The sequence below is a fragment of the Actinacidiphila yeochonensis CN732 genome (assembly GCF_000745345.1).
Lineage (GTDB): Bacteria > Actinomycetota > Actinomycetes > Streptomycetales > Streptomycetaceae > Actinacidiphila > Actinacidiphila yeochonensis.
In genome coordinates, this window is sequence record NZ_JQNR01000005.1 from 3,050,958 (window position 1) to 3,512,330 (window position 461,373).

Annotated in this window: 310 protein-coding genes, 3 tRNA genes, 3 rRNA genes, 19 pseudogenes and 1 riboswitch (2 of these 336 running past the window's edge); of the genes and pseudogenes, 239 read left to right on the top strand and 96 right to left on the bottom strand. The window is 73.4% G+C overall.

The genetic code is table 11. The annotated features are described in order from the left end of the window. Positions 1-881, top strand: partial view of a D-alanine--D-alanine ligase family protein gene (locus tag BS72_RS24715; RefSeq protein WP_078901605.1) — the 3' portion only. Its footprint begins 346 nt before the window's first position; 881 of the gene's 1,227 nt are visible here — the last part of the coding sequence; its start codon lies beyond the left edge, outside the window; it ends in the stop codon at positions 879-881. 89 nt (positions 882-970) lie between these two features. Here BS72_RS24715 and BS72_RS24720 read toward each other — a convergent pair whose 3' ends face one another. Together BS72_RS24720 and BS72_RS24725 are read right to left on the bottom strand one after the other, a co-directional pair. Then, on the bottom strand, positions 971-1,453 hold the full coding sequence (locus BS72_RS24720) for a DUF3515 domain-containing protein (protein WP_037913685.1): 483 nt from the start codon (positions 1,451-1,453) through the stop codon (positions 971-973). A gap of 45 nt (positions 1,454-1,498) precedes the next feature. Continuing rightward, a complete protein-coding gene (locus BS72_RS24725; RefSeq protein ID WP_037913686.1) occupies positions 1,499-1,732 on the bottom strand; it encodes an Lrp/AsnC ligand binding domain-containing protein in 234 nt (77 codons plus the stop codon). Positions 1,733-1,902: 170 nt separating this feature from the next. Here BS72_RS24725 and BS72_RS24730 point away from each other — a divergent pair, with 170 nt between their 5' ends. Both BS72_RS24730 and thiD read left to right on the top strand, forming a co-directional pair. After that, a complete protein-coding gene (locus BS72_RS24730; protein ID WP_037913688.1) occupies positions 1,903-2,862 on the top strand; it encodes a thiamine-phosphate kinase in 960 nt (319 codons plus the stop codon). 4 nt (positions 2,863-2,866) lie between these two features. After that, positions 2,867-3,736, top strand: a complete 870-nt coding sequence (gene thiD, locus BS72_RS24735; RefSeq protein WP_407639057.1) for a bifunctional hydroxymethylpyrimidine kinase/phosphomethylpyrimidine kinase — start codon at positions 2,867-2,869, stop codon at positions 3,734-3,736. A gap of 166 nt (positions 3,737-3,902) precedes the next feature. Here thiD and rpmB read toward each other — a convergent pair whose 3' ends face one another. Further along, positions 3,903-4,088, bottom strand: a complete 186-nt coding sequence (gene rpmB / locus BS72_RS34685; protein ID WP_078901606.1) for a 50S ribosomal protein L28 — start codon at positions 4,086-4,088, stop codon at positions 3,903-3,905. Positions 4,089-4,300: 212 nt separating this feature from the next. Here rpmB and BS72_RS24740 point away from each other — a divergent pair, with 212 nt between their 5' ends. From BS72_RS24740 to mutM, 9 genes are all read left to right on the top strand, one after another. Continuing rightward, positions 4,301-6,268 carry a DAK2 domain-containing protein gene (locus BS72_RS24740; RefSeq protein ID WP_037913690.1) on the top strand — a complete coding sequence of 656 codons (1,968 nt, stop codon included), beginning with the start codon at positions 4,301-4,303 and terminating at the stop codon, positions 6,266-6,268. A gap of 142 nt (positions 6,269-6,410) precedes the next feature. After that, positions 6,411-8,675, top strand: coding sequence for an ATP-dependent DNA helicase RecG (recG, locus tag BS72_RS24745; protein WP_037913692.1), 2,265 nt, complete (start codon positions 6,411-6,413; stop codon positions 8,673-8,675). A gap of 112 nt (positions 8,676-8,787) precedes the next feature. Continuing rightward, positions 8,788-9,369: a 16S rRNA (guanine(966)-N(2))-methyltransferase RsmD gene (gene rsmD / locus BS72_RS24750; protein ID WP_037913695.1), complete on the top strand. Its 582-nt coding sequence runs from the start codon at positions 8,788-8,790 to the stop codon at positions 9,367-9,369. Between the two features lie 23 nt (positions 9,370-9,392). Beyond that, positions 9,393-9,872, top strand: coding sequence for a pantetheine-phosphate adenylyltransferase (gene coaD / locus BS72_RS24755; RefSeq protein WP_037913697.1), 480 nt, complete (start codon positions 9,393-9,395; stop codon positions 9,870-9,872). A gap of 9 nt (positions 9,873-9,881) precedes the next feature. Then, a complete protein-coding gene (locus BS72_RS24760; RefSeq protein WP_037913699.1) occupies positions 9,882-11,045 on the top strand; it encodes a cell division initiation protein in 1,164 nt (387 codons plus the stop codon). A gap of 182 nt (positions 11,046-11,227) precedes the next feature. Then, positions 11,228-11,833, top strand: a complete 606-nt coding sequence (locus tag BS72_RS24765) for a YceD family protein (protein WP_051951636.1) — start codon at positions 11,228-11,230, stop codon at positions 11,831-11,833. Positions 11,834-11,835: 2 nt separating this feature from the next. Further along, on the top strand, positions 11,836-12,009 hold the full coding sequence (gene rpmF / locus BS72_RS24770; protein WP_037913701.1) for a 50S ribosomal protein L32: 174 nt from the start codon (positions 11,836-11,838) through the stop codon (positions 12,007-12,009). A gap of 19 nt (positions 12,010-12,028) precedes the next feature. Continuing rightward, positions 12,029-12,796 carry a ribonuclease III gene (gene rnc, locus BS72_RS24775; protein WP_037913702.1) on the top strand — a complete coding sequence of 256 codons (768 nt, stop codon included), beginning with the start codon at positions 12,029-12,031 and terminating at the stop codon, positions 12,794-12,796. A 178-nt stretch (positions 12,797-12,974) separates the two neighbouring features. Next, the gene (mutM, locus tag BS72_RS24780) at positions 12,975-13,862 is read left to right on the top strand and encodes a bifunctional DNA-formamidopyrimidine glycosylase/DNA-(apurinic or apyrimidinic site) lyase (RefSeq protein WP_037913704.1); all 888 of its coding nucleotides are present in this window, start codon (positions 12,975-12,977) and stop codon (positions 13,860-13,862) included. A gap of 55 nt (positions 13,863-13,917) precedes the next feature. Here the strand turns inward: mutM and BS72_RS38730 are convergent, their stop codons facing one another. Together BS72_RS38730 and BS72_RS38735 are read right to left on the bottom strand one after the other, a co-directional pair. Further along, a complete protein-coding gene (locus tag BS72_RS38730) occupies positions 13,918-14,355 on the bottom strand; it encodes a CAP domain-containing protein (RefSeq protein ID WP_232792527.1) in 438 nt (145 codons plus the stop codon). Next, positions 14,334-14,804 carry a hypothetical protein gene (locus BS72_RS38735; protein WP_232792528.1) on the bottom strand — a complete coding sequence of 157 codons (471 nt, stop codon included), beginning with the start codon at positions 14,802-14,804 and terminating at the stop codon, positions 14,334-14,336. The genes BS72_RS38730 and BS72_RS38735 overlap by 22 nt, the downstream gene beginning before the upstream one ends. Before the next feature lie 162 nt (positions 14,805-14,966). On the opposite strand from BS72_RS38735, the gene BS72_RS24790 reads away from it, so the two are divergent. The 6 genes from BS72_RS24790 (at position 14,967) to ftsY (ending at position 23,181) form a co-directional block, all read left to right on the top strand. Further along, positions 14,967-15,248: an acylphosphatase gene (locus BS72_RS24790; RefSeq protein ID WP_037913707.1), complete on the top strand. Its 282-nt coding sequence runs from the start codon at positions 14,967-14,969 to the stop codon at positions 15,246-15,248. Positions 15,249-15,556: 308 nt separating this feature from the next. Then, positions 15,557-15,757 (top strand): hypothetical protein, encoded by a 201-nt coding sequence (locus BS72_RS24795; protein ID WP_037917511.1) that lies wholly within the window; start codon positions 15,557-15,559, stop codon positions 15,755-15,757. A 429-nt stretch (positions 15,758-16,186) separates the two neighbouring features. Continuing rightward, positions 16,187-18,358 (top strand): chromosome segregation SMC family protein, encoded by a 2,172-nt coding sequence (locus BS72_RS40015; RefSeq protein ID WP_232792529.1) that lies wholly within the window; start codon positions 16,187-16,189, stop codon positions 18,356-18,358. Then, the gene (locus BS72_RS40020) at positions 18,244-20,079 is read left to right on the top strand and encodes an AAA family ATPase (protein ID WP_232792671.1); all 1,836 of its coding nucleotides are present in this window, start codon (positions 18,244-18,246) and stop codon (positions 20,077-20,079) included. Before BS72_RS40015 ends, BS72_RS40020 begins: the two co-directional genes overlap by 115 nt. A 239-nt stretch (positions 20,080-20,318) precedes the next feature. Next, the gene (locus BS72_RS24805; protein WP_037913709.1) at positions 20,319-21,734 is read left to right on the top strand and encodes a sugar porter family MFS transporter; all 1,416 of its coding nucleotides are present in this window, start codon (positions 20,319-20,321) and stop codon (positions 21,732-21,734) included. Between the two features lie 241 nt (positions 21,735-21,975). Further along, on the top strand, positions 21,976-23,181 hold the full coding sequence (gene ftsY / locus BS72_RS24810) for a signal recognition particle-docking protein FtsY (protein ID WP_037913710.1): 1,206 nt from the start codon (positions 21,976-21,978) through the stop codon (positions 23,179-23,181). Positions 23,182-23,402: 221 nt separating this feature from the next. On the opposite strand, the gene BS72_RS24815 is transcribed toward ftsY, so the two are convergent. Further along, positions 23,403-24,122, bottom strand: coding sequence for a bifunctional DNA primase/polymerase (locus tag BS72_RS24815; protein WP_037913712.1), 720 nt, complete (start codon positions 24,120-24,122; stop codon positions 23,403-23,405). Between the two features lie 203 nt (positions 24,123-24,325). Here BS72_RS24815 and nsdA point away from each other — a divergent pair, with 203 nt between their 5' ends. The 5 genes from nsdA (at position 24,326) to ffh (ending at position 32,111) form a co-directional block, all read left to right on the top strand. Then, positions 24,326-25,786, top strand: a complete 1,461-nt coding sequence (nsdA, locus tag BS72_RS24820) for a transcriptional repressor NsdA (RefSeq protein ID WP_037913713.1) — start codon at positions 24,326-24,328, stop codon at positions 25,784-25,786. A gap of 221 nt (positions 25,787-26,007) precedes the next feature. Next, entirely contained in the window at positions 26,008-27,351 is a 1,344-nt protein-coding gene (locus tag BS72_RS24825) for an ammonium transporter (protein ID WP_037913715.1), read from the top strand. Next, a complete protein-coding gene (locus BS72_RS24830) occupies positions 27,348-27,686 on the top strand; it encodes a P-II family nitrogen regulator (protein WP_037913716.1) in 339 nt (112 codons plus the stop codon). The genes BS72_RS24825 and BS72_RS24830 overlap by 4 nt, the downstream gene beginning before the upstream one ends. Positions 27,687-27,804: 118 nt before the next feature. Continuing rightward, positions 27,805-30,330 carry a [protein-PII] uridylyltransferase gene (locus BS72_RS24835; RefSeq protein WP_037913717.1) on the top strand — a complete coding sequence of 842 codons (2,526 nt, stop codon included), beginning with the start codon at positions 27,805-27,807 and terminating at the stop codon, positions 30,328-30,330. Between the two features lie 227 nt (positions 30,331-30,557). Then, positions 30,558-32,111 (top strand): signal recognition particle protein, encoded by a 1,554-nt coding sequence (gene ffh, locus BS72_RS24840; protein ID WP_037913719.1) that lies wholly within the window; start codon positions 30,558-30,560, stop codon positions 32,109-32,111. 198 nt (positions 32,112-32,309) lie between these two features. On the opposite strand, the gene BS72_RS24845 is transcribed toward ffh, so the two are convergent. Both BS72_RS24845 and BS72_RS37490 read right to left on the bottom strand, forming a co-directional pair. Continuing rightward, complete coding sequence (locus BS72_RS24845) at positions 32,310-32,831, bottom strand: DUF402 domain-containing protein (protein WP_051951639.1); 522 nt, start codon at positions 32,829-32,831, stop codon at positions 32,310-32,312. A gap of 239 nt (positions 32,832-33,070) precedes the next feature. Then, positions 33,071-33,966: pseudogene (locus BS72_RS37490) on the bottom strand (methyltransferase domain-containing protein). A 258-nt stretch (positions 33,967-34,224) separates the two neighbouring features. On the opposite strand from BS72_RS37490, the gene proS reads away from it, so the two are divergent. From proS to BS72_RS24935, 17 genes are all read left to right on the top strand, one after another. Next, the gene (gene proS / locus BS72_RS24855) at positions 34,225-35,637 is read left to right on the top strand and encodes a proline--tRNA ligase (RefSeq protein ID WP_037913722.1); all 1,413 of its coding nucleotides are present in this window, start codon (positions 34,225-34,227) and stop codon (positions 35,635-35,637) included. 291 nt (positions 35,638-35,928) lie between these two features. Further along, positions 35,929-36,519 (top strand): hypothetical protein, encoded by a 591-nt coding sequence (locus BS72_RS24860; RefSeq protein ID WP_037913725.1) that lies wholly within the window; start codon positions 35,929-35,931, stop codon positions 36,517-36,519. Between the two features lie 146 nt (positions 36,520-36,665). Then, positions 36,666-37,115 (top strand): 30S ribosomal protein S16, encoded by a 450-nt coding sequence (gene rpsP, locus BS72_RS24865; protein WP_037913726.1) that lies wholly within the window; start codon positions 36,666-36,668, stop codon positions 37,113-37,115. Positions 37,116-37,117: 2 nt separating this feature from the next. Further along, positions 37,118-37,357, top strand: coding sequence for an RNA-binding protein (locus BS72_RS24870; protein ID WP_037913728.1), 240 nt, complete (start codon positions 37,118-37,120; stop codon positions 37,355-37,357). 234 nt (positions 37,358-37,591) lie between these two features. Next, on the top strand, positions 37,592-38,218 hold the full coding sequence (rimM, locus tag BS72_RS24875; protein WP_051951641.1) for a ribosome maturation factor RimM: 627 nt from the start codon (positions 37,592-37,594) through the stop codon (positions 38,216-38,218). Position 38,219: 1 nt separating this feature from the next. Beyond that, positions 38,220-39,041, top strand: a complete 822-nt coding sequence (trmD, locus tag BS72_RS24880; protein WP_037913730.1) for a tRNA (guanosine(37)-N1)-methyltransferase TrmD — start codon at positions 38,220-38,222, stop codon at positions 39,039-39,041. A gap of 178 nt (positions 39,042-39,219) precedes the next feature. Then, entirely contained in the window at positions 39,220-39,570 is a 351-nt protein-coding gene (rplS, locus tag BS72_RS24885) for a 50S ribosomal protein L19 (protein WP_037913732.1), read from the top strand. Positions 39,571-39,615: 45 nt separating this feature from the next. Beyond that, the gene (gene lepB / locus BS72_RS24890) at positions 39,616-40,323 is read left to right on the top strand and encodes a signal peptidase I (protein WP_037913733.1); all 708 of its coding nucleotides are present in this window, start codon (positions 39,616-39,618) and stop codon (positions 40,321-40,323) included. Next, on the top strand, positions 40,316-41,524 hold the full coding sequence (gene lepB / locus BS72_RS24895) for a signal peptidase I (protein WP_078901608.1): 1,209 nt from the start codon (positions 40,316-40,318) through the stop codon (positions 41,522-41,524). Before lepB (BS72_RS24890) ends, lepB (BS72_RS24895) begins: the two co-directional genes overlap by 8 nt. A gap of 166 nt (positions 41,525-41,690) precedes the next feature. Next, on the top strand, positions 41,691-42,662 hold the full coding sequence (gene lepB, locus BS72_RS24900; protein WP_078901908.1) for a signal peptidase I: 972 nt from the start codon (positions 41,691-41,693) through the stop codon (positions 42,660-42,662). 34 nt (positions 42,663-42,696) lie between these two features. Then, positions 42,697-43,431, top strand: a complete 735-nt coding sequence (lepB, locus tag BS72_RS24905) for a signal peptidase I (protein ID WP_037913734.1) — start codon at positions 42,697-42,699, stop codon at positions 43,429-43,431. 263 nt (positions 43,432-43,694) lie between these two features. Then, entirely contained in the window at positions 43,695-44,021 is a 327-nt protein-coding gene (locus BS72_RS24910) for a DUF2469 domain-containing protein (protein ID WP_037913736.1), read from the top strand. A 193-nt stretch (positions 44,022-44,214) separates the two neighbouring features. Next, positions 44,215-44,577: a YraN family protein gene (locus BS72_RS24915; RefSeq protein WP_037913739.1), complete on the top strand. Its 363-nt coding sequence runs from the start codon at positions 44,215-44,217 to the stop codon at positions 44,575-44,577. Then, positions 44,577-46,214, top strand: coding sequence for a YifB family Mg chelatase-like AAA ATPase (locus BS72_RS24920; RefSeq protein ID WP_037913742.1), 1,638 nt, complete (start codon positions 44,577-44,579; stop codon positions 46,212-46,214). The genes BS72_RS24915 and BS72_RS24920 overlap by 1 nt, the downstream gene beginning before the upstream one ends. Positions 46,215-46,551: 337 nt before the next feature. Next, positions 46,552-47,835, top strand: coding sequence for a DNA-processing protein DprA (gene dprA, locus BS72_RS24925; protein WP_407639058.1), 1,284 nt, complete (start codon positions 46,552-46,554; stop codon positions 47,833-47,835). A 297-nt stretch (positions 47,836-48,132) separates the two neighbouring features. After that, positions 48,133-48,972 carry an RNA polymerase sigma factor WhiG gene (gene whiG, locus BS72_RS24930; RefSeq protein WP_037913743.1) on the top strand — a complete coding sequence of 280 codons (840 nt, stop codon included), beginning with the start codon at positions 48,133-48,135 and terminating at the stop codon, positions 48,970-48,972. A gap of 65 nt (positions 48,973-49,037) precedes the next feature. Beyond that, a complete protein-coding gene (locus tag BS72_RS24935; protein WP_037917527.1) occupies positions 49,038-49,577 on the top strand; it encodes a TetR/AcrR family transcriptional regulator in 540 nt (179 codons plus the stop codon). A gap of 94 nt (positions 49,578-49,671) precedes the next feature. Here the strand turns inward: BS72_RS24935 and BS72_RS38750 are convergent, their stop codons facing one another. Beyond that, positions 49,672-50,139 (bottom strand): peptidoglycan DD-metalloendopeptidase family protein, encoded by a 468-nt coding sequence (locus tag BS72_RS38750; RefSeq protein ID WP_063836131.1) that lies wholly within the window; start codon positions 50,137-50,139, stop codon positions 49,672-49,674. Positions 50,140-51,043: 904 nt separating this feature from the next. Between BS72_RS38750 and rpsB the strand changes: the two genes are divergently transcribed. The 9 genes from rpsB (at position 51,044) to BS72_RS24985 (ending at position 61,202) form a co-directional block, all read left to right on the top strand. Then, entirely contained in the window at positions 51,044-51,973 is a 930-nt protein-coding gene (gene rpsB, locus BS72_RS24945; RefSeq protein WP_037913746.1) for a 30S ribosomal protein S2, read from the top strand. A gap of 156 nt (positions 51,974-52,129) precedes the next feature. Then, complete coding sequence (gene tsf / locus BS72_RS24950) at positions 52,130-52,966, top strand: translation elongation factor Ts (RefSeq protein ID WP_037913748.1); 837 nt, start codon at positions 52,130-52,132, stop codon at positions 52,964-52,966. 186 nt (positions 52,967-53,152) lie between these two features. Further along, positions 53,153-53,974: a UMP kinase gene (gene pyrH / locus BS72_RS24955; RefSeq protein WP_037913751.1), complete on the top strand. Its 822-nt coding sequence runs from the start codon at positions 53,153-53,155 to the stop codon at positions 53,972-53,974. A gap of 37 nt (positions 53,975-54,011) precedes the next feature. Beyond that, positions 54,012-54,569, top strand: a complete 558-nt coding sequence (gene frr, locus BS72_RS24960) for a ribosome recycling factor (protein WP_037917532.1) — start codon at positions 54,012-54,014, stop codon at positions 54,567-54,569. Between the two features lie 173 nt (positions 54,570-54,742). Continuing rightward, positions 54,743-55,630 (top strand): phosphatidate cytidylyltransferase, encoded by an 888-nt coding sequence (locus BS72_RS24965; protein ID WP_037913754.1) that lies wholly within the window; start codon positions 54,743-54,745, stop codon positions 55,628-55,630. 193 nt (positions 55,631-55,823) lie between these two features. Further along, positions 55,824-56,942, top strand: coding sequence for a 23S rRNA (adenine(2503)-C(2))-methyltransferase RlmN (gene rlmN, locus BS72_RS24970; RefSeq protein WP_037913755.1), 1,119 nt, complete (start codon positions 55,824-55,826; stop codon positions 56,940-56,942). 212 nt (positions 56,943-57,154) lie between these two features. Beyond that, positions 57,155-57,270: riboswitch (TPP riboswitch) on the top strand. Continuing rightward, positions 57,260-58,354: a thiamine ABC transporter substrate-binding protein gene (locus tag BS72_RS24975; protein WP_037913758.1), complete on the top strand. Its 1,095-nt coding sequence runs from the start codon at positions 57,260-57,262 to the stop codon at positions 58,352-58,354. Its footprint overlaps the riboswitch before it by 11 nt. 92 nt (positions 58,355-58,446) lie before the next feature. Beyond that, complete coding sequence (locus BS72_RS24980; protein WP_078901911.1) at positions 58,447-60,141, top strand: ABC transporter permease; 1,695 nt, start codon at positions 58,447-58,449, stop codon at positions 60,139-60,141. Continuing rightward, on the top strand, positions 60,138-61,202 hold the full coding sequence (locus BS72_RS24985; RefSeq protein WP_198545949.1) for an ABC transporter ATP-binding protein: 1,065 nt from the start codon (positions 60,138-60,140) through the stop codon (positions 61,200-61,202). The genes BS72_RS24980 and BS72_RS24985 overlap by 4 nt, the downstream gene beginning before the upstream one ends. 139 nt (positions 61,203-61,341) lie before the next feature. Here the strand turns inward: BS72_RS24985 and BS72_RS37495 are convergent, their stop codons facing one another. Beyond that, on the bottom strand, positions 61,342-62,466 hold the full coding sequence (locus BS72_RS37495; protein WP_037917540.1) for a hypothetical protein: 1,125 nt from the start codon (positions 62,464-62,466) through the stop codon (positions 61,342-61,344). A gap of 202 nt (positions 62,467-62,668) precedes the next feature. After that, positions 62,669-63,394: an ABC transporter ATP-binding protein gene (locus BS72_RS24995; RefSeq protein WP_037913761.1), complete on the bottom strand. Its 726-nt coding sequence runs from the start codon at positions 63,392-63,394 to the stop codon at positions 62,669-62,671. Positions 63,395-63,842: 448 nt separating this feature from the next. Between BS72_RS24995 and BS72_RS25000 the strand changes: the two genes are divergently transcribed. Then, on the top strand, positions 63,843-65,279 hold the full coding sequence (locus BS72_RS25000) for a gamma-aminobutyraldehyde dehydrogenase (protein WP_037913763.1): 1,437 nt from the start codon (positions 63,843-63,845) through the stop codon (positions 65,277-65,279). A gap of 118 nt (positions 65,280-65,397) precedes the next feature. Here BS72_RS25000 and BS72_RS25005 read toward each other — a convergent pair whose 3' ends face one another. After that, positions 65,398-66,123: a glycerophosphodiester phosphodiesterase gene (locus tag BS72_RS25005; protein ID WP_037913765.1), complete on the bottom strand. Its 726-nt coding sequence runs from the start codon at positions 66,121-66,123 to the stop codon at positions 65,398-65,400. Positions 66,124-66,127: 4 nt separating this feature from the next. Continuing rightward, positions 66,128-67,207: an adenosine deaminase gene (locus BS72_RS25010; protein WP_078901609.1), complete on the bottom strand. Its 1,080-nt coding sequence runs from the start codon at positions 67,205-67,207 to the stop codon at positions 66,128-66,130. 248 nt (positions 67,208-67,455) lie between these two features. Between BS72_RS25010 and BS72_RS36750 the strand changes: the two genes are divergently transcribed. The 3 genes from BS72_RS36750 to BS72_RS25025 all read left to right on the top strand — a co-directional run bounded on the left by BS72_RS36750 (position 67,456) and on the right by BS72_RS25025 (position 71,972). Then, positions 67,456-70,524, top strand: a complete 3,069-nt coding sequence (locus BS72_RS36750) for a hypothetical protein (protein WP_051951646.1) — start codon at positions 67,456-67,458, stop codon at positions 70,522-70,524. A gap of 134 nt (positions 70,525-70,658) precedes the next feature. Beyond that, positions 70,659-71,363, top strand: coding sequence for a GNAT family N-acetyltransferase (locus tag BS72_RS25020; protein WP_198545950.1), 705 nt, complete (start codon positions 70,659-70,661; stop codon positions 71,361-71,363). Between the two features lie 141 nt (positions 71,364-71,504). Next, on the top strand, positions 71,505-71,972 hold the full coding sequence (locus tag BS72_RS25025; RefSeq protein ID WP_037913767.1) for a hypothetical protein: 468 nt from the start codon (positions 71,505-71,507) through the stop codon (positions 71,970-71,972). 35 nt (positions 71,973-72,007) lie between these two features. On the opposite strand, the gene BS72_RS25030 is transcribed toward BS72_RS25025, so the two are convergent. Then, positions 72,008-72,574, bottom strand: a complete 567-nt coding sequence (locus tag BS72_RS25030; RefSeq protein WP_232792530.1) for a phosphatase PAP2 family protein — start codon at positions 72,572-72,574, stop codon at positions 72,008-72,010. An 862-nt stretch (positions 72,575-73,436) separates the two neighbouring features. Continuing rightward, complete coding sequence (gene gabT, locus BS72_RS25035; RefSeq protein ID WP_037913773.1) at positions 73,437-74,768, bottom strand: 4-aminobutyrate--2-oxoglutarate transaminase; 1,332 nt, start codon at positions 74,766-74,768, stop codon at positions 73,437-73,439. A gap of 239 nt (positions 74,769-75,007) precedes the next feature. On the opposite strand from gabT, the gene BS72_RS25040 reads away from it, so the two are divergent. From BS72_RS25040 to BS72_RS25085, 10 genes are all read left to right on the top strand, one after another. After that, positions 75,008-77,128 carry a type IV secretory system conjugative DNA transfer family protein gene (locus tag BS72_RS25040; RefSeq protein ID WP_051952026.1) on the top strand — a complete coding sequence of 707 codons (2,121 nt, stop codon included), beginning with the start codon at positions 75,008-75,010 and terminating at the stop codon, positions 77,126-77,128. A gap of 85 nt (positions 77,129-77,213) precedes the next feature. Further along, positions 77,214-78,764, top strand: coding sequence for a PucR family transcriptional regulator (locus BS72_RS25045; RefSeq protein ID WP_037913778.1), 1,551 nt, complete (start codon positions 77,214-77,216; stop codon positions 78,762-78,764). A 288-nt stretch (positions 78,765-79,052) separates the two neighbouring features. Further along, positions 79,053-80,531, top strand: a complete 1,479-nt coding sequence (locus BS72_RS25050) for an aldehyde dehydrogenase family protein (RefSeq protein ID WP_037917548.1) — start codon at positions 79,053-79,055, stop codon at positions 80,529-80,531. Between the two features lie 150 nt (positions 80,532-80,681). Further along, positions 80,682-82,604, top strand: a complete 1,923-nt coding sequence (locus BS72_RS25055; protein WP_037913780.1) for an acyl-CoA dehydrogenase family protein — start codon at positions 80,682-80,684, stop codon at positions 82,602-82,604. A 136-nt stretch (positions 82,605-82,740) separates the two neighbouring features. Then, positions 82,741-83,991 carry a 1-deoxy-D-xylulose-5-phosphate reductoisomerase gene (gene dxr / locus BS72_RS25060; protein ID WP_037913783.1) on the top strand — a complete coding sequence of 417 codons (1,251 nt, stop codon included), beginning with the start codon at positions 82,741-82,743 and terminating at the stop codon, positions 83,989-83,991. Then, the gene (locus tag BS72_RS25065; protein WP_037913786.1) at positions 83,988-85,307 is read left to right on the top strand and encodes a M50 family metallopeptidase; all 1,320 of its coding nucleotides are present in this window, start codon (positions 83,988-83,990) and stop codon (positions 85,305-85,307) included. The genes dxr and BS72_RS25065 overlap by 4 nt, the downstream gene beginning before the upstream one ends. 110 nt (positions 85,308-85,417) lie before the next feature. Beyond that, entirely contained in the window at positions 85,418-86,572 is a 1,155-nt protein-coding gene (gene ispG / locus BS72_RS25070) for a flavodoxin-dependent (E)-4-hydroxy-3-methylbut-2-enyl-diphosphate synthase (RefSeq protein ID WP_037913790.1), read from the top strand. Positions 86,573-86,719: 147 nt separating this feature from the next. Beyond that, a complete protein-coding gene (locus BS72_RS25075; RefSeq protein WP_037913792.1) occupies positions 86,720-87,565 on the top strand; it encodes a GNAT family N-acetyltransferase in 846 nt (281 codons plus the stop codon). Positions 87,566-87,768: 203 nt separating this feature from the next. Then, the gene (locus BS72_RS25080) at positions 87,769-88,317 is read left to right on the top strand and encodes a GNAT family N-acetyltransferase (protein WP_407639012.1); all 549 of its coding nucleotides are present in this window, start codon (positions 87,769-87,771) and stop codon (positions 88,315-88,317) included. Positions 88,318-88,439: 122 nt separating this feature from the next. Beyond that, entirely contained in the window at positions 88,440-90,197 is a 1,758-nt protein-coding gene (locus tag BS72_RS25085; protein ID WP_078901611.1) for a proline--tRNA ligase, read from the top strand. A gap of 168 nt (positions 90,198-90,365) precedes the next feature. Here BS72_RS25085 and BS72_RS25090 read toward each other — a convergent pair whose 3' ends face one another. The 3 genes from BS72_RS25090 to BS72_RS25100 all read right to left on the bottom strand — a co-directional run bounded on the left by BS72_RS25090 (position 90,366) and on the right by BS72_RS25100 (position 92,490). Next, positions 90,366-91,310, bottom strand: coding sequence for an aminoglycoside phosphotransferase family protein (locus tag BS72_RS25090; protein WP_037913798.1), 945 nt, complete (start codon positions 91,308-91,310; stop codon positions 90,366-90,368). Positions 91,311-91,573: 263 nt separating this feature from the next. Then, positions 91,574-91,999: a ferritin-like domain-containing protein gene (locus BS72_RS25095; RefSeq protein WP_037913800.1), complete on the bottom strand. Its 426-nt coding sequence runs from the start codon at positions 91,997-91,999 to the stop codon at positions 91,574-91,576. Next, positions 91,996-92,490: a hypothetical protein gene (locus tag BS72_RS25100; protein WP_037913803.1), complete on the bottom strand. Its 495-nt coding sequence runs from the start codon at positions 92,488-92,490 to the stop codon at positions 91,996-91,998. Before BS72_RS25100 ends, BS72_RS25095 begins: the two co-directional genes overlap by 4 nt. Positions 92,491-92,861: 371 nt before the next feature. Here BS72_RS25100 and rimP point away from each other — a divergent pair. From rimP to BS72_RS25150, 11 genes and pseudogenes are all read left to right on the top strand, one after another. After that, positions 92,862-93,380: pseudogene (gene rimP / locus BS72_RS25105) on the top strand (ribosome maturation factor RimP); the annotation flags it as partial. Positions 93,381-93,535: 155 nt separating this feature from the next. Then, positions 93,536-94,528: a transcription termination factor NusA gene (nusA, locus tag BS72_RS25110; protein ID WP_037913806.1), complete on the top strand. Its 993-nt coding sequence runs from the start codon at positions 93,536-93,538 to the stop codon at positions 94,526-94,528. A 298-nt stretch (positions 94,529-94,826) separates the two neighbouring features. Then, the gene (locus BS72_RS34695; RefSeq protein WP_078901613.1) at positions 94,827-95,105 is read left to right on the top strand and encodes a YlxR family protein; all 279 of its coding nucleotides are present in this window, start codon (positions 94,827-94,829) and stop codon (positions 95,103-95,105) included. 154 nt (positions 95,106-95,259) lie between these two features. Then, a pseudogene (gene infB / locus BS72_RS25115) lies at positions 95,260-98,392 on the top strand (translation initiation factor IF-2). A 78-nt stretch (positions 98,393-98,470) separates the two neighbouring features. Continuing rightward, the gene (locus BS72_RS25120) at positions 98,471-98,764 is read left to right on the top strand and encodes a DUF503 domain-containing protein (RefSeq protein WP_037913808.1); all 294 of its coding nucleotides are present in this window, start codon (positions 98,471-98,473) and stop codon (positions 98,762-98,764) included. Between the two features lie 124 nt (positions 98,765-98,888). Then, entirely contained in the window at positions 98,889-99,416 is a 528-nt protein-coding gene (gene rbfA, locus BS72_RS25125) for a 30S ribosome-binding factor RbfA (RefSeq protein WP_037913810.1), read from the top strand. After that, entirely contained in the window at positions 99,413-100,378 is a 966-nt protein-coding gene (gene truB, locus BS72_RS25130; protein WP_078901614.1) for a tRNA pseudouridine(55) synthase TruB, read from the top strand. The genes rbfA and truB overlap by 4 nt, the downstream gene beginning before the upstream one ends. A gap of 453 nt (positions 100,379-100,831) precedes the next feature. Continuing rightward, complete coding sequence (locus BS72_RS25135; RefSeq protein ID WP_051951650.1) at positions 100,832-102,118, top strand: YeeE/YedE family protein; 1,287 nt, start codon at positions 100,832-100,834, stop codon at positions 102,116-102,118. A 355-nt stretch (positions 102,119-102,473) separates the two neighbouring features. Then, the gene (locus BS72_RS32755; RefSeq protein WP_157856323.1) at positions 102,474-104,810 is read left to right on the top strand and encodes a trypsin-like peptidase domain-containing protein; all 2,337 of its coding nucleotides are present in this window, start codon (positions 102,474-102,476) and stop codon (positions 104,808-104,810) included. A gap of 427 nt (positions 104,811-105,237) precedes the next feature. Further along, positions 105,238-106,905, top strand: a complete 1,668-nt coding sequence (locus tag BS72_RS25145) for a hypothetical protein (protein ID WP_051951654.1) — start codon at positions 105,238-105,240, stop codon at positions 106,903-106,905. Between the two features lie 350 nt (positions 106,906-107,255). Beyond that, entirely contained in the window at positions 107,256-108,212 is a 957-nt protein-coding gene (locus tag BS72_RS25150; RefSeq protein WP_037913812.1) for a bifunctional riboflavin kinase/FAD synthetase, read from the top strand. 507 nt (positions 108,213-108,719) lie between these two features. Here BS72_RS25150 and BS72_RS36755 read toward each other — a convergent pair. Then, positions 108,720-111,143, bottom strand: coding sequence for an AAA family ATPase (locus BS72_RS36755; protein WP_265736810.1), 2,424 nt, complete (start codon positions 111,141-111,143; stop codon positions 108,720-108,722). Between the two features lie 138 nt (positions 111,144-111,281). Here BS72_RS36755 and BS72_RS36760 point away from each other — a divergent pair, with 138 nt between their 5' ends. The 8 genes and pseudogenes from BS72_RS36760 (at position 111,282) to BS72_RS25195 (ending at position 119,532) form a co-directional block, all read left to right on the top strand. After that, positions 111,282-111,563, top strand: a complete 282-nt coding sequence (locus BS72_RS36760; protein ID WP_157856324.1) for a hypothetical protein — start codon at positions 111,282-111,284, stop codon at positions 111,561-111,563. Positions 111,564-111,896: 333 nt separating this feature from the next. Continuing rightward, complete coding sequence (locus BS72_RS34700) at positions 111,897-112,082, top strand: hypothetical protein (protein ID WP_037913816.1); 186 nt, start codon at positions 111,897-111,899, stop codon at positions 112,080-112,082. An 818-nt stretch (positions 112,083-112,900) separates the two neighbouring features. Further along, positions 112,901-113,518: a chloramphenicol phosphotransferase CPT family protein gene (locus BS72_RS25170; RefSeq protein WP_063836133.1), complete on the top strand. Its 618-nt coding sequence runs from the start codon at positions 112,901-112,903 to the stop codon at positions 113,516-113,518. 384 nt (positions 113,519-113,902) lie between these two features. Further along, positions 113,903-114,190 carry a 30S ribosomal protein S15 gene (rpsO, locus tag BS72_RS25175; RefSeq protein ID WP_033173003.1) on the top strand — a complete coding sequence of 96 codons (288 nt, stop codon included), beginning with the start codon at positions 113,903-113,905 and terminating at the stop codon, positions 114,188-114,190. A 362-nt stretch (positions 114,191-114,552) separates the two neighbouring features. Next, on the top strand, positions 114,553-116,772 hold the full coding sequence (locus BS72_RS25180; RefSeq protein ID WP_037913820.1) for a polyribonucleotide nucleotidyltransferase: 2,220 nt from the start codon (positions 114,553-114,555) through the stop codon (positions 116,770-116,772). Further along, positions 116,769-118,145 (top strand): M16 family metallopeptidase, encoded by a 1,377-nt coding sequence (locus tag BS72_RS25185; RefSeq protein ID WP_037913822.1) that lies wholly within the window; start codon positions 116,769-116,771, stop codon positions 118,143-118,145. Before BS72_RS25180 ends, BS72_RS25185 begins: the two co-directional genes overlap by 4 nt. Before the next feature lie 84 nt (positions 118,146-118,229). Beyond that, positions 118,230-118,970: pseudogene (dapB, locus tag BS72_RS25190) on the top strand (4-hydroxy-tetrahydrodipicolinate reductase); the annotation flags it as partial. Between the two features lie 79 nt (positions 118,971-119,049). Continuing rightward, the gene (locus tag BS72_RS25195; RefSeq protein WP_051951661.1) at positions 119,050-119,532 is read left to right on the top strand and encodes a tetratricopeptide repeat protein; all 483 of its coding nucleotides are present in this window, start codon (positions 119,050-119,052) and stop codon (positions 119,530-119,532) included. A gap of 230 nt (positions 119,533-119,762) precedes the next feature. Here the strand turns inward: BS72_RS25195 and BS72_RS25200 are convergent, their stop codons facing one another. After that, on the bottom strand, positions 119,763-120,305 hold the full coding sequence (locus tag BS72_RS25200) for a hypothetical protein (RefSeq protein ID WP_037913825.1): 543 nt from the start codon (positions 120,303-120,305) through the stop codon (positions 119,763-119,765). A gap of 163 nt (positions 120,306-120,468) precedes the next feature. Here BS72_RS25200 and thyX point away from each other — a divergent pair, with 163 nt between their 5' ends. The 8 genes from thyX to BS72_RS25240 all read left to right on the top strand — a co-directional run bounded on the left by thyX (position 120,469) and on the right by BS72_RS25240 (position 130,870). Continuing rightward, a complete protein-coding gene (gene thyX, locus BS72_RS25205; protein ID WP_037913826.1) occupies positions 120,469-121,221 on the top strand; it encodes an FAD-dependent thymidylate synthase in 753 nt (250 codons plus the stop codon). Positions 121,222-121,404: 183 nt separating this feature from the next. Next, complete coding sequence (gene dapA / locus BS72_RS25210) at positions 121,405-122,304, top strand: 4-hydroxy-tetrahydrodipicolinate synthase (RefSeq protein ID WP_037913828.1); 900 nt, start codon at positions 121,405-121,407, stop codon at positions 122,302-122,304. Positions 122,305-122,428: 124 nt separating this feature from the next. After that, positions 122,429-124,114, top strand: coding sequence for a ribonuclease J (locus BS72_RS25215; protein ID WP_037913830.1), 1,686 nt, complete (start codon positions 122,429-122,431; stop codon positions 124,112-124,114). Between the two features lie 557 nt (positions 124,115-124,671). Next, positions 124,672-126,196 (top strand): 16S ribosomal RNA (locus BS72_RS25220). A 306-nt stretch (positions 126,197-126,502) separates the two neighbouring features. Next, positions 126,503-129,627 (top strand): 23S ribosomal RNA (locus BS72_RS25225). A gap of 129 nt (positions 129,628-129,756) precedes the next feature. Beyond that, positions 129,757-129,873: ribosomal RNA gene (gene rrf, locus BS72_RS25230) — 5S ribosomal RNA — on the top strand. The 16S, 23S and 5S rRNA genes sit together here, the layout of an rRNA operon. 187 nt (positions 129,874-130,060) lie before the next feature. Beyond that, a complete protein-coding gene (locus BS72_RS25235) occupies positions 130,061-130,747 on the top strand; it encodes a DegT/DnrJ/EryC1/StrS family aminotransferase (protein WP_051951663.1) in 687 nt (228 codons plus the stop codon). 50 nt (positions 130,748-130,797) lie between these two features. Next, positions 130,798-130,870: transfer RNA gene (locus tag BS72_RS25240), tRNA-Thr, on the top strand. 172 nt (positions 130,871-131,042) lie between these two features. Here BS72_RS25240 and BS72_RS25245 read toward each other — a convergent pair. After that, entirely contained in the window at positions 131,043-133,673 is a 2,631-nt protein-coding gene (locus tag BS72_RS25245; protein ID WP_037913833.1) for a SpoIIE family protein phosphatase, read from the bottom strand. Positions 133,674-134,019: 346 nt separating this feature from the next. On the opposite strand from BS72_RS25245, the gene BS72_RS25250 reads away from it, so the two are divergent. From BS72_RS25250 to BS72_RS25290, 10 genes and pseudogenes are all read left to right on the top strand, one after another. Further along, positions 134,020-139,152 (top strand): HAMP domain-containing protein, encoded by a 5,133-nt coding sequence (locus BS72_RS25250; protein WP_232792531.1) that lies wholly within the window; start codon positions 134,020-134,022, stop codon positions 139,150-139,152. After that, positions 139,095-139,472 (top strand): annotated as a pseudogene (locus tag BS72_RS40025) (response regulator); the annotation flags it as partial. The gene BS72_RS25250 and the pseudogene BS72_RS40025, both read left to right, overlap by 58 nt. Before the next feature lie 365 nt (positions 139,473-139,837). Continuing rightward, complete coding sequence (locus BS72_RS25255; protein WP_037913835.1) at positions 139,838-140,518, top strand: response regulator; 681 nt, start codon at positions 139,838-139,840, stop codon at positions 140,516-140,518. A 226-nt stretch (positions 140,519-140,744) separates the two neighbouring features. After that, positions 140,745-143,498: a DNA translocase FtsK gene (locus tag BS72_RS25260; RefSeq protein WP_063836206.1), complete on the top strand. Its 2,754-nt coding sequence runs from the start codon at positions 140,745-140,747 to the stop codon at positions 143,496-143,498. A gap of 367 nt (positions 143,499-143,865) precedes the next feature. Continuing rightward, positions 143,866-144,684 carry a helix-turn-helix domain-containing protein gene (locus tag BS72_RS25265; RefSeq protein ID WP_037913841.1) on the top strand — a complete coding sequence of 273 codons (819 nt, stop codon included), beginning with the start codon at positions 143,866-143,868 and terminating at the stop codon, positions 144,682-144,684. A 148-nt stretch (positions 144,685-144,832) separates the two neighbouring features. After that, complete coding sequence (rimO, locus tag BS72_RS25270) at positions 144,833-146,395, top strand: 30S ribosomal protein S12 methylthiotransferase RimO (protein WP_037917579.1); 1,563 nt, start codon at positions 144,833-144,835, stop codon at positions 146,393-146,395. Then, on the top strand, positions 146,392-147,258 hold the full coding sequence (gene pgsA / locus BS72_RS25275) for a CDP-diacylglycerol--glycerol-3-phosphate 3-phosphatidyltransferase (RefSeq protein ID WP_107498877.1): 867 nt from the start codon (positions 146,392-146,394) through the stop codon (positions 147,256-147,258). Before rimO ends, pgsA begins: the two co-directional genes overlap by 4 nt. Next, positions 147,255-147,758, top strand: coding sequence for a CinA family protein (locus BS72_RS25280; RefSeq protein ID WP_037913844.1), 504 nt, complete (start codon positions 147,255-147,257; stop codon positions 147,756-147,758). Before pgsA ends, BS72_RS25280 begins: the two co-directional genes overlap by 4 nt. A 211-nt stretch (positions 147,759-147,969) precedes the next feature. Next, positions 147,970-148,362: a helix-turn-helix domain-containing protein gene (locus BS72_RS25285; RefSeq protein ID WP_037913847.1), complete on the top strand. Its 393-nt coding sequence runs from the start codon at positions 147,970-147,972 to the stop codon at positions 148,360-148,362. A gap of 353 nt (positions 148,363-148,715) precedes the next feature. Next, a complete protein-coding gene (locus BS72_RS25290; RefSeq protein WP_037913850.1) occupies positions 148,716-149,186 on the top strand; it encodes a Dps family protein in 471 nt (156 codons plus the stop codon). 392 nt (positions 149,187-149,578) lie between these two features. Here BS72_RS25290 and BS72_RS25295 read toward each other — a convergent pair whose 3' ends face one another. Continuing rightward, complete coding sequence (locus BS72_RS25295; protein ID WP_078901617.1) at positions 149,579-150,490, bottom strand: Fpg/Nei family DNA glycosylase; 912 nt, start codon at positions 150,488-150,490, stop codon at positions 149,579-149,581. Positions 150,491-150,658: 168 nt separating this feature from the next. Then, positions 150,659-155,329 (bottom strand): ATP-dependent helicase, encoded by a 4,671-nt coding sequence (locus BS72_RS25300; protein WP_037913853.1) that lies wholly within the window; start codon positions 155,327-155,329, stop codon positions 150,659-150,661. Positions 155,330-155,660: 331 nt separating this feature from the next. Between BS72_RS25300 and BS72_RS25305 the strand changes: the two genes are divergently transcribed. The 4 genes from BS72_RS25305 to recX all read left to right on the top strand — a co-directional run bounded on the left by BS72_RS25305 (position 155,661) and on the right by recX (position 159,107). Further along, positions 155,661-155,855 carry a DUF3046 domain-containing protein gene (locus BS72_RS25305; protein WP_037913855.1) on the top strand — a complete coding sequence of 65 codons (195 nt, stop codon included), beginning with the start codon at positions 155,661-155,663 and terminating at the stop codon, positions 155,853-155,855. A 94-nt stretch (positions 155,856-155,949) separates the two neighbouring features. Further along, on the top strand, positions 155,950-157,149 hold the full coding sequence (locus BS72_RS25310) for an AI-2E family transporter (RefSeq protein ID WP_078901618.1): 1,200 nt from the start codon (positions 155,950-155,952) through the stop codon (positions 157,147-157,149). A 235-nt stretch (positions 157,150-157,384) separates the two neighbouring features. Then, positions 157,385-158,521: a recombinase RecA gene (gene recA, locus BS72_RS25315; RefSeq protein WP_037913857.1), complete on the top strand. Its 1,137-nt coding sequence runs from the start codon at positions 157,385-157,387 to the stop codon at positions 158,519-158,521. A gap of 4 nt (positions 158,522-158,525) precedes the next feature. Then, positions 158,526-159,107 carry a recombination regulator RecX gene (gene recX / locus BS72_RS25320; protein WP_051951668.1) on the top strand — a complete coding sequence of 194 codons (582 nt, stop codon included), beginning with the start codon at positions 158,526-158,528 and terminating at the stop codon, positions 159,105-159,107. A 529-nt stretch (positions 159,108-159,636) separates the two neighbouring features. On the opposite strand, the gene BS72_RS25325 is transcribed toward recX, so the two are convergent. Then, a complete protein-coding gene (locus BS72_RS25325) occupies positions 159,637-161,430 on the bottom strand; it encodes an FAD-dependent monooxygenase (RefSeq protein WP_063836134.1) in 1,794 nt (597 codons plus the stop codon). A 291-nt stretch (positions 161,431-161,721) separates the two neighbouring features. Between BS72_RS25325 and BS72_RS25330 the strand changes: the two genes are divergently transcribed. Further along, a complete protein-coding gene (locus tag BS72_RS25330; protein ID WP_037913859.1) occupies positions 161,722-162,471 on the top strand; it encodes a response regulator transcription factor in 750 nt (249 codons plus the stop codon). A 19-nt stretch (positions 162,472-162,490) separates the two neighbouring features. Beyond that, complete coding sequence (locus BS72_RS25335; protein WP_037913861.1) at positions 162,491-163,912, top strand: sensor histidine kinase; 1,422 nt, start codon at positions 162,491-162,493, stop codon at positions 163,910-163,912. Between the two features lie 204 nt (positions 163,913-164,116). Here BS72_RS25335 and BS72_RS25340 read toward each other — a convergent pair whose 3' ends face one another. Next, positions 164,117-165,163: a TAXI family TRAP transporter solute-binding subunit gene (locus BS72_RS25340; RefSeq protein ID WP_078901619.1), complete on the bottom strand. Its 1,047-nt coding sequence runs from the start codon at positions 165,161-165,163 to the stop codon at positions 164,117-164,119. 178 nt (positions 165,164-165,341) lie between these two features. Between BS72_RS25340 and miaB the strand changes: the two genes are divergently transcribed. Together miaB and BS72_RS25350 are read left to right on the top strand one after the other, a co-directional pair. After that, entirely contained in the window at positions 165,342-166,847 is a 1,506-nt protein-coding gene (gene miaB, locus BS72_RS25345; protein WP_037913864.1) for a tRNA (N6-isopentenyl adenosine(37)-C2)-methylthiotransferase MiaB, read from the top strand. Between the two features lie 152 nt (positions 166,848-166,999). Further along, positions 167,000-167,727: pseudogene (locus tag BS72_RS25350) on the top strand (class III extradiol dioxygenase subunit B-like domain-containing protein). A gap of 179 nt (positions 167,728-167,906) precedes the next feature. Here the strand turns inward: BS72_RS25350 and BS72_RS25355 are convergent. Beyond that, positions 167,907-168,128, bottom strand: a complete 222-nt coding sequence (locus BS72_RS25355; protein ID WP_037913866.1) for an antitoxin — start codon at positions 168,126-168,128, stop codon at positions 167,907-167,909. 342 nt (positions 168,129-168,470) lie between these two features. On the opposite strand from BS72_RS25355, the gene miaA reads away from it, so the two are divergent. From miaA to BS72_RS25400, 10 genes and pseudogenes are all read left to right on the top strand, one after another. Further along, entirely contained in the window at positions 168,471-169,403 is a 933-nt protein-coding gene (gene miaA / locus BS72_RS25360; RefSeq protein WP_232792533.1) for a tRNA (adenosine(37)-N6)-dimethylallyltransferase MiaA, read from the top strand. A gap of 96 nt (positions 169,404-169,499) precedes the next feature. Beyond that, positions 169,500-170,162, top strand: a complete 663-nt coding sequence (locus tag BS72_RS25365) for a hypothetical protein (RefSeq protein ID WP_407639059.1) — start codon at positions 169,500-169,502, stop codon at positions 170,160-170,162. 196 nt (positions 170,163-170,358) lie between these two features. After that, positions 170,359-171,263, top strand: a pseudogene (gene dapF, locus BS72_RS25370) (diaminopimelate epimerase). A gap of 236 nt (positions 171,264-171,499) precedes the next feature. After that, a pseudogene (locus BS72_RS25375) lies at positions 171,500-173,697 on the top strand (RelA/SpoT family protein). 140 nt (positions 173,698-173,837) lie between these two features. Then, positions 173,838-175,358 (top strand): GTPase HflX, encoded by a 1,521-nt coding sequence (gene hflX / locus BS72_RS25380; protein ID WP_037913870.1) that lies wholly within the window; start codon positions 173,838-173,840, stop codon positions 175,356-175,358. Between the two features lie 820 nt (positions 175,359-176,178). Beyond that, positions 176,179-177,360: pseudogene (locus BS72_RS40030) on the top strand (diaminobutyrate--2-oxoglutarate transaminase family protein); the annotation flags it as partial. A 234-nt stretch (positions 177,361-177,594) separates the two neighbouring features. Next, a complete protein-coding gene (locus BS72_RS40035) occupies positions 177,595-179,448 on the top strand; it encodes an IucA/IucC family protein (protein WP_232792676.1) in 1,854 nt (617 codons plus the stop codon). Positions 179,449-179,870: 422 nt separating this feature from the next. Next, entirely contained in the window at positions 179,871-180,608 is a 738-nt protein-coding gene (locus BS72_RS38770; protein ID WP_407639060.1) for a GNAT family N-acetyltransferase, read from the top strand. A 170-nt stretch (positions 180,609-180,778) separates the two neighbouring features. Continuing rightward, a complete protein-coding gene (locus tag BS72_RS25395; RefSeq protein ID WP_078901913.1) occupies positions 180,779-182,485 on the top strand; it encodes an IucA/IucC family protein in 1,707 nt (568 codons plus the stop codon). A 138-nt stretch (positions 182,486-182,623) separates the two neighbouring features. Beyond that, complete coding sequence (locus BS72_RS25400) at positions 182,624-184,654, top strand: ATP-dependent DNA helicase (protein WP_051951672.1); 2,031 nt, start codon at positions 182,624-182,626, stop codon at positions 184,652-184,654. Between the two features lie 431 nt (positions 184,655-185,085). Here BS72_RS25400 and lexA read toward each other — a convergent pair whose 3' ends face one another. Further along, the gene (gene lexA, locus BS72_RS25405; RefSeq protein WP_107498878.1) at positions 185,086-185,835 is read right to left on the bottom strand and encodes a transcriptional repressor LexA; all 750 of its coding nucleotides are present in this window, start codon (positions 185,833-185,835) and stop codon (positions 185,086-185,088) included. Between the two features lie 712 nt (positions 185,836-186,547). On the opposite strand from lexA, the gene nrdR reads away from it, so the two are divergent. The 7 genes from nrdR to BS72_RS25440 all read left to right on the top strand — a co-directional run bounded on the left by nrdR (position 186,548) and on the right by BS72_RS25440 (position 194,375). Next, positions 186,548-187,057, top strand: a complete 510-nt coding sequence (gene nrdR / locus BS72_RS25410) for a transcriptional regulator NrdR (RefSeq protein WP_037913874.1) — start codon at positions 186,548-186,550, stop codon at positions 187,055-187,057. Between the two features lie 120 nt (positions 187,058-187,177). Continuing rightward, a complete protein-coding gene (locus BS72_RS25415) occupies positions 187,178-190,057 on the top strand; it encodes a vitamin B12-dependent ribonucleotide reductase (RefSeq protein ID WP_037913877.1) in 2,880 nt (959 codons plus the stop codon). A 414-nt stretch (positions 190,058-190,471) separates the two neighbouring features. After that, positions 190,472-191,077, top strand: a complete 606-nt coding sequence (locus BS72_RS25420; protein ID WP_078901914.1) for a DUF4937 domain-containing protein — start codon at positions 190,472-190,474, stop codon at positions 191,075-191,077. A gap of 180 nt (positions 191,078-191,257) precedes the next feature. Beyond that, complete coding sequence (locus BS72_RS25425; protein WP_037913882.1) at positions 191,258-191,920, top strand: histidine phosphatase family protein; 663 nt, start codon at positions 191,258-191,260, stop codon at positions 191,918-191,920. A 103-nt stretch (positions 191,921-192,023) separates the two neighbouring features. Then, positions 192,024-192,932 carry an ADP-ribosylglycohydrolase family protein gene (locus tag BS72_RS25430; RefSeq protein WP_037913884.1) on the top strand — a complete coding sequence of 303 codons (909 nt, stop codon included), beginning with the start codon at positions 192,024-192,026 and terminating at the stop codon, positions 192,930-192,932. A gap of 48 nt (positions 192,933-192,980) precedes the next feature. Continuing rightward, entirely contained in the window at positions 192,981-193,667 is a 687-nt protein-coding gene (locus tag BS72_RS25435) for a ribonuclease HII (RefSeq protein WP_037913887.1), read from the top strand. 54 nt (positions 193,668-193,721) lie between these two features. Next, positions 193,722-194,375, top strand: a complete 654-nt coding sequence (locus tag BS72_RS25440; protein WP_037913890.1) for a hypothetical protein — start codon at positions 193,722-193,724, stop codon at positions 194,373-194,375. A gap of 23 nt (positions 194,376-194,398) precedes the next feature. Here BS72_RS25440 and BS72_RS25445 read toward each other — a convergent pair whose 3' ends face one another. Then, the gene (locus tag BS72_RS25445; RefSeq protein ID WP_037913893.1) at positions 194,399-194,983 is read right to left on the bottom strand and encodes a hypothetical protein; all 585 of its coding nucleotides are present in this window, start codon (positions 194,981-194,983) and stop codon (positions 194,399-194,401) included. A 321-nt stretch (positions 194,984-195,304) separates the two neighbouring features. Here BS72_RS25445 and BS72_RS25450 point away from each other — a divergent pair, with 321 nt between their 5' ends. The 5 genes from BS72_RS25450 to BS72_RS25470 all read left to right on the top strand — a co-directional run bounded on the left by BS72_RS25450 (position 195,305) and on the right by BS72_RS25470 (position 202,038). Next, positions 195,305-197,464, top strand: coding sequence for a RecQ family ATP-dependent DNA helicase (locus tag BS72_RS25450; RefSeq protein ID WP_037913896.1), 2,160 nt, complete (start codon positions 195,305-195,307; stop codon positions 197,462-197,464). 199 nt (positions 197,465-197,663) lie between these two features. Next, positions 197,664-198,680, top strand: a complete 1,017-nt coding sequence (locus tag BS72_RS25455) for a LacI family DNA-binding transcriptional regulator (protein ID WP_037913899.1) — start codon at positions 197,664-197,666, stop codon at positions 198,678-198,680. Between the two features lie 190 nt (positions 198,681-198,870). Then, entirely contained in the window at positions 198,871-200,154 is a 1,284-nt protein-coding gene (locus BS72_RS25460; protein WP_198545951.1) for an ABC transporter substrate-binding protein, read from the top strand. 76 nt (positions 200,155-200,230) lie between these two features. After that, positions 200,231-201,190, top strand: coding sequence for a carbohydrate ABC transporter permease (locus BS72_RS25465; protein WP_037917614.1), 960 nt, complete (start codon positions 200,231-200,233; stop codon positions 201,188-201,190). Continuing rightward, a complete protein-coding gene (locus tag BS72_RS25470) occupies positions 201,190-202,038 on the top strand; it encodes a carbohydrate ABC transporter permease (protein ID WP_037913903.1) in 849 nt (282 codons plus the stop codon). The genes BS72_RS25465 and BS72_RS25470 overlap by 1 nt, the downstream gene beginning before the upstream one ends. A gap of 162 nt (positions 202,039-202,200) precedes the next feature. Here the strand turns inward: BS72_RS25470 and BS72_RS25475 are convergent, their stop codons facing one another. Next, the gene (locus tag BS72_RS25475; RefSeq protein WP_037913906.1) at positions 202,201-204,282 is read right to left on the bottom strand and encodes an alkaline phosphatase family protein; all 2,082 of its coding nucleotides are present in this window, start codon (positions 204,280-204,282) and stop codon (positions 202,201-202,203) included. A gap of 648 nt (positions 204,283-204,930) precedes the next feature. Between BS72_RS25475 and BS72_RS25480 the strand changes: the two genes are divergently transcribed. Then, positions 204,931-206,172, top strand: coding sequence for a DUF4192 domain-containing protein (locus tag BS72_RS25480; protein ID WP_037913909.1), 1,242 nt, complete (start codon positions 204,931-204,933; stop codon positions 206,170-206,172). On the opposite strand, the gene BS72_RS25485 is transcribed toward BS72_RS25480, so the two are convergent. Continuing rightward, a complete protein-coding gene (locus tag BS72_RS25485) occupies positions 206,084-207,394 on the bottom strand; it encodes an alpha/beta fold hydrolase (RefSeq protein ID WP_037913911.1) in 1,311 nt (436 codons plus the stop codon). The genes BS72_RS25480 and BS72_RS25485 overlap by 89 nt on opposite strands. Positions 207,395-207,673: 279 nt before the next feature. On the opposite strand from BS72_RS25485, the pseudogene BS72_RS25490 reads away from it, so the two are divergent. From BS72_RS25490 to BS72_RS25510, 6 genes and pseudogenes are all read left to right on the top strand, one after another. Then, positions 207,674-208,407: pseudogene (locus tag BS72_RS25490) on the top strand (NUDIX hydrolase). Positions 208,408-208,547: 140 nt separating this feature from the next. Further along, a pseudogene (locus tag BS72_RS38775) lies at positions 208,548-208,865 on the top strand (ATP-binding cassette domain-containing protein); the annotation flags it as partial. Positions 208,866-209,488: 623 nt separating this feature from the next. Then, a complete protein-coding gene (locus tag BS72_RS38780; protein ID WP_051951678.1) occupies positions 209,489-210,310 on the top strand; it encodes a hypothetical protein in 822 nt (273 codons plus the stop codon). Positions 210,311-210,359: 49 nt separating this feature from the next. Next, positions 210,360-211,316: a FadR/GntR family transcriptional regulator gene (locus BS72_RS25500; protein WP_078901624.1), complete on the top strand. Its 957-nt coding sequence runs from the start codon at positions 210,360-210,362 to the stop codon at positions 211,314-211,316. Between the two features lie 265 nt (positions 211,317-211,581). Further along, complete coding sequence (locus BS72_RS25505; RefSeq protein ID WP_037913915.1) at positions 211,582-213,150, top strand: RNA polymerase sigma factor; 1,569 nt, start codon at positions 211,582-211,584, stop codon at positions 213,148-213,150. A gap of 195 nt (positions 213,151-213,345) precedes the next feature. After that, positions 213,346-214,182: a S1 family peptidase gene (locus BS72_RS25510; RefSeq protein ID WP_037913918.1), complete on the top strand. Its 837-nt coding sequence runs from the start codon at positions 213,346-213,348 to the stop codon at positions 214,180-214,182. 282 nt (positions 214,183-214,464) lie between these two features. On the opposite strand, the gene BS72_RS25515 is transcribed toward BS72_RS25510, so the two are convergent. Then, the gene (locus BS72_RS25515; RefSeq protein ID WP_037913920.1) at positions 214,465-214,695 is read right to left on the bottom strand and encodes a DUF7455 domain-containing protein; all 231 of its coding nucleotides are present in this window, start codon (positions 214,693-214,695) and stop codon (positions 214,465-214,467) included. Between the two features lie 425 nt (positions 214,696-215,120). On the opposite strand from BS72_RS25515, the gene BS72_RS25520 reads away from it, so the two are divergent. Next, a complete protein-coding gene (locus BS72_RS25520) occupies positions 215,121-217,241 on the top strand; it encodes a DNA gyrase/topoisomerase IV subunit B (protein ID WP_037913922.1) in 2,121 nt (706 codons plus the stop codon). Between the two features lie 638 nt (positions 217,242-217,879). On the opposite strand, the gene BS72_RS25530 is transcribed toward BS72_RS25520, so the two are convergent. The 6 genes from BS72_RS25530 to BS72_RS25555 all read right to left on the bottom strand — a co-directional run bounded on the left by BS72_RS25530 (position 217,880) and on the right by BS72_RS25555 (position 226,369). Continuing rightward, a complete protein-coding gene (locus BS72_RS25530; RefSeq protein ID WP_037913926.1) occupies positions 217,880-219,154 on the bottom strand; it encodes a hypothetical protein in 1,275 nt (424 codons plus the stop codon). After that, positions 219,151-221,133, bottom strand: a complete 1,983-nt coding sequence (locus BS72_RS25535) for a hypothetical protein (RefSeq protein ID WP_037913928.1) — start codon at positions 221,131-221,133, stop codon at positions 219,151-219,153. Before BS72_RS25535 ends, BS72_RS25530 begins: the two co-directional genes overlap by 4 nt. Continuing rightward, the gene (locus BS72_RS25540) at positions 221,130-221,924 is read right to left on the bottom strand and encodes a TIR domain-containing protein (protein WP_037913931.1); all 795 of its coding nucleotides are present in this window, start codon (positions 221,922-221,924) and stop codon (positions 221,130-221,132) included. Before BS72_RS25540 ends, BS72_RS25535 begins: the two co-directional genes overlap by 4 nt. Positions 221,925-222,226: 302 nt before the next feature. Further along, a complete protein-coding gene (locus BS72_RS25545; RefSeq protein WP_037913933.1) occupies positions 222,227-223,471 on the bottom strand; it encodes a helix-turn-helix domain-containing protein in 1,245 nt (414 codons plus the stop codon). An 828-nt stretch (positions 223,472-224,299) separates the two neighbouring features. Continuing rightward, positions 224,300-224,914: an RDD family protein gene (locus tag BS72_RS25550; protein ID WP_037913934.1), complete on the bottom strand. Its 615-nt coding sequence runs from the start codon at positions 224,912-224,914 to the stop codon at positions 224,300-224,302. A 246-nt stretch (positions 224,915-225,160) separates the two neighbouring features. Next, complete coding sequence (locus BS72_RS25555) at positions 225,161-226,369, bottom strand: IS110 family RNA-guided transposase (protein WP_037910641.1); 1,209 nt, start codon at positions 226,367-226,369, stop codon at positions 225,161-225,163. A gap of 439 nt (positions 226,370-226,808) precedes the next feature. Here BS72_RS25555 and BS72_RS25560 point away from each other — a divergent pair, with 439 nt between their 5' ends. After that, positions 226,809-230,129: a right-handed parallel beta-helix repeat-containing protein gene (locus tag BS72_RS25560; RefSeq protein ID WP_037913935.1), complete on the top strand. Its 3,321-nt coding sequence runs from the start codon at positions 226,809-226,811 to the stop codon at positions 230,127-230,129. 154 nt (positions 230,130-230,283) lie between these two features. Beyond that, a complete protein-coding gene (locus BS72_RS25565; RefSeq protein WP_051951683.1) occupies positions 230,284-231,693 on the top strand; it encodes a S8 family serine peptidase in 1,410 nt (469 codons plus the stop codon). 250 nt (positions 231,694-231,943) lie between these two features. Here BS72_RS25565 and BS72_RS25570 read toward each other — a convergent pair whose 3' ends face one another. Next, positions 231,944-235,852, bottom strand: a complete 3,909-nt coding sequence (locus BS72_RS25570; RefSeq protein ID WP_037917619.1) for a type VII secretion protein EccC — start codon at positions 235,850-235,852, stop codon at positions 231,944-231,946. Between the two features lie 271 nt (positions 235,853-236,123). Here BS72_RS25570 and eccD point away from each other — a divergent pair, with 271 nt between their 5' ends. From eccD to BS72_RS36765, 9 genes are all read left to right on the top strand, one after another. Continuing rightward, positions 236,124-237,521 carry a type VII secretion integral membrane protein EccD gene (gene eccD / locus BS72_RS25575; RefSeq protein ID WP_037913936.1) on the top strand — a complete coding sequence of 466 codons (1,398 nt, stop codon included), beginning with the start codon at positions 236,124-236,126 and terminating at the stop codon, positions 237,519-237,521. A 36-nt stretch (positions 237,522-237,557) separates the two neighbouring features. Further along, the gene (eccB, locus tag BS72_RS25580) at positions 237,558-239,102 is read left to right on the top strand and encodes a type VII secretion protein EccB (protein ID WP_051951686.1); all 1,545 of its coding nucleotides are present in this window, start codon (positions 237,558-237,560) and stop codon (positions 239,100-239,102) included. Positions 239,103-239,419: 317 nt separating this feature from the next. Then, entirely contained in the window at positions 239,420-239,755 is a 336-nt protein-coding gene (locus BS72_RS25585; RefSeq protein ID WP_037913937.1) for a hypothetical protein, read from the top strand. Positions 239,756-239,772: 17 nt separating this feature from the next. Further along, positions 239,773-240,060 (top strand): hypothetical protein, encoded by a 288-nt coding sequence (locus BS72_RS25590; protein ID WP_037913938.1) that lies wholly within the window; start codon positions 239,773-239,775, stop codon positions 240,058-240,060. Between the two features lie 255 nt (positions 240,061-240,315). Then, a complete protein-coding gene (locus BS72_RS37500) occupies positions 240,316-240,837 on the top strand; it encodes a hypothetical protein (protein ID WP_037913939.1) in 522 nt (173 codons plus the stop codon). A gap of 140 nt (positions 240,838-240,977) precedes the next feature. After that, positions 240,978-243,194, top strand: a complete 2,217-nt coding sequence (locus BS72_RS25600; RefSeq protein ID WP_157856325.1) for a hypothetical protein — start codon at positions 240,978-240,980, stop codon at positions 243,192-243,194. A 73-nt stretch (positions 243,195-243,267) separates the two neighbouring features. Then, the gene (locus BS72_RS25605; RefSeq protein WP_037913942.1) at positions 243,268-243,759 is read left to right on the top strand and encodes a YbaB/EbfC family nucleoid-associated protein; all 492 of its coding nucleotides are present in this window, start codon (positions 243,268-243,270) and stop codon (positions 243,757-243,759) included. Beyond that, a complete protein-coding gene (locus BS72_RS25610) occupies positions 243,752-244,072 on the top strand; it encodes a hypothetical protein (RefSeq protein WP_037913944.1) in 321 nt (106 codons plus the stop codon). Before BS72_RS25605 ends, BS72_RS25610 begins: the two co-directional genes overlap by 8 nt. Before the next feature lie 116 nt (positions 244,073-244,188). Then, complete coding sequence (locus tag BS72_RS36765) at positions 244,189-266,508, top strand: scabin-related ADP-ribosyltransferase (RefSeq protein ID WP_037913945.1); 22,320 nt, start codon at positions 244,189-244,191, stop codon at positions 266,506-266,508. Positions 266,509-266,742: 234 nt separating this feature from the next. On the opposite strand, the gene BS72_RS25620 is transcribed toward BS72_RS36765, so the two are convergent. Continuing rightward, on the bottom strand, positions 266,743-267,330 hold the full coding sequence (locus tag BS72_RS25620) for a hypothetical protein (protein ID WP_037913947.1): 588 nt from the start codon (positions 267,328-267,330) through the stop codon (positions 266,743-266,745). Here BS72_RS25620 and BS72_RS25625 point away from each other — a divergent pair. The 4 genes from BS72_RS25625 to BS72_RS25640 all read left to right on the top strand — a co-directional run bounded on the left by BS72_RS25625 (position 267,311) and on the right by BS72_RS25640 (position 272,124). Further along, the gene (locus BS72_RS25625; protein WP_037913949.1) at positions 267,311-268,375 is read left to right on the top strand and encodes a hypothetical protein; all 1,065 of its coding nucleotides are present in this window, start codon (positions 267,311-267,313) and stop codon (positions 268,373-268,375) included. The genes BS72_RS25620 and BS72_RS25625 overlap by 20 nt on opposite strands. Positions 268,376-268,769: 394 nt before the next feature. Continuing rightward, positions 268,770-269,249, top strand: a complete 480-nt coding sequence (locus BS72_RS25630) for a hypothetical protein (protein ID WP_037913951.1) — start codon at positions 268,770-268,772, stop codon at positions 269,247-269,249. Between the two features lie 611 nt (positions 269,250-269,860). Further along, the gene (locus BS72_RS40040) at positions 269,861-270,376 is read left to right on the top strand and encodes a DUF485 domain-containing protein (RefSeq protein WP_407639061.1); all 516 of its coding nucleotides are present in this window, start codon (positions 269,861-269,863) and stop codon (positions 270,374-270,376) included. Between the two features lie 86 nt (positions 270,377-270,462). Further along, a complete protein-coding gene (locus BS72_RS25640) occupies positions 270,463-272,124 on the top strand; it encodes a solute symporter family protein (protein ID WP_051952028.1) in 1,662 nt (553 codons plus the stop codon). A 295-nt stretch (positions 272,125-272,419) separates the two neighbouring features. On the opposite strand, the gene BS72_RS25645 is transcribed toward BS72_RS25640, so the two are convergent. Both BS72_RS25645 and BS72_RS25650 read right to left on the bottom strand, forming a co-directional pair. Continuing rightward, positions 272,420-273,406, bottom strand: a complete 987-nt coding sequence (locus tag BS72_RS25645) for a sucrase ferredoxin (RefSeq protein WP_051951688.1) — start codon at positions 273,404-273,406, stop codon at positions 272,420-272,422. 297 nt (positions 273,407-273,703) lie between these two features. Then, positions 273,704-276,151 (bottom strand): DNA gyrase/topoisomerase IV subunit A, encoded by a 2,448-nt coding sequence (locus BS72_RS25650; RefSeq protein ID WP_037913954.1) that lies wholly within the window; start codon positions 276,149-276,151, stop codon positions 273,704-273,706. A 455-nt stretch (positions 276,152-276,606) separates the two neighbouring features. Between BS72_RS25650 and BS72_RS25655 the strand changes: the two genes are divergently transcribed. From BS72_RS25655 to BS72_RS25670, 4 genes are all read left to right on the top strand, one after another. Next, entirely contained in the window at positions 276,607-278,022 is a 1,416-nt protein-coding gene (locus BS72_RS25655; protein ID WP_037913956.1) for a M16 family metallopeptidase, read from the top strand. Next, on the top strand, positions 278,019-279,401 hold the full coding sequence (locus BS72_RS25660; protein ID WP_037913957.1) for a M16 family metallopeptidase: 1,383 nt from the start codon (positions 278,019-278,021) through the stop codon (positions 279,399-279,401). The genes BS72_RS25655 and BS72_RS25660 overlap by 4 nt, the downstream gene beginning before the upstream one ends. A 485-nt stretch (positions 279,402-279,886) precedes the next feature. Further along, entirely contained in the window at positions 279,887-281,098 is a 1,212-nt protein-coding gene (locus tag BS72_RS32775) for a murein hydrolase activator EnvC family protein (RefSeq protein WP_051951690.1), read from the top strand. A gap of 191 nt (positions 281,099-281,289) precedes the next feature. Further along, positions 281,290-281,964: a GntR family transcriptional regulator gene (locus tag BS72_RS25670; protein WP_037913959.1), complete on the top strand. Its 675-nt coding sequence runs from the start codon at positions 281,290-281,292 to the stop codon at positions 281,962-281,964. Positions 281,965-282,247: 283 nt separating this feature from the next. On the opposite strand, the gene BS72_RS25675 is transcribed toward BS72_RS25670, so the two are convergent. Beyond that, positions 282,248-282,529, bottom strand: a complete 282-nt coding sequence (locus tag BS72_RS25675; RefSeq protein WP_037917637.1) for an HPr family phosphocarrier protein — start codon at positions 282,527-282,529, stop codon at positions 282,248-282,250. A 293-nt stretch (positions 282,530-282,822) separates the two neighbouring features. On the opposite strand from BS72_RS25675, the gene BS72_RS25680 reads away from it, so the two are divergent. The 4 genes from BS72_RS25680 (at position 282,823) to BS72_RS25695 (ending at position 288,361) form a co-directional block, all read left to right on the top strand. Then, entirely contained in the window at positions 282,823-285,666 is a 2,844-nt protein-coding gene (locus tag BS72_RS25680) for a bifunctional acetate--CoA ligase family protein/GNAT family N-acetyltransferase (RefSeq protein WP_037913960.1), read from the top strand. A 187-nt stretch (positions 285,667-285,853) separates the two neighbouring features. Then, positions 285,854-286,438 carry a DUF5998 family protein gene (locus tag BS72_RS25685; RefSeq protein ID WP_037913962.1) on the top strand — a complete coding sequence of 195 codons (585 nt, stop codon included), beginning with the start codon at positions 285,854-285,856 and terminating at the stop codon, positions 286,436-286,438. Beyond that, entirely contained in the window at positions 286,438-287,616 is a 1,179-nt protein-coding gene (locus BS72_RS25690; protein WP_037913963.1) for an alkaline phosphatase family protein, read from the top strand. Before BS72_RS25685 ends, BS72_RS25690 begins: the two co-directional genes overlap by 1 nt. Before the next feature lie 94 nt (positions 287,617-287,710). Beyond that, entirely contained in the window at positions 287,711-288,361 is a 651-nt protein-coding gene (locus BS72_RS25695; protein WP_037913964.1) for a thymidine kinase, read from the top strand. A 27-nt stretch (positions 288,362-288,388) separates the two neighbouring features. On the opposite strand, the gene BS72_RS25700 is transcribed toward BS72_RS25695, so the two are convergent. The 6 genes from BS72_RS25700 to BS72_RS25725 all read right to left on the bottom strand — a co-directional run bounded on the left by BS72_RS25700 (position 288,389) and on the right by BS72_RS25725 (position 297,203). Next, positions 288,389-291,517 (bottom strand): alpha-mannosidase, encoded by a 3,129-nt coding sequence (locus BS72_RS25700; RefSeq protein ID WP_037913966.1) that lies wholly within the window; start codon positions 291,515-291,517, stop codon positions 288,389-288,391. A gap of 297 nt (positions 291,518-291,814) precedes the next feature. Beyond that, complete coding sequence (locus BS72_RS25705) at positions 291,815-293,005, bottom strand: glycoside hydrolase family 99 protein (RefSeq protein WP_322942610.1); 1,191 nt, start codon at positions 293,003-293,005, stop codon at positions 291,815-291,817. Positions 293,006-293,009: 4 nt separating this feature from the next. Beyond that, a complete protein-coding gene (locus BS72_RS25710) occupies positions 293,010-293,864 on the bottom strand; it encodes an NAD-dependent epimerase/dehydratase family protein (RefSeq protein ID WP_037913969.1) in 855 nt (284 codons plus the stop codon). Further along, the gene (locus BS72_RS25715; RefSeq protein WP_078901625.1) at positions 293,864-294,775 is read right to left on the bottom strand and encodes a carbohydrate ABC transporter permease; all 912 of its coding nucleotides are present in this window, start codon (positions 294,773-294,775) and stop codon (positions 293,864-293,866) included. The genes BS72_RS25710 and BS72_RS25715 overlap by 1 nt, the downstream gene beginning before the upstream one ends. After that, a complete protein-coding gene (locus tag BS72_RS25720) occupies positions 294,772-295,761 on the bottom strand; it encodes a carbohydrate ABC transporter permease (protein ID WP_232792534.1) in 990 nt (329 codons plus the stop codon). Before BS72_RS25720 ends, BS72_RS25715 begins: the two co-directional genes overlap by 4 nt. Next, a complete protein-coding gene (locus tag BS72_RS25725) occupies positions 295,758-297,203 on the bottom strand; it encodes an ABC transporter substrate-binding protein (protein WP_078901626.1) in 1,446 nt (481 codons plus the stop codon). Before BS72_RS25725 ends, BS72_RS25720 begins: the two co-directional genes overlap by 4 nt. Positions 297,204-297,373: 170 nt before the next feature. Between BS72_RS25725 and BS72_RS25730 the strand changes: the two genes are divergently transcribed. The 12 genes from BS72_RS25730 to BS72_RS25785 all read left to right on the top strand — a co-directional run bounded on the left by BS72_RS25730 (position 297,374) and on the right by BS72_RS25785 (position 323,457). Further along, positions 297,374-298,204 carry an IclR family transcriptional regulator gene (locus BS72_RS25730; protein ID WP_232792535.1) on the top strand — a complete coding sequence of 277 codons (831 nt, stop codon included), beginning with the start codon at positions 297,374-297,376 and terminating at the stop codon, positions 298,202-298,204. Between the two features lie 277 nt (positions 298,205-298,481). Next, positions 298,482-299,765 carry an enolase C-terminal domain-like protein gene (locus tag BS72_RS35905; protein WP_037913971.1) on the top strand — a complete coding sequence of 428 codons (1,284 nt, stop codon included), beginning with the start codon at positions 298,482-298,484 and terminating at the stop codon, positions 299,763-299,765. After that, a complete protein-coding gene (locus BS72_RS35910) occupies positions 299,762-300,439 on the top strand; it encodes a ThuA domain-containing protein (protein ID WP_037913974.1) in 678 nt (225 codons plus the stop codon). The genes BS72_RS35905 and BS72_RS35910 overlap by 4 nt, the downstream gene beginning before the upstream one ends. After that, positions 300,424-301,527 (top strand): Gfo/Idh/MocA family protein, encoded by a 1,104-nt coding sequence (locus BS72_RS25745; RefSeq protein WP_037913976.1) that lies wholly within the window; start codon positions 300,424-300,426, stop codon positions 301,525-301,527. Before BS72_RS35910 ends, BS72_RS25745 begins: the two co-directional genes overlap by 16 nt. A gap of 291 nt (positions 301,528-301,818) precedes the next feature. After that, positions 301,819-304,905: an alpha-mannosidase gene (locus BS72_RS25750; RefSeq protein ID WP_037913977.1), complete on the top strand. Its 3,087-nt coding sequence runs from the start codon at positions 301,819-301,821 to the stop codon at positions 304,903-304,905. Continuing rightward, complete coding sequence (locus BS72_RS32780) at positions 304,898-305,584, top strand: helix-turn-helix domain-containing protein (RefSeq protein ID WP_051951695.1); 687 nt, start codon at positions 304,898-304,900, stop codon at positions 305,582-305,584. The genes BS72_RS25750 and BS72_RS32780 overlap by 8 nt, the downstream gene beginning before the upstream one ends. A 463-nt stretch (positions 305,585-306,047) precedes the next feature. Then, positions 306,048-307,385 carry an ROK family transcriptional regulator gene (locus BS72_RS25760; RefSeq protein ID WP_232792536.1) on the top strand — a complete coding sequence of 446 codons (1,338 nt, stop codon included), beginning with the start codon at positions 306,048-306,050 and terminating at the stop codon, positions 307,383-307,385. Positions 307,386-307,754: 369 nt separating this feature from the next. Next, positions 307,755-311,411, top strand: a complete 3,657-nt coding sequence (locus tag BS72_RS25765) for a glycoside hydrolase family 3 C-terminal domain-containing protein (RefSeq protein ID WP_037913979.1) — start codon at positions 307,755-307,757, stop codon at positions 311,409-311,411. Positions 311,412-311,890: 479 nt separating this feature from the next. Further along, positions 311,891-315,892, top strand: a complete 4,002-nt coding sequence (locus tag BS72_RS39305) for a glycoside hydrolase family 2 protein (protein WP_037913981.1) — start codon at positions 311,891-311,893, stop codon at positions 315,890-315,892. 570 nt (positions 315,893-316,462) lie between these two features. Beyond that, a complete protein-coding gene (locus BS72_RS25775; RefSeq protein WP_037913982.1) occupies positions 316,463-317,314 on the top strand; it encodes a glycoside hydrolase N-terminal domain-containing protein in 852 nt (283 codons plus the stop codon). Between the two features lie 117 nt (positions 317,315-317,431). Beyond that, positions 317,432-319,420, top strand: coding sequence for a discoidin domain-containing protein (locus tag BS72_RS25780; RefSeq protein ID WP_407639062.1), 1,989 nt, complete (start codon positions 317,432-317,434; stop codon positions 319,418-319,420). 302 nt (positions 319,421-319,722) lie between these two features. Then, complete coding sequence (locus tag BS72_RS25785) at positions 319,723-323,457, top strand: discoidin domain-containing protein (protein ID WP_078901627.1); 3,735 nt, start codon at positions 319,723-319,725, stop codon at positions 323,455-323,457. Between the two features lie 201 nt (positions 323,458-323,658). Here the strand turns inward: BS72_RS25785 and BS72_RS25790 are convergent, their stop codons facing one another. The 3 genes and pseudogenes from BS72_RS25790 to BS72_RS25800 all read right to left on the bottom strand — a co-directional run bounded on the left by BS72_RS25790 (position 323,659) and on the right by BS72_RS25800 (position 327,286). Next, entirely contained in the window at positions 323,659-324,624 is a 966-nt protein-coding gene (locus BS72_RS25790; protein ID WP_037913986.1) for a tetratricopeptide repeat protein, read from the bottom strand. Between the two features lie 338 nt (positions 324,625-324,962). Further along, a complete protein-coding gene (locus BS72_RS25795; RefSeq protein WP_037913989.1) occupies positions 324,963-325,970 on the bottom strand; it encodes a sugar phosphate isomerase/epimerase family protein in 1,008 nt (335 codons plus the stop codon). A 171-nt stretch (positions 325,971-326,141) separates the two neighbouring features. Beyond that, a pseudogene (locus BS72_RS25800) lies at positions 326,142-327,286 on the bottom strand (Gfo/Idh/MocA family protein). A 382-nt stretch (positions 327,287-327,668) separates the two neighbouring features. Between BS72_RS25800 and BS72_RS25805 the strand changes: the two are divergent. Beyond that, positions 327,669-328,856 (top strand): ROK family protein, encoded by a 1,188-nt coding sequence (locus BS72_RS25805; protein ID WP_037913991.1) that lies wholly within the window; start codon positions 327,669-327,671, stop codon positions 328,854-328,856. Between the two features lie 206 nt (positions 328,857-329,062). Next, positions 329,063-329,889, top strand: a pseudogene (locus tag BS72_RS25810) (sulfurtransferase). A gap of 156 nt (positions 329,890-330,045) precedes the next feature. Here the strand turns inward: BS72_RS25810 and sepH are convergent. The 3 genes from sepH to BS72_RS25825 form a co-directional block, all read right to left on the bottom strand. Next, positions 330,046-331,146, bottom strand: coding sequence for a septation protein SepH (gene sepH, locus BS72_RS25815; RefSeq protein ID WP_078901629.1), 1,101 nt, complete (start codon positions 331,144-331,146; stop codon positions 330,046-330,048). A 431-nt stretch (positions 331,147-331,577) separates the two neighbouring features. Further along, positions 331,578-332,930 (bottom strand): D-arabinono-1,4-lactone oxidase, encoded by a 1,353-nt coding sequence (locus BS72_RS25820; RefSeq protein ID WP_037913993.1) that lies wholly within the window; start codon positions 332,928-332,930, stop codon positions 331,578-331,580. Next, a complete protein-coding gene (locus BS72_RS25825; RefSeq protein WP_051951697.1) occupies positions 332,857-334,134 on the bottom strand; it encodes an MFS transporter in 1,278 nt (425 codons plus the stop codon). Before BS72_RS25825 ends, BS72_RS25820 begins: the two co-directional genes overlap by 74 nt. Before the next feature lie 172 nt (positions 334,135-334,306). On the opposite strand from BS72_RS25825, the gene BS72_RS25830 reads away from it, so the two are divergent. Both BS72_RS25830 and BS72_RS25835 read left to right on the top strand, forming a co-directional pair. Then, on the top strand, positions 334,307-335,515 hold the full coding sequence (locus tag BS72_RS25830; protein ID WP_078901630.1) for a ferrochelatase: 1,209 nt from the start codon (positions 334,307-334,309) through the stop codon (positions 335,513-335,515). A gap of 14 nt (positions 335,516-335,529) precedes the next feature. After that, positions 335,530-336,384: an inositol monophosphatase family protein gene (locus BS72_RS25835; protein WP_078901919.1), complete on the top strand. Its 855-nt coding sequence runs from the start codon at positions 335,530-335,532 to the stop codon at positions 336,382-336,384. A 169-nt stretch (positions 336,385-336,553) separates the two neighbouring features. Here BS72_RS25835 and BS72_RS25840 read toward each other — a convergent pair whose 3' ends face one another. Further along, complete coding sequence (locus tag BS72_RS25840; protein ID WP_037913995.1) at positions 336,554-336,745, bottom strand: hypothetical protein; 192 nt, start codon at positions 336,743-336,745, stop codon at positions 336,554-336,556. Between the two features lie 484 nt (positions 336,746-337,229). Between BS72_RS25840 and BS72_RS25845 the strand changes: the two genes are divergently transcribed. The 4 genes from BS72_RS25845 (at position 337,230) to BS72_RS25860 (ending at position 340,963) form a co-directional block, all read left to right on the top strand. Beyond that, the gene (locus BS72_RS25845; RefSeq protein ID WP_037913997.1) at positions 337,230-337,883 is read left to right on the top strand and encodes a response regulator transcription factor; all 654 of its coding nucleotides are present in this window, start codon (positions 337,230-337,232) and stop codon (positions 337,881-337,883) included. A gap of 7 nt (positions 337,884-337,890) precedes the next feature. Beyond that, entirely contained in the window at positions 337,891-339,201 is a 1,311-nt protein-coding gene (locus tag BS72_RS25850; protein WP_078901631.1) for a sensor histidine kinase, read from the top strand. A gap of 627 nt (positions 339,202-339,828) precedes the next feature. Continuing rightward, positions 339,829-340,128 (top strand): DUF4193 domain-containing protein, encoded by a 300-nt coding sequence (locus tag BS72_RS25855; RefSeq protein ID WP_031512922.1) that lies wholly within the window; start codon positions 339,829-339,831, stop codon positions 340,126-340,128. Positions 340,129-340,138: 10 nt separating this feature from the next. Beyond that, positions 340,139-340,963: a hypothetical protein gene (locus tag BS72_RS25860; protein WP_063836135.1), complete on the top strand. Its 825-nt coding sequence runs from the start codon at positions 340,139-340,141 to the stop codon at positions 340,961-340,963. A 325-nt stretch (positions 340,964-341,288) separates the two neighbouring features. On the opposite strand, the gene BS72_RS25865 is transcribed toward BS72_RS25860, so the two are convergent. After that, complete coding sequence (locus BS72_RS25865) at positions 341,289-341,798, bottom strand: DUF3093 domain-containing protein (protein ID WP_037914001.1); 510 nt, start codon at positions 341,796-341,798, stop codon at positions 341,289-341,291. 312 nt (positions 341,799-342,110) lie between these two features. Between BS72_RS25865 and BS72_RS25870 the strand changes: the two genes are divergently transcribed. From BS72_RS25870 to BS72_RS25890, 5 genes are all read left to right on the top strand, one after another. After that, positions 342,111-342,716 (top strand): PaaI family thioesterase, encoded by a 606-nt coding sequence (locus BS72_RS25870; protein ID WP_051951699.1) that lies wholly within the window; start codon positions 342,111-342,113, stop codon positions 342,714-342,716. Next, positions 342,713-343,237: a dUTP diphosphatase gene (gene dut, locus BS72_RS25875; protein ID WP_037914002.1), complete on the top strand. Its 525-nt coding sequence runs from the start codon at positions 342,713-342,715 to the stop codon at positions 343,235-343,237. Before BS72_RS25870 ends, dut begins: the two co-directional genes overlap by 4 nt. A 2-nt stretch (positions 343,238-343,239) precedes the next feature. Continuing rightward, a complete protein-coding gene (locus tag BS72_RS25880; protein WP_037914003.1) occupies positions 343,240-344,010 on the top strand; it encodes a DUF3710 domain-containing protein in 771 nt (256 codons plus the stop codon). A 382-nt stretch (positions 344,011-344,392) separates the two neighbouring features. Further along, complete coding sequence (locus BS72_RS25885) at positions 344,393-344,791, top strand: OB-fold nucleic acid binding domain-containing protein (protein WP_078901633.1); 399 nt, start codon at positions 344,393-344,395, stop codon at positions 344,789-344,791. A 3-nt stretch (positions 344,792-344,794) separates the two neighbouring features. Beyond that, positions 344,795-345,643: a DUF3159 domain-containing protein gene (locus BS72_RS25890; protein ID WP_078901634.1), complete on the top strand. Its 849-nt coding sequence runs from the start codon at positions 344,795-344,797 to the stop codon at positions 345,641-345,643. Between the two features lie 107 nt (positions 345,644-345,750). Here the strand turns inward: BS72_RS25890 and BS72_RS25895 are convergent, their stop codons facing one another. Then, positions 345,751-346,446, bottom strand: a complete 696-nt coding sequence (locus BS72_RS25895; RefSeq protein ID WP_037914008.1) for a potassium channel family protein — start codon at positions 346,444-346,446, stop codon at positions 345,751-345,753. Next, entirely contained in the window at positions 346,443-347,111 is a 669-nt protein-coding gene (locus tag BS72_RS25900) for a potassium channel family protein (protein ID WP_037914011.1), read from the bottom strand. The genes BS72_RS25895 and BS72_RS25900 overlap by 4 nt, the downstream gene beginning before the upstream one ends. A 173-nt stretch (positions 347,112-347,284) precedes the next feature. Here BS72_RS25900 and BS72_RS25905 point away from each other — a divergent pair. Further along, a pseudogene (locus tag BS72_RS25905) lies at positions 347,285-349,312 on the top strand (APC family permease); the annotation flags it as partial. Positions 349,313-349,760: 448 nt separating this feature from the next. Next, on the top strand, positions 349,761-351,101 hold the full coding sequence (locus BS72_RS25910; RefSeq protein ID WP_037914013.1) for a class I SAM-dependent RNA methyltransferase: 1,341 nt from the start codon (positions 349,761-349,763) through the stop codon (positions 351,099-351,101). Positions 351,102-351,349: 248 nt separating this feature from the next. On the opposite strand, the gene BS72_RS39310 is transcribed toward BS72_RS25910, so the two are convergent. Further along, complete coding sequence (locus BS72_RS39310) at positions 351,350-351,475, bottom strand: hypothetical protein (RefSeq protein ID WP_265736811.1); 126 nt, start codon at positions 351,473-351,475, stop codon at positions 351,350-351,352. Positions 351,476-351,899: 424 nt separating this feature from the next. Between BS72_RS39310 and BS72_RS38805 the strand changes: the two genes are divergently transcribed. The 6 genes from BS72_RS38805 (at position 351,900) to BS72_RS36770 (ending at position 355,441) form a co-directional block, all read left to right on the top strand. Continuing rightward, positions 351,900-352,265: a hypothetical protein gene (locus tag BS72_RS38805; RefSeq protein WP_037914016.1), complete on the top strand. Its 366-nt coding sequence runs from the start codon at positions 351,900-351,902 to the stop codon at positions 352,263-352,265. 322 nt (positions 352,266-352,587) lie between these two features. Further along, the gene (locus BS72_RS38810; RefSeq protein WP_265736832.1) at positions 352,588-353,154 is read left to right on the top strand and encodes a colicin D domain-containing protein; all 567 of its coding nucleotides are present in this window, start codon (positions 352,588-352,590) and stop codon (positions 353,152-353,154) included. A gap of 80 nt (positions 353,155-353,234) precedes the next feature. Continuing rightward, complete coding sequence (locus BS72_RS25925) at positions 353,235-353,507, top strand: colicin immunity domain-containing protein (protein ID WP_051951701.1); 273 nt, start codon at positions 353,235-353,237, stop codon at positions 353,505-353,507. Between the two features lie 135 nt (positions 353,508-353,642). Next, a protein-coding gene (locus tag BS72_RS40170) for an IS630 family transposase (protein WP_456049138.1) occupies positions 353,643-354,709 on the top strand; the annotation gives its coding sequence in 2 pieces (ribosomal slippage) (positions 353,643-354,089 and positions 354,092-354,709; 1,065 coding nt in all). A 227-nt stretch (positions 354,710-354,936) separates the two neighbouring features. Next, positions 354,937-355,146, top strand: coding sequence for an HNH endonuclease (locus BS72_RS40045; protein ID WP_407639063.1), 210 nt, complete (start codon positions 354,937-354,939; stop codon positions 355,144-355,146). Further along, positions 355,118-355,441, top strand: coding sequence for a hypothetical protein (locus tag BS72_RS36770; RefSeq protein WP_157856326.1), 324 nt, complete (start codon positions 355,118-355,120; stop codon positions 355,439-355,441). Before BS72_RS40045 ends, BS72_RS36770 begins: the two co-directional genes overlap by 29 nt. Positions 355,442-355,596: 155 nt before the next feature. On the opposite strand, the pseudogene BS72_RS25940 reads toward BS72_RS36770, so the two are convergent. From BS72_RS25940 to BS72_RS25950, 3 genes and pseudogenes are all read right to left on the bottom strand, one after another. Continuing rightward, positions 355,597-355,836, bottom strand: a pseudogene (locus BS72_RS25940) (hypothetical protein); the annotation flags it as partial. A 579-nt stretch (positions 355,837-356,415) separates the two neighbouring features. Beyond that, positions 356,416-356,826 (bottom strand): type II toxin-antitoxin system VapC family toxin, encoded by a 411-nt coding sequence (locus BS72_RS25945; protein ID WP_037914020.1) that lies wholly within the window; start codon positions 356,824-356,826, stop codon positions 356,416-356,418. Continuing rightward, positions 356,823-357,044, bottom strand: coding sequence for a hypothetical protein (locus tag BS72_RS25950; RefSeq protein ID WP_037914022.1), 222 nt, complete (start codon positions 357,042-357,044; stop codon positions 356,823-356,825). Before BS72_RS25950 ends, BS72_RS25945 begins: the two co-directional genes overlap by 4 nt. Before the next feature lie 614 nt (positions 357,045-357,658). Between BS72_RS25950 and BS72_RS36775 the strand changes: the two genes are divergently transcribed. Beyond that, a complete protein-coding gene (locus BS72_RS36775) occupies positions 357,659-358,183 on the top strand; it encodes a hypothetical protein (RefSeq protein ID WP_157856327.1) in 525 nt (174 codons plus the stop codon). Between the two features lie 496 nt (positions 358,184-358,679). Here the strand turns inward: BS72_RS36775 and BS72_RS36780 are convergent, their stop codons facing one another. Then, positions 358,680-358,871 (bottom strand): hypothetical protein, encoded by a 192-nt coding sequence (locus BS72_RS36780; RefSeq protein WP_157856328.1) that lies wholly within the window; start codon positions 358,869-358,871, stop codon positions 358,680-358,682. Positions 358,872-358,884: 13 nt separating this feature from the next. Here BS72_RS36780 and BS72_RS25955 point away from each other — a divergent pair. The 3 genes and pseudogenes from BS72_RS25955 to BS72_RS25965 all read left to right on the top strand — a co-directional run. Beyond that, a pseudogene (locus tag BS72_RS25955) lies at positions 358,885-359,733 on the top strand (IS256 family transposase); the annotation flags it as partial. Between the two features lie 46 nt (positions 359,734-359,779). After that, positions 359,780-361,888: an ISAzo13 family transposase gene (locus BS72_RS25960; RefSeq protein ID WP_037914025.1), complete on the top strand. Its 2,109-nt coding sequence runs from the start codon at positions 359,780-359,782 to the stop codon at positions 361,886-361,888. Between the two features lie 3 nt (positions 361,889-361,891). After that, positions 361,892-362,350: pseudogene (locus BS72_RS25965) on the top strand (IS256 family transposase); the annotation flags it as partial. A 72-nt stretch (positions 362,351-362,422) separates the two neighbouring features. Here the strand turns inward: BS72_RS25965 and BS72_RS33335 are convergent. The 5 genes and pseudogenes from BS72_RS33335 to BS72_RS25990 all read right to left on the bottom strand — a co-directional run bounded on the left by BS72_RS33335 (position 362,423) and on the right by BS72_RS25990 (position 368,045). Beyond that, entirely contained in the window at positions 362,423-363,685 is a 1,263-nt protein-coding gene (locus tag BS72_RS33335; RefSeq protein WP_063836136.1) for a helix-turn-helix transcriptional regulator, read from the bottom strand. Further along, positions 363,682-365,232 carry an AAA family ATPase gene (locus BS72_RS25975; RefSeq protein ID WP_037914029.1) on the bottom strand — a complete coding sequence of 517 codons (1,551 nt, stop codon included), beginning with the start codon at positions 365,230-365,232 and terminating at the stop codon, positions 363,682-363,684. The genes BS72_RS33335 and BS72_RS25975 overlap by 4 nt, the downstream gene beginning before the upstream one ends. 175 nt (positions 365,233-365,407) lie before the next feature. Then, a complete protein-coding gene (locus BS72_RS25980; RefSeq protein ID WP_037914031.1) occupies positions 365,408-367,318 on the bottom strand; it encodes an anthranilate synthase family protein in 1,911 nt (636 codons plus the stop codon). Next, a pseudogene (locus tag BS72_RS25985) lies at positions 367,315-367,794 on the bottom strand (isochorismatase family protein); the annotation flags it as partial. The gene BS72_RS25980 and the pseudogene BS72_RS25985, both read right to left, overlap by 4 nt. Next, positions 367,716-368,045, bottom strand: coding sequence for a hypothetical protein (locus BS72_RS25990; protein WP_078901639.1), 330 nt, complete (start codon positions 368,043-368,045; stop codon positions 367,716-367,718). The pseudogene BS72_RS25985 and the gene BS72_RS25990, both read right to left, overlap by 79 nt. Positions 368,046-368,244: 199 nt before the next feature. Between BS72_RS25990 and BS72_RS25995 the strand changes: the two genes are divergently transcribed. The 5 genes from BS72_RS25995 (at position 368,245) to BS72_RS39315 (ending at position 377,527) form a co-directional block, all read left to right on the top strand. Further along, entirely contained in the window at positions 368,245-369,588 is a 1,344-nt protein-coding gene (locus BS72_RS25995; protein ID WP_037914035.1) for a preATP grasp domain-containing protein, read from the top strand. A gap of 2 nt (positions 369,589-369,590) precedes the next feature. Then, a complete protein-coding gene (locus tag BS72_RS26000; protein WP_198545952.1) occupies positions 369,591-370,817 on the top strand; it encodes an MFS transporter in 1,227 nt (408 codons plus the stop codon). Between the two features lie 446 nt (positions 370,818-371,263). Then, a complete protein-coding gene (locus BS72_RS36785; RefSeq protein WP_051951703.1) occupies positions 371,264-372,643 on the top strand; it encodes a cation:proton antiporter family protein in 1,380 nt (459 codons plus the stop codon). Positions 372,644-374,078: 1,435 nt separating this feature from the next. Next, a complete protein-coding gene (locus BS72_RS26025) occupies positions 374,079-375,230 on the top strand; it encodes a P-loop NTPase family protein (RefSeq protein WP_037914043.1) in 1,152 nt (383 codons plus the stop codon). Then, the gene (locus tag BS72_RS39315) at positions 375,227-377,527 is read left to right on the top strand and encodes a hypothetical protein (protein WP_037914045.1); all 2,301 of its coding nucleotides are present in this window, start codon (positions 375,227-375,229) and stop codon (positions 377,525-377,527) included. The genes BS72_RS26025 and BS72_RS39315 overlap by 4 nt, the downstream gene beginning before the upstream one ends. Here BS72_RS39315 and BS72_RS26035 read toward each other — a convergent pair. From BS72_RS26035 to BS72_RS26045, 3 genes are all read right to left on the bottom strand, one after another. Continuing rightward, positions 377,502-378,497, bottom strand: coding sequence for a hypothetical protein (locus BS72_RS26035; protein WP_063836209.1), 996 nt, complete (start codon positions 378,495-378,497; stop codon positions 377,502-377,504). The genes BS72_RS39315 and BS72_RS26035 overlap by 26 nt on opposite strands. Before the next feature lie 112 nt (positions 378,498-378,609). Continuing rightward, positions 378,610-382,401 carry an FxSxx-COOH system tetratricopeptide repeat protein gene (gene fxsT, locus BS72_RS26040; RefSeq protein ID WP_037914047.1) on the bottom strand — a complete coding sequence of 1,264 codons (3,792 nt, stop codon included), beginning with the start codon at positions 382,399-382,401 and terminating at the stop codon, positions 378,610-378,612. Positions 382,402-382,464: 63 nt separating this feature from the next. After that, on the bottom strand, positions 382,465-382,614 hold the full coding sequence (locus tag BS72_RS26045; RefSeq protein ID WP_232792538.1) for a hypothetical protein: 150 nt from the start codon (positions 382,612-382,614) through the stop codon (positions 382,465-382,467). Between the two features lie 486 nt (positions 382,615-383,100). Between BS72_RS26045 and BS72_RS26050 the strand changes: the two genes are divergently transcribed. The 5 genes from BS72_RS26050 (at position 383,101) to BS72_RS26070 (ending at position 393,265) form a co-directional block, all read left to right on the top strand. After that, complete coding sequence (locus tag BS72_RS26050) at positions 383,101-384,444, top strand: FxsB family cyclophane-forming radical SAM/SPASM peptide maturase (protein ID WP_078901640.1); 1,344 nt, start codon at positions 383,101-383,103, stop codon at positions 384,442-384,444. Next, on the top strand, positions 384,441-385,919 hold the full coding sequence (locus BS72_RS26055) for an aKG-HExxH-type peptide beta-hydroxylase (RefSeq protein WP_078901641.1): 1,479 nt from the start codon (positions 384,441-384,443) through the stop codon (positions 385,917-385,919). The genes BS72_RS26050 and BS72_RS26055 overlap by 4 nt, the downstream gene beginning before the upstream one ends. A 521-nt stretch (positions 385,920-386,440) precedes the next feature. Further along, complete coding sequence (locus tag BS72_RS26060) at positions 386,441-386,770, top strand: hypothetical protein (RefSeq protein WP_037914051.1); 330 nt, start codon at positions 386,441-386,443, stop codon at positions 386,768-386,770. Between the two features lie 267 nt (positions 386,771-387,037). After that, positions 387,038-390,193: a discoidin domain-containing protein gene (locus tag BS72_RS26065; protein ID WP_037914054.1), complete on the top strand. Its 3,156-nt coding sequence runs from the start codon at positions 387,038-387,040 to the stop codon at positions 390,191-390,193. Between the two features lie 267 nt (positions 390,194-390,460). Further along, positions 390,461-393,265: a glycoside hydrolase family 130 protein gene (locus BS72_RS26070; RefSeq protein WP_037914056.1), complete on the top strand. Its 2,805-nt coding sequence runs from the start codon at positions 390,461-390,463 to the stop codon at positions 393,263-393,265. A 427-nt stretch (positions 393,266-393,692) separates the two neighbouring features. Here the strand turns inward: BS72_RS26070 and BS72_RS26075 are convergent, their stop codons facing one another. After that, positions 393,693-397,046, bottom strand: a complete 3,354-nt coding sequence (locus BS72_RS26075; protein WP_232792539.1) for a GH92 family glycosyl hydrolase — start codon at positions 397,044-397,046, stop codon at positions 393,693-393,695. A 547-nt stretch (positions 397,047-397,593) separates the two neighbouring features. Here BS72_RS26075 and BS72_RS26080 point away from each other — a divergent pair. Further along, complete coding sequence (locus BS72_RS26080) at positions 397,594-399,954, top strand: GH92 family glycosyl hydrolase (protein ID WP_037914060.1); 2,361 nt, start codon at positions 397,594-397,596, stop codon at positions 399,952-399,954. 239 nt (positions 399,955-400,193) lie between these two features. On the opposite strand, the gene BS72_RS26085 is transcribed toward BS72_RS26080, so the two are convergent. Continuing rightward, positions 400,194-400,943: a helix-turn-helix transcriptional regulator gene (locus BS72_RS26085; protein WP_037914063.1), complete on the bottom strand. Its 750-nt coding sequence runs from the start codon at positions 400,941-400,943 to the stop codon at positions 400,194-400,196. 110 nt (positions 400,944-401,053) lie between these two features. Then, a complete protein-coding gene (locus BS72_RS36790) occupies positions 401,054-401,359 on the bottom strand; it encodes a hypothetical protein (protein ID WP_157856330.1) in 306 nt (101 codons plus the stop codon). Between the two features lie 700 nt (positions 401,360-402,059). Between BS72_RS36790 and BS72_RS26095 the strand changes: the two genes are divergently transcribed. Both BS72_RS26095 and BS72_RS26100 read left to right on the top strand, forming a co-directional pair. Beyond that, complete coding sequence (locus BS72_RS26095; RefSeq protein WP_157856331.1) at positions 402,060-402,347, top strand: hypothetical protein; 288 nt, start codon at positions 402,060-402,062, stop codon at positions 402,345-402,347. A gap of 257 nt (positions 402,348-402,604) precedes the next feature. After that, positions 402,605-402,934, top strand: coding sequence for a hypothetical protein (locus BS72_RS26100; protein WP_037914075.1), 330 nt, complete (start codon positions 402,605-402,607; stop codon positions 402,932-402,934). A 169-nt stretch (positions 402,935-403,103) separates the two neighbouring features. Here BS72_RS26100 and BS72_RS26105 read toward each other — a convergent pair whose 3' ends face one another. From BS72_RS26105 to BS72_RS26140, 8 genes are all read right to left on the bottom strand, one after another. After that, positions 403,104-405,092, bottom strand: a complete 1,989-nt coding sequence (locus BS72_RS26105) for a phosphocholine-specific phospholipase C (protein WP_037914077.1) — start codon at positions 405,090-405,092, stop codon at positions 403,104-403,106. A 29-nt stretch (positions 405,093-405,121) separates the two neighbouring features. Continuing rightward, on the bottom strand, positions 405,122-406,906 hold the full coding sequence (locus BS72_RS26110; RefSeq protein ID WP_037914080.1) for an endonuclease/exonuclease/phosphatase family protein: 1,785 nt from the start codon (positions 406,904-406,906) through the stop codon (positions 405,122-405,124). Between the two features lie 373 nt (positions 406,907-407,279). Then, the gene (locus BS72_RS26115) at positions 407,280-407,600 is read right to left on the bottom strand and encodes a DMT family transporter (protein ID WP_037914082.1); all 321 of its coding nucleotides are present in this window, start codon (positions 407,598-407,600) and stop codon (positions 407,280-407,282) included. A gap of 27 nt (positions 407,601-407,627) precedes the next feature. Continuing rightward, positions 407,628-408,308: an HAD family hydrolase gene (locus BS72_RS26120; protein ID WP_037914084.1), complete on the bottom strand. Its 681-nt coding sequence runs from the start codon at positions 408,306-408,308 to the stop codon at positions 407,628-407,630. 126 nt (positions 408,309-408,434) lie between these two features. Beyond that, positions 408,435-409,538, bottom strand: coding sequence for an ABC transporter ATP-binding protein (locus BS72_RS26125; RefSeq protein ID WP_037914087.1), 1,104 nt, complete (start codon positions 409,536-409,538; stop codon positions 408,435-408,437). Continuing rightward, entirely contained in the window at positions 409,535-410,464 is a 930-nt protein-coding gene (locus BS72_RS26130; RefSeq protein ID WP_037914090.1) for an ABC transporter permease, read from the bottom strand. The genes BS72_RS26125 and BS72_RS26130 overlap by 4 nt, the downstream gene beginning before the upstream one ends. After that, positions 410,452-411,405, bottom strand: a complete 954-nt coding sequence (locus tag BS72_RS26135; protein WP_037914092.1) for an ABC transporter permease — start codon at positions 411,403-411,405, stop codon at positions 410,452-410,454. Before BS72_RS26135 ends, BS72_RS26130 begins: the two co-directional genes overlap by 13 nt. An 8-nt stretch (positions 411,406-411,413) precedes the next feature. Continuing rightward, on the bottom strand, positions 411,414-412,568 hold the full coding sequence (locus BS72_RS26140) for an ABC transporter substrate-binding protein (RefSeq protein WP_037914094.1): 1,155 nt from the start codon (positions 412,566-412,568) through the stop codon (positions 411,414-411,416). 302 nt (positions 412,569-412,870) lie between these two features. Here BS72_RS26140 and BS72_RS26145 point away from each other — a divergent pair, with 302 nt between their 5' ends. After that, positions 412,871-413,644, top strand: a complete 774-nt coding sequence (locus BS72_RS26145) for a GntR family transcriptional regulator (RefSeq protein ID WP_037914097.1) — start codon at positions 412,871-412,873, stop codon at positions 413,642-413,644. A gap of 169 nt (positions 413,645-413,813) precedes the next feature. Here BS72_RS26145 and tmpA read toward each other — a convergent pair whose 3' ends face one another. The 6 genes and pseudogenes from tmpA to BS72_RS26170 form a co-directional block, all read right to left on the bottom strand. Continuing rightward, the gene (tmpA, locus tag BS72_RS26150) at positions 413,814-415,514 is read right to left on the bottom strand and encodes a 2-trimethylaminoethylphosphonate dioxygenase (RefSeq protein WP_078901643.1); all 1,701 of its coding nucleotides are present in this window, start codon (positions 415,512-415,514) and stop codon (positions 413,814-413,816) included. A gap of 459 nt (positions 415,515-415,973) precedes the next feature. Continuing rightward, positions 415,974-416,047, bottom strand: a tRNA-Met gene (locus BS72_RS26155). A 128-nt stretch (positions 416,048-416,175) separates the two neighbouring features. Then, a tRNA-Met gene (locus BS72_RS26160) sits at positions 416,176-416,249 on the bottom strand. 37 nt (positions 416,250-416,286) lie between these two features. Beyond that, positions 416,287-416,793, bottom strand: a complete 507-nt coding sequence (locus BS72_RS40050; protein WP_407639064.1) for a hypothetical protein — start codon at positions 416,791-416,793, stop codon at positions 416,287-416,289. A gap of 149 nt (positions 416,794-416,942) precedes the next feature. Then, a pseudogene (locus BS72_RS40055) lies at positions 416,943-417,335 on the bottom strand (ornithine cyclodeaminase family protein); the annotation flags it as partial. Positions 417,336-417,542: 207 nt separating this feature from the next. Then, positions 417,543-418,304 carry an IclR family transcriptional regulator gene (locus BS72_RS26170; RefSeq protein WP_037914101.1) on the bottom strand — a complete coding sequence of 254 codons (762 nt, stop codon included), beginning with the start codon at positions 418,302-418,304 and terminating at the stop codon, positions 417,543-417,545. Between the two features lie 172 nt (positions 418,305-418,476). On the opposite strand from BS72_RS26170, the gene BS72_RS26175 reads away from it, so the two are divergent. From BS72_RS26175 to BS72_RS26195, 5 genes are all read left to right on the top strand, one after another. After that, positions 418,477-419,874: an amidohydrolase family protein gene (locus BS72_RS26175; protein WP_063836139.1), complete on the top strand. Its 1,398-nt coding sequence runs from the start codon at positions 418,477-418,479 to the stop codon at positions 419,872-419,874. Beyond that, positions 419,871-420,935, top strand: coding sequence for a dipeptidase (locus BS72_RS26180; protein ID WP_037914104.1), 1,065 nt, complete (start codon positions 419,871-419,873; stop codon positions 420,933-420,935). Before BS72_RS26175 ends, BS72_RS26180 begins: the two co-directional genes overlap by 4 nt. Before the next feature lie 179 nt (positions 420,936-421,114). Further along, positions 421,115-421,855, top strand: a complete 741-nt coding sequence (locus BS72_RS32805) for a DUF6461 domain-containing protein (RefSeq protein WP_157856332.1) — start codon at positions 421,115-421,117, stop codon at positions 421,853-421,855. Between the two features lie 358 nt (positions 421,856-422,213). Then, the gene (locus BS72_RS26190; protein ID WP_051951717.1) at positions 422,214-423,446 is read left to right on the top strand and encodes a glycosyltransferase family 29 protein; all 1,233 of its coding nucleotides are present in this window, start codon (positions 422,214-422,216) and stop codon (positions 423,444-423,446) included. Further along, on the top strand, positions 423,443-425,716 hold the full coding sequence (locus BS72_RS26195; protein ID WP_037914107.1) for a polysaccharide pyruvyl transferase family protein: 2,274 nt from the start codon (positions 423,443-423,445) through the stop codon (positions 425,714-425,716). Before BS72_RS26190 ends, BS72_RS26195 begins: the two co-directional genes overlap by 4 nt. Before the next feature lie 31 nt (positions 425,717-425,747). On the opposite strand, the gene BS72_RS26200 is transcribed toward BS72_RS26195, so the two are convergent. Further along, complete coding sequence (locus tag BS72_RS26200) at positions 425,748-426,305, bottom strand: DUF1697 domain-containing protein (protein ID WP_037914109.1); 558 nt, start codon at positions 426,303-426,305, stop codon at positions 425,748-425,750. Between the two features lie 435 nt (positions 426,306-426,740). On the opposite strand from BS72_RS26200, the gene BS72_RS39645 reads away from it, so the two are divergent. From BS72_RS39645 to BS72_RS26250, 10 genes are all read left to right on the top strand, one after another. Continuing rightward, on the top strand, positions 426,741-428,471 hold the full coding sequence (locus BS72_RS39645) for an AAA family ATPase (RefSeq protein ID WP_063836140.1): 1,731 nt from the start codon (positions 426,741-426,743) through the stop codon (positions 428,469-428,471). Further along, positions 428,468-428,809: a nucleotide pyrophosphohydrolase gene (locus tag BS72_RS26210; protein ID WP_037914111.1), complete on the top strand. Its 342-nt coding sequence runs from the start codon at positions 428,468-428,470 to the stop codon at positions 428,807-428,809. The genes BS72_RS39645 and BS72_RS26210 overlap by 4 nt, the downstream gene beginning before the upstream one ends. A 178-nt stretch (positions 428,810-428,987) precedes the next feature. Beyond that, on the top strand, positions 428,988-429,512 hold the full coding sequence (locus BS72_RS32810; protein ID WP_051951719.1) for a DUF6099 family protein: 525 nt from the start codon (positions 428,988-428,990) through the stop codon (positions 429,510-429,512). A gap of 25 nt (positions 429,513-429,537) precedes the next feature. Beyond that, complete coding sequence (locus BS72_RS26220; protein WP_037914112.1) at positions 429,538-430,458, top strand: LLM class F420-dependent oxidoreductase; 921 nt, start codon at positions 429,538-429,540, stop codon at positions 430,456-430,458. 6 nt (positions 430,459-430,464) lie between these two features. Next, positions 430,465-431,412 (top strand): homocysteine S-methyltransferase, encoded by a 948-nt coding sequence (gene mmuM, locus BS72_RS26225; RefSeq protein WP_078901645.1) that lies wholly within the window; start codon positions 430,465-430,467, stop codon positions 431,410-431,412. 318 nt (positions 431,413-431,730) lie between these two features. After that, on the top strand, positions 431,731-433,446 hold the full coding sequence (locus tag BS72_RS26230) for a 3' terminal RNA ribose 2'-O-methyltransferase Hen1 (RefSeq protein ID WP_078901646.1): 1,716 nt from the start codon (positions 431,731-431,733) through the stop codon (positions 433,444-433,446). A gap of 253 nt (positions 433,447-433,699) precedes the next feature. Beyond that, on the top strand, positions 433,700-436,255 hold the full coding sequence (locus BS72_RS26235; protein WP_037914113.1) for a polynucleotide kinase-phosphatase: 2,556 nt from the start codon (positions 433,700-433,702) through the stop codon (positions 436,253-436,255). Positions 436,256-436,483: 228 nt separating this feature from the next. Next, a complete protein-coding gene (locus BS72_RS26240) occupies positions 436,484-437,716 on the top strand; it encodes an arginine deiminase (protein WP_037914114.1) in 1,233 nt (410 codons plus the stop codon). Between the two features lie 349 nt (positions 437,717-438,065). Further along, positions 438,066-439,064, top strand: a complete 999-nt coding sequence (gene argF / locus BS72_RS26245; protein WP_037914116.1) for an ornithine carbamoyltransferase — start codon at positions 438,066-438,068, stop codon at positions 439,062-439,064. Positions 439,065-439,359: 295 nt separating this feature from the next. Continuing rightward, positions 439,360-440,169 carry an SAM-dependent methyltransferase gene (locus tag BS72_RS26250; RefSeq protein ID WP_037914118.1) on the top strand — a complete coding sequence of 270 codons (810 nt, stop codon included), beginning with the start codon at positions 439,360-439,362 and terminating at the stop codon, positions 440,167-440,169. 204 nt (positions 440,170-440,373) lie between these two features. On the opposite strand, the gene metE is transcribed toward BS72_RS26250, so the two are convergent. After that, on the bottom strand, positions 440,374-442,692 hold the full coding sequence (metE, locus tag BS72_RS26255) for a 5-methyltetrahydropteroyltriglutamate--homocysteine S-methyltransferase (protein ID WP_037914120.1): 2,319 nt from the start codon (positions 442,690-442,692) through the stop codon (positions 440,374-440,376). 908 nt (positions 442,693-443,600) lie between these two features. Here metE and BS72_RS26260 point away from each other — a divergent pair. The 10 genes from BS72_RS26260 to BS72_RS26305 all read left to right on the top strand — a co-directional run bounded on the left by BS72_RS26260 (position 443,601) and on the right by BS72_RS26305 (position 455,036). Next, positions 443,601-445,052 (top strand): family 2B encapsulin nanocompartment shell protein, encoded by a 1,452-nt coding sequence (locus BS72_RS26260; RefSeq protein ID WP_037914123.1) that lies wholly within the window; start codon positions 443,601-443,603, stop codon positions 445,050-445,052. 17 nt (positions 445,053-445,069) lie between these two features. Then, positions 445,070-446,125, top strand: coding sequence for a family 2 encapsulin nanocompartment cargo protein terpene cyclase (locus BS72_RS26265; RefSeq protein WP_037914124.1), 1,056 nt, complete (start codon positions 445,070-445,072; stop codon positions 446,123-446,125). An 85-nt stretch (positions 446,126-446,210) separates the two neighbouring features. Further along, complete coding sequence (locus BS72_RS26270; protein ID WP_037914126.1) at positions 446,211-447,083, top strand: geranyl diphosphate 2-C-methyltransferase; 873 nt, start codon at positions 446,211-446,213, stop codon at positions 447,081-447,083. 319 nt (positions 447,084-447,402) lie between these two features. Then, a complete protein-coding gene (locus tag BS72_RS26275) occupies positions 447,403-447,720 on the top strand; it encodes a hypothetical protein (protein WP_037914128.1) in 318 nt (105 codons plus the stop codon). Positions 447,721-447,764: 44 nt separating this feature from the next. Beyond that, the gene (locus BS72_RS26280; protein WP_037914129.1) at positions 447,765-448,058 is read left to right on the top strand and encodes a hypothetical protein; all 294 of its coding nucleotides are present in this window, start codon (positions 447,765-447,767) and stop codon (positions 448,056-448,058) included. Positions 448,059-448,611: 553 nt separating this feature from the next. Further along, positions 448,612-448,938 (top strand): YciI family protein, encoded by a 327-nt coding sequence (locus tag BS72_RS26285; RefSeq protein ID WP_037914132.1) that lies wholly within the window; start codon positions 448,612-448,614, stop codon positions 448,936-448,938. Continuing rightward, positions 448,926-450,164 carry an RNA polymerase sigma factor gene (locus BS72_RS26290; protein WP_037917736.1) on the top strand — a complete coding sequence of 413 codons (1,239 nt, stop codon included), beginning with the start codon at positions 448,926-448,928 and terminating at the stop codon, positions 450,162-450,164. The genes BS72_RS26285 and BS72_RS26290 overlap by 13 nt, the downstream gene beginning before the upstream one ends. Before the next feature lie 245 nt (positions 450,165-450,409). Beyond that, complete coding sequence (locus BS72_RS26295) at positions 450,410-451,330, top strand: glycosyltransferase (protein ID WP_037914136.1); 921 nt, start codon at positions 450,410-450,412, stop codon at positions 451,328-451,330. Next, entirely contained in the window at positions 451,327-453,255 is a 1,929-nt protein-coding gene (locus BS72_RS26300; RefSeq protein WP_051951722.1) for an ABC transporter ATP-binding protein, read from the top strand. The genes BS72_RS26295 and BS72_RS26300 overlap by 4 nt, the downstream gene beginning before the upstream one ends. Continuing rightward, positions 453,252-455,036, top strand: coding sequence for an ABC transporter ATP-binding protein (locus BS72_RS26305; protein ID WP_037914139.1), 1,785 nt, complete (start codon positions 453,252-453,254; stop codon positions 455,034-455,036). The genes BS72_RS26300 and BS72_RS26305 overlap by 4 nt, the downstream gene beginning before the upstream one ends. 624 nt (positions 455,037-455,660) lie before the next feature. Here the strand turns inward: BS72_RS26305 and BS72_RS26310 are convergent. From BS72_RS26310 to BS72_RS26325, 4 genes are all read right to left on the bottom strand, one after another. After that, on the bottom strand, positions 455,661-456,200 hold the full coding sequence (locus BS72_RS26310; RefSeq protein ID WP_037914140.1) for a carboxymuconolactone decarboxylase family protein: 540 nt from the start codon (positions 456,198-456,200) through the stop codon (positions 455,661-455,663). Positions 456,201-456,305: 105 nt separating this feature from the next. Then, the gene (locus BS72_RS26315; protein ID WP_037914141.1) at positions 456,306-456,728 is read right to left on the bottom strand and encodes an SgcJ/EcaC family oxidoreductase; all 423 of its coding nucleotides are present in this window, start codon (positions 456,726-456,728) and stop codon (positions 456,306-456,308) included. 256 nt (positions 456,729-456,984) lie between these two features. Beyond that, positions 456,985-457,755 carry a GNAT family N-acetyltransferase gene (locus tag BS72_RS26320; protein ID WP_037917744.1) on the bottom strand — a complete coding sequence of 257 codons (771 nt, stop codon included), beginning with the start codon at positions 457,753-457,755 and terminating at the stop codon, positions 456,985-456,987. A 177-nt stretch (positions 457,756-457,932) separates the two neighbouring features. After that, positions 457,933-458,793, bottom strand: coding sequence for an aminoglycoside phosphotransferase (locus tag BS72_RS26325; protein WP_037914142.1), 861 nt, complete (start codon positions 458,791-458,793; stop codon positions 457,933-457,935). Positions 458,794-459,169: 376 nt separating this feature from the next. On the opposite strand from BS72_RS26325, the gene BS72_RS26330 reads away from it, so the two are divergent. Further along, positions 459,170-459,529, top strand: a complete 360-nt coding sequence (locus tag BS72_RS26330) for a hypothetical protein (RefSeq protein WP_078901647.1) — start codon at positions 459,170-459,172, stop codon at positions 459,527-459,529. A 106-nt stretch (positions 459,530-459,635) separates the two neighbouring features. Here the strand turns inward: BS72_RS26330 and BS72_RS26335 are convergent, their stop codons facing one another. After that, a complete protein-coding gene (locus tag BS72_RS26335) occupies positions 459,636-459,989 on the bottom strand; it encodes a carboxymuconolactone decarboxylase family protein (protein WP_063836141.1) in 354 nt (117 codons plus the stop codon). A gap of 389 nt (positions 459,990-460,378) precedes the next feature. Here BS72_RS26335 and BS72_RS26340 point away from each other — a divergent pair, with 389 nt between their 5' ends. After that, positions 460,379-461,275: a helix-turn-helix transcriptional regulator gene (locus BS72_RS26340; protein ID WP_037914144.1), complete on the top strand. Its 897-nt coding sequence runs from the start codon at positions 460,379-460,381 to the stop codon at positions 461,273-461,275. Positions 461,276-461,329: 54 nt separating this feature from the next. Here BS72_RS26340 and BS72_RS36795 read toward each other — a convergent pair whose 3' ends face one another. Further along, on the bottom strand, positions 461,330-461,373 hold the 3' portion of the coding sequence (locus BS72_RS36795; protein ID WP_051951724.1) for a hypothetical protein. Its footprint extends 454 nt past the window's final position; only the last 44 of its 498 coding nucleotides appear in the window; its start codon lies off the right edge, out of view — the gene reads right to left on this strand; its stop codon occupies positions 461,330-461,332.

The following is a 461,373-nucleotide window of genomic DNA, read 5'->3' on the forward strand; positions in this document are numbered from 1 at the left end:
TGCTGCTGCCGGTCGACCCCTCGAACCGGGAGATCGTCTACACCGAGGCCGGCGCCGTGCCCAAGGCGCTCGGCGAGGTCGACGTCGTCCTGCCCCTGCTGCACGGCCCCTACGGCGAGGACGGCACCCTCCAGGGCCTGCTGGAACTCTCCGGGATCCCGTACGTCGGCGCCGGCGTCCTCGCCTCCGCCGTCGGCATGGACAAGGAGTACATGAAGCGGATCTTCACCTCGTTCGGGCTCAAGGTCGGCCCCTACACGGTGATCCGCCCGCGTGAGTTCGACCGCGACCCGCAGGCCGCCCGGCGCAGGGTCACCGAGTTCGCCGCCGTCCACGGCTGGCCGCTGTTCGTCAAGCCCGCCCGCGCCGGCTCCTCGATCGGCATCAGCCGCGTCGACGGCCCGGAAGGGATCGACGCCGCCCTCGCCGAGGCCCGCCGCCACGACCCCAAGGTCGTGGTGGAGGCCGCGCTCACCGGCCGCGAGATCGAATGCGGCGTCCTGGAGTTCCCCGACGGGCCGCGTGCCTCGGTCCCCGCCGAGATCCCGCCCGCCGACAGCCACTCCTTCTACGACTTCGACGCCAAGTACATCGACGCCGAAGAGGGCCTGGTGCCCGCCCCGCTCACCGCGGAGCAGACCGAGCGGGTGCGGCGGCTGGCCGTCGACGCCTTCGAGGCCGCCTCCTGCGAGGGCCTGGTGCGCGCCGACTTCTTCCTGCTCGACAACGGCGAGTTCGTCATCAACGAGATCAACACCATGCCGGGCTTCACCCCGATCTCGATGTACCCGCGGATGTGGCAGGAGAGCGGCGTCAGTTACAGCGAGCTGATCGACCTGCTCATCCAGGCCGCGCTGCGCCGCTCCACCGGCCTGCGCTGAACCCGCCCGAGCCACGGCCCCGTGCCCGTCCCCGGACCCGGTTCCGGTGCGGGCAGGGGGACCGCGCCCACCCGGCCGGGCCCCGGCGGTCAGATCCCGGCGGGGATGGCGGCGCGGACCGCCGGGGCCAGGTCCACGAGCGGCGAGGCGTCGTGTGCGAACTTCGCCGGCAGCACCAGCTCCACGTACGCCTTGCGCAGCGTGGTGGTCATCACCGTCCCGCCGCCGGGGGCCGACTGGTAGGACCAGGAGACCCCGTCGACCTCCGCGCCGGGGGTGTCCGAGTCGTAGTCCACGGCCGGCCGCGGCACCCCGCAGCGCAGCACGATCAGCGGATCGCCCCACCCGGCGGTCAGCTCCGAACGCGGCTTGAGATCATGCATGGCGAGCCCGTCGAGCCGTTTCGGCAGCCGAGCGTGCAGCGCCGAGCAGTACCTGGCGGCCTGCGCGTCCGGAACCGGCACCGCGACCGAGTCGTCGGTACCCGGTGACGCGGACGCGTAGACCGCGACCGCGGCGGCACACGCGGCTGCGGCGGTGGCAGCCAGTACCACCCGGCGGGAGAACGTCACCGGGCGAGCATACGGAAGGAGCCCGGGCGGCCGGGCGGGCGGGGGCTAGATATGCACCACCGGACAGGTGAGGGTGCGGGTGATGCCCTCGGCCTGCTGCACCTTGGCCACCACCATCCGGCCGAGCTCGTCGACGGTGTCGGCCTGGGCGCGGACGATCACGTCGTAGGGACCGGTCACGTCCTCGGCCCGGATCACCCCGTCGATCTTGGAGACCAGCTCCGCGACGGTCGAGGCCTTCCCGACCTCGGTCTGGATCAGGATGTACGCCTGTACCACGGAACCTCCAGAGCGGCTTCGAGGATCATGTGGGCGGGGGGACGCCACGTTATCGCGTCACCGCGCGCAGCGGGGAGACCCGCGCGGTACACAACCCCCGTAATGACGGGAAACACCCAGCGGAAGCGCCCGGCGTGCCGGGCCGGGGCGAGAGACGAGGGAACGACGCTATGAAGGGGACAGTCGGCGATCTGGGGGAGTTCGGGCTCATCAGGGAGCTCACGGCCCGCCTCACCACGACCCCCGCGGTGCAGCTCGGGCCGGGCGACGACGCGGCGGTGGTGGCCGCGCCGGACCGCCGGGTCGTCGCCACCACCGACGTGCTGCTGGAGGGCCGGCACTTCCGCCGCGACTGGTCGACCGCGTACGACGTCGGGCGCAAGGCCGCCGCCCAGAACCTCGCCGACATCGCCGCCATGGGCGCCGTGCCCACCGCGGTGCTGCTCGCCCTGGTGGTGCCCGCGCAGCTCCCGGCCACCTGGCCGGTCGAGCTGATGGACGGCATCAGGGACGAGTGCCAGGTGGCCGGGGCCGCCGTGGTCGGCGGCGACGTGGTCCGCGGCGACACCATCACCGTGTCCATCACCGCCCTGGGCGACCTGCGCAACCGCCCACCCGTCACCCGTGCCGGGGCGCGTCCGGGCAACCTGGTGGCCGTCACCGGCTGGCTCGGCTGGTCAGCGGCCGGGCTGGCGGTCCTCTCCCGCGGCTTCCGCTCCCCGCGCGCCTTCGTCGAGGCCCACCGCCGGCCCGAGCCGCCCTACCACGCCGGGCCCGCCGCCTCGGAACTCGGCGCCACCGCGATGACCGACATCAGCGACGGCCTGATCGCCGACCTCGGCCACATCGCCACGGCCAGCGGCGTCGACATCGACATCCGCTCGTCCGCCGTCGACATCCCGGCCCAGATGACCGACATCGGCCACGCCGTCGGCGTCGACCCGCTGCACTGGGTGCTCACCGGCGGAGAGGACCACGCCATCGCGGCGGTCTTCCCCCGCGACGTCAAACTGCCCGCCCGCTGGCGGGTCATCGGCGACGTGGTCCGGCCGGACGGAGCGGCGCCCCGGGTGACCGTCGACGGCGCGCCCTGGGAGAAGGCCGGCGGCTGGGACCACTTCGGTGAGTGACCGAATGGCGGACGCGGACATGGACACCGGCAGGGGGACGGGCCCGGCGGCGCCGGCCGCGCCGCTGCGGGTGCTGACCGTGGCCGGCTCCGACTCCGGCGGCGGCGCGGGCATCCAGGCGGACCTCAAGACCATGCTCGCCCTCGGCGTGCACGGCATGAGCGTCCTGACCGCGGTCACCGCGCAGAACTCCCTGGGCGTGCACGGCGTCTGGGAGCTGCCCGAGGCGGCCGTCCGCGCCCAGTTCCGGGCCGTCGCCGACGACATCGGGGTGCAGGCGGTCAAGACCGGCATGCTCGGCTCGGCCGGACTGGCCGCCGCCGTCGCCGACCTCGTCGCCGGGCTGCGCGCCCGCCACCCCGACGTGCCCGTGGTCGTCGACCCGGTGGCCGCCTCCAAGCGCGGTGACCCGCTGCTGCGCGCCGGGGCCCTCGACACCGTCCGCACCCGGCTGCTGCCGCTGGCCACCGTGGCCACCCCCAACCTCGACGAGGTCGCCGCGCTCACCGGGACCGCCGTCACGCGCGAGGACGAGATGGCGGACGCCGCCCGCGCCGTGCTCGCTCTCGGCCCGCGCTGGGCGCTGATCAAGGGCGGCCACCTCCCGGGCGCCGACGCGGACGCGGTGGACCTGCTCCACGACGGCACCACCGCCCACTGGTACCGGGCGCCGCGCCGGGCCAACCGGCACACCCACGGCACCGGCTGCACCCTGGCCAGCGCCGTCGCGGCCCACCTCGCCCTCGGCCGCACCGTGCCGGAGGCGGTGGGCCTCGCCAAGGCGTACACGCACGGCGCGATCACGGCCGGCTTCCCCCTGGGCGCCGGCACCGGACCGGTCGACCACGGCTGGCGGCTGCGCGGGAACGGCTGACGCCGGGGGACCGGTGGCAGTCGCCAGGAAACGCCGAAAAGCCGATCCACACGAGGTGGATCGGCTTCGGATGACGGCAGAGGACGCGCTGCCAGGAGCTGCTACGAGCTGCTGCGGTGCGGTCGCCGCATGACCACCGCGGCCTGAGCCGCGGCGGTGGTACGGACTAGCGCGAGACCTTGCCGGCCTTGATGCAAGAGGTGCAGACGTTCAGGCGCTTCGGCGTCTTTCCCACGACCGCACGAACGCGCTGGATGTTCGGGTTCCAGCGACGAGGGGTGCGGCGGTGCGAGTGGGAGATGCTGTTGCCGAAGCCCGGCCCCTTGCCGCAGATGTCGCAGTTGGCAGCCACGGGTCACTCCAAAGACTTCAGATCATTTACGGTGGGATCAGCCCGAGAGGACCCGGACAACCGGAGCAGCATACAACGGCTGCTCGCGTACAACGAAACTACCACGGTCCGGGCGGTCCTCGGCCGCCCACCCCGTGCCGGGGGCCTCCCGCCGGCGGCGGCCGGCAGTACGCTCACCTGCGACCCGCCCCTCGGAGCGCCAGGAGGAACCGTTGGCGTCGACGCTCGACCCGGCCGCCGTGCGCACCTGGTGCCGGTGCGCGCTGAGGGCCCTCGGGCAGGCCCGCGAGAACATCGACGCGATCAACGTGTACCCGGTTCCGGACGGGGACACCGGTACCAACCTCTACCTCACCGTCGAGTCCGCCGCCCAGGCCGTCGAGGCGGTCTTCGAGGCCCACGCCACCACGGCCGGCGGCCCGGGACCCTCCTTCCACGAGGCCCTGCGGGCCCTGTCGCACGGCGCGCTGATCGGCGCCCGCGGCAACTCCGGGACGATCCTCGCCCAGCTCCTGCGCGGCCTGCACGCCGACCTGGCGGCCCCTGCCCCTGCGCCTGGCCCTTCCTCTGCCGCTGCTTCCTCCGCGCGCGGGTCCGCTCCCGCGCCCGCTCCCGCCGAGGCCGCCCCGCCGGGCGCCGCCGGGGACGGCGACCCCGCCGAGGCGCTGCGCCGGGCCTTCGGGGCCGCCGCCGCCTCCGCGTACGAGGCCGTGGCCCGGCCGGTCGAGGGCACCATGCTCACCGTGGCCACGGCCGCCGCCCGCGCCGCCCGAGCCTGCGAGGGCGGGGTGGCCGACGTGGTGCGGGCCGCCCACGAGGGTGCCCGGGACGCTCTGGCCGCCACCCCCGGCCAGCTCGGAGCGCTGCGGCAGGCCGGGGTGGTGGACGCGGGCGGTCTCGGCCTCGTCGCCCTGCTCGGCGCGCTGTGCCGGACCGTGACCGGCGACGTGCCCGCCGGCCCCCCGGGCGCGCGGACCACGCACCCCACACCGCTCACCCGGGCACCCCGGAACGCCGGACCCGCCGGAACCGCCGGATCGGACCTGGCACCTATGGACGCGGGACCAGCTCCCCAGGGGGTCGACACCGGTCCGGCGCCTATGGAGGCCGGATCCGCCGTATCCGGCGCCCCGCCTATGGACGCCGGTTCCGCCCAGCCCGGCGTGCCACCTATAGAGGCCGGATTGGCCGTATCCGGGGAGGCAGCCGACCTGGCCGCGTGCGTCCAGGACGGCAACGCCTCCCCGAAGGGCTCGGCCTTCGAGGTGCTGTTCCTGCTGGAGGCCGCGGACGAGGCCGCTGTACAGACCCTGCGCGCCCGGCTCGACGCCCTGGGCGACTCGCTGGTCGTGGTCGGGGGCGACGGCCTGTGGAACATCCACGTGCACGTCCCGCGGGCCGCCGACGTCGGCACCGCGATCGAGGCGGGCATCGACGCCGGGCGCCCTTACCGGATCAGGGTCACCCACTTCGGCGACCAGACCGCCGCCGCCCCCGACGCGGGGCAGCCCGGGCGGCGGAGCCGGGCCGTGGTGGCCCTCGTCCCCGGCGGCGGCCTGGCCGACCTGTGCGCCGAGGCCGGCGCCACCGTCGTCGCCGTCCGCCCGGGGGAGCGGCCCGCGGGCGGTGAGATCGCCGCCGCCATCCGCCGGGCGGGCGCCCGCGAGGTGGTCCTGCTGCCCAACGACACCGAGTTGCGCGACGCCGCCGCGGCCGCCGCCCAGCAGGCCCGCGCCGACGGCGTCCGGGTCGCCCTCATCCCCACCCGGTCCGCCGTCCAGGGCCTCGCGGCGCTGGCCGTCCACGAGCCCGGGCGGCGGTTCGACGAGGACGTGGTGGCGATGACCGCGGCGGCCGGTGCCACCCGGTACGGCGAACTGGCCGTCGCCGAGCGGCAGTCCTGGACCACCGCCGGGGTGTGCCAGGCCGGCGACGTCCTCGGCCTGATCGACGGCGACGTCGCCGTCATCGGCGGCAGCCTCCAGGAGACCGCCGTCACCGTGCTGGACCGGATGCTCGCCGCGGGCGGTGAACTCGTCACCCTGGTCCTCGGCCCCACCGCGCCGCCCGGCCTGGGCGGCCTGCTCGAAGCCCACGTCCAGACCCGGCACCTGGCAGTGGACACGGTCACGTACTCCGGCGGCGAGCCCGGCACCCCGCTCCAGATCGGCGTCGAGTGAGCCGCCGCCCCGCCCCTGGCCGCTCTGCCCCTGACCGCCCCGGCTCCCGGCCGTTCTGGACGTCCCGGCCCGACCGCCGCCGGGAGGCGCGCGGACGCCCGCTGCCGCCGGCTGTCGGCGGTGTGCGCGACGATGGGACGCGATGAACCCACTCGACGACCCCCTGCACAAGCTCGTCGGCGACCGCACCGCCAAGGTGCTCGGCGAGCACCTCGACCTGCACACCACCGGGGACCTGCTCCACCACTACCCCCGGCGCTACGCGGAGCGGGGCGAGCTGACCCGGCTGGCCGACCTCCCCGTCGACGAGTACGTCACCGTCGTCGCGCAGATCGCCAAGGCCGACAAGCGCACCTACGGAGGCGGCTCCGGGGTGCGCCTGGAGGTCGTGGTGACCGACGGCAGCGGCTCCCTGACCCTGGTGTTCTTCAGCAAGGCCGCCCACGCGCACGCCCACCGGCTCATCCCGGGGCGGCGCGGCATGTTCTCCGGCAAGGTGTCGGTCTTCAACCGCACCCGCCAGCTCGCCCACCCCGACTACCAGTTGCTGGACGCCGAGGACGGCAAGGAGGCGGTGGACGCCTTCGCCGGCCGGCTCATCCCGCTCTACCCGGCCTGCAAGCAGATCACCTCCTGGCGGATCGCGCAGGCCGTGGACACCGCGGTGGACTCCCTGGCGGCCACCGGCTGGGCCGGCGTCGGCGATCCGCTGCCCCCCGAACTCCGCTCGGGCCGCGGCCTGGTGGCGCTGCCGGAGGCGCTGGAGAAGGTCCACCGCCCGCGCTCCAAGCAGGACATCGCCCAGGCCCGGGACCGGCTGAAGTGGGACGAGGCGTTCGTCCTCCAGGTGGCGCTGGCGCGCCGCCGGGCCGACGAGTCCGCGCTGCCCGCGGTGCCGCGCCGCCCCGCCGCAGACGGCCTGCTCGCCGCCTTCGACGCCCGCCTGCCCTTCACCCTCACCGACGGCCAGCGCAAGGTCTCCGAGGAGGTCTTCGCCGACCTGGCCACCGAACACCCCATGCACCGGCTGCTCCAGGGCGAGGTCGGCTCGGGCAAGACCATGGTGGCCCTGCGCGCCATGCTCGGCGTCGTGGACGCCGGCGGCCAGGCCGCGATGCTCGCCCCCACCGAGGTGCTCGCCCAGCAGCACCACCGCTCCATCACCGAGATGATGGGCGACCTCGCCGAGGCCGGCCTGCTCGGCGGCTCCGACCTGGGCACCAAGGTGGTGCTGCTGACCGGGTCGATGGGCGCCGCCGCCCGCCGCCACGCCCTGCTCGACCTGGTCACCGGCGAGGCCGGGATCGTGGTCGGCACCCACGCCCTGATCGAGGACAAGGTCCGCTTCCACGACCTCGGCCTGGTCGTCGTCGACGAGCAGCACCGGTTCGGCGTCGAGCAGCGCGACGCCCTGCGCGCCAAGGCCGAACGCCCGCCCCACCTCCTGGTGATGACGGCCACCCCGATCCCGCGCACCGTCGCCATGACGGTCTTCGGCGACCTGGAGACCTCCGTCCTCGACCAGCTGCCGGCCGGGCGCTCGCCGATCGCCACCCACGTCGTACCGGCCGCCGAGAAGCCGCACTTCCTGGCGCGCGCCTGGGAGCGGGTGCGCGAGGAGGTGGCGGCCGGCCACCAGGCCTACGTCGTCTGCCCCCGGATCGGCGACGAGGAGGACACCAAGGCCGACGCGAAGAAGGCCGAGAAGGCAGGGAAGACCGGGAAGGCAGGAAAGGCCGGGACGCGCGCCGAGGCGGAGAAGGCGGAGGCCGCCGCCCTGGACGACGAGCGGCGCCCGCCGCTGGCCGTCCTGGAGGTCGCGGCCGGCCTGGCCGCCGGGCCGCTGGCCGGACTGCGGGTCGAGGTGCTGCACGGCCGGATGGCGCCCGAGGAGAAGGACGAGGTCATGCGCCGCTTCACCGCGGGCGAGGCCGACGTCCTCGTCGCCACCACGGTCATCGAGGTCGGCGTCAACGTGCCCAACGCCACCGCCATGGTGGTGATGGACGCCGACCGGTTCGGCGTCTCCCAGCTCCACCAGTTGCGCGGCCGGGTCGGCCGCGGCTCCGCCCCCGGGCTGTGCCTGCTGGTCACCGACACCCCCGAGATGAGCCCCGCGCGCGGCCGGCTCGACGCCGTGGCGGCCACCCTCGACGGCTTCGAGCTGTCCCGGATCGACCTCGAACAGCGCCGCGAGGGCGACGTGCTCGGCCAGGCCCAGTCCGGCAGCCGCTCCAGCCTGCGGATGCTCACCGTGGTCGACGACGAGGAGGTGATCGCCGCGGCCCGCGAGGAGGCCACCGCCGTGGTCGCCGCCGACCCCGACCTCGCCGCCCACCCCGACCTGCGCAGCGCCCTCCAGAGCCTGCTGGACGCCGACCGCGAGGAGTTCCTCGACAAGGGCTGAGACAAGGCGGCGGCAAGGGGCTGGGACAAGGGATGGGGACAGGGGATGGGGACAAGGGCTGGGACAAGGGCCGGGGGCCGGCGAAAGGTAGCATCGGGGCTGTGAGCAGCTCATGACCCGTGTGATCGCCGGTACCGCCGGTGGGCGCCGGCTGGCCGTACCTCCGGGCAACGGCACCCGTCCCACCTCAGACCGCGCCCGGGAGGCGCTCTTCTCCACGTGGGAGGCGCTGTACGGCCCGATCCAGGGGGCCCGCGTGCTCGACCTGTACGCCGGTACCGGGGCCGTCGGCCTGGAGGCGCTCTCCCGGGGGGCAGGGCACGCCCTGCTCGTCGAGGCCGATCCGCGCGCCCTGCGCGTCGTCCGGCAGAACGCCGCCGCGCTCGGGCTGCCCGGCGCCGAGGTCCGGTCCGGGCGCGCGGAGCAGACCGCCGCCACCCCGGCGCCGGAGCGGCCGTACGGGCTGGTCTTCCTCGACCCGCCCTACGACGTCCCCGACGACGCGCTGCGGGAGATCCTGCTCACACTCCGGGCCGGCGGCTGGCTGGCTCCCGAGGCGCTGGCCACGGTGGAGCGCGCCACCCGGGGCGGGGATTTCCGCTGGCCGGAGGGGTTCGACGGACTGCGCGCCCGCCGCTACGGCGAGGCGACGCTTTGGTACGGTCGCGCCGCCGAAGTCACCGCCGGGTCGTGAACCCGTCCGGAGAGGAGAAACCGTTGCGCCGCGCAGTCTGTCCGGGGTCCTTCGACCCCGTCACCAACGGGCACCTGGACATCATCGTCCGCGCGTCCCGGCTGTACGACAGCGTCCACGTCGCCGTGATGATCAACAAGGCCAAGAAGGGCCTGTTCGACATCGACGAGCGGATCGCCCTCATCGAGCAGGTCACCGCGGAGCTGGGCAACGTCCGGGTGGAGGCGTTCAACGGCCTGCTCGTCGACTTCTGCAGACAGCGCGAGATCCCGGCCATCGTCAAGGGCCTGCGGGCCGTGAGCGACTTCGACTACGAACTCCAGATGGCGCAGATGAACAACGGCCTGTCCGGGGTGGAGACGCTCTTCGTGCCCACCAACCCGGCCTACAGCTTCCTCTCCTCCAGCCTGGTCAAGGAAGTCGCCCAATGGGGCGGCGACATCTCACACTTGGTGCCGCCACAGGTTCTCGACGCGCTCAACGAGAAGCTCCGGCAGCAGTAGGCTTCCGCTGTGGACGTCCAGAAGAAGCTCGACGACATCGTGGCGACCGTCAACAGCGCGCGGTCCATGCCCATGTCGGCCTCCTGCGTGGTGAACCGGGCCGAGCTGCTGGCCCTGCTCGGGGAGGTCTCCGCCAGCCTCCCCCAGTCGCTGGCCCAGGCCGAGGAAGTCCTCGGCGAGCGCGAGCGGATGGTCGCCCAGGCGCAGGCCGAGGCGCAGCAGATCATCGACACCGCGCACGCCGAACGCGGCTCCCTGGTCTCCGACACCCAGGTGGCCCGCCAGTCCCAGGACGAGGCCGAGCGCATCCTCGCCGAGGCCCGTCGCGAGGCCGACGAGATCCGGGCCGAGGCCGACGACTACGTCGACAGCAAACTCGCCAACTTCGAGGTGGTCCTCACCAAGACCATCGGCTCGGTCGACCGGGGCCGGGAGAAGCTGCTCGGCCTCGACCCCTACGGCGACGCCGGCGAGTACGGCGAGGACGACGTCGAGGCCCCCGAGCGCAGCTCCGACCCCGAGACGCTGCGCCGCCGCGCCGACGACTACGTCGACGCCAAGATGCGGGCCTTCGAGACCGTCCTCAGCAAGACCCTGGAGGCCGTCGGGCGCGGTCGGCTCAAGCTGACCGGGCACCGGCCGATCGACGACCTGGCCGACCACATCGCCGCCGCCGACGCCGAGGGCGGCGCCGGGCCGCGGCAGTCCGACGACGACTACATGGCCGGCCTCGCCGCGCCCGCCGCCGGCCCGCAGGACCTGAGCCGGTACGGCTACACGCCCGCCGCCGCCCAGGCGCCGCAGGAGGCCCCGGCCGCCGCGGGCTACTACCAGCAGCAGCCCGAGTCCTACCCCCAGCAGGGCGGCTACGACCCCGAGGGCTACCCGCGGCAGCAGCCGGAGTACGCCCGGCAGGCATACGACCCCTACGGCGCCGAGCAGGGCTACCCGCAGCAGGCCGATCCCCGCCAGGGGTACGAGTACGGCGGCCAGGGCTACGTCCAGCCGGACGGCACGATCGCGGGCCAGCCCTACCCCGGGCCGCCGCAGCTCCCGTACCAGCAGGCACCCCAGTACGGGCAGCAGCCCGCCGCCGCACTGGACGAGACGAGCTTCTTCGACACCGGCATGATCGACCTCAACCGGCTCAGGGAGCTGGAACAGGGCCTCTGAGGCGGGTCCGCGCCCCGCGGGCGGGGCCGACCACGGGCGGCCGCCAGGCCGGGCGGGTGCCGCGTTTGGGTGGGGGCGTCCGGTCCAGTATCCTGTCAGCTCCAGCCGTGTCACGCACCGGCGCTTCGGCCTGCCCGTCCGCAAGGCGCGGGCCCCGGCCGTACCGATGAAAGCAGGAAGCCCTGAACACCCGCCTCGACCACCGCAACCCCCTCGTGTTCGACACACACGAGCTGGGGCGGCGTCCTGGTGCGATGAAGAGGCTCTCCCGCACCGTCCCGGCGCCCGCGGACCTCGGTATCGCCGGGGTCATCGCGGTGCCCGAGGGCGCCGACGTCGAGCTGGACCTCCGCCTGGAGTCGGTGATGGACGGCGTGCTGGTCACCGGTACCGCCCACGCACCGGCGACGGGGGAGTGCGTACGATGTCTGGAGCCCGTGGAGCGCGAGCTCGCCGCGGACTTCCAGGAGATGTTCTCCTACCCCGACGCCGACACCCGGACCGCCGTCAAGGCCGACCCCGGTGACGACGCCGAGGATGAGGGCACGCTCCACCTTGAGGACGACCTGTTCGACCTCGAACCCGTGCTGCGCGACGCGGTGGTGCTCGCACTGCCGATGCAGCCGGTGTGCCGGGAGGACTGCCCCGGTCTGTGCCCCGAGTGCGGGGTGCGGCTGGCGGACGAACCCGACCACCACCACGAGGCCGCCGACATCCGTTGGGCGGCCCTGCTCGAATTCCAGCAGAACGGTGCCGGCGACGGCGCCGACGAGAACCAGGAGAAGTAGCCGTGGCTGTTCCGAAGCGGAAGATGTCGCGCAGCAACACGCGCCACCGCCGTTCGCAGTGGAAGGCTGCGCCCGTGAGCCTGGTGGCGTGCGAGCGCTGCCACGAGCCGAAGCTCCAGCACATCGCGTGCCCGAGCTGCGGTACCTACAACCGCCGTCAGGTCATCGAGGTCTGATCGGCAGGTGACAGGCTCCATGTCGTCCACGTCATCCGCGCCCGACGCCCCGGTGTCGAAGAAGGCCGAGACGGCCGCGACGGACAAGGCCTCGTCCCATGCGGTGCTGGAAGGGCGGCTCGGGTACACACTCGAACCCGCCCTTCTGGTGCGTGCGCTCACCCACCGCTCGTACGCGTACGAGAACGGCGGGTTGCCCACCAACGAGCGGCTGGAGTTCCTCGGGGACTCCGTGCTCGGCCTGGTGGTCACCGACACCCTCTACCGCACCCACCCGGACCTGCCCGAGGGCCAACTGGCCAAGCTGCGGGCCGCGGTGGTCAACTCGCGAGCGCTGGCCGGGGTGAGCCGCGGGCTCGACCTGGGCGCGTTCATCCGGCTCGGCCGGGGCGAAGAGGGCACCGGCGGGCGGGACAAGGCATCAATCCTCGCGGACACCCTTGAAGCTGTGATCGGTGCGGTCTACCTCGACCAGGGCCTCGACGCGGCTTCCCAGCTGATCCACCGGCTCTTCGACCCGCTCATCGAGGAGTCCTCCAACCTGGGCGCAGGCCTGGACTGGAAGACCTCTCTCCAGGAGCTGACCGCCGCCGAGGCGCTCGGTGTCCCGGAGTACGTGGTCACCGAGGCCGGACCGGACCACGAGAAGACCTTCACGGCTGCCGCCCGCGTCGGTGGTGTCGAGTACGGCACCGGCACCGGCCGCAGCAAGAAGGAAGCCGAGCAGCAGGCCGCAGAGTCCGCCTGGCGGTCCATCCGCGAGGCGTCCGCCTCCTCGGCCTCCTGATCGATCCGCACCACCCCGGGCCCGCGCCCCGGTCGTACCCGCCTCCGGCGGTGTGCGCCGGGGCGCGGGCCGCGGGCGGTTTCCGGGCCGGACCCGGTTGCCGCCCCTGACCTGCCCCCTGACCACGGTCCGGCCGCACCGGGGACGTCCGGCCGGCCGCGACGGCAGAGAGGAAGCCGTGCCGGAGCTACCCGAGGTGGAGGTCGTCCGCCGCGGCCTCGCCCAGTGGGCCGCGGGCCGCACCGTCGCCGAGGCGGCCGTACTGCACCCCAGGGCCGTGCGGCGGCATCTCGCCGGCGCCGAGGACTTCACCCGGCGGCTGCGCGGCGCCCGGCTGGGCACGCCCCGCCGCCGCGGCAAGTACCTCTGGGTGCCGCTCCAGGACGCGTCCGGCACGGCGGAGCCGGAGGAGGGCACCGCGCTCCTCGCCCACCTCGGCATGAGCGGGCAGTTCCTGGTCCGCCCGGAGGAGTCCCCCGCCGAGACCCACCTGCGGGTCCGGTTCGTCTTCGACGACGTCGTCGACACCGACCTCCGCTTCGTCGACCAGCGCACCTTCGGCGGCCTCTCGCTCCACGACACGCTGCCCGGCGACCCCGACGGGCTGCCCGCCCCCCTCGCCCACATCGCCCGCGACCCGATCGACCCGGCCTTCGACGACGACGCCTTCCACCAGGCACTGCGCGGCAAGCGGACCACGATCAAGCGCGCGCTGCTCGACCAGTCCCTGATCAGCGGGGTCGGCAACATCTACGCCGACGAGGCGCTGTGGCGCAGCAAGCTCCACTACGAGCGGCCCACGGCCACCATGACCAGGCCGCGCACCACCGAACTGCTCGGCGCCATCCGTGCCGTGATGGGCGACGCGCTGGCCGCCGGCGGCACCAGCTTCGACAGCCTGTACGTCAACGTCAACGGCGAGTCCGGCTACTTCGACCGGTCCCTGGACGCCTACGGCCAGGAGGACCGCCCGTGCCGCCGCTGCGGCACCCCGATCCGGCGCCGCCCCTGGATGAACCGCTCCAGCTACTTCTGCCCGCGCTGCCAGCCCGCCCCCCGCTCCTGACCCGCGGCGACCGCGGGGTTCGGGCGGTCCGCCGGGGCGCCGGCGGCGAACGCGGTCAGTAGCCGAAGTCCTGGGTCCACCAGGGGCCGCCGGTGCCGAAGTGGACGCCCACGCCGAGGGTCTTGTAGTCGCAGTCGAGGATGTTGGCGCGGTGGCCGGCGCTGTTCATCCAGGCGTCCATGACGGCCTGGGCGTCGGCCTGGCCCATCGCGATGTTCTCGCCGCCGAGGTTGGTGATGCCCAGCGCCTTCGCCCGGTCCCAGGGCGTGTGGCCGTCCGGGTCGGTGTGGTCGAAGAAGCCGCGCGCGGCCATGTCGTCGCTGAAGTTCTGGGCGAGTGTGTCCAGGGAGGAACTGGCCGTCAGCGGCTGGCAGCCGGCCGTGGCCCGCTGCTGGTTGACCAGGGTGAGGATCTGCGCCCGGGCCGCCGCCACCGTGCTGGTGGCCGACGTCGCGGTGGCGGTGGCCGGGTTCAGCGCGGCGGAGGTCGGCACCGGGGTGGTGGGCGCGGCGCTGGTGCGGGTCGGCGTCGGGCGGCGTGGGTGGGGGTCGGGGCGGGAGTGGCGGTACGCGAGGGCGTGGCGCTCGGCGTGGGGGCCGCGCTGCCCGCCGTGCCTGTCGCGGCGGACGAGCCGGAGCCCGCGGTGGCGGCGCCGGAGGCCGGTGAGGAGGTGGCGCCGAGCGGAGAGGGCGAGTTGCCGCCGATCGTGTCCTGGTCCGGCCCGTCGGCCCGCGTGGTGGGCGTGTCGGCGCCGTCGACGTGCTTGAGGCCGTCCTCCACCTGGGTCAGCAGGCCCGAGGAGACGGCGACCGCGCCCACCGTGAGAGCGGCCGAGGACGCCAGCAGGCCGGTGCGTATCGGGTGGTGCCGGCGCCGGCCGCGGTGGCCGCGCGGGGCCGGCTGCGGGGCCGGGGGCTGGGCATGGCGGCTGTGACGCCCCATCGCCGCACTCCTGACTGCTCGTCGGGCGGATGCCGCGGCGGACCGGGCGACCCAAGACGCCCGGGTGTACTCCGAACGGGTGAATCTGCTGAGTGGGGACTGTAGCGAATCGCGCCGGGGTTCGAGGTGAGGTGGACCGATCCAGCGGGATAGCGTGCCCACATGAACGAGAATGTCCGGCTGACCGCCTGGGTGCGCGGCCGTGTCCAGGGCGTCGGCTTCCGGTGGTGGACGCGCGCCACCGCGCTGGAGATCGGCGGCCTGATCGGCTACGCGGGCAACCTCGCCGACGGCCGGGTCCAGGTCGTCGCCGAGGGGCCGCGCGCCACCTGCGAGCGGCTGCTGGAGTCGCTGCGGGAGGGCGCCACGCCCGGGCGGGTCGACGGCGTGACCGAAATCTGGGGCGTGGCCAGGGGCGGATACGACGGATTCGAGATCCGCTGAGCCGAACCCGTTGCCTTCCGGGCGATCACGTGCCAGGCTGCCCCCAGGCGAGGATGATCGGAATGGCCCTCGCGCCCCGCGGGCGGCCCGCGGCGCCGGTGCGGCGCCGTGTTTTCTGAGGCCGATCCGGCGCTTGGGCTGTGATCGTGTTGACCGCCCCTCTTTTTGGTGAGACGCTGAAAGCCCCGCGCATCGTGGCACCGTTGATTATCCGGCAGGACGCCACGGCTGTGAGCCTGCGCGGGAGCGTACCCCTCACCCACGACCACCTGCCCCGGTCGGTCACTCAGCGTGGAGGACCATCCATCATGGCAAAGGCGCTTCTCGGTTACGTCGGCGGCCCCGACCCGCGACTCCTCGCCGAGATGCGAAGGCTGCAGCGGCGCGTCCAGGATCTGGAGGCCGAGCTGATCCGCATGCAGGCGGAGAACGACGCTCTCACTGTGGCATCGCACGAAGAGTCGCTGCTCGGCATCGACGTGAACCACGCCGAGCCCGCGCTGGCCTGATCGGGCGTCCGCCAGGCCCGGCAGGCCCGGTATCCGGCCACGCTCGACTGTTCGGTTGTTCGACTCCTCGACTGCCTGAACGCACGACTGTTCGGTCGCGCCGACGGATTCGACTCTCCGTGGCCACCCGGCCCGGCGTGATCCGGCTCGGTGCGGCCACCGTCCAGGACGCCGCATTCCCGCGGCAACCGCAAGGGGCGCCTTCCACGGCGTCCCTTCTTTTCTGCCCTCTCGTCCGTCCGCCCCGTGTGGTGCCCGCCCTCTTGGTGTGCCCGCCCCTTCGTCCGCCCCGGCCCCGCCCTGCTTCCCGGCCCCGGTCACGCTCCGTTCCCGCACGCCCCAATGGCCCCTCGCGCCTGGCGCGCTTACGTCTGATCTGCCCTGCGCTGTCCTCGGTGAAACCGGTCACGGCGGGTAGAGTCGACCGGCGTGCATCTCAAGAGCCTCACGCTGCGCGGCTTCAAGTCGTTCGCCTCGGCGACGACGCTGCGCTTCGAACCCGGAATCACCTGCGTCGTCGGGCCCAACGGCTCCGGCAAGTCGAACGTGGTCGACGCGCTGTCCTGGGTGATGGGCGAGCAGGGCGCCAAGTCGCTGCGCGGCGGCAAGATGGAGGACGTCATCTTCGCCGGCACCACCGGCCGCCCGCCGCTGGGCCGCGCCGAGGTGTCGCTGACCATCGACAACAGCGACGGCGTGCTGCCCATCGAGTACGCCGAGGTGACCATCACGCGGATCATGTTCCGCAACGGCGGCAGCGAGTACCAGATCAACGGCGACACCTGCCGGCTGCTCGACATCCAGGAGCTGCTGTCGGACTCCGGCATCGGCCGCGAGATGCACGTCATCGTCGGGCAGGGCCAGCTCGACTCGGTGCTGCACGCCGACCCGATGGGCCGCCGCGCCTTCATCGAGGAGGCCGCCGGCGTCCTGAAACACCGCAAGCGCAAGGAGAAGGCGCTGCGGAAACTCGACGCCATGCAGGCCAACCTGGCCCGCGTCACCGACCTCACCGGTGAGCTGCGCCGCCAGCTCAAGCCGCTCGGCCGGCAGGCCCAGGTGGCGCGCAGGGCCGCCGTCATCCAGGCCGACCTGCGCGACTCCCGGCTGCGGCTGCTGGCCGACGACCTCGTCACCCTGCGGGAGGCACTGCGGGCGGAGGTCGCCGACGAGGCCGCGCTCAAGGAGCGCCGGGACGCGGTGGAGGCGGAACTGGCCGCGTCCACCCGGCGCGAGGCGCAGCTGGAGGAGCAGGTCCGCGCCCTCACCCCGCGGGTGAACGACGCGCAGGCAACCTGGTACGCGCTCTCCCAGCTGACCGAGCGGGTGCGCGGCACCATCGGCCTGGCCGAGCAGCGCCACCGGCACGCCACCAGCCAGCCCGCCGACGAGCGGCGCGGCCGCGACCCGGAGGACATGGAGCGCGAGGCCGCTCGGGTCCGCGAGCAGGAGGCCGAACTCGAAGAGGCCCTGGACGCCGCCGAACGGGCTCTGGAGGACACCGTCGCCCACCGCTCCGAGCTGGAGCGGCGACTCGCCGAGGAGGAGGCCCGGCTCAAGGCCGCGGCGCGCGCCATCGCGGACCGCCGCGAGGGCCTGGCCCGCCTGAACGCCCAGGTCAACGCCGCCCGCTCGAAGGCCGTCGCGGCCGAGGCGGAGATCGGCCGGCTCGCCGCGGCCCGCGACGAGGCCCGTGAGCGGGCGGAGTCGGCGCAGGCCGAGTACGAGGAGCTGCGCGCCCAGGTCGACGGGCTGGACGCCGACGACACCGAACTCGACGCCCGGATCGAGGCCGCCCGCGCCGAACAGGCCGCGGCCGAGGAGGAGTACAGCTCCGCGCGGGACGCCGCGGCCGCCGCCGAACGCCGCCGGGCGGCGGTGGCGGCCCGCCGCGACGCGCTCGCGCCCGCGCTGCGCCGCAAGGACGGCAGCGGCGCGCTGCTGGCCGCGGGGGAGCGGGGCGAGGGGCAGGGCGGGGTGCTGTCCGGGGTGCTCGGCCCGGCCGCCGCGCTGCTGCGCGTCGCCGCGGGGTACGAGGTGCCGGTCGCGGCGGCGCTGGGGGCGGCGGCGGACGCGGTGGCCGTCTCCGGCCCGGCCGCCGCGGCGGAGGCACTGCGGCTGCTGCGCAAGGAGGACGGCGGCCGGGCCGCGCTGCTGCTGGCAGGCGCCCCGCAGCCGGACGCGGCACCGGTCGGGGCGGCGTCGGTGGCGGCGGAGTCCGGGGCCGGTTCGGTGTCGGTGGCGGAGCCCGGGCCCGCGTCATCGGCGGCCTCGGCGTCCGCCCCGGCTGCGGGGCTCGGAGCCGCGGAGCCCGCCGCGTCCACCGTCGGGGCGGCCGAAGCCGGGCGGGTGCCCGCCCCAACGGACGGCGGGCACCGCCCCGCCGCGGCCGCCGACCACGGCGGGTCGCCGGCGCCGGGCGCTGTCCCCGCCCCCGCCCGGCCGGAGCGTCCGGCCTGCCGCAGGGTGCGCGTCCGGCCGTCGACCTGGTCACCGGGACGGCCGAACTGCTGCCGGCGGTGCGGCGGCTGCTGCGGGACACCGTCGTCGTCGGCTCCCTGGAGGACGCCGAGGCCGTGGTGGCCGCCCGCCCCGAGCTGACCGCGGTGACGGCCGAGGGCGACGTGCTCTCCGCCCATCTCGCCCAGGGCGGGTCGGCCAAGGCGCCCAGTGTGCTGGAGGTGCAGGCGCAGGTCGACGAGGCCACCGCGGAGCTGGAGCGGCTGGAGCGGGAGTGGTCCGGGCTCGACGAACGGCAGCAGGCGGCCAAGGAGCGCCGGGCCGCCGCCGCCCGGTCGGCCGACGAACTCGGCAGGCGGCGCCGGGCCGCGGAGAAGGAGAAGGCGTCGGTCGCCCAGCAGCTCGGCCGGCACGGCGGCCAGGCCCGGGCCGCGGCCGGCGAGGCCGAGCGGGCCGCGGCGGCGGTGCTCCGCGCCGAGGAGGCGCTGGCGGCGGCCCGGGAGGAGCTGGAGGAGCTGTCGTACCGGCTCGGGGAGGCGCAGGAGCAGCCCGGCGAGGAGGAGCCGGACACCTTCACCCGCGACCGGCTGGCCGCCGACGGCGCCAACGCCCGCCAGACCGAGATGGAGGCCCGCCTCCAGGCGCGCACCCACGAGGAGCGGGTCAGGAGCCTGGCCGGCCGGGCGGACTCCCTGGACCGGGCCGCCCGGGCCGAGCGGGAGAGCCGGGCGCGTGCCGAGCGGCACCGGGCCCGGCTGGCGTACGAGGCGTCGGTGGCGGTCGCGGTGCTGGCAGGTACCCGCGGCCTGCTGGCGTGTGTTCAGGTCTCGCTGGAGCGGGCCGAGGCCGAACGGGTGGCCGCCGAACGGGCGAGAGCCGAGCGTGAGGAGCGGCTGGGGGCCGAGCGGCGGCGCGGCCGGGAGCTCAAGGCCGAACTGGACAGGCTCACCGGCGACGTCCACAAGGGGGAGGTGCTCGGCGCCGAGAAGCGGCTGCGCATCGAGCAGTTGGAGGCCCGGGCGCTGGAGGAGCACGGCATGGAGCCGGCCGGCCTGGTGGACGAGTACGGCCCGGACCAGCCGGTGCCGCCCTCCCCGCCGGCCGAGGGCGAGGTCCTGCCGGAGGACCCCGAGCACCCGCGCAACCTGCCCCGGCCGTTCGCGCGTGCCGAGCAGGAGAAGCGGTTGCGGGCGGCGGAGAAGGCGTACGCGCAGCTCGGCAAGGTCAACCCGCTGGCCCTGGAGGAGTTCGCGGCCCTGGAGGAGCGGCACAAGTTCCTCACCGAGCAGTTGGAGGACCTGCGCCGCACCCGGGCCGACCTGCTCCAGGTGGTCAAGGACGTCGACGAGCGGGTGGAGCAGGTCTTCGCCGCGGCCTTCCACGACACCGCCCGCGAGTTCGAGGGGGTCTTCTCCCGGCTGTTCCCGGGAGGCGAGGGGCGGCTGCTGCTCACCGACCCGGAGAACATGCTCACCACCGGGGTCGACGTCGAGGCCCGGCCGCCGGGCAAGAAGGTCAAGCGGCTGTCGCTGCTCTCCGGCGGCGAGCGCTCGCTGACCGCGGTGGCCATGCTGGTGTCGATCTTCAAGGCCCGGCCCAGCCCGTTCTACGTGATGGACGAGGTCGAGGCGGCGCTCGACGACACCAACCTCCAACGGCTGATCCGGATCATGGAGGAACTCCAGCAGAGTTCCCAGCTGATCGTGATCACCCACCAGAAGCGCACGATGGAGGTCGCCGATGCCCTGTACGGAGTCTCCATGCAGGGTGACGGAGTCTCGAAGGTGATCAGTCAGCGGTTGCGGGACGGAAAGCGGGGAAGCAGCCATTCGGGTGATCTTGGGCCCGTTCAGCCCGCATGATCGTTCAAGAGGTGAACGCATTGGTTGTTATACAAGGGCTACACGTTTGATACATCGCCCGCTTAGCGCCGCCGAATGCGCGGCATGAGGCTTCTTTCCTGATTTTTGTATTTGAAACTTGTATGCATAAGCTGGCGCGTCCTGCCAATACGTTCGAGTGGTGGCCGCCACAAGGCGGCCCAACACTTGAAGATCAGACCCTCATGCGAGGGCTCACCGGCGAGCCCCAGGAGCGCAATGTGACCAGCACCGCATCAGCGGCCGGTACCCACCGGCAGCCACCTTCCGAACACCTCGGCCATGTCGTCTTCATCACCGCCGCCGCGGCCATGGGCGGATTCCTCTTCGGATACGACAGCTCGGTCATCAACGGCGCTGTCGAGGGCATCCGCGACAAGTACGACATCGGCTCCGCCGCCCTGGCGCAGGTCATCGCCATCGCCCTGATCGGCTGCGCCATCGGCGCCGCCACCGCCGGCCGGATCGCCGACCGGATCGGCCGTATCCGCTGCATGCAGATCGCCGCCGTGCTCTTCTTCATCAGCGCCATCGGCTCCGCCCTGCCGTTCGCCCTGTGGGACCTGGCCATGTGGCGCGTCATCGGCGGGTTCGGGATCGGCATGGCCTCGGTGATCGGCCCCGCCTACATCGCCGAGGTCTCGCCGCCGGCCTACCGCGGCCGGCTGGCCTCCTTCCAGCAGGGCGCCATCGTGCTGGGCATCGCCGTCTCGCAGCTCGTCAACTGGGGCATCCTCAACGCGGCCAACGGCAACCAGCGCGGCCACCTCCTCGGGATCGAGGCGTGGCAGCTGATGCTCGGTGTCATGGTGATCCCCGCGGCGATCTACGGCCTGCTGTCCTTCGCCATCCCCGAGTCCCCCCGCTACCTGCTCACCGTGGGCCGCGAGAAGGACGCGCGGAAGGTGCTCGCCGACGTCGAGGGCACGGACAGCGACCTGGACGCCCGGGTGGCGGAGATCCGCACCGCGATGCACCGCGAGCACAAGGCGAGCTTCAGCGACCTGCTCACCTCGACGCGGCGGAACTTCCTGCCGATCGTGTGGATCGGCATCGGCCTGTCCGCCTTCCAGCAGCTGGTCGGCATCAACGTGGCGTTCTACTACTCCGCGACGCTGTGGCAGTCCGTCGGGATCAACCCCAGCAGCTCGTTCTTCTACTCCTTCACCACGTCCATCGTGAACATCATCGGCACGGTGATCGCGATGATCTTCGTGGACCGGATCGGCCGCCGCCCGCTGGCGCTGATCGGCTCGTCCGGCATGGCCATCGCGCTGGCCCTGGAAGCGTGGGCGTTCTCCCACAAGCACGGCGCCACCCTGCCCAACACCGAGGGCACGGTCGCCCTGATCGCCGCCCACTGCTTCGTGCTCTTCTTCGCCCTGTCCTGGGGCGTGGTGGTCTGGGTCTTCCTCGGCGAGATGTTCCCGAACAAGATCCGCGCCGCCGCCCTCGGCGTGGCCGCCTCGGCCCAGTGGATCGCCAACTGGGCCATCACGGCGAGCTTCCCGAGCCTGGCGGACTGGAACCTGTCGGGCACCTACGTGATCTACGCGTGCTTCGCCGTACTCTCCATCCCCTTCGTGCTCGCCTTCGTCAAGGAGACCAAGGGCAAGGCCCTGGAGGAGATGGGGTAGCCCCTTCCACCGCGCCGCGGGAGGGGTGGCCCCTCCCCGCGTTGCGGGTGCGCACCGGCACGCTGCCGGCGGGTGAGAGGACCCGCCGGCAGCGTCGTCGTGTGTCCGGCCGGCGCGTGGCCCCGGGCCGGGGCGGCCGCCGGCCGTCGGGCACGGCCCGCGGGAGGTCCGCCGGCGGGAGGGAGATCTCACCCGCCGGAAGCACGGTATTGGGACGGGAAAGCCCTAGGCTGGGTGGGTTATGGAAATCGTGATCCTTGTCGTCGTCATCGCCCTGGTCGTGGTCCTCGGGGCCGGCGGGCTCGTCATCGGCAGCCGCCGCAGGAAGCAGCAGCTGCCGCCCCCGCCGAGCAGCCCCACGATCACCAGGCCCCCCGCCGAACCGCACGTGGGCGAGGAGGCCGAGACTCCCAAGGAGGAGTCCCCCCGCACCATCGAGGAGGTCGGCCTGCCCGGCGCGACCGCCGCGCCCGAGGCGGTCGAGGAGGTGCCGGTCCCGGAGCAGCCCGTCATCGAGCAGCCCGAGCCGGCCGCCGGACGGCTGGTGCGGCTGCGCTCCCGGCTCTCCCGCTCCCAGAACTCCCTCGGCAAGGGCCTGCTGACCCTGCTTTCGCGGGAGCGGCTGGACGAGGACACCTGGGAGGAGGTCGAGGAGACCCTCCTGACCGCCGACGTCGGCGTCACCCCCACGCAGGAGCTCGTGGACCGGCTGCGCACCCGGGTGCGCGTCCTGGGCACCCGGCACCCCGAGGAGCTGCGGCAGCTGCTGCGCGAGGAGCTGCTCACGCTCGTCGACCCGACCCTCGACCGCGCCCTGAAGACCGACAGCCACGAGGAGTCGCCGGCCGTCCTGCTGGTCGTCGGCGTCAACGGCACCGGCAAGACCACCACGACCGGCAAGCTCGCCCGGGTGCTCGTCGCCGAGGGCCACAGCGTGCTGCTGGGCGCCGCCGACACCTTCCGGGCCGCCGCCGCCGACCAGCTCCAGACCTGGGGCGAACGGGTCGGCGCCCGCACCGTCCGCGGCCCCGAGGGCGGCGATCCCGCGTCCATCGCCTTCGACGCGGTCAAGGAGGGCATCGCGACCGGCGCCGACACCGTCCTCATCGACACCGCCGGCCGGCTGCACACCAAGACCGGCCTCATGGACGAGCTGGGCAAGGTCAAGCGGGTCGTGGAGAAGCACGGCCCCGTCGACGAGGTGCTCCTGGTCCTCGACGCCACCACCGGCCAGAACGGCCTGGTGCAGGCGAGAGTCTTCGCCGAGGTGGTGGACATCACCGGCATCGTCCTCACCAAGCTCGACGGCACGGCCAAGGGCGGCATCGTCGTCGCCGTTCAGCGCGAGCTGGGCGTCCCCGTCAAGCTGATCGGGCTCGGCGAGGGCGCGGACGACCTCGCGCCCTTCGAGCCGGAGGCGTTCGTGGACGCCCTCATCGGCGGCTGAGCCACCGGCGGCCGCGGCGGCGGGAGAACCGCGGGCCTCCACCGGGCGGTCTGCCCGAGCAGTCCCACCCGTAAGGGGCACCCCTCCTCAGGGGTGCCCCTTACGCGTTGCCCGACGGTGTCCTGCTGACGGCCGTGCCGTCCGGCTGCTGCGGGGCGCCGGACAGAACAGGTGCCCGAGACGGGGGCGGGAGGCCGTGGAGGCGCGTCCCGCGCGTCGTCCTAGGCGTGCACGCGGGCGCGGTGCGACACGTACGCCAGGGTGCCCAGCAGCAGCCGGGCCTCCGGGGGCTGGCGCTCCCCGTCCTGGCGCGGCTCGCGCAGCCACCGCACCGGGCCGAGCCCCGCGAAGTCCGACGGGGGAGCGGTGACATGCTCGCCGCGGCCCAGGCACCGCAGGTCCAGCCGGGCGTCGTCCCAGCCCATCCGGTACAGCAGGTGCGGCAGTTCGGCGGCGGCACCCGGCGCCACGAAGAACTGCGCCCGGCCGGTCGGCGTCAGCAGCACCGGACCCAGCCGCAGTCCCATCCGCTCCAGCCGGTCCAGCGCCCGGCGGCCGGGCGCCTCCGCCACGTCGATCACGTCGAAGGACCGCCCGGTGGGCAGCAGCACCGACGCCCCGGGCATCCGCTCCCAGAGCCGCTCCGCCAGTTCGAGATCCGCGCCCGGCGGCAGCTCCGCGGCAGGGTCCAGGGGGTGCGCGCCCGGCAGCGGACAGCCGTCCCGGCCGCACGAGCAGGCGCCGCCGCCGCGGACGGCCCGCGCCCCCGGCACCACCGCCCAGCCGCACCGGCCGGTGTACTCGGCCACGGTGCCGCAGAGGGCGGTGTGCGACCGGCGCCGGCCTGCCCGTACACCGGAGAGTGCCGCGGCCCGTACGGCCCCGCGCACGGTGGTCCGGTGCTGCCGCATCTCGCGCATGCTGCCGATCGTGAACACCATGACCCCTCCAACGGATCGCCGCTGCCGATGGTTACGGGCCCGCTCACGCGTGTCCCCGCGGCATGTGTCAAGTGAATCGCGCGCCGGGGCCCGGGCGTTCATTCGAAGGGGTGGCGAATGGTGGCGATTACGCAATTGCGCCACGGGAGGGGTGACGGCGGCGCTACGTTACGGGGGAGCAGAAACGGGATGGGGGCGCGACCGTGGCCGGCACAGCGGAGAGGCAGCCCAACGCGCAACTGACTTCGTGGTTCGTGCGCAGCGGCTGGTCCAAGGGCGAGCTTGCCCGCCAAGTCAACCGCAGGGCGCGCCAGATGGGTGCCCACCACGTGAGCACGGACACGTCCCGGGTACGCCGCTGGCTGGACGGCGAGCAGCCGAGGGAGCCGATCCCGCGCATCCTGTCCGAGCTGTTCTCCGAGCGCTTCGGCTGCGTCGTGCCCGTCGAGGACATCGGCCTGCGCGCCACCCACCAGCCGACCGCCGGCGGCGGGGTGGACCTGCCGTGGGCCGGTCCGCAGACGGTCCAGCTGATCAACGAGTTCTCCCGCAGCGACCTGATGCTGGGCCGCCGCGGCTTCCTCGGCGCCTCCCTCGTGCTCTCGGCCGGCCCGGCCCTGCTCGAACCCATGCAGCGCTGGCTGGTGCCGACCGCGGCCGGCGGGCCGGCCCCGGCCCCGCCCGCGCAGCCGCACGAGGCCGGCGGCCGCCCGTCGCGGCTGTCCGAGCAGGAGCTGCAACTCCTGGAGTCCACCGCCGCCATGTTCCGCGAGTGGGACAGCCAGTGCGGTGGCGGGCTGCGCCGCAAGGCGGTCGTCGGGCAGCTGCACGAGGTCACCGACCTGCTCCAGGAGAGCCACCCCGAGTCCGTGACCCGGCGGCTGTACCGGGTCACCGCCGACCTCGCCGCGCTCGCCGGCTGGATGAGCTACGACGTCGGGCTCCAGCCCATCGCCCAGAAGTACCTGGTGCTGGCGCTGCACGCGGCCAAGGAGGCCGGCGACAGCTCGCTGGGCGCCTTCGTCCTGTCCTCGATGAGCCGCCAGATGATCCACCTGGAGCGGCCGGACGACGCCCTGGAGCTGATCCACCTCGCCCAGTACGGCAGCCGCGACTCGGCCACCGCCACCACCCAGGCCATGCTGCACGCCCTGGAGGCCCGCGCCTACGCCAACATGGGGCTGGCCAACAAGTGCCACCGGGCGGTCCGGATGGCCGAGGACGCCTTCACCGACTCCCGCCCGGACGACGACCCGCCGTGGATCAGCTTCTTCACCGAGGCCGAACTCCACGCCGAGAACGCCCACTCCTACCGCGACCTCGCCTACGTCGCGGGCCGCAGCCCCACCTACGCCTCGCTGGCCCACCCGGAGATGCACCTCGCGGTCGAGGGCTTCGGCCGTGACCCGGTGCACCAGCGCGCCTACGCGCTCAACCTCGTCGGCATGGGCACCGTCCACCTGCTGATGCGGCACCCCGAGCAGGCCGCGCACTTCACCGGCCGGGCCGTCAACATCGCCAAGCGGGTGCGGTCCGAACGCGTCAACACGCGCATCCGCAAGACCACCCACGCGGCCGTACGCGACTTCGGCGACGTGCCCGAGGTGATCGAACTGGCCGAACGGCTTTCCGAGGAACTGCCGGAAGTCGCCGAATCCGCCTGAGGCGGCTGCGGCGGCCATCGCTGATCTCCTGCTTTCCCATCCGTATACAGTATTCACGGAGCTGGGCCCCGGTTCATCCCCGCGTAACACGCGCGACTTCTTCGTCACGGCCGCGAAACACCCTGCGGCATCGTCGGAAACCCTCTTCGGCCAATCTCGGACACCATACCGGCCCACTCTGCACAGCCCGCACGGGCCGTACGGACGACGAGGAGACGCCGATGGCTCCAGCCATCATCACGCTGGCCGCGGACGCGCCCAGGCTAGATTCCGGAAGTACGGCGTTCATGCTGATCAGCGCCGCCCTGGTGATGGTGATGACCCCGGGTCTCGCCTTCTTCTACGGCGGCATGGTCCGCGTGAAGAGCGCCCTCAACATGCTGATGATGAGTTTCATCAGCCTCGGCATCATCACCATTCTGTGGACCCTCTACGGATTCAGTTTCGCCTTCGACACCGGCAACGGGTTCCTGGGTGGCACCAACTGGCTCGGCATGCGCAACATAGGGATCTCCGAGCTGTGGCCCGGATACTCCATTCCGATCTACGTATTCGCTGTCTTCCAGCTCATGTTCGCCATCATCACGCCGGCCCTGATCAGCGGTGCGCTCGCCGACCGGGTGAAGTTCACCGCCTGGTCGCTGTACATCACGCTGTGGGCGACGGTTGTCTACTTCCCCGTGGCGCACTGGGTGTGGGGCTCCGACGGCTGGCTGTACAAGAAGGGCGTCATCGACTTCGCCGGCGGAACCGCGGTCCACATCAACGCCGGCGCCGCGGCCCTGGGCGTCATCCTCGTGATCGGCAAGCGCAAGGGCTTCGGCCGTGACGCGATGCGCCCGCACAACATCCCGCTGGTGATGCTCGGCGCCGGCCTGCTGTGGTTCGGCTGGTTCGGCTTCAACGCCGGCTCCTGGCTCGCCTCCGACGGCGTCGCCGCCGTGGCCTTCACCAACACCCAGGTCGCCACCGCCGCCGCGATGATCGGCTGGCTGGTCTACGAGCGGCTGCGCCACGGCTCCTTCACCACCCTGGGCGCGGCCTCGGGGGCCGTCGCCGGCCTCGTCGCCGTCACCCCCGCCTGCGGCTCGATCTCCCCGCTGGGCGCCATCCTGCTCGGCCTGGTCACCGGGGCGGTCTGCGCCGCCGCGGTCGGTCTGAAGTACCGCTTCGGTTACGACGACTCCCTCGACGTGGTCGGCGTCCACATGGTCGGCGGCATCATCGGCTCGCTGTCCATCGGCTTCCTGGCCACCGGCGGCGTCGGCCAGACCGCCAAGGGCCTCTTCTACGGCGGCGGCTGGCACCAGCTGGGCCTGCAGTTCATCGGTGTCGGCGCGGTGCTGGGCTACTCCCTGGTCTGCTCCGCGATCCTGGCCAAGCTGATCGACATGGTGATGGGCTTCCGGGTCAGCGAGGAGGAGGAGGCCGCCGGCGTCGACCAGGCGCTGCACGCCGAGTCCGCCTACGACTTCACCGCCGTCGGCAGCCGTATCGCCGGCGCCCTGACCGGTGGGTCCAGCACCGAGGCGGACGCCTCCCCCACGAAGAAGGTGGACGCGTGAAGCTCATCACCGCCGTCGTCAAGCCGCACCGGCTCGACGAGGTCAAGGAGGCCCTCCAGGCCTTCGGCGTGCACGGCCTGACCGTCACCGAGGCCAGCGGCTACGGCCGCCAGCGCGGCCACACCGAGGTCTACCGCGGCGCGGAGTACACCGTCGACCTGGTGCCGAAGATCCGCATAGAGATCCTGGTGGAGGACTCCGACGCCGACGACCTGATCGAGGTGGTGGTCAAGGCCGCCCGAACGGGGAAGATCGGTGACGGGAAGGTGTGGAGCCTTCCGGTCGACACCGCCGTCAGGGTCCGCACCGGCGAACGCGGCCCCGACGCGCTCTGACCCCCGCGTCCGCGCCGCACCGCGCGGACAGCCGGCCGGGCCCCAGCGGGCCCGGCCGGCCGGGCCCGCCCACGCGACGGCCGCCAGGCCGGGCGAACCGACAACCAGCGGAGAACGAGTGACCGACAGCGTCGAAGGGCAAGGCCACAGCTACGCGGCGGCCCGGCTGCACCTGCTCACCGAGGAGGCGCGGCCCGGGCCGCCGCGCCGTGCCGCCCTGTCGGCGCTCACCGACCGGTGGCTGGCCGGCCTGGCCGCCCACGCCGCAGCCGACACCGGCGCCACCGGCTGGGCGCTGGCCGCCGTGGGCGGGTACGGCCGCGGCGAGCTCTCCCCGCGCAGCGACCTCGACCTGCTCCTGCTGCACACCGGCCGGGGCTCCGACGGTGTCGCCGCCCTGGCCGACCGCCTCTGGTACCCCGTCTGGGACCTCGGCCTCGCCCTGGACCACTCGGTACGCACCCCCGACGAGGCCCGCCGCGCCGCCGCCGAGGACCTCAAGGTCAACCTCGGCCTGCTCGACGCCCGCCACCTGGCCGGCGACGGCTCCCTCACCTCCCGGCTGCGCAGCGCCGTCCTCGCCGACTGGCGCAACCGGGCCGCCGACCGGCTGCCCGCGCTGCGCGAGCTGTGCGCCGAGCGCGCCGAACGCCAGGGCGAGCTGTCCTACCTCCTCGAACCCGACCTCAAGGAAGCCCGCGGCGGCCTGCGGGACGCCACCGCGCTGCGCGCCGTGGCCGCCTCCTGGCTGGCCGACGCACCCCGGGAGGGCCTGGAGGAGGCCCGCAACCAGCTCCTGGACACCCGCGACGCCCTCCACCTGGTCACCGGCCGCGCCACCGACCGGCTCGCCCTCCAGGAGCAGGACCAGATCGCCGCCGCCCTGGGCCTGCTCGACGCCGACGCGCTGCTGCGCCAGGTCTACGAGGCGGCCCGCCGCATCACCTACGCCAGCGACGTCACCTGGCGCGAGGTGGCCCGGGTGCTGCGGGCCCGAGGCAGCCGCCCGCGCCGCCGCCTGCTGGGCCTCGGCCGCGCCGCCCGGTCCGTCGCCCCGGCCGCCGCCTCCTCCGGACCCGAGCGGGTGCCGCTCGCCGAGGGCGTGGTGGAGTTGGAGGGCGAGGCGGTCCTCGCGCTGACCGCCAGGCCCGAGCGCGACCCCGTCCTGCCGCTGCGGGCCGCGGCGGCGGCGGCCCAGGCCGGCCTGCCGCTTTCGCCGCACGCCGTGCGGCGGCTGGCCGCCGCCGCCCGCCCGCTGCCGTCCCCCTGGCCGGCCGAGGCCCGCGAACAGCTCGTCACCCTGCTCGGCGCGGGCGAGGCCGCTGTCCCCGTATGGGAGGCGCTGGAGGCCGAGGGCCTGGTCACCCGGCTCATCCCCGACTGGGAGCGGGTGCGCTGCCGCCCGCAGCGCAACGCCGTGCACCGCTTCACCGTCGACCGGCACCTGGTGGAGACCGCCGTGCGCGCCTCCGCCCTCACCCGCCGGGTGGGCCGCCCCGACCTGCTGCTGACCGCCGCGCTCCTGCACGACATGGGCAAGGGCTGGCCCGGCGACCACAGCGAGGCCGGCGAGGTCATCGCCCGCGACCTGGGCGCCCGGATCGGCTTCGGCCCCGCCGACACCGAGACCCTCGCCCTGCTGGTCCGCCACCACCTGCTGCTGATCGAGACCGCCACCCGGCGCGACCTGGACGACCCCGAGACCATCCGGACCGTCGCCGAGGCGGTCCGCGACACCGCAACGCTGGAACTGCTCGCCGCGCTCACCGAGGCGGACGCCCTGGCCACCGGTCCGGCGGCCTGGAGCACCTGGCGGGCCTCCCTGCTCGCCGACCTCGTGGTCCGCGTGGCCGGCGCCCTGGACACCGGGCAGCTCCCCGACAACACCGACCCGGACCCCACCGCGGAGGAGGAGCGGCTCGCCGTGGAAGCCGCCCGTACCGGCGGCCCGGTGCTCTCCCTGCGGGCCCGCGCCGAGCCGCCCGCGGCGCCGCCCGCCGGTACGGAGCCGGCCGGGGGCGCGACGGAGGCCGGCGCCGCCGCGGAGGCGGCGGACGGTGGGGAGGCGGCGGGCGGCGGGGCGCTGGGCGTCGAACTGCTGCTGGCCGTGCCCGACCGGCCCGGCCTGGTGGCGCAGGCCGCTGGCGTGCTGGCGCTGCACCGGCTCACCGTGCGCGCCGCCGACCTGCGGGCCGTCGATCCGGCCGGGATCGGTCCCGTCGCGCTGCTGAACTGGCGGGTCGCCGCGGAGTACGGGGCGCTCCCGGAGGCCGGGCGGCTGCGCGCCGACCTCGCCCGGGCCTTCGACGGCTCCCTGGACATCGAGGCGCGGCTGGCCGAGCGGGAGGCCGCCTACCCCCGGCGGCGCGGCATCACCCCGCCCCCGCCCCGGGTCACCGTGGCCCCCGGCCACACCTCGCAGACCGCCACCGTCCTGGAGGTCCGCGCGCACGACGCCCCCGGGCTGCTGCACCGCATCGGCCTGGCGCTGACCGCCGCCGCCGTCACCGTCCGCTCGGCCCGCATCTCCACCCTGGGCGCGAACGCCGTCGACGCCTTCTACGTCGTCGGCAAGGACGGCGACCCGCTGCCCGCCGACCGGGCGGCAGAGGTGGCCCGGCAGGTGGAGGCGGCCCTGCGCTGAGCCGTGACCGTACGGGCGGGTGATCGTTGAACGGGCGTTCCCGGAGCGGGCGGGGGACGGCCCACCGGCCCGGCGGTCCACCGGGACCGTCGGCCGCCGTTTCCCGCGCCCCGCGGGTTCTCCTGCGGCCTGCGGTGATTCCGACGGGCAGGGACGCCCTGCCTGCCCGGCCGGATACTCTGGAAGGCGATCGTCCCCGCCCCCGACACCGAGGATCTGCGACCACCGTGTTCGATACCCTTTCCGATCGCCTTGCGGACACCTTCAAGAGCCTGCGAGGCAAAGGGCGTCTGACCGAAGCGGACGTCGACGCCACAGCGCGGGAGATCCGTATCGCGCTGCTGGAAGCCGACGTCGCGCTCCCGGTCGTCCGGGCCTTCATCGCGAACGTCAAGCAGCGGGCGCTCGGTGCGGAGGTCTCCAAGGCGCTCAACCCCGGCCAGCAAGTGATCAAGATCGTCGACCAGGAGCTCGTGCAGATCCTGGGCGGCGAGACCCGGCGGCTGCGGTTCGCCAAGCAGCCGCCGACCGTGATCATGCTCGCCGGCCTCCAGGGCGCCGGCAAGACCACCCTGGCCGGCAAGCTCGGCCAGTGGCTGAAGAAGCAGGGCCACACCCCGCTGCTGGTCGCCTGCGACCTCCAGCGCCCCAACGCGGTCAACCAGCTGTCGGTCGTCGCCGAGCGGGCCGGCGTCGCGGTCTTCGCGCCCGAGCCGGGCAACGGCGTGGGCGACCCGGTGAAGGTCGCGCAGGACTCGATCGCCTACGCCAGGACGCAGCAGTACGACGTGGTCGTCGTCGACACCGCGGGCCGGCTGGGCATCGACCAGGAGATGATGCGGCAGGCCGCGGACATCCGCGACGCCGTGCGGCCGGACGAGATCCTGTTCGTCGTCGACGCGATGATCGGCCAGGACGCGGTGAACACCGCGGAGGCGTTCCGCGACGGCGTCGGCTTCGACGGCGTGGTGCTCTCCAAGCTCGACGGCGACGCGCGCGGCGGCGCCGCCCTGTCGATCGCGCACGTGACCGGCAAGCAGATCATGTTCGCGTCGAACGGCGAGAAGCTCGACGACTTCGACGCCTTCCACCCCGACCGGATGGCCTCGCGCATCCTCGGGATGGGCGACATGCTCACGCTGATCGAGCAGGCCGAGCAGACGCTCGACCGCGCCGAGGCCGAGAAGATGGCGGCCAAGCTCGCCAAGGGCCCCAAGGAGTTCACGCTCGACGACTTCCTGTCCCAGATGGAGCAGGTCCGCAAGATGGGCTCGCTCTCCAAGATCCTCGGCATGCTGCCGGGCATGGGGCAGATCCGCGACCAGATCAACAGCCTGGACGAGCGCGACGTCGACCGCACCGCCGCGATCATCAAGTCCATGACCCCGGGCGAGCGCGCCGACCCGCACATCATCAACGGCTCCCGCCGCGCCCGCATCGCGCGCGGCTCGGGCGTCGAGGTCAGCGCGGTGAAGAACCTGGTGGAGCGGTTCTTCGAGGCCCGCAAGATGATGTCGCGGATGGCACAGGGCGGCGGCATGCCGGGGATGCCCGGGATGCCGGGCATGGGCGGCGCGGGCAAGCAGAAGAAGCAGCAGAAGCAGGCCAAGGGCCGGCGCCAGAGCGGCAACCCGCTGAAGCGCAAGGCCGAGGAGGAGGCCGCCGCCGCCCGCCGCGAGCAGCAGCAGAACGCGGCCGACGGCGAGGGCGGCAGCCCGTTCGGCCTGCCGGGCGGCAAGGACTTCGAGCTGCCCGACGACTTCAAGAAGTTCATGGGCTGAGCGGGACGCGTCGGGCGGCCGGCCGGAGCCTCCGCGCCGGTCGGCCCGTCCGCACCGATGGCCGGTCCGTCCGCGTGGACGGCGCCCCCGGTCCCGCGTCGGGACCGGGGGCGCCGTGGCGTTCAGCGGGGCCGCGCCCGAACCGGGCCGCCGAGTTCGGACCGCCGGCCGGTCCAGCCGGGGCGAGCCGCGCGCGGGTCAGCGGGTGAGCTGCTCCAGCCCCCCGGCGCCGAGCGCGGCCCGCTCCAGCGCGTCCAGCGCGCGCACCGCGTTCCCGGCCGCTTCCGGGTCCCGCGCGGAGAGGCCGCTGGCCGCGAACTCGTCCTCGTCCAGTCGCCGTACGTCCGTACCGTCGGCCGACACCCACAGGTCGAGGTCCAGGTCCTCGGAGACGAGCACGCCGCCGTCGACGACGACCGGGCGCGTCACGTCGCAGTACCAGCCCTTCAGCTCGCCGCCGGCGGTCCTGACCTCCTTGACGGCATACCAGCGGTCCCGCCAGTAGTGCTCGGTGAAGACGTCCCCGGGCGCGAACACCGTGAAGCCGAAGTCCCGCGCCTCCGGCAGCGACCAGGGCGCGGTGACGGTCACCCGCCCCCCGTCGTCCGCCACTACCTCGGCGTCGTAACCGACCTTCTCCCGCCCGGCCTTGACCAGGCGGACGAGGACCGGGGTACCGGGGAGCAGCGGCGCGGAGCCGCCGGGCGTGGCGAGGGGCATGCGGTCATCCTGGCCGAACCGCCGGGCCCCGGCCACCGAATACCCGGGCCGCCGCCCGGCGGTCGCACACCGGGCCCTTCCTGCCGCCAACCGTAGGACCGGCCCCCGCCCGCCTATAGGTGGCGGAAGGGGAGGACCCCATAGGTGGTTCAGCGATCTATGCGGGGTGCCCTGAGGCGCCTGAGGCATCCCGGTGCCTCGGGCTCCCGCCCCCGACGCCGCCGGGACGCGCCAGGAGCTCAAGCGGCCTCGTACGCCCGCTGCGGCCGGCTCACCGCCCGCGCCGGGGAGCCCGCCGGGCGGGCTATCAGGTACCGGAAGACGTTCTCCATCCGCACCGAGCCGTCGGGGCGCCGGTAGGGGTGCAGGGCCTCGGCGATCTCCTTGTCGACCTGGTGGTCGTCGGTCGCCGCGACCGCCGCGTCGAACAGCCCGGTGGACAGCAGCCCGCGCACCGCGCTGGCCAGGTCCGGGTAGCCGAAGGGGCACGACACCCGCCCCGAGCCGTCCGGCCGCAGGCCCGCCCGGCGCGCCACGTCCTCCAGGTCGTCGCGGCCGCTCAGCCGCGGCGCGGGCGCCGTGGCGCCGCGCGGCTCGGCCAGCCTGGTGGCCACCTCCAGCACGCGGGCGGTCGCGCACCGCTCCGGCGGGCCCCAGCCGGCCAGCACCACCGCGCTGCCCGGGGGCGCCGCGCGGACCGCCGAGGCCAGCTCCGGGCCGAGCTCCTCGGTCGGGGCCGCCGGATCGAAGGCGGTGATCACGTCGTAACCGCCCGGCGCGGCCTCCCCGCCCTCCGGGGAGAGCACCCGCGCCAGATCGTCCGGCGCCTCGCGGGCCAGCAGCCGGGCGCGCCGGGCTGGCCCGGGCCGCCGCGCAGCGCGAGGCGCTCCCGGGCCAGCGCCAGCCGTCCCGTGTCGGTGTCGCAGCCGGTGACCCGGGCGCCCCGGGACGCCGCGAGGAGCAGGGCCAGTCCGGTCCCGCAGCCCAGGCCGAGCAGCCGGGTCCGGGAGCCGACCTCCAGCCGGTCGTAGACCGTCTCGTAGAGCGGGACCAGCATCCGCTCCTGAATCTCCGCCCAGTCCCGTGTCCTGGCCTCCGTGCCGGGCCTCGGTCCGCGATGGAGCGTAGGTGCCATGAAAGCCCCCAACAGCTGACGGGATCGCCGTTCGTACGCCTGGGGTTGCGGGTGCGGGGCAGCCACGGAGGTCTCGTGCGCGCCGCACTCGTCCCGAAAGCCAGAGAACTCCGGAACCGGCCGCCCGTCCAGAGGGCGCGTGGAGCGTTCTCGTGAACTTCCCGCTACGGCGGTGTTACCCGCCGTCCGGCCCCCCGGGGGCACATCAGGGGACGGACCGATTCACGCTGCGGCGGCGCCGGGCCGTACCATCACCCCATGGCAAAGGCTCCCGTTCTCACCCCCCAGGCGGACGACTTCCCGCGCTGGTACCAGGACCTGATCAACAAGGCCGAACTCGCCGACAACGGCCCGGTCCGCGGCACCATGGTGATCAGGCCGTACGGATACGGCCTGTGGGAGCGGATGCAGGCCGACATGGACGCGCGGATCAAGGGCGTCGGCGCGCAGAACGCCTACTTCCCGCTCTTCATCCCGCAGTCGTACCTGACGCGCGAGGCCGAGCACGTGGAGGGCTTCGCGCCGGAGCTGGCGGTCGTCACCCACGGCGGCGGCAAGGAGCTGGAGGAGCCGATCGTCGTCCGGCCCACCTCCGAGACGATCATCAACGAGTACTTCTCCAAGTGGGTGCAGAGCTACCGCGACCTGCCGCTGCTGATCAACCAGTGGGCCAACGTGGTCCGCTGGGAGCTGCGCCCGCGGCTGTTCCTGCGCACCACCGAGTTCCTGTGGCAGGAGGGCCACACCGCGCACGCCACCGAGCAGGACGCGCGCGAGTTCGCCTCCCGCATCCAGCGCGACGTCTACGCGGACTTCATGCGGAACGTCCTGGCGATGGACGTGGTGCTGGGCCGCAAGACCGCCAAGGAGCGGTTCGCCGGAGCCACCAACACCCTCACCCTTGAGGGCATGATGGGCGACGGCAAGGCGCTCCAGCTGGGCACCAGCCACGAGCTCGGCCAGAACTTCGCCAAGGCGTTCAACACCTCCTACCTGTCCAAGGACGGCGCCCAGGAGCACGTGTGGCAGACGTCCTGGGGCAGCACGACGCGGATGATCGGCGCCCTGGTGATGATGCACGGCGACGACAACGGCCTGCGGGTCCCGCCGCAGTTGGCGCACGTCCAGGTCGTGGTGCTGGCGATCAAGGGCGACGACGCCGTGGTGGCCAAGGTCCAGGAGGTCGGTGAGAAGCTGCGCGAGGCGGGTCTGCGGGTGGTCGTCGACGACCGCACCGACACCCCCTTCGGGCGGCGTGCCGTGGACTGGGAGCTCAAGGGCGTCCCGGTGCGGGTCGAGATCGGTCCGCGCGACCTGGAGTCGGGCACCGCGATGCTCGCCCGCCGCATTCCGGGCGGCAAGGCGCCGGTGGAGCTCGACGCGCTGGCCGGCCTGCTGCCCAAGGTGCTGGAGGAGGACCAGGCGCAGCTGCTGCGGGAGTCCAGCGACCGGCGGCTGGCGCGGACGGTCGACGTGGCCACCATCGAGGAGGCCGCGGAGGCCGCCGCCACCGGCTGGGCCCGCATCCCGTGGGCCGACCTCGGCCCCGAGGGTGAGGCCAAGCTCGCCGAGCAGGGCGTCTCCGTGCGCTGCCTGGTCGCCGCCGACGGCTCCGTCCCGCAGTCCGACGACGAGCCCGGCGCGCTGGCGATCGTGGCCCGCGCCTACTGAGACCGGACGGTCCGCGACCGGACCGCTCGCACCCGGCCGGCCGCGGCCGGGTGCGAGCGGTGCCGGGAAACGGGCCGCTCGCGCCGAACAACCGCATACGCCACGGCTTGTCGGGGATCATCCCTGATTGGGGCGGGTGTGCTGGGATCTCAGGAGTTTCCTCCGGTCCCTCCGCACCCGCCCTTCGTCATGCGTATCCATGCGCATCGATCCGGAACTGACCGATCAGTGCAAATTAAATGGGCTAGCCCGGAATCGGAACACCAGCGCCGCCCTGCTCGTTGTCACGTCGTGAGCACGACACCACCTGTCCTCGCCGCCGAGCTTGCAGTCGCCTGGGCCGATATCCAACGGCACCACCCCGAACTGCCCGATCTGGCCGCCCCGGAGTCACTGATCGGAGAGTCCTCGTCCGCCTGCGGGACCGAGCTCTCCTTCGAACGCCTGCTGCACGAGGCCGTCCACGGAATCGCCGCCGCCCGCGGTATCCGCGACACCTCGCGGGCGGGCCGCTACCACAACCGCCGCTTCCTGGCGATCGCCGACGAGATGGGCCTCGACCACGCCGACGAGCCGCATCCCAGCAGCGGCTTCTCACTCGTCGTGATGCGCCCGGACACCCGTAAGCGCTACCGCTCCACCATCGAACGCCTCCAGCGGGCCCTCAAGGCGCACACCGCCGCCACCAGTGCCGACACCGGCCGCTCCTTCCGCGGGCCGGCCGCCCGCCACGGGTCGTCCGGTGGCGGGGTGCGCGTCAAGGCGGTCTGCGACTGCGGGCGCAACGTGCGCGTGGTGCCCTCGGTGCTGGCGCAGGCGCCCATCATGTGCGGTGCCTGCGGCCAGCCCTTCCGCATCCCCGAGGTCGTGGGTGTCGGCTGACTGTGGCATTATGGTCAGCTGAGAACTCGACAGCCGTGCAGGAACCCTCTCTCCTTCGGCTGACGCGTCCACCGGGCACCGCCTCCCACAACCCCACGTGGGCTTCGGCACGCCCAAACACGTCAACACCAGGAGAACCCACTCCCGTGGCAGTCAAGATCAAGCTGAAGCGTCTGGGCAAGATCCGTTCGCCTCACTACCGCATCATCGTCGCCGACGCTCGCACCCGCCGTGACGGCCGGGCGATCGAGGAGATCGGCCTGTACCACCCGGTGCAGAACCCCTCGCTCATCCAGGTCGACTCCGAGCGCGCGCAGCACTGGCTCTCGGTCGGCGCCCAGCCGACGGAGCCGGTCCTCGCGATCCTGAAGCTCACCGGCGACTGGCAGAAGTTCAAGGGCGAGCCCGCGCCGGCCCCGCTGCTCCAGCCGGAGCCGAAGGCCGACAAGCGCGCGCTGTTCGAGGCCGCTGCCAAGGACACCGCCGACGAGCCCAAGGGCGAGGCGATCACCCCGAAGGCGAAGAAGGCCGACAAGGCTGAGAAGAAGGCCGAGGACGCCGAGGCTGCCGCCCCGGCCGAGTCCACCGAGGCCTGAGCGTGCTTGAGGAGGCCCTTGAGCACCTGGTGAAGGGCATCGTCGACAACCCCGACGATGTGCAGGTCGACATGCGCACCCTGCGCCGCGGCAGCGTGCTGGAGGTCCGGGTCCACCCCGACGACCTCGGCAAGGTGATCGGGCGCAACGGCCGGACGGCGCGTGCTCTGCGCACCGTCGTCGGCGCGCTCGGCGGGCGGGGTGTCCGCGTCGACCTGGTCGACGTCGACCAGGTGCGCTGACGGTCGCCAGCTTCTTCACGTCCGGGCCGGAGGCGGCTTCGCCTCCGGCCCGGACGCGTCTGGGCCCACCGGGCCGCACGCCGGACGCCCCGCCGGGCCCCTCGGGACCTGGCGGGGCTCCGCCGACGTCTCGCCGAGCCGGGCCGTCCCGGACGGCGCCGACGCGCCCCACCGGCTCCCGGCCCTCCGGGCCTCCTCCCATCCGCCTCCTCCACACCGGGAGTTGAACCACCCGTGCAGCTCGTAGTCGGCCGGATCGGCCGCGCCCACGGCATCAAGGGCGAGGTCAGCGTCGATGTGCGCACCGACGAGCCGGAACTGCGGCTCGCCCCCGGAGCCGTCCTCGCCACCGACCCCGCCTCCACCGGGCCGCTCACCATCGCCACCGGCCGGGTCCACAGCGGCCGGCTGATGCTGCGCTTCGAGGGTGTCACCGACCGCAACGGCGCCGAGGCGCTGCGCGGCACCCTCCTCATCGCCGAGGTCGACCCGGAGGAGACCCCCGAGGACCCCGAGGAGTTCTACGACCACCAGCTCGTCGACCTCGACGTCGTGACCGTCGACGGCCGCGAGGTCGGACGGATCGCCGAGATCTCCCACCTGCCCTACCACGATCTCCTCGTGGTGCGGCGCCCCGACGGCGGCGAGGTGCTGGTGCCCTTCGTCGCCGAGATCGTGCCCGAGATCGACCTGGAGGAGCAGCGGGCCGTCATCGACCCCCCTCCTGGGCTGCTCGACGACGCCGCGGCCGAGGTCGCCGGCTCCCGCGACGAGGCGCCTCGCCAGGACTCCGGCACGGCCCAGGACGGGACGGCGGACGCCGACGGCAAGGCCGCCGCGGATGTCGAGGACGGCTCCTGACATGCGGATCGACGTCGTCACGATCTTCCCCGAGTACCTCGAACCGCTGAACGTCTCCCTGGTCGGCAAGGCCCGCAGCACCGGACGCCTCGACGTCCGGGTGCACGACCTGCGCTCCTGGGCACACGACCGGCACAACACCGTGGACGACACGCCCTACGGTGGCGGCCCCGGCATGGTGATGATGACCGGCCCCTGGGGCGAGGCCCTCGACGACACCCTCGCCGACGGCTACGAGCAGGGCGCGTCCCAGCCCGCCCTGGTGGTGCCCACGCCCAGCGGCCGTCCGTTCACCCAGGCCCTGGCGGTCGAGCTCTCCGCCCGGCCCTGGCTGGTGTTCGCCCCCGCCCGCTACGAGGGCATCGACTCCCGGGTGACGGCGGAGTACGCCACCCGCATGCCGGTGTACGAGGTCTCCATCGGCGACTACGTGCTGGCCGGGGGCGAGGCCGCGGTCCTGGTCGTCACCGAGGCCGTGGCGCGGCTGCTGCCCGGGGTCCTGGGCAACGCCGCCTCGCACGCCGACGACTCCTTCGCGCCCGGGGCCATGGCCGACCTCCTGGAGGGCCCGGTCTACACCAAGCCCCCGGTGTGGCGCGGCCGCGACATCCCCGAGGTGCTGCTCAGCGGCCACCACGGCAGGATCGCCCGCTGGCGCCGCGACGAGGCGTTCCGCCGCACCGCCGCCCACCGCCCGGACCTGATCGAGCGGGCCGACCCGGCCGCCTTCGACCGCAAGGACCGCGAGATGCTCTCCATCCTGGGCTGGCAACCCGGACCCGACGGCCGATTTGGGCGCAACCCCGACGCCGTGGAAGAATGACCCGCTGCGGCCCGTACGGCTCCGCGCCCCTGCCACAGGGGGAACGACGCCGACCGCACCGGACGCCGCAGCACCGCAGTACCCTCCATTCGCGACCGAGCCGCGTCCCAAGGACGCCCGCCCGGTATGACCGCCGTCGATGACCTGTGGCATCGGCGAGGAAGTGAAACGAACGACCATGGCCAACCTGCTCGAAGGCGTCAAGGACGCCAGCCTGCGTACCGACGTCCCGGTCTTCCGCCCCGGCGACACCGTCAACGTCCACGTGCGCGTCATCGAGGGCAACCGCTCCCGTGTGCAGCAGTTCAAGGGCGTCGTCATCCGCCGCCAGGGCGCCGGCGTCAGCGAGACCTTCACGGTCCGCAAGGTCAGCTTCTCCGTCGGCGTGGAGCGCACCTTCCCGGTGCACACCCCGATCGTCGAGAAGATCGAGGTCGTCACCCGCGGCGACGTCCGCCGCGCCAAGCTGTACTACCTGCGTGAGCTGCGCGGCAAGGCCGCGAAGATCAAGGAGAAGCGCGAGCGCTGAGCGCTTGACCTCTCCTTGGGGCGGGCCGTATAAGCTTCCGCCCCGATGGACAGCGATGTGACCTCAGAACGCGACCCCTCCCCGGCCGACCACCAGGCGGACCCGGAGGAGCGGTCGCGTTCTGCTGTTCTGGGGGACGCGCTGGCCCTCTGGTGGGCCGACTGGCGCGGCACCCTGCTGGCCGCGCTCGCCTGCTGCGCCGTACTGCTGCTGGTCGGCCACTTCGTCGTCGAGCCCTTCCAGGTGCCCAGCTCCTCGATGGAGAACACCCTGAAGGTCGGCGACCGGGTCCTGGTCGACAGGCTCGCCTACCACTTCGGCGGCACACCCGAACGCGGGGACGTGATCGTCTTCGACGGCAAGGACTCGTTCACCACGAGCAGTGGCACCGACTACGTCAAACGGGTGATCGGCGTCGGCGGCGACCACATCCGCTGCTGCGACACCCAGGGACGCATCCTCGTCAACGGCAAGGCCATCGACGAGCCCTACCTGTACCCCGGGGACGTGCCCTCCCGGACGCCGTTCGACATCATCGTGCCCCCCGGCCGGCTGTGGGTCATGGGCGACCACCGGGACGACTCCGCCGACTCCCGCGCCCACCTGGGCGACCCGGGCGGCGGCACCGTACCGGTGGACGAGGTCATCGGCCGCGCGGAGTGGATCGCCTGGCCGGTCGGCCGCTGGACCCGGTTGCGCCGCCCAGCCGCCTTCGCGGACGTCCCCGCGCCGCCGGCCGGCGGCCATGGGTAACCGGGGCCGGCCGCGCGGGACGCGGGAACCGCCCGCGCGGCCCGCCCCCACCACCCGGGCCGAGCGCCGCCGGCTGGCCCGGAAGGTCAGGCGCCGCCGCCGGACCTCGCTCGCCAGGGAGGTGCCGCTGCTGGCGCTGCTGGCCCTGGCCATCGCCCTGGTGCTGAAGACGTTCCTGGTCCAGGCGTTCGTGATCCCCTCGGGCTCCATGGAGCAGACCGTCCGGATCGGCGACCGGGTGCTGGTCGACAAGCTCACCCCGTGGTTCGGGTCCGAGCCGCACCGCGGTGACGTGGTCGTCTTCAAGGATCCCGGGGGCTGGCTCTCCGGCGAGCCGGCACCGGCGCCCGCCCCGGTCGTCGTCAAGCAGCTCAAGCAGGCATTCGCCTTCATCGGGCTGCTGCCCGCCTCGGGGGAGCAGGACCTGATCAAGCGGGTCGTCGGGGTCGGCGGCGACACCGTGGTCTGCTGCGATCGGGAAGGCCGCCTCACGGTCAACGGGGAGCCGCTCGACGAGCCCTACCTCTACCCCGGCAACCCGCCCTCGCAGATCCGCTTCACCGTCCACGTGCCGAAGGGGCACCTGTGGGTGATGGGCGACCACCGATCGGACTCCGCGGACTCCCGCTTCCACATGGGCCAGCTACTGGACGGCGAGCACACCGACGGTACGGTGCCGGAGAGTCTGGTGGTCGGCCGGGCCTTCGCCGTCGCCTGGCCGCTGGGCCACTGGCAGCGGTTGAGGGAGCCGCCCGCGTACTCCTCGGTGCCGCCGCCTGGCGCGGCGGGCGCGACAGGACCGGGCGGTACAGCCAGTACGGCTATGGTGGGCAGCGTCGGCCCTTCCGCCGGGGCCGGCGCGACCGTTGGCGGTCAAAGGACGGACCAACTGCCGACTCCTGGGGAACTTCCGCTCGTTATGGGAATGGTGGGCCTGCGCCGGTCGCGGCGCGGGCGAGGAAATCGACTGAGGAGTGGATGTGGGGGACCTAGTGGTCGGCGCACGGTCCGGTTCCGGCGAGCCCGAGAAGGGGGAGGGCTCGGTGCCCCCCGCGGACGGGACTCAGACCGATGGCATGGTCCCCGGCGCGGGCGGCGGCGCGGGCCCGTACCAGAGTGCGGGCGGCGGCTACGGGTATCCGCAGGGGTACGACGCGGAGTACGGCCAGGCCGGGACCGCGTCCTACGGCCGGACGGGTGACAACGGCCACGGCCCCGCCGCGAGCGGCTACGCGGCACCCGCGGGCGGCGGCTACGGTCAGGAGTACGGGCAGGCGTACGGTCAGGCGGCCGAGGCCGGCTACGACCAGGCGTACCAGCCGGGCCACGTGCCGCCACCGACCACCCGGCCGGAGGAGGTCGGCGGCATGGAATCCGAGGGCGCTCACCGCCACGACCCGGCGGGCGGCGGTCCGGGCGGGCCCGGCGGCGGTGACGGCGGCAGCGGTGGTGGCGGCGGCGACGGCGACGACTCGGGCAGCACCCGGGTCGGGCCGGAAGAGAACAAGCAGCGCTCCTTCTGGAAGGAGCTGCCGCTGCTGGTGGTCATCGCCCTGGTGCTCGCGCTGGTGATCAAGACCTTCCTCGTACAGGCGTTCTCCATCCCGTCCGACTCGATGCAGAACACCCTCCAGGTGGGTGACCGGGTCCTGGTCGACAAGCTCACCCCGTGGTTCGGCTCCGAGCCGACCCGCGGCGAGGTCGTCGTCTTCCACGACCCGGGCAACTGGCTCCCGGAGAACCCGCCGCCGAGCAGCAACCCGGTGGTGCGCGGCCTGCAGAAGAGCCTCAGCTTCATCGGCCTGATGCCCTCGGCCGAGGAGAAGGACCTGATCAAGCGGGTCATCGGCGTCGGTGGCGACACCGTCAGCTGCAAGGGCACCGGCCCGGTGATGGTCAACGGCAAGGCGCTCAACGAGCCCTACGTCTATCCCGGCAACACGCCGTGCAGCGCGGACCGGCCGTTCACGGTGCACGTGCCCAAGGGCCGGATCTGGGTGATGGGCGACCACCGCCAGGACTCCCTGGACTCCCGCTACCACATGGACGAGATCGTCGACGGCAAGCACACCGACGGAACGGTGTCCGACAAGCAGGTCGTCGGCCGGGCCATCGTCGTGGCGTGGCCCATCAACCGCTGGGACTGGCTGGGCATCCCGAGCACGTTCTCCCAGCCCGGCATCAACGCGGCCGGCACCGTCGCCCCCGCGGCCGCCGGACTGGCCGGCGCGGTGCCGCTGGTCATGATGCGCCGCCGCTGGCTGCTGCGTCCGGAAGAGGTCGCGCGGCCCGTCGCTCCGGCGGACGGCCCCGCAGGCACGGAGGGCGAGAAGGGCTGACCGGGGCGGGTACCGACGGGTAGGGTGCCGGTCCATGAGCGTCGCGAGCACCAGTAGTACCAGCACTCCGACACACCCGGCGCGGGGGCGGCTGGGGCACCGGCTGTCCGGTGCCGCCGTCGCGCTGGGCTGCGTGCTCTTCCTGGGCGGGTTCGTCTGGGCGGCGCTGGTCTACCGGCCCTACACGGTGCCGACGGACTCCATGCGCCCCGCCATCGCGCCCGGCGCCAAGGTGCTGGCGAGGAAGGTCTCCGGCTCCGAGGTGCACCGCGGCGACGTGGTGGTCTTCAAGGACCCGCTGTGGGGCGACCTGCCCGAGGTGAAGCGCGTCATCGGGGTGGGCGGGGACACCGTCGCCTGCTGCGACACGCAGGGCCGGATGACCGTCGACGGCAAGCCCGTCTCCGAGTCCTACCTCGGCGGCGGCGCGGCCTCCGTGAGCCGCTTCAGCACCACGGTGCCGCACGGCGGGCTCTTCCTGCTCGGTGACAACCGGCCGGTCTCGCAGGACTCGCGGGTCCACCTCGACGACGCGGAGCACGGCTCGGTGCCCGCCTCGGACGTGCGCGGCCGGGTGGAGGCCACCGCCTGGCCGCTCGGCCAGGCGGGCCTGGCCTCGCGCACCTCGGCCTTCGACCGGCTGCCCGGAGGCGGCGCCGCGGGCGGCGGCCCGCTGCCGTGGCTGGCGGCCATGGTGGTGGCCGGAGCGGTGCTGATACTGGGCGGCGCGGCCTACGAGCCGGCCGTCAAGCTGCTGCGGCGCCGCTGAGCGGGGTCGGGGCCCGAGCTCTGACGCCGGAGCCCTGACGTCCGGTCTGGCTCCCGCATCCGGTCTGGCTCCGGCGCCCGAGTTCCGGCGTCTCGGTCGTCCGCGGTCGGGCCGCCCGCGAGGGCCGGGCCGGCGGTCGGCAGGCCGCCCGGACAGGGGACCGACCTCGCCGCCTGACAGGGGGCCCGATACGGCGGTGTGCGGCTCCCAGGGTGCCGCCGTAGCGCACAATGGGGTCACGTACGGCTGAAGGGGAACATGCCATGAGCGCGGAGGACCTCGAAAAATACGAGACCGAGATGGAGCTGAAGCTCTACCGGGAGTACCGCGACGTCGTCGGCCTGTTCAAGTACGTGATCGAGACCGAGCGGCGTTTCTACCTCACCAATGACTACGAAATGCAGGTGCACTCGGTCCAGGGGGAGGTCTTCTTCGAGGTCAGCATGGCTGACGCGTGGGTGTGGGACATGTACCGGCCGGCCCGCTTCGTCAAACAGGTGCGCGTCCTCACCTTCAAGGACGTGAACATCGAGGAGCTCAACAAATCCGACCTCGACCTGCCGTCGGACGAGTCGGGCTTCAGCGGATAACGGCGCTCCCGCCCGGTTGCCCGGTCCGTTGCCCGGAGCCCTTCCGGCGGGGTCGGGAGGGTCGGAAGGGCAGGTGACCGGCCGCTCCGGTCGAGCGGGCGGTCGGGCGGACGAAAAGTTATCCACAGGCTCCGCTTCAAGATCATCTTCGTGAGCACCATCTCTGTCACAGTCGGTGACGGAGGTGGTACTCATGAACGCACGCGGTGCGCTCGGGCGCTACGGCGAGGACGTGGCGGCCCGGAAGTTGAGCGAGGCGGGGCTGCGCGTCCTGGCCCGGAACTGGCGGGCCGGTCGCAGCGGCGAGATCGACATCCTCGCGGCCGAGGGTGAGGCTCTGGTCGTCTGCGAGGTGAAGACCCGCCGTGAGGGGTCCTACCAGCCGCCCATGGCGGCGCTGACCCCGGCGAAGACGGCGCGGCTGCGCTCGCTCGCCGAGCGCTGGATCGCCGAACACGGCGGAGCCCCGCCGGGCGGGGTCCGGATCGACCTCATCGGCGTCACCCTGCCCGACCGGGGCGCGCCCCGGGTGGAGCACGCGCGGGGGGTGGCGTGATGGCCTTCGCCCGGACGTGCTCGGTCGCCCTGGTCGGCGTCGAGGGCGTGGTGGTCGAGGTCCAGGCCGACCTGGAGCCGGGGGTGGCCGCGTTCACCCTGGTCGGGTTGCCGGACAAGAGCCTGGTGGAGAGCCGCGACCGGGTCCGCGCCGCCATCGTCAACAGCGGTGAGACATGGCCGCAGAAGAAGCTCACCGTCGGACTCAGCCCCGCCTCCGTGCCCAAGGCGGGCTCGGGCTTCGATCTCGGTGTCGCGTGTGCCGTACTCGCCGCCAACGAGCGGATCCCGCCGTCGGCCATCGCCGACGTGATGATGATCGGAGAGCTGGGCCTCGACGGGCGGGTGCGGCCGGTGCGGGGCGTGCTGCCGGCTGTGCTGGCCGCGTCCGAGGCCGGCTACCGCCACGTGGTGGTGCCCGAGCGGACCGTGGCCGAGGCGGCCCTCGTCCCCGGCGTCGCCGTCCTCGGGGTGCGCAGCCTGCGGCAGCTGATCGCCGTACTGGCCGGCGAGCCGGTCCCGGAGGAGGCCGCGGAGAGCGCCGAGCCGGCCGGGAGGCCGGACCCGATGGGGGCGGGCCTCCTCCTGCCCGGCGGCGGCGCGGGTACCGGCCTGGCCCGTGGCGGCGGGGCGGACCGGGCGTCGGCGCATGTACCCGACCTCGCCGACGTCTCCGGGCAGTTGGCGGCCCGGACCGCCATCGAGGTGGCGGCGGCGGGGGGCCACCACCTCTTCCTCAAGGGCCCGCCAGGAGCCGGCAAGACCATGCTGGCCCAGCGCCTGCCGGGCATCCTGCCGCCGCTGACCCGACAGGAGTCGCTGGAGGTCACGGCCGTCCACTCCGTCGCCGGAATCCTCCCGCCCGGCCGCCCGCTGGTCGACACCGCTCCCTACTGCGCCCCGCACCACTCCGCCACCATGCCCTCCCTCGTCGGGGGCGGCAGCGGGCTGCCCCGGCCGGGCGCGGTCTCCCTCGCCCACAACGGGGTGCTCTTTCTCGACGAGGCCGCCGAGTTCAGCGTCCATGCCCTGGAGGCGCTGCGCCAGCCGCTGGAGTCCGGCCACGTGGTGGTGGCCCGCGCGTCGGGGGTGATGCGGCTGCCCGCCCGCTTCACCCTGATCCTGGCGGCCAACCCCTGTCCCTGCGGGCGGTTTTCGGCGGGCCTCGGGTGCGAGTGCACCCAGGCCGCGGTCCGCCGCTACCAGAGCCGGCTGTCCGGGCCCCTGCTGGACCGGGTGGACCTGCGGGTGGAGGTCGAACCGGTCGGCCGGGCCGAGCTCCTCGGCCCCTCCCGAAGCGCCGGCGAGCCCTCCGCGGTCGTCGCCGCCCGGGTGCGCCAGGCCCGCGAGCGGTCCGCGGCCCGCTACGCGGCCACGCCCTGGCGGCTCAACAGCGAGGTGCCCGGCCATGAGCTGCGTACCCGCTGGCAGGTCGAGCCGGGCGCCCTGCGCGCTGTCGAACGCGACATGGAGCGGGGCCTGCTCACCGCCCGCGGCCTCGACCGGGTGCTGCGGGTGGCCTGGACGCTGGCGGATCTGGCTGGCTGCGACCGCCCCGGCGAGGACCAGGTGCGGCTCGCCCTCCAACTGCGCACCGGCGTGGGCCGCGGCGCGCTCATGGCGGGAGGCGGCGTATGACGGGCATGGAACCCCTCGGCGGCGGAGTCCGGCAGGGCGAAGGCCCACCGCCGGGCATGGACGGCACCGGGAGCGCGCCTCGGACGAGCCCCGTTCCCGGGACGGGCACCGCCGGGCGCGCAGTCCCCGCCGGCGCTCCAGGTGGCGACCGCGCGCCCGGCGGCTCCGGTGCGGGCGGGCCGGAGGCGGCCGACGGGGGAGGGGCGGCTCCGCCGCCGGGTGCGGACCCGGGAAGCGGGAGAGCGCTCGGCGGGGCCTGGCCGGCGGGCGGGCGTCCGGTGGCGGTGGCGCCGGGTGGCGAGCCGCCGCCGGTGCCGGGCGGACGGAGGAGGAGGTGCTGCGCGCCGGGTACGAGGGCGGCGCCGTGTTCGGCGGATCCGGGGGCGACGGGGGCGACGGGGTCGCGGAGGGCGATGAGGGCGTCCTGCCGCCGGGACCCGTCCGGGAGATCGAGCCTGCGGGGGAGGGCCGGGAGGGCGTGCGCGCTGCGGTGCCGTCGGAGGAGCGCCTGGCACGGGCGCTGCTGACCCGGGTGGCCGATCCGGGGGACGAGGTGGTGGGGCGTGCCCTGGCGGAGCGCGGGCTCCGCGACACCGTCTCCGCGCTGCGCTCGGGCCGGCGGTTGCCGGGGGCCGGCCCGGAGCGGACCAGGCGGTACGCCCTGCGGGCCGCGGACGCCGATCCGGTGGCCGACCTGACAGCGGTCCACCGCGCGGGCGGCAGGTTCCTCTGCCCCGGTGACGGGGAGTGGCCCGGCCAGCTCGACGACCTCGGCGCGCAGCGCCCGTTCGGGCTGTGGGTGCGCGGGCGGCCCTCACTGCGCCTGTGGGCGCTGCGCTCTGTGGCGGTGGTCGGCTCACGGAACTGCACCGACTACGGGCACTACATGGCCGTCCGGCTCGGCGCGGGGCTCGCCGGCGCCGGCTGGGTGGTGGTCTCGGGGGCGGCGTACGGCGTCGACGGGGCGGTGCACACGGCGGTGCTCGGGGCCGGCGGGGCCACCGTCGGCGTGCTCGCCAACGGCGTGGACGTCGCCTACCCGCCGGGGAACACCCGGCTCATCGACGCTCTGGCCGAACGGGGACTGGTGGTCACCGAACTGCCGCCGGGCACGCATCCGACACGGTGGCGGTTCGTGCTGCGCAACCGGGTCATCGCCGCCCTCACCCGCGGCACCGTGGTGGTGGAGGCTCGGTACCGCAGCGGTTCACTGATCACGGCACGGCGGGCGGCCGGACTCGGCCGGATCACCATGGGCGTGCCCGGCCCGTGCACCAGCGGCCACTCCGAAGGCGTGCACGAACTGCTGCGCACGGGGGGAGCGGCCATCGTCACCGACGCGGCCGAGGTCGTCGAGCTGGTGGGGCGGATCGGCGCGGATCTCGCACCCGAACGACGCGGGCCGGTGCTGCCGAGGGACCGGCTCCGTCCCGGGGCGGCCCGGGTGCTGGAGGCGATGCCCGCCCGTGGCCACGCCGACGAGCACCACATCGCCGAGTCCGCCGGCACCACGGAGACCGACACGCTGGCGCGGCTGCACGAGTTGCAGGCACTCGGCTTCGTGGCCAGGGAGGACGGCCGATGGTGCTTGGTCCGTACCGCACGGGGACGGCCGGGATGATGAGCGGGTTGACGCCATGAGCACACCATCAGGTGACACGACGCCCGTGTGACCTGGGGCGTCCGCGGGGCGGACCGCGAGGGCGCACAAGGCGGCGCATTATTGCCCTCACGCTCCGTCCGGTGCCGCCCGAAGGCGGCGGGCCGGGCGGCGGCCCGCTCCACCCCCACCCGTAGAGGAACGTATCTGCGCATGTCCCACACGGACGCCGTAGCTGTAAGCGACACTATGGTCACGCTACGCTCGCGGAGGCTCGACTCCCCGCTCCCATCACGGCAGAACGGCGCACCAGGACGTATGCCACAGCACACCCCCGGGTCCCGACGGGCGACGGCAGTGACCACCGCCCCGGCCGCTCCCCGCACCGCCGCGCCCACCTCGCTCGACACCGTGTGGCGGACCTACAAGGCGACGGGCGACCCGCGACTGCGCGAGCAGTTGATCCTCCACTACTCCCCGCTGGTGAAGTACGTCGCGGGGCGGGTGAGCGTGGGGCTCCCGGCCAACGTCGAGCAGGCCGACTTCGTCTCCTCCGGGGTCTTCGGTCTGATCGACGCGATCGAGAAGTTCGACCCGGACCGCGAGATCAAGTTCGAGACCTACGCCATCACCCGCATCCGCGGCGCGATGATCGACGAGTTGCGGGCCCTGGACTGGATTCCGCGTTCCGTGCGGCAGAAGGCCCGGGCGGTGGAGCGCGCCTACGCCACGCTGGAGGCGAGGCTGCGGCGCACCCCCAGCGAGCCGGAGGTGGCCGCGGAACTCGGCGTCGGACTGGAGGAACTGCACGGGGTCTTCAGCGCCCTGTCCCTGGCCAACGTGGTGGCGTTGGAGGAACTCCTGCACGCCGGCAGCGAGGGCGGGGGCCGGCTCAGCCTCGTCGACACCCTTGAGGACACCGGTGCCGACGACCCCGTCGAGGTCGCCGAGGACCGCGAGCTGCGCCGGCTGCTCGCCCGCGCCGTGAACACCCTCCCCGACCGGGAGAAGACCGTGGTCACCCTCTACTACTACGAGGGCCTCACCCTCGCCGAGATCGGCCAGGTACTGGGCGTCACCGAGAGCCGGGTCAGCCAGATCCACACCAAGTCAGTCCTCCAACTCCGTGCCAAGCTGGCAGATATGGAAGCCCGCTGAACGGGACTGTCTACAGTGGTGGGATGCCGAGAATCCGTGCGGCCTCGGTGGCCGAGCACCGAACGATGCAGCGCCGCGCCCTGCTGGACGCCGCCCGAGCCCTGCTCGCCGAGGGCGGAACGGAAGCCCTCACCTTCCCCGCCCTCGCCGAACGCACCGGACTCGCCCGCTCCTCGGTCTACGAGTACTTCCGCTCCCGGGCCGCCGTCGTCGAGGAACTGTGCGCCGTCGACTTCCCGGTGTGGGCTGCCGAGGTCGAGGCCGCCATGCGGGACGCCGCCACGCCCGCCGCGAAGATCGAGGCGTACGTCCGCACCCAGCTCACCCTGGTCGGCGACGGCCGCCACCGCGCCGTGGTGGCCATCTCCGCCGGCGAGCTCGACGCGGGCGCGCGCGAGAAGATCCGGGCCGCGCACGGGGGCCTGGTCACGATGCTGGTCGCCGCCCTCGCCGGGCTCGGCCACGCCCAGCCGAGACTGACCGCGATGCTCCTCCAGGGCGTGGTGGACGCGGCAGTCCGACGGATCGAGCTCGGCGCGGCAGAGGAGCCCGGGACCGTCGTGGAGGCGGCCGTCGCCATGGCCCTGCACGGCGTCACGCTCTGACGGCCGCCGCGTTCCCAGCGCCGCCGCGCTGAGCCTCCCCCAGCTTCGCCGCCCAGGGCTCGACCGCCCCTGTCCCGCTCCCGCGTCCGCGATGTCACGCCCCGGACGCCGGCCCCGCCCGCGCCGCCCCCGCCCCGGGGTCCACCGGCCCGCCCACGGATCCGGCGGGCGGACCGTCCAGCGGCAGCAGTCGTGACGGTGCCGACCGGCGCAGCGACGCCGGCAGCAGCGACAACGGGTCCAGGTAGAGGTCGCCGCGCAGCAGCCCCCAGTGCAGGCAGCTCCCCGGGCAGTGCGGCAGCCCACCCGGTGCGGCCACCCCGACGCGGTCGCCTGCCGCGACCCGGGCACCGACCGGGAGCGTGCCCCGCACCGGCTCGTACGTCGTGCGCAGGCCGCCCGGCAGGGCGACGACGACCACGGGAACTCCGGCGACGTCGCCGGTGAAGGCCACCTCGCCCGCCGCGACCGCGCGCACCGCCGCCCCCCGCCCCGCCCGCAGGTCGACACCGCGGTGCCCCGCGCCCCAGACGGTTACCGGCGGCGCGAACCCGCGCAGCACCAGCGGCCGACCGCGCGGCCCCGCCCCGGCGACAGGCCAGCAGCGCGCCCCCGGTCCGGGCGCACCGGCACACCCCCGACCCGCGTTCGACGACGCACCCGCGGGGCTCCCGGCGGGCGGACCCGCCCCGGCCGAAGACGGCACGTCGACGCCGCCATCCACCCGACTCCCTGGAAACCCGCCGCCGGCCGACGGCCCGGCACCGACCTCCGTGCCCTCGCTCCACCCGGGACGGCCCCCCGTGTCCGGTGCCCCGGCCGTCCCCGACGGCATCCCGCGCACGATCCGTCCGTACGGTTCCATCAGCCCCGTCGGCCCCGTCAGTGCTACGGGCCCTGCCGGCCCTGCCGGCTGTGCCGAGCCCGAACCCGCCGCGGCGGCCAGCAGGGCCGCCGCCACCATCCACCACGCCATCGTGATCGCCATGCCTCCACCATGGCCCCGCGCGGCCACCTCGCGATGATCTTGGTCCGCGACCTGTGGATAACTCCGCCGAGCATGTCGCCGCCTGCGGTCCCGCGGCGGTGCCGTACCCCGTCCGGAGCAGCCGAGGCAGCCGCATGTCCTCTCCTGCCGCGTCCTGTTTCCTGTCCGTGTCCGCGTCCGCGTCCGGGGGCTCGGGCGAACCCGGGCAGGCCCGGGCAGAGCTGGGCGGGCATGACCGGACAGAGCTGGGCGGACCTGGGCCGGAGTCCGAGTGTCGCCCGGCGCTCCGGCGGTCCCGTACACTTTCAACGGCGATCCGGGTCACCGGGTCGACTTCGCACGCCCCGCCATCTGGTCCGGACCGACGGTTCCGGGTCGGTGGCCGCGCCCCTCGGTCCCTCGTGGAACGGCGCGCCGGGGCGTCAGGCGCGACCGCCGTCCGGCGGCCGCGACAACCGAGAACCCAAGGAGTACGGCCATGGCCGTCGTCACGATGCGGGAGCTGCTGGAGAGCGGCGTCCACTTCGGGCACCAGACCCGCCGCTGGAACCCGAAGATGAAGCGCTTCATCTTCACCGAGCGCAACGGCATCTACATCATCGACCTGCTCCAGTCGCTGTCGTACATCGACCGCGCCTACGAGTTCGTCAAGGAGACCGTCGCGCACGGCGGCTCCATCATGTTCGTCGGTACCAAGAAGCAGGCGCAGGAGGCGATCGCCGAGCAGGCGTCCCGCGTCGGCATGCCCTACGTCAACCAGCGCTGGCTGGGCGGCATGCTCACCAACTTCTCGACCGTCTACAAGCGCCTCCAGCGCCTGAAGGAGCTTGAGGAGATCGACTTCGAGGACGTGGCCGCCTCCGGCCTGACCAAGAAGGAGCTCCTGGTCCTCTCCCGCGAGAAGGACAAGCTGGAGAAGACCCTGGGCGGCATCCGCGAGATGCAGAAGGTGCCCAGCGCGGTCTGGATCGTCGACACCAAGAAGGAGCACATCGCCGTCGGTGAGGCGCGCAAGCTCCGCATCCCGGTCGTCGCGATCCTCGACACCAACTGCGACCCCGACGAGGTCGACTACAAGATCCCGGGCAACGACGACGCGATCCGCTCCGTCACGCTGCTGACCCGCGTGATCGCGGACGCCGTCGCCGAGGGCCTCATCGCCCGTTCCGGCGCCGCGGTGGGCGACAAGAAGACCGAGGGCGTCGCCGAGCCGCTCGCCGAGTGGGAGCGCGACCTGCTCGAGGGCGAGAAGAAGGCCGAGTCGGAGGGCGAGACCGCCGCTGCCGAGGCTCCTGCCGCTGAGGCTCCGGCCGAGGCCGCCGCCCCCGCCGCGGACGAGACCGCCGCTGCGGACGAGACCCCCGCCGAGGGCGAGACCCCGGCCGAGGGCGACGCGGCGCAGAGCTGACCCGGAGCCGACCGCGGCCCGCGGGGCGCCTGCCACAGGCGCCCCGGCGTCCGCCGGACGGCACCCGGCAGTACCACGCGTGACGACGGCGGGGGCCTGTGTGCCCCCGCCGTCCACCCGTAGACCCACCGACCATTCGGGAAGAGACTCAAAGCCATGGCGAACTTCACCGCCGCCGACGTCAAGAAGCTCCGCGAGCTGACCGCCGCGGGCATGATGGACTGCAAGAACGCCCTCACCGAGGCCGAAGGCGACCTGGACAAGGCCGTCGAGATCCTCCGCGTCAAGGGCCAGAAGGGCGTGACGAAGCGCGAGGGCCGCTCGGCCTCCAACGGCGCCGTCGTCGCCCTGATCGCCGAGGACAACAGCGAGGGCGTGCTCGTCGAGCTCAAGTGCGAGACCGACTTCGTCGCCAAGGGTGACAAGTTCGTGGCCGTCGCCGACGCGATCGCCGCGCACGTCGCCGCCACCAAGCCGGCCGACATCGCCACGCTGCTCGCCTCCGAGATCAACGCCGGCCAGACCGTCCAGGCGTTCGTGGACGAGGCCAACGCCACCCTCGGCGAGAAGATCGTGCTGGACCGCTTCGCGCAGTTCACCAACGGCTTCGTGAGCGCCTACCTGCACCGCACCAGCCCCGACCTGCCGCCGCAGGTGGGCGTCCTGGTCGAGCTGGACAAGGCCGACGCGCAGACCGCCAAGGACGTCGCCCAGCACATCGCCGCCTTCGCGCCGGTCTACCTGACCCGTGAGGACGTCGCCGCGGAGACCGTCGAGAACGAGCGCCGCGTCGCCGAGGCCACCGCCCGCGAGGAGGGCAAGCCCGAGGCCGCGCTGCCGCGCATCGTCGAGGGTCGCGTCAACGGCTTCTTCAAGGAGAACGTCGTCCTGGAGCAGGCCTTCGCCAAGGACTCCAAGAAGACGGTGCAGAAGGTGCTGGAGGAGGCCGGTGTGACCCTCAAGGGCTTCGCCCGCTTCCGCGTCGGCGTCTGAGCCGGCCCCACCTTGGCTGCCGGACGGCATCGACCGTTCGGCGAATGACGGACGGCCCCGCTAGGGTCGTACGCGGGCGGCCGTCCACAGGCCGAACGCAGAGGTGACGAGGAGGCCATTGCCGTAACGGGAACCGACAGGACCCCGCGGCAATGGCCTTCTTGGTACGCGCACGAGGAGATCTCCATGGATGCTGGTGCCGAAGGCGCCGACAAGGCCCGCGACGACGACCACGAGGCCGGGCAGGACGCCGCGCAAGCCGCGGTCGGCACCCGCGACGGCGTCGCCCCCGGCCGGTACATGCTGAAGCTCTCCGGCGAGGCGTTCTCCGGAGGAGGAGGGCTCGGCGTCGACCCGGACGTCGTGCACTCCATCGCCCGCGAGATCGCCGCGGTGGTCCGCGACGGCTACGAGATCGCCGTGGTCCTCGGCGGCGGCAACTTCTTCCGCGGTGCCGAGCTCCAGCAGCGCGGCATGGACCGGGCCCGCTCGGACTACATGGGCATGCTCGGCACGGTGATGAACTGCCTGGCCCTCCAGGACTTCCTGGAGAAGGAGGGCATCGAGACGCGGGTGCAGACCGCCATCACCATGGGCCAGGTCGCCGAGCCCTACATCCCGCTGCGGGCGGTGCGCCACCTGGAGAAGGGCCGCGTCGTCATCTTCGGCGCGGGCATGGGCATGCCCTACTTCTCCACCGACACCACCGCCGCCCAGCGGGCGCTGGAGATCGGTGCCACCGCGATGCTCATGGGCAAGAACGGGGTGGACGGCATCTACGACTCCGACCCCCGGCACAATCCCGACGCGGTGCGCTTCGACGCCCTGGAGTACGGGGACCTCATCGCCCGGGATCTGCGGGTCGCGGACCTCACGGCGATCACGCTCTGCCAGGACAACAAACTGCCCATCGTGGTCTTCGAGCTGCTCGCCGAGGGCAACATCGCGCGGGCCGTCAAGGGTGAGAAGATCGGCACGCTGGTCAACGACCACGGCACCCGGGCATGACCGCCAGGCCCTGCCCACCGAATACCAGGAGCACATGGTGATTGAAGAGACACTCCTTGAGGCCGAGGAGAAGATGGAGAAGGCCGTCGTGGTCGCCAAGGACGACTTCGCGGCGATCCGTACCGGCCGTGCCCACCCGGCGATGTTCAACAAGATCGTCGCCGAGTACTACGGCGCCGTCACGCCGATCAACCAGCTGGCCTCCTTCGCGGTGCCCGAGCCGAGGATGGCGGTGATCACCCCCTTCGACAGCAGCAGCCTGCGCAACATCGAGGAGGCGATCCGCAACTCGGACCTGGGCGTCAACCCCAGCAACGACGGCCGCATCATCCGCGTCGTCTTCCCGCAGCTCACCGAGGAGCGGCGGCGCGACTACATCAAGGTCGCCAAGACCAAGGGCGAGGACGCCAAGATCTCCATCCGCAGCGTCCGCCGCAAGGCCAAGGAGACCCTGGACAAGCTCGTCAAGGACGGCGAGACGGGCGAGGACGAGGTGCGCCGCGCGGAGAAGGAGCTCGACGACACCACGGCGAAGTACGTGGCGCAGATCGACGAGCTGCTCAAGCACAAGGAGGCCGAGCTGCTGGAGGTCTGAGCCTCCCGCAGCACGGCACGCCTGACCGCTCCTTCCGCCATCCTCCTGGCCACCTCCACCCGACGACGCGAGGCGACGCTTTCGTGAACGACTCTTCCTGGGGCGCGTCGCCACGCGCCGGCCACGTGGCGGGTTCCGCCGCAGAACCCGCGGTCAGGAGGAAGATCTCTGCCATGCCGCCACCGCCCCCGCCCGCCGCACCGGAACCGCCGCCCTCACCCGCGCCGTCCCCGGCGCCCGGGAAGAAGTCCGCCGGACGCGACCTGCGGGCGGCGATAGGGGTCGGCGTCGGTCTCGGCGCCGTCGTGCTCGCAGCGCTCTTCGTCGTCAAGGCCGTCTTCGTCGGCATCGTCGTGGTCGCCGTGGTGGTCGGCCTGTGGGAGCTGACCTCCCGGCTCGCCGAGAGCAAGGGGCTGCACGCCCCGCTCGTCCCGCTGGCGCTCGGCGGCACCGCCATGGTGATCGCCGGGTACACCAGCGGAACCACCGGCGCCTGGATCGCGATGGCGCTGACCGTCCTCGCGGTGCTGGTCTGGCGGATGGCCCAGCCGCCCGAGGACTACCTCAGGGACGTCACGGCCGGTGTCTTCGCCGCCTTCTACGTGCCGTTCCTGGCCACCTTCGTGGTGCTGATGCTCGCGGCGGACGACGGTCCGCGCCGGGTGCTGGTCTTCCTGCTGCTCACCGTGGTCAGCGACACGGGCGCCTACGCGGTCGGCTGGCGGTTCGGCCGCCACAAGCTCGCGCCCAGGATCAGCCCCGGCAAGACCCGCGAGGGCCTGATGGGGGCGATCACCTTCGCGATGGTCGCGGGGGCGCTGCTGATGCAGTTCTACATCGACGGCGGCCACTGGTGGCAGGGCCTGCTGCTCGGCCTCGCCGTGGCTGCCAGCGCCACCCTGGGCGACCTGGGTGAGTCCATGATCAAGCGGGACCTCGGCATCAAGGACATGGGCACGCTGCTGCCCGGCCACGGCGGCATCATGGACCGGCTGGACTCCCTGCTGCCGACCGCGCCGATCGCCTGGCTGCTGCTGAGCGCGTTCGTCGGCCAGAGCTGACGGGGCCGGGGCTGACGAGGCCGGGGCCTGACGGGGGCGGAGCGAGGAGCCCGGCGCGAGAGAGCCGGTGTGACGGGGCCGCAGCCGCCCGGTCGGCGTCGGCCGGCCTGGGATGGTGCGAAGTGTCGGGTTTTCCACAGGCCCGGCGGACCGGGCCAGGACGCTCCGAAAGGATGCGACACTGGTAGGCATCATGCCTGCACCCGGAGAGCTCACGTTCGTCGCACCCCGCGGGGCCAAGAGGCCCCCGCGGCACCTCGCCGACCTCTCGCCCGCTGAGCGGCGCGAGGCGGTGGCCGCGCTGGGGGAGAAGCCGTTCCGGGCGAAGCAGCTGTCACAGCACTACTTCGCCCGCTACGCCGACCACCCCGACGCCTGGACCGACATCCCGGCCGCCGCCCGCGGCCGGCTCGCAGGCGACCTGCTGCCCGAGCTGATGACCGTGGTGCGCCACGCCTCGTGCGACGACGGCCTCACCCGCAAGACCCTGTGGCGGCTCTTCGACGGCACGCTCGTCGAGTCGGTGCTGATGCGGTACCCGGACCGGGTCACCATGTGCATCTCCTCGCAGGCCGGCTGCGGCATGAACTGCCCCTTCTGCGCCACCGGCCAGGCGGGCCTGGACCGCAACCTGTCCACCGCCGAGATCGTCCACCAGATCGTCGAGGGCATGCGCGCGCTGCGCGACGGCGAGGTGCCCGGCGGCAGCGGCGAGGGCCTGGACCGGCTGTCGAACATCGTCTTCATGGGCATGGGCGAGCCGCTCGCCAACTACCGGCGGGTGATGGACGCCATCCGCCGTCTCACCGACCCGGCGCCCGACGGCCTCGGCCTGTCCCAGCGCGGCATCACCGTCTCCACCGTGGGCCTGGTGCCGGCCATCCACCGGTTCACCGACGAGGGCTTCAAGTGCCGCCTCGCGGTGTCCCTGCACGCCCCGGACGACGAGCTGCGCGACACCCTGGTGCCGGTCAACACCCGCTGGAAGGTCCGCGAGGTGCTGGACGCCGCCTGGCGCTACTCCGACGTCTCCGGCCGCCGGGTGTCCATCGAGTACGCGCTGATCCGCGACATCAACGACCAGGCGTGGCGGGCCGACCGGCTGGGCAGGCTGCTCAAGGGCCGCCGGGCGCACGTCAACCTGATCCCGCTGAACCCCACCCCCGGGTCGAAGTGGACCGCCTCCCGCCCGGAGGACGAGAGGGCGTTCGTCGCCGGGCTGCAGGCGCACGGGGTGCCGGTCACCGTCCGCGACACCCGCGGCCAGGAGATCGAGGGCGCCTGCGGTCAGCTGGCCGCCACCGCCCGCTGACCCCGGCTGGCCTGCTGATATCGTCTCCGACCGGGCGTCCGGCGGACCTCCGCCGGCCGCGGTCGGCGGGCAGGCCGCCAGACCACGGCCCTCCGGGCCGCGACCGCCCGGCACCGACCGTCACCGTCCGCGCCGAGGGACGGGACAGGAGCCGACCGGCCCTGACCGGCTCCGACCGGCCCGGCACCGGGCAGCACGACACGGCACAAGTGAACATCCGACAGGGGAGCGTCTGAGACGGCGCTGAGAGTGCGGCTGGGAGACCAGGCCGCAGACCCTCCAACCTGATCCGGGTCATACCGGCGTAGGGAGTCAACATGACCAGCACCATCCGAAGGCGTGCCGCGGGCGCGATCGTCCTGGCGGCGGCCGCGGCCACCGTCCTGGCGGGCTGCGGCAGCGGTGGCGGCTCCGGGTCCGCCTCGGGGAAGCCGTCCAAGACCGTCACCCTGGTCAGCCACGACTCCTTCGCCGCCTCCACGTCGGTGCTGGCGCAGTTCACCAAGGAGACCGGCTACACCGTGAAGGTGCTGCGCGGCGGGGACGCGGGCGCCGCCGTCAACCAGGCCATCCTCACCAAGGACGACCCGCGCGGCGACGTCTTCTTCGGCGTCGACAACACGCTGCTGTCGCGGGCCCTGGACAACGGGCTGTTCGACTCCTACACGGCCAAGGGCCTCGACAAGGTGGCCGCCGACGTGCAGCTCGACGCGGCCAAGCACCGGGTGACCCCGATCGACTCCGGCGACGTGTGCGTCAACTACGACCGCGCCTACTTCACCTCCCACCACCTCGCGCCGCCGCAGACCTTCGCCGACCTGGTCAAGCCCCAGTACAAGAACCTCCTGGTGACCGAGAACGTCGCCACCTCCTCCCCGGGCCTGGCCTTCATGCTCGGCAGCATCGCCACCTACGGCGACCAGCACTGGCAGACGTACTGGAAGCAGCTCAAGGCCAACGGCGTGAAGGTCGTCGACAGCTGGGAGCAGGCGTACGACAGCGACTTCTCCGGCTCCTCGGCCGGCCGCAAGGCCGGTGGCGACCGGCCGCTGACCGTCTCCTACGCCTCCAGCCCGCCCGCCGAGGTGGTCGGCGTCAACCCGCCGCCCGCGCAGTCGCCGGTGGGCGTGTCGACCGGGACGTGCTTCCGCCAGATCGAGTTCGCCGGGCTGCTGCACGGTGCGAAGAACCCGGCCGGCGGCAAGGCGTTCATCGACTTCATGATCAGCCGGACCTTCCAGCAGGACATGCCGCTCCAGATGTACGTCGACCCGGTGGTCGAGGGCGCCAAGGAGCCGGCGGTGTTCACCCGCTACGGGGCGAAGATCGCGCACCCGACGACGCTGCCGCCCGCCACCATCGCGGACCGGCGTGACGACTGGGTGAAGACGTGGAACTCCCTCGTCCTCTAGGCGCCCACCGCGCTGAAGGCGCCGACCACCAGTCCGGCCCGGACGCCGCCCGCGCTGCCGCCGTGCGCGGCGCGCTGGTGCGGGCCGGACTGGTGGTGGTGCCGCTGGCGTTCTTCGCGGTGTTCTTCGCCTACCCGGTGGCCGCCATCGTGGGGCGCGGGCTGCGGGCCGGCGGCCACTGGCAGCTGGGACGGATCGGCGGGGTGCTCGGCGATCCGTCCGTCCGGCACGTGCTGTGGTTCACCTGCTGGCAGGCGGCCGCGTCCACCGCGCTCACCCTGGCGGTGGCGCTGCCGGGGGCCTACGTCTTCGCCCGGCTGGACTTCCCCGGCAAGCGGGTGCTGCGGGCGGTGGTGACCGTCCCCTTCGTGCTGCCGACCGTGGTGGCCGGCTCCGCGTTCCTCGCGCTGCTGGGGCGCGGCGGCCTGACGGACAGCCTGTTCGGGCTGCGCCTGGACACCTCGGTGTGGGCGATCCTCATCGCCCACGTCTTCTTCAACTACGCGGTGGTGGTACGCACCGTCGGCGGACTGTGGGCGCAGCTCGACCCCCGTCAGGAGGAGGCCGCGCGGATGCTCGGCGCGGGCCGGTTCGCCGCGTTCCGCCGGGTGGTGCTGCCGGCGCTCGGACCGTCCGTCGCCGCGGCCGGTGTGATGGTCTTCCTGTTCACCTTCACCTCCTTCGGCGTCGTCCAGATCCTCGGCGGCCCCACCCGGGCCACCCTGGAGGTGGAGATCTACCGGCAGACCGCGGAGGTCTTCGACCTGTCGACCGCCGCCGTGCTCACCATCCTCCAGTTCCTCGCCGTCGTCGCCATCCTCGCGGTGCACGCCTGGACGCTGCGGCGCCGCGAGTCGGCGCTGCGGCTGGTGGACGCCGCAGGCACCGGCCACCGGCCGCGCGGCGGCGAACGCGCCCTGCTCGCCGGTGTCCTCGCCGTGGTCGCGGTGCTGATCCTGCTGCCGCTCGGCGTGCTCGCGGCCCGCTCGTTCGACGGCCCGCACGGCTACGGCCTGGACTTCTACCGCTCCCTGGGCTCCGCCGGCGACGACAGCACCTTCCTGGTGCCGCCGGTCGAGGCGGTGTGGAACTCGCTGCGGTACGCCGCCATCGCCGCGCTGATCGCGCTGCTGGTCGGCGGGCTCGCCGCCGCGGCACTGACCCGCCGGGCCGGCCGGCTGATGCGCGGCTTCGACGCGCTGCTGATGCTGCCGCTGGGCACCTCCGCGGTCACCGTCGGCTTCGGCTTCCTCATCAGCCTCGACAAGCCGCCGCTGGACCTGCGCGACTCCTGGCTGCTGGTGCCACTGGCGCAGGCTCTGGTCGGGGTGCCGTTCGTGGTCAGGGTGATGCTGCCGGTGCTGCGCGCGGTCGACCAGCGGCTGCGCGAGGCCGCTTCCGTCCTCGGCGCCTCCCCGGCCCGGGTATGGCGTGAGATCGACCTGCCGATGGCCGCCCGGGCCGCCGGTATCGCCGCCGGCTTCGCCTTCGCCGTCTCCCTGGGCGAGTTCGGCGCGACCGTCTTCATCGCCCGCCCCGACAGCCCCACCCTGCCGGTCGCGGTGGCCCGGCTGCTCGGCCGGGCGGGCGAGATGAACTACGGCCAGGCCATGGCGCTGAGCACCGTCCTGATGGTGGTCTGCGCCGCGTGCCTGCTCATCCTGGAGGTCCCGCTGTCGTCATCGGCCGCCACCCGCACCCCCGCCGTCCCGGGGACCTCCCCCGGCGGCTCCGGCGCCGCCCCGGCGTCCCCGGCCGCCCCCGCCCGCGAGAAGGCACTGCGATGAGCGACACCCTGCTCCACCTCGACGGCGCCACCGTCCGCTTCGGCGAGCGCGCCGCCCTCGACGGGGTCACCCTCGACGTGGCCGCCCACGAGACGGTGTGCGTGCTCGGTCCCAGCGGCAGCGGCAAGTCCACGCTGCTGCGCGCCGTCGCCGGACTCCAGCCGCTCGACGGCGGCCGGGTGCTCCTCGACGGCGCCGACCAGGCGGGCGTGCCCCCGCACCGGCGCGGGGTCGGCCTGATGTTCCAGGACCACCAGCTCTTCCCGCAGCGGGACGTCGGCGGCAACGTCGGCTTCGGGCCGCGCATGCACCGGGTGCCCCGGGAGCGGCGGGAGACGCGCACCGAGGAACTGCTGACGCTGGTCGGGCTGCCCGGCGCGGCGCGGCGGGCGGTCGCCACGCTCTCCGGCGGCGAGCAGCAGCGGGTCGCGCTGGCCCGGGCGCTGGCCCCCGAGCCGCGGCTGCTGATGCTTGACGAACCGCTCGGCCAGCTCGACCGGTCGCTGCGCGAGCGGCTGGTGGAGGAACTGCGGCGGCTGTTCGGACAGCTGGGCACCACCGTGCTGGCCGTCACCCACGACCAGGGCGAGGCGTTCGCGCTCGCCGACCGGGTGGTGGTGATGCGCGACGGCAGGATCGAGCAGGTCGGCACGCCGATGGAGGTCTGGCGACGGCCCGCCACGGAGTTCACCGCCCGCTTCCTCGGCTTCGACAACATCACCGACGCCACCGTCCGCTCCGGAACCGCCGACACCGCCTGGGGAGCCCTGCCGGTGCCCGCGGCCACGCCCGACGGGCCGTGCCGGGTCCTCGTACCGCCGGGCGCCGTCCTGCTCGCCGGCAGCCCGGCCGCCAAGGCGCTCGGTCCCGCCGCGGGGGCCCCGCTGGCCTGCGAGGTGTCCGGACGCACCTTCCGCGGCGGCCGGGTGGGCCTGCGGCTGCGGCCGGACCGGGGGCCGCGGCTGGACGCCGAGTGCGCGCTTCGGGACGCCCCCGAGGTCGGGGACCGCGCAGAGGTCGTGCTCGACCCCGCGGACCTGGTGGTCCTGCCCGCCGGGTGACACCGCGTGAGGCCGGGCGGGGCGACACCGGCCGGTCCGGGCCCCGGCGGCGACGCGGGCGCACGGCCGGACAGGTCCCGTGACCGGCGGCGCCGGGCCCTGGCGGCGCGGCGTCGGGCCACCGTCAGGGCCCGGCGTCCTACGCGGTGTTCGAGAGGGATGCCACCACGAGGGCCGGCAGCAGGAACGCGGCCACCAGCGCCGCCACCCGCACCGCCGCCATGGCCCGCAGCGTCGCGGCCGGAGCCGCCTGCCCGCGCAGCGCCTCGACAGCCGGACGGCGGGCGGCCCGGGACTCGGCGGCCGCCGAAGCCGCCGTACCGAGCACGCACACCATGACCAGCACCGCCCCGAAGGCCGTCACCGGTCCCAGCGGGTGCTTCGCGTCCTGCCGCAGCCCGTAGGCCGACACGGCCGCGGCGGCCGTCGCCGACAGCATCCCGACCACCGGCCCCAGCCGCCTGGCCTCACCCTGCAGGGCCCGCCCCGACAGCAGGCGCACCACGCCCGGGCGGAATCCGGCGAGCAGCCGTCCGCAGCCGTCGAGCAGCCCCGGACCGACCAGCACCAGACCGACCGTCACCAGCACCCAGCCGGCGGCCGCTGCGGGCGCGATCCGGCCGAGCCCGCTGGGCAGCGGCATCCCGTGCCCGTGCCGGGCGCCCGACTCCACCGCCAGCCCCACCGCGACCAGCGCCACGCCCCACGGCAGCCCGGCGGGCGCGCGCCGCACCTCCTCGTCCGCCCCTCGCCGCCCGAGCCGCAGCCGGGTCGAGCAGGCCGCGCCCGCCGCCAGCGGCACGACGGCGAGCAGCGTCACCACGCCGGCCGGCGGCAGCGACTGCCCGGCCGCCAGCACCCCGGGGCCGACCCCCCGATAGGGCTCGCCGCCCAGGGCGCCGCGCAGCAGCATGAACACCAGCAGGGCCAGCCCGCTGCCGACCGCGCACACCAGGATCGCCGTCGCTGCCGCGATCAGGGCGAGCCCGCCGCGGCCGAGGCCCGCCGCGGCCAGGCCGGAACGCGGCCAGCCGGCCGGCTGGGCCCGTCCGACGGCCGCCGCGAACTGGGCCGTCGCCACCACCGGCACGGCGCACCAGGCCAGCCGCACGAGCAGGTGCGGTGTGCCGCCGGACGGGTGGGACAGCGCCCAGCCGAGGGCGCCGAGCAGCAGCAGACCGGTACCGCAGGAGGTCAGCACGACCAGTGCCCATCGAGCCAGGGTCACCGCCCGGGCGCCCCGCAGCAGCCGTACGCTCAGCACGTCGGCACCGCCTCGCACCCGCGCCCGGCCACCGGGACGACCGTCCGTCCGCCGGCAGGCGCGGCGGCCTGCGGGGCCCGACCGGTCCGACCGCCTCGACCGCCGGCCGTCACGGCACCTCGCACGGCCGCGGTGCCTGTGCTGGCCGTGCCGCCTGTACTCCCGGCGCCGTGCCAGGTGTCGGGAGCGCTCCGCACGCCGTTCATACGCCCGCCGGGGAGGAGTCGGCCCGGTCGCGGTGGGCGGGAACCGGGGCGCCGGGACGGCCGTCGAGCAGGGTCACCGTACGGTCGGCGTGCCGGGCGAGGTCCTGGTCGCTGCCGGCCAGCACCACGGTGATGCCGTGGGTGCGGGCCGCGCTGGTCAGGGTGCGCAGCACCTGGGCGCGGTCGCCGCGGTGCAGCGGCGCCGTCGGCTCGTCGGCGAAGACCACGGACGGTTCCGCGGTCAGCGCCCGCGCCACCGCCACCCGCTGGAGCGCCGTCCTGGAGAGCGAGGTCACCCGCATCCTGGCCGCGTCCCCGATGTCCAGGCGGTCCAGCCACTCCTGGGCGGCGGCCCGCGCCGCCCGGCCCCGCACGCCGCGCAGCAGCAGCGGCAGGGCGGCGTTCTCCCAGACGTTCAGCTCCGGCAGCAGCTGCGGGTCGGCGCCGACCCAGCCGAACCGGTCGCGGCGCAGCCGCTCGCGCGCCGCCTCCGGCAGGGTGTGCACGGGCGCGCCGTCGAACCACACCTCGCCCTCGTCCGGCACGATCTGCCCGGACAGGCACCGCAGCAGCGTGGTCTTGCCCGAGCCGCGCGGCCCGGCCACCGCCAGGATCTCGCCGGCGCGCACGCTCACCGACACCCCGAGCAGCGCGGGTGAGCCCCGGTAGGAGTGGCGCAGGGCGCGGGCCCAGAGCACGTCGTTGTCGGGCGGGGTCGCCATGCCGTACCTCCGCGGTCGCGAGTCGTTGCCCTTCGCACCGTAGGCACGGCCCGGCCGACCGCGCGCGCAGGCACGGCGTCAGAGCCCCCGGGAGCGTCCCAACGGGTGACGCCCGCCCGGCCCCGCGGCCATCGGACGCGCCGCCGCGCCGCGCCTCACCGTGCTGCCGCCCGCGCCCGCCCGAGCCCGCCCGACGCTGTTCAGGGGCGGGGCCGGCGGCCCTCGGCGGCGGTACGGGCGGCGCCCGCGGCCACGCGCGGTCGCGGAGGTGACCGCGCAGGAGGATCACCGGAAGGAAGCCCATAGGGCGACGAAATCTGTGGCGTACGGCCCGATATGGAACCAGATCATCGGTCCAGACGGCGATACACCTGTCCGGATGAGGCCGTCCTGACGCTAAGCTGGGCGGCGTCTCTCACTCCAAGGACGTAGATCAGGGAGCAGCGCCGTGACCGAACTCCGTACCCTGCACAACTACATCGACGGAGCATTCCGCGACGCCGCCGACGGACGTACCACCGAGGTGGTCAGCCCCGTCACCGGCCGGGCCTACGCCGTTGCCCCGCTGTCCGGGCAGGCCGACGTCGACGCCGCGATGGAGGCCGCGCGGGCCGCCTTCCCCGGCTGGCGCGACACCATCCCCGCCGACCGGCAGAAGGCGCTGCTGAGGATCGCCGACGCCATCGAGGCGCGGGCCGACGAGCTGGTCGCGGCGGAGAGCGAGAACACCGGCAAGCCGATCGCGCTGACCGCCAGCGAGGAGATCCCTCCGATGGTCGACCAGATCCGCTTCTTCGCCGGCGCCGCCCGGATGCTGGAGGGCCGCTCGGCCGGCGAGTACATGGCCGGCATGACCTCCATCGTGCGGCGCGAGCCGATCGGCGTCTGCGCCCAGGTGGCCCCCTGGAACTACCCGATGATGATGGCGGTGTGGAAGTTCGCCCCGGCGCTGGCGGCGGGCAACACCGTGGTGCTCAAGCCGTCCGACACCACCCCGGCCTCCACCGTGCTGCTGGCGGAGATCATCGGCGGGATCGTGCCCAAGGGCGTCTTCAACGTCGTCTGCGGCGACCGCGACACCGGCCGGATGATGGTCGAGCACCCGGTGCCGGCGATGGCCTCGATCACCGGCTCGGTGCGGGCCGGCATGGAGGTGGCCGGGTCCGCCGCGAAGGACGTCAAGCGGGTCCACCTGGAGCTGGGCGGCAAGGCGCCGGTGGTGGTCTTCGAGGACGTCGACATCCCCAAGGCCGTCGAGGACATCGCGGTCGCGGGCTACTTCAACGCCGGCCAGGACTGCACCGCCGCCACCCGCGTCCTCGTCCACGAGTCGATCCACGACGAGTTCACCGCCGCCCTCACCAAGGCCGCCGCCGAGACCCGCACCGGCCTGCCGGACGACGAGGACGTGCTCTACGGGCCGCTGAACAACGCCGCCCAGCTCGCGCAGGTCAGCGGCTTCATCGAGCGGCTGCCGGCACACGCGAAGGTGGAGACCGGCGGCCACCGGGTGGGCGAGGAGGGCTTCTTCTACGCGCCCACCGTCGTGTCAGGGCTGCGGCAGGACGACGAGATCGTGCAGCGCGAGGTGTTCGGCCCCGTCATCACCGTCCAGCCCTTCCGCGACGAGGACCAGGCCGTCGAGTGGGCCAACGACGTCCAGTACGCGCTGGCGTCCTCCGTCTGGACCAGGGACCACGGCCGGGCGATGCGGATGGCGAAGAGGCTCGACTTCGGCTGCGTGTGGATCAACACCCACATCCCGCTGGTCGCCGAGATGCCGCACGGCGGCTTCAAGCACTCCGGCTACGGCAAGGACCTGAGCGCGTACGGGTTCGAGGACTACACCCGCGTCAAGCACGTGATGACCTCGCTGGACGCCTGAGCCCGGGGCCCGCCGGTCCGGAACCTCCCCCGTCCGCCCGCCGGTCCGGAGACTTCCGGCCGGCGGACGGGGCCCCGTGGACCGGACGGCCCGGGACGGGACAGGCCGGGGCGGAAGGTCAGGACACGCCGGAAGGGCGGGGTACCCCGCGGCGCCGGAGCACGCGCCGCAGCGCGTCCAGGCGGTTGGTGGTGATCGCGTCGACCCCCGCGTCGACCAGGCGGCCCATCGAGCGCTCCCAGTCGGCCGTCCAGGCCGCCGCGAGCAGGCCCCGCTCGTGCGCCCACGCCACGGTCTCCGGCCCGGCCAGCGGGAAGCGCAGGTTCAGCCACCGCGGCGCCAGCGCGTCGAGCAGCTCCTGCGCCGGGAGCGCGGAGGTCTTCCAGGTCATGGCGATCTCCGCGGCCGAGTCCAGGGCCCGCACCTCGCGCATGGCCGCCAGGCCGCCGCACCAGTACACGCGCCGCCCCGCGCCGGCCCGGACCACCGCGTCCAGGGCCGGCCCGGCCTGGTCCGGGTCGGTCAGGTCCAGCAGCAGCCGGGCCTGCCCGGGGGTGTCCAGCAGCGCCGCCAGCGCGTCCGCGAGCGGTGGGACGCCGCCCCCGGTCCGCTCGGCGACCTCCGCGGCGGACAGCGCGGCCACCTCCTTCGGCACCTCCCACAGCCGTTCCAGGGTCGGGTCGTGCAGCAGCACCGGCAGCCCGTCGCGGGTCACCTGCACATCGACCTCGACGGTGTCGGCGCCGCCGCGCAGCGCCGCTGCCACCGACGGCAGGGTGTTCTCCCGGAACCGGTGGGGGTCGCCCCGATGGGCCACCGCCGCGACCGGTCGCGCCGCCGCCACCGGGTCAGCCCCGGGGCGCCGGGAAGGCGGCGGTGTAGGCGTCGATCTCCGCGCTCAGCCGCGCCTTGCCGGCGGTGTCGAGGAACGACGCCCGCACCGCGTTCTTCGCCAGCTCCGCCACCCCGGACCGGTCCAGGCCCAGCAGCCGGGCCGCGACCCCGTACTCGGTGTTGAGGTCGGTGCCGAACATCGGCGGGTCGTCGCTGTTGACGGTGACCAGGACGCCCGCCTCGACCATCGCCCGGATCGGGTGCTCCTCGATGTCGCGCACCACCCGGGTGGCGATGTTGGAGGTCGGGCAGACCTCCAGCGCGATCCGGTGCTCGGCCAGGTGCTCCAGCAGCCGCGGGTCCTGGGTGGAACTGGTGCCGTGGCCGATCCGCTCGGCGCCCAGGTCGTTCAGCGCGTCCCAGACCGTCTGCGGTCCGGTCGCCTCGCCGGCGTGCGGCACGCTGCGCAGCCCCGCGGCCCGCGCGCGGTCGAAGTACGGCTTGAACTGGGACCTCGGCACACCGATCTCGGGCCCGCCCAGCCCGAACGAGACCAGCCCCTCGGGCTGGCGGGTGAGCGCCAGCCGCACCGTCTCCTCCGCCGACTCCAGTCCGGCCTCGCCGGGGATGTCGAAGCACCAGCGCAGCACCACGCCGAGCTCGGCCTCCGCCGCCTTGCGGGCGTCCTCGATCGCCTCCATGAAGGCCTCGGCGGCGATGCCGCGCCGCGTCGAGGAGTACGGGGTGATGGTCAGTTCGGCGTACCGGATGTTCTGCCGGGCCATGTCCCGCGCCACCTCGAAGGTGAGCAGCCTGATGTCCTCGGGGTCCCGGATCAGGTCCACCACGGACAGGTAGACCTTGATGAAGTGCGCGAAGTCGCGGAAGGTGAAGTACTCGGCCAGCGCCGCCGGGTCGGCCGGTACCGCGGAGGCCGGGTGGCGAGCGGCCAGCTCGGCCACGATCCGGGGGGACGCCGAGCCGACGTGGTGCACGTGCAGCTCCGCCTTCGGCAGCCCGGCGATGAAGTCCTCCAGCCCACCGGGGGCGGCCGGGGCGGCGCCGGGGCTCGGGGCGGGGGCGGTGTCGGACATGCGGGGGTCCTCCCTGGACCTGGACGGTGCTGGCACGCTGCCGTTCATCGTAATCCGGGTCGCGCGGCGCCCCGGCTGGAGCCCGTCCCGCGGTCGGTACGGTCGCCGGCGGCCGGGAACCGCCCGGGGAGGTTCCGGTTGGTTTCCACCCAGCCGATTCCCGTCGGCGCGAATGCGGACAACTCCGCGCGAGGATCACCTCATTGGCCTACGCTTTCGCTACCTAACGCAGAGTCAGGGGTGGCCCGATGCCCGATCCCGAAACCTCGCCCCAGCCGCCCGACGCCGATTCCGGCACGCCGAACGGACTGCTGTCCCTGCTGTCCACGGTGACCGGCGGCATCACCGACGCGCCGATCCTCACCGCCTCGATCGGCGTCATCGGCGTCATCGCGGTGCTGTCCGGGCTCGCCGTGGGGCTCGGCGGCGCCTTCACGTGGGCGCTGGGCGCGGTCTGCGGGGTCTTCGTCCTCGCCGTCGCCGCGTCGTTCGCCTGGCGCCGCAACGACCCCGCCCCGCCCGGCGCCGAGGAGCACCGTACGGAGCTGCGGGCCCGCGGGGCCAGGGGCGTGCGCATCAGCGACAGCGGCAACATCGAGGGCGGCAGCGGCAGCGTCTCCACCGACCTGCGCCGCGCCAGGGACGTCGAACTCCGCCGTTCGCAGAACGTCCGCGCCGCCGGACCGCCGGCCACCCCCCTCCCACCGCCGGCCCCGGCTCCCGTCCCAGGCCCCGCCGCGCGGCCGGACTCCGAAGCGGCTGGCGGGTACGAGGAGACCGGTGCCGGGGCGCCGCCGGTGCCCGGGTGCCTCACCGGCGACCCGGCGGACTCCGCGGCCTTCACCCCCTCCCTGCTGGACGCGCGGGACCGGATCCTGCGCGCCGCCGCGGCCCGCCGCGGCTCCCGGTTCGACATCCGAGGGGACAGCGGGTGCGGGAAGACCGCCTTGCTCGAACTGGTCGCCGACGGGCTGAAGGCGGCCGGCCACCTCGTCCTGTTCATTACGGCGGCGGCCCCGCAGTACGGCACCGGCCAGGCGGCGGGGGAGGAGGAGCGCGCGGTCGCCGACTACGCGGCCTGCCGCTACCTCATCGACGCGCTGGCCGCCGACGTGCACCGCGCCTACCACCCCGAGGACGGCTCCACCCCGCTCATGGAGGAGGCGGTGGGTCTGGAGTGGGAGACCGCGCTGCTCGCCTGCCGCACGGCGGGCGAGCCCCCCGCCCCGGGCGGGCAGCACATCCACGTCGACCTCTCCCGCGCCCGCGGCGTCGACCTCGGCAACGTCGGCAACATCACCCTCCCCGCCGCCGTCCCGCAGCCCGGCGGCCGCCGCCTCGCCGCCATGCAGCGCCAGCTCACCGACGTCCTGGACCGGATGTCGCGGGCGCCGTCATCGGGCGGGCTCGCCGTCCTCGTGGACGACGTCCAGACCGTCCTGGGCACCCCGGTCGGCGGGTGGCTGCTGTCGGTGCTCAGCGGACTGGGCGCCGCTCGGGTCGTGGTCCACGGCCGGCGCCCGCACCCCGATCCGGGCCCGTTCCCGCCCGGCACCCGCACGATCCGCCTCGACCCGATGTCGGAGGGCGAGGCGTCGGACCTCGTCACGGCCCGCCTGACGGGCGGAGGCCGGCAGCCCCGGGACGCCCGCGCCTGCGCCACGGTGGTGGCCGAGGTCACGGGGGGCCACCCGATCGGCGTCGTCACCTGCTGCCAGATCGTCCTGGGATCGCTGCCGCCGGACACCCCGCCCGCCGCCGTGCGCCGCCACCTGCTCCACGGCGACCAGCGCTGGGACAGCGGCGGCTTCGCCGGCGTGCGCGCCTTCGTCGACGGCCACGCCGCACAGGTGGCCGGCCGCCCCCTCCCGCTCTTCGACCTGCTGACCGTCCTCCGCCGCTGCACCCCCCAACTGCTCGGGCCGCTCCTGGCCGAGGACGGCCTCGGCCCCGACGCGTTCGGCGAGCTCTACGACTGGCTGACCCACTCCGCCTTCGTCACCTCCTTCGACGACGACAACAAGCAGGAGTGGCGGCTCCACGACTACCTGCGCGAGAACCTGGACGCCCGGTTCGCCGCCGAACGCCCCACGGCGCACGCCGCCGTCCACGGCCGGGTGGAACGGCTTTACCGGGGCCGGATGAACTTCGACGACGCCGGCACCGACGACGCGGACGCGGGCGGGAACGGGAGTGCCGAGGACGGCGGGGACGAGGCGGAGGGCGCCTACGACGGGGCCTTCGACACTGCCTTCGAGGGGGCCTTCGACACCGCCGAGCGGCTCCAGCCGATCTCCGCCGGCTACCGCTACGAGGACCCGGTCTGGCTGCGCAACCTCCAGGAGTGGCTGCACCACGCCGCGCACGTCGCCCCGCAGCGCTTCGCGGCGGCCCGGCGGGCGATGATCCGGCTCTTCCTGGAAGGCTTCTTCTGGTGGGACTGCGAGGTGCCCTCGGGCTACTGCTCCCACCTCGTCTCCACCTACCGCTCCCTGCCGGACCGGTCCGGACTGCGATGGGTGGACTGGCTGGAGGACTTCCGCACCTCCTACGTGGCCGGCGCCGCCAACCAGCGCGTGGGCGAGGACACGGAGCGCTGGGACGCCGCCGCGGCCGCCCTCGACGACCTCTTCCACTTCCTCGGCATCCGCGCCGGGCACCGCCCCGACGACCCCGACCTGCGCCGCGTCTACCTCGTCGGCGGCATCATGCGCGGCGACGCGGCGTGGTTCAGCGGCCACGGCACCACCGCCGACCGCGACCAGGCCGGCCTCTGGTACAGCGCCGCCCACCGGGCCTGCACCGACGAGGCGGAGCTGTGGATCCGCAACTGGGCGGCCGTGGGGCTGGCCGTCATACACGCCTCAGCGGACCCGGACGCGGCCGAGGCATACCTGGACGGAGTGCAGGAGGCCGCCCTCGAAGCCGAGGACAAGGACGTGCTGAACAGCATCGCGCAGGCGTACGGCGCCATCGCCTGGGCCCGCGGCGACCTGCGCGCCGCCTTCGACTGCCACATCCGGGCCGTCCTCCACGCCTACGTCTACCACGTCGACCAGGAGGTCTACGGGCAGTACCCGAGCAACTACACGGCCTCGGTCCACCGCGGCGTCTGCGCAGCCCTGGAAGAGCGCGCCAGCGCGGCACGCGAGGCGGGCCGGAGCGCCGAGGCGGACGCCGCGCAGGCCAGGTCCCGCGCCTTCTTCGCGCCCTACTGGGCGTACCGGGGCTGCCGCCCCAGGGGCCGTTCGGGCTGCCCGAGCCGCCGGCCGACGCGGATCTCGGCAGTGACAAGACCGCCTTCGCCGACACGGTGAAGTGGGTGATCCGGCGCATGGCCCGCCAGCGTGCCGAGCCGCTCAACCATCCGCTGCCCGACCCGGCATGAACCCGCGACCGGGAGTCGGACGTTCCGCTCGTCCGGTGCCCGCCGAGCTGTCACGCTGTCCGTATGGCGCTGACCGAGATGGGACCGGAGCACCCCTTGCTGGAGCGGGTCTACGACCGCTTGCTCGCCCCCGCGTTCCCGGCCGACGAACTCGTCAGCCTGGACGAGCTCAGAGCCGGGCTCGCCGAGGGGACCAGCATCGCGGCCCTCGCCGCCGACGGCGACCGCCCGCTCGGCGTCGCGGTGGGCGAGTGGTCGGCGGACAGCCGGGTGCTGCTGCTCGCCTACCTGTCCGTGACCGCGGAGACCCGCTCCCAGGGGATCGGCGGCACCCTGATGTCCGCCGTGCTCGGCGACTGGCAGCGGCGCCTCGACCCGCTGGTCACGCTGGCCGAGGTCGAGCACCCGGCCGCACACGCCGCCGACCCCGACCGCGGCGACCCCGCGGCCCGGGTCCGCTTCTACGCGCGCCTCGGCGCCCGGGCGCTCGACCTGCCGTACTTCCAGCCGGCGCTGCGCCCGGGCGCCGTCCGGGTTCCCGGCATGCTGCTGGCCGTTCTCGCCGTGGAGCCGGCGCTGCGGGAGGCGGCGGCCGTTCCCGGGGCGCCCGTCCGTGCCTGGCTGGCCGAGTACTTCGAGGAGACGGAGGGCCGGATGCCGGAGGACGCCGCGGGCCGAGCCCTGTTCGACGCCACCGACCGCCCCGGCGGCATCCCCCTGCTGCCGCTCGACGACCCCGCCGCCCTGCCCTGCGCCCGTACGGTGTGACGCCCCGGGGCCGCCCCGGACGGCACTGTGGCCCACGTCACTACCGGCCGGTAGCCGAACCCGCGTAATGGCGCGCGGCCTGCCCTGTCCATCCCCTCGTGACGGCGACGAGCCGCACATGGGAGACGGGAGGGGCAGAGCATGGCCGACACCGGCGCGCGGGGCGCTGTGGAGTGGCTGCTGTCGGCGGCGGCGGACCCGGACGGGTGCCGCTTCGCGTGGGAACGGAACCCTCTGGGGACCACACTGCTGCCCGCCGGGCGGATCTGGGACGTACTGATCGTGGCCGGCCGCATCGGCTATCCCACGCTGGACGTCCTCGGCCGGATGGCGGACCGGCCAGGACCGGTGCTGGCCGACTTCGGGGACGCCCGGACGGGCTTCTTCGTGCCCCCCGGAACCGCCGCCCGCTGGCTCGGCACCGGGGTACGGGCGGCCGGCCGCGGCACCTGGATCGTCGTGCCCTACCCCGGTCGGCCGACCGGCGGGGTGCGCTGGCTCGTGCCCCCCGACGGTACCGGTCACCTCACCGATCCGGGGGTGCTGGAGCTGGCCATGCACGAGGCCGCCGCCCGCCTCGCCGACCGCCGCCGCCGGGACCGCTCGTGACGGCCCGCCCGGACGGCCGCTCCGGGGGCCCCGCGTCAGGGCCCTGCCCGGCGGTGCCCGAAACGGGCGGCCAGCGCGGCGGCGGCCGACAGCAGCGCCACCGTGAGCAGCCAGCTGGCGACCACGTCCAGCGGCCAGTGGTAGCCGCACCACACGAGGGAGGCGCCCACGGCCGCCGCGAGCAGCACCGTGCCCCAGACCAGCAGCAGCCGGGCCGCGGCCGAGGTCACGAAGGGCAGCAGCACCGGCACCGCCAGACCGAAGCCGACCGACGAGGTCGCGGCGTGGCCCGAGGGGAAGTAGCCGTAGTCCGGGTCGGGGTGCACCCGGCCCGGGGCCGGCCGGTCCACCCCCGCCTTCACCCCGCTCACCACGGCCGGCAGCAGGAGCATCACCACGGCGGCCACGGCCGGGGCCGCCCACCAGCGCGGCAGCCCGCCGCGCCGGCCGAGCAGCGCGGCGGCGGCCAGCGCCGCCACGAGCACCGGCACCGCGACCTGGATGTCGCCCAGGTCGCACAGCACATGGGCGACCGAGGTGAGGTCGCCGTGCCCGGCGGCGGCCTGGCGGAAAGCCCGCAGCACCCGGCCGTCGCCTGCCACCAGCCGGCCCCCGGCGGCCACCCGCCAGGTCAGCAGGACGAAGCAGGCCGAGGCCGCCGCGCACAGCAGCCACAGCCGCGCGAGGGAGCCGGCCGGCGGCCGTGGCGCCCGGGGCGCCGAGGGCCGCCCTCGGCGGGCGGAGTACGGGTGCCCGGAGCAGCGGACGCGGTGCCGTCCGGGGGCTCGGCCCGGTCGCCCGTCCCGGACGGGGCCGGACCGCTCGCGGCGGAGGCCGGGGGAGTCGTCCCGCCGTCGGGGTCCGGTCCGCCGGCGGACCCGGTCCGGGCGGCCGCGCCGGAGCGGTCGGAGCGGTCGGAGCGCCGGAAGAGCGGACTCCGGGCAGCCCGGGGGAGAGGGACCAGCCGGAAGGCGGCCGACGGGAAGGGGGCCGGCTGGACAGCGGCCAGCCGGAAAGCAGTCAGCCGCCCCGGAACAGGGGGGAGAGTTCCGGGGCGGCCAGGGCGATCGCCGTACCGTCCGTCCCGGGGGGTTTGGGACGAACGGCCGACCGATCGGCGAGGATTGCCGGGACCAGAGGGCCCGGCGGATTCGTGCGCGAGGGCACTGACGCGCCGTTGATGGGGAGTCGCCGGCGCGAGCCCGCCTGCGGCCTCCTCGCGAGGATTCGGCCGCGTGCGGGGTGTTTCACGGAAACCGTATGTCACTCCAGGCTCCACAGCGCCGCCGATCACCCGTCCGCCATCAGGCCCGCACAGCTTCTTCACGCCACCGTCCGATGCATCGTCCCTCGTCTCCCACCTGTCACAACAGCCCCTGCGAAGCGGCGCCGACGAGGTTTCCCCGCACCGCCGCGGCCGGCCCGGGGAAGCCCCGGACCGGCCGCGACGCCACCGGACACGGCTCACACGCCGGCCAGCGCCGCCTCGATGATGTCGAGGCCCTCGTTCAGCAGATCCTCCCCGATGACGAGCGGCGGCAGGAAACGCAACACGTTGCCGTAGGTGCCGCACGTCAGCACGATCAGCCCGGCCGCGTGGCAGGCCTTGGCCACGGCCGCGGTCACCGCCGCGTCCGGCTCCTTCGTGCCCGGCTTCACCAGCTCCACCGCGATCATCGCACCGCGGCCGCGCACCTCGCCGATGACCGGGAACTTCTCCTGCATCGCCGCCAGCCGCGGCTTCATCACCTCGCCGATGCGGCGGGCACGGGCCGGCAGGTCCAGCTCCTTCATCGTCTCGATGGCGCCCAGCGCGGCGGCGCAGGCCACCGGGTTGCCGCCGTAGGTGCCGCCGAGGCCGCCGACGTGTGCGGCGTCCATGATCTCCGCCCGGCCGGTCACCGCCGCCAGCGGCAGGCCGCCCGCGATGCCCTTCGCCGTGGTGATCAGGTCCGGCACCACGCCCTCGTCCTCGCACGCGAACCACTGGCCGGTACGGCAGAACCCGGTCTGGATCTCGTCGGCGACGAAGACGATGCCGTTCTCCCGGGCGAACTCCGCCAGCTTCGGCAGGAAGCCCTTGGCCGGCTCGATGAATCCGCCCTCGCCGGCGATCGGCTCGATCACGATCGCGGCCACGTGGTCGGCCCCGATCTGCTTGTTGATGATCTCCACCGCCTGCGCGAACGCCTCCTCGGCGGCGTTCTCCGGGCCGGTCAGCCAGCGGTAGCCGTAGGCCAGCGGCACCCGGTAGACCTCCGGCGCGAACGGCCCGAAACCCTCCTTGTACGGCATGTTCTTCGCCGTCAGCGCCATCGTCAGGTTGGTGCGGCCGTGGTAGCCGTGGTCGAAGACCACCACAGCGGTGCGCTTGGTGTAGGCGCGGGCGATCTTGACCGCGTTCTCCACCGCCTCGGCGCCCGAGTTGAACAGCGCGGACTTCTTCGGGTGGTCGCCCGGGGTCAGCGCCGCCAGCTCCTCGGCCACCTCCACGTACCCCTCGTACGGGGTGATCATGAAGCAGGTGTGCGTGAAGTCGGCGAGCTGCGCCGAGGCCCGGCGCACCACGGCCTCCGCGCTGTTGCCGACCGAGGTCACGGCGATGCCGGAGCCGAAGTCGATCAGCCGGTTGCCGTCGACGTCCTCCACGACGCCGCCGCCCGCCCGGGCCACGAAGACCGGCAGCGTCACCCCCACGCCGTCCGCCACCGCGGCGGCCTTCCTCGCGGCCAGCTCCCGGGACAGGGGTCCGGGCACCTCGGTGACGAGCCTGCGCTCCTGCGGTACTGCGGTCATGGCGGCTTTTCTCCCTCGTACGGCGTACGGCGACATCTTCCGGCAGGCTAGGCCGGGCCGCGGCGGAGCCGCATACGCCGTTAGGTCGCACTGCCCGCACCCGGATGCGCCGGAACGGACAGTGCGTGAGCCCGGGGGCCGCGGTCCGGCCAAGATCCTTTTACCCAGGTAGCGGCTCGACTACATTGTGCGCATCGGCGGGCGATGAGGGGCGAGGGGCGGACAAGGCCATGGACGCCATGGACCACGACGGCAGGCACCGGGCGCCGGGCGCCCCCTACGGCGGCACCCCGGTGCCGCCCAGGCCCGCGGGACCACCCGTGCCGCGGCCCGCCGCACCACCCCCGGTGCCGGTGCAGCCGCCGCCGGCCTCCGACCTGGAGGTCTGGCTGCGCGCCCCACGGGAGATCGACGCGCCGGGCATCTACGGATACGGCCACACCGCGCGGGAGAAGCCCGACCCGGGACGGCTGCCGGCGCGGCGCCTCCTGGGCGGTGCCCTTCTCTCGGCGTTGGGAGGGCTGCTGGTGTGGTCCTTCTTCGCCGACGGATACCTGAAGTTCTGGATCTGGCCGGTCATATGGCTCACCCCTGATCGATGGCGCAGCGGCGCGGGAGCGGACACCAACGCCTTCAACATCGCCACCCGGACCTGGGCGGCGCTGTGCATCCTGCTGCTCGCCTGGCTGTGCGCGCGGGCCGGGAACTGGGCCGAGGTCTGGCGCCGCTACGTGCGCCCCGTGCTGCGCGGGCTCAGCGCCCCCGCGCCCGGGGCGGAGAAGGGCGCGGCCCCCGACCTCGTGACGTGGCCGGTGCTGCGCGCCTACGGGCAGGTGCCGCTTGCCGACCGGCTGGCCCTGGAGGCCCGCTCGGGCCGGATGAGCGACGTGGACTACGCCCGGGTCACCCGGGCGTGGGAGGGGGTACGCCGGGACCCCTCGCTCCTGGACGCCTTCACCGACAGCGTGCTGCGGGACGGCGCCGCGGCCTGCGGCCACCCCTCGGGCCAGCGCGACCTGCCCTTCCGCGGCGCCCTGCACGACCTGCTCACCCGGCAGGTGCGCATCGGCCGGGGCACCCTCGACGAGCGCAACCCCTACCAGCACCGCGGTTCGGGCGTCGCGCTGGACCCGGGGCTGCTCGGCACCGGCCTGCTCGCCGTCGGGCCGCCCGGCTCGGGCAAGACGCGGTACGTGGTGCGGCCCGTGGTGGAGGCGATGTGCCTGCAGGCGCTGACCGGGCAGGCCGCCGTGGTGGCGGTGAGCGCCGCGGGAGCGGACCTCGGCCCGGCTGACGCGTTCGACGTGGTCATCGCGCTCGCCGACCCGGCCTCCCGCTACGACCTCGACATCTACGGCGGCGCCGACCCCGACACCGCCGCAGCCGTCCTCGCCGAGGCGCTGATCGACCCGCACGACAGCCAGGACGGCGAGGTGCGCCAGGCCGCCACCGCGCTCGGCCAGCTCCTCGGGCCGTTCGCCGCCGCCTTCGGCCGCTACCCCTCGGTGAGCGAGCTGCGCGAGCTGCTCGACGGCACCGCGCACGCCTACGCGGCGCTGCGGGAGGCGCTGGACGCGGCCGGCCAGCCGGGCATGGTCCGCGAGCTGGACGCCCGGGAGCGGCAGGCCGGCCGGGAGGGCGACGTCGGCCGGCTGCTCGCGGACCGGGTCGCGCTGCTGGACCGGCCGGCGTTCGCCGGGTTCTTCGACGTCACCGGACGGTCCCGGCCGTTCTCGATGTACGCGCTCGAACACCCGCTGCGGGTCCGCATCGACCTGCCCGCCCGAGGCCACGCCGCGGCCGGCCGCATCCTGGCCCGGCTGGTGCTCGCCCAGTTCACGGCGGCGGTCAGTACCCGCCGGGACCGCTCGCTCTTCGCCTGCCTGGTGCTCGACGACGCCGCGCAGACCGTGTCCGCCGAGGCGGTGCGCGGCCTGGCCCGGCTGCGCCCGGCCAACGCCGGGGCGGTGCTGGCGCTGCGCACCCTGGACGACGTGCCGGAGCGGCTGCGCCCGGCGCTGCTGGGGGCCGTCGGCTGCCGTATGGCGATGTCCGGGCTCACCACGTGGGACGGCCGGCGGTTCGCCGAGGCGTGGGGCACCACGTGGGTGGAGGCGCGGGACGTCACCCGCACCCCGGACCGGTCCGGCGGGATGCTGCGCCGGACCTCGCGCGGGATGCGGCGGCTGGTGACGGGGGAGGCGGCGACCACCGAGTCGGTGACCGTCCGGGAGGTCGAGCGGGAGCGCTGGTCCGCCTCCGACCTGGCCCAGCAGGTGCCGCCCGGGCACGCCGTGCTCTCGCTGACCACGACCGCCGGGGAGTCGGCGCCGCCCGTGCTGCTCGACCTGCGGGCGTGATGGGGTGCGGTACGGTGCGGGACAATCGAAGGCGGCCGTTCCAGCAGGCCGGCCGCCGTCCGCTCCGCACCGTTCCCGGGTCCGCATGCCGCTCACGCTCGCCACACTCGTCCACCGCTCGTCGCTGAAGCTCGGCGTGCTGGCCGCACGGGAAGGTCTCGACGCCCAGGTGCGCTGGGTGCACACCAGCGAGCTGGACGACCCGGCGCCCTACCTGGAGGGCGGGGAACTGCTGCTGACGACCGGCCTGAAGCTGGACCCGGCCGACGCCGGGGGGGTCACCGCCTACGTGCGGCGGCTGGCGGCGGCCGGGGTGGTGGGGCTCGGCTTCGGCGTCGGGGTCGGCCACGACGAGGTTCCGCCGGCGCTGGTGCTGGCCGCGCAGGAGGCCGGGCTGCCGCTCCTGGAGGTGCCGCGGGCCACCCCGTTCATCGCCATCAGCAAGGCCGTCTCGGCCGCCGTGGCCGCCGACCAGTACCAGGCCGTCACCGCCGGCTTCGAGGCGCAGCGCGAGCTGACCCGGGCCGCGCTCGCCTCCGACGGCACGGGCGCGCTGCTGGCCCGGCTGGCCGCGCACCTGGACGGCTGGACGGCCCTGTACGACGCCTCCGGCGCGGTGCTGGCGGTCGCCCCGGAGTGGGCGGGGCGGCGGGCGGCGCGGCTGGCCGGGGAGATCGACCGGCTGCGGGACCTGCCGGCACCCGCCGGCGCGGCGGTGGCGGGACCGGCCGGCACCGAGGACCGGGTCGAGCTCCAGTCGCTGGGCACCGGGCGCCGCCCCCGCGGTTACCTGGCCGTCGGAACCGCGGAGCGGCTGGACACCGGGGCGCGGTACGTGGTGCACGCGGCGGTGGCGCTGCTCACGCTGTCCCTGGAGCAGTCCCGGGTCCTCCAGGAGGCGCAGGGCAGGCTGGCCGCCGCGCTGCTGCGGATGCTGCTGGCAGGGGAGGCCGGGCACGCCCGGGCCGTCGCGGGGCGGATGTACGGCGCGCTGCTCGACACCCGGGTGCGGCTGCTGATCGTCGAGCCGGCCGATCCGGAGGGCCCGGTGGAGGACCCGGACGCGCTCGCTCTGCTGGCCGAGCGGGCCGAGGCCGCGGGGGCGCGCTCGGGGGAGCCGGTGCTCGCTGTCACGGAGGGCCCGCGGCTGGTGGTGCTCGCCGCCGAGGGCGCCACCGCGCTGACCGCGGCCACCGGGCTGGCCGCGGCGCAGGAGGGGCTCGCCGCGGGGCTCTCCGCGCCCGCCGGACCGGACGAGGTGCCCGAGGCGTACCGGCAGGCCGAGCGGGCGCTGGCGGTCGCGCAGCGGCGCGGGCTGAACCTCGTGGAGCACGGCGAGGTGGGCGCCGGCTCGGTGGTGCCGCTGCTCGCCGACGAAGCGGTGCGGGCCTTCGCCGAGGGCCTGCTGCGCCCGCTGCGCGAACACGACCAGACTGCTCGGGGCGACCTCGTCGCCTCGCTCACCGCCTGGCTCTCCCGGCACGGCCAGTGGGACGCCGCCGCCGCGGATCTGGGCGTGCACCGCCACACGCTGCGCTACCGGATGCGCCGCGTCGAGGAGATCCTCGGCCGCTCGCTCGACGACCCGGACGTGCGTATGGAGCTGTGGCTGGCCCTCAAGACCGAGGAGACCTGAGAGACCGAGGAGAGCTGAGCCCGTACCCGGTCGGCGCCCACAGGCTCGCCCTGCGCACCCGGCAGGCTCCGCCGGAGACCTGAGCCCGTACCCGGGTCGGCCCCGCCCCGTGCCCCGACGGCGCTGCACCCGGTGATCCCCCCCGCACCTCGCACGGCCCTCTCGCGTTCGCCATTCCGTAGCGGCCACCGCGTCCCGTTACTCCTGCGTGGACAACGGGCCGCGCGGGCACTCGACCGTACGGTGAAGGGAGTGGGAGTGACGGAAGTCCAGGAAGGGCGGAACACCGTGACAAGCAATGGCGCAGCCTCCGGTACAGAAGCGGCCCCGTACGGGTTCTGGCTCGCGGGGCGGGAAGCGGCGGGCAAGGAGACCTTCGAGGTGACCAGCCCCTGGGACGGGTCGCTGGTCGGACGGGTCGGTGTTCCCACCGAGGAGCAGGTCGAGCAGGCCGTGGCGGCCGCGGCGGCGGTGCGCGACGCGTTCGCGGCGACCCCGGCGCACGTGCGGGCCGCCGCCCTCGACCACGTGTCGCGGCGGCTGGCCGAGCGGACCGAGGAGATCGCCGCGCTGATCACCGCGGAGAACGGCAAGCCGCTGAAGTGGGCGCGCGGCGAGGTCGGCCGGGCGGTGTCCGTCTTCCGGTTCGCCGCGGAGGAGGCCCGCCGGTTCAACGGCGGCGACCTCCAGCGGCTGGACACCGACCCGGGCGGCGTCGGCCGGCTGGCGCTGACCCGCCGCTTCACCCGGGGCCCGGTGCTGGGCATCGCCCCGTTCAACTTCCCGCTGAACCTGGTGGCCCACAAGGTCGCCCCGGCCATCGCCGTGGGCGCGCCGATCATCCTCAAGCCGGCCCCGGCCACCCCGCTGTCCGCCCTGCTCCTGGGCGAGCTGCTGGCCGAGACGGAGGGGCTGCCCGAGGGCGCCTGGAGCGTGCTGCCGGTGCCGAACGACCGGATGCCCGCGCTGGTGGAGGACCCCCGGCTGCCCGTCATCTCGTTCACCGGCAGCGACACCGTGGGCCACCGGATCCAGGACTCGGTGCCGCGCAAGCACGTCACCCTGGAGCTCGGCGGCAACGCGGCGGCCGTGGTCCTCGCCGACTGGTCCAGCGAGGAGGACCTGGAGTGGGCGGCGACCCGGATCGCCACCTTCGCGAACTACCAGGCCGGCCAGTCCTGCATCTCCGTGCAGCGGGTGATCGCCGACGCGGCCGTCTACGACGCGCTCGCCGAGAAGGTCGTCACCAAGGTCCGCGCCCAGGCCACCGGCGACCCGGGAGACCCGGCCACCGACGTCGGCCCGCTGGTCAGCGAGGCCGCGGCCGAGCGCGTCGCGGACTGGATCGCCGACGCGGTCGCCAAGGGCGCCAAGCTGCTCACCGGGGGCGACCGGGACGGCGCCAGCGTTGCGCCGACCGTCCTGGCGGACCTGCCGGCCGACGCCGTCCTGGCGAACGCGGAGGCGTTCGGGCCGGTGCTGTCACTCCACCGGGTGAACGGGGCGGACGAGGCGTTCGCCGCCGTCAACGACTCCCGCTTCGGCCTGCAGACGGGCGTGTTCACCCACGACCTCCAGCTGGCCTTCAAGGCCCACCGCGTCCTGGAGGTCGGTGGCGTCATCGTCGGGGACGCGCCCTCCTACCGTGCCGACCAGATGCCCTACGGCGGCGTCAAGGACTCCGGCCACGGCCGCGAGGGCGTGCGGTTCGCGATGGACGACTACACCTACGAGCGGGTCCTGGTGCTCACCGGCCTGGACCTGTAGCCGCGCCGCTCCCGGGGCGCCGGCACGACGGCCGGGCCGCTGACCGCGCGTCAGCGGCCCGGCCGCCCATCTTTGGTGGGGCCTTCGGATATCGGGTAGGACGGACAGGGAGCACCGGTCGGCGCCGGTCCACCCGGAGGTGACGCAGCCGTGTCCGCACCCGCCGCAACCCGCAACGTCTCCGAGCACGAGGCCCGCCAGGTCGCCGAGGCGGCCCGCGAGCAGCAGTGGCACAAGCCCAGCTTCGCCAAGGAGCTGTTCCTCGGCCGTCTTCGGCTCGACCTGATCCACCCGTACCCGCAGCCGGCGCCCGAGGCGGTGGCCAAGGGCGAGGCGTTCCTGGCCCGGCTCACCGGTTTCCTCACCGCCGAGGTCGACGGCGCCGCCATCGAGCGCGAGGCGCGCATCCCGGACGAGGTGGTGCGCGGCCTGAAGGAACTCGGCGCGTTCGGTATGAAGATCGACGAGTCCTATGGCGGCCTCGGCCTCACCCAGGTGTACTACAACAAGGCGCTCGCCCTGGTCGGCACCGCCAGCCCCGCGCTGGGCGCCCTGCTGTCGGCCCACCAGTCGATCGGCGTGCCGCAGCCGCTGAAGCTCTTCGGCACCCAGGAGCAGAAGGACGCGTTCCTGCCGCGCTGCGCCCGCACCGACATCAGCGCCTTCCTGCTCACCGAGCCCGACGTCGGCTCCGACCCGGCCCGGCTGGCCACCACCGCCGAACCCGACGGGGACGACTACCTGCTGGACGGCGTGAAGCTGTGGACCACCAACGGCGTCGTCGCCGACCTGCTGGTCGTCATGGCGCGGGTGCCGAGGTCCGAGGGCCATCCCGGCGGGATCAGCGCCTTCGTCGTGGAGGCGGCCGCCGAGGGCGTCACCGTCGAGCACCGCAACGCCTTCATGGGCCTGCGCGGCATCGAGAACGGCGTCACCCGCCTGCACCGGGTGCGGGTGCCGGCCGCCAACCGGATCGGCCCCGAGGGCGCGGGGCTGAAGATCGCCCTGACCACCCTGAACACCGGCCGCCTGTCGCTGCCGGCGGCCTGCGTCGGCTCCGGCAAGTGGTGCCTGAAGATCGCCCGCGAGTGGTCGGCGGCCCGCGAGCAGTGGGGCAGGTCCATCGCCCGGCACGAGGCGGTCGGCGCGAAGATCTCCTACATCGCGGCCACCACGTTCGCGCTGGAGGCCGTGGTCGACCTGTCCGGCCAGATGGCCGACGAGGACCGCAACGACATCCGCATCGAGGCCGCGCTGGCCAAGCTGTTCGGCTCCGAGGCGGCCTGGCGGATGGCCGACGAGCTGGTGCAGATCCGCGGCGGCCGCGGCTTCGAGACGGCCGACTCGCTGGCCGCCCGCGGCGAGCGGGCGGTGCCGGCCGAGCAGCTCCTGCGCGACCTGCGGATCAACCGGATCTTCGAGGGCTCCACCGAGATCATGCACCTGCTGATCGCGCGGGAGGCCGTGGACGCCCACCTGTCGGTCGCCGGCGACCTCATCGACCCCGACGCCTCGCTGGCCGACAAGGCCCGGGCGGGGGCGCGGGCCGGCGGCTTCTACGCCCGCTGGCTGCCGAGGCTGGTCGTCGGCCCCGGCCAGCTGCCCACCTCCTACGCCGAGTTCGGCGACCTCGCCGCCCATCTGCGGTTCGTCGAGCGCAACGCCCGCAAGCTGGCCCGCAGCACCTTCTACGCGATGTCGCGCTGGCAGGGCCGGCTGGAGCTGAGGCAGAACGTCCTCGGCCGCGTCGTCGACATCGGCGCCGAGCTGTTCGCGATGAGCGCCGCCTGCGTGCGGGCCCGGCACCTGGCGGCCGCCACCGCGCACGGCCGCGAGGCCCGGCGGCTGGCCGACGTCTTCTGCCGGCAGTCCCGGCTGCGCGTCGAGGAGCTCTTCGAACGGCTGTGGAGCAACACCGACGGCCCCGACCGGAACCTGTGCGCGGCCGTCATGGGCGGCGGCATGGAGTGGCTGGAGGCGGGTATCGTCGACCCCAGCCGGGAGGGCCCGTGGATCGCCGACGCCACCCCCGGCCCCAGCACCGCCGACACCGTACGGCGGCCCGTGCGCTGACCGCGACGGCCCGGCGGCACCGGCCACGGCGACCCGGCGGCACGGCCCCGCGGCCCGCCGCCGCGCCCGCCCGCACCGACCGCGCCCGCTCCGGGCCCGTGCGTGACGGCGGGCCAGGACAGGACAGAATGACTCCATGACGGACGCTCTCGCAGACCCCCACCACCGCCCGTACCAGGCCGCCGCGGCCGACGGCGGACCGCGCGACATCGTGATCCTCGGCTCCACGGGGTCGATCGGCACCCAGGCCATCGACGTGGTGCTGCGCAACCCCGACCGGTTCCGGGTGGTCGCGCTCGCCGCCGCCGGCGGCCGGGTGGGCCTGCTGGCCGAGCAGGCGCACCTGCTGGGCGTGCACACCGTCGCTGTCGCCGACCCCGCCGCCGCGGGCCCGCTGCGCGAGGCCCTCGCGGCCCGCTACGGCAGCCGGTCGCTGCCCGAGATCACCGCCGGGCCGGACGCGGCCACCGAGCTGGCCGCGCTGCCGTGCCACTCGGTGCTCAACGGCATCACCGGCTCGATCGGGCTGCGGCCCACCCTGGCCGCCTTGGAGGCCGGCCGGGTACTGGTGCTGGCCAACAAGGAGTCGCTGATCGTCGGCGGCCCGCTGGTGAAGGCCGCGGCGCGGCCCGGCCAGATCGTGCCGGTGGACTCCGAGCACTCCGCGCTCTTCCAGGCGCTGACGGGCGGCGACCGCGGCGAGGTCCGCAAGCTGGTGGTGACCGCCTCGGGCGGCCCCTTCCGCGGCCGCGGCCGGGCCGAGCTGGCCCGCGTCACCGTCGAGCAGGCGCTCGCCCACCCCACGTGGGACATGGGCCCGGTCGTGACGATCAACTCCGCCACCCTGGTGAACAAGGGCCTGGAGGTCATCGAGGCGCACCTGCTCTTCGACGTGCCCTTCGAGCGCATCGAGGTCGTCGTCCACCCGCAGTCCTACATCCACTCGATGGTGGAGTTCACCGACGGCTCCACGCTCGCCCAGGTCAGCCCGCCCGACATGCGGATGCCGATCTCCCTGGGACTGGGCTGGCCGCACCGGGTCCCGGACGCCGCGCCGGGCGTCGACTGGACGAAGGCGGCCACCTGGGAGTTCTTCCCGCTCGACGACGAGGCGTTCCCCTCCGTCGCGCTGGCCCGCCATGTCGGTAGCCTCGGAGGCACCGCGCCCGCGGTGTTCAACGCGGCCAACGAGGAGTGCGTCGAAGCGTTCCGCACCGGCCGGCTGCCGTTCACCGGGATCGTGGACACCGTCGCGCGGGTCGTCGAGGAACACGGCACACCCGCGTCGGGAACTCGGCTGAGGGTCGAGGACGTCCTCGAAGCGGAGGCCTGGGCCCGTGCCCGGGCCCGGGAACTGGCCCAGGCATCGGAGGCAGCTGGCGTATGACGATCCTCATGACGGTCCTCGGGATAGTCGTCTTCGCCGTCGGGCTGATGATCTCCATCGCCTGGCACGAACTCGGCCACCTCACCTGGGCGAAGATCTTCAAGGTCCGCGTGCCGCAGTACATGGTCGGCTTCGGGCCGACCCTGTTCTCGCGGAAGCGCGGCGAGACCGAGTACGGCTTCAAGGCCATCCCGCTGGGCGGCTACATCCGGATGATCGGCATGTTCCCGCCCGGTGAGGACGGCCGGGTCAAGGCCCGCTCCACCTCGCCGTGGCGCAGCATGATCGAGGACGCCCGGTCCGCCGCCTACGAGGAGCTCAGGCCCGGCGACGAGAAGCGGATGTTCTACACCCGCAAGCCGTGGCAGCGGGTGATCGTCATGTTCGCCGGGCCGTTCATGAACCTGGTGCTGGCCTTCGGGCTCTTCCTCGCCGCCTTCATGGGGTTCGGCGTCGGCGTGACCACCACCGTCGTCGGGCAGGTCGAGGACTGTGTGATCTCCGTCTCCGACACCTCCCACCGTCCTACGGACAACCCGTGCCGGTCCACCGACCCGGTCGCCCCGGCCAAGGCCGCGGGCCTCAGGGCGGGGGACAAGTTCCTGTCCTTCGACGGCAGGGCCGTCCACTCCTGGTCGCAGCTGTCCGACGAGATCCGCGACCACCCCGACCGGACCGTCACCGTGGTGGTGCTCCGCGACGGCAGGCAGGTCACCCTCCACCCCCACCTGACCACCAACACCGTCGCCAAGACCGACGGCGACGGCAACCCCGTCGACGGCACCCTGAAGGCCGGCTTCTTCGGCTTCGCCCCGGCCAGCCACATCCAGCCGCTGGGCTTCACCGGGTCGGTCAGCCACATGGCCGACATGACCCGGCAGAGCGTCGACTCGCTGGTGTCGCTGCCCCAGCGCATCCCCGACCTGTGGAACTCCGTCTTCCACCACGCCCCCCGCAAGGCCGACTCGCCGATGGGCGTGGTCGGCGCGGCCCGGGTCGGCGGTGAGGTCTTCGCCATGAAGGAGCCGGCCATCGACCGGGTGGTGACCATGGTCCAGATCGTCGCCGGCTTCAACCTGTCGCTGTTCCTGTTCAACATGGTGCCGCTGCTGCCCCTGGACGGCGGCCACATCGCCGGCGCGCTGTGGGAGGCGCTGCGCCGCCACGCGGCCCGCGTCTTCCGCCGCCCGGACCCCGGGCCGTTCGACGTGGCCAAGCTGATGCCGGTCGCCTACGTCGTCGCCGGGATCTTCGTCTGCTTCACGCTCCTGGTCCTCGTCGCCGACGTGATCAACCCCGTCAAACTCGCCTCCTGAACCCTTCGACTCCCGGGACCGGATGAGCCTCCGGGACGGGGTGCCGTAACCTCGATCCCGGAGCCCGCCGATGACGGGACCTCGTTCCACACCATGGGGATGCCACGCACATGACCGCGATTTCGCTCGGTATGCCGGATGTTCCGACCAAACTCGCCGACCGCCGCAAAAGCCGTCAGATCCAGGTCGGAAACGTTCCGGTAGGCGGCGACGCACCGGTGTCCGTCCAGTCGATGACCACCACCCGCACCTCGGACATCGGCGCGACCCTCCAGCAGATCGCCGAGCTGACCGCCTCCGGCTGCCAGATCGTGCGTGTGGCCTGCCCCACCCAGGACGACGCGGACGCCCTGCCGGTGATCGCCCGCAAGTCCCAGATCCCGGTCATCGCCGACATCCACTTCCAGCCCAAGTACGTCTTCGCCGCGATCGACGCCGGCTGCGCCGCCGTCCGGGTCAACCCGGGCAACATCAAGCAGTTCGACGACAAGGTCAAGGAGATCGCCAAGGCCGCCTCCGCCGCCGGCGTCCCCATCCGGATCGGCGTCAACGCCGGCTCCCTCGACAGGCGGCTGCTGGAGAAGTACGGCAAGGCCACCCCCGAGGCCCTGGCCGAGTCCGCGCTGTGGGAGGCGTCGCTCTTCGAGGAGCACGACTTCCGCGACATCAAGATCTCCGTCAAGCACAACGACCCGGTGATCATGGTCAACGCCTACCGGCTGCTGGCCCAGAAGTGCGACTACCCCCTGCACCTCGGCGTCACCGAGGCCGGTCCGGCCTTCCAGGGCACCATCAAGTCCGCGGTCGCCTTCGGCGCGCTGCTGGCCGAGGGCATCGGCGACACCATCCGCGTGTCGCTGTCGGCGCCGCCGGCCGAGGAGGTCAAGGTCGGCATCCAGATCCTGGAGTCGCTGAACCTGCGCCAGCGCCGTCTGGAGATCGTCTCCTGCCCGTCGTGCGGCCGCGCCCAGGTCGACGTCTACAAGCTCGCCGACCAGGTCTCGGCCGGCCTGGAGGGCATGGAGGTGCCGCTGCGGGTGGCCGTCATGGGCTGCGTCGTCAACGGTCCCGGTGAGGCCCGCGAGGCCGACCTCGGTGTCGCCTCCGGCAACGGCAAGGGCCAGATCTTCGTCAAGGGCGAGGTCATCAAGACCGTCCCCGAGGCGAAGATCGTGGAGACCCTGATCGAGGAGGCCATGAAGCTCGCCGCCCAGATGGAGGCGGCCGGCATCGGCTCCGGCGAGCCGCAGGTGAGCGTCTCCTGACCAGCGTGCCCCGGCCGTGTGCCGCGCACCGGGCCCGCCGAGCGGCCCGGTGCGCGGCACCTCCCGTGCCGGGCGGGGCCGGGCGGCGACCCGCCCGCGGCCCGCGCCCGGCGCACCGTCCCCCGCCGCCCACGGTGAGGCGAGCCTGTGTTGACCCATCCCACCGCACGTGTCCTCGAACCCGGTGACCTCGACGCGGCCCTGGCCGTCCTCGACAGCGACCCCGTCGCCAACGCCTTCGTGACCTCACGGGTCACCATCGCCGGCCTCGACCCGTGGCGGCTCGGCGGCGAGATGTGGGGCTGGTACACCGGCGGCCGCCTCGCGTCGCTCTGCTACGCCGGCGCCAACCTTGTACCGATCTGCGCCACCCCCGAGGCCGTCCGGGCCTTCGCGGACCGCGCCCGCCGAGCCGGCCGCCGCTGCTCCTCCATCGTCGGGCCCGCCGGCCCGACGGCCGACCTCTGGGCGCGGCTCGAACCGTACTGGGGCCCCGCCCGCGAGGTCCGCGGCCGCCAGCCGCTGCTGTCCACCCGGACACTGCCCGCCGACGTCGAGCCGGACCCGCTGGTGCGGCGGGTGCGCCGGGACGAGATGGACGTCATCATGCCCGCGTGCGTGGCCATGTTCACCGAGGAGGTCGGCGTCTCCCCGCTGGCCGGCGACGGCGGGCTGCTCTACCAGGCCCGGGTCGCCGAACTCGTCTCCACCGGCCGGGCGTTCGCCCGTATCGAGGACGGCGAGGTGGTCTTCAAGGCCGAGATCGGCGCCGTCACCCGCCACACCTGCCAGATCCAGGGCGTCTGGGTCGCCCCCGCCCACCGCGGCAGGCGCCTCTCCGAGACCGGTATGGCCGCGGTGCTCAACTACGCGCTGCGCGACGTCGCCCCGGTCGCGAGCCTCTACGTCAACGACTTCAACGCCCCCGCGCGCGCCGCCTACCACCGGGTGGGCTTCCGCGAGGTCGGTGCGTTCATGTCCGTGCTGTTCTGACCCGGCTGTTCCGGGCGGGCAGCCCTCCGCCGCGGCGGCAGGAGCCGGTTCCGGCCGCCGCCGCGAGCCGGCTTCCGGCCCGCCCCCCGGGGCCGGTTCCGGCAGCCGCGCAGGACGGCGAACCGAGGCGCGGAGGGAGAACGGACCCCGGGGGCGGCCAGCGGGTAGGGTCGCGCGTCATGGACCGGGTAGGGTCGCGCGTCATGGACAACGTGGTGATCGCCCCCTGCGACCTCGCCGAGCGGGTGGACGAGGCGCTGGCCGTACAGGCCGTGGCGTTCGGGCTGGGCCCGGAGGAGGTCGCCATCAGGCGGCCGATCGTGCTCCGCCACCTGGCCTGCCCCGGGGCCCGGGCCCTCGCCGCCACCACCGAGCGGGGCCGGATGGCGGGGTTCGTCTACGGCATGCCCAACGACCGGGCCCACTGGTGGTCCAGCGTGGTCGAGGGCTACCTGCGCGAGCAGGCCAACGACCAGTGGCTCGACGACTCCTTCGTCATCACCGAACTCCACGTCCACCCCGACTTCCAGGGGCGCGGCATCGGCCGCCGCCTGATCACCGCCATCACCGACACCGCGCGCGAGCCGCGCAGCATCCTGTCGGCCATCGACGGCGAGAGCCCGGCCCGCCACCTGTACCGGGCACTGGGCTACCGCGACCTGGCCCGGCCGGTCCACTTCCCCAGCGCCACCCGCCCCTACGCGGTGATGGGCGCCCCGCTGCCGCTGCTGCGCCGCCCCTCCGCCACCTGACAGCCTCCGGCCGGGGCCGCGCGGCAGGTCGGGGCGGGATCGCCTGTACCGGTGAAAACCGGTACAGGCGGGACGGCGAACCCCGGTAGCCTCGCGGGATTCCCTCTCCCACGGAGGTTCCGATGATCCAGCGCATGTCCACCCTTCTGCTCAGGACGCTGCGCGATGCCCCGGCCGACGCGGAGACCGCCAGCCACCGGCTGCTGGTGCGGGCCGGGTACGTGCGTCGCACCTCGGCGGGGGTCTGGTCGTGGCTGCCGCTGGGCAAGCAGGTCCTCGACAACGTCACCCGGATCGTCCGCGAGGAGATGGAGGCCATCGGCGGCCAGGAGGTCCAACTGCCCGCCCTGGTGCCCCGCGAGGTGTACGAGGCCACCGGCCGAGCCGACGAGTACGGTGATCTGCTCTTCCAGGTCACCGACCGCAAGGGCGCCCGCCATGTGCTCGGGCCCACCCACGAGGAGGCCTTCACCCTGCTCGTGCGCGACGTGGTCGCCTCCTACCGCGACCTGCCCGTCATCGTCTACCAGATCCAGACCAAGTACCGGGACGAGGCGCGCCCCCGCTCCGGGGTGCTGCGCGGCCGCGAGTTCCAGATGAAGGACGCCTACTCCTTCGACACCACCGAGGAGGGCCTCGACACCGCGTACCGGCTCCACCGAGCCGCCTACCAGCGGATCATGGCGCGGCTCGGGCTGGACCACCGGATCGTCGCTGCGGTCTCCGGGGCGATGGGCGGCTCCGCGTCCGAGGAGTTCCTGGCCCCCGCCGCGGCCGGCGAGGACACCTTCGCCGACTGCCCCGCCTGCGGCTACGCCGCCAACACCGAGGCGGTCTCCTTCACCGCCGCGGTGCCCGCCGCCGATGCGCCCGGCCCCACGGCCGAACTGGAGACGCCCGGCACCGCCACCGTCGGGGAGCTGACCGCGCGCGCCGGCGTCCCCGCTTCCGCCGTGCTGAAGAACCTGCTGGTCAAGGTCGACGGGCAGATCACCGCGGTGGGCGTGCCCGGCGACCGCGAGGTGGACCTCGGGAAGCTGGCCGAGCACCTCGCGCCCGCAGCCGTCGAGATGGTGACCGCGGAGGACTTCGCCGCCCGCCCCGACCTCGTCCGCGGCTACGTCGGCCCCCAGGGACTGGACGTGCCCTACCTCGCCGACCCCCGGGTCGCCCCCGGCACGTCCTGGACCACCGGCGCCAACCGGCCCGGCTGGCACGCGGTGAACGTGGTGTGCGGCCGGGACTTCGCCGTCGACCGCTACCTGGACGCGGTCGTCGTCGAACCCGGCGACCCCTGCCCCCGCTGCGGCGCCGGCCTGCGGACCGGGCGGGCCGTCGAGGTCGGCCACATCTTCAAGCTCGGCCGCAGGTACACGGACGTGTTCGACGCCGACGTCCTCGGCGCCGACGGCCGCCCCGTCCGGCCCCTCATGGGCTGCTACGGCATCGGCCTCTCCCGCGCCGTCGCCGTCATCGCCGAGCAGACCGCCGACGACCGCGGCCTGTGCTGGCCCGCCGAGGTCGCCCCCGCCGACGTGCACGTGGTGGCGGCAGGCCGGGGTGCGGCCGAGGGGCTGGCCGACGATGCCGCCACGGCCCTGCACCGGGCCGGGCTGCGGGTACTCCTCGACGACCGGGCCGGCCTCTCGGCCGGGGTGCGCTTCGCCGACGCCGAGCTCATCGGTGTGCCCGCCATCGTGGTCGCGGGCCGCCGCGCGGCTGAGCGCGTGGTGGAGCTGCGCGACCGCAGGACGGGGGAGCGGGAGGAGATCCCGCTGCACGAGGCCCTGGCACGGCTCGCGCCCGGCGCCGGCGCCGGCTCCGCGGAGGCGGCGGCCGGCAAGGAGGGGAGCGCGGAGTCCGTCGTCGGAAGTCGGTGAGCCGTTCGCGGAGGGCCCGCTCCGCTCAGGCGCCGGATGAGCCCTCGGTCCGTACCGCCGGCCGCCGGGCATAGCCCGTCGAACCGGGCCCGGTGTCCGGGCGGGACCGGGCGGAACGGCGGCGCGGCGATCCGGGCGGAACGGCGGCGCGGCGATCCGGGCCGGGCGTCACAGCAGGCCGGCGAACTCCAGCAGCAGCTCGCCGTCCTTGCGCCCGCCCACCGACAGGTACCAGACGCCCGCCTCCACCGCGCGGAAGACCGACCACCCGCGCAGCCGGTCGGCGGGCACCTCAAGCGCCTCGGACAACTCGGCGAGCCGGCGGCGGGCCGCCGCCCGGGCACCCGGCTTGGCCACCAGCGTGGCCAGCCGGTCCTTGGCCAGCCAGGCCAGGTCGAAGGCCCGCTCACCCACCAGCGGCTTCGGGTCGATCGCCAGCCACGGCCTGCGGTCCGCGGCCAGCACGTTGCCGTGGTGGAAGTCGCCGTGCAGCAGCACCTCCTCCGGCGGGCTGCCCGCCAGCCAGCCGTGCAGCTCCAGGGCCTCGTCCACCAGCGGCGCGGCGTCCGCCGCGCAGGGCTGCTCCCGCCGCTTCCGGAGCAGCTCCGCCAGCGCCCCGGTGCGATCGGGCACCGTGGTGAAGGGGTGGCCCTCGGCGGGCGGCACCCACAGCCGCTGGAGCAGCCCGGTCGCCTCCAGCATCGCCCTGGCCTCGGCCAGCGACCGCAGCGAGACGTCCGCGTGCAGCCGCTCCAGCAGCATGGCCCCCGACTCCGGCTCGACCCGCAGCAGCCGCGCCGCCCCGCGCCCGTCCCAGTGCGCGAGCGCCGCGTGCTCCTGAGCCGTCTCCCGGTTGACCATGCCGACCTTGAGCACGGCCGGTGTGCCGTCCTGCGTCCGGACCAGCACGATCATGCTGATCCGGCCGCCCGCGGCGAAGACCCGTTCGGCGGTCAGCTCCCAGCGTTCCAGCAGCCCCGCCACCGTCTCCGGCAGCGCGGCCAGCCAAGCCCGGCCCGCTTCCCCCTCCCACTCCGCCACCGTGCGGGCCAGCCGCTCGGGGGGTTCCAGGGAGACTGGTGCCGGATCGCCGTGCTGCTGGGCTGGACCCATCGTGTCGCGTTCCCTCCGTGAAGTCGTGCCCGGTCGCCCGAGGCGGGCAGGACCGCCGCACGTGGCATCGGCTCAAGGGGAGGCAGCGGCGCGGGCGGGCACGCCGTTCCCGCGACAGGCCGTTCCCGCGACATGCCGAGCCCGTATGCACCGTTCCCGCGGCGGCCTGTCCCGACACGCGCCGCCCCGGCGCCGCGGACCCGTTCGGGCAGCCGCGGACCCGTCCCCCCGGCGCCGCGAGGCGTGGACGGGTGCGCCGCGGCTCAGCCGTTCTGCTCCGCCAGACCCGGGAAGGCTACGCTGCCGCCGCGCCAGCCCACCGCGCGCACCGCCGCGGCGCGCAGCGCGCCGGCCGCGTCCCGCCGGACGCCCCCTGTCGCGGCCGCCACGAGGTCGCCGTACGCGCCCGCCACTCCGTCCTCCAGGTACGCGGCCAGCCGCGCGGCGTCCTTCGGTGAGCCCACCGCGAAGGGCAGCCGGTAGGAGGCGGCCGCCGCCACCGGCACCCCGCCGAGGTCCGCGACGGTCCGCGCCATCGCGTCGCGGGCGGCGCGGTGCGCGTCGTACCCCTGCTGCGCCGACGCCTGCCGGTCCGCCCCCGCCTGGCCGCCGACCACGCCGTAGCCGTAGACCGCCGCGTGCTCGGCCGCCAACACGGCCTGCGCCGCCGCCAGGACCGTGCCGCTCATGCCGCCGCCTTCCCGCCGGAGCCCTGGCCCAGCAGCGCCGCGTGGGCCGCGCCCGCCGCGGCCACCGAGGCCAGCAGCCGCGCCAGCTGTCCAGGGGCGTCAAGCAGCGCCGCGGCCCGGCGGTCGGCGAGCGTCCGCTCGGCCGTGGCGAGCTGGGCCAGCACCGCGCCCTCGGCGGCGGGCAGCTTCGGGGCCGTGCCGGCCGCGGCGCTCCCCGGGGCCGGCGCCCGGCCGCCGAAGGCCGCCGCGTGCCGGGCCGTCTCCGCGCGCAGCGGGGCCAACCGGGCGGCGAGCCCCGGATGGGCGGCGGCCGCCGCGTCGTACCGCAGGGCCAGCTCCTGGCTGTCCCGAGCCGCCTGCCGTCGTACCGCCGCCCCGGGGTCCGCCGTGGCGGGGGAGGCGTCCGCGGCCCGCCCGCGGCCGGAACAGCCGGCCAGCAGACCGGCCGTCGTGAAGGCCACGGCGCTACGCCGGGTCAGCTTGGGGATCATGGCGGGAGTGTATTGCCCGCCCGGGCACGTGTCGGCGAAGACCGAGCCCCTTCCGACCGGAGTCCCGGCCGGAGTCCGGCCGGAGCCGAGAGGCGCGGCCACGGGAGAGGCCGCGGGCGTGCGGGGACGAGCAGGGCTCGTGGGACCTGGGCGGGACGTGGGCGGGGTCGCGCGGGCGGGCGGCGGGGACCGGAATCCGCACGGGGGAGCGGGCCCCGACGGGGGAGGACGGAAGAGGCGGAACCGGGGAGAATCGGCGGCAAAGGGGGTGAACCGGGCCGAGGCGGACCAGGGGGCCGCGCCTCGGGTAGAGTCGGTCTCTACACGCGACCTTCCATGACAACAGCAGACGCGGCCGAGGAGTCACCCGGATGAGCACCACCCAGAGCGAGAGGCTGCGCGCGCTCCTTGAGCCACTGGCCGGCAAGGCCGGCTTGGAGCTGGAGGAGGTCAAGGTCTCGGCCGCGGGCAGACGCCGCCAGCTCATGGTCGTCGTGGACTCCGACGAGGGCGTGCAGCTCGACACCGTGGCCCAGCTCAGCCGTGACATCTCCGAGGCGCTGGACGCCGCCGACGCCATGGGCGAGGCGGAGTACGTCCTGGAGGTCACCTCCCCGGGCACCGACCGGCCGCTGACCGAACCGCGCCACTACCGCCGCAACACCGGCCGTCTGGTCCGGCTCCAGCTCAAGGAGCGCGGCGAGCTGATCGCGCGGATCATTGCGGTGGACGAGACCGGTCTGGAGCTGGAGGTCCCCGGCGTCAAGGGCCGTCGGCCCAAGCCGGCCCGCGCGGACTTCGCCGAGATCGACCGGGCCCGGGTCGAGGTCGAGTTCAACCGCCGAGCCGACGCCGACGGCGGGGCTGACGGCACGGACGGCGACCGCGCCGAGGACCTGGACGGCCTGGACGACACCGAGGGTCCTGACGACTTCGACGACGACGCCGAAGACACCGACGACATGGACGACGACCCCGAGGACGGGGACGCGGCCGAGCACACCGCAGGCCGCCAGCGCGGCGAGAGCACCGAGGAGGCGTAGCCATGGACATCGACATGAAGGCCCTGAAGGGCCTGGTCACCGAACGGCAGATCTCGTTCGACCTGCTGGTCGGGGCCATCGAGTCAGCCCTCCTCATCGCATACCACCGGGAGCCGGGCAGCCACCGGCGGGCCCGGGTGGAACTGGACCGGATCACCGGGCACGTCACCGTGTGGGCGGTCGAGGAGCAGGAGGAGGCGGGCGAGGGCGGCAAGCCGCGCGAGTTCGACGACACTCCCAGCGGCTTCGGCCGGATCGCCGCGTCAACCGCCAAGCAGGTGATCCTCCAGCGGCTGCGGGACGCCGAGGACGACATCACCTTCGGCGAGTACGCCGGCCGCGAGGGCGACATCGTGACGGGCATGGTCCAGCAGGGCAAGGACCCGAAGAACGTGCTGGTCGACATCGGCAAGCTGGAGGCCCTGCTGCCGGTGCAGGAGCAGGTCCCGGGCGAGGTGTACGGCCACGGTACGCGGCTGCGCGCCTACGTGGTGCGGGTGGCCAAGGGTCTGCGCGGCCCCCAGGTGACCCTGTCGCGGACCCACCCCAACCTGGTGCGCAAGCTCTTCGCCCTGGAGGTCCCGGAGATCGCCGACGGCTCGGTGGTCATCGAGGCGGTGGCCCGCGAGGCCGGCCACCGCACCAAGATCGCGGTGCGCTCCACCCGCGCCGGGCTGAACGCCAAGGGTGCCTGCATCGGCCCGATGGGCGCCCGGGTGCGGGCCGTGATGGCGGAGCTGAACGGCGAGAAGATCGACATCGTGGACTGGTCGGACGACCCCGCCGAGATGGTCGCGAACGCGCTCTCCCCGGCCCGGGTCTCGCACGTCGCGGTGGTCGACGCCGCCGCCCGGTCCGCCCGGGTGACGGTGCCGGACTACCAGCTGTCGCTGGCCATCGGCAAGGAGGGGCAGAACGCCCGCCTCGCCGCCCGGCTGACCGGCTGGCGCATCGACATCCGCCCGGACACCGAGGAGCAGGGCGACCAGGACTGACTTGGTCGTGGCCTGGTCGGGGCCTGGTCAGGACTTGGTCGCGGCCTGGTCGGGCCCGGTCGGCCTGCCCGGAGCCCCGCACGATCCGCGTTCGGGCCGGTGCGGCGCGGGCAGGCGTCAGGCGGAGTCCGAGGGGAACCGGCCGGACGCGGTGGGAAAGGCCGCCGGACCGGCGGCCAGGCCCCCTGTGACACGTCCGTGGCCTCGCTGTGACCGGCCCGTCATCCAAAGGAAAACGAACATCCGTCCGTTGACCCACTCGAAGGAGTGAGGTCGGCGCGGGGAGGTAGACTTAGCCGTGTCTGGTCGGACACTGACGCCTGCATGCCCGGAGCGAACCTGCATCGGATGCCGTCAGCGCGCGGCCAAGAGCGATCTGCTGCGTGTGGCGGTGATCGAGGGCGCTTGCGTTCCCGATCTTCGCGGTACGCTGCCCGGTCGGGGTGCGTATCTGCATCCCGCCCTTGCCTGTCTCGACCAGGCGGTCCGCCGCCGGGCGTTCAGCCGGGCCTTCCGGGGCCCGGTGGAGCCCGACACCGCGGAGTTGCGCCGGTGCGTCGGACAGGCGGCACCGTAAGAAGGAAGTACGGCACGGGTCACCGTGCGGTCAGGTACCTCGCGAGATGGAAGTAGGTCGAGATTGCGATGAGCACTCGATGAGTACGCGATGAGTACGCCCATGAAGTAGCGACGGTCCGGCGGACGATCACCCCGGACCTCAAAGGAGCGATGTGGCTAAGGTCCGGGTATACGAACTCGCCAAGGAGATGGGAGTCGAGAGCAAGGTCGTCATGGCCAAGCTCCAGGAACTCGGCGAATTCGTCCGTTCGGCGTCCTCGACGATCGAGGCGCCGGTTGTCCGCAAACTGACTGACGCTTTCCAGGGCTCTTCCGGCGGTGCCGGCAAGGGCTCCGCGAAGCCCTCCGCGCCGCGCAAGGCGGCGCCCTCCCCCGCGGCCGGCCGCGGGGGTGCCCCGACGCCGACCCCGACCCAGGGTGCCTCGGCTCGTCCTGCTGCCCCGGGCCCGAAGCCGGCCGCCTCTCCGGCGGCTCCGGCCTCGCCCGCCCCGCAGGCCGGCGGCTCCGCGCCGTCGTCCGCCCCGCGTCCCGGCCCGCGTCCGACGCCGGGCCCGAAGCCGGCCCCGGCGCCTCAGGTGCCCGCGGCCGAGTTCCAGGCCCCGCCGGCCCCGCCCGCCGCGCCGCAGTCCGGCCCGCGCCCCGGCGGCGCGCCCGGTCCGCGTCCGGGCGGCCGCCCCGCCGCTCCCGGCGGTCAGCGTGACGGCGGTCAGCGTGACGGCGGCCAGCGCGAGCAGCGTGACGGCGGCCAGCGCGACGGCGGGTCCCGTCCCGGGGCCCGGCCCGCGTCCGGCCAGGGCGGCAGCCCCCGTCCGGGTGCCCCGCGCCCGGCCGGTCCGCGTCCCGGCAACAACCCCTTCACCTCCGGCGCCACCGGCATGCCGCGTCCTGGCGGGGCTCCCCGTCCGGGCGGCGGCCAGGGCGGAGCGCGTCCCGGTGCCCCCGGCGCCGGCGCCCCCGTCCGGGTGGCGCGCCGCGTCCCGGCGCCCCCGGCGGCCAGGCCGGCCCCGGTGGTCCGCGTCCCACGCCCGGCGCCATGCCGCGGCCTCAGGGCGGCGGCCCGCGTCCGAACCCGGGCATGATGCCGCAGCGTCCCTCCAGCGCCCCCGGCGGACGTCCGGGTGGTCCCGGTAGCCGTCCCGGTGGTCCCGGTGGCCGTCCGGGTGGTCCCGGTGGTCGTCCCGGCGGTGGCGGCGGCGGCTTCGCCGGCCGTCCGGCCGGTCCCGGCGGCGGCCGCTCCGGCGGCTTCGGCGGTCCCCGTCCCGGCGGCGGCGCCCCGGCGCCGGTGGTGGCGGCGGCTTCGGCCCGCGCCCCGGTGGCTTCGGCGGACGTCCGGGTGGCCCGGGCGCACGCGGTGGCACGCAGGGTGCCTTCGGCCGCGGTCCGGGCGGACGCCCGGCGCGCGGACGCAAGAGCAAGCGTCAGAGGCGCCAGGAGTACGAGGCCATGCAGGCCCCGTCCGTGGGCGGCGTGCTGCTGCCCCGCGGCAACGGCCAGACCGTGCGCCTGTCGCGCGGTGCCTCGCTCACCGACTTCGCCGAGAAGATCAACGCCAACCCGGCGTCGCTCGTTCAGGTGATGCTGAACCTCGGTGAGATGGTCACGGCCACCCAGTCGGTGTCGGACTCCACCCTGGAGCTGCTCGCCGGCGAGATGAACTACGTGCTGGAGATCGTCAGCCCGGAGGAGGAGGACCGCGAGCTGCTCGAGTCCTTCGACATCGAGTTCGGCGAGGACGAGGGCGGCGAGGAGGCCCTGGTCTCCAGGCCGCCGGTGGTCACCGTCATGGGCCACGTCGACCACGGTAAGACCCGCCTGCTCGACGCGATCCGCAAGACCAACGTCATCGCGGGCGAGGCCGGCGGCATCACCCAGCACATCGGCGCGTACCAGGTGGCGACGGAGGTCAACGGCGAGGACCGCCGCATCACCTTCATCGACACCCCGGGTCACGAGGCGTTCACCGCCATGCGTGCCCGCGGTGCGAAGTCGACCGACATCGCGATCCTGGTGGTCGCGGCCAACGACGGCGTGATGCCGCAGACCGTCGAGGCGCTCAACCACGCCAAGGCGGCCGGCGTGCCGATCGTCGTCGCGGTCAACAAGATCGACGTCGAGGGCGCCGACCCGACCAAGGTGCGCGGTCAGCTCACCGAATACGGGCTGGTGGCCGAGGAGTACGGCGGCGACACCATGTTCGTCGACATCTCCGCCAAGCAGGGTCTGCACATCGACTCGCTGCTGGAGGCGGTCATCCTGACCGCCGACGCCTCGCTCGACCTGCGCGCGAACCCCAACCAGGACGCGCAGGGCATCGCGATCGAGGCGCACCTGGACAAGGGCCGCGGTGCCACCGCGACCGTCCTGGTGCAGCGCGGCACGCTGCGGGTCGGCGAGACGATGGTGGTGGGCGACGCCTACGGCCGCGTCCGCGCCATGCTCGACGACGCGGGCAACACGGTCGACGAGGCCGGCCCGTCCACCCCGGTCCAGGTGCTCGGCCTGACCAACGTGCCGGGTGCCGGCGACAGCTTCATCGTCGTCGCCGACGACCGCACGGCCCGGCAGATCGCCGAGAAGCGCGCCGCCCGGGAGCGGAACGCCGCGTTCGCCCGCAAGGGCCGCCGGTTCTCGCTGGAGAACCTGGACGAGGCGCTCAAGGCCGGCGAGGTGCAGGAACTCAACCTCATCATCAAGGGCGACGCGTCCGGTTCGGTCGAGGCCCTCGAGTCCTCGCTGCTCCAGCTCGACGTCGGCGAAGAGGTCGACATCCGGGTGCTGCACCGCGGTGTCGGTGCGGTCACGGAGTCCGACATCGACCTGGCGACCGGCTCCGACGCCATCGTCATCGGCTTCAACGTGCGCGCCGCCGGGCGTGCCACGCAGATGGCCGAGCGCGAGGGTGTGGACGTCCGCTACTACTCGGTGATCTACCAGGCCATCGAGGAGATCGAAGCGGCGCTGAAGGGCCTGCTGAAGCCGGAGTACGAGGAGGTGGAGCTCGGCACCGCCGAGATCCGCGAGGTCTTCCGCTCCTCCAAGCTCGGCAACATCGCCGGTGTCCTGATCCGCTCCGGCGAGGTGCGGCGCAACACCAAGGCGCGGCTGCTGCGCGACGGCAAGGTCGTGGCGGAGAACCTCAACATCGAGGGTCTGCGCCGCTTCAAGGACGACGTCACCGAGATTCGCGAGGGTTACGAGGGCGGTATCAACCTCGGCAACTACAACGACATCAAGGTCGACGACGTCATCGCCACCTACGAGATGCGGGAGAAGCCGCGCGGCTGATCCCACGCACGGTGACCGGGGCCGATCGGCGGAGAAAATCCGTCGATCGGCCCCGGCCGCGCCTGTACCGTCGATCACATGTATGCGGGTACTTTGCGCTTCGACCTGCTCCTCGGTGACGTACGGTCGTTGAAGGAGAAGAGGTCCGTCGTCCGCCCCATCGTCGCCGAGCTGAGGCGGAAGTTCGCCGTCAGCGCGGCCGAGACGGGGGAGCAGAACCTCTACCGCAGGGCCGAGATAGGCGTGGCGGTCGTCTCCGGCGACCTCGCGCACCTCAAGGACGTGCTCGACCAGTGCGAACGGTGGATGGTCGGCCGTCCCGAGATCGAACTGCTGTCCGCCCGGCAGCGCGTCCACAGTGACGACGACTGACCGGGCGGGGTGCCCGCGCCGCGTGGCGGCCGGGCGAGCGGCGTACGCCACGCGCCGAGTACGAAAAGTACGCAGGATATAAAGAGCACGAAAAGTACGAACAGTACACAGAGGGAAGAAGACGATGACCGACACCGCGCGGGCGCGCAAGCTGGCGGACCGCATCCGGGTTGTGGTCGCGGAGACGCTTCAGCGGCGGATCAAGGATCCGCGGCTGGGCTATGTGACGATCACTGACACCCGGGTCACCGGCGACCTGCGGGAGGCGACGGTCTTCTACACCGTCTACGGCGACGACGAGGAGCGGGCCGCGTCCGCCGCGGCTCTGGAGAGCGCCAAGGGCGTCCTCCGCTCCGAGGTCGGCCGGCAGACCGGGGTGCGGTTCACCCCGACCCTGGCGTTCGTCGCCGACGCGCTGCCCGACAACGCCCGCACCATCGACGACCTGCTCGCCAAGGCCCGGGCGGCCGACGAGGAGGTCCGCAAGGTCGCCACCGACGCCCAGTACGCCGGTGACGCCGACCCGTACCGCAAACCGTCCGAGGACGACGAGGGCGACGAGGACGCGGACGCGTTCGACGGTGCCGACACCGGCGAGGGCCGGAACGCCGAGGACGCGCCCCGTACCGGTGGGGACGAGCCCACCGCATGAGCGAGGCAGCAGGAAGCGGCCCGGCGCCGGGCCGCCCCTCCGGCGCGGCCGGCGCACGGCCCGCTCGTACCCCGAGGCCGCCGGCGCCGTCCGGCCTGGTCATCGTCGACAAGCCCGCGGGCCTCACCTCGCACGGTGTGGTGGCCCGGGTCCGGCGGCTGGCCGGCACCCGCCGGGTGGGCCACGCCGGCACCCTCGACCCGATGGCGACCGGAGTGCTCGTCGTCGGCGTCGAGAAGGCCACCCGGCTCCTCGGCCACCTCGCGCTGACCGAGAAGGAGTACACGGCGACCATCCGGCTCGGCCAGTCCACGGTGACCGATGACGCCGAGGGCGAGGTGACCGCCGCCGCACCGGCCACCGGAGTGGCCCGCGAGGCCGTGGACGCCGGCGTCGCCGCGCTCACCGGCCCGATCCTCCAGGTGCCGTCCAAGGTCAGCGCCATCAAGGTGGGCGGGGTGCGCTCCTACACCCGGGTGCGCGAGGGCGAGGAGTTCGAACTGGCCGCCCGCCCGGTGACCGTCCACTCCTTCACGGTGCACGCCCTGCGCGAGCCTGCCGACGTACCCGGCGTCCTCGATCTCGACGTCACCGTGGTCTGCTCCTCCGGAACGTACATCCGGGCCCTGGCCAGGGACCTGGGCGCCGGCCTGGGGGCCGGCGGCCACCTCACCGCGCTGCGGCGCACCCGGGTCGGCCCCTACGCGCTGCCCGCCGCACGGACGCTGGAGCAGCTGGAGGAGTCCTTCGCGGTCCAGCCGATCGAGGAGGCGGCCGCGGCGGCGTTCCCCCGCTGGGACGTGGACGTCGACCAGGCACGGCTGCTCGGCAACGGCGTGCGGATCGCCGCCCCGGCGCTCGGCGAGGGCCCGCACGCCGCCTTCGGGCCGGACGGGCGACTGCTCGCCCTGGTCGAGGAGAAGAGCGGCCAGGCCAGGATCGTGGCCGGCTTCGCCTCCTGAGGGCTCACCGGGCTCACAGGGCCCACCCCTGGCCCGCCTGATCCCGGCTGGTGCTGCCCGGTCCGGCCGCGAGGGATGCGGCCGGGGCCCTTCGGGTCCTTCCGTGAGCCGGACGGGCCGCTCAGGGACCTTTCACCGGCCGGGCCGGGCCTCCGTGCCCCCGTCCCGGCGCGACGGGCCTCCGTGCCCCGTCCCGGCCGCGCTGGTCCGCCGGGACGGACCGGCCGGCTCTGTCCGTGAGACAGGTTTGACGCCACTCGTGCCTCCCGCTTATACGTGTATGCGACACGCTTATGGATGCGTGGCTCAGCCGACCGGACAAGGAGGGATCGATCCGATGTACCGACCGCTCCTTCTCGTCCGCCGGCGCGTCGTGGACCTCGTGCGGATCACCGCCAGCGGCTGTTGACGCCCGTCGGCGTCCTCAGCTCCTGACCTCTGCCCGTCCCTGCGATCTCCGCGGAGAAGCTTCCCCATGGCTGTCACCACCCCGCCGGTCCGGCGTGCGCCGCTGGCCGGCCGGACCACCACCCCGCGCCCGCCTCGCCGCCGGCGCCCGCCGTCAACCCGATACCCCTGGCCGCCGCCCTGCTCGTCCTCGTCGGCCTGGCCGTATGGGTCTTCGACGCGCACGGCGCCAAGCCCGGCGTCCTGCTGCTGCTCGGCGCGGGGCTCGGCTTCACCCTCTTCCACTCGCGCTTCGGGTTCACCGGTGCCTGGCGACAGCTCGTCGGCGTCGGCAACGGCGCGGGACTGCGCGCCCACGCGCTGCTGCTCGGTACGAGCGCGACGCTCTTCGCGCTGATCATCGGCACCGGCACGGGGCTGTTCGGCGCCAAGCCCGCGCCCAGCGCCGGTTCACTCGGCGTCGCCCTGGTGCTGGGCTCGTTCCTCTTCGGGGTCGGCATGCAGCTGGGCGGGGCCTGCGCGTCGGGCACGCTCTTCGCCGTCGGCTCCGGACAGTCCTCGATCCTGGTCACACTCGTCGGGTTCATCGTCGGCTCCACCCTCTACACGTGGCAGTACTCGCTGGTCGACAACCTGCCGTCCTTCCAGCCGTTCCTGCTCTCCGACCACGTCGGCTGGTTCGGCTCGTGGGCGATCACCATCGCCGCGCTGGCGGTCGTGGTCTGGGTCTCGCTCGCCGTGCAGCGCCGTCGGAACCCGCCGCCGGTCGGCTCCGTGCCGACCGCACGCGGCGTGCTGCGGGTCGTACGCGGTTCATGGCCCCTGTGGGCGGGCGCGCTGGTGCTCTCCTTCCTGGGCGCGGGCGTGCTGCTGGTCTCCGGTGGCGCCTGGGGTGTGACCAGCGCGTTCGGGCTGTGGGGTGCCAAGATCCTGCGCGCGCTCGGCGGCCACCCGGAGAACTGGTCCTACTGGCGCCAGCCCGCCTCGGCGGCCAGCCTCACCGGGCCGGTGCTGACCGACAAGAACAGCCTGACCGACATCGGCATCATGGTCGGTGCCGCCGTCGCGGCCGCCGCGGGCGGCGTGTGGACCCTGCACCGGCACATCCCGGCGCGCACCGCCCTGGCCGGACTCCTCGGCGGCGTCCTGCTCGGAATCGGTGCCCGGCTGGCCGGCGGCTGCAACATCGGCGCCTACCTCGCCGGCATCGCCTCCGGCAGCCTCTCCGGATGGGTCTGGGGCCTGGCCGCGCTGGCCGGAACGTGGGTCGGCCTGCGGCTGCGCCCGCTCTTCGGCCTGACCAACCCGAAGCCCACCGACAGCGTCTGCTGACGCCCAGCCCAGCCCAGCCCCTCGGACGTGGCCCGGCCGCCCGGACCGCGGGAGGCGCCTGGCCCGGCCAGCCCCGTCCGCCAGGAACGGGTGGTGGGCTGCGGGGCCGGACGGCGGGGCCGCCTGTCCCCTGAACGGCCCCGCCTCGCGACCCACCCCCGCCCCCCCGAGCTGTCCCTATCCACTCCGAGGAGTGAAATCACTCCAATGGCCGGGCGCTTGGAGTGAAGCGGGGGTGTGTTCGGGGGCGCTTTCGTTAAACGATCTACCGTTGCGATCATCGACCTTCTACCGTCGAAGCGGGAGGAAAAGGGGCGCAGCGGAGGGCCCCGCCCGGGTGGGGAAGGTGCCGGGGATGGCAGGGGTAGGTCCAGGTGCGAAGGGGGGCGCGCGCCGCAGCGGGCTGGTGCGGGTGTGCGATCTGGCCGGACGCCCGCGCGGCACCGGCTTCCTCGCGGACGCTCATGGCACCCTGGTGACCAGCCACGAGGCGGTCGACGGCCTGGCCCGACTGGTGCTGCACGCCCCGGGGGAGCAGGTGTGCCTGGTGGAGGCCGAGGCGGTCACCGCCTTTCCGGAGCTCGGTCTCGCCCTCGTCGCCACCGAGGGGCTCGACCTCACGCCGCTTCCGCTCGCACCCCCGGGGCCGGTACCCGCCGGGCGCCGGGTGCTGCTCCCGCTGCCGCGCCCGCTCACCGGATCCGTCACCCGCACCGCCGGCGCCACATACACGGCCACCGACCGCTTCCATCTGCTCGACACGGTCCACGCCCTCGCCCTGGACCCTCCGCCGAGAGCTGCCGCGGGCGGGCCCGAGGCGGCGCCGGACTCGGGCGCCCCCGTCACCGACACAGCCACCGGCGCGGTGCTCGGCATCGTCGTCACCGCCCTGCACACCGGATTCCGCGCCGGCGCCCTCTCGGTGCCGCTGCACGCCAGGGACGCCCCCAGGGCCCTTGCCGACCTCCTGGCGCGCAACGCCGCCACCGTGCCCGCCTACGGCGACCACCTCAACCTCGCCGGCGCCCTGCGGCTCACCGGGGCCACGGGGCGCGCCCCGGCCGTCGCCGCCAGGGTGCCCGCCCACGGGCGGGAGCCGATCGCCCGCGCACACGTCGCCGAGGCCCTGCGCGACTTCCTCGCCTCGTCCGCCCTGGCAGGCCCGTCCACTCCGTCCGGCCCGGGGGTCCAGGAAGGGCCCCTGGTGCTCGGCCTGGTGGGGGAGCCCGGCACCGGCCGCAGCACCCAACTCGCCGCCCTGGCGGCCCACAACGCCGACGGCACCCGTCCCGTGCCCACTGTGCGGCTGCGCGGCGCCGAGCTGCGGCCGGGCGACGGCTCCCTCGCCGACGCCGTGGCCCGGGCCCTGCGGGACGGCGCCCGCGTCGTGGCGGCGGGCGGCGGCGCGCCGGGACGGGAGCCGCCCGTCCCCGACCACGGGGACCCGGCCGGAGCGCTGGCCGCAGTGGCCCGCGCCGCCGGACGACCGCTGGCCGTGCTCCTGGACGCCCCCGAGGAGATGCCCCCCGTCCTCGCCCACGACCTGCCCGGCTGGGCCGCCCGCAGCGCCACCTGGCTGCGCGCCACCGGCACCCGGCTGGTCGTCGCCTGCCGCCCCGAACTGTGGGAGCAGCTCGGCGCACTGCTGCCGCCCTCCCTGCTCGCGGCCGGCCCGGCGGAGCCGCCCGCCGCCGCCCTGCGACCGCTGCCCCCCTGCCTGCGCCTGGGCGGGCTGCGGGCCGGAGAGGCCGCGGTGGCACGGGCCCGCCATGGTCTGCCCGACCGGGTGCTGAGCCCCGCCGACGCCCAGCACCCGCTCACCCTGCGGCTGCTGGCCGAGGTCCGCGGCGCCTACCCGGCGGGCCGCGAGCCCGAGCCCGGCACCCCGCCGCCCAGCCGCGCCGAGGTCTTCGCCGCCTACCTGGATCTGATGAGCCTGCGGATCGCCGAACACGTCGCGGCGGCCGCCTCGCCCCCGGTGCGCGGCACCGGCGTGCGGCGGCTGGCCGCGCGGGCGGCCGGCCGGGTGCACACCGCGGCCCGCCGCTGCCTCGGCCCCGGGCAGGGCGAGCTCGACCGTGAAGGCTTCGAGGAGCTCTTCCCCTGGCGCACGGGGTGGGCCGCCGCGGTGCTCACGGAGGGGCTGCTGGTGCCCGCGGGCGCCGGCTACCGCTTCGCCCACGAGGAGTTCGGGGAGTGGCTCCAGTCCCTCCACCTGGACCTGTCCGGGGCCCTGCACGCACTGGTGCACCGGTGGGTCCCCGCCCCCGGCCGCGCGCTCGGCCCCGCGGGCGAGGCACCTGTGCGCCTGCCGTCACGAGCCGCCGTGCGCGGCGGCCGTCCACCTGCCGTGCCCCCGCCCCCGCACTCGCCCCTGCCGCCTACCCGCGCACGCTCCCCGTTCCGAGGCACCGTGCCGGGGCCGTCGTCCGCGCGCTGCTCGCCGCGCCCCCGCACGTTCTGGCAGTGCACCTGCGCGGGCTGCTGGAAGCCTTGGACGCACTTGACGCACTTGACGCACCCGGCGTCCTCGGCGTTCCTGGCGCCCTCGACGCACCCGGCGTACGAGCCCCGGCTTCGGGGCCACGATCCGCCGCGGGTCCGCGCGAACCCGGGTACGCGGCGGCCGCGCCCGGACGGACGGAGCCCGGAGCCCCGACGGGTACGCCGGCCGGGGCGGCCGACCCGGTGATCGCGCGCATGCCCGCCCCGCGCCGCGCCCCGGAGGCACCGCCACAGCTCGGCCGCGCGGCGCACGCCCTCCCGGGCCCGGCCCGCTCCGGCCTACCGGCCCTCCGCCGTGCCCCCGCCCCTTCGGCACCGACGGCGCAACGGCCGCACCGGTCCTGCCAGCGGTACCAGCGGTACCAGCGGTGAGGCGGCCCAGCACTGCCCCGGAGCCGGTGGTCCCGGCCCGCACCGGTCCCCAGGGCGGTCCCACCGCATCGGTCGGCCCCGCGGGCATCCTCGCCGCCGTCGGTCCTGTCGGTCCTGCGAGTCCTGTCGGTTCTGCCGGTTCGGCCGGGCTCTTCGCCCCCGCCACAGCCCTGCCCGCCCCTAGGGAGTCCGCCGGCGCGTCCCGGCGCCGTGAGGACGCCCGCTGGTGGGCGGCCCACCTGTTGCGTGAGGCGCTGCTCGGGGTCGCGGACGCCGGGCCGTTCCTGGACACGCTGCACGAGCTGGCGGCCCGGATGGCCGCCCGGGCGGCGGCAGCGGACATGTCGGTCGCCGCGTACCGCGGCGGGTTCGGCGGGTTCGGCCCCTGGTTCTGGCGGGCGCTTCCGCTACCCGTGACCGAGCGCGTCGAGCTGCTGCGGGTGCTGGTCCCGGTCGATCTTCCGGCCGCGCCGCCCGTCGCCCGAGCGGCCTCCCACCGGCCCGCCGGCGCACCTTCCCCTGAGGCGACCGCCGCTGACGCACCGTCCGCCGAGGGGCCGTTCGGCGACGCCGCCGAGGAACGCTTTCTGACGGCCACCGCCCGGCTGCTGCGGGCGGACCCGGTCACGGCCCTGCCGGCCGTGTGCGGCTGGCTCGACGACGACCGCCCGCTGCGCGCCGCCCGACCCGGCCCGGAGGAGGACATCGGCGCTCTGACCGTCGCGCGCGCCGCCCAGGCACTCCTGTACTCCCAGCACCGCCAGGCCCCCGAGGCCCTCACCGAGGCGCTGGCCGACGCCGCCCACCCCGCGGCCGACGCCGTGCTCACCGCCCTCGCCGAGGACGATCCGGCCGTCGTCTGCCGGGCCGTCGGCCGCTGGGCCCTCGACGACCGCCCCGAACGACGTGCCGCCGCCGCGGTCCACGGAGCCCTCGTCGCGGCCCGCGTCCGCCGGGACGCCGACCGGGAGGTACTGCGCCACGCCGCCCTCGTCCTCCTCTCCCGGCCCGGGGAGGACGCCGTGCACGCCGCCGCACTCGGCGTACTCGTCCGCGACCCGGCGACCCGGGTCCGCTACCTGCCCGCCGCACTCGGCCGGTTCGCCGCCCGCGACCCCGCCCTCGCCCCGGCCACCGTGCTCGCCGCGCTGCCCACACACCCCGAAATGGTCCTCGACGCGTTCCGGGAGCGGCTGCGCGCCCTCGAAGAGCCGCCGTACGCCGTGCCCCGGCAGCGGGTGCGCACCGGCCAGGCGGGCAGCGCGCTGGTGGCGGCGGGCAGGAGACCGGACGTCCGCTCCGGCCGCGGGGAGCGTGCCGGCCCCGACACCGGCGGCGCGAGCCTGCTCACCGCCCTCGCCGGAGTCAGCGACGCCGCGCTTCGCGGCCGGGTGGCGGCGCTGGTGCGCGAGCACCTGACGCGGCGGCCCGAATCCGCCGCGGACGTGGCCCGCTACCTGGAGCTGCGCCTCGAACAGGGCGCGGCGGCCCGCCCCGAGCTGCTGCCGTTCGCCACGGCGCTGGCCCGGGACCACCCTCCGCGTGTCCGCGCGGTGCTGCTGCCGGTGTTCGCCGCGCCCGGCACGCCGAAGTCCCGGCCGCTGCGCCGCGAACTCCTCGACGCCGCCCTGGAGACCGAGGCCGACACGGACGTCCTCGCCGCCGTGCTGACCGCCGCGGCCGGCTCCGCCGCCGCCCAGCATCCCCTCCTCACCCGCGACCTGGTGCACCGCGTCGCCCAGCTGCTCACCCGCACCCCTGACGGCGCCACCCGCTTCGACCGCACCATCGTCTCCCTCGCGGCCGCACACCCCGGCTTCGCCCGGATGCTGCGCACTTGGGTCGACGACGCCCCCTGGGAAGGCCTGCTCGGTCCCAGCGCCCGCCGCGGCCTGCTCACCACCGGCTGACCCGCCCACCACCCCTGCCGCTCCCCGTCGTTCCCTGCTGATCCCCGTCGGCCCCCGCTGTCCCGAGCCGCTTCCGGAAGCGTTCGCGGACCGCGGGCCGGCCGACCGCCCCGTGCCGATGGGGAAGCCGACGGCGGGGCATGGCAGGCTTGTCAGTGCAGCGACGGCCCTGGCACCTGCCCCGGCCGCAGCGGCCGCCGCACCGCTCCGGACGCGTCCGGGGCGTAACACGGACGAAGCACGACAAGCGGTATGACAGGCAGAACAAAGAACGGCACGGCACCTCGTACGGCGAAGCAGCCCGCGGTGCCTGTCGGCGACACGACGAGTACAAGAAGCGGAGCGTCAAGGTGCAGCGCTGGCGGGGCTTGGAGGACGTTCCGGGCGACTGGGGTCGCAGCGTCGTCACCATCGGTTCCTACGACGGAGTCCACCGCGGCCACCAGGTGATCATCGGCCGGGCCGTACGGCGGGCCCGCGACCTGGGCCTGCGGTCGGTGGTGGTCACGTTCGACCCGCACCCGAGCGAGGTCGTCCGGCCCGGCACCCACCCGCCGCTCCTCTCAGCTCACCACCGGCGCGCCGAACTGGTCGCCGCGCTCGGTGTGGACGCGCTGCTGATCCTCCCGTTCACCACCGAGTTCGCCCAGCTCACCCCGACCGAGTTCGTGCGGACGGTGCTGGTCGAGGCGCTCCACGCCCGCCACGTCGTGGAGGGCCCCAACTTCCGCTTCGGCCACCGGGCGGCCGGCGACGTCGAGGTGCTCTCCGCGCTCGGCCTGAAGTACGACTACGAGCTGGAGGTCGTGGACCTCTTCGTACGCGGCGAGGACGGCGGCGAGCCCTTCTCGTCCTCGCTCACCCGGCGGCTGATCGGCGAAGGCGACGTGGCCGGTGCCGCGGAGGCGCTGGGCCGTCCGCACCGCGTGGAGGGCGTCGTCGTCCGCGGTGCCCAGCGCGGCCGCGAACTGGGCTACCCCACGGCCAACGTCGAGGTGCTCCCGCACACCGCCGTCCCGGCCGACGGCGTCTACGCCGGCTGGCTCCAGGTCGAGGGCGAGGCGATGCCGGCGGCGATCTCGGTCGGTACCAACCCCACCTTCGACGGCACCGCCCGGACGGTTGAGGCCTACGCGATCGACCGCGTCGGGCTCGACCTGTACGGCCTGCACGTGGCCGTCGACTTCCTCGCCTTCCTGCGTGGCATGGAGAAGTTCGACACCATCGAGGCGCTGCTGGAGCGCATGGCCGACGACGTCAAGCGCTCCCGCGAACTCGTCGAGGCCGCTGAACCGCCCAGGGTCTGAGCCCGGGCGGCGGCCACCACTCCTTCCGGTCGCCGCGGCCGGACGTCGGGCACGACCGCACCCGAGGCAGCGCGAACCGACCGGCCGGCGTCTGGCCGGGCCACGCCGCCGTCGCCCATGCCGGACGTCCGTGGCGCACCGAGCGGGACCACGCCTGGCGGGTCGTCGCGGCGGAGCCCTCGTCGGACGGGACCGGCCGCCCGCTGGTCACGGGAAGGGAGACGTCGCCGTGCCTCGTGCTGGTGTGCCGCATCGCCGGATCCGCCCGGCGCAACGGCCGCGCCGACCTGCTACGGGAGCGGATCACGGCGCCACGGGTTGGTGAGCACGGCCTGCCGCCGCCGCGTGCCGGAGGCGGAGCCGGCAACCAGGAACAACTTCGGGGCGGAACCCGGCGGACAGGCCGGCGGCCGCCGTGACACCACGGCGGCCACCTGACACAAAACCCCGACCCGACCCGACCCGACCCGACCCCGAACCGGCGTCGCCCCCTCAGGGCGAGCGCCGCTACTGCTGCGGCGGCGGAGCCGGGTAGCCATAGCCCTGCTCCTGCGGCCCGCCCTCGGGCTGCCCGGGCTGACCCGGCTGTCCCGGCTGTCCCGGCGGGACGGGCTGCCCGGGCTGACCCGGCTGCGGCCACCCCTGCACCGCCTGCGGTGCGTGCGGGTAGGCGGACTGGGGCTGGAAGGACTGGCCCTGCGGGCCGCCCGGTGCGTAGGACTCGGGCGCACTCTGCGGCGCCGTCCCGTACTGGCCGGGCGGCACCTGCCCGGGCTGCGCATAGGGGCCCGGCTGACCGTAAGGACCGGGTTGGCCGTAAGGGCCCGGCTGACCGTAAGGGCCGGGTTGGCCGTAGGGACCGGGTTGGCCGTACGGTCCTGCGGGCTGTGCGGGCGGCGGGAGCTGCCCGGGCCGACCCGGCGCCGGCGCATCGCCGTACCCGGGCTGCCCGTAGAAACCCGGCTGGCCCGGCTGGCCCGGCACGGGGAGCCCGGGGATGCCGTTGGGCAGCACGGCCTGGTCCGCGGGCGCTCCGCTGTACGGGTTGACCGGCGGATACTGCTGTGCCTCCGGCCGACCCGGCATCGGCGGGGCCTGTACCGGCGGCGGGTTGGAGCCGTCCTGCGTCCACAGCCCCTGCGCCTGCTGCGCCCGGACGAAGTCCTCGGCCACCATCGCCGACAGGTTGAAGTACGCCTCGCGGGTCTTGGGGCGCATCATGTCGAGGTCGACCTCGGCGCCGGCCGCCAGGTGCTCGTCGAAGGGCACCACCTGCACCCCGCGGCAGCGGGTCTGGAAGTGCGCCACGATGTCCTCGACCTTGATCATCTTTCCGGTCTCGCGGACCCCGGAGATGACCGTGATGCTCCGCGCGACCAGGTCCGCGTAGCCGTGCGCGGACAGCCAGTCGAGCGTGGTGCTCGCACTGGACGCCCCGTCCACCGAGGGCGTCGAGACGATGATCAGCTGGTCGGCGAGGTCCAGCACACCGCGCATCGCGCTGTAGAGCAGGCCGGTGCCCGAGTCGGTGAGGATCACCGGGTACTGCCGCCCCAGCACCTCGATCGCCCGCCGGTAGTCCTCGTCGTTGAAGGTGGTCGAGACCGCCGGGTCCACGTCGTTGGCGATGATCTCCAGACCCGAGGGGGCCTGCGAGGTGAACCGCCGGATGTCCATGTAGCTGTTCAGGTACGGGATCGCCTGGACCAGGTCGCGGATGGTCGCCCCGGTCTCGCGGCGCACCCGGCGGCCCAGCGTGCCCGCGTCGGGGTTGGCGTCGATGGCGAGGATCTTGTCCTGCCGCTCACTGGCCAGGGTGGAGCCCAGCGCGGTGGTCGTCGTGGTCTTGCCGACGCCGCCCTTGAGGCTGATCACCGCGATCCGGTAGCAGGACAGCACGGGGGTGCGGATCAGCTCCAGCTTGCGCTGCCGCTCCGCCTCCTCCTTCTTGCCGCCCAGCCGGAACCGCGACGGCTGCGCGTTCGCACCGGGCTTCCGCGGCTTCGGCTGATTGCGCAGCAGCCGGTCCGAGGACAGCTCCACGGCGGCGGTGTAGCCCAACGGCGCCCCGCCATGGGCCGTCTGACGCGGGTCCGGTGCCGGGTGCGGCCAGGAGGCGTTCGACCGCGGGTCAGCGGGCGCGGCGGGGGCAGGGGCGGGAGCGGGAGCGGGAACGGCCGGTGGGGCGGCGTCGGGCGCCGTGAACGGGCCCGGCTGGCCCGGCTGCCCCTGCTGGGCAGTCTGGGACGGCCCGAACTGGCCCGGTCGCGCGGGCTGGCCGGGCTGGCCGGGCCAGCCCGGCTGCGGGAAGCCGTAGGCACCGTGCTGTGGCAGCGGCTGGAGCGGCACGGCCTCGTTCGCCGGCTGGTCGGGGTCGGAAGGGAAGCCGTAGCCGCCCTGGTCCGCGGCGTGCGGCCCGGCCGGCCCGGCGGCGGGCTGCGGCTGCGGCTGCGCCGGGACCGGCGCAGCCGGTTGCGGGACGGGGAACGCCGACGCCTGCGGCCCGGGCGCCTGCGGCCCGCCCTCTGCCGCCGGACGGGCGAACTGGCCCTGGACCGGCGGGTTCACCACGCCGGGCCCGTCAGGCCGGCCGGGGCGCGGGAAGCCGTAGCCGGCCTGGTTCGGGAGCTGCGGCACGGGCTGGTAGCCGCCCTGGTGCGGCACGGCGGGCGAGCCCTGCTGGTCCCCTGGGCGCGCCGGGCCACCCGGTTGCTGCGGGAACGCGTAGCCGCCGGACGCGGCCGGGCCGCCGTCAGCCGGGGGCGTGGGAAGCCGCGGAACGGGCGCGGCCTGCGGCGGAACCGCGCCGCCCGGCAGCTGCCCCTCGCCGAGCGGCTCGGGGAAGCCGTAGCCGCCCGGCCCCTGCTGGTGGTCTGCCGGCCGTGCCGTTTCGGGAGTGACCGGGGGGAAGGCGTAGGGGCCGGGCGCCACCGGCCGGCCGACGGGCGGCGGGAAGTCCTGGCCCGACGCCGCGTGCGGCTCCTGCGCCGGCGGGTACGGGTGCCCGGGGCCGCCGGTCGGCGTCGCGGGGGAGTGGGGCCCGGCGTTCGGCTGCGGACCGACCGGCGCGTGCCCGCTGCGGCCGTCCGGCTGGGCATCCTGCGCGGGCGCGTCCTCGGCCCGCGGGAACTGCGGCGGCAGCGGCGGAACCGGCCCGCGCGGGGCCCCGCCAGCCAGGGCGCCTGCCCGGGCTGCACGGCGCCGGGCAGCGGCGTCCAGACCGGAGCCCGCTTCTCCGTCGGCTCCGCGTCCTCCGGCAGCGCCGCGCCGGACGCGGAGCCGCCGCCCGGCCCGGCGGACCCGTCGTGGGACCTCTCGGCAGAGGGCGTGCCGACGACCGGCGCTTCCTGATCCGCCTCGGGCCCGGCGTCCGGAGGCACCACGCCCTGGGGCCCGGCCGGTCCGGCCCCGTGCGCTTCGGCCGGTTCGGCCGGTACGGCGTCGTGGGGCTCGGCCTCGCGCGGAGCCGTGTCCTGCGGCTCGGCCGCCGGGCCCGCAGGGCCGAATCCGGCGGCTCGCGGCGGTTCGGCCGGGCGCTCCGGGACGGCCGGGCGCTCCGGGACGGCGAACGAGCCGCCCGGGCCCGCCTCGGCAGCCCGGGACGGGACGCCGTCACCCTTCGCCGGCATTCCAGGGGCCCCCGGGCCGCCTGCCCTTTCGGCGCTCTCGGCGCTCTCGGCGTCCTTGACGCCGAAGGACGTCTCCCCGAGCTTCACGCCGGCCCGCTCCTCGATCTTCGCCCGCATCGCGGCGGCGGAGAACCGCACGGCGACGCTGCGCACCCCCTCTTCGCCGTCCTCGCCGTCCTCGGCGGCCGTACCAGCCGCCGGCGCCGGCCCGGCCGCCGGCGGCAGCGGGAAGTCCGTCTGAGCGGCGTGCCGTTCCGCCCCGGCCGCGACGGGCGCGGCCGGCGAATCCGGTGTCCAGGAGGGGAGTTCCGGTACCGATGCGGGGCCGGAGCCGGAGAAGGGGGCGGAGTAGGAACCGGAGAAGGGAACAGCGGAGGGATCGGTGAAGGGCGTCGGAGCGGCCTGCGGGAGCACGGGGCCCCACGCTGGACCCGGCCGCGCGGCCGGGTCCTGGCCCTGACCGGGCGGTTGGGCCGTACCGGCGGAGGCGCCGACGGGACCGTTCACCGGCGGGGCCGCCGGGAACCGTCCGGAGCCCCCGACGCCGTCCGAGGCACCCGCGGCGTCCGCACCCGGGTCGCCCGCACCCGTGTCCTCGTGCTCGGAGCCGTCCCCTTCCACGGCGTCCGACGTGCTCTGCATGTACCAGGCAGAGGGCGGGAAGTCGAAGCGGTACTCACCGGTGACGTCGTTGACGGCGCCGCCGGCCGGCTCCTCGACTGGGGCGCCCCCGCCCGCGCGGTCGTCGTCCCGATCGCTGCTCACAATGCCTCCCGGTCTGCGTCGAGGAGCAACTCGCGGCCGACTCCCCTCCCCGTACGCCGCAGGGCCGGGAGCCCCTGCGGGCCGCCGTCCTGCCGCTGTCGCCCACAGCCTAATCGCCCGAACGGCCCTGATGTCAGGCCGTGATGTCCCGCTTCGCTCTTTCCCGATCGAGCCGTGGCAAACCCCCGTCCCGCGCCGTCCCCCTCCCGAGTGGCGGCGGCCTTCCGGACCCGGCGCCCGGACTCCCACCAACAGCCCCCCCGGGGGCCCTTGACGGCGTATACGATCGCGCTCATGCGTCCCGGACGGATCATCTTCCTCAACGGCACGTCCAGTTCGGGCAAGTCCAGCATCGCCCGTGAGCTGCTCTCGATCCTCGACGGCGACCCCTACTTCTACTTCGCCGTCGACACCGTCAACGCCATGCGCGGCGCCAAGGACATCCCCCCGGGCGCCTTGGACGCGGTCCTCACCCGGACCCGGATGGGATACCACCGCGCCGCCGCGGGAATGGCCGCGGCCGGGAACGACCTCGTGATGGACCACGTCCTCAGTGAGCCGTGGCGGCTCGACGACTGCCTGACCGTCCTCGCCGACCTCGACGTCTTCCTCATCGGGGTGCACTGCCCGCTGCCCGAGCTCAAGCGGCGGGAGGCGGCGCGCGGCGACCGGCCGCCGGGACTGGCCTCCTACCAGTACACCCGGGTGCACGCCCACGGGCTGTACGACTTCGAGTGCGACACCGGCACCGCCTCGCCCCGGGAGTGCGCCGAGCTGGTGAAGGAGTACGTCGAGTCCAGGGTGTCCCAGGGCGGGCCGCCCACCGCCTTCCGCCGGCTGCGGGCCCTGCGCGCGGCGCACAGCGCCTATGCTTCGGAAGCTCCGGGCTACGCCGCGAGGCCGCCCGGGTAGCGGTCCTCCTCTTCAGGAGTCCTCCCCGGAGCCCTTCCGGCGAGCCCTCCCCGGAGGGAGTCCTCTCCTGAGCCTCCTCCCCGGCTCCGCGCGGGCGCCGTGCGCCGCCCCGGAAGCCGCGCACGGGGCTCGCCCGGCAGCGCTCACCCGGAAGGCGCTCACGGAGCCGTGTGTCCCCGGGTGCGGCGTGCTCCTCCGTGCCCCGGCCCGCCGCCGGATCACCCCCGGACCGACCCGTGAGGAGGGGGTGTCACCCGGGCTGCTACGCTGGGTGGCGGCCCGCGTGTGTCCGCACCGCGCGGCAAGGCCTCGTGAGTCACCTGAGACACCCCGCGATGAAGACCGGGGGCGCTCGGAGGCCGATCCGAAACCCTAGGAGTCCGTATGTCGCTCGACGTCGAGACGAAGAAGCAGATCATCGCCGAGTTCGGCACCAAGGAGGGCGACACCGGCTCCCCCGAGGTCCAGGTGGCCCTTCTGTCGCGCCGGATCTCGGACCTGACCGAGCACCTCAAGACCCACAAGCACGACCACCACTCGCGTCGTGGTCTGCTGATCCTGGTCGGTCAGCGCCGCCGTCTGCTCCAGTACCTCGCCAAGAAGGACATCACGCGCTTCCGCGAGCTGCGTGAGCGCCTCGGCATCCGTGCCGGTGCGGCCGGCGTCCGCTAGGCAGGCGCACAGGGAGCGGTTCCCGGATGAACGGGGCCGCTCCCTTTTCCGTATTTCCGTATGTCCGGGTCGGCCGCTCCCCAGCGCCACGCCCGGCCCACGGAGAACCGGTTCCGCTGCGCCGGGCCACGGGCTGTGCACAGGACGTGCGCGACAGGCCCGGGGTCTGGTGCAATGGAACTGTTGACAAACGACGAGGAGGGAGCGTCCTCACATCCGCCGCAGACGCCGGTCCTCGGTAGTGGCTCCCGGGTGGAACCACCCGGTGGCTTCGATCGAAGACCGGCCCAGGCAATGGACGCCCCTCCGCCGACGGCCCGCCGGGGAGACGCCCCGGGGGCGAGACGAGGAGAATCCCCATAGTGGAGAACGAGACCCACTACGCCGAAGCCGTGATCGACAACGGCACGTTCGGCACCCGCACCATCCGCTTCGAGACGGGCCGGCTGGCCCGCCAGGCCGCCGGCTCCGCCGTGGCCTACCTGGACGACGACACCATGGTGCTGTCGGCGACCAGCGCCTCGAAGCAGCCCAAGGAGCACTTCGACTTCTTCCCCCTGACGGTGGACGTCGAGGAGCGCATGTACGCGGCCGGCCGTATCCCCGGCTCCTTCTTCCGCCGTGAGGGCCGCCCCTCCGAGGACGCCATCCTCACCTGCCGGCTGATCGACCGCCCGCTGCGGCCGTCCTTCGTCAAGGGCCTGCGCAACGAGATCCAGATCGTCTGCACGATCATGGCGCTCAACCCCGACCACCTGTACGACGTGGTCGCGATCAACGCCGCCTCCTGCTCCACGCAGCTGGCCGGCCTGCCGTTCTCCGGCCCCATCGGCGGTGTCCGGGTCGCCCTGATCCGCAACCAGTGGGTGGCCTTCCCGACCCACACCGAGCTGGAGGAGGCCGTGTTCGACATGGTCGTCGCCGGCCGGGTGCTGGACGACGGCGACGTGGCGATCATGATGGTCGAGGCCGAGGCCACCGACAAGACGATCAGCCTGGTCGCGGGCGGCGTCGAGGCGCCCACCGAGGAGGTCGTGGCCGCCGGTCTGGAGGCCGCGAAGCCGTTCATCAAGGTGCTGTGCAAGGCGCAGTCCGAGCTCGCCGCGAAGGCCGCCAAGCCCACCGGCGAGTTCCCGGTCTTCCTGGACTACCAGGACGACGTCTTCGAGGCGCTTGAGGCCGCGGTCACCGACGAGCTGGCGCAGGCGCTCACCATCGCCGGCAAGCAGGACCGCGAGTCCGAGCTGGACCGGGTCAAGGGCCTGGCCGCCGAGAAGCTGCTGCCGCAGTTCGAGGGGCGCGAGAAGGAGATCTCCGCCGCCTACCGGTCGCTGACCAAGAAGCTGGTCCGCCAGCGCGTGATCCGCGACAAGGTGCGCATCGACGGCCGCGGCGTCACCGACATCCGCACCCTGGCCGCCGAGGTCGAGGCCATCCCGCGCGTGCACGGCTCGGCGCTCTTCGAGCGCGGCGAGACGCAGATCCTGGGCGTCACCACGCTGAACATGCTCCGGATGGAGCAGCAGCTGGACACCCTCGCGCCCGAGACGCGCAAGCGCTACATGCACAACTACAACTTCCCGCCGTACTCCGTCGGTGAGACCGGCCGCGTCGGCTCCCCGAAGCGGCGCGAGATCGGCCACGGCGCCCTCGCCGAGCGCGCCCTGATCCCGGTGCTCCCCACCCGCGAGGAGTTCCCGTACGCCATCCGCCAGGTCTCCGAGGCGCTGGGCTCCAACGGCTCCACCTCGATGGGCTCGGTCTGCGCGTCCACCATGTCGCTGCTCAACGCCGGTGTGCCGCTCAAGGCCCCGGTCGCCGGCATCGCCATGGGCCTGATCTCCCAGGAGATCGACGGCAAGACGCACTACGTGGCGCTCACCGACATCCTCGGTGCCGAGGACGCCTTCGGTGACATGGACTTCAAGGTCGCCGGCACCAAGGACTTCGTGACCGCCCTCCAGCTGGACACCAAGCTGGACGGCATCCCGGCGTCCGTGCTGGCCGCGGCCCTCAAGCAGGCCCGCGACGCCCGCCTGCACATCCTCGACGTGATGATGGAGGCCATCGACTCCCCGGACGAGATGTCCCCGAACGCGCCGCGGATCATCAGCATCAAGATCCCGGTGGACAAGATCGGCGAGGTCATCGGCCCCAAGGGCAAGATGATCAACCAGATCCAGGAGGACACCGGCGCCGACATCTCCATCGAGGACGACGGCACCGTGCTGATCGGCGCGACCGAGGGCTCCCAGGCCGAGGCCGCCCGGGCGATGATCAACCAGATCGCCAACCCGACCATGCCCGAGGTCGGCGAGCGCTACCTGGGCACCGTGGTGAAGACCACGACCTTCGGCGCCTTCGTCTCGCTCATGCCGGGCAAGGACGGTCTGCTGCACATCTCGCAGATCCGCAAGCTCGCCGGCGGCAAGCGCGTGGAGAACGTCGAGGACGTCCTCGGCGTCGGCACCAAGGTGCAGGTCGAGATCGCCGAGATCGACCAGCGGGGCAAGCTCTCGCTGATCCCGGTCGTCGAGGGCGAGGACGGCGAGGCCGACGCGAAGGACGAGTCGGCCAAGTGACAACCCGCTCCACCGCGGCGACGGCCCGCCCCACCACCAAGGGGCGGGCCGTCCGCACGCGGACCCTGCTGCCGGGCACCGACGGAACCGGCACCGTACGCCGCTCCGTGCTGCCCGGCGGGCTGCGCGTGGTCACCGAGACGCTCCCCACGGTCCGCTCGGCCACCTTCGGCATCTGGGCCGCCGTCGGCTCCCGGGACGAGACCCCGGCCCTCAACGGCGCCACGCACTACCTGGAGCACCTGCTCTTCAAGGGCACCTCCCGGCGTACCGCGCTGGACATCTCCGCCGCGATCGACGCGGTCGGCGGCGAGATGAACGCGTTCACCGCCAAGGAGTACACCTGCTACTACGCCAGGGTGCTCGACACCGACCTGCCGCTGGCCATCGACGTGGTCAGCGACATGCTCACCGGCTCCCTGATCCGCCAGGAGGACCTCGACGCCGAGCGCGGCGTCGTCCTGGAGGAGATCGCGATGACCGAGGACGACCCCGGCGACCAGGTGCACGACCTGTTCACCACCGCCCTGCTCGGCGACTCGCCGCTGGGCCGGCCCGTCCTGGGCACAGTGGACACCGTCAACGCCCTCACCCGTGACCAGGTCGCCCGCTTCTACCGCAAGCACTACGACCCCACGCGGCTGGTGGTGGCCGCCGCCGGCAACATCGACCACGCCACCGTGGTCCGCCAGGTCCGGCGTGCCTTCGAGCGGGCGGGCGCCCTGCACGACGCCGCGGCGGTGCCCCTGCCGCCGCGCACCGGCAGCCGCACCCTGCGCGGCACCGGCCGCGTCGAGATCCTCGACCGCCGCACCGAGCAGGCGCACGTCGTCCTCGGCATGCCGGGGCTCTCCCGCACCGACGAGCGCCGCTGGGCGCTCGGGGTGCTCAACGCCGCCCTCGGCGGCGGCATGAGCTCCCGCCTCTTCCAGGAGGTCCGGGAGAAGCGCGGTCTGGCCTACTCGGTGTACTCCTACACCTCCTCCTACGCGGACTGCGGCATGTTCGGCGTGTACGCCGGCTGCCAGCCCCGCCGGGTGCCCGAGGTGCTCAAGATCTGCCGCGACGAGCTCCAGCAGGTCGCCGAGCACGGTCTGGACGACGAGGAGCTGCGCCGCGCCATCGGGCAGCTGGCCGGCTCCACCGTGCTGGGCCTGGAGGACACCGGCGCCCTGATGAACCGGATCGGCAAGAGCGAACTGTGCTGGGGCGAGCAGCTGTCCGTGGACGACATGCTCGCCCGGATCGCCGCCGTCACCCCTGACGAGGTGCGCGCGGTGGCCCGGGACGTCCTGGGCCAGCGGCCCTCTCTCGCCGTGATAGGTCCGGTCAAGGAGAAGCAGGCGGCACGGCTGCACGAGGCCGTCGCGTGAGCCGAACCGTCCACACCCGGTAACACCCGCCCCCCAGGGGGATCGCCCCTTACCGCCAGCATCGACCCGAAGGACCTTCGAACGATGAGCAAGCTGCGAGTGGCCGTCATCGGCGCCAAGGGCCGGATCGGCTCCGAGGCCGTCCGCGCGGTGGACGCCGCCGACGACCTCGACCTGGTCGCCGCCGTCGGCCGGGGCGACCCCCTGGAGGCGCTGACCGAGGCCGGTGCCCAGGTGGCCGTGGAGCTCACCCACCCCGACTCCGTCATGGGCAACCTGGAGTTCTGCGTCCGCAACGGCATCCACGCCGTGGTCGGTACCACCGGCTGGACCCCGGAGCGGCTGGCCACCCTCGAAGGGTGGCTGGCCGGCTCCCCGGACACCGGCGTCCTGATCGCGCCGAACTTCTCCATCGGCGCCGTGCTCACCATGCGCTTCGCCCAGCAGGCCGCCCGCTGGTTCGAGTCCGTCGAGGTCGTCGAGCTGCACCACGACCGCAAGGCCGACGCGCCCAGCGGCACCGCCACCCGCACCGCGCAGCTCATCGCCGCCGCGCGCGACCAGGCCGGCCGGCCGCGCCAGCAGGACCCCACCACGCACGCCCTGGACGGCGCCCGCGGCGCCGACGTCGACGGCGTACCCGTCCACTCGGTCCGGCTGCGCGGCCTTCTGGCCCACCAGGAGGTGCTCTTCGGCGACACCGGGGAGACGCTTACCATCCGGCACGACTCGCTGCACCACAGCAGCTTCATGCCGGGCATCCTGCTCGCCGCCCGCACCGTTCCCGGCGTCCCCGGCCTCACCTTCGGCCTGGAGCACTTCCTGGCCGGGGACGAGGGCGCCGACGGTGCCCGCGGCACCGAGGGCACTGGCTCCGGCCAGGCGCGCGAAGGGGCCTGACACCATGCGCGCCAAGCTGAGCTACGGCATCTCCGCGGTGGTCCTGGTCTTCTACTTCGTCCTGGTCGGCGACCGGGGCGTGCTGCTGATCGCCGACGGCCGGCCGGTCACGGTCGCCTTCGGCGTCGCCGTCCTGGTGCTGCCGCTGATCGGCGCCTGGTTCCTGTGGCACACCACCCAGTTCGCCCGCCACGCCGGCCGGCTGGGCCGGGAGCTGGAGGCCGAGGGCGGCCTGCCCGTCGACGAACTGGTCCGCACCCCCGGCGGCCGGATCGACCGCGGCTCCGCCGACGCCGTCTTCGCCAGGCGGCAGGCCGAGACCGAGGCCGCCCCGGACGACTGGCGCAACTGGTTCCGGCTCGCGGTGGCCTACTTCGACGCCCGCGACACGCCGAGGGCCCGCAAGGCCATGCAGCGCGCCATCGCGCTGCACGACGGCCGACCCGTCCCCGGCGCGCCCCGCCAGAAGGCACGTCCGCGGGCGTAGGTCCGTACGGAGGGCTTGAGGGGGCCTGTGCGGGCCCTGGGACGGGGCGCACAGCGCTCCTGGTGCGAGCGGGACGGGCGGGGACCGGCGAGACGCGTGGAGGCTCGCGAGAGCCGCTGGGAGGCCGCAGCCAGGGCAGGGGCGACCACGCTGACCAAGGCGGAACCAAGGCGGAACCAAGGCCGTACCGAGGCCGACCAGTGGACGGCCCAGGGCCGGGTCGGGGTCCCTCAGCGCAGCTCCGTGGCCCAGCCCTCCAGCGCGTCCGCGGCGACGTCGAACGCCTCCCCGCGGCCCAGGAAGTCCGCGTTGTGGCTGGTCATGATCGGCCGCAGCGGTCCGCCGCGGCGGCTGATGACCAGCGCCTGCCCCTGTACGCTGCGCGGCGTACCCAGCACCCGCACGGGCTGCTGCGCCGTCCGGACCGACGCCACGTGCTGCCAGCGCACCGTCACGGTGCTGAAGTAGCCGACCTGGCGCAGTCCCTTGCCGCTGATCCACACCCCCATCCGCAGCAGGCGGAGGGTGGCCGCGATCACCAGGACGGCCAGCACCAGCAGCACGCCGCCGCCCTGGACGCTCTTGGCCGCCACCATGATCAGCGCGGCGAACAGCAGATAGGCGGCCAGCATCAGTGCCAGCGCCGCCACGGCCACCCTCCACGGTCCCGGGCGGTACGGGCGCATCCACCGGTCCCGCACCTCGTGCGGTAGCGGGCGGCCGGTCGCCTGGAGGTCGTCGACAGCGGGAGCGGAGCGGAAGGGCAGGGACACGCGGACTTTTCCTCTTCGGTTCCGTCTGGGTGCGGGGCTACGACCGGTGAGGCTATCCGCCTCGGCCGACCGGGTCCAAGCCGCACGGCCGGGCAGCTCAAAGGACCGGGCGACGGCGTCTAGGCTGAACGGCGCACCACACACCACAGGAAAGGGGACCCCCGTGCCCACCGAACCCTCCGCCGCGGAGTCGGCGGCGCCCCCCGTGCGCTTCCGGGAGGACGTCACCGTCGAACTCGTCAAGCACAGCGCGTCGGACACCGACGTCCTGTGGGCGGCCCGGGTCTCCACCGCGGGCGAGCAGTCCCTGGACGAGCTGGGCAAGGCCCCCGAACGCTCGAAGGGCCTGATCAACTACCTGATGCGGGACCGCCACGGCAGCCCGTTCGAGCACAACTCGATGACCTTCTTCGTCAGCGCGCCGATCTTCGTCTTCCGCGAGTTCCAGCGGCACCGCGTCGGCTGGTCGTACAACGAGGAGTCGGGCCGCTACCGCGAGCTCCAGCCGGTGTTCTACGTTCCCGCGCCCGACCGCAAGCTGGTCCAGGAGGGCCGGCCGGGCAAGTACGAGTTCGTCGACGGCACGCCGGACCAGCACAAGGCCGCCGTCGCCGCGATGGAGGAGTCCTACGTGCGCTCCTACCAGGCGTACCAGGAGATGCTCGCGGCCGGCATCGCCCGCGAGGTGGCCCGCGCCACCCTGCCGGTGGGGCTGTTCTCGTCGATGTACGCCACCTGCAACGCGCGCTCCCTGATGCACTTCCTCGGGTTGCGGACCACCCACGAGCTCGCCAGCGTCCCCACCTTCCCGCAGCGCGAGATCGAGATGGTCGCCGAGCAGATGGAGGCCGCCTGGGCCGAGCTGATGCCGCTCACCCACGCGGCGTTCAACGCCAACGGCCGAGTGGCCCCGTAAAATCTGTCCGAAGTGTTCCGATTGCAGCGGTTCGAGAAGTTCATCTACGCTGCAGAAACGGACTCCGGTGCTGCTTGAACCCCCGAGCAGGCAGCGCCGGGGTCCTCAACGCGCGACCGGCCGTCCACACCCCGCAGGTACCACGGCTGCGCCGCGCATCACACACCAAGTACCGTGGGATTCATGGCTCCGACCTCCACCTCCGCCGCCCCCTTCGGGCGGGTGCTGACCGCCATGGTCACGCCGTTCACCGCTGACGGCGCCCTCGATCTCGACGGCGCGCAGCGGCTCGCCGCCCATCTCGTGGACGCCGGCAACGACGGCCTGGTCGTCAACGGCACCACCGGAGAGTCGCCCACCACCAGCGACGACGAGAAGGAACAGCTGGTCAGGGCGGTCGTCGAAGCCGTCGGCGAACGGGCGGCCGTGGTCGCCGGCGCCGGCACCAACGACACCGCCCACAGCGTCGAGCTCGCCCGCCGTGCCGAGCGGGCGGGCGCCCACGGTCTGCTCACCGTCACGCCGTACTACAGCAAGCCCCCGCAGGAGGGCCTCTACCGGCACTTCACCGCGATCGCCGACGCCACCGGGCTGCCGGTCATGCTCTACGACATCCCCGGCCGCAGCGGCGTCCCGATCGAGACCGAGACCCTCGTCCGGCTCGCCGAGCACCCGCGGATCGTCGCCAACAAGGACGCCAAGGGGGACCTGGGCGCCGCCGGCTGGGCGATGGCCCGCAGCGGCCTGGCCTGGTACTCCGGCGACGACATGCTCAACCTCCCGCTGCTGGCCATCGGCGCCGTCGGCTTCGTCTCGGTCGTCGGCCACGTCGTCACGCCGGAGCTGCGCGCCCTGCTGGACGCGCACACCAGCGGCGACACGGCGAAGGCCGCAGAGATCCACCAGCGCCTGCTGCCCGTCTTCACCGGCATGTTCCGCGCCCAGGGCGTCGTCACCGCCAAGGCGGCCCTGGCGATGCGCGGACTGCCCGCCGGGCCGCTCCGGCTCCCCCTCGTCGGGCTCGACGAGGCCGGGACCGCGCAGCTCAGGAAGGACCTCGCCGATGGCGGGGTAGGGCTGTGAACACCAGGACTTCACAACTGAATACCGCACGCGAAAGCCGGGACCACCGGCGAACGGACACTGACATCGCGCACGCCGCGCCGCCCGCTCCGGGCCCGCGGCGTGCGCTGTAGGGAGAAACCCTTTGAGCCATCCGCACCCTGAACTGGGCTCCCCGCCGCCTCTCGCCGAAGGGGGGCTGCGCATCACCCCGCTCGGCGGCCTCGGCGAGATCGGCCGCAACATGACCGTCCTCGAATTCGGCGGCCGACTCCTGATCGTCGACTGCGGCGTCCTCTTCCCCGAGGAGGAGCAGCCCGGCATCGACCTGATCCTGCCCGACTTCAGCTCCATCCGCGACCGCCTGGACGACGTGGTCGGGGTCATCCTGACCCACGGCCACGAGGACCACATCGGCGCCGTCCCCTACCTCCTGCGGGAGAAGGACGACATCCCGCTGGTGGGCTCCAAGCTCACCCTCGCGCTCGTCGAGGCGAAGCTCCAGGAGCACCGCATCCGCCCCTACGCCCTGGAGGTCAAGGAGGGCGACCGGGAGCGCATCGGACCGTTCGACTGCGAGTTCGTCGCGGTCAACCACTCGATCCCCGACGCGCTCGCCGTGGCCATCCGCACCCCGGCGGGCATGGTCGTCCTCACCGGCGACTTCAAGATGGACCAGCTCCCGCTGGACGGCAGGCTGACCGACCTGCACGCCTTCGCGCGCCTCGGCGAGGAGGGCATCGACCTGCTCCTGGCCGACTCCACCAACGCCGAGGTCCCGGGCTTCGTCCCGCACGAGCGGGACATCTCCAACGTGCTGCGGCAGACCTTCGCGCGGGCCGAGAAGCGGATCATCGTCGCCAGCTTCGCCAGCCACGTCCACCGCATCCAGCAGGTACTCGACGCGGCCCACGAGCGCGGCCGCAAGGTCGCCTTCGTCGGGCGTTCGATGGTCCGCAACATGGGTATCGCCCGCGACCTGGGCTACCTCAAGGTGCCGCCGGGGCTCATCGTCGACGTCAAGGTGCTCGACGACCTCCCGGACGAGAAGGTGGTCCTCGTCTGTACCGGCTCCCAGGGCGAGCCGATGGCCGCGCTGTCCCGGATGGCCAACCGCGACCACCAGATCCGCATCGTCGAGGGCGACACCGTCATCCTCGCCTCCTCCCTGATCCCGGGGAACGAGAACGCGGTGTACCGGGTGATCAACGGCCTGACCCGGTGGGGTGCCGACGTCGTCCACAAGGGCAACGCCAAGGTGCACGTCTCCGGCCACGCCTCCGCCGGCGAGCTGCTGTACTTCTACAACATCTGCAAGCCGCGGAACCTGATGCCGGTCCACGGCGAATGGCGCCATCTGCGGGCCAACGCCGAACTCGGCCAGCTCACCGGAGTTCCCAAGGAGCGCTGCGTCATCGCCGAGGACGGCGTCGCCGTCGACCTGGTCGGCGGGGTGGCCAAGATCGTCGGCAAGGTGCAGGCGGGGTACGTGTACGTGGACGGGCTCTCCGTCGGCGACGTCACCGAGACCTCGCTCAAGGACCGCCGCATCCTCGGCGAGGAGGGCATCGTCTCGGTCTTCGTCGTCGTGGACAGCACGACGGGCAAGATCGTCGGTGGCCCCAACATCCATGCCCGCGGCTCCGGTATCGAGGACGACGCTTTCACCGCGGTCATTCCCAAGATCGAGGAAGGGCTGTCGCGTTCGGCCTCGGACGGGGTCATGGAGACGCGTCAGATCCAGCAGATCATCCGCCGTGCCGTCGGCAAGTGGGTGTCCGACACCTACCGCCGGCGCCCGATGATCCTGCCGGTGATCGTCGAGGTCTGACACTGGTCTGACGTACCGTCAACACCACACCGACGAGCGGGCCACCGGATTTGCATCCGGTGGCCCGCTCCAGTACCTTGGCACAACCGCCTCGACGAGAACCGCGGAAACATGTGTTCTCGCAACGGGGTTGGTAAATCCGACTCGAAAGATCCTGATAGAGTCGGAGACGCAAAAAGAGCAGTAAGAAAGCAAAGCCCCGCTGACCGGGGGTCAGACACTGAAAAGCGTCTGATAGAGTCGGAAACGCAGAACGAAAGAAAAACCCCGCCGACGGGGATCGGACGCTGGAAAGCGTCTGATAGAGTCGGAGACACGAAGGGAAAGCCTGGAGGGCAGCCGGAGACGGTGACCGAAGGAAGCGTCCGTTCCTTGAGAACTCAACAGCGTGCCAAAAGTCAACGCCAGATATGTTGATACCCCGTCTCTCGGAGATCATCTCTGAGGACGAGGTTCCTTTGAAGAAAAACACACAGCGAGGACGCTGTGCACGGTCCGGCTTATTCCGTTGGACTGTGCCGCTCTTTCGCGGGTGTTGCCAGGATTACCTGGAAGCATTCACGGAGAGTTTGATCCTGGCTCAGGACGAACGCTGGCGGCGTGCTTAACACATGCAAGTCGAACGGTGAAGCCCTTCGGGGTGGATCAGTGGCGAACGGGTGAGTAACACGTGGGCAATCTGCCCTGCACTCTGGGACAAGCCCTGGAAACGGGGTCTAATACCGGATACGACCTGTCCTCGCATGGGGACGGGTGGAAAGCTCCGGCGGTGCAGGATGAGCCCGCGGCCTATCAGCTTGTTGGTGGGGTGATGGCCTACCAAGGCGACGACGGGTAGCCGGCCTGAGAGGGCGACCGGCCACACTGGGACTGAGACACGGCCCAGACTCCTACGGGAGGCAGCAGTGGGGAATATTGCACAATGGGCGAAAGCCTGATGCAGCGACGCCGCGTGAGGGATGACGGCCTTCGGGTTGTAAACCTCTTTCAGCAGGGAAGAAGCGCAAGTGACGGTACCTGCAGAAGAAGCACCGGCTAACTACGTGCCAGCAGCCGCGGTAATACGTAGGGTGCGAGCGTTGTCCGGAATTATTGGGCGTAAAGAGCTCGTAGGCGGTTTGTCACGTCGGATGTGAAAGCCCGGGGCTTAACTCCGGGTCTGCATTCGATACGGGCAGGCTAGAGTTCGGTAGGGGAGATCGGAATTCCTGGTGTAGCGGTGAAATGCGCAGATATCAGGAGGAACACCGGTGGCGAAGGCGGATCTCTGGGCCGATACTGACGCTGAGGAGCGAAAGCGTGGGGAGCGAACAGGATTAGATACCCTGGTAGTCCACGCCGTAAACGTTGGGAACTAGGTGTGGGCGACATTCCACGTCGTCCGTGCCGCAGCTAACGCATTAAGTTCCCCGCCTGGGGAGTACGGCCGCAAGGCTAAAACTCAAAGGAATTGACGGGGGCCCGCACAAGCGGCGGAGCATGTGGCTTAATTCGACGCAACGCGAAGAACCTTACCAAGGCTTGACATACACCAGAAAGCTCTGGAGACAGAGCCCCCCTTGTGGTTGGTGTACAGGTGGTGCATGGCTGTCGTCAGCTCGTGTCGTGAGATGTTGGGTTAAGTCCCGCAACGAGCGCAACCCTTGTCCTGTGTTGCCAGCAGGCCCTTGTGGTGCTGGGGACTCACAGGAGACCGCCGGGGTCAACTCGGAGGAAGGTGGGGACGACGTCAAGTCATCATGCCCCTTATGTCTTGGGCTGCACACGTGCTACAATGGCCGGTACAATGAGCTGCGATACCGTGAGGTGGAGCGAATCTCAAAAAGCCGGTCTCAGTTCGGATTGGGGTCTGCAACTCGACCCCATGAAGTCGGAGTCGCTAGTAATCGCAGATCAGCATTGCTGCGGTGAATACGTTCCCGGGCCTTGTACACACCGCCCGTCACGTCACGAAAGTCGGTAACACCCGAAGCCGGCGGCCTAACCCCTTGTGGGAGGGAGTCGTCGAAGGTGGGACTGGCGATTGGGACGAAGTCGTAACAAGGTAGCCGTACCGGAAGGTGCGGCTGGATCACCTCCTTTCTAAGGAGCACTTCCTACCATCGCAAGGTGGTCAGGGGGCCAGTTCATCGGCGAGTGTCCGGTGCTGGTTGCTCATGGGTGGAACGTTGACTATTCGGCACTGCCTCGGGATGGGGTTTCGTTAGTACTGCTTCGGCGTGGAAAGCGAGGGTTCATCGTGGGTGGTGTCGGGCACGCTGTTGGGTCCTGAGGGAATGCCGTTGGTGTTCCTTCGTGTTATCGGGACCTGTCGGATCATGCTTTCGGGTGTGGTTTGTGGGTGACCGGTCGTGGCTTGAGAACTGAACAGTGGACGCGAGCATCTGTGGCCAATTTATTAAGGGCGCACGGTGGATGCCTTGGCACCAGGAACCGATGAAGGACGTGGGAGGCCACGATAGGCCCCGGGGAGCTGTCAACCAAGCTTTGATCCGGGGGTGTCCGAATGGGGAAACCCGGCAGTCGTCATGGGCTGTCACCCGCTGCTGAACTCATAGGCAGTGTGGAGGGAACGCGGGGAAGTGAAACATCTCAGTACCCGCAGGAAGAGAAAACAACCGTGATTCCGGGAGTAGTGGCGAGCGAAACCGGATGAGGCCAAACCGTTGGCGTGTGATACCCGGCAGGGGTTGCGTCAGCGGGGTTGTGGGAGTTTCCTTGATCGGTCTGCCGGCCGGTCGGAGAGTCAGAAACCGTATGTGTAGGCGAAGGGCATGCGAAAGGCCCGGCGTAGAGGGTAAGACCCCCGTAGCTGAAATGTGTACGGCTCTCTTGGAGATCACCCAAGTAGCACAGGGCCCGAGAAATCCTGTGTGAATCTGGCGGGACCACCCGTTAAGCCTAAATATTCCCTGGTGACCGATAGCGGATAGTACCGTGAGGGAATGGTGAAAAGTACCGCGGGAGCGGAGTGAAATAGTACCTGAAACCGTGTGCCTACAAGCCGTGGGAGCGTCGCATACAGGACTTGTCCTGTATGTCGTGACTGCGTGCCTTTTGAAGAATGAGCCTGCGAGTTTGCGGTGTGTTGCGAGGTTAACCCGTGTGGGGGAGCCGTAGCGAAAGCGAGTCCGAATAGGGCGTTTCAGTAGCACGCTCAAGACCCGAAGCGGAGTGATCTAGCCATGGGCAGGTTGAAGCGCGGGTAAGACCGTGTGGAGGACCGAACCCACCAGGGTTGAAAACCTGGGGGATGACCTGTGGTTAGGGGTGAAAGGCCAATCAAACTCCGTGATAGCTGGTTCTCCCCGAAATGCATTTAGGTGCAGCGTCGTGTGTTTCTTGCCGGAGGTAGAGCACTGGATAGGCGATGGGCCCTACCGGGTTACTGACCTTAGCCAAACTCCGAATGCCGGTAAGTGAGAGCGCGGCAGTGAGACTGTGGGGGATAAGCTCCATGGTCGAGAGGGAAACAGCCCAGAGCATCGACTAAGGCCCCTAAGCGTATGCTAAGTGGGAAAGGATGTGGAGTCGCAGAGACAACCAGGAGGTTGGCTTAGAAGCAGCCACCCTTGAAAGAGTGCGTAATAGCTCACTGGTCTAGTGATTCTGCGCCGACAATGTAGCGGGGCTCAAGTATACCGCCGAAGTCGTGTCATTGCAGCAATACCCCCAACGGGGGCTGTGATGGGTAGGGGAGCGTCGTGTGCCGGGTGAAGCCGCACTGGAAGGTAGTGGTGGACGGTTCACGAGTGAGAATGCAGGCATGAGTAGCGATTCAAACGTGGGAAACGTTTGCGCCGATTGACTAAGGGTTCCTGGGTCAAGCTGATCTGCCCAGGGTAAGTCGGGACCTAAGGCGAGGCCGACAGGCGTAGTCGATGGACAACCGGTTGATATTCCGGTACCCGCTATGAAGCGCCCAGTATCGAATCCTCTGATGCTAAGGCCGTGAAGCCGCCCTTGATCTCTTCGGAGTGATGGGGAGTGGTGGAGCCGCTGATCCGAGGGGGTAGTAGGTAAGTGATGGGGTGACGCAGGAAGGTAGTCCAGCCCGGGCGGTGGTTGTCCCGGGGTAAGGGTGTAGCCCGGACGGTAGGTAAATCCGTCGTCCATGCAGGGTGAGACCTGATGCCGAGCCGATTGTGGTGAAGTGGATGATCCTATGCTGTCGAGAAAAGCCTCTAGCGAGTTTCATGGCGGCCCGTACCCTAAACCGACTCAGGTGGTCAGGTAGAGAATACCGAGGCGTTCGGGTGAACTATGGTTAAGGAACTCGGCAAAATGCCCCCGTAACTTCGGGAGAAGGGGGGCCATTCCTGGTGATGGGCCTTGCGCTCTGAGCTGGGGGTGGCCGCAGAGACCAGCGAGAAGCGACTGTTTACTAAAAACACAGGTCCGTGCGAAGCCGTAAGGCGATGTATACGGACTGACGCCTGCCCGGTGCTGGAACGTTAAGGGGACCGGTTAGTCACATTTCGGTGTGGCGAAGCTGAGAACTTAAGCGCCAGTAAACGGCGGTGGTAACTATAACCATCCTAAGGTAGCGAAATTCCTTGTCGGGTAAGTTCCGACCTGCACGAATGGCGTAACGACTTCTCGACTGTCTCAACCATAGGCCCGGTGAAATTGCACTACGAGTAAAGATGCTCGTTTCGCGCAGCAGGACGGAAAGACCCCGGGACCTTTACTATAGCTTGATATTGGTGTTCGGTTCGGCTTGTGTAGGATAGGTGGGAGACTGTGAGACCATGGCGCCAGCCGTGGTGGAGTCGCTGTTGAAATACCACTCTGGTCGTGCTGGATGTCTAACCTCGGTCCGTGATCCGGATCAGGGACAGTGTCTGGTGGGTAGTTTAACTGGGGCGGTTGCCTCCTAAAGGGTAACGGAGGCGCCCAAAGGTTCCCTCAGCCTGGTTGGCAATCAGGTGGTGAGTGTAAGTGCACAAGGGAGCTTGACTGTGAGACTGACGGGTCGAGCAGGTACGAAAGTAGGGACTAGTGATCCGGCGGTGGCTTGTGGAAGCGCCGTCGCTCAACGGATAAAAGGTACCCCGGGGATAACAGGCTGATCTTCCCCAAGAGTCCATATCGACGGGATGGTTTGGCACCTCGATGTCGGCTCGTCGCATCCTGGGGCTGGAGTCGGTCCCAAGGGTTGGGCTGTTCGCCCATTAAAGCGGTACGCGAGCTGGGTTTAGAACGTCGTGAGACAGTTCGGTCCCTATCCGCTGCGCGCGTTGGAGTCTTGAGAAGGGCTGTCCCTAGTACGAGAGGACCGGGACGGACGGACCTCTGGTGTGCCAGTTGTTCTGCCAAGGGCATGGCTGGTTGGCTACGTTCGGGAGGGATAACCGCTGAAAGCATCTAAGCGGGAAGCCTGCTTCGAGATGAGGACTCCCACCCCCTTGAGGGGGTAAGGCTCCCAGTAGACGACTGGGTTGATAGGCCGGATGTGGAAGCACCGTGAGGTGTGGAGCTGACCGGTACTAATAGGCCGAGGGATTGTCCATGTATGCTCGCGTCCACTGTTTGGTTCCCGGGTTGCGAAAGGTCGCACCGGTGAACTGGTTAATTGAAGATCGTGCTGGTTCCTGGAGCCTTGTCGACGCCCCTGTGTGATGGGGGTGGCCCGATAGAGTTTCGGTGGTCATAGCGAGAGGGAAACGCCCGGTTACATTCCGAACCCGGAAGCTAAGCCTTTCAGCGCCGATGGTACTGCAGGGGGGACCCTGTGGGAGAGTAGGACGCCGCCGAACAAGTTTTCATAAGACACCCCGGCCCCCGAGATTATCTCGGGGGCCGGGGTGTTTTTGCTGTTCGTTACCTTTGCGTTCACGTCCTGCCGGGACCCTGGGACTGGAAAGCCCCCACAGCCGGAGGTGTGGAGACGTGCAGCAGATGACCACTGCTCGACCCGGAGGACGGGACAGGACGGTCTCCGAGATGACCGCGACGGCGCTGGGCGCCACCCTCACCCGGATCGGTATCGGTCCCGGTGACCAGGTGATTGTGCCGTCCTACGGGCCCAGTGCGCCCGCCGACGGGGCCCGGCTGGCCGGGGCGACACCGGTCTTCGCCGACATCGACCCGCGCACCCTCTGCCTCTCGGCGGACGCCGTGGCCGCGGCCGTGACGGCCGGCACGGCCGCTGTCATCCCCGTGAACCTCTTCGGGTATCCCGCTCCGGTGGAGAGCCTCGGACGTATCGCACGGCAGCACGGGCTTGCCCTCATCGAAGAGGCGCCCCTGGAGGAGGACTTGGGCGAGACCGCCCGCCGCCGGGCCCGGGCCCGCTTCCTGGACTCGGCGTTGACCGGGGTCATCGTCCCCTACGTCGAGCCCGGGGCGTACCACCGCTACCACCGCTACACGGTGCGGATACCCGGCAACGGGCGGCCCGACCGGGACGCCTACGCGAGGGCGCTGGCCGCGCGTGGAGTGCGGGCCGAGATCGCCGTGCCCACGCCGGTCCACCGGCTCCCCGCGCACCGCGCCATCGGCATCCCCGGCCTGCCGCAGACCGAGCTGGCCGCGGCGGACACGCTGTCCCTGCCGATCGACTCGTTCACCGGAGAGCGGGAGTTGACCCGTCTCGCCGCGGTCTGCAACCAGCTCGGCCGCCTCGTCTGACAAGGTTGGCGAGCACCCCTCGCGATGGGATAAGATCTTCCCATCGACGCGCCCCAATAGCTCAGTCGGTAGAGCGTCTCCATGGTAAGGAGAAGGTCTACGGTTCGATTCCGTATTGGGGCTCGGACAACGAAAGGCCCCCGCTGCGGCGGGGGCCTTTCGCATGTCCACAGCTCCTCTGCGGGCGCCGGCGGCCAGGGGCACCTCGCCGCCGCCAGGGAGCCGGCCCGTCCCAGGCAGGAGGCTGTTGGGGCCGCCCCGGGCCGGGAGACGCGCCCAACCGGCCGCTCCCTCCCTACGAGGCGGGCAGTGCCGGGAGACGCATCGCCAGGATGGCCATGTCGTCCGACGGAGCGTCCGCCGCGAAGCGCTCGACGGCCCGCAGGATGCGGGCGGCGACCGCGCCGGCCGTCAGGCCCGTACAGGTGGCCAGGACGTCCGCCAGCCCGTCGTCGCCCAGCATGCGGCTGCCCTCGCGGCGTTCGGTGACGCCGTCGGTCACGCACAGCATGACGTCGCCGGGCTGGAGGACGGCCGTCTCCTCGTAGAGCTCCAGGTCCTCCATGACGCCCAGCAGCGGCTGCGGTTCGGCCACCGGGGAGACCGCGCCGTCCGGGCGCAGCCGCAGCGGCAGGGGGTGCCCGGCGCAGACCATCCGCAGCTCGGCGCTGCCGTCCTCCTGGGGCCGCACCTCGCCGTAGAGGAGGGTGAGGAAGCGGCTGCGGGCGCCCTCGTCGAGGATCGCCGCGTTCAGGCGCTCCAGGACGGCCGGGCCGCCCAGGCCCTCGCGGGCCAGCAGCCGCAGCGCGTGGCGGGCCAGCCCGGTCACCGCGGCGGCCTCCGGCCCGGTGCCGCAGACGTCGCCGATGGCGAAGCCCCAGCAGCCCTCGCGGATCGGGAAGACGTCGTAGAAGTCGCCGCCCACCTCGTTGCCCTCGCCGGCCGCGCGGTAGATGACCTCCACCTCGACGCCGGGCACGTGCGGCAGCTCCGGGGGCAGCAGGCTGCGCTGGAGTGCCTGGCTGATGGCGGTGCGTTCGCTGTAGAGGCGGGCGTTGTCCAGGGCGAGCGCCGCCCGTCGCGAGAGGTCCTCGGCGAGCTCCAGGATCTCCTGGCGGAAACGCTCGTCCGTGGGCCGGCCCAGGGTGAGCATGCCGATGACGCGGTTGCGGGCCACCAGCGGCAGGACCACCGTCTCGCCGCCGACCGCGGCGGCCGTGGCCAGGGCCACACTCGGTCCCGGGCCGGGCCTGCCGCCGTTGGAGGAGCCGAGGCCCAGGCTGCGCAGGGACGCGCGCAGGGCGCTGGAGTGGGCCGCGTCGGCCGGCGCCGTCCACACCCTGGCCCCGGGGGTCGGGTCGGGCTCCGGCGGGCGGACCTGCTGGAGCAGGGCCTTGATGCCGTCGATGCGGTCCTCGTCCTCGTGCAGGACGAAGGCGAGCTCGGGTTCGGCCCGTTCGGCGATGGTGTAGACGGCGCACCAGGTGGCCAGGACGGGGACGGTCATCTGCGCCATGAGGGCGAGCGTCTGGTCGCGTTCCAGCGTGCCCGCGAGCAGGTCGGACGCCTCCACCAGGAACGACAGGGAGCCGCGGCGCATCCGCTCCAGCTCGGTGAGGCGGGCGCTCTCCACGGCGAGGGCGATCCGGTCGGCGGCGAACTGCAGGCGCAGCGCCTCCTGGTTCGTGAAGCGGCCGGGCGCCTCCGCGGCCACACCCAGCGAACCGGTCAGCCGGCCCTCCACCTTGAGCGGCACGGTGACGACCGAGCGCATGCCGGTGCCGGACAGCAGCGGCACGGCGCCGGGCACCGCGGTGAGGTCCTCGTGCACGGCGGGCATCCGGGCGCTGCCGTAGCGGCCCGTGCCGGCCTCGACCGGTACCCGGGCGAAGCGCTGGCGGGCCGAGGGCAGGCCGGTGGAGGCCCGTACCTCCAGCTCCGTCTCGTCGTCGGTGGCCAGCAGTAGGTAGGCGGCGTCGCCGTCGAGCATGTCGCGGGCGCGCTCGACGGTGCGCTGGAGGAGGCCGTCGAGGTCGTCGGGGGTGGGGGTGCCGATGAAGCCCTCGAAGGCGTCGGCGGCCTTGCCCCGCTGGGCCGTCCCGGAGTCGCCGCCGGAGCCGCCGTTGCGGGCGGGGGACTGGAGCACCGCCCGCTCCTCGGCCCGCACCAGCAGGCACACGGTGGAGGGTTCGCCGGCGCTGTCGCGGACCCGCAGGTGGGAGCCGTAGACGGGCAGCACGCGGCCGGCCGCGTCCCGCATGCCGTAGGTGCCCTCCCAGCGGGAGAGTTGGAGGGCGTCGGCCAGGCCGATGCCGGTGCCGGGGGTCTGGGGCCAGGCGGCGAGGTCCGCGAGGGACTTGCCCACGATGTCGGAGGCGGGGTGGCCGAAGAGGTCGGCGGCGTCGTCGTTCCACCGGGTGATCACCGAGCCGCGGTCCACCTGCACGACGGCGACGCGGACCCGCTCGTCGGCGACGGGCAGTACGGCGGTGGGCAGCAGCGGGCCGGCGGAGCGGGTGCCCGCGGGGCGTTCGGGCAGGTCGAGCTGGAACCAGACGTGCTTGCCCGTGGGCGTGTACTCAACGCCCCAGCGGGTGGCCAGGGCGGTGCACAGCATGAGGCCGCGGCCGCCCTCGTTGTCGGTGTCCCGGAACTGGCGGCCGCGCGGCTGCATCGGCACCTCGCGCTCGGGGTAGTGGTCGGCGACCTCGACCCGTACCGCCGTGTCGTAGCGCAGGCACTGCACGTCGGCGGCGGTGCCCGCGTGCACCACGGCGTTGGTGACGAGTTCGCTGGTGAGCACGACCGCGTCGTCGACGACGTCGGCGAAGCCCCAGCCGTGCAGCGTGTCCCGGACGAAGGCGCGGGCGACCGCGACCGAACGCCCCACCGGTTCGAAGGTGGCCGCTGCCCGCGCCGTGATCACCGCGCTCCTCACTGGTCGTGTCGGCCCGGGCTCCGCCCGCGCCTTCCTGACGGTCGCCCGGACGCTGTCCGGGCGCCGCTGTCGGCGGCATCCTGGGTGTGTGCCCGTCTGCGGGCGACCCGGTGCCAGGTTACTTACCCACCGGGGCCGCGCGTGCGCCGGTTGCCGCTGATTCCACCCCGAGGGTGGGGTGTGCGGGCCCCGTTACGGACCGATTGCGGTCCGATGCTGCCGAACCGTTATGGCCGGACGGGGACGTAGTGAAACACTGGGCATGTTCTGAACGCAGCACGGTCGCATCCTCTCGGGTCGTCTGCGGGTCGATCGACCCTCCAGGAGGGACACGGTGGAGTCTGGCGCATCGGCGCGGGGCACGGTCACGCGTACGAAGAACGGGCGATCCCGTGGCAGCGGGACGGTAGAGGTCGACGCGGCGGCGCTGGCGAAGCTCCAACAGGCGCTGGCGGCGATGCGGGACGGGAACTTCCGCAGGAGGCTGCAGCCGAGCGGTGACGGGCCGCTGGCCGAGATCGCCCTGCTGTTCAACGAGGTCGCCGACCGCAACCAGCACCTGACGGGGGAGCTGGCCCGGGTGCGGCGGGTCGTGGGGCGCGACGGGAAGCTCACCGAGCGGCTGGAGTCCGGCGACAGCCGGGGCGCCTGGGCGGCCGCCATCGAGGCGTCGAACGCACTGGTCGACGACCTTGTGCGGCCGGTCTCGGAGGTCGGCCGGGTGCTGTCCGCGGTCGCCGAGGGCGACCTGGAGCAGCGGATGGACCTGCGCGCGCAGAACGCGGACGGGTCGGCGCATCCGCTGCGCGGCGAGTTCCTGAAGGTGGGCCGGACCGTCAACGGGCTGGTCGACCAGCTGTCGGCGTTCACCGACGAGGTGACGCGGGTCGCCAGCGAGGTCGGCACCGAGGGCAAGCTGGGCGGCCAGGCGAAGGTGCGGGGGATGTCGGGGTCCTGGAAGGACCTGACGGACTCGGTCAACACCATGGCGTACCGGCTGACCGCACAGGTGCGCGACATCGCCCTGGTCACCACCGCGGTGGCCAAGGGCGACCTTTCGCGCAAGGTCACCGTCCACGTGGCCGGCGAGATGCTGGAGCTGAAGAACACCGTCAACACGATGGTGGACACGCTGTCGTCGTTCTCCTCCGAGGTGATCCGGGTCTCCCGGGAGGTCGGCACCGAGGGCGAGCTCGGCGGCCAGGCGAAGGTGCCGGGCGTGGCGGGGGTCTGGAAGGACCTCACCGACTCGGTGAACCTGATGGCCGGCAACCTCACCGCCCAGGTGCGTGAGATCGCCCAGGTGACGACGGCGGTCGCCAACGGCGACCTGACGCAGAAGATCACCATCGGCGCGCGCGGTGAGATGGCGCAGCTGGCCGAGACGATCAACGCGATGACGGAGACGCTGCGCACGTTCTCCGGCGAGGTGACCCGGGTGGCCGGGGAGATCGGCGCCGAGGGGCAGTTGGGCGGCCAGGCGCACGTGCCGGGCGCCGCGGGGACGTGGAAGGACCTGACGGACTCCGTCAACACGGCGTTCCGGAACCTGACGGCGCAGGTCCGCGACATCGCGCAGGTGACGACGGCGGTGGCCGGCGGCGACCTGTCGCAGAAGGTCACGGTGGACGTCTCCGGCGAGATGCTGGAGCTGAAGAACACCGTGAACACGATGGTGGACCAGCTGTCGGCGTTCGGCTCCGAGGTGACGCGGGTGGCCCGCGAGGTCGGCGTCGAGGGCCAGTTGGGCGGCCAGGCGGCGGTTCCGGGTGCGGCGGGGACGTGGAAGGACCTGACGGACTCCGTCAACACGGCGTTCCGGAACCTGACGGCGCAGGTCCGCAACATCGCGCAGGTGACCACCGCGGTGGCCAACGGCGACCTGTCGCAGAAGGTCACGGTGGACGTCTCCGGCGAGATGCTGGAGCTGAAGAACACCGTCAACCGCATGGTGGACCAGCTGAGCTCGTTCTCGCAGCAGGTCACGCGGATGGCGCGGGACGTGGGCACCGAGGGCCGGCTGGGCGGCCAGGCCCGTGTCGACGGCGTCTCCGGGACGTGGAAGGACCTGACGGACTCCGTCAACTTCATGGCGGGCAACCTGACGTCCCAGGTGCGGCAGATCGCGCAGGTGACGACGGCGGTGGCGCGCGGCGACCTGTCGCAGAAGATCGACGTGGACGCCCGCGGCGAGATCCTGGAGCTGAAGAACACCATCAACACGATGGTGGACCAGCTGTCCTCGTTCGCCGACCAGGTCACCAGGGTGGCCCGCGAGGTCGGCACCGACGGACGGCTCGGCGGCCAGGCGCAGGTGCCCGGAGTGGCCGGTGTGTGGCGCGACCTGACGGACTCCGTCAACTTCATGGCGGGCAACCTGACCGCCCAGGTGCGCAACATCGCCCAGGTGGCCACGGCGGTGGCGCGCGGCGACCTGTCGCAGAAGATCGAGGTCGACGCCAAGGGCGAGATCCTCGAACTGAAGAACACCCTGAACACGATGGTGGACCAGCTGTCGTCGTTCGCCGAGCAGGTGACCCGGGTGGCCCGCGAGGTGGGCACGGAGGGCATCCTGGGCGGCCAGGCCGAGGTCAAGGGTGTCAGCGGCACCTGGAAGGACCTGACGCAGTCGGTCAACTTCATGGCCAACAACCTGACCTCCCAGGTGCGGAACATCGCCGACGTGACGTCGGCGGTGGCCTCCGGCGACCTGTCCCGGAAGATCACCGTGGACGCCAAGGGCGAGATCCTGGCGCTCGTGACCACGGTGAACACGATGGTGGACACCCTGTCGGCGTTCGGTGACGAGGTGACCCGGGTGGCCCGCGAGGTGGGCACCGAGGGCCAGTTGGGCGGCCAGGCCCGGGTGCGGGGCGCGGCCGGCACGTGGAAGGACCTCACGGACTCCGTCAACGGCATGGCGTCCAACCTCACCTCCCAGGTGCGGTCGATCTCCTCGGTGGCCACCGCCGTGGCCAACGGCGACCTCACCAAGAAGATCGACGTGGACGCCCGCGGCGAGATCCTGGAGCTGAAGAACACCATCAACACGATGGTGGACACCCTGTCGGCGTTCGGTGACGAGGTGACCCGGGTGGCCCGCGAGGTGGGCACCGAGGGCATCCTGGGCGGCCAGGCGCGCGTCCCGGGCGTCGCGGGCACGTGGAAGGACCTCACCGAGTCCGTCAACGGCATGGCGTCGAACCTCACCGGCCAGGTGCGGCAGATCGCGCAGGTGACGACGGCGGTGGCGCGCGGCGACCTGTCGAAGAAGATCGACGTGGACGCCCGCGGCGAGATCCTGGAGCTCAAGACCACCATCAACACCATGGTGGGGCAGCTCTCCGCCTTCGGCGACGAGGTGACCCGGGTGGCCCGCGAGGTGGGCACCGAGGGACGGCTGGGCGGCCAGGCGCGGGTGCCGGGGGTGTCGGGCATCTGGAAGGACCTGACGGAGTCCGTCAACCTGATGGCGAACAACCTGACGTCCCAGGTGCGCAACATCGCGCAGGTGGCCACGGCGGTGACCCGCGGCGACCTGAACCTGCGGATCGACGTGGACGCCGCCGGCGAGATCCTGGAGCTCCAGGACTACCTCAACACCATGATCGTCCGACTCCGCGAGACCACTCTCGCCAACAAGGAGCAGGACTGGCTCAAGGGCAACCTCGCCCGGATCTCCGGCCTGATGCAGGGCCGCCGCGACCTCGGCGACGTCGCCGCGCTGATCATGAGCGAGCTGACCCCGGTGGTGTCCGCGCAGCACGGCGCGTTCTTCCTCGCGCAGGACACCGCCGAGGCGGGCGGGGCCTACGAGCTGCGGCACATCGGCTCCTACGGGTTCACCAAGGGCATGGCGTCGGTGTTCCTGCCCGGGGAGGGGCTGATCGGGCAGGCCGCGGTGGAGAAGCGGCCGATCCTCATCGAGCAGGCGCCGCCCGGCTACCTGAAGATCGTCTCGGGGCTCGGCGAGGCGCCGCCCGCGCACGTCATCGTGCTGCCGGTGCTCTTCGAGGGCCGGGTGCTCGGGGTGATCGAGCTGGCCGCGTTCCAGCCGTTCACCCAGATCCAGAAGGACTTCCTCAACCAGATCACCGACATCATCGCGATCAGCGTCAACACGATCTCGGTGAACACCAAGACCGAGGCGCTGCTGAAGCAGTCGCAGCTGCTGACCGAGCAGCTCCAGGAGCGGTCGGCCGAGTTGGAGAACCGCCAGCGCGCGCTCCAGCTGTCCAACGCCGAACTGGAGGAGAAGGCCGAGCTGCTGGCGCGGCAGAACCGCGACATCGAGGTGAAGAACACCGAGATCGAGGAGGCGCGCCAGGTCCTGGAGGAGCGCGCCGAGCAGCTGGCGGTCTCGATGCGCTACAAGTCCGAGTTCCTGGCGAACATGTCGCACGAGCTGCGGACGCCGCTGAACTCGCTGCTGATCCTGGCGAAGCTGCTGGCCGACAACGCGGACAGCAACCTGTCGCCCAAGCAGGTCGAGTTCGCCGAGACGATCCACGGCGCCGGCTCGGACCTGCTCCAGCTGATCAACGACATCCTGGACCTGTCGAAGGTCGAGGCGGGCAAGATGGACGTCTCGCCGACCCGGATCGCGCTGGTGCAGCTGGTGGACTACGTGGAGGCGACGTTCCGGCCGCTGACGGCGGAGAAGGGCCTGGACTTCTCGGTCCGGGTCTCGCCCGAGCTTCCGGTGACGCTCCACACGGACGAGCAGCGGCTGCTCCAGGTGCTGCGCAACCTGCTGTCGAACGCGGTGAAGTTCACCGACCACGGTTCGGTGGAGCTGGTGATCCGTCCGGCCGGCACGGAGGTGCCGCAGGCGATCCGGGAGCAGTTGCTGGAGGCGGGCACGCTGCGCGAGCCGGACCAGCCGCTGATCGAGTTCTCGGTCACCGACACCGGTATCGGCATCGCCGCGAGCAAGATGCGGGTGATCTTCGAGGCGTTCAAGCAGGCCGACGGCACGACCAGCCGCAAGTACGGCGGTACCGGCCTCGGGTTGTCGATCAGCCGGGAGATCGCGCGGCTGCTGGGCGGTGAGATCCACGCCGACAGCCAGCCCGGCCGCGGCTCGTCCTTCACGCTGTTCCTGCCGCTGAGCGTCGGCGACACGCTGCCGGGCGCGGTGCCGCACCCCGCCCTGGAGCCGGGTGAGTCGGCCGACGCCGAGCAGGGCGCGCACGGCCGCAACCGCAGCCCGGGCAGCAGCCTGGCCAGGCTCCGCCGCCGTACGGCGCAGAGCGCCCCGCAGGGGGCCCTGGGCGGGCACCTGGACGGCCGCGGCCCCGGCTCGGCCGCCGCGGTGTCCGGGGAAGGCCAGGGGCCGCCGGCGGGCGCGGCGGCGCGGACACCTGGGTCGGGGAGCCCGCCGGCGAGGGGGAACGCTTCTCCGGCGGCTTCAGCGGCGAGAAGGTGCTCATCGTCGACGACGACATCCGCAACGTGTTCGCGCTGACCAGCGTCCTGGAGCAGCACGGGCTGACGGTGCTCTACGCGGAGAACGGCCGGGAGGGCATCGAGGTGTTGGAGCAGTACGACGACATCGCCGTCGTGCTGATGGACATCATGATGCCGGAGATGGACGGGTACGCGACGACCACCGCGATCCGCAAGATGCCCCAGTTCGAGGGGCTGCCCATCATCGCGTTGACGGCGAAGGCCATGAAGGGCGACAAGGAGAAGGCGCTGGAGTCGGGGGCCTCGGACTACGTGACCAAGCCCGTCGACACCGACCATCTGCTGACGCGCATGGAGGAGTGGATGCACGCCGGCTGAGGCGCGGCGGCCGGCCCGCGGGCCGGCCGCGCGGTCGCGGGGCGGGCCCGCGGGCGGACCGTCGGGCGGGCCGTTCGGCGGGTCCCGGGACGAGTCGCGGGGCTGCTCTCGGGACGAGTTGCGGGATGCTCGTACGGACCGGGTGTGAACACGGCAGAATGCGGGAACCTTAGGGTCTCCGCCGACGTTTCCGGTACGTGGTGAGTGACCTGACGGTGACAGGGTGTGGCGAGCGGCGGGGTGCGGCTACGATGACCGGCACAAGGACGGGCGGCGCGACGCAGTCGCCCGCGGGGGCGGCGGCCGACGCCCTCACGGGCATCGCGAGCCGGGTAGGCCCCAAGTCGGGGCGAGGAGGGCGTGGCATGGTGCACAAGGCCAAGATCCTCCTGGTCGATGACCGGCCGGAGAATCTGCTGGCGCTGGAGGCGATCCTCTCGGCGCTGGATCAGACCCTGGTTCGGGCATCGTCCGGGGAGGAGGCGCTCAAGGCGCTGCTCACCGACGACTTCGCGGTGATCCTGCTGGACGTGCAGATGCCGGGCATGGACGGGTTCGAGACCGCGGCGCACATCAAGCGCCGGGAGCGGACCCGGGACATCCCGATCATCTTCCTGACGGCGATCAACCACGGTCCGCACCACACCTTCCGCGGCTATGCGGCCGGTGCGGTGGACTACATCTCCAAGCCGTTCGACCCATGGGTGCTGCGCGCCAAGGTGTCGGTCTTCGTGGACCTGTACATGAAGAACTGCCAGCTGCGCGAGCAGGCGGCGCTGCTGCGGCTCCAGTTGGAGCAGGGCGCGCCCGTCGGTGCGGGCAACGGGGCGAAGCAGCCTCTCGGGCTGGTCGCCGAACTGTCCGCGCGGCTTGCGGCGGTCGAGGAGCAGGCCGAGGTGCTGGGCCGGCAGCTCGACGAGGGCTCCGGTGCCGCCGCGGTGGCCACCGCGGCCCACCTGGATCGCAAACTGAACGGGCTGCGGCGGGCGTTGGACGCTCTGGAGCCGGGCGGAGCCAGCGTGGTGCGGCAGTCCGGGCCGGAGTGAAATCCCCGTTCCGAGTAGGGCCGGGAGAGGCGTGAGGCCGCGGAACCGCCGTGGGCGCCGCCGCTGAGGGGCCAGGCGGCGCACACCGAGCCAAATTCGCTCGAAGGAGTGATGGGCGGATTCATGTTGACGTGATGTCAATCTGAGGGCCGTCCTCCTCCGACACGAACGGGCGTATCGCCGTGCACGCGTGTCCCTCGATCACAAGGGCGGTAACCTCGGCACCATGGCCCCCCGTACGTCCGGCACCGCCAAGAAGGCCCCGGTGAAGCCTCCGGCCAAACCGCCGGCGAAGAAGGCCGCGGCGAAGCGGCCGGCGGCCAAGAGCGCCGCCGCCCGGCCGGCCGCGAAGAAGGCGGCGGCCAAGCCCGCGCCCAAGCCGGCACCGTCGCCCACCGGCGGCCTGTACCGCCTGGTGCGCGCCCTCTGGCTCGGCTTCGCCCACGCGGTCGGCGCGGTGTTCCGGGGGATAGGGCGCGGTGCGCGCGGCCTGGACCCGGCCCACCGCAAGGACGGCCTGGCGCTGCTGCTGCTCGGGGTGACCCTGGTGGTGGCCGCCGGCACCTGGTCCGACCTGCACGGCCCGGTCGGGGACCTGGTGACCCTGCTGGTCACCGGCGCCTTCGGGCGGCTGGACCTGCTGGTGCCGTTCCTGATCGGCTGGATCGCGGTGCGCCTGATGCGGCATCCGGAGCAGGCCGAGGCCAACGGCCGGATCGTCATCGGCCTGTCCGCACTGGTGATCGGCATGCTCGGGCTGATCCACGTCTTCTCCGGGGCGCCCTCCCGGGCGGACGGCGCGCACGCCCTGCGCCAGGCCGGCGGCCTGATCGGCTGGGGCGCCGCGGAGCCGTTCCTCTACACGGTGGGCGCGTTCCTGGCCGTACCGCTGCTGCTGCTGTTCACCGTCTTCGGGCTGCTGGTGGTCACCGCCACCCCGGTCAACGCCATCCCGCAGCGGCTGCGGGCGGCCGGCGCCCGGGTGGGCTTCTACGCGCCGCCGGCGGACCCCGAGGCGGTTCCGCTGGAGGAGTTCTTCGACGAGGAGGCCGGATACGGCGACTCCGACCGGGACGGCGCGGAGGACGACTCGCCGGTGCGACGGCTGCCCGCCGACGCCGGCCGGGACCCGTACGACGTGGAGGCCGACGAGGCGGCCGGTTCGCCGTCCGGGCCCGGCGCCGCGGCCGGCGGCGACGAGCCCAAGCCGCGCCGCCGCCCGCGCCGCCGGGCCGAGAAGGGGACGGCCGAGGACGGCCCGGACCCGGTGGACATCGCGGCGGCCGCCGCGGCCGCGCTGGACGGCGCGGTGCTCGGCGGCCTCCAGCCCGCCCCGCTGGTGCCGGACCTGACCGGGCGGCTGACGAAGCAGGTGCCAGCCGCCCGCGCCGACGCGGAGGCCGCCGGCTCCCCGGCCGGCGGCGTGCCCGACCTCACCAAGCCCCCCGCCGAGGTGGTCGAGCCGCTGCCGCCACGAGCCGAACAGCTCCAGCTCTCCGGGGACATCACCTACGCCCTGCCCTCGCTGGACCTGCTGGAGCGCGGCGGCCCCGGGCGCACCCGCAGCGCCGCCAACGACGCGGTCGTCGCCTCGCTCACCCAGGTCTTCAAGGAGTTCAAGGTCGACGCGGTGGTCACCGGCTTCACCCGCGGCCCCACGGTCACCCGCTACGAGGTGGAGCTCGGCGCCGCCGTGAAGGTCGAGCGGATCACCGCCCTGGCCAAGAACATCGCCTACTCCGTGGCCAGCCCCGACGTGCGGATCATCAGCCCCATCCCGGGCAAGTCCGCCGTCGGCATCGAGATCCCCAACAGCGACCGCGAGATGGTCAACCTCGGCGACCTCCTGCGCTCGGCGGACGCCGCCGGCGAGGAGCATCCGATGACCGTCGCCCTGGGCAAGGACGTCGAGGGCGGCTACGTGGTGGCCAACCTCGCCAAGATGCCGCACATCCTGGTCGCCGGCGCCACCGGCTCCGGCAAGTCCTCCTGCATCAACTGCCTCATCACCTCGGTGATGTGCCGCGCCACCCCGGACGAGGTGCGGATGGTGCTGGTGGACCCCAAACGCGTCGAGCTGACGGCCTACGAGGGCATCCCGCACCTGATCACCCCGATCATCACCAACCCGAAGCGGGCCGCCGAGGCGCTCCAGTGGGTGGTGCGGGAGATGGACCTGCGCTACGACGACCTGGCCGCCTACGGGTACCGCCACATCGACGACTTCAACGCGGCGGTCCGCTCCGGACGGGCCCGTACCCCCGAGGGCAGCGAACGCGAGCTGTCCCCCTACCCGTACCTGCTGGTGATCGTCGACGAGCTGGCCGACCTGATGATGGTGGCGCCCCGCGACGTCGAGGACTCCATCGTCCGGATCACCCAGCTGGCGCGCGCGGCCGGCATCCACCTGGTGCTCGCCACCCAGCGGCCCAGCGTCGACGTGGTCACCGGTCTGATCAAGGCGAACGTGCCGTCCCGGCTGGCCTTCGCCACCTCCTCCCTCGCCGACAGCCGGGTCATCCTGGACCAGCCCGGCGCCGAGAAGCTCATCGGGAAGGGCGACGGACTCTTCCTGCCGATGGGCGCGAACAAGCCCACCCGCATACAGGGCGCCTACGTCACCGAGGACGAGGTCGGCAAGATCGTCGACCACTGCAAGGCGCAGCTGACCCCCACCTACCGCGCCGACGTCACGGTGGGCGGCGGGCCCAAGAAGGAGATCGACGAGGAGATCGGCGACGACCTGGACCTGCTGTGCCAGGCCGCGGAGCTGGTCGTCTCCACCCAGTTCGGGTCGACCTCGATGCTCCAGCGCAAGCTGCGGGTCGGGTTCGCCAAGGCCGGACGCCTGATGGACCTGATGGAGACCCGCGGCATCGTGGGCCCCAGCGAGGGCTCCAAGGCGCGCGACGTGCTGGTCAAGGCCGACGAGATCGACGGAGTGCTCGCCGTCATCCGCGGCGAGGCGGCCCCGTCCTGACCGGCGGCGCCTCCTGACCCGGGGTTCCCTCCCGACCCGCGGCGCCTCCTGACCGGCGGGGCCGGGGCCCGTCTTCCTGGGGTGGTCCCGGACTCCGCCCCATGGGCGCCGCGCAGGCGGGGGCGGTCGGCGGCGGCGGCGTACCAGGGGTCACACAAGTGGAGTCCTGCTACGTGTGATGCGACCGGAGTCGGGGCACGTAATCAGGCAACCGTTTCTCCTGTTCGCGCGTCAACCTGATACAAGCCGGACGGCCGCCCGCCCCCGTTCCGTGGACCGGGCCCCCGTGCCGCCCGCTTGCCCCCGCGTTTTGACCCGCCCCCTAGACTGTCCCCAGCAGGCGGCTGCACGCTCGAAAGGCGCCCTCGTGTCCATCGGCAACTCGCCTTCCCCTGACGACCCCTCGGTCGGTCGCGCCCTCGCACAGGCACGCGTCGCGGCAGGACTGTCCGTCGACGAGGTGAGCAGCACCACCCGGGTGCGCGTCCCGATCCTCCAGGCCATCGAGCGCGACGACTTCTCGCGCTGCGGCGGGGACGTCTACGCCCGCGGCCACATCCGCAACATCGCCCGCGTGGTCGGCGTCGACCCCGAGCCGCTGGTGGCCCGGTACGCGGCGGAGCACGCCCCGCAGAACGAGGTCGCTCCGGCGCCTCCCCGCTACGAGACGGAGAGGATCACGTCCGAGCCGCGGCGCCCCAACTGGACCGCCGCCATGGTGGCCGCGATCGTCGCGGTGGTGGGCTTCGTCGGCTTCACCGTCGTGGGCGGCGGAGGCAGCGGGGGCAAGGCCGGCTCGGAGGCCGACGCCACGACGACCGCGACCGCCACCGGCCACCCGGCCACGACCTCGTCCCCGCAGAGCAACAACGCCCCCACCGCGAGCCCCACCGACACCGGCAGCGTCATCGCGGCCGCCCCGCCCGGCAAGGTCACCGTCAAGGTCAGCGCGGTCGGCGGCGCCAGCTGGATCCTGGCCACCGACCACAACGGCAAGCAGCTCTTCCAGTCCTCCCTCCGGGACGGCGACTCCCAGACGTGGACCGACGACAAGAAGATCAAACTGGTCGTCGGCAACGCGGGCGCCGTCCAGCTCTTCGTCAACGGCAAGGACCTCGGCCCGGCCGGCGGCAAGGGACAGGTCGTGCGCCTGACGTACACCCCGGGCGACCCGACCCAGGGCTGACCGGCCGCCGCCCCGGCCGCCTCCTGCGGGCCTCACGCGCGACAGGGAGCCGCCGGCGCCGCTCGCACGCTCCCCGTCGCGCGCCGGGTCGTCACCGGTGCGCCCGCGGTCGGCCGAGCGCGGGAGGCCACCAGGTACGCTGGTGCTCATGCCCGAACCCCGTACCGTCGCCCTTGTCACGCTCGGATGCGCCCGAAACGAGGTCGACTCGGAGGAACTCGCCGGTCGGCTGGCGGCGGACGGCTGGCGGCTCGTCGACGACGCCGCCGAGGCCGACGTTGCGGTGGTGAACACCTGCGGTTTCGTCGAGGCCGCCAAGAAGGACTCGGTGGACGCCCTCCTGGAGGCGAACGACCTCAAGTCCCACGGCCGCACCCAGGCCGTCGTCGCCGTGGGCTGCATGGCCGAGCGGTACGGCAAGGAGCTCGCCCAGGCGCTGCCCGAGGCGGACGCCGTGCTCGGCTTCGACGACTACACCGACATCTCCGACCGGCTCCAGACCATCCTGTCCGGCGGCATCCACGCTTCGCACACCCCGCGCGACCGGCGCAAGCTGCTGCCGATCAGCCCCGCCGAACGGCAGACCGCCGAGGTGGCGCTCCCCGGCCACGGCCAGGGCACCGCCGGCCCGGAGCAGCCCGCCGAGGAGTTCGCCGAGGCCGCCCCGGACCTGCCCGAGGGGGTCGCGCCGCCGTCGGGGCCGCGGGCCCCGCTGCGCCGCCGCCTGGACAGCGGACCGGTCGCCTCCGTGAAGCTCGCCTCCGGCTGCGACCGGCGGTGCAGCTTCTGCGCCATCCCGTCCTTCCGCGGCTCCTTCGTCTCGCGCCGCCCCACCGACGTGCTCGCCGAGGCCCGTTGGCTGGCCGGCCAGGGCGTCGTGGAGGTCATGCTGGTCAGCGAGAACAACACCTCCTACGGCAAGGACCTCGGCGACATCCGCCTCCTGGAGTCCCTGCTGCCCGAGCTGGCCGCCGTCGACGGCGTCGAACGGGTCCGCGTGAGCTACCTCCAGCCCGCCGAGATGCGGCCCGGACTGATCGACGTGCTCACCTCCACCCCCGGCGTCGTCCCCTATTTCGACCTGTCCTTCCAGCACTCCGCCCCCGGCGTGCTGCGCGCCATGCGCCGCTTCGGCGACACCGAGCGCTTCCTCGGGCTGCTGGAGACCATCCGGGCCAAGGCCCCCGAGGCGGGCGTGCGCTCCAACTTCATCGTCGGCTTCCCCGGGGAGACCGAGGAGGACCTCGCCGAGCTGGAGCGCTTCCTCACCGAGGCCCGGCTCGACGCGATCGGCGTGTTCGGCTACTCCGACGAGGAGGGCACCGAAGCCGAGGGCTACCAGAACAAGGTGGACGAGGACGTCGTCGCCGCCCGGCTCGCCCGGGTCTCGCGGCTGGCCGAGGAGCTGACCGCGCAGCGCGCCGAGGAGCGCGTGGGCTCCACGGTGCGGGTGCTGGTCGAGGCCGTCGACGAGGAGACCGGGGAGATCACCGGCCGCGCCGACCACCAGGCGCCGGAGACCGACGGCCAGGTGCGGCTGCTGCCCGCCGAGGACGCCCCCGACGGCTGGACGCCCGCCCCCGGAACGTTCGTGACGGCCGAGGTGGTCGCCGCCGAGGGCGTCGACCTGGTGGCCAGCGCGCTGACCGGCCCGGCCGCGGCCGACGTACCCGCGCCGGGCGGCGTACTCGTCGAAGGGGCGGCCAGATGAGCGGAGCCAGCGAGCCGACCCCGTCCTCGCAGCCGTCGCCGTCGCACGCGCCGCCCTCCCCCGAGCCGGGGACGGCGGCGCGCCCCGCGCGTCCGGCGGAGGCCGCGGCCACCCTCCTGCCCGGCACCCCCGCCGACCCGGCCGCGGCCGGGTCGGCCGGCGGAGCCGTGCGGGCGGTGCCGGACGGCAGGGCGCGCAAGGCCGCCCAGGCGGACCTGCTCAACGTCGCGAACCTGCTCACCATGATCAGGCTGTTCCTGGTGCCCGGCTTCGTCGTCCTGCTGCTGCACGGCGACGGGCACGACCCGGCCTGGCGCTCCTTCGCGTGGGCCGCCTTCGGCGTCGCCATGATCACCGACCTCTTCGACGGTGAGCTGGCCCGCCGCTACGGCCTGGTCACGGACTTCGGCAAGATCGCCGACCCGATCGCCGACAAGGCGATCATGGGAGCCGCGCTCATCGGACTGTCCGCCCTGGGCGACCTGCCGTGGTGGGTGACGGCGGTGATCCTCTTCCGCGAGCTGGGCATCACGCTGATGCGGTTCTGGGTCATCCGGCACGGGGTGATCCCGGCCAGCAGGGGCGGGAAGCTCAAGACGCTCACCCAGGGCGTCGGGGTCGGCATGTACATCCTGGTGCTCACCGGCCCGCTGGCCTCCATCCGCGCGTGGATCATGGCGGCCGCCGTCATCCTCACCGTCGCGACCGGCGTGGACTACATCCGGCAGGCCGTGGTGCTGCGCCGGGCCGGCCTCGCCGCCCAGGCCCGTGCGGCGGCCGGCGACCACCCTGACGGCCCCGGAACCCCCGCCGGGTCCCCGGCGGGCGAAGCGGGCGGTCCGCGGCCGGAGCGGCGCGCGTGAGCGCCGCCGAGGCAGCCCTGCGGCTGCTGTGGGACCGGCAGGCCACGGTTGCCGTGGCCGAGTCCCTGACCGGGGGCCTGGTGGCCGCCGAACTCGCCTCCGTGCCCGGCGCCTCCCGCGCCTTCCGCGGTTCGGTCACCGCGTACGCCACCGAACTGAAGCACGAACTGCTCGACGTCGACGCCGGGCTGCTGGCCGCGCGCGGCGCCGTCGACCCGGAGGTGGCCCGCCAGATGGCGCAGGGCGTGCGCCGACGGCTGCGAGCCGACTGGGGTCTGGCGACCACGGGGGTCGCCGGTCCCGACCCGCAGGACGGACAGCCCGTCGGGACGGTCTTCGTCGCCGTGGCCGGCCCGGACCGCTCCGAGGTGCGGGAGCTGCTGCTGGCGGGGGATCGTAGCGTGATCCGGGGCGGTTCGGCTGAAGCTGTTCTGGAACTGCTCACGGCCGAGCTCCGAAGGAGTACGGTGGCCAGTCCAGGGGCCGAACCGGCCCCGTAGCCGCGCCTCAGCCGAAGTGCGGGCACGGCCGCGGCAAGGCGGCAAACCCGCCCCAGGACGAATCAGGGGCGCTGGGATGGGGAAGAACACGGGGGGATGGGATGTTTGCAGCCCTGAGTGAACACGTCTTCGCTCCCCGCACGGCCGGTGCCCGAGGCGGTACGGTGGGGCGAGAGGGATGCGGTTACGCGGTCCGAGGAGGGAGCCACCGATGATCCTGCTCCGTCGCCTGCTGGGTGACGTGCTGCGTCGGCAGCGCCAGCGCCAGGGCCGCACCCTGCGTGAGGTCTCCTCCTCCGCCCGGGTCTCGCTCGGATACCTGTCCGAGGTCGAGCGAGGGCAGAAGGAGGCGTCGTCCGAGCTGCTCTCGGCGATCTGCGACGCTCTGGACGTCCCGATGTCCGAGGTGATGCGCGAGGTCAGCGACGACCTCTCCCTCGCCGAGCTGGCACAGTCGGCGGCGGACGAGACCGCGGCCGCGCCGATGCGACCCCTGCTGGGGCCCGTCACCTCCGTCACCGCGGTGCCGTCCACCCCGGACGAGCGCATCACCATCAAGGCGCCCAAGAAGTCGGCCGAGGCCGTGGACGTGGTCGCCGCCTGAGTGCCCACGGGTCGTCCGGCACACCGCCGAGCGGTCGCGCGGAACGCGTCAGAGCCCTGCCGGGCGAACCCGGCGGGGCTTTCGCGTTGCCGGGGCCGGACGCCTTGCCTCGGGGCGGCGCACGGGCCGTCCGGGCCGGACGCGGGTGGAGGGAGCTGCGGGCGGGGGAGTGGAGCGCGGGCGGCCGGCCGTGAGGCCCCGGAGAGGGCGCCGCGGACCCGTGGGGATCCTGTGCCGGTCGCCGACCGGGTGCCTGTCTTTTGCCATGTGTAAGGCGGCGAGGCAGGGTAGGCGGAGGAAGTCAGCATGGGACAAAAAGGTCCGGTGGTGTCGACCCGCGAGGAGAACCGCGCATGTCCGTTGTGAAGAGCCCTCTTCCCCAGCAGGAGCGCAAGACCGTCGGTGACGCCCTCCAGGGCAGCCTGGTGGACCTCATCGACCTGTCGCTGCTGGCCAAGCAGGTGCACTGGAACGTCATCGGCCCCCGCTTCCGCTCCATCCATCTCCAGCTCGACGAGGTGGTGGACAGCGCCCGTGCCGCCTCCGACACCGTGGCCGAGCGCGCCTCCGCGATCGGGGTCACCCCTGACGGCCGTGCCGCCACCGTCGCCAAGACCAGCGGCATCGACCCCGTGACGGACGGCTGGGTCAAGGACGGCGACGTCGTCAGCGTCATGGTCAACGCGCTCGACGCCGTCATCGCACGGATGCGTGAACGCATCGCGGTGACCGACAAGCCGGACCCGGTGTCCCAGGACATCCTCATCGGCATCACCGCGGACCTGGAGAAGTTCCACTGGATGTTCCAGGCCGAGAACGTCTGAGGGGCCGTGCGCGCCTCTGGAACGCGAAGGTCCCGGTGCCGCGCCGCCTGCGGCATATCCGGCCGCGGGCGGCGCGGCACCGCGACCGGCCGCCGTCGGCGGTCGGCCGGCCCGGGCCCGGGGGACACCGGCGGACCGTCCACGACCGACACGGGCGTACGGGACGCGGGGACGTCCGGGCCCGGACGGTCCGGCGCTCCGCTCCGTCCGGCCGCCCGGCCGGTACTCGTCCTGGCGGGCGGGGCTCTGTGGGCGGCCCTGACGCTGCGCCACGGGCTGCACGCGGCGGCCCACCCCTGGCAGGGAGCGGTGGCGGCGGGCTGGAGCCTCGGGCTGATACCGGTACACGCGCGCCGGCCGTCCGGCCCGGCGGCAGGAGGCGGGCGGCGGCCTCAGGAGCCGGCGCCCGGTCCCTGAGGCGAGGGGCCCGGGCTTGAAGGCGCCGGACCTGGAGGTGTGCGGCTCGGGGATGCGGGGCTTGAAGAGGCCGGATCCGAAGAGGCTGGATCCGAAGGGCTTGGACCGGCCTGGCAGCGCGGGCACCAGTAGGCCACCCGGTTCTGGTCCGGCGGACCGTGGACACCGCGTCGGACCGGTGTGCCGCAGCGCAGGCACGGCTGATGCTCCCGCCCGTACACCCAGTGGGCGCGACCCCGGCGGGTGTCACCGGTGGTCACATGCCCCGGCCGGGTACGGTTCGCCAGCAGCAGCCGGTGCGCCAGCGCCACGAGCCTCCCGGGTGCGGGCACCCGTCCGAACGGAGTCCACGGTGTGACCCCGCGCAGGAAGCACAGCTCGGAGACGTAGACGTTGCCCACACCGGCCAGGGTGCGCTGGTCCAGCAGCGCCTCCCCGAGCGGGCGGTCAGGGCGCGCCGCCAGATTCCGCACCGCCTGGGCGGCGTCCCAGTCGGAGCCCAGGAGATCCGGCCCGAGGTGGCCCACAACGGTCTCCTCCTCAGCGGTGGGCAGCAGCTCCAGCACCGGCAGGCGGTAGCCGACCGCCGTTCGCTCCTGCCCTTCCAGCACCGCCCGGACCTCGTGGCCGGGCCCGCCGCGCCAACGCTCCCGAGGGCCGTAGAGGTGCCACGACCCCTCCATCCCCAGGTGGCAGTGGAGCGTCACGCCGCTCTCCACCCGAAGCAGCAGGTGCTTGCCGCGGGAGGCCACCTCCAGCAGCGTCCGCCCCGACAGATCCACCGTCGAGAGTCCCGGCACCCGCAGGTCCGTGCGCAGCAGCCGCCGCCCGCCGAGCGCCGCGTCCAGGCGGTGGGCGGTCAGCCAGACGGTGTCTCCCTCAGGCATCCGTCCATGATGCCGCGCCCGACCTGACGGCCGCGCCCCGACCGGCCGACGGCAGCGCGACGGCACCCGCCCCGGGGCACGTGGCGAGCGCCGGGCACCGCCCGCCCCCAGCCTGGCGCAAGGCCCCGAACGGGGTGCGCGGGGTGTGCGGCTGGGCGTCGGGGGGCCTCAGTGCGCGTCCCGCAGCCGCAGCCCGCGCGGGGTGGCGTGGAACCCGGCCTCCTCCAGGGCCCGGCCCAGCGGCGAGGTCAGGGCGGACTCGCCGTTCGTCCGCTCGACGGTGAGCCGCCCCAGCGCGCCCTCGCGCACCGCGAGCGCCAGCGCGTCCGCCGCGGCCTGCACCCGTATCCCGTCGAGCGGCCAGACCAGCAGGGTCTTCCCGCCCCGCTCCACGTACAGGGCCAGCTCGCCGTCCACCAGGACGACCAGCGCGCCCGCCTTCCGGCCCGGCTTGTGCGTGACCCCCTCGGGCTGCTGCGGCCAGGGCAGCGCCGCACCGTAGGGATTCGCCGGGTCGGCGGCGGCCAGCACGACCGCCCGGGACCGTGCGGAGCCGTCCTCCTCCCGCTCCCTGGCGGTGTTCAGGGCCCGCAGCCGGTCCACGGCGCCTTCCATGGCGAACTGCGCCGCACCCAAGCCCTCCACCACGTATCCGCGCCGCGCCTGCCCGGTCTCCTCGAAGGCCGACAGCACCCGGTAGGCCGCCGCGAACCCGCCGGTGACGCCCTCCGCGGCCACCGCGCCCCGGGTCACCACCCCGTGCCGGTCCAGCAGGGTGTGGGTGAGCGCGTGCGCCCGCAGCGTCGGATCGGTCTGCCGGGGCGGCAGCAGGGACCAGCGCCCCGCCGTGGTGGGCGGACCGGACCGGGAGGCCGCTGGCCGTGCGGCCAGCGAGCTGTACCGGCCGCGCGGCGCCGAACGCGGCGCCCGGTGGGCGGTGGCGCCCGCGGTCCGCCCGGAGCCGAGCAGCGCACGCAGCGGCGCCAGCGTGTCGTTGGTCAGCCGGCCCGACCACACCAGGTCCCACAGCGCGTCGGCGATCTGCGTCTCGGAGGCGCCCGCCGCCTCCGGGCCGGCGGCTCGCACCTGTTCGGCGATCTGCCGGAAGAACAGCCCGTATCCGCCGGACAGCGCGCCCAGCACGGCCTTGTGCACCGCGGTCAGCTCCAGCGGCTGCGGCTCCGGCAGCAGCAGGGGGGCCGCCTCCGCCGGGTACAGCGCGATCCAGCCGTCCTTGCCTGGCAGCGCGCCCGCACCGGCCCACAGCACCTCACCGGATGCCGTCAGCTCGTCCAACTGCGCCGGGGTGTAGCCGCCCACCCTGGACGGCAGGACCAGCTTCTCCAGCGCCGAGGCGGGGACGGCGGCGCCCTGCAACTGCTCCACCGCCCGCGCCAGACCGTCGACTCCGCGCAGCCCGTGGGTGCCGACGTGCTGCCACTGCGGCAGGAACACCCCCAGCGTCGCCGGCGGCACCGGCTCCAGCTCCTGCCGCAGCGCGGCCAGGGACCGCCGCCGCAGCCGCCGCAGGACCGTCGTGTCGCACCACTCCTGGCCGGCGCCGCCGGGACGGAACTCGCCCTGTGCCAGCCGCCCGGCGGCCGACAGCCGGCGCAGGGCGCCGTCCGCCACCGCGCCCCCGAGGCCGAACCGGGTCGCGGCCTCGGCCGAGGTGAACGGGCCGTGGGTGCGGGCGTAGCGGGCCAGCAGATCTCCCAGCGGGTCCTTGACCGGTTCGGTGAACGCCACCGGGACGCCCACCGGAAGGGCCGTGCCGAGCGCGTCACGCAACCGCCCGGAGTCCTCCACCGCCGCCCAGTGCTCCTCGCCGCCGATTCGCACCCGGACGGCCCGCCGCGCCGCCTCCAGCTCGGCCGGCCACCGCGGCTCGGCCCCGCGCACGGCCAGCTCCGTGCCTGTCAGAGGCCCCAGCACGCGCAGCGCGTCGGCGACGCCCTCCGCGTCCTTGATCCGGCGGTCCTCGGTGAGCCACTGCAACTCGCTGTCCAGATCCGCCAGCACGTCCGGATCGAGCAGTTCCCGGAGCTCGGCCTGGCCCAGCAGCTCGGCCAGCAGCCGGGAGTCCAGCGACAGCGCGGCCGCCCTGCGCTCCGCCAGCGGCGAGTCCCCCTCGTACAGGAACTGCGCCACGTACCCGAACAGCAGCGACCGGGCGAACGGCGACGGCTCCTGCGTCGTCACCTCCACCAGCCGCACCCGCCGGGACTCGATGTCGCCCATCAGCTCCACCAGGCCCGGAACGTCGAAGACGTCCTGGAGGCACTCACGCACCGCCTCCAGCACGATCGGGAACGAGCCGAACTCCGATGCCACCTGGAGCAGCTGCGCGGCCCGCTGCCGCTGCTGCCACAGCGGCGTGCGCCGCCCGGGACTGCGACGCGGCAGCAGCAGCGCCCGCGCGGCGCACTCGCGGAAGCGGGAGGCGAACAGCGCCGATCCGCCGACCTGCTCCGTCACCAGGTGCTCGACCTCGCCCTTGTCGAAGGCGACGTCCCCGGCGCCCACAGGGGGCTGCTCCGGGTCCCCGCCGGAGTCACGGGCCGCGGGCGCCGCCGGGTCGGCGTCCAGCAGGTCCAGGCCCAGGAGGTCGGCGTCGGGCAGCCGCAGCACGATGCCGTCGTCGGCGTGCATCGCCTGGACGTCCAGGCCGTACCGCTCCTGGAGCCGGGCGCCCAGCGCCAGCGCCCAGGGCGCGTGCACCTGCGCGCCGAAGGGGGAGTGCACCACCACCCGCCAGTCGCCCAGTTCGTCGCGGAACCTCTCGACCACGATCGTGCGGTCGTCGGGGACGTGGCCGCACGCCTGGCGCTGCTCGGCCAGATAGGCGAGCACATTGTCGGCGGCCCAGGTGTCGAGGCCGGCGGCCGTGAGCCGCTCCCGGGCGTCCTCGGCGCCCAGAGCCCCGATCTCCCGCAGCCACCGGCCCAGGGCCCGCCCCAGCTCCAGCGGGCGGCCGAGCTGGTCGCCCTTCCAGAAGGGCAGCCGGCCGGGTACCCCCGGCGCGGGGGAGACCAGCACCCGGTCCCGGGTGATGTCCTCGATCCGCCACGACGTGGTGCCCAGGGTGAAGACATCGCCGACGCGCGACTCGTAGACCATCTCCTCGTCGAGCTCGCCGACCCGGCCTCCCCCCTTCTTGGGGTCGGCGCCCGCCAGGAACACGCCGAACAGGCCGCGGTCCGGGATGGTGCCGCCGGAGGTGACCGCCAGCCGCTGGGCGCCGGGACGGCCCGTCACCGTGTCCGCCACCCGGTCCCAGACCAGCCGCGGCCGCAGCTCGGCGAAGGCGTCCGAGGGGTAGCGGCCCGCCAGCATGTCCAGCACCGCGGTATAGGCCGAGTGGGGCAGCGCGGCGAACGGCGCCGCCCGGCGCACCACCGCGAGCAGCTCCTCGACGTCCCAGGTGTCCATGGCCGTCATCGCCACGATCTGCTGGGCCAGCACGTCCAGCGGGTTGGCGGGGACCTTGAGCGACTCGATGGCCCCCTCGCGCATCCGCTCGGTGACCACCGCGGACTGCACCAGGTCCCCCCGGTACTTCGGGAAGACCACGCCGGTGGAGACCGCGCCCACCTGGTGGCCGGCCCGGCCCACCCGCTGGAGGCCCGACGCGACCGACGGCGGCGACTCCACCTGCACGACCAGATCCACCGCGCCCATGTCGATGCCCAGCTCAAGGCTGGAGGTGGCGACCACGGCGGGCAGCCGGCCGGCCTTCAGATCCTCCTCGACCAGCGCCCGCTGCTCCTTGGACACCGAACCGTGGTGGGCGCGGGCCAGCACCGGGGGCGCCCCCTTGCCCGCGCCCGACTGGGCCATCACCTGGGCCGGGGCGTGCGCCTCGGGGAGCGGCCCGCCCTCGGCCCGCTCCTGGCCGATCTCGTTGAGCCGGTTGCACAGCCGCTCGGCCAGCCGGCGGGAGTTCGCGAAGACGATGGTGGAGCTGTGCCCCTGCACGAGGTCCGCGATCCGCTCCTCCACGTGCGGCCAGATCGACGGGCGCTGCGCCGGGCCCGCCGCCGGGCCGGAGTGCTCGGCGGCGTCGTCCGCCGGGGAGCCGCCGAGCTCGCCCAGATCCTTCACCGGCACCACCACCGACAGGTCGAAGCGCTTCTGCGACGGCGGCTGGACCACCGAGACCCGCCGCTGCGGTGAAAGGAACCTGGCCACCTCGTCCACCGGCCGGACCGTGGCCGACAGTCCGATCCGACGGGCCGGCCGGTCCAGCAGCCGGTCCAGCCGCTCCAGGGACAGCGCCAGATGGGCGCCGCGTTTGGTGCCCGCGACAGCGTGCACCTCGTCCAGGATCACCGTCTCCACCCCGCTCAGCGCCTCGCGCGCGGCGGAGGTGAGCAGCAGGAACAGCGACTCCGGGGTGGTGATCAGGATGTCCGGGGGACGGGTGGCGAACGCGCGCCGCTCGGCCGGGGGCGTGTCGCCCGAGCGGATGCCGACCCGTACGTCCGGCTCCGGCAGCCCCAGCCGCACCGACTCCTGGCGCAGCCCGGCCAGGGGGCTGCGCAGATTGCGCTCCACATCCACTGCCAGGGCCTTCAACGGCGACACGTACAGCACCCGGCAGCGGCGCCTGGCCTCGGCCGGCGGGGGAACGGCAGCCAGCCGGTCGAGCGCGGCCAGGAACGCGGCCAGGGTCTTGCCCGAACCGGTGGGCGCCACGACCAGGACGTCCGAATCCTCGGCGATCGCCGACCACGCCCCGGCCTGAGCCGCGGTGGGCTCGCGGAACGCGCCCGTGAACCACGCGCGGGTGGCGGGGGAGAAGGCGTCGAGGCTGCTGCGACCGGACGTACTGGACATGGCCCCATCCTGCCTCGCCCCACCGACATCGCGCCGGGAGCGGAACCGGGCCTGTGGAAAACCTCCGCGCGAGCCCGCCCCGAGCCCGCCCCGAGCCCGCCCCGAGGCCCCCGTCGCCGGTGGGAACGGCGGCGACCGCGGTGCTCCGCCGGGCCCGCAGCGCCGGCGGACGGCCGACTCCCGACACCGCCCCGGTGCGGGCAGGGATCGCACCACCGCTGGCACCTGCGGGCCGCCGACCGCCGGACCGCCGCCCGGCCGGGGCGGCAGCCGTGTCCCGCGGCGGCACTCCAGGTCCGGATACGGTCCGGACCGCGCGATACTGGCCCTCATGCGGTTGACGATTTTCTGGCAGCGGATGCGTGAGGAGTTCGGCGAGGCCTACGCCGACTCCTTCGCGCGCGACCACGTGATGTCCGAGCTGGGCGGCCGTACGGTCCGGCAGGCCCTGGACGCGGGCTGGGACGCCAAGGCCGTGTGGCGGGCGGTCTGCACGGCCATGGAGGTGCCCGCGGCCCGCCGCTGACCAGCGAGCGGTCTCGTTCGGTCGCCCCCGCTGGTACCCGCTGGTACCCGCTCGCACCCGCTCGCACCCGCTCGCACCCGCTCGTACCGCGCGAATGCTGCGACAGCAGGACGTCGCCGTCGGCTGCCGCCAGACTTGTCCTGTGGCAGGCAGCGGCGCGACCCCCGAGCCGGGGGCGGGCGCGCCCGGCGGGCGGTCAGGCCCGCCACGCCCTCGGATGCCGCGCTGGCTGCCGCGGGCGTTCGTCCTGGCGCTTGCGCTGCTGGCCCTCTTCCAGTTCGCCCACTGGGTCTTCGCCCGGCTGATCGGACTGCTGGTCAACGTGCTGGTCTCGTTCTTCTGCGCGCTGGCCATCGAGCCCGCGGTGGACTGGCTCAGCCGCCACCGCGTGCGGCGCGGGCTGGCGACCGGTCTGGTGATCCTCGGCGTCCTGGTGGCCACCGGCCTGTTCCTGCTGGCCCTGGGCTCGCTGCTGGTGGATCAGATCAGCACGATCGGGCAGGACTTCCCGGGGTACGTCGACAACGTCGTGCGGTGGGTCAACCGCACCTTCCACACCCGTCTGGACACGGGCAACCTGCGCGACCGGGTGCTGCACTCGGGCTGGGTCCGCCACCTGCTGACCAACGGGGCCACGAGCGTCTGGGGGATCTCCGCCACCGTCATCGGCACCGTCTTCCAGCTCTTCACGGTGCTGCTGTTCACCTTCTACCTGTCCGCCGACGGGCCGCGGCTGCGGCGCACCCTCTGCTCGATGCTGCCGCCCGCCAGGCAGGCCGAGGTGCTGCGGGCCTGGGACATCGCGGTGGCCAAGACCGGCGGGTACCTGTACTCGCGCGCCCTGATGGCGCTGGTCTCCGGGGTCGCGCACTACATCCTGCTCCAGGTGCTGGGGGTGCCCTACGCGCCGGCCCTGGCGGTGTGGGTGGGCCTGGTCTCGCAGTTCATCCCGACGGTCGGCACCTACCTGGCCGGCGCGCTGCCGGTGCTGATCGCCTTCACCAAGGACCCCTGGTCGGCACTGTGGGTGCTCTGCTTCGTCGTGGTCTACCAGCAGTTCGAGAACTACGTGCTCCAGCCGAGGATCACCGCCCGTACGGTGGACATCCACCCGGCTGTCGCCTTCGGCTCGGTCATCGCCGGGGCGGCGCTGCTCGGCGCTGTCGGCGCCCTCATCGCGATCCCGGCCGCCGCCACGCTCCAGGGCTTCTTCGGCGCCTACGTGCGCCGCTACGAGATCGCCGAGCCCCCTCCGGACGCCCGGCGGGACCAGGTAGAGCCGCCGCCGGGATGACACGCCGGCGGGCTGCGGGTCGCTTGACACGGAATTCGAACATCTATTCTGATGGAGCCGGCCGAGCCGGATACCCCACGGCGGCGGTGGGTGCCGAAGGCCCGAACGGGCCTGGTCGCACGCCGTCCGCCGGGAGTTATCCACAGGGTCGGGGCGACGTCCGCGCGCATTGTCAGTGGCAGGCGCTAGCGTCGTGGAGGTGAAGCGATCGAACCAGACAACCCGGGTGGAACCCATGGCAGCAGCTAGCGACCGCGAGAAGGCGCTCGACGCCGCCCTCGCACAGATTGAACGGCAGTTCGGCAAGGGTGCCGTCATGCGGCTGGGTGACCGGCCCAACGACCCCATCGAGGTCATCCCCACCGGGTCCACCGCGCTGGACGTGGCGCTCGGCGTCGGCGGCCTGCCCCGTGGCCGCGTGGTGGAGGTGTACGGCCCGGAGTCCTCCGGCAAGACCACCCTCACGCTGCACGCGGTGGCCAACGCCCAGCGGGCCGGCGGCACCGTCGCGTTCGTGGACGCCGAGCACGCCCTGGATCCTGAGTACGCCAAGGCGCTGGGCGTCGACACCGACAACCTGATCCTCTCCCAGCCGGACACGGGCGAGCAGGCCCTGGAGATCGTGGACATGCTGGTCCGCTCCGGTGCCCTGGACCTGATCGTGATCGACTCCGTGGCGGCCCTCGTGCCGCGGGCCGAGATCGAGGGTGAGATGGGCGACTCCCACGTGGGTCTCCAGGCCCGTCTGATGAGCCAGGCGCTCCGGAAGATCACCAGCGCGCTCAACCAGTCGAAGACCACCGCCATCTTCATCAACCAGCTGCGCGAGAAGATCGGTGTGATGTTCGGCTCGCCGGAGACCACCACCGGCGGCCGCGCCCTGAAGTTCTACGCCTCGGTCCGCCTCGACATCCGCCGGATCGAGACGCTCAAGGACGGCACCGAGGCGGTCGGCAACCGCACCCGCGTCAAGGTCGTCAAGAACAAGGTCGCGCCGCCCTTCAAGCAGGCCGAGTTCGACATCCTCTACGGCCAGGGCATCAGCCGCGAGGGCGGCCTGATCGACATGGGTGTGGAGCACGGCTTCGTCCGCAAGTCCGGCGCCTGGTACACGTACGAGGGCGACCAGCTCGGCCAGGGCAAGGAGAACGTCCGGAACTTCCTCAAGGACAACCCGGACCTGGCGGACGAGATCGAGAAGCGCATCAAGGAGAAGCTCGGCGTCGGCGTGCCGAAGTCCACCGCGGCCGAGGCCGCGGCCGAGGCCGAGCCAGCGGCTGCGACCTCGGGGGGCGCCACCTCCGCCGAGCCCGCCAAGGCGGAGGTCCCCGCTCCGAAGAAGGCGACCAAGGCCACCGCCGCCAAGGGCTGACGCCATGGAGCGCACGCCCCGAGAGCGCGGCGGCTCTCCCGAGTCGAGGGCCTCACGAGAGCCGCCGCTCGACCCCGAGGAGCGGGCGCGGGCACTGTGCCTGCGCCTGCTCACGGGGACCCCGCGCACCCGTCGCCAACTGGCCGACGCACTGCGGAAGCGGGACATCCCCGAGGACGTGGCCGAGCACGTCCTCGCCCGCTTCGAGGACGTCGGGCTCATCGACGACCGCGCGTTCGCCAACGCCTGGGTGGAGTCACGCCACCACGGCCGCGGCCTCGCCCGGCGCGCCCTCGCCCGGGAGCTACGGAACCGGGGGGTCGACGCCGAGCAGGTCAGCGAGGCGGTCGGCCTGCTCGACGCCGAGCAGGAGGAGACGACAGCCCGGGAGCTGCTCCGCCGCCGGCTGCCGGGTACCCGCGGCCTGGAGCGGGCCAAGCGGGTCAGGCGCCTGGCCGGCATGCTCGCACGCAAGGGCTACTCCGAGGGCCTGGCCCTGCGCCTGGTACGCGAAGCCCTCGACGAGGAGCGGGCCGCCGGCCTCGACACCGCGGAGGAGGAGCCATGGCTGTGGGACGCCGAATAGGCAGGCACGCGGGAGGCGGCTACGCGGCAGGCGGGCACGCCCCGGTGCCCGGCTCGGCCTCTCGCCCTCGCGGCGAGCGGCGGGCAGGCACCGCGGACGCCGGGACACCCGCTCGGCACGCTCGTCGGCCCGCGCCGCGCCGACAGGACCGTCGGGTTCGGTAAGGCCCGTGGGGCGGGCCCGGAGCACCTGGCGGAGGTGGAGCCGGCCGCGGCCCGGGGTGCCGGTTGAACCGTGGGGCGGACCGGTCGAAGGGCGGACCCGGAGCCCGCGATCGTCGCGCGCACGCGGGCGGTAAAGCCCGCAGGTCGGGTCCTGCCCCCTGCCCGTAAAGCCTGACCGCACCCCGCTCGCAGGACCGGCCCGGACCTTCGGCCCGCGCGCGGAGTACCCGCCCGCGGCGTGCCGCCCCCCGTTCGTCGGCTCAGGCCCTGCCGCGCCGTCGAGGGCTGGTCAAGGGCGCCACGGCCGCGGGCTCACACGCCCCGCGTGCGCCCGCCGCGGCCCGCGCGGGGGCGCGGCAGGGCCGTCAGCGGAGCCGTCCGCCCGTCCGGTGCTCGGAGGGCCCGCCACCCGTGCCCCTCGGACCCGGGGGCACCGCGTCTGCCCTGACCGGGCCACCCGCACCCGTGGGCGGGCCGCTCCCGGCCGTTCCGACGCCCGCGTCCGGGTCTGCCCCGTCCACGCCGTCCGCCCCGTCCGCCTTTTCGGCGCCGCCCCCGGCCGCCGGGATCGGCGGACCGCCTCTGGCGAGGTCGGCGTAGGAGTACAGCTCCGCCGGGCGGCACCCCACCATCGCCGCCACCAGGTGCCCGTCGGGCCGCACCAGCAGCACGGTGTGCGCCGTCGCGCCCGGATACCCCTCCGTGACCAGCAGCTCCGCGCTCACCGGCAACGCGGTCACCGCGGAGGCCAGCCGGGGCATCAGACCGGCCGTCAACCAGTGCCGCGACTCCCACACCCCCGTGCCCGGGGCCACCAGCACCACCAGCAGGTCGCCCCCCAGCCGGTCGCGCAGCCGTCCCGCCGTGCCGTCCAGCGCCGTCACCGCCACGTCCTCGACCATGCCGCCCGGCGCCGTCGCGCACTCCGCGGCCAGCGGCGACGCCCCGGACCTGGCGTCACCCCGGGGCGCGGGCGTGAGCGGGGAGCGGGAGTAGACGGGAACCGCGGCGGCGCCGCGCCCCAGGTGGCTGTCGGTGAGCATCTCGGCCTGGCCGCGGGCCGAGCCCGACAGCACGGTGTGGCGCACGGTCTGCCACGCCCCGTTCGCCCGCAGCAGCGGAAGCGCCTGGTCGGTGGCGCGCAGCCGGGTGCCGACCGCGCCCCGCCGCTCGGCCTCGAAGCTGTCCAGCAGGGTCTCCGACACACCCGAGTGGTAGGCCAGTGCGAGCTTCCAGGAGAGGTTCTCCGCGTCCCGCAGCCCCTCCTGGACGCTCTGCGCGCCCAGGGCGCCCATCAGGTGGGCGGCGTCTCCGGCCAGGAAGGCCCGGCCCACCCGCCACCCGCGGGCCAGCCGCTGGTGCACGGGATAGTCGGCGGAACCCACCAGCTCGTAGGGGGGGACCTGCCCGCACCAGGCGGCGAGCACCGACCGGAGCCGCTCGACCAGGGCGTCCGAGGTGAGCGGGCGGCCCCGCACGGGCAGCTGCCAGTCCAGCCGCCACAGCCCGTCCGGCAGCGGCCTCGCGGTGACCTCCTGGCCGGACGGGGCACCCGGCGGATCGCGGTGGAGCAGGGCCACGCCCGGCTCCACCAGCTCGGTGCGCACGACCGCCACGGCGTTCCGGTCGACAGCCGTCCTGCCCGGGAAGCGCACCCCCAGCAGCTTGCGCACCGCGGAGCGGGCACCGTCGCAGCCGACCAGGAACGCGCCCCGCCACCACGTCTCCTGGGCGCCCTGGGTGTGCACGGTCACGCCGCGCGGGTCCTGCTCGACCCCGTCCACCAGGCAGCCAGGCAGTACCCGGATCGCGCCGCAGCCCAGCACCGCCCGTCGCAGCCCCTCCACCAGGAGGTCCTGCGCGAGGTGCAGGGGGGCTTCCCGGGGCTCGAAGTCCATCCGCCCGAGGTCGACGCGCCGCCGGAAGGTGCGCCAGCCGACCCAGGTGAAGCCGTCCTCCCGCACCCCGCCGTACCCGAGGCGTTCCAGGAACGCGACCGCGGCCGGGTCCAGTACCGTCGTGCGGGCCTGCCGCATTCCGTCCGCGCCTGCCACCGCCTGCGCCTCGTCGACGAGGATGACGGGCACGTCCCGTCGGGCCAGCGCGAGGGCGAGGGCGAGGCCGACCGGGCCCGCCCCCGCGACGATCACCGGATCCACGCCGTGGCCTCCGGAAGAATTGCGGTCACATAGCGTATGCAACCCACCGGGCCAGCCCGCGTCAAGCGACGGTCGCACGTCGGCGCGGTGCGAGCGGGCACGTGGGCGGCGTCCGAGGCGCGTGCGGGGGCGCCGCCGGAGCGTACCGGGTGGGTAACGGTCCGGCCGGTGAGCCGGTACACCCTTGACGCACCGGGTCGGCATCGGGATGGATTCGGTGCACAGGATCCCGGTCGGGGAACCCGCTCCGCACCGGGATCTCCGACTGACCGGACAAAGGGGGGTGGCGCCGTGCGGCTGCTGCTCGTTGAGGACGACGACCGGGTCGCCGCGGCCCTCTCGGCCGTCCTGGCCCGGCACGGGTTCGACGTGCTGCACGCCCGCGGCGGGGACGAGGCCGTGCGTGCCGTGGTCGTCGGCGACGGACCGGAGTTCGACTGCGTGCTCCTCGACCTGGGCCTGCCCGACCAGGACGGATTCGAGGTCTGCGGCCGCATAAGGCGCCGTACCGCCGTCCCGGTGATCATGGTCACGGCCCGGGCGGACGTCCGCTCGCGCATCCACGGGCTGAACCTCGGCGCGGACGACTACGTGGTCAAGCCCTACGACACCGGCGAACTGCTGGCCCGCATCCACGCCGTCAGCCGCCGTCCGCCGCTGAGCCCCGCCGCCGCGGCAGCCACCGGCCCCACCGCCCCCGCCCAGGGCGCGCCCGCGCTCCAGGAGGCGGGGGCCGCCGCGGGGACGGCGCTGCTGCTGGGCCGGCTGTCCGTCGACCTGCCGACCCGCCAGGTCACCGTGGACGGCGCCGCGGTCGCCCTCACCCGCAAGGAGTTCGACCTGCTGGTGCTCCTCGCCCAGCATCCCGGGGTGGTCTTCCGCCGGGAGCAGATCATCAGCGAGGTGTGGCGCACCGCCTGGGAGGGGACGGGCCGCACCCTGGAGGTGCACGTGGCCTCGCTGCGGGCGAAGCTGCGCACCCCGGCGATGATCGAGACCGTACGGGGCGTGGGCTACCGCCTCGTCGTCCCGGCCGGCTGACCGGCGAGGGGCGGTCCCGTTGCGCGCGCGCCTGCTCCCGCTGCTCATCGTGTTGATGGCCGGCGTGCTGCTCGCCCTCGGCTTCCCGCTGGCCGCCAGCCAGGCGGCGTCCCAGCAGCAGAAGGTGGTGGTCGACCGGATCGACGACACCACGCGCTTCGCCGCCGTCGCCCAGTTCGTCACCGCGCGGGACGAGGAGACCGCCGTCTCCCCGGACGACGACGAGCGCCTGTACACCCTGCGGACCGAACTCGCCCGCTACGAGCAGCTGTACGGCATCGAGGCCGGTGTCTTCTACCGCGACCGGACCGCCATGGCGGCCGCGCCGGAACGCTGGCGGGTCCCGGCCCGGGGGGAGCTGTACGACGCCTACGAGTCGGCGCTGTTCGGCCGGCGCGCGCACAACCCCCGCCAGGTGTGGCCCTGGCAGCGCCGCATGCTCGCCATCGCCTCGCCCATCGTGCGCGACGGCGACGTGGTCGCCGTGGTCGTCACCGACTCGCCCACCGGAGCGCTGCGCTCCCGCATCCTGCACGGCTGGCTGCTGCTGGCGGCCGGGGAGCTGGCCGCCATGGCGATCGCGGTGCTGCTCGCCGTGCGGCTGACCGCGTGGGTGCTGCTGCCGGTCGAGACCCTGGACCGGGCCACCCACGACATCGCGACCGGCCGGATGGCCTCCCGGGTCCAGGAGTCCGGCGGGCCGCCCGAACTGCGCCGCCTGGTGCGTTCGTTCAACGAGATGGCCGACAACGTGGAGGAGGTCCTCGAACAGCAGCGGGCCTTCGTCGCGGACGCCTCGCACCAGTTGCGCAATCCGCTGTCGGCGCTGCTGCTGCGGATCGAGCTGCTGGGCCTCGAACTGCCGGAGGGGCACACGGAGGCCGAGCTGGTGCAGGAGGAGGGCAAACGGCTCGCCCGGGTCCTCGACGACCTGCTGGGCCTGGCCGTGGCGGAGAGCTCCGGCCCGCACCTGTCCGTCGTCGACGTCGCCGAACTCGCCCGGGCGCGGGCCCACGCGTGGCGTCCGGTGGCCGACCGGGAGGGGGTCACGGTGGAGTTCGCCGCCCCGCCGGGCCGGATGGCGGGCTGGGCGGACGCCGTGGCTCTGTCCAGCGCGCTGGACGCCGTCCTGGACAACGCCATCAAGTTCACCCCCGCGTCCGGGAGCGTCTCGGTGCGGGTCGAGGCCGACGAGGAGCGGGTGGCCGTCGGGGTCGCGGACAGCGGGCCCGGCCTGACCGACGAGGAACTGGCCCGGATAGGGGACCGGTTCTGGCGCAGTACCCGCCACCAGAACGTGCGCGGCTCGGGGCTGGGCCTGTCGATCGCCCGCACCCTCCTGCGGCAGGGCGGCGGCGCCGTCCGCTTCGCCCACCGCGAGCCGACCGGTTTGGAGGTACGGCTCACCGTTCCGCGCGAGGCCCCGGCGGGCGCGGGGTGAGAGCGTCCGGTGCCACCGGAGCCCCTCGGCCTCGTCCGGCGGCACCCGGATACGCCTGCCCCGGATGTGCCTGGTCTGGGTTCATCTGGCGCGGAATCGGCGCCCGTTGGCCCATGAACGCCCCTCAGCGGCCCCCTGGGGGCTTCCGCCGTGTCGCGGGCTCCCCGGGTAGGGCGGGCGCGGGCCAGGCCGTCTGAGCGGCCGTCAGGGCTTCGCGGAGCGGTAGTACCGCTCGGCGCCGGCGTGCAGGGGCAGCGGGTCGGTGAACACCGCGGTCCGCAGGTCCACCAGCTGCGCCGCGTGCACCACCTTGCCGATCGAGTCGCGGCTGTCGATGACCGCCTTGGTGAGCCGTTCCACCAGGGCGGCGTTCGCGTGGTCGGTGGTGATCAGCAGGTTCGCCACGGCGATGGTGGCGACGGCCTGGCCGCCCTGGGCCGTCGGGTAGGTGTCGGCCGGCATCACCGCCTGCCGGTAGTACCGCATCTGCGGACCCATGGCGTTCAACCGCTCCGCCAGGTCACCGAGCTGGACCAGCTTGATGTGGTCCACGGGCGCCGTCATGGCGGCCACGGTCGCGGTGGGCAGCCCGCCGGACCAGAAGAAGGCGTCGAGGCGGTGGTGGAGCAGCATCGACGGAGCCTTGTCGATACCGACCGGAACCGCCGTGAGGTCCTTGCCGGTGTCCAGCCCGGCCGCGGTCAGCAGCCGCCGGGCGATCAGGTTGACCCCGGAGCCGGCCTGCCCCACGCCCACCCGCAGCCCGCGCAGGTCGCGGGCCGAGCGCACTGTGGAGTCCCGCGGTACGACAAGCTGCATGTAGTCGTCGTACAGCCGCGCGCAGGCCCGCAGGTCGTTCTTGCCGGGACCGTCGTACGAGGCCACCGCGTCGGCGGCGGCGATCGTGAAGTCGGCCCGCCCGGAGACCACCTGCTCGATGTTCTCCACCGAGCCCGCCGTGCGCTCCAGCCGGACCGGCACACCGGGCAGGGCGGTGCGCAGGTCGTTCTTGAGCAGGACGCCGTACTTCTCGTACACGCCGTCGGAGACCCCGGTCGCCAGCGAGATCGGCGCCCTGGGGTACGCCGCGCCGTCCGAGGGGAGCAGCCACCACAGCAGCAGCGCCAGCGCCGACGCCGCGGCCAGGAGCGCCTGGAGGGCGCGGCGGCGGTGGCCCGGCCCGCGCGGGCCGGCGGCCGCGGCCGGCCCGGAGCGGCCCGGCAGGAGTCCGAGCAGGCGGGATCGGTCCATGGCCCGCGATCCTGCCAGCCGGGCCGCGGACGGGGAAGGTGCGGGGCGCGGGCGGCGGTCGGTGGGCCGGTGGCGTTGCCATGGAGGGCCGGGCGGTGCCCGGGCGGGCCGGCCCGACGCGGCCGCCGGGAGGCAAACCGGGTTCGGGGACCGCCGGGGCAGCGCCTACCCTGGGTGCATGACCGCGCAGGACACCGCTCTCCAGCGGAGCTACGAGATCCGCACCTACGGGTGCCAGATGAACGTCCACGACTCCGAGCGCCTGGCCGGCCTGCTGGAGGACGCGGGCTACGTCAAGGCAGCCGAGGGCTCCGACGGCGCGGATGTCGTGGTGTTCAACACCTGCGCGGTGCGGGAGAACGCCGACAACCGGCTGTACGGCAACCTGGGCCGCCTGGCGCCCCAGAAGAACGAGCGCCCCGGGATGCAGATCGCGGTCGGCGGCTGCCTGGCGCAGAAGGACCGCGACACCATCGTCAAGCGCGCGCCCTGGGTCGACGTGGTCTTCGGCACACACAACATCGGGCAGCTGCCGGTGCTGCTGGAGCGGGCCCGGATCGCCGACGAGGCGCAGGTGGAGATCGCCGAGTCGCTGGAGACCTTCCCCTCGACGCTGCCCTCCCGCCGGGAGTCCGCCTACGCGGCCTGGGTGGCGATCTCGGTGGGCTGCAACAACACCTGCACCTTCTGCATCGTGCCCGCCCTGCGCGGCAAGGAGAAGGACCGCCGCCCCGGCGACGTGCTCGCCGAGGTGGAGGCCCTGGTCGCCGAGGGCGTGATCGAGGTGACGCTGCTCGGTCAGAACGTGAACGCCTACGGCAGCGACATGGGCGACCGCGAGGCCTTCGGCAAGCTCCTGCGCGCCACGGGCGCCGTCGAGGGCCTGGAGCGGGTGCGCTTCACCTCCCCGCACCCCCGGGACTTCACCGACGACGTGATCGCCGCCATGGCCGAGACGCCGAACGTGATGCACCAGCTGCACATGCCGCTCCAGTCGGGCTCCGACCAGGTGCTGCGGTCGATGCGCCGCTCCTACCGGCAGGACCGCTACCTGGGCATCATCGAGAAGGTCCGGGCCGCGATGCCGGACGCGGCGATCACCACCGACATCATCGTCGGCTTCCCCGGGGAGACCGAGGAGGACTTCGAGCAGACCCTGCACGTGGTGCGCGAGGCCCGCTTCGCGCAGGCGTTCACGTTCCAGTACAGCAAGCGCCCCGGCACCCCGGCCGCCGACATGGAGGGCCAGATCCCCAAGGCCGTCGTCCAGGAGCGCTACGAGCGGCTGGTCGCCCTCCAGGAGGAGATCTCCTGGGAGGAGAACAAGAAGCAGGTCGGCCGCACTCTGGAGGTGCTGGTCGCCGAGGGCGAGGGGCGCAAGGACGACGCCACGCAGCGGCTGTCCGGGCGCGCGCCCGACAACCGCCTGGTGCACTTCCGGCGCCCTGAGGAGCCGGTCCGCCCTGGCGACATGGTCACCGTGGAGGTCACCTACGGGGCGCCGCACCACCTGCTCGCGGAGAACGCCCCGCTCGCGGTACGCCGTACCAGGGCGGGCGACGCCTGGGAGCGGCGCACCTCGGCGCCGGCCAAGCCCGCGGGCGTCATGCTCGGCCTGCCCACGATCGGCGCCCCGGCCGTGCCGGCGGGTCCGGTGGCGACGAGCGGCTGCTCCCTGGGCTGAGCCCAGGTCAGCCCTCCGGCGGGCCCCGGCCGCGTGGCCGTCGGACCGCGCGCCGGACTCCCGGGCTCCCGGGGGCTTACGGCGGCCTGGCCGCCGGGCAGGGATCCGCACGGAGGCCCGCCCGCCGCGGGGCCGCCGGTAGGGTTCGGTGCATGTTGGTCGCCGCCGCCGTCTGCCCCTGTCCGCCGCTGCTGGTCCCCGAGGTGGCCGCCGGTGCGGCGCCCGAACTCGACGGCGTCCGCGCGGCCTGCGCGGACGCCGTGGGCGTACTGGCGGCGGCCCGGCCGCAGTGCCTGGTGGTCGTCGGCCCGGGTACGCGCCCAGGCCCGGAGGCGTTCGCCCCGGGCGCGTCCGGCACCTTCCGACCCTTCGGCGTCGACGCGCACGTGCGGCTCGGCGCCGCGGACGGCCCGCCCCCTCCGCGCCCGGCGCGCGGCCGGGGGAGAGGCTGCCGGCCGCCCTCGCGGTGGCCGCGTGGCTGCTGCGCGGCTGGGGAGCCGCACCCGTACAGGGGCTGGCCGTGGGGGAGGAGCTGGACCCCGGGCGCTGCGCGGCGGCGGGCCGGGAGGCGGCCGCGCGGGCGGACCGGGTGGCGATGCTGGTGGTGGGCGACGGCAGCGCCTGCCGCACCCAGAAGGCCCCCGGGTACCTCGACGAGCGCGCCGAGCCCTTCGACGCCGCCGTGGCGGCCGCCCTGGGCCGTGCGGACACCGCCGCCCTCGCGGAGCTGGACCCGGAGCTCGCCCGGACGCTGAAGGCCGCGGGACGCGCCCCCTGGCAGGTACTGGCCGGCGCGGCCTCGGGCGCCGGGCTGTCGGGCCGGCTGCTGGAGGAGGCGGCACCCTACGGGGTGGGCTACTTCGCGGCTGTCTGGACCTGACCCAACCCCCGGGGTTCACCGTGCCCCGCGCCCGAGGCGGCGCCCGGACCGGGCGGTCGTGCGCTCTCCGGTCCGGCGTCTTCAGGTCCGACGCCCTCCGCGTGCGGCGGCCGCTCCGCGCGCACGGCGGCCCCGGCCGCGCGTGCGTGGCGGCCGGGGCCGGGACGGACCGGCAGGGCTCAGGAGTCCCGGCCCCGCTCCCCGTAGTCGTGGGCGGCGTCCTTCGCCTTGTCGACGCCGGAATCGATCTGACTGTCGTACTTTCCGCCGGTCTTGGAATCGGCGGCGCGGCCGGCCTTGTCCAGGCCCTGGTCGACCTTGTCCCCGTGCTCCCGGACCATGTCGTCGGCCTTGCCCTTGGACATGCCCAGCTTGTCCTTGATCGTGTCCATGAAGCTCATGCGGCACCTTCCCTGGGAGGACCCCGTGTGGCGGCCTGGGAGCGGCCGCATACGGCTCTGCGTCCCGGCCGAGGTGGCGTAAATGCAGGTAAAAGGCGCAAAACGCCACCTCTGTCTCGACCATACCCGCGCTGCCTCCCAGCCGCCGCCGGGCGCCGGCAACCCCTCCGGGCGCACCGTCCGCGTCCCTGTCCGCACCCCCGGTCGAGTGTTCCGCCCCGCGTCGTGTCCGCCGCCCGGAAGGGGCCGCCCGTCCCCCGCCGATCGGCGCCGGCCGGGCCGCGCGGAGCCCGGAGGGAGGACGGTTCGCGGCGGGGGTGAGGAGTTTGGGAGACTGGCCTGGTGGAGAAGCGCGTGATCACCGTGGTCGGGCCCACGGCCGCCGGCAAGTCGGACCTCGGAGTGGCCCTGGCCCAGGAGCTGGGCGGGGAGGTGGTCAACGCCGACTCGATGCAGCTGTACCGGGGCATGGACATCGGCACCGCCAAGCTCACCGCGGACGAGCGCCAGGGCGTGCCGCACCGCCTGCTGGACATCTGGGACGTCACCGAGGCCGCCAGCGTGGCGGAGTACCAGCGGCTGGCGCGGGCAGAGATCGACCGGTTGCACGCCGCGGGCCGGGTCCCCGTACTGGTCGGCGGTTCCGGCCTGTACGTCCGGGCGGCCATCGACGCGCTGCGCTTCCCCGGCACCGACCCGGCCGTACGCGCCCGGCTGGAGGCCGAACTCGAACTGCGCGGCCCCGGCGCCCTGCACGCCCGGCTGGCCGCCGTGGACCCCGACGCGGCCCGCGCCATCCTGCCCGGCAACGGGCGGCGGATCGTCCGGGCGCTGGAGGTCGTGGAGATCACCGGGGAGCCGTTCACCGCGAACCTGCCCGGCCCTGACGCCGTCTACGACACCGTCCAGATCGGTGTGTCCGTGCCGCGGCCCGAACTGGACGAGCGGATCACCGCCCGGGTGGACCGGATGTGGGAGGCCGGACTCGTCGGCGAGGTGCGGACCTTGGAGGAGGCCGGGCTCCGCTCCGGACTCACAGCCTCGCGCGCCCTCGGGTACCAGCAGGTGCTGGCCGCGCTGGCCGGCGAGTGCACCGAGGAGGAGGCCCGCGCCGAGACGGTCCGGGCCACCAAGCGGTTCGCGCGGCGCCAGGAGTCCTGGTTCCGGCGCGACCCCAGAGTGTGCTGGCTCACCTCCCGGGGTTCGGAACTCACCACGCAGGCCCTGGTGTTGGCACGGGAAGCCCCCCAAGGCGGTCACAGCCTGATCACGTGATGGCATCGGGACGCCCCGCCGTCACGGGACCTCCCTCCCACCGTGCCATCATCGTGGGCGAGCTACGGTGTCGGACGCATGGGAGGGCGCGTGGCTATGGCAGCCGGCCCGCGCGAGACCCCCTCAGGGCGGGACACCCGCGGCACGTCGGACGAGCCCGGCGGGGAGTCCGCCGGGACGACCGGTGACGACGCCTCCCCGGAACCCTCGGAGACCCGGCCGCCGAGCGGTCTCCCCGACCCCCTCGGCACCTCCGACGCCCTGGACGGACTGGACGCGCTCGACGCCCTGGACGCCGGCGACGAGGGCCCCGTCCGGCTGGAGCCGCTCACCCCCTTCGACGGAGGAGAGCCCCTGGCCGGCGTCCCCCTGGAGGGGCTGGACCTGGACGGGGACGACCCGCTGCCCGGCATCGAGGAGGCCGAGTCCTTCCGCGAACTGCGGCCGCCGCGCCGGCTGCGCTCGTGGCAGATCGCCCCCATCGTGGTGCTGGCGGTCGGCGGGTCCCTGATGTTCGCCTTCCCGCTGGCGTTCGAGTCCGGCGACGCCGGGCCCGTGGTCGCCATGCTGGGGCTGCTGGTGTGCTGCTGCGCCGCCGGGTGGGGCCTGACGGCCGCCCGCCGGATCGGCCAGACCCTGCCGGGGCTGCCCCCCCGAGGCTCCGGCGCCCGCGCCGACTGGCGCCACGTCGCCGGATACACCGCGGTGACGGTCCTGCTGGCCGTGCTCGCCGTCTGGCGCGTCGCCCGCCTCCGATAGCGTCCGGACCGTCGGCGCGCACGGCCCCGCAGCAGCCCGCCGAAGGGCCGTCCAGGGGGCTGGGCTCCCGGCCCGATCCCCCTGGCCCCCTGGCTCCGCCAGGCCCGTACTGCCCCCCCGCAGAGGCGGGCGGACGCCCTCGCCGGGCTCGGGAGGCGCACCGCGCGCGCCCCCGCCACCGCGTACGATCGGACGTATGACGACCGCGCGCCCCGCCGAGCCGATCGCCTTCCTCAAGGGCCACGGCACCGAGAACGACTTCGTGATCATCCCCGATCCCGAGGGTGTCCTGGACCTGTCGCCCGCCCAGGTGGCGCGGCTGTGCGACCGCCGGGCCGGCATCGGCGGCGACGGGCTGCTGCGGGTGGTGCGCAGCGCCGCCCATCCGGAGGCCGCCGCCCTGGCGGGCGAGGCCGAGTGGTTCATGGACTACCGCAACGGCGACGGCAGCGTCGCGGAGATGTGCGGCAACGGCGTCCGGGTGTTCGCCCGCTACCTGCGGCGGGCCGGCCTCGCCGAGGCCGGCGACCTCGCCGTGGCGACCCGGGCCGGGGTGCGGCGGGTCCACGTCGCCAAGGACGCGGAGGACGGCACCCCCGGGGACGTCACCGTCTCCATGGGCGCGGCGGAGTTCCCCGGCGGGCCCCACGGGGACGTCACCGTCGAGGCGGGCGGTCGCACCTGGCCGGCCGTGCACGTCAGCATGGGCAACCCGCACGCCGTGGCGTTCGTCGGCTCCCTCGACGAGCCCGGCGACCTGCTGGGCGCCCCCGCGTCACCCCGGCCGCGGCCTACCCCGCCGGCACCAACGTCGAGTTCGTCGTCGACCGCGGCCCGCGGCACGTCGCCATGCGGGTCCACGAGCGCGGCTCCGGCGAGACCCGCTCCTGCGGCACCGGCGCCTGCGCGGTCATGGCCGCGGCCGCCCGTCGCGACGGCCTGGCCCCCGCCGCCACCGGCGACCCCGTCACGTACACCGTCGACCTGCCCGGCGGCCGCCTCGTCATCACCGAGCACCCCGACGGCGGGATCGAGATGACCGGCCCCGCCGTGATCGTCGCCGAGGGCCTCATCGACCCCTCCTGGTTCGCCGCCGGCTGACCGGCTCCCCTTCCGCCCGCCCGGGCCGCCCAGCCACGGCGGGCCGCTCGGGGCCGCGGCCGAAGCGGACGTATCCGGTCACCCCACCCGTACGCAGTCGCTCGAACGGGTGATGGGGATCACTCTCGGCGAGAGGGTGGCGGCTGCGCGTGGTGGGGTCGGTAGCATCAATCACCGGCGCGGCCCACGGGGCGTGGTGAGCCTCCGCAGCCGGTCAAGGCTGCCGGGAGGCCCCGATGAGCGCGGAGAACGCGATCGAAGCGGAGAACGCTTCCGAAATCCTCCGGCGCGGCCTGCGCCGCATCGACCTGCGGCGGATGGATCTGCGCCGGCTCGGGCGGGCGGCGCTCCTCGGCAGCCCCGGCCGGGGCCGGCTGCCGGACGCCATCGAGCACCTCATCAAGGTCCACCGCGCCAACCACCGGGACGCCGGCACCGAGGCGGTCGAGACGCTGCGGCGCGCCTACGTGCTTGCGGAGTCCTCGCACCGCGGCCAGACCCGCAAGAGCGGCGACCCCTACATCACCCATCCGCTCGCCGTCACCCTGATCCTCGCCGAACTCGGCGCCGAGACGACCACGTTGACCGCGTCCCTCCTCCACGACACCGTCGAGGACACGGAGGTGACGCTCGACCAGGTCCGCGAGGAGTTCGGCGCCGAGGTCGGCTACCTGGTCGACGGCGTCACCAAGCTGGAGAAGGTCGACTACGGCGCCGCCGCGGAGCCCGAGACCTTCCGCAAGATGCTCGTCGCCACCGGCAACGACGTGCGGGTGATGTCGATCAAACTGGCCGACCGGCTGCACAACATGCGCACCCTGGGCGTGATGCGCCCGGACAAGCAGGCGCGCATCGCCCGTGTCACCCGGGACGTGCTGATCCCGCTGGCCGAGCGCCTCGGCGTCCAGGCGCTCAAGAGCGAGCTGGAGGACCTCGTCTTCGCCGTCCTCCACCCCGAGGAGCACGCCCGCACCCGCGCCATGATCGACGCCGCCGCGGCCCGCCCCGACCCGCTCGCGGCGGTCGCCGACGACATGCGCGGAGTGCTGCGCGACGCCGGCATCGCCGCCGAGGTGCGCATCCGCCCCCGGCACACCGTCTCCGTCCACCGCCTGATGATCAAACGGGGCATCGCCGAGCCCGGTGGCTGCGACTACGGGCGCCTGCTGGTCCTCGTCGACGAGGACGCCGACTGCTACGCCGTGCTCGGCGAGCTGCACACCTGCTTCACGCCCGTCATCTCCGAGTTCAAGGACTTCATCGCCGCCCCCAAGTTCAACCTGTACCGGTCGCTGCACACCGCGGTGGCCGACCGGCACGGCCGGGTCGCCGAAGTCCTCGTCCGCACCCGCCACATGCACCGGCTCGCCGAGACCGGCGTGATCGCCCTCGGCGACCCGGGCGTGACCCCGCCCGCGGCCCCCAGCCCGCCGCCGCCCCGGCAGCCGGCGAGGCGGCCGGCGCCCAGGGTGAGTGGCCCGCCGCCGACCCCTCGCAGCCCGGCTGGCTGGCCCGGCTCCTGGAGTGGCAGCGGGCCGTGCCCGACGCCGACATCTTCTGGACCGCGCTGCGCGACGAACTGGCGCAGGACCGCGAGATCACCGTCTTCACCACCCAGGCCGCCGACGCCTCCGGCACCGTGCGGCTGCCGGCCGGCGCCAGCTGTGTGGACGCCGCGTACGCGGTGCGCGGCGAGGCCGGGCACGCCTGTGTCGGGGCCCGTGTGAACGGGCGCCTGGCCCCCCTCAGCACCCGGCTGCGCGACGGCGACACCCTCCAGCTGCTCATGGACGACACGGCCACCTCCGGCCCCGACCCCGAGTGGCTGGAACACGCCGCCACCCCCGCCGCCCGCCTCGCGATCACCCGCTGGCTGGCCCGCCATCCGGCCGCCGGGCAGGGCGACGAGCCCGCCGCCCCGCCCGCCGGCCGCCCCGCGCCGGCCGCCCCGAGCACCCCGCACGGCGAGGCCGTCGCCGTCGCCGACCTGCCGGGCGCCACGGTGCGGCTGGCCCGCTGCTGTACCCCGGTGCCGCCGGACCGGCTCACCGGGTTCGTGATCCGCGGCGGCACCGTCACCGTCCACCGGGCCGAGTGCCCGACCAGCGGCCGCATGGCCGCCGCCGGCCGCGAAGCCGTCCCGGTCCACTGGCGGGACGACACCCCCGCCGGCCACTACCGCGCCACCGTCCTCGCCGAGGCGCTCAGCCGGCCCAGGCTGCTGGCCGACCTCACCGAGGCGATCTCCGCCGCCGGGGTCGGCATCGTCTCCGCTGCCGTGGAGCCCCCCCAGGAGAGCTGCGTCCGCCACTCGTACACCGTCGAGCTGCCGGACCCCGGGGCGCTTCCCGCCCTCATGCGGGCCATGCGGTCCGTACCCGGCGTGTACGACGTCTACCGCGACCGCCCGGCTGTCGCGGCCACCCGCGGCTGACCACCCTCGGTCGCGATCCGGCTACGCCGCGCCGACGGGCTTTCCGCCGCTGGGGAAACCCGCGTGACCGCGCCGTCCCGGCGTGCGACCATCGAAGGTGCGGCACCACCAGGGCCGCAGTCCTGCGACCGAAGGATCAGATGACCTCCCCTTCCTCCTCTTCCTCCTCGCGCAACCCCCGCACCGCGAACACCAGCCGGCGCCTCTCCGAGAGCCTCCGCGCCGAGGCCCTGATGGAAGAGGACGCGGCCTGGACCCCGGACACCGACGGCGACCGGGACGGCGACCAGCTGGACCGCTCCGAGCGCGCCTCCCTGCGCCGCGTCGCGGGCCTGTCCACCGAGCTGGAGGACGTCACCGAGGTCGAGTACCGGCAGCTGCGCCTGGAGCGTGTGGTGCTGGTCGGTGTGTGGACCTCCGGCACCGTCGACGACGCCGAGAACTCGCTGGCCGAGCTCGCCGCCCTCGCGGAGACCGCCGGCGCCCTCGTCCTCGACGGTGTGGTGCAGCGGCGGGACAAGCCGGACCCGGCCACCTACATCGGCTCCGGCAAGGCCCACGAGCTGCGCGACATCGTGGTGGAGACCGGCGCCGACACCGTGGTGTGCGACGGCGAGCTGAGCCCCGGCCAGCTCATCCACCTGGAGGACGTCGTCAAGGTCAAGGTCGTCGACCGGACGGCCCTGATCCTGGACATCTTCGCCCAGCACGCCAAGTCCCGCGAGGGCAAGGCGCAGGTGGCACTGGCCCAGATGCAGTACATGCTGCCCAGGCTGCGCGGCTGGGGCCAGTCGCTGTCCCGCCAGATGGGCGGCGGCGGCTCCGGCTCCTCCGGCGGCGGCATGGCCACCCGTGGCCCCGGTGAGACGAAGATCGAGACCGACCGGCGGCGCATCCGGGAGAAGATGGCCAAGGCCCGCCGGGAGATCGCGGACATGAAGACCAGCCGCGACCTCAAGCGCCAGGAGCGCAGGCGCCACAAGGTGCCGTCGGTGGCCATCGCCGGGTACACCAACGCCGGCAAGTCCTCACTGCTCAACCGCCTCACCGGCGCCGGCGTCCTGGTGGAGAACGCCCTGTTCGCCACCCTGGACCCGACCGTGCGGCGGGCGGAGACCCCCAGCGGGCGGCTCCACACCCTCACCGACACCGTCGGCTTCGTCCGGCACCTGCCCCACCACCTGGTCGAGGCGTTCCGCTCCACCATGGAGGAGGTCGCCGACGCGGACCTGATCCTGCACGTGGTCGACGGTTCGCACCCCGTGCCGGAGGAGCAGCTCGCGGCCGTCCGCGAGGTCTTCCGGGAGGTCGGCGCCCTGGACGTGCCGGAGATCGTCGTGGTCAACAAGGCCGACGCGGCCGACCCGCTGGTGCTCCAGCGGCTGCTGCGGAACGAGAAGCACGCCATCGTGGTCTCCGCGCGCAGCGGCCAGGGCATCGCCGAGCTGCTGGAGCTGGTCGACGAGACGCTGCCGCGTCCGGACGTCGAGGCCGAGGTGCTGGTGCCGTTCACCAAGGGGGCGCTGGTCTCCCGGGCGCACAGCGAGGGCGAGGTGCTCTCGGAGGAGCACACCGCCGAGGGCACGCTCCTCCGGGTGCGTGTCCACGAGGAGCTCGCCGCCGAGCTCGCGCCCTACACCCTGGCGGGCAACAGGCACTGACCTCGGGCGCACGGGCCGTCCCAGGAGGGGCGGCCCCCACCCGGGCCGGTGCGGGCACATAGGTCGCCAGGCGACCAGGTGGCCAGGCGGCGGTGAAGGCCGGTGAGTACGGCGCGAGGCGCCCGGGAGCGGATCGAGTTCCCGGGCGCCTCGGTGCGTCCGGCACCGTCCGCCGCGCCTCCGGGGTGTGCCCCAAGGGGCGCCGTCCCCCCACCGTCGCGCTGGAGCGGCGTGCCGCCGGCGCCCTCGCCCCGGCGTTGCCGAGCCGTCCGGCGGGAAACCCCGGTCTTCGAGCCGATCGGCGCCCACCCCTCCGAGGCGGCCGCCCGGCCCGCCCACGGTCCGCCGCTTCAGGCCCGTGTCGCGCTCCAGGGGCGCGGTGCCGAGCCCCCTGCCCTCGGTGGACCCCAGGCCGCGCGGTCCGGCGCGAGGCCGGAGTCCCGGTACCAGCGGCCGTTCTTGCCGGTGTGCCCCGCGGCGGCCGGTCCGGTCCGCGAACGGCACTCCCCGCCCGGCGGGTTCCCGCCCGCGAAAGATCTCGCCATCGCCCGTGATCGCGCGTCCACCCCGTCGTTAGTACGGACGGGGGACTGAAGGACGACGGCAGACGACACCGGACCGGCGGCCCCGACGCGGCCCGACAGCACACGGAACCCGAACAGGAGGAGAGGGCGTGGCGGCCACTTCCAGCGCGCCGGGACAACTCGCGGATACGGAAGGGGACTTCGGACCCCCGCAGGCCGCCGAGCCGGCGGAGGCGATCCTGCGCAGGCAGGCGCAGCGCGAGTCGGCCGCCCGCACCTACGCCCGTTCGCTGCCGGTGGTCCCGATCCGCGCCCGGGGCATGACCGTGGAGGGCGCGGACGGCACCCGCTACCTGGACTGCCTCTCGGGAGCGGGCACGCTGGCCCTCGGCCACAACCACCCGGTCGTCCTGGAGGCGATCCGCCGGGTGCTGGACTCCGGCGCCCCCCTGCACGTGCTCGACATGGCCACCCCGGTGAAGGACGACTTCACCACCGCGCTCTTCGAGACCCTGCCGGCGCCGCTGGCCGAGCACGGACGCGTCCAGTTCTGCGGCCCGGCCGGTACCGACGCCGTGGAGGCGGCGATCAAGCTCACCCGGATCGCCACCGGCCGGACGGGGGTGCTGGCCTTCTCCGGCGCCTACCACGGCATGACCGCCGGCGCCCTGGCCGCCACCGGCGACACCGCGACCCGCGCCACCGTCGAGGCCGACACCCGCGTCACCCGGATGCCCTTCCCGTACGACTACCGCTGCCCGTTCGGCGTCGGGGGGGAGCACGGTGCCGAACTCTCCGCCCGCCTCACGGCGAACCTGCTCGACGACCCCAAGGGCGGCGTGCCGCGCCCCGCCGCCATGCTCGTGGAGCCCGTGCAGGGCGAGGGCGGGGTGATCCCGGCCCCCGACAGCTGGATGCGCCGGATGCGGGAGATCACCCGGGCCCGCGGCATCCCGCTGATCGCCGACGAGGTGCAGACCGGGGTGGGCCGTACCGGCGCCTTCTGGGCGGTCGAGCACAGCGGCGTGGTCCCCGACGTCATGGTGCTGTCCAAAGCCGTCGGCGGCAGCCTCCCCCTGGCGGTGATCGTCTACCGCGAGGAGCTGGACACCTGGCAGCCGGGTGCGCACGCCGGCACCTTCCGCGGCAACCAGCTGGCCATGGCGGCCGGCGCCGCGACGCTGCGGTACGTGCGCCGCAACGCCCTGCACGAACGGGCCGAGACGGTCGGTGCGCGGATGCTGAGCCGGCTGCGCGCGCTGTCCGCCCAGTACGCCTGCGTCGGGGACGTCCGCGGCCGCGGCCTGATGCTGGGCGTCGAACTCGTGGACCCCTCGGCCGAACCCGACGACCACGGCGCGCTGCCGGCCGATCCCCGGCTCGCGGCGCGGGTCCGGCAGGAGGCCCTGCACCGCGGCCTCATCGTCGAACTCGGCGGCCGGCACGGCGCCGTCGTCCGGCTGCTGCCGCCGCTGACCATCACCGACGAGCAGGCCGAAGCGGTCCTGGACCGCCTCGCCGACGCTCTCGGCGCCGCCAGCCGAACCTCCGCACCACCGGGCCGCGTCCCCCGTCCCCCGCCGCGGGCTCCCGGACGGACAACCGGTGACCCGGCGTCCGTCCCGGCGTACCGGCGGTCCCGCCGCACCCGCACGCCCTCTGTCGCCGCACCCGTCGCCGCACCGGCGTACCGAACAAGTGAGGCCCCTGGCATGACCACACGCGTGGACCCCACCCGACACGACAGCCCGCTCGGCGGCGCCGACACGGCATCGGTCCCCCTGCAGCGCTCCCGCCCCGCGGAGCCCGACCCCCTGGAGCGCGAGTCCCCCTACGCGGTGGCCGACACCGCCGGGACCGAGGCCCTGCTGCGCTGCTGGGTGCGCGAGAAGAGCCTGGTCCGGCCGGCCGACGGGATGCTGCGGATCGCCCTCCCGGGGGGCGGTACGGAGGTGCGGGCGGCCGTCCACCACTGGTCGCCGACCGGCCACCACCGCTTCGGGCCGCCCTGGCCCGTGCGGGACCCGGCCGCGCAGCCCGCGTCGGGGGCGCCGGGCGGCGAGCAGCGCCCGCTCAGCGCGGTCGAACTCGCCGCGCTGCTGGTCCGCGAGAGCGGCGCCGACCCCGCCGAGGGTGCCGACCTGGTCGCCAGGGTCGCCGACTCGGTCCGCCGTACCAGCGCGTTCGTCGCCGACCGCCGCCTGCGCCCGGGCGGCGCCGAGCCCGAGATCCCCTTCCTCGACTCCGAGCAGGCGCTGCTGCTGGGCCACCCCCTGCACCCGACGCCCAAGAGCCGCGACGGACTCGCTGACGGGGAGGCCGCCGCCTTCTCGCCCGAACTGCGCGGCTCGTTCGCCCTGCACTGGCTGGCCGTGCACCGCTCGGTGCTGGCCACCGACTCGGCCTGGACGGAGCGGGGCCGCCCGGTACCGGCGCCGGACCTGCTGGCCGCCCTGGCCGGGCCGGGGCTGGAGCTGCCGCCGGACACCGCCCCGCTGCCGCTGCACCCCTGGCAGGCCCGGGAGGTGCGCCACCGCCCCGCCGTCCAGGAACTGCTGGCCGCCGGGCTGCTGCACGACCTCGGCCCGCTGGGCGCGCCCTGGCACCCGACGTCCTCGGTGCGCACGGTCTACCGCGCCGACACGCCCGCCATGCTGAAGCTCTCCGTGGCGCTGCGCATCACCAACTCCCGGCGCGAGAACCTCCGCAAGGAGCTGCTGCGGGGCACCGAGGTCCACCGGCTGCTGCGTACCGGGCTCGCCGCCGCCCTGCACGCCGCGCACCCCGGGTTCGACATCGTCCGCGACCCCGCCTGGCTCGGCGTCGACGGCCTGGACGGGCAGCCGCTGACGGGCCTGGACGTGGCCCTGCGGCACAACGCCTTCGGGCCCGGCGTGCGGGCCCACTGCGTGGCTGGACTCACCTCCCTGAGGCCCTGGCCGGGGCTGCCCGCCACCGCCCTGCGCTCCCGGCTGGCCGTCGTCCTGGGACAGCTGGCCGAACGGACCGGACGCCCGTTGTCGGCCGTGGCCGCCGAGTGGTTCCTGCGCTACCTCGACGCGGTGGTCCGCCCGGTGCTGTGGCTGGACGGGGAGGCGGGGGTGGCCCTGGAGGCGCACCAGCAGAACACCCTGGTCCTCCTGGACGCCGAGGGCTGGCCCTGCGGCGGCCGCTACCGGGACAACCAGGGCTACTACTTCCGCGAGTCCCGCCGCGCCGAACTCGAACGGCGGCTGCCCGGCATCGGCGCCGCCAGTGACACCTTCGTCGCCGACGAGGTCGCGGACGAGCGGTTCGCGTACTACCTGGGGATCAACAACGTCCTGGGCCTCGTCGGCGCGTTCGGGGCGCAGAACCTCGCCGACGAGGAGGTCCTGCTGGCCGCGTTCCGGCGGTTCCTCGCCGCCCAGGACGCCCGGAGCAGCCTCCCCGGACGCCTGCTGTACAGCACCCACCTGCGGTGCAAGGCCAACCTGCTGACCCGCCTGCACGGTATGGACGAGCTGGTCGGGCCGGTCGACACCCAGTCCGTCTACACGATCCTGCCCAACCCGCTGGCCCGATGAGCGAACGGCGCCGGGCAGCCGGGGCCGGCCGTGCCGCGCACGGCCGGCCCCGACCGCCCGGCGGCCCGCCGGGAGAGGAAGAAGCTCCGTTGCCCTCCGCCGACCCCAGCACCGAGGACACCCTCGACCTCAAACTGCCGCCGGACCTCCTGGACGCCGTCGCCGCCGACGGGGGAGGTGACGGTGACGGCGACGCCCCGCGGGCTCCTGGCAGCTCCGCCGCGAGCAGAGGCGGAGCCGGCCCCCTGGGACGCGCGTCGGACCCCCTGGGGGGCGGATCGAGCGCCTTGGGCGGCGCGTCGGACACCTCGGGCGGCTCGCTCGGCGTCCCCGCGGGCGGTCCCGGTGCCCTGGGCGGCGTGTTGGGCACCCTGGGTGGGCCGCCTGCCGTCCTGGGGGGCGGAACGAGCGGTCCGGGCGGCCTGCCCGGCGTCCCCGGGAGCGGCCCCGGCGTGCTGGGTCCCCGCACCCCGGGCGGCGTGCTCGCACCCGGCACGCCCGCGGGCGGCACCAGGGAGGGCGGAGCGGGCTCCCCGGGAGGGGGCTCGGGCCCGGCCGCCCCCAGGAGCGCCGGCCGCCGCCACCCCGACGGTCTGCTGGACCGGATCGCGGGCTGGGCGGCCGCCACGACCCCCGCGGGCTCCTTCCGGCTGGTCCCCGCCGAACCCGTCCGCGACCTCGCGCTGATCGCCGGCTGGATGAACGATCCGGCAGTGGCGGAGTTCTGGGAGCTCGCCGGGGAGCCGCGGGTCACCGAGGCGCATCTGCGCGCCCAGACCGACGGCGACGGCCGCAGCGTGCCCTGCCTCGGTGTCCTCGACGGCGTCCCCATGAGCTACTGGGAGATCTACCGCGCCGACCTCGACCCGCTGGCCCGCTACTACCCGGCCCGGCCGCACGACACCGGTGTCCACCTGCTCATCGGCCGGGCCGTCGACCGCTCCCGCGGCCTCGGCGGCATCCTGCTGCGCGCCGTCTCCGACCTGGTGCTCCGGCACCGTCCGGCCTGCGGCCGGATCGTGGCCGAGCCGGACGTGCGCAACGCTCCCTCCGTCGCGGCCTTCCGCACCGCGGGCTTCCGCCTGTCCGCGGAGGTCGAACTCCCCGGCAAGCGGGCCGCCCTGATGGTCCGCGACCGCGCCCCGCGCGTCCGCCCCTGACCCGGCGCCGCACCCCGCCGCCAGGTCCGTCCGCTCCGCCCGCCCCCGCGGCTGTTCCGTCCCCCCTCCGCCGCGGGTACCTTCCCCGCCACCGCGTCCCACCGGAGGAGCCCACCGTGACCATCCCGTACCCGAACGACTCCGCCGCGTGGTCGCGCGCGGCCAGACGCATGCTCGCGAAGATGCTCGCCGAGTTCGCGTACGAGGAGGTGATCGCCCCCAGCCCCGACCCGGCCGCCGGCCCGGACCACTACCGCCTCGACCTCGACGCCGCCACCGTCTACCGCTTCCGGGCCCGGCGCGGCGCCTACGGCAGCTGGTACGTCGACGCCGACAGCATCACCCCCACCGGCGATCCCCTGCACTTCCTCGTCCACGGCCACCACAGCGTCCTCGGCCTGGGCGGTGACACCACCGGGCACCTCGTACGCGAACTCCTCGCCACCCTGCGCGCCGACGTCCGCCTCGACAGCACGGCGGTGCCCGCCGCGGACCTCGCGGACCTGGACTACGCCGAGCTCGAAGGGCACCAGACCGGGCACCCGTGGCTGGTCGCCAACAAGGGCCGGATCGGCTTCTCGGACACCGACGCGGCCGTCTGGGCCCCCGAGACGCGGCGCCGCCACCGGCTCCCCTGGCTGGCCGTCCACCGCTCGCTCGCCGAGTACCGCGGCACCGGCGCCCTGGAGACCCCCGAGGCGCTGTACCGCCAGGAGCTCGACGCGGACGTCCTGGAGGGCTTCCAGCAGGAGCTCACCACCAGGGGACGCACCCCCGGCGACTACCTGCTGCTGCCGGTGCACCCCTGGCAGTGGGAGCAGGTCGTGGCCCCGCTCTTCGCGCCCGCCGTCGCCGACGGGTCGATCGTCCTGCTCCCCGCCGACGGTGACCTGCGGCTGCCGCAGCAGTCGATCCGGACCTTCCTGAACACCAGCGACCCGCGCCGGCACACCGTGAAGCTGCCGCTGTCGGTGCTCAACACCCTCGTCTGGCGCGGCCTGCCCACCGACCGCACGCTGGCCGCCCCCGCCGTCACCGCCTGGGTGCACGGCATCCGCGACCACGACCGCTTCCTGCGCGACGAGACCCGGGTGGTGCTGCTGGGCGAGGTGGCGTCGGTGGCCGTCGCCCACCCCCAGTTCGACCGGCTGCCCAGCGCGCCCTACCAGTACCGCGAACTGCTCGGCTGCATCTGGCGGGAGCCCCTCGGCGCCTACCTCGACCCCGGGGAACGGCCCCGCACCCTCGCCGCGCTGCTGCACACCGACCCGGCCGGCCGGGCCTTCACCGCCGAACTCGTCGAGCGCTCCGGCCTGCCCCCCGAGGTGTGGCTGCGCCACCTCTTCACGGCCCTGCTGCCGCCCCTGCTGCACTTCCTCTACCGCTACGGCACCGTCTTCTCCCCGCACGGCGAGAACGCCATCGTGATCTTCGACGAGCACGACATCCCCGTACGGCTGGCGGTCAAGGACTTCGTCGACGACGTCAACATCTCCGCCCACCCGCTCCCCGAGCACCGCACGATGCCCCCGCAGGTGCGCGAGGTCCTGCTCACCGAACCGCCCGAATTCCTCACCCAGTTCATCCACTCGGGCCTTTTCGTCGGTGTCTTCCGCTACCTCGCGCCGCTGTGCGAGCGGCACCTCGGCGTGCCCGAGGGCCGCTTCTGGGCCCTGGTGCGCGAGGAGATCACCCACCACCAAAAACGATTCCCCGAACTCAAGGACCGCTTCGCCCTCTTCGACCTGCTCACCCCGCGCATCACCCGGCTGTGCCTCAACCGCAACCGGCTGCACCTCGACGGCTACCGCGACCGCGCCGTCCGCCCGCACGCCGCCGTCCACGGCACCGTCCCCAACCCGCTGCACGCCCTCTGACGCCCGTCGGCACCCGGCGGCGCGGGCCGCCCCTCCCGGGCACCCGCGCCGCCCGCGCCCGCCGGGCCGGCGCGGACCGGCGGCACCTTCCGGAACCGGACCAGGGCTGTCGGTGGGGCACCGTAGGCTGAGAAGGCTATGACTGCCACCACCCCTCCTCCGCTCCCCGACCTCCTGCACGCCGCCGTCACCGCCGTGGGCGGCGTGGAACGGGAAGGCCAGCTCGCCATGGCGCAGGCCGTAGAGGCCGCCGTCGCCGACGGGTCGCACCTGCTCGTCCAGGCCGGTACCGGCACCGGCAAGTCGCTCGGCTACCTGGTGCCCGCCCTGGCCCACGGCGAGCCCGTGGTCGTCGCGACGGCCACGCTGGCCCTCCAGCGGCAGCTCGTCGAGCGCGACCTGCCGCGCACGGTGACCGCCCTGCGGCCGCTGCTGCGCCGTGAGCCGCAGTTCGCGATGCTCAAGGGCCGCTCCAACTACCTGTGCCTGCACCGGTTGCACGAGGGTGTCCCGCAGGACGAGGAGGAGGGCCTCTTCGACCCCTTCGAGGCGGCCGCGCCCAGCAGCAAGCTCGGGCAGGACCTGCTGCGGCTGCGGGACTGGGCGGACGAGACGGAGACGGGCGACCGCGACGGGCTCAGCCCGGGTGTCTCGGACCGCGCCTGGAGCCAGGTGTCGGTCACCTCCCGGGAGTGCCTGGGCGCCTCCCGCTGCGCCTACGGCGCCGAGTGCTTCGCGGAGGCGGCGCGCGAGCGGGCCAAGCTCGCCGACGTCATCGTCACCAACCACGCGCTGCTCGCGATCGACGCGATCCAGGGCGCCCCCGTGCTGCCGTCCCACGAGGTGCTGGTCGTCGACGAGGCGCACGAACTCGTCTCCAGGGTGACCGGGGTCGCGACCGGCGAGCTGACCCCGTTCGGCGTCAACCGGGCCGTCAAGCGCGCCGCCAAGCTGGTCAACGAGAAGGCGGCGGACGCGCTGCTGACCGCCGCCGAGGGCTTCGAGCGGGTGATGGAACTCGCCCTTCCCGGCCGGCTGGAGGAGATCCCCGAGGATCTGGGGTACGTGCTGGCCGCGCTGCGGGACGCCAGCCGCCTGGTGATCACCGCCCTCGGCGACACCCGCGACAAGTCGGTGGGGGACGAGGACGCGGTGCGCAAGCAGGCCCTGGCCTCCGTCGAGCACGTCCACGAGGTGGCCGAGCGCCTCGTCCAGGGCTCGGAGTACGACGTGGTGTGGTGCGAGCGGCACGACCGGTTCGGCGCCTCGCTGAGGGTCGCCCCGCTGAGCGTGTCGGGGCTGCTGCGGGAGAAGCTCTTCGCCGAGCGGTCCGTGGTGCTCACCTCCGCCACCCTCAAGCTCGGCGGCGACTTCAACGGTGTCGGGGCGTCCCTCGGCCTGGCCCCGGAGGGCAGCACCGCCCCCGAGGGCGAGGAGGAGCTGCCGCGCTGGAAGGGCGTCGACGTGGGGTCGCCCTTCGACTACCCCCGGCAGGGCATCCTGTACGTCGCCCGGCACCTCACCCAGCCGGGGCGGGACTCCGAGCGCCGCGACATGCTGGACGAGCTGGCCGAGCTGATCGAGGCCGCGGGCGGCCGCACGCTGGGCCTGTTCTCCTCCATGCGGGGGGCGCAGGCCGCCGCCGAGGCCATGCGCGGCCGCCTGGACCACCCGGTGCTGCTGCAGGGCGAGGAGACGCTGGGCGAGCTGATCCGGACCTTCGCCGAGGACGCCCGGACCTGCCTGTTCGGCACCCTGTCGCTGTGGCAGGGGGTGGACGTTCCCGGTCCCAACTGCCAGCTGGTGGTGATGGACCGCGTTCCGTTCCCGCGGCCCGACGACCCGCTGATGAGCGCGCGTCAGAAGGCGGTCGAGGAGCGCGGCGGCAACGGGTTCATGGCCGTGGCCGCCACCCACGCCGCGCTGCTGATGGCGCAGGGCGCGGGGCGGCTGGTCCGGGCGACCGGCGACAAGGGCGTGGTGGCGGTGCTGGACCCGCGGCTGGCCACGGCCCGTTACGGCTCGTTCCTGCGGGCCTCGATGCCGGACTTCTGGTACACCACCGACCGCAACCAGGTCCGCAGGTCGCTCGCGGCGATCGACGAACGCGCGCGGCAGGCCGCGGCGGACACGCCGTCGGAGGCCCCGTCCGGCGCCGCGGAGGAGTAGCGGGTGACGTGCGCGCCGCCGGTTCGCCGACCGGGCGTGGCGGCGCCGCACGGGTGATCTTGCCGTGCCCGGAAGGGCTAGGCCGCACGGGTGGCCTTGCCGTACCCCGGAGGCTCGTGCGCCCTCTCCCGGACCGGCGGGCTCGTATGAGGGGGCGCTGACGCCCGCTGCGCGCTCCTGGGCGGCTCGGGGGAGTGGTGCGGCCCCTGCGCTCGTCTCCGCGGCGTGCGGGCCGGCACAGAGCCGCACGCCGGTCGGATGACCGGATTGGCGCGCGCTCGCCTCCCGCGCCCACGCGTACGGCCCCGCGCCCACACGTACGGCCCCGGGCGCACGCGTACGGTCACGTGGCGCCAGGGGCCGGGAACGGGCGGGGACGGCCCTGCGGAGGAGTGCGGGCGATGCGGGCCGTCCTCGGGGGCGGGGAGCGGTCAGATCCGGCGCAGGACCGCCACGACCTTGCCGAGGATCGTGGCCTCGTCACCGGGGATCGGCTGGTAGGAGGAGTTGTGCGGCAGCAGCCACACATGGCCGTTGTCCCGCTTGAAGCGCTTCACGGTGGCCTCGCCGTCGAGCATCGCCGCGACGATGTCGCCGTTCTCGGCGACGGGCTGGCGGCGGACCGTCACCCAGTCCCCGTCGCAGATGGCCGCCTCGATCATGGAGTCGCCGACCACCTTGAGCACGAACAGCTCGCCGTCACCGACGAGCTGACGCGGCAGCGGGAAGACGTCCTCGACCGACTCCTCGGCGAGGATCGGGCCGCCGGCGGCGATCCGCCCCACGAGCGGGACGTACGACGCCGAGGGCTTGCCCGTGGTGTCGGTGGGCTGCGGGTGGCCGGCGTCCGAGGCGCGGACCTCGTAGGCGCGCGGCCGGTGCGGGTCGCGGCGCAGGAATCCCTTGCGCTCCAGGGCCATCAACTGGTGGGCGACCGAAGAGGTGCTGGAGAGGCCGACCGCCTGACCGATCTCCCGCATGGACGGCGGGTATCCACGGCGCTGGACGGAATCCCGGATCACCTCGATGACGCGGCGCTGCCGCTCGGTGAGGCCGGAGCTGTCGGCGCGGATTCCCGGGGGGCGTCCGGGCAGTGAGCGCGCGGGCTTGGGGGTGTTCTCCTCGTCGGAGACGTCCAGCGGATCACGTGCGCCGACGGCGTCGACGCGGGCGGTCGACATCGCAGCCGCCCTCTCTGCGGTGGTGGTCACAGCGGCCCCTTTCGAGATGTTTCTCCACCGCATGGCTGCGGTCGGCCCGTCTCCGCGCGCGGGCAGTTAGTACAACGGTAGTGGGTTTCGAAAGGTTGCGCCAAACACACGTTCGAGTGAATTAGCGTAAATCCGCTGACGTGATCAAGGTACCGGGTGTATTGACCGAATGCAGGTTCGAATGACCTGGTGTCCTTTCCGGCTCGCCGACCACTCCGATGCCGCATTTCCTCCGGGTCCCCGCGAAGACCGCGGGCTCGGCGATCCGGCCGCGGGCGCTCGGTGATCCGGCCGCGGCGCGGGTGCGGCCGATGCCTCGCCGCGGCGCCGGGAGGGTCCGCGACCCGGGGTCGTGCCGTGGCGTGCGGTCCTGTGCGCCGACCCGGCCAGTGTGGCACCCTGCCCTCTGCGGCAGGGCCCCGGCCCCGCCGGGCGTACGCTCCGGTTTCGCGTGTGCGCCCTCCGTCGTGGCGACACGCGGTGCCACCCCCCTTGGTCTGAAGCCACCACATCTAGTGGTTGGATAGGACCCGGCCACCACAAGTTGTGGTCGCTAGGTGGGCCGAGTGGCACCAACGGTGCACCGATCGCCTATGCTTGGTGGCTCTCCGGGGACCAGTGGACCCCGCTGAGGTGTGTTTGCCATGCGCCCGCGCCGGGTGCGGAAGGGAAGTGGAAGGCCGTGCACTGCCCCTTCTGCCGACACCCCGACAGCCGGGTCGTGGACAGCCGCACCACCGACGACGGGGCGTCCATCCGCCGCCGTCGCCAGTGTCCCGACTGCGGTCGGCGCTTCACCACCGTCGAGACGGCGTCTCTGATGGTGATCAAGCGGAGCGGCGTCACCGAGCCGTTCAGCCGCACCAAGGTGATCGCGGGTGTGCGCAAGGCGTGCCAGGGCCGCCCGGTCACCGAGGACGCGCTCGCCCAGCTCGGGCAGCGCGTCGAGGAGGCCGTCCGGGCGACCGGCAGCGCCGAGCTGTCGACCCACGACGTCGGCCTGGCCATACTCGGCCCGCTCCAGGAGCTCGACCTCGTGGCCTACCTGCGCTTCGCAAGCGTGTACCGGGCCTTCGACTCCCTGGAGGACTTCGAGCTGGCCATCAGGGAGCTGCGCGAGCAGCTCCCACCCACCACCCCGGGCGGGCTGGACGAGGACCTCGGGGTCCCGGCCCCCGTCGCCGTCGACTGAGCGGCTCCGGGAACACGGATTTCGCCGCGGCGCCCACGGGCGCCGAGGCTGCTGGACATACATCGTGCTGCGGGAAGAACCAGGCACATTTGGGCGTTTTCGCCCGTATAGGGAGGCGGAATGACAGAGACGACGAGCGGCCCGGCACGCGGTTCTCGCACCAAGGGGTCGAAGGCGAGCAAGGGCCTGCGTATCGAGCGCATCCACACCACCCCGGGCGTGCACCCGTACGACGAAGTTGCCTGGGAGCACCGTGACGTCGTCATGACCAACTGGCGCGACGGCTCGATCAACTTCGAGCAGCGTGGCGTCGAGTTCCCCGACTTCTGGTCGGTGAACGCGGTCAACATCGTGACCAGCAAGTACTTCCGGGGCGCCGTGGGCTCCCCGCAGCGTGAGAAGAGCCTCAAGCAGCTCATCGACCGCGTCGTCCTCACCTACCGCAAGGCCGGCCAGCAGCACGGCTACTTCGCCTCCCCCGAGGACGCCGAGGTCTTCGAGCACGAGCTGACCTACGCGCTGCTGCACCAGATCTTCAGCTTCAACTCCCCGGTGTGGTTCAACGTCGGCACGCAGCAGCCGCAGCAGGTCTCCGCCTGCTTCATCCTCTCGGTCGACGACTCCATGGAGTCGATCCTCGACTGGTACAAGGAAGAGGGGATGATCTTCAAGGGCGGTTCCGGCGCGGGTCTGAACCTCTCCCGCATCCGCTCCTCCAAGGAGCTGCTCTCCTCCGGCGGCAACGCCTCCGGGCCGGTCTCCTTCATGCGCGGCGCCGACGCCTCCGCGGGCACCATCAAGTCGGGCGGCGCCACCCGCCGCGCCGCCAAGATGGTCGTCCTGGACGTCGACCACCCGGACGTCGAGGCGTTCATCGCCACCAAGGTGACCGAGGAGGCGAAGATCCGCGCCCTGCGCGACGCGGGCTTCGACATGGACCTCGGCGGCGACGACATCACCTCCGTCCAGTACCAGAACGCCAACAACTCCGTCCGGGTGAACGACGAGTTCATGAGGGCGTACGAGAAGGGCGACCAGTTCGGGCTGCGGTCCCGGATGACCGGTGAGGTCATCGAGACCACCGACGCCAAGGGGCTCTTCCGCAAGCTGGCCGAGGCCGCCTGGGCCTGTGCCGACCCCGGCATCCAGTACGACGATACGATCAACCACTGGCACACCTCGCCGGAGACCGGCCGGATCACCGCCTCCAACCCGTGCAGCGAGTACATGCACCTGGACAACTCCAGCTGCAACCTGGCCTCGCTGAACCTGCTGAAGTTCCTCCGGAACGACGAGAGCGGCGTCCAGTCCTTCGACGCCGAGCGCTTCGCCAAGGTGGTGGAGCTGGTCATCACCGCGATGGACATCTCCATCTGCTTCGCCGACTTCCCGACCGAGAAGATCGGCGAGACCACCCGCGCCTTCCGGCAGCTGGGCATCGGCTACGCCAACCTGGGCGCCCTGCTCATGGCCACCGGCCACGCCTACGACTCCGACGGCGGCCGCGCCCTGGCCGGTGCCATCACCTCCCTGATGACGGGCACCTCCTACCGCCGGTCCGCCGAGCTCGCCGCCGCGGTGGGCCCGTACGACGGCTACGCCCGCAACGCCGAGGCGCACCAGCGCGTCATGCGTCAGCACTCCGACGCCAACGCCGTCGCCCCGCGGGCGGACGACCTCGACACCCCGGTGTGGGCGGCTGCCACCGAGGCGTGGCAGGACGTCCTGCGGCTGGGCGAGAAGGACGGCTTCCGCAACGCGCAGGCCTCCGTCCTGGCGCCGACCGGCACCATCGGCCTGATGATGGACTGCGACACTACGGGCGTCGAGCCCGACCTCGCCCTGGTCAAGTTCAAGAAGCTGGTCGGCGGCGGCTCCATGCAGATCGTGAACAACACGGTCCCCACGGCGCTCAAGCGGCTCGGCTACCAGCAGGAGCAGGTCGAGGCGATCGTCGCCCACATCGCCGAGCACGGCAACGTGGTCGACGCCCCGAGCCTCAAGCAGGAGCACTACGAGGTCTTCGACTGCGCCATGGGCGAGCGGGCGATCTCCGCGATGGGCCACGTGCGGATGATGGCGGCCATCCAGCCGTTCCTGTCCGGCGCGATCTCCAAGACGGTCAACCTGCCGGAGACGGCCACCGTCGAGGAGGTCGAGGAGGTCTACTACGAGGGCTGGAAGCTCGGCCTGAAGGCGCTGGCGATCTACCGCGACAACTGCAAGGTCGGCCAGCCGCTGTCCGCCAAGAAGAAGGACGACGCGAAGGCCGAGACGGCCGCCGAGGCCCCCGCGGCCGCGGTGGAGAAGGTCGTCGAGTACCGTCCGGTCCGCCGCCGGCTGCCCAAGGGCCGCCCGGGCATCACCACGTCCTTCACCGTCGGCGGTGCCGAGGGCTACATGACGGCCAACTCCTACCCGGACGACGGGCTGGGCGAGGTCTTCCTGAAGATGTCCAAGCAGGGTTCCACCCTCGCGGGCATGATGGACGCCTTCTCCATCGCCGTCTCGGTCGGCATGCAGTACGGCGTGCCGCTGGAGACGTACGTCTCGAAGTTCACCAACATGCGCTTCGAGCCGGCCGGCCTGACGGACGACCCGGACGTGCGGATGGCGCAGTCCATCGTGGACTACATCTTCCGTCGCCTGGCGCTGGACTTCCTGCCCTTCGAGACGCGCTCGGCGCTCGGCATCCACTCCGCCGAGGAGCGCCAGCGCCACCTGGACACCGGGTCCTACGAGGCGTCCGACGAGGACATGGACGTCGAGGGCCTGGCCCAGTCCGCGCCGCGGCAGCCGGAGGCGCCCAAGCCGCTGACGGTGGCCGAGCCGGCCGCCGCCCCGGCGCCGAAGGAGGCCCACAACTCGACGGAGCTGCTGGAGATCCAGCTCGGCCTGAACGCCGACGCCCCGCTGTGCTTCTCCTGCGGCACCAAGATGCGCCGTGCGGGCAGCTGCTACCTCTGCGAGGGCTGCGGCTCGACCAGCGGCTGCAGCTGAGCTCCCCACCCGGCCGTACCGCCGGGTGAGTGAGCCGCGCCACCGGCGCACGAGGCGGCCGAGGCGGACCTGAGAAGGTGCCGTCGAGGGACGCGTCCAGCGCCTGAGGAGGGTGCCGACCCCATGGGGTCGGCACCCTCCTGGCGTTCCCGGGGCCGGGTGAGGGGCGGCGGTGTCCACCGATGGAATGACGTCCAGGGGCACCGGCGTCACCTTCGCGGGTAGGGCCGACGGCGCTTCGCGCCCCGCCGTCCCGGCGCCGGCTGCCGCCCGGACGAGGCGGGCGCTCCCCGGGCGGTACGGGCGCCGGGACGGCGGGGCAGGCCTCCGTACCCCTGGTCCTGCCGCGTGGCGGCGGAGTTCAGCGCGAACTCGGCGTGCCGCGGGCGGGTCGGGCGCCACTACGATGGCGCGGTGTTGGTCAAGTGGGTACGCTGCGGAGTCCTCGATCGGCCCGGGTTCGATCACGGACAGCGCGGGTGGACGGCCGCCCGGGAATGGCCGGGCTTCCGGGGGCAGGGCGGCGGCTGGAGCCGGTCCCAGCCCGGGGTGGCGCACGTCTTCACCTTCTGGGAGGACCGCCCGGCCCACGACGCCTTCGCGGCGGGCCCGCACGGCGGCCTGGCCGCCGCCCAGGAGGGCACGTTCGAACTCCTCTCCGAGCGGTTCTTCGAGCACCGGCTCGAGGTCAAGGTCGGTTTCGAGCCGAGCTTCGCCGGCGCCGACCTGCTGCGCGTCGCCCTGTGCCGGGTGCACCCGGACCGGGCCGAGCACTTCACCCAGATGCAGCAGAAGGTGTGGAACCCCGCCATGGCCGGCTCGCCCGGCATGCTGCGCGGCGCCGTCAGCCAGGACGGGGACGGCGACTTCCTCGTCCTGTCCCTGTGGGACTCGGCCACGGAGCGGGGCAAGTACCGGGACGGAGCCGTCTCCCGGCTCTCCGAACGCGCCGGGCTCGACGTCGACGTGCTCTCCGTGGCGGGCGACGTGGCGGACGTGGTGCCGGAGTGGACGGTCTGAACGCCCCCTGAACGCCCGGGCCGCCCCGCGCGCCCGCCCCGCCGCCGCGGCGGCGGCCGGCCCAGCAGGGGAGGGCACGCCCGGCCGGTTCGGCGTCCCGAGCGCGGCCTTTCCGGGCCAGGCGGCCCGGCCCCCCGGAACACGTCGCCGTCCCGCCCGGCGGGCCATAGGGTGGCGGCCATGGGACGCCCTCGCCGTATCGTGCTGATCCGCCATGGGGAGTCCCAGGGCAACAGGGACGACCGCATCTACGAGAGGGTGCCGGACCACGCCCTGGAGCTGACCGCCAAGGGACGGCAGCAGGCCGCGGGGGCGGGTGCCGAGCTGCGGGCCCTCTTCGGCGGCGAGCGGGTGCAGGCGTACGTCTCCCCGTACCGGCGGACCTGGCACACCTTCCAGGAACTCGGCCTGGACCCGGCCCTCGTCCGGGCGCAGGAGGAGCCCCGGCTGCGCGAGCAGGACTGGGGCAACTGGCAGGACCAGGAGGACATCCAGCGCCAGCGCAAGGCCCGCGACTCCTACGGCCACTTCTTCTACCGCTTCGCGATGGGGGAGAGCGGTGCGGACGTCTACGACCGGGTGGGCTCCTTCCTGGAGACCCTCTACCGCGCCTTCGGCAAGCCCGACTTCCCGCCGAACGTGCTGCTGGTCACCCACGGCCTCACCATGCGGCTGTTCTGCATGCGGTGGTTCCACTGGACGGTGGAGGAGTTCGAGACGCTGTCCAACCCGGCCAACGCCGAGACGCGCTCGCTGCTGATCCAGCCCTCGGGCCGCTACATCCTGGACCGGCCCTTCGAGCGCTGGGGTACCCCGAACCCGCCCGGCGGAGGCTTCCAGTAGCTCCGACGCCTTCCGGGGGAGCGGAGCGGGGAGCGGACCGGGCGTGAGTTCCGGCACACGGAGATTGACCGGCGTGTGGCGCGATGCCAGAGTTCAGGTCGCCATGACCGCAGCCCCCCGCCCCGAGGCGGACCGACTCGCCCGTGCCCTGGCCAGCCTCCGCGGACTCGCGGTGGGCGACGCCCTCGGCTCCCAGTTCTTCGTCCCCGCCCACTACCCGGCCCTGCGGGAGCGCCGGCTGCCGCCCGCGCCCTGGCAGTGGACCGACGACACCGAGATGGCCTGCTCGGTGGTCGCCGTCCTCGCCCGCCACGGCGCCGTCGACCAGGACGCGCTGGCGGCGTCGTTCGCCGAGCACCACGACTTCGACCGCGGCTACGGCCCGGCCATCGGCCGCATGCTGCGGCTGGTCCGGCAGGAGGACGCGGACTGGCGCGAGCTCTCGGCGGCGCTCTTCGACGGCCAGGGCTCCTGGGGCAACGGAGCGGCGATGCGGATCGCGCCGCTCGGCGCCTGGTACGCCGGGGACCCCGACCAGGCCGCCCGCCAGGCGGAGCTGTCGGCCGTCACCACCCACCGGCACGTCGAGGCGGTGGCGGGCACGGTGGCCGTCGCCGTCGCGGCCGCCCTGGTGGCCGACCCGGCCGGCCCGCGCGACCCCGAGGCCCTCCTCGGCGCCGTTCTCGACCGGGTGCCGCGCAGCGCCGTGCTGGCCGGGACCCGCCGCGCCGTCGACATGCTCGACTACGACGACGTCGCCACCGTGGCGGCGGTCCTGGGCTGCGGGCGGCGCACCAGCGCGCTCGACACGGTGCCCTTCACGCTGTGGGCCGCCGCACGCCATCTCGGCGACTACGAGGGCGCGTTCTGGGCCACCGCCCGCGCCGGCGGCGACGTGGACACCACCTGCGCCATCGTCGGAGGGATCGTCGCCGCCGCCCCCGAGGGCGGTCCGCCGGCGCCTTGGACACGGCGGACCGAACCGCTCCCGGAATGGGCCGTGGCGGCCTGACGCCCCCCTGCGGGCGGCACGGCGCCGAGAGGTAGGCTGAGCAGCGTCATGCCGTACGTGCCACCCACCCACACCGTCGAGCGGTCGATGCGCGCCACCCTCGGCGTACGCACCGTCGCCGGGGTGGACGAGGTCGGCCGGGGGGCCTGGGCCGGCCCGGTGACCGTATGCGCGGCCGTCACCGGGTTGCGCCGTCCGCCCGAGGGCCTGACCGACTCCAAGCTCCTCACCCCCAAACGCCGCTCCGAACTGGCCGCCGTGCTGAGCGGATGGGTGACCGGCTACGCCTTCGGGCATGCCTCGAACGACGAGATCGACGACCTGGGGATGACGGCCGCACTGCGGCTGGCCGCGGTACGCGCCCTGGAGGGCCTGCCGGAGCGGCCGGACGCGGTGATCCTGGACGGCAAGCACGACTACCTCGGCGGCCCCTGGACGGTACGGACGGTGATCAAGGGCGACCAGTCGTGCGTGTCGGTGGCCGCGGCGTCCGTGCTCGCCAAGGTCCACCGGGACGGCGCCATGGCCGAACTCGGCGCCGAGTACCTCCCTTTCGCCTTCCAGGACAACGCCGGGTATCCATCTCCCGTTCACCGGGCGGCGCTCGAAGAGCTCGGCCCCACCGTTCACCACCGCCTCTCCTGGGCCTACCTGGACGCCATGCCGAGGTGGCAGCATCTGAAGCGGGTGCGGGCGGACGTCGACGCGGGGGAACAACTCGGTTTCGATTTCTGATCCGGCACCCACCCCCCGCTGCGCGTTCCCGGCGCGTTTGATAGACATCAACCCATGCCTCTCACCCCCGAGGAGCCTCAGATTCACGAGAGCGTCCCGGGTCCCCGCACTGCTCCTGCCGCCGGCCGGAGTGCGTCGACCCCCCGTCCTGTCCCCGGTCCCCCGCGTCCCGCGGCGCCGCGCCCCGCACCGCAGCGGGACGCCGTCGGCGCCCGCCCCGGCCGCCCGGTGCCCCACCGGCCCGCCGCCAAGCCCGGACCCGCGGCCGGGGCGACGGCCGCCGCGGAGTCCGTGCCGCAGCAGCGGCCGGCCGAGAACGCCGCCACCCAGATCCAGCTGATCCCCGCCTCCGTGTCGGGCGCCGTGGACGCGGCCGAGGAAACGGTTGACCTCCTGCTGGACACCGGCCGGGCGCCGGGCGAGGTCCTCGTGCTCACCTCGGGCGAACCGCACCCGTGGGCCGCGCACGAACTCACCTTCGGTGAGGACTCCTACTGGGCGCAGCACGACGCGGCCGAGGACGTCTTCTACGCCGATCTCTCCGCCACCCGTACCGCGGGCCGCCCGGTCGTCGTGGTCGCCGTCAACGGCGGTGACGAGACCTCGCTGGCCGCCGGCCTGTCGAGCGCCCGGGCGAAGGCGGGCGTGCTGCTGATCGTCTGCGGCGACCCGGCCCGGACCAGCACGCTGCTGGGCATCGACGCCTGACCCGGTGCTGGGCGCCGACCGCTTCAGCGGGCGGCGGCCCGGCGCCTGGCCTGGGGAATCCCCGCGGTGGAGCCGCCACCCCGTGACGGTCGTCGCGCGGCGGTCAGGGCGCTCGGCGTCCGGCCGCCACGCTCCTCGCCGAGGACGTTCCAGCCGCCGTCGGTGAGCGCCACATAGGAACCGCAGCGCAGCCCGTGCAGGGTGCAGGCGTCCCGCAGCCCCCACATCCAGGCCCCGTCCTCGGCGGTCCACTCGGGCGGGCCCTCCCGGCACACCATGAGCACGGCGGTCCGCACCGGTTCCCGAAGCCGCAGGTCGTGCGGGATGACCCGGCGCAGGTGCGCGAGCAGGAGGTTGCGCCGCTCCCATCCGTCCGACACCCCGACCCGGCCGGAGAACGAGGCGCTGGCCCTGATCCTGCCGTCGGGGTCGTAGACGGCGACCACGGCGGTGGCCGGGGTCGGCAGGTGGCGGGCGTGGAGGTCCTTGACGACGTCGCGGGGGTTGGCGAGCATCGGGACCACGCTGCCGGACCATTCGGCCGGCTCGACGCTGCGCGACGGGCTGGAGGAAGTGGCGGACACGTCCGGAACGAAACCTATGGCCACGTTCCCTCCTTTCCCGGATACGCCCGTAGACCGGGCGCGAGGCACACCGGTCAAGGGCTCCGAGAGCCGTTCGGGGATACGGCCTCAATTCTTCCTGTCGCTCCGCCCCGCGGCAACGGTCAATCGGAAGCCCTGCCCGAATTGGCCCCTCACGCCGCAATGATTCCTCCGAACGCGGCCCCTGGCGGCCCGGACCAGCCGGAATGCCGGGGCCGCCGCCAGGGCTTTCCCGGGCGCTGACGCGAACACGGGCCCTCCGCGCACAGTGCGTCACTCCGTGTGAGGTGGCTGATTGTCCCTGCCATCGGGTTGCATAGAGGTATGGACGATCAGGAGCTCCGCGCCGAAGCCGACGCCATCCTCGCCGAGCTGGTAGGCGCCCGGGAGGGTTCGGCGCGGTTGCGCGAGGACCAGTGGCAGGCGGTCGCCGCGCTGGTGCGGGAGCGCCGACGCGCTCTGGTGGTGCAGCGCACCGGCTGGGGCAAGTCGGCGGTGTACTTCGTCGCCACCGCTCTGCTGAGGCGGCGCGGCGCGGGCCCCACGGTGATCGTCTCGCCGCTGCTGGCGCTGATGCGCAACCAGGTCGACTCGGCCGCGCGGGCCGGCATCCGGGCGCGCACGATCAACTCGGCCAACCCGGAGGAGTGGGACGCCATCCACGAGGAGGTGGAGCGCGGCGAGACCGACGTTCTCCTCGTCAGCCCGGAACGCCTCAACTCCGTCGATTTCCGCGACCAGATGCTGCCCAGGCTCGCGGCCACCACCGGCCTGCTGGTCGTCGACGAGGCGCACTGCATCTCCGACTGGGGCCACGACTTCCGCCCCGACTACCGCCGGCTGCGGGCGATGCTCGCCGAACTCGCCCCCGGCGTACCGGTGCTGGCCACCACCGCGACCGCCAACGCCCGTGTCACCGCGGACGTGGCCGAGCAGTTGGGCACCGGCGCCGGCGAGGCCCTGGTGCTGCGCGGCCCGCTGGAGCGGGAGAGCCTGCGGCTGGGTGTGGTCCGGTTGCCGGACGCCGCGCACCGCCTGGCCTGGCTCGCCGAGCACCTGGACGAGCTGCCGGGCTCGGGGATCGTCTACGCGCTGACCGTCGCCGCGGCCGAGGAGGCCACCGCCTACCTGCGGCAGCGCGGCTTCCAGGTGGCCTCCTACACCGGTCGGACGGAGAACGCCGACCGGTTGCAGGCCGAGGTGGACCTCCAGGAGAACCGGGTCAAGGCGCTGGTCGCGACGTCGGCGCTGGGCATGGGGTTCGACAAGCCGGACCTGGGCTTCGTGGTCCACCTCGGCTCCCCGTCCTCCCCGATCGCCTACTACCAGCAGGTCGGCCGCGCGGGGCGCGGGGTCGAGCACGCCGACGTGCTGCTGCTGCCGGGCAGGGAGGACGAGGCCATCTGGCGCTACTTCGCCGACACCGCCTTCCCGCCCGAGCCGCAGGTACGGCAGACCCTCGCGGCCCTCGCCGAGGCCGGACGCCCGCTGTCGGTGCCGGCGCTGGAGGCGTCGGTGGACCTCCGGCGCAGCCGGCTGGAGACCATGCTGAAGGTGCTGGACGTCGACGGCGCGGTCAAGCGGGTCAAGGGCGGCTGGACGTCCACCGGGCAGCCGTGGGTGTACGACGCCGAACGCTACGCCTGGGTGGCCAGGCAGCGGGCGGCCGAGCAGCAGGCCATGCGGGACTACGTGAGCACGGAGCGGTGCCGGATGGAGTTCCTGCGCCGCCAGTTGGACGACGAGGGAGCCGCCCCGTGCGGGCGCTGCGACAACTGCGCGGGCGCCTGGGCCGATTCCTCCGTCTCGGCGGAGACGCTGACCGAGGCGGCGAAGGAGCTGGACCGCCCCGGGGTGGAGGTCGAGCCCCGCCGCATGTGGCCGACGGGGATGGCCGCGCTGGGCGTCGAACTCAAGGGCCGCATTCCGGCCGGGGAGCAGTGCTCCGGCGGGCGCGCCCTGGGGCGGCTCTCGGACATCGGCTGGGGCAACCGGCTGCGCCCGCTGCTGGCCGAGAGCGCGCCGGACGGGCCCGTCCCCGACGACGTCCTGCGGGCCTCGGTGGCGGTCCTCGCCGACTGGGCGCGCTCCGCGGGAGGTTGGGCGACGAACGCCCCGGACGCCGCCGCCCGCCCGGTGGGGATCGTCGCCGTGCCGTCATCGACCCGCCCGCAACTGGTGGGTTCGCTCGCCCAGGGGATCGCCGCCGTCGGCCGGCTGCCGTTCCTGGGCTCCCTGGTGTACACCGGGTCCGGCTGTGTACACGCGGGCCGCCGCGGCAACTCCGCACAACGGCTCAGGGCGCTGTCCGGGGCCTTCGCCGTCTCCGAGGAACTGGCCGCCGCCCTCGCCGAAGTCCCCGGGCCCGTGCTGCTGGTGGACGACTACACCGACTCCGGCTGGACCCTCGCGGTCGCCGGGCGCCTCCTCCGCCGGTCGGGGGCCGCACAGGTCCTGCCGCTGGTGCTCGCCGCGGCGGGCTGAGCAGCCCGGCCCGGGGCCGCCCATGGCGCCGTCGCGCCGCCCGCCCGTGTCACGGACGTACCGCCTTCCGGCTCCCGACGGTTCGTGAGGGCCTCCTGGGACTCGTCGTGTCCGAGGTATTGAAGTGACGGGTGAGCGGGGCTACGGTCTCGGCGAATCGATTCGACGAATCGATTCACCGTGGGCACGAGGGAGCGCCATGGTCACCATCAAGGATGTCGCCGAACGTGCCGGCGTGGCGGCGAGCACGGTGTCGTACGTGCTCAGCGGTTCGCGGAAGACCTCGGAAGAGACCCGGCTGGCCGTCCGCGCCGCCGTTGACGAGCTCGGCTACCACCCCCGCGCCAGCGCGCGTTCGCTCCGCAGCACCCGTACCGACGTGCTGGCGCTCGCGGTGCCCCGGGTGCCCGGCGGCTACCGGGCCGTGGACGGCAGGTTCGCCATCGAGGTCAGCGACGCCGCCCGGGAACACGGGTACGACGTGCTGCTGGTGACCGACCAGGACGGTGTCGGCGCACTGCGCCGGATCGTGGGGAGCGGCGTCGCCGACGCCGTGATCCTGATGGCGGTGGAGACCGAGGACCCGCGGGTCCGGGTGATGCGCCAGCTGGACCATCCCACAGCCCTCCTGGGTACGCCGGCGCGGGCTGCCGGGGTGCCGTGGGTCGACCTCGACTGGGAGGCCGCCGCCGTCCTGGCCGTACGTGAGGCGGCCGGGACGGGCCGCCGCCGGATCGCCTACCTCGCCGCCACGGAGGAGGAGATCGGCGCCCGCCGCGGCTACGCCGTACGCGGTATGGCGGGCGCCCGGCGTGCCGCCGCCGAGACCGGCGCGGACGTCACGGTCCACCCGTCGACCGGTGACCTGGCCGAACTCGACCGGCGGGTCGCCTCCCTGCTCGCGGGCCCCGGCGCCCCCGACACTCTGATCGTCCAGCACGTGGCGGTGCTCCCGCAGATCCTCGCCGCCTGCCGTGCCGCCGGCCGCCGGGTGCCCGCGGACCTGGTCGTCATCGCGGTCGGCGAGCTTCCCGACGATGCCGGCGGTCGTGAACTGCCGCGCATCGAACTGCCCGTCGCCGAGATGGCAGCCGAGGTGACCCGGCTGGCCCTCCAGGCCGTCGCCGACCACTCCGCCGAGAGCACAGCGGCCGTGGCCGCCCGGACCGACCACCGACTGATCGCCCCTGTCCTGCTACCCGGCTGCCCGACCTGACCTCCCAGGACACCGCCGCCCAGCTCTCCGGCGCCACCGCCCTTCGTCCCCCTCCGGCAACCGAGCGTCCCAGCCTTCCGCCCTCGCCCCCCTCCGTTTCGGACCGCACACGCCACGAGCGTCCGCCGCGCATGCCCGCGGCCCGCCGAACACGCTCAGCCGCCCGTTCAGGAATCCCGCAGGAGGTTCGATGTACCGCCCCGGAAAGACGTCGGTTCTGCTGGCCGCCGCCGCGCTGACCGCGCTCGGCACCACCGCGTGCGGCGGGTCGAGCGGCAGTTCCGCCCAGGACCACGTGCTGAACCTGTGGCACTACGAGGACGCCGACAGCGCCATGGGGATCGCCTGGAAGGAGGCGGTCAAGGAGTTCCAGCAGCAGAACCCCGGCTGGACGGTGAAGGTCTCCCACACGTCCTTCGAGCAGATCCAGAAGACCGCCCCGATGCTGCTCAACTCACCCAAGGCACCAGACATCATGGAGTACAACAAGGGCAACGCCACCGCCGGGCTGCTCTCCAAGGAGGGGCTGCTCACCGACCTCTCCCCGGCCGCCCGGAGCTACGGGTGGGACGCCAAGCTGCCGGCCGGCATCCAGGCCACCTCCCGCTACAGCGACGGCGTGATGGGCTCGGGCAACTGGTACGGAGTGCCGGACTACGCCGAGTACGCGATGGTCTACTACAACAAGGACCTGTTCGCGAAGTACCACGTCGCGGTCCCGACCACCTGGGACCAGTTCACCGCCGCGCTGGCCACGTTCAAGGCCGCGGGCGTCACCCCGCTGGCCGACGGCGGCGCGGAGTACCCGGCGCAGCAGTACCTGTGGGAGCTCGCGCTGCGCAAGGCCGACCCGAGCTGGATCAAGGCGTACGAGGAGACCGGCAAGGCGGACTTCCACGACGCCGCCTGGACCTACGCCGCCGACACCTTCGCCGACTGGGTCAAACGGGGCTACATCGCCAGGAACTCGGTGAGCCAGAAGGCCCAGGACATGGGCGACGCCTTCGAGGCCGGCAGTTCGCCGATGATGGTCTCCGGCGACTGGTGGTACGGCGGTTTCGAGTCCGAGATCACCGCGTTCTCCTGGGGCACCTTCCTGATCCCCGGCAGCACCTACGCGGCCGGTTCGGGCGGAAACCTGTGGGTCGTGCCCAAGAACTCCAAGCACGCCGACATGGCCGAGAAGTTCATCAACCTCACCCTGCAGCCCACGATCCAGAACCTGCTCGCCGCCAAGGGCCAGGTCCCGGTCGCCGCGGACCCCTCGGCCGTCAGCGACCCCCGGGCCAGGGAACTGGTGCAGAACTACCGGACGATCGTCGGCCGCGACGGTCTCGCCTTCTACCCCGACTGGCCGGTGCCCGACTTCTACGCGACGTTGACGTCGGCCACGCAGAACCTGATGAACGGGCAGAGTCCCCAGTCGGTGCTCTCCTCGCTGCAGTCGGCCTACACCTCCGGCTTCGGTCACTGAACCCGTGCGGCCCGGGGGCGGCTCCACCTGTCCGCCGGACCGCGTCATCGCGTAGAAAGCACAGGACGACATGACGATGTCCCAGGCAGCGCTGGAACCGGCGCGCCCGCCCGGCACGACACCCGAGGCGGCGGCCGTCCGGGGCCGGCGCCGCCGCGAGTCCCTGGCCCTCTACCTGCTCCCCGGCGCCGCGCTGTTCGTCGCGGTGATCCTGATCCCGATGGGGATGAACGTCTGGTACAGCCTGCACCAGTGGTACGGGATCGGGCCGATGAAGTGGGTCGGCCTGCAGAACTACGTCAGACTCTTCCACGACTCGACGTTCTGGACCTCGTTCGAGCACCAGGTGGGTCTCGTCCTGGCGATGGCGGTCGTTCCCACGGTGGTCGGACTGGTACTGGCCGCCGGACTCTTCGACTACATAGGCGCGCGGTTCGGAGGTCGCACCGCCGGTCTCCTGCGTGCCTGCATCTACCTGCCGCAGGTCATGCCGCTGGCCGTGATGGGCGTGGTGTGGGGCTGGATTCTCAACCCGCGGATCGGCGCCCTCAACGGGCTGCTCGGGGACGTCGGCCTCGGATCGCTGCGGCACGACTGGCTGGGAGATCCCAGGACCGCCCTCTACACCGTCATGGCGGTGATGGTGTGGGTGCAGATCGGATTCCCCCTGGTCATCTTCATGGCCGGAATGCAGCGGATAGACCCGTCCCTGCACGAGGCGGCAGAGGTGGACGGTGCCGACTGGTGGCAGCGCTTCTTCAGGATCACCGTTCCGATCATGCGGCCGGAGACCTACGTCGTCCTGCTGATGACCACGATCGGCGCCCTGAAGTCCTTCGCGGCGATCTACACCCTCACCCAGGGCGGTCCGGGCACCTCCACGAACGTGCCCTCCTACTACTCCTACGCGAACTTCTTCGAGACCACCAGGGTCGGTTACGGCGCGGCGATCGCGACGGTCATGACCGTGATCACCGTCGTGGTGACCCTGGTGCTGCTCCGGCTGCAGAGCCGCCAGCAGGAGGTGCGGGACTGATGAGTGTCCGAGCCGTCCGGTCCGGGCGCCGAGGACCGGTCCCGTACGTCGTCCTCCTCGGCTTCGTCGCGGTCGCGGTACTGATGGTGGGGCCGTTCGTCCTCGTCGCGATGAACTCGGTCAAGTCCAGGACCGATTTCGCCGCGCACGGCGGCATGTCCGTGCCGTCCTCCGTCGACCTCGACAGCTTCCGCACCTTCTGGAACTCGGTCGGATTCACCCATGTGCTGACCAACAGCGTGGTGGTCGGCGCGAGTGTCGCCGTTCTCGCCGTCGTCGTGTCCTTGTTCAACGCGTACGCGATCGGAATCGGCCGGGTCAAGGGCCGGCTGTGGATCCTCGGCGTCTTCCTGCTCGGCAACCTGCTGCCCCAGGAGGCCCTGGTCTACCCGCTCTACGACCTCGCCAAGCGGGTCGGGCTCTACGACAACATCCTCGCGGTGATCATCGTCTTCACGGTCATCCAGGGGGCGTTCGGCACCTATCTGCTCTCCTCGGTGCTCAGCTCCTTTCCGACCGAGATACTGGAGGCCGCACGGCTCGACGGAGCCGGACGGTGGCGGATCCTCTGGCGGATCGTCGTGCCGGTCAGCCGGCCGACCATCGGTGTGATGCTGACGCTCTTCTTCATCTGGACCTGGAACGAGTTCTTCATCCCGATGGTCCTGCTGCCGTCCAGCGCGAACCAGACGGTCTCGGTGTCGATCGCCACCACCCAGGGCCAGCACATGGTCGACATCACGATGCAGGCCGCCTCCTCGATGCTCGCCGTCATTCCGGCGGTCATCTTCTTTCTCCTCTTCCAGCGGACCCTCACCCGAGGGGTCGCGGTCGGGGCCGTCAAGTAGCGCGGTAGCGGCGTCGCCCACGGGGAGTACGGCGTCTTCGCCGGCCCTCCGGGGCCGGTGGGCATCCGTGGCGTCGGCGACCGTCCTCGTCGCCGACGCCACGGATGCCGTGACCGGACAGATCTTTTCCGACCTGTCCCTTTCGGATCGGTTCTTTTCCGATCAGTCCTTTTCGGCGGTGGCGATCCGTCCGGCGTAGCGCTGCGTCCAGGCGGCGTCGGCGGCGACGGTGACGACCACGTCGTAGTAGCCCGCCCGCGTCGGCCAGGTGGCGACCTTCGACGTGCCGTGGGCCACCGTGACCTTCTGGGTGCGGGCGAGGTGGTCGTGGGCGGTGAGGGTGTACTCCACCGGCTCGGTGCCGTCGTTGTGCAGCGTGAGCTCCACCTGGGCCTCGTGCTTGCCGCCCTTGCCCTGCAGCAGGTCGACCTCCACGCGGGGGAGGCCGCCCTCCCGCTTCCCGGCGGGCGCGACCCGGCCGGCGAACGACCGCACGAAGCCGTCGTTGGAGTAGATCGAGAAGGCGTAACCGCCGTCGGTGGCCTTGGTGTCCCAGGTGTACTCGCGCGGCTCGCGCGCGGAGACCGTGAACGGCGTGCTGGAGAACGCCTGGTACTTGTCGGGGAACACCTGGAAGCTCAGGGCCTTGTCCTTCGGGCCGCCGGTCAGGGTCATCCGGGCGGTGACCGTTCCCGACGCGCGGTCCTCGGAGACCGTCGCGTGCGGGTGGAAGCCGAGCGGACGCGCCTTCATGTGGTCGGCGGCGATCGACACCGGCTGCTCGGCGAGCGGGTCCGGGAAGGCGGCCGGCCCCGGCTGCGGGTGGGCGAAGTCCAGCGCGCTGGTCAGGTCGCCCGCGATCGAGCGCCGCCAGTCGCTGATGTTGGGGGAGCGGAACGGCTTGCCCAGGTGCGCCGCCCACTTCTCCAGGAACGTGATCGTGGAGGTGTGGTCGAAGACCTCCGAGGCGACGTAGCCGCCGCGGGTCCACGGGGAGACCAGCAGCATCGGTACCCGCGGGCCGAAGCCGAGCGGGTAGTCGCCGGCGTACTCGCGCGCCGTGCCGGGCTCGGGCCACGGCGGCAGGACGTGGTCGAACTTCCCGTCGTTCTCGTCGTAGTTGAGGATGAAGAGGGTGTGGTCCCAGATGTCGGAGTTGCTCTGCAGGATGTCGAGGACCTTCTTGGTGTAGCGCTCGCCGTGCAGGGTGTCCGCGTCCGGGTGCTCTGACCAGCCGTAGGGCGCCACGATCCACGAGACCGCCGGCAGCGGGTTCCGCGCGCCCGGGCGGCAGGCGTCACGGAGGTCCTTGAGGACCGCGTCGAGGTTCTCGTCGGAGTCGTCGTCCGGCGAGGTGGCGCCGGAGTAGTACGTCGCGTTGCCGCGCCAGATCAGCCCGGTGCCGGGCCGCAGCTTCGGGTCGTCGGCGCTCAGCCCCTCCGGGTCGAACCCCTTGAAGTACTTCAGCTCGTTGTCGCCGTAGTCGCCGACCCAGCTGCTGACGTAACCCTGCCGTCCGTCGCCGCTGTTGTCGGAGTAGAGCCGCCAGTCGATTCCGGCCTGCTGGAGCTGCTCGGCCACCGTGATCCAGGAACGGGAGTAGTTGGACTCGTCCGTGTTGCCCGTCTCACTGTTGGCGGTGCCGCTCCACAGGTACTTCCGGTTGGGGTCGGTCGGACCGAACTCGGAGCAGAAGTACTGGTCGGCGATCGTGTACTGGGCGGCGACCGAGTGGTAGAAGCCCATGTAGCCGTCGCTGTGGTGGTTCATGCAGCTGGCGCCGTTGTGCCGGACCCACTGGTCCCACGTGCGGTGGTTGACGTCGCCCCAGGCCCCGTGGTCGTTGCCCCAGCTCCCGTCGTCGACCTGCGGGGTGAAGACGGTGCCGGCGGCGTCCTTCTGCTGGAAGACGGTGGTGCCGTCCTGGAAGCGCAGCGCCTGCTTGTCGTCGAACCCGCGCACACCGGGGAACGTGCCGAAGTAGTGGTCGAGGGAACGGTTCTCCTGCATCAGGATCACGACATGCCTCAGGTCGGACATGGTGCCCCTGAAGCCCTTCGGCAACACGTACCGGGGATTCGGAGCGGCGTGGGCGCTTCCCGCTCCGGCGGTCGCGCCGAGCGCCAGCGTCCCCGCGGCGGCACCTGTGCCCTGGAGGAACCGGCGACGGGTGGTGCCGGTCGCCTTCTCTGCTGTGGCGCTGGGACCGGACTCCGGTGTCGTGGCGATCGGATCGGGGGCCATGGACGCTCCTTACAGGTAGGCGTGGGCATTCGCGGACGGACGCCGCAGCCAGCTCATACAAGCCACCGGACACCAACTCCGTGTGAACGCCGGTGGAGCAGTGACCAGCGGGACATCGACCGCGAGGCCGTCAACTTCCGGGCGTACAAGGCCCCGTTGCCCGGTACTGAGCCTGTGGCGGGCGCGGGTGACGCGGCAGGGTCGTGCCGCCGGCCGCGTGCGGTCGGGTGAGGGAACGCGCAGGCCGTCGGGGGGGGGTGACGGGTCGCCATGACGCGCGGCGGGCACCGGCGTTGCCCGAGCACGGCAGCTCCGTCGGCTCCGTGAGCGCTGTCGGTTCTGTCAGCGCTCACGGAGCCGACGACGCCGTCAGCACCGGGCCGGCGGTACCGGCCGCTCTCGCGGAGCGAAAGGAATCGGCCACGACTCCGCGTATCCGGGAGCCGCTGGTGTCGCACCCGAGCGGCGCGGCGCGAGCCCTGCCGCGCCGACGCAGGGAGCGGGGGCTCCGGGACCCGCGGAGACGATCCGGCTGGGGGCTGGGGGCTGGGGGCTGGGGGCTATCGGCTCGGGGCTCGGCGAGGGGTTATCCACAGCCGAACGGGTGGAGTCCCGCGCGGGGTTCGCCGGATGCGCCATCGTCGAGCCATGACTCACAGCAACGAGAACCAGCACGGAACGGCGCCGGAGACCCCGGCGGAGGTCAAGGTCACCCTGGGCGGGCCCGCGGAGCTCGCCGACGCCCTGCCGTATCTCCTCGGCTTCCACTGCACGGACAGCGTGGTGCTCGTCGCGCTGCACGGCGCGCAGGGCCGTCTCGGCGGCAGAGTGCGGGCCGGCCTGCCGCCGCAGCCGGAGGACTGGCCGGCGGCGGCCCGGGAGCTGGCCCGCGGACTCGTCGAGGGCAGCATCCGGCGTGGTGCCCGGCCGGACGGGATCGTGGTGTACCTCTGCCAGGAGCCGCGCGCGGGCGAGGCCCCCGCGCGCGTCATGGAGCGGTTGCGCCCGCTCGCGCAGCAACTGCGGGTGGCGTGCGGGGCGCTGGACGTACCGGTGGTCGAGGCGCTGTGCGTGTCCGCCCGCCGCTGCTGGTCCTACTGCGCGCCGACCTCCGAACGGCTGCCGGAGGAGGGCACCGCGCTGCCGCCGCCGGGCACCACCGCGATCGCCGCCACCACCGCGTACGCCGGCCTGCCCGCGCCCTGCTCGCTGCGCGCCGTCGAGGCCCGGCTGACCCCGCGCGCGGGCGGTGGCGAGGCGCAGGAGGCCGCCTTCGACATCGCCCGCGCCGAGCTGGTGCCGCGCGTGCTCGGCGAGCAGGGGGAGGAGGAGCTGCGCCGCCGCACCCTCGGGCTGGCCCGGGCGGTGATGGAACGGCTTCGCGCGGCGCCGCGGATCGACGCCCCGTCCGACTGCGACCTCAGGGACGACGGTCTGCTCGGGGACGCGGAGGCGGCCGCGATCGTGCTCGGCCTCCAGGACCGCTGCGCCCGGGACCGGGCGGCCGAGTGGGTCGGGCCCCTGGACGCCGACGCGGCCCTGCGGCTGTGGCGGGCACTGGCCCGACGCTGCCGCGGGTCCTACACCGACCACGCGGCGCCGCCGCTCTCCCTCGCCGGCTGGGTCGCCTGGTCCACGGGGGACGGGATCGAGGCGCGGGTGGCGCTGCGGATGGCACTGGACCGCGAACCCCGGTACACCTTCGCCCGGCTGCTGCACACCTCGGTGAACGAGGGCCTGGACCCTGAGTCGCTGCGGAGCTGCCTGCGCCGCGAGCGGCGCAGGCGGGTGGCGGGCGCTGTCAGAGTTCGCCGCGCGCCAGCCGGATCAGCCGGTCGAGGACCGCGCCACCACTCGCCCGGAGGCCGTCGTGTTCGAATTCGTCGGTGACCCAGGTGCGCAGCCCGCGCACCGCGCGGGCGGTCGCGAGCGAGTCCGCGGTGTCGACGTACATGTCGTCGTGGTAGACGGCCGCCGCCACCGGCACCTCGTTCCGCGCCAGTTGGGCGGGGTCGTAGAGGTCCGGCCACTCCGTGCGCTGCGCCAGCAGCTCCGCCGCCTCGCGCAGCGGTGCCAGCGCCGGATCGTTGGTGAACATCCACGGGTGGATGGTCTCGCCGGTGAAGAGCACGGGCGCGTCCGCGGCGAGCGCGGCGTCGGCGTCGAACTGCGGGAAGTCGCCGCGCACCCGCTCCGCGGCCCAGTCGGTCGCGCCCGGGGCGAGGGAGCCCTGCCCGTAGATGGGTTCGTGCATGACCGCGTAAAGGGGGTTGCCGGCGAAGGACAGCTGCCGCTGTACGTCCCACAGGAAGGAGTCGGAGAGCTCGGGCCCCGCCGTGCCGGGTACGAAGGCGTCCTCGATCAGGTAGTGGAGGGTGTGGGAGCCGGTGCTCGACCCGAGCATGATCCCGAGCGCCTGGAACGCCTCGGCGGTCAGCCGCCCGCCGCCGGGGAGCGCCACCTCGCGGTCGCGCAGGTGGCGCACGATCCCGCGTACGGCCTCGGCGTCCTCGGGGTAGCGGGCGTAGTGGGCGAGGTTCTTGCGCTCGATGCGCGGGTAGGCCGCGCGGTAGACGTCCTCGGCGGTGGAGCGCAGTCCCGGCAGACCGCCGGTGACGAAGACCTCTCGCAGCCCCTCGGGTGCCGTCGAGAGGTAGGTCGTGGCGCAGAAACCGCCGAAGCTCTGCCCGAGCACGCTCCAGCGGCCGTCCTCGCCGAGCAGGGTCCGCCGGACGGCCTCACAGTCCTTGACGATCGAGTCGGCCCTGAAGTGCGACAGGTAGCGGGCCTGCGCGGCGGGGTCCCCCACCGCCGGAAGCGTCTGCCGGGTGGCGGGGGTGGAGCGGCCGGTGCCGCGCTGGTCGAGGAGCAGGACGCGGAAGTCCCTCAGCGCTCGGTCCAGCCAGCTGTCGCGGCCGATCGGACGCGGGGAGCGTCCGCCCGGTCCGCCCTGGAGATAGAGCAGCCACGGCAGCCCGTCGGCCTCCGCGCCCGCCGCGACCACCTCCCGGGCGTACACCTCGATCTGCGGGCCGCTCGGCTGCGCGTGGTCGAGGGGGAGGGCGAAGGTGTGGTCCTTGACGAGGGTGCCGGGCTGGCGGTGGACGGGCATGGGTGTCTCTCCGGAAGGTGCGAGGCGGTGCCGGGCAGCGCGGGCTCCCCTGCGCAGAACGGTAGCCCCGCGCGGGCCCGGGCTCCCTGCCGGGTGCCGGCGCGGGCGCCCTCCGGTCGGGGACGGCCGCGGTGCCGACCGCGGTGCCGACTGGGGGCACGGGGGCCGACCCGGTGGCGGCCGGGTCCCCCACCAGCGACTTAGCGGAAAGCGGCGGCCTGATCGCCGAGAGCGTCGATCGAGCTGTTTATCGTCAAGGAGACGACTAAGATCACGGGCATGCCTCCCTACGACCCGTCGGCCTTCCCGCCCTTCGCCGTCACCGTGGATCTGGTGGTGCTCACCGTGCGGCACCACACGCTGTGTGCGCTGGCCGTGCGACGGGGCGAGCCTCCGTTCCAGGGGCGGTGGGCGCTGCCGGGGGCTTCGTCCGGGAGGACGAGGACCTCTCCCAGGCCGCGGCGCGGGAGCTGGTCGAGGAGACGGGGCTGCGGGCGCAGAGCGGCGCCCATCTGGAGCAGCTGGCGACCTACGGCGACCCGGGTCGTGATCCGCGTATGCGCGTGGTGAGCGTGGCCCACCTGGTGCTCGCGCCCGACCTGCCGGCACCGCGGGCCGGTGGCGACGCGCGCGGCGCCCGGTGGGCGCCGGTGAGCACGCTCGTGGACGAGGGAGGGAAGGAGCCGCCGGGGGAGAGCGCGGTGCTGGCCTTCGACCACGGGCGGATTCTGGCCGACGGAGTGGAGCGTGCCCGGTCGAAGATCGAGTACTCCTCGCTGGCCACGGCGTTCTGCCCGCCGGAGTTCACGGTCGGCGAGCTGCGCCGGGTCTACGAGGCGGTGTGGGGCGTGGCGTTGGACCCGCGCAACTTCCACCGCAAGGTGACCGGGACGGTCGGCTTCCTGGTGCCGACGGGCGGTACGACGACCCGTCAGGGCGGCCGGCCGGCACAGCTGTTCCGGGCCGGTGGTGCCGCGCTGCTCAACCCGCCCATGCTGCGACCGGAAGTCTGATTCGCTGGTATTTGTCCGTTTGTTGATGATTTCAGCGCTATGGTGCTGAGGTGATCGAGGCCATCGGATTGACCAGCGCCTCCCGGCGCAACGTGCCGCCCGCCGTCTGCGACCTCACCTTCCAGGTGCGCAAGGGCGAGGTGACCGGCCTGCTCGGGCCGGCCGGCTCGGGCAAGTCCACCGCGCTGCGACTGCTGCTGGGTGTGGAGGCCGGACGCGGGGTCACGCTCGTCGACGGCCGCCCCCTGCACGAGGCGGCGGACCCGGTCAAGGAGGTCGGAGCGGTCCTCGGCGACGTGCCCGGCCACCCGCGTCGCGCCGTCCGCGGGCACCTGCGCATGCTCTGCGCCGCCTACGGGCTGCCGGTGTCCCGCGCCGACGAGGTGCTGGAGCTGGTCGGCCTGGACGCCGTGGCCGACGAGCGGCTGGAGACGCTCTCGCTGGCGATGGACCGCAGGCTCGGCTTCGCCGTCGCGCTGCTGCCCAGCCCCCGGGCGCTCGTGCTCGACGACCCCGCTCGCGGACTGCTGCCGCGGGAGGCGGCGTGGGTGCACGAACTGGCCCGCCGGCACGCGGCAGCCGGCGGCGCGGTCCTGCTCGCCGGCCGGGACGCCGGCGCGCTCTCCCGCACCGCCGACCACGTCATCGCCCTGGAATGCGGGCGCCTGGTGGCCGACGAGGGCTCCGTCGACTTCGCCCGTTCCCGGCTGCGCCCTTACGTCGCGGTGCGCTCCCCGTACGCGCAGCACCTCGCCGAGGTGCTGCGCGGCGGTGGCGCCGAGGTGGTCGCCGCCAGCGGCAGCCGGATCGCCGTCTACGGCACGACCTCGGCGGAGGTGGGGGAGACCGCCTACCGGCACGGCATCCTGCTCCACCAGCTCGCCGACACCGAGCCCGAGCGCCTCGACCGGACGGCCGGCGGGATCGGCGGCCCGGCGGCGGGGCCGGCCGGGGTGCCCGGCGCGGCGCGGAGGCCGCCGCCGAGCCGGCCGCGGAGGCGGCGAAGAGCCGGTCCGTGCCCCACCCGCGCCGGAGGCCGGCGGTGCGCCCACCGCGCCGGTCGAGCGGCCGCCCGGGTCCCGTGCGGCCCGTCGCGTACGAGGTGCGCCGCGCCTACGGGGTGCGCACCCCCTGGCCCACGGTGCTGGGCGCCCTGGTGTGCTCCGTCCTGGCCACGGTGCTGCTGGCCCGCACCGACAGCGGATCGGGGGCCTCCCCGCTGCGACTGCTCTCCGGCTGGGCTCCGGAACTGCCGCTGCCCGCCGCCGCGGTGGGCGCCGGACTGCTCGGCGCTCTCAGCTACGGGCAGGAGTTCCGCTACCCCGCACTCGCTCCCGGCCACGGCCCCGAGCCGCGCAGCCCGCGCCTGCTGGCCGCCAAGCTCGGGATCGGCGCGGCCACCGCGCTGCTGCTGGCCGCCGCGGCCGCCGCGGCCGACGCGGCGGTCCTGCTCCTGCTGCGCTCCGGCCGCCTTCCGGACCTGGCGGCGCACCCCGCCGCCCTCGCCGCCTGGGGCGCGCTGGCCGTCGCCTGCTGCTGGGCCGGAGTGCTGGCGGCGGCGGTGCTGCGCACCACCGCGCTCGGCCTGTCCGCCGTCCTGGCCGTACCGCTGCTGGTCCTCCCCGGCGTGCGGATGCTCCTCGGCGGCCACGGCAGCCGTGAACTCGTCGAAGCCGGCGGTGCGTTGTGGTCCGTGGCCAGCGGGGTCTCGCAGGACGGCCACTCACGGGCCGCCCGGGTGCTCGCCTTCGCCGGAGAACCGCTCTTCCTCGCCCTGGCGTTGTCGCTGACCGCCCTGATCTGCGCCTACGCGGCAAGTACATTCCGCGCCCGGCGCAACGAACGTCGCTCCGCCGCCCTGCCCGACGGGCCCACCGGGCGGTCTTTGGGCGATAAAGGGTAATTGATCCGTAAAACGTCAATTATCAGGTGATGAGTGCTCACCCTTTCGTGTGCTTTTCAGCAAAGCCCTCAAGGCTTGGATCGGCATCGCCGACAAAGGATGCGTGAGTACCCTTGCGCATTCCATGATGACCTCGGCGCGTTCCGCCGACTCCGGTATCGCCGGCCCGGGCGAGCTGGATCGCTATCCGTACACCGACGCCCCGGGTCCCGAGCGCCCCGGGCTCGGCTCCTGGGAGGGCGTCGACTCCGACATGGCCCGGGTCGGCCGCCGCCCCGGAGGCAGCCGCGGCCGGGGGCTGCACGGGCAGCTCGTCCAGCAGCTCGGACAGATGATCGTCTCGGGAGACCTGGGGGCCGACCGCCCCCTGGTGCCCGAGGAGATCGGGCAGCGCTTCGAGGTCTCCCGCACCGTGGTGCGCGAGTCGCTGCGCGTCCTGGAGGCCAAGGGGCTGGTCAGCGCCCGGCCCAACGTGGGCACCCGGGTCCGTCCGGTCAGCGACTGGAACCTCCTGGACCCCGACATCATCGAGTGGCGCGCCTTCGGCCCCCAGCGGGACGACCAGCGCCGCGAGCTGCTGGAGCTGCGCGCCACCATCGAGCCGGTCGCGGCCCGGCTGGCCGCCGGCCACGGACGCGACGACATCCAGCAGCGGCTGTCCGACATGGCCGAGATCATGGCCCACGCCAGCGCCCAGGGCGACGCCCTCACCTTCAACCGGGCGGACGCGGAGTTCCACGGCCTGGTGCTCCAGGTCGCCGGCAACCGCATGCTGGAGCACCTGTCCGGCATCGTCTGCGCCGCGCTGCATGTCTCCGGCGCCGCAGCCGCCGGGTGCGACCGCTCCGGCGACACCTCCGTCGGCCTGCACCACCGGATCGTCGAGGCGCTCGCCCAGGGTGACGGCGGGACCGCGGAAGCGGCCATGCGGCAGCTGCTCGCGTCCACCGCCGAACCGTCGGCCGCCCCGGCCGACCACGTCGTGCCCGCCCCACGCGAGCACTGATCGCCCCCGCGGCCGCCGCGGGCCCCTTCGGCGGGGCCGGCGGCGGCGCCGCGCATGTGGCGGTATGACCGCCTTCGGATGGATCACGACGGTTTGGTGTGTGACTCGGGCCACGTAAGCTTGGCGTAACGCTTGGCGAGGCAGTGCGATGACATAAGAGGTGGCTGCCGCTCGCGGAGTCCTCAACAGAAGATTCGGCGTCCGACCGACGCCGGGTTCCTGCGTGGTACCACCCAGTCGTTCCCATCGTTCCGAGAGGTTGTTCGTGTCGGCCAGCACATCCCGTACGCTCCCGTCCGAGATCGCCGAGTCCGAGTCTCTGGTGGCGCTCATCGAGCAGGGTAAGGCCCAAGGCCAGATCGCCGGCGATGACGTGCGCCGGGCGTTCGAAGCGGACCACATTCCGGCAACCCAGTGGAAGAACGTTCTGCGCAGCCTCAACCAGGTCCTCGACGAGGAGGGTGTGACGCTGATGGTGACAGCCGCAGAGGCGCCGAAGCGCACCCGCAAGAGCGTCGCAGCCAAGAGCCCGGCGAAGCGCACTGCCACCAGGACGGTCGCCACGAAGCCGGCGCCCGTGACGAAGAAGACCGTAGTGCCGTCGGCCTCCGCCCCCCAGGCGGCGACCTCGGCCGAGACAACGGTGGAGTCCATGGTGGAGGGCGAGACACCAGCCAAGAAGGCGGCTGCGAAGAAGACCGCGGCGAAGAAGACGGCGGCCAAGAAGGCTCCGGCGAAGAAGACCGCCGCCAGGAAGCCCGGCTCCGGTGAGGACGAGGCCGGCGTCGAGCCGGAGGAGCTCCTCGAGGACGGCGCGCCCGGCAAGGGCGGCGACGAGGACGTCGAGAAGACCGAGTCCGAGAGCTTCGTCCTCTCCGACGACGACGAGGACGACGCCCCGGCCCAGCAGGTGGCCGTGGCCGGCGCCACGGCCGACCCGGTCAAGGACTACCTCAAGCAGATCGGCAAGGTCCCGCTGCTCAACGCCGAGCAGGAGGTCGAGCTCGCCAAGCGGATCGAGGCCGGCCTGTTCGCCGAGGACAAGCTCGCCGCCGCCGACAAGCTGACCCCGAAGCTCAAGCGCGAGCTGGAGATCATCGCCGAGGACGGCCGCTGGGCCAAGAACCACCTGCTGGAGGCCAACCTCCGCCTGGTGGTCTCCCTCGCCAAGCGCTACACCGGTCGCGGCATGCTCTTCCTGGACCTGATCCAGGAGGGCAACCTGGGCCTGATCCGCGCCGTGGAGAAGTTCGACTACACCAAGGGCTTCAAGTTCTCCACGTACGCCACCTGGTGGATTCGCCAGGCGATCACCCGCGCCATGGCCGACCAGGCGCGCACCATCCGCATCCCGGTGCACATGGTCGAGGTCATCAACAAGCTGGCGCGCGTGCAGCGCCAGATGCTCCAGGACCTGGGCCGCGAGCCCACCCCGGAGGAGCTCGCCAAGGAGCTCGACATGACCCCGGAGAAGGTCATCGAGGTCCAGAAGTACGGCCGCGAGCCCATCTCGCTGCACACCCCGCTCGGCGAGGACGGCGACAGCGAGTTCGGTGACCTCATCGAGGACTCCGAGGCGGTCGTGCCGGCCGACGCGGTCAGCTTCACGCTCCTGCAGGAACAGCTCCACTCCGTGCTGGACACCCTCTCCGAGCGGGAGGCCGGCGTCGTCTCGATGCGCTTCGGCCTCACCGACGGCCAGCCGAAGACGCTGGACGAGATCGGCAAGGTCTACGGCGTGACGCGTGAGCGTATCCGGCAGATCGAGTCGAAGACGATGTCGAAGCTGCGTCACCCGTCACGCTCGCAGGTCCTGCGCGACTACCTGGACTGAGCAGACCGTCACACAACGCCGCTGACCAGCGAACTCGCTGGTCAGCGGCGTTGTGTGTACGGGGCGCGGCGCGGACGGGCAAGGTGTCGGGCGCAGGGGGACGGCTTCCGGACGGCGGGAGAGCGCGCGGATGCGTGTCCGGGGCAGGTCCATGACGCTGAGTGGGCATGTATGTCCACAGCGTCAGGAGTCCGTATGCGTTTCCGTGTCCATACCCTCTTCGCGGCGATAGCCGCGCTGCTGCCGGCCCTCGCGATCCCGATGGGGCTGTCGGCGAGCCCCGCGGCGGCGAACGAGGTCGTCGTCGGGGGCACTCTGACCACGACCCAGCAGGCCCCCTGGGTGGTGGCGCTGTCCAGCCGTGCGCGCTTCGGCAGCGCCCGCTCCGGGCAGTTCTGCGGCGCGGTGGCGGTGGGGCCCCGTACGGTCGTCACCGCCGCCCACTGCGTGGGTACGGAGGCGCTCGGCGTGTCCGACTGGCACCAGCTGCCCGACCTGCGGGTGATCGCCGGCCGCACGGACCTCGGCGGCAGCGCCGGCGAGGAGCTGCAGCTCTCCGGGATCTGGGTGGACCCCGACTACGACCAGAGCACCAACGCCTACGACGTCGCCGTCATCACGCTGGCCCAGCCGCTCCAGGACGCCTCCGCCATCCCGTTGGCGCAGTCCTCGGACACCGCGGACTACCAGGCGGGAACGCCCGCCGAGGTGTACGGCTGGGGCGACACCACCGGCCGGGGCGGCTACCCCTCCACCCTGCACACCGCGCAGGTCGGCATCCTCGCCGACAGCGCGTGTGAGGCGGCGTATCCGGGCGGCTCCTCGGGCACGTACGAGGCGTCGTCCATGGTGTGCGCCGGCGTGGACGGTGGCGGGAAGGACGCCTGCCAGGGCGACAGCGGTGGGCCGCTGGTGGTGGCGGGGCGCCTGGTGGGCCTGGTGTCCTGGGGCAACGGCTGCGCCCTCGACGGCTTCCCCGGCGTGTACACGCGCGTCTCCGCGGTGGCCGACCTCATCGCCCAGCACATGTGACCGGTCGGGTGCCCGGACTGGTGGCCGGACAGGTGGCCGGTCGGGTGCCCGCCGCGCTCCGTGGCCGCGGCCCGGCCGCGCGAGGGGGATCACCCGGGCCGGTGGAACGGGCGGCTACGCCCACAGCGAAAGGCCGGCCCATCCGTCCCTCGCAAGGGGGATGAGGCCGACCTGAGTGCGACAAGGCGGGCACGCCCGGTGGTCGGCGCCAAGGCTCACGGGCGGAGGTCCCTGTGGAGGGTCCTCCGCCCGCGGGTCAGCTCTGTTCGCCGAAGCGATGTGTCAGCGCTCGTCGTCTCCCGCCGTGGCCGCGGTGGCGTGGAGCCGGCCCGTCTCGTCCTGTATCTCGGCTGCGATCTTCTTCAGCTCCGGCTCGAACTTGCGGCCGTGGTGAGCGCAGAACAGGAGTTCTCCGCCGCTGGCGAGCACGACGCGCAGGTACGCCTGAGCGCCGCAACGGTCGCAGCGGTCGCCCGCTGTCAGCGGGCTAGCGGGGGTCAGAACAGTAGTCACGTCGCCTCTTCTCTAGCTCGACGAGCTGTCGTACCAGGGTCAACATCCAAGCAGGCCGAAAACGTTCCCGCTGGCGGCTTTTTCTGGAAACCGATCTCGGTGTGACTGGGTGTTACCGATTGGCGGCGAATAGTGGTCATATGCGGCAGGTGGTGCGATGTGCCGCTCATAGGAGTGATTGTCCCGACTTGCCCCCCGGCTGGGTGCCGGGTTGTTGGAGAGGACGTGCCCGGAGCCTAAATGGTTCATGCCTCTTTGGGAACGTGACATGTGTATCACCCGCCCGGGTGATCGAACGTCTGATCGACCCGGGCTAGGATGGTGGCGGTGAATGCCGGGTCGCGGCGCCTCCCACCTGCCCCCTCTCGGTACCCTCTCACCGACATGGCTGAACAGCTGAAGATCCGGATCGAGGAGTTGTCCGCGTGACCGCCGAAACATCCGTGCCGTCCTCCGCGCTGCTGACGGGTGCAGATCGCGACGGCTCCAACTACACCGCGCGGCACCTCCTCGTCCTCGAAGGCCTCGAAGCCGTGCGCAAGCGGCCCGGTATGTACATCGGGTCCACGGACAGTCGCGGCCTGATGCACTGCGTGTGGGAGATCATCGACAACGCCGTCGACGAGGCCCTCGCCGGCCACGGCGACCGCATCGAGGTCATCCTCGGCGCGGACGGCTCCGTCGAGGTCCGCGACAACGGCCGCGGCATCCCGGTCGACATCGAGCCCAAGACGGGCCTGTCCGGCGTCGAGGTCGTGATGACCAAGCTGCACGCCGGCGGCAAGTTCGGCGGCGGCTCCTACGCGGCCTCGGGCGGCCTGCACGGCGTCGGCGCGTCCGTGGTGAACGCGCTCTCCTCCCGGCTGGACGTCGAGGTCGACCGCGGCGGCAGCACGCACGCCATCAGCTTCCGGCGCGGCGTCCCCGGCGCCTTCGCCAAGCCCGGCCCCGAGGCCCCCTTCGACCCCTCCAGCGGCCTCAGGAAGACCAAGAAGGTCCCCCGCACCCGCACCGGCACCCGGGTGCGGTACTGGGCGGACCGGCAGATCTTCCTCAAGGACGCCAAGCTCTCCCTCGAAAACCTCCACCAGCGCGCCCGCCAGACCGCCTTCCTCGTCCCCGGGCTGACCATCATGGTCCGCGACGAACGCGGCGTCGAGGCCGAGGGGACGCTCGAGGAGGTCTTCCACTACGACGGCGGCATCAGCGAGTTCTGCGAGTTCCTCGCCCCCGACAAGCCCCTCTGCGACGTGCTGCGGCTCACCGGCAGCGGCACGTTCAAGGAGACCGTCCCGGTCCTGGACGAGCGCGGCCACATGACGCCCACCGAGGTCACCCGCGAACTCGGCGTGGACATCGCGCTGCGCTGGGGCACCGGGTACGACACCACCGCCCGGTCCTTCGTCAACATCATCGCCACCCCCAAGGGCGGCACCCACGTCACCGGCTTCGAACGCGCCGTCGCCAAGACCGTCAACGAGGTCCTGCGCTCCAGCAAGTTGCTGCGCGTCGCCGAGGACGACATCGTCAAGGACGACGCCATGGAGGGCATGACCGCCGTGGTCACCGTCCGCCTGGCCGAGCCGCAGTTCGAGGGGCAGACCAAGGAGGTCCTGGGTACCTCGGCGGCCAACCGGATCGTGGCCGCCGTCGTCAGCCGGGAGCTCAAGGAGTTCCTCACCTCCACCAAGCGGGACACCCGCGCACAGGCCCGCGCGGTGCTGGAGAAGACCGTGGCGGCCGCGCGGACCCGCATCGCGGCCCGGCAGCACAAGGAGGCGCAGCGCCGCAAGACGGCCCTGGAGACGTCCTCGCTGCCCGCCAAGCTCGCCGACTGCCGCAGCGACGACGTCGACCGCAGCGAACTCTTCATCGTCGAGGGCGACTCGGCCCTCGGCACCGCCAAGCTCGCCCGCAACTCCGAGTTCCAGGCGCTGCTCCCGATCCGCGGCAAGATCCTCAACGTCCAGAAGTCGTCGGTCTCCGACATGCTGAAGAACGCCGAGTGCGGCGCGATCATCCAGGTCATAGGAGCCGGCTCCGGCCGGACGTTCGACATCGACCAGGCCCGCTACGGCAAGGTGATCTTCCTCGCCGACGCCGACGTCGACGGCGCCCACATCCGCTGCCTGCTGCTCACCCTCTTCCAGCGCTACATGCGGGCGATGGTCGAAGAGGGCCGCGTCTTCTCCGCGGTGCCCCCGCTGCACCGCATCGAACTGGTCCAGCCCAAGAAGGGCCAGGAGAAGTACCTGTACACCTACTCCGACAACGAGCTGCGCCAGACGCTGCTCGACCTCCAGCGCCGCAACGTCCGCTACAAGGACAGCATCCAGCGCTACAAGGGCCTCGGCGAGATGGACGCGGACCAGCTCGCGGAGACCACGATGGACCCCCGCCACCGCACGCTGCGGCGCATCAACATCAGCGACCTGGATGCGGCGGAGCAGGCGTTCGACCTCCTGATGGGCAACGAGGTCGCCCCCCGCAAGGAGTTCATCACCGCCTCCGCTTCCACCCTCGATCGCGCCCAGATCGACGTCTGACCTCCGGCGACGCCCGTGTGCGGGCTCGGCGCCCCTCCGCCGACCCGCACGCGGCCCGTCTCCCGCGCTGACGCGGTGCCAGCGGCGGGGGAGCGCTGCGCGGGCGGGTTGTGTGGTCACACACCGGCGCGTTCGGAGATCTCTCGGCGAGGTGGGCTCCTGCGGGACGTTTCTCGGGCGCGGCGGAGTCTCGCCGGGCTGCGACCGAGCCTGCCCTCCCGCCGCCGGGGGCCATGGACATTCGGTTCACCAAGAAGGCGGTCTGGGTGAACGAGATCGCCGAGGGTTTCAACGCCGCTGACGTGTTCTGAAGGTTCGGGCTCCTCACCACCGCGGTTGGCGAACGCACTCACGGTGCGGGTCGGCGAGGGGTGAAACGATGCCGCAAGATCTTGAGGATCTGGGTCGCGCTGTCCACCAGCCGCCCAGGCCGGAGCGTTGCCGTGACTGCGGCACGCCACCATGCCGGTGGTCCTGCGAAACGGATGCGACGGCGGGAACGGTCGAGCAAGGCGAGGATGATCCAGCGTTAGGCGCGGTCGCCCGTTCCGAGCATCGACCGGTCCCCCCGGTCACACCCGCTACGGTGCGACGTGAAGGGGGCCTTGGAGAGCTGACCGAGCCGACCGCCCACCGGATCAGCTCTCGTCCTCGTCTTCTTCCTCCGCCTCCGCCCAGCCTGGGTGCCGTTCACCTTCGCCGCTCTCCGACGGCCTCCGCGTGAACCTGTCCGCGCCGGCGTCCGGGTCCTCGGCCGCTTCGGTGAACGGCGGGCCCCCGGGAGCCGGGAAGCCCCGTGACCACGGCCCAGTGGAGCTGCCCCCGCCCGAAAACCCACCTTCCGGGCTCTCGCTCTCGCTCGCATCGGGCGCGGTGAGAAGGGCCCGCCTGACTTCCTCGGCGGCCTCGTCCAGCCCGGCGGCTTCCAGGCTCCGCACCACACGGTGGATGAACACCGTGTACTCGTCCATGTCCGGTTTCAGGCCTACCGCTGCCAGCAGCAGAAGCAGCCGATCCGCAACTCCTACTTCCTCCTCGCGGTCGAAGGTCCCACCTCCCTGGCCAGGTCCGCCCCACAGCGAATGCCCGACGGTCGCTTCGCTCCGCGCGCCCACGGGCGGCACGAGCAGATGGCGGAAGAGTTCGGGCACCTCCTCGTCGTTGGCCGCCGCCGCGATCTTGGCCAGCGGTCCGATCAGGTCGACCGCCTTATCGATCTCGTTCTCGTGTCGGGCCAGCCACCACACCACCGCGCTGCCGGTGGTCTTGAGCACGTCTTCACCGAGATAGCGGCGCCTGTTCCGCTCATGCTGACGCTCGTACTCCCAGATCTCCTCGTCCTTGCGAAGGTCGTTCAACTTCCGTAGGCGCTCACGGTCGGCAGGGGCGAGGGTCAGCGTCACGTCGGCCGCGAGGGCCGTCACCCGTCCGCCGACGTCCGAGAGCGGGACGCCCAGCTCCCCCTCCAAGAGGTACCGAGCGAAGCTCGCCCTGCCCGGCTCTTCGTGCCGGACGACCTCAAGGGCCCTGCTGACGATCGAGGACGCGGCGAGGGTCGGCAAGACGCCGTCGGACCGGTCGGCGCGGTGGGGAGCCGGCCTCCACCACACCGTGGCGGAGAAGAGGAAGTCGTAGCCGTCCGCCGCGCTCGGCAGCGCCGCGTCAACCACCCGCGTCTCCTGGTACGGCTGCTCCGTCGGCGCCACGGGTGGCTCGGGTTCCCTGTGTTCGTGCGGATCGGCCGATGCGCGGCCACCGCTGAGGGCCGTCATCACGAGCAGCAGGGAGCCCGAGGCCGTGACCATGGACATGAAGCCCCACAGCCACGCAGACCAGTGCAGGAGGGCTCCGAGCACAGCGGGTGTGAGGCTGCAGAGGGCGACGAACAGCAAAGTGGGAAAGCGGTGTCTCATCGTGCCTCTTCCGTGGTCCGTGGTCCGGCGCCCGCACGCTTCGTGCGGGCGTACTGCATGTGGTCGATGTGCTGCCAGAAGAGGGCGGCGACGGACGCCCGGGAGGGGTGGAGCGCGGCCCCGGCCCATTCGCAGGCGATGATGTAGAGGCGGTGGAGTGCGGCCGCGCGGCCGTGTGTCGACCTGACCATCAGGTCCAGCGCCATATCGCGTGTAGGGTCGTCGGCCACAGCGTTCAGCCAGCTGCTCACGAGCGGGTCCCATAGCTTCGTGGGCGGCTGGGAGAAGACCGTCTCCCAGCCCAGGAGCAGGTCCGGCCACGGCGGCGGGTCCGGTGTCCGGTTGCTCCTCAACAGCTCGGCGAGCAGGTCGAGATGGGGCTCAGCTCCGCGCGGGGCCCGACGTGCCCAGTACCGCAGGCGGCCGATCAGCCGCAGATAGAGCCGACGGTCGCTGCCGGCGAGGTCGAGAAGTGCGTCGCGGGCTTCGTACGCCGCCTCTCCCTCTCGTGTGGCGAGGTAGTGGAGCCGCACCAACGCCTGATCCGGGTGTGTCGCGCCGAGACTCCGGAGGCAGGCGGTGGTCAGAACGCGGGCAAGACCATCCGAAAGAGGGCCGGAGAAAGCGCACTTGTACATTCGGTGGCGGAACCATCCCCCGAACCTCTCGTGACTGAGGCCAAGTTCGAGGGCCGTCAGGGCTCGCGGGTCGCAGGCCGCCCCGGTCGCGCTGTCCGCCCAGCGCACCACAAGGTCGAAGAGGTGCTCGGGCCGTCCGACGGCCAGAGACTGCTCACCAAATCGGACGACGACGTTCAGCCGGTCGTCGGTGGTCAGACCACGCAGCCCGGTCGCACCGCAGATCCAGTCCCTGAGGTCCTTTCGCGTCCTAGGGAAGTTCACCCAGAAGTACGTCCGTACGGCGTCGGCGTAGGCCAGCCGCTCGAAGCGGAGCCGTCCGTCGGGGGCCCGCTCGATCCCGAGCGCCGCCAATCGCTCCCCGAAATCCGGCCGCGCGAGTTCGGTCGTCGTCTCTTCCTCATGCCCCACCGCCGTCATCAGGCTTTGCCACGCCTCGTAGACGGTGTCGGCGCTGGCCTCTTCGAACACCCCCGTTGCGAGGAGCAGGGCCCGCTCCGGCGTGGTACGGACCTCGGCCACCTGCCGGCCCACTTCACCGGCACGGTCGGCCACCGCGTGCATCGCTTGGTCGAGCCATTCCGCGAAGTCGGTGCCGAACCGGCCGCTGTCGCGAGCCGTCTTCACCAGCCCTGTTAGTCGCGCGAGTTCCCGCATGGGGGAGCGGTCGCACAGGCTCCGGAAGTCGGCGCTGCCGAGGTCGGCGGGGCGGAAGGCGATCCGGTCCATGCGGAGGTACCGGGTGACTACGGCGACTCCCCGAGGGCGCCCAAGCGTCACCGAGTGCGGTTCGAGGTCCGGCGGGTGGACGTGGTCCATGCCCGACGGCAGGACGACCACCATGTGGGCCCCCGCCTCCTGGACCTGGGACCGGTACACGGCCAGGCGGCGCTGGGCCGTGGCGTACGCCTCCTCGTCGGGAACCCCGGAGAGGTCGAGGAGGAAGCGGTCGCCCTCACCGGGGGCGAGAGGGTTCCCCTCCTGCTCGTTGTCCGTGACGGGAAGCTCCTCGAACCGGAGCCCCTCCTCGTCGGTGCCCCCGTCCGCACCGAGCCCGTGCAGCAGCATGATCGCCGCCGCACGGCGGCCGCTGCCGGACGGAGCCTTCAGCAGCAGCACAGATCCGGGCTTCTCCAGGCGGTCGGCGGCGACGCGGAATCCCACCGGCGGAACGAACCGGTCAGCCAGGTGTTCCCGGTCCTCGCGGGCGATCCGAAGGGACTCCACTCCCTTGCGTCTCATCCAGTCCGCGCCGGCGACGTAGAAGACGTACTGGTGTCCCTCGCCGTTGTTCACCGGGCCGCGCGGATCGTTGACGGTGACACGATCCTGCTCGCTCATCGGTCATCGTCCGAGCGCCGGCGCTCACGCTCGAAGCGCTGGTGGACCGTGCCGCTGTTGTCGCCGGCCGTGAACTGGATCCCGGTGTTGTCACCCTGGAAGTGGGGCGCGTTGTACTGGTGGCCTCGACCGGTGTTCACGGGCCCCTGCGGCTCGTTGACGAAGGTGCCGGACAGGTCTCCGTTCAGGTTTCCGATGCCGCCGCGGACCCGCTGCTCGACGTCGCGCGTCCGCATCCTGGTGTGCCCGGCGTCTCGGGCCGACTTCTTGACGGACTCAGCCTCCGCCCGCTCCCGCGCCGCACGGGCGTCGTGGTCCGCCGTGCCCAACTCGGGCAGCAGCCGGGCAAGGGTGTCGCCGAGCGCCGTCAGGTCCGATTCGGCGTTGCGGTGGTCGAACCGCCGGTACTGGCAGTCCGCCAGCTCCCGCAGGTCGTCCGGGACGACCGCGAGGTCGATCCGCGTGGCCTTTCCCACGAGCACCGGGATCACCAGGATCCCGCGGTCGAGCGCGGTCTGGATCTCACGGCGGGTCCAGTCCTGCTCGGCTTCGAGGGCGGGGCGGCCGTCGGGTCCCCGCACCTCCGCCCAACGCGGGCCGATCACGGCGAGGAGCGCCTCGCACTCGTCCACCGCCCTGACCAGTTCAGCCGGGAATCGGCGCCCGGCCTCGATCGAGCTGCTGGCGAAGAAGACCCGGTCTTCGCCGAACCGCCGGGTGAGCTCCCGGGCGATCATGGTCGCGGCGGATTCCTCGTCGCCGGTGCGGTAGTTGACGAAGACGTCGGGCATGGAGGTTTCCTTCGTGAGAGGAGGACGGGGCGGGCGCCTGCTGGCGCGGGGTTGTGGAGCCGCAGCTCCGAGGCACGGTCAGCCGGGCTGCGAGGTCGCGACTGTGCGGCGGCATGGCGCGTCCACAGGAGGGTGTACGGGGAAAGGTGCGTCGCCTGGCGCGTCACTGGTCAGGGGCAGCCCGAAGAAGCCGGGCGCACGATGTGAGGCGTCAGGCGGGGGCAGAGGGTCCCGCCGGCAGTCGCGGGATACGCGAGCGGGAGAGCCGGGTAGTACGTCGAGCCGGGCGGATCGAGCCGACGTCAGTCGTGTGCGGGGGCGAGCGCCCGTGCCAGCGCCGGTTGCAGATCGCGTACGGCTCTGCTGCTCCGGAACCGGGAGAGTTCTCGCGCGAGACGCCGGATGTCGCTGTTCACCGTCGCCGAGGGCACGGCCGGCATCACACCCAGGAGCTCACCGGCGATCGCGCACGCGTGTTCGACCTCTCCGGAGGCGGCGTGGGCCAAGGACCTGCGGAAACCGTATCGGGCACGGGTGCGCAGCGCGTGGTGCGGGAGGCGGCGGCATTCCCGGTCGAGGACCTCGGCGGCGGCTTTGGGGCGACCGAGGTCGTGCAGGCACCAGCCAGTCGTCATAGCCGCCGGATCGCTCACGTGGGTGGTGCCGATCACCGGCTCGGCGCCACCGCGGGCGTCGTCGCCGGCGAGCAGTTCGCGCGCCCTGTCGAGGCTGCGGAGGCATTCGCGTTCGTCGCCGACGAGTGCGTGCCCCTGTGCCTCCCGCTGCGCCGCGAGTCCCCGGATGCGCGGCGGGAGTCTGTCGCTCTGGGCACGGCGAGCAAGGGTGACGGTGCTCTCGGCGTCCCCGTCGTAGAGCGTGACCAGGGCGCGTCGCACGAGGGCATAGGAACCGAGGTGAGGATCGCCCCCGGCGCGCGCCAACTCTGCGGCCTCACCGGTCCAGCCGATCGCAGCGCCGCTGTCCCCGGCTTCCTGAGCCATCCAGCCGGTGAACTCCGCGAACCGCGAGGCGAGCAGGAGCACGGGGGCCCGCGTGGCAGAAGGGGTATCGGCGGCCAGCCCGGCCACTGTGCGCGTTTGCGTCTCCAGCAGGGGAAGCAGGGCCTGCGGCGCGGTGGACTGACCGAGCTTGCGCAGCTGGTCGAACTGCGCGAGAAAGGAGGGGAGGAGGGGGTTGGCGGTAGAGGATGCCTGACCACCGAGTTTCAGACCGATGTCGATCAACGACCCTGTGCTCGCCGCGAGGACAGTCCGGCGCGCGACGCGCCAGCGGCTCGGGGCGGTGGAGGTCCCGATGGGGTTCGAGTCGTTCCCGGGGCTGACGACCAGGCGCTGCAGCTCGCCGTTCGCGCCGAGGAAGGTGTCGCACCGTCGGGCCAGTTCGGGAGAGGCGGAGCGCTCCCCGCGCTCGACCTTGCTGAGGTGTCCCTTGTCGTAGTTGAGCGCTGCGGAGAACTTGGTCAGCGTAAGTCCCGCCTCTTGTCGCAATCGACGAAGTTCAGGGCCAAAACGCGCATTGGTGCTCACCGTCAGCCTCCCCTTGAACAGCAACCGCGAGGGCCGTGTGCCCTGGCGGGGACTTTCGCCCGACACTCACTGGGCGACGCGAAAGTTGGAAGCGAACACCCGTAGTGACGGAGTCGTTTCACTTCGCATCTGAGAGTGAGTTTGGCACGAGGCGCCCCTCGGGAATCGGGGTTCGGCGGGGTTGCCCGTTGCCTCTTGTGTTCTCTGTGGTTCCCCGTCCGGAGCGGACGAGGGCGAAGACGGCCAACTGCCCGACGAGTGCGGAGGATCACGACGTCACCCGGCTGTCGAATCGGGACTGGGCGGCAGGGCGGCCGTACCCCTTCGGGACGGCGGAGGTTCGCACCTTCCGCGCGCAGTTGAGCGGCGTGTCGAGTCGGGCCAACCGTCGGTGTGGCCTCGGTGGGGTGGACGGTGCGGATGTCCAGGGATTCCGCGGGAGGCGGGTTCACCGTGTGGTGCCCTCGATCGCGCCTTTCTCGCGCGGTAGTTGCAGCCTCTCAAGGACAGGCGGGTAGATGGTCGCGTCGGGCCTGTGTACGCCGATCTGATCGGGTAGCGGGATCGCATCCCACATCCCAGCGGCGCTTACGGGTTGATGGAGGCCGGGCGGAGACTCTCGGAGAGCATGACGACGTTGATGCCCGCAGCGCCGGCACGGCGTCGACCCAACGCGGTTCCAGGCGGAGGTTCGCCAGGGCGCGACGTGTCAGATCTTCGGGCCGAGGCTGAGGAGGTCCGCTGGCCTGGTTCCGCTTCTCACACCTTGCCTCGACGACCTTCAGGGCCGGGTAGTCGGGACTTCGGGTTCGCCCGTCGTGGCTCGGGTCAGCGGTGGCGGATGATGACCGTTCCGGCGGCGGTGTCGAAGAAGCCGTGGTGGTAGGGGCGTTCCCGGAGGATCGAGCCGAGGCGGACCAGGACCACGGTGATGTTGAGGGCGGGGATCAGCCAGGCCAGGACGGCCATCAGGCGTGCGCGGCGGTAGGCGTGCTGCCAGGTGGGGCGCTGGGTGCCCTGCCAGACGCAGGCGACCCGCAGCCCCGCGATCAGCAGCCCCGGTGTGCCGCCCCACAGCGCCACGCACGCGGTGCCGTAGAAGGTCAGCCAGACGAAGCCGATCAGCCAGGTTCCCAGCATGAAGTAGCCGTTGCCGTCGGGGTTCACCAGGTTCTGCAGGACCAGGGCGAGCATCGCGGGGACGACCAGGGACACCGCGGCGATGACCAGGTCCAGGACCAGGGCGGCGAACCGGCGGCCGGTGGGGGCCAGTTCCACTTCGGGGCTGCCACCGCCGGGCGGGAGCGTGCCCTCCACCCGGGCCCGGGTGTACGCCATCGTCACACCGGCCGGCCTGACGCCGTTCAGCGGGTTCTTCCCTCGTGCGGCCTCCGCGGCGCTGCCTGCCACCGGGACCGCCGTGTCGCGTCCGAGCATCGTCATCGTCTGTCTCCCCACCCCTGGCGCGGACGGGCGGCCGATCTCCGGCCCGCCGTGAACGCTCCGCAGGGGGCATTTTGCCAGGTCACGCTGGGGGAGCAAGCCTTTTGGGCGGACAGGGGGCGGACAGGGGCGGAAAGCCCCGGGGCGGTCGAGGGGGCGACGGGACGGCACGGTACTCCGGCGTGGCCCGGCGTCCGGCACCGCGTCGGGGGGGTGCCTCTATGTCTTTCGTCAAGTTTGGGGTGGTCATGCGGTGGCTGCATCGGATTGGGGTGGGTCGTAGAAGGTTCCGTCGCGGAGCATGGCGAACAGGACGCTGATGCGGTGGCGGGCGAGTCGGAGGAGGGCTTGGGTGTGGGTTTTGCCGCGGGTCCGGCATTTGTCGTAGTAGGTGCGGGAGGCGGGGTCGTGGAGGGCGGCGAAGGCGGAGAGGAACATCGCGCGTTTGAGCTGGCGGTTCCCGCTTCTGGGGGCGTGCTCGCCGTGGATCGAGGTTCCGGAGGATCTGGTCGCTGGTGCCAGGCCGGCGTAGGAGGCGAGGTGGGCGGCGCTCGGGAAGGATCTGCCGTCGCCGACGGTGACCAGGAGGACTGCGGCGGTCCTGACGCCGACGCCGGGCAGTGACGTCAGGACCTGGGAAAGAGGGTGGGCCTCCAGGAGTTCGCTGATCTGGGCTTCCAGGGCTCGGCGTTGCTCGTGGACGGCCGCGAGGGAGCGGGCCAGGGACGGGACGACGATGTCAAGGGTGCCGGTGCCGGGGACGGTGACGGTCTGTTCGTCGAGGGCGTCGAAGATGTCGTCGATGAGTCGGGTGGCCATGCGGGGGGCCTTGGGGCGGATCAGTTCGACGAGCTTGCGGCGGCCGGCTGTGCGTAGGGCGGTCGGGGATCCGTGGCGTTCCAGGAGCCAGGTGACGGCCTGGTGGTCCAGACGCGGGCCCAGGACGCGTTCGAGGCTGGGGTGGAACTGGGTGAGCAGGCCGCGTATCCGGTTGGAGGTGCGGGTGGCCTCTGCTGCGAGGTCCTGGTCGAAGCCGATGAGGACGGTGAGTTCGGCGGTGATCTCGTCGGTGAGTTCCAGCGAGCGCAGGGTGTGGGGCATGGTGCGGGCGGCGTCTGCGATCACTGCGGCGTCTTTGGCGTCGGTCTTGGCCTCGCCCGGGTAGAGGTCGGCGATCCGGCGCATGGCAAGGCCCGGCAGGTAGGCGACCCGGCAGCCCGCGTCGCGGGCCACGGCCAGTGGCAGGGCGCCGATCGAGGCGGGCTGGTCCACGACCACCAGCACGGTGCCGAACTTCGCCGCGAGCTTGCCGAAGACCGCCCGCAGCTTCGGTTCGCTGTTGGGCAGCTGCTTGTCGAAGACCGTCTTGCCGGTCGGCGTCAGGCCGTGCCCGTGGTGGGTGCTCTTGCCGACGTCCAGTCCGAGGAAGACGCCCACACCGCTTGTGTCGATCACCGTGCCCCCACATGCTCGTTGCCTGCTGGCCTGGGCATCGGGGCCGTTCTCGCGCATCCACGTTATGCAGACCTGCCGCCCGCGGATGGCCGGGCATTGCGCCGGGCCGGGCGGCGGCCGGACCTCTCATCAGCGTCTCCGACGGCACCCCTCGGGCCCGGTGACACCACCCCCCAGGTCATCCGATCGACAGGGGGCAAAAGTCATACCGGGCCCGGAGGCCAGCGGCCCTCTTGCAGGACCACGAAAAACATAACGGGGCGCACTTGCCGCCCCGGAACGCATCTGGCCCTCTGCCCGCGGGAGTTCCCGATCCGCCGCGGGACGTCCGGGGCGGGCCCGGGGGGAGCCGTCGGAGTGCGGGAGGCATGATGGTGCCCCACCAGGTGGTCGTCTCGAATCCTGGTGCCGCAGAAGGACGTACGAAGGGGGAGCGGCGTTGGCGCGCCACCTGCTGATCGTGGACCCGGACGGGATCGACGGCCACCGCACCGTGAGTGAGGCGCTCCAGGCCGCGCGGGCTGGATCGGTGATCAGCGTGCGGGCCGGGCGCTACGAGGAGAACCTGGTCATCACCAGGATGGTCACCGTCATCGCGCACGAGCCCGGCGAGACCGTGGACATCGCCCCCCGCGAGGGCAGCGCCGTGCGGGTGATGGCCGAGGCCGTGAAGCTCTCCGGGTTGCGGCTGCGCAGCGAGGACACCGAACTCCCCGTCGTGGACGTGCCGCGCGGCCAGGCCGCCCTGGACGGCTGCGAGATCACCGGAGCCGCGTGGACCGCCGTGCTCTCCCGGGGGGAGGGTTCGCTGGCCATGCGCGGCTGCCGGGTCACCAACCCGGCCGGGGCGGGCGTGGTCGACGTCTCGGCCACCCCCGGTGTCATCGAGGACTGCCTCTTCGAGGACCTCGGCACGACCGGCGTGGTGATCGGCGAGGACGCCTCCTCCGTGGTACGCGGCTGCACGGTGCGCGACGCGCGGGGCAACGGTGTCCTCACCAACGGCCGGGCGCGCGGCACGGTCGAGGACTGCCGCATCCAGGGCACCGGCAAGCCCGGCATCGCCGCCGAGCAGGACAGCGCCCCCCGGGTAGTGCGCTGCGAGGTCAGTGACTCCTTCATCGGCTTCCACATCAACTCCGCCTCCCAGGTGGTGCTGGAGGACTGCGCGGCGCTGGACAGCGCCACCCACGGCGTCACCGTCGCCGGCCGCTCCGACCCCGTCCTGCGCCGGGTCGCCGTGGCTCGGTCCGGGGGGCACGGCATCCTGATCGCCGGCGGCGCCCGGGGCAGCTTCACCGACTGCGAGGTGGACGACTCCCGCGACGCCGGCGCGGTCGTCGAGGAGGAGTCCGCCCCGACGCTGATCCGGACCGTCGTACGCCGACCCGCCGCCGAGGGGCTGCTGGTGGGCGCCGGCTGCGCGCCGCGGGTGGACCGGCTCGACATCGTGGCCGCAGGCGGCAGCGCGCTGGTCCTGGCGGGGGAGTGCTCCTCCGTGCTGCGCCGGGTGACGGTCGACGGTGCCGCCCACCACGCCGTCGAACTCCGCGGCGGCAGCGCCCAACTGGACGGGTGCGTGCTGGGCGGCGCCGCCCAGGCGGGCGTGCGGGTGGCCGCGGAGGCCCAGCTGTCGCTGCACGGCAGCACCGTCCGGGAGGCCGTCGGCAACGGCGTCCTGGTCGCCGCGCGTGGCACCCTCGCCCTCGCGGACTGCGAGATAGCCGACTGCGGCGCCGACGGCGTCGTGCTGGAGGACGGCGCGCACCTCACCGCCGCCCGGACCCAGGTGCGCCGTAGCAGGGGCCACGGCGTGCTCGTCGGCCGGGAGGCGCGCGGTGCCCTCAACGACTGCGTGTTCGACGGGAACACCGGCGACGGGTTGCGGGTCGAGGGCCCGCAGCCGGTCCGCGCCACCGGCTGCGCGGCGACCGGCAACGGGGGCGCCGGCGTCCGGCAGGCCGGCCCGGACGCCGAGCTGATCGTCGAGGAGCTGACCAGCGAGGGCAACCAGGAGCCCGACAGCTGGGGCGGCTCGGGGTCGGCCGCGTCAGCGGCCGCCGGGGAGCGGGCCGGAGCGGCGGCGGAGAGTGACCCGGCGGGGGGCCCGCTGGCCGAACTCGGCGAGCTGGTGGGCCTGAAGTCGGTCAAGGAGCAGGTGGGCACCCTGGTCAACCTCAACCGGCTGGCCCGCCGCCGGCGCCAGGCAGGGCTGCCGGTGCCGACCAACTCCCGGCACCTGGTCTTCGCCGGGGCACCCGGCACCGGGAAGACGACCGTGGCCCGGCTCTACGGCTCCATCCTCGCCTCGCTCGGGCTGCTGCGCTCGGGCCACCTGGTCGAGGTCTCCCGCGCGGACCTGGTGGCCAAGATCGTCGGCGGCACCGCGATCAGGACCACCGAGATCTTCGAGAGCGCCCTGGGCGGCGTGCTGTTCATCGACGAGGCCTACACGCTGACCACGGGCGACGGCCGCGGTGCCGACTTCGGGCAGGAGGCGGTGGACACCCTCGTCAAGCTGATGGAGGACCACCGCGACGACGTGGTGGTGATCGCCGCCGGCTACACCGCGCGGATGAACGGCTTCCTGGACTCCAACCCCGGCCTGGCCTCGCGCTTCAGCCGCACCCTGGAGTTCGAGAACTACAGCGTGCCGGAACTGGTCACCATCGTGGAGCGGTTGTGCGACGCGCACCGCTACGTACCGGCCCAGGACACCGGCCGGGCGCTCGCCGCGCACTTCGGACGGATGCACCGCGACGAGTCGTTCGGCAACGCCCGCGTGGCGCGCAAGGTCTTCGAGGAGATGGTGGACCGGCAGGCGTTGCGGCTGGCGTCCATGGAGTCCGTCTCGGACGCGGACCTCAGCATGCTGCTGCCCTCGGACGTCGGGGAGCAGGCCGCCGCCGCGGTCGGCGCCGGCAGCGGTCCGCACGACGACAGCGCGCTGGACGACGTGCTCGCCCGGCTGCACGCGATGACCGGCCTCGACGCGGTGAAGGCCGAGGTGGAGGACCTGGTCAACCTGCTGGCCGCGGCCCGCCGCCGCCGCGCCGCCGGACTCCCCGTCGCCTCGGTCGGCCACCACCTGGTCTTCGCGGGCCCGCCCGGCACCGGCAAGACGACGGTGGCCCGGCTCTACGGCGAACTGCTCAGCTCCCTCGGGGTGCTGCCGCGCGGGCAGCTCGTGGAGGTCGCACGGGCCGACCTGGTCGGCCGCTACGTCGGCCACACGGCGCAGCTCACCAAGGAGGCGTTCACCCGGGCCCGCGGCGGGGTGCTGTTCGTCGACGAGGCGTACACCCTCACCCCGCGCGGCGGCGGCAACTCCGGCGACTTCGGGCAGGAGGCGGTGGACACCCTCGTCAAGCTGATGGAGGACCACCGGGACGACGTCGCGGTCGTGGTGGCCGGCTACCAGGGGGAGATGGACCGCTTCCTCGGCTCCAATCCGGGCCTGGCCTCCCGGTTCTCGCGGACGGTGCGCTTCGAGGACTACCGCGCGGCCGAACTCGTCGCCATCGTGCGGGACCAGTGCGCGCGGGACGGGTACGAGTGCGCCGACAGCACGCTGAAGGGGCTGCTGGAGCACTTCGAGACGGTGCCGCGCGGCGACGACTTCGGCAACGCCCGCTACGCGCGCAAGGTGATGGAGGCTATGGTCACCGGGCAGGCGCGGCGGCTGAGCCGGATGCCGGACGCGCTCACCGACGACCTGCGGACGCTGCTGCCGGAGGACCTGCCGCCCGCCGGGCTGTGACGGGCAGAGCGCCGACGAACCGGGGGAGCGGACCGGAGCCGGCGGCCGGGCCGACGGGGTGGCAGGCGGTCCGGACGCGGTGAACCATGCCGCCGCCACCGGGAATTCACCCGGCGCCGGGCCGGCTGTCAGCCGAGGGGCCTAAGATCCGTCCATGCTGTCGATCATGGTGGGCGGAGCCCGTCGCGGCACGCGGCGCGTCCCGTCCGTGCTGGCGGCCACGGGGATGGCGGTCTCCGCCGTCCTGGCGTCGGCGGCGGCGAGTCGTGCCGACGACCAGACGCTGCCGCGGATCCCCGGCACGCTCACGAGTGCCGCCTGCACCAGGCCGTCCGCCAAGACCACGGCGCTGACCCCCTGGCAGCAGACCGCCCTGCGGCCGTCCGGCGCGTGGACGGTGAGCCAGGGCGCCGGAGTGACCGTGGCCGTCGTGGACACCGGCGTCGACGCGTCCGGGACGCCCGAACTCGCCGGGCGGGTGACCGCCGGACCGGACACCGCCACCGGGCGCGCGCACGCCGCCGGGAGCGACTGCGTGGGCCACGGCACCTTCGTCGCGGGCCTGATCGCCGCCGGTCCCGCCGGCCCGGACGACCGCTTCGCCGGGGTCGCTCCGCAGGCCCGCGTCTTCGCGGTACGGGTCACCGACGCGTCGGGCGCGGCGACCGCGGACCACGTCGCCGCCGGCATCGACGCGGCCGTCGCCGGCGGAGCCGGGGTGGTGGACGTTCCGATCGCGCTCGCCGCCGGCAGCCCGGCGCTGACCTCGGCGGTGGCGGCCGCGGTCCGGCACGACGTGCTCGTCGTCGCCCCCGCCTACGCCGAGCAGTCCGACGACACCGCGCCCGCGCCCGCCGCCTACCCGGCCGCGCTGCCGGGGGTGCTGGCGGTGGCCGCGCTCACCCCGGACGGCGCCGCCGACCAGGCCGAGGCCCCCGCCACCGCGCCGGACCTCGCGGCGCCGGGCCAGAGCGTGATGAGCGTCGGCCCGGGCGGCTCCGGCTACTTCACGGGTACCGGCGCCGACTTCGCCTCGGCCATGGTCGCGGGGACGGCCGCCCTGGTGGACGCGGCCGAGCCGGGGCTCACGGCCGGGGAGCTCACCGAGCGGCTGGAGCGTTCGGCCGTCCACGCGGCGGGTTCGGGCAGCGACCCGCTGGTGGGCTGGGGGACGGTGGACCCGGCCGCGGCCGTCTCCGCCGTGCTCCCCGGCAGCGGGACGTCCGCCTCCAGCCCGTCCGGCGCGTCCAGCCTGTCCGGCGCGTCCAGCCCGTCCAGCCCGTCCGGCGCGGCCCGGTCGCTGCGGATGGCGGCGCCGGTCCGGCACACGGGGATGCGGCAGGCGTGGGTGGTGGCCGGGGGCGCGGCGGGGCTCAGCCTGCTGGTCGCGCTGGTCGCGGTGGTGGTGCCGCGCGGCCGCAGGCGTGGCTGGCGCCCGGGTACGGGGCCGGCGGCCGAGGCTCCGGCCGGTCCACCGGCCCTCGGCGGCGACGCCCCGGCCGAGCCGGACGACACGGCCGTCCCGCTCGTCGCCGAGGCCCCCGAGCCGTCCGCGGTCTCCTGAGCGCAGGCGGCCCGGCATCGGCGGCCGAGCCGGCTGAGCACGGTGGCGGCGCGTCCGCCAGCACCCCTGGATTCCAAGGGCAGAAGCCGATCATCGCGTGCTGTTCAGCGCCGTGCTGTGCCGGTCCGTGCTGTTTCGGGCCGTTCGCGCCCCTCGCCTCGTCGTACGGCGGAGCCCGCCCGCCGCCAGCCCGGGCCCGGGACCGCCCCGCCCGCCCCGGACCGCTCCCGCCCCGCCCGCGGCGGACGGTTCAGCCCGCGAGCACCGTCTGCACCTGGGTCTGGCCGCGCCGGGTGATGTACAGGCCGCGGCCCGGCGGCAGCGCCCGCGGCTTGACGTTGCCGAGGAACGCGCCCTCCGTCGGAGGGCACGACAGCATCAGCGCGGGTGTGTTGACCTCCAGCAGCCTGCGCAGCAGCGGGTCGCCGATGGCGCGCCCGGCCCCGTTCGCGCTGCGCGCGACGATCAGGTGCAGGCCCAGCTCGTTGCCCTGGGCGAGGTGGTCGAAGAGCGGCTCGAAGGGGCTGGACCCGCCCAACTGGCCGCCCGCGACCATCTCGAAGTCGTCCACCACCAGGAACACCTGGGGTCCCTGCCACCAGTCGCGCAGCGGCAGCCGGTCCGGGTCGATCTCCGGGCCGGGCAGCCGGTCCTTCATCGCCTGGGCGATGCCCTGCACCATCTGGTCCAGGACGTCCCGGGCCACCGCGTAGCCGAGACGGTGCGACTCCGGCACCGCCTTGGCCAGTCCGCGCCGGTAGTCCACCAGCATCACCCGGGCCTGGTCCGGGGTGTAGCGGGCCGCGACAGCCGCGCACACCACGGACAGCAGGTTGGTCTTGCCGGTCTCGGAGTCGCCGACGACCAGCAGGTGCGGGGTGCGTTCGAAGTCGTGCACCAGGGGCTCCAGCCGCTGGTCCTCCAGGCCGAGCGGCACCCGCAGGTCCCCGTCGGGGTCCGGGAGCGTGCCGGCGGGGAGCCGCAGCGGCAGCATCCGCACCTTCGGCGCGGACGGCCCGTCCCACGCCTCGCGGACCGCGTCGACCAGGGCGGTGGCACCGTCGGTGAGGGTCTCGGCGCGCGGGTCGCCGTCGAGCCGGGGGAGGGCGGTGAGGAAGTGCAGGTGCTCGTCGGTGAGGCCGCGCCCCGGGACCTTCGGCACGCCGGCCGCCGCCCGCATGTTGATCACCGAGTCGATCGGGTCGCCCATGCGCAGCTCGAAGCGGGTGCCGAGCTGGTCGCGCAGGGCGCTGCCGATCTCGCCCCAGCGGGAGGAGGCCACCACCAGGTGCACGCCGAAGCTGAGGCCGCGCGCGGAGATCAGGTTGAAGGTGGGCACCAGGTCCATGAAGTCCTGCCGGACGGTGCTCCAGCCGTCGACGACGAGGAAGACGTCGCCGTGCGGCTCCTCGGCCAGGCCGCCCGCGGCCCGGCGGCGCCGGAACTCGGCCATCGAGTCGATGCCCAGCTCCGCGAAGAGCCGCTCGCGCCGGGCGATCAGTCCGGTGACCTCGGCCAGCGTGCGCGCCACCCGCTCGGTGTCGAGCCGCCCGGTGACCGAGCCGACGTGCGGCAGCGCGGCCAGGCCGGCCAGCGAGCCGCCGCCGAAGTCCAGGCAGTAGAACTGGACCTCGCGCGGGGTGTGGGTGAGCGCGAGCGCGGTGACCAGGGTGCGCACCAGGGTGCTCTTGCCGCTCTGCGGGCCGCCCGCCAGGCCGACATGGCCGCCGGCGCCGGACAGGTCCGCCCACAGGGGTTCGCGGCGCTGGTCGAACGGCCGGTCCACGACGCCGACGGGCACCGTCAGCGTGGCCGCCCGGGCGGGGTCGGCCGGGTTCAGGCCGCGCTGGGCGGTGGCCCGCAGCGGCGGCAGCAGCGCGTCCAGGGTCGGCGCGTCGGCCAGCGGCGGCAGCCACACCTGGTAGGCGGGCGGTCCGAACTCCTTGAGCCGGTCCACCGCGACCGTCAGCAGGCTCGGCGCGTCCTGGTCCGGCTCCGCCGCGGTCACCACCTCCGGCGCGGGCTGCGGAACGTGCCGCGCCGGTACCCACGCGGCGCTGAACGGCACCACCTGCGCGGCCACCGCGGCGTGCCGGGCCGCGGCCGGCTCGTGCCGGTAGGCACCGGAGACGTAGGCCGACTTGAAGCGGGTCAGCGCGCCCACGTCGTTCTTCAGCAGGCCGCTGCCGGGTACCGACGGCAGGGTGTAGGCGTCGGGCACCCCCAGCACGCCGCGGGACTCCATCGCGGAGAACGTGCGCAGACCGATCCGGTACGACAGGTGGGACTCCAACTGGTGCATGCGGCCCTCGTCCAGGCGCTGCGAGGCCAGCAGCAGGTGCACGCCCAGCGACCGGCCCAGCCGGCCGATCATCACGAACAGCTCCATGAAGTCACGGTGCGCGCCCAGTAGTTCGCTGAACTCGTCGACCACCACGAACAGGTGCGGCAGCGGTGCCAGTTCGGCCCCGGCCTCGCGGGCCCGCTCGTACTCCAGGGCGGAGGCGTAGTTGCCGGCCCGGCGCAGCAGCTCCTGGCGGCGGACGAGTTCGCCGTGCAGGGCGTCCTTCATGCGGTCGACCAGGGCGCTCTCGTCGGCGAGGTTGGTGATCACCGCGGAGGTGTGCGGGAGCTCGTCCAGGCCCAGGAAGGTCGCGCCGCCCTTGAAGTCGACCAGGACGAAGTTCAGCACCTCCGAGGAGTGGGTCAGCGCCAGCGCCAGCACCAGGGTGCGCAGCAGCTCGGACTTGCCGGAGCCGGTGGCGCCGATCAGCATGCCGTGCGGGCCCATGCCGCCCTGCGCCGACTCCTTGATGTCCAGCACCACCGGCGAGCCGTCCGCCTGGAGGCCGAACGGCACCCGCAGGTGCTCACCGCGCGGCCGGGTCTGCAACCGCCCGAGGTCGGCGCCGCGCAGGTCGTGCACGCCCAGCAGCCCTGTCAACTCCATGTTCTCCTGGAGCGGCTGGCCGCTCTGCGCGCCCGTCTCCGGCCGGTAGGGCGCCAGCGTCGTGGCCAACTGCCGCGCCACCGACGGGCCGAGGGTGTCCGGTCGGCCGACGGAGGTCTCGGCGTCGCGGCCGCTGCGGTCGGCGGAGGTCATCCACAGGCCGTCCGGCTCCACCCGCAGCCGCAGCACGTCCCTGGCGTGCTTCCACTCCAACTGGCCGCGCACGTCCAGTACGACGGCGTTGCGGTAGCCGGTCTCGGCGATCCGCGAGCCGGCCGGCACCAGCGAGGTGTCCAGCACGATGACGGTGTACGGCTCCTGGCGGCTGGGCGCGGCGTCCTTCTCGAACCGCGGCCGCGCCGCGAACTCCTCGCCGAGCAGCTGCTCCAGCTCGGAGACGGCCTCGGCGACCAGCCGCACCGCGCCCGCCCCGTCGGTGTCCACCGGGTGCTGGGCGTGCGGCAGCCACTTGGCCCACTCCCACCCGGCGCGCGCCTCGCCGTCCGCCACCACGACGATGTCCACCTCGCCGGGCGCGTGCAGCGTGGCGAGCTGCGCCAGCACCGCCCGCACCATCGCCCGGGCCGTCGCGGCGTCGCCGCGCAGCAGCACCCGCGAGTACGTGCGCAGCCGCACCGCGACCGGCAGGCCGGGCACCGTGCCGTAGGCGCGGATGAAGCGGCGCAGGGCGTGGGCGCACAGCGGCTCCAGGTCCTCCACCGGCTTGGTCGACAGCGGGGCGAGGCGGGTGGCCAGCTGCTGGGTGCCGGTGGCGAACCGGATCTCGGCGAAGTCCTCGTGGGTGAGCCGCCGTTCCCACAGCCGGGCGGTGCGGGCCAGCGACCACAGCGCGCCGGGGTCGGGGTGGCGCCACTCCTGCGCCTGCCGCTGCTCGGCGATGACCTTGCGCACCCGGCGCCGGCTGGTGGTGAGGTAGCGCAGGTAGTCGCGGCGCTCCCCGCGCAGTTTGCGCTTGCGGTCCTGCGCGCCGCGCATGAACTGGCTCACCAGCATGCCCACCGCGGACACGGCCATGAGCCCGATCGCCGCATAGGTGAGGACGCCGCCGCCCGACTCGGGCTTGAGGAAGATCAGCACCATGCCCATGGAGCTCAGCGCCATCGGAAGGTACGTGATCACCCCGGACATCGCCCCCTGCGGCTCCGGCAGCGACGGCGGCTCCTGGAGGGCGAGTTCGCCCTGCGGCATCTGCGGGCCGGGACGGCGGGGCGGGCGGCGGAACGTGACGATGCTCAAGAAGGACCTTCCCAGGCGGAAACGGGCACGCGCGGCAGCGCGCCCGGCTCCCGTGAGACCGCGCGGTGAACAGGTGGTGAACGGCGTTGCAAGCGGTCCTGCCTGGGACTTCTCGTCCGGAAAAGGCAATACCCATAGCCGAATTGACAACACCTGCACGATAGTGTTTGCCGCGTTCCGACGTCGACCCGGGCCTGATCCGGGTGCCAGAGAGTGAGCCCGAGTGAGCGACAGCGTTGCCGGACTGTGCCGTCTGACCGTCAAGGCCCCGGACGCCAGCTTCGAACTCGGTGTCCCCGTCGACGTCACCCTGGCCGACCTGCTGCCCGTCCTCGTCGACCACGGCGGCGGCGACCTGCACGACCAGGGCCTGGAACACGGCGGTTGGACCGTGCAGCGGCTCGGCCAGGCCCCGCTGGACGAGGAGGGCACGCCGCGCTCCCTGGACCTGCGCGACGGCGAGACGCTGTACCTGCGGGCCCGCAACGAGACGCTGCCCGAGGTGGCCGTCGACGACATCGTGGCCGGCGTCGCCGAGGTGCTGCGCGGCCGCGGGGACACCTGGAACGCCGGACTGGCCCGCCGGGTGCTGCTCGGGCTGGCCGTCGCGGCCCTGGCCGGCGGGCTCGCGACGCTGGCGCTGCCGGGCACCGAGGCCGTGCGCGCGGGGGTGGCGGCGGGGATGGCGGTGCTGCTCGTGCTGTGCGCCGCCGCGGCCTCCCGTGCGGTCGGCGACGCCGGCGGCGGCGGCGCCCTCGGCGTCATGGCGGTGCCGTACCTGGCCCTGGCCGGGGCACTGGCGCCCACCGGGGCCGGCCACGAGACGATGACCGGCGCCCGGCTGCTGGCCGCCGGCGCGGCCGGGGCCGGCGCCTCCGTCCTGGCGCTGGCCGCGGTGGCCGCCTGCGCGCCGCTGTTCCTGGGCGCGTTCACCGCGGCGCTGCTGGCCGCGGCCGGCGGCGTCGCGGTCGCCTGCGGGCTGTCGCTGCCGCAGGCCGCGGCGGTGGTCGCGGTGCTCGCCGTGGTCGTCGGCGGCCTCGTCCCCGGCCTCGCCTTCCGGATGTCCGGGCTGCGGCTGCCGCTGCTGCCGTCCAACGCGGAGCAGCTGCAGGAGGGCATCGAGCCGCACGCCCCGCAGTTCGTCGCCTCCCGGGCGGCCCTCGCCGACGGCTACCTCACCGCCCTGTACGCGGCGCTCGGCCTGGTCACCGCCGCCTGCGCCACCGTGCTGCTCTCGGTCGACCGCACCGGGTCGGCGGCCGGCTGGCCGGTGCCGGTCCTCGTCCTGGTGCTCAGCGCCCTGCTGCTGCTCCACGCCCGCAACGTCGGCAGCCTGTGGCAGCGCCTGTCGCTGGTGGTGCCCGGCGGCTACGGCCCGCTGCTGGCGGCCGTGCTGGCCGCCGTCCACGGCGGCATGCCCGAACGGCTGCTGCTGGTCGCGGTGCTGGCGGTGGCCGCCGCCGCGGCCGCGATCGCCGCGTGGACGGTGCCCGGCCGCCGGCTGGTGCCGTACTGGGGGCGGATCGGCGACCTGCTCCAGACCACGTGCGCGGTGATGCTGGTGCCGCTCGTGGTGCTGATCGCCGGCGCCTACCACCACCTTCGCGGGCTCAAGGGCTGACGGACCGGACCGGCGGGGAAGGAGAAGAGGGCACCGATGCAGTCCAGAAGGGACCAGGTCCAGGCGCACCTGTTCGTCATGGGCAGGCTCTCGTCGAGCATGCTGCGCGGCGACCCGGACACCCCCGACGCCCCGGAGTCCCGCAACTGGCGCGGCGTCATGGGCGGCGTCGTCCTGGCCGCGCTGGCCGCGGTCGGGGTGGCCCTCTACGGGCTGATCGTCCCCGGCACCACCTCGTCGTGGCGAACCCCCGGCGCGCTGGTACTGGTCAGCGGGACCAGCTCCCGGTACCTGTACGTGGGGGACGCCCTGCACCCGGTGCTCAACGAGGCGTCGGCGAAGCTCCTCGCGGGCACTCAGATGTCGGTGCACACCGTCAGCGCCCGCTCGCTGGCCGGCACCCCGCACGGCGCGCCGGTCGGCATCCAGGGCGCGCCGGACATGCTGCCCGGCAGCGGCGACGGCCTGTACGACGGCACCTGGTGGGCCTGCGCGGGAAGCACCGCCGACACCTCCGGCGGCGCCGCCCGCAGCACCCTCCAGGTCTCGGCCGGCCAGGTCTCCGGCGGCCGGGGGCTCACCGCCGGCCAGGCCGCCCTCGTCTCCTCGCCCGACGGCCGGACGCAGATGCTCTGGCAGGGCCGGCGCTACCCGCTGGACACCGCGCACGGCGTGCCGGCGGCCCTCGGCTGGTCCGGCGAGGCCCCGTACCGCGTCGGCGACGCCTTCCTGGACACCCTGCCCGCCGGGCCGTCCGTCGCGCCGCCCGAGGTGGCCGGACGCGGCTCGGCCGGGCCGGCCCTCAGCGGCGCGCCGACCCGCTACGGCCAGGTGTTCACCGCCACCGGCGGCCAGCACCTGCTGCTCACCAAGGCGGGCCTGGTGCCGCTCACCCCGCTGCTGTACGACGTGGTCATCGGCGATCCGCGCACCCAGGCGCAGGCCTACCAGGGCGGCGCGGTGACCGCCCGCACCATCGGCGCGGCCGACCTGGCCGCCCACCAGGCCCCGGCGTCGGCGGGCACCGCGCTCGCCCAGGGGCTGCCGGAGTCCGCGCCGCGGCTGGTCACGGCGGGCACCGGCCAGGACGTCTGCTCGGCCGTCAGCCCGGGCGGCTCGGCGCCGACCACCACCGTCTCCATCGTCGACCGGGCGGCGGTGCCCTCCGCCGTCGCGGACACCGAGCCCGGCGTCCAGCCCGGCTGCCTGGCCGCCGACGGCGTCACCGTGCCGGCCGGCGAGGGCGCCCTCGTCCGCGGACTCTCCTCGGCCGGATGGGGCGCCTACGAGTACCTGGTGACCGACGCCGGGGTCGCCTACCCACTCACCGCGGACGGGGCGAAGCAGCTCGGCTACTCGGACGCCGCCGCGGTGGCGCTGCCCACCGCCTGGCTCCAACTGCTCCCCTCCGGGCCGCGGCTGGACCCGTCGGTGCTGGCCGACGGCGGCGTGGTGCGGGAGCAGGCCGGCGCCCCGGCCTGCGGGGCACCCCGGGCGGGCCGCCACGCCGGGCCCGTCCGCGAGCCCCGGCGCGGGCCACCCGCCCGGGAACGGCCCCGGAGGCGGCGGCCCGAGCGGTGACAGAAAGGACAACGCCGGATGAACTCGTCCTCCGTATGACGGAATCGATGCACGACCAGTGTCCGATAAGGAACGGATCTTGCCTGCTGGCGGCATCTGCGGGACTGGATAAATCCCGCGTCCGGGGTGACGATCTCCTCGCCGGAGTTCCGGCAGGCCAGGACGCCCCCCGGACCGTGGCCGGGTCCGCCCGCGGGGCACGCCCGGGACGCGGCGCGAAGGGGCGCCACGGAGCGGGCGCCCGCCCCGGCGGGAGAGGCCCGATCCGGCCAGGTGTGCCGAACCGCCCATCCCCTCAACGGTGAAAGGACATCGGAGTGACGTACCAGACGTCAGACGCCTCCGTTCAGACCGCCCTCAACGGCCTGGACGAACAGGTGACCAACATGAGCTCCGCGGTCGCCGAGATCGAAGCCATCAAGACGGACGTGCTCAGCCACTACAAGGCCGGGTCGTGCACCCTCTTCGTGAGCAAGATGGACGACTGGGTGGCGCAGTACAACGCGGTCAAGAAGGCCGTCGACAACCTCGCGGACACCCTCGGTGCCGCCAAGAACATCCAGAACAAGGGCGAGGACCTGGCTCTCTCCGGAGCCGGCGGGTCCTTCGGCGGGGGCGAGTTCTACACCGCCCTCAGCCCCAACAACAGCTGAGAGCGGAGGCGGCGGACATGGCAGACGTCTACCTGGACCTGAACGGCGGTCAGAACGACGTCGAGGACCTCAGCAGGGTCCACACATCGATGAACAACGCGCTCGACATCATGAAGAGCACCATCCAGCAGGCGCTGGCGAACCTCTCCGGTGACACCGCGACCGCGTTCGCGGCCGCGCAGACCGCGATCAACACCGCCTCGGACAACATGAACAGCGACTTCATCCAGGGCGTGCAGCGGCTGCAGGAGATGATCCAGACGCAGGCGGACCACGACAGGCAGGGCAGCAGCCTCTTCCAGTAGGCCCTGTCCGGCGGATCGCGCCTGGCCGGCGGTGCCCGGCACGCCCGCCCCCCGGGCATTGCCCGGGAGGCGCCCCGGCCGCGTCGCCGGTCGTCGGCGCACCCCGGGGCCGGCGGCCCGGGAGGCACCCCTCCCGCCGCCTCGCGGTCCGGGGGCGCCTCCGGCGCGAGCGCCGGGGGAGTACCGGACGGCGCCACCCCCGCCCGCGGGCGGAGGACGACCTGTGTTCAGACAGCACCCGGCAGGAGGGGCCCGATGGCCAAGAGCGGCGGCAGCGACACCTACGCCACTTCGGACGAGACGCTCGACAACTTCATCAACACGCTGATTCCCGGCCTCACCGACAAGATCTCCAACGACCCCGGCTACATCGCGCTCCAGGGCTTCACGGAGGGGGTGCCGTTCGTTCTGGGGAACAACGGTGTCAGCGGATACGGGGAGTTGCTGCCGGGGTCGGCGTCGGAGTACAAGGCCCCGGAGCTCCAGAAGGCGTTCACGGCCTACTGCACCGGGCTGCTGAGCGCCGTCGGGGGCTACCAGACGTCGCTCGCGAGCCTGAAGAAGGACCTGCTCACGGTCAAGACCGTGCTCGACGACGGCGAGGACATGTCCAGCTACCTCGCCTCCACGCTGATGTCGGACCTGGAGTCGATCCTCAGCGGGTTCAACGGCGGGACCCCGACCACCACGACCCCGACCCCGACCTCCACAACCCCGACCTCCACAACCCCGACCACCACGACCCCGACCTCGACGACTCCCACCACCACGAGCTGAGGGCCCACGGGGCCGATCCCCGGGGCGGTCCGGTACGTCCGCCGCCCCGGGGGAGGCGCCGCACCGAACCACCGCGGCGGACCCCGGCCCCCGTCCGATCCGTGTTCCTGACGTCCGCCGAGCGGAGAAAGGCCGACCCGATGGCTGACACCCCTGACATCACCGCGAACAACTGGGGTGAGGGCACGGCCTCGGACGGGACGTGGAGCAGGATGCTGGCGTCCTTCCACAGCAACCCGTCCGAGATCCAGACCGCGGAGGGCATCGGGTCCGACAGCAGCCCGAGCTGGATCGCCTCGCACACGGTGATCCCGCAGGCGCCGGCGGACTACGAGGGCTTCGACGTCTTCGACATCTGGTTCTCCTACCCGTACACGCTCACGACGGTGGTGACCGGCTACGAGACGGTCATGCAGATCAGCGGCGACTACCAGTACGTCGTCGGCTGCAACCTCACACACGACGTGGACACGAACGACGCGGGCACGCCGCTCTACAAGTTCGTCCACCAGCCGGACGACATCCTCGTCCCGCTCGCCAACCAGGCCCAGGTGGCGGGGGAGAACGTCACCAGCCTGCTGAGCTTCCAGGACGCGGCCGCGATGGTCGGCGACTTCAAGGCGCTCCTCACCAGCATCGCGGACACCCTGGACGGCTGGACCGACAACATCGACTTCGACGACTCCGCCCTCCAGGGCGACTCGGCCAAGGCGTTCAAGGACGCGCTGCTGGGCATGAAGCTCGACGTCACCACCCTCCAGGCGGCCATGAACGCAGACGCGGTCGTGCAGAGCCTCAACCAGTCCCACGACGACCTCCAGGCCACCCTGCGGAACCTGGAGTCGGCCTCGCAGACCTGGCGCGGCGCCCGCTGGGCCTGGCCGGCCAACGCCACGCACGACGCACTCCAGTGGGCACTGCAGAGCGGGTCGATCAGCTTTCCCGGCACCCAGAACGTCCCGCCCACGGTGAACGTCCCCGGCTGGGGCGACCCGACCACGGAGGACTTCTGGATGCGGGTCGAGGCGCGGGCCAAGGCCATGTGGATGAACAACGTCTACGTCTTCCTGGACCAGCCGGCCGCCAACGAGGCCAACCTCCTGGGCGGGCAGTACGGCAGCGCGGTGGAGACGTTCACCACGAACACCCCGCAGCCGGGCGACGGCGGCGTCAACCCGTACGCGGCTGCCCTCCAGGCACTCGCCACGCCGACCCCCGCCATCACGGACACCCCTCCCGCCGGGACCGAGGACACCCTCCCCGCCGGCACCACCGACACCACCCCCGGAAGTACCACGGACACCCCCCTCGGCTCCGACGACATGCCCGCGGCGGACACGTTGAGCACGACGACCACGGGCAGCCAGAGCGGGGAACTCACCGACGGCGAACCCACCGGTGACACGACGGGCGACCCCACAGGGACGACCGGCGACGACTTCTCCCTCCCGCCGACCACCAGTACCACCACGGGCACCGCCGGCGGCCTCTACGGCGGTACCGACACCACCGGCACCGGCTCGGACGAGGTGCTCGACAAGGACGGGAACGTCGTCCTCGACGCGGCCGGCAACCCGGTCGTCGTCCCGACGGGCTCGACGATCAACGCCGACGGCACCGTCACCGGCCCTGACGGGAAGCTCCTGACCGGCAGCGACGGCAAGAACCTGACCGTTCCCAAGGGCTCCAGGCTCACCCCGGCCCAGACCGTCACCGACGCCGACGGCAACCCCGTCACCGTGGACGGGCAGGAACTCACCGTGCCCGAGGGCTCGACGATCAACGCCGACGGCACCATCACCGGCCCGGACGGCCAACTCCTCACCGGCAGCGACGGGCAGGCGCTCACGGTGCCCAAGGGCTCCAAGCTCACCGCTCTGGACCCCCTCGCGGAGAGCGACTACAGCGGTCTGACGGGCACGACCGGCACGACCGGCAGCACGTACACCTCGTCGGCGGGCGACTACATTCCCTCCTCGATCCGCCGGACGGCCACCACCAGCGCCGCCGACGACGAGTACCTCGCGCCCGAGGAGGGCGGCGTCGTCTCCGAGAACATCGGCAGCACCGGCAAGCTGACCAGCGGCATGGGCAAGAACGTCCAGGAGGAGGGGGCGCTCGGCGAGGAGACCTCCCCGAGCAGCGGCCTGGCCGCGGAGACCGCCGCGGAGGAGGCCGCCGCGATGAGCCGCACCGCCACCACCAGCGGAAGCACGCCGATGATGCCGCCGATGGGCGGCGGCGGCGCGGGCGGTGCCGGCGGGGACCAGAGCCGCGGCCGCAAGACGTGGCTGGACGAGGAGGAAGAGGTCTGGGGCACGGGCGAGGAGGCCGTCCCCGGCGTGATCGGGGGATGAGCACCACCGTCCGCCGGTGTCCCGGACGGCCGTCGTGGACCGTCCGGCCCGGCACACAGGAAAGGGGAGCCCGATGACCTCGGGATACCAGGAGCAGGTGGACCAGATGATGGCCCGGGTGCGGGAGCAGGCCGAACGGCTGACCGAGCTCCAGCAGTCGCTCGCCAGGCGGACGGTCACGGTCAGGTCCAAGGACCGGTCGGTCTCCGTCGTGGTGGGAGCCCAGGCGGAGGTCCGGGAGATCACCTTCCACACCGACGACTACCGCGCCATGGCCCCGGCGGAGCTGGGCACGTCGCTGGTCGAACTCATCGCGCGGGCCCGCACCCAGATGCAGGACCAGGTCCGGGAGGGCTTCGGACCGCTGATGGGCGCCGGCGACGAGATCCGCGAGTCGATGATGGGCGGCTCCGACGTCGGCAGCCTCTTCGGCGAACTGCGCAAGCTGGTGCCGCAGGGCGGCTTCCCGGGTATTCCGGGGCTGACGGGCCCGGCCGGCACGGCGGGCGGGCCCGCGACGCCGCGGCACGGGGACTACGACGAGGACGGGGAGAACGGTGGCTGAGGAGCTCAAGACCACCTCGCAGCTGGGCAGGCTGTTCGCCGACTACACGACGCTCGCCGACCTCGTGGCCGACGCGGGCAAGCAGATCGACGACATCAACACCCTCAACGAGAAGGCCGGCGGCACCGACGACGAGGTCGCCCAGCAGTACCTCGAAAAGGCGAAACCCGGCGGCCAGGCACTGACCGACCTGGTGACGCTGCTGAAGACGCTCTCCCTCCAGACCGGGGACAACGGTGAGACCGCGAACGCGCTCTTCAACCAGGCGGAGGACGAGTCCACCGCGCTGGCCAACGAGTGGCCACCGTCCTGACCGGGAGCGGGGCCGCGCGGGCCGAGGGGTGACGGACAGCCCGTCAATCGATGTGATCGTCAGCTGAGATGCCCGACTGAGGGCGGTGAGAGAGGGGAGCCCGGACAGTGGCCCTCATGCCCGACCCGGCGCTTCTGGCGTTCCTCAACCACCTCGGCCTCCAGTGGCCGGAGGCCGACGAGGACCAGCTGCGGCAGGTGGCCGCCGACTACGGCAAGCTGGGCGACGACCTCTCCAAGCTCGAGGAGCAGTTCGTCGAGGTCGGGAACGCCATCCGCACCCAGTTCTCCGGCCAGACCGCGGACAACTTCGCCGCGCTCATCGACCGCCTCACCTCCGGCGACGACTCCTACCTCAGCTCCGGCTCCGACCAGGCGGGCCAGATGGAGGACCTGGCCAACAAGACCGCCACCCAGGTCGAGTACACCAAGTGGATGATCATCGGCCAGCTCGTGGTCATGATGGTCCAGATCATGGCCATGCTGGCGCTGGCGTACTTCTTCCCCGCGCTCTTCCCCATGGTGAGCTGGGAGATGTTCCTCACCCGCGAGGGCATCATGCTCCTGCTGCGGTCGCTGATCCTCAACATCGCCGTCCAGACCGCGATCGGCTCCGGGTTCAGCGCCGCGGTGAGCGCCATCATCCAGGCCCTCCAGGTGAGCGACGGGCACCGTGACCACATCGACCTGTCGCTGCTGGCCGAGGGCGCGGTCAGCGGCGCGATCGGCGGCGTGCTGGGCGGCGCGTTCGACGTCTTCGGCGCCGCGTTCGGCAAGGCCATCGGCGACATGATCGGATCGTTCGGCGGCAAGCTGGAGACGCTGGTCGGCAAGCCGGGCCTGTTCCACATCAACGGCGGGATCGGCGACCTCATCACCCACGCCTTCAGCGGCGACGCGGGAGAGGCGGTCGGGAAGGACGCCGCCGCCGGCGCCGTGAAGACGCTGAGCCATGACACCGCCGAACCGGTGCTCGACGAGGTCGCGGCCGCCGCGCCGAAGAGCGCGGTCGGACACCCGGTGGGGAACGCCGCTGACCACACGGTCGGGTCCACCGTCGACCACACGGCCGAAAGCACGGCCGAGGGCGCGGCCGGGCACGCCGCGTCCGACACCGGGAAGAGCGCGCTGCCGCTGGACAAGGCGGCCTCCGACGCCTTCGCCAAGGACCTCGGCAAGGTCGTCAACCAGCAGCGCCCCTACTTCCTCTCCGGGTTCGCCAAGGGCGCGGAGCCGGTCGCCGGCAGCGTCGCGAAGAGCTTCATGGACAAGAGCGCCGCCGTCTACGAGAAGCACCTCGGCGGCCTGCTGGGCAAGGAGAACGCCGCGGCACTCGGCCGCGACATGACCCAGGGCATCATCGGGAACTGGTCCAAGGACGCGGCCGACCAGATCGCGGTCAAGGACGCGCTGAACGTGGTCGCGGAGAAGTACACCGGCCAACTCGGCGCCTCCGGAGTGAAGGCGCTGGCCCACGACCTGCCGGACGCCATCGGCGAGTGGATCGGCCCGCACCGGGACCTGGCGGCCAGCTTCCGGTACAAGTTCGGCGGAATGCTCGGCGGCGCCCTGAACGACGGCCTCAACCAGGACGTGGCCGGCGGCATCACCGGTGAGATCTACGACGGCGAGTTCACCTTCACCCTGGGCGGCTTCATCGGCGGTGCGGTGACCGGCGCGGCCGCCCGGGTGCTGAGCGAGTACGTGGTCAACCCGGCGTTCGGCAAGGCGGTCACCTTCGCCAAGAGCCTCGGCGGCAAACCCGCCCTTGCCCACACGGACCTCAACGTCGACGAGACGATGCCGCTGCTGCTCGGCGATCCGGAGACCTCGTCGACGTACTCCTCCTTCCTCCCCTCCTCACCGGGCGGCCTGCTGTCCGAGCCGGAAGCGGCGTCCACCACGTCCACCACGTCGTCTGCGTCCACCACGTCCACCACGTCGACAACGTCCGCCACATCCGCCACGTCGACAACGTCGTCTGCGTCATCCGCACGGTCGTGGTCCTCCGGCTCCTCGGAGGAGAACACGGACCCGGTCCCGCTCGACGAGCTGACGAGGAACCCGCAGCAGACCGTCACGACGGAGAACGCGACCCCGTCGCCCTTCGACGACAACCCGGTCCCGATCCAGACGACCAGCACCGAAACCACCGACCGCACGCACGGCGGCGACCTTCTCCCGCAGACCTCCGGTGAGAGCCACCTGAACTCGGCCACCGAGCCCAGCACGGACCCGCTCACCGACCCCGCCTCCGGCGACGTCGCCGACCCGCTCACCGAATCCGCCACGGATCCGGTCGGCGGCCCCACCACGGAGACGGAACCCCCCGTGGTGATCGCCGGCCACGAGAGCACCACCCCGACGACCGGCCACGAGCCGGACACGTCCTCCGGCCAGGGCGGTGGCGACAGCGACCAGGGCGGCAACGGAGTCGCGGCACCGGTTCCCAGCCCGCAGCACATGGTCGACCACCTCACCCGAGTCCGCGACCACCTCCGTGCACAGCAGGACGCCGCCGGGTCGGACGTCGTCCAGGAGCCGCACGAGTCCCAGGAGTCCCAGGAGTCCCACGACGGCGGTGGCAAGGGCCTGGACGCCTCCGTGCTGCGGCCGATGACCGACCGGGAGCGCGGCGACTGGATCGACCAGCACGTGTCGGGGCTCAAGGCCGCCCACGCGCAAGCCCACACGGACAGGGGCGAGGAGGCGCCGCCCTTCGACGAGGCCGCCGCCCGTATCGCCGCCGACGACTACCTGACCCGGCTCCACCACGAACTCGCGGCCGCCTTCCCGATCCCGGAGGGGGCCGAGCAGCACTTCGTCCCGGCCCCGGACTGGGCCGCGCACGACGAGGTCCAGGCGGCCGCCTGGCAGCACCACCAGGGCTTCCTGGCCGCCAAGGCACACGCCGAACTCGCCGAGGCCGAGCGGCAGGCCGCGCGGACCCGGCGGTTCGAGGAGCGGTTCCAGGAGTGGGCCCGCGACCGGGGCCTGGCCGGCACGGACGACACGGGCCGGGCGTGGTCCGACCCGATGGCGGCCCAGCTCCACACCCTGGCAGCCGAGGAGTTCGACACCCGGCCGGCGGACGGCGGTGCGCACCCGTTCGACACGCCCGGCGGGCTGTCGGACTACCTCGACCGGAGGTGGGTGGTCGAGCACGGCGTCCAGCAGGCGCAGAAGTCCTTCCTGGACGCGGCGTTCACCGAGTGGAAGAGCACGCGGAGCCGCGAGGTCCAGGCGTGGCTGGACGAGCACGGGCCGGCGAGCCCCGGCCGCAAGGAAGGCGGGCCGGAGGACGACGGCCCGCTGCTGATCACGCGGGAGCCTGACGACGGCCTGGAGCCCGTCGGCGGGCAGGCCACCTGGCAGGAGCTGACGCCCGCCCAGCGGGCCCGCCACTGGGCGAAGCTCGCCTTCGGGGACCGGCTGCGGCAGCGGATGGAGGAACTGGCGGACTCGGCGGCCGGGCAGGGCGGCGCGAAGGCCCTCGTGGACGCGATCGACACGGCCTTCGCAGGCCCGTCCGCGCACACCACCGCGGATACGTTCCCGCGCCCCGCAACCGAGTCGGGCACGGAGCCGGCCACCGGGCCGGTCCCGGAGGATGTCACTGAGGACCTCACTGAGGACCTCGCCGAGGACGTCACCGAGGACGTCGACGAGCAGCCGCCCGAGGAGCCCGCCGCGGCGGCCCGGCACGCCGTCGACGACCTGATGTCGGCCCGGTCCGAGCTGCACACCCTCTTCGACCATGTGCTGGCGGACGAACAAGCCCGTCACCGGGCGCTGTTGGAGTTCGAAGCCGCCGTCGCACCGCACCTCGGCGCCGGCGGCGCCCACCCGGACGAGGACCACCAGCCCTTCGGCCACGTCCTGTCGGAGAAGGGCCGCGCCTGGCTGCGCTCGGAGTGGCTGGCACTGTTCGACCGCGACCGGGTGGAGGTGTTCGGCCGGCCCGGAAGCCCCGATCGGGACGCCGCCGGCTCCGACGAGGCGAACGCCCGCTGGCGGGAGTTCCGCCGGCCGGTGACCGCGCGGCTCCAGGGGCGGATCGGACTCGCGAAGGCCACCGAGGCGTCGGCGGCGTACGTGCACGGCGCCGTCGAGCGCGGTCTCGGCAACTGGCAGTCGGCCCTGGACTCCTTCGGCGACGACTTCCGCGCCGAGTTCGGGCTCGATGCGTGGACCGTCGACCGGGGGACGGGCACCCGGGTCAGGTCGTCGATCCTGAGCGACCTCGTCAAGCGGCTGGAGAACTGGTCGCACGGCGGGTCCCCCGACCCGGTCGAGGCCGAGAAGATCGCCCTGGAGTACACCCGGCCGGACCTCGTCCGCGGCCGTATCGTGCTCGCCGCCGCGCGCGACGCCGCCGTCCACGCCGCCCGGACCGAGGCTTCCCGGCTGCTCCAGGGGAAGGGCGACGCGGTCCCCGTGGACGTGGCCGACCGCTTCGTGGAGGGCCACGCCAAGCGCGTCGGCGACCTCTTCGACAAGCTCTTCGGGCCGGGCGCGAAACCGCCCGAGGGCGCGCCGGAGCGCGACCCTTCGGCCGGCACCCTGGTACGCCTGGGCTCCGACCTGATCGACCCGCACGCCTTCGCCGCGTGGCGCGGTGGCCGCGAGGACCAGTCCGACCGGCTCGGCCTCCACCTGGACTTCGAACTGAGCGCCGCGCGGGGCCTGGACTCCTGGGCCGAGGGTTTCCACAGCGCTGCCGAGGGCCTGGAGCTGGGCGCGGACGAGCGGACGGCTGTCGGCCACCGCACCGAGAGCGACTGGTTGGACGCGTACCACGAGCGCTGGGGCCCCAGCGACCTGGACAAGGACGCGTGGCTCGCACACGAGCAGGAGCACGGCGGCAGGTTCACCGCCAGGTCGTCAGCGGACGCCGTGACGGAGGAGAGCGACGACGCGGCGCCGGAGGTGGAGACGGAGGAGGAGCCCGAGGCGCCGAACACGGTGGCGAAGGAGAACGACTCCGCCGCCACGGTGGCGAGCCGGTCCGAGCCGGGCCCCCCGGCGGAGATCGAGGAGGAGCAGCAGGTCGCCCCTGCCACCTCGCCGGAGCCCGTCGAGCCGGACCACCAGGACAAGTCCGGGGCGGCGACCGACGAGGAGGCCCAGACCGAGGTTGCCGTCCCGCAGTCCGGGTCCCAGGACGCGCACGTGGACGACGCCCTGTCCGAGAAGCCCACCGAGCCCACCGAACCGCCCTGGTCCGATGAGCCCGAGGAGACCGACGGGCCTGTGGCCGCGGCGAAGGACTTCTGGGCCGAATGGGAGGGAGACGGCACGGAGTTCGGCCTGCTCTACGGGGAGGCCGACGGCCCGGACATCTCCCATGACGGGACCGTCACCGACCGGCCCGACCGCGACTGGCTTTTCGGATCGGAGGCGGAGAAGGGGACCGACCGCTACCGGATCGACCTGGAGATCGACGAGGACGGCGCCGTCGTACCGCTCCCGGCCCCCCACGGGCCCGAGGCTCAGGACTCGGCTGCGACGGGTCCGAAGCACGGCACCGCGAGAGCCTTCGCGGTCAAGCTCCCCGATCCGGGCACGGTGCCGCTGGACGAGCTCGTGGCCGTCGTCGCCGGACACCCGGGCGTGCAGGCGCTGCCGAAGGGTTCGGTGATCGTCCTGATCGGCGACGGACTGGCCGCCGGCAACCCGGAGCTGCCGCGCGCCCTCGGGAGGGAGACCGGCCACTCCGTGCTGGCCCATACCGGTTTCGTCGACGTGTGGGAGGACGCCTGGGGGACGCGCACCCTCTTCACCGGCGACCTCATCGACCCGAGCGGGCCCCTGCCCGGCTACTGGATGTACATACCGGCCGGGGAGTCCTACGCCAAGTCCACCGGCACCTTCCCCTGGCTGGACACAACCCTCGTCAACGCCGAGGGGATCAGCCAGGGCCGGGGCCTGCACACGAGCGCGGACCTGCAGAAGTTCAGGGAAACGCTGACGCAGTTGGACCTGTACCGACCGATGGTCCGCTACGGCACGCGGTCGGACAACTTCGCCGAGCCGACGCCCTGGCTCGGCACGAGCTCCCTGTACGTCGTGGACGTGCACGGCACCAGCACCCACGTGATGGTCCCCGTGCGACGGCGCGACGGGAGCATCAAGAAGGTCAGGGCGACCGGCACCAGCCTGGGGCGCGGTCTCAAGCGCCAGCCGAGCTTCCAGAAGCTCCCCGACGACGCGGCGATCGTCCTTCTCTCCTGCGCTACGGGCGCCACTCCTGCGAAGGGCCGGGCTCCCTTCGGCCAGCAGTTGGCGGACGAGACCGGAATGGACGTCTGGGCGCCGACCACCACGGTCGGGACTCCCCCTGGCCTTACGGACGCGAGCTTCCTGGTTCTCCCCCATTCGGACGGCACCCGGGGCCGGTGGGTCAAGTTCTCCCCGTCCCGGTCGCGGGGCGAGACCGAGCCGCCGACACTCCCCCTGGCGCCGGTGCTCCCGCCCCCGCCCCCGCATGACGCGGCGACGGGTGGCGCCGACACCGTGCCCGTACCCGTGGGGAGCGCGACGGCTCCGGTCGAGAGCACCACGCCGGAGCAGCCGTCGATCCAGGGCGAATCCCCCGACGATCCGCCCGGTGAGTCCACTGCGCAGTCCCCGCCTGTCGAGGAGGAGGACGTGGCTCCGGCGGACCTCGGCAGCCAGGAGTCCGACGAGCAGCAGGTCCAGGAGCAGGAACAGGTCCAGGAACAGGTCCAGGAGCAGGAGCAGGAGCAGGAGCAGGAGCAGGAGCCGGTCCAGGCCCAGGACTTCGACGCGATGTTGCGCGGGGACCGCCGGCCGGACAGCTCGTCGATGTCGTCGAAGGTGCGCACGCTGCTCAGCCCGGATCAGCGCGACGTGTTGGAGCCCGTGGAGCTGGACGACCTGGACGACCTGGACGACCTGGACGGGTTTGACGGGTTCGAGGTGTTGGACGAGGACATCGACCTCAGCGGCGCCGACTTCGGGAACAGCGGGAGTTCCGCCACCGGTCCGTTGACCGTGCCCGTTCCGCTGTCCGCCGATTCCTTCGTGGAGGGCGCGTTCAGTGACGGGGACAAGGGGGTGGATCTGGAGATCGGGGTCGAAGGCGATGCCGTGACCGGGCTGCCCCCGACCGGGTCAACCGGCGACGGGACGGGGCTGGCGGCCGCGAACCACAGCGCCGTGAAGCCGTTCGTGGTGAAGCTCCCCGACTCGGGGACGGTGCTGGTCGACGAGCTCGTGGCCGCGGTGGCCGGGCACCCGGGTGTGCGAGCACTGGCGAAGGACGTGCCGATCGTCCTGGTCGGCCGCGGCCTGGGGGCCGGCGATCCGGTACTGCCGCGTGCCCTGGCGGGGAAGACGGGCCACGTGGTGCACGCGCACACGGGCGTCGTCGAGGTGCGGAAGGACCCGTCGGGCAAGAACGTCCTTGTCGCGGAGGACATCACGGATGCCAACGGGACGTACCCCGGCTACTGGTTCACGGTGCGACCGTCCGAGGACCGGCACGAGGAACACTCCGAGCCGGGAGCCGACATGTTCGGCCATGACCGGAGCGGGCGGCCCATCCTGCGGTCACAGGTGGTGAGCACCACCATGGGGTCGAAGGAGACGTCCTTCAGCCACGGGCGCGCCTTCTTCATGGCCAAGGACCAGATGACGTTCCGGTTCTCACTGACGGGACTGGACCTCCGCCGGCCCGTGATTCGCTACGCCAGGAACGGCAAACACGTGCCCGGGCCCACACCGTGGTCGAAGGCGCGCGACCTGTACGCCGTCCAAGTGCACGCCAACCCCAATTCCGCCGGGCTGCCGGTGCGTCAGCAGGACGGTACCGTCGCGTTGACGGGAGTGAGCGGGACCGTGCTCGGACGCGGCGTCAAGCGCCGGCCGAGCTTCCAGAAGCTCGTGGACGACGCGGAGATCGTCCTCGTGGCGTGTATGGCGGGTGCGACTCCCACCTCCGGCGGCATCCCGCTCGGCCAGCAAGTGGCGGAGGAGACGGGCAAGGTCGTCTGGGCGGCGACCCGTTCCATCAGCGTCTGGGAGCGCTACACGGACTCCCATCTCTTCGTCTTCCCCAACACGGACGGGAGCGCCGGTGGATGGGTGAGGTTCACCCCTTCCCAACCGGGCTACGCGCTTGAACCCGTGGTGTTCACGGCGTCGCCGAAATCCGCACTCGTGGGGGTGGACGGTTCGCGGGGGTGGGAGCATCCGTCGGCCGCACAGGTGATGGAGGAGGTCGCGCGGCTGGCCGATCAGCTCGTCTCCGGCGAGGAGATGACGCCCCAGCGCTGGCAGTGGACGCTGCGGCAGTGGCGTGATCTGCGGAAACTGCTGGACACCGTGCTGTCGAAGCCGGAGCTCGCCGTCGTGCCGGGCGGGCGGGAGCAGTGGGACTCGCTGGGGCGTCCCGCACGGAGGCCGATCGCGTCGACGCTGCATCTCGCGGTCATGGCGGGGAGGGAGATCTCGCGGCTGCAGGAGCTGGTCCGCGACCGCCCCCGCTCTTCGGCGGATCTCAGCGGTGTGGACACGGGCCGGCTCCGTGACGAGTTGCGGTGGTTCGCGGCGCACATCGACGCCGACCACCTCGCGGCACTTCAGGCGGCGTACTCCGAGGTGAGTCTCCCCCTCCGGGACGACCAGCAGCAGGTGGTGGTGGACGGCGCCGGTCCGGGGGAGCCCGACTGGTCGTACCGTCCGTCGGGGAAGCTGGACGAGGACCTTCCCTGGACCGCCGGGGTCAGGACGTGGTTCGGCGACCTGCTGAACGGGGTGGCGGACATCCGCAAGCCGGTGGCCCAGACCCCCGGAGGGCCGGACGCGGTCCCGGACGAGACGGACCGTGCGATCCACCAGGCCGGCCAGGCACTGGCCGAGGCCGTCGAGGAGGGGCAGGGGCTGCTCTCCGAGCTCACCATGTACATCGACCTGTTGGACGATTTTGACTTGTACGACCCGGAGAGCTTCAAGACGATCTCCTCGGTGTGGGCTGTCCGCGTCTCGCGTCTCGCCCTGCGGATGCGCGACACGGCCGACCGTCTGACCCTCCTCGGGACCGTCCTGCGGACGCTGCACGCCAGCAAGGCCGGCGCTTCCACTGAGCTCGTGCCTGAGCCTGAGCCCGTGCCTGAGCCCGTGCCTGTGCCCGTGCCTGTGCCTGAGTCCGTGCCCGAGCCCGTGCCTGTGCCTGTGCCTGAGTCCGTGCCCGTGCACGGCGAGAACGGGCTGCCCCCTGTCGAGGGCTCCGCGCCGCAGCAGCACCCGTCGCAGGAGGAGGCCCTCGACGACCCCACCGCCCGCAGCACTCCGCAGTCCCCGTCGGTCGAGGAGGTCCCGGAGCACGACCTGAGCTCCGAGATCCTGCCGTTGTCCTTCGACGTGTACTCGACGCTCAGTCCCACCGAGCACGTCGAGCCGGAGTCGGAGCCGGACGGTCTGGAGCCTGACGGTTCGGAGGCGGACGGTCCGGAGCCGCTGGACGGGTCCGGCCCGCTCGACCAACCACCCGTCCACCAGCACCCCCTGTACGAGGGCGTTATCCGGAACCAGGTGGCGCGGCTCACCGGCAAGCTCGCCCCGGAGCAGGAACTGACCCCGAATGGTCTCGCCTTGGCGTACTCGGCCTGGGGCGCGCTCAAGATGAAGGCGCTGGACGCGTTCAACGACCCCCGCCAGGCCGTGGTCCCTGGTGGGAAGGCCCAGTACGACGCACACGGTCTCCCGGCGCGGGCGCCGATCGAGCTGACGCGGAGCCTCGCGGTCACGCTACGGGAGGAGGTCCGACGCCTGATCGACTTGCTCCGCGCCCACCCCGACCAGGCAGTGGCGCATGCCAGGAGGACACCGGCCACGCTGCGCGCGGAGCTGGAGGACTTCCTCCACCAGATCGACACCGCCACCCTGCCCGACCTCGACACGATGATCGACGAGCTCCAGGAGCCCTTCTTCGACGACGTACCGGAGAACGATCCCGACACGGAGGACGGGGGACCGAGCTGGGAGGAGCCTGTCCTCGCCGACGAGGACGAGGACGAGGACCAACTGGTCTCCGACCTGCCCCGGACACCGGTGGCGCCGCCCAACCAGGCCGGCGGCAGCCGCTTCGACCTGTCCGAGCCGGACTGGTCCCGCCTGCTGGGCGGATCCGGGACCGAGGCGGACACCGAGTGGTTCCTCGGCGTCCGGAACTGGTACCTGGGGCACGCGCGGGCGGCGCTCGACGTCCGCGTCCCGGACGAGCGGGGCGAGGTCCCGGACCAGGCGGTGCTGGAGTCCGAGGTCCACGCGCAGTGGCGGGCGCTGTTGGACGAGGCGCGCCGGCTGGGCACGGAGCTGCGGGCGTTCACCGACGACCGCACGGCGACGGACTTCGAGACGTTCGGCCTCCCGGACCCGGACACCTACGAGGGCGGTCGGCAGGCGTGGGCGGCGGAGGCGGGCAGGCTGGCCGCGCGGATGCGCGAGCTGAGTACCCGCATGTCCGAACACGCCGAGCGGTTCAAGCCGCTGGACCTGTCCGTCGAGCACCGCCGCAGGCCCCGGGCCCTCAGCATGTCGGAGGAGAGCGACGCCTTCCACGCCCTCCAGCACGGTGCGTTCCCGCAGACGGGGACGGTGTCGCCGGACGAGCCGTCGTACGCCCACCTGTCGGCGATCGAGCAGGTCGACCCCGAGACCGTGCACAGCCTCGTCGTGCGGGCCTCCGACCCGGCCGGCGGCCAGGGTTTCCAGTGGCGCACCGACGACGACGTGCTCTACCGGTGGGACTCGAGACCGCCCGAGGAGATCCTCGCGGAGGGGTTCGGACTGCGGAAGGGGGAGCCGTTCCAGGGCAGCCTGCGCAGCTACCAGTCCGGCGGCGCCGGCGACTACCGCGCCCCCTTCGTCTCCACCACCCGCTCGACCGCGCTGCGTATCCCCGGGCGGGGACAGCGCATGTACCGGTACACCATCCGTGTCGGCGGCGGCCTGGACCTGACGAAGACCCTCGGCCGGGACGGGTATCCCGACATGGCCGAGGTGGTCTTCTTCGGCGGCATCGCGCCGGAGTTCATCGACCCCGTGGTCGAAGTCCTCGGCCACGACGGACAGCTGACCGCCGTCACGCCGCCGTCAGCCCAGGACGACCTGGACCTGGTCCCGGTTTCCGACGAGGTCCTGAAGACCGGCCCCGTCCCGGACCCCGACCGCGAGCTCGACGGTGGCGACCTCGTGCAGCACGGGGACGGGCAGGACCAGGAGCACCCGGACGCTCGGAAGGTCCTCCCGGCCGAACCGAAGGAGGAAGAGGAAGAGGAAGAGGAAGAGGAAGAGGAAGACACCCCGCCCGGCTCCCTCGTCCGGCCCGACCGGGAGGACCAAGACCGGGAGGACGACGGCCAGGAGGGGTCCGACCAGAGGCAGTGGAACGCGGGAACACCCCGGAAGGCCCTGGAGGCCCTCAAGCTGCGGTCCTTCGACGCCGGAGCCGGTGGCGACTGCTTCTACCTGGCCCTGCAGGCGACCGTCCGCGCGACGGATCCGAACCATCCTCTGGTCCACCTTGACGTCCCCACCCTGAGGGACCGGCTCTCCGGGCGGCTCCGGACCGAGCTGAACGACCCCGACTCCCGGGTGCGGGCCGGCGCCGCCGGTCAGATGGGCTTCGATCCGGCGTTCCAGGAACAGGTCAAGGCCAACGCCGCCGCGTGGCACTCGGAGAAGTACCCCGAGGCCACCTCCCGGGAGCGGAACACCTTCGTCCAGGAACACTTCGACGCGGTGCTGCAGAACGACCCGGGCGCGTGGAAGCGGGCCCTCCTCGACCACGGACTCGCCGAGTCCCTGGTCCATGAGGTGAAGACCCTCCACAGCTACAACAACCTGGGCGGCGAGCTCACCCCTCTTCTCGCGCACTTGGAGTTCGGCGTCGACCTGACGCTGATCAACGAGACCGGACTCGTCATCCCCTTCGGCACCCGGGACCAGATGGCTGTGCCCCTGGTGCGGGTCGGCGACCACTTCCTCGCCACCGCCCGGCTGCCCCAGCCACAGGAGACCGGGTCTCCCAAGGAGCCGAGCACGCCGATCGTGGAGCAGAAGGAGCAGGGCTCCCCCGAGGAGGAGCGGAAGCAGGACGACGACCAGAAGCAGGACGAGGGCCACCAGCAGGAGCGGGACCAGACGCGGGACCAGGACAAGACGCAGAACCAGGCGCAGGACCAGGCGCAGGAGCGGGACCAGGAGCGGGACCAGACGCAGGACCAGGAGCAGGAGCAGGGCCACCAGCAGGACCAGGTCCAGAAGCGGGAGAAGGCCCCCGAGCAGAACGAGCAGCAGCAGGGCGAGCAGGTGACGCAGCACCCCGTCGAGCCCTCCCCGCCGCCGTTGCCCACCCTGCCCACTCTGCCCACCCGGATCAGCACCCACCGGCAGCTCAGCGCCTACGACTACGTCGAGATCGTGGGTGAGCACCAGGAGGCGCTGGTCGACGCGTTGATGCTGGAGCTGCGAAAGGCACTCGGGGACGAAGTGGCGGAGGAGGCCCGCACCCAGATGCTGGTGTTCCTCACAGGAGACCACGTCAGACCCCGTGTCGCGGCGATGACCCGGGGCTCGGAGCTGTGGGTTCCCATCGACGTCTCGGACTGGCACGGTGAGGTACGGGTCACCGTGGAGCTCAACGACGACCAGGTGGTGAGTGAGGAGCTCGGTCAGGTCGAGTTCGAGAACGGTGCCGACATGAACTCCGGGTCCGGCGTGTTCAGCGACAAGCAGGACAACTGGACGCTCGCCTTCTCCGCCCGCGGCACGGCGATGGCAGAGAGCTTCAAGGGCACGATCACCCTGGGCAGAACGTGGAGCCGGACCACCGCCGTGACCTTCGAGCAGCGTGGTGGGCGGTTCGCGCGCGGCAAGACCGTCAGGGACGCTTTGGCGGTGGTGGGGAGCATCCGGTTCACCGTCGATCTGTCCACCCTCGAACAGGTCGGTCTCAAGACCGTCCTGCCGACCAAGGCGGCCGGTCGCCAGCACGGGACCGGCCCCCTGGGGAGCATCAGCGCCGACGTCCCCATCCGGGTGGTGGTGCCCAAGGGCGACGCGGAGTCGGAGAGCGGCAACCAGCTCAAGCCGGGCGATCAGCACCTGCTGCCGCCGAAGTCCGTCATGGACCTCCGCGCGCTGCACGGCACGGACATCACCGAGGACGTCTACCCGCTGGACTCCGACGGCGGCCGTACCAAGGGCGGGCTGCGGGAGACCCTGGGGCGGGCGTACGGGGACGAGCAGTCGGTCGACGCGCTCGGCGAGGAGCTGTTCGGCAAGAGCTGGCCCACCGTCCGCGAGAACCTGGCCAGCCGGATCGACCTGGTGCTGATCCACGAGTACCTGGCCGGAATGACGGCCGGTGAGCCCCTGGAGATCCTTCTCCCCGGCGACATGGGCTCGGTGCGGTTCACCGCCGAGGTCGCGTCGATGGAGCACGTGGGCACGACCAAGGCGACCGAGTTCAACGCCGGCGCCGACATCCTCGACACGGTCACGTACCCCCTGGCTTCCGGCGGCAGCAAGCAGATCGCCGCCACCCTGCTGGGAGACCCGCTCATCGGATCGAACGCCAAGGGGCAGGGAGGTGTCTCCTACCAGCGGGGCCGGACGGCGATCGGTATCGAGTCGGTGTCCCACCGCTCCGGGAAGGCCCTGAAGATCAAGGTTCCGGGCGCGGTCTTCGACGGCACGGCCAAGGTCAAGGTCGACTTCCTCACCAAGGAGGGGCAGTCCCGCGGAAATACGCACTTCGACCTCGGGTTCCGCTCCATCTCGCAGGCCGCCGACTGCGAGAAGACGGCCGAGCACCAGGTCTTCACGTCCCCCGCCCCCGAGGACGGGGAAGAGCCGCCGCGGTACATCGATCCGACGGTGGTGGAGAAGGGCAAGGCGTTCTGGGCGCCGCCGGCTCAGCTGTGGGGCACGGGGGACCAGCGCGGGTTCACGGAGGAGGCGATCCCCCTCAACGTCTTCACCGACGAGCGCATCGCTTTCGCGCCGTGGACGCAGCACGGCACTACGGAGCCGGCCGCTGTCGTGGAACCGACCGGCGGTACCGGGACGCCGGTCGTCGTGACGCCGCCCGATCAGGCCCGCAAGGGCTTCATGGCCACTCTGGACGCCCTGGGCAAGGCCCACTACGGGGACGAGTGGACGAAGACGCGGCTCCTCGTGCACAGCAGCTTCCGCACCGAACGCCTGGTCTCCGCGCTGCCCGCGATGAGCCAGGGGGCCAAGCTCAGCAGCCCCGTCCTCACGGAGGCTCTGTCGGGGAAGGGCTCCCGGATCGCGCTGACCGCCACCATCGGGAGGCTGGCCTACCTCAAGGAGATCGACGCCGCCGATCCGAACGTCCTCAACGAGTCCACGTCGGGGCAGGCCTGGCGTCTGCTGGACTGGATGGACACCTCGTTCAACGGCGCCGGTGGAGGCACCGGCGCGCTGGCCTCCGACGTCTCGATGAACGGTACAGGGGGCCTCGGCCAGGCCAACCGACGACGCGAGGGCGGACGAGAGGCGAGCAGTTCGAGGACCGTGGCCAACGGCAAGTGGCGCGAGCCGATGGTCCTCTTCTGGGGCGAGGCGCACTACAGCTTCCACGTCCAGCACGCGGGCGCCGGCTCGAAGCACCCGGCCGCGAACCACGAGCCCGTCCCGGTGCCGTTCCTCATCGCCGTCCCGAAGAGCGAGGCAACGCGCTTCGTGGCCGAGAGGACCGGGCAGATGCTCTTCGACCGGGACGGCCTGATCACGGTCCAGCACGAGCCGCCCCTGGCACCGACGTCCGATCCCGTCCACTCCGGGGAGTCACCGGACACCGGCGAGAAGGTGGAGACGGACGATACGTCGGACACCGGCGAGAAGGTGGAGACGGACGATACGTCGGACACCGGCGAGAAGGTGGAGACGGACGTTACGTCGGACACCGGCAAGAAGGTGGAGCGGGCGGCGGTCACCCAGGAGAAGGCCCTCGTCCGACCACCCGTGCGGACGGTGGTACGGCAGCCCCTGCCGCGGCCGCCGGCCGACGGCGGCCTGAAGAGCCTGGAGACGGCGCCCCTGCTGCCCCCGCCGCGGATAACCCGGTTCAACCGGTTGGGCCCGAACGACATCCCGCTCGGCTTCCACGACGGCTGGAAGCTGATGAGCTCCCTCAAGGACGCGTTGGAGCCGCACCTCGGGGAGTACTGGGACGGGATCGAGGAGGCGTTGACCGTGGTGGTGAGCCCCTCCGCCCTGCGTCCGCAGATGTGGAGTCTGAGCAGCAGCCCGGAGCCGATGACCATCGTCATCGACGGAAAGGGAAACCACCTCGAACTGGACATCAAGCAGGTGGACTTCATCGCCGACGCCTACGCCGGTGAGGTCGACTCCTTCGAGTTCGAGACCGGTGGCGAGCTCCGGAACTCCACCGGCGCCATGCGGGACGAGCGGCAGCGCGACACGGTGACGGTCAACGGTGCCTTGAAGCTCCCGCACTCCCTCACCCTCGGGGGCACCTGGACAGGCAACTCGGACCAGTCGACGGGGCACTCCCACGACATCTCGGGCACGTCGGTGAACAAGGTCAAGACCACCGAGCCCGCCGTGTTCTACAAGGGAACCTTCCGGTTCGCCTTCGACGTCCGCCTCACCCGTACCGACCAGTTCGGCATCTCCCGCGCCGTGCCGGTCCCGCAGGTGGTCAGCGAGGTCACCGGAAAGGTCGCGGTCCCCAAGCGCGAGACGGTGGACGCCGCCACCGGCAGGCGCCCCACGCCCACCGAGGCCTACCTCCCCCCCAAGCGGATCACGTCCACCCACCGGCTCGGCGTCGACGACCAGGTCCACGAGGTGCGGCTGCCCGCGAGCCTGGGTGCCGCGAAGACGACGCGGGACCTGGGCCCCCTCATGTCCCGGAAGCGGCCGATCACCACGACCAAGGACTCCAGCCGGGAACAGGGCTCGGAGGCCACGACCTACGTGACCTCCGTCGACACCGTCGGCGAGCAGGTGTTCGGCAAGAACTGGCCCAGGGCCCGGCGCGACCTCCTCCAGCAGGTCACCCTCGACTGGGCCACCCGGCGGTTGAAGCAGATGAACGCGGGCGAGGTCATGACCGTCTACGTCCACGGCGGCAGGGTGCGCGTCACCAGCACCGTGACGGACCTCGTGCACACCGGCACCACCAAGCAGAGCGAGTTCAACCTGGGCTCGGTCCGCCGCGTCGGCGAGGGCGGCACCGATGGCGAGTCCTCACTCGGTGGCGGCCGCAACACCGTGAAGACCGGGCAGTTCCAGGTGAACGCGCCGGTCGCTCCTTTCAACTCGGTGTTCGGCAGCGTCACCATCGGTCGCGGCACCGGCAAGGAGCTCATCGGCGTCGCCGCCACCCAGAGTTCGGCCGGCACAGCCGTCAAGACGAAGGCGCCCGGTGCGTTCTTCGAGGGCGAGGCACACCTCCACTTCGAGTTTGTCGCCGACCCGCCGGGCTTCACCGGACGGATCGCCGACGCGTTCGTCAAGCAGCGGCGCACCATCCTCAACCTGCACAGCGCGTACCTCGAAGGGAAGGCCAAGAAGCTGGAGCTGCGGGCGACGTCGCAGCAGGACGGCGGCTCCGGAAAGAACCGGCGGTACCTCACGCCCGCGCAGCAGGAAAAGGTCCAGCGGCTGGCCGACCAGACGCTGAAGAGGCGGAACACACTCGACGAGAAGGCGTTCGACGTCACCAGGAAGACGGAACGGCGCGGCATGGTCACCGTCGACCTGGACGTGACCGTCCAGACCCAGGCCGCGGCCGCGGACAAGCCCGACCCGCTGCCGAAGACGCCGGCGCCACTCCGGAAGGATGTCGTCTCCCAGCCGAAGATGCTGAAGCCGAAGCAGGACCCGGTCCTGAACGGACTGGAGCCGAAGGCCGTCGTGAGCAGCCTCGACGACGTCAACGGCGTGCACCAGCTGCTGAACCTCGTCGGGAGGAGGGTCTACGGCACCAAGCGCTGGGAGGGCAAGGGGAAGCCCACCGGTCAGACCATGGCGGGCATCGCTCGCGACGCCGTTCTGTCCGGCAAACTCACCTCCCGGATAGCCGAGCTGACCCGCCCTCGTGCGAAGGACACGAACGCCCAGGACGTCGCGGGGGTCATGAGCATCGCCCTGGATCCGACGAACCGGGGCGACCGGATCGAGGTGACCGCGAAGGTGGTCCGGCCGCTGACGTACGAGCGGTTCGACAAGGGCGCTGAGAGCGCCCTCAGCAGCGACATGGGGCACCGCTTCACCACCACCGAACTGGCGACCCGCCAGAAGAACGTCCAGGTCCAGATCGGCGACGAGGCGAGTATCGAGGACGCCGCGCAGGTCCTCGCCTCCGTCGTCGGCACACATGGCGGTATGAACCGCGCCGGCGCCATCCAGAGCGAGGACGGCAAGGTCATCGCCAACATCAAGTCCCCGGCTCCCATGGGCTTGTTCACCGGAGACGTCCTCCTCACCTTCACGTTCTTCAAGGGCGGCAGGGCGGTCGCGCGGGAGAGCGGGCACATCCCGCTGACCGTGGGCCTCCCGGAGCCCCGGACCGAGGTGGAGAAGGCGCCGGAGGACAAGGCCGTGAAGGCCCCGAAGGAGCAGCCGGTCGAACCGTCGGCGGAGGACCTGGAGTGGGCGACCCGACTGGTGAAGCCGCCGCTCGTCATCGGCCGCGAGAACGTCGCCAGGGCGCGGGAGCTGCTTCCCGAGGTCCGGCGCCAGTTCGCCCTGCACCGTGCCGACCTGCCGAAGACCGCGGACGGCCTGCGGGAGGCCATCCGGAAGATCTGGCTCAACAACGGCCTGGAAACGCGCCCCGGGTGGGCGCCCGGAGGCGCGTCCGGGCAGAAGGAGGCCCACTTCACCCGGGACGACGACCTGGACGACAGCCTGGACGACAACCCGTACGGCGAGGGCCCCTCCCGTAGCTCCGGGGCCGGTTCCGGCTCTGGTTCCGGCTCCGAGTTCGACGAGCACACCGACGACGACTCCGACGAAGCGCCGCAGGACAAGGACCTAGGGATCACCGTTCCGCCGGAGGCGTCCGAGGCGCTGGCCCGGACCTTCGTGGCCCCGTCTTGGGACACGCGGCTCGACGTCGTCCTCGACGAACTGACGCCGTACGCCGGGGACCTCCGGCCCGGGAACGTCCCGCCCGACCACCTCCTGCAGCGCGGTTGGGACCTGGTGCAGGAACTCCCCGGGGACGGAGGCCAGGGCATGGCGCTGCGCAACCGGCTCGCGGCGCTGCTCACCAGGCTGGAGCGCACCCACTTCCCGGTGGTGTCCTCCTTCCCGCGTCGGCCCTTCGAAGCCTCCCCGGACGAGTGGGAGGACTGGCGGGAAGGGCTGGAGGACATGCTGACCGACCTCGCCGACCGGGACGGGCTCGAACCCGACGAGGCCCCGCAGATCGAGGAGTTGTCGGCGCGGGCCCGCGGATACCGCCAGGACATCTGGCGGGACAGCGCGCTGGTCTCCCTCATGGGGGGAGAGCGCCGGATGCTCACGAACGCGGTCAACCGGGTCGTCGCCACCCTCAACAGCGCCAGGGAGGACTTCGCGGAGTCCGGCGAGCGGTCAGACGTCGATCAGTCAGATGTTGATCATTCAGACGCTGATCAGTCCGACAGCGCGGAGTCCGACGATGATCGGTCCGACGATGATCGGTCCGACGACGAGCGGTCGGATGATCAGGACTCCGACGATCAGGACTCCGGCGTCGAGCAGCAGGCCGTCCCGGAGAACGTGCCCGACCACGCCCTGGACCAGCAGGTCTTCCCCGGCGCCCGGACGTTCGTTGACGAGCGGGACGGTGTCGAGTACGGCCGGAGCGTCTGGGGGAACCACGTCGAGTCGCTGCCCGAGGCGGTGCGGGAGGCCCTGCGCAGCTACTCGGGAGGCGCGGACGACGAGTCGCGGCGCGCCCTGCCGTTCCAGCCCTTCACCGAGGTGATCAAGGCCCTGGCGGACGACTACGACCGCGCCGACGGCACGCTCACCGAGTTCGCCACGTCGATCTGGCGGGACCACCAGGTGCTGCGCGACGGCCTCTACGACGACATGGTGCACGAGAGCAGCGATCCTCTTCCGATGGTGGCCGGCGACCAGTTCCTGCGCAGCGCGCTCCAGGCGACCCACCAGGTACTCACGTTGATCGACCGGGGGATCGGTACCTTCCCGGTGCCGGAGGACGTGGTGGTGACGAGGGCGCTCATCCAGGAGACGCTCGACCACCTGGGGCCCCTGGAGCCAGGCCAGATCATCCGCCAGGGCAGTTTGATGTCGACCTCGTTCGGCCCGGTCGCCCCGGACTTCACCGAACGTCCCGCCGTTCTGCACCTGCTGGTCCCGGCGGGCACGCGGGCCCTCTACATCGCCGGCGTCTCGATGAGCGGGGACGAGGAGCGGGAACTGCTGATCGGCCGCGGCTTCGACTGGCAGGTCGTGCGGGTCGAGGACCGGGGAGGCCGCCGCCACATCTACGGCCGGATGAACCCGTCGCAGCCCTCGGCCGAGGACCTGGCCTGGGCGGAGAGCCAGGTGCCCGTGCCGTCGACCGGCGACTCCGCGCTGGACGCGCGGGCCGTCACCGTCCGTCCGGAGGTCGTACGGCGGCTGGCCATGGAGCGCGGGCTCTTCCCGCCGGGCGGCCCGTCCCCCGTCGACCGGGCCGGCCGGATCTTCCACCACCTCGGCGTCCCGGTGCGGCTCGAAGCGCCGCGGAGCCTTCCGGTGCCCGACGCCGCTTCGTCCGAGACCGCTCCGTCGCCTGAGCCATCAACGTCCAGGGCGGTCCCGCAGAGCGCCTTCGACTTCTACACCGTGCTCGCGCCGAACTCCGGCTCCGTTCCCGGGCAGCAGCCGGTGCCCGTCGGAAGCTCGCGCCGGGAACGGGACGAAGAGAACACGCCCGTCGCCGGCACCTCCAAGCGCCCGCGGCTGGGCAGCCGCGCCACCAGGACCGAAGCCGGTTCGGACCCCGATGCGGAGCCTGACCCTGATCCCGATCCCGAGCCCGAGCCCGAGCCCGAACCCGGTCGTGGACCTGACCGCGAGTCCGACGACGAACCGGACGCGGACCCCGACCTCGCACCGGACACCGCACGGCAGTTGGAGGACCTGCCGCCGCACGTGATCTCCGAGGCGTCCGGCTACCTGCGGCTGCCCCCGGTCATCGGCCGCGAGCCGTCCCAGTACCAGCTGCGGGCCCTGCACCGGCGCGCGGTGGACCGGGTCGCCCGCGTCCTGCTCGCCCCGCACCCCGACGAGGCCACCCGCGCGGCCGCAGCCGAACAGGAGGCGCGGGCGGCGGCCCGGGAGTACGGCCTGGTCCGGGGCAAGGCCCCGGTCGGCGGCACGCCCCGGCACGGCGACTCCTCGCGGAACACCCAGCGGGGGCGGGGCGGTGCCGGTGGGCCCGGCGAACCCGCCGGGCCCAGCGGGCCGTCCGTCGTGCCCAATGGGCCGCCGCGGCGCCCGCTCGCCCCACTGGCCAGGGGGCTCGGCCTGCCCCGCGACCACGCCGCGCTCTTCGCCGACCACCTCTCCTGGATGGCCGGCTCCGGCCTGCGCCACCCCACCCGCACCGCGCTGCACAGCCTCCGCTCCGACCTGGCGGGACTCGGCTTCGAACCGCGCGACTCCGCGTGGTTCACCGGACAGGTCGACCGCCTTGAGCCGGGTGAGGCCGCCTCGTTCCACGCCTACCTGACCGGCAACGGGCTGACGCTGGACGCGCTGCGCCGGGCATCCGTCGAACAGGGCCGAGCGCAGGTACGGGCCTGGCTGGCGGACACGGCGCGGTACGGCGCCCTGATCACCTCGCAGGCCGGCCCCGACCACTGGTCGTCCCTGGTCGGCGACTGGACCAGCGGCGACTTCGCCGTAGGCCGGTTCGCCGGCGTCCTGCACCGCATCCTCCAGAGCCCCCATCCGCAGCCGTCCCCCGCCCGGACGGCCGGCCGGATCACCCGGGACCTGGTGGAGCTGAGCACTGTGCTCGGCCGCATCCCCGACGAGATCCCGCACCTCGCCGCCGGAGCGCCGTTCGGGCCGGACACCCTGCTGCGTGCCTCTCTCGCGCTCCAGGTCGACCCGGGCCGGCTGGCGCGGCTCTTCCCGCACGACCTCACAGCCCTCCACCAGGCCCCCGACAGCGCCACCTTCACCAGGTGGTCCGCCCTGCTGCGCGACCAGCTGGGACAGTTGGGGCTGCACCCGGAGGACCCGGCGGGCTGGGCCGCCTTCGAGGAGGTCACACACCGCTTCTTCGCCGCCGCCGGGCCCGGCGCCCCGCTGCCCGGCGGCAGCCGCGGCTACGCGCACACGGCCGCCTTCCTGGACATCGCCGGCCTGGACTTCCCGACCCTGGCCAGGGAGTCCACCGCCGTCACCGAGCGGCTGGGCGCCGTCTACGCCGCCCTCACCGTCCGGCCCCGCCCGATCCCGGACCGGGCACTGATCCAGGAGGTGTACACGCACCTCTTCCACGCGCCCGAGGGCGTCGACCTGCGGGAGTACGCCGAGCAGTGGCTGGAGGAGCACGACGTCCTCCCACCTGAGGAGGGCCATGCGCCGGTCTCCGAGGAGGAGGGGGAGGAGCAGGAGGAGCCGGACCTAGGCCGCCGGCGCGACGACGTCCAGGACCACGACGACCTCCACCACGGCGACGACGAGGACCTCGTCCCGGTCAGCCCGCCGCCCGGCTACCTCTCCCCGCCCCCGCCGTCCTACCGCTCTCCCGCCCCGGGGGAGTACTTGGCGGCGTTCCGGAACGGCACGCCGCTGCCCGACTACCACGAGCTCTTCCCGGCCCGGCAGCCCACCGCCGCGTACCACCGGGCCGACGCCTCGGAGTCGGAGGACGACCAGCCGTTCATCCCGATGGGTCCGGTGTCCAACCAGGCGGTACTGAACTGGGCGGAGTACTGGGGCGTCCACCCGCCGAGGCTGGGCCGGACCACCGTGCAGCCGTGGTTCGACGGGGTGATGCTCGGCCGGCTGGACGCGCTGCGGGAGCGGCTGGGCGTGCACGACGTGGCGAGTCTGCTGTCCGTCGCGGACACCGTGGAGTACGTGCCGACGGTGGCCGAGTTCGACCAGGTCGCCGCCGGCCTCGGCCTCGCGGACGCGCCGAAGGAGCTGCACCGGATGCTGAAGCGGCTGGGTCGGCCGCTGGCCTGGTCCTCGCTCCGGCACCTCTCCCGACTACCCGGAACCCGGGAGGACATCGCCCGGCTGCGCCAGTCGTCCCTCCCGCACGCGGTCATGATCCGCTCCCTTGTACGCTGGCTGCGCACACGTGCGGACGAGATGGACGCAGGTCTCCAGGACTCCGACGATCTGCCGGGCGTGGAGGCCTACTTGGGTGCCGATGCCTCCGACTAGGGCCTTCCTCCGGATCGGACCGGGCCGGGCCGGGGCGGCAGGGGACGCGAGCCGGCACGATCCGAACGAGAGGCCCTCGACGCGTGGGCCGGGGTGTCGCGGTCCGCAAGCCCCAGAACACCCGTCCCGGGCCCGGCGTCCCACCCACCACCGCGGATCTCCAGGTTGAGCAGCGATCATGATGGAGAAGGAGAGCATGGAACCCGAACAGTCCGGCCGGGGCGCGGGTGACCGTCAGCCCTTGAGCACCGGAGCCGAGTCGGCCGCCGTCCAGAAGCCCGAGAGCTCCGCCGCCGGGAAGCCGTCGCAGGAAGCCGCCCGGAAGCAGCCCGCGAAGGACGACCCGACCGCGAACGCCGTACGGGCGGAGGCCGGGTCGGCGAAGGCTGAGCCCGCGAACGCGAACGTCGAGGCCGTGGTGGCGTCCGTCATATCCGGCGGGGTGATCGGCGCGGACTCCGGCGCGGAGCCGGCGTCGTCGGCGGCGTCCATCGCCGCGACCGCGAAGGCGTCCGCAGGCGAGCCCCCCGCGCCCGCGGCGCCGTCGAGCGGTTCCGCCGCCATGACCAGCACGACCAGCACCGGGGCCGCCGGTGCCGGTGCCGCGAGTGCCGCGGCCTCCGGGGCGGCCGGCGCCGCCGCGCGGCCCGCCCGGGCCCAGGCCGCGGACGGCAAGCGCCGCGTGGGCCGGCGTGGTGCGGCCGGCGCCGCCGCGGCGCCGGAGAGCGGGTCCGTGTCCTCGGCGTCCTCGGCGTCGTCGCGTTCCTCGGCGTCTTCTGTGTCCTCCGCGGCCGAGCCGGCGGTGACCGCCGCGGAGGACACCGGCGGCGCCGGAGCCGACGGCCCCCGGCAGCCGCGGATCACCAAGCCGATGCTTGCCGGCGCCGCCGTCCTGGGCTGCCTGCTGCTCGCCTCGCCCTTCCTCATCAGCGCCGTCCTCGGACACCACCACGGCCACACCGGCGCCGCGCCGGCCCCGGCCGGGTACAACAACGCCGACGGCGGCTCCGGTTTCGTCCCCGGCGCCGACCCGTCGACGGGCGGTACCGCAGGCACCGACGGCGGCACCGGGGGCAGCCTCGGCAAGGGTGGTGCCCACGGCACCACGTCCAACGCGACCCACGGCGGAACAGCCCACGGCGGAACGGCCGGCGGCGGTGGCAGCACGAGCGCCGCGACCAGCTCGGCGTCCGCCCCCGGCGGCAGCAGCGGCACCAGCACTGCCACCAGCAGCGGCGGTGGTACCGCGGGCAGCACCACCAGCAGCGGCCCGGGGGCCACCTCGGCGCAGGCGGCGGGCTCCTCCGTGCAGAGGTCCCTCGCGACCGTCGCGCCGACGACCGCCGCACCCGTGACCTTCTCGGCGGTGGCCGGCCCGTACTGTCCCAAGGCAACCGACTACACGTGGAGCTGGATCGGGCACTACACCGATGACCAGGAGGGGTGGACGACCCACCCCGGCGGCTACACCGGGTCAGGCTGCACCGGCAAGTTCACGTCGATGCCGATGTCCGGTGACGGCAAGGACGACGAGAACAGCTTCCTCTACTCCTTCATCACCGGCTCCGTCCACACCGGGACGTGCTCCGTGAAGGTGTGGATACCCAAGGACTCCAACGTGGCGCACGTGGGCGGCCACCCCACGCTCTACACCGTCCACAGCGCCGTCAAGGGCGGTGGGACCCAGCTCGGCGCGGTCTCGGTGAGCCAGGTCTCGCACGAGGCGCAGTGGGTCAGCCTGGGCAGCTTCGCCGACACCCAGGGCCAGCTCTCGGTGCGGGTCCACACCAGGGGCGACGACAACGCGTCCGGCTACAAGAACGCGCACCACGCCCTGGACGCCCTCAGTGTGAGCTGCACGACCTGACACCGCGGCGCCCCCGGGCAGGGCGCGGAAGGCCCCGGCCCGCTCGGGTCGGGTCGGGTCGGGTCGGGTCGCACGGCCGGGCCCCGGCCCGCCGAGTTGCCCGGTCGGCGCTCCACACGGTGTGCTGAGCCCCTCGTCCGGGGCGCGGTCGGGGCTCGTTCGGGGCTGGGGCGACTGGGCGGGGGCTTCGTCAGACAGGTTGACGGGTTGACGGGTTGACGGGTTGACGAGCGGACGGTGCGGCTGGGTACGGCCGCCGGGATCGGTGGCGACGGTTTCTCCACCCAGGGGTGGAGGCGCGACTTCCACCCCTGGCTTGATCCGCTGAACGGCGGCTCTGCGTAGTTTCGACGGTGCAGCCAGTCGTCGAATCCACGTTTCCGAGGAGCCCGTCATGTCCGGTCCGGTGAACGCCCTGGTGATCCTCGCGGTCATCGGCCTGGTGGTCGCCCGCCAGCTCAGGCCGACCGCTGTCGGGGGGCGGCGCTGGTGGCTGATACCGGCCGTGCTCGCGGTGTTCGCGCTGCGCGACAGCGGCGGCATCATCGACCGGAACCACCAGCACGCTGCCGTGGCGCTGTTCGCGGCAGAGCTGGTCGTCGCCGCCGTCACCGGTGTGCTGTGGGCCCTCACCACCCGGGTGTGGCGGGAGGCGGACGGCAGCGCGATGGCGCAGGGCACGAAGGCGACAGCCGTCGTGTGGGTGCTGGGCATAGCGGTCCGGGTCGGCCTGTACGCGATCGGCTCCGCGGCAGGCGTGCACCAGGGTTCGGGCACGGTGATGCTCGCCGTCGCCGCGGCTCTCCTGATACGCGGAGGCACGCTGCTCCGGCGTACCCGCGAAGTGGAGCCGTCGTACCGTACGGCTCCGTGACCGCCTGGACGTCGTGGACGTCCTGGCGACTCCCGTGAGGCCCTGCCCCGCGACCGCCGGCGGACCCGGCAGACCGAGAGTAGCGCCCTGCCCGACGGGTTGACGGTACCGGAGGCGGAGGCGCCCGCTCCGGTTCCGGAGGGTCCGTCGAACGCGGAGACCGCCGGGCGCCCGCACGTGGGCGTGACCACGGTGGAGACGCCCATCGGCAACGTGTCCGCCAAGACCGGAGCCCGTGACCGGGCCCAAAGGCCGTGGGATACGCCTTCCGACACGGGATCACCTGATGAGGTGAAGGATTTCTACTTTTGACCCAAGATCTTCCCGCTCTGTCCATGATTGGGCGCGGGCCGATCGGCCCGCGGACCAAGGAGAGTTCGGTGGACGAGCAGGACGGAGCAGACCCCGGGACCCTGGGCCTGGATGATCCGTGGCGGGGGAACCCCGCGGCGGAGCACTGGGCATCAGAGGTGCCGCGGGCGCGCACGGCCGAGGAGACGGGCGGCGGCTTTGGCGGCGGCGTCGGCGACCTGGGCGGCCAGGTACGGCGGGTTGCCGGCGGGGAGCCCGGTGACGTCCGGGGCATGGGTGGCGGCAGAGGCGGCGCGGTCGTGGGCGCGGACGACGACACCCTCGTAGGAGGCATCGGCGCCACGCAGGCCGGCCGGTCCGGGGCGGAAGCGTGGACCTCCGGCTTCGACGACGCCGACGAGGCGGAGGAGTGGGCCGAGGAGGACGTCGCCTCAGCGGAGCGGGCCGACGCGCCCGAGGAGGACGACGGGACCGCTGCCCGGAACCGCCGTGAGGCGCTCTACCTGGAGGTGCAGCAGAGCCCGGCCTTCGCCGAGGTGCGGGACCGCTACCGGAAGTTCGTCTTCCCCGTGGCGGTCGGCTTCGTCGCCTGGTACCTGCTCTACGTGGTCGCCGCCACCACCGCGCCCGGGTTCATGTCGCGGCCGGTGGCCGGCCAGATGAACGTGGCGTTGGTGGCGGGGCTGGCCCAGTTCGCCACCACCTTCCTGCTCACCTGGGCGTATTCGCGGCACGCACGGGTGCGGCGGGATCAGGCGGCGCTGGATCTGCGCTGGACGTTGGCCACGAGGGCGGAGCAGGAGCGGGTGCGGTGACCCAGCACGCAACGCGGGCGGTCCGATCCGCCGCATACCTGGCGGACTCCTCGGGCGACCACCAGGGGCTCTCCCTGGTGCTGTTCATGCTCTTCGTGACGGTCACCCTGGTGATCACCGCGTGGGCCGGGCGGCGGCGCAGCTCATCGGTGGAGTTCTTCGCCGGCGGCCGGCTGTTCACCCCGGTGGAGAACGGGCTGGCCATCGCGGGTGACTACATGTCGGCGGCCTCGTTCCTGGGGATCTCGGGACTGATCGCCCTCTTCGGCTATGACGGGCTGCTGTACTCGGTCGGCTTCTTCGTCGCCTGGCTCGTGGTGCTCATGCTGGTAGCCGAACTGGTGCGCAACTGCGGCCGCTACACCCTGGCCGACGTGCTGTCGGCGCGGATGCGGCACCGCCCGGTGCGGTTCGCCGCGGGCGTCGCGTCGGTGACGGTTTCCGTGCTGTACCTGGTGGCGCAGATGGTGGGCGCGGGCAGCCTCGTCGGGCTGCTGCTCGGCGGCTCGGGTGCCGCGCAGACCTGGACGGTGATCGGCGTCGGAGCGCTGATGGTCGTCTACGTGTCCTTCGGCGGCATGCGGGCCACCACCTGGATCCAGATCGTCAAGACCATCCTGCTGATGGGCGGCACGATCGCCCTGACCGTGATGGTGCTGGTGCGCTTCCACGGCAACATCGACGGACTGCTGCGCTCCGCCACCATCGGCAGCGGGCAGGGCAGTGCCTTCCTCGGGCCCGGCCTGCGGTACGGCGGCAGCGGCACCTCCCGGATGGACTTCATCAGCCTGGGCCTGGCCCTGGTGCTGGGCACGGCCGGCCTGCCGCACATCCTGTCGCGCTTCTACACCGTGCCGACGGCCCGTTCCGCCCGGCGGTCGGTGGTGTGGGCGATCGGCCTGATCGGCGTCTTCTACCTGATGACGATCGTGCTGGGCTTCGGCTCGGCCGCGGTGGTCGGTTCCGACGCGGTGCGCTCGTCCAACGAGGCGGGCAACACGGCGGTGCCGCTGCTGGCCGAGGCGCTGGGCGGCGGTTCGGGGACCACCGGAGGCGCGGTGCTGTTCGCCGTGGTGGGCGCGGTCGCGTTCGCCACGATCCTCGCCGTGGTCGCGGGCATCACCCTCGCCTCGTCGGCCTCGGTCGCGCACGACCTGTACGCGACCCTGCGCCGGCCCGACCGCGGCAGGGCCCGGCGCGGAGCCGGACGCTCGGCCAGGGTCCCCCGCCCCCGCTCCCCGCGCGCCGACAGCACCGGCACCCCCGCCGAGGCGGACGCGGAGGAGGCCCAGGGGGAGATGGTCGAGAACGAGGTGCGGGTGGCACGGCTGGCCGCCGTCGGGATCGGAGCCGTGTCCATCACGCTCAGCCTGTTCGCGCAGGACCAGAACGTGGCGTTCCTGGTGGGCCTGGCGTTCGCGGTGGCGGCCTCGGCGAACCTGCCGGTGCTGCTCTACTCGCTCTTCTGGCGGCGCTTCACCTCCCGGGGCGCCCTCTGGTCGATCTACGGCGGGTTGGTGCCGGCGCTGCTCCTGGTCGTCCTTTCCCCCGTCGTCTCGGGCCATCCGGACTCCCTCTTCCCGGGCGTCGACTTCCACGTGTTCCCGCTGGAGAACCCGGGGCTGGTGTCGATCCCGACGGGCTTCATCGCCGGCTGGCTGGGCACCGTCCTCTCCCGCGAACCCGCCGACGAGGGCGCCTACGCGGAGACGGAGGTGCGATCGCTGACCGGTGCCGGCGCGGCCTGACCCCGCGCCGCCCGGCCACGGTGGCCAGGGCTGCGCTCAGTGCCTCGACCGGTCGGGCCCTCAAGGGTGCCCGGCCGGTTCCCGCACGAGCGCGCCACCTGCCGGCCCGCCCTCCGCGGGCGGGCCGGCGGGCTGGCCACGGGCCGGCCGGACATCCCGGCCCGAAGGGTGCGGGCCCCGGCCTGCCCGGGGAGGGCGGTGCGCCACGGGACGCCCCGCACTCCCGGGCAGGCACGGCCGGCTGAGCCGGTCGCGGGGGTCCGTTCGGCTCTCCCCGCCCCTCCCCCCGGCGGGTTCAACCGGCGAGGGTCGGGTCCCGCCGGCCGGAAGTGCCGGGCGGCGCGGCGTCGGCGAGGGCGATGACGTCCATCCGGGTGGGCGTGCCGAGACGGGCGCCGCAGCTCTCCGGGCGCGGCGGCTCGCAGGGCACCTCCGCCACCAGTGCCCGCCAGGCCCGCCCGTCGGCGTGGACGACTCGCACCGACCAGGTCCGCGGATCCGGCCCGCCGTTCGCTGCGGCGTTCCCGTCGACCGCGGGCGCCGGTTCGGGCGGTTCGACGGACAGTGCTCCGGCCAGGCGCTCCCCGATCAGGTTCCGCACCGCCAGTTCGGCGGCCTGCCCGGCCCGGGGCCAGGTCGAGCGTCCCCGGCAGTTGCCGTCCTCGACCAGGCCGGCCGCCGCGGCGTCCAGTACGTCCTCGGCGAGCGCGGGGTCGAGCCGGCCGTAGGCGTACCCGTGCGGCAGGACCAGCATGGTGGGAGCGAAACGGTGGCCGCCCAAGTGGGTGGTCTCCCAGACCTCGTGGCCGGCGGAAGCGGCCAGGGCCTCCGCGAGGGGACGCCCCGCCACGGCGCAGCAGCGGTCGCGGGTGCCGTTGGTGCACACCAGGGCGATCGGCGGACCCTCGTACGCCGAGCCGAAGCCGAGGTGGTCGCCCGCGCCCAGGGCGGCGAGGTCGAGCGCGGCCAGCCCGGCCGGGTCCTCGACCTCCGCGGTCCGCACCCACGGGTCGTCAGGCGCCGTATGGGCGACGATCACCCGGCGCATGGCGGGCTGACCGGTGTCCGCGTGCCGCCCCGGGCGCCGGATCAGGCCGAGCCGCACCCCCGTGCCCTTCGCGGCGTCCTCAAGGGCGCGGCCCAGCACGGGGTCGAGACGGCTGGAGGTGAGCGCCTTCGCGCCCCACGGCCCCGGCTGCTCGACCAGCAGCCAGGTCCGCGCGACAGCGGCGGTGGCCGCCACGGCCTCACCCAACTCGGCAGAGGCCGCGGCACATGTCATCGTCTCCGGGCGCGCAGTCACCCGAAGATCGTAGGGCCTGCCGCCAGGACACACCCCCGGCCGCCTCCCCGCCCCCGGCTCCCCGCCCCGGGCCGGCCCCGCGCTGCCGGGCGGCACCGCTTCGGGAGCCCGGGCCGACCGGAGCCCGCAACGGGCTCCGGCCGACCCGAGGACAGCGTCGGCGGAACGGGCCGGCGGAAGCACGTCGGAGCATCGCCCCCGCCGCGTCGGGTCGGACGCGGCGGGCCGTGGACGCGCCGGGTCGGGGACGCGCCGGGCCGTGGACGCGCCGGTTCGTCAGAGGAGCGGCTCCGCGACCACCGCGATCTGCTTCGCGAGCGGCACGCCGGAGCCGTCCCGGCGCGGGTCCTTCGGCGGCAGGTCGGCAGGCTGTCCGGCCTCGGTGGCCGCGCGGGCCGGGGTCCGGCCCGCCCAGGCCAGCACCAGCCCGTCCTCCCCGCGCAGGAAGCGCTGGCAGCGCACCCCACCGGTGGCCCGGCCCTTCCGCGGGAACTGGTCGAACGGGGTCAGCTTGGCGGTGCCCTCGACACCGCCGTCGAGGGTGCCCTCGGCGCGGGCGATGGTCAGGACCACCGCGTCCGCCGCCGGGTCGACCGCGGAGAACGAGATCACCCGCGCCCCGTCCGCGAGCTTGATGCCCGCCATGCCGCCCGCCGGCCGGCCCTGCGGCCGTACCTGGGAGGCGGGGTAGCGCAGCAGTTGCGCGTCGTCGGTGATGAAGACCAGGTCCTCCTCGCCGGTGCGCAGCTCGACCGCGCCGACGATCTCGTCGCCCTCCTTGAGGGCGATGACCCCCAAGTCGTCCTTGTTCGGCGGGTAGTCGGGCACCACCCGCTTGACCACGCCCTGGACGGTGCCCAGTGCCAGGCCGGGGGAGGAGTCGCCGAGCGTGGTCAGGCACAGCGCCCGCTCGCCCTCGTGCAGCGACACGAACTCCGCCAGCGGCACCCCGCCCGACAGCGAGAACGGCCCCGGACCGGTCGGCAGCTCCGGCAGGTCGATGACGCTCATCCGCAGCAGCCTCCCCTCGGAGGTGACCACCCCCAGATCCGCCCGGGCCGTGGTGGCCACCGAGGAGACGACGGCGTCGTGCCTGACCCGCTTGCCCGCGTCCGCGCCGGAGAGCTCCGCGGTGGTGCGGCCCAGCAGCCCGGTGGAGGACAGCAGCACCCGGCACGGGTCGTCGGCCACCTCCAGCGGAACCGCGGCCACCGGGGTCTCGCCGGCCTCCAGCAGCACCGTGCGGCGGTCGGTGCCGTACCGCTTGGCCACCGCGGCCAGCTCCGACGAGACCAGCTTGCGCAGCTCCGGGTCGGAGTCCAGCACCCGGGTCAGCTCGGCGATCTCCTCGTTGAGGCGGTCCCGTTCGGCCTCCAGCTCGATCCGGTCGAACCGGGTGAGCCGGCGCAGCGGCGTGTCCAGGATGTACTGCGTCTGGACGTCGCTCAGCCCGAAGCGCTCCATCAGCCGCTCCTTGGCCTGCGCCGCGTTCTCGCTGGAGCGGATGATCGAGATGACCTCGTCGATGTCGACCAGCGCCACCAGCAGGCCGTCCACCAGGTGGAGCCGGTCCTGGCGCTTGCCGCGGCGGTACTCGCTGCGCCGCCGCACCACCGAGATGCGGTGGTCGACGTAGACCTCCAGCAGCTCCTTCAGGCCCAGCGTGAGCGGCTGGCCGTCCACCAGGGCCACGTTGTTGATGCCGAAGGAGTCCTCCATCGGCGTGAGCTTGTACAGCTGCTCCAGCACGGCCTCGGGGTTGAAGCCGTTCTTCACCTCGATGACCAGCCGCAGTCCGTGCTCGCGGTCGGTGAGGTCCTTGACGTCGGCGATGCCCTGGAGCTTCTTCGCGCCGACCAGGTCCTTGATCTTGGAGATGACCTTCTCCGGCCCCACGGTGAAGGGCAGTTCGGTCACCACCAGGCCCTTGCGGCGGGGGGTGACGTCCTCCACCGACACCGTGGCGCGGATCTTGAAGGTGCCGCGGCCGTTCTCGTAGGCGTCGCGGATGCCGGACAGTCCGATGATGTGGCCGCCGGTGGGCAGGTCGGGCCCGGGCACGTACCGCATCAGGGTGTCGAGATCGGCGTTCGGGTACCGGATCAGGTGCCGGGCGGCGGCGATCACCTCGCCGAGGTTGTGCGGCGGCATGTTCGTCGCCATGCCGACCGCGATCCCGGAGGCGCCGTTGACCAGGAGGTTCGGGTAGGCCGCCGGCAGGACGACGGGCTCCTGCTCCTGCCCGTCGTAGTTGGGCGCGAAGTCGACGGTCTCCTCGTCGATCGACTCGACCAGCAGCTGGGCGGCGCCGGACATCCGCGCTTCGGTGTAGCGCATGGCGGCCGGCATGTCGTCCAGCGAGCCGAAGTTGCCGTGCCCGTCCACCAGCGGCAGCCGCTGCGAGAAGGGCTGCGCCATGCGCACCAGCGCGTCGTAGATCGACGCGTCGCCGTGCGGGTGCAGCTTGCCCATCACCTCGCCGACCACGCGGGCGCACTTGACGAAGCCGCGCTCGGGCCGCAGGCCCATCTCGTTCATCTGGTACACGATCCGGCGGTGCACCGGCTTCATGCCGTCCCGCGCGTCCGGCAGGGCGCGCGAGTAGATCACCGAGTAGGCGTACTGGAGGTAGGAGCCCTGCATCTCGTCGACGACGTCGATGTCGAGGATGCGCTCCTCGAAATCGTCGTCCGGCGGCGGGTTCTTCGCGGTACGGCGGGCCATCGCGGGCGGCGCTCCTTCGTCTGGACCTGTCTGGGGCTCGCGGACCATTGTGGACCGCGCAGCCGACAGCTCGGACCGCGACCCGGTCGCGGGCGCCGTCCGATCCCGGCCGGAACCCCTGTTCGCCCCTCCGACAGGCGGCCCGCCGGGCGGTCCGCCCCCGGAACGCGCGGGGTTGGACCGACCGCCGGCGGCGGGCCGGTGCTCGGTCCGGCCGGGACCAGCCGGGACAAGCCGGGTCCGGGTTCCGGTCCGGGTTCCGGTCCGCATTCCGGTCCGGTTGCCGGTCCGGCCGTCGATCCGGTCCCCGAACCGGCCGCCGGTGCGGCCGTTCATCCGGTCGTCGGTCCCGGCGGGTGATCCGGCGGGGAACTTCGCACCGGGCGTGAACGCTTCCCTAGAGTGGCAGCAACTCGGCGCAGCCGCGCGCACGCGATCGGAAGGACAGCTTGCCCATGGGTCACCCCGCCACGCCGGAGGCGCACTCCAGCGGCCTGACAGCCACCGAGCACCGACTGGCGAACGGTTTGCGGGTGGTCCTCTCCGAGGACCACCTCACCCCGGTCGCGGCGGTGTGCCTGTGGTACGACGTCGGCTCCCGCCACGAGGTCGAGGGCCGCACCGGCCTCGCCCACCTCTTCGAGCACCTGATGTTCCAGGGCTCGGCGAGCGTCTCGGGCAACGGCCACTTCGAACTGGTCCAGGCCGCCGGCGGCTCGCTCAACGGCACCACCAGCTTCGAGCGCACCAACTACTTCGAGACGATGCCCGCCCACCAGCTGGAACTGGCCCTGTGGCTGGAGGCCGACCGCATGGGCAGCCTGCTGACGGCGCTGGACGAGCAGAGCCTGGAGAACCAGCGGGACGTCGTGAAGAACGAGCGCCGCCAGCGGTACGACAACGTGCCCTACGGCACCGCCTTCGAACGGCTGACGGCGCTGGCCAACCCGGCCGGCCACCCCTACCACCACACCCCGATCGGCTCCATGGCCGACCTCGACGCGGCCTCCCTGGAGGACGCCCGCGCCTTCTTCCGGACCTACTACGCGCCCGGCAACGCGGTCCTGTCCGTCGTCGGGGACATCGACCCGGAGCAGACCCTCGCCTGGGTCGAGAAGTACTTCGGCTCCATCCCCGCGCACCAGGGCAAGCCGCAGCCGCGCGACGGCTCGCTGCCCGACCTGATCGGCGAGGGGGTGCGCGAGGTGGTCCTGGAGGACGTGCCCTCCCGCGCCCTGATGTCCGCCTACCGGCTGCCGCACGACGGCACCCGCGAGGCCGACGCGGCCGACCTGGCGCTGACCGTGCTCGGCGGCGGCGAGTCCTCCCGGCTCCACAACCGCCTGGTGCGCCGCGACCGTACGGCCGTCACCGCCGGGTTCGGGCTGCTGCGGCTGGCCGGCGCGCCCTCGCTGGCGTGGCTCGACGTCAAGCTCTCCTCCGGCGTGGAGCTCTCCGAGGTGGAGACCGCGGTCGACGAGGAGCTGGCCCGGTTCGCCGCCGAGGGCCCCACGCCCGAGGAGATGGAGCGCGCCCAGGCCCAGCTGGAGCGGGAGTGGCTGGACCGGCTGACCACGGTCAGCGGCCGGGCCGACGAACTGTGCCGGTACGCCGTGCTCTTCGGCGACCCGCAGCTCGCGCTGACCGCGGTCGGCCGGGTGCTTGAGGTGACCCGCGAGGAGGTCCAGGCGGTGGCGCGGGAGCGGCTGCGCCCCGACAACCGCGCCACGCTGGTCTACGAGCCCACCGGCGGCTCCGGCAACGGCGCCGACGAGGCCGACGAGGAGGCCGGCATCGCGGCCGAGGCCGGCGGGCAAGCTGACGGAGAGGCCGGTACGCCGGCCGCGCAGGGAGAGGGTGCCGAGGCATGAGCGACACCGCCACGATGACGTTCCACCCGCAGCCGCAGGCCGGCGAGCCGAAGCCGTGGGCCTTCCCCGCGCCGACCCGCTCCACGATGGCCAACGGCCTGACGCTGCTGGTCTGCGACCGCCCCGGCCAGCAGGTCGTGGCCGTCGAGGTGCTGCTGGCCGCCCCGCTGGCCGCCGAGCCCGAGGGCCTGGACGGCGTCGCCACCATCATGGCGCGCGGCCTGTCGGAGGGCACCGACACGCTGACCGCCGAGGAGTTCGCCGCCGAACTGGAGCGCTGCGGGGCCACCCTGGACGCGCACGCCGACCACCCCGGCGTCCGCGTCTCCCTGGAGGTGCCCGCCTCCCGGCTGGACAAGGCCCTCGGCCTGCTCGCCGACGCGCTGCGCGTCCCCGCGTTCCCCGAGGACGAGGTCAAGCGGCTGGTCGCGAACCGGCTCGACGAGATCCCGCACGAGCTGGCCAACCCCGGCCGGCGCGCCGCCATGGCGCTGTCCAAGGAGCTGTTCCCGGCCGAGGCCCGGCACTCCCGGCCGAGGCTCGGCACCGAGGAGACCGTCCGGCGGATCGACGCCGACGCGGTGCGCGCCTTCTACGCCGCGCACGTCCGGCCCGCGACGGCCACGGTGGCGGTGGTCGGCGACCTCGACGGCGTCGACCTGCCGGCGCTGCTCGACGCCACCCTCGGCACCTGGACCGGCAGCAGCGCCGAGCCGCCGGCCCGTACGGCCATCACCTCGGACGACGCCGCCCGCGTCGTCGTCGTGGACCGCCCCGGCTCCGTCCAGACCCAGGTGCTCATCGGCCGCACCGGGCCGGACCGGCACAACGGGCTGTGGGCCGCGCAGGTGCTGGGGACCTACTGCCTGGGCGGCACCCTCACCTCCCGGCTGGACCGGGTGCTGCGGGAGGAGAAGGGCTACACCTACGGGGTGCGGGCCTTCGGCCAGGTGCTGCTCTCCTCCGCGGACGGCTCCGGCGCCGCGCTGCTGGGGATCAGCGGCTCGGTGGCCACCGACGTGACCGGCCCGGCCCTCGCCGACACCTGGCGGGTGATCCGGGAGCTGGCCGAGGGCGGCCTGACCGACGCCGAGCGCGACGTCGCCGTGCAGAACCTCGTCGGCGTGGCGCCGCTGCGCTACGAGACCGCGGCCGCCGTGGCCGACACCCTGATGGACCAGGTGGAGCAGCAGCTGCCGGACGACTACCAGGCGGCGCTGTACGCGCGGCTGGTCGAGACCGGCACGGTGGAGGCGACGGCCGCGGTCGTCAGCGCCTTCCCGCTGGACCGGCTCGTGGTGGTCCTGGTCGGCGACGCGTCGGTGATCGCCGAGCCGGTCAAGGAACTGGGGATCGGACCGGTGCGGGTCGTCAGCTGACCGCACGGGCACAGTGGGGGCGCCCTCGGGGTCCTCGACGCGGGAAGGGGTCGGCCGGGTGCGCACGCACCCGGCCGACCCCTTCGGCTCTGCGCCCGTCGGCCGGCGGTCGCCGAGTGCACTCCGGCGCGGTGGCACCTCGGTGCCGCGGTGGGCGAAGAGCTGGCGCCGCCTCACCATTCGGGTGATTTGCGGTGATTTGATGCCCACGGCGCCATGTGGGCGATGCTGTGTCCTCCGCTACATATCAGCTGATCTGTTTGGCCGACCCGGGGACGCGCGGATAGCGTCGCGGCTGGCCGCCCCCCAAGGGCGGCGGCGCCCGGCGGCTCCGGGCGCGTAGCGCACATCGCCGAGTCCCCCCGCCAGGGGGAGCCGGAGACGCCCGAGTGACCGGCGGCGTCCGGCGGCGGCACCGCGAGAGGCCCCTCCGGACCCGACGGCCCGCCCGGCAGGCGAGACGAAGGAAAGGAGCGCGCCCCGCCATGGCGTTCCCCGTTCGCCCCGCCGCCTCCCACGGCCCCGATCCCGACGGCGCCGACACGCCCGACCGCTTCGACCACCCCGACGGCGCCGACCACCCCGACCGTCCTGACGGCGCCGACGGTCCCGACGCTCCTGACGGCGGCTCGGTATCGCGCCGCGACGGTGCCGACGGTGCCGACGGCGCCCACACGCCCGGCCCGGAGGCCGATCAGGCCGCCGGCCCCGGCGAGCCCGGCCGCGCCGCCGCGCCGGGTCCCGGCCGCGCCCTCCTGCCTCCGTGGGGTGCACGCGCCGCGCAGGGCCGACACCGCAGGCCGCGCCGGATCGGCGCCGGCGCCGCGCTGGCCGGCATCGTCGTCCTCGGCGGAGGAGGCGCCGCCCTCGGGACGTCGCTGGCCTCCTCCGGGCGGTCCGCCGGATCCGCGGCGGAGGGCGCCGCGTTCGGCCAGGCCGTCGGCGTCCCGGGCGCGCTGGCGCACACCCTGGACGGACAGGCGGACGCGCAGGAACCGGCCGGCACGGCCACTCCGGACAGCGGTACGGGCGGCACCTCCGCGAGCGCCGCACCCGCGCCCGCCGGGACGTCCGGCCCGAAGGGCGAGCAGAAGACCGCGCCGAAGCCCACCGCGACGTCGCCGGCCACATCCCCCTCGGGCGCCTCGCGGACGTCGGAGCCCGGCGCCCAGGCGTCGCCGTCCGCCCCGAAGGCCGGTGCCGCCCCGGCCCCGTCGGCCACGGCGCCGTCGGCCGCGGCCACCTCCGGCGGCAGCCCGTCGTCCGCGCCCACGACCGCCCCGGGCGGCTGGACGGCCCCGGTCGGGGCCGCCCCCGTCAGCGCGCGGAGCTCTGCCGCCGGCCGGACCTGGCCGGCGGCCGGGGGCGGGCTCGGGGGCGTGGACTTCCTCGTCCCGGCGGGAACCGCCGTGCACGCTGTCGCCGCCGGCACCGTGGTCTCCGCCGGCCCGGACGGCGCCGAGGGCCTCGCGGTGGTGATCCGCCACGCGGACGGCCGCTACACCCTCTACGGCGGCCTCTCCCGGACCCTGGTGGCCGCGGGCCGGACGGTGACGGGCGGCCAGAGCGTCGGCCTGTCCGGCACCACCGGCGCGGGCGGCACGGCCGGCCTGCACTTCGAGGTGCGCACCGCCGCGCGGGGCGGCTCCGCCCTCGACCCGCTGGCGTACCTGCGGGAGCACGGCGTCGGCGTCTGACGCCGGGACGTCCTCCGGCCACCGGGCGCCTCGGCCCCGGCCGCCCACCCGCGCGGCCGGGGCCACCGGCGCACTCCGACCAAAATCCGCCAAAGAATTCGCGGACTGCTTTCCATTCCCCCCGCGTGCTGGAATAGAGTCTCGGCAGAATAACGGGGAAAGAACGGAGTCCGAGCGATGCGGAACCGGACGTGAACGGCACGGAGGGCACCGGGCGGCGCATATCCGCGCAGGTGGTGTGCGGGGCGATCCGCGACGACATCGTCGGCGGCTTCTTCCCGCCCGGCGGCCGCCTCACCGAGGAACTGCTGGCGCGGCGCTACGGGGTCTCCCGGGTGCCGGTGCGCGAGGCGCTGCGCACCCTGGAGTCCGAGGGCTTCGTCCGCACCCGCCGGCACGCCGGCGCCTCGGTGGCCGAGCCGACCGAGCAGGAGGCCGCCGACCTGCTGGAGATGCGAGGCCTGCTGGAGCCGCTGGGTGCTGCCCGAGCCGCGCAGCGCCGCGGCGAGGCGCACCTGAAGGTGCTGCGCGGGCTGGTCCGGCTGGGTCAGGAGCGCGCTGAGCAAGGGCAGTTGTCCGACCTGCCGTCGCTGGGCGGATGGTTCCACGAGACGCTGGCCCAGGCGTCGGGCAGCCCCACGCTGGCCGCCCTGCTCACCCAGCTGCGGCACAAGATCACCTGGGTGTTCGGCGACGGCCCGACCCCGCGCGCCGTCCAGGCGTGGCAGGAGCACGCGGCGATCGTGGACGCGGTGGCCCGCGGCGACGCCGACCGGGCCCGCCGGCTGGCCGCCCTCCACGTGGAGCGGGCGGTCGCCGTGAGAACCCCGAAACATCCCGTCAACGCGATTCGCCGCCGGGCTTAACATCGGCACCGTATAAAGTCGGGTGAATTACTTCCCGGGGTTTTCGGGAAAGCGGTGCCGGGCAAGCCGTGGGGGGTTGTCCGGCACCGCTGAATTCGCCGTGCGCGCCCGGCCGGCCGTAAAGCAGCCGGTGCGGCGGGCCGTAGAGCCGGCCGCGACGCGGGCTGTGGCGCCGGGCGGCCGCGCCGGAGCGGCGCGGCCGCGACCACCCGCCGTGCGCCGCGCTACACCGCCGTGCGCCGCCGCTGTCGCCGGGAGCGGCCGGACACGGCCGGACGCGCCGTCAGACCGTCTCGGGAAGCTCGTCCAGCCCCTCGGCCACGAGCTTGGCCAGCCGGTCGAGGGCCGCCTCCGCGTCCGGCGCGTCGGAGGAGATCACCACCTCCTCGCCGCCCCGGGCGCCCAACCCCAGTACGGCGAGCATGGAGGCCGCGTTGACCGGCGAGCCGTCCGCCTTCGCGATCGTCACGGGTACGCCCGAGGCGGTGGCCGCGCGGACGAAGATGGACGCCGGGCGGGCGTGCAGCCCCTCCGCCCAGCCGATGGTGACGTGGCGTTCAGCCATGGTGGTGTCCTTCTGTGGTCGCTGCCGGTGGTCCGTGGTGCCGCCCGCCGTCGGGCGCACCCCCACAAGCCTGCCCGCCGATCGGCGGCCGCACCCTCCACCAGCGTCCCCGGCGCGTCTCCCCGGCACGACCGGCGCCTCCCCCGACCAGGACCCGAGCAGGGCCCGAGCAGGGCCCGAGCAGGGCCCGAGCAGGGCCCGGCAGGGGTTTCTCCCGACCGGTTCGCGGCCCCGGCGGGCACCGGGGGACTCCCGTACCTTCGTGCGAAGCCTCACCCGCATACGCTGGGCCCATGAGCGAACGGCCGTATCCGGTGCACTGGGAGGCGGACGTCGTCCTGCGCGACGGCGGCACCGCCCACATCCGGCCGATCGGCCCGGACGACGCCGGACGACTGGTCGACTTCTACGGACTCGTCTCCGACGAGTCCAAGTACTTCCGCTTCTTCGCCCCCTACCCGCGGCTGTCCGACCGCGACGTGCACCGCTTCACGCACCACGACTACGACGACCGGGTCGGGCTGGCCGCCACCGTCGGCGACGACTTCATCGCGACCGTCCGCTACGACCGCACCGACGAGCAGGGCCGGCCCGCGACCGGACCCGCGGGCACCCGGGCCGAGGTCGCCTTCCTCGTCCAGGACGCCCACCAGGGCCGCGGGGTGGCCTCCGCGCTGCTGGAGCACATCGCCGCCGTCGCCCGGGAGCGCGGCATCCTCCACTTCACCGCCGAAGTGCTGCCCGAGAACCGCAGGATGGTGAAGGTCTTCACCGACGCCGGCTACACCCAGCAGCGCAGCTTCGCCGACGGGGTGGTCCACCTCGACCTCGACCTGGAGCCCACCGACGCCTCCGTGGCGGTGATGCGCGCCCGCGAGCACCGCGCCGAGGCCCGCTCGGTGCAGCGGCTGCTGCGCCCGGCCTCCGTCGCCGTGGTCGGCGTCGGCCGCGGGCCCGGCGGCGTCGGCCGCGCCCTGCTGCGCAACATCGCCGCCGGCGGCTTCACCGGCCGGCTGGTCGCGGTCAACCCGGCCTTCGCCGAGGGCGCCGAGGTCGACGGCGTCCCCGCCCACGCGTCCGTGCGCGAGGCCGTGGCGGCCGGCGGCGGCGTGGACCTGGCGGTGGTCGCGGTGCGGGCCGAGCAGGTGCCGGCGGCGGTCGCCGACTGCGGCGCCGCGGGGGTGCGGGGCCTGGTGGTGGTGAGCGCCGGGTACTCCGAGTCCGGCCCCGAGGGGCGGGCCCGCCAGCGCGACCTGGTACGGCAGGCACGCGTCCACGGCATGCGGGTGATCGGCCCCAACGCGTTCGGCGTCGTCAACACCGCCGCCGACACCAGCCTCAACGCCTCGCTCTCGCCGGAGCTGCCGCGCCGCGGCCGGCTCGGCCTGTTCACGCAGTCCGGCTCCATCGGCATCGCGCTGCTGTCCGGGCTGCACCGGCGCGGGGTGGGCCCGTCCACGTTCGTCTCCGCCGGCAACCGGGCCGACGTCTCCGGCAACGACCTGCTCCAGTTCTGGCAGGACGACCCGGAGACCGACGTGGTGCTGATGTACCTGGAGTCGTTCGGCAACCCGCGCAAGTTCACCCGGCTCGCCCGCCGCACCGCCGCCGCCAAGCCGCTGGTGGTGGTCAAGGGAGCGCTGCACTCCGGCGCGGTGCCGCCCGGCCACGCCGTGCCGGTCACCCGGGTCCCCGACTCCACCGTCTCGGCGCTCTTCCGCCAGGCGGGGGTCATCCGGGTGGGCACCGTCACCGAGCTCCTCGACACCGGGGTGTACCTGGCCCTGCAGCCGCTGCCGGCCGGCCGCCGGGTCGCGGTCCTCGGAAACTGCGAGTCGCTCGGGCTGCTCACCTACGACGCCGCGCTCACCGCCGGGTTGCGCCCCCTCGCCCCCGTCGACCTCACCACCGGCGCCACCCCCGAGGACATCGCCGCCGCCCTGCGCGCCGCGCTGGCCGACCCCGGCAACGACGCGGTCGTGGTCACCGTGATCCCGCGCGTCGGCACGGACCCGGCCGCCGCGCCCCCCGGAAGCGGCCCCGCCGCCCGGCCGGACCCCCTCGCCGGCCTGACCGGCGACCAGAGCCCGCCGGTCACCGCCGACCTGTCCGCGGCCGCCGCCCGCCCGCCCGCCGAGGAGGACGACCCGTACCTCGCCGACGCCCTGCGCCGGGCCGCCGAGGGCGCCGCCAAGCCCGTCGTCGTGGTGTACCTCGCCCTCGAAGCGATGGCCGGCCGGCTGCACGCCGAGGACGCGCCCGGCGCCCGTATCCCCGCCTACCGCGCCCCCGACCGCGCGGTGCGCTGCCTGGCCGTCGCGGCGGCCTACGCGGCCTGGCGGGAGTCGGCGGCCGGCCCCGGCGTGGTGCCGGAGCTGGACGGCGTCGACGAGGCGGCCGCCGCCGAGGACGTCCGCCGGATGCTGCCGCCCGGCACCCCGGCCGGGGAGGGCCGCACCCTCACCGAGGACGAGGCCGCCACGCTGCTGGGCCGCTACGGCATTCGTGTCGTCGGCTCGCTGCCCGCCCCCGACCCGGAGGCGGCGGTGGCCGCGGCGGAACGGCTCGGCTACCCGGTCGCGCTGAAGACCACCGCCCCGCACCTGCGCCACCGCGCCGACCTCGGCGGGGTGCGGCTGGACCTCGCCGACGAGGAGGACCTGCGCCGCGCCTACGCCGAACTCACCGCGCGGCTCGGCGCCCCCGGGGAACTGCGGCCGGTGGTGCAGGCGATGGCGCCGCGCGGCGTGGACACGGTGGTACGCGCCGGGGTGGACCCGGCGGCCGGCGCGGTCCTCTCCTTCGGCCTGGCCGGGCCGCCCTCGGAGCTGCTCGGCGACCTCGCCCACCGTCTCGTTCCGGCCACCGACCGGGACGCCGCCGAGCTGGTCCGCTCCATCCGGGCCGCGCCGCTGCTCTTCGGCTGGCGCGGCGCGGAACCCGTGGACACCGCCGCGCTGGAAGAGCTGCTCCTGCGGGTGTCGATGCTCACCGACGACCTTCCCGAGGTGGTGGCCGTGGACCTGGACCCGGTGGTGGTCGCGCCGCGCGGGCTGAGCGTGCTCGGCGCCCGGGTCCGGCTGTCCCGCCCGCCGGCCCGCACCGACCTGGGGCCCCGGGCGCTGTCCTCGTTCTGACCGCCCCGGCGGACTCGGGCGCCCCCACCGCCGGACGTGCCCCGACCTGCCGCGGGGGTGCCGCCGGGGCCTTGCGGGGGCGCCTGGCCCGCGCCTGCCCCGGGTCCGGCCCGTTGCCGGGGGCCGCCCGGGCGCCGTCCGGTTCTGCCGCGTTCCGCGCCCCGCGGCACGTCATAGGATGGGCGCCATGGCGAAAACCGGTACGAGCACGCAGGGCCTGCGCACGGCCATCGAGCGCAGCGGCTACTACCCGGCCCTGGTGGCCGAGGCCGTCGAGGCCGCGGTCGGCGGCGAACCGGTGGCGTCCTACCTGGTCAACCAGGAGACCACGTTCGACGCCAACGAGGTGCGCCGCCACGTCACGGTGCTGGTGCTCACCGGCAGCCGCTTCATCGTCAGCCACACCGACGAGCAGGCCGCCGACGACACCTCACCCAGCCCCTACACCACCACCTCCACCGAGTCGGTGAAGATCGGCCGGATCTCGTCGGTCGTGGTCAGCCGCGTGGTGGCCGACCCCGAGGAGTACACCCCCGGCACCCCGCCGCGCGAGGTGGTGCTGACCATCGGCTGGGGCGCCGTCAACCGCATCGACCTGGAGCCCGCCGCCTGCGCGGACCCGGACTGCGAGGCCGACCACGGCTACACCGGCTCCTCCACCGCCGACGACCTCTCGCTGCGGGTGAGCGAGGCCGGTGACGGCCCGGACGCGGTCCGTGACACCCTCGCCTTCGCGCAGGCGCTCTCCGAGGCGACAGCGGCCCAGGACTGATGGCCCCACCGCTCACCGACCCGTACGGCCCCGAGCCGCTCGACCCGCGCACCGCTCCGGCGCCCGCCTACGGCAGCGGGGCGCTGAGCGACCTCCTGCCGGCCGCGATGGCCGGCTTCGAGGTGCCCGGGATGCCCGCCACCGGGATGGTGCTGGAGCCCGCCGACCGGGTGTGCGTCTTCCTCGTCGACGGGATGGGGTGGGAGCTGCTGCTGCGCCACCCCGACTGGGCGCCCTTCCTCACCTCGCTGGTCGCCGCCTCCCGGCGCCCGCTGACGGCCGGCTTCCCCGCCACCACGGCGACCTCGCTGGCCTCGGTCGGCACCGGCCTGCCGCCCGGCCGCCACGGCCTGCCCGGGTACACCGCGCTCAACCCGGACACCGGCGAGCTGATGAACCAGCTGCGCTGGAAGCCGTGGACGCCGCCCGCGGTGTGGCAGCCGTACCCGACCGTCTTCGAGCTCGCCGACGCCGCCGGGATCTCCACCTGCCAGGTCTCCTCGCCCGACTTCGAGCGCACCCCGCTGACGAAGGTGGCGCTGTCCGGCGGCACCTTCCTGGGCCGGCTCACCGGCGAGGAGCGGATGGACCTGGCCGCGAAGCGGCTCGGCGCCGACCGGGCGCTGGTCTACACGTACTACAGCGAACTCGACGGCAGCGGCCACCGGTTCGGCGTGGACTCCGACGCCTGGCGCGGCCAACTCGCCACCGTGGACCGGCTGGTGCAGCGGCTGGCCGAGCAACTCCCGCCGCGCAGCGCGCTGTACGTCACGGCGGACCACGGCATGATCGACATCCCCTTCGACGAGGAGTCGCGGATCGACTTCGACGAGGACTGGGAGCTGCGCGCCGGCGTCGCCGTGCTCGGCGGGGAGGGCCGGGCCCGGCACGTCTACGCCGTCCCCGGGGCGGCCGGCGACGTGCTCGCGGTGTGGAGCGAGGTGCTCGGCGACCGGATGTGGGTGGCCGGCCGGGACGAGGCGGTGGCCGCGGGCTGGTTCGGCCCGGACCCCGACCCGCGGGTGCTGCCGCGGATCGGCGACGTGGTGGCCGTGGCCCGCGACGACGTCGCCGTGGTGGCCACCCGGACCGAGCCGCACGAGTCGCGGATGGTGGGCCTGCACGGCTCCATGGTCCCCGTCGAGCAACTCGTCCCGCTCCTCGAAGTACGCTCCTGACCACCCCCTCCCACGCTTGAGCCCGCTCTCCGCGCGACGCCGCCGGACCGGGCCCGCACCACCCGCCCGTCCACCGAAAGGCCACCCCCACCCCATGTCCGAGCTGGTCTTCTTCTCCGGAACGATGGACTGCGGCAAATCCACCCTCGCCCTCCAGATCGTCCACAACCGGGCGGCACGCGGCCTGCGGTCGGTGATCTTCACCCGCAACGACCGGGCCGGCGAGGGCAAGCTCTCCTCCCGGCTGGGCCTGGTCACCGACGCCGTCGAGGTGGCCGACGGCACCGACCTCTACGCGCACCTGGTGGCCGAGCTCAGCCGCGGCTCCCGGGTGGACTACGTGGTGGTGGACGAGGCGCAGTTCCTCGGCCCGGACCAGGCCGACCAGCTGGCCCGGGTGGTCGACGACCTCGACCTCGACGTGTACGCCTTCGGCATCACCACCGACTTCCGCAGCCGGCTCTTCCCGGGCTCCCAGCGGCTGATCGAGCTGGCCGACCGGGTCGAGGCGCTCCAGGTGGAGACGCTGTGCTGGTGCGGCGCCCGGGCCACCCACAACGCCCGTACGGTGGGCGGGGTGATGGTGGTCGAGGGCGCCCAGGTGGTGATCGGCGACGTGGACAAGGCCGAGAGCGAGGTCGGCTACGAGGTGCTGTGCCGGCGCCACCACCGCCGCCAGGTGACCCGGGCGGCGGCGGCCGGCGGCTCGCTGGCCCAGGACGTGCTGCCGGTCAACCCCGTCTGACCGCGCGGGCCCCGCGCGGCCCGGGCGTCACGCGCGGGCGAGCCGCAGCGTCAGGATCTGGAACGGCCGCAGCTCCAGCGCCACCGCGGACCCGCCGGGCAGCGGCGGCCGGTCGCCCGGGTCCTCCAGCAGGTCCGTGACGTGCGCCCGGGCCACCGGGAAGCCGGCCGTCAGGGTCGCCCGCGCGGAGCCGCCGCGTGACTCGTACAGCCGCACCACCACGTCCCCCGACCGGTCGTCGGCCAGCTTCACCGACTCCACCACCACGTCCGGGTGGTCCACCGCGACCAGCGGCGGCCCGCCCGCCGGGGACCCCGCGGCCGGCCGCAGCGGCAGCGTGAAGGCGTAGCCCGCCGCCACCGCGCCGCCCACGTCGGTGCCGGGCGCCAGCCCGTACGAGAAGCGGTGCCGGCCCCGGTCGGCCTGCGGGTCCGGGCTGTGCGGGGCGCGCAGCAGCGACAGCCGCACCGTCGTCGTGGTGCCGCCGTCCGCGCGGACCTGCCGGGACACGTCGTGGCCGTAGGTGGAGTCGGTCACCAGGGCCGCGCCCCAGCCGTGTTCGCCGACGTGCACCCAGCGGTGCGCCCACAGCTCGAAACGGGCCGCGTCCCAGCTGGTGTTCTCGTGGGTGGGCCGCCGCACATGGCCGAACTGGATCTCGGCGCTCTCGTGTTCGGCGTGCACCCGCAGCGGCCACGCCGCCTTGAGGAGGGCGTCCCGCTCCTGCCAGTCGATGTCGGTGCGCACCGCCAGCACCCCGCTGTCCGCGGCCAGTTCGAGGTGCTGCACCAGGCGGGAGGCGCCGAAGGAGCGCTCCACCCGGACCGAGGCGAGCAGCGGCCCGGCCTCGGCGACCGCCACCGACTCGGCCTCCACCAGGTCCCGGACGGTGTCGCGGTAGTAGCCGTCGATGTTCCAGGCGCTCCACAGGTTCGGGTCGTCCGGGTGGAGTTGGAGCAGGTTGGCCGGCCGGTCCGGGTCGACCGCCTCCCGGCCCGCGCGCAGGTCGTACACCGAGCGGACCAGCCCGTCGGCGTCGACGACCACCCGCAGCAGGCCGTTGTCCAGGACGGTGCGGCCGTCCTCCCCGGTCACCCGCACCCGCTCCGCGTCCGCCACGGCGGCGGCCGGCACGGGCCCGCCGCGGCCCAGGGCCGGCACTTCCGCCAGGACCGCCACCGAGCCGTCCGACAGGCGCTGCGCGGCCGCACCTTCCGGTACGGCGGTGCCGGCCGGCACCAGGGCCACCTCGCGGCGCGGGTACGGCCCGGCGTTGTGGAAGGCCAACCCCGCCGCTCCGTCCGCCCCTTCGTCCACGGCCAGCGCCTCGCCGATCAACCCAGCCAGCTCCTCCTGGAGTTCGGCGTGCACCGCCTCGGCCTCCTGGTGCACCCAGGCGATGGACGAGCCGGGCAGGATGTCGTGGAACTGGTGCAGCAGCACCCGCCGCCACACCGACTCCAGCCGCTCGTACGGGTACGCGGCGCCGGTGCGCACCGCCGCGTCGGCGGCCCACAGCTCGGCCTCCCGCAGCAGCGCCTCGGCCCGCCGGTTGCCCTGCTTGGTGCGGGCCTGGCTGGTGTAGGTGCCGCGGTGGTTCTCCAGGTACAGCTCGCCGCGCCACACCGGCGCGTCCGGGTACTCGGCGCGGGCCGCGGCGAAGAAGGCGGCGGGGTCGCCGACCTCGACCCGGACCGACCCCTCCAGGTCCCGCAGCCGCCGTGCCCGCTCCATCATCTCCCGGGTGGGCCCGCCGCCCCCGTCGCCGAACCCGAACGGGGCCAGCGACCGGGTGGCGGCTCCCTTGTCGGCGAAGTTCCGTTCGGCGTGCGCGAGTTCCGCGCCGGTCAGGGAGGCGTTGTAGGTGTCGACGGGCGGGAAGTGGGTGAAGACCCGGGTGCCGTCGATGCCCTCCCAGTCGAAGCTGTGGTGCGGCAGCCGGTTGGTCTCGTTCCACGAGAGCTTCTGCGTCAGGAACCACTTCGCCCCGGCCAGCACGGCGAGTTGGGGGTAGGCGGCGGTGTAGCCGAACGAGTCCGGCAGCCACACCCCCTCCTGGGCGATCCCGAACTCCTCGGCGAAGAACCGCCGTCCGTGGACGAGCTGGCGGGCCAGCGCCTCGCCGCCGGGCAGGTTGCCGTCGGCCTCCACCCACATCCCGCCGACCGGCACCCACGTGCCGGCGGTGACCGCCTTCCTGATCCGCTCGAAGACCTCCGGCCGCCGCTCCTTGATCCACGCGTACTGCTGCGCCGAGGAGCAGGCGAAGACCAGCTCGGGGTACTCCCGCGCGAGGGCGGTCATGTTGGTGAAGGTGCGCGCGCACTTGCGGACCGTCTCGCGGACCGGCCACAGCCAGGCCGAGTCGATGTGCGCGTGGCCCACCGCGGTAACGGTGTGCGCGGAGGCGTGCGCCGGCCGGGACAGCACCCCGGCGAGCCGGTCCCGGCCGGCCTGCGCGGTGCCGGCCACGTCGGCCGGGTCGACGGCGTCCATGGCGTGCCGGAGCGCGCGCAGCACCTCGTGCCGGCGGCTGCTGCCGAGCGGCAGCTCGCGCATCAGCCCGTCGAGCACCTCCACGTCGTGCAGCAGGTGCCAGACCGCGTCCTCGCGCACCGCGAGGTCGGCGGCGACCAGTCGGTACAGCGGCTCGGTGCCGGCCGTCTCCCGTGCGCCGAAGCGGGTACCGACGGCCCTCGCGCCCTCGATGCCCGGGTTGGCGGCCAGCTCCACGAGCAGCTCCACCGGTTCGCCGCCGTTCGCCGGCTCGGCCAGCAGCACGCCGCGGTGGTGCGGGTGCAGTCCCTGGAGCGGTGAGCCGGCCGCGTCGTGGACGAAGCCCTCGGCCTGACCGCCGGGCCCCCTGGACAGGTCGAAGCCGAGGTCGAAGACGGCCTCCACCCGCCGGCCCGCCCACTCCCTCGGTATCCGGCCGGTCGCCCGCAACCAGGTCGTCGACCACGGCGCCCCCCACGGATCGCCGATCGCGGCCGGCCGGTACTCGGCCGCCAGCGCCTCCGCGACCGGGACCGGCTCGCCCGGCACCTGCCAGGCCGCCAACTCCAGCGGCAGCGGCGGACCGTAGAGGGCCGGCCTGACCACGTGGGAGAGGAACTTGGTGATCCGGGGTTCGACGATATGGCGGTCGTCATGCACAGGCGTGCTCCTTCTGCTCGGTGCGACGGCAGGGAGGACCGGCGGGGACGCGTCGGCGAGCCGGCGGAGGGCGCCCGGGGAGGCGGTGCAGCGGCTGGTCGGCTCGGCGGCTGGTCGGCCTGTCGGCCCGTCTGCTCGGCGGCTGGTCGGCTGGTCGGCTCGGCGGCTGGCCAGCGAGTCGGCCCGGCGCCTCCCTTGCCGGCCCCGGGCCGCGCGCGGCCCCGGACGACGTGCGCGGCGCGGCGCGGCTCCGCGCTCCCGGACACCGCTGGGCGGGCCCGGGAGCGCGGACGGGGCTCAGCCCTTGGCGTGGCGGCGCGCGGCGGCGAGCCGGTCCTCGAAGTGCGCCGCCCACTGGGCCGTACGGTCCAGGTAGGCGGTCTCGGCACGGCGGCCGGTACGGCCGTACGCGCCCTCGTAGTTCAGGTACTCAAGGCTGCCGGGGGTGTGCGCGGTGGCCGGTTCGATCATGGAGCCCTCGTGCCACTCGTTGAACGAGGTGATGCTCACCCAGTCGGGCACCCCGCCCGCGTTGCCGGAGGCCAGGGCGTACGACCACTCCTGGTCGTAGGTCGCGCCGTCGGCGCGGTCCAGCGTGGGGGTGGTGTTGCCCGGCACGGCCCGGTCGTCGATGTAGCCCGGGCCCAGGGAGGGCGCCCACACCATGCCCCGCTCGGCGCAGAAGGCGGCCACCCCCGACCAGTCCGGCTCGTTGTGGGTCGCGATGGCGTCGTAGGTGTAGGCGCCGCCGAAGTCGCCGATCCTGCTGGTGTCCCAGGTCTGCGCCATCACGATGGCCTCGTCGTCGACCTGGTGCAGCGCCGACCAGTCCACGGTGAGCAGGCTGTTGAAGATGTAGTACGCGGTGCGGTGGCCGTGCTCCGGGTCGCGGTGGAAGGCCGGGTGGCGGCCGTACTCGGCGGTGATGTAGCGGATGTCGGCCACCACGCTGTCCGCGTCGCGGCCGCCGTACGGCTCGATGTGCCAGGCGACCTGGAGCCCCTCGCGAGCGGCGGCGTCCAGCACCACCCGGGCGTGCTGGTCCTCGTAGCTGCCCTGCCCCCACCAGCTGCTCACCAGCACGCCGACGCCGGCCTGCCGCAGCCAGCGCATGTGCTGGGCGACCGCGCCGTGCAGGTCCCCGGAGTCGTACGGGCCCAGCACCGGGTAGTAGTTGGAGCCGATGTCGTCCGGCGGGTTGACCGACCCCTGCGGCCAGTGCCGCCACTGGCCGGAGAACTGCGGGCTGCCGTACCAGGGGTAGTAGAAGATGTGCGTGTGCCGGGAGGGCCGCCCGGCCGGGTGGCCGCCGCCGGGGACCGGCCGGGGGCCGGTCCGGGGGCCGCCGCCTGGGCGCTCTGCACGCTCAGCCCGGCCAGTGCCACCGCGCCCAGCGCGGCGCCGCCGGCCAGCAGGGCCCGCCGGGACGGGGTGGCCGGGGCCGTCCCGTCGCCGGGCGGTGGGACGGGGGACGCGGGGTTCTCGGATGGCATCAGTTCGCTCCTTCGGTCGTCGTACGCCAGGTGCGCCGGGGGGTGAACCCCAGCAGGGCGGTGCATGCGGTGCGTTCGAAGAGCGCGGCGTGCCCGGTGACGCCGGGGCGCACGGGTACGCCGGGGTGGTGCTCGGCCATCAGCTCGGTCGAGGGGATGGCCGAAGTGGTGTCGGGCGCGGAGACGTTGACGGTGTGGGCGCCGGAAAGGTCCGCCTCCAGCGCGCGGCGGACGGTCTCCGCCGCGTCCAGGGTGTGCAGCCAGCCCCACAGGTCGTGCCGCTGCCCGGCCGGGTCGGCGGCGCAGGCGGCGAGGAAGTGCGACAGCCGCTCGCCGAGCCCGGTGAACGGCAGCCGCAGGCAGACGGTGTCCATCCCGTAGCGGCGGTGCGCGGTCCTCGCCGCCTCCTCCAGCACCAGCTTGGACAGCCCGTACGGGTCGCGGACCAGCAGCGGGTGCTCCTCGTCCAGCGGTACGTACGCGGGGGAGACCGGCACCGGCGACCAGGCCAGCCCGACCGCGGCCATGCTGGACGCCGCGACCACCCGGCGCACCCCGGCCCGGCCCGCCTCGTCCAGCACCCGGTGCGCGGTGAGGGTGTTGTGGGCGAGCAGCTCGCCGTCGTCGGGCACGTTCGGATGCGGCACGGCTCCGAGGTGGACGACCGCGTCGACGCCGGCGACGGCCTCGCGCACCAGCTCCCGGTCGCGCAGGTCGCCGGTGTGCACCCGCAGCGCGCGCGGTTCGTCCACCGGCAGCAGGTCGGTGAGGACGAGTTGGTGTCCCGCCGCGAGCAGGCGGGTGGTGACGTGGCCGCCGATGTGCCCGGCCGCGCCGGTGACGAGTACCCGCATCAGCCCTTCACCGCCCCGACCAGGCCGTTCACGAAGTACCGCTGGAGCGCGACGAAGAGCAGCAGCACCGGCACCACGACGATCAGCGCGCCGGCCATCAGCTCGTTGTAGTGCGGCACGTTCTCCGACGCGAGGGTCTGGAGGCCCAGCGGCAGCGTGAAGGTGTTGGGACTGTTCAGCGACACCCGGCTGAGGAGGTACTCGTTCCAGGTGGGGATCGCGGTCAGCAGCGCCACCGTGATCAGCGCCGGGCGGGTCAGCGGCAGGTAGATGCGGGTGAAGATGTGGAACTCGTTGGCCCCGTCCACCCGCGCGGACTCGCGCAGCTCGCGCGGCACCGCCGTGAAGGCCCCGGTCATCAGCAGGATCGACAGCGGGGCGCCGCCGTTGACGAAGGGCAGCACCAGGCCGATGTGCGTGCCCAGCAGGTGCAGCTTGTCCTCCACCAGCACGATCGGCAGCATCACGGTGACGCCCGGCACGAACAGCAGGGCCACGAAGAGCCGTTGCAGCGCCTTGCGGCCGGGGAAGTCCAGCACCGCGAAGGCGTAGCCGGCCGCGGCGTAGACGGCGAGGGTGAGCACCACCGTCATCGCGGTGACCTCGACGCTGTTGACGAAGTACCGGAGGAAGTGGAGCTGGCTCCAGGTGTGGGTGAGCGTGTGCAGGGTCGGCTGGTGCGGGATGAGGTGGCCGCCGCGCACCACCTCGACCTGGTTCTTGAACGCCGCCGACACCATCCACAGGAACGGGTAGGCGCTGACCAGCGCGTACGCGGCCAGCAGCACGCCGACCACCACCCGGGCGGTGATCCGGCGGGCGCGGAGCGCGGCGTCGCGGTCGGCCGGTGTGCGGCGGTGCGGGCCGGCTTCGCCGAGGGCGCCGGCCGGGCCGGGGGAAGTGGTCGTCATGTCCTGCTCCGCAGCACTCGGAGGTTGATCAGGGCGAGGACCAGCGCGGCCGCGAACAGCAGCCAGCCGAGCGCGCTGGCCAGCCCCAGGGTGGGCGCCAGTTGCTTGAGGAAGGCCAACCGGTAGGCCTCCAGGCCCAGCACGTTGGTGTGGTTGCCGGGGCCGCCGTTGGTCATCACCAGGAAGGTCTGGAAGCCCTGGAGGGAGTCGCGCAGGTTGAGCAGCACCACGATCGAGGTGATCGGCCGCACCAGCGGCCACACCACGGACGCGTTGGTCCGCCACCAGCCCGCGCCGTCCAGCTGCGCGGCCTCCAGCACGCTGCGGTCCACCGACTGCAGACCCGTCAGGTACATCAGCATCCCCACCGGCACCGCGCCCCACACGGTGACCGCGATCATGGTGGGCAGCGCGGTGTGCGGGTTGCCGAGCCAGCCCTGCGGCTGCGACAGCGAGCCCAGGCCGACGCTCTTGAGCAGCACGTTGATCGCGCCGTCCGGCTGGAGGATGTACTGCCAGGCGAAGAAGACGGCGATGCCGCTGGTGACGTACGGCACGAAGTAGATCGAGCGCAGCAGGGGCTGCATCCGCCGGGCGGAGTTCAGCAGCACCGCCAGCGGGAAGGACACCGCCACGGTCAGCAGCGGTACCGCGATCATCACCCACAGGGTGTGCAGCGCCGCGTCCCTGACCTCGGGCGCGTACTCGGGGTTGGCCCACAGCAGGTCCTTGTAGTTCTGCAGGCCGACCCAGTCCCAGTTCGGGGCGAAGCCGTTCCACTGGGCGAAGCTGAGCACGAGCCCGTAGCCGACGGTGTACAGGCCCATGACGGCGAAGAGCACCACGGCGGGGGCGACGAACAGGTAGCCGGACAGCGCCTCGTGGCCGCGGCGCCGGGCGGTCCGGGTGGCGGGCTGTGCCGCCGGCCGGCCGGTGCCCGGCCGGCCGGCCACCGCTGTGGTTGCGGTACGGGGCGTGGTGGTCACTTCTGCGCGTTCTTCCAGAAGGAGTTGTTCAGCTTCTCCATGTCCTTGCCGGTCTGGGCCGCGCTCTTCTGGTGCAGCGGCGTGAGGTCGGCGATGATGTCGCTCATGGAGTCCTGGTCGTAGCCGGCCGGCCGGAAGGAGTTGTCCGACGGGTCGTAGGTGTTCTCCGGGGTGCCGGCGAACGTCTTGGTCATGGCGTACAGCGTCGGGCCCATCACCGTGGCGGCGTCAGCGCCGAGTTCGGTGGAGGAGACCTCGGTGGCGGCCTTGGCGAACTGCGAGGCCACCGAGGGCTGGGCGAGGAACTTCATCCACTTCTCGGCGTCCGCCTGGTGCGTGCTGGTGGAGGTGACGGCCAGGCCGGTCAGCGCCAGCGGGCCGAGGGCGGGCTTGGGCACGGCGCCGCCGGCCGGGCCGGGGATGCCGAAGGCCAGCACGTCGTCGGGCTGCATCCCGTTCTGCTGGAGGAAGGCCAGCGTGAAGGTGCCGCCGATGTCCCACGCGGACTTGCCCTGCGCGAACGCCTGGTCGGCGCCGTCGATGTCGAGGCTCTGGGTGCCGGGCATCCAGTAGGGCTGGAGCTCGGAGTACAGGTTGAGCGCCTTGACGCCGTTGGGCGAGGCCAGGTCCTTGGCCGGGTCCTGGGAGAACAGCGCGTGGTAGTCGTCCTTGCCCAACTCGGCGAAGGCCAGCGGCTGGAAGGCCCAGGTCAGGCCGGTCGACTTCACCTTCAGGCCCAGGCTCAGCCCGCCGTTCACCGGGTCCTTGGCCTTGGTGGCCTTGAGGTCCTGGAGCCACTCCTCGTACGTGGCCGGGGCCTTGGTGATACCGGCCGCCGCCAGGGCCTTCTTGTTCCCCATGACGATGCCGAAGGTGCCGGAGGTGAAGGGCACGCTGAAGCGCTGGCCCTGCTTGACGCCGTGCGAGGTGGAGTCGGTGGGCAGCGACTCCTTGTACTTCTCTGCGGTGACGGTGCCGGACTGCTGGACGCTCGACTGGTACAGGCCGCTCCAGTCGCTGCCGACGTCGGAGGAGATGTCCTTGGAGATGCCGGCGGAGCCCAGCACCAGGTCCTCGCCGTCGGAGTGGACCTCCAGCACGTCCGGCAGGTCGTGGGTCTTCGCCGCGGCCTGCACCTTGGTGGTGTAGGCGTCGTCGGGGCCGTACACCTCGATGTTCACGGTGATGCCGGTCTGCTTCTTGAAGGCCGCCGCGGCCGCCTTCAGCCCGGCCAGGTGGGACTGCTTGAACGTCCACATGTCCAGCGTCTTCCCGCCCCCGGAGGAGCCGGAGGAGCCGCCGCAGGCCGCGACCGGGGCGAGCGCCAGGACCGTCACCACCCCCACCGCCGCCAGCCGGGCCCGCCGGGGCCTGCCGCTGCCGGTGGTACCCCTGCTGACGTCGGAAGACTCCGCGCACCGCTCCGTGAAAGGTATATGCATAGCCCCTGCCTTGAGTTCGACCGTTCAGAAGACCGAATGGCGTTGGAGTACCTGAACTTACGGCGGCATTTGATATAGCGTCAAGGCACGTGTCGTGATGAGAGTGGGCGCTGTGGCGGCGCCGAGACACGGCGCTGGGGAGTGCGGGGAGCGGAGGAACTGTGGAACCGGTGGGTGGAGCGGCACGCGGCGGCGGAGTGGCGCGCGGCGCGGAGCGAGCGGTCGAGCGCAGGCCGGAGGAGGTGAAGTCCGCGGCGCGCGCGCTGGAGGTGCTGGAACTGCTGGGCACGGACGGCGCGCGGCTGTCGCTGGCCGAGATGGCCTCGGCGATGGCCGTGCCGAAGAGCAGCCTGCACGCGATCCTGCGCACGATGGAGGCGCGCCGCTGGGTGGACGTCGACCCGTCCGGCACCCGCTACAGCCTGGGACTGAAGGCGCTGCTGACCGGCACGGCCTATCTGGAGGGGGACGACGTCACGAGCCTGGCCGGACCGGTGCTCGACGCCCTGGCCGAGGAGACCGGCGAGGCCGTCCACCTGGGCAGACTGGACGGCACCAACGTCGTCTACCTGGCCAAACGCGAGTCCCGGCACGCGCTGCGGATGTACTCCGCGGTGGGCAGGAGGCTGCCGGCGCACGCCACCGGGCTGGGCAAGGCGGTGCTGTCGCAGTACGACCCCGCCGAGGTGCAGCGGCGGTTGGACTGGCCGCTGGAGCGGCTGACCCCCAACACCGTGGTGGACCCCGACGCGTTCCTGGCGCAGCTCGCGGAGGCGCGGCTGCGCGGCTGGGCGATGGACGACGGGGAGAACTCCGCCGACATCCGCTGCGTGGCCGTCGCGCTCGGCGGCGGCCAGGGCGGGGGGCACGGCGGCGACGCGCTCAGCTGCTCGGCGCCGGTGAGCCGGATGGACGACGCGCGGGCCGAGGAGGTCGCGCAGCTGGTGACCGAGGCCGCGCACTCGCTGAGCACCCTGCTGAAGCGGCTCGGCCAGCACTGATCCCCGCGGTATGCGGCGCGCGGGGCCTGGGGCAGGGGTACGGCCCGGGGGGTGGGAGCGGTCCGGGTCGGGGCCCGGCGCCGGGCCGGGGGTGGGGCGGCGTGCGGGGGCCTGGGCTGCGCCGGCCGGGGTGTTCGCGGACGCCCGGCGCGGCAACGTTGTCAGAAGTCGCCGGGGAGCGGCACCCGGTGCCGTACGCCCCGTTGACAAATCCCGTACCGGCTCCCTACGTTCAGGAGAAGGTACGCTGTTCCGCTATCTGTACGTGGGAGTTCGCATGCCCCTGCCTGATGCCGGCCCCGCACTGCTCGCCCCCGCACCCTGGGTGGACGAGCGCGGCGCCGCCGTCCGCATCACGGCCGTCCGCACCTTCCTGACCGCCCCGCACGGCTGCCCCCACCTCGTCGTCCGCGTCGAGACCAACGACCCCGGCCTGTACGGGCTGGGATGCGCCAGCGATCCGCAGCGTACCCTCGCGGTGCGCTCGGTAATCGACGACTACGTCGCGCCGCTGCTCGCCGGCCGCGACCCCGACGACATCGACGACATCCACCGGCTGCTGCTCAACAGCGCCTACTGGCGCGGCGGTTCCATCACGGGCAACGCCCTGGGCGGGGTCGACACCGCGCTGTGGGACCTGAAGGCCAAGCGGCTCGGCGCCCCGCTGTACTCGCTCTTCGGCGGCCGGGTGCGCACCTTCGCCGAGGCGTACACGCACGTCGACGGCCTGGACGCGGCCGAGCTGGCCGACAAGGTGGCCGCCGCCCGCGAGCGCGGCTTCCGCCATGTGCGGGTGCAGGCGGCGGTGCCGGGCGCCGACACCTACGGCGCCCACGGCGGCGGCGCCGACCCGGCCGCGGTCCGCGAGCGGCGCGCCCCCTGGGACAGCGCCGGCTACCTCCGGTACGTCCCCGAGGTGCTCACCCGGGTCCGGGAACTCGTCGGCGACGACGTCGAGCTGCTGCACGACGTGCACGAGCGACTGGACCCGCGGCAGGCCCGCGAGTTCCTCCGGCGGGTGGAGGACGCGCGGCTCTACTTCGTGGAGGACCTGCTCGCGCCGGAGGACGCCCGCCACTTCAAGCGGCTGCACGACGCCTCCCCGGTGCCGCTGGCCGTGGGCGAACTCTTCCACGACCCGGCCCAGTTCACCGCCCTGCTGGCCGGACCGGACATCGACTTCGCCCGCATCCGGGTGCCCACCCTCGGCGGCCTCACCCCGGCCCGGAAGATCGCCGCGCTGTGCGAGCTGACCGGGGTGCGGCTGGCCCCGCACGGACCGGCCGACGTCAGCCCGATCGCCCAGGCGGCCACCCTGGCCATGGACATCTCCAGCCACGCGTTCGGGGTGCAGGAGGCGGCGGCCTTCCACCCCGCCGCCCACGAGGTCTACCCCGGCACCATCACCCCGTCGGACGGCGGCCTGCGCCCGCACCCCACCCCGGGCCACGGTGTGGACTTCGACGAGGCCGCCGCCCGGCGGTACCCCGTCCCCGAACCGCTCGCCCACGACCGGTGGGCCCTGCTGCGCAACACCGATGGGAGCGTGCAACGCCCGTGACGAACTCGACGGCCGCGACCGGCCGGCCCCGCCGGGCCCTGGTGGTCCGCGGCGGCTGGGAGGGCCACGTGCCCGTGGCCGCCACCGACCTCTTCATCCCGTTCCTCAAGGAGCACGGCTTCGACGTGGAGGTCTCCGACAGCCTGGACGTCTACGCCGACGCCGAACGGACCGCCGCCGCCGACCTGGTGGTCCACTGCTGGACGATGGGCGAAGCAACCCCCGAGCAGACCGCGGGCCTGGCCGCCGCGGTCCGGGCCGGCACCGGACTGGCCGGCTGGCACGGCGGGATCATCGACTCCTTCCGCGGCAACCTCGACTACCACCTGCTGACCGGTGGTCAGTTCCTGCACCACCCGCCCGGTTTCGTCGAGCACACCGTGCACGTGGTGCCCGAGCGGTCCGGCCATCCGGTGGTCGCCGGGCTGTCCGACTTCGCCGTCGACACCGAGCAGTACTGGGTGGCCACCGACCCGGACATCGACCTGCTGGCCACCACCGTCTTCCCGGCGGACGAGCGGCGCGACCACCCGGTCGCGATGCCCGCGGTGTGGACCCGGCGGCACGGCGCCGGGCGGGTCTTCGTCAGCGCCATCGGACACAAGACCGACGACTTCGACGTGCCCGAGGTGCGGGCGCTGACCGAGAGGGGACTGCTGTGGGCGAGCCGTTGAGGGTGGGGATGGTCGGTGCCGGCAAGATCAGCGGCCAGTACCTGGACACCCTGGCCCGCGACCCGGCGCTGCGGCTGACCGCCGTCACCGACCTGGACCCGGAGCGGGCCCGCGCGGCGGCCGACCGGGCCGGTGCGGCGACGGCCGCCTCGGTGGCCGAACTGGTCGCCCGCGAGGACGTCGACGCGGTGCTCAACCTGACCGTCCCGGCCGCGCACGCCGAGGTGGCGCTCGCCGCCGTCGCCGCGGGCAAGCACGTCTACGGCGAGAAGCCGCTGGCCGCCACCCGCGAGGAGGCCGCCGCGGTGCTGGCCGCGGCGCGCGGCGCCGGGGTACGGGTGGGCAGCGCGCCCGACACCGTGCTCGGCACCGGCGTGCAGACCGCCCGGCGGGCGGTCGACGAGGGCCTGGTGGGCCGCCCGGTCGCCGCCACCGCGTTCATGACCACCGCCGGCCACGAGGCATGGCACCCCGACCCGGAGTTCTACTACCGGCCCGGCGGCGGCCCGCTGCTCGACATGGGCCCGTACTACCTCTCCGCACTGGTCCACCTGCTGGGTCCGGTGGTCCGGGTGACCGGCGCCGCCTCCCGGCCGCGCGCCGAACGCGCCGTCGGCAGCGGGCCGCGCGCCGGGCAGACGTTCGCCGTCGAGGTCGACACCCACGTCACCGGGGTCCTCGAACACGCCGGCGGAGCGCTGTCGACGCTGGTGATGAGCTTCGACGTGCACGCCGCCCGGCTGCCCCGGATCGAGGTGCACGGCACGGAGGGCTCGCTGTCGGTGCCCGACCCGAACGGCTTCGACGGTCCGGTCGAACTCCACCCGGCGGGCGGCCCCTGGCAGTTGCTGCCGCCCTCGGCCGGATACGTCGGTGCCGGGCGCGGCACCGGCCTGGCCGACCTCGCGGGCGCGCTGGCCGCCGGCCGCCCGCACCTGGCCTCGGCCGCGCTGGCCGGGCACGTCCTGGACGTGATGCTGACCCTGCTCGACGCGGCGCACGCCGGCCGCACCCTCGCGGTGGAGCCCGGCGCGGAGCGGCCCGGCGCCGTGCCCGGGCTGGTGGAGCCGGCGGCCGCGCCGGCCTGAGCCCCGCCCGGCGGGCCCGGCGGGCAGGCGGTTCCGGTGGGCAGGCGGTTCCGGAAAAGGCGGTGAAGAGGGGGCGAAAAGCGACGGCGGCACACGCCGTCGTTTTTCACCGGCCGCGATGTCATGCGACTTAGTTTCCGGATCGCCCACGCAATGGCACGGAAATGCCATGACATTCGCGAACGTGCAGGTCAGTGCGGTAGTGAAAAGTCAGGAGGGATGAAGACGTTGACTTGATAACACTCATGGATTTACATGGCGGCAACCCGCTGGACAGGAAGGGCTGCCGCCATGCATGACCGGATCGCCCGCGGCGAGGAGCGGATATCCGCATTCCTCACCGGGAAGCTGCGCCCCGCGTTGTATCCGCAACGCCTGCCCATGGACGTCGGCGCCTGGCACATCCTGGGCGAGCCGGTCCCCGCCGAGGTGGCGCTGCGCGCCCCCTACGCACCCTTCGCCGTGGGCGAGCCGTGGGGCAGGCCCTGGTCCACCACCTGGTTCGAGGTCCGCGCCACCCTCCCCGAGCGGTGGGCCGGCCGCCGGGTCGAGGTGCTGGTCGACCTCGGCTCCGACGAGGCCGGCGGCCGCGCCGAGGCGCTCGTCCACGACGCCCGCGGCAACCCCGTCCAGGGCCTCCACCCGAACCTGTGCGCCGTCCCGGTCGCCGCCGCCGCGGCCGGCGGCGAGCAGGTGCGGCTGCTGGTCGAGGCCGCCGCCAACCCCCGTATCGAGGGCGCCACCGGCGCCGGCGTCCGCTACGGCGACCCGGCCACCGCCGGCGACGCCCCCCTGTACCGGCTGCGCCGGGCGGACCTGGCGGTGCGCGACGAGGACGTGTGGGGCCTGCTGCACGACATCGAGGCGCTGGACGGGCTGATGCGCGCGCTGCCCGAGGCACTGCCGCGCCGCCACGAGATCCGCGTCGCCCTGGAACGGGCCGTCGACGCCGTCGACCCCCGGGCCGTGGCCCGTACCGCCGCCCTCGCGCGTACGGTCCTCGCCCCGGTGCTGAGCCGCCGTGCCCACGACTCCGCGCACACCCTGGCCGCCGTGGGCCACGCGCACATCGACTCCGCCTGGCTGTGGCCGGTGCGGGAGACCGTCCGCAAGTGTGCCCGGACCTTCAGCACCATGGCCGCCCTCGCCGAGGAGTACCCCGGGCTGGTGGTCGCCGCGTCCTCCGCGCAGCACTACGCGTGGGTCAAGGAGCACCACCCGCACGTCTTCGAACGGGTCCGGAAGGCCGTCGCGGCCGGCACCTGGGCGCCGGTCGGCGGCATGTGGGTGGAGGCCGATATCGAACTGCCGGGCGGCGAGGCGCTGGTACGGCAGTTCACGCACGGCCGGCGGTTCCTCCGCGACGAACTCGGCGTCGACGCCGAGGGGGTGTGGCTGCCCGACGCCTCCGGCGGCTCCGCGGCCTTCCCGCAACTGGCCGCGCTCGCCGGCGCGTCCTGGGTGCTGACCCGCCGCCCGGACCCGGGCGCCGCCGACGCGCCGCCGCACCACACCTTCCACTGGGAGGGCATCGACGGCACCCGCGTCCTCACCCACCTGGCCCCCGGCGGGGAGTCGGGCAGCACCCTGACCGGTGGCGAACTGGCTGACAACGTTGCCGAGTTCGCCGACAAGGGGACGGCGACCGCGTCGCTGCTGCCGTTCGGCCGACCCGACGGCGGCCCGGACCGCGCGATGCTGGAACGGGCCGGCCGCTACGCCGACCTGGACGGCTCCCCCCGGGTGGTGCCGACCACGCCGGCCGCCTTCTTCCGCGAGGCCGAGCGGGAGAACCCCCACCCGCCGGTGTGGCGAGGTGAGTTGGACCTCACCCCGCACCGCGGCAGCTACACCAGCCAGGCCCGCACCAAGCGCGGCAACCGGCGCAGCGAGGTGCTGCTGCACGAGGCCGAGCTGTGGTCGGCCACCGCCGCCGTCCGGCACGGAATCCCCTACCCGTACGACGAGTTGGACCGGCTGTGGAAGCTGGTGCTGCTCCAGCAGTGCCACGACATCCTGCCGGGCACCTCGATCGCCTGGGTGCACCAGGAGGCCGAGCAGGCCCACCGCGACGCGCAGCGGCGGCTGGAGCGGCTGGTGCGGCGGGCCGTCGGCGACCCGGACGGCTCGGTGGTGCTCAACCCCGGCCCCCGGGACCGCCGTGAGGTGGTGGTGCTCGCGGCCGGAGCCGGCCCGCGGCCCGCCGGCCAGCGGCTCGCCGACGGGCGCACCGCCGTACTGGCCGAGGCGCCGGCGCTGGGCGCCGGGCGGGCGGGCCTGCCGCTCGACGGCCTGCCGCCGGTCACCGCCGAACCCCGCGACGGCGGCTTCGTCCTCGACAACGGGCTGCTGCGGGTGCGGATCGACGCGGCCGGCCTGGTCCGGTCCGCCGTCCATCTCGCCTCCGGCCGCGAGGCCGTGGCGCCCGGCGGGGCCGGCAACCTGCTCCAACTCCACCGCGACCACCCGGCCGGCTGGAGCGCGCTCCACCTCGACCCGCGCGCGCCGCGCGACCTGGACGCCGCCGAGCGGGTCGAGCTGCGCGAGTGCGGGCCCCTGCTGGCCACCGTCCGGGTGGTGCGCACCACCGGCCGGTCCGTCATCGTCCAGGACCTCACCCTCACCGCGGGCGGCCCCGCGCTGAGCGTCGACACCGAGATCGACTGGCGGGAGCAGGACACCGTCCTCAAGGCCGCCTGGGAGCTGGACGTGCACGCCGCGCACAGCACGGCCGAGACCCAGTTCGGCCACGTCACCCGGCCCACCCACGACAACTCCGGTGCGGACGGCGGCTGCCGGGAGGCGGCCGCGCAGCGCTGGGTGCACGTCGGCGAGCACGGCTTCGGAGTGGCGCTGGCCGCCGACACCGGCTACGGCTACGACACCGCGCGCCGCACCCGGCTCGACGGCGGCACCACCACGGTGGTCCGCAGCACCCTGCTGCGGGCCCCGCACAGCCCCGACCCGCACGCCGACCGCGGCCAGCACCGCTTCCGGCACACGCTGCGGCCCGGTGCCGATGTCGGCGACGCCGTCGCCGAGGGCTACGCCGTCAACCTGCCGCTGCGGCCGGGCCCGGACAGGCCCGCCCCGGAGCCGCCGCTGGTGCGCGTCGACCACCCCGACGTGGTGGTGGAGACGGTCAAGCTCGCCGACGACCGCGGCGGCGACGTCGTGGTGCGGCTGTACGAGTCACGTGGCGGCCGGGTCCGCACCACGCTCAGCGCGGACTTCCCGCTCGCCGCCGTCGAGGAGACCGACCTGATGGAGGAACCGCTGGTGAGCCGCGTCCCCGGTGAGCCGCTGACGCTGCGGCCGTTCCAGATCCTCACGCTGCGGCTCACCCCGGGCACCACCGGGGAGGCCGGCCGTGGCTGAACAGGAGCTGCCGGAGCTGGACCTGCTGGCCCGCTGGGCCGGCGGCGGCGGACCGCTGGCGGTGCGCGCGCAGGTGGTGCTGCTGGCCGCCGAGGGGCTGCGGGACGCTGAGATCGCCCGGCGGCTCGGGGTGTCCCGGCAGACCGTCGGCACCTGGCGGCACCGCTGGCAGAGCGCCGGGCTGGCCGGCCTGGAGCAGCGGCCGCGCACCGGACGGCCGGCCACCGTCGACGAGGCCGAGGTGGTCACCCGGGCGCTGCTCGCCCCCGGCGGCTCCGGCGCCAGCCGGGCCATCGCCCGCGAACTCGGCCTGTCGCACGCCACGGTGGCCGCGATCCGGCGCCGCTGGGGTCTGACCGGCGAGGGCGCGCGCGGCCCCCGGGTGCCGACCCGGCCGCCGCTGCCCGGCGCCGACGTGTGGGTGATGGGCCTGCACGCCGACGCCCGGCGGGCGGTGCTGCTGGCCGGCACCCGCGCGGACCCGGCGCCGCGGGCGGCGGTCGCCTCGGTCATCGGGGAGGACGTGCTCGACGGGCTGACCGAGGCGATGGAACGGCTCCGCGACGCCGCTCCGGCGTGCGCGGAGGCGGCGGTCCCGGCCGGGGCGGGGGCCGCCGCCCTGGTACCCGCGTACGGCGGCGCCGCGTACGGCGGCTGGGAGGGGCGGCGGCCGCGGTGACCCGGGCGCGGAGCGGGTCGGCGGCCGACCGTTGGCCGGGCCGGTCCGGGCCGGGGGAGACCGACGGGGCGGAGCACGGCGGGGCCGGCGGTGGCGGGCTCGCCGCGTTCCTGGCCGAGGCCGCCGCCCGCCACCCCGGTATCGCGCTGCACGCGGTGACGCTGTGGGGCGACCCCGAGGCCCCCGAGGACCCCGGGGGCGCCGAGGACCCCGGGGGCGCCGACGCGCCCGCCGCGTCCCGGACGGCCGCCCGCGCGTTGGCCGGCGCCGCGGCCGGAAGGCCGGGCCCCGCCCGGGAGTCCGCGCCCGCCGTGCCGGCCGCCGGGGGACCCCGACCGCCGGCGCCCCGCCGGCCCGGCACGCGCTGCCGGCCAACGCCTCCTGGCGCAGCTTCGTCCGGGCCCTGGCCGCGCTGGACAGCACCAGCCACCCGGAGTCCTCCCGGCGCGTCTACCTGGACCTGGTGGCGGCGCTCGGCCGACCGGGCACCTCCGTGCGGTGGCTGCGCGAGAGCGTGGCGGGCCTGGTGCGCGGCGCGCCGGAGCACGCGGGGGCGGAGCAGGCCGGGACAGCCGGGCAGCGCGCGGCGTCCAGCGGCGCCAACCAGCTCGACCTCGGCTCGTTCAACGAGTGCGTGGTGATCGAGTCGGTGCGGCTGGCCGGGTCCACCACCAGGGGGGAGATCGCGCACCGCACCGGCCTCACCCAGCAGTCCGTCTCCCGGATCGCCCGCTCGCTGATCGACCGGGGCATCCTCGTCGAGGACGCGCAGCGCCGGGCCACGTCGGGCAAGCCGCGCACCCCGGTCCGGCTGTGCGGCACCGCGGCGCACGCGCTCGGCCTGCACATCGACCCCGAGGTGCTGACGGCGGTGGTGATCGACCTCGACGGGGCGATCGTGTGCACCGCCACCCGGCCGGTGGACGCCGGGACCGGCCCGTCCGAGTCGGTGGCGCAGATCGTGGCGCTGGCCCGGGAGGCGCTGGAGAAGGCGCAGGGCGCGGTGCCGGAGGAGGGGTTCCTGGGGATCGGCGTCGCGGTCCCGGGGCCGGTGGACATCGCCTCCGGGACGGTGCTGGGGCCGCCGCTGATGTCGGCGTGGAACGACCTGCCGCTGCTCTACCTGCTCAAGGACCACTTCCCCTGCCCGGTGACGATCGAGAAGGACTCGCTGGCCGCGGCGGCGGGGGAGCGGTGGATCGGCCGCGACCGCCGGGCCCGTGACTTCGCCTACCTCTACCTCGGCACCGGCGTCGGCTCCGGCCTCTACCTCAACGGCGACCTCTACCGCGGAGTGAGCGCCAACGCGGGGGAGTTCGGCCAGCTGTGCGCGATATCCCTGGGCCGCACCGCGCCCGACGGGCGCCCCGCGATGGTGCCCGAGTGCAACCCCCCGTCGTCCGTACCGGAGTTCGCGACCCGCGCCGGCCTGCGGCCGTCCCTGGCGGCGCGCGGCAGCACCGCCGCGTACCAGGAGGTGGCGCGGGCCGCGGCGGCCGGCGACGCCGCCGCGGCCGCCGCGCTGCGGGAGGTGGCCGGCGCGGTCGGACGCGGCGCGCTGGGCCTGGTCGACCTGCTCGACATCGACCTCATCGTGCTGGGCGGCCCGTTCTTCACCGAGGACACCGCGGCCTTCTACCTGGAGGAGATCCACCGGGTGGTCAACGAGTTCCCCACCGCCCGGCGGCTGCGCCGGGTCGAGGTCGAGCCGTCCGTGCTCAGCGCCGAGGCCGCCGCGGTGGGCGCCGCCTCGACCATCTTCCACGCCACCTTCACCCCCAGGCTGCGCCCGCGGGGCTGAACCCGGCAGCCCGGAGCGGCTGAACGCGACCCCACCCGCCGGAGCCCCGTCCTGGCGGAGCCCGTCCTCCCGGCGGAACCCCGCCTCCTGGTGGAACGCGCCGCCGCCCGGCCGGGCGCGCCGTCCAGTGCCGCCGGTCCGGGCCGACGCGGGGATCGGCGGAGGCCACGCGTCTTCAAGACACCTCGGCGAGGAGCCGTTTTGCCGCCATCGCGCAAAACTGTCGAACGAAGTCGTGTCATGGCTCTTGACTGGCTGTCAAACCTGACAACAAACTGCCGAACTGAAGAACCAATGACCCTTAGTTTCTTCAGACTTGCACCAAAGTTACGTACTGCTTGAGAACGTTCCACGGACGACGGAGGCAGGATGGACAAGCGAAAGCGCAGGCAGGCGGGGCTCGCCGCCGCGTGCGCGCTGGTGTGCGCACTGGGGCTCACCGCGACCGCCGGCGGCACCGCGCTGGCACAGGCGTCGACGGTCGCGGCGGCCACGCCGATCTACCTCGACACGAGCTACTCGTTCCAGGAGAGGGCCGCCGACCTGGTCTCCCGGATGACCCTCCAGGAGAAGGTGCAGCAGCTCTCCACCAACAGCGGGCCGGCCATCCCCCGGCTGGGCGTCCAGCAGTACACGTACTGGAGCGAGGGCCAGCACGGCGTCAACAGCCTCGGCGCGGACCAGAACAACGGCGGGGCGCAGGGCGGTGTCCACTCCACCACCTTCCCGACGAACTTCGCGTCGTCCATGTCCTGGGACAAGGACCTGATGTACCAGGAGAGCACCGCGATCTCCGACGAGGCCCGCGGCTACGTGGACAAGTCCCTCTTCGGTACCGGGCAGAACAACCTCGGCCCGTCCGCCGACGACTACGGCGACCTCACCTACTGGGCGCCCACCGTCAACCTCGACCGCGACCCGCGCTGGGGCCGCACCGACGAGGCGTTCGGCGAGGACCCGTACTTCACCGGGCAGATGGCCGGCCAGTTCATCGACGGCTACGAGGGCAACAACCAGGACGGCACCTCGCAGACCGGCTACCTCAAGGTCGCGGCCACCGCCAAGCACTACGCCCTCAACAACGTCGAGGACAACCGCACCGGCATCAGCTCCAACACCAACGACACCGACCTGCGCGACTACTACACCGCGCAGTTCCGCGACCTGATCGAGCAGGCCCACGTGGCCGGCCTGATGACGTCGTACAACGCCATCAACGGCACCCCGTCCAGTGCGGACACCTACACCACCAACGAACTCGCCCAGCGCACCTACGGGTTCAACGGCTACATCACCTCCGACTGCGGCGCCGTCGGCACCGCGTGGCAGCAGTTCCCCGGCGGCCACGACTGGGCCCCGCCCGGCTGGACCACCGACCACAAGTCGAGCAACCCGACGTGGACCAACACCGCGACGGGTACCACCGTGCCCGGCCAGGCCGGCGCCGAGGCCTACACCCTGCGGGCCGGCACCGACCTGAACTGCACCGGTGACGAGGCCACCACCGCCAACGTCGACGCCGCCATCAAGGCCGGCGTGCTCAGCGAGGGCGTCATCGACACCGCGCTGGTCAAGGTCTTCACCATCCGCATGGAGACCGGTGAGTTCGACCCGGCGAGCAAGGTGAAGTACACCCAGATCACCAAGGACCAGATCGAGTCGCCGGCCCACCAGGAGCTGGCCGCCAAGGTCGCCGACAACTCCCTGGTGCTGCTGCGCAACAACAAGCGGACCTCGGGCGGCGGCGCGCTGCTGCCGGTGGACCCGGCGAAGGCCAAGAAGGTCGTCATCCTCGGCGACATGGCCAACACCGCCACGCTCGGCCTGTACTCCGGCCAGCCGGACCACACGACCAGCCCCGTCCAGGGCATCGAGAACGAGGTGCACGCCGCCGACCCGACCGCCTCGGTGGTCTACGACGCGGCCGGCACCTCCTCGACCGCCACCGGCGCGGCCGTGCTCAGCGACAAGACCAAGGCCGACATCGCCGCCGCCGACCTGGTCGTCGTCTTCGTCGGCACCAACCAGAGCAACGCCGACGAGGGCAAGGACCGGGCCAGCCTCAAGATGCCCGGCAACTACGACTCGCTGATCGACCAGACCGCCGCCCAGGGCAACGACAACATCGCCCTGGTGATCCAGTCCGACGGCCCGGTCACCCTCGACGACACCGTGCAGAAGGCCGACTCGCCGGTCTCCTCGATCGTCTTCAGCGGCTACAACGGCCAGGCCCAGGGCACCGCCCTGGCGGACGTGCTCTTCGGCAAGCAGAACCCGTCCGGGCACCTCAACTTCACCTGGTACAAGGACGACTCGCAGCTGCCGGACAAGCAGAACTACGGCCTCACCCCGGCCGACACCGACGGCCTCGGGCGCACCTACGAGTACTTCACCGGCACCCCGGACTACCCGTTCGGCTACGGCCTGAGCTACACCGGCTTCACGTACTCGAACATCACCGTCAACAAGGACCAGGTCTCCGCGGACGGCACCGTCAAGGTGACCGCCGACGTGACCAACACCGGCTCCACCGCCGGCGCCACCGTCGCGCAGCTCTACGCGGCCACCCAGTTCAAGGTGGCCGACACGCAGCTGCCGCAGGAGCGGCTGGTCGGCTTCGCCAAGACCAAGGTGCTCAAGCCCGGCAAGACGCAGCACGTGGCGATCAAGGTCAACATCGCCGACCTGTCCTTCTGGGACGCGGACTCCGCGAAGGAGGTCGTCTACGACGGCACCTACGCGTTCCGGCTCGGCGCCGACTCCGCCGACCCGGCCGGCACCGCCAAGGTGAAGGTCACGGGCAACCTGACGCCCAAGGTCCAGGACGTCACCGTGCAGCCGGAGAACGTCGTGCTCGCCGCCGGCGACTCCTTCAGCCTCACCGGCAAGAACAAGTGGATCAAGGACGACACCGACCACTCCCAGGAGCAGCGGGACACCGCGATCACCGCTGACAACGTCGTGGAGGCGGTCAACAACGACGAGTCCTTCGTCGACCTGAAGACCACGAAGGTCACCTACAAGAGCAGCGACACGAAGGTCGCCAGCGTCGACAAGGACGGCACCGTGCACGCGGTCGCCGACGGCGTGGCATCCATCTCCGCGACCGTGGGCGGCGTCACCGGCTCCGCGCCCATCGTGGTGCGCAACACCTCGACGATCGACGCCCCGCCGATCGCCGAGGCCGGCAGCACGCTGACCGCCACCACCTCGTACACCAACGGCAGCACCACGTCGGTCAGCGGTGTGAGCACCGGCCTCACGGCGCCCGACGGCTGGAACGTCCAGGCCACCACCCCGGCCGACTTCGGCACCGTGGCCCCCGGCCAGAAGGTCACCACCACCTGGCAGGTGTCGGTCCCGGCCGGCACCGCCCCGGCCTCGTTCGAGCTGGACGCCACCACCACCGCCCCCACCGGCAGCTACACCGCGAGCGCCCCGGTCACCGTGCCGTACGCCTCGGTGACCGCCGCCTACGGCAACTCGGCGATCAGCAACGACAGCAACACCAAGACCGGCAGCCTCGACGGTGAGGGCGCCAGCTTCTCCAACCAGGCGCTCCAGGCGGCCGGTTGGACGCCCGGTCAGTCCACCGTCCACGACGGGGTCTCCTTCCCGTGGCCGGCCAGCGCAGGCACCGGCGCCCCGGACAACGTGGTGGCCGGCGGCCAGGCCATCGACATCACCGGCAGCGGCTCCAAGCTCGGCTTCGTCGGCGCCAGCGCCTTCGGCGCGACCTCGGGTACCGGCACCGTCGTCTACACCGACGGCACCACCCAGTCGTACTCCCTGGCCATCGCCGACTGGTGGTCCGGATCGGCCTCGCAGGGCAGCGACATCGCCGCGAGCCTGAGCTACCTCAACAACAGCGGAGGCCAGCAGAACCAGACCGTCCACATCTACGCGGCCACGGTGAACCTGCTCCCCGGCAAGACCGTGAAGGCCATCACCCTGCCGAACGTCAGCCAGGGCGTGGTCGACCACCAGGTCGCCATGCACCTCTTCTCCATCGCCATCGGCGGCTGACGGCAGCCTCCCGTACGACCAAGCGCGGCCGGCCGCACGCCACGCGGCCGGCCCCGCCCGGGGCCCGCCACAGCCCCGCCGCACGACCGGGCCCGGCCCCGCACCCCGCGGGGCCGGGCGCCCCGCCCGCCCGGACACCGTCCGCCGCGCCGCCCGGCCTTCCGGCCGGACCCGCCCTGCCACCGTCGTGCGCCGCCCTGCCACCGCCGTGGCTCCCCGTTCCTCCCCGCGGCGCCTCCGGGCCGCGCCCGCGTCCGCCGGCGGCCCGCCCCGCCGCGCCGCCGGGCCCCGGCCGGCCCCCGCACCGCGGCGCCGGCCCACCCGTACCCGTGCGGCCCACCCGCACCCCCGCGCACCTCCACCCGGCCGTACCGGCCACCGCGCCCCCGCGGCACGGCCGCTCCCGTACGCCCGCCATCCCCTCGCGCCCGCCACCGCCCGTACTGCGGCGCACCCTCGCGGTGCCCACGGAAGGAACCATGAACCCCCAGCAGCCGAGCAGTTCCGCGCTCGTCCCCACCCGCCGCCAGGTACTCACCACCGCCGCGGCCACCGCCGCCGCGCTGGCCGTGCAGCGGCTGGGCACCGCCCAGGCCGCACCCGGCGGTGCCGCCGCCGCGCCGCGCTCCGGCGGCTCCCGCGTCCTGGCCTCCCTCAACGGCACCTGGGACTTCCAGCCCGCCGCCGCGGGCGCCGCCTACCCGCCGCCGGACAGCGGCTGGGCCGGCATCCCCGTGCCGGCGGAGTGGAACATGGACTCCGGCCCGTTTGCCACCGACTGGCACGCCTACGACGTGTTCGACACCCCGGCCGACTGGAACAGCGCCGACACGGCCTGGTACCGGCGCACCTTCACCGTGCCCGCCGCGGAGCGCGGCCGGCGGATCGTGCTGGGCTTCGAGGCCGTCAACTTCGAGGCCACCGTGTACGTCAACGGCACGCAGGTCGCCCACCACCTCGACGGCCTGCTGCCCTTCGAGGCCGACGTCACCGACCAGATCGTCTTCGGCCGCTCCAACACCGTCCACCTGCTGGTGCGTTCGCCCGGCGCCGCGGCCCGCCAGTCCGACGGCTACCACCACCCGGCTGGCTCCTGGTGGGGCCAGGAGGCGGCCGGCATCTGGCAGGACGTGTGGCTGCTCGCCCGCGACACCGTCTCCGTCGCCGACACCGCCGTCGTCACCTCCGTCACCGACGGCCGGCTCACCGCCACCACCCGGCTGCGCAACGACTCGGCCGCCGACGCCACCGTCACCGTCGACCACACCGTCTGGGACGGCCCCCGCCAGGTCATGCGGCTCAGCCGCCGGGTCACCGTGCCGGCCGGCGGCACCGCCACCGTCGAGGAGCAGGCGGCCTGGACGCACCCGCGGCTGTGGAGCCCCGCTGACCCGCACCTGTACGAACTGCGCGTCGACGTCCGCTCCTCCGCCACCGGCCCGGTCCGCGACTCGGCCACCGAGCGGTTCGGCTTCCGCGAGGTCACCGTCGACGGGCCCGCCCTGCTGCTCAACGGCGAACCCCAGCTGCTGCGCGGCGACTCCTGGCACTACATGGGCTCGGTCCAGAACAGCCGCGCCTACGCCGAGCTGTGGATGCGGATGGCGATGGCGGCCGGCGTCAACTACATGCGGCTGCACGCCATGCCGTACCCGCCCGTCTACTACGACGTCGCCGACGAGCTCGGCATGCTGATCGTCGGCGAGTCCGGCATCTACGGCTCCTCCGGCAACTACGCCCTGAACGCCGACGACTTCTGGGCCAACTGCGCCACCCACCTCACCGACCGGGTGCTGCGCGACCGCAACCACCCCTCGATCATCGCCTGGAGCGCGGAGAACGAGATGCTGGCCGCCTTCGGCCAGAGCTGGTCGGCGAAGGTCGCCACCCTCAAGCGGCCGGTCCTCGCCCAGGACACCACCCGGCCGGTCTACTTCGAGGGCGACGGGGACCCCGAGGGCGCCGGCGACCTGCGCAGCACCCACTACCCGCTGGAGATCACCTCCGGCAGCACCGCCATCCCGGAGAGCGCCCGCGCGCTCGCCCCCGGCCAGTCCCGGGGCACCGAGTGGGACCGCCAGAAGCCCTTCCTCATCAGCGAGTTCAGCTCCATGTACTACGCCAACCCGTCCGACGTCAGCGCGGTCGGCGGCCCCGCCGTCTACGCCGGCCTCGACGGCCTGTGGAGCGCGCACGCCCTCACCCTGCGCGCCCAGATCGAGGGCTTCCGGTACGCGGGGATCACCGCCATCTCCCCCTGGAACACCGTCTGGTACGGCATGGAGCCGCTGCCGTTCGACGGCACCTCCGTCCCGGCCCGCGACCCCGAGGGCTCCGGGCCGGTGCTGCGCCGGGTCGGCCCGTTCGCCGCGACCCTCAACCCGGGCTTCCAGCGCGGCCTGCCCGCCTACCGGCCCAACCCGATCCACGACGCCGTGGTCCGGGTCTTCCAGCCGGTCGCCGCGCTCGCCATGGACTACCGCACGCACTACGCGGGCGGCAGCACCCTCAGCAAGGACCTGATGGTGTGCAACGACACCGCCCGGCAGGCCGCGCTGACGGTGTCCTGGACGCTCAAGGGCCAGGGCCTGCCCACCCGCAAGGGCTCCGCGCGCACCACCGTGGCCGCCACCGGCCGGGCCACCGTGACGGCGCGACTCGCGCTGCCGGCCGTCCGGAAGAAGACCGCGGCCACGCTGCGGATCTCCGTCACCGGTGACGGCGCCGGCTTCACCGACGAGCTCCCGCTCACCCTCCACCCGGCGCCCGCCGCCAAGCTCGGCACCCCGCTGAAGGCGGCCGTGCTGGAGGGCGCCGGCGGCTCCGCCACCACCGCCGCGCTGACGGCACTGGGCGTCACCGCCCGCGCCCTCGGCGACCTCGGCACGCTGCCCGACCCCGCCTCCGGCGAGGTGCTGGTGATCGCCGAGGGCGCCGACCCGTCCGTGGACGGCACGGCCGGCACCGCGGTCGCCGCGTTCGTCCAGGGCGGCGGCCAGGTGCTGGTGCTGGCCCAGAGCACCTTCCCGCAGGTGCTGCCGTGGCCGCAGTTCACCGTCGGCAGCTCGCAGACCGTCACGCACGTCGCGGCGCCGAACCACCCGGTGCTCGCCGGTATCGGCGCCGACGACCTGCGCTGGTGGCACACCGACAACGAGATCGTGGTCTCCACCCTGCTGCTCAAGCCGCGCTTCGGCAGCCTGCTCTCGCTGGCCGACGGCGGACCGGCGCTGGCCGCCTCCGCGCTGGCCGAGGCCCGCTTCGGCAAGGGCCGCTACCTGATGTGCCAGTACCCGGTGGTGTCCGCCCAGGCCGACGAGCCGGTCGCCGACGCGCTGCTGCGCAACCTGCTGCGGTACGCGGCCGCCCCGGCCCCGGCCACCGGGCGGTTCGGGGTGCTCGCCGCCGACCCGGCCGGCGCCGCCGCGACCACCCTCAAGGCGGCCGGCGCCGACCTCACCGCGCTCACCACGGTGGACGCCGCCGCGCTGGCCGCGCTGGACGTGCTGCTGGTGGACGCCTCGGCCGGCAACGACGCCGCGCTGGCCTCACTGAAGGCCGCCGCCTCCGACGTCACCGGCTGGATCGAGGCCGGCGGCACCCTGTGGGTCAACGGAGCCACCCCGGACACGCTGCCCGCCGTGGCCGCGTTCCTGCCCAAGGGCGCGTCGCTGTCCGCGGTGGACGCCACCCACCAGCACGGTGCCGTCGTCACCGGCGACTCGCCGCTCACCGCCGGGCTCAGCAACGCCGACCTGGACTGGCCGGGCGCCGGCAGCACGCTGGTGACCAGCACCGTCACCGCCAAGGGCGGCACCGGCGCGGTGGCCACCCGGGCGGTGGACTGGAGCCAGTTCACCGCCGGCAACGAGCAGACCAAGTACGGCAAGGCCGCGCACAGCGCCGTCGGCTTCACGGCCGGCACCGCGCTGTGGCACGGACCGCTCGGCAAGGGAACGGTCGTCGTCGACCAGCTGCTGTGGCCGGTGAAGACCGCGCTGCCCGCCCAGGTGGGACTGGCGGCCGCGCTGGCAGCCAACGTCGGCGCCGCCTTCGCCGCGGGCTCCGGCTCCGGCCAGCTGCCCACCTCCGGGTGGAAGGGCTTCACCAACCCGGCGAGCAGCAACCCGGCCAACGCCTTCGACCGCAACCCCAGCACCCGCTGGAGCACCGACACGCTCCGCGAGCCGGGCATGTACTACGGCCTGGACCTCGGCGCCGAGCACACGATCGACAAGATCATCTGGGACGCCTCCGCCTCCAGCGGCGACTGCCCCAGCGCCGCCGACCTCCAGGTCTCCACCGACAACTCCACCTGGACCACGGTGCTCAGCCTCGCCGACACCTCCCCGTACACCACGGGCGGCGTCATGACGCTGAGCTTCGACCCGGTGGCCGCCCGCTACCTGAAGGTGGTCAACACCAAGGCCGGCGGGCTGTACATGTCGGTCCACGAGATCTACGTGTACGCCGTGCGGTAGCCGCCGGCCCGCCCGACGGCAGTAGCCGGCCGCCCGCACCCCGTGCCACCGGGGTGCGGGCGGCCGGCTCAGCGGCATGCCCGGGGACGGAGGGCCGACGGCCGGGAGCGGCCCGCTGCGGCCGCGGCATCGGCGACAGGCGTCCCGGTCACCGAACAGTCGTCGGATGTCTCTGGGGGGAGATGCTGCGCGCACTCTTTACATGGGTCGGGTGTGGTCATATAAAGGTCCGGACATCGGATGTCTTGCCGACTAGTGACGTCCGTGTGGACCGGTCGGGAAGCGCTACGGGACGGCGCTTCCCGACGCGTCCGCCGTGTCGCCCCGCCCCGCCACGCCGCTCCCGCGCCACCCCGACGTCCGTGCCCGCCCGCACCCGCCGTACCCGCCTGCGCCAACCGCACCCGCCCGTAGCGCCCGCACCCCGCACGGCCCGCACCCGCCTGGCCCGTGAAGCCGCTCCGCCCGCAGCTCCGCCACCGCCACCGCCACCGCCCTCGTGCCCACCCGGGCGCCGCTCCCGGCCCCGCGCCCACGGTCCTTGCAGCCGAAGCCAGTTGAGGAGTCGTCATGAGCAGACTCGACCGAAGAGACTTCCTGCAGATCGCCGGCGGCGCCGCAGCCGTCGGCGCGCTGCCGCTCGCCGCCGCCGCGCCCGCCGCCGCCTCGGAGGGCGGACCCGCCGCGAGCCGGAACGCCCACGGCGGCCGGGCCGGCCGCGGCGGCGCCCCGAAGGACGACGCCCCGCGCACGGCCGTCAGCACCTCCTGGACGGAGAACTGGGAGAGCGGCTTCATCACCGGCAACGGCAACCTCGGCGCCGTGCTCTACGGCCGCCCCGAAGCCCCCACCGTGCTGGTGAACCACAACCGGCTCTACACCTCGCAGTACCCGCCCGAGCAGCGCACCATCGCGGAGACCGCCGCGTATCTGCCGCAGATCCGGCAGATGATCCAGGAGCAGGGCTACACCGCCATGCTCGACTGGTCCTTCGCCCAGTCCACGGCGCACGGCCTGGCCCCCGACGAGTCCATCGACTACCATCCCGGGCTCTTCCTCACCGGCGCGCTCACCGGCGCCGACCAGGCCACCGGCTACCAGCGCACCGAGAACTTCGAGACCGGCGAGGTCACCACCACCTGGCAGGGCAGCGCCGGCACCTTCACCACCCGGGCGTTCGCCTCGCGCCCGGACAACGTTGTCGTCTACACCGTTGAAGGCCCCGGCCGGGGCGCCCTGGACGCCGTCTTCACCCTCGGCCCCGTCGGCACCGGCCTCATCACCCCCGGCCCCGCCCACGGCACCGACTGGATCGGCTTCCACAACCTCTACGCCCCGGGCAACGGAGGCTACGACGGCGTCATCCGGGTCGCCACCACCGGCGGCACGGCGACCACCGACGACACCACCATCACCGTCTAGGGCGCCGACCGCCTCACCCTGCTCATCCGCATCACCCGCTGGCGCCCGCCGCAGACCGGCGGCGTCCAGCAGCTGGCCGCCGAACTGCGCCGCCTCAAGCCCGACTTCGACGCACTGCTGCGCCCGCACGCCGCCGTCCACGGCGAGCTCTACAACCGGGTCCGGGTCGACTTCGGCGGCGGCGCCGACCGCGCGCTGACCACCGACGAGCTGCTCGCCCGCGCCCAGCGCGAACGCACCCTGCCGGCGGCCCTGCTGGAGAAGGTCTACGACGCCTGCCGCTACACCGTCATGTCCGCCAGCGGCGACCTGCCGCCCAACCTCCAGGGCATCTGGAACGGCAGCTGGAGCCCGCCCTGGCACAGCGACTACAGCGCCGACGCCAACCTCCAGCTCGCCGTCGACTCCATCGTCAGCGGCAACATGCCCGAGCTGATGGAGGGCTTCTTCTCCCTCATCGAGTCCGGCGTGCCGTCCTGGCGCGAGGGCGCCGCCAAGCTGGCCGGCTGCCGCGGCATCCTGTACCCGGCGCGGATGCAGGACCAGGGCACCTACTTCCAGCAGAACCACGACTGGCAGTGGTTCAACCAGGTCTCCATCGCCGGCTGGCTCGGCCACTACTTCTACGACTACTACCGCTACACCGGCGACCTGGACTTCCTGCGCCACCGCGCGATCCCGTACCTCAAGGACTGCGCCCTGTTCTACGAGGACTGGTGGACCGCCGACGCCGACGGAACGCTGCGCTCCACCCCGTCCTTCTCCTACGAGTCCGCCTTCGCCGACAACGCCACCATCGACTTCGCCGTCGCCAAGGAGGTGCTCACCAACCTGGTCGAGGGCTGCCGGCTGCTCGGCGTGGAGAAGGAGTCGGTGCCCCGCTGGGAGAAGCTGCTCACCCGCTTCCCCGCCTACATGGTCAACACCGCGGACACCACCGGCGGCACGCCGCCGCCGAACTGGCTGATGGACGGCGGGGTGCCGGCGGTCGCCGACGGCACCCTCAAGGAGTTCATCGGCGCGAACATGCTGGAGTTCCCGCCGCACCGCCATCTGTCGCCGCTGTACCCGCTGTTCGTCAGCAACGAGCTGAGCCCCGAGCAGACCCCGCAGATCTGGACGGCGGCGGAGAAGGCGTACGAGAAGAAGATCCGCAGCGTCACCGAGTCGGAGTCGCACTACCGGATGCAGGCGTCGCTGTGCGCCGCGCGGCTCGGCCGCGGCGACGACATCTGGAACTTCCTCACCCTGATGGCGGCGAACAACGTCTTCCACACCAGCCTGGTCCCCTCGCACTACGACGACCTGAACGTCTTCAACATCGACGCCAGCGGCGGCATCCCGGCCGTCCTGCACAACGCTCTGGCCTTCTCCGCCCCCGGCCGCCTGGACCTGCTGCCCGCGCTGCCCGGCGCGCTGGCCACGGGCAGCATCTCCGGCATCCTCGCCCGCGGCCGGATCACCATCGCCTCGCTGGCCTGGGACTACCCCGGCGGTACCGTCACCGCCCGGTTGGAGTCCGCGATCCGGCAGTCGGTCGAGCTGTCCGTGCCGCCGGGCCTGGACGGCACGGTGCTCACCGTGGGCGGCCGGCGGCAGCGGATCGGCGCGCTCGGCACGGCCGGCCGGCAGGGCGTCCGGGTCACGCTGCCCAAGGGCGCCACCGCGGTGGAGATCACCTTCACCCCGGTCGCGCCGCCGCCGGTGGCGCACCTGATCTCCTTCGGCGCCGCGGTCACAGCCTCCTCCACCCGCACCACCGACGGCGACGTCGGCCCGGAGAAGACCGTCGACAGTGACAGCACCACCCGCTGGACCAGCGACTACGCCGACAACCAGTGGCTCCAGCTCGACCTCGGCGCGGTCCGCTCCGTCACCGAGATCAAGCTCGACTGGGAGACGGCCACGGCCAGGGACTTCGCCGTCGACGTCTCCGCGGACGGCCACACCTGGACCACCGTCGCCACGGTCACCGGCAACTCCGCCGCCGGCTGGATGGACTTCCCGGGCCTGAGCGCGACCGGACGCTACGTACGGCTGGACCTGACGACCCGCGCCACCTCCTACGGCTTCTCGCTGTGGGACGTGGAGGTCTACGGCAGCTGATCCCCGCCGGCGGCCCCGCACCCGGGTGCGGGGCCGCCGGACCCGCTCGCACCCGCCCGCACCCGCCCGCACCCGGTCCGACGGTCCGACGGTCCGACGTTCCCGTGATCCGACGGTACGACGGTCCGACGCTCGGGATGTCCGGGCGCACGGCCGTTCTGACGGTCTGACGGTCTGACATTCCCGTGATCCGACGGTACGACGTACGGCGGTCCGATCGTCCGACGTCCGTTCCGACGCTCCGCCTTACGACGCTCCACCTTCCGACGTTCCGCCACCACCGCCCCGCCAAGGAGGCACCCGTGCGCGACGAACCAGCCGGGCCACCGGCCCAGCAGCCCGAGTCATCCCCGGCCCGGCGGCCCGCCCGGCCCGGGGTGTCCCGGCGCGGCTTCCTGGCCGCCAACTCCACCGTGCTCGCCGCCTTCGGCGCCGGCGTGCTGCTGCCCGCCGGAGCCGCCGCGGCGGCGGCCAAGGGGGGCGGGGGCCCGGCCGGCCGGGCCGCCTCGGACCTCGCCCGGTACCGCCCGGTGACGGCCTCCTCCACCGCGTACGCGGCCACCCAGCCGTCCTTCGCCACCGACGGCCTGGACGCGGTCGGCGTGCGCGGCAGCGGCTGGCGGGCCGGGACCGGCGACGACCCCCAGTGGATCGCCGTCGACCTCCAGCAGGTGTGCTCCGTCACCGGAGTCGACCTCGTCTTCGAGGCCACCGCCGACGACACCCCCTACCTGCCGTCCTCCGGCGCCCACTCCCGCGAGGGGTCCACCGGCGACGAGATCCAGTCCAGCTGCGCGGTCGCCTTCACCCTGGAGGTGTCCACCGACAACTCGACCTGGACCACCGTGCACCGGGAGACCGCGGGACGCGGCGGGGCCGTCAGCATCCCCCTCGACCCGCCCGCCACCGGACGCTGGGTGCGGATGACCGCGACCAGCCGCTCCTCCGCCGCGCCGCTGGGCCTCAACGGGTTCCAGGTGCACGGCACCGCGCACGGCGCCCGCCCCGCCGCCGAGGGCTGGACCGACTGGCACACCCTCGCCGGCCCGCCCCCGGAGCTGCGCGTCGCCGCCGACGGCAGCGTGCCCGTCGAGTCCGGCTGGACGGTCACCACCGACGACTTCGCGCCCTCCACGGACGGCGCCGTGCTGTCCGGCCCGGGCGTGGACACCTCCGCCTGGCTGCCGGCCACCGTGCCCGGCACCGTACTGGCCTCCCTCGTCGAGCAGGGCAAGCTCCCCGACCCGGTCCTCGGCCGGAACAACCTCCAGGTGCCCGAGGCGCTGTCCCGCCACTCCTGGTGGTACCGCAGGGAGTTCACCCTCCCGGCCGGCCTGGACCACGGGCCCGGCCGCCGCGTCCGGCTGGAGTTCGACGGCGTCAACCACCAGGCCGAGTTCTGGCTCAACGGCACCCGGCTCGGCACCGCCGTCCACCCCTACGCCCGGGCCGCCTTCGACGTCACCGACGCGCTGCGCCCCGGCCGCGGCCCCAACGTCCTCGCGGTGCGGGTCGACCCGATGCCCTACCCGGGCAGCCCCGCCGACAAGGGCCCCAGCGGCGACTCCTGGCTGGACGCCGGGAGCGGCACGATGAACCGCAACGCGCCCACCTACATGTCGATCTCCGGCTGGGACTGGATGCCGCCGGTCCGCGACCGCGCCACCGGCATCTGGAACCACGTGCGGCTGCGCTCCACCGGCACCGCCGTCGTCACCGACCCGTACGTCTCCACCAGGCTGCCCGACCTGCCGGACCTGGGCACCGCCGAGATCACCCTCACCGTCCCCGTCACCAACACCGCCGGCCGCGACCAGAAGGTCACCGTGCGGGCCGCGTTCGACGGGGTGCGTGTCGCCAGGACCGCCACGGTGCCGGCGGGCGCGACCACCGACGTCGTCCTCGCCCCGGCCGAGTTCCCCGCGCTGCGGATCGCCGACCCCGAGCTGTGGTGGCCCAACGGCTACGGCGAGCCCGTGCTGCACGACCTCACCCTCACCGCCGAGGCCGGCGGCGCCGTCAGCGACCGCCGCACCCTGCGGTTCGGGATACGGCAGTTCGACTACAGCTACAGCATGCCGGTCCCCATCGTGAACGGCCACGGCTCCCAGGTCCTCGACTTCACCGCCGTACAGGGCCGCTACGTGCGGCTCCAGGACATCCACCGGGCCACCCAGTACGGCATCTCGATGTGGACGCTGTCGGTCTACGCGGCCGGCGACCACTCCACCGACCTCGCCCTCGGCCGGCCCGCCACCGCCTCCTCCACCGACTCCAGCGCCGGCCCGCCGGGGAACGTCACCGACGGCGACTCCACCACCCGCTGGTCCTCCGGCTACCAGGACGGCCAGTGGATCCAGGTCGACCTCGGCTCGGCCGCGAGCGTCGACCGCGTCGCGATCGAGTGGGAGACCGCCTACGCCACCGACTTCACCGTGCAGGTCTCCGCCGACGGCCAGAACTGGACCGAGGCCACCTCCGTCGCCCAGAAGCCGGTGCAGCCGCTCCAGATCTCCGTCAACGGCACCCGCGTCTTCTGCCGCGGCGGCAACTGGGGCTTCGACGAACTGCTGCGCCGGGTGCTGGGCACCCGCACCGCCGACACCGTCGCCCTGCACCGCGACCAGAACTTCACCATGATCCGCAACTGGACCGGCTGCTCCAACCGCGAGGAGTTCTTCGCCGCCTGCGACGAGAACGGGCTGCTGGTCTGGAACGACTTCTGGGACGGCTGGTCGATGGATCCGCCGGACCACGCCGCGTACCTCGCCCTGGCCCGCGACACCCTGCGCGCCTACCGCAGCCACCCCTCGATCGCCGTGTGGTGCGGCGCCAACGAGGGTGCCCCGCCGACCCCGATCGACGACGGCGTGAAACAGCTCGTCGCCCAGGAGGACCCCGACACCCTCTACCTCGGCAGCTCCGCCGACGGCGTGGTCAAGGGCCACGGCCCCTACAGCTGGACCGACCCCGGCTCCTACTTCGGCACCGGCAACTTCGGCTTCCACACCGAGATCGGGATGCCCGTCCTGCCCGTCGCCGAGACCATGCGCAACCTCGTCGGGGACGAGGCGCCGTGGCCGGTCGGCGACGTGTGGGGCGCCCACGACTGGGCCCGCAACGGCGCCCAGGACCCGCGGGGCTACCAGGCGGCGATCGAGGACCGGCTGACCGCCGCCGACGACCTCGACACCTTCACCACCCGCGCCCAGCTCGTCAACTACGAGAACGCCCGCGCCATGTTCGAGGCGTGGAACTCCGCGCTGTGGGACAACGCCTCCGGGCTGCTGCTCTGGATGTCCCACCCGGCCTGGTACAGCACCGTCTGGCAGACCTACGACTACGACCTGGACACCAACGGCTTCTACTACGGCACCCGTTGCGCCTGTGAGCCGCTGCACATCCAACTGCGGCCCTCCGACGGCCAGATCACCGCCGTCAACCACACCCCGGCCGCGCTGACCGGCGCCACGGCCACCGCCACCGCGTACGACCTGCTCGGCAACCGGCTGGCCCCGCCGGCCTCGGCCACCGTGGACGTCGCCGCCTCGGCCACCGCGGACGGGCCCGTCGCCGCCTTCACCGCCGACCTGCCCGCCCTGCACCTGCTGCGCCTGGACCTCACCGCCGCCGACGGCACCCCGCTGTCGCGCAACACCTACTGGCGCTACCGGCAGCCCTCCGACCTGCGCGGCCTCAACTCCCTCGCGCAGACCCGCGTCACCGTCGGACAGGTCGCCGACGGGCACGGCCGGAAGGCCCGGGGGAGCCGCGGCCCCAGGGCGTCAGACCCCGGCGCGCTGACCTTCACGGTGCGCAACACCGGCGCCGCCACGGCCGCCATGGTCCGGATCTCGCTGCGCGACCGCGCCACCGACACCCGCCTCCTGCCCGCGTACCTCTCGGACAACTACCTGTGGCTGCTGCCCGGCGAGGAGCGCACCCTGACCGCGACCTGGCCGCACCCCACCCGCGGCGGCGACCGCCCCCGCATCGTCGTCGAGGGCTACAACGTGCCGCGCACCACGATCGGCTGAGCCGCCACGGCCGGCGGAGGGCCCAGCCCCGCTCCACGAGCGCCCCCGCCGGACCGCGCCGCGGAACACGGAGCGGAGCGGGCTCGCGGGCACCGCGGCGCCGCCCCCCAGGGTGGCGCCGTGGCCGTCTCCCGGTGCGAAGGGGTGCCGTGTCGCGTTCCTCTGGCGCGCCCTTCCACCGGACGTGCCGGCACTCCGGCGTCACAGCGGTGAGATCCCCGTGACCTCCCGGAAGTCCGGGTCGTCGCGCAGCGACCGGAAGTAGTCGTCCAGGTGGCCGCGGACGAGGCCGATGCCGTCCAGGTCGCGCAGTCGGCGCAGTTCGGTGAGCGCGTCGTCGCGGCGGCCCGCCATGGTGTACACGGAGGCCAGGTTGTACGCGATGTCGGTGACCTCGTAGTCGGCGGTGGCCTTCCGCCTGGCCAGCAGGAGATCCGCCTCCGCCTGCTCGTACCTGCCGAGGCGCTTTTCCGCCGCCGCCCGATAGGTGAACAGCCGTGCGACGAGGTCGGGTTCGGCGTCGGACGGCAGCAGAGCGATCGCGTCGCCGTACGCCCGCAGGGCGGCGATGTCGGACGAGGTCCCTCCGCGCGTGTTCGCGTGGGCCACCCCTCGGACGTAGTGGACCTCCCAGCCCGCGTCCGCCTCTCCCGCGTAGCGGTCGAGGTGCTCCGCCGCCTCCGCCCACCGCCGCTCGGCCATCAGCGCCCTGCCGAGGTTCAGCTCGGCGTCGAGCGGCACGGCCTCCGCCAGGGAGAGATCGCGCAGAGCCCCCACCGACGCTTCCAACTGCCCCATGTAGCCGAGCACCTGCCGGTCGACAGCGGCGGTTCCGGCGACCAGGCTCTCGGTGTCGACACCCGCCTGGGCAAGCGACGCGTCCAGGCCGCGACTCGCACGGTGAGCGAGCGTCGCCATGCGCTCGTAGGCGTCGTCGCGCAGGATGTCCTGCCGGTGCCGGGTCAACAGCTGATAGACGAACAGCATGGTCAAGGGGACGTCGACGACCGCGGCCACCGCGAACATCCCCGGTACCCAGCCCGGCAAACCGACCGTGGCCGCACCTGTGATGAACGCGGGAACCGAGACCACCAGCAGCACAAGGACCGCGGCCAGCAGCTGTGTTGGAGCCAGCACCCGGCCGGGGTCGATTCCCTGGTTCGACACCTTCTCATTCTGCCGGGGCGGCACGTACCGGCGGGGCCGTCCCCGGAAATCCGCCCCGACCGCGGCCAGGAGCCGCCCCGCCCCGTCCGGCGGCGCGCCCTCGCCGGCCGGTGCCGTGGACGGCGGCCGCGGCGGGGCCGGACCGGTCGTCCCGCGCCGAGTGAAGGAGGGGGGCCGGTCCGGTCGTCCCGCGCCGAGTGAACGCGGCGGCGCCGGACCGCCGGCCTGGACAGGGGAGGAGCGGGCGTTCGACGCCGGACGGGCGGACGCCCCGGAGCGCCGCCCCCCTGACCAGGGCGGCGTTCCGGGGCGCGGTCCCGCCACGGGGGCGGGTGTCCTCAGGAGGAGGAGCTGAAGGCGGAGTCGAAGGACGCGGCGGGCGGCTCGATCGCGGCCAGCGCCCGTACGTGGGCGAGCGCCTGCGGGGCGCCGAGCAGCCGGTCCATGCCGGCGTCCTCCCACTCCACCGACACCGGCCCCTCGTAGCCGATGCTGTTGAGCATGCGGAACACCGGCTCCCACGGCACGTCGCCGTGGCCGGTGGACACGAAGTCCCAGCCGCGCCGGGGGTCGCCCCACGGCAGGTGGGAGCCGAGCCGCCCGTTTCGCCCGTTCAGCTGCTTGACGGATTCCTTGCAGTCCACGTGGTAGATGCGGTCCTTGAAGTCCCACAGGAACCCGACCGGGTCCAGGTCCTGCCACACGAAGTGGCTCGGGTCGAAGTTCAGGCCGAACGCCGGGCGGTGGCCGACGGCCTCCAGCGCGCGCACCGTGCTCCAGTAGTCGTACGCGATCTCGCTCGGGTGGACCTCGTGCGCGAAGCGCACCCCCACCTCGTCGAAGACGTCCAGGATCGGGTTCCAGCGGTCGGCGAAGTCCTGGTAGCCGCGCTCGATCATCGCCGGCGGCACCGGCGGGAACATGGCCACCGTGTGCCAGATCGAGGAGCCGGTGAACCCCACCACCGTGCGCACCCCGAAGGCCGCCGCGGCCCGCGCGGTGTTCTTGATCTCCTCAGCCGCCCGCTGCCGCACGCCCTCGGGCTCGCCGTCGCCCCAGATCCGGGCCGGCAGGATGCCCTGGTGCCGCTCGTCGATCGGGTGGTCGCACACCGCCTGCCCGGTGAGGTGGCAGGAGATCGTCCAGCACTGGAGGCCGTGCCGCTCCAGGGTCTCGCGCAGCTTCGGCAGGTAGGCGTCGTCGGTGAGCGCGGCCTCGACGTCGAAGTGGTCGCCCCAGCAGGCGATCTCCAGCCCGTCGTAGCCCCACTCGGACGCGAGCCGGCACACCTCGGTGAACGGCAGGTCGGCGAACTGGCCGGTGAACAGGGTGACAGGTCGGGCCATGGCGGGCGTCCTCCAGCGGTCGGGTCCATAGATAGGCCGGGGCCATTGGGTCCTACGCGGGACTCGTGGGCTTCCTCGGCCCCGTGGGGCTTCTTGAACGTGGCGTGTCCCGAACGGGACGTCCCGGTCGGAGCTTTCGCGTACGGGAATTCCGGCACCGCCGGCGGCGGCTCAGGCGCTCACGGGGATGTGTACCCCCAACGCGGCGGCGCTGGACTCCACGGCGGCCAGCACGCGCTGCACCTGGAGGCCGTCGGCGAAGGACGGCACCGGGTCCTCACCGGCGGCCACCGCCGTGACGAAGTCCCGCACCTGGTGGGTGAACGTGTGCTCGTAGCCGATCAGGTGCCCCGGCGGCCACCACGCGTCCATGTACGGGTGGACCGGCTCGGTCACCAGGACGCGCCGGAAGCCGGCGGTGGCGGCGTCCTCCGTGCGGTCGTGGAAGGCCAGCTCGTTGGCCTTCTCCGCGTCGAAGGCCAGGCTGCCCAGCGAGCCGCTGATCTCGATCCGCATCGCGTTCTTGTGGCCGGTGGCGAACCGCGTCGCCTCGAACACACCGATGGCGCCGCCGTCGAAGCGGGCGGTGAACAGCGCGGCGTCGTCCACCGTCACCTGGCCCCGCTCCGCGGCCGCGGTGCCGGACAGGCCGCTGGCCGAGGCGGGAAGCGGCCGTTCGGTGACGAACGTCTCCAGCAGCGCGCCGACCGAGGAGATCCGCTGCCCCGTCAGGTACTGGGCGGCGTCCACGCTGTGCGCCCCAGATCGCCGAGGGCGCCCGAGCCGGCCCTGTCCCGGCGCAGCCGCCAGGCCAGCGGGAACTCCGGGTCCACCAGCCAGTCCTGCAGGTACTGCGCCCGCACCTGGTGGATCCGGCCGAGCCGCCCCTCGGCGACCAGCCGCCTGGCCAGCGCCAGGGCCGGCACCCGGCGGTAGTTGAAGCCCACCATGGAGCGCACCCCGGCCTCCCGGGCCTCCCGTGCCGCCCGCACCATCGCCTCCGCCTCGGCGACGGAGTTGGCCAGCGGCTTCTCGCAGAGCACGTGCTTGCCCGCGGCCAGGGCGGCCAGGGCGATCTCGGCGTGGCTGTCGCCGGGCGTGCAGATGTCCACGACATCGATGTCCGGCCGGGCCACGAGAGCCCGCCAGTCCGTCTCCCAGGACCGCCAGCCGTACCGCTCCGCGGAGCGGGCCACCCCGGCCGCGTCCCGGCCGCACACCGCGGTCAGCTCGACCGGGCGGGGAAGGTCGAAGAAGCGGCCGGCGGTGCGCCAGGCGTGCGAGTGGGCGGCGCCCATGAAGGCGTGGCCGACCATGCCGACACGCAGGGGCGCGGCGCTGTCGGGCCGGTCCGCCGCGGCGGCGTCCGGGGTCGAGTCCGGAGTCGGCTCCGGAGCGGGGTCCGTACGGCCCGTACGGCCCGCGTGATCCGCGGGGTTCACGGGGTCCTGGGACGGGGGTGCGGTCGGTGCGTCGGTCGGCACACGGGTCGGCACAGCGGCTCCTCCTGGCGGCTCGCCCCAATCGTTATTCATCCGGCATCGACTCAAACTCACGAAGACGGATAGAACAGTTCGCGAGTTTCTGCCTGAACTTCGGCATAAGTCAAGGCTCTTGACGGCAGAATCGCAAAGAGGAAGCCTGCGTTCGACGATACGCGCCGCAGCTCGACACCCGGGGGTCGTCATCGAGACGCCAGTGAACCTGCGTGAGGTTGGAAGGCTACGGGTCCTGGAGGCCCTCCACACCACACCACGCAGCAGCCGTCCGGAGCTGGTCCGGCTGACCGGCCTGTCCAGAGCCACTGTCTCGTCGCTGATCTCCGACCTCATCGCGGTCGGCCTGGTCACCGAGGACGACGGCCCCGAGGAGACCGAGCCGCGGCGCACCGGCCGCCCCGCCCAGTCGCTGTCGCTGGTACCCACCGCGGGCTTCGCGATCGGCGCCGACATCGGCCACCAGCACGTCCGGGTCATCCTGTGCGACCTGTTCGGCGCCGTGCTGTGGGAGCACTGGGTGGCCAAGGAGGTGGACCGGGCGCCGGACGAGACCCTCGACCTCGTCGCCGTCCTGGTCAACCGGGCGCTCCAGGAGACCGGGGTGGATCGCGACCGGGTGCTGGGCATCGGCGCCGGGATCGCCTCCCCGGTCGAGAAGGGCAGCGGCGCCCTGGGCGCCGAGGGCATCATGCCCGGCTGGGTCGGCATGCGCCTGACCGACGAGCTGGCCCGCCGCACCGCCCTCCCGGTGCGCGTCACCAACGACGCCAACGCGGGCGCCCTGGCCGAGAGGATGTACGGCGCGGGCCGGCAGGCGGGCGACATGGTCTACGTTCGGCTGTCGGCCGGCATCGGGGCCGGCATCGTCAGCGGCGGCCGGCTGATGCTGGGCGCGCGCGGGCTGGCCGGCGAGATCGGGCACCTCCCGCTCACCACCGACGGGTTGATCTGCCGCTGCGGCAACCGCGGCTGCCTGGAGACGGTCGCCAGCCCCGTCGCCATCGCCCGGCTGCTCTCCGAGAGCTGGGGCCACCCCGTCGCCGCCCGCGACCTGCCCACCCTGATCGCGCAGCGCAACACGGGCGCGCTGCGCGCCGTCCGGGACGCCGGCGAGTCGGTCGGCCGGGCGCTGTCCACCCTGGTCACGCTCCTCAACCCGCGGCTCATCGTGGTCGGCGGCGACCTGGCCGGCGCGGGCGAGGACATCCTGGAGCCCATGCGCTCCGGGGTGCGCCGGCACACGCTGCCCTCGGCCGTGGAGGGCGTCGAGATCGTCACCGGCGGCCTGGGTGACGGCGCCGAGGTGCGCGGCGCGGCCGGCCTCGTCCTCGCCGACGCCCCGCAGCTCCTCTCGGGCGCCCCCGGCGACCAGCCGGAACCGGCGTAGGAGGGCTCCCGAGCCGCGGTCCGCGCCGGGGCCGTACAGGTCCGCGCAGCGGCCGTACGGGTCCGCGCCGGGTCCACCGGGCCGCCCGCCCGCCTACCCGCCTAGCTTCCCGTCTGCCCGCCGGGACGGGAACCCGGACCCGCTACCCGCGGGGCCCGCTGGAGGCGGTGTCCACCGGGGGCGGGGCCACCGCCCACAATGGGCGCATGGAACCCATCGTCTCGGTGGTGGAGCTCGCCGCCGCGCCCGCCACGACCGCCGTGCTCGACGTCCGCTACCGGATGGGCGGCCCGCCCGGAGCCGGGGAGTACGCCAAGGGGCACATCCCCGGGGCCCGTTACGTCGACCTGGACACGGCACTGGCCGCCCCGCCCGGCACCGGCGGCCGGCACCCGCTGCCCGACCCCGAGGTGTTCGGCGCCGCCATGCGTGCCGCCGGCGTCTCGCGCCACACCGACGTGGTGCTCTACGACGACTGGAACGGCTGGGGTTCGGCCCGGGCCTGGTGGCTGCTGCGCTGGGCGGGCCACGAGCGGGTGCGGGTACTCGACGGCGGGCTCGCCGCCTGGCGGGCCGCCGGCCGGCCGCTGAGCACGGAGGAACCGCCGCCCGGTGACGGCGACTTCACCCCCGAGCCGGGCTCGCTCCCGGTGCTCGACGCGGACGGCGCCGCCGCCCTGGCCCGGCGCGGCCTGCTGCTCGACGCCCGCGCGGGGGAGCGGTACCGAGGGGAGACCGAGCCGATCGATCCGGCGGCCGGGCACATCCCCGGCGCGGTGAGCGCGCCCACCGTGGACACCCTCGGCCCCGACGGCCGGTTCCGGTCCGCCGCCGACCTCGCCGGGCACTTCGCCGCGCTGGGCGCGGCCCGGGCGCCGAGGTCGGCGTCTACTGCGGCTCGGGCGTCTCCGCGGCCCACGAACTCCTCGCCCTGGCCGTGGCGGGGGTGCCGGCGGCTCTCTACGTCGGCTCCTGGAGCGAGTGGACCTCCGACCCCTCCCGCCCCGTCGCCACCGGCCCGCAGCCCGGGTGAGGCGGCTTCTCCGCCGGCCCACCCCGGGTGTGTGAGCGCACCCCCGGCCCCGGGGGAGTGATACCGCCGCGAGCGGCACCGCGGCCGGCACGCCGCGGGGGCCGCCCTTGGCGACCAAGGGCGGCCCCCGCGGGCCGTCGGGCACGCGCCCGACGGCTAATCCTGCTTCTTGCGGCGGCTGCCGAAGACGATCTCGTCCCAACTCGGCACCGTGGCACGGCGGCCCGGCCGGACCCCGTCGGCCTCGGCCTGCCGGTCGGTGGTGCCGACCAGCCGGTCCCGGTGCCCCGCCACCGCACGCGGCATCAGCACGTCCGCGTACGCCGAGCCGGCGCTCGCGGCCGGGGCGGCCTCCTCGGCCTCCTCCGCCACCTCGGCGGCCGGCACCGCTTCCGGCTGGACCGACGGCTGAGCGGGCACCACCAGGTCGCCCCGGAAGCTGGGCACCGCCTCCAGCAGGCTGGTGAGCGAGTCGCGCTCCTCCTGCTGCTCCTCGGCCCGCGCCTCGCGCGCCTCCCGCTCCTGGCGGTCGCCGCGCTCGGTGCCGCGCTCGGCGCCGCGCTCCGGAACGCGGTCCAACGACCGGTCCAGCGGACGGTCCCGGGGCAGCCGGGCGATCCGCGGCACGAACGGGAAGCTCGGCTCCTGCTGCTGGCTGGTCTCGCCGATCAGCGAACGGGCCTCGTCGTCCACCGCCTGCACCAGTCGGCGCGGCGGGTCGTAGGTCCAGCTCGCCGAGTGCGGCTCACCGGCCACCCGGTAGACGAGCAGCACCTCCCAGGTGCCGTCGTCCCGGCGCCAGGAGTCCCACAGGACGGTGTCCTTCTCCGCGCCGCGCAGCAGCAGCCGTTCGGCCACCGCCTCGCCCAGCTGGGGGCCGGTCGTCTCGCCCTGCCGGCGCACCGGGGTCTTGCGGGCCCGCTCGGCCATGAAGGCGCGCTCGGCCAGCACCGGACCCTCGAACCGCCGCACCCGCTCCACCGGGATGCCGGCGAGCTGCGCGACCTCCTCGGCGGAGGCGCCGGCCCTTATCCGCGCCTGGATGTCACGGGGCCGGAGATGGCTCTCGACCTCGATCTCGATCTGACCCAGCCGGGCCCGGTCGTTGCGCACGGCGGCGCGCAGCCGCTCGTCGATCGGGAGGGTGTACTCCGTGCTGTCGGCAGCCTTGAGCACCAGTCGTGTGCCGTCATTGCTGACGGCCACGACGCGCAGTTCGGGCACGGTTACCTCCCGGGTGGTGCCTGCCGACGTCACGTGCGTCGCTGCTCCCGTTGTGAACGAGTGTGGCCTGCCCGGGTGCAGCGTGCCACAACCTTGCTGAGTTGCTCGGCGTGTCGATTCAGTATGGTGACACGCCGTCATGGGACGGTGGTCGATTGTCCACCGAGGGTGACCATACTGTGACACGCCGGGAAGAGTGCCGTCGACTCCCCTCCCGACCGTGGTGCTGGTGCTGTCCAGGCAGCCGGCCGGGCGCCGGATGCCAGGGTTCGTCACGGTACTCCATTCGGGCCACCGGAGGGTGCCTGCCACACCGTCGAATATTGTGCGCGGGCGCGGAGTTCGGTGACCCGGCTCACAACTCCGGGGTGCACGCCAGGGCAAAAACGGACGTATCCTTTCGAACTTCCGCCCCAGGTCGCGGCCTTGAACGGGCGGCCTCCGGTCCGGCGGCGCGGCGCCGGCTAGGCCCCCAGCACCCGGCGCAGATAGTCGTTGCCGAAGAGCCTTTCGGGGTCGAGCCGTTCCCGCAGACGGGTGAACTCCGCGAACCGGGGATACGCCTCCGCGAGGTACTCCGCGTCCCGCGTGTGGATCTTCCCCCAGTGCGGCCGCCCGCCGGCTGCCGTCGCGATCCGCTCGACCGCGGTGAAGTACTCCTGGTACCGCCTGCCCCGGTACATGTGGACGGCCACGTAGGCGGTGTCGCGGCCCGAGGCGGTGGACAGCGCGATGTCGTCGGCCGGCGCCACCCGCACCTCCACCGGGAAGCTGATCCGCAGTCCGGACCGCTCCACCATCGCCTTCAGCTCCCGCACCACCGGCACGGCCGCCTCGCGCGGCACCGCGTACTCCATCTCCACGAACCGCACCCGTCGCGGGCTGGTGAACACCTTGTACGGGATGTCGGTGTAGGTGCGGGCGGACAGCGCCCGGGAGGAGAGCCGGGCGATGCCCGGTATCGCCGCCGGCGCCGCCCGACCCAGCGCGCAGGCCGCCCGGAAGACGCCGTTGGACAGCAGCTCGTCGTCGACCCAGCCGCGCACCGCCGGCAGCGGATCGGCCGGCCCGGCGCTGCGGTTGTTCCGCTTGGTGACGCAGCCCTCGGTGTGCGGGAACCAGTAGAACTCGAAGTGCTCGTTCTCCGCCGCGAACCGGTCGAACTCCGCCATCACCCGGTCGAACCGCATGGGCTCCTCACGGGCGGTCAGCAGGAACACCGGCTCCACCGCGAAGGTGATCGCGCTGACAACGCCCAGGGCGCCCAGCCCGATCCGGGCGGCGGCGAACACGTCCGGGTTCTCCCCGGCGGAGCAGGTCAGCACCGAGCCGTCCGCGGTGACGAGCTCCAGCGCCCGTATCTGCGCGGCTATGGAGGCCGAGTCGCGGCCGGTGCCGTGGGTGCCGGTGCTGGTGGCGCCCGCCACGGTCTGCTCCATGATGTCGCCCATGTTGGTGAGCGACAGCCCCTCGCCGGCCAGCACCGCGTTGAGCTGGCGCAGCGGCACCCCCGCCTCCACCGTGACGGTGCCGGCCGCGCGGTCCACGGAACGGATCGCGCTCAGCCCCTCCGGCCGTACCAGCACCCCGTCGGTGGCCGCCGCGGCGGTGAAGGAGTGCCCCGACCCGACCGCCTTCACCCGCAGCCCGTCGCGCGCCGCCGCCCGCACCACCGCGGCCAGTTCGTCCACCGACGCCGGCGCCGCCACCCGCCGCGGCCGGGCGGTGACGGTGCCCGCCCAGTTACGCCAGACTTCCGCCCGCTCCGGGCTCCGCGGCCCCGCCGGCCGCGTCCCCGCCCCGCTCGTCCCGCTCATCGCCGAACCTCTCCTCCTGGCGCGGTGTCGGCCGCAGCCGGCCGTATCCGAGGAACGCCGCCGCCGCGGCGGCCACCGCGGCCATGGCAGGCACCGCGAAGGCGGCCGAGGCGCCGTGCGCGTCGATCACCCGGCCGGCCAGCGCGGCACCCGCGGCCACGCCGACCGCCATGCCCGTGGAGGTCCACGTGATGCCCTCGGTCAGCCGCCCGCGCGGCACCAGCCGCTCCACCAGGCCCATGGCCGCCACCATCGTGGGCGCTATCGTCGTGCCGGCCACGAACAGGGCCAGGGCGAGCAGCGGCATGCTGCCGACCAGCAGTGGCGGGATCATACTCACCGCCATCCCGGCGACACCCCAGCGAAACCGGTCGGCGACCGAACGGCGCGGTGGCAGCATGCCGAAGACCACCCCGGACAGGCACGAGCCGAGCGCGTAGCAGGCGAGCACCAGGCTGGCCAGCCCCTTGTGGCCGCGCTCGTCGGCGAAGGCCACCGTGATCACGTCCACGGCGCCGAACATCATCCCCACCCCGGCGAAGACGACGCACAGTATCCGCAGCCCCGCCGACCGCATCGCCGAGCCGCCGCCCATGACGGCCTGCGGATGCGCGGCCGGCTCGGTGGCCCGCTGCGCGGTCAGCAGCGCGACCCCCACGGCCAGGAACACCATCGCCAGCAGCGGCCCGGCCTCCGCGAACGCCATCGTGCACAGCCCGACCGACAGCACCGGGCCGACGATGAACACCACCTCGTCCACCACCGACTCCAGCGAGTACGCGGTGTGCAGCAACTCCGGCGAGCCCCGGTGGATCTCCGACCAGCGCGCCCGCACCATCGCGCCCAGGCTCGGCGTCAGCCCGGCCAGCAGCACGCACCCGAAGTACGTCCAGTCCGGCGCGCCCTCCCGCACGCACAGCAGGAGGCCGCTCACCGCCAGCACCGTCACCACGGCCACCGGGCGCAGCACCCGGCGCTGCCCGTAGCGGTCCACCAGCCGCGACACCCGGGGCCCGCACAGCGCGCTGGACAGCGCCAGCGTCGCGGACAGCGCGCCCGCCAGGCCGTACCGGCCGGTCACCTGGGAGATCATGGTCACGACGCCGATGCCCGTCATCGACAACGGCATCCGCCCGACCAGTCCGGCCAGGGAGAAGGCACGCGCGCCGGGGGTGGCGAAAAGAGAGCGGTAAGGGCTGGGCACGGGGGTACTCCGGAGCTGTCCGGCGCCGTCCCGCGTCGGACTCACGCGGGGGGCGCGACGGCATCGGCCCGCAGGGTAGTTCGTGGACAGAGACAGCTTACGTAACGCGGCAAATGTTTTTTCCCGGTGGCCGTTCCCGGGGGCGGCCGCCGGGAATGGCAGGATCAAAGGCATGTCCGATCAGCCCCACGCGCCGCACACCGCCGCCGCGGCCGCGCCGTCCGACCCCTCCGCCGCGTCTGCCGAGGTCGCCGCCTCACCCGGCACCCCGCAGGAGCCGGACCCCGGCCCCTACGACGCCCTCCTGCTGCTGTCCTTCGGCGGCCCCGAGGGCCCCGACGACGTCGTGCCGTTCCTGGAGAACGTCACCCGCGGGCGCGGCATCCCACGCGAAAGGCTGAAAGAGGTGGGCCGCCACTACTTCCTGTTCGGCGGCGTCAGCCCGATCAACGAGCAGAACCGCGAGCTGCTGGGCGCCCTGCGCGAGGACTTCGCCGCCGCCGGGCTGGACCTGCCGGTCCACTGGGGCAACCGCAACTGGGCGCCGTACCTCACCGACACCCTGCGCGAGATGGCCGAGGCCGGCCGCCGACGGGTGCTGGTCCTGGCCACCAGCGCCTACGCCTCGTACTCCGGCTGCCGCCAGTACCGGGAGAACCTGGCCGCCTCGCTGGCCGAGGTCGCCGCGGCGGGCCTGCCCGTGCCGCGGGTCGACAAGCTGCGCCACTACTTCAACCACCCCGGTTTCGTCGAGCCCATGGTCGACGCGACCGTGGCCGCGCTCGCCGAACTGCCCGAGGAGGTGCGCGACGGGGCCCGGCTCGCGTTCACCACGCACTCCATCCCGACCGCCGCCGCCGACACCTCCGGCCCCAAGGAGGACCACGGCGACGGCGGCGCCTACGTCGCCCAGCACCTGGACACCGCCCGGCTGGTGGCCGACGGCGTCCGCGAGGCCACCGGGGTCGACCGCCCCTGGGAGCTCGTCTACCAGTCCCGCTCCGGCGCGCCGCACATCCCGTGGCTGGAACCCGACATCTGCGACCACCTGGAAGCCGTCCACGCGGACGGCGCCGCCGCGGTGGTGATGGTCCCCATCGGGTTCGTCTCCGACCACATGGAGGTCAAGTACGACCTCGACACCGAGGCGACCGCCAAGGCCGCCGAACTGGGCCTGCCGGTCAGCCGCGCGGCCACCGTGGGCGCCGACCCGCGCTTCGCCGCCGCCGTCCGCGACCTGGTGCTGGAACGTGCCGCCACCGAGCGCGGCCGGACGCCGGCCCGCTGCGCCCTCGGCGCGCTCGGACCCAGCCACGACGTGTGCCCGGCCGGCTGCTGCCCGGCCCGGACACCGCAGCCCGCCGCCGCCGGAACCGACTGAGGAGCCCTGTCCCCATGAGCACACCCGCCACCGGAGCGACCGGCCCCGCCGAGGGCGCCGGCCGCCCCGAGGCCACGGGCGAGGACGCCGAACTGCTGGAGATCGCCCTGGAGGCCGCCACCCGCGCAGGCGCCCTGCTGCGCGACGGCCGCCCCGCCGACCTCGGCGTCGCCGCCACCAAGAGCAGCCCCATCGACGTCGTCACCGAGATGGACATCGCCGCCGAGAAGCTGATCACCTCCCACATCTCGGCGCTGCGGCCGGACGACGGCTTCCTCGGCGAGGAGGGCGCCGACCGCGTGGGCACCAGCGGCGTGCGCTGGGTCATCGACCCCCTCGACGGCACCGTGAACTACCTCTACGGCCTGCCGTCCTGGTCGGTGAGCATCGCCGCCGAGCGCGACGGGCGCGCCGTGGTCGGGGTGGTCGAGGCCCCGATGCGCCGGGAGACGTACCAGGCGGTGCTGGGCGGCGGGGCCTACGTGAACGGGGTGCGCGCGCACTGCCGGCCGGCCCCCGACCTGGACCACGCGCTCGTCGCCACCGGCTTCAGCTACCTGCGCGAGCGGCGCGCCAGCATGGCCGAGGTGGTCAGGGTGCTGCTGCCGCAGGTGCGCGACCTGCGGCGCGGCGGCTCGGCCGCCATCGACCTCGCCGACGTCGGCTGCGGCCGGCTGGACGCCTACTACGAGCGCGGCCTGAACCCCTGGGACCTCGCCGCGGGGGCCCTGTTCGCCCGCGAGGCGGGCGCGCTCACCGGCGGCCGGCCGGGCCGCGAGCCCGCCGAGGAGCTGACGGTGGCGGCGCCGCCCGGGCTCTTCGAGCGGCTCCAGGGGATGCTGGAGGAACTGGGCGCCTGGCACGACTGACCGGACCGCCGGGCGGCGCCCGAGTCCCGGTCCGGGCCTGCCCGGGCCGGGGCTCGGGCGCGTCCGCGCGGCCGCGGGTGCCGGGCCGGAGGCGCCCCCCGCGGGCATGCGAACGCCCCGGCACCGTCCGGCGACCGGGGCGTTCGGCTGCGGGGTCAGCCGAGGCGGATCAGGCGACCTTCGGCCGAACGTTCCGTCCGTCCCGTACGTCCACGCCGTGGTCGGCCGCTATGCGGCGGAGGTCGTCCAGCTCCCCCTCCTCGACGTCGACGAGGAAGTCGTCGCCGGTCTCGCGGGCCCGGCGCAGATCGGACTCCGTTGTGTGGATGCGCTGAAGGATTCCGGTGGTGAACGCGTCCATGATGCGCCCCCTCGTCGTCTCCGATGACACGGGGTGTGTCAAGCCGGATGCCACGCGTGAAAACGCGGAGCACGGCATGTTGGGTGGGTTACAGCCGTCCTCCCCACCCCTTTCGGGGCGGAAACCTCACTGACCCAAGGAATATTCGCGGCCTTTCCGACAAAACACCTCGCCGTCGCCCTACCCCGGTCCCCTCGTGACGGCCTCCCGCAGGAGTCGTGCGCGTGCCGTGACGCTTCCGCGGGGCCGCGTGGACGCGGGGCCTCGCGGGCGGTCCGCGGGCGGTGACGCTCCGAGGCGCGGCGGGCCGCGGCGAGGGGCGGGGAGCGGAGGCGGGGCCACACGGCGGGGGCGGGAGGCGGGCCGGCGGAGAAACAGGCGCTTACCGCCGGTTTACGGGGGGTCGGTGCAGGATGGGGAGCAGAATTTCCCAGCTCATGCTCTTGTCACGAGCTCATGCTCTTGTCACGGAAGGAACAGCGCATTGCGCGTACTGGTCGTCGAGGACGAGCAGCTGCTCGCCGATGCGGTCGCCACCGGCCTGCGCCGTGAGGCCATGGCCGTGGACGTGGTCTATGACGGCGGCTCCGCCCTGGAGCGCATCGGCGTCAACGACTACGACGTCGTGGTACTCGACCGCGACCTGCCGGTGGTCCACGGCGACGAGGTGTGCCGGCGCGTGGTCGAACTCGAAATGCCCACCCGGGTGCTCATGCTCACCGCCGCCGGAGACGTCAGCGACCGGGTGGAGGGCCTGGAGCTCGGCGCCGACGACTACCTGCCCAAGCCCTTCGCGTTCACCGAGCTGACCGCCCGGGTGCGTGCCCTGGGGCGCCGGACGACCGCGGCGCTGCCGCCCGTCCTGGAGCGCTCGGGCATCCGGCTCGACCCGAACCGTCGGGAGGTGTTCCGCGACGGCAGGGAGGTGCACCTGGCTCCCAAGGAGTTCGCCGTCCTGGAGGTCCTCATGCGCAGCGAGGGCTCGGTGGTCTCCGCCGAGCAGCTGCTGGAGAAGGCGTGGGACGAGAACACCGACCCCTTCACCAACGTCGTGCGGGTCACCGTCATGACACTGCGGCGCAAGCTCGGCGAGCCCCCGGTGATCGTCACCGTGCCCGGCTCCGGCTACCGGATCTGAGGGCGGAATGGCCTCCCCAGCACCCGAGGGCCCCCAGGGCTCCAAGGACCCGAAAGCCCACGCCGGCGCCGCTTCCGGGCGGCCGCAGGCCCCGCCGGAGCGTCCGTCCGCGCCGCCCAAGCCCTCCTGGGACCCGCAGCCGGCCGAGAACCCGCCGCCCTGGCTGCGGCCGACCATCCGGATACGGCTGACCGTGCTCTACGGCGGCATGTTCCTGATCGCCGGCGTCATCCTGCTGTGGATCATCTACCTGCTGGCCGCCCAGGCCATCCACCAGGGCACCAACCTGCCCTTCCAGATCACCGAGATCCGGGTGGGGAACAGCAGCTGCCTCTCGATCGGGCCGGACACCACCAACGACCAGGTCAACCAGATGATCAGCACCTGCCTCCAGCACCAGCGGGACGCGGCGCTGAACACGCTGCTCAAACGGTCGCTGCTGGCGCTGATCGGGCTGGCCGTGGTGGCCTTCGCCTTCGGGTACGTGATGGCCGGCCGGGTGCTCTCGCCGCTGGGCCGGATCACCCGGACCGCCCGCAGTGTGGCCGGCTCGGACCTCAAGCGGCGCATCGAGCTGGACGGCCCCGACGACGAGCTCAAGGAGCTGGCCGACACCTTCGACGGAATGCTGGACCGACTGGAGCGCTCCTTCGACGCCCAGCGCCGGTTCGTCGCCAACGCCTCGCACGAGCTGCGCACGCCGCTGGCGATCAACCGCACCCTGCTGGAGGTGCAGCTCTCCGATCCGGCGGCCTCCCCGGACCTCCAGCAGCTCGGCAAGACGCTGCTGGCCACCAACGAGCGCAGCGAACAGCTGGTCGAGGGTCTGCTGCTGCTGGCCCGGAGCGAGAACGAGATCGTCGACCGCAAGCCGGTCGACCTCGCCGAGGCCGCCTCCATGGCGCTGGACCAGACCCGGGCCGAGGCGGAGTCGCGCGGCGTGCGGCTGCAAGGCGCCCTGACCCCGGCGGTGGTGCAGGGCAACGGCGTGCTGCTGGAGCGGATCGCCATGAACCTGGTGCAGAACGCCGTGCGCTACAACATCCCCGAGGGCGGCTGGGTCGAGGTGGCCACGTCGGCCGAGCACGGGCAGGCGCAGCTGGTGGTGGCGAACACCGGGCCGGTGGTGCCGGCCTACGAGGTCGACAACCTCTTCGAGCCCTTCCGGCGGCTGCGGACCGAGCGCACGGGCAGCGACAAGGGCGTCGGGCTGGGCCTGTCCATCGCCCGCTCGGTGGCCCGGGCGCACGGCGGTGTGATCACCGCCGAGCCGCGCGAGGGCGGTGGCCTGGTGATGCGGGTGGCCATCCCGTTGTGACGTCCCCTGGAGGGCCTGAGCGCCGCCTGGGCGCCCTCCGGGGCGCCCGGCGGGCGACTCGTCCACCAGGGCGCCCGGCGGGCACCCGCGCCCCCGGCACGGGCGTGGGCGCCGGGGGCGCGCCGTCCGCCCGGGAGCCCCGGAGCATCCGCACACCCGTGCGTACGGCACCCGCGGGAACCGCGCACGGACGCTGTGAACCGTGTCACGTCCGATTGCGTCCCATCTCCCGGTGGCGTTCCAGAGGGTCCGGAGGGCTGTTCGCTATGCGAGTAATCGCCGGTTCTGGACCACACCGGAGCGGTCTGTGACCGATCGCACATCAGCCCCGGTCGTCGGGTACGCTCGGTGATCCGCGATCCGGGAGAAACAGCCGTAAATTCCATGTTTCCGCAGGTCATGATCACGGGAAGTACAGGGAAAGGCATCAGCGGCGGGCCGGTCGACGGCCGCCGAAGACCATGATCGACCACCCGTGCGGTCACCTCTTCGGGGGCGTATTCGGGTGTCGATTGAATAACAGGCCTTGATGTGAGGCAAAATCTCCGCCTCGGGTCGGGCACAAGTCCGGCCTCCCGCGCGTTACGTGCGCTGGAAGACCTCAGACACCCACAGGGGGAGAGCGAAATGGCAACCGATTACGACACCCCACGCAAGACCGACGACGACGTCAACGAAGACAGCATCGAGGAGCTGAAGGCCAGGCGGAACGAGAAGACGACCTCCGCCGTCGATGTCGACGAGTTCGACCAGGCCGAGTCCCTGGAGCTGCCCGGCGCCGACCTCTCCAACGAGGAGCTGTCGGTCCGCGTGCTGCCCCGCCAGGCGGACGAGTTCACCTGCATGAGCTGCTTCCTGGTCCACCACAGGAGCCAATTGGCCTCGGAGAAGAACGGAAACCCCATCTGCCGCGACTGCGCGGCCTGACACGGCTGCCGTGAAGGGCTTCCCGGAGCACGGCAAGGGTGAGGAGCGAGGCCACGCGGCCTCGCTCGCGGCCGCGACCGCCCGCGGGGTGACCCGGGGCGTCGCCGGCGGCGCCCGGGCCGGCGGCCGGATGGCCCGGGGCACGGTCAGCTCGGTCGCCGAGCGGCTGTTCGACACGGCTCCACGCATTCCGGTGCGCAGCCTGGCGACCTTGCGGCGGCAGTTCCCCGGGCTCGACGCCGAGCAGATCGCGGACCGGCTGACCGCCGCCGCGGTACGGGGCACGATGACGGTCGGCGCCGGTGTGGGCGCGGCCGCCATGCTGCCGACCCCGCCGGCCATGCCGGCCGAGATCGCCTCGGAGACCCTCGGCGTGGCCCTCGTCGAGTACAAGCTCATCGCCGAGTTGCACGAGGTCTACGGACAGCGGGTGCAAGGCACCGTCCGGGACCGCGCCACGTCCTACCTGTGGGCGTGGAGCGAGCAGCGCGGCATCAACGCGCTGCGGCTGTCCACCATGGGCGCCGCGGTGAACAGCGGCATGAAGCGCGAGGTGCGCCAGCGCCTGGTGCGCCGCACCATCAAGCACACCCCGGCCCTGACCCCGTTCATGATCGGGGCGGCCGTCGGCGCCGTGATGAACCGGCGCGACACCCGCAAGCTCGCCCGACGGGTCCGCCGGGACCTGCGGGCCCACCAGATCCCCTGGTCCCTGCTGCCCGCCTCCGACGAACTCCCCGCGCTGGAGGAGCCGCTGGACGCGCTGGAGGGACCGCTGCCGTCCACGGACGACGACGGCGACCGGCCGTCGGGAACCGATCGCGGCGGGCGCTGACCGCGGGGACCCCTCGGCGGCACCGATCCGCCGCGCGGCCTTCGGCCTCCAGCGGTTCTTCCGCGGCGTTCCGCTCCTCGCGTCCTGGACGTCCTACGCGTCCTGGACGCCCTCGACGTCCTACGCGTACCGGACGCTGTCGACGTCCCGCGCGTACCGGACGCTGTCGACGTCCCGCGCGTACCGGACGCTGTCGACGTCCCGCGCGTACCGGACGCCGTCGAGGCCCCGCGCGGTGAGACCGCCGTCCGACCCCGTCCCCCGGCCGATCCGGAATCCGGTCCAGCCCGGGGCGGCCCGTGGGGGCCACCCGTCCGGGCCGGCCTCAGGAGTCCTTCGCCGCGCCGCCCGCAGCCGCGGCCGCCGTCCCCTTGGCCGCCGAGGACCGCGCGGTGGCCAGTGCCTCGGCCAGCCGCTTGGGGGTACGCGTTGACAGGTAGAGGTAGGGCGTCGGGTCGCCCGGGTCGGTCACCTCGACCCTGAGCGCGGTCTGCACGTAGGAGCGCAGCAGCATGAAGGCGCGCGGGTCCGCCTTGTAGGAGCGCCAGGCCACGGCCTCGGCCGGGTCCAGCACCGTGGCGGCGCCCAGCGCGCTCAGCGGCAGCCGGGCCTTGCCCGCCACCAGCGAGCCGGCCACCACCCGGATCCGCGCGGACCCGTAGGAGCTGACCATCATCATCGACACCGCGGTGCCGGCCACCAGCCCGCCGAGCATCGCCAGCGGGCCGAAGGGGTAGACCACGAGCGCGAGGCCGACGCCCGCCCCGAGGGCCATGAGCCACCAGGAGCGCGGCACGGTGAGGCGTTCGTCGTAGGGCTGCGGTACACCAGGCATGGGACAAGCCTGCCATGGCCGTCTGTGGGCCCCTCGCCGGACCGGCCGCGACGCCGTCCGCGCCGGTTCCGCAAGCCCGTCCGCGCAGCCGTCCGCCCAGCCGTCCGCACCGCCGGAAGCCCCGCCCGCGAACCCGTCCGCACGCCCCGCCCCGGCCCGCCCTCGGCCCCGTCGCCCTGTCGTGCGCCGCGCCCTCCACCCGGCTCCCGGTCCGGCCGGGGGCGTTCCGCCGCCGCTCCGCGCGCGCTTCGCGTTCGATCCGCGTCCGGCAGGCGCTGGGTGGGCAGAGGAAGCCGCGATAAGGTCTGCGGCGTGAGTCCAGCCACAACACCCCCGAGCGAGGGGCGGCCGAGCCTGGCGCCGCCGCCCGGAGCCGCCGCGCCCGTACGCCATCCCGAGGCGCCCGCGCCGGGCGAACCGCTCGGCTCGCACTACGACCAGTGCTTCGGATGCGGCGACCGGCAGCCCAACGGCCTGCACGTGGCCACCACCGCCGGCGAGGGCGTCACCGTGCACGCCGAGTTCACCGTGCGGCCCGCCCACCAGGGCGCGCCCGGCCTGGCCCATGGCGGGGTGCTGGTCGCCGCGCTCGACGAGACGCTGGGCGCCCTCGGCTGGCTGCTGCGGACCATCGCGGTCACCCGCCGCCTGGAGTCGGAGTTCCTGCTCCCGGTCCCGGTCGGCACCACCCTGCACCTGGCCGCCCGCTGCACCGCGGTGGACGGGCGCAAGATCTTCTGCACCGCCGAGGGCCGGATCGGCGGCGCCGACGGCCCGGTCGCGGTCCGCGCCGACGCCCTCTTCATCGAGGTCGAGCTGGACCACTTCACCCGCAACGGCCGCCCCGAGGAGATCCAGGCGGCGATGGCCGACCCTGACCAGACCAAGGTCGTCCGAGCCTTCGAGGTGAACCCGTGAGCCGCCCCGAGGTCGACGTGCTGCTGCGCCGTCTCGACCCGTCGGTACCGGTTCCCGGCTACGCGCACCCGGGAGACGCCGGGGTGGACCTGACGACCACCGAGGCCGCCGAACTCGCCCCCGGCGAGCGGACGGTGCTGCCGACCGGTATCGCCGTCGCGCTGCCCGACGGGTACGCCGCCTTCGTCCACCCGCGATCCGGGCTGGCGGCCCGCTGCGGGGTGGCCATGGTGAATGCCCCCGGAACGGTGGATGCCGGGTACCGTGGAGAGATCAAGGTGATCGTGGTCAACCTCGACCCGCGTGAGAGCGTGCGGTTCGAGGCGGGGGACCGTATCGCCCAGTTGGTCGTGCAGCAGGTCGAGCGGGTCAGGTTCCATGAAGTCGCGGAGCTGCCCGGCTCCGCCAGGGGGGCGGGGGGCTTCGGCTCCACAGGGGGTCACGCCGCGGTGGGGAAACCGTCGGCGGGCACGTCCAGCAACGGCTACACATCGGTCCTCGGTGACCGGGAAGGACAGTGACCGTGTTCCGTCGTCGCAAGGAGCGCGAAGACGTCATCGACGAGCTCGACGAGGCCGAGGGCCCCGACGACGCCGCCGAGGACAGCGAGGAGTCGGACGGCTCCGGCGAATCGTCCGGCTACAACCTTCCGCCCGCGCCGCGCCCCGACGGGCCGTGGGACGTGGAGGAGGTCAAGGACCCGGGTGAGGGGCGCGTCGACCTCGGCGGCCTGTTCGTGCCCGGCGTCGAGGGCATGGAGCTGCGGGTCGAGGTGGCGGGCGAGTCCATCGTCGCGGCCACCGTCGTGCTGCGGGACAGCGCCGTCCAGCTCCAGGCGTTCGCCGCCCCGAAGTCCGAGGGCATCTGGCGCGAGGTCCGGCAGGAGATCGCGGGCGGCATCACGCAGCAGGGCGGTGTCATCGACGAGGTCGAGGGCCCGCTCGGCTGGGAGCTGCGCGCGCAGGTGCCGGTGCAGCTTCCCGACGGCACCGGCGGCGTGCAGCTGGTGCGGTTCGTCGGCTGCGACGGCCCGCGCTGGTTCCTGCGCGGCGTGATCTCCGGCCAGGGCGCGGTCCAGCCCGCCGCGGCCGGCGTGCTGGAGTCGGTCTTCCGCGACACCGTGGTGGTGCGCGGCGTGGCCCCGATGGCGCCCCGCGACCCGATCGTCCTCAAGCTGCCCAACGACGCCCAGATGGTGCCGGACGGCGTGGCGCCCGAGCAGGGTGAGGCGCAGAAGTTCGGGGACGGGATCGACCCCATGCGGCGCGGACCGGAGATCACCGAGCTGCGCTGACGGCGCCCGCTGGTCCGACCGCCTCCGGCCCCGGCCGGAAGCAGCGGTCCGGGCCTGACCGGTGCCGGTCCAGGCCGGTCGGTGGTCGGTACTGGTCGTACCGGTTCAGCCGCCCGTCCCCCCGCACGCTTCCGCCCGGCCGCCCGTGGACTGCCACGGCGGCCGGGCGTCGCCGTGCCGGCTGCCGCACGGGTCGTCGCCGGGACGTGGCGTACGCGGCGGCCCGTGCACGCGTACGTGTAAGCGGCGACCGGGCTGAGGCGGACGCACAGGCGCCGTCGCCTCGTCCGTCCCCGTCCCCCTCGCCGTTCCAGCCCCCGTCCCCGTTGCTGTCGCCGCCGTGCCCCCGGCACGGCGGGTCGGGCCCGCTACCCTGGACCGTATGAGTGGTGCCATCCGTCCCGAACGGCCTGCCGGCCGCTTCCGCCGCATGCTCGACCGTCTGTCCTCCTCACCGGAGGAACTCGACTCGGAGGAGCTGCGGCAGGAGGCTCTCGCCGTGGGCTGCACGCGGATCAGCGACTGCTCCGACCGCCAGATCGTCTCCGTGACCGGTACCCTGCGTACCGTCACGCTCCGCCCGCGGGCCGGCGTGCCGGCACTGGAGGCGGAGCTGTTCGACGGCTCAGCCGCGCTCGACGTGGTGTGGCTGGGACGCCGCAGCATCGTCGGCATAGAACCCGGGCGCATGATCCTCGCGTCCGGCCGGGTCTCCATGAACCGGGGCCGTCCGGTGCTGTTCAACCCCAAGTACGAGCTGCGTCCGGTCGGACAGGAGTAACAGGTGACGTCGATCGACAACACGGGCCGGCCCTCGGGCGCGGACCCGTCGGGTGACGGCCACGCCCCCGGCGGGAGCGGCGGCCCTCGGCCCGCGCCCGGAGCCACCCGCCACGAGGCGGCGTCGCCCGAGGTCGGGACGGCGCCCCAGGAGACCGGCGAGGAGGCCCGCGCGGTCACCGAGGCGGCGCTCTTCGAGGCGTTCGGCGGAGTGCGCGGCATGGTGGAGACCACCGTGCCCGGACTGGTCTTCGTCGCGATCTACACCGTCGACCACGACATCAAGACCTCCGGCCTGGCCGCGCTGGCCCTGTCCGTGGTGATGGGCCTGGCCCGGCTGGCCCGCAAGGACACGCTCAAGCACGCCTTCGGCGGGATCTTCGGCGTCGCGTTCGGCGCGGTCTTCGCGATGATGTCGGGCAACGCCAAGAACTTCTACCTGCCCGGCATGCTCTACACGCTCGGGCTGGCCATCGCCTACATCGCCACCGCCGCGGCCGGGGTGCCGCTGCTCGGCCTCATCCTCGGGCCGATCTTCAAGGAGAACCTCTCCTGGCGGAAGCGGAACCCGGGCCGGCTGCGCGCCTACACCCGGGCCAGCTGGGCGTGGGGCCTGATCCTGCTGGCGAAGTCGGCGATCCTCTTCCCGCTCTACTGGTGGGGCAACGCCACCCAGCTGGGCTGGGTGAAGGTGGCCCTCGGCATCCCGCCCTTCCTGCTCTCCGTCTACCTGACCTGGATCATCCTGGTGAAGGCGCCCGCGCCGATCGACGTCATCGCGGAGATGGAGGCGGCCGAGAAGGCCGAGCGGGAGCAGAAGGCCGTCGACGAGCAGCGCACCCTGTCCGGCTGAGGCACCGGCCCGCGCACAGCCTCCCTGAGCCACTCGTACGACGACGGGCCCGGACCCCCGATCAACCGGGGGTCCGGGCCCGTCGTCGTAGGCGGGTGCCGGGAGCGTCAGCCCTCCGACGTGCCCGCCGCGCCGTCCGCGCCGTCCCGGACGGAGAGCAGGTCCTCCAGCTGCTCCTCGCGGTGCGGCGCGGCCACGAACAGCAGCTCGTCCCCGGCCTCCAGCGCGTCGTCCTTGGCCGGGGTGAGCACCCGGTTGCCGCGGATGATCGTCACCAGCGAGGTGTCGGTCGGCCACTCCACGTCACCGACGCGGGTCCCGACCAGCGCGGCCTCCTCCGGCAGCGTCAACTCGACGAGGTTGGCGTCACCCTGGCTGAAGCGGAGCAGCCGGACCAGGTCGCCGACGCTCACCGCCTCCTCCACCAGAGCGGACATCAGCCGCGGCGTGGACACGGCGACGTCCACGCCCCAGGACTCGTTGAAGAGCCACTCGTTCTTCGGGTTGTTCACCCGGGCGACCACCCGGGGCACCCCGTACTCGGTCTTCGCCAGCAGCGACACGACCAGGTTCACCTTGTCGTCGCCGGTGGCGGCGATCACGACGTTGCAGCGCTGGAGCGCGGCCTCGTCCAGAGAGGTGATCTCGCAGGCGTCGGCCAGCAGCCACTCCGCCTGCGGTACCCGCTCGACCGAGATCGAGGTGGGGTTCTTGTCGACGAGCAGCACCTCGTGCCCGTTCTCCAGCAGCTCCGCGGCGATCGACCTGCCGACCGCCCCGGCCCCGGCGATGGCGACCCTCATGAGTGCGCCTCCTCGGGCCCCTGGGCGAACGCGGCCTCGACCTCGGCGATGCCGTCGGTCCGCATCATCACGTGCACGAGGTCGCCCTCCTGGAGGACGGTCTGGGAGGTCGGCAGCATCGCTTCGCCGAGCCGGGTGATGAACGCCACCCGCACCCCCGTCTGCTCCTGGAGCCGGCTCACCTTGTGGCCGATCCAGGCCGCGGAGGTGTGCACCTCCGCGAGCTGCACCCCGCCGCTCGGGTCCCGCCACAGCGGCTCGGCCCCGGAGGGCAGCAGCCGGCGCAGCATCTGGTCGGCGGTCCAGCGGACCGTGGCGACCGTCGGGATGCCCAGACGCTGGTAGACCTCGGCCCGGCGCGGGTCGTAGATCCTGGCGGCCACGTTCTCGATGCCGAACATCTCCCGGGCCACCCGGGCCGCGATGATGTTGGAGTTGTCACCGCTGCTGACGGCCGCGAAGGCGCCGGCCTCCTCGATTCCGGCCTCGCGCAGCGTGTCCTGGTCGAACCCGACACCGGTCACCCGGCGCCCGCCGAACCCGGAACCCAGGCGCCGGAACGCCGTCGGGTCCTGGTCGACCACCGCCACCGTATGACCATGTTGTTCGAGGGAGTGCGCGAGGGCTGAGCCCACCCGGCCGCATCCCATAATCACGACGTGCACGACCGTCCTTCCGGCTGTCTGTGTTGAGGCTGCACCAAGCGTCTCAGACCGCGGCCCACGCTACACACGCGCGGGACCGGTCGGGCGGTTGCGCCGCCCCGCTGCGGAAGTCCGCCAGACTCCGTCGGGTACTGGGGGGCACGGCCCCACGGCGCATCCCTTAACATCGCGGGGTGTCCAAACTGACCGACCTGCCGAAACGGATCCTGATCGGCCGGGCGCTGCGCAGCGACAGGCTGGGCGAGACGCTGCTTCCCAAGCGGCTCGCGCTCCCCGTCTTCGCCTCAGATCCCCTCTCCTCGGTGGCGTACGCGCCAGGTGAGGTGCTGCTCGTCCTCTCGATCGCCGGCATCTCGGCCTACCACTTCAGCCCGTGGATCGCGGTCGCCGTCGTGGTGCTGATGTTCACCGTCGTCGCCTCCTACCGGCAGAACGTCCACGCCTACCCGTCCGGCGGCGGCGACTACGAGGTGGCCACCACCAACCTCGGCCCCAAGGCGGGCCTCACCGTCGCCAGCGCGCTGATGGTGGACTACGTGCTCACCGTCGCCGTGTCGGTCTCCTCGGGCATCGAGAACCTGGGCTCCGCGGTGCCGTTCTTCGTCACCCACAAGGTCCTCGGCGCGGTCGCCGTGATCCTGCTGCTGATGGTGATGAACCTGCGCGGGGTGCGCGAGTCCGGCACGATCTTCGCCATCCCCACCTACGGCTTCGTCTTCGGCGTGTTCTGCATGATCGCCTGGGGCGTGCTGAAGATCGCCCTCGGCCACGACATGCAGGCGCCGACCGCCCACTACACCGTGCACGCCGAGTCCAAGGGGATCGGCGGGTTCGCGCTGGTCTTCCTGCTGCTGCGGGCCTTCTCCTCCGGCTGCGCGGCGCTCACCGGCGTCGAGGCGATCAGCAACGGCGTGCCCGCCTTCCGCAAGCCCAAGTCGAAGAACGCGGCCAACACGCTGGCCATGATGGGCCTGCTCGCCGTGACGATGTTCTGCGGCATCATCGCGCTGGCCATGGTCACCCACGTGCGGATGGCCGAGAACCCGGCGACCGACCTGCTCAACCACGGCAAGCCGCTCGGCGCCGGCTACACCCAGGACCCGGTGATCGCGCAGGTCGCCTCGGCGGTCTTCGGCAGCAGCTCGATCCCCTTCGTCTACCTGGCCGCGGTCACCGCACTGGTGCTCTTCCTCGCCGCCAACACCGCGTACAACGGCTTCCCCGTGCTCGGCTCGATCCTGGCCCAGGACCGCTACCTGCCGCGGCAGCTGCACACCCGCGGCGACCGGCTCGCCTTCTCCAACGGCATCGTGCTGCTGGCCGGCTTCGCCGCCGTCCTCGTCTACATCTACGGCGCGAACTCCACCCGGCTCATCCAGCTCTACATCGTCGGCGTCTTCGTCTCCTTCACGCTCAGCCAGGTCGGCATGGTCCGGCACTGGAACCGGCACCTGCGCACCGAGACCGACCCGGCCAAGCGCCGGCGGATGGTGCGCTCCCGGGCGATCAACACCTTCGGCGCCTTCCTCACCGGCCTGGTGCTGGTGATCGTGCTGCTCACCAAGTTCACCCACGGCGCCTGGGTGGCCGTGCTGGGCATGGTGGTGTTCTTCGCCACGATGACCGCGATCCGGCGCCACTACACCCGGGTCGCCGAGGAGCTGGCCGCCTCCGAGGCCGTCGACGACGAGTACGCCCGCCCCTCCCGCGTGCACTCCATCGTGCTGGTGTCCAAGCTGCACAAGCCGACGCTGCGGGCCCTGTCCTACGCCAAGCTGGTGCGCTCCGACAGCCTCGAAGCGCTCAGCGTCAACGTCGACCCGGAGGACACCAGGTCGCTGCAGGCCGACTGGCAGCGGCAGGGCATGGACGTCCCGCTGAAGGTCCTCGACTCGCCCTACCGCGAGATCACCCGGCCGATCATCGACTACGTCAAGGGCCTGCGCCGCGACAGCCCGCGCGACGTGGTGAGCATCTACATCCCCGAGTACGTCGTCGGCCACTGGTACGAGCACCTGCTGCACAACCAGAGCGCCCTGCGGCTCAAGGGCCGGCTGCTGTTCAGCCCCGGGGTGATGGTCACGTCCGTGCCCTGGCAGCTGGACTCCTCCGAGGCCGCGCGGGCCAGGGCCCGCCGCCGCGCCGACTGGGCTGCCCCCGGCGCCATCCGGCGCGGCCCGGTGGCCCCGCACCGGCCCTCCGGCGTGCCGGCCGCGGCTGCGGCCGATCCGGCGGGCACCGCGGCCGGTGGGACCGATCCGGCCGGGACCGCGGCGGGTGGGTCTGCGCCGGCCGGGCGATCGGCGGGCGGGCGTCCGACGGACGGTGCCGGCGCGGTGAACGGCGCCGGTGGTGGGTCCGTGAACGGCGGCGGCCCGACCGACCGCGAATAGCCGAGGCCGGGACGGGCGCCGCCCGCGGGGGCGGGGAGCGGCTGCGACGGCCCGGACGGGTCCATCGGAGCAGCGTGCGGGGGTGTCCGGCCACGGGCCTTGGGGTGACGGGTCCTGGGGCGACGGGGCCTGGGCACGGGCGGGAGGACGGTCCGGCGCGCGGCACCCGGCGGGCGACGTAGACTGGTCGGCTGTCGCTGCCGCGCGGTCCCGTCCCCGGCAGGCCCCCTCTTCCACTCCAGGAGCAGCGCCCCTCATGCAGCCCGAAACCGCCCCTTCGCTGGTCGGCCGCGAGTACGAGGTCGAGGTCGGCCCGGTCGCCCACGGCGGCCACTGCGTCGCCCGCACCGACGAGGGCCAGGTGCTGTTCGTCCGGCACACCCTTCCCGGCGAGCGCGTGGTGGCCCGGGTCACCGAGGGCGAGGAGGGGGCCCGCTTCCTGCGCGCCGACGCCGTACGCGTGCTCCAGCCCGCCAAGGACCGCGTCGAGGCACCGTGCCGTTTCTCCGGCCCCGGCCGCTGCGGCGGCTGCGACTGGCAGCACGTCACCCCCGGCGGGCAGCGCCGGCTGAAGGCCGCCGTCCTCACCGAGCAGCTGGCCCGGCTGGCCGGCCTCACACCGGAGGAGGCGGGCTGGGACGGCACCATCGTGCCCGCCCCCGGCGACAAGGTCGCCAAGGACGCCGGCGGCACCGGCGTACCCGAGTGGCGCACCCGGGTCCAGTACGCCGTGGACGAGGAGGGCCGCGCGGGGCTGCGCCGCCACCGTTCGCACGAGGTCGAGGTGGTGGACCGCTGCCTCATCGCCGCCCCGGGCGTCACCGAGCTGGGCGTCGAGGCCCGCACCTGGCCGCAGATGGCGACCGTCGAGGCCATCGCCGCGACCGGCTCCCACGACCGGCAGGTCATCCTCACCCCCCGCCCGGGGGGCCGGCTGCCGATCGTCGAGCTGGACCGGCCGGTCTCGGTCCAGCGCGTCGGCGAACGGGACCACGCGGTGCACCGGGTGCACGGCCGTCCGTTCGTCCGCGAGCGCGCCGCCGGCCGCACCTGGCGGGTGGGCGACGGCGGCTTCTGGCAGGTCCACCCCAAGGCGCCCGACATGCTGGTGGAGGCCGTCATGCAGGGCCTGATGCCCCGCAAGGGCGACATGGCCCTCGACCTGTACTGCGGCGTCGGCCTCTTCGCGGGCGCGCTGGCCGAGCGCGTCGGCGAACGCGGGGCCGTCCTCGGCATCGAGTCCGCCCGCCGCGCGGTCGAGGACGCCCGGCACAACCTCCAGGACCTGGAACGGGTCCGCATCGAGCACGGCAAGGTCGAGCAGGTCCTGCCGCGCACCCGGATCAACGAGGCCGACCTCGTGGTGCTCGACCCGCCCCGCACCGGTGCCGGCCGCGCCACCGTCCGCCTGCTCGCCCCCCTCGGCGCCCGCCGCATCGCCTACGTCGCCTGCGACCCGGCCGCCCTCGCCCGCGACCTCTCCTTCTTCGCCGAGGAGGGCTACCGCCCGATCTCCCTGCGGGCCTTCGACCTCTTCCCGATGACCCACCACATGGAGTGCGTCGCGATCCTCGCGCCCGTGGCGAAGGGCGCCTGAGCAGCGGGTCTGAACGGTGCGCGGTACGTGCGTCGGGGATGATTCCCTCGCGGCCGGGACCTCGCTCGTGCTGACGGGGTTCCAGGCCGCCCGCAGTGCAGGTCGTGCGTGAAGCCCCGTCGGCGAACTCCCCAAGCGTGAACGACTCCGCCCTGTCCATCGGGACAGGGCGGAGTCGTTCGCTTTGTCCGGGTGCGCTGCGCGACCGGTAGGGCGGGCGGGCCGCCGTGGCGGTCACTGGCGGTTGGTCAGGGGATCTGCTGGTAGAGGGCGCTGACCTGGTTGGGGTTGAGGGTGTAGTTCCAGGTTCGGAGGTCGCTGACGGCGCCGGGACCACCTACGGCGCCGACGTAAAACCACCTCAGTCCCCCCAAGGGCGGCACCGCCGAGAGCACGTTCATCGACGCCCGCGGCAACACGACCGCGCAGTACCAGTACCACACCGGCGCACCCGCCGACCCCCTGAACGACCCCGCCTCGGACTACTCCGCCACCCGCTACACCTACGACCCGAGCGGCAACCGCACAGGCGAGACCGACGCGGCCGGCAACTCCTGGAGCTGGACCTACGACCTGCTGGGCAACGAGGTCTCCACCTCCGACCCGGACGCCGGCACCAGCACCTCCACGTACGACAACGCCGACCAGCTCCTGACCACGACCGACTCCCTCGGCAGGCAGACCACTCACGCCCACGACGCCGACGGCCGTAAGACCTCCACATACGACACCACGGGCGGGGCCACCGCCTCCGCCTCGTACCAGAAGGGCGCCACCAGCCCGTCGGCGACGGACACGGTGCTGGCGTACAACGGCCTGGGGGACGTGGCCACCGAATGCGAGTCGCTGGCCAACCTCCCCAGCTCCGAGGCGGCGCTGGCCCCGTCCGGCGGCTACGTGACCACGTACACGCACAACACCGCCGGGCTCATGCTGACCCGCGGCTACGCGGCAGCCGGCGGAATCCAGGCCGAGACGCTCAACTACGGCTACGACCTCTACGGCCAGCCGACCAGCTCCACGAGGAACAGCTCCGGCTTCGGCTGGAGCTACGTCAAGGCCGTCGGCTACGACGAGTTCGGCAATCCGGAGCTGTACACGATGGGCACGGACGGCTCCACGGCCTATCTCTCCTCGCCTACGACGAGCAGACGCAGCGGCTGACCGACGCCAAGACCACCACCTCCACCGACAAGCAGAACAGCGCCGCCGTCACCGACACCCAGTGCTACACCTACGACTACGCCACCCGCCTGAACGCCGCCTGGACCGCCACCGACAACTGCGCTGCGGCACCGTCAACGGGTAACAGCTCCACCGTCGGCGGTCCGCAGCCGTACTGGCAGTCCTGGACCTACGACGCGGCCGGCAACCGCCAGACGCAGACCGACCACGGCACCAGCGGCAGCACAGCGGGCGTACACCAGCAGGTACTCGCCACCGCCCCCCAGACCGGTCAGACCGCGGCCCGCACGTCCAGTGCGTCATCCGCACCACCACCTGGCACCACCCCTTCTGGAACGCCACCACCCGCCAATGGGTCGAGGCCTCCCACCTCACCCCCGGCACCCACCTCCGCGAAGCCAACGGCACCCACGCCACCGTCACCACAATCCGCAATTACCACACCACCGCCGTCACGTATGACCTCACCGTCAGTGGACTGCACACGTACTATGTGCTAGCGGGCGACACGCCGGTACTGGTCCATAACTGCGGATCTGCGGCTAGTGCCTGGAAGGACAAGGCGGACTTCTCCAGCCAGAAGACCCTGAGTAAGAAATACGATGCTCACGCTGGCGACTTCGGAGTGACCGGCAACCGCAACAGTGCGAACCTTAAGACGTATGTGAAGGCGATGCAGGACCATATGACTGACTCGGGTACAAAGATATTCCAGTTTAACTACCGTGGCCAGGGCGCAGCGGTTGGCTTCATTAACCCGGACACCCGACTGATGGTCATGCTTCGCTCAGATGGCACCTTCTGGTCCGGCTGGCAACTCGGAGAAAGTCAGTTTACAGACATTATTGATAATGGACATCTCTGGTGACTCATGGTAACCACGTCTCGGGAAGAGGCTTGAAGCCTCGCGCTTGGGCCAACCCAGACGAAGTCGGCCCCTCCAGTCATGTGGCGCAGCAGTTGAAGCTTGTCGACGCGCTCCTTAACGGCTCACTTTCCGGACCGGATTTTGCCCGTGCCTGGCTGGCCGAACGGCGTGAGTCGTTGAACATGGGTGAGCGGCTTCGTGAGCCATTCGATCGGGCGCTCAACCAGGTCTTCTACGCGATTGAGGATTACGTGATCGATCCCGAGCTGCGCGAACCCGGCGACATGACGGACGACGACCTAGTCAATTGTGTTGCGGCAGCTCGAGAACTAATCGATGGCCTGCGCCAATAGCGATCTGGGTGTTGGCGTGCCGGCTAGATATTGATTTACGCATGCGGTCCTGGTTTCATGAAGAGAAGCTACTGAGGTTGAACTTGTGGAGTCGTAGGGCTGGCTGTTGGTGTCTGGCTGGGGTATCACCGGAGGGTGCGGTATCCACAGGGTGGCGGGTTGACCGCCGAACGGCAGGGAAGGCGCGAGGAGTTACGGTTTCAGGCGGCTGAGCGGTTTGCCTGCGGCGAGGGCAGTACGTCGATTGCCAGGGATCTGCGGGTCAGTGTCCGCTCGGTGCAGCGGTGGCGTCATGCGTGGGCTGAGGGCGGTCAGCGGGCTTTGTGGTCGCAGGGGCCGGCGTCGCTGCCGAGGCTGAGCGAGAAGCAGTTCGCCCAGTTGGAGGCGGAACTGGCGAAGGGGCCTGCTGCGCATGGCTGGGAGGATCAGCGCTGGACCCTGAGCCGCGTGAAGACCGTGATTGGTCGACGCTTCCACCTGACCTACACCGTTCAGGGGGTGCGCAAGCTGCTGGTCCGTAACGGCTGGTCCTGTCAGGTTCCGGCCCGGCGTGCCATGGAACGCGACGATGATGCCGTGGCTGGGTGGGTCAAGGAGGTCTGGCCCCGCGCGGAAGGCTAGCGGCGGCTCGTGGGGCCTGGTTGGTCTTCGAGGACGAAGCCGGCTTCTCCATGACGCCGCCGCGTGCCAGAACATGGTCGCCGCGTGGCCGCACTCCGGTCGTGCGGGTCCGCGGCCGTTCCCGCAGACGCGTCTCGATCGCCGCACTGACCTGCTACAAACCCGGCCACAAGTCCCGGCTGATCTATCGGCCGCGCAGAGATGACGGCAACCGTGACGGTCGCAAGAGCTTCTCCCGGCGCGACTACCGTGACCTCCTCATCGCCGCCCACCGGCAACTCGGCGGCCCGATCGTCCTCATCTGGGACAACCTCAACGTCCACAAAGCTGCCGGCCTGCGCGAGTTCGCCGACTCACACGACTGGCTGACCATCTACTACCTGCCGCCCTACGCCCCCGACCTCAACCCCGTCGAAGGGATCTGGTCCCTGCTGCGACGCGGGTGGCTGTCCAACGTCGCCTTCACCACCCCCGAACACCTCATCGACACCATTCGCCACGGCCTCCGCAGCATCCAGTACCACAGCAACCTGATCGACGGCTGCCTCACCGAAACCGGCCTGACCATCCAACCCACATGACGACACCACGAGTTCAACCTCAGTATGTACTCGCTGGGACCACGCCAGTGCTGGTGCACAATACGTGTGGCGATCCAGTTGTGGGATCTGGGAATGCTTATTCTGTCGCTTATGAGACGAAGATTCCGAAAAATATGTACCCCGGGCGCTCGCGCGGTGCTCACTTCCAGGCAGCAAGCCGTGACCTTGTTTTGGCCATGGATAGTGATGCCGACTTCGCAAAGGCGATGGACGATCTCATTCCCAGAATTCGCAATACGCTGGTCGATCCACGAGGCGGCATCTCTCGTCAGTCGCCCTCGCTCCTGTGGACCTGGCATCATGCTGGTCCTGACGGCCTGATGCAGCTAGTTCCTCGAATCCAGCATGAGGCACCAGGAAACCTACAGAACTTGTTCCATCCGGGAGGTGTTGGTGGATTCTCAATCTGGGGATGAGTCGTCCCAGCTCAGGTTGGGTGATGCGCTCCGCGATCTCGACGAGCTTGATGGCGAGCTCACTATCTACGTTGCATCAGGGCAGACGGTCGATCTCGCGATTCCGGCGGCTCTGGTCGACGAAGGGATTGATAATCAACCGGAAGGAATGGCATACCTCATCGAAGTCCACCTCGCAAGAGATGTGCTCCGCGTATGGAAAGCCTGGCGAGATGGCCAGGAGCCAACGAGAGAGGAAGCCTGTTCGGCTCTGTCCTATTATGCAAGTCATGATGCATATCAGCCGCGCGATTAGGGCAGGTCATCTGCTGCGGTCTGCTTTTCCCGTGGCTGCAGGATGGTGTGCTGAATAGCTCCCCGCTGGAGGGTTTTGAAAAAGTGAGTGGCCCTGTCGGAGTTAATTTCCGGCAGGGCCACTTGGGTGTTTGACGGCAGTAGTTGACGGCAACGTCAGCGGACGAGGGCGTTCCGGGGTGGCTGTTCGTCGCCGTCGGAGTGTGCTGTCTCCGGCCCGCTGAGCGTGGTGCTGAGGGTGTCGATGGCGTCGCGTTGGAGGCGGAGTCGGATGTGTGCGTACGCCGTGGCGGTTACGCCGATGTGGGCGTGACCCAGTAGTTCCTTGATGACGACGAGTTCCTCGACGCGCTCACGGGCCGGGTCAATGCCCTGGTCGAAGACCAGAAACGCCGTGCGCGTCTTCGCGGCGAGACCCACCCGAAGGAAACGGCGAAACGAGCAGTGGAGCTTCGGGCCGCCCTCAAGCGCCGAGGCGCCCGCCCCACCCCAATAGGAACAGCACCGCCGCATAGACGCGGAGCTGTTCAGATTTTCTTTACTTGATCAAGGCGACCGCTTGCGCGGGTCGCGCGCTCCGGCCCTGCGGGGCCGCCGCCCGCTCCTGTCTCCGCCCCGCTCAGCGGCATCCCCGCCGGTCCGGGCGCGCAACAGTCGGCAGAGCGAACCACCCTGGGGCCCTGCCCCAGACCCGGCCCTCTCTCCGAGGGGCGGGGGGTTGAGCCTTGGGTGCGGGTTCGTCGTGGTTCAGAGTCGCGGGTCGCGGGGGGTGGGTCCCTCGTCGCTCGGTCACCGGAGGCGTACCAGGAACCCGCGGGGGCCGCCAAGGACGAGCGCGAGCGTCACGGGGTGAGCCTTGGCGGCCCCCGGGGAATCCTGGTCCGGCGAAGCTGCCCGACCGACGAGGGACCCTCCCGTTCAGGCCCCAATCCTGCCGGAGGCCCAGCCCACGCTGTTTCGGCCAGTGCGGCCGGCCTACGGCAGCAGGGTGAAGGAGAGGGGCGCCTTGGGGCAGACGACGCTGAAGTGGCGGCGGTCGAGGGTGGCGATGGCGTCCGCTCCGAGTCGTTCGGCGACCGCGAAGACGGAGGCGTCGACCGCGCCGAGAGGAAAGTCGGCGTACTTCTCGACCAGCTCGACCATGCGGTCGATGTCCTGGGCAGCCAGGGGGATCAGGCTGATCTGTCCGAGGCTGATGGAGCGCAGGAAGGCGGCCTCTGCGCGAGTTCCGTGTTCGCGTTCGAGCAGGTAACAGACTTCGGTGAGCACCGGGTAGGGCACCAGCAGCGGGCGTGGGGTGCGGCGCATCAGCTCGACGCAGCGGGCGTGGTCCTGGTCGTCGGCATCGGCAGCGGCGACCAGCGCCCCGGTGTCCCAGATGATCACTCGGCTTCGCGTCCCATCTCGGCGCGGAGGATCTCGCCGGAGCGGGCGCCCAGGTCACCCTTGCCGCTGGACAGCGCGCCAACGAAGTCGGGCAGCGGCCACTCCTGCCCGCCGTCCTCGGCCGGAGTGCTCTCCCGCACGAGGGCCAGTATCGGCGCGACCTGCGACTCCGGTAGCCGGTCGACCAGCTCGTGCAGCTCTTCGCGCAAGGTACTCATGACGCCAGGATAGGGACAACCCGCACGGCGCGGGAGCCGAACGAGGGCGAACCGCCAGACACCCCATGTGGTCTATACCGCTGACGGCAGTAGCGACGGCAACAACCACGGACATCAACGCACAACCACGGACGCCAGCGGACCGCCGAACCACCTCCGACCTGCGAAAACGCAGGTAGAGCAGGGTCGAGTGCCACACGTACTATGTGCTGGCGGGGGCGACGCCGGTTCTCGTCCACAATTGTGATATCGCTACTCATTCGTCACGATGCGAATGTGATAATGGTGGCGACGTCATCAATAAGCGAGGGCCGAAGGCGGCAGGAACGGGTGCCCACAACCTCAAAATTGCAGAGGTGGCTGGCCAAGTAGAAGACGGTGAAGTCATTGCAGGGGGTGGCTCACTGCCAGAGCGTGCATTCGATACCCCCGGAGGATTCAAGGGTTCGCGAAGGCCGGACGTACTAGTTCAATGGCCCGATGGAAGTGTGTATGGGATTAATGTTGGCAAACAAACCGCGTCGGGTGCTCCCATTAAACGCGAAGCCGAGGCTCTCCAGGATCTGGAGAGTATCGGTATGGAGATGCACTTCGTGGCCTACAATTAGGACACTATGACGAAGCTATCTCTCCAGTTCCACGCAGACCGCATCGAGGTCTTGGCTGTCGTGAGCCATTGGGCCCAGCAGTCACGGTTCACGGTTGTGGCGGAGAGCTTCCGTCCGGTCTACCAGGCGCGCCTGGTAGACCGGACGGAGATCCCCGCCGATCTGAATCCTGTTCCGGATCGGATCTCTTTGAGTGTGCGTCCGGTGAACCTTGATGTTTCGACGGCACTGGAGTACATGCGAAAGAATCCAGACGTCCTCGCAATCACCTTCGGCGATCAATCGAATGGCGCTCTCCGAGAGACATTTCTTGGCGCAATGACTGACGACTCGGCTTCACTTGCCGACTGGAGACGGTTGAGGAATGACCTTCGCAAGCTGATGTTTAAGGGTGCGTCGGTTGAGAACGTCATTACTGGTGTGCGAGTCCGCAAGGAAGCCCATCTTTACACAGCTGGCGCAAAACGCATGGCGGAAGCGGGAGTAAGTATCCTGGGCCCGACAGATGCCATAAAGTACGTTCTCGACTAGAGAAGTTGGCAATCGGAGAGCGTGCGATTCGCCATCTCGGAGCTTTTCTTGCTCCAGGTGATTGCCGTCATCATGGCTATTTGGTAAGCCATATTGTCTCGGGTCGTCTGCTCGCATCGGCTCCCGTTGCCGTCAGCGTTGCCGTCACAGGGTCCCGACATGCCGAGGTTGTTCGTGGCTCTTCTGCTGCAAGTTTCGGCTCGTAAGAGCGAGGCGCTCTCGCCGATCAGTGAGAGGGCTAGATTCGGGCGATACCCGTGACCAGGTCGGTGTGACGCTGGGGAGAGGCAGGCGGCCTGCGCGCAACGTGATCGCTCCTCGCCGAGTCTGGCTGACGGTGGAGATGCTGGGGCGGTGGACTGGTCGGGGCTGCTGGGCCGCAGGCAGGAAGCAGCCCCCAAGGCCGGTCCTCCCGCCCCTTGCGCGCCCGCAGGGCGTGCCTTGATCCTTGTAGAGAAAGTTTCAGCTCGCTGCCGTGCTGTGCCTGTGCGTTCGGTCAGTTGTCGCTGGTGTAGATGTCTTCGACGTTGCGGCCGGCCTGCTTGACGCGCTGCGTGTAGCGTGCGAGCTCGCGTACCTGTGGGGCGCTGGTGTTCCAGTAGTGCTCGACGGCTGTCCTGGCGTCGATGATCCGCGTGACGTCGCCGGTGGCGGGGACTGTAAATCGTTCGGTGTAACTCCCGATCATGGAGGATGCATCGATGACCAGTGAGAACGTGGCTGAGCAGGACGCTGTCGAGTCGGCAGCGGCTGTGTCGGCGAAGGCCGTGGATGACCAGCTGATCGACGAGTTGGTGAGCCGGGCCCAGGCCGAGGGCCTGCAGCTGACCGGCGAGGGCGGGCTGTTGCAGCAGCTGACCAAGCGGCTGCTGGAGTCCTCCCTGGAGGGCGAGATCACCGACCACCTCGGCTATGACAAGCACGATCCGGCGGGCAGGAATCGCGGCAACTCGCGCAACGGCACACGCAGCAAGACGGTGCTGACCGACGTGGGGCCGGTGGAGATCGTCGTGCCCCGTGACCGGGACGGCTCCTTCGAACCGAAGATCGTCAAGAAGCGACAGAAGCGCCTGACTGGGGTCGACGAGATGGTGATCTCGCTGGCCGCGAAGGGCCTGACCGCCGGCGAGGTGCAGGCCCACCTGGCCGAGGTCTACGGTGCTGACGTCTCCCGCCAGACCATCTCCACCATCACCGACAAGGTGCTCGAGGGCATGGCCGAATGGCAGAACAGGCCCCTGGACACCGTCTATCCGGTCGTTTTCATCGACGCCATCCACGTAAAGATCCGCGACGGCGCGGTCGCCAACCGGCCGATCTATGTGGCCTTGGCCGTCACCACCGAGGGTCGGCGGGAGATCCTGGGCCTGTGGGCCGGCGACGGCGGCGAGGGCGCCAAGCACTGGATGCACATCCTCACCGAGATCAAGAACCGCGGCGTGAACGACGTCCTCATGCTGGTCTGCGACGGGCTCAAGGGCCTGCCCGAGGCGGTGGAGACCGTCTGGCCGCGTACCATCGTGCAGACCTGCGTGGTGCATCGAAGCCGTCAAGAAACAACACGTTGCTTCCCCGGAACTGTGTCGTTGGCGTGGTATGCGCATATCCGACGAGGTCCGCCTGCAACTCGCTCACCGCTTCGAAGTCCTGCTAGCGCACTTGAACGAGCGTCAGCGACGCTTGGCGATGGCGACGGAGGCACGCTTGCTCGGCCATGGAGGTGTGCGCCTGGTCGCGCGGATCGCCGGGGTCAGCGAAACCACCGTCCGCAAGGGAGTCTTCGAACTCGAGGATGGTGCTGAGCCGCTGTCCGAGGGCCGCGTTCGGCGCTCTGGCGGTGGGCGGATGCGGGCCGAGGTCGTCGATCCGTCCCTGGTCCCGGCGCTGATGGGGCTGGTCGAGCCGGACGAGCGCGGTGATCCGATGTCGCCGTTGCGCTGGACCACGAAGTCGTTGCGGCATCTGGCCGCCGAGTTGTCCCGGCAGGGCCATCGAGTGACCGCGCCGACCGTCGGCCGACTGTTGAAGGAGAACGGCTTCAGCCTCCAGGGCACCGCCAAGACCCTGGAAGGCGACCAACACCCCGACCGCGAAGCGCAGTTCCGCTACATCAACGAACAGGTCAAGAAGCACCAGGCTGCCGGACAGCCCGTGATCAGCGTCGACTCGAAGAAGAAGGAGCAGGTCGGCCGGCTGCCGATGGCAGGGCAGGAGTGGCGGCCCACGGGTGATCCGATCCAGGTCGAGGACCACAGCTTCTTCGCCGGCACCCACGTCCAGACCGCAGTCCCCTACGGAATCTACGACATGACCGCGAACACCGGCTGGGTGAACGTCGGCGTCGACCACGACACCTCCGCGTTCGCGGTTGCCTCCATCCGCCGCTGGTGGCAGGCACGCGGCCGACTCGAATACCCGCGGGCGACCCGGTTGCTGATCACCGCTGATGCGGGAGGTTCGAACAGCTACCGCTACCGTCTGTGGAAGGCCGAGCTGGCCTCGTTCGCTGCCGAGACGGGCCTGACGGTCACGGTCTGCCACTTCCCGCCGGGCACGTCGAAGTGGAACAAGATCGAGCACCGGCTCTTCTCGCACATCACCATGAACTGGCGCGGACGACCCCTGACCAGCCACGAAGTCGTCCTCAACACCATCGCCGCAACCACCACGAGCACGGGCCTGAAGATCGAAGCAGCCCTCGACCAGGGCTCCTACCCGACCGGCATCCAGGTCAGCCGCGAGCAACTCGAAGCCCTGCCGATCACGGCCCACGACCGGCACGGGAAATGGAACTACAGCATCGCCCCCGCCGTCGGCGACGCCGCGGCCCTGACCGCGCAGAGCGCCGACGAGCGCGCTGCCGTCCGCGCCCGGACTCTGCAGGCGCTTACCGACCCCCGCCTGATCGGCATGACTGACGGGGAACTCGCTGCTCTCCAAAGCAAGTTGGCCCCCGAGCAGGAAGCCCGGCGCGAGCAACGCCGCTACGTCCTGCGCGGCGGCAGGCGCGTTGCCACCACTGGCCGCAGCCGGTCCCTGCTCTCGAACGCGGACGAGGTCCTGGTCACCGTGGTCTACCTGCGGCAGGCCTGCCCGCAGAAGGTGCTGTGCGACCTGCTCGGGATCAACCCCGTCACCATTGGGCAGGCCATCAAGGCCACCCGACAACTGCTCGACGAACACAAGATCAGTGTCACGCCGACCGTGGTCCGCTACTTCACCCGCTCCCAGGATCTGCGCGCCTTCCTCACCCACGACGGCCCCGATCAGCATCCGATGGGGCCAAGCCGACACGCGCTCACGGCCCCCGACCTGACCGGCATGAGCCGCCAGTCCCTCCATGACCTGCTCGAAGAGCTGATCGTGCCCTATGCGGCCGCGATCGAGAAGCGACGGCACCAGCACCGCGGTGGCGACCGCCGCCCCAGCACCCGCGGCGGCGTCTTCCGGCAGAAGATCACCGACGGCGACCGCATCCTCGCGACGATCCTCTACCGGCGCCGCGTCTGCGGCCTCGACACACTCGCCGAACTCTTCGACATCTCCCGCAGCACCCTCTGGAACGCAATCAACGACGTCCTCCCCGTTCTCGACGCCCACGGCCTCGACATCGCCCCCGCCGAACGCCGGTTCCCCACCGCAGCCGACCTCCTGGCCGCGACAGGAGCACAAGACGACTTCCCAGATCGCCATGTTGTTCTTTGACGGCTTCATCTGCTGCGGAACTCCTTCCGCTATGCCGCCCGTCAGGACTGGGACAAGATCGCCAGGCTTCTGAAGCCGGTCTACACGGCGCCGACCGAGGAGGCCGCCCTGGAGCGGTTCGCCGAGTTCGCCGACACCTGGGGCCGGAAGTATCCGGCGATCGTGAAGCTGTGGGAGAACGCCTGGGAAGAGTTCACCCCGTTCTTGCGGTTCGACACCGAGATCCGCCGCATCGTCTGCACCACCAACGCGATCGAGTCGGTGAACGCCCGCATCCGCCGGGCGGTCAAGGCCCGTGGACACTTCCCCAACGAGCAGGCCGCCCTGAAGTGCGTCTACATGGCGATCATGTCCCTTGACCCCACCGGCAAGGGACAGGCCCGCTGGACCATGCGCTGGAAGACCGCGCTGAACGCCTTCGACATCACCTTCGACGGCCGCCTGTCAGCAGCCCGCCAATAGCCCCGACTACCCCAGTTACACCGCTCGTTTGACAGACCCCATTCTGGCTTGTCCGGGTCTGGACGTGGACGTCTAATTCTGACCGGGCGCTGGACCTGGCCCGGTTCCGGGGGCCGTGTCGGGGAGGCGGCGGGCGAGTTCGACGCGGGAGCGGATGCCGAGCTTTCGGTAGATGTGCCGGAGGTAGTAGTTCACCGTGTGCGGGGACAGGTGGACGCGCTGGGCGACCTGGCGGTTGGTCAAGCCCGAGACGACGAGGGCGGCGATGGTGCGTTCGACGGCGCTGAGCGTGGCTGCTGTCGGGTCCGGGGCGGGTGGCCTGTGGTGCGGGACGGCGTCGACGAGAGGCGTCCGGTCGACCTGGTCCCGGGCGGGCCATGCGTGGTGCCGGGGTGGCGAGGGGGTCTGCGGCACAGCCTGCGGGGTGACCTGTCGTTCGTTCAGGAGCGAGGTCAGATCCTTGGCCGCGCAGGCCCGGGCCCATGCGTCCGGGTGTTCCGCCGCGACGCGGGAGATCCCGTCGGGATCGCATTCGTACAGGCTGCGGGCGTGCAGGGCGGACAACTGGACGGAAGCGGCGCCCGGATTGTCGGCGGCCAGTCGTTCCACGGTCTTGAGGGCCGTGTTGGCGAGCTCGGGGTCGGCGACACGGCGGGAGAGGCGTACGAACCAGGCTGCCGCGCCCGGCTCGGTCAGGAGCAGCGGGCCCAGGGACGGCAGCGGGCCGGGGGAAGAAGCGAGCAGGGCGGTCGTCGTGGTGAGGTCGTTTCGGGCGACGTGGAGGAGGAGGTCGAGCCAGTGGCAGTGGGGGGTCGGATACGGGAGCGTCGCGAGAGCGGCCGCGTGCTCCCGGCAGCCGGCGAGGTGTTCGGCCGCCGCGTCGAGGTCGCCGGTGAGCAGGTCCGTACGGCACAGGGTGGCCGATGCCCAGGCGGCGAGGACGGGCAGCGCGGCGGCCGACGCGGTCGAGAGGGCGCTCCGGGCCAGTTGCCGGGCGGCGTCCGTGTCCCCGGTTCGCAGGCGGGCCGTGGCGTGGATGAGGGTGGCGGTGATCCGGAGGGCGGTGTCGCTCTCCTCGGGCGGCTGCTCGGGCAGGGCGTGCCGGAGGAGGTCCGCGGCCTCCTGGAGGTGGCCCAGTGCGACGAGTTTGGCGGCCAGGGCGAGTCGGGGGTGGGTGAGGTCGGCCGGCGCGTCGGGGGTCTGGGGGTGGTCGACGGCTCGACGGCCCCAGTGGATGGCCTGGGCCGTGCGGCCCTCGGTCCACTCCAGGCCGGACAGGGTGACCGCGGCCGTCCGGCCGGCCTCGGAACCGTTCCTCGCCAACTGGTCGATCACGGTGTCGGCCCAGACGCCGGTGAGGGCAGCGGGGCCGGTCGGGCCGGTCGGCGCGGTCGGGCCGAGACGTTCAAGGGCCCTGCCGGATGTGGAACCGGAGCCTGGGGACCTGGGGTTCGAGCTCCGGGGGCCCGCGGTTCCGGTGTCCGCGGGTCCGCTGCCCGCCGCCCCGCTGCCCTCGGACCTGGAGCCTGAGGGCCCGGAACGGGCGGGCGCGGGTGCGGGCGCGGGAGCCGGGACCCGGGAGCCCCCGGCGCCGCCCCCGAGCCCACCGCGATCCCCGGCACCTCTGCCCCCCCGAACACCACCCCGGAGAAGACAGCGCCCCCGTGCCCGCCGGCCAGGAGCAGGTCGGTCAGCAGGCGGCGGAGTGTCAGCTGCTCCCGTGGCGTGTGCGGGCGGTCGAGGGCGCCGCGGACAAGGAGGGCGGCGGACTCGACGTGGCCGGCGCGGAGCAGGGTGCGGAGCGCTCCCGTCGTGGTGGCGCCCGTCGAGGTCGCGCCTGTCGCGGTCGCGTCTTCGGCACCCGCGGGTGTCGCGTGCGGAGCCAGTGCCTCCGGAGGGTGGCCCGGCGCGGAGGGGGCGCCGGCCGGAGGCGTGGGGTGGGGCAGGTGTTGGCGCGCCTCGTGGTGGAGGGCGGCTCGTACGCCTGCCGGGATCGACTCGTACACGGCGCGCCAGATCAGCGGGTGTTGGAAGGCCACGCCGTCGTCGGTCAGGGTGAGCAGGCCGGTGGCCATGGTCTCGTCGAGGGCGGTCAGGAGGGCGGCGGTGCTCGTGCCCAGCAGGGTCGCGGCTCGGGACAGCGGGAAGGTGCGGCCCAGGATCGTGCCCACGCGCAGGAGTTGAACCGACTCCTTGGACAGCTGCCGCAGGTTGTCGTCGATCGTGGCCCGTACGCGCAGCGGGAGTTGGCGTGGGGTGAGACGGATCAGGTCGCCCGTGGGGCCGATGCGGCCCTCCTCGGCGAGTCCTCCGACCAGTTCCACGATCAGGCGGGGGTTGCCGTTGGCGCAGGTCACCACGTCCAGCAGGCCGGCCTTCGGCGGTGTGCCGATCAGGTCGCGGACCAGGTCGCGGACCGCGACGCCGGTCAGCGGGGCCAGTTCGAGCCGGTCGACCGGGGTGCCGGGGGACGCCAGGACCGGTCGGTCGAACGGGGTGCTCGGGGCCTTGGCGGCGCGGGCGAGCAGGAGGGCCGACGCGGGGGAGGAGACCTGGCGGGCGGTGTGGATGAGGTGCTGGAGCGCGTCGGTGGTCATGGCCTCCACGTCGTCGAGGACCAGCAGAGCGCGGTCGTCGGGGGAGCGGGAACCCCGTGCGGGACCCACTGACGCCAGGGCGCGGAGGTTGGCCGCGGAGTGGTGATGGACGGTCAGGCCGCGCTGCCGGGCGTGGTGTGTCGTCTCGCGCAGCAGCCTGGTCTTGCCGATGCCGGTCTGGCCGCTGACGATCAGGGTGCGGGGTGAGTCGTTCCCGGCCCGGTCGAGGAAGCGTTCGAGGCGCAGTTGCTCGTCGTGGCGGCCGTGCAGTCTGACCTCGGGCATACTTCCCCCGTCGTGACGTTCATGACCATGCGCCGTCGGCCGGGGGATCGCCCGGGCCGCTGAACCAGGAACCAAGATCCCTCATGCAGCGACCCGGAACAGTGACGCACGTCACAGTACTGACGGATTGTCCGGAAGCACTACGGTGGCGCACCCAGGGTCCACTGCCCCGTCGTCATCCCAGGCATGTGGCCAGCACCTCCGTCAGGAGCCCGCCGACAATGCTCAAACCGTCCTCGGTGAGCACGGATTCGGGATGGAACTGCAGGGAGGCGAAGCCCTGGCCGCGCAGCGCGTGGATCTCACCGGTCCCGCTGTGCCGGCTGAACTGCACGGTGCCCAAACGGGGATGGTCGATCTTGTCCTGGTCGCTGCGGGCGGCGAAGGTGTTGTAGAAGCCGACGCGTTCCCGGTGCCCGAACAGGTCGATCTCCCGTTGGACCCCTTGGTTCGGCACCGCGCGGCGGACGACGTCCAGGCCCAGGAGGCCGGTCAGGACCTGGTGGCTGAGGCAGATGGCCAGGAAGGGGCGCCGTGCCTCCAGCAGGGTGTCGAGGGCCGACCGCAGATGGGCGATCTTCGGGTCGTCGACGTCACGCGGGTCACCGGGGCCGGGGCCCATGACGACCAGGTCGTAGCCGTCGAAGCCGTACGGCTCGTCGAAGCGCCGGACGGTGACCTCCAGTCCCATCGCACGGAGTTGGTGGTCCATCATCGAGGTGAAGGTGTCCTCGGCGTCGACGACCAGCACCCTGCGCCCGGCCAGCCCCGGCACCGGAAGGTCGGGTTCGGAGCCGGTGCGCAGCCAGAAGCCGGCGATGGAGTCGTTGCGCCGGGCCAGCGCCTCGCGGACCTGGGGGTGGTCGGCGAAGCGGTCCGGGCCGTGGAAGCGCAGCGCGGCGAGCAGGCCCGCCGCCTTCGCCCGCGTCTCGGCGACCTCGGCGACCGGGTCGGAGTGGCGCACCAGGGTGGCGCCCACCCCGATGCTGATCCGCCCGGAGGCGTCGATGTCGGCGGTACGGATGAGGATGGCGGAGTCGAGGGTGCGGGCGCCGTGCTCGTCGCGGCCGACGAGGGCGAGGACACCGCTGTAGTAGCCGCGGCCTTCCGGTTCGTAGCGGGCGATCACCTGGGCGGCGCTCTCCAACGGGCTGCCGGTCACCGTCGGCGCGAAGAGCGTCTCCCGCAGGATCTCGCGCACGTCGCGGTCGGTGCGGCCCCTGATGAAGTACTCGGTGTGCGCCAGCCGGGCCATCTCCCGCGGGTACGGCCCGACGACCTGTACGCCCCCGTCGCAGAGCCGGGCCATCATCTTCAGTTCCTCGTCCACCACCATGTACAGCTCGTCCGACTCCTTGCGGTCGGCGAGGAAGGCCATCACCTCCGGCAGCGTGGGTCCCGAGGCGGGATAGCGGTAGGTGCCGCTGATCGGGTTCATCACGGCGGTGCCGTCGTGGAGGCTGATGTGCCGCTCCGGGCTGGCTCCGACGAAGGTACGGGTGCCGGTGTGCACCAGATAGGTCCAGTAGGCGCCGGACTCGTGCTCCAGCAGCCGCCGGAAGAACGACAGGGCGCTGCGCGGGCCGTAGCCGGTGATCTCGGCGACGAAGGATCGCTTGAGGACGAAGTTGGCGCCCTCGCCGCGGCCGATCTCCTCGCCGAGCACGGTTCGCACCAGGTCGGCGTACCGCTCGTCGTCGGGTGTGAAGCTGCCCGCGGTGAGCGTGACGGGGTCGTCGGGGAGCCGGCGCAGGGCCTCGGTGAGCCGCAGCCGCTCCTGGGCGGCGACGGCCATGGCGAGCAGCGGCGCGCCGTCGTCGGGGGCGTCGAATCCGTGCTCGCGGATCTGCCGGTAGGGGATGATCGCCAGCACCTCGTGCCGGGCGCCGGCCGGGGCCGACGTCTCCGCTCCGCCTGACGGCAACCCGGGCTCCTCCTGCGGCAGTCGGATCTCCGCGAGCGTTTCCGCCGCGGACATCTCGCCGAGCAGTACGTCGAGGGCGTCCCCCGTGCTCGCGGGACGGTGCAGCAGGGCGTATGCGGGCGGTCGCTCCTGGAGCACCCGGGCCAGCAGGTCCGCTGTCATTCCGGCTCGCCTCCGTCGAGGTCGGTCAGCAGGGACTTGGTGGTGGTGACCACGGCGCAGCGGTCGGCCGCGTACTCCAGGGCCATCCGGTGGTACGACTCGGAGAAGTCGGCCACCGCGTCGGCCACCAGGAACGGCTGGATGTCGTGGGTGAACGCCTCCACGGCCGTCATCAGGATGCCGACATGGGCGTACACCCCGCAGATGACGAGCTGGTCGCGGCCGTGCCGCCGCATGCGCTCCAGCAGGTCGGTCCTGAAGAAGGCGCTGTAGCGCCACTTGGTCAGCAGCCAGTCGTCCGCGGTCGGCGCCAGTTCCGGTACGACGTCCCGGTCCGCAGGGTCGGTGCGCATGCCGGGACCCCAGAAGTCGTGGAGCAGGCCGCGCTGTTCGGGTGTCATGCCACCAGGCTGAGCCGTGTACGCGACCGGTATGCCAAGACCGGCGCAACCGTCGCGGAGCAGGGCCGTGCCACGTCGCCCAGGCCCAGGACGGCGGTGCCGTCGGTGACCACGGCGACCAGCCGGCCGGCCCAGGTGTAACGCAGGGCAAGGGCCGGGTCCTTCGCTATCGCCTCGCTGACCATGGCCACCCCGGGGGTGTAGGCGATGGACAGGGCTCGGGAGTCGTTCAGGTCGGTGGTGACCCCGACGCTCAGTTTTCCGCCTTCGTGAGCGGCGAACACCTCGGCTTCCGTCGCAGGACTGTTGACCCCGACAGCTGTCATGGTGAAATCCCTCTTCTCGGCAGTCGGCGCAACGTTATCCGAGCGCGGCGCCTTGCCGCACTACTCGCCCGGGTAGTCCGCTCGCTCGCCTTTTCTACCCGGACGGGTAGTGGTTTTCCCGAAGGGACAGGAACATCATGGCCAACTACCGTTCCCCAGGGTGGAACCGCCAGGAGCCGCACGGAAAGAGAGCGTCGACATGGCCACACTGATCGTCAGCAACCAGCGCACCGAGGAAATGGTGGGTGACCTCGAACTGCTGGACCCGGAATACCGTCTTTATGTCGGGAACCAGGCGCAGCGAATGGCCTGGTGCCTGTCGGAAGGCGATGTGCTCGTCCTCCCCGTTCCGGTCCCCGAGGAATACCTGCGTTATGTGACCGCCGCGCTGGGAATCCCCCGGGAGTCGGTCCAGGTGCTGGTGCCGCCCACCGGCCGGCTGGGCGAGGGCGTGCTCTCCCGGGACCGGCTCACCGACGCGGGCTTCCTCACCGCGCTGCGCACGGCCGTACAGGCGCACGGTGTCGACGACGTGCTGCCCTTCCACTTCGACGGCTCCGTGGCCGAACTGACCCGCACCCTCGGCCTGGACAAGGCGGTCCCCGGCTACGGCTTCCTCGACCAGAGCGGTGGCCGGCTGCTGAACAGCAAGAGCACCTTCCGCGCCCTGGCCGGCGGGACCGGTGCGCCCGTTCCGTTCGGCGGGGTGTTCTCCGCGCAGGAGGAAGCGGAGTCGTTCCTCTGGGAACGTCTGCTGTCCCAGGGACAACCCGCCATCCTCAAGCAGGACTTCCACGTCGCCGGGTTCGGCAACGAGATCGTCGCCCCGTACGCCGGTGTCGACCCGCTCGGCGCCCAGCGCGCCGTGGTGGCCGCGAGCCGCGCGGACCTCGGCGCGTACCTGACGGAGCGCTGGCCCTGGCTCACCGACGGCGGGCGCCACCACGTGGTGATCGAGCAGTACGTTCCGGAATCCGCACCGATCTACGCCGAGGTCCGGATCGAGGAACACGGCGTGGAGTTCACCGGCCACGGCGAGATGCGGATGAAGCCCGTCCTCAACGGACTCGTCGTGCCCGCCCCGTCCGCGGCACTGCCCGCGTTCCCCGGCTTCCTGGAAGCCGTACAACGGCTGTGCGAGCCGATCCACGCGATGGGCTACCGGGGCATCGTCAGCATCGACGCCATCGTCACCCCCGACCGGAACATCCTCGTCAACGAGTTCAACTGCCGCACCGGAGGCTCCACCCACATCCACCGGATCGGCGAACGCGTCGTAGGGCAGGACTACTTCGAGCAGCGCGTCCTGGTCGAACTGCGCCGCTGCACCTTCCCGCCCTTCGCCACCACCGTCCGGGCCCTGTCCGAACACGGCCTGGCCTACGACGACGGCATCCGCACCGGCGTCCTCATCACGGTGGACGACAACAGCCCCTCGGGCGGCTTCGGCGAGTACTGCGTGGTGGCACGCGACGCCGAGCAGGCCCGTGGACTGGAGCAGGCCGTCGCCGAGCTGCTCGCGCCCCTCTGTGCCGAGGACTGACCGTGCCGTCCGCCACCAAGAACGGCTACCGGGACCTGATGACCCGCGACTTCCTGCTGTGGGTCGTGATCTCGCTGGCCAGCAAGGCCCCGGTCGCCATGGCACCGCTGGCCCTGGTGTTCCTCAGCCGGGAGCGCCCCGGGGGGTACACGCTGGGCGCCACCCTCGCCTCCGTGTACGTCCTGGGGGAGGTCGTCGGCGCCCCCCTGCTCGGCACCCGGCTGGCCCGCGGCCGTATGCGGGGCCAACTGTCCGGCGGGCTGATGGCGGGCGCGCTCGCCTTCGGCGCCCTGCCCCTCGCGCACACGGCGCCGGCGCCCGTACTGAGTGTCCTCGCCTTCCTGGCCGGTGCCGCACCGGCCGCCTGCCCCGGCGGCATCCGCTCCGCGCTGACCCGCATGGTCGCCGACGACATGGTGCCGCGTGCGCTGAGCGCCGAGGCCACCCTCACCCAGATCGTCTGGGCGGCGGCACCCGGCACGGTGGTCCTTCTGGCTCTCCAGGTCGACCCCAGGGCCCCGCTGCTGCTGGGCGCGCTGCTCGCCGCCACCGGCTCGCTCCTGCTCCTCCGGCTCCCGGAGCCGCAGCCCCGGAAGCCCGCCGACCACGCGGCGGCGCCCACAGCACGCACCCTGCTGTCCGGCTGGCCCGTCTACCTCACCAGCGCCGCCGCCATGGCCATGCTGGCGACCGCGGAACTCGTCCTTCCGGCACTCCTGGAGAACCGTGACCTCTCCGTCAGCTGGTCGGGCCCGCTGCTCGCGGGCTTCGCGCTGGCCAGCGCGGCGGGCGCGTTCTGCTACGGCCTGCGGACCTGGCCCGGTCCGGTACGGACCCAGAGCCTGGTGTTCCTGGTCGTCACCGCCACGTTCGTCAGCCTGATCACACTGCTGCCGGGCCTGCCGGGCATCGCCGCCGCACTGCTCCTGGCGGGCGTCTTCCAGTCCGGCGTGATGGTCACCCGCAACCTCAGCCTGCGCGAACGCCTCCCCGAGCCCGCGCACGCCGCCGCGTACTCCGTGATGTACGCCGTGCAGGGACTGGGCTACAGCCTCACCGCGTCCCTGACCGCGGTGGCCCTGGACCTGGCGACCCCGTCGACGGCGATCCTCGGCGGTGTCGCCATCACCCTCGTCATCACCGCCGTCAGCGCGATCGCCGAACGCGGCTCGGCACCCCGGCCCACCGCCGAGCAGCGCACGCTCGCCGACGCCGATCTCGGGCCCTGAGAACGCGATGGGCGTGCGCCGCCAGGCCGGGGCAGGGGAGGCCCGGATCGGGGCGGGAACGGGGCGGCAACCAACCTTTCGGACTCTGGCCTGACGGGATCTCACCCACGAGCGCCTTTGATCCCTACCATGGTGGTACTGCCGGGTCCGGGAGATGGGGGGCGCATGCGCGAACGGCCATGCTATGCGCGGATCTCAGCGAAGAGCCCTCCCAGGCTGCGGTGTTCGGCCCCGCGGGCCGGACGGCGGGACACATCACCGGCCGTCTGCCCCGCGCGCGGGGGAGTGGACGGCGGCCGCCGCGGCGCCCCCGGAGACGGCCCGCCGGTGCTCCGACCGGTACCGTCGCGGTGGTCGGTCCGTCGTGACGGAGGCCGCGGCCGAGGCGGCCGCGGCGAAGGGGTCGGCCGGCGGCGGGAACCGGCCACCCCCGGGCGGGAGCGGGGATGACCGGGGTGCTGCGGAGGGCACGTGAGGCGCTGTCGGGCCCGCTCCTGCTGGTCGTGGCGCTCACCGCCGTGCTCGCGGGCTTCCTGGTGGGCCACCTCGTGTCCACCGACCGGGTAGTGCAGGCCGGTTGGTACCTGCCCGCCTCCGGGCTGCTGCTGGCGGCCGGCCTGTACGGCAGCACCCACGAGATCGACCCGCGCTCGGTGCGCGCGGACCTGCGCACCGCCCTGTTCGTGGTCACGGTCGGCGTCCTGGCCAAGGCGGCCGTCATCGCCGCCGTCATGATGCTGGCCTTCCGCAAGCCGGAGTACCTCGTGCTCGGCATCACCGTCGCGCAGATCGACCCGCTGTCGGTCGCGGCGATGCGCGACAACTCCCGGATGTCCCAGCGGGCGAAGTCGCTGCTGGCGGTCTGGGCCGCGTTCGACGACCCGATGACGGTGCTGCTCTCCCTCTACTTCTCCGCGTTCGCCTTCCACCTCGCGGGCCGCACCGGGAAGCCGGCCCTCGTCCCGGACGGTGGCGGTGCCGCGTCGTTCGCCACCGGGATCGGGATCAACCTCGCGCTGTGCGCGGGGGCGGTCGCCGCGTGGTGGGCCGTCCGGTGGGCAGGGGAGCGCCGCGCGGCGGCGCGGGCGGGGAGGAGCGCGGGGGCCGTCCGGGACGGCGCCGACCTGGCGGCCCGGGGCAGGGCCGCCGACATCGCGGCGGTGGTGATCGTCCTGGCGCTGCTCGTGATCGCGGCCATGACGATGCTCATGCTCGCCGTGGCGCTGACCGGCCTGCTGGTGCGCGTGGGGCGCTTCCGGGCGTGGGTCGACCGTGCCGTCACGGCCGCCTTCCTGCTCGCCGCCGCCGGACTGGGCGTCCTGCTGGTGGGGGGCGTGTCCCCGCTCAAAGGCGTCGTGCTCGGCGTGGCGGCCTTCGGCGCGCAGGCGGTCGTCGCCCTGCTGACCGTGCCGCGGATGCTGCCGGACCTGCCGCGGGACGACAAGGTCTTCCTGGCGCTCGGCCAGCAGAACGGCATCACCGCGATCATCCTCGCGCTCGCCCTCGAACCCGACTTCCCCGGCACGGTGGGCGTTGTGGGCCCGGCCGTCCTGACCGTCGCCGTGCTCTACTACGCCGCCAACGGGCTCGCGGCCAGGCGGCTCCGCGACCGGGCCCGGGCGTCCGAGGTATCCGAGACATCAGAGGCGTCAGAGGTGTCAGACGCGTCCGAGGCGGCTGGGACGGCTGGGACGGCCGAGGAACCGGCCGCCGCCCACGTCCACGACCCGGACCTCTCCGGCGACGCCGACGGGCTGCGGCCCAGGCACCTTGTCGGCCTGCGCCGGCACAGCTCCGGCGGCCATCCTGAGTGGTCCCGGTGGTGAGCGGACGGGCGGCCGCGGCCGGGCCGAACGCGACCGTCGAGCGCGCGGCGACGCCCCGCCCGCGCCCGGAGGACGAGGGCTGCCGACCGGGGAGCCGGGCCGCGGAGCGCCCCCGCGCCCACGCGGACCGGTCCTCGCCGCGCCGACGCTCGCCGTCCTGGCGGTGGGACTGCTGGTCTGCGTCCTGCCCCTGCCGGTGGCGCTGTCCGTGCTGTCCCGGCCCTCCGGCGACACGGCGCCAGGCCTGGCCGCCGCCGGCGGGACGCCGAGCCGGGCGGCGTCCGAACCCGCGGTGACGTCCCGGACCTTGCCGCAGTCCCGGCTGTCGGCGTCCCAACGCGGTCCGATACGCGCGGTGCTGGCGGCATCCGGGCCAGCGGCGTCCGAACCCGGGCTGATACGCGCGGCGTTCGCGGAGTCGGAGGCGTCCGGGCCCGTGGCTTCCGAAGCCACCCGGATATCCGCGGCGGCCACGCCGTCCGAAGGCGCACCGTCCGCCCTGGCCCCGCGCCGGTCTCCGCACCGGCGCAGCCGGTCTCCGCGCCCACCTCCGTAGGAACCCCGTCCGCCGCTGTCCCCGCCCCCGCCGCGCCGCCCGTCCCGTCCGCCCCCGCGACAGCCACCGACGACATGTACGCGGTCTACTGCCTGGCCCCCGGCAACCAGACGCGGACCGCCTCCACCGCCGTGCTCCTCGGCCTCGCGCACGCCGTGGCCGGGCACGGGGACCGCCTCCGGGCCGGCGCCGGGCCGAAGTCCCCGGTGCTCACCGTGCGGGGCTGGGCGGCCGCGCGGCCCGACGACTTCCGCCGGGTCTGCGCCGCCGTGGTGGCCGCGGACTCCCTCGCCGCGGGGGCGCGGCGCAGGGGACCGACGCCGCACACGGCGGCGACCCGTCCGACGGCATCCTGCGGACCGCGCTGCTCAGCGCCCTCGGCGTCGGCCTCACCCTGGTCGGTTCGATCAGTGAACGGGTCGCCGGCCGCCGTCGGGAGCGTACGGAGGCGCTCGGCGCCGCCTGCACGAAGTACGCGCTGTCCGGCGCGGAGTACCTGAGGCAGTGGGCGGCCGCCGGCCGGGAGGGCGCCGCCGGGGACTTCGCCGCGGTCGGCGCGGCCCGCACGGGGCTCGTCGAGGCCCTGCTGGCGCTGCCGGCCGTGGGCGCCCGCCGGGCGGCCGCAGAGCTCCTGGCGGCCGACCTACCGCTGTCGCGAGAGCCCAGCGACTCCCGGACCGGCGCCTCCTGGGCCGCGACGAACAGGATGAGCCGGGACGAGCGGGACGAAGAGGCGGCGCGCCAGTGTCACGCCGTGGCCGCCGCGGCGGCCCAGGCGCGCGGCTTCGCCGGACCCGCCGTCGTCTGGCACCTGGTCCACGCCGGTGCGGGCACGGCCGCCCTGTTCCGCCGGGTGCGGCGGAACGGAGGCACCGCGCCATGACACTCTTCCGCGGCCCCGTCCAGGCGGCCCCGGCCGAGCCGTGCAACACCTTCGCGGTGCCCACGGTCATCGCCCCGATCGAGGGGCCCGAGCGGGTCGTCTGGGAGCCGGACGGTCCGCTGGTGCCCTGGCAGGTCGCGGGCGCCGACGACCTGTGGGTGGAGATCGACCACACCCGGGACCTGCTCCGCCGCTTCGAGGCCGAGGGTCCGCAGCCGGACCGGATCATCGACAGGATCGAGAACGCCGGCCACCTGGTGGTCGTCAGCGGTCCGCGGCAGTCCGGCAAGACGACGCTGCTGCACAAGGCCGTGCACAGCCTGGCGCTGCGGCTGGACGACCGGATGAGGACGTGGTCCAACGTCGAGCAGCTCGTGCCGGCCCAGGAGCGCTGGACGGCGCGCAGCCCGCAGGAGCTGAGCCACGTGCGGGTCGTCGCCCTCGCCGGACCGCGCAACGCTCCGGCACACGTCGCCTGGGCCGCCGGCCGGCCGCTGGACGTCGACCAGGTGCACGACCGGATCCTCCGCAAGGTCCGTGAGACGCTGGGCAAGCCCGAGGTCGAGGACGGCCACCCGCCCGGCAGCGAGGACCTGTACGTCGCCTACGAGCGGCTGAGCCGCCAGCTCATCGAGGACCGGACGGTGCTGCTGATCCTGCTGCCCGACTTCGGGTGGGGCGGGGAGGGCCTGACCGGCAGGTTCTACCGGAGCTGCCGGGACAACGCGCGCTGCGGCATCGTCTTCTTCGTGGAGAGCCGGAACGACACGGGCTGCGCCGACGATCTGCGGACCGCGTTCGGCGACGAGTTGGGGACCGAGAACGTCACGCACCTGGCGCTCGGGCCCATGGCGGAGGGCGACTGGCGCGACTTCATCGACGCACGCCACCGCGCGGCCATCCCCGGCGCGGCGATCCGGGTGGCCGCCGAGGTGACGGACGGGGCGCCCGCCCTACTGACCGGTGCGAGCGTCGGGAAGCTCCGCAAGGTGCTGTACGCCGCGACGCAGCACGCCCACGAGAACCGGCGGGACGAGGTCGACGCGGCCACGCTGCGCGCGGTCGGCAGAGCGTTCGAGGTACCCGGGCCGGACCAGTTCCGGCGTGACGGCGCGAGCCGGCAGCAGACTGAGGAGCCGCGGCCATGACCGGACCTGGCGGTACGTCCCGTACGACCAACCCGTTCCCGGTCAGCCCGGTCGCGCAGCTCCGCGTGGTCACGCGGCGCAGACCCGCGGGCACGGCGGCCGAGGAGGCCCCGGTCAGCATCGAGACCCCGGTCTGGACGCGGCTGTGGGGCCAGGTCGAGGAGTACCTGGAGCACCCGGAGGAGGCGACGACCCGCGGGCGCGCGGTGGCGCTCGTGGGCGAGCTGGGCCGGGGGAAGAGCCACCTGGCCCGGCAGGTCGTCACCCGGGTGCGGGCGCAGGACGAGGCCGTTCCCGTCTGGGTGGTCGACCGGCCCGGCACGGATCTGACGAGCCTCTACCGCGACCAGCTCACCGCGATGTTCGAGGACCGCGACGCCCGCGAGGCGTTCGAACGCGTCGTCGAGACGTTCCACGCCCAGGTGACTGCCGACGCGCTGGCGGAGGACACCGGCACCGGGCTCGACGACCGCACCCGGGCCGAGTTCGTCCGCCAGCTGCGCCGCGACGAGCTGGACTCGCGGAAGGTCGTCCGCAGCTTCGAGATCAACGAGGACGCCATCCACCGCCACCTGCGGCGGGAGTTGCGCGAGGTGGTCGGGCACAAGCAGTTCGCGACGGCGTTCGCCCTCCTGCTCGACCTGCGGTTCCGGGACCTGGTGTGGGCCTGGCTGGCCGGCGGGGTTCCGGACAGGCCCCTGGTCGAGCGCGGCATCACCCAGCAGATCGCGGGCGTGCGCGGTGTCCTCGACGCGCTCACGGTCTTCGGGTTCCTGCACGGGCAGGTCGGCAAGCCGTACGTCCTGGTCGTCGACGCCCTGGACGAGGTGGGCGGCGACGCGGCGTTCCTGCGCCCGTTCGAGTCGCTGGTCGACACCTACGTCAACCGCGGCGGTCTGCTGCTGCTGACCGCGCTGCCGGAGTCGTGGAGCGGCCTGCCGCGCGGCCTGCGGGAACGCGTCATGCAGATCTGGCCGCCGCGGATGAGCCGGGCGGAGATCGAGCGGCTCGTCGCCGCGTACGTCCACCGCCGCCCACCGGGACTCGCCGCACCCCAGGACGGCCCGGAGCAACTGCCGTTCACCAGCGCCGCGCTGGACCAGCTGGAGGAGATCGGCGACGGTGTGCCGCGGCGGGTGCTGCGGATCTGCCGGCAGGCGTGGGGGCTGACCGACGAGCGGTCCGCGGCCGACGGCGAGCCGCGCGTGATCGACGCCGCGGTGGTCCACCGGGCGGTGCGGGTGCTCACCGAGCCGCGGTCCCCGGCCGACGTCAGCGACGAGGTGGAGCGCGCGCTGGCCGCCGACCAGTGGTCGCACGAGCGCGAGCCGCTGGAGGTGAGCCGCGCCGCCGACCCGCGGCTGGACCAGGTGTCGTACTGGGTGCGGGTCGGCGAGCGGGACACCGTCGCCGTCCTGGTGGCCCCGTCCGTGCTGGACGAGGCCGAGGTCGGCGACCTCGCGGCGGTGGCCGTGGCGGCCCGCGCCGCGTTCGACGGCGGCTGCCGGCTCCTCGTCCTGGTCAACGGCACGGTCTCGCGAGCCCGGTTCAACCGGCTCGCCCAGCGGATCGGCACCGCCCCGCTGCTGGTCGGCGACGAGGGCTTCGCCGACGCGCTGCGGGCCGCCGTGCGGACGCTGGCCGGGCGGCTCGCGGCCGTCCGGCAGGGCGGCGACGTCGCGTCGATGGGGGAGCGGCTGGCCGGGCTGGCGGAGGAGCAGTACGCGGTGCTGGGCGCGGTACGCCGGATGGAGACGGTGCTGCGGCGCGGCGCGACGGCCGCCGAGGCCGCCGAGGAGCGCCTGCTGCCCGCGGCGGTCGCCGAACGGTTCGCCGCCGCCGAGCGGGCGGTGGAGACGCTGGCCCGGCCGCCGCGCCGGGTCGGCGAGCTCTTCGCTCTCGACGACGCCGGCCACCTGCCGGGCGACCGGCGCCCCGGCCGGTTCACCTTCGACGAGGCGCAGCTCACGGGCCTCGGACAGGTGTCGGCGGTCGCGCACCTCCTGCACGCCTTCCGGTCGGGCGTCCTCGGCTGGCAGCGGGCGGTGGCCCGGCGCGCGGACGGCGTCGACGCCGAGCTGGAGCGGAGCCTGTTCGTGCTCTGCCGGAGCTTCGAGATCAGCCTGGAGGTGCTGCCCGTCCTCGGCGGCGCGCACGCGGCCGGGCCGGCCGCCGAACCGGAGGAGGCCGACCGCCGCGCCGAGGCGTACGAGCTGCTGAACCGGCTGGCGGACGAGGTCCGGACGGGCCTGCTCGCCGCCGGCGGCGGCGTCAGGAACGGCCCGACACCGCGGTGAGCAGCGAGCCGAGCCGCTCCTCGGCCAGCGCCACCTGCGGCTGGTCCACCGTCACGCCGAGCAGGAACGTGCCAGGGCCGTGGCCGAACCAGTGGATGTACACGGCGCCCTCCTGCACGTCCAGCACCAGCCGCCGGATCTGCTGGTCGGAGACCGGCCGCAGGATCTGGCGCAGCCGGGTGATGTCCGCGCGCAGCCGGCCGGCGAGGTCGCGGTACATCGCCCGGCGCTCGCCGCTCGGGATGCTGCCGAGCCGTACGCCGAGGTCCGGGTCGTCGAACGCGTCCCCGGCACACACCGCGGTCCAGTCGCGGTAGTACGCGGCGTACTGGAGGTTCACCGCGTTGACGTGGTCGTCCCACACCGACCTCAGCGACGCCGGGGAGCCCGGGCCCCCGGCGGACAGGGCGGCCTCCCAGTGGAGCTCCCCGGTGCCCGCCGGCTCGGCGGGGACCAGTTTGCCGTCACCGCCGAGGAGTTCGTCCGGCAGGTGGTGCACCTCGCGCCGGATGCGGGTGACCAGCAGGTTGAGGCCGTCGTCCAGCTCCGCCACGGTGTCGCCGGACTGCGTGACCCCCACCAGGTGCTGGCCGGCCCTGATCCGCGCGCAGTACATCCCGCCGTCCGGTGCCTCGACGACGAGCCGCATCAGCTCACCGGTCTCCAGGCGCTGGAGCGCGCGGTCGAAGTCCTCCACGCAGACGACCAGATGGCGCCCCGGCCAGCCCTCCGCCGCGAGCAGCCTCCCGCTCACGGTGCGCGGCGTGCGCAGCGGGGCGCTGCCCCGGGGCCGGACCGCGAAGTCCAGCACACCGTGGCTGTAGTGGGCCACCGAGCGGAACGCCGGGCCGTGTTCGGCGACGGCGGCCACGCATGCCCGCACGACCGGCGAGTCCTTCGCCGTCCAGTGCTGCTCGATCAGAAGTTCAGGTCCGGCCTGCTCCGGCTCGGCGGCCGGCGGTGTGCTCATGGTGGTCACTGTGTTCCTTCCCCGTTCCGCACGGTGGCCCGCCACCGCCGGCCGGTGGCGGAGGACGGCCGCACGCGGCGCGGCGGTTCCGCTGCGGGTCGCTGCTTCCTCGTCACAGGTCCGGCAGCTCCAGGTCGATGTCCCGGTGCTGCCCGGTGCCGTCCCCGGGCCCTCCGGGCGCGTCCAGTACGCGCAGGTCGCGGGCGACCAGCGCGCGGTCCGGGTGCCGTTCCTGCCCCAGGTCGTCCAGGGTCTCCAACGCCTCCCGGTAGTACTGGCGGGCGTTGTCGTGGTGCCCGCGGGCCACCAGGGTGCCGGCGACGGCCGCGGCGGCGGCGGCCACCCACGGATGGCTGTGGCCGAGGCCGTCCCGCAGCGCCTCCAGCGCCCGGGTGCCGGTGTCCAGCGCGGCGTCGGCTTCGTCCACCGCGCGCAGGTGGACGCCCTCCCGGACGGCGGCCAGCCCGGTGTACGGGTGGTCCTCGCCGAGGGTGTCCTCCAGTGCCTTCCGGCAGGTGCGGATCGTGTCCAGCGCCTCCCCGTGCTTGTGCGTCGCGTGCAGGTCGGTTGCCAGGCTGAACCGGCAGCGTTCGGTGATGAGTTGGCCGTCGCCGAAGTGCTTCCGGCACGCGTCCAGAATCCGCTGGTCCCGCTCCAGGGCGCTCTCGACCAGGCCGGCCTGCCGGCCGCGCGCCGCCAGCCCGAGCCGCCGCTCGCTGACCGCCAGGCCGATCTCCGCGCTGGCCGACTCGGCGCCGGCCGCGCCCCGGGCCTGGTGCAGGTACAGCTTCAGCAGGTCGAAGGACTCGCGGTTCTGGCCGAGCCCGCGGTGCACGAAGGCGAGGATGCCCATCGAGGACGGATCGGTCCGGCCGGTCGCGGCCAGCACGTCCCGGCGGTGCTGGAGCAGGTCGAACGCGGCCCGGTAGTCACCGCACAGCGCCTCGGCGAGCGCCAGGTTGTGCTCGGTCTGCGTGGTGGCCGGATGGTCCGGCCCGAGGATACCGGCCAGCGTCCCCCGCACGTGGCGGCCGAGCACCCGGGCCTCCAGCATGGCGCCCTGGGAGCGCAGGATGGCGCCGAAGGAGTCCGCCGACAGCAGGCTGCGCGGATGGTCGAGGCCCAGCACCATGCGGTGGCCGCGCAGCGCCTCCTCCGCGGCCTCCGCCGCACGGGGGTACCTGCCGAGGGTGCGGTACGCCTGCGCGGTGTGGTTGCGCAGCCGCAGGTACTCCAGAGGCGGCGGTGACGCGTACCACTGCCGCGCGGTGGTGCGCGCGATCCGCAGCGCCTCCGTCAGCCGGCGGTGCTCCCGGGTCGCGATCAGGGCCGCGAGGTCGGCGAGGACCACGCGCCGGACCTCGGGCCGCTCGTCGGTCCACAGCGACAGCGCCGTCAGCCGCAGGGCACGCGCGTCGAGGCTCGCCGGGGCGCCGTCGCCGGGGCCGCCGGCGTCCCGGCCCGCGCCCTCGGCCAGGATGCCGCGGACCTGCCGCTCGCGCAGCGCGCGCTCGGCCGGGTCCATCCGCGCCAGGACCATCTCGCGCAGCGGGCGGACCTGCCGCACGGTCTGCCCTGGGTGCGGCCCACCCGCCGCCCCGGCCGGGTCCGTGCGCAGCTCCAGCAGGCCCTGCTGGACCAGGGCCCACAGCGCCGCGTGGACCACCAGCGGGTCCCTGACCGCGGCGGCCCGGCCGCCGCCGGGGCCGGGTCCGGGGCCGGCGAGCGCGGCCATCAGCGCCGGTGAGTTCAGCAGGCCGGTGTCCATCCCGACCGGCGCCAGCAGCGCGCAGCACTCCAGCAGCCGCTCCAGCGCCCTGGTGCCGCTCGGCTCGCGGTCCCACAACGTGCCGCCCGCCGCGGCCGGCAGGTCGGCCACGGCCGCCTCCAGCATGACGCGCTCCAGCGGCACCGCGTCGCCGCGGGCCAGCAACTGCTGCTGGTGGGCGCCGAACGCGGTCATCAGCCGGTCGGCGGCCTCCCGCAGGGCGGCGGGCCGCGGCCGGTTGTCCTCCGCCATGCGCCGCTCGGCCCGCAGCCGGACCCACGCGCCGGCCAGCGCCACCGCCAGCGGGCCCCGGCCCATGGCCTGCCCGATCTGGTCGGCCAGCGCCGGGTCCAGGTCGGGGACGGCGGCGCCGATCAGGTCCCGGCTCTCGTCGAGCGAGAGCGGCGGCACCGCGAACGCCCTGCCGCCCGGCAGGCCGTCCTCCTCGCGGCAGGTCAACAGGACGTTCCCGTTGCCGTGTCGCGGCAGCAGCCCGGCCAGCGCCTCGGGATCGTCGGCGTCGTCGTACACCAGCAGCCAGCTGGGCGCGTCCGGCGAACCGAGCCACGCCAGGACCTCCTGCGGCTCGTCCCGCTCCGGCAGCCCGACGCTCTCGGCCAGCAGGCCCAGCCCGCGCTCGACCGCGGTGCGGTCGGCGGCGTCCAGCCACCACACGATCCGGTGCGCGCCCGCGAACCGGTGGCAGAACTCCAGCGCCAGCGCGCTCTTCCCGATGCCGGACACCCCGGTGAGCAGGCCGGGCACCGGCCCCGCGGCGGCCTCGGCGAACCGCTCGCGGATCGCCAGCAGCAGGCCGTCGCGGCCGGTGAACGCCGGGTCCCGCGGCGGCAGGTTGTGCCGCTCCGGCAGCACCGGGAAGGCGGCCGCGCCGCCGACCGCGGCGGCCGGCGGCGGCAGCCGCAGCGCGTGCCGCAGCCGTGCGGCGGCGTCCGCCGGCTCGCAGCGGCGCAGGTCGAGGCGTTCGTGGTGGCCGAGCCCGGCGGGCAGCGGCTCGTCGTCGACCACCACGACCCGCACGTCCGGGTGCGACAGGCGCTCCAGGGCGGCGATCCGCTCTCGGGGGGCGCCGACCGGCGGGACGACCAGCAGCATCTCGCCGGACGCCGGCGCCGTGCCGGTGAACTCCGCCAACGGCACCGTCGCACATGCCAGGTTGGCGCCGTGGACCTGCTCCTCCAACCACTCCAGCCACGCCCGGGACCGCTCCGGGCCGACCACGGTCACCCGCTCGACGCCGTAGGACACGGGGCGGTCGAGCACGTCGGCCAACCGGGCGTACCCGCCGCGCCGTACCGCGCTCCGCGGCGGGCGCCGCTCCGCGGGCGTCGTGGGGACCGGCGGCCGCACGTCCTCGCGCCCCGCGGCCGCCTCAAGCGTCTCCACCTGGTCGAAGGGGATCTCGACGTACGGCACCGCGCGGTCGCCCGCGAGGCCGCGGAACGCCGTCCGCACCCGGTCGCGGGCCAGCCGGAGCTGCTCGCTGAGCCGGTTGTCCGTCCGGATGCCGACGACGACGAGGTCGAACGGCCGCGCCGCGCCCGCCCCGCCCGCGGGCCGGGGGCCTCGGGCGCTCTCGGCGTCCTTGCCCATCTCGCGGGCCAGCGCGGCCGCCGCGTCGACCGACCACGACGTGGGCCCGAAGCAGGCCGCCAGCACATGGCCCAGCCGGCCCAGGACCATGGCCTGCTCGGACGTGCGCGGCACCGGCGCGTCCACCAGGACGGTGTCGTAGCCGTGGTAGACGGCGGCCCGGGCGGCGGCCTCCCGGACCGGGAGCCGCGCCAGGGCGGCGGCGTCGGGCAGGTCGAGGACCCACAGCGGAACGGTCCCGCCGTCGCCGGGCAGCCGCCACTCCCAGGGCGCCGGCAGCGGCCCGGCGGACGGCGCGTCCTCGGCGCGCGCCACCCGGACACCGCCCGCGTGGTGGCGCAGATGGTCCACCAGCCGGGAGTCCGGCCCCGACCCGGGCACGTGCACGACCAGCGTCCGGCGCCCGGCGCCCGCCATCGCCACCGCCGTGTGGGCGACGGTGGTGGTCTGGCCGACCGCCCCGCTGCCGGCGTAGAACACGACCACCCGGACACCGCGTGGCGCCCCGCCGGCCTGCTGTGTCATCTGCTCGCTCCCGCTGCTCCTGGGTTGCTGCGACGCCCGGTGCGAAACCGCTCTCCCACGGCCTCAGCTTCTGACCTGGCTCTCCTTGTGTCCGGCGGTGAAGAACACGTCGGGATGGTGCGCCGCGTCCATGACCGCCCGCAACGCGGTGCCGAGGACGCTGCCGGAGAGTTCCGCGACATCGGCGAGGGCCAGTCCCGAGAGGTCCACCAACGGGGATTCCACGGAGTCTTTCGGCGTCTCGCCCCGAGCGTCGGCCTGGTCCGTCATATCCGAGCGGCCTTTCCCCTCCAGACCCGGTGTCAATCGCCTCCGAGGCGGCCGACCTGACTGCGTATTCTATCCGCGTCAACCCCCGCCCGGCCAGACGCCAAGCCGTTCCGGGCGCGGCGTACCGGCGCTCCGGGCACACCGCCGCGACAACCCCCCCGTTTCGCCACCCGATCCGGCAACCGAAGTGCTGAGATGACCAGTTGGCTTGATTCCAGCTTTGACGGAACGTGCCCCGATGGCAGACTGAGGAACAGTCAGGATTACCGTACGGGTGGAATGTCCGTCTGGCACAGCGGTTCTGGGGGGACACGCACGATGCGCGATGCGCAGCAGCTCCACACCGCGCCGCGGCCTTCGGATAGCGGTTTTCCTCCTCCTGGCGGGACGCCGCCGCATTCGCCACCGATCCCGTTCCGGAATTTCGTGGTGAAAATCCATGGCCGATGCAATCTCGACTGCGACTACTGCTATATGTACCGGGCGGCCGACCAGCGCTGGCGCGACGAGCCGCGCACGATGTCCGGTCCCGTCATCGACCTCACGGCCCGGCGGATCGCCGAGCATGTGCACATCCACCGCCTGACCCGGATCGGCGTCGTCCTGCACGGCGGCGAGCCGCTCCTCGCCGGAGCGGCCGCGATCGAGCGGCTGGTCCGGTCCGTGCGGGAGGGGGTGGGGCCCGGTGTGCGCGTCGACGCGACCCTCCAGACCAACGGCACGCTGCTGACCCCCGGCCGGCTCGACCGGCTGGCCGCCCTGGACATCGGCGTCGGCGTCAGCCTCGACGGCGGCGCCGAGGCGCACGACCGCCACCGGCGCGGCCACGACGGCAGGGGCAGCCACGCGGCGACCGAGGCCGGCCTGCGCCTGCTCACCAGCGCTCCCTACCGTGCCCTGTTCACCGGCCTCTTGTGCACCATCGACCTTGCCGCGGACCCCGTGGCCACCTACCGGGAGCTCCTGCGCCACCGGCCGCCCACGGTCGACTTCCTGCTCCCGCACGGCAACTGGTCCGCCCCGCCCCCCGGCCGTGACCCCGCCCGGCAGCACGACACGCCGTACGCGGACTGGCTGATCCGGATCTTCGACCGCTGGTACGGAGCCGCCGAACGGCCCTCCGGCATCCGCCTGTTCGACGACCTCATCAGCCTGATGCTGGGCGGCCGCGGCACGGTCGAGGGGACGGGCCTGGCCCCGGTGGACTACATCGTCGTCGAGACCGACGGCACCCTCACCCTCGACGACGCCCTGCGCGCCGCCTACCCCGGCGCCGGGGACACCGGGCTCCACCTGGCCCGCGACCCCTTCGACGCCGCCCTGCCGCTGCCCGGCCTGACCGCCCGCCGGTCGGGCGCCGCCGGACTCGCCGCCGAGTGCCGCCGCTGCCCGCTGGTCCAGGTGTGCGGCGGCGGCCACCACGTCCACCGGTACCGCGCCGACGGGAGCGGCTTCGCCAATCCGAGCGTCTACTGCGCGGACCTCCAGACCCTGATCCGCCACATCCACCGCCGCGTCGCGGGTGACGTCGCACGGCTCACACGGACCAGCCGCGGCGCTTCCGCCGGCGCGGACGCCCACGCGGACACCGGACCGGGGCATACGGGGGCCGGGTCGGGCGGCGCGGACGTCCCGTCGGCCGGTGCCGGTGCCGGTGCCGTGGGCGTGGGCGTGGGCGGGTTGGCCGGTGGGGACGCCGCGTCGGGTGGAACCGGGGACCGGGTGGGCGGCAGGGAAGCCGGTGCGGTCGGGACCCGGACAGGGGTGGCATGAGCCCTGCGCACCGCGGCGGACCCGGGGCGCCGCAGCCGTACACGATGAGCCTGTCGCTGTTCGCCGAACTCGCCCGAGGCGGCGGCCGCGGGGCGACGCGGCTGCTGGCGGACGCCGAGTACAGCCGCCGGCTGGTGACCCTGTGGTCCGTGCTCCGCGCGGCGGAACAGCACGGCGGGGACGTCGGCCGGCGGGCCCGCGCCGCCTGGCAGGCGCTGGCCCAGGCGCAGCGCCGTGCGCCCGGCACCGTACGGACGCTGGTGACCTACCCGGCCCTCGGGCCCGCGCTGCTGCGCAGCCTCCACGCGCTCACCCACAGCCGCGCGCACCCGCCCGCCGCCGGCCGGCGCACCACCCCCACGGACCCGGCCCCCGCCCTCGAACCGGTTCCCGAACCGGTCCCCGAGCCCGACCCGCTGCACGCCCTCGCCTCGCTCGCGGCCGCGGCCGTCGTCGCGACGGGACTCCCGGCCCGGGTCGAAGTGGCGCCGCGCGCACGGCGGATCACGCTGCCAGGACTCGGCGCGGTCCGCCTGCCGGACGCCGAGGACGGCACCTGGGCCGTGGTCGAGGGCGGAGCACCCGGTGGGTGGATCTCCGTCGGCGGTCGGCGGGTCGCGATCGCCCCCGGAGCGGACCACGCGCCGGACGGCCAGGACCACCCGTCCGGACGTCCCGAGGCGCACACCTGGCTGCCCTTGCGCGCGTTCCCGTCCGACGGCCGCGGGCGGCAGCTCCTGCTCGACGACGTCGACCTCGACATCCCCGTCCTCCACGACCGGCCCGGCCGGTTGCCGGACGCCGAGTGGGCACGCTGGCGGTACCGGCTCGCCGCGGGGCTGCGGCTGCTGCACGCGGAGCACCCGGAGGTCGCGGCCGAGGCGGGCGCCGTGCTGCGGGTCGTGGTGCCGATCGCCGGGTCGCCCGGCGTCAGCCGCAGCAGCAGCTCCGACGAGGCGTACGGGGCCGTCGCGCTGAGCCTGCCGGACACCGCGGAGGGCGTGGCCCTGGCGCTGGCCCACGAGCTTCAGCACAACAAGCTCTCCGCGCTCCTCCACCTCTTCGACCTCACCTCGGCCTGCCCCGGCGAACTCTTCTACGCTCCCTGGCGTGAGGACCCGCGGCCCCTGGCCGGCCTGCTCCACGGCACCTACGCCCACCTCGGCGTGGCCCGCTTCTGGCATCGCCGCATGTCCCTGCGCCCGGTCGGCCCGGCCCGCCACGAGGCCCAGGCCCAGTTCGCCCGCTGGCGTACGGCGGCCGCCGAGGCCGGCGCCACCCTGGCCGCCAGCGGCCGGCTCACCCGCTACGGCTCGCTCTTCGTCGCGGGCATGAACGACGCCCTCGCGGAACTGGCCCGCGTCCCCGTCCCCTCCGCCGCCGCGGCCGAGGGCGCCGCCCGAGCCGCCGCCCACCGCGGCGCCTGGACCGCCCGCCACCTCCCCGCCCCGTCCGCCCCGTGCCCGGGAGGGTGAGGGGCCGGGGCCGGGCCGGGGAGTCCTCGGCAGGGGAGACGTGTTGAGGGTGGCGCGGAGGAGGGCCGGTCCTGCTTCCAACCCGCCTCGAATACAGGGAGGGTGGTTGACTGTGCTTGTCTTCCCGGGTCGTCCAGCGGCAGCGCTCCTCAAGAAGACGGCGCGACAAGCTCCCGGACGGATGTCCCGATGTCCTGGACGACATGGCTGACTCCAACCCGAGTTCACGCCCACGCCCGTCCGCACCAACGGCCAGGAAGACGCAGCGCCACGAAGTCGGTTGCTCCCGAACATATCTGACGGCCTGTCTGATCTGCGCCTGTCCCGGGGGTACGGCTGCCGTCGAAGTGGCCGCCGAATGCGTCGAGCGCGCTCTTCCAACGGCTGCTCCAGCGCCGGCGGCCGGGTCGGACAGGGCCGGGGCAGGCCCTCGTCCGCGGAGACGGCCGGGAGTTGTCCGGTTTCCTCCTCGCGTGGACGGCGCGGCGGGCGAGAGGCTGGCGGCTTCCCGAGGAGGACGGATGCGCTGCCCGAGCGTCAAGTGTGGTTCTTCGAATGTCGAGTTCCTGCCGCACTACTGGGAGTCCCTGCCGGGTGACAGCCCGCTCAAGAGGAAGTACGCGAAACCGGCGGCGGGGGATCGGCGTGCGGTCGCCGTGGCGGCCGGAGCGACCGTCCTGGGGCTGGTTCTGGCGGTGACGGGCACGGTGGTGCTCGGCCTGCTGGTCCTGGTGGCCGGCGGGGTGGGGGCAGCGGTGTCGTGGCGGCGGGTCGAGGCCGCGGAGGCCGCCCGGGGAGCGTGGCAGCGCCGGCAGATCTGCCTCGCGTGCACGCACCTGTGGGAGCCGTAGGGGCGCCCTGGCCGAAGCCCCCAGCCGGGCGCTGAAGCACCGCGAGGCCGTACCCGCCTCGGGCTCCGACGGGGAGGCGGGCACGGCATCCCCGTCGGCGGACTGGGACCGGGCGCCTTCCGGGACGACGTCGCCGCGCGCCACGCGCCACGCGCCACGCGCGGGACCTCCGTACCCGGCACCGTCTCACGCACACCCCTTGACACTCTCGCGCGGCGGCAGAGACTTGGCGTCTACGACAACGTTGTCTACCGAGAGGCGTCCGACGTGCCCCAGCTCCCCTCTCTCCCCGTCGACCGGCGGCGGTTCGTCCAACTCCTGGGCGCCTCGGCCGCGCTGGCCGCGCTGCCCGCCGTCCTCGGCGAGGGCGTCGCGTCCGCCGCCGGGCGCCCGGGTGCCGGCGCCGGCCACGGCGTTGGGAACGCCACCGCTCCCGACCCGGTGGCGGAGACCTACTACCGGGTCCTGCTCGACCACACCCGCTGGTCGGAGACCCAGTGGGACGCCGCCAAGGGCTACTACACGGCCACCGACTTCGGCTTCGCGGTCGTCCTCGGCAACGCGGTCCTGCTCACCCACGGCACCTACGACGCCGACCGGGCCGGCATCGACGCGGCCGCCCTCAAGGACCGGACGATCGCCTCGATCCGGCACTTCGCCGCCTCGAACCGGAACAACGGCGGCACCGAGTGGGGGAAGACGCTCTTCTTCGACACCACCTTCCAGCTGTACTTCGCGCTGGCCGCCCGGCTGCTCTGGGACGACCTGGACGCCGCGACCCGGCAGGACGTCGACTCGCTGATCCGCAACCAGGCCGCCTACACCACCTCGCTCGGCACGGGCGACGACCCGCTGTCCTCCTCCTGGACCCCCAACGGGCTGAAGGGCGGCTGGGCGGGCGACACCAAGGTCGACGAGATGGGTGTCTACGCCCAGTCACTGGTGCCGGCGCTGGTCTGGGCGCAGGACGACCCGCGGTACGGGGACTGGCTGGCGGCCTACCGCGCCTGGGCGCGGAACGAGACGGGCCTTCCGGCGGCGGACCGGGCCAACCCGGCCACCGTGGACGGGACTCCGGTCAGCGACAACACCGCGCACAACGTGTGGGACAGCTTCGTCGTGGAGAACCACGGCTCCTTCGAGCCGCACTACCAGGAGGAGGTGTGGCGCACCTCCGCCCGTACCGCGATCCACTACCTGACCGCCGGCAGCGCCCTGCCGCAAGTGGTCACCGACCAGCCCAACACCGACCCGCTCTGGCGCAGCATCCTCAACGTGATGAGCGACGCGGGCGAGCCGTTCATGCCGATGATCAACGACCGGGAGCACCTGTACGGCCGTGACGTCATCCCGCTGGCGTTCCAGGCCCAGGTGATCGGCGACCGCGCCGCCGCCCGGGCCGAACAGGCCATGGCCGAGCGGTTGGAGGCGTACCAGAGCTACCCGCCGGAGTACCGGCTGGCGAAGTTCTCCGGCGAGCCCAAGTACGAGCCGGAGGCCCGCGCCGAGGTCGCCATCAGCTATCTGCTCCACCTGTGGGCGGCGAAGTCGGGGCGGCAGGTCCGGGCGCTGACGGAACCGGAGTTCTTCCAGCAGGCTTCCGGCGTCATGGACTTCGGCGAGGGTCCGGGCCTGGTGTCGCACCAGTCGGCAGGCGCCTGGTCGGCGGCCGTCAGCAAGGCCGGGTTCGTGAAGTTCGCCTGGCAGCCGGCGCACGACGACTGGCTGTTCAAGCTCAGCGCCGCCACGCCGATGTTCCTGCCGGCCGCCACCGGCAAGGTCGCCGGTCGCCGGGCGCGTGCCTACCACGCGGTCCGCGACGGCTTCGACGGCAGCGCGACCGTCCTGGACCTCGGCTCCGGCTCCTACGCCGGCCTCACCACCCTGCCTTCGGGCGCGGTCGTGTACGCCACCACCGGCACCGGTGACGGGGAGGGGCACCTGGAGGTCTACAACCTCACCATGCCGGGCATGCCCGGCCTCACCGGGGCGCGCACCTACCGGTACGCCGAGGGCAGCCACAGCGTCGCCGCCGCCGACGGCGCCGGCAGCACGACCGGCGGCCGGGTGGACCAGCTGGCGTTCACCCGCACCCAGGTCCGCTACCTGCGCATGCTGGGCGTCCAGGGCCACCCCACCTACGGCTACTCGGTCTACGAGTTCGAGGCCCGGGACGGCGCCGACGGCACCGACCTCGCCCAGGGCGCCACCGCCACCGCGTCCTCCTCCGACGCGGGCCTGGGCCCCGCCCTCGCCGTGGACGGCAGCACCACCACCCGGTGGGCGGTCTCCAAGGGCGACCGGACGCGGGCCGACAGCTGGCTGGAGGTGGACCTCGGCGCCGAGGAGGCGGTGGACCGGGTCACCATCCGCTGGGAGGTCGCAGCCGGCCGCGCGTACCTCGTCCAGGGCTCCACCGACGGTCAGACCTGGGCCGACCTGGCCTCCTGGCCCGTCCCGGACGTCTCCAGCCACGGCGGCTGGCTCGACGTCGACGGCCGGGCCGGACTGGTGGTGCGCGGCTCGACGCTGCCCCTGTCGGTCTACGGCGACACCGTCGTGCTCGCCGACGGCCCGGCCGCGCCGCTGCTGGTGGAGGGCATACCCGGTGCCTCGACCCACACCCTGCGCGAGCTGGCCGGGCGGCCGGTGCCGCGGCCGGACGCCGACGGGGTGCGGGCGGCCCTGACCGAGGACCACCTCAGCCTGTTGAACCTGACGGGTTCCGCGGTCTCCACCAGGGTCGCGGTGCCGGCTTCCGGCGCCGGCCGCGTGCTGTTCGACGGCCGGCAGACCGTCACCTCGGACGGCACCTCGCTGGAGGCCGGCCTCGACGCCGCCTCGGCGGTACTGCTCGCGCCGCGCCTCACCCTGCACCCGCTGACCGGCGACCGGTTGCCCTCCGGCCTGGTCGCCGAGGTGGTGGACGGCGCCACCGTACGGCTGTCCGGGGCACGCTGCCGGGTGCTGGTGACCGGCCAGGGGCGGAGCGCGGCGGCGACCGTCCGGGGTACCGTCACCGTCCGGCTGCCCGGAGCCACCGCGTTCCCGCTGGACGACCTGGCGCTGGGTCGGACGGTCTTCCCGACGAACCCGCTGCCGGCCGGGATGTCCGACCCGCGGGCGGCCGTCGACGGTGACCCGCGCACCGCGTGGACGCCGGGCCCGAACGGCCGGATGGTGGTCGACCTGGGCGCCTCCGTGGCGTTCGGCACCGTCCGCGCGGAGTGGACCGGGGGCCGCGTGCCCGCCGGCCGGGTGGAGGTCAGCGACGACGGCCTGACCTACCGGAGCACGGGCACGATGACCGGTTCCGGCACGATCCGGCAGCTCGACGCCGGGACCACCGCCCGCTACGTGGCCCTGGTGACCGACGCGTCCGGCGCCGGTGCCGCCCGCCTGGTGGCACTCGTGGTGCGCTGACGGCCCGCTGGACGGGGGAGGGGGAGCCGCTCCGGATACCGGTGGGGCTCCCCTCGGACGTACCGACGCCTCCGCCGACCACCCGCCGTGCCATCGGGATTCCGCCGTTCCCCTTGACGGTCACCGCACGCGGTGGAACCATCGGCGCCCGATCGACAACGTTGTCAACTTCGCGGCCCAGCCGCGGAACCTGATCCGAAGTCCTCCTGAGACCAGCCGTGCCGAGTTGAGAGGTCCGGGGTAATGATCGGTTTCCTTCGAGCTGTCGTGAGCGCGCTGACGAAACCCGGCCCACCCCGGCGGCGGCGCGCCCGTCTCGGGCACACGGCGCTGCGGCTGCTCGCGGCGGGCGCGATCGTCTTGGCGGTCGGCGTGGCGCCCGCCGCGGCGACATCGGCGGCCGGTGCCGCCCACCGCGACGGCCGTGCCAGTGCCCCCCGTCCGCCGGGGCAGTCCGACGCCGCATCCCGGCCGTCGCCCCCGTCACCCCCGTCGCCGTCCTCGCCGTCGTCCGCGTCGTCGGCGTCGTCACGGACCAGCGCGGAAGCCGACGCCGGCTACACCGACGCGAACCTTCCCGACTGGGCCATCGGTCCGTTCACCCGGAGCGCGGCCAACCCGCTGCTGTCACCGAGCGGCAGCGGCTACGAGGCCGCCGCCCTCTACAACCCGGGCGTGCTCTACCGCGGCGGTCAGTACAAGATGCTCTACCGCGCGCAGGGTTCCTACGGCGGCCCCTCGCAGATCGGGTACGCCTCCAGCACCGACGGCACGCACTTCGCCGAGGACACCGCGGCCAACCCGGTGATCGGCTTCGACCTGGCCGGCCAGCAGGACAAGTGCGGCCTCGAAGACCCGCGCCTGTTCGAACTGCACGGCACTTACTACTCCTTCTTCACCTCCGTGCACCCCAAGGCGGACGGTAGCTGCCTGGGCTCGTACGACATCTCCGAGGCCACCTCGACCGACGGAGTCCACTGGAGCACGCCGTGGACGGTGGAGCCGGGCGCCGGGAACAACAAGGACGCGGCGGTGGTCACCGACGCCGACGGCACGCCGAGGAAGATCAACGGCGAGTACGTCATGTACTTCGGCCAGGGAGACACCGGCACGGACATCGCGTACTCGTCGGACATGCGCACCTGGCACGCGAAGGGCAGCACCACCGCGAGGACGGCCGACCCGCTCGACGTGCACTACCCCAAGGGGTGGCAGCCGTACGAGGTGTCCGTGGCGGTCACGGACTACCGGACCGTGGCGGGCCGGCCGGCCAACTCCGACATCGTCGTCTTCACGGCCGGCACGCTGATGGCCAACGGCCGCTGGTTCTACGCGATCAGCGAGGAGGAGTTCTCCGGCCGGCAGCCGACGCTGATGCTGCACCAGCTGAGCGACGCGGTCCTCACGCCGACACCGGACGTGCCGTACGAGTGGAACGGCCAGACGCCGAAGACGGTGTGGATGAACAGCATCCTCTTCCACGACGGCAAGTGGATGATGTACTACGGCGGCGGTGACACCGTCACCGGACTCGCCACCGCGGGGCTGCGCCGGCCGCTGCCGGCCCGCTCGGGGCAGACACCGTTCCAGACCGGCTTCGAGCACGGCCAGCCCATGCCGGACTGGGTCGACGGCGTCGACACCGCGCCCGGTGGTGGCGGGATCGCCAACGTCACCAGGTACGGCAGCGCCACCAGCCCGGAATCCAGTACGCGCCAGGAGAACAACCACGACGGCGCCAACGCCCTCATGTACTCCGGCCAGGCCGCCGGCGCGCCGGACGATCACGCCTACATGAGGCTGTTCGACCTTTCCGACCGGCCGGTGAGCGTCGGCAGGGACACCACGTTGAGCTACTGGATCCACCCGCAGGCGCAGGGCACGGCCGCTCCCGGCGTCAGCGGCGACAACAGCGGCTGCGTGTCACTGGATCTCGTCTTCGCCGACGGCGGCACGCTGCACGGGCTCAGAGGCTCCCCGCTCACACCCGCCTCGCAGTGCGGCACGCTCAGGCTCGACCAGTGGAACCAGGTCAGCGTGGACCTCGGCAAGGCGGCCGCGGGCAGGAAGATCGTCCGGATCGACCTGGGCTACGACCGGCCCGCGAGCAGCGGAGGCTACCGCGGCTACGTCGACGACATCGCGCTGACCAACGCCCCGTCCCGGCCCGCGACGATCAGCGGCATCACGCCGGCGCAGGCCGCCCCGGGCCAGCGGGTCACCATCACCGGCACGGGCTTCGGCCCCTCCTCGCGCGGCCGGCACCTGCTGCTGTCCGACGCCGGCGTCCACTGGGGCGGCGCGGGCGACCTGGGCACGCTCCGGATCGACCACTGGTCGGACACCTCCGTCACCTTCACGGTGCCCGAGCCGAGCGGCCCGGCCGTCTCGACGCCCTCAGGGCCGGCGAACGTCTGGCGCGTCGAACCCGGCAGCGTCGCGAGCGTCGCGGTGGTCACCGGGGCCGCGGGGACGTCCGGCACCACGCAGTTCACCGTCGCGGCCACCGACGCGCTGTCGGACTACTACAACGACGTGGGCATCTCCCCGGACACCGACCGCGGATGCGGGGCGCTCGACAACGGCACCGACACCTACTCCGCGGACGCCCTCGCCACCGCCTCGCCGTACCCGCTCACCCCCGGCGCGCACCTGACCGTCGGCGGGCTGGCCTTCACCTGGCCGGACGCGCGACCGTGCGAGAACGACAACCTGCGCGCGCTCGGCCAGACCATCCTGACGCCGCACAAGGTCGGCGCCGGCGAGATCGGCTTCCTCGGCGCGGCGACCAACGGCGACCACTCCGGCACCGTGACGATCCACTACACCGACGGCAGCAGCGGCACCGCGACGCTGAGGCAGTCGGACTGGGGCAGCACCCCCGGAGCCGGGAACACCGAGGTCGCCGCGGTGCCCTACCGCAACCAGGCGCTCGGCCGGCAGGTCCACGCCTTCTACGTCGACGAGCAGACCATCCCCGTCGACGCGGACCGGATCGTCGCGTCGATCACGCTGCCGACCAACAAGGACATCCACGTCTTCGCGATCGCCCAGGACGGGAGCGCGGTGTGAACCAGGGGTGAGCCCCCACGGACGAGCCCCGCACCCCGCACGGGGTGCGGGGCTCGTCCGTGGGGGCGGTCCGCGGCGCAGCCGTGGCCCGTGCCGCGTCGGCCGGGCGAGCCTGACTCCGGCCCAAGGGCTCGCGGAAGCATGGCGGTTGCCGCCTCGCTGCCGCCGCGCGTCCTCCGACCCGCGTGCGCGGGCCGCGTTCCGTCGCCCACTCGTACGGCAGGACGGCTCCGCGCCCGCCCCACGCGGTGAGCGCGTCAGGCTCGGGGACGTCGCCCGGACGCGGAGTGACATCGTCGGGAATGCGGTCCCGCGTCCACCCGGACGTCGTGGGGACGCGGCGCCGCCCCGGGCCGAGGACGGCCCGGGGCGGCGCGTGCGAAGCGCTGCGGAGCGCTCGCGGAGGTGGTTCAGCTCGCAGGTGCCGTCACGCGGTGGCGATGGCGAACACGTGCATGTCGCCGCCCTGCGTGGTGGCCGGCAGCGTCACGGACTTGAGCTGCTTGCCGGCCTGCAGGTCGATCGGCGCGGTGGCGAACACGTCGGTGCCGACCGGGTCGGTGGAACCGCCCATGACGTCACGGTACGTGGTGTGCGCGGCGATGACGTTGCCGTAGGAGGGGGTGCTCCCGCCGCCGCCGAGGGTCCAGTCGCTGAAGCCGATCTGGGCCGTCTGGGTGGTGCCGTCGGTGTAGGTGAGCGTGACGTCGCCGACGGTGTCGCCGTCGCTGGCGCTGCCGAGCACGCTCAGCCGCGTGGCGCCGGCCGGGGTCTTCGACTCGTCGAGGACCTGGCCCCCGCCACCCACGACGATGTTGTCAGGGGCGCCGGGCGCGACGTCGGGCCAGGCGAAGTCGAAGCCGTTCGCCGAGACGGTGCTGCCCGGGGTGACCCCGGCGGCGGCGAGTGCCTTCGCGGAGTAGCTCCAGCCGCCGCCGTCGAAGTTGGCGGCCGGGTCGGTGTCGTCCGCCGAGACGCCGTTGTTGTTGACGTACCAGCTGACGGAGCCGTTGACGCCGACGGTGACGCTCAGCGACGTGGTCGGGGCCTTGACGCCGTGGTCACCGGTGAGGGTGAACGGCACGCTGTAGACACCGGACTTGGTGCCGGCGGCGACGCTGACGGTGAGCTTGGCGGCCGTGGAGCCGTCCTTGGGCACCGTGACCTTGCCGTGCGAGGGCGACAGGGTGATGCCGGCCGGGGCAGCGGCGCTCCAGGAGACCGAGGTCTTCGCGTCCTGGATGGTCGACAGTTCGAGCGAGGCCGTCGCGGAGCTGCCGGGCTCGGCCTTCACCGAGGTGGGCGAGGCGGCCGCGAAGAACGGGGCCTCACCGTCGCGGTAGGACGGCGGGGCGTCCTTGGCGGCGCTGCCCCACTTGGTGTCGGGGGTGGAGCCGAGGGTGTAGTCGAGGGTGCCGCCGTGGGTGGTGAAGGAGGCCGGGACCCAGGGCTTGTCGGACTTGGCGCCGTTGACGCGCAGGCCCTGCACGTAGATGTTCTTCGCCGACGCCTGGGGGGCGTTGACGGTGATGGTGTGGCCGGTTCCGGTGTGGATCACGGCCTTGGTGAAGATCGGGCTGCTGAGCGCCAGGTCGGCGCGGCTGGGCACCTCCGGGTAGAGGCCGAGCGCGGAGAACACGTACCAGGAGGACATGGTGCCGGCGTCGTCGTTGCCGGGGATGCCGCCGGGGGTGTTGGTCCACAGCTGGTCGGTCTCGGCGCGGACGGTCTGCTGCGTCTTGTAGGGCGCGCCGAAGTAGTCGTACAGGTACGGCGCGTTGATGTCGGGCTCGTTGGTGGGGTCGTAGCGGGTCTGGTCCTTCGCGGAGAAGTCGAAGGTGCCGTCGGGGGCCTGGAAGAAGGCGTCGAGCCGCTGGATCGCGGTCTGGTCGCCGCCCATCGCCTGGGCGAGCCCGGCCGCGTCGGAGTAGACCATCCACGTGTAGCGGGCGCTGCTGCCCTCGACGAAGCCGCTGCCGGTGCTCGGGCTGAACGTGGCGCCGGCCCACGATCCGTCGGAGTTGCGGTCGCGCATGTAGCCGCCGTCCGCGGTCGCGTTCGGGTCGTAGACGTTGGTCCAGTTGCCGCTGCGCTGGGCGAATGCCTTCTGCGCGGACTTGTCGCCGAGGTCGCCGGCGAGCTCGGACAGGCCGAAGTCGGCCGCCGCGTCCTCCAGGGTCTCGGCGGCGCCGGCCCAGCAGTGGCAGTTGTTGGACGGCACGTAGCCGAGCTTCAGGTACTGGTCCAACGCGGGCCGCTGCCCGACGCACTCGACGTTGCAGCCGGCGCTGTCGGAGTCGTTGGCGGTGGGCACGGTGGCGGCCTTGGCCAGCGAGGCGAACGCGCCCTTGACGTCGAAGTCGTGGCCGCCGAAGGCGTAGATGCCGGCGAGGGCGGCGTCCGACGGGTCGCCGGACATGATGCTGGTCTTGCCGTTCTCCAGCAGCCAGCGGTCCCACTCGCCGCCGCGCTGGGTGGCGTAGTTGAACAGCGACTGGGCGTAGTCGCTGCCGACCTGCGGCTGAAGGAGCGTCAGCAGCTGGACCTGGGCGCGGTACTGGTCCCATCCGGAGAAGGTGCCGTACTGCGCGTGCTGGCCCTTGGCGAGCCGGTGGATCGCGTTGTCGCCGCCGAGGTAGCGCCCGTCCACGTCGCTGGTGAGCGTGGGCTCCAGCATCGAGTGGTAGAGGGCGGTGTAGAACGTGCTGAACTGGTCGGAGCTGCCGCCGGAGACCGCGACGCGGCGCAGCGCGGTGTTCCAGTCGGCCTTCGCGGCGTCGCGCACGGAGTCGAAGGAACGCGAAGGCGGGTTCTCCGAGCGGAGGTTGGCCTCGGCGCCGTCGCCGCTCACGTAGGAGATGGCGACCTTCACCTGCACGTTCTTGGTGCCGGCCGGGAAGGTGACGTAGGCGCCGGAGCCCTTGCCCGAGGTGGGGTTGCCGCTGCTGTTGTAGCCGGTCCCGCCGCTGGCGGAGGTGGAGCCGGGGGCGAGCGTGCCGTCGGTCCAGGTGCCGGCCTTCGCGAAGGGCTGGCTGAAGTGGGCCGTGAAGTGCAGGGTGTAGACGGAGTGCCGGTTGTTGGCGCTCTGCGGGCCGCAGAAGTTGCCGGCGTCGACCGAGCCGGTCACCGTCCGGGTGGCGGCGTCGACGTTCACCGTGGCCGCGCTGCTGCCGCTCTCGGAGTTGGAGGTGCGCAGCAGCATGCTGGCCGGCTGGTCCGCCGGGAAGCCGAACTCACCGGTGCCGGTGCGGTCGGTGGTGGTCAGCTCCGCGGTGGCGCCGCTGTCGAGGGCGACCTTGTAGTAGCCGGCCTGGGCGGTCTCGTTGGCGTGCGAGAAGGTGCTCGCGTAGACCGCGTCCTTGGTGTCGGAGCTCGGTGACGAGGTCACGTCGCCGACGTACGGCATGATCGGGATGTCGCCGTTCGCGCCCGAACAGCCCACGCCGTTCAGGTGGGTGAGGCTGAAGCCGCGGATCTTGGTGGCGTCGTAGCGGTAGCCGCCCGGGGCCGGGTTGGAGAACTGGTTGCCCGTCGAGGTCTGCGGGCTCCAGGAGAGCATGCCGAACGGGTCGACAGCACCGGGGTAGGTGTTGCCGGCGTTCGAGCTGCCGATCAGCGGGTTGACGTACGAGGCCGGGTCGGCGGGCGCGGAGCCCGAGGACGCGGCGGCGCTCTGGGCGCCGAGGCCGAGGCCGAGCAGCGCGGCGGCCGCGGTGGCGGCGACGACGGCGCGGTTGCGCAGGCGCGTTCTGCCGCCGGGAGAGGAGGATCTGGCTGACACTTTCCTACCCTTTCGGTGTGCGGGGAGGAGACCGGCCAGGTGCGGGCGGCCCCGCCGGTCGCACGGGGTCGGCCGGCGCCCTGCGAGGTGGGGTCAAGGTGCCGCCGAGATGGACAACGTTGTCACAACTAACAGCAAGCGATATTCCTCTCGGCTTCACAGGGTGTCAAGACCTGTCGTTTGCACACTTGTTGCGCTTTCGCCAGTTCGAATTCGGACAACTGGACGCAACTTCCGACGAGTCGCCCGCGCCGGCGGCGGGGCGTCCTCGCCGGTGTGCCGCGTCGCCGCGCGGTCGAAGGCGTGCCAAGTGGTGTCCGGGCGGGCGCGGTCGACGGGGTGCGAGGGTGCCCGGCGGGGCGGCCGCCAGGGCTGTCCGCCGGGTCGTCCGCCGGTCGTCCGCGGATCGTCGGCCGGGCGCGAGGCGGCGCCGGTGCGGAATCGTGCCGGGCGGCGGCGGGGTGCGGCGGGGATTGACTGCACACCACCAAACCGGGAAAGATCGAATCGGGGGAGTGACAACGTTGTCGCACAGGAGAGGAACCCGATGAGAGCGTTGAAACACGTGTTCGCCGCCCTGGCACTCGCCACGACGGTGGCCGTGGCCTCGACCACCGGAGGCGTCGCCAACGCCGCGGAGAGCGGGCCGCGGTTCGCCAAGGACCCCACGGCGCTGGTCGACACCTCGATCGGCAACAACGGCGACGGGACCACCTTCCCGGGGGCCGCCGACCCGTTCGGCATGGTGCAGCTGAGCCCGGACACCCAGCTGAACAGCTACGCCTCCTACGACTACAGCCAGAACTCCATCCTCGGCTTCAGCATGACGCACCTGTCGGGCGTCGGCTGCCAGACGATGGGCAACTTCAGGTTCATGCCGACCACCGGCGCGGTCACCTCCTCGGACCCGGCGCAGTACGGCGCGAAGTTCAGCCACGCCAACGAGACGAGCTCGCCCGGCTACTACGGCGTGACGTTCGACAACGGCATCAAAAGCGAGCTCACCGCGACCGAGCGGACCGGCCAGCAGCGCTACACCTACCCCGCCGGGTCGGGCCCGGAGAACGTGCTCATCGAGGTCGGCCAGAGCAACGGCAGCACCTACGCGGGCGACGTGCACGTGGCCGGCGACGACACCGTCGAGGGCTGGCTCCAGGGGGGCAACTTCTGCGGGGAGACCGGCAAGGAGCGCTACCGGATCTTCTTCAGCGCGAAGTTCAACCGGACGTTCTCCAGCTACGGCACCTGGACCGACGACACCCTCACCCAGAACCAGCGCGACGCGTCGCGCGGCAGCCGGCGGGCCGGCGCCTGGGTGACGTTCGACCCGTCCAAGGGCGCCCAGGTCGGTGCCTCGGTCGGCCTGTCCTACACCTCGATCGACGGCGCGCGCCTCAACCGCGCGGCCGAGCAGCCGAAGTCGTTCGACAGGGCCCGCGCCGCCGCGCACGACTCCTGGCAGGCGGAGCTGAACCGGATGCGGGTGGCCGGCGGCAGCACCGCCGACCAGCGCACGTACTACACGGCGCTCTACCACTCGCTGCTGGACCCGGCGATCGGCTCCGACGTGGACAATCGCTACCGCGGCTTCGACGACAAGGTGCACAAGGCCGATTCCACGTACTACCAGATGTTCTCGCTCTGGGACACCTACCGCTCGCAGAACCAGCTGGTGGACCTGCTGAACCCGGACCGGGCAACCGACATGGCCAAGTCCGTGCTGCACATCTACCAGGACGGCGGCTGGCTGCCGCGCTGGGGGCTCGCCAACAGCGAGACCAACGTCATGAGCGGCGACCCCGTCACCCCGTGGATCGTCGACATCTACAACCGCGGCCTGCTCGACGGCAGGACCGCGCGGCAGCTCTTCGGCGCGCTGTGGAAGAACGCCAACGAGGTCCCCGCGGACCAGTCGGTCTTCCGCGGCCGTGACGGCAACCCCTCCTACGTCAAGAACGGCTGGGTCGCCTACCAGGACCTGCCGGGCTACCTGTACGGCGACAGCCGCCAGGCCGGATCGGCCACGCTTGAGTACTCGCTCGCCGACTGCTCGCTCTCCACGATGGCCAAGGGCCTCGGCTACCGGGACCAGGCCGCGACGCTCGCCTCCCGCTGCGACAACTTCACCAAGCTCTGGGACCCCGACGTCACCTCGCAGGGCTTCACCGGGTTCCCGGTCGCGAAGAACGCCGACGGCAGCGTCGCCGTCACCTCCGACCCGACCCAGACCGCCCCGTTCCACGAGGGCACCGCGTGGCAGTACCAGTGGCTGGCCCAGCAGGACCCGCAGACCCTCTTCGGGCTCATGGGCGGCCAGGCGCAGGCCGAGCAGCGGCTCGACACGTTCTTCGACATGCCGACCGTGCTCAGCGACCCGGCGAAGGCCGCCACCGACTCCTGGGTGACCGGCGCCTACGACTACCACAACAACTTCGCCTTCAACCCCAACAACGAGCCCGACTTCAGCGCCCCGTGGATGTACACGTGGACGGGCTCGCCGTGGAAGACCTCGGCCGTGCTGCGCGCGATGCGGACGCTCTTCACCGACACCGTGTACGGCATGCCCGGCAACGACGACCTCGGCGCCACCTCGTCGATGCTCGTCTTCGCCATGGCCGGCGTCTTCGAGGCCCAGCCCGGCTCCGCCACCGACGTGATCAGCGCGCCGATGTTCGAGAAGGTCGAGATCCGGCCGGAACACGGACGCACGATCACGATCGAGGCCCCGGGCGCCGACGCGTCGAAGCTCCAGTACGTCTCCTCCGTCCGGACGGACAAGGGCGCGCTGAACAGGAGCTGGCTCTCCAACGAGGACCTGCTCCGCTCCGGCACCATCAGGATCAACCTCTCCGCCGAGCCGACGGACTGGGGCGTCGACGCCGCCCCGCCCGCCCTGGCCCAGGACTGAGCCCCGCGGGTGCGGCCCCTCCCGCGAGGGGCCGCACCACCTCCGGCGCCCCGCCACCACGGTGCGGCCGCCTCCCACGACCGCGAGGCGACGGCCTCGCCGCGCGCTTCGCGGCCGGGGCCGAGGAGGCCGACCGGGTACGCACCGCACGACTCGGCAGAGCGGCGGCGCGGCCCGAGGCCGCTGCCCCGGCGGTCGCCCGGCCGCGAGGGTCTTCGTCCCCCGCCGGGGGTGCGAGGTCAGCAGGCGTCGGCCAGCAGGCGCTGGTCGCGGCAGTCGAGCTCCGGCAGTGCGAAGAGCATCGGAAGGTCGAAGACGCTACTGGGGCGCAGGGTGATGTCGAGTTTGACCACCCGCCCGGACTGGGCGGTGACCGCCGGGCAGGTGCCGACCAGCATGCGGCGCTCCGTGCCGAACTCCGGGGGCGAGCCGTCCAGCCCGGCCACCCGGATGTGCCAGGCGCCGTCCGGGACGCCGTGCAACTGGAACCGCTGCCGCTCGGGGCCGAGCACGTCCCAGGCGACCGGTCTGCCCTCGGGGACCGAGCTGCTGAACGCCCCGACGTAGACGGTGCGCAGCGGGACGACGCCGGACCGCAGCACGGTGCCGACGAAGGTGCCGTGGCGCGGGTCGGGCCCGGGGGGCTGGGGCAGCGAGCAGAAGTCCGCCAGCCGCGCGTGGTCGCGGTAGCGCGTCGGCGACAGCCCGACGCTGCGGGTGAACCGTGAGGTAAAGGTTCCCGGGCTGTTGTACCCCACCTCGTAGGAGATCTCCGTGACGCTCAGCTCGCTCTCCCGCAGCAGTTCCTTGGCCTGGTGCAGCCGGACCGCGGACAGGAACCGGCCCGGGGACGTGCCGGTCACCTGGCGGAACACGCGGGAGAAGTAGAACCTGCTGAGGATCGCCGCGTCGGCGAGGTCGGACAGCGAGACCGGCTCACCGTAGTGCTTCCACATCGTCTCTATCGCACGGTGCACGGCGTCTTTCACGATGCCTCCAGTGTGTGGGGTGTCGGCGGGGGTGGTTCTGGACGCGTACGTACGACGGTGGGCGCCGGGGTGGGGCGGCCAAGGGTCACGGGCCCCCGGCCGCACACCGGTCAGCTCGGGAGTCCGGCTGCCTTCCCGGCCGTCTCCATGGTGCGGCCGGCCTTCTTCCGCGTGGTGCTGATCGCGGTACCGATCGTGGCGCTGACCGTGGAACTGATCGTGGAACTGACCGTGGTACCGATCGTGGAACTGACCGTGGAACTGATCGCGGTGCTGATCGTGGAACTGATCGTGGTGCCGCGCGCCGGCACGCGGGGCGCGTACGCCGTGTCCCGCGCGCCGGCGAGAGGCGGGGCCGGCGCCGCCGACTCGGCCGGCCGCACCGTCGACCTGCGGATTCGCCCGTCAAGCCGCACCGTTTTCTCCTCACCTACCGCAACGGGATACTCGACGTGCCCTCGCGGACCGCGGGACGGTCCGCGAGGGGAGACGCACACCGCGGGGCCGGCCCCGCCGGGGGCTCGGGCGGACTCGTGGCCCGAGGCCCGCCGCCGCGTCGATCCGCCGGCCGCCCGCGGGCCTCGGGGCCGCTTCCGTCCCGGCTCGTGTGCGTCCCGTTGTGCTCCCCTGAATTTGCTTCACGCGGGACTCCGTTACATCTCCGTGATTGCTCAGCCGATCAATACGGGCGGGCTGCACACCTAATGCGCGATATGCGCGACCGAGATATTCGGCCAAGCATTGGGAGGTCTTTACTGGCGGAAGGGAATGGAAGTCCGCCGCCGGGATGAGGTGGATCGCGGGCTCTGGTGGTCGTGTGGCTGCTGGGAGAGCCGCCGGCGGCCGGCCTGGATGCCGGACCGGCGCCCGGGCGTGGTCGCGGTGCGTCACGGCGGCGGCCCGAACGTGCGCGTGTCCAGCAGGCATCGGACAATGGTGAGCACGGAAGGGGACGGTGTGGCCACCGGGGTACGAGGTCGCCGGGCCGTCGGTCCAAGGCCGGCCGGGAGCGACCGGTCCCGTCACCCGGAGTGACCGTATACCCCGGTGGCCGGTGCCGCACGGGAGCGCCCGGGGGCCCGCGCCGCCACCGCTGGAAGCCCAGGGAGGACTGTCGTGAACGCGTTGAGCAATCAGGGGCCGGCGCCGATAGGTAGCGGGCGGGCCGCCAGCAGGTCCGAGCGCGCTCTGCGGCTCCGGCTGTCGGCGGTCTGCGTGCCCGTCTTCCTCGTCCTGTCGGGGCTGCTGGCCTGGGGCGCCTCGGAGACGAAGCCAGGCGACACCCAGACGGTGGTCGCCGTGCTGTCGGCGGCCTGCTTCGCGGCCGCCGTCGCCGCGCTGATCACCGCCGTACGGACGTCGGTGGGCCTGCGGCGTGAGGAACGCCGGCGCTCCTCTCCCTGAGGGCCGCCCCCGGGAAGGGCCGCGGGCCGACCGCGCCGTGCGGCGCCGCCTCCGGGTGGGCGCCGGCCGCCGGTCGGTCCGTCGGCGTGTCCGATCCGTCGGCGGACGGGGCGGTGTGACCGGATGTCAGAAACGGGGAGTGCGCCTCGTGGAAGGCGGCGGGTGTCATAGGGTCGCCGGGTGCGGCGGCGGGCGGCGGCGCTGAGGCGGGCGGTCCGGCGGACGGGGAAAGACACCGGAATGGTCAGGAGTGGGGAATGAGCTTCTTCAAGAAGTTGGCCGAGGTCGCGTCGAAGGGTTTCGAGGCGGGGGAGACCGCCCTGGAGGAGCGTGCGGAGAACCGGCACGCGGCGAACCTCTTCCTCAAGCTCGGTATCGCCGTCTACGCCGAGCAGCGGCTGGGCGGGTCGCACGCGCCGGTGGAGCGCATCCTGACGGCGCTCGACGGCCACGCCGCCGAGTACGGCGAGGTGGACCTGGACGACCTGGAGGCGGCGCGGGAGGTCCTGGGCGCGGAGTTCCTCGCCGAACTCAACGACGACGATGACGCCGAGGCGGGGGAGCCCGCCCAGGTCGCCGCCCCGTAGCGGACGGGCCTCGCGCGGAAGCGGGGCCGGAGCGCGGCCGGGGCGCCGCCACAGTGGCGGCGCCCCCGGCGGTCTGCGCGGACCCGGCGGTCTGCGCGGACCCGGCGGTCTGCGCGGACCCGCGCGGTTCCGCGGCTTCCGCGGTTCTCCGGCGTTTGCCGGCGGCCGGTCAGACCTTGTGCACGGTGCCCGCGTACCGCTGGGCGAAGCGCGTACCGGTGCTCGCCGTGACGGTGACGTCGTAGCGGCCCTGGTGGCTGGGCCAGGTGACGTTGGCGCGTCCGCGGGCCTTGACCTGGACGGTCTTCGTGTCGTCGCCGAAGTCGTTCTCGGTGAGCGTGAAGGAGACGTCGGTCTCGCCGTCGTTGACGAGCTTGAACGCGACCGAGGTGTTGTCCGGGTGCCCGGCGCCGTGCAGCTTCGCGGTCACGGAGGGGAGGGCCACGTCGGTCTGGCCGTCGGGGACGACCGTGCCGGAGAAGCGGGACACGAACCCGTCGGCGCCGTGCACGGTGAAGTCGTAGCGGCCGTCGGTCGTGGTGGTGTCCCAGACGTACGTGCGGGAGTGGCCCGGCCGGACCAGGAAGGGCGTTCCGGTGAAGGGCAGCAGCACGTTGGGCAGGACGGTGAAGACGTAGCCGACGCTGCCGTCGTTGGTCAGCGTGCAGGTGACCTTGCCGGTGCGCCGGTCGACGGAGACGTCCGCCCACGGGCGGTACGGGAGGGCGCGGTGCGGCCGGTCGCCCGGCTCCTGCTCGGGCATCACCTGGGCGCCGTCGGCCGGGGACTGGACGGCGGGCAGCGAGTGCTCGGCGGTCGCCCTGGCCTTGAGGGCGTCGGTGTCGGGGAGCTTGGGGATGCTGTAGTCGGGGTTCTTGAAGTCGAAGCAGGTGCTGAGGTCGCCGCAGACGGTGCGGCGCCACTCGGTGATGTTGGGCTCGCGCACACCGGTGACGAGTTCGAGGAAGCGCAGCACCGACGTGTGGTCGAAGACCTGGGAGTTGACCCAGCCGCCGCGCGACCACGGCGAGCAGACCCACATGGGCACCCGGCTGCCGAGCCCGATCGGCTTGCCGTCGGCGAACTCGTCCTTGGTGCCGGGCTCGGCGATCGGCGGCACGACGTGGTCGAAGAAGCCGTCGTTCTCGTCGTACATGACGAGGAAGACGGTGCTCTTCCAGACCTCCGGGTTGGACATCACGGACTGGAGCGCCTGGTTGACCCACCACGCGCCCCAGTCGGGGCCGGCGTCCGGGTGCTCGCAGTAGTTGAAGGGGGCGACGAGCCAGGAGACGGTCGGCAGGGTGTTGTTCTTGCAGTCGGCGTCGAAGGCCGCCGGGTCGTACTTGGTCATCGCGTTGACGAACAGCGGCGAGTCCTTCGGCGCGTTCGCGAACTGCTGGAAGTACGACAGGGCGTTGTCGTCGTAGTCGCCGTTCTCGTTGTCCGAGCCGTCCGGGTTGTGGTAGACGCGCCAGCTCACGCCGGCCTTCTGGAGCCGCTCGGCGTAGGTGGTCCAGTCGCCGACCGGGTTCTCGGTGACGATGCTGTTGTCGGTGAAGGGCCCGGTGGTGCCGTCGACGCCGGGGCCGGGGGTGCCGGTCCACAGGTAGAGGCGGTTGGGGTCGGTGGGGCCGTTGAGCGAGGTGTGGTAGCCGTCGCAGACGGTGAAGGCGTCGGCCAGGGCGTACTGGAACGGGATGTCCTCGCGGGTGAAGTACCCCATGGTGTTGCGGCCCTTGGCGGCTATCCACTGGTTCTGCGCGCCGTTGTTGACCGCCTGGTGGCCGGAGTCCCAGCCGTGGTCGAGGCCGCCGAAGTCCTGGGCCTTGTACGTGTCCGTGTCGAACCGGAACGGCAGCGAGTACCCCTCGGCGCGGGCGCCGTCGGGCTGCTGGAAGACCGAGTTGCCGTTCGGGAAGACGACGCCCTGCTTGTCGCCGAAGCCGCGGACACCGCTCAGGGTGCCCAGGTAGTGGTCGAAGCTCCGGTTCTCCTGCATCAGGACGACGACGTGCTTGACGTCGTCGACCGTGCCGCGGGGCTTCTCCGCGGCCTCGGCGGTTCCGGTCGTGCCGGGCAGTCCGATGGCGGCGGTGGCGCCGGCCGCGGCGGCGGTGCCGATGAGGGCGCGGCGGCTGATCGAGGTCGGGGTCATGGATGCGAGTCCTTTGCGGTCGTGGGGGGTCAGCGGGCGTTGCGCAGGGCGAAGGTGGCGACGGCCGCGGCGTGGTCGGACGGCCAGCCGTTGGCGCCGGTACCGGGCACCGGCAGCGGGCGGCCGGTGACGAGGCTGTGGGCCTCGACGACTTCGAGGCCGCCGCTGTACTGGACCTGGTCGATGCGGTCCTGCGGCTCGGCGTCGCCGCCCTGGGCGGGGTGGACCGGGGACCACGTGATGCCCGGGGCCTTGATCGGGCCGGCGTTGGCCTCGCGGAAGGCGTCGGTCAGGCCGGCCTTCTCCAGCAGCTTGGTGACCGGCCATGCCACCGGGCCCAGCCCGTTGTGCTCGTAGGCCGTACGGGAGATCCAGTCGAGGTGCGAGGGGGAGGCGAGTCCGGCCGCGAGGACCACCGGGGTGGCGGAGGCGAGGTCGGACTTCATGGCGAGCGCCAGCTGCTGGGCCTGCCGGTAGCGGAGGGTCAGCTTCTCGGCGGCGACCAGGCCGTCCGCGGTCAGGCCGGAGAGTTCGCGGTCGGGCCCGTAGTCGGCCTCGTCGAGCTGGGCGACCCACAGCCGCAGTTCGCTGCCGTCGGGGAGGGTGACGGTGGCGGAGACCGCGGGCAGCGCGGCCGTCGGGCCGGTGACGCGGGTCAGCGGGTAGCGGCTGACGATGCCGAGGCTGCCGGAGCTCTGGTAGACGTTCCAGCCCAGCGCCTGGCCGAGGGTGCGGGCCGCGGTGCCGCCGGTCTCCTGGAGGGCGACGATGTCGAGGCCCTGGGTGAGCACCACGCGGGCCTGCTTCTCCAGGGGGCCGTCGACGTGCGCGCCGGCGTCCCACAGGTTCAGGGTGGCGACCTTGAAGGTGACGCCGTCCTTGCCGGCCTTGCCCTTCGCGGTGTTCTTGGCGTCCTGGCCGCCGTCGCGGACCGGCACCACGACCGTCACGGTGTCCGTGCCGACCGCGCTGTCCCGCACGCCGACCACGATCCGTCCGGGCTCCTTGGGCGCGGCGGCGGGCACGGTGCCGGTGACCTCGCCGGACGCGGAGACCGACAGCCAGGAGTCGCCGGAGATCCGGCGGTAGGAGGGGGTGCCGGGCTTGTTGCCGTCGGGCCGGATCCACAGGTTCCCGAGCGGGACCGAGATGCGGTCGCCGGTGGTCGCCGGCACGGTGACGGCGTCCACCGCCTCGTGCGGGGCGACGACGGGCGTGAAGCTGAACGGCGCGGAGCGGGCCAGGACCGGGTAGGTGTCGTCGAACAGCAGGTACGCGGTGTACGGCCCGCCGGTCAGGCCGGAGGTGTCCAGGGTGAGGGTGCCGGAGGCGGCGGCGGTGTAGGCCCAGGCGATGGAGGAGCCGTTGCCGGGCTGCCGGTCGCCGTCGTAGACGCCCACCCAGTTCTTGGCGTTGGGCGTCCCCGTGGACCAGGCGAGGGTCGTCTTCTGGCCCTCGTGGGGGGTGGCCGAGGAGGTGATGACGAGGCTGTCCCCGGTCCCGGCGAAGGTGATCGGGTCGGACTGGGCGAGGATCCGGCTGCCGTCGTCGAAGAGCAGGTAGGCGGTGTACGGGCCGCCGGCCAGCCCGGAGGTGTTGACGGTGGTGCTGCCGGAGGTGCCGGAGGTGACGTACGACCACACCCACGACGAGGAGGTGCTCGGTGAGGAGGCCGGGCCGTAGACGCCGATCCAGTTCTTGGCGTTCGGGCTGTCGGTGGTCCAGGCGAAGGTCAGCTTGTCGCCGGCGTGCGGGGCGGCGGGGGAGGCGACGGTGAGGGTGCTGCTGGTGGCCGCCACGGCGGGAACGGTCATGGGAGTTCGTGGTCCTCTCGGTCCGGGTCGGGCCCGAGCGGCCCGGACCGGACCGGCCGGCTGGGCCACCCTCGTGTCGGGCGGACCCGGCGGCGTCGTGTCGGCCGCGTGGCGGGGCTGCCTCGGCGCGGCGTCGGATGGAGTTGGCTGTACAACTCAGCCAAGTAAGCGGTCCGCTCGGGAATGCTCCGTTAACGAGGTGTGGCGAACGCCCGGCCGCCGGCCGACAATCGCCCGCCGTGCGGCCCCCACGGCGGTTCGCCGTCCCGGCGCAGCAAAAAGCCCGGTCCGCCCACCGGGAGCAGTGGGCGGACCGGGCGGCACGGTGGCCGCGCGGCGCGCGGCGGGGCCTCGTACGGCGGCGGAGCGGCGGTCAGTGGGCGCGGTGGAGGTTCAGGACGACGACGCCGACGATGATCAGGGCTATGCCCGTCCACTGGGGCCACCCCAGCGACTCACCGAAGGCCACTGCTCCGACGGCGGCGACGGCCGCCGTGCCGACGCCCGACCAGACCGCGTAGGCGACGGACACCGGGATGTCGGTCAGCGCCCGGCCGAGCAGCACGAACGACACGACGTACCCGACCGCCACGGCGACCGTGGGCAGCAGGCGGGTGTATCCGTCGGTGAGCTTGAGGCAGCTCGTCGCGCAGATCTCGGAGAGGATGGCGAGGCCGAGAAGTACGTAGGGCACGGTGACTCCGGAAGGGGTGACGCGGGCTCAGGCCCGGGCGGCGGCGAAGGCGGACAGCAGGGTCAGGTCGACCTCCTCCAGGCTGCCGACCACCATCACCCCGTCGCCGGGGGGGATCGGCACGGTGGACGGGACCGCGACCACGCGGCAGCCCGCCGCCCGCGCGGAGGCCAGGCCCGGCGGTGAGTCCTCCACCGCGACGCAGTCGCCCGGCTCGACCCCGAGCCGCTCGGCCGCGGTCAGGTAGGGATCGGGCGCGGGCTTGGCGCGGGCCGTGTCCTCGGCTGCCACCGTCAGCGTGAACCAGTCGGCCCCGAGCCTGTCCAGCACCAGGTCGACGATCCGCCGCGGCGACGCCGTGACCAGGCCGGTGGGCACCGCGGCGGCCCGCAGCCCCGCCAGCAGCCGCAGCACCCCCGGCCTCGGCGTCACGTCCCCCGCCACCCGCGAGGCGAAGGCGTCGTCCAGTCCCCGGGCGATCCGCGCCTCGGGCACCGCCGCGCCGGTGGTGCGGCACAGGTACCCGGCGGTGTGCGCGACCGGGCAGCCGAGCACCTCCGGCAGGTCGGCGTCGGACAGCCGGTACCCCAGCCGCTCCGCGACCTCGGCCACGGCCCGCCACCACAGGTGTTCGGTGTCGACGAGGGTGCCGTCCATGTCGAACAGGACGGCGGCGGGAGGAGGAACCGGGGCGGTACGGGAGTGCACGAATGCCCTTCCTGGTAGGTGGTTTCGGACGGCGCCGCGAGCCGGAATCCGGTGATCCGGTGATCCGGCGAACGGCCGCGGGCAGGCCGGGGCCGGGGGCGGGGCCCCGGGGCGGGACGGCCGCGGTCAGGCGACCCGGCGGTCGACCAGGACCGGGCGGTCGGGCAGCGTCAGCGCCGCCGTCGAGCCTACGGGCAGGTCCGCCGCCTTCTCGGTGGGCACGTCGGCCTTGACCTCGGTGCCGTCGGACAGCCGCAGCGTGATCCGGGTGATCGCGCCGAGGAAGGAGGCAGCCGCCACCAGGGCGCCGCCCCGCGGATCGGCCGCGACCCGGACGGCCTCGGGCCGTACCAGGACGTCCAGTTCGCCGTCGGCGGGCAGCTCGCCCTCGACGGGCAGGCTGCTCCCCAGCACCTCGACCCGTCGGCCGTCCCCGGCGCGTGCCGCGGGGAGGCGGCTCATGGTGCCGACGAACTCCGCGACGAACGCGGTGGCCGGGCGGGTGTACAACTCGGCCGGCGCCGCGACCTGTTCGAGCCGCCCGGCGCGCAGCACGGCGACCCGGTCGGCCATCGACAGGGCCTCCTCCTGGTCGTGCGTGACGAACAGGGTGGTGATGCCCAGGTCCTGCTGGAGCCGGCGGATCTCCTCCCGCAGCGTGAGGCGCACCTTCGCGTCGAGCGCGGACAGCGGCTCGTCGAGCAGCAGCACCCGCGGCTCCAGGCCCAGCGCCCGGGCCAGCGCGACCCGCTGCTGCTGCCCGCCGGACATCTGGTGCGGGAACCGGCCCGCGAGCCGGCCCAGTCCCACCAGGTCCAGCAACTCCTCGGAGCGGCGCTTCCGCTCGGCCTTCCCGGCGCCCCGCATGCGCATGCCGAAGGCGACGTTCTCCACGGCGGTCAGGTGCGGGAAGAGGCTGTACGACTGGAACACCATGCCCGCGCCGCGCCGGTGGGCGGGCACACCGGTGACGTCCTCGCCGTCGACCAGCACCTCCCCGGAGTCCGGGTGCTCGAAGCCCGCCAGCATCCGCAGCGCGGTCGTCTTGCCGCAGCCCGACGGCCCCAGCAGCGCGAGGAGTTCGCCCGGCCGGGCGGCCAGGTCCAGGCCGTCCAGCGCGACCGTGGCGCCGAACGCCCGGCGCAGGCCGCGGAACTCGACGGTCGCGCCGCCGCTGCCGCGGCCGGTACCGGCCGTTCCCAAGGTGGTTCCTGCGGTGGTCGGGGTCATGAGTTCTCCTGAACGGTGGTCGCCGCGGTCGTGGCGGCGCTCCGGCGGGTACCGCGCTGGGGGCGGGTCGAGCGCCCGCGTCCGGCGGCGGCGAGCAGCAGCAGCAGGACCCAGGTGAGGACCAGGCTGAGCACCGACACCGCGACCGACATCTGGGCGTTGCTGCCGCCGACGGAGACGATCCACACCGCGAACGGCTGGTATCCGAGGATCGAGGCGACGGTGTACTCGCCGAGCACCAGGGCCAGGGTGAGGAACACCGTGTTCAGCAGGGCGCCGCGCAGGTTGGGCAGCACGACCTGGACGACGGTCCGCGGCCAGTTCGCCCCGCAGTTGCGGGCGGCCTCCACCAGCGTGCCGAGGTCGAGGGCGCGCAGCCCGGCGTCGAGCGTCCGGTACGCCAGCGGCAGGGCCATCAGGACGTACGCGAGCAGCAGCACCACCGGGAAGCCGGGGTTCTGGATCTCGTTGAAGGTCTGGAACAGCGGGGTGTCGGCGAAGTCGTCCGGGCCCCACTGGAGCACCGAGCTGATGCCCGCCGTCAGCGCCACCGCGGGCACCACCAGCGGCAGCGAGCACAGCACCTCCACCAGGACCCGCAGCCGGGGAGCGGCCAGCCGTACCGCGACCAGCGCGGGCACGAGCAGCAGCAGCGTCGCCGCGATGGTGGCGGCGGCCAGCTCCAGCGTCAGCCGCAGGCTGCTCCCGAAGCCGGGGGCGTCGAGGATGCCGCTGTAGGAGCTGAGCGTGAAGCCCTGGCCCGGCACGTCCACGGTGAAGATCACCGAGAAGACCATGGGGCCGAGGAAGTACAGCGCGGCGACCAGTCCGACGACGCCGCGCCACACCCGCGGCCGGCGCCGTCGGCCGGCGGGTCCCGGGGCCGGCCGGCCGGCGCGGGCGGCGGACGGGGTCAGTGCAGCCATCGTGCGCTCCTGCGCTGGAGGGGGATGTACAGGGCCATCACCACGCCGGCGATCACGATCATGTCGAGGCTCAGCGCCAGGGCCACGTTGCCCTGCCCGGCGAGCACGTTGCCGGACAGCGCGTTGGAGATCTGGAGCGTGATCAGCGGCACCGAGCTGCCCACGATCGCGGCGGCGGTGGCGTAGGCGGCGAAGGCGCTGCCGAAGAGCAGGACGAATCCGCCCAGCAGCGAGGGCGCCAGGATCGGCAGCGCGACGTGCAGCCAGTACTGGCGGGTGGTCGCGCCGTTGTTCTGCGCGGCCTCACGCCACTGCGCGCGCAGACCGTCCAGCGCGGGGGTGATGGTGAGCACCATCAGCGGCACCAGGAAGTACAGGTAGACGATCGTCAGGCCGGTGAAGGAGTACAGGCTCCAGCCGTGCTTGCCCAGGCCGAGGGCACGGGTGAGCTCACCGGAGTTGCCGAGGGTGGCGACGAAGGCGAAGGCGAGCGGCACACCGCCGAAGTTCGCCAGCACCCCGGAGGCGGCCAGCACCCCTTCGCGCAGCGCCCGGAACCGCGAGGTCACCACGGCGTGGGCGAGCGGCAGGCCGAGCAGCACGCCGATGGCGGCGGTGAGGGCGGAGAGCTTGACGCTGCCCCACAGCGCGGTGAGGTAGGCGCCGTGCACCGACTGGTCGAGGTTGCCGGTCGTCCACCGCTGCCCGCCGGGTGAGCCCGCGGCGGTCTTGAAGGCATTGGTGGCGATGGCGAAGGCGGGCAGTCCGAAGACCACCAGGACGAAGACGATCAGGGGCAGGACGGCGAGCCATCCGGTGGCGCGGGGCCGGCGGCGCGAGCCGCCGGTGCGCGGTGTGGGGGCGGCAGCCGCCCCGCTGCCGGCCTGCTCCGAGGAGGGGCCGGCAGCGGGGGTGGGGGCCGCGGCGTGAGCCGTGGTCATGGCGCCGGTCAGCTCACGGCCTTGGACCAGCCGGCGAGCACGGTCTTCTGCGCCGCGTCGACCTGGGCGGGGCTCGGGAACTGAGGAGTGCCGGTGACCGCGGGCAGCGCGGCCGCGGCCGCCTTGTCGACGGTGCCGTCCTGCGTCATGGCCGGCAGCTCGGACGGGCGGGAGAAGCCCTTGAGCCACAGGTTCTGGCCCTCGGGGCTGTAGAGGAACTCCTCCCACAGCCGCGCGGCGGCCGGGTGCGGCGCGTACTTGTTGACCGCCTGGCTGTAGTACTGCGCGTACTGGCCGTCGGAGGGCACGGAGACCTTCCAGTCCAGGCCCTTGGCCGCGAACTCCTTGGCGTAGCCGGCGTTCAGGTAGTCCCAGTCGATGCTGATCGGCGTCTCGCCCTTCTCCACGGTCGCCGGGGTGGACTCGACCGGGTTGAAGTTGCCGTTCGCCTTGAGCTTGTGGAAGAAGTCCAGGCCGGGCTGGATGTCGTCCAGCGAACCACCGTTGGCGAGCGCCGCCGCGAAGACGCCGCCGAACGCCGAACCCGACTTGGTCGGGTTGCCGTTCATCGCGACCTTGCCCTTGTACTCGGGCTTCAGGAGGTCGGCGAAGGTGGTCGGGCACTCCTTGACGGCCTTGGCGTCGCAGCCGATGGAGACGTAGCCGCCGTAGTCGTCGTAGCGCAGACCGCTCGCGTCCTTCTGCGCGTCCGGGATGCTGTCCCAGGTGGCGACCTTGTACGGGGCGAGGATGCCCTGCGAGGCGGCGCTCAGCGCGAAGGAGTTGCCCAGGTCGACGACGTCGGGGGCGCGGTTCTGGCCCTTGCGGGAGGTGATCGCGGAGATCTCGTCCTGGCTGGCGCCGTCGGGGTTCTCGTCCGAGACCTTGATGCCGTACTTCTTCTCGAAGGCGGCGATGACGGCGCCGTAGTTGGACCAGTCCGGGGGAAGCGCGATGGCGTTGAGCGTTCCCTCCTTCTTGGCGGCGGCGACCAGGGCGTTCATCCCGCCGAAGCCGGCGGCCGAGGTGGCGGTCGCCGCGCTCTTGCCCCCGGCCGAGCCGGCCGACGAGGACTCGGAGGAGGAGCCGCAGGCGGTCAGGGCGAGCGCCGCGGCGGTGAGCCCGGCAGCTGCGATGGCTACGCGGGCGCGGTGGACTGTCACGGGGGTCTTCCTCCTGGTGAGACGACAGCGAACGGCGGGACGGCCAGGACGGCCGCCTACTCGGCGCCTGTGTTGGCTGTACAACTTTCGCCAGTACGCACGACCCCGGTATCCGCGAGGTGAACGGACCGAGGACCTTCGGGGGATGGCGGCGGAATGTCGGCGTCCTGTTGCCGGCCCGCCCGATCGCCGGGCGCGGGTGGTGCTGCCGGGTACAGGTGGAACGGATAGGGTCCAGCGGGGCGGAACAGGCCGGCCGCGGTGTGGTGACCGGCCGGCGGACCGAGGAGGGGACTCGCAGGATGACGGCGGACGACGGCGCGCGGCCGCCGACGGGCACGCTCTACCGCAAGGTCGCGGCAGACCTCCGCGAGGCCATCGCCGCGGGCGCGTACGGCTCGGGCGGCAAGCTTCCGGCCGAGAGCGCCCTGGCCGAGCGGTACGGCGTCTCGCGCGGCACCATACGGCAGGCCCTGGCCGTGCTGCGCGCCGACGGACTGGTCACCTCCCGGCGCGGCACGCGGCGCGTGGTGCTCGGCACGGCGCGGGTGCAGAGCTTCTCCGAACTGCTGAGCTTCACCAGCTGGGCGCGGTCCGTGGGCGAGGAGCCCGGCGGCCGGGTCGAACGCGTCGACCGCCGCCCGGCCACCCCCAGGGAGGGCGACCAACTGCGGCTGGAACCCGGCGCGGAGGTCGTCACCGTACTGCGGGTGCGGACCCTGTCCGGCCGGCCGGTGATGGTCGAGCGCAGCGTCTACCCGGTGTGGGTGGGGGAGTTGGTCGCCCGCATACCCGCCGACGCGGTCTCGCACACCGAACCGCTGCAGGAGCAGGGCGTCGTGTTCGCCGACGCCGACCACACCATCGACCTGGTCCTGGCCGACGACGACGACGCCCGCCTGCTCGGCTGCGCCGCCGGCGAGGCCCTGCTGCGCGAACGCCGCCGCTCCACCGACCCCGTCGGCGCCCCCGTCGAGTGGTCCGAGGACCGCTACCTGCGCGGCACGGTGGCCTTCACCGTGCACAACTCGATCGCCGCCTCCGCCCTGGGACGCCGCCACCGCCGCGCCCCCTGAACGAGGCGGGCCCCCGATCCGCGGTGTTCGGTGAGAGGGCCGCGGACGCGGGGGGTTCACGCGGACGCGCGGAGCTGACGCGGACGCGCGGAGCTGACGCGGACGCGGGGGGTTCACGCGGACGCGCCGCGCCGGAGACCGCAGCTCCGGCGCGGCGCGTCCCGTGCCGCTAACCGCGCGCGAGCGAGGTGAGCAGCGGGAGGAAGCTCGCGAAGTCACCGGTGTCGGCGCCGAGTTCCTTGGCCTGCTCGTCCCAGCGGCGTACGGCGACCGCGTCGGCCGCGTACGGGAGGCGGGCGAAGGTGGCGGCCTCCGCGGCGGTCATCGGGCCGCCCTGCACCTGGAGGGTGTGCTCCGACGCGGCGGACAGGCCCGCGCGGTAGTCGGGCTCGACCGCGCAGAGGTAGCGCTTCGCGGCCACGTGCAGCCGCACCGGCTCGGTGACGTCCGGGCCGAACCAGCGGGCCAGCAGGTCCGCGCCGGTGTGGCTGTGCCGGTTGTCGGTGCCGGCCATCAGCTCCTCGCCCGTCACCGGACCGCTGAAGTGCCCGACGTCGTGCAGGAGCGCGGCGGCCACCAGGTGCGGCGGGGCGCCGGCGTCCCGGGCGAGCGCGCCGGCCTGGAGCATGTGCTCGGCCATGGTGACCTGTTCACCCAGGTACGCCTCCGCCCCGGGCCCCTCGAACAGCTCCGCCAGGAGGTCCAGCGGGTCGGCCCGCCGCAGCACGGCGAGCGAACTCGCCAGTCCGTCCAGGTCCGCGTACGCGCCCTGCAGATGCCGGGAGCCGTTCTGCTCGAACTCCGTACGGGCGTGCAGCAGGCGGGTGTTGTCGAAGACCAGGCAGTCGCCCGGGGCGAGCCGGAAGTCGAGCTGGAGCCCGGGACGGAGCAGGAGTTCACCGAAGGCGCGGTAGGCGGCGTAGAACGCGTCGAGTTCGGCCGCGGGCAGCCGCAGCGTGCCGATCGAGCGGTTGTTGAACCGGACCTCGCGGATCCGCCCGTGCGGGTCGACCTCGATCAGCGGCCGGTCCGCGCGCAGTTCGGTCCGGTCGTCGCGGAAGACGAACGGTACGGGCGTGCGGGCCAGCACCTCGAACGCCGCCGGGTCCTCCTCCCGCAGCAGCGCCGCCGCCGCGAACCCGTCGACGAGCCCCGAGTCGCCGCCCGACGCGGAGTTCTCCAGGCAGTGCAGCAGCTGGAGGGTGGGAACCGGGTCCCGGTAGGGGTTGTCCGTGTGCGGGGTGATCCGCGCCGAGGTGAAGGCGAGGTTGTTCGGATCGGGCTCGACCCTGACGTCGAAGACCGTGCCGTAGTTGGTCTCCCGGACGAAGCCGAACGTCTCGGCGACCGCCACCACCTGGCCCTCCTGCCGGGGCACGTCCCGCAGCAGTGCGAACCCCAGCCGCAGCACCGCCTCCAGCATCCGGGCCCGCTCCACCGGATCGGTGCGGTAGGCCGCCCAGTCGGCCTCCGGTACGCGCCCCGCCAGATCCGCCGCCCGCCACAGCTCCTTGCCCGCCTCGGTCCGCCGGTCCCCGGCGCCGCCGGACAGCCCGGGCCGGTTGGCGTCCAGCCAGGCCACGGAGAACAGCGACACATGGCCGTCCGGCTCCCACCGGACCTCCACCGACGGCGTCCCCTCGTCGTCGGCCTCGGCCACCGCCCCCACCGCCAGCCCGGCCGGCAACTCCGTGATCTGGAACAGCTTCTGTCCGGACCGCGGGTCCCGGCACTCCTCGCACGGGCAGTTGTCCCGCAGCCACGCGGCCGGCGCTTCCGTGACCCTCCCGACCCCGGCGGTCGGCGTGACCTCCGGTGCCGCGACGGCCTCCACCGCTTCGACCGATCCAGTACCCACAGCACTCTTCATCGTTCGCCCAGCATCTTCCGCTCGAAAGTTGTACAGCCAACTTCGCCCGGCCTGGTGAGCGGCAGACCACTGCCAGGCAACGCCCGGAAGAACCCCGGCTCTACAACCACGCCTCCGCCGGTCCACCGGTCCGCCCGCCGGGCCGTCCGCTGCTCGACAGCCGCTCGACGGCGGCCGACGGCTGACGGTCGCCCGGGTGGCGTGGAACGGGCGGAGGGGTTGTCCTCTCACCGTGCTTCGGGCGCCGGCACCGTCCCGTCGGACCTTCGGGCCGCCCCGGAAACCGGCCGGATTCCGTGTGCGGGCTCCGCGGCGGTGGTCCGGCGGCCGGCCGGGAAGCACGCGCCGGTCCGGGACGGCTGCGCGTGGAGGTGTCAGCGACATCGCGGGCGGTCGCGGAATGCCCCGCAACGAGAAATCCCCCCGGCGCGAGTGCGCCGGGGGGATTTTCCGTGTGAGTAGCGGGGACAGGATTTGAACCTGCGACCTCTGGGTTATGAGCCCAGCGAGCTACCGAGCTGCTCCACCCCGCGTCGTTGTGGTGTCAGTCTACGGCATGGCGGGCCGGTGTACGGACACCCCGGGATCGTGGACATCCCGGGTATTCCCGCAACGAAGAATCCCCCCGGCGCGAGTGCGCCGGGGGGATTCTTCGTGTGAGTAGCGGGGACAGGATTTGAACCTGCGACCTCTGGGTTATGAGCCCAGCGAGCTACCGAGCTGCTCCACCCCGCGTCGTTGTGATCTCAGCCTACGGCATGGCGGGCCGGGATCACAAACGAGTACCGCCCGGCTCGCCCGCCGGAGCTCCGAGGGGTTCGGCGGGCGTGGTGGCGTCCCGTACGACCCGGGCGGCGGCGACGTCGAGGGCGGCGTGGCCGGTGGACTTGAACAGGGTCAGCTCGGAGGCGTCGCGGCGCCCCGGGTGCGAGCCGGCGAGTACGGCGCCGAGCAGGGTGACCCGGGCGGGAGCGATCCCCCGCAGCTCGTGGGCGCCGGCCGGCGGCGGCGAGGAGGCGGCGCCCTCCCACTCGGCGAAGAGGGTCGCGTCGCGGACGGTGGCCGCGTCCACCTCCGGACCGTGGGAGCCGCCGACGGAGCTGACGTGGGCGCCGGAACGGAGCCAGGCGCGGTCGAGGACGGGCTCGCGGGCGGCGGTGCAGCACAGGACGGCGTCGGCCGCGCGGACGGCCTCCTCGATCGACGTGACCGCGGTGACGCCGTGGCGCTCGGCCAGCGCGCGGGTGCGGCCCGGGTCCCGCCCGGCGACGGTGACCAGCGGTGCCGCGGCTGCGGTCGGCGTCGCGGCGGTCGGTGTCGCGGCGGTCGGCCAGGGGCGGCGGCGGGCTGCGGGGGAGCCCTCGGGGCACTGAACACGGCCGAGAGCAGGGTGAGTTGGGCGTCGGCCTGGGCGCCGGTGCCGATCACCGTGATGCGGGCGGTGTCCGGGCGGGCCAGGGCCAGCAGGGCGGCGGTCGCGGTGGCGGCGGTGCGCAGGGCGGTCAGCGGCTCGGCGTCGACCAGGGCGAGCGGACGGCCGTCCGTCTCGTCGAACAGGGCGACGACACCCTGGTGGGCCGTGCGTCCGGGGCGGGCCGGGTCGTTGAAGACGCTGACCAGCTTGGCGGCCAGCCCGAGCCCGGGCACGTAGGCGGGCATCGTCCCGAGCAGACCGTGCGGTCCGGACGCGGCGATCCGGGGCGGCGCGGAGACGGTCCCCGCGGCGACGGCGGTCAGCGCCGTGCTGACCGCTTCGAGGAGCCGCAGCGGGTCGAGCGCCGCCAGTGTGGCGTCGTGGTCGAGGACGGTCAGCTCGGACATGGGACTCCAGAGGGGGCGTCGGCGTGGTGTGCGGGCCGCGGCGCGGCGGGCGAGGGGCGCTGGACCCGAAGGCCGGAAGACGCGGCGCTATCGGCGCGGTCGGCGCGGGGCGGGGCAGGCGGCGGTCGGATGCGGGTCGCGAGCGGTGTGATGGGCATTCAGACGGGCGACGATACAGAGGAGTTGAGGACGTACGGCGTGGGCTCGTCACGGTCGCCGTCCGCCTCCCGGCGTGCCCAGCGCGGCGGCCACCTCCTCGGCGGCCGCCCGCAGTTCGGTCCGCAGCCGGGACATGTTCGGCTCCTCGAACTCCGGGGCCGGGCCGACCAGGGTCAGCGCGCAGACGGGACGCCCGTCCGGGGCGTGGACGGCACGGCTGACGGAGGCCACCATCCGCTGGGTGCGGCCGATCTGGACACCCCAGCCGGTGCGGGCCGTGCGGTCCAGATCGGCGAGGAGGCCGTCGCGGCCCTCCAGAGGGTGCCCGGCGGCGGCCGCGGCCGCCAGGTAGGGCGCGCGCGTCCGCTCGTCCATGGCGGCGACCAGGGCGAGCGGGCCGGCGAACCGGTGCACCGGCAGGAGTTCGTCGCGCAGGTCGCTGATCATCTCCAGCCGCTCGGGTCGGACCACGTCGACGACGCGTGACCGCTCCTCCTCGGGTACCTGGAGGTTGACCATCATCGACGTGGCCGCGGAAAGGCGCTCCAGCACGGGACGGGCGATGCCGGCCAGGGAGTGCGCGGCGGCCGCCCTGGAGAGCTGGAGCACGACGGCGCCCGGCAGGTAGCGGTCGCCGACGCGCATGATCCAGCCGCGTCGGACCAGGTCCGCCAGAACCCGGTGCGCGGTGGGCCGTTGCAGGCCCAGGGCGTCGGCGAGCTCGCTGAGCCGCAGCGGCCGGTCGGACCGGGTGACCGCCTCCACCAGGTCCAGGGCCTTGTCCACGGCGGAGTTGCCGGACGCGGGCATGGAGCACGTCCTCTCGTTCTCGGCGTGAGGTCCTGCCGCCGGCGCTGTCTCCGGCCCCGTCTCCGGCCGGGGCCTGTCGGCCGTCGCCGGTGGCGGATAGGGTGGGCGCCATTCCGCAGAGCGGACCACCTGTTGCGAGCAATGTAACAGTGCGGGTCTGGAGGGAGAACCCATGAGTGACGAGCCCGTCGCCGCCCTGACGCCGTTCGCCCCGGCGCCCGCCGGTGCGGTGGTGGTCTACCGCGGCGCGACCGTCGTCGACGGCACCGGCGCACCCGCCCGCGCCGGGACCACGGTCGTGGTCGACGGCGAGCGCATCGTCCGCGTCGCCGCCGACGCCGAGATCGACCCGGCCGACTTCGACGGCGCCGAACTCGTCGACCTGGCAGGCGCGTTCGTCATCCCCGGCCTGATCGACTCGCACCAGCACGTGGCCACCCCGCCCAACCGGCCGGTCGCCGAGGCGGTGCTCCGCCGCGACCTGTTCGGCGGCGTCACCACCGCCCGCGACATGGCCGACGACCTGCGCCAGGTCGGCGACCTGGCCCGCGCCTCCCGGATCGGCGAGATCGCCGCCCCGGACCTGTACTACGCGGCGCTGATGGCCGGCCCGACCTTCTTCGACGACCCGCGCACCTGGCAGGTCTCCCAGGGCGCGGTGCCGGGGAAGAACCCGTGGATGCAGGCGGTGGACGAGGACACCGACCTCCCGCTCGCCGTCGCCATGGCCCGCGGCACCTCCGCCACCGCCGTCAAGATCTACGCCGACCTTCCCGGCGACCTGGTCGCCGACATCGCCGCGGAGGCGCACCGGCAGGGGATGCTGGTCTGGGCGCACGCCGCCGTCTTCCCGGCCCGGCCCGGCGAGGTGGTCGCGGCCGGGGCCGACAGCGTCTCGCACGTCAGCCTGCTGGTCCACGAGACCGCCGAGGGTCCGCTGGTCCGCTACAAGACGAAGCCACCGGTCGACGCGGCCCGGTTCGCGGGCGGTGACGACCCGGTGATCGAGGCCCTGTTCGCCGCGATGCGCGACCGCGGCACGATCCTGGACGCCACCGCCTCCATGTGGCGCCGGATAGCCGACAGCAGCGGGGACGCCGGGGAGCCGCGTGAACGGGCCCTCGCCAACGACACCGTCTCCGCCGCGCTGACCGCCCAGGCCCACCGCGCCGGGGTGGAGATCTGCACCGGCACCGACAGCGACCCGGACCTCTCGCTGGCCTGGCCGCCGCTCCACGACGAGCTGGTCTTCCTCAACGAGCGCTGCGGCATGACCCCTTCGCAGGTCATCCGCAGCGCCACCCTGGTCGGCGCGCGCAGCCTGGGCGCCGAGGACGAGCGCGGCACCGTCGAGGAGGGCAAGCTCGCCGACCTGGTCGTACTCGACGCCGACCCGGAGACCGACCTGGCGGCCGCGCTGCGCACCGTCCGTACGGTCGTCAAGCGCGGGCACCGCCACCACCGTTCGGACTTCGAGGGCCCGGCCGCCACCGCCGGGGAGCGGGCGGGAGCGACGGGCACGGCGTCGGCGGGAGCGACGGGCGCCGCTGGGACGGAGGAGACGAAGTGAGCATCCCGACCCCTCTGATCGTCAACGCCCTCGGCGAGCTCCAGAACCCCAACGCGTCCGCCGACACGGCCGGTTCACTGGTCCAGAGCAGCAGCGACATCCGGGTGGACGAGCGGACCATCGCCGACGCCCGCGCCTCCGGGCTGACCGCGGTGAACATCACCCTCGGCTACACCATCGGCGACATGGAGCCCTACCCGCACACCCTCGCCGAGATCGGGGTGTGGGACCGGATCGTGCGCGAACACCCGGCGGACCTGCTGAAGGTCCGCACCGCCAAGGACATCCTCCGCGCCCGTGAGGAGGGCCGGATCGGCGTGGTCTACGGGTTCCAGAACTCCGTTGCGGTCGGCCAGGACCTGGACCGGGTGGGGGAGTTCGCGCGCCTCGGCGTCCGGGTGGTGCAGCTCACCTACAACCAGGCCAACCACGTCGGCGACGGCTCCATGGCGCCGGAGAACCGCGGGCTCACCCCCTTCGGGCGCGAGCTGGTCGAGCGGCTCGGCGAGCACCGGCTGATGGTGGACCTCTCCCACAGCGGTGAGAACACCTGCCTGGAGGCGGCCCGGATCGCGAAGGCGCCGATCTCGGTCAACCACACCGGCTGCCGGGCGCTGTGCGACCTGCCGCGCAACAAGACCGACGAGGAACTGCGCCTGGTCGCCGAGCGGGGCGGCTTCGTCGGGATCTACTTCATGCCGTTCCTGGCCGCCTCCGGCCACCCCACCGCGGACGACGTGGTGGAGCACCTGGTCCACGCGGTGGACGTGTGCGGCGAGGACGCGGTCGGCATCGGCACGGACGGCCCGGTCACCGCCATCGACGACCTGGACGCCTACCGGGTCGCGCTCGCCGAGCACGTGGCGGAGCGCCGGCGGGCAGGTGTCGGCGCGGCCGGCGAGCGCGCCGACACCTACCCGTTCGTGGTGGACCTGCGCGGCGTCGACCAGTTCCGCAAGCTCATCGGACTGCTGGAGCGGCGCGGCTGGTCCGAGGGGCGGATCGCCAAGGTCATGGGCGGCAACTTCGTCGCCTACGCCGAGCGGATCTGGGGCGACTGACGCCACGCCGACCTCCGTTGCCGCCCCTGGGCCGACCGCTGTCGGGGACGGTCGGCTCCGACGTTCGACGGCACGGCCTCGGCGCCCCCGAGTCCGCTTTCCACCGGGATGCTCAGGCAGGGGAGTCCGGGGGAGCCGTCCCTGGGGGGATCGCCCTGTCGTCCGAGGTGGAGGGTGCGGTGCAGCTGGAGTTCGAGGCGAACGACCCGGAACCCGCCGGCTGGGAGTGGCTCGTCCGGGGCCGCTACCTGGGATTCACCCTCACCTTCACCCACGCGGTGACACCCGGGGAACTCCTGCGCCGCTACGGCCTCGATCCGGGGGCGGCCCGCCTCGTGCCGTTCGCGGGCATCGACGCGGCCCTCCGGCCTGGTCCGGCCGAGGCCGTGGTCAGGGCGGGCACGCTCAACGGCTGGGCGTTCGCCATCGAGATCCCCGGCTCCCGGGGCAGTGCCTCCGCCACCCTCGCGGATCTCTCCGAGGGCACCCGGACCATCGCCGTCCACTTCGGTGCCAACGCCTTCCACCTGCTGAGCTACTGGGAGAACGGGCAGCCGCGCGAGCAGTTCGAACCGGGCGCACCCGCCACTCTCCGAGCCACCGGGCCGCACCACTTCTGGGACGCGACGGAACGACACCGCACCGCCCGTCCCGACGCCACGGACGTCCTGTCCGCACTGCGAGCGGTAGGGGACCACGTCGGCGCGCACCTCCCTCCCGAACTCGACGACGGCCCCCTGCCGTCCCTGCTGCTGCCGCAGACTGTGCCGCCCCGCCCTTCCCCGGTTCCTCCACCCCCGCTCGTTCGTCCCACGGCGCCGAGGCCCCGGGGCCGCCTGCTCGGCAGCTTCCGTCCGAGCGACCTGGCAACGGGAGCCGGCCCGGGCCACGCGGAGGCGTCGTCCGGAGGCGTGGGGTAACGCGTCCGCGCGCAGGAGCGAACCCGGAGCGGCTCGCTGCAACGGGTGCCCCCGTGGCACGGCGCCCGGGACGAAGAGCCCCGACCGGGGGCGGCTGCCCAGCTCGTCGGTGCTGGGGCCTCTTCTCCTCGGCGGGCAGTCGGCGTCCCGGCTCGATGGGCGAACTCGCGTTCGCTCGTTGGCCCGCAGGGGTTAACCAGGGGGCCATCGGGTGCTCCTAGCCTGTGCCCGCAACGTCGGCAGCCAGGGCGAGAACGGTGGGAGCACCATGACGAAGACTCGCGGCCGCTGGTTCCGGTCGCGCGATCGGGAGGAAGCGGACACGTCCGGAGCCGGTCGGTCCCAGCCCGTCACGCCCGTGCCCCGGACCTCGACGTCTTCGTGCCTGCGCGCCTGCGCCGACCTTCGCGCCCGGCTGCACGAGGGGCGGGACGGCGGGCTGTCGGCCGCGCTGGACGCGCTGCCGGCGAAGGGTGGCGGCGACGCCGCGGGCCTGCTGGACGCCCTGCTCGACGTCGGCCGCAAGGCGGTGGACCACGGTCCCGCCGCGCTGCCGACCGCACTGGTGGTCAGCGCGTGGGTGCTCACCGAGCGCTCCGAGTCCCGCGCCGGGTGGCTGCTGCGCGGCCGGGTGCTGGAAGCGGCCGGGGACACCGCCGGTGCCGTCGACGCCTACGAGCGGTACCTCGCGCAGACCGACAAGGACCCCTTCGGCCTGGCCGAGCAGCTCGCTCCGATGGCGGCGCGGGCACGGCACGAGCAGGGGATCGCCCAGGCGCTGGCCAGGGCCGGCCGACCGGTTCCGGTGCTGGGCGAGCCGCCACAGGACGTGGAGGCGGAGGCGGCGGCGCTGGTCGAGGAGCAGTTCGCGGCGCTCGCGTCCGGCGTGCCCTCCTACGATCCGGCGGTGCTGACCGGCGCGGCCGAGCACTGGGCCGGCCTGCGTCGTGTCCGGCACGGGCTGCCGCAGCCCGACCCCACCCTGGGCGGCGTCGAGTGGGTGAGCGCCGGCGGCCTGCGTGACCTGATAGCCGGGCGCTCGATCTGCCTTGTCGCGAACTCCGGTTCGCTGGGGGCGGGGTCGCTCGGCCCGCAGATCGACTCCTACGACGTCGTGGTGCGCTTCAACGCCTTCCGGATCGACGCCGCCGCCACCGGCACCCGGACCGACGTGCACGTCACCAGCAGCCGCAACCCGCACAACTGGGGAGTCCGGGCGGGCACCCGCGTCATCGTGACCCAGAAGCCCGAGACGTACCGGGCGGCCGTGCGCGAGCGCCTGGTCCCGGGCGCGCAGGAGCGGGTCGGCGACAACTCGCTGCGCTGGCCGGTGCGCGACCTCGGCCGGGTCTGGTCGGAGGTCTGGCCGCAGACGCCCACCACCGGCTTCAACCTGATGTGGCTGATCGACTTCCTGGACGTCAGCCCGCGCTTCGACCTGATCGGCTTCGACTTCCTCGAATCCGGCGCCTACCGGCTGCCCGAGGCGATGGGACAGCCGGCATCATCCCCCGCCGACCACTCGGACGAGAAAGCGTGGGTCATGGAACGCGCCCAGCACGTCAACGGCCTGGTGACATCGCTGCGATGAGCACCGCCGACCAGAGCCCCGCCCCCGCCGGCACGGCCGACGCCGCCACCGCGGCCCTCACCGGCCGCCGCCGGGTGGCCTTCGCCACGTACGTCGACGGTCCCCGGCTGCCCGGCTTCCTCGCGCTGCTGCGCAGCCTGGCACTGTCCAACCCCACCGTGTGCGAGGACTACCTCGTCCTGCACGACGGGCTGCCGGACGCCGCCGTCGAACGCATCCGCGCGCTGCGCCCGCGCACCGTACTCCGCCCGGTCGACACGGAACGGCTGCTGGCCCACGCCGGCGGCGATCCGGCCCGGGTCGCGCGGTTCGCGCCCCTGGAGGCGTTCCGGATACGCGAGTACGGCACCCTCCTGGTCCTGGACGCGGAACTGACCGTCCGGGGGCGGCTGACACGGCTGCTGCGGCTGCGCGACGGACTGGCCGCGCCCTCGGTCCCCGGCGGCGGGGGCGGCGCGGACGGGGTTCCGGCGCTGGACGGCCGGCTGCTCGTCGTCCAGCAGGACCACCTCACCGACGACTTCTGCGCCCGGCTCGACGCCGAGGCGCGCACCGGCACCGCCCGCGACGGGGCCGACGTCCTGGCGGCGGTCCTGCACGCGCGGGGCGGGAAGCCGGTCCAGCTGGACGCGATCGGCGCCGGCAGCCCCCTGGCACCCGCCCAGGCCGAGGCCGAGGCCGCGGACGCGGACGGCGGTGCGGACGGCGACGCCGCCTTCCACGCGGAGTTCCTGGCCCTGCCCGGTGCCGTCCACCACGACCTGCTGGCCCACTTCGGCCTGCCGCATGTGGCGCGGACCGGGGATCTGGCCACCGCCCGCCGGGTGGCCGCCGCCCAGATCGAGGCGGGCGAGTACCAGGAGGCCGTGGACCTGCTCTCCGCCCTGCCGGTCCCGTTGGACGACGCGTGGCCGCACGAGGTGCTCGGGCTCGCGCTGACGAGCGTCTCCCGCTACGACGAGGCACAGGCCCACCTGCTGCTGGCCACCGCCGACCCGGGCCGCGCGGCCTCCGCGTTCTCCCGCCTCGCGCAGCTGACCTGGGTGCGCGGCGAGGACGCCGAGTCCAGGCGATACGCCCTGGCCGGGCTGTCCGTCGACCCGACGCACACCCCCAGCCGGAACGCCCTGCTCCGCCTCGACCTGGACCTGCCCGGCACCCGCGGTCCGGAACCGGTGCGGGAGGGCCCGGCCCGCAAGCAGCTCGCCCACGTCGCCTTCTACATGCCGATGCGCGGCAACGCCGGCGACCGGGTGCTGCCGGAGTCGGTGCGACTGGCCTTCGACCCGGAGACCGGCCCGCGCAACTGGCACTCCGTCCACGCCCACCGGCTCTTCGACGAGGCCGCGCTGCGGCAGGTCAACGCCCGGCGCGGGGTGGTGGTCGGCGGCGGCGGGCTCTTCCTGCCGGACACCGCGCCGAACGGCAACAGCGCCTGGCAGTGGAACGTGCCGGACGACCTGCTGGAGCGGATCACCGTACCGCTGGCGGTGTACGCGGTCGGCTTCAACACCTTCGACGGCCAGTCCTACCGGCAGGAGCGGTTCGCCACAGCGGTGCGCAAACTGGTCGAGAAATCGGCGTTCTTCGGGCTGCGCAACCACGGTTCGATAGCCCAGGTGCGCCGGCTGCTGCCGCCGGGGCTGCAGGACCGCGTCCGCTACCAGCCGTGCCCGACCACGGTCACCCGCCACCTGGTGCCCGGCTGGCGCGACCCGGCCGAACGCGAGGACACCGTCCTGCTCAACGCCGCCTACGACCGGTCCGGCATGCGCTTCGGGCACGACTACGGGCACTTCCTGGCCCAACTGGCCGAGGCCGTACGGCGGATCGGCCGGCACGCCGAGGTCCGCTGCGCCGCGCACACGCCCGAGGACGACCGGATCGCCGTCGACCTGCGCCGTGACCACGGGGTGAGCCTGCCGGTGATCCCGATGTACGACTACGGGACCGCGGAGATCCTGGACGTCTACGCCCGGACTCGGCTGGTCATCGGCATGCGCGGCCACGCGGGCATGATCCCGTTCGGCTGCGGCACTCCGATCATCAGCCTGGTCTCGCACCCGAAGATGGCGTACTTCCTGGCGGACGTCGACCGCGCCGAGTGGGGAGTCTCGGTGCACGAGCGGCACCTGGCCGACATCCTCACCGAGCGGGCCGTCGCCGTGCTGGACGACCACCCGGCGGCGGTCGCGGACGTGCTGGGCCGGCAGGACGAGCTCTGGCGGGTGACGCGGGAGAACGCGGCGGAGCTGAGCCGCCTGTTCTGAGCGCCCCCGGGTGCCGGGGGCACGGAGGCGGTCAGGCCTCGCTCAGCTCCAGCAGTCTGGCGACGGTGTTCCAGTTGCGGGCGGTGGCGGTCATACCGAGCCAGCGGTCGGTGAACCGCGCGGCGAGCTTCGAGTTGCGGATCGAGCCCGGGAGGTGGGCGTAGATCTCCCGCTCGCCGGGGCGGAACTCGTCCGGGGCGTAGCTGTCCTGGTCGAGGGTGGCCAGCTTGTCCAGGGGCGGGGGCCCCGAGAGGAAGACGACCAGGAACCGGGAACCGTCGACGCCGTCCATCGGGAACGGGTTGGACTCCACGACCCGCCGCAGGTCCGTCCCCGTCCGGACCAGGCACGCGACATCGAGGCCCGAGTCGTCGGCGATCCGGCGCTCCAGCTCCGCCGCCAGCACGTCCGGGTCCTCCTTCGCGTGCGTGAAGACGGCGTTGCCGCTCTGCAGGTGTGTTCGCACCTCGGTGCCGCCCATGGCGGCGAGCAGCCCTCGCAGAGTGTCCATGGGGAGCCGGGCATGGCCCCCGACGTTGATGCCGCGCAGCAGCGCGACGTACCTCGTTGCCGTGCTGGGTTTCGTCATCTGAGCAAAGCTAGTGCCTCTCCCGGCCGGGTGTGCCCGGTCGCGGTACTCGTGCAGACCAGGGGTCGTCGGCGGGCGCGCTCGCCCGCCTTGGCCGGGGGCCCCGGCAGCCGGTTCCTCGAACACCTCGGCCGACAGCAGCCGTCGACCGGCGCGCTTCACGATATCCAGGGCGAGCGTTGCCTCCTGCGGGGGTGGTACCGGACAAGGGCCGTCGTGTGCGCCGCGTCACCGGGGGCGGGTGCGGCGGGGCGGGCACGCGGAGCGGGGGAGCGGTCCGACCGCCGGGTTCGGGCACCGGCGATCCGATCCGCTGTCATTCTGTCCTTCTGCTTTTCCTGATTCCATGCGGATCACGCCGGAGATCCCTCTTTCGAATGACGAATCGACAGGTGGAACGGTTCGGCGAGGCAAGAGGTGGTTACCTTCGCGCCCATGAGCAGCAGCCAGCAGCGCCCCATCGTCACCGAACTGCGCCTTTCGGCCTTCAAATCGCATCGGGGCGCCACCTTCGCACTGGAGCCGATCACCCTCCTCACCGGTGCGAGCGGGACAGGCAAGTCCAGTGCTCTGGAAGGGCTCGCGCTGCTGGGCAGGCTCGCCTCCGGCGCCGAGTTGCAGGAGATCTTCTCCGCGCCGCGCGGCAGGGCCGTCGTCCGGGGCGGGGCCGCGGCGTGTGTGCCGCAGGGCGCCCGCCCCGACGGGCAGGGCCGGCGCGGATTCCGGCTCGGCTGCACCACCAACGGTCCGCTGGGCCCGGTCCGCCTGGATCTGGCGGTCCAGGTCGAACCCACCCTGCGGATCGTCGGAGAGCGGCTGACCGGCATCGGCGAGACACTGCTCACCACGGCCCTGCGCGACCCCGCCCGGCCCATGGTCCAGGCCGCGTGGCACACCGCCGGCGCCGTCCCGGTCACGCGGGCCCCGCTGCCCGACAACCGGCTGGCGACCTCTCTCCTCCCGCTGCGGGTGTCCGGCCGGACCGAGGGCCAGCGGCTCGTCCTCGCCGCGGTCGAGCAGACCGTCGTCGCCCTGCGCGGCGTCTTCCCCATCGCGCCCCGGCCGGAGCTGATGCGCGGCCCGGTCCAACTCGGCGACGGACGGCTGCGCAGCGCGTGCGACAACCTGTCCGCGGTGCTCGCCAGGACCGAGGGCGAGTGCGGAATCCGCCACGGCATGCTGGTCAACGCGATGCGCGCGGTCTGCGCCGGCCCCGTCGAGGGACTGACCGCCATCCCGGCGCGCCTCGCGTCCGCGGCCCGGCAGCCCACCGTCGACGGGGTGATCGCGGCCGTGGACCGCGGTGCGGAGGGCAAGGTCCCGATCGACCGGCTCGGCGACGGCGAGCTGCGCTTTCTCGCGCTCGCGCTCGTCCTTCTCACCGGCCCCGGTGTGCTCGACGTCGACACGAGCACGGAACTCCTGCCGGCCGGGCAGGTTCTGACGGTCGTGGCGGACGGCCTGGACCTCGGTGTCGACCGCCGGCAGGCGGCCGAACTGCTCCGGCTGGCCCGGGTCGCGGCGGCGCGCGGCCACATCCGCCTGCTCGCCACGGTCCAGGACCCGGAGTGCGCGGGTGACGAGGAGGGGGTGTCGCTGGAGGTCGTCGGTGAGGACGCGGTCGGGACACCGACCGGGCTGCGGCGTGGCGGCGAGCACCGGGTACCGGTCCAAGCGAGGCCGAACGGCCTGGACGCCTCCGGTCGCGGGGCGCCCGACACCACGACGCCGGCTGGTTCGGCGCCCGCGGCCACCCTGCCGGCCGCGCGGTCCGGCGTCGTCGCGGCGGGCGGAGAGACCGGCGGCGGTGGACGACCACCCGCCCGAGAAGGCGCGGAACCGCGGTCGGCGGTGCGGGAGGTGGACGGGGAAGGCACCGCGCGGGGTGCGGACGTCGACATGCCCGTGGAGGAACGGCCCGCCTCCGACCGCCCGGGCCGTGTCGGAGCCGCGGCTCCGACCCAGGAGGCCCAGGCGTGGGAGCTTCCGTGGTGGGAGGCGGACGGCGCCGCTGCCCCGGTGGCCGCGCCGGCCGGGGCCGCTTCCGACGGCCACCGCGCGGGGCCGCGCGGGGCGGCCGGCGGGAAGGAAGCCGAAGAACGCGGCGGCTTCGGATCCACCCGGGTCGTCGGCACACCTGGCGGTGCGGTAGACCGGTCGGTGTGACCGACGCACCCGATCTCACCGCACTCCAGCGGCGCCTGGTGGAATTCGCCGCCGCGCGTCGCTGGCAGCCCTTCCACACGCCGAAGAACCTCGCCGCCGCGCTCAGCGTGGAGGCATCCGAACTGCTGGAGATCTTCCAGTGGCTGACCCCGGAGCAGTCCGCCTCCGTCATGGCCGACGCCGCCACCGCCTTTCGGGTCGAGGACGAGGTCGCGGACGTGCTCGCGTACCTGCTCCAGTTCTGCGCCGTACTCGACATCGACGTGCTGGCGGCTCTTGACGCGAAGATCGACCGCAACGAGCTGCGCTTTCCCCGCCGGGATCACCCGGTCGAGTGACGGGTTATCCACAGGTGCCGGGGAGATCTGGAGTGCGCTGAGCATCAGTCGGCGGAGTTATCCACAGATTTCCGCTGATTTTCGCGCAGCCCCCCACGGGCCGTCCGATCTCTGTCACCGTGAGTCACGGAGATCGCGACGGCAACGGGCCGTCGCACAGAGGTGGAAGGTGCGGGCCATGGACGCGACGCGACTGGTTGCACAGGCGGAGCGAGTGTTGGGCGGCGATCCGCAGCCCGAGGAGGTCATCGCGGAGGCGTGGCACGCGTACGAGCTGACGGAGGCGGTCGTACGGATGGTGCGCGGCCGGCAGGCCCCCTATCTGCGAGAAAGCGTCGCTGGGGCCCGCGGTGTCCGCGGAGAGGACTCGGTGTCCATCCCGGGGCAGCCCGCCGGGCGGGTCGGGGGTGTGCCGCCGTCACTGGCGGAGCTGCTGCCGCCGGCCGAGACCTTCGGCGGGGGGCGGACGGCGGTCCTCACCGGGGCGGGAGCTTCCCGGGTGGCACAGCTGACCACGGTGCGTCACCCCGAACGCGCACTGGCGGCTCTGGACGCGCTGCTCGTAGGGATCGGGCGGGCGCTGATCGGCCTGATCGGCACGGCCGCCGACGAACAGGCCTATTGGCAGTGCGTCGAAGCCCTGGACGCGGTGGAGGAGGCCAATGACCAGCTCCGCTCCCTGGGGCGTGGCGGCCCGGGATGAGGGTGGGCTGGTGCAGGATGGAGATATGGATCTTCGTATCTTCACTGAGCCTCAGCAGGGGGCGAGCTACGACACGCTACTGGCGGTGGCCAAAGCGGCAGAGGAGCTCTCCTACGACGCCTTTTTCCGATCGGACCACTACCTGACCATGGGTGGTGACGGGCTGCCCGGCCCGACGGACGCATGGATCACGCTCGCGGGCCTGGCCCGGGAGACGAAGCGCATCAGGCTCGGCACCCTGATGACCGCGGGCACCTTCCGGCTGCCCGGCGTCCTGGCCATCCAGGTGGCGCAGGTCGACCAGATGTCGGGTGGACGCGTCGAGTTCGGGCTCGGCGCGGGATGGTACGAGGCGGAGCACACCGCCTACGGCATCCCCTTCCCGAAGGAGAAGTTCGGACGGCTGGAGGAGCAGCTGGCCGTCATCACCGGTCTGTGGGAGACGCGGGTCGGTGAGACGTTCGACTTCGACGGGAAGTTCTACCAGCTGAAGGATTCGCCGGCACTGCCCAAGCCGGCACAGGCCAAGGTGCCGGTGCTGGTGGGCGGGATGGGCGCGAAGCGCACACCGGAGCTGGCGGCACGGTACGCGGCGGAGTTCAACGCGCCGTTCGCGTCGGTGGAGGACAGCGCCAAGCAGTTCGACCGGGTGCGCGCCGCGGTCAGGGCCGCCGGTCAGGCCGAGGGCGATCTGGTGTACTCCAACGCCCTCGTGGCGGCGGTGGGCAAGGACGACGCCGAGGTCGCCAGGCGGGCGGGGGCGATCGGCCGTGAGGTCGACGAACTGAAGGAGAACGGGCTCGCGGGCTCGCCCGCCGAGGTGGTCGACAAGATCGGCCGGTACGCCGAGGCGGGCGCCACCCGCGTCTACCTCCAGATCCTCGACCTGGGCGACCTGGACCACCTGGAGCTGATCGCCTCGCAGGTCAAGCCGCAGCTGGGCTGAGGCCCGATGGATCAGGCCGCGGCTTCCGGTCCGCCCCCGACGCCGGCCCCGTTCACGGCACAGGGGTGCGGAAGCCGCGCCCTGGTGCTGGACGGCGGGCTGTCCAACCAGCTCGAAGTCCAGGGGTGCGACCTGTCCGATCCGCTGTGGACGGCCCGGCTGCTGGCGGACCAGCCGGGGCAGGTCCACGCGGCTCACCTCGCCTATGTGCGGGCGGGCGCCCAGGTGCTGACCACGGCCAGCTACCAGGCGACCTTCCAGGGGTTCGCGCGGCGGGGTCTGGGCCGGGCTCGGGCGGCCGAGCTGATGCGGCGCAGCGTCCAGCTCGCCCGTCGGGCCGCCATGGCGGGCGGCGCGGACAGCGCGGCGGTCCGGGTGGCCGCGTCGGTCGGGCCGTACGGGGCGATGCTCGCCGACGGCAGCGAGTACCGGGGCCGGTACGGCCTCACCGTGCGGGAGCTGGAGAGGTTCCACCGGCCGAGGATCGAGGCTCTCGCGGAAGCGGGGCCGGACATGCTGGCACTGGAGACGGTGCCCGACACCGACGAAGGGGAGGCGATGCTCAGAGCGGCCGAGGGCACGGGTGTGCCGGTCTGGCTGTCGTTCACCGTGGAAGGACGGCGGACCCGCGCGGGCCAGCCGCTTGAGGAGGCGTTCGCCCTGGCCGCGGGGCGGGCCGAGGTGCTGGCGGTCGGGGTCAACTGCTGTGCTCCCGGGGACGTCGCGGCGGCGGTGCGGCTGGCCGCGGAGGTCAGCTCCAAGCCGGTCGTGGCGTACCCGAACAGCGGCGAGCGGTGGGACGCCGACAGCCGCCGGTTCACCGGCGGTTCGGCCTTCGACCCGGCGGTGGTGACGGAGTGGCGCCGGGCCGGCGCCCGGCTCATCGGCGGCTGCTGCCGGGTGGGGCCCGACGGGATCAGCGCGATCAGCCGGGCGCTGCGGTGCGAGGGCTGAGCGGCTCCCGGTCCCGCGTCGGCGCGTCGGCACGGGGGGAGGGAGAGTCGGGACGGAACGGCATGACAGGTCCCGGGCGAGGAGCGGGGTGCAAGGTGCTGGGCGCGGGATACCGAGATACGAGGTGCGGATCTGAGGTGTGGGGCGAGGAGAGCGGTGTGAGGTGCCCGCTCACATGAAGGTACGGCTGCGGGCGCAGGATGCGTGGGTGGCGCGGCGGGATGGGAGACGGGAGGTGGGTCGGACGGGCGACGGGATGGACGCGGGGCAGTGGATAAACCGGTGCGGAGCGGGACGGCGCCGTGAATACTCGGACAGGTGTTCCTGACGATCACCCTCACTGGCAAGGCGGAGGCTCCGGCCACTGACCTGGGCTTCCTGCTGCACAAGCACCCTGACAAGGCACAGGTCTTCTCGACGGCCTACGGCACGGCGCATGTCCTCTACCCCGAGGCGACGGTCGAGCGGACGACGGCCGCTCTCCTCCTGGAGGTCGATCCGCCCGCGCTGGCGCGCCGGGGCAAGGGCGGCGGCGGTCGCGGCGGCTCGGCGGACACCGCGCTCGCGCAGTACGTGAACGACCGTCCCTACGCGGCCTCTTCGCTGATGGCGGTGGCGCTGCGGACGGTGTTCGCGACCGCGCTGCGCGGCGAGTGCCGGACACGTCCGGAGCGGGCGGCGGCCGCGCTGCCGTTGCGGATCGAGGTGCCGGTCCTGCCAGCGAAGGGCGGGGCGGCCCTGGTGGCCCGGCTGTTCGAGCCGCTGGGGTGGCGCGTGGCGGCGGAGCCGGTCGAGTTGGACCCCGTCTTCCCGGAGTGGGGCGCGTCGCGTTACGTGCGGCTCGTCCTGGAGGGCGAGGTGCGGCTCGCGCACGCCCTCCGCCACCTCTACGTGCTGCTGCCGGTGCTGGACGACGCGAAGCACTACTGGGTGTCGGCCGACGAGGTGGACAAGCTGCTGAGGTTCGGCGAGGGATGGCTGCCGAACCATCCCGAGCAGCGGCTGATCACCGGGCGGTACCTGGCGAGGCGGTGGTCGCTCACCCGGCAGGCGGCGCAGCGGCTGGAGCTGGCGAGGCTGGCCGACCGGGACGACGTCGCGGCCGAGGACCTGGACAACGCGGTGGCCGAGGAGGTGCCGGAGGAGGTCGAGGAGCGGCCCACGCCGCTGGCGGTGCGGCGCCGGGAGGCGATCCTGGACGCGCTGCGGTCGGCCGGCGCGGCACGGGTGCTGGACCTGGGCTGCGGCGAAGGGCACCTGATGGCCGCGCTGCTGAAGGAGGCGCGGTTCACCAGGGTCGTCGGGTCGGACGTCTCGATGCGCGCCCTGGGCATCGCGGCGCGCCGGTTGCGGCTGGACCGGATGGGGGAGCGGCAGGCCGAGCGGGTGGCCCTGTTCCAGGGATCGCTGACCTATCGCGACGACCGGCTCGCCGGGTACGACGCCGCAGTGCTCAGCGAGGTGGTCGAGCACGTCGACCCGCCCCGGCTGCCGGCGCTGGAGTACGCGGTCTTCGGCGCCGCACGGCCGGGCACGGTCGTGGTCACCACGCCGAACGCCGAGTACAACGTGCGCTGGGAGACGCTGCCCGCCGGGCACGTGCGCCACGCGGACCACCGGTTCGAGTGGCGCCGGGCCGAGTTCGCGGACTGGGCCGAGGGGGTGGCCGGGCGCAACGGCTACGCGGTGCGTTTCGTGCCCGTCGGCGACGAGGACCCGGAAGTGGGCGCGCCCACGCAGATGGCCGTCTTCACCCGGACGGACGGTGCGGCGATCCCGACGGACCGGGCCGCGGGGAACGCCGGGCGCACGGAAGCGGTCCCTCAGGCCCCGGAGCCGTCGGCGGCAGGGGTGCGGGCGGTCGGCGAGCAGTCCGCGGAGGAGCGGCGGCCCGCCGAGGAGCCGTACCGAGGAGAGCAGCCCGCAGCGGACACCCAGCCCGCCCAGCCCGCCCAGAACGTCCAGGGCACCCAGAACGCCCAGGGGGCCCACGACGTCCAGGGCACCGAGCAGGAGAAGGAGGTCCACGTATGACCCAGGAGCACGAGTCCCTCGACGGCTCGCGGGAAGCGCCGTCCGCGCACGCGTCCGTCCCGGCCGGCGGGGGCGTCCAGGCAGGTGCCCCGGCCCCGCAGGACGTCGCGCCGCCGCACGGGGACGCACCCGCCGTCGAGGGCATGGCCGACAGCGGCGGGCGCTCCACCGGCGGAGCCCCGCCCCCGCCCCCGCCCCCGTCACCGGCACCGGCGCGGCCGGCCAGCCGCACGACGAGGCAACCGGGCCGGGCGTGCGGCCGAGCGCGGGAGGACGGGAGCTGGCCGTCACCGACCTGTCCCTGGTCGTCCTCGTCGGAGCCACCGGATCGGGCAAGTCGACCTTCGCCGCACGCCACTTCAAGCCCACCGAGGTGATCTCTTCCGACTTCTGCCGGGGCCTGGTCAGCGACGACGAGAACGACCAGAGCGCCACCGGCGACGCGTTCGACGTCCTCCACTACATCGCCGGCAAGCGGCTGGCCGCCGGCCGCCGTACGGTCGTGGACGCCACCAGCGTGCAGCCGGACGCCCGCCGGGCGCTGGTCGCGCTCGCCCGGGAGTACGACGTGCTGCCCATCGCGATCGTGCTGGACGTCCCCGAGCAGGTGTGCGTGGAGCGGAACTCCACCCGGCCGGACCGGGTCGGGCTGCCCCGGCACGTCGTCCAGCGCCACCAGCGGGAGCTGCGCAGGTCGCTGCGCGGCCTGGAGCGCGAGGGCTTCCGCAAGGTGCACGTGCTGCGCGGGGTGGCGGAGGTCGAGGCCGCGCGGGTGGTGACCGAGCGCCGCTACAACGACCTGCGCCACCTGGCCGGACCGTTCGACGTCATCGGCGACGTGCACGGCTGCGCCCGCGAGTTGGAGACGCTGCTGGCCGAACTCGGCTACGTGGACGGCGTGCACCCCGCCGGCCGCACCGCCGTCTTCCTCGGAGACCTGGTCGACCGCGGCCCGGACAGCCCCGCCGTGCTGCGCCGGGTGATGGGCATGGTGGCCGCGGGCAGCGCCCTGTGCGTGTCGGGCAACCACGAGAACAAGCTCGGCCGCTACCTGAAGGGCCGCAAGGTCCAGATCTCGCACGGCCTGGCCGAGACCGTCGAGCAGCTGGAGCGTGCCGACGCGGCGGACCCGGAGCTCCGCGGCCGGGTGCGGGCGTTCGTCGACGGGCTGGTCAGCCACTACCTGCTCGACGGCGGACGGCTGGTGGTCAGCCACGCCGGCCTGCCCGAGAAGTACCACGGCCGCACCTCCGGCCGGGTCCGCTCGCACGCGATGTACGGGGACACCACCGGCGAGACCGACGAGTTCGGGCTGCCGGTGCGCTACCCGTGGGCGGAGGACTACCGCGGCCGGGCGGCCGTCGTCTACGGGCACACCCCGGTGCCGAAGGCGTCGTGGCTGAACAACACGATCTGCCTGGACACCGGGGTTGTCTTCGGCGGTCGGCTGACGGCGCTGCGCTGGCCCGAGCGGGAGATCGTCGACGTGGCGGCCGAACGGGTCTGGTACGAGCCGGCGAAGCCGCTGGCCGTGTCGGCGCCCGGCGGCGCCGACGGGCGCCCGCTGGACATCGGCGACGTGGTCGGACGGCGGACGGTGGAGACCTCCTGGGTGGGGGCGGTGGCGGTCCGGGAGGAGAACGCGGCCGCGGCTCTGGAGGTGATGACCCGGTTCGCGGTGGACCCGAGGCTGCTCGGGTACCTCCCGCCGACCATGTCGCCGTGCCCGACCTCCCGCCTCGACGGATACCTGGAGCACCCGGCCGAGGCGTTCGCGGCCTACCGCGCGGACGGTGTGGCCGAGGTGCTGTGCGAGGAGAAGCACATGGGCTCACGCGCGGTCGCCCTGGTGTGCCGCGACGAGGCCGCGGCCAGGAACCGGTTCGGGGTGCTCGCGCAGGGGGTCAGCGGGGCGCTGCACACCCGCACGGGCCGGCCGTTCTTCGACGACCCGGCGGTCACGGAGGAGGTCCTGGCCCGGATACGGGCGGCCGTCACCGCGGCCGGGCTGTGGGAGGAGCTGGACACCGACTGGCTGCTGCTCGACGGTGAGCTGATGCCCTGGTCGCTGAAGGCCACCGGCCTGCTGCGGCGGCAGTACGCCTCCGTCGGCGCCGCGGCGCGGACGGCCTTCCCGCCTGCGGTAGCGGCGCTGGAGGCGGCGGCCATGCGCGGCGTCGACGTGGCCGGCCTGCTGGCCCGGCAACGTGAACGGGAGTCGGACGCGCGGGCGTTCACCGACGCGTACCGTCCGTACTGCTGGAGCACCGACGGTCTGGACGGGGTGCGTTTCGCGCCCTTCCAGCTGCTGGCGGCCGAGGGGCGGAGCCTGGCCGGGCTGCCCCACGACCAGCAGCTCGCCCTCCTCGACCGCGTGGTCGCGGCCGACACCGGCGGGCTGCTCCAGGGCACCCGGCGGCTGCGGGTCGACACCGGCGACGAGGAGTCGGTGGCGGCCGGCGTCCGCTGGTGGCTGGAGCTGACCGGGGCCGGCGGCGAGGGCATGGTCGTCAAGCCGCTCGCCGCGCTGGCGCGGAACCCGGCCGGGCGGCTGGTCCAGCCCGGCGTCAAGTGCCGTGGCCGGGAGTACCTTCGGATCATCTACGGCCCGGAGTACACCCGCCCCGAGCACCTGGAGCGGCTGCGGCAGCGTTCGCTCGGCCACAAGCGCTCGCTCGCCCTGCGCGAGTACGGCCTCGGGCTGGAGGCGCTGGACCGCCTCGCGGCGGGCGAGCCGCTGTGGCGCGTGCACGAGCCGGTGTTCGCCGTGCTGGCCCTGGAGTCCGAGCCGGTCGACCCCCGCCTCTGACGACCCGGCCGGGCGTCGATCCGGGGCCGGCGAGGTCTCGGCCAGGGCCCGGCCAGGTCTCCGCCGGGACCCGGCGGTGCCACCGTTCGCCCCTCGCCTCCCTCCCCGCTCCCGGCGCTCACCGGGGAGCGGGGAGGGAGGAGCGGGAAGAGGACGGGGCGTCGACAGTGGCAGGGGCGCCGCGTCGTGGAGGTGATCCGCAGGGCCGGCGGGGGAACGAGTCCCCCTATGGCTTCCCCTGCTTTCCACGTCGACTCCGAGACCGGCCGACTGCGCGGCGTCATCCTGCACCGGCCCGACCTCGAACTGAAGCGCCTGACCCCGAGCAACAAGGACGCGCTGCTCTTCGACGACCTTCTGTGGGTGCGCCGTGCGCGGGCCGAGCACGACGGGTTCGCCGACGTGCTGCGCGACCGGGGCGTGCGGGTCCACCTCTTCGGCGACCTGCTCCGCGAGACCCTGGAACTGCCCGAGGCGCGCGCCCTGGTGCTGGACCGGGTCTTCGACGAGAAGCAGTACGGGCCCCTGGCCACCGGCCACCTCCGGAGTTCCTTCGAGGGCCTCGGTGCCGCCGAGCTGACCGGGGCGCTGGTCGGCGGTATGACCAAGCGGGAGTTCCTGGACGGCTTCGCCGAGCCGGTCTCGGTGCTCTTCCACGCCATGGAACTCGACGACTTCCTGCTCAGCCCGCTGCCCAACCACCTCTTCACCCGCGACACCTCCGCCTGGATCTACGACGGGGTGAGCATCAACGCGATGCGCTGGCCCGCCCGCCGCCGCGAGACCGTGCACTTCGAGGCGATCTACCGGCACCATCCCCTCTTCGCCGACGCCGGCTTCCACGTGTGGTCGGAGGGGCAGAGCGCCTACCCGTCGACCATCGAGGGCGGCGACGTCCTCGTCCTGGGCCGCGGCGCGGTGCTGATCGGGATGAGCGAGCGGACCACCCCGCAAGCCGTCGAGATGCTGGCCCGCGGCCTGTTCACGGCCGGCTCGGCCCACACCATCGTGGCCCTCGACATGCCCAAGGGCCGCGCCTTCATGCACCTCGACACGGTGATGACGATGGTCGACGGTGACACCTTCACGCAGTACGCGGGCCTGGGCATGCTGCGCTCCTACACGATCGAGCCGGGTGCCGAGGAGGGCGGACTGAAGGTGACCGACCACCCGCCCGAGCACATGCACCGGGCCATCGCCGCCGCTCTCGGCCTGGACGCCGTCACGGTGCTCACCGCTACCCAGGACGTCCACTCCGCGGAGCGCGAGCAGTGGGACGACGGGTGCAACGTGCTGGCCGTCGAGCCGGGCGTGGTGGTGGCCTACGAGCGGAACGCGACCACCAACACGTTCCTGCGCAAGCGCGGCGTCGAGGTGATCGAGATCCCCGGCAGCGAGCTGGGCCGGGGCCGGGGCGGCCCGCGCTGCATGAGCTGTCCCGTTCAGCGCGATCCGGTGTGACCAGTCCCACCTCGGCGGGAGCGGCCGGGATCGGCCGGAAGCGAACGGCGGCGGCCGGGAGGGAACCGGATCGGACGGGAGCGGCGCGGCGGACACGGACGGGAGGGCGCGGCGGACCTGGGCGGGAGGGCTGGCGAGCGGCCCAGGGAGGTCTCCAGGGAGGTCTCCAGGGGGCTCCAGGGAGGGTCCAGGGAGACCTCCCTGCGAGGGTCCCGGTGCCGGGGACGGGGCGCGAGGCTGCCGAAAACGGGGCTGTATAACAATGCTGCTCATCGTATAGAGTTCCATTAAGGGTGGTTGCCCCCCGCGTGACCCGCCCGACCGCCGACACGACCCAAGGAGACCGCGCATGCCCGTCGACCTCAAGGGCCGGCACTTCCTCAAGGAGCTGGACTTCACCGCTGAGGAGTTCCGCCACTTCGTCGAGCTCGCGGCCGACCTCAAGGCGGCGAAGAAGGCCGGTACGGAGCAGCAGCGGCTGCGCGGGCGGAACATCGCGCTGATCTTCGAGAAGACCTCCACCCGTACCCGCTGCTCCTTCGAGGTCGCGGCGGCCGACCAGGGCGCGTCCACCACCTACCTCGACCCGTCCGGCTCGCAGATCGGCCACAAGGAGTCCATCAAGGACACCGCGCGCGTCCTGGGCCGGATGTTCGACGGCATCGAGTACCGCGGCCACGGCCAGACGGTGGTCGAGGAGCTGGCCGCGCACGCCGGGGTCCCGGTCTGGAACGGCCTCACCGACGAGTGGCACCCCACCCAGATGCTCGCCGACGTCCTGACCATGTCCGAGCACAGCACCAAGCCGCTGTCGGAGATCTCCTACGTCTACCTCGGCGACGCCCGCTCCAACATGGGCAACTCGCTGCTGGTGACGGGCGCGCTGCTCGGCATGGACGTGCGGATCGCCGCCCCCCGGGCGATGTGGCCGCACACCGAGATCATCCAGCAGGCGCAGGCCCTGGCCGAGCGGTCGGGTGCCCGGGTCACGCTCACCGAGGACGTCGAGGAGGGCGTGCGCGGCGCCGACCACGTCCACACCGACGTGTGGGTCTCCATGGGCGAGGCCAAGGAGATCTGGGACGAGCGGATCTCCCTCCTCAAGCCGTACGCCGTCACCGCCGAGGTGATGCGCGCCACCGGAAAGCCCGAGGCCCGCTTCCTGCACTGCCTGCCCGCTTTCCACGACCTCGGTACGACGGTCGGCCGGGACATCCACGCCCGGCACGGCCTGGACTACCTGGAGGTCTCCGACGAGGTCTTCGAGTCCGAGCAGTCGGTGGTCTTCGACCAGGCGGAGAACCGCATGCACACCATCAAGGCGATCATGGTCGCCACCCTCGGCTGACGCCGGGACGCCCGTCGCGCCCGGCTCCGGCCGCGCCGCCTCCCGCTCCTTCCCCGCCGGTCCGCCTCCTGGCCCGGATGATCCCTTCCCCCACCTGTTCCCCATGCGTTCCCGCCCGCCCCTCCAGACCCCTCCCGTCCCGCCGCTCCGCGGCTCCGGAGCGGGGGAACCGCTGGTGAGGGGCGGGCGGCGGCGCGTCCGGCGGTCGGGTGTGGGAAGCTGGCGACGACCAGTCACCGGCTCGTGCGCCAGTGCGAGTTGACGGCAGCGCAGAGGTCGAGAAACGGAGCGCGACGTGACGCAGAACGGCTTCCGAGCCGACCAGATCGACACCAGCAGGCCGCACCCCGCGAGGATCTACGACTACCTGTTGGGCGGCAAGGACAACTACGAGGTCGACCGGGAGGCGGGTGACCGGCTCGCACAGGTGGCGCCCGAGGCGCGGCCCGGGGTCCAGGCCAACCGCGCCTTCATGAACCGCGCCGTCCGCTACATCGTCGGCGAGGGCGTCCACCAGATACTCGACATCGGGACCGGCCTGCCGACCTCGCCGAACGTGCACGAGGTCGCCGCCGAGACGGCCCCGGACGTGCGCATCGCCTACGTCGACAACGACCCGATCGTCAACACGCACGCGAACATCCTGCTCAACCGCTCGGCCGCCACGAGCATCGTCCTCGCGGACCTGCGCGAACCGGAGGTGATCCTCGAACACCCCGACGTCCGCCGGGTGATCGACTTCGACCAGCCGGTGGCCCTGCTGCTGGTGGCCATCCTCCACTTCATCCGGGACGACGAGGAGCCCGGCCGCATCGTCCGCACCCTGTGCGACGCGCTGCCCGCCGGCAGCTTCCTGGCCCTGTCCCACGTGACGGCCGACTACTACGCCACCAGCGGCAAGGCCGAGGCGACCAAGGCCGTCTACGAGCAGGCCACCGCGACCGCCAACCTCCGGACGAAGACCGAGGTGGAGGCGTTCTTCACCGGCCTCGACTTCGTGGAGCCCGGCCTGGTGCAGGTCCCCTTCTGGCGCCCCGACGGCCCGGTCCCGGCCGGGTCCGAGGGGATCGGCTTCTACGGCGGCGTGGCCCGCAAGCGCGCCTGACCCGGCCCCCCGCCTCCGCCCGGCCCCGCCCTCTTCCGGACCACGGAAGGTGCGGGGCCGGGCCGCGCCGGCGGCGAACGCGCGCCCGTCCGTTCGGTACGCGCGGAGCCGGACCGCCCGGGTCAGGAGGCGTCGCGCCCGGCGCCAACGGGGACCGCCCGGGTCAGGAGGCGTCGCGCCCGGCGCCCACCGGGACCGCCCGGGTCAGGGGGCGGCCAACTCGGCGCGGACCGCGCGGGCGGCCGTGACGAGGTTCTCCAGCGAGGCGCGGGCCTCGGGCCAGCCGCGGGTCTTCAGGCCGCAGTCGGGGTTCACCCACAGCCGTTCGGCGGGGATCGCCCTGAGGCCGGTGCGCAGCAGGTCGGCGGCCTCCTCGGCGCTCGGAACGCGCGGCGAGTGGATGTCGTAGACGCCCGGCCCGGCCTCGCGGGGGTAGCCGTGGGCGGCGAGTTCGTGGGCGACCCGCATACGCGAGCGGGCCGCCTCCAGGCTGATGACGTCGGCGTCGAGGTCGTCGATGGCCTGCACGATGTCGCCGAACTCGGCGTAGCACATGTGGGTGTGGACCTGTGTGGCCGCGCGGACGCCGCCGGTGGTGAGGCGGAACGCCTCGGTGGCCCAGGCCAGGTAACCGGGGCGGTCGGCGGCGCGCAGCGGCAGGGTCTCGCGCAGCGCGGGCTCGTCCACCTGGATGACGGACGTACCGGCCTCCTCCAGGTCCCGCACCTCGTCGCGCAGGGCCAGGGCCACCTGCCGGGCGGTCTCGCCCGGGGGCTGGTCGTCGCGGACGAAGGACCAGGCCAGCATGGTGACCGGCCCGGTGAGCACGCCCTTGACCGGACGGTCGGTGAGGGACTGCGCGTAGGCCGTCCAGCGCACCGTCATCGGCTCGGGGCGGGAGACGTCCCCGGCCAGGATCGGCGGCCGGACGTACCGGGTGCCGTAGGACTGCACCCAGCCCTGCCCGGTCGCCAGGTAGCCGGTCAGCCGCTCGGCGAAGTACCGCACCATGTCGTCGCGTTCGGGCTCGCCGTGGACCAGGACGTCCAGGCCGGCGGCTTCCTGGAAGGAGACCACCGCCGCGATCTCCGCCCGGACGCGCTCCTCGTAGCCGGCGGTGCCGATCCGGCCGGCGCGCAGGTCCGCGCGGGCCGCGCGCAGCTCGCCGGTCTGCGGGAAGGAGCCGACGGTGGTGGTCGGCAGCACCGGCAGGCCGAGCCGGTCCCGCTGGGCGGCGGCCCGCTCGCCGTAGGGCTGGGCCCGGCGGGCGTCGGCCCCGGTGACGGCCGCGGCACGGGAGCGGACGGCCGGGTCGCGTGTGATGGGGGAGGCCGCGCGGGAGGCCAGTGCGGCGCGGTTGGCGGCCAGCTCGCCGCCGATGGCGGCGGCGCCGTGCGAGAGCCCCTTGGCCAGGGTGGCGATCTCGGCCGTCTTCTGGGCCGCGAAGGCCAGCCAGCGCAGGATCCGCGGCTCGATGTCCCGTTCGGCGGAGGCGTCGAGCGGGACGTGCAGCAGCGAGCAGGAGGCGGAGACGTCGACCCGGCCGGCCAGCCCCAGCAGGGCGCGCAGGGTGGACAGCGACCTGTCCAGGTCGTTGACCCAGACGTTGCGGCCGTCGACGACGCCGGCGACCAGGCGCCTGCCGGGCAGGCCGCCGACGGCCGCGAGCGCCTCCAGGTTGCCGGCCGCCGGGCCCGTGAAGTCCATGGCCAGACCCTCGACCGGGGCCTTGGCCAGCACCGCCAGCGCCTCGCCCAGGCGGTCGAAGTACGAGGCGACCAGCAGCTTCGGCCGGTCGGCGCGGCCACCCAGCTCCTGGTAGGCGTGCCGGGCGGCCTCCAGCTCGGCCGGCGTGCGGTCCTGGACGAGGGCCGGCTCGTCGAGCTGCGCCCACTCGGCGCCCGCGGCGCGCAGGTCGGCCAGGACGCTCCCGTACACCGGCAGCAGCCGGTCCAGCAGCGTCAGCGGGTCGAAGCCGGCCGGCGCGCCGGGCGCCGGCCTGGCCAGGAGCAGGTAGGTGACCGGCCCGACGAGGACGGGACGCGCCGCCGGCACGAGGGCCAGGGCCTCGGTGAGCTCGGCGACCTGCTTGGCGGCGTCCGAGGTGAACACCGTGTCGGGACCGAGCTCCGGGACCAGGTAGTGGTAATTGGTGTCGAACCACTTGGTCATCTCCAGCGGCGCCACGTCCCGGGTGCCGCGGGCCATGGCGAAGTAGCCGTCGAGCGGGTCGGCGGCGACCGCGGCACGGTGGCGTCCGGGGACCGCCCCCACCATGACGGTCGTGTCCAGCACATGGTCGTAGAGCGAGAAGTCGCCCGTGGGGACCTCGTCGACGCCGGCGGCGGCCAGCCGCAGCCAGGCGGCGCGGCGCAGCCCGGCGGCGGTGGCCCGCAGCCCGTCTGCCGTCACCCGGCCCTTCCAGTAGCCCTCGACCGCCTTCTTCAGCTCCCTGCCGGGGCCCTGGCGGGGGTGGCCGTACACGGTGGACCGTGTCGTCGCGGTCGCGGACTTCGCTGTCACGGAGATCTCCCTCGCGAGACGATTCCCTGGGATCCCGGGCCGGGTGAGGAAGCGCAGGGTGACGGACCCGGGCGGACTCGGACGGGCGCTGCGCGGTGCCGTCCGGGGCCGCGCGGCGGGGTACCGCGCGGTCCTGGTCCGCCGGGCGCGGCCGCCGACCACCCGCCAGGCGTACCGACCCGGGACGTCCAGGACATCGGGGGCGACCGGGACGCCGGGGGCATCCGGGTACGCGTGTCCCGTACGCCACGTCTCGTGCGCCGACGGCGGGCAGGTCTTCGGGCGCTCGGGCAGGCCGTTTCCGGCAGGTCCGGGACGGACACCTGCCGGCCGCCGCTTCCCGGGCCCCTCACCTCGGGCCCGGCGCGTACGACGGCGGCCGTTCCCGCTCACCACCGCCGGGCGCTGTCGGAACCGCACCGGGTTCCCTCCCGCGAAGCGTCCCGCCTGGCGGACGGGGCGAGCCAGCCGCACCTCCCAGCGTACGGGGCTCGGACCGGTGCCGTGAGCCCGTCCGCCGGATTCGTACGGTCGTGCGGAGCGGCGGCCGACCGGGCCCCGCCGGGCCCCGCCTTTCGGCGGACCGGCGGCCGGCCGGCGGCGGACCGCACGGGAGGGTCGCCGCCGGCCAGGCTCCGGAGCGGCCCCGGGACCTGCGGCGGTCCGCCCCGGGCCGCTTCCCGGGAAACGGGACGGAGGCGTGGCCGTTCACGCGGGCGCGGGGTGGGCCGACCCAGCGCGCGGGACGTGCCGCGCGCCCCTCACTGCCTCATCCGGATGTTTGCACAACCCCGCGCGCGCACACGCCGTACCGGCCCGTGCCGTCCGCTGGTTGGCTGATCCACGCGGACGGCCGGCGAGCCAGCTCGGGGCCGTTCGCGTTCTGTGTCCATCGGCCGGGAGGAAACGTGTCCACACCGGAAGGCCCCACTGGCACCGTCGGCCCCGCCGCCGGCGGACCGTCCCCCGAGGCCGCCCTCGGGGGACCGCGCACCAGCCTCGGCATCCCGGCCGCGCGCCAGCTCGCCACCACCACCAAGTCCGAACCCCAGATGCAGGCCATCAGTTCGCGGTGGCTGATCAGGATGCTGCCGTGGCTGGACATCGGCGGCGGCACCTACCGCGTCAACCGCCGGCTCCAGCTCCAGGTCGGCCGGGGCCGCGTGCGGTTCGAGCAGAACACCGCCGACGACATCCGGGTCGTCCCCGAGACGCTCGCCGAACTGCCCGTCCTGAGCGGCTACTCCGACACCGGCGTCCTCCGCGAGCTCGCCGCCCGGTTCCAGGTCCGGGAGGTGCGGCCCGGCCAGGTGCTGTTCGAGGCGGGGCAGCCGGCCACCGAGGCGTACCTGGTCGTCCACGGCCGTGTCACCCGGTACGCCGCGGGGAGGTACGGCGAGGAGGCCGTCGTCGGCACGGCCACCGACGGCGACCAGCTGGGGGACGAGGCCATCGGCCGGTCCGATCCGCTGTGGCCGACCTCGGCGCGGGCCGACACCGCGGGGGTGCTGCTGGCGCTGCCGCTGCGGGAGTTCGCGGAGTTCGCCGACCGCGTGCCCTCCTTCGCCGCGCACCTGGCCGCGTACGCCGAGCGGGAGCGGCTGCCGGTGAACCGCAAGGGCGAGGCGGACGTCCCGCTGAGCTCCGGCCACACCGGCGAACCGGAACTCGCCCGCGGGTTCGTCGACTACGAGCTGGCGCCGCGCGAGTACGAGCTCTCCCTCACCCAGACGGTGCTGCGCGTCCACAGCAGGGTCGGCGACGTCTTCAGCGACCCGATGGACCAGACCGAGCAGCAACTCCGGCTCACCGTGGAGGCGATCCGCGAACGCCAGGAGTGGGAGATGGTCAACAACCGGGAGTTCGGGCTGCTGCACACCGTCGACTACGGCCAGCGCGTCAGCACCTCCTCCGGTCCGCCCACCCCGGACGACCTCGACGAGCTGCTGTCGATGCGGCGCAAGACCGGACTCCTCCTCGCCCACCCCAAGGCCATCACCGCCTTCTTCCGGCAGTGCAACAAGCGGGGCCTGCTGCCCGGCACCGCCACCGTCAACGGCCACCAGGTGCCGGCCTGGCGCGGCGTCCCGATCTTCCCGTGCGGCAAGATCCCGATCGGCCCGCGGCACACCAGCAGCATCATCGCGCTGCGCACCGGAGAGGCGGACCAGGGGGTGGTCGGCCTCCACCGGACCGGTCTGCCCGAGGAGCGCGAGCCGGGCCTCAACGTGCGGTTCATGGGCGTCGACGCCACCGCGGTCGCCAGCTACCTCGTCACCGCCTACTACTCGCTGGCCGTCCTGGTCCCCGACGCGGCCGGAATCCTGGAGAACGTCCTGATCGGCCGGACGGCCGAGTGAACGACGGGAAGTCCGCAATGAGCGCAGCCCCCACCGCCGCCGCCCCGCGCCTGCTGCCCGGGCCGCCGACCATCGCCGGTCCCCGCCCCCGGCGCGGCGGTCCGGTCCCGGGGCTCAGATACCGGCCCGTCGCCCCCGCCGATCCGGGGAAGGCCGAGGAGGTGGACCGCAGGCTGGAGGAGTGGGCCCGCGGCCTGGACCTCTTCCCGCCGGCCTGGAACGGGGACTTCGCGGGGTTCCAGTTCGGCCGGGCCGTGGTGCTCCAGCACCCGGGCGCGCTGGACCTGGACCGGCTGACCTGCGCGGGCAAGCTGCTGCTCGCCGAGAACCTCGTCGACAGCTGCTACTGCGAGGAGGACGAGGGGCGCGGCGCCTCGCACCGCGGACTCGGCGGCCCGCTGGTGCTGGCCCAGTCCGCGATCGACCCCTTCCACGGCACCCCCGCGCTGGAGGCGCGGTGGCGGGAGGGCGTGCAGACCGACGGCCCGCTGCGCTCCTACCACTGGGCCATGGCGGACTACGCCGGCTTCGCCACGCCCAGCCAGACCACCCGCTTCGTGCACGACATCGCCCGCCTCCACCTGGGCTACCTCGCCGAGGCCGCGTGGGCCGAGACCCGGCACGTGCCGAAGGTGTGGGAGTACCTGGTCATGCGGCAGTTCAACAACTTCCGCCCGTGCCTCTCGATCGTCGACGCGGTCGACGGCTACGAACTGCCCGAGGTGCTCTACGCCCGCCCCGAGGTCCAGCGGATCACGGCACTGGCCTGCAACGCGACGACCATCGTCAACGACCTGTACTCCTTCGCCAAGGAGCTGGCGAGCGACCCCACGCACCTCAACCTGCCGCAGGTGGTGGCCGCCGAGGAAGGGCGCGGGCTGAAGGCGGCCTACCTCAGGAGCGTCGAGATCCACAACGAGGTCATGACGGCCTTCGAGGAGGAGGCGGCGGCGCTGTCGGCCGCCTCGCCGCTGGTCGCCCGCTACGCCCAGGGCCTTTCGGACTGGGTGGCCGGCAACCACGAGTGGCACGCGACCAACACCCACCGGTACCACCTGCCCAACTACTGGTGACGCGCACGCGCCCACGAGAAGACGACCCGCCGCGTCCAGTCGACGCGGGGGGACAGCACAGCACAAGCACCACGAGGAGTTACCTTTGGCCATCACCCAGCCCGTCGCCACCATTCCGGTGCCGGCCCAGTCCACCTACCAGACCCGCGTCGCGGACTACTGGAACGCCGAGCAGAACCCGGTCAACCTCGAACTCGGAAAGATCGACGACCTGTACCACCACCACTACGGCGTCGGTGAGGCCGAGTGGTCCGTGTTCGACGAGACCGACCCCGCCAAGCGCCAGGAGCGCGTCACGGCGGAACTGCACCGGCTGGAGCAGGCTCAGGCCGAACTCCTCGCCTCCCACCTCGGGAAGCTCTCCGCCACCGACCGCGTGTTCGACGCGGGCTGCGGGCGCGGCGGCGGGAGTGTCGTGGCGCACCTGCGCTACGGCTGCCACGCGGACGGTGTGACGCTCTCGGCCAAGCAGGCGGACTTCGCCAACGAGCAGGCCCGCGCCCGGGGGATCGACGGCAAGGTGCGCTACCACCACCGCAACATGCTGGACACCGGCTTCGAGAGCGGCGCGTACGCGGCCTCGTGGAACAACGAGTCCACCATGTACGTCGAGTTGGACCTGCTCTTCGCCGAGCACGCGCGGCTGCTGCGCCGCGGCGGCCGCTACGTGGTGATCACCGGCTGCTACAACGACACCTACGGCCGGGCCTCGCGCGAGGTGTCCCTCATCAACGCCCACTACATCTGCGACATCCACCCCCGGTCGGCGTACTTCAGCGCCATGGCCAAGAACCGGCTGGTCCCGGTCCACGTCGAGGACCTCACGCAGGCCACCATCCCGTACTGGGAGATGCGCAAGGAGGCCGAGCACCTGGTCACCGGTATTGAGGAAACGTTCCTCGGCGCGTACAAGAACGGCAGCTTCCAGTACCTCATGATCGTCGCCGACCGGATCTGACCGGGTCAGACCTGATCTGACGGGAGTCGTCCGTCTTCGACTCGCCCGGCGCCGCGCGGCCGGACCGCCGCCCGCCCGGGGTGGTGCGCCGCCACCGGCCGTCGGCGGCACCTGGGCCCGGACCCCGCACCACGGGGTCCGGGCCCAGGCCCGCCGCGGCGTCGGATGCTCCGCCGGGCGCGTTGGCCGGCGGGACCCCTGGCGCTCCGGGTCCGTTCACCCGGCGTGCCTTGTCGGGGTCGCGTCAAGGCCATAGGGTGACGCGCGTAGCTCCAGGCACCACCGCCCCGTCCGGCCCCCTTTCCCCTCTGGACCTGACATGACGCGACGCCGCCGCACCCTCATCGCCGCCGGCCTGCTGGCCCTCCCCCTGGCGGCCGCCCTCATGCCCGCGGCCGAGGCGGCCGTACCGCCCGAGCACGCCGTCGTGGTCTGCCAGAGCGCCAGCTTCTACGCCAACTACGACAGCGCGAGCGGCCCGGTCGGCCTCAAGCGGGTCCTCGGCTACGGCGACAAGATCGGCCACACCCCGGGCGCGCACCCCGTCTACAACGGCTGGGCGGCCACCTTCGACTACGGCCCCAACGACTGGGGCTACCTGCGGATCGAGTGCGTCGGCGGCTACGACTCCTGGTGAGCGGCCATCCGTCCCCAACCGCCTCCGAACCCGAGGGAGCCACCATGCCCGCACTGCCGCGCGTCCTCGCCCTGCCCGCCACCGCCGCCGTCCTCGCCACGGCGGCCCTGCTCGCCCTCACCTCCCCGGCCTCGGCCGCCGACGGCACCCTCGGCGTGCGCGAGACGGTCTGCGCACAGGACCTCGACCTGCGCACCGCGCCTCTCGGCGCCTGGCAGGGCACCCTCTACAAGGGCCAGACCTTCCTGGTGGAGGAGCTCGACGGCTCCTGGGTCTACGGCTTCGCCTACGGCGACATCAACCGCCACGGCTGGGTGCAGAACGGCTGGTTCTGCTGAGCCCCGGCAGGTGAGCGCCGGCACGTGAGCCTGGCAGGCGGGCCCTGGCAGGGCGCGCCACCGCGGCCCGGTCCTGCGAACGGACGACGCGGCAATCGAGCGCGGCCACGAGGACGACGTCCACGAGTACGCCGGAAACCTCTGCTGCCGGAACGCCGGAAACCTCTAACGCCGGAAACCTCTAACGCCGGAACGCCGGAACGCCGGAACGCCGGAACCGGCCGCCCACGGGCGCGCCTTCTGCTGGACGACCGCGTCCTCCTGCTCCGGACCCCGCGCCTCGAAACGCCGGCACGGCTCTCGGTCGCGCGGCGCGCGGCCGCCGTGCCGGGCCGAGGAACCGGCGATCTCTCGTCCCGGGGCGGTAGAAATCATCCAGGCCCGTTCGTCGTACGGGCGGGGGTGAGCGCGGGAGCGGGCGGCTCGGCCGCTCCGGCCGCTCCGGCCGCTCCGGCCGGTCCGGCAGGCCCGGACCGCGCCGCGCGATCCCCCGCCGACCGCCTCGCCGCGACGACAAAGGGCCGCGACGACGGCCTCACACCGTGGAGGAACGATGAAGTACCTGATGCTGGTCTGCACCGACGGACCAGTCGACGCCGCCGAGGGCGAACTCGACCCCACCGCGTGGGTGGAGGAGACCGGACGGCGCGGCGTCAGGCTGTTCGGCGAGCGGCTGCGGCCGGCCGAGGACGCCACCACGGTCCGGGTCCGCGACGGTGAACTGCTGGTCAGTGACGGGCCGTTCGCCGAGACGAAGGAGCAGATGGGAGGCTTCGACGTGATCGAGTGCGCGGATCTGGACGAGGCCATCGAGATCGCCTCCCTGCACCCCATGGCCCGCTTCGGCATGATCGAGGTGAGGCCGTTCTGGACGACGTGAAAGAGGCCGTCGCCACCGCGTACGCCGAGGAGCGGGTGCGCATCGTCGCGACCCTGATACGTCTCACCGGCGACTGGGACCTGGCCGAGGAGTGCACCCAGGACGCCTTCGCGCGCGCCCTGGAGCGCTGGCCCCGGGACGGTGTACCGCACCGTCCCGGGGCGTGGCTCACCACCACCGCGCGCCACCGGGCCCTGGACCGGCTGCGCCGCAGCGCCACCGAGTCGGCCAAACTGCGTGAGGTGGCCCTCGCGGCGCGCGACGAGGAGCCCCCCGGCCCCGGCGGGGCGGAGCACGACGACCGGTTGCGGCTGATCTTCACCTGCTGCCACCCGGCCCTGCCGATGCAGGCCCGGGTGGCGCTCACGCTGCGCACCGTGACCGGACTGAGCACCAGCGAGATCGCCCACGCCTTCCTGGTCTCGGAACGCACCATGGGGCAGCGCCTGGTCCGGGCGAAGAACAAGATCCGCCACGCGGCCATCCCGTTCCGGGTCCCGCCCGACCACCTGCTGGCCGAGCGCACCGCGGGCGTCATGGCCGTGCTCTACCTGCTGTTCAACGAGGGCTACGCGGCCAGTACCGGCTCCGACCTGCTGCGCAAGGACCTGACCGGCGAGGCGATCCAGCTGGCCCGCATGCTCGCCGCCCTCGTCCCGCACGAGCCGGAGGCGCACGGACTGCTCGCGCTGATGCTGCTGCACGATGCCCGGCGGGCCGCCCGCACCGACCCCGACGGCGACCTGGTCCTGCTGGAGGACCAGGACCGTTCGCTGTGGAACGGCGAGCAGACCGCCGAGGGCCTGGCCGTCCTCGACAGGGCGCTGCGCCACCGCCGGCCCGGCCCCTACCAGGTGCAGGCCGCCATCGCCGCCTGCCACGCCACCGCCGCCGCGGCTTCGGCCACCGACTGGCCCCAGATCGCCCTGCTGTACGGGGAGCTGTGCCGTCTGGCGCCCGGCCCGGTGGTGGAGCTGAACCGGGCGGTCGCGGTGGCCATGGCCGAGGGTCCGGTGGCGGGGCTGGCCCTGCTGGACCGCCTGACCGCCACCGGCGCGCTCGTCGACTACCACCTGCTGCCGGCCATCCGGGCCGACCTGCTGCGCCGCCTCGGCCGCTGGGACGAGGCGGCCGCCAGCTACCGCGAAGCCCTCGCGCTGGCCGCCACGGACGCCGAACGCCGCTTCCTCACCCGCCGCCTGGCCCAGGTCCCCTCCGCCGGGTGAGGAGGACCGGCCGGCGGGGCCCCGGCCGTCGCGGGCGCCGCCGCGGCGGCCCGCTTGTTCCGGATTGCGCAGTCGCCCGTCCCGCTCGCCGGATTCGTCGAACCCGCGTGCCCGCGAGGGTAGGTTGTCGATTCGGGCCCCTTCCGATCGTCGTAGCCGTAGCCGTAGCCGACAGATCGAGCCCGCCGCAGCGCGACCGTCCGCCGACCTGAGCACCTACAACTGAGCGAACGCCAGGAGGAGCCATGGGAACCGTGCCGAGGTGCAGTGTCATCATCCCCACCTACAACCGGGCCGAGTTGCTTCGTCTCACACTCGACGCGCTCTGCCGACAGAGCGTGCCCACAACGGAGTTCGAGGTACTGGTCGTCGACGACGGGTCCAGCGACTCGACAGCGGAGGTCGTCGAGAGCTACCGGGACCGGCTGCCGGTGCGCTACTTCTTCCAGGAGGACCAGGGCTGGCGGGTCGCCAAGGCGCGGAACGTGGGCATCGCCAACGCCGCCGGCGACGTGTGCGTCTTCCTGGACTCCGGCGTGGTCCCGCACTCCGGCTGCGTCCAGGCGCACGTGGAGAGCCACGACAGGGCGGACGGGCCGGTCGCGGTGGTCGGCTACGTCTACGGCTTCGACGTGCGGGAGAAGAGCCCCGAACTGCTCCTGGAAGCCGTGGACTTCGCAGAACCGGACGCCGGCATCGAGAAGCTGCGGAGTGCCGGGCAGTGGCTCGACATCCGGGAGATCTTCTACGCGGAGAACACCGACGAGTTCAACGACCTCCCGGCCCCCTGGGCCGTCTACTGGACGTGCAACGTGTCGGCGTCCACGGCCCAGCTCCGGGCCGTCGGCGGATTCGACGAGGCGTTCCAGTGCTGGGGCGGTGAGGACCTCGACGTGGGCTACCGGCTGCACCGGGACGGAGCCCGCTTCGTGCTGAACCGGTCGGCCTGCGCCGTCCACTATCCGCACGAGAAGAGCTTCGAGGCCAACGAGGCCCAGGCCAACACCAACTACCGTTACATGGCGCGGAAGTACGACACCCCGATCACCCGGCTGCTGCCCTTCTTCGGCCCGGAGCTGCACTCGTTCAACGTCAACGCGGTCATCCGGGAACGCGGCCTGCCGGCGTGCGCCGACTACCTCGCCCAGAGGGGAGCCGCCCGATGAGCGGTGAGGCCGTGGGCCGGTCCTGGACCTCCCCCCGGGAGCTGTTCATGGACCGGTGGCGGATCGTGCTGCTGCTGCCCCGGGCCGGCCGGGGCCTGGTCGCGGTGCTGGTCGTGCTCAACGTGCTGCTCGGGCTGCTGCCGGTGGTGTTCCTCATCGCCACCGGCGTCGTGCTGGGCCGGGTCCCGGCGACGGTGCGGGCCGGTGTGGGCTCGGCCGAGTGGGACTCCCTGGTGCGGGTCTTCCTGGTGGCCGCGGCGGCGTTCGTCGCCCAGCAGATCGTGACGCCGCTGGTGCGGTCGCTGGGCGAGCTCATGGCGCGGAACGTCGACGGCACGGTGTTCCAGGAGCTGATGGCCGCGTCCCTGAGCAGCGCGCAGATCGGCCCGCTGGAGGACCAGCGGACGCTCGAACACCTGCGGGGGGCCGCCAGCGAGATGGAGTTCGGCGTCCAGGGGCCCGGCCAGGCGTGCGCCGGGCTGGTCGCGCTGATCGCCAGGTACACCCAACTCGCCGGGTACGCCGTGGTGGTGGGCGTGGAGTTCTCCTGGTGGGCCGCCGTCGGCCTCGTGGTGGCGGTGATGGTGCACCGCTACGGACAGCGCGGCGGCCTGCGCAAGTACGCGGCGGTCCGGTTCCGGCTGATGAGCAGCGACCGCAAGATCGGATACCTGCGCCAGCTGTCCATCGAGGCCCGAGCCGGCAAGGAGATCCGGATCTTCGGCCTCGCCGACTGGCTGCGGGGCCTGCTCAGGACGGAGTACCTGGCCACGCTGAAGCCGATCTGGACCGAGCGGCGGCGGGTCTACCTGTGGCCGTTCATCTGGTTCGGCGCCTGGGGCCTCGTGGTCATGGCCGTGACCTTCGGCGCGCTCGGCGCGTCCGCGGGGGACCCGGACCGGACCGTGAAGCTCACCAGCTTCGTGCTGGTCGCCCAGGCCATGCTGGGTGCGCTGCGGCTCAGCGAGTACTACCCGGAGTCCGATGTGCAGACCGGGATCGGGATGCACGCCTACCAGGCGGTGCAGCGGTTCGCCGCGGCCGTCGAGGCGTATCCGGGCACCGGTCCCGGGCCGGCAGCGGGCGCCGCGGAGCCCCGCCCCGCGGAGCCCCGCCCCGCGGTACCCGAACTGGTCGAGTCGATCCGCTTCGAGGACGTCTCCTTCCACTATCCCGGTGAGGACCGGGCGATCTTCGACGGACTGAACCTCACCATCCCGGTGGGACAGTGCACCGCCGTCGTCGGGGTCAACGGCGCCGGCAAGACCACGCTGGTCAAGCTGCTCGCCCGGCTGTACGAGCCGACCGGCGGCAGGGTGCTGGCCGACGGGGTCGACATCCGCTCCTACCCGGTCGACGAGTGGCGGGCCAAACTCGGCGTGATCTTCCAGAACTTCATCCGGTACGAGGCGTCGGCGGCGGACAACATCGCCTTCGGCGCGCCGGCCGCGATGACCGACCGGTCCGGTATCCGGGACGCCGCGGACGCCGTCGGACTCACCGCCGCCCTGGACGGACTTCCGCTGGGCCTGGACACGCCGCTGGCCCGGCACCTGTCCGGCGGAGCCGAGCTGTCGGGCGGCCAGTGGCAGCGGGTGGCCCTGGCGCGGTCGCTGTTCGCGCTGCGCCACGGCTCGCCCGTCCTGGTCCTGGACGAGCCGACGGCGAGCATGGACGTGCGCGCCGAGGCGAACTTCTTCGACGAGTTCGCCGAGATCAGCGCCGGGGCGACCAAGGTGCTGATCTCCCACCGCTTCTCCACCGTCCGGCACGCCGACCTGATCGCGGTGCTGGAGAACGGCCGGGTCGTCGAGGAGGGGAACCACGAGGAGCTCCTCTCCCAGGGCGGACGGTACGCCTCGCTGTTCCGCCTCCAGGCGGACCGGTTCACCGACCACGAGCGGCCCGAGGGGGCGTTGCGATGAAGGACGTGCTCACCGGGGCGTGGACGATGCTCGCCACGTCCTGGCGGATCAACCGCGGCAAGACCGCGCTGTCGGTGGTCCTGATGGTGACCGGCGCCGTGGCCGCCCCCCTGCTGGCCGCCGCGCTGGGTTGGATGACCGACGAGGTCGTCGGGGGCCACCGCTCCGACGCCGTACTGGCCGGCGTCGTGGCGGCCCTGCTGGCGATGGCCTCGCTCACCCTCGCCCACTTCGCACACGTCGCGTACTTCGAGCTCTCGGAGCTGGCCGAGCTCGACTTCGACGAGGAGCTGATCGAGCTGTCGAACGGCTCGGCCGGCATCGAGCACCACGAGCGGGCCGAGTTCGCCGACACACTGACCGTCCTGCAGCAGGAGGGCCGCCGCTTCCAGATGAACCTGGAGGCGCTGCTGAACGGGCTGGGCCTCGGGCTGGCCATGGTGCTCACCGCGGTACTGCTCGCCCGGCAGAGCCCGCTGCTCCTGCTGCTGCCGGTCGCGGCGCTGCCGCCGCTGCTGGCCGGCCGGGCGGCCGAGCGGATCTCGGACCGCGCCCAGACGGCCTCCGCGGAGCAGACCCGGCTCGCGCTGAACCTGTTCCACCTGTCCACCTCCGCCTCGGCCGCCGCCGAGATGCGCGTCTTCCGGCTCCAGGAGGAGATGCGCCGCCGGCACGCCGTGCACTGGGCCTCGGCCACCCGCACCCTGTGGCGCGCCCAGGTGACCGCGACCTGGGTGCGCGCGGCCGGGCAGGTCGTCTTCGCGCTGGCCTACGTCGGCGCCGTCCTGCTGGTGATCCGGGACGCCATCACCGGGCACCGGGCCGTCGGCGACGTGGTGCTGGTGGTGGCCCTCGCCGCGCAGGTCAACCAGCAGGTCACGACGGCCGTCACGCTGCTCCAGAACCTCCAGCGGATGGCGAGCGCCTACCGGCGGCTGGCCGGAGTGCGCGCCGTCCTGAAGGCGTCCGAGCAGAAGACGGCGGACCAGCCGCCGCCGGACCTGCTGCGGCAGGGGATCACGCTGGACGGCGTGGACTTCATCTACCCGGGCAACGACGCGCCGGCGCTGCGCGATGTCCGGCTCACCCTTCCGGCGGGCGGCACGGTCGCCGTCGTCGGAGAGAACGGGGCGGGCAAGTCGACGCTGGTCAAGCTGCTCTGCGGCTTCTACCAGCCGTCGGCGGGCCGCATCCTCGTCGACGGGACGGACCTGAGCGCCATCCCGGTCGACGGCTGGCGGCAGCGGATCGCCGCGGGGTTCCAGGACTTCGTCCAGTACGAGTTCCAGGCCCGCGAGGCGGTCGGCGTGGGCGACCTGCCGCGCGTCTCCAGCGAGCCCGCCGTCCGTACGGCGCTGGACCGGGCACACGCGGCGAGCGTCCTGGAGCACCTGGCGGACGGGCTGGACACCCAGCTCGGCAAGAGCTTCACGGACGGCGCCGAGCTGTCCGGCGGGCAGTGGCAGAAGTTCGCGCTGGGCCGGGCGATGATGCGTGACGCGCCGCTGCTGCTGGTCCTGGACGAACCGACGTCCGCGCTGGACCCGGAGGCCGAGCACGCCCTCTTCGAGCGCTACACCGAACAGGCCGGGCGGGTGGGCCGGGAGACCGGCGCGATCACGCTCTTCGTGTCGCACCGCTTCTCCACGGTGCGGATGGCGGATCTGATCATCGTGGTGCAGGGCGGGCGGGTCGTCGAGGCGGGCAGCCACGCCGAACTGGTCGGCGGCTCGGGCCTGTACGCCGAGCTGTTCGCCATCCAGGCGGAGGCGTACCGGTGAGCCGGCCGTCCCCACGCGGGAGCGGCCTCCTGGGCGGGCAGCCGATATCCGCGCCACCGCGCGGGCACGGCCGCGAAGGCGAGGGTCGTCACCCGCCCGCGACCGCGGCGAGCCGTCGGCCGGCGAGTCCGAGGTCGGCGGCTCCGCTGACGGGGCCGGCGACGGGACGGAGGCCGTGGCCCGCTCCCTCGGCCACCAGCCGCGGCTGAGACGGCAGTTCGCGGAGGAGCCGGGCTGGCGCGCCGCCGTCTCGTGGCGCGTGGCGCGTGGCGCGGGGCGCGGCGAGCGGCGTTGTCGCCGCCGGCGACGCGTACGGCTGCGCCCGGGGAACCCGACGGCCGCCGAGCCGGACGTCCGGTCCGGCGAAACCCCCTTCCTGGGAAGGGGTTTCGCGGAAGACCCCAGTCACCCCTGGACTGCTGTCCAACTCATGGACGCGGCAGCGCGCCGGGGACGTCGGGGAGGTCCCGGCGCGGACCAGCCTGTGCGGGCGGCGTTGCCGAGCCGTCGAGCCGTCAAGCCGTCGAGCGGACGTTGGCGGTCGGGCGGGCGTCAGGCGTCGAGACGGCGTCGGGGGAAGGGAGAAAGCCGGGGGGAGTCAACGGCCCCCCGGCTTCCCCGTGTTCAGCGAGCTCCGGTGTAGCCGCGCTCGACGATCCGGCGCGCCCCCTCGTCGTAGTAGGAGGAGTCGGCCGGCAGCACGGTGTCGAGGCAGCTGACGTACCGGTTGTACATGCAGAACGCCGCCGCGATCAGGACGGTGTCGTGGATCTGGTCGTCGTCCGCGCCCTCGGCCCGAGCCGCGGCCACCGCCTCCGGCGACACGGCCGACACCGGCCCGCGCACCTCGGCCGCGATCCGCAGCAGGGCACGCAGCCGGGGGGTGATCGGCGCCTCGTCGGGATCGTGCAGAACCGCCTTCACCAGGTCATGGCCGCCTTCGAGCTGCGCGGCGGCGAACGCGCCGTGCGAACCCGAGCAGAACGGCGTCTCGTTGAGGTCGGAGGTGTACGCCGCGATCAGTTCCCGCTCGCCGGGGCTGAGCGAGTTCGGGGCGCGCAGCAGCGTCTCGACGAGCTGGTTCAGCGGGGCGGCTGTGTCGGGCCGCTGGACCATCAGGCCGCTGATGCCCGGCAGGTCGTTGGTGATCCGGATGTACGGCATACGTTCTCCACGGAGTCGGCCGGTTCGGACGGACGCCATCGTCGGGCATGACCGTGCGCCGGGTCTACTCCCTGAGTGCCGCCGCCTGATCGCCGGGGACGGGTGTCAGGCCACCTGGACGGGGCTGTTGTGGTAGGCGGCGATCGACCAGACACCGTTCTGCCTGCTGAGCACCCACGTCGCCCGGATCTGCCGCTCGGGCGCGACCGTCGACTCCCCGGGGGCCAGCACTCCGCCCTCGGTGACGATCACCGCCGCGTCGGCGCCGAGGAACTTGAGGTCCAGCGGGGCGCCGAACACCGATGTGCCCTTGTACGGACCGGCGTAGCCGGCCGCCATGAACTCCTGGATGGTGGTACGGCCCTTCTTGAAGATGTCGCCGGGCAGCACCATGGTGCCGTCCTCGGTGAAGAGCTCGGCGAAGGCGGACGCGTCGTTGGCGGCCCAGGCCGTCATCATGCGGCGCGGGACGTCGGCCACGCCTGATCGGTCCTCGGCGGTCGGCGCGGTCGGGACTCCGGTGGTCATGACTTCTCCCATTCCCTGGCATGCGGTGCGGAGGTGTTCTTCCCTGTCGTTCCCTAACGCATCGTGGTGCGGGAGCCGGCGGGCCGCACCTCCCGGGTTGCCGTCCGGTCCGGCCGGGGGGAGTCCGCGGGCGAACACGCCTGATCCGGGCAAGCAGCGAGACGCCCTCCCCGGCGGTCGGCCGACTTCGGAGGGGGCGCGGGAAGGAGCGCGGGAGGGAGCACCGGGCCGGGGCGGGCGCGGCCGCGGGCCGGGGTCAGCCCTTCAGGCCGTAGAAGCGCATCGGTGAGTTCGGGACGAAGCCGATCCGCGGGTAGACCGGCGCCCCGGCCGCCGTCGCGTGGAGGGTGGCCCGGGTGAGCCCGGTGGCCCGGGCACCCTCGTGGAGGGCCTTGCGGGTCACCGCCTCGCCGTAGCCCCTGCGCTCCCACCGCGGATCGGTGGCGACCAGGACGACGAAGAGCCGCCCGTCCGCCTCCACCGTCCCGGCGCAGGTCACCGCGGTGTCGCCGCGCATCCCCAGATAGGCGTGGACCCGCTCCTTCCAGAGCGCGGACCCGGCGAGCCCGTCCCGGCCGTCCTCCAGGGGGAAGCCGTAGGCGCGCGAGTTGAGGTCGGCGTACTCCAGCAGCTGCTCGTCGGTGGTGACACGGACGAACATGAGGTCGGGGTGGGCGGGTTCCGGGACGGGGAGCAGGTCCCCCGCCATGCCGGTGCCGGGGAAGGCGTAGGCCAGTCCGGCCCGCTCGGCCGCCCCGTCCAGGACCCGACGGGCCTCTGGGGCGAGGAGGTCCTCGAAGACCCACAGGAACCCCGGCCGCGCCTTGGAGCGCATGATGTCCGCGGCCTCGCCGAGGCGCCGCTCCAGGAGCGGGCCGCCGGCGCCGACGTCGGTCAGGGTGACGCAGTTCCAGAAGGCGAACCGGCAGTCGGCCCAGCGGACGGCGATCCCGGGAAGGTCGCGCACGTCCGCCCCCGGGTCGCGGTCGAGCACCATATCCCGCCAGACCGAGGCGAGTTGCTCCATCGATTCGACCGACTCGGCGGACCCGGCACGCCCGTCCGACTCCGTGCGACCCGTCACCCGGCGCCCCTCTCCGTCCGTGGCGGCCGAACGCCACGGGCTCGGCACCGACCACCCCGCCCAACGAGCGACGCGGTACGAGGAAACGGGGCGCGCGATCGGCTGGAGCACGGCCAGTTCCTACTGCTGACGGGACGTCATGGCGCGGAGGACCGCGTCCACTGCCCTCGCGTACCGGTCCGGCTCGCCGGGCCGGCTCCGTCCCGACGGCCCCGCGTTCTCGCTGTCCGCGACGAGCCGGAAGATCAGCGCGCGGACCAGCATCTGCGGCCAGTCGGCGTGACCGCCGTCGCCCGGGCCCGTCAGCAGGCCGGGCGGGAGGCCGTACCAGAGCAGGCCGTCGGCGACCACGACCGCGTCGGCGAACGCCGGGGGCCGCCAGTACGGGGAGAAGTCGATCACCGCCGGGGCCTCGTCCGCGGCGAGGAGCACGTTGCCGGCGAGGTCGCCGTGGACGAGCTGGGCGGCCTCCCGCAGCACGGGGCGCCGCAGCTCCAGGAGGGTCGAGAACGGCCCGGCGAGGTCGTCGACCACCTCGACGTCCTGCTCGCCCCACGCGACCCGGTCGCCCACCGCCCAGGGATGGGTGCGCCGGTCGAGGAAGCCGGGCCGGGGGTGGTCCCGCAGCGCGGCGTGGAAGGCCCGCCCGGCGCGGAGCACCTCGGCCCAGTGGCCCTGCGGTCCGGGCTCGCCGGGCAGGAACTCCCAGGCCGTCCAGCCGTCCACGAGGCTGCGGCCGTCGCCGGAGCGGAGCGGCAGGGGGACGCGGAAGCCGCTGCCCGGCACCAGCCTCTCGAACAGGGAGGCCGCCCACTCGGCCTCCTCCTCGGCGTCCTCGGCGTCCTCGACGGGCTTGAACACGAACCCGCCGACGAGGACGCTGCGTCCCTGCCCGCCGGCCAGCGGGACCGCTGTGCCCCGCACGCCGAAGGCATCGAGGACAGAAGGGGGCGGGGTCGTGTCGCGCGGCTGCTCGGTCACCCCGGCATCCTGCCGACACCGCGCTGCCCGACGCACCTCCTTTCGCCCGACCCGGGCCGCGGCGCCGGTTCACCTGACCCGTTCGGGCGAAGCGCCGGTCGGAGCGGTCGGAGCGGTCGGGACGGTCTGGGCGGTCGGGGCGCGCCCGCGGGTCGCATCGGCCGGGTGTCGCGCACCTTCCGCCGGTGGTGCCGTTGCCTACGCGGTGCCGCTCCGCGCTGCCCGCACCGCGGGTGCCCCATATACCCCGGAACACAGGGATGTTGAGCCTTCCGTCGCGGCACGGGACAGGAACGCGCTCCCTGCCGCGTATCGGCGGGCTGTTCCCGTCGGGAAAGCCCGCGGCGGGGCGGGGGAGGGGGATAGCGTGGCGGGTATGGACGCCAAGGATGCCGATCCGGCTGACGAGTGGCCGCTTCCGCCGGTCTGGATGTGGGAGTGCCGGGACTGCGTCGTGCTGTACAAGGCGATGAAGCGCGCGCCGGAGATCGTCGACGCCGCCCGGCGGGAACTCGGGCCCGGGGTCGACTGCGATCCGATGGACAGCATCCTCTCGACGCAGATCCGGCTCGCGGAGCACATCGCCGCCCGCCACCCGGACGACGTGCCCGCCGTGGACGAGGCCTGCGCCACCTGTGTCTCCGACGTGGGCGACGCCCGGTTGCCCGCCTCGCTGGTGCTGCGGCACCGGGCGCGGCACCTGTTCGTGCCGCCCAGCATCGTCGGGTCGTGGTGACCCGGGGCGCTCGCCTCCGGCGGCCGGCAGCCCCCGACAGCCGCGGCCCGCGGGCCTGACGGCCCGCGACCGCGCGAGGCGGGGCGGCGGTGCCGCCCCGCGCCGGTCAGGTGTCCTGGGTGGCGTCGGCGGCACCGCCGGCGGTGTCCGCGTCCGCGTCCGGGGCCGGGTCCGCGTCCGCGTCCGCGACGAGGGCGTGCAACTGGCCCGCCGCCGTCATCGCGCTCGGCCACCCCGCCTGGAAGGCCAGGCGGGTCACGGCCTCGCCCAGCTCTGCGGGGGAGAGGCCGTCGTCCAGGGCCGGCCTGAGGTGGAGGCCGAGCTGCTCGGGCCCGGGGCGGTAGAGCGCGGCCAGCACGCCCACCGTGACCAGGCCGCGGTGCCGTTGCGACAGGCCGGGCCGCTCCCGCACGTCGCCGAACAGCACGTCGTCGGTCAGCTCGACCCGATTCGGCCCCACGGGAGCCAGGTGTCGGGGGCGGTCTGTCCGGGCATCGCGTACTCCTCGCGTCGAGGTGGTCACCGCCGGTTCCGGGCCTTCGGGGAGCGGTCCCCGGCGCGCTCCCAGGCGCGGCGCCCACCGTTCCCGGTGGCAGGCGGCGGTCCCGGCTCCGTGCGGGGGCGCCGGCCTTGAGGTATACCGGTCCGCCCGGTCCGCCCGGTCCGCCCGGTCCGCCCGGTCCGCCCGGTCCGCCCGGTCCGCCCGGTCCGCCCGGTCCGGTCGGCCCGCCCGACCCGCTCGGTTCCGTCAGCAACGAAACCGCAGGCCACAGCCGTGGAGAAGGGCCTGCCGTCCCGGGTAACGACAGTACCCCCCAGTCCGTCCGGGCCGACCGTAGCCTGGAGGGCATGGACAGCAGGACCAGCAGGAGCGACGTCAGGGAGTTCCTGGCCACCCGTCGCGCCCGGATCACCCCGCAGCAGGCGGGCCTGCCCGCCTACGGCAGCAACCGCCGTGTGCCGGGGCTGCGGCGCGAGGAGGTCGCGCTGCTGGCCGGCGTCAGCATCGACTACTACGTCCGCCTGGAGCGCGGCAACCTCGCCGGGGTCTCCGACAGCGTCCTCGACGCGGTCGCCCGCGCCCTCCAGCTCGACGAAGCCGAGCGCTCCCACCTGTGGGACCTCGCCCGCACCGCCAACGCCGGCCCGCCTCGCTCCGCCCGCCCGGCCCGTCCGCGGATCCGCCCCACCATGCAGCGGGTCCTGGACTCCATGACCGACGCCCCGGCCTTCATCCGCAACGGCCGCCTGGACGTCCTCGCGGTCAACGTTCTCGGCCGCGCCCTGTACTCACCGCTGTTCGACGCTCCCGACCGGCCGGTCAACATCGCCCGCTTCCAGTTCCTCCACCCCGGCGGCGCGGACTTCTTCCCCGACTGGGACACCTCCGTCGACACCACCGTCGCCCTGCTGCGGACCGAGGCCGGCCGCGCCCCCTACGACCGGAACCTCACCGACCTCGTCGGTGAACTCGTCACCCGCAGCGACGTGTTCCGCACCGCGTGGGCCAAGCACGACGTCCGCCTGCACCACACCGGCACGAAGCGCTTCCACCACCCCGCCGTCGGCGACCTCGCCCTCGACTTCGAGGCCATGGCCCTGCCCGCCGACCCCGGTCTCACCCTCACCAGCTACAGCGCCGCCCCCGGCACCCCCTCCGCCGACGGCCTGCGCCTCCTCGCCACCTGGGCCGCCACCGAACCGGCGCCGGCCCCCACCGGAGGGGGCGGGCAGGCGCGGCCGTGACCGGGGCTCCCCGACGGCGTTGGCGGTTCCACCGCCGCCGTCACGGTGGCGCGGTCACTTCAGCAGGTAGGCGTACCTCGGGCACAGGTAGGTGATCG

What these genes read in the sequence shown, in the direction of transcription:
- BS72_RS24730 (WP_037913688.1), top strand. Translation starts at nt 1,903, where the DNA reads ATGAAGGGGACAGTCGGCGATCTGGGGGAGTTCGGGCTCATCAGGGAG.
- thiD (WP_407639057.1), top strand. Translation starts at nt 2,867, where the DNA reads ATGGCGGACGCGGACATGGACACCGGCAGGGGGACGGGCCCGGCGGCG.
- recG (WP_037913692.1), top strand. Translation starts at nt 6,411, where the DNA reads ATGAACCCACTCGACGACCCCCTGCACAAGCTCGTCGGCGACCGCACC.
- rsmD (WP_037913695.1), top strand. Translation starts at nt 8,788, where the DNA reads ATGACCCGTGTGATCGCCGGTACCGCCGGTGGGCGCCGGCTGGCCGTA.
- rnc (WP_037913702.1), top strand. Translation starts at nt 12,029, where the DNA reads ATGTCGTCCACGTCATCCGCGCCCGACGCCCCGGTGTCGAAGAAGGCC.
- BS72_RS38735 (WP_232792528.1), bottom strand. Translation starts at nt 14,804, where the DNA reads ATGGGGCGTCACAGCCGCCATGCCCAGCCCCCGGCCCCGCAGCCGGCC.
- BS72_RS24790 (WP_037913707.1), top strand. Translation starts at nt 14,967, where the DNA reads ATGAACGAGAATGTCCGGCTGACCGCCTGGGTGCGCGGCCGTGTCCAG.
- BS72_RS24795 (WP_037917511.1), top strand. Translation starts at nt 15,557, where the DNA reads ATGGCAAAGGCGCTTCTCGGTTACGTCGGCGGCCCCGACCCGCGACTC.
- ftsY (WP_037913710.1), top strand. Translation starts at nt 21,976, where the DNA reads ATGGAAATCGTGATCCTTGTCGTCGTCATCGCCCTGGTCGTGGTCCTC.
- BS72_RS24815 (WP_037913712.1), bottom strand. Translation starts at nt 24,122, where the DNA reads ATGGTGTTCACGATCGGCAGCATGCGCGAGATGCGGCAGCACCGGACC.
- BS72_RS24825 (WP_037913715.1), top strand. Translation starts at nt 26,008, where the DNA reads ATGGCTCCAGCCATCATCACGCTGGCCGCGGACGCGCCCAGGCTAGAT.
- BS72_RS24845 (WP_051951639.1), bottom strand. Translation starts at nt 32,831, where the DNA reads ATGCCCCTCGCCACGCCCGGCGGCTCCGCGCCGCTGCTCCCCGGTACC.
- proS (WP_037913722.1), top strand. Translation starts at nt 34,225, where the DNA reads ATGGCAAAGGCTCCCGTTCTCACCCCCCAGGCGGACGACTTCCCGCGC.
- trmD (WP_037913730.1), top strand. Translation starts at nt 38,220, where the DNA reads ATGCGGATCGACGTCGTCACGATCTTCCCCGAGTACCTCGAACCGCTG.
- rplS (WP_037913732.1), top strand. Translation starts at nt 39,220, where the DNA reads ATGGCCAACCTGCTCGAAGGCGTCAAGGACGCCAGCCTGCGTACCGAC.
- lepB (WP_037913733.1), top strand. Translation starts at nt 39,616, where the DNA reads ATGGACAGCGATGTGACCTCAGAACGCGACCCCTCCCCGGCCGACCAC.
- lepB (WP_078901608.1), top strand. Translation starts at nt 40,316, where the DNA reads ATGGGTAACCGGGGCCGGCCGCGCGGGACGCGGGAACCGCCCGCGCGG.
- lepB (WP_078901908.1), top strand. Translation starts at nt 41,691, where the DNA reads ATGGAATCCGAGGGCGCTCACCGCCACGACCCGGCGGGCGGCGGTCCG.
- lepB (WP_037913734.1), top strand. Translation starts at nt 42,697, where the DNA reads ATGAGCGTCGCGAGCACCAGTAGTACCAGCACTCCGACACACCCGGCG.
- BS72_RS24910 (WP_037913736.1), top strand. Translation starts at nt 43,695, where the DNA reads ATGAGCGCGGAGGACCTCGAAAAATACGAGACCGAGATGGAGCTGAAG.
- BS72_RS24915 (WP_037913739.1), top strand. Translation starts at nt 44,215, where the DNA reads ATGAACGCACGCGGTGCGCTCGGGCGCTACGGCGAGGACGTGGCGGCC.
- BS72_RS24920 (WP_037913742.1), top strand. Translation starts at nt 44,577, where the DNA reads ATGGCCTTCGCCCGGACGTGCTCGGTCGCCCTGGTCGGCGTCGAGGGC.
- whiG (WP_037913743.1), top strand. Translation starts at nt 48,133, where the DNA reads ATGCCACAGCACACCCCCGGGTCCCGACGGGCGACGGCAGTGACCACC.
- BS72_RS24935 (WP_037917527.1), top strand. Translation starts at nt 49,038, where the DNA reads ATGCAGCGCCGCGCCCTGCTGGACGCCGCCCGAGCCCTGCTCGCCGAG.
- rpsB (WP_037913746.1), top strand. Translation starts at nt 51,044, where the DNA reads ATGGCCGTCGTCACGATGCGGGAGCTGCTGGAGAGCGGCGTCCACTTC.
- tsf (WP_037913748.1), top strand. Translation starts at nt 52,130, where the DNA reads ATGGCGAACTTCACCGCCGCCGACGTCAAGAAGCTCCGCGAGCTGACC.
- pyrH (WP_037913751.1), top strand. Translation starts at nt 53,153, where the DNA reads ATGGATGCTGGTGCCGAAGGCGCCGACAAGGCCCGCGACGACGACCAC.
- BS72_RS24965 (WP_037913754.1), top strand. Translation starts at nt 54,743, where the DNA reads ATGCCGCCACCGCCCCCGCCCGCCGCACCGGAACCGCCGCCCTCACCC.
- rlmN (WP_037913755.1), top strand. Translation starts at nt 55,824, where the DNA reads ATGCCTGCACCCGGAGAGCTCACGTTCGTCGCACCCCGCGGGGCCAAG.
- BS72_RS24975 (WP_037913758.1), top strand. Translation starts at nt 57,260, where the DNA reads ATGACCAGCACCATCCGAAGGCGTGCCGCGGGCGCGATCGTCCTGGCG.
- BS72_RS24985 (WP_198545949.1), top strand. Translation starts at nt 60,138, where the DNA reads ATGAGCGACACCCTGCTCCACCTCGACGGCGCCACCGTCCGCTTCGGC.
- BS72_RS24995 (WP_037913761.1), bottom strand. Translation starts at nt 63,394, where the DNA reads ATGGCGACCCCGCCCGACAACGACGTGCTCTGGGCCCGCGCCCTGCGC.
- BS72_RS25010 (WP_078901609.1), bottom strand. Translation starts at nt 67,207, where the DNA reads ATGTCCGACACCGCCCCCGCCCCGAGCCCCGGCGCCGCCCCGGCCGCC.
- BS72_RS36750 (WP_051951646.1), top strand. Translation starts at nt 67,456, where the DNA reads ATGCCCGATCCCGAAACCTCGCCCCAGCCGCCCGACGCCGATTCCGGC.
- BS72_RS25020 (WP_198545950.1), top strand. Translation starts at nt 70,659, where the DNA reads ATGGCGCTGACCGAGATGGGACCGGAGCACCCCTTGCTGGAGCGGGTC.
- BS72_RS25025 (WP_037913767.1), top strand. Translation starts at nt 71,505, where the DNA reads ATGGCCGACACCGGCGCGCGGGGCGCTGTGGAGTGGCTGCTGTCGGCG.
- gabT (WP_037913773.1), bottom strand. Translation starts at nt 74,768, where the DNA reads ATGACCGCAGTACCGCAGGAGCGCAGGCTCGTCACCGAGGTGCCCGGA.
- BS72_RS25040 (WP_051952026.1), top strand. Translation starts at nt 75,008, where the DNA reads ATGGACCACGACGGCAGGCACCGGGCGCCGGGCGCCCCCTACGGCGGC.
- BS72_RS25045 (WP_037913778.1), top strand. Translation starts at nt 77,214, where the DNA reads ATGCCGCTCACGCTCGCCACACTCGTCCACCGCTCGTCGCTGAAGCTC.
- dxr (WP_037913783.1), top strand. Translation starts at nt 82,741, where the DNA reads ATGACGGACGCTCTCGCAGACCCCCACCACCGCCCGTACCAGGCCGCC.
- BS72_RS25065 (WP_037913786.1), top strand. Translation starts at nt 83,988, where the DNA reads ATGACGATCCTCATGACGGTCCTCGGGATAGTCGTCTTCGCCGTCGGG.
- ispG (WP_037913790.1), top strand. Translation starts at nt 85,418, where the DNA reads ATGACCGCGATTTCGCTCGGTATGCCGGATGTTCCGACCAAACTCGCC.
- BS72_RS25080 (WP_407639012.1), top strand. Translation starts at nt 87,769, where the DNA reads ATGGACAACGTGGTGATCGCCCCCTGCGACCTCGCCGAGCGGGTGGAC.
- BS72_RS25085 (WP_078901611.1), top strand. Translation starts at nt 88,440, where the DNA reads ATGATCCAGCGCATGTCCACCCTTCTGCTCAGGACGCTGCGCGATGCC.
- BS72_RS25090 (WP_037913798.1), bottom strand. Translation starts at nt 91,310, where the DNA reads ATGGGTCCAGCCCAGCAGCACGGCGATCCGGCACCAGTCTCCCTGGAA.
- BS72_RS25095 (WP_037913800.1), bottom strand. Translation starts at nt 91,999, where the DNA reads ATGAGCGGCACGGTCCTGGCGGCGGCGCAGGCCGTGTTGGCGGCCGAG.
- BS72_RS25100 (WP_037913803.1), bottom strand. Translation starts at nt 92,490, where the DNA reads ATGATCCCCAAGCTGACCCGGCGTAGCGCCGTGGCCTTCACGACGGCC.
- nusA (WP_037913806.1), top strand. Translation starts at nt 93,536, where the DNA reads ATGGACATCGACATGAAGGCCCTGAAGGGCCTGGTCACCGAACGGCAG.
- BS72_RS25120 (WP_037913808.1), top strand. Translation starts at nt 98,471, where the DNA reads ATGTATGCGGGTACTTTGCGCTTCGACCTGCTCCTCGGTGACGTACGG.
- rbfA (WP_037913810.1), top strand. Translation starts at nt 98,889, where the DNA reads ATGACCGACACCGCGCGGGCGCGCAAGCTGGCGGACCGCATCCGGGTT.
- truB (WP_078901614.1), top strand. Translation starts at nt 99,413, where the DNA reads ATGAGCGAGGCAGCAGGAAGCGGCCCGGCGCCGGGCCGCCCCTCCGGC.
- BS72_RS32755 (WP_157856323.1), top strand. Translation starts at nt 102,474, where the DNA reads ATGGCAGGGGTAGGTCCAGGTGCGAAGGGGGGCGCGCGCCGCAGCGGG.
- BS72_RS25170 (WP_063836133.1), top strand. Translation starts at nt 112,901, where the DNA reads ATGCGTCCCGGACGGATCATCTTCCTCAACGGCACGTCCAGTTCGGGC.
- rpsO (WP_033173003.1), top strand. Translation starts at nt 113,903, where the DNA reads ATGTCGCTCGACGTCGAGACGAAGAAGCAGATCATCGCCGAGTTCGGC.
- BS72_RS25195 (WP_051951661.1), top strand. Translation starts at nt 119,050, where the DNA reads ATGCGCGCCAAGCTGAGCTACGGCATCTCCGCGGTGGTCCTGGTCTTC.
- dapA (WP_037913828.1), top strand. Translation starts at nt 121,405, where the DNA reads ATGGCTCCGACCTCCACCTCCGCCGCCCCCTTCGGGCGGGTGCTGACC.
- BS72_RS25235 (WP_051951663.1), top strand. Translation starts at nt 130,061, where the DNA reads ATGACCGCGACGGCGCTGGGCGCCACCCTCACCCGGATCGGTATCGGT.
- BS72_RS25255 (WP_037913835.1), top strand. Translation starts at nt 139,838, where the DNA reads ATGGTGCACAAGGCCAAGATCCTCCTGGTCGATGACCGGCCGGAGAAT.
- BS72_RS25260 (WP_063836206.1), top strand. Translation starts at nt 140,745, where the DNA reads ATGGCCCCCCGTACGTCCGGCACCGCCAAGAAGGCCCCGGTGAAGCCT.
- rimO (WP_037917579.1), top strand. Translation starts at nt 144,833, where the DNA reads ATGCCCGAACCCCGTACCGTCGCCCTTGTCACGCTCGGATGCGCCCGA.
- pgsA (WP_107498877.1), top strand. Translation starts at nt 146,392, where the DNA reads ATGAGCGGAGCCAGCGAGCCGACCCCGTCCTCGCAGCCGTCGCCGTCG.
- BS72_RS25285 (WP_037913847.1), top strand. Translation starts at nt 147,970, where the DNA reads ATGATCCTGCTCCGTCGCCTGCTGGGTGACGTGCTGCGTCGGCAGCGC.
- BS72_RS25290 (WP_037913850.1), top strand. Translation starts at nt 148,716, where the DNA reads ATGTCCGTTGTGAAGAGCCCTCTTCCCCAGCAGGAGCGCAAGACCGTC.
- BS72_RS25295 (WP_078901617.1), bottom strand. Translation starts at nt 150,490, where the DNA reads ATGCCTGAGGGAGACACCGTCTGGCTGACCGCCCACCGCCTGGACGCG.
- BS72_RS25300 (WP_037913853.1), bottom strand. Translation starts at nt 155,329, where the DNA reads ATGTCCAGTACGTCCGGTCGCAGCAGCCTCGACGCCTTCTCCCCCGCC.
- BS72_RS25305 (WP_037913855.1), top strand. Translation starts at nt 155,661, where the DNA reads ATGCGGTTGACGATTTTCTGGCAGCGGATGCGTGAGGAGTTCGGCGAG.
- BS72_RS25310 (WP_078901618.1), top strand. Translation starts at nt 155,950, where the DNA reads ATGCTGCGACAGCAGGACGTCGCCGTCGGCTGCCGCCAGACTTGTCCT.
- recA (WP_037913857.1), top strand. Translation starts at nt 157,385, where the DNA reads ATGGCAGCAGCTAGCGACCGCGAGAAGGCGCTCGACGCCGCCCTCGCA.
- recX (WP_051951668.1), top strand. Translation starts at nt 158,526, where the DNA reads ATGGAGCGCACGCCCCGAGAGCGCGGCGGCTCTCCCGAGTCGAGGGCC.
- BS72_RS25340 (WP_078901619.1), bottom strand. Translation starts at nt 165,163, where the DNA reads ATGGACCGATCCCGCCTGCTCGGACTCCTGCCGGGCCGCTCCGGGCCG.
- miaB (WP_037913864.1), top strand. Translation starts at nt 165,342, where the DNA reads ATGACCGCGCAGGACACCGCTCTCCAGCGGAGCTACGAGATCCGCACC.
- BS72_RS25355 (WP_037913866.1), bottom strand. Translation starts at nt 168,128, where the DNA reads ATGAGCTTCATGGACACGATCAAGGACAAGCTGGGCATGTCCAAGGGC.
- BS72_RS25365 (WP_407639059.1), top strand. Translation starts at nt 169,500, where the DNA reads ATGGCAGCCGGCCCGCGCGAGACCCCCTCAGGGCGGGACACCCGCGGC.
- hflX (WP_037913870.1), top strand. Translation starts at nt 173,838, where the DNA reads ATGACCTCCCCTTCCTCCTCTTCCTCCTCGCGCAACCCCCGCACCGCG.
- BS72_RS40035 (WP_232792676.1), top strand. Translation starts at nt 177,595, where the DNA reads ATGACCACACGCGTGGACCCCACCCGACACGACAGCCCGCTCGGCGGC.
- BS72_RS25395 (WP_078901913.1), top strand. Translation starts at nt 180,779, where the DNA reads ATGCTCGCGAAGATGCTCGCCGAGTTCGCGTACGAGGAGGTGATCGCC.
- BS72_RS25400 (WP_051951672.1), top strand. Translation starts at nt 182,624, where the DNA reads ATGACTGCCACCACCCCTCCTCCGCTCCCCGACCTCCTGCACGCCGCC.
- lexA (WP_107498878.1), bottom strand. Translation starts at nt 185,835, where the DNA reads ATGTCGACCGCCCGCGTCGACGCCGTCGGCGCACGTGATCCGCTGGAC.
- BS72_RS25415 (WP_037913877.1), top strand. Translation starts at nt 187,178, where the DNA reads ATGACAGAGACGACGAGCGGCCCGGCACGCGGTTCTCGCACCAAGGGG.
- BS72_RS25425 (WP_037913882.1), top strand. Translation starts at nt 191,258, where the DNA reads ATGGGACGCCCTCGCCGTATCGTGCTGATCCGCCATGGGGAGTCCCAG.
- BS72_RS25430 (WP_037913884.1), top strand. Translation starts at nt 192,024, where the DNA reads ATGACCGCAGCCCCCCGCCCCGAGGCGGACCGACTCGCCCGTGCCCTG.
- BS72_RS25435 (WP_037913887.1), top strand. Translation starts at nt 192,981, where the DNA reads ATGCCGTACGTGCCACCCACCCACACCGTCGAGCGGTCGATGCGCGCC.
- BS72_RS25440 (WP_037913890.1), top strand. Translation starts at nt 193,722, where the DNA reads ATGCCTCTCACCCCCGAGGAGCCTCAGATTCACGAGAGCGTCCCGGGT.
- BS72_RS25450 (WP_037913896.1), top strand. Translation starts at nt 195,305, where the DNA reads ATGGACGATCAGGAGCTCCGCGCCGAAGCCGACGCCATCCTCGCCGAG.
- BS72_RS25455 (WP_037913899.1), top strand. Translation starts at nt 197,664, where the DNA reads ATGGTCACCATCAAGGATGTCGCCGAACGTGCCGGCGTGGCGGCGAGC.
- BS72_RS25460 (WP_198545951.1), top strand. Translation starts at nt 198,871, where the DNA reads ATGTACCGCCCCGGAAAGACGTCGGTTCTGCTGGCCGCCGCCGCGCTG.
- BS72_RS25465 (WP_037917614.1), top strand. Translation starts at nt 200,231, where the DNA reads ATGTCCCAGGCAGCGCTGGAACCGGCGCGCCCGCCCGGCACGACACCC.
- BS72_RS25470 (WP_037913903.1), top strand. Translation starts at nt 201,190, where the DNA reads ATGAGTGTCCGAGCCGTCCGGTCCGGGCGCCGAGGACCGGTCCCGTAC.
- BS72_RS25475 (WP_037913906.1), bottom strand. Translation starts at nt 204,282, where the DNA reads ATGGCCCCCGATCCGATCGCCACGACACCGGAGTCCGGTCCCAGCGCC.
- BS72_RS25480 (WP_037913909.1), top strand. Translation starts at nt 204,931, where the DNA reads ATGACTCACAGCAACGAGAACCAGCACGGAACGGCGCCGGAGACCCCG.
- BS72_RS25485 (WP_037913911.1), bottom strand. Translation starts at nt 207,394, where the DNA reads ATGCCCGTCCACCGCCAGCCCGGCACCCTCGTCAAGGACCACACCTTC.
- BS72_RS25510 (WP_037913918.1), top strand. Translation starts at nt 213,346, where the DNA reads ATGCGTTTCCGTGTCCATACCCTCTTCGCGGCGATAGCCGCGCTGCTG.
- BS72_RS25530 (WP_037913926.1), bottom strand. Translation starts at nt 219,154, where the DNA reads ATGAGACACCGCTTTCCCACTTTGCTGTTCGTCGCCCTCTGCAGCCTC.
- BS72_RS25535 (WP_037913928.1), bottom strand. Translation starts at nt 221,133, where the DNA reads ATGAGCGAGCAGGATCGTGTCACCGTCAACGATCCGCGCGGCCCGGTG.
- BS72_RS25540 (WP_037913931.1), bottom strand. Translation starts at nt 221,924, where the DNA reads ATGCCCGACGTCTTCGTCAACTACCGCACCGGCGACGAGGAATCCGCC.
- BS72_RS25550 (WP_037913934.1), bottom strand. Translation starts at nt 224,914, where the DNA reads ATGACGATGCTCGGACGCGACACGGCGGTCCCGGTGGCAGGCAGCGCC.
- BS72_RS25565 (WP_051951683.1), top strand. Translation starts at nt 230,284, where the DNA reads ATGCTGTCGATCATGGTGGGCGGAGCCCGTCGCGGCACGCGGCGCGTC.
- BS72_RS25570 (WP_037917619.1), bottom strand. Translation starts at nt 235,852, where the DNA reads ATGCCGCAGGGCGAACTCGCCCTCCAGGAGCCGCCGTCGCTGCCGGAG.
- eccB (WP_051951686.1), top strand. Translation starts at nt 237,558, where the DNA reads ATGCAGTCCAGAAGGGACCAGGTCCAGGCGCACCTGTTCGTCATGGGC.
- BS72_RS25590 (WP_037913938.1), top strand. Translation starts at nt 239,773, where the DNA reads ATGGCAGACGTCTACCTGGACCTGAACGGCGGTCAGAACGACGTCGAG.
- BS72_RS37500 (WP_037913939.1), top strand. Translation starts at nt 240,316, where the DNA reads ATGGCCAAGAGCGGCGGCAGCGACACCTACGCCACTTCGGACGAGACG.
- BS72_RS25600 (WP_157856325.1), top strand. Translation starts at nt 240,978, where the DNA reads ATGGCTGACACCCCTGACATCACCGCGAACAACTGGGGTGAGGGCACG.
- BS72_RS25605 (WP_037913942.1), top strand. Translation starts at nt 243,268, where the DNA reads ATGACCTCGGGATACCAGGAGCAGGTGGACCAGATGATGGCCCGGGTG.
- BS72_RS36765 (WP_037913945.1), top strand. Translation starts at nt 244,189, where the DNA reads ATGCCCGACCCGGCGCTTCTGGCGTTCCTCAACCACCTCGGCCTCCAG.
- BS72_RS25630 (WP_037913951.1), top strand. Translation starts at nt 268,770, where the DNA reads ATGTCCGGTCCGGTGAACGCCCTGGTGATCCTCGCGGTCATCGGCCTG.
- BS72_RS25640 (WP_051952028.1), top strand. Translation starts at nt 270,463, where the DNA reads ATGCTCTTCGTGACGGTCACCCTGGTGATCACCGCGTGGGCCGGGCGG.
- BS72_RS25645 (WP_051951688.1), bottom strand. Translation starts at nt 273,406, where the DNA reads ATGACATGTGCCGCGGCCTCTGCCGAGTTGGGTGAGGCCGTGGCGGCC.
- BS72_RS25650 (WP_037913954.1), bottom strand. Translation starts at nt 276,151, where the DNA reads ATGGCCCGCCGTACCGCGAAGAACCCGCCGCCGGACGACGATTTCGAG.
- BS72_RS25655 (WP_037913956.1), top strand. Translation starts at nt 276,607, where the DNA reads ATGGGTCACCCCGCCACGCCGGAGGCGCACTCCAGCGGCCTGACAGCC.
- BS72_RS25660 (WP_037913957.1), top strand. Translation starts at nt 278,019, where the DNA reads ATGAGCGACACCGCCACGATGACGTTCCACCCGCAGCCGCAGGCCGGC.
- BS72_RS32775 (WP_051951690.1), top strand. Translation starts at nt 279,887, where the DNA reads ATGGCGTTCCCCGTTCGCCCCGCCGCCTCCCACGGCCCCGATCCCGAC.
- BS72_RS25675 (WP_037917637.1), bottom strand. Translation starts at nt 282,529, where the DNA reads ATGGCTGAACGCCACGTCACCATCGGCTGGGCGGAGGGGCTGCACGCC.
- BS72_RS25680 (WP_037913960.1), top strand. Translation starts at nt 282,823, where the DNA reads ATGAGCGAACGGCCGTATCCGGTGCACTGGGAGGCGGACGTCGTCCTG.
- BS72_RS25685 (WP_037913962.1), top strand. Translation starts at nt 285,854, where the DNA reads ATGGCGAAAACCGGTACGAGCACGCAGGGCCTGCGCACGGCCATCGAG.
- BS72_RS25690 (WP_037913963.1), top strand. Translation starts at nt 286,438, where the DNA reads ATGGCCCCACCGCTCACCGACCCGTACGGCCCCGAGCCGCTCGACCCG.
- BS72_RS25695 (WP_037913964.1), top strand. Translation starts at nt 287,711, where the DNA reads ATGTCCGAGCTGGTCTTCTTCTCCGGAACGATGGACTGCGGCAAATCC.
- BS72_RS25710 (WP_037913969.1), bottom strand. Translation starts at nt 293,864, where the DNA reads ATGCGGGTACTCGTCACCGGCGCGGCCGGGCACATCGGCGGCCACGTC.
- BS72_RS25715 (WP_078901625.1), bottom strand. Translation starts at nt 294,775, where the DNA reads ATGACGACCACTTCCCCCGGCCCGGCCGGCGCCCTCGGCGAAGCCGGC.
- BS72_RS25725 (WP_078901626.1), bottom strand. Translation starts at nt 297,203, where the DNA reads ATGCATATACCTTTCACGGAGCGGTGCGCGGAGTCTTCCGACGTCAGC.
- BS72_RS35905 (WP_037913971.1), top strand. Translation starts at nt 298,482, where the DNA reads ATGCCCCTGCCTGATGCCGGCCCCGCACTGCTCGCCCCCGCACCCTGG.
- BS72_RS25750 (WP_037913977.1), top strand. Translation starts at nt 301,819, where the DNA reads ATGCATGACCGGATCGCCCGCGGCGAGGAGCGGATATCCGCATTCCTC.
- BS72_RS25765 (WP_037913979.1), top strand. Translation starts at nt 307,755, where the DNA reads ATGGACAAGCGAAAGCGCAGGCAGGCGGGGCTCGCCGCCGCGTGCGCG.
- BS72_RS39305 (WP_037913981.1), top strand. Translation starts at nt 311,891, where the DNA reads ATGAACCCCCAGCAGCCGAGCAGTTCCGCGCTCGTCCCCACCCGCCGC.
- BS72_RS25775 (WP_037913982.1), top strand. Translation starts at nt 316,463, where the DNA reads ATGAGCAGACTCGACCGAAGAGACTTCCTGCAGATCGCCGGCGGCGCC.
- BS72_RS25795 (WP_037913989.1), bottom strand. Translation starts at nt 325,970, where the DNA reads ATGGCCCGACCTGTCACCCTGTTCACCGGCCAGTTCGCCGACCTGCCG.
- BS72_RS25820 (WP_037913993.1), bottom strand. Translation starts at nt 332,930, where the DNA reads ATGAGCGGGACGAGCGGGGCGGGGACGCGGCCGGCGGGGCCGCGGAGC.
- BS72_RS25830 (WP_078901630.1), top strand. Translation starts at nt 334,307, where the DNA reads ATGTCCGATCAGCCCCACGCGCCGCACACCGCCGCCGCGGCCGCGCCG.
- BS72_RS25835 (WP_078901919.1), top strand. Translation starts at nt 335,530, where the DNA reads ATGAGCACACCCGCCACCGGAGCGACCGGCCCCGCCGAGGGCGCCGGC.
- BS72_RS25840 (WP_037913995.1), bottom strand. Translation starts at nt 336,745, where the DNA reads ATGGACGCGTTCACCACCGGAATCCTTCAGCGCATCCACACAACGGAG.
- BS72_RS25850 (WP_078901631.1), top strand. Translation starts at nt 337,891, where the DNA reads ATGGCCTCCCCAGCACCCGAGGGCCCCCAGGGCTCCAAGGACCCGAAA.
- BS72_RS25855 (WP_031512922.1), top strand. Translation starts at nt 339,829, where the DNA reads ATGGCAACCGATTACGACACCCCACGCAAGACCGACGACGACGTCAAC.
- BS72_RS25865 (WP_037914001.1), bottom strand. Translation starts at nt 341,798, where the DNA reads ATGCCTGGTGTACCGCAGCCCTACGACGAACGCCTCACCGTGCCGCGC.
- BS72_RS25885 (WP_078901633.1), top strand. Translation starts at nt 344,393, where the DNA reads ATGAGTGGTGCCATCCGTCCCGAACGGCCTGCCGGCCGCTTCCGCCGC.
- BS72_RS25895 (WP_037914008.1), bottom strand. Translation starts at nt 346,446, where the DNA reads ATGAGGGTCGCCATCGCCGGGGCCGGGGCGGTCGGCAGGTCGATCGCC.
- BS72_RS25910 (WP_037914013.1), top strand. Translation starts at nt 349,761, where the DNA reads ATGCAGCCCGAAACCGCCCCTTCGCTGGTCGGCCGCGAGTACGAGGTC.
- BS72_RS40045 (WP_407639063.1), top strand. Translation starts at nt 354,937, where the DNA reads ATGGACGATCTCATTCCCAGAATTCGCAATACGCTGGTCGATCCACGA.
- BS72_RS25950 (WP_037914022.1), bottom strand. Translation starts at nt 357,044, where the DNA reads ATGAGTACCTTGCGCGAAGAGCTGCACGAGCTGGTCGACCGGCTACCG.
- BS72_RS36775 (WP_157856327.1), top strand. Translation starts at nt 357,659, where the DNA reads ATGACGAAGCTATCTCTCCAGTTCCACGCAGACCGCATCGAGGTCTTG.
- BS72_RS36780 (WP_157856328.1), bottom strand. Translation starts at nt 358,871, where the DNA reads ATGATCGGGAGTTACACCGAACGATTTACAGTCCCCGCCACCGGCGAC.
- BS72_RS25960 (WP_037914025.1), top strand. Translation starts at nt 359,780, where the DNA reads ATGCGCATATCCGACGAGGTCCGCCTGCAACTCGCTCACCGCTTCGAA.
- BS72_RS25975 (WP_037914029.1), bottom strand. Translation starts at nt 365,232, where the DNA reads ATGCCCGAGGTCAGACTGCACGGCCGCCACGACGAGCAACTGCGCCTC.
- BS72_RS25980 (WP_037914031.1), bottom strand. Translation starts at nt 367,318, where the DNA reads ATGACAGCGGACCTGCTGGCCCGGGTGCTCCAGGAGCGACCGCCCGCA.
- BS72_RS25990 (WP_078901639.1), bottom strand. Translation starts at nt 368,045, where the DNA reads ATGACAGCTGTCGGGGTCAACAGTCCTGCGACGGAAGCCGAGGTGTTC.
- BS72_RS25995 (WP_037914035.1), top strand. Translation starts at nt 368,245, where the DNA reads ATGGCCACACTGATCGTCAGCAACCAGCGCACCGAGGAAATGGTGGGT.
- BS72_RS36785 (WP_051951703.1), top strand. Translation starts at nt 371,264, where the DNA reads ATGACCGGGGTGCTGCGGAGGGCACGTGAGGCGCTGTCGGGCCCGCTC.
- BS72_RS26025 (WP_037914043.1), top strand. Translation starts at nt 374,079, where the DNA reads ATGACACTCTTCCGCGGCCCCGTCCAGGCGGCCCCGGCCGAGCCGTGC.
- BS72_RS39315 (WP_037914045.1), top strand. Translation starts at nt 375,227, where the DNA reads ATGACCGGACCTGGCGGTACGTCCCGTACGACCAACCCGTTCCCGGTC.
- BS72_RS26035 (WP_063836209.1), bottom strand. Translation starts at nt 378,497, where the DNA reads ATGAGCACACCGCCGGCCGCCGAGCCGGAGCAGGCCGGACCTGAACTT.
- fxsT (WP_037914047.1), bottom strand. Translation starts at nt 382,401, where the DNA reads ATGACACAGCAGGCCGGCGGGGCGCCACGCGGTGTCCGGGTGGTCGTG.
- BS72_RS26055 (WP_078901641.1), top strand. Translation starts at nt 384,441, where the DNA reads ATGAGCCCTGCGCACCGCGGCGGACCCGGGGCGCCGCAGCCGTACACG.
- BS72_RS26060 (WP_037914051.1), top strand. Translation starts at nt 386,441, where the DNA reads ATGCGCTGCCCGAGCGTCAAGTGTGGTTCTTCGAATGTCGAGTTCCTG.
- BS72_RS26080 (WP_037914060.1), top strand. Translation starts at nt 397,594, where the DNA reads ATGAGAGCGTTGAAACACGTGTTCGCCGCCCTGGCACTCGCCACGACG.
- BS72_RS26100 (WP_037914075.1), top strand. Translation starts at nt 402,605, where the DNA reads ATGAGCTTCTTCAAGAAGTTGGCCGAGGTCGCGTCGAAGGGTTTCGAG.
- BS72_RS26105 (WP_037914077.1), bottom strand. Translation starts at nt 405,092, where the DNA reads ATGACCCCGACCTCGATCAGCCGCCGCGCCCTCATCGGCACCGCCGCC.
- BS72_RS26110 (WP_037914080.1), bottom strand. Translation starts at nt 406,906, where the DNA reads ATGACCGTTCCCGCCGTGGCGGCCACCAGCAGCACCCTCACCGTCGCC.
- BS72_RS26125 (WP_037914087.1), bottom strand. Translation starts at nt 409,538, where the DNA reads ATGACCCCGACCACCGCAGGAACCACCTTGGGAACGGCCGGTACCGGC.
- BS72_RS26130 (WP_037914090.1), bottom strand. Translation starts at nt 410,464, where the DNA reads ATGGCTGCACTGACCCCGTCCGCCGCCCGCGCCGGCCGGCCGGCCCCG.
- BS72_RS26135 (WP_037914092.1), bottom strand. Translation starts at nt 411,405, where the DNA reads ATGACCACGGCTCACGCCGCGGCCCCCACCCCCGCTGCCGGCCCCTCC.
- BS72_RS26145 (WP_037914097.1), top strand. Translation starts at nt 412,871, where the DNA reads ATGACGGCGGACGACGGCGCGCGGCCGCCGACGGGCACGCTCTACCGC.
- tmpA (WP_078901643.1), bottom strand. Translation starts at nt 415,514, where the DNA reads ATGAAGAGTGCTGTGGGTACTGGATCGGTCGAAGCGGTGGAGGCCGTC.
- BS72_RS26170 (WP_037914101.1), bottom strand. Translation starts at nt 418,304, where the DNA reads ATGCCCGCGTCCGGCAACTCCGCCGTGGACAAGGCCCTGGACCTGGTG.
- BS72_RS26175 (WP_063836139.1), top strand. Translation starts at nt 418,477, where the DNA reads ATGAGTGACGAGCCCGTCGCCGCCCTGACGCCGTTCGCCCCGGCGCCC.
- BS72_RS26195 (WP_037914107.1), top strand. Translation starts at nt 423,443, where the DNA reads ATGAGCACCGCCGACCAGAGCCCCGCCCCCGCCGGCACGGCCGACGCC.
- BS72_RS26200 (WP_037914109.1), bottom strand. Translation starts at nt 426,305, where the DNA reads ATGACGAAACCCAGCACGGCAACGAGGTACGTCGCGCTGCTGCGCGGC.
- BS72_RS39645 (WP_063836140.1), top strand. Translation starts at nt 426,741, where the DNA reads ATGAGCAGCAGCCAGCAGCGCCCCATCGTCACCGAACTGCGCCTTTCG.
- BS72_RS32810 (WP_051951719.1), top strand. Translation starts at nt 428,988, where the DNA reads ATGGACGCGACGCGACTGGTTGCACAGGCGGAGCGAGTGTTGGGCGGC.
- BS72_RS26220 (WP_037914112.1), top strand. Translation starts at nt 429,538, where the DNA reads ATGGATCTTCGTATCTTCACTGAGCCTCAGCAGGGGGCGAGCTACGAC.
- mmuM (WP_078901645.1), top strand. Translation starts at nt 430,465, where the DNA reads ATGGATCAGGCCGCGGCTTCCGGTCCGCCCCCGACGCCGGCCCCGTTC.
- BS72_RS26240 (WP_037914114.1), top strand. Translation starts at nt 436,484, where the DNA reads ATGGCTTCCCCTGCTTTCCACGTCGACTCCGAGACCGGCCGACTGCGC.
- argF (WP_037914116.1), top strand. Translation starts at nt 438,066, where the DNA reads ATGCCCGTCGACCTCAAGGGCCGGCACTTCCTCAAGGAGCTGGACTTC.
- BS72_RS26265 (WP_037914124.1), top strand. Translation starts at nt 445,070, where the DNA reads ATGAGCGCAGCCCCCACCGCCGCCGCCCCGCGCCTGCTGCCCGGGCCG.
- BS72_RS26275 (WP_037914128.1), top strand. Translation starts at nt 447,403, where the DNA reads ATGACGCGACGCCGCCGCACCCTCATCGCCGCCGGCCTGCTGGCCCTC.
- BS72_RS26280 (WP_037914129.1), top strand. Translation starts at nt 447,765, where the DNA reads ATGCCCGCACTGCCGCGCGTCCTCGCCCTGCCCGCCACCGCCGCCGTC.
- BS72_RS26285 (WP_037914132.1), top strand. Translation starts at nt 448,612, where the DNA reads ATGAAGTACCTGATGCTGGTCTGCACCGACGGACCAGTCGACGCCGCC.
- BS72_RS26295 (WP_037914136.1), top strand. Translation starts at nt 450,410, where the DNA reads ATGGGAACCGTGCCGAGGTGCAGTGTCATCATCCCCACCTACAACCGG.
- BS72_RS26300 (WP_051951722.1), top strand. Translation starts at nt 451,327, where the DNA reads ATGAGCGGTGAGGCCGTGGGCCGGTCCTGGACCTCCCCCCGGGAGCTG.
- BS72_RS26305 (WP_037914139.1), top strand. Translation starts at nt 453,252, where the DNA reads ATGAAGGACGTGCTCACCGGGGCGTGGACGATGCTCGCCACGTCCTGG.
- BS72_RS26310 (WP_037914140.1), bottom strand. Translation starts at nt 456,200, where the DNA reads ATGCCGTACATCCGGATCACCAACGACCTGCCGGGCATCAGCGGCCTG.
- BS72_RS26315 (WP_037914141.1), bottom strand. Translation starts at nt 456,728, where the DNA reads ATGACCACCGGAGTCCCGACCGCGCCGACCGCCGAGGACCGATCAGGC.
- BS72_RS26320 (WP_037917744.1), bottom strand. Translation starts at nt 457,755, where the DNA reads ATGGAGCAACTCGCCTCGGTCTGGCGGGATATGGTGCTCGACCGCGAC.
- BS72_RS26330 (WP_078901647.1), top strand. Translation starts at nt 459,170, where the DNA reads ATGGACGCCAAGGATGCCGATCCGGCTGACGAGTGGCCGCTTCCGCCG.
- BS72_RS26340 (WP_037914144.1), top strand. Translation starts at nt 460,379, where the DNA reads ATGGACAGCAGGACCAGCAGGAGCGACGTCAGGGAGTTCCTGGCCACC.